Origin of the sequence: Pseudomonas putida (genome assembly GCF_005080685.1) — a bacterium.
GTDB lineage: Bacteria > Pseudomonadota > Gammaproteobacteria > Pseudomonadales > Pseudomonadaceae > Aquipseudomonas > Aquipseudomonas putida_V.
The window spans coordinates 3,785,138-4,234,993 of record NZ_CP039371.1 but is presented as its reverse complement, the minus strand read 5'-3'; the positions used below and the strand labels follow the sequence as shown (position 1 = coordinate 4,234,993).

Sequence of the window (449,856 nt, the reverse complement as noted above, 5' to 3'; positions counted from 1 at the left end):
GCCCATGGCATCTCCAAGGTGCCGGGCCACGGCCCCAGCACCGAAGGCGAGCAGGACATGCAGGACGAGGAGGGTGGCGAAGCGTCCTCCTCGGGCAACCCGCTGGACGCCTATGCCAGCAATCTCAACGAGCTGGCCCGTGCCGGGCGCATCGACCCCCTGGTAGGGCGTGAGCAAGAGGTCGAGCGCGTTGCGCAGATCCTCGCCCGGCGGCGCAAGAACAACCCGCTGCTGGTCGGCGAGGCCGGTGTCGGCAAGACCGCCATCGCCGAAGGCCTGGCCAAGCGCATCGTTGACGGCCAGGTGCCCGACCTGCTGGCGCAGAGCGTGGTGTACTCCCTCGACCTCGGCGCGCTGCTGGCCGGTACCAAGTACCGGGGCGACTTCGAGAAGCGCTTCAAGGCGCTGCTCGGTGAGTTGCGCAAGCGCCCGCAGGCCATCCTGTTCATCGACGAGATCCACACCATCATCGGTGCGGGTGCGGCGTCGGGCGGGGTGATGGATGCCTCCAACCTGCTCAAGCCGCTGTTGTCCTCGGGCGACATCCGCTGCATCGGCTCCACCACCTTCCAGGAATTCCGCGGCATCTTCGAGAAAGACCGTGCGCTGGCGCGGCGTTTCCAGAAGGTCGATGTCAGCGAACCGTCGGTAGAGGACACCGTAGGCATTCTGCGCGGCCTGAAGGGCCGTTTCGAAAGCCACCACAACATCGAGTACAGCGACGAGGCCCTGCGTGCAGCGGCCGAGCTGGCCTCGCGCTACATCAATGATCGCCACATGCCGGACAAGGCCATCGACGTGATCGACGAGGCGGGCGCCTACCAGCGCCTGCAGCCCGAAGCCAATCGGGTCAAGCGCATCGACGTGCCACAGGTCGAGGATATCGTCGCCAAGATCGCGCGGATTCCGCCGAAGCATGTCACCAGCTCCGACAAGGAGCTGCTGCGCAACCTCGAGCGTGACCTGAAACTGACCGTGTTCGGCCAGGACGCCGCGATCGACTCGCTGTCCACCGCCATCAAGCTGTCGCGTGCCGGCCTCAAGGCACCGGACAAGCCGGTCGGCTCGTTCCTGTTCGCAGGCCCCACCGGTGTCGGCAAGACCGAGGTCGCTCGCCAGCTGGCCAAGGCCCTGGGCGTCGAACTGGTGCGCTTCGACATGTCCGAGTACATGGAGCGGCACACCGTGTCGCGCCTGATCGGTGCGCCTCCTGGCTATGTCGGGTTCGACCAGGGTGGCCTGCTGACCGAGGCGATCACCAAGCAACCGCATTGCGTGCTGCTGCTCGACGAAATCGAGAAGGCCCACCCGGAAGTCTTCAACCTGCTGTTGCAGGTGATGGACCACGGTACCCTGACCGACAACAACGGGCGCAAGGCCGACTTCCGCAACGTGATCCTGATCATGACCACCAACGCCGGCGCCGAAACCGCCGCGCGGGCCTCGATCGGCTTCACCCATCAGGACCACGCGTCCGATGCGATGGAAGTCATTCGCAAGAGCTTCACGCCGGAGTTCCGCAACCGCCTGGACACCATCATCCAGTTTGGTCGCCTCAGCCACGAGACGATCAAGAGCATCGTCGACAAGTTCCTCATCGAACTGCAGGCGCAGCTGGAAGACAAGCGCGTGCTGCTGGAAGTCAGCGACGACGCCCGCGGCTGGCTGGCAGCTACCGGCTACGACGTGCAGATGGGGGCACGGCCGATGGCGCGGCTCATCCAGGACAAGATCAAGCGGCCGTTGGCCGAGGAGATCCTGTTCGGCGAGCTGGCCGAGCACGGCGGTGTAGTGCATGTCGACCTGCGCGATGGCGAGCTGGTGTTCGATTTCGAGACCACGGCTGAAGTTGCGTGATGGCGAGGGCCGCTTTGCGGCCCATTCGCGGGACAAGCCCGCTCCCACAGGTGCAGTGCAGTCCTCAGCGGCAGCGCAGTACCTGTGGGAGCGGGCTTGTCCCGCGAATGGGCTGCAGGGCAGCCCTCGGCAATCTTGACGGCACAAAAAAGCCCGGCACATGGCCGGGCTTTTTCATGGCTGGAGCTTAGCGCGCGCGGTAGGTGATGCGGCCTTTGCTGAGGTCGTACGGCGTCAGCTCGACGCGGACCTTGTCGCCAGTGAGAATACGAATGTAGTTCTTGCGCATCTTTCCGGAGATGTGCGCGGTTACGACGTGCCCGTTTTCCAACTCCACGCGGAACATGGTGTTGGGCAGGGTGTCGACGACAGTACCTTCCATTTCGAAGCTGTCTTCTTTCGACATGCAGTAGAGCCCTCGGTATCCAGTGTAGGCCCGACGCATAACCGCACCGGGCAAAAAAGTGGCGTGGATTATGCCCGAAAATTGTATGTCAAGCCAATGCCTTTCAGTTGAGGCTGACCCAGCGCTGGTTGATCAGCAGTTCGATGGGGCGGTACTGGGTCTTGTAGTTCATCTTCTTGCAGTTCTTGATCCAGTAACCCAGGTACACCGCTTCGAGGTCCTGGCGCAGGGCCTCGGTGACCTGCCAGAGGATGGCGTAGCGACCGAGGCTGCGGCGCTCTTCCTCGGGCTCGTAGAAGGTGTACACCGCGGACAGTCCATTGGGTAGCAGGTCGCACACCGCCACTGCCAGCAGGCGGCCCTCGAGGCGGAACTCGTAGAACCAGCAGAACGGCAGGTCGCGGACCAGGAAGGTGGAAAACTGGTCACGGCTGGGCGGATACATGTCGCCATCGGCATGGCGGGTCTCGATGTAGCGCCGGTACAGGTCGAAATACTCTTCCTTGAACGCCGGGCGCGCGGCGGTCACGGTCAGGTCGGCGTTGCGCTTGAGGATGCGCCGCTGCTGGCGATTGGGGATGAAGCGGGCGGCGGGGATGCGTGCAGGCACGCAGGCATTGCAGTTCTGGCAATGAGGGCGATAGAGGTGGTCGCCACTGCGACGAAAGCCCATTTCCGACAGATCGGCGTACACATGCACGTCCATCGGCTGGCTAGGGTCGAGGAACAGGGTGGTTGCCTGCTCGTCCGGCAGATAGCTGCAGGAGTGGGGCTGAGTGGCATAGAACTTCAGTCGCGCCAGCTCTGTCATGATCAACCCCCTCGGTGAGACTTTGCTTTAAGTGTAAGCCAGCTGGCAGAACTCGCCTAGCAAACCCAGGTAGCGCCATTGGGCTGGTCGAGGTGTTGGCGCAGGTAGTCGGCGAAGTCGGCACGGCTGATGGCGCGGGCGCCGAGGCTGTGCAGGTGGTTGGTGGGCATCTGGCAGTCGATGAGGACGAAGCCTGCATTGCGCAAATGTTCGACCAGCGTCACGAAGCCGACTTTCGAGGCATTGTCGGCGCGGCTGAACATCGACTCGCCGAAAAACAGTCGGCCCATGGCCAGGCCATACAGGCCGCCGACCAGTTCGCCGTCCTGGCGTACCTCGACGCTGTGGGCGATGCCGCGCTGGTGCAGCTGGCAATAGGCCTCACGCATGTTGTCGGTGATCCAGGTGCCATCGGTGTAGTCGCGGGGCGCGGCGCAGGCGTCGATGACGGCGCGAAAATCGCTGTCGAAGCTCACCTGGTAGCGGCCCTGGCGCATCAGCTTGGCGAGCGAGCGCGACACGTGCAGCTCGTCTGGGAACAGTACGGTGCGAGGATCGGGCGACCACCAGAGAATCGGCTGGCCATCCTGATACCAGGGGAAGCAGCCATGGCGATAGGCCTGCACCAGTCGCTCGGCGCTCAGGTCGCCACCGGCGGCAAGCAGGCCGTTGGGATCGTGCAGGGCTTTTTCCAGCGGCGGGAAGGTCAGCGAATCGCGGGTGAGCCAGGTGAGCATGGTCTATCGTGCGGTGGGGGAGGGGAGAGGTCAGCATGGCGCGTGCGGCTTTTCGGGTCAATGCTGGCCTCGTCGCCGGCCCCGGCAGGCAGCACAAGATGTAATTTCCTACACATTAGGATGGCTACAGGCACCATCCGGCACATTTGCTGTCACACCTGTGCAAAAACACAGCATAAGCCTTTGTCACGAAAGAAAATGCATGCTCAAATTGCAGTCATACGAAAGTCGCCCCCACTCAAGCGCCTCATGGCGTGCCGCCATGGCGGCCGGCGGGCAGTAATGTTAAAAGTAGTGGTTCATTGGCCGCACACCTGGCCGATCACTATTGGACGCGCAGCACGCGCAGGAATAGACGCGTTTTGAAGAAATCCACCGCAACTCCAGCTCCATTGCCTGTGCCCCTGTGGCGGCAGCAGCTGCATTACCGCCTCAAGGAAGGTGCGTTGATCGCTGTCGGCGCCCTGTGCCTGTATCTGTGGATGGCGCTGCTGACCTACGACACCTCGGATCCAGGCTTCAGCCACACCAGCAACGTCGACCAGGTGCAGAATGCCGCCGGTCGTGCCGGAGCCTACTTCGCCGACATCCTGTTCATGGTGCTGGGCTATTTCGCCTACATTTTCCCGTTGCTGCTGGCCATCAAGACCTGGCAGATCTTCCGCGAGCGTCACCAGCCGTGGCAGTGGAGCGGCTGGCTGTTCTCCTGGCGGTTGATCGGCCTGGTGTTCCTGGTGCTGTCGGGCGCTGCGCTTGCGCATATTCATTTCCATCCGGCGACCAGCATCCCGTTCTCCGCCGGCGGCGCACTGGGCGAGAGCCTGGGCGATCTGGCGCGCAACCTGCTGAACGTGCAGGGCAGCACGCTGATGTTCATCGCCCTGTTCCTGTTCGGCCTGACCGTGTTCACCGACCTGTCGTGGTTCAAGGTGATGGACCTGACCGGCAAGATCACCCTCGACCTGTTCGAACTGGTGCAAGGTGCCGCGAACCGCTGGTGGGAGGCGCGCAACGAGCGCAAGCGCCTGGAGGCGCAGCTGCGTGAGGTCGACGACCCGGTGTTCGACCTTGGGCCAAAGGCCACAGACAAGCGCGAGCCGGCCAAACCGGCCCTGCGCGAGCGCCTGTTCAAGCGTGAAGAAGCACCCGCCCAGCCCTTCGAGCCTCGCGAGCCGACCCTTGGGCGCGAGCCAACCCTTGCTCGCGAGCCTGTGGTGGCGCGTGAGCCGGTGGTATCCCGCGAGCCGGCTCACGCGGCCCCGACCATCGTGCCGCCCGCTGCTGCCCGGGCGCCGGAGCAAAGCAAGCGGGTGATGAAGGAGAAGCAGGCGCCGCTGTTCGTCGACAGCGCCGTGGAAGGCACCTTGCCGTCGATTTCCATTCTCGATCCTGCCGAACAGAAAAAGATCGAGTACTCGCCAGAATCCCTGGCCGGTGTCGGTCAGTTGCTGGAAATCAAGCTCAAGGAATTCGGCGTCGAGGTTTCGGTGGACTCCATCCACCCAGGCCCGGTCATCACCCGTTACGAAATCCAGCCGGCGGCTGGCGTCAAGGTCAGCCGCATCGCCAACCTCGCCAAGGACCTGGCGCGTTCCCTGGCGGTGACCAGCGTGCGTGTGGTCGAGGTGATCCCCGGCAAGACCACCGTGGGCATCGAGATCCCCAACGAAAACCGGCAGATGGTGCGGTTCTCCGAAGTGCTCGCCACGCCCCAGTACGACGAGCAGAAGTCGCCGGTCACCCTGGCCCTGGGCCACGACATCGGCGGCAAGCCGGTGATCACCGACCTGGCCAAGATGCCCCACCTGCTGGTGGCCGGTACCACCGGTTCCGGTAAGTCGGTGGGTGTGAACGCGATGATCCTGTCGATCCTGTTCAAGTCCAGCCCGGAAGACGCGCGGTTGATCATGATCGACCCGAAAATGCTCGAGCTGTCGATCTACGAAGGCATTCCGCACCTGCTGTGCCCGGTGGTCACCGACATGAAGGACGCCGCCAACGCCCTGCGCTGGAGCGTTGCCGAGATGGAGCGCCGCTACAAGCTGATGGCGGCCATGGGCGTGCGGAACCTGGCGGGCTTCAACCGCAAGGTCAAGGATGCCCAGGAAGCGGGTGAAATCATCCACGACCCGTTGTACCGTCGCGAAAGCATGGACGACGAGCCGCCAGCGCTGAAAACCCTGCCGACCATCGTGGTGGTGGTCGACGAGTTCGCCGACATGATGATGATCGTCGGCAAGAAGGTCGAGGAATTGATCGCCCGTATCGCCCAGAAGGCGCGGGCCGCCGGTATCCATCTGATCCTCGCCACCCAGCGCCCGTCGGTGGACGTGATCACCGGCCTGATCAAGGCCAACATCCCGACCCGCATGGCGTTCCAGGTGTCGAGCAAGATCGACTCGCGGACCATCATCGACCAGGGTGGCGCCGAGCAGCTGCTTGGCCACGGCGACATGCTCTACATGCCGCCGGGCACCAGCCTGCCGATTCGTGTACACGGCGCGTTCGTCTCCGATGACGAGGTGCATCGCGTGGTCGAGGCCTGGAAGCTGCGTGGCGCACCGGACTACAACGACGACATCCTCAATGGCGTGGAAGAGGCCGGTAGCGGCTTCGAAGGCGGCGGCGGGGGTGGCGATGGTGAAGATTCGGAAAGCGACGCCCTGTATGATGAAGCCGTGCAATTCGTGCTGGAAAGCCGCCGTGCGTCCATTTCGGCGGTGCAGCGCAAGCTGAAGATCGGCTACAACCGCGCCGCCCGCATGATCGAGGCGATGGAAATGGCGGGTGTCGTTACCCCCATGAACAGCAACGGCTCGCGGGAAGTCATCGCCCCAGGCGGCCCACGCGATTGATCGTTACCCTGCCGGGCGCCATCTGTGGCGCCCGGCCCAATCACTGCTCAACGAGGATTTCCATGCGCGCGATTCGCATGCTGTTGGTTTCTGCCCTGGCCATGGGCTCCGTGTCGGCCACGCTCTCGGCGCACGCCGGTGAGCAGGATGTGCAGCGCCTGACCCAGCTGCTGGAAAAGTCGCAGACCATCCAGGCCAACTTCTCCCAGTTGACCTTGGACGCCGGCGGCACCAGCCTGCAGGAAACGTCCGGCAAGATGACCGTCAAGCGCCCGGGCCTGTTCTACTGGCACACCAATGCGCCGCAGGAACAGGTGGTGGTGTCCGATGGCAAGAACGTCACCCTGTGGGACCCGGACCTCGAGCAGGCGACCATCAAGAAGCTCGACGTGCGCTTGAGCCAGACTCCGGCGCTGCTGCTGTCCGGTGATGTGTCGAAGATCAGCCAGAGCTTCGACATCACCTCCAAGGAGCAGGGCGATGTCATGGATTTCACCCTCAAGCCGAAAACCAAGGACACCCTGTTCGACTCGCTGCGCGTGTCGTTCCGCAAGGGCCTGATCAATGACATGCAACTGGTCGACAGCGTCGGTCAGCGCACCAATATCCTGTTCAATGGCGTCGAGGCCAACGCCGCGGTATCCGACAGCACGTTCAAGTTCGATGTCCCCAAAGGCGCGGACATCATCCAGGAGTAACCCGAGGCCGTGATGGACCTGTTTCGAAGCGAACCCGTTGCCCAGCCCTTGGCTGCCCGCCTGCGTCCGTCCAACCTGGACGAGTACGTCGGCCAGGAGCACCTGCTGGCCCGCGGCAAGCCGCTGCGCGAGGCGCTGGAACAGGGGGCGTTGCACTCGATGATCTTCTGGGGCCCGCCAGGGGTCGGCAAGACCACCCTGGCGCGGCTGCTGGCGCAGTTTTGCGATGCCCACTTCGAAACGGTCTCGGCGGTGCTGGCCGGGGTCAAGGAGATCCGCCAGGCCGTCGAGGTGGCCAAGCAGCAGGCGGGCAGTACGGCCGGCGTACCATCCTGTTCGTCGATGAGGTGCACCGCTTCAACAAGTCGCAGCAGGACGCCTTTCTGCCCTACGTGGAAGACGGCACGCTGCTGTTCATCGGCGCCACCACCGAAAACCCCTCGTTCGAGTTGAACAACGCACTGCTCTCCCGGGCCCGGGTGTACGTGCTCAAGAGCCTGGACGAGGCGGCGCTGCGCAAGCTGGTCAACCGGGCGTTGAGCGAAGAGCGCGGTCTGGGCAAGCGTAACCTGCGGGTGGGCGACGACGCCTTCAAGATGCTGATGGCTGCCGCCGATGGCGATGGCCGACGCATGCTCAACTTCCTGGAAAACGCTTCCGACCTGGCCGAAGACGGCAGCGAGATCGACGTCGAGATGCTGCAGAGCCTGCTCGGTGACAGCCGCCGCCGTTTCGACAAGGGCGGCGAAGCCTTCTACGACCAGATTTCCGCGTTGCACAAATCCGTTCGGGGCTCCAACCCCGACGCTGCTTTGTACTGGTTCGCACGCATGCTCGACGGCGGCTGCGACCCGCTGTACATCGCCCGGCGCGTGGTGCGCATGGCCAGCGAGGACATCGGCAACGCCGACCCACGGGCGCTGAGCCTGTGCCTGGCGGCCTGGGATGTGCAGGAGCGCCTCGGCAGCCCCGAGGGCGAACTGGCGGTGGCCCAGGCCATCACCTATATCGCCTGCGCGCCAAAGAGCAACGCCGTGTACACGGGTTTCAAGACCGCCCTGCGCGAGGCGGCCGAGCATGGCTCGCTGGAAGTGCCGTTGCACCTGCGCAACGCCCCGACCAAGCTGATGAAGCAATTGGGCTATGGCGATGAATACCGCTATGCCCACGACGAACCCGATGCCTATGCGGCGGGTGAGGACTACTTCCCCGACGAGCTCGAGCCCCGCCAGTATTACCAGCCGGTGCCGCGCGGCCTGGAGTTGAAGATCGGCGAGAAACTGCGCCACCTGGCCGACCTCGACCGCAACAGCCCACGGCAACGGAGAAAACCGTGATCGCACTCATCCTCGCCGTCAGTGCCGGCGGGACCGCCGGCACCCTGTTGCGTTTCGCCACCTCCAACTGGGTCGTGGCGCGCTGGCCGCAGCACTATTATACCGGTACGCTGGCAGTCAACCTGGTGGGCTGCCTGCTGATCGGCCTGCTGTATGGGCTGTTCATGCACAAACCGTTCGTACCGGTCGAGCTGCGCGCCGGCCTGATCGTCGGCTTTCTCGGCGGCCTGACCACGTTTTCGTCTTTTTCGCTCGATACCGTGCGCCTGATGGAAAGCGGGCAAGTGCCCCTGGCCTTGGGCTATACCGCTATCAGCGTGGTGGGCGGGCTCCTGGCCACCTGGGCCGGCCTGTCCCTGACCCGTTTCTGAACCAACACCTACCCATAACGAGAGAACGATATGCTCGATTCCAAACTGTTACGCGGCCAACTTCAGGAAGTGGCGGATCGCCTGGCCTCCCGTGGCTTCAGCCTGGATGTCGCGCGCATCGAATCACTGGAAGAGCGCCGCAAGTCGGTGCAGACCCGTACCGAGCAACTGCAGGCCGAGCGTAACGCCCGTTCCAAGTCCATCGGGCAGGCCAAGGCCAAGGGCGAGGATATCGCGCCGCTGATGGCTGACGTCGAGCGCATGGCCAACGAGCTGGCCGCCGGCAAGACCGAGCTGGACGGCATCCAGGCCGAACTCGACGGCATCGTGCTGACCATCCCCAACCTGCCGGACGCCAGCGTGCCGGTAGGCGCGAGCGAAGACGACAACGTCGAAGTGCGCCGCTGGGGCACTCCGACCCAGTTCGATTTCGAGATCAAGGACCACGTCGCCCTGGGTGAAATCAGCGGTGGCCTGGACTTCGAGGCCGCGGCCAAGTTGTCCGGCGCCCGCTTCGCCGTGCTGCGCGGCCCGATTGCCCGCCTGCACCGCGCCCTGGCGCAGTTCATGATCAACCTGCACACCGCCGAACACGGCTATGAAGAGGCCTATACCCCTTACCTGGTGCAGGCTCCGGCGCTGCAAGGCACCGGCCAGTTGCCCAAGTTCGAGGAAGACCTGTTCAAGATCAGCCGCGAAGGCGAGGCCGACTTCTATCTGATCCCGACCGCCGAAGTGTCGCTGACCAACCTGGTGGCGGGCGAGATCCTCGACGCCAAGCAACTGCCGATCAAGTACGTCGCTCACACGCCATGTTTCCGCAGCGAGGCGGGTGCCTCGGGCCGTGATACCCGCGGCATGATCCGCCAGCACCAGTTCGACAAAGTCGAGATGGTCCAGGTGGTCGAGCCGTCGAAGTCGATGGAAGCCCTGGAGGGCCTGACCGCCAACGCCGAGCGCGTGCTCCAGGCCCTGGAGCTGCCATACCGCGTGCTGGCCCTGTGCACCGGCGACATGGGCTTCAGCGCCGTGAAAACCTACGATCTGGAAGTGTGGGTACCGAGCCAGGACAAGTACCGCGAGATCAGCTCGTGCTCCAACTGTGGCGACTTCCAGGCCCGCCGCATGCAGGCCCGCTGGCGCAACCCGGAAACCGGCAAACCCGAGCTGGTGCACACCCTGAACGGTTCCGGCCTGGCCGTTGGCCGTACCTTGGTGGCGGTGCTGGAGAACTATCAGCAGGCCGATGGCTCGATCCGCGTCCCAGAAGTGCTCAAGCCTTACATGGGCGGCGTCGAGGTCATCCGCTAAATGGATTACCTGCCACTGTTTCACAAGCTGCAGGGCGGCCGCGTGCTGGTCGTCGGCGGCGGTGAGATCGCCTTGCGCAAGGCGCGCCTGCTGGCCGATGCCGGCGCCGCGCTGCGTGTGGTGGCGCCCGATGTGGACGGCCAACTGGCTGGGCTTGCCCGTGAAGGCGGCGGTGAAGTGCTGGTGCGTGGGTATCGGGCGAGCGACTTGGACGGTTGTCGCCTGGTCATCGCGGCCACCGACGACTCAGGGCTCAACGCCCAGGTCTCGGCGGATGCCCAGGCGCGTAGCCTGCCGGTCAACGTGGTGGATGCGCCGGCCCTGTGCACGGTGATCTTCCCGGCGATCGTCGACCGCTCGCCGTTGGTGATCGCGGTGTCCAGTGGCGGTGACGCACCGGTGCTGGCGCGTTTGATCCGCGCCAAGCTGGAGGCCTGGATTCCTTCGGCCTATGGCGAATTGGCCGGGCTGGCCGCGCGTTTCCGGCACAAGGTCAAGCGCTTGTACCCGGATGTCAACCAGCGTCGTGGCTTCTGGGAGACCGTGTTCCAGGGGCCGATCGCCGAGCGTCAGTTGGCCGGGCAAGGCGCCGAGGCCGAGCGCCTGTTGCAGGCCATGGTCGACGGCGCGCCGGTGCAGCAGGGCGGTGAGGTGTATCTGGTGGGCGCGGGGCCGGGCGATCCGGACCTGTTGACCTTCCGCGCCCTGCGCCTGATGCAGCAGGCCGACGTGGTGTTGTATGACCGCCTGGTGGCTCCAGCGATCATCGAGATGTGTCGCCGTGATGCCGAGCGTATCTACGTTGGCAAGCGTCGCGCTGACCATGCCGTGCCGCAGGAGCAGATCAACCGCCTGTTGGTCGATCTGGCCCAGCAAGGTAAGCGCGTGTTGCGCCTCAAAGGCGGCGACCCGTTCATTTTCGGCCGGGGTGGCGAGGAGATCGAGGAGCTGGCCGAGCAGGGAATTCCATTCCAGGTGGTGCCGGGGATTACCGCGGCCAGTGGTTGCTCCGCCTATGGCGGGATTCCGCTGACTCACCGCGACTATGCCCAGTCGGTGCGCTTCGTGACCGGCCATCTCAAGGACGGCACCAGCAACCTGCCCTGGGATGACCTGGTGGCGCCGGCCCAGACCCTGGTGTTCTACATGGGGTTGGTGGGCCTACCGACCATCTGTGCCGAGCTCATCCGCCACGGCCGTGCCGCGAGCACGCCGGCGGCGCTGGTTCAGCAAGGCACCACGCGCAACCAGCGGGTGTTCACCGGTACCCTGGCAGACCTGCCGGACCTAGTGGCCCAGCATGAAGTGCATGCGCCGACCCTGGTGATCGTTGGGGAAGTGGTGCAGTTGCGTGACAAGCTGGCCTGGTTCGAAGGGGCGCAGAACAGCTGAAATCATTGGGGCCGCTTTGCGGCCCATTCGCGGGACAAGCCCGCTCCCACAGGTACGGCGCCGTTTTCAAAGCCAGCACCAAACCTGTGGGAGCGGGCTTGCCCGCGAATGGGCCGCAACGCAGCCCCACTGATCAGCGCCATTTTCAGCGCCCGCACCAAACCTGTGGGAGCGGGCTTGCCCCGCGAATGGGCTGCGAAGCAGCCCCCGCGATATCAACCTTGCCAGATCCCCTTGCCCACCAACCGCTCCCGGTCATGGGGCAATGTGAAGTCCTGCAAGGGCCCCTTGGGCACGATCCCGTTCGGGTTGATGGTCTTGTGGCTCATGTAATAGTGCTTCTGGATGTGCTCCATGTTCACCGTCTGCGCCACGCCCGGCCACTGGTAAAGCTCACGCAGCCAGTTGGACAGGTTCGGATAGTCGCTCAGGCGCCGCAGGTTGCACTTGAAGTGCCCGTGATACACCGCGTCGAAGCGCACCAGCGTAGTAAACAGGCGCACGTCGGCCTCGGTCAGGAACTCGCCAGCCAGGTAGCGATTGCGGCCCAGCAGGTCCTCCAGGTAATCCAGCTCGTTGAACACGTCATCGAACGCTGCCTCGTACGCCTCCTGGGTGGTGGCGAAGCCTGCGCGGTACACGCCGTTGTTTACCGCCGGATAGATACGCTCGTTGAGCGCCTCGATGGTCGGACGCAGCGGCTCGGGGTAAAGGTCCAGGCGGTTGCCGGTCAATTCATCGAAAGCGCTGTTGAAGATGCGGATGATCTCCGACGACTCGTTGTTGACGATGCGCTTCTCTTTCTTGTCCCACAACACCGGCACGGTCACGCGCCCCGTGTAGTGCGGGTCGTCCTGGGTATAGCGCTGATGCAGGTACTGGAGGGCGTCGAGGTGGTCGCCGCTGGAGCCTTGCTCGGTATCGAAGGTCCAGCCATGATCCTGCATCAGCCAGCTGACCACGGATACATCGATCAGTGGCTCCAGGCCTTTCAGGGCGCGCAGGATCAGCGTGCGGTGGGCCCATGGGCAGGCCAGCGAGACATACAGGTGGTAACGGCCGGCCTCGGCAGCGGGGAGTTGGTTACGGCGCTGGGCATTTTCACGCTTGAACGTGCCGTCCTTGCCAGTTTCATACCACTGGTCATGCCAGCGGCCGTCGATCAAAAGGCCCATGGTGAGCTCCTAGAAAACAAAAGTCGTTTGTCGTTGGAGCTCAGTCTAGAGAAAATCGTTCGAATAAATAGCGCAAATACCGCACCCTAACTATCTACTTATTCGATGCTTTCCGCGCGCCCCAGTATTCGCGCGCTTTCTCGAACGCCTGCTCCTGCGTGCTGCCTAAGCCGCGCAGGGCAAGGGCCATGGTGGCGACGACCGCCAGGTCGCCATAGCTGTCCTCGGTCTCGCCGCGCCACACCGCCAGCAACTGGTCAGGCTCGAGGCTCGATGGCTTCACATGGCGACGCTCGCTCATGGCTGGCCATTCCTCGTCCCAGGCTTCGCCACCCGTGGTGCCGTAAAGGTGGCTGATGGTATCGGGGTTGACCTCGATTTCCCCGCCATCGCCCCTGATCACGATGGCATGGTCGCCAAGCAACTGGCTCGCCTCGCGATGCACGGCCTGGTAACCCGGATGGAAGATGCTCTGCAGGCCGCAGCGGGCGCCGAGCGGGTTGAGTACCCGAGCCAGGGAGTGGATCGGTGAGCGCAGGCCGAGGGTATTGCGCAGGTCGATCATGCGCTGCAGTTGCGGTGCCCAGTCCTGCAGCGGGAAAAACGCCAGTTGATGCTGGTCGAGCGCCTCGCGCACCTGCTGCCAGTCGCGGCACAGCGGGATTTGCAACAGCCCGAGCACCTGCTCGGTGTACAGACGCCCAGCGGTGTGCGCGCCGGCCCCGTGCAGTAGGATACGCACACCGTTGTCGGCCAGGCATTTGGCCGCCAGCAGGTACCACGGCAGGTGTCGGCGCTTGCCCGCGTAGGTCGGCCAGTCGATGTCCACGGCAATGCTCGGCGCGTCGAGGTGCTTGCGCAAGGCCTCGGTGAAGCCTGCGAGCTCCTCGGCGCTTTCCTCCTTGTGTCGCAGCAGCATGAGGAAGGCGCCCAACTGGGTGTCTTCGACCTTGCCTTCGAGCAGCAGAGTCATCGCCGCCAGGGCTTCCTCACGGGTGAGGCCGCGGGCGCCGCGCTTGCCTTTGCCAAGGATGCGCACGAATTCGGCGAACGGGTGCTCGGCCGGGGTTTGCAGGGTAAGCGGAAGCGGTTCGGTCATATGCAGTTGGTCGGCTTGGGCAGGCCCGCCAGCTTGGCGGCGAGTTTGGCAGGGGTGCCGTTGAACAGGCGGTTCAGGTGCGGGCTGTTGCCCTTTTCCACACCCAGCTTGAGCGCGGTGTACTTGATCAGCGGACGAGTGGCCGGTGACAGCTCGAATTCTGCGTAGAACTGGCGCAGCAGTTCGAGGATTTCCCAGTGGTCCGGGGTCAGCGCAATGGCTTCGCGGGCGGCCAGGGCCTCGGCCACGGCGGGTGACCAGTCTTGCAGGTCGACCAGGAAGCCGTCCTTGTCCAGGGCGATGGCGTTGTCGCCGACAGTCAGGGTACTCATAGCCAGCTGTTGACCTTGTCGTAGTGCAGCGACAGTTCGACGAACGCCGGGTAGTCCACGGCCTTGGCCAGTTCGCTGTCGATGGCCCGGGCCTGCAGGTCTTCGTCGAGGGCGAACAGGCGCTGGGCAAGGCCTGCGGCCTGCAAGTGGCGCTGGGGGTCGCTGCCGCTGCTCAGGGCGTAAACGGCATCGCCGCACAGCAGCACGCCATCGTCGGCGCCGAGCAGGCGCAGGCAGCTTTCCAGGCGCTCATCGCCGAACGGGGAGTGGGATAACACGTGCAGGGTTGCCATCAGAGCGTCACCACTTGGTCGAAACGGGCAATCAGGGCCTTGAGCGCGGCATCGTCCAGCACTTCTACCGGCAGCTCTAGGCTGTCGGCAGCGAGGCCTCGGCGGGCCAGGCTGTGCTGGCAGGCGAACAGCTCCTCGACACCGAACATCGGCAGTGCCTGCAGGTTGGCCGCGAGGTTTTTCTGTTGCACGGCAGCTGGCTGCTGGCCGGGGGCAAGCTGGAGCACGCCGTCATCTAGAAACAGCATGGCCAACGGCAGGTCGAAGGCGCCGCCGGCCAAGGCGATATCCAGCGCTTCACGGGCGGATAGGCCGTTCCAGGGGGCCTGGCGGCTGATGATCAACATGGATTTGGCCATTTCAGTCGCCTCCGAAGCAGACCAGGCGGTCGGCGGTTTGCGCGGCTTCGTGCAGTTGGCCGAGGCCCGACAGTTCCCAAGGCTTGGGCAGGTTCACCGCGGGGCGTTGGTAGCGATTGGCTTCGGTTTCATCGAGCACGCCACGGCGCAGGGCGGCGGCGATGCACACCACGGCGTCGAGCTTGTTGATCTCGACGAAGGCGCGCCATTGGCTGGCGATGTCCTGCTCATCCTGGGGCGCGACCACGTTGGCCGAGGCGCTATGCACCCCGTCCTGATAAAAGAACAGCCGGGCAATCTCGTGCCCGCCAGCCAGCACCGCCTCGGCAAAACGCAGGGCGCGGCGCGAGGAGGGCGCATGGGCTGGTGAAAAAACCGCGATAGCGAATTTCATGGACAACTCGTGCAAAGGAATGCGGCCATGATAAAGCAAAAAAGCCCGTTCCCGCTCGTATACGGCGGGTCGGGCTTTCTATCCATCGAATTGAATTGCATGCAACCTGGGCTTGGCGCAATCCCTGTAGGAGCCGGCTAGCCGGCGATGGGCCGCATAGCGGCCCCAAGGCCCTGGCAACACCCAGATCAAGCCTGTTCCTTGCTCTCCGGCAGGAACCAGTTCAGCACCAGCGCACAGATACCGCCTGTAGCCACACCCGACTCCAGCACATTGCGAATCGCCGCCGGCATGTGCGCCAGAAACTCAGGCACCTGAGCCACACCCAGGCCCAGGGCGAGCGACACAGCGATGATCAGCAGGGCGCGGCGGTCCAGGCGAGTGCTGGCCAGGATATTGATCCCCGAAGCGGCCACCGCACCGAACATCACCATCGCCGCACCACCCAGCACCGGCTCCGGCACCGCTTGGATCACCCCGGCAACGCTCGGGAACAGGCCCAGCACCACCAGCATCACGGCGATCCACACACCGATATGGCGGCTGGCGATGCCGGTCAGCTGAATCACCCCGTTGTTCTGGGCGAAGATCGAGCTGGGGAAGGTGTTGAACAGGCCTGCCAGCAGCGAGTTGGCGCCGTTGACCAGCACACCGCCCTTGATGCGTTGCATCCACACCGGCCCTTCGACCGGCTGGCGCGACACCTTGCTGGTGGCGGTCACGTCACCAATGGCTTCCAGCGAGGTCACCAGGTAGATCACCAGCATTGGAATGAACAGTGCCCAGGAGAAACCAAGGCCGAAGTGCAGCGGCGTCGGTACCTGGAACAGCGCCGCTTCGTGCATGCCGGTGAAGTCCAGGCGGCCCAGGTAGCCAGCCAGCGCGTAGCCTGCGGCCAGGGCGATGACGATGGCGCAGCTGCGCATCCACACCACTGGAATCCGGTTGAGAATGACGATGATCGCCAGCACCACGCCCGACAGCAGCAGGTTTTCGCCATTGGCGAAGGTGCCATTGGCCATGGCGCCAAAGCCGCCGCCCATGCTGATCAGGCCGACCTTGATCAGCGTCAGGCCGATCATTAGCACCACGATGCCGGTCACCAACGGGGTGATCAGGCGTTTGACGAACGGCAGGATGCGCGACACGCCCATTTCGACGAACGAGCCGGCAATCACCACACCGAAGATCGCCGCCATCACGCTTTCCACCGGCGTGCCTTGCTTGACCATCAAGGCGCCACCGGCAATCAGCGGGCCGACGAAGTTGAAGCTGGTGCCCTGCACGATCAGCAAGCCGGCGCCGAATGGCCCGAAGCGTTTGCACTGAATGAAGGTGGCGATGCCGGAGATCACCAGCGACATGGAGACGATCAGGTTGGTATCGCGTGCGGACACACCAAGTGCCTGGCAAATGAGCAGGCCCGGCGTAACGATCGGCACGATGATCGCCAGCAGGTGTTGCAACGCCGCCAGCAGGCCGATCAGCAGCCGCGGCTTGTCCTCGAGGCCAAGCACCAGTTCATTGGCAGGCGCCGCCGCGCCTGGGCTGTGTTCGTGTGAGCTCATCGAGAAAGCGGTCCGGCAAGAAAAAAGGGAGCGCATTCTAAGGGCTGTGACGCGATTGCGGTAGTGGCAAGCACGTTAGCGGCAAGATCGCCGGCTATGTGCGCAATAAGCTGACTTAACGGTCAAGTCACAGGCATGAAAAAGCCCGCCGAAGCGTAATTCTATTTACTTAAGTTCTGCATCGCCGGCATTGGGACCGCCTTGCGGCCCATCGCGACACAAGGCCGCTCCCACACTGACCGTGAATACCCTATTTACGGGGCAAGTTTGGACAATGTGGGAGCGGCCTTGCGTCGCGAAAGGGCTGCGCAGCAGCCCCAGCATTCTTAAGTGAACAGCATTACCGTCGAAGCGGGCTTTTCAATAACAGGGTGCGATCAGTCGTCGCTGCCCATGATGCCGAACAGCTGCAGCAGGCTGACGAACAGGTTGTAGATCGAAACGTACAAGCTGATGGTCGCCATGATGTAGTTGCGCTCACCGCCATGAATGATGGCGCTGGTCTGGAACAGGATGCACACCGACGAGAACAGCACGAAGCCAGCGCTGATCGCCAGTTGCAGGCCGCTGATCTGGAAGAAGAAGCTAGCGACCACGGCGCCCAGCAGCACGAAGAAGCCGGCAGTGATGAAGCCGCTCAGGAAGCTCATGTCCTTGCGGGTGATCAGCACGTAGGCCGACAGACCACCGAACACCAGTGCGGTCATGGCGAAGGCCGAGCTGACCACCTCGGCGCCACCGGTCATGCCCAGGTAGCGGTTGAGGATAGGGCCGAGGATGAAACCCATGAAGCCGGTGAGGGCGAAGGTGGACACCAGGCCCCAGGCCGAGTTACGCAGTTTGGCGGTGAGGAAGAACAAGCCGTAGAAGCCGATGAGCACCACGAAGATGTTCGGGTAGCCGACGCGCATCTGCTGGGCAACGTAGGCCATGACGCCGCTGAAGACCAGCGTCAGCGCCAGAAGGCTGTAGGTATTGCGCAGGACCTTGCTGATCTCCTGCTGCTCGACCTGCTGGCCGTGGTGAACGGCATAATCCTGTTCGCGCATGGCGACACTCCTTGGGTAAACCTGTGGTTTTGAAACGTCTGATGCATCGAGTCTAACAGAGCTCCTGCAACCGGCGACATAGAGAGTTTGACAGCGTGTTTCATTACGGTATGATTGCCGCCGCAAAACCTGCTGGAAGCGTGGCCGAGTGGTTTAAGGCAACGGTCTTGAAAACCGTCGATGGGCAACTATCCTAGAGTTCGAATCTCTACGCTTCCGCCATATTCAAAGCCCTGATTATTCAGGGCTTTTTGCGTTTTTGGGGCGTGGAAAAACGACCCGTGGAAAGGCCCTCGGGAAGGGTATCGGTGCAATGGTATTAGGACGCGTCCTAAAACTTTGCTCATTTGGTCGGTTTGGCGAGTGCCCCGACGCGTCGGTAGACCCGCTCGGTAATGTCTCCTTTCGTGTGGCCGAGCAGCAGGCTGGCATGGTCAACGTCGGCAATTTCCGAGGCCGCCTTGGGTCGAATGTCGCGGAACTGGAATTGGCTGATACGGCTCGCCAGTACCTGGTCGCCGGCGGCGGCCGCTTCCTTCACTGCCTCCTCCCGGGCGTCGTCCCAACGGTGCCTTAGCATCGCCGCGGTAACCCTTTTACCGGTATCGGTGAGTATCAAGTAAGGCGATCCGTGCGCCGCATTGCGCTTCAGGATCTCCTCAATGAGGACGCCCAGGCCGCTGGCCAGCCCGTCCACCTCCAGCAGGATCCGCAACTTCTTGTGGGTTTTCTTCTGCTTCACGCCGAGGGCTTTGTCCTCGATGTCGTCCTTCCTCATCACCAGCACGTCCGCAGGACGCTGGCCCGTCAAGTACGCCAAATCCATGGCGACCTTCAACTCCTCAACCGCTTTTGCGTAAACCGCCTTCCATACCGCGTCGTTGGCGTAGAAGTCTCGCGGCGTCTCCTTGTTCTTCCGCACACCCTGGCAGGGGTTTTCCTTCGACGTTAGGCCCCATTCTCTGGCCAGGTTGTAGACGTGTGACAGGAGCGCAATCTCCCTGTTCGCCCGGACTGGCGCTGACCGGGCGTCGCGGTACTGAGCAACCAACGCCGGCGTAATTGCATCAATGGGCGCCTCTTCGAAGAACGGACGCAGCTGACGCAGTTCGGCGAGGTTGTCCTTCTGTGTGCGGGGTGCCTTCTTGGGGATGATGTCCCGCTCATAGCGGTCGAAGATCGACCTCATGAGCAACAGATCGCGCGGTTTGTCCTTCGCTTCCAGTTCGGCCCATTTCAACCTGGCCACGTTCAGGTCTGGTCCAAGGGCGATTTCCTTGCCTGACTTGTCAAGGTAGTAGTAGCTGACCCAGACCTTGCCACTCTTGCGCGTGCGCTTGCGTTCGTACAGCCGGGGAGGAAGGTGGCGGTTTTCAGTCTTGCGGGGGCGCATATCACCTCACCTTTGAAAAGTCCGGCGTCCAGGCCGGTGCTTGCGTTGGTGGGGGCGGTGCCAGTGGCACCACCTCCAGAGTCACACCCAGCTTCATGCGGGCGTACTGACGGCCTACCAGGGGGCGACCGCCGCGGCTCTCGACGAAGTGCCAGCCGCGATCGTTGAGCCAGCGGCGCTGCCAGCCCCTGGCTTTGTAGCCGGTCAGATCGGCCAGCTCTTCGTCCGAAAGGATCTCGGTTTCCATGGGATGGTCTCCACGCCGCCGGTGGCGGCAGGTTGGTGGTCAGGCTTTGGCCGGGAACCACTCGTTGTCATATTCGAACTGGCTGACCAGCTCGACTGACATGTGAGGGATCTCGCGCTCGAAGCGCAGCGTTCCGTAGTGGCGCTCAACGAACGCCTTCGCCTCCTCGACGAAGTGCTCCTTGAAGATGCGCACCAGGTGGTCGGCCGCCTTCTCAAAGTCCTCTTCGCGGTAGTTCTCCTCGACCAGGGCGCCGCGGCAGATACGCCAAACGCAGCGTTTCGGCTGGGCCTCGGCCGCATGGATCTTGAGGGCCATTTGGTCGCGGGCGTAGCGCAACTGATCCAGGGTCAGGGTTTCCACCCACTGGTCAGTACCGATCCGCATGGTGTGGCCGTGTTCGCACTTGATTTCGGGCATAGGTAATCCTTGCCCGCACATGTCGGCGGGCTTGAGTAGTAGGTGGAGGGGTTAGGCGCGGTGGCCGCGCTTGCAGAACCAGTCGAGGGCGTCGACGATCAGCGGGTTTTCGTACCAGTCCTCGATCTCGCGCTGCTCACAGCGATCGCGATAGAAGGTCGGCCCCAGGTAGCTGTGCCAGTTCAGGTACACGCAGGTGCCGTCCGCCAGGCGAAGGCGATGGGTTGGTGAGAAGCAGACATAGCCGCAGCCAATCGGTACGCAAGTCATCCGATAAGCTCCTTCGGCACCTGGACGAACTCGCCCAGCTTGTAACGCACGAAGCCTCGGCAGAACGCGATGAGGGCAGTGGGGCCGTAGCACCAGACACCCGCGCCCTCCGGCCCGCCGCTGTAGCAGACGTCATCGGCCAGGCCTGGGCAGTGCTGGGCGCTGCCGCGGTGCCTGTCGATCAGCTGGCCGCCTTGCGCCCAGCAGGTGGACGGTCGATAGCCGAAGCCCAGCGCGGCACCTCGGATGCTGATGCTGCAGGGCGCGCCATCGGGGTGCCACACGGTTGTCCGGCATTCCGGGTCTATGGTCCACCCTGCAGCTATGGCCACCGCCCAGTCCAACGGAGCGCCGACCAGGTTGGAAACCCTCACGCTGATCAGGTCGGTCATGCCCTCTGCTCCTTCCGACGCTCCACATCGATCTGCTCGTAGAGGGCATCCACTCGCTTCTGCTTGCGGTTAATCGCCTCAGAGCGGCGCAGATGGTCCCTCATGGCCTTGTCATATGGCTCGATCTTCTCAATCAGCCGAAGTCGCTCGTTCGGGTCTTTCGACGCGTTAAACTGCTTTGCCAGACGATCGCGCTCGCCAAAGTCGAGGTAATCAAGTGCGCGGTTTTCCTTCTCCATCTCATCGATAACGGCGGCCGATTGCCGATGCCACCGCAGGTACAGAACATCGCTCTTCTTAGGCTTGATGAAAAAGTGCTGCGACCTGATCCAGTCCACCAAGTCTTCCTTGGTCATTTGGTCGAGCACATCTTTGCGGGCGACTTTGCTCACAGCTGATACCTCTCATCAATCCAGCGCCCAGGCGCCGTAGCGGGTGTAGGTTCGGGTTGGGTTTCGTGCGGGGAGAGCTGGCGCTCGTTGCCGGCCTGCAGCTGGCTGTCGGGGATGCAGCTGATGCCGACCCCATTCAGCAGGTAGCAGGTGACGCCGCGCTGGCTGTCGTGCTGCACGTCGATGACGTTCTCGGTTGCGCTGGCGCCGGAGGCCAGCAGCAGGAGGCAGAGGGCGAGGCGGGTCATTAATAGCCATCCCAGTTCAGTTCTTTGATGAAGTCGCCACCCGAGCACAGTCGCTCGTCTGCAATCGCGTCCACGCCATTGAGGTCTTCCAGAGCGGTCTTGGCACGCTCCATGGCGAGCTGGGCGTGTCCGAGCTGGCGCCGCTTCCTCACTTTGTAGGAATGAAGGGCCTTCGCTTTATCCGGGTACGCAAACCGGCGCCCATACGATGCTTTCAGCACGCGCTTGACGTGCGGGCTCTTGCGACCTTGGGCCACGCACATCCGGGCCAGGCCAACAAAGCGATAGGGAGCAATCCAATAGCAGTGTTCCGACTCGCGAAGCACGACAAAACGCTGGCAGACGATGGTCACCCCATCAGGGCTGATCTCGTCCACGTATCGGAAATGGTCCGGCCAAGCCGGTTGCTTTTCTGCAGGCATGACTTCGTCCTTGGCCGCCATATCGCGGCAGTGAATAGAGGGGAGAGGGTTACAGCTCGGCTGGAGTACGTTTGTACTCCTTGGGATCATTCGCCCTGGTTGAGCGCGTTCCAGGCTCTGGCCAAGCCGGCATGATCAGCCGCTCGGGCTTCCTTGTGGCAGTTGTCACAGCGGATGCTGTAGGGCAGCTGCTGGCTGCTGTCGTGGCCAGTGTTGAAGCCCTTGCAGTTATCGCAGCTGGTGCAACGGCTGGGTATTTCTTGCTTTTCGCTGGCGATTAGGGCAGCGCGGATCTTGCGCTTCAGCGGAGTGCTTATATCGTGCTCCCACGCCTCACCCAGCAGGGCAAACAGATCGGTCAGCTGGGCGCGCAGGTCGTCGCGCTCCTGCTCGACGGTGGCGCAGAGGCTCGCAACCTCATGCAGTCTCGCTTCGCATCGATCAAGAACGCCAGGATCGGCGTTGGTGTAGAGCTTGGCGCCGAGCTTCGGCATGCGCCCAGCTGCCCAAGCGATTTCATGCAGGCCTTTGCCGAATGCCACGACTTCGCCCACCGGAATCGCCTGGCTCTGCTCGGCAGGGATGGAGGCATTCAGCGGTCCCAGTCCAACAATCGGCAGCCCAGTCTCCGCCGCATCCCTCTCTGCCTCTTCTTTGGTCCACCAGATGGCAGTACCAACCATCCAGGCTATAGGGTCGGGGTTGGGCTGGGGGGCTGGCCGTGCAAGCACTTCGTGAATTTCCCACTTGGCAGCGCTGTCGTTCGGCAGGTGCGCCAGGGTGAGGTCTATCAAGTCACGCGACAAGCTGACCATCTCGGTGTTGCTGGATCGGTTTTCTGTGGGCATGGGGATACCTCGACGCTTAGAATTTGCGGCCATTTGGAGGGGAATATGCTCAACGATTATGGGAAAAGTCTGTTCAAACCTTGGTGCTCGGTTCAGAACGTCGTGTGGGGATTAGCATTAGTTTTCTTGGCCGGCCTAGCGATCAGAACGTTTCAGATGGATAGCGATGAAATTGCAGCGTGGGTTCAGGCGATCGGTTCGGTGGTCGCGATAGTTGCAGCTACGTTCATTGCCGGAAGCCAAGCGCGACGTGAGCAGGCAAGATCGGAGCGTGCCGATGCAGTTGCACTTGAGGCCTTAATCGTACTTGCGGAAAGGTCAGCTCACGCAGTTAAGCGCCTGCATGAGAAACAACGGCCAAATCACAGAAGCGGTGAGGATGTAGCCTATGTCACGGCATGCTACGAGTCCTTCGTAAAAATTGATCTTCTGACGCTTCCCAGTATTGCCGCTCTTGAGCAGGTCATGATCATTCGAAGTAATTTGGAGGTTGCTTTGCAGCAGGCCGAGCTGGCCCAGCAACTGCTTCATCCCCCCGCACAACTAGACGCCCATAACTTGGTGCAGGCGGCGTACATAGTGTTAGCTGGAGCGGAGTTGAACTTGAAATTACTGCGTGCCCATGGGTGACCTAAGTCAAGCTAGGCGGCGCGCAGTAATTCCTCAATAACCCGTTGACCAGCCAGCGGCGGCACGGCGTTGCCGGCCATGTGCATCGTCAGCCGGTGATTGTCGGGCCGCAGGGTATTGGCCGGAAACGACATGGCGGCCAGGGCCTCGCTGGCGCTGAGCATCCGCATTTTCTCGCCATCGACCAGTGCCCAGCGGTCCAGGGTGGTGATGGTGCCGATTGGCCGATTGATGTCGCGGCCCGTGGTGCCGGAGCCTTTACCGTAGTAGGGCATGATGAAGCGATCGCCGAAGCGCTGGCGCCCGTTGCGAACCCGGTCGAGTGTGGCCTGGGCTCGGCCAGGCTTCTCGATGAGCGACCAGCGCCCGGCATCGAAGTCGAGGAAGCTGGCTGCAGGTACATGTCGTTCCTGCGGCAGCTGAAGCATCAGCGGGGCCTTGCTGCGCGTCAGGACCATGAACAGGCGCACCCGGTGCTGCGGCACGCCAAGGTCGGCGCAGTCCACGATGTGCGGCGCCGCCTGATACCCCAGCGCCTGCACCGCCTGCAGCCAGGCCGGGTAGAGCACCCAGTCGGTGAACTCAGGCACGTTCTCGATCACCGCCGCTTGTGGCCGGTGGAACTCGAGGGCCGATACCGGCGCCCAGGCCGTCGAGCGCGATGCGTCGTGCTCAGGGTTGCCCGACTTTTTGCCGCGCGCCTTGGCATGTCCTTGGCAACAGGGCGAGGCTAGCAGGATGTCGTGTGCCGGAACCTGCTCCCAGCGTGCTTGGTGCAGGTCTTGGCAGACGTGCTGCGTGTCGGGGTGGTTGGCGCTGTGCCATTCAACGGCCACTGGCCAGTGGTTGGCCGCCCAGAGAACCTGGACGCCTGCGGCGCGCGCGCCGGTGCTCCATCCGCCGAGGCCGGCGAACAGGTCAATTGCTGTGGTCATGGTGATTTTCAATCCTCGGCATCCAGCCGTGATAGATTTCAAGGAAATCAAAACGCTGGAGTAGTCATGGTTACGGTGGTCGAAGTAGTTCTGGAGCTGCGAGCAGATGGATTCATCAACAGTGGGAAGGTCACCAAAGGATGGGTATTCCGTTGCGTAAAAACGGGTGAGATTACGTGCCAGGTCGAAGACCGCATCCGTGGAGTGGATATTCCTGTCGGTCCGTTCAGCAGCATTGATGAAGCCAGGGCTGCGCTCCTGAAATACTGGGATAATTGCAATGCGGCGCTGCAAAACGAGCATTGGAGGCCAACCGGTTACCCGTGATCCTCGCCGGGGAGGCGTTATCGTTGAATAGGGGAAGGCGCTGGCGGGCAGCGCCGGAGGGTCAGGCGGCTTTGACCTCGCCCTGCTGGGCGACTATTGCCTTGGCTGCGTGGTTGAGCAGGTACAGGCGGTTGATCAGGCTTTCGCGCGGCTTGTCGATGGTGATCTCCCAGTAGTCGCAGCCCAGGCCCAGCTCTTCGTGGTGCTCGCCCATGAACATGCTGGCTTGCTCGACGTAACAGATTTCGTCGGCCTCGCTCAGGCGGTCATTCAGCGAATCCCAGAAGTCGCGGCCATCCCCGCCATATTCAATGGCCGCGAGATGCTCTTTAACCAGATTCCGGAGTTCGTCCCAGCGGCCGGCCTCGTGGCGTCCGCCGTCGTTCCGCATCCACTCGGGCAGAGCGCTGTACTGGTCCTCGTCGATTTGCTCGCAGACCTGGTTGCATACGCCAGTCACCAGTGCCGCGCGGAAGGCTTGCTCGTCAAACTCACGCTCGCGGCAGTGCTCTTCAAGCTTCGAATGGATGTAGTAGCCGATGTCGTCACCGGCCAGGAACTCGATGCCGTAAGACAGGCCGACGTTGAAGGTCAGGCCGCCAATATCACCGATAGTGGCGATACCGAAGCGGGTGATGAGGATGTCGAATGCGTAGCTGGTGGTGCGCGGTGCCTTGCAGCGCCAGACCTTCAACTGATCGGTGTCAGCCAGGACGGTGTATTCGTGGTCTTTCAAGCACTCGGCGGCTCGCTCGCGCCGCTTGGCCTTTTCGGCTTTTCGCTGGGCAATCCATTCTTGGTGGCGTTGTTCGTCGTTCATGGCTTTCTCCATGCATGCGCCGCCCTCCGTGGCCGGATGCGGCATGGTGGCAATTTGGTTTGGGATGGGGTATTACGGGTGACCGGCATGGGGCCGGGCTAGGGAGCTTCAATGAAGATTCGTACGGAACATCAGAACCTGGGCGCTGCACTGATGCAGATCGCTGAGGACGACAATTTCACCGCCATCAATCCCCTGCGCCTCAGGGGCGCAAAAATCAACAATGCCTTCCTGATCAACGCCGATACTTGCCTTTTCCTCAAGTACGGACAGGAGCCGAAAGGCCCGCATCAAGAGTACAAATTCACTTTCTCCTCTGACGTTCTGGACTCGATTGAGCTGTCCACCGAGTTCTATCAGAAAATTTTCATCGGGCTTGTTTGCGTTGAGGATCAGGAGATTTGCCTCATCGACATGGAGCAGATGACCGAAATGCTGCAAGCGCGAATTAAAACCGCGGGGCAAGAAGAGGAGGTCTACCAGGTCCTCGTGACTGTTCCGGAAGGAAAGAGCTTGCGCGCTTACACCAATGCATCTGGCCGCAAGGGCGTAGTTGCAGGCAAGGAGAAAGTTATCTCCCGCAGCCGCTTCCCGTCGGGGCTCTTCGCCTGAGGTACACCTTTCAGTCTGAGTGGCAAATGAGTGCTTGGCGCTCACTGAATTGCTGAAGCTTCCGCGCCACAGATGGTGACACCGTGATTTCGTGGCGCGGAGGTGTCAGCAGCGGCAGCGCGCCGCCCCGGCCCAGCCCATGCAGGTGATGAATCATCAGCGTCATCGCCTCGCCCTGTTCCTCGATCCCGGCCCACTCCATCAGCTCCAGCAGGGCCTGTTTAGTCCCTGGTCGAACCTTCAAGCGCAGGTCTTCTTCCTTCACTTTGGCTGCCTTCTCGCGCCGACGCTTGTCGCGCGCCGCCTGGTCCATTGCCATGGCCGATACCTCCCAAGCCGCTGGGCGGCAGATTGATGTGTTGCTGGCGCCGGCCGTACCGGACGCGGGCGGTGATGCGTTTCATGCTCTTCGCTTCGCTCGCTTCTCGGCTGTGGTCGGGAAATCGATCTCGAAGTCGCGCAGGATGCGGCTGAGCTGCTTGTAGGAGATCTGCAGCTCGCGAATGACATCGACCCGCTTCATGCCGACGTTTCGGTAGGCAATGATCTGCTCTGCTTTCGCCCGGTCCTCGACCTGGTCGCTGAGCTTCTTGCCCAGGTTCCCCTTGCCCCGATTCGGGTGGGGCTGGAACTTGAAGCCGCCTTGCTTAACAGCGCGAACCAGTGCGGATTGCGAAAGACCGGTATGCGCCATGGCTTCGGCGTAGGTCATGGTCTTGGCCAGCTGACGCAGGTAGTCGAGCTGTTCGAGGCGTTTGGCCACTCGCTTTGGCACGGGAGGCTCAACCTTGCGTTCAGGCTCGAACTCACGGCGGGGACGATGCGGCACGTAATCATTGCTTGGCAGCGTCACAACTGCGCCGCCGTGCACGAAGAAGTTATCGATGCTGGCGTTGAGCTGGGCCAACAGCTGTGCGCGCTGGTCTGGGATAGGCGAGCCGATCACTGCAGGCCTCGCTTGCTGGCGGCGCCGGCCTCCATCGCGTCAACGAAGCGCATCGCGGCACGGTGGCTGAAACAGAAGCCTTTGGTCTTCCCGGTGGCGATCTCGATGATGTGCCAGGCATTGCCCTTGGTGACGGCCTGAAAGAAAGGGCCAGGCGCTGGGGCAGGGCGCCCGATCAGCTCGTAGAACTCAGCTGTGGCCATCACGGAACGAGCGCGCAGGTCGGCCAGGCCGCTCACACGCTCTTGCATGGAAGGGTGCATGGTTTGATCCTCGGTAGGGTCAGGCGTGAACTTCCAGGCTTTCGGCCCGGCGAACGATTCGAATCTGGGCGGTGCGCCGCTCTGGCGCTCGGCGATCGCGGCGCATGGGGTCGCTGTCGTCGATCACCACATGCATTGCGATGAGGCTGGCGAGCATGATGCAGAGCGGGCTGATGATCTGTTGGCGCATGGCCTTGGTGACCGCCTCGATGCGGCGCCCGGCCTCCAGCTTGAACAGCGCGGCCTCGATGCGGTTGGCCACGGTGCCCGGGCTCACCGCCATCTGGCGGGCGATTTCTTTGGTGGTGAGGCCCTGGGCCACCCACAGCATTGCTTCAAGCTCGCGGGGAGCCAGCGCTTTGCCGAGCTGGCCTATCCATGAGCCACAAGTGATCGTTTCCATGAAATGTCCTCGGTGGGCTGCATTGATGTGTGATCTGGCCGGTGCTGGGCTCCGGCTCGGAGTGTCCGCCTGCGCTGGGTATCAGCCCAGCGCTCAAACTCCCGGCTTGTTTGAAACGCGTCCGCGCATCAGCCTGCGCATTCAGATCACACACCGATGCAGCCTGCGGTCTGGGCAGGGCATCGGGCCGTCTGTCCGGCTGTCATGGGGTCAGATGTGAGTCAGCGAAAGGTCGCTGATGATGCAGATCGAACCATCCTCGGCCGGCGTGGCATCGGTGTAGTCGACCTGGTTGTAGACACCGCCGTGGAATTCGAAGAGATGCGAGTCCCAGGTGTCGTCTAGCTGCAAGGCACCCGATGTACCCGATACGCCATTGCACTCAGCTGCAACGGTGACTTCGCCGCCAGCCGTAACATGGATGCTTACGGTGAACTTCGCCCCAAGCGGGACGCCTTTCAGCACTGTCGAATTGACTGGGTTGGTCTGGTTATAGGTGGTTCGAAACCCCATGGTGATGTTCCCCTTGTTCCAGAACACCTTCACAGGAGGGCTATCGTCGCCCCGTACGTGCATTTGTGAGATGACCACCTTTTGCGCAGAGTTGACCTTGGTGAGCGTCATCTCCTGCCGATTCCAGTGATCGGCGGCGCTGGCCAGCGTCCAGTTGGTCGATTCGGACCATTCACAGCGGGTTCGATGGGTGCTTTTGCTGGACGCACCTTTGGTGGGTGCAGAGAACTGAATGGAACCGTCGCTCAGTACCTCAACGACGCTGGGAAACTGGGCGATCGCCACCGCTCCGTTTACTTCCAGAGCGACGGGATTCGTCGAAGACACTGGCACGGGGGTGGTGATCGTTAGATTGCTGATGTTTACGGTCATGGGTTACTCCTGACGATAAAATCATTGGCCTGGCACGATTGCCTTCCAACCGTGATGCGGACTCCCGCATCCCTCTGCGCACTTCGAAAATGCGCAGAGGGATACGTGGCCGAGATGACCATCGAGGATTGGCCCTGTCACCAGGGCCAGCCTGTGAAAGCGAAGTGATCCAGGCGCCCATCGTTCTCTGGGCTACGCGCTTCCCCGCATTGGCATGCGCGCCACTTGGTTACCTAAACCCAGCTCACTGCATGAGGCAGCTGCTGCCCTCATGTGCCGCTGAGGGTGACGGGTGTCGAGTTGTGTAAAGAGCGGTGGCGGTGAGGCCTCGGCAATCCCTTGGAAGTGACTGCTTGAAATGAAATTTAGCCTTACGCTAAAGTATCGTCAATAGCTCAGGGCTAAATTATTTTCGCTGGGCGGCAAACTCCTGCAGGAGTGGACCTATTGAGTAAGGCCTTTACCTGAGATTTAGCACTGCGCTATGATTCCGAAATCACTGTACGAATATACAGTTTTCGGAGATGGAGCTATGTCCAAGCAGAATAAAACGGCGCCGAAGCAGCGCCAGGAAATGGCCGGGCTAGAGAGGCTTAGCTTGAGGGTATCGTCGATGATCAACCACCCGATCGCGCAGACGCAGCGCTGGGTGACGATTCACCGGCTCGACACAGACGGCGAGGCGGAGTGGGAGGAGGTAATGGGGCTTCTGGTCGAGACGCCAGAGTTGGACCTGACATTCAACGATGACGAAAGCGTGACCGTCCGCTGGGAACGAAGCAGCGTTGAAGCGCGGGACGACTTCATCATTGAGCAGGACAGCGTGGAGGAGGTAGAGGAGACGGCGCCCTTCTGAGAGACATGAAAAAGCCCGCTGAAGCGGGCTCCGGTCAATTCTTAGATGATTCGGCCTTTGTCTCTGAGCGAATCCGCATCTCGCTCACAGCTTTCGATATTTCTTTCACATCATCGCCGATGGACTTCACATCCTCCCGAATGTAAGCACTGAAGCGAGCATTTTCTTCCTTCTGGGCTGATAACCCCCACTGCAAGGTGCCCATGAAAACTGCCAGAACGGCAATGGCAGTGCCGATAGCCCACCATTTCGCATTCTGGAGAGCTTCTACCGTACGATGGTTCGCTGACTGGAGATCGCTCACTGAGTTGGCGATGTCGGAAACCTTCCGATCAAGGCGCTCCTCGATCAGCTGTAGTTTTGTGTCGATCTCTTCGCGGGTCATGTCGTTCATACGACCAGTATGGACAGACTTCTTTTGAATGTCATCCTCAGGTTGAGGCGCGGAGGCGGGGGCAACCTTGAACGACGGGACGGCCTTAGCGAATCCATCTTTAATGTGGTCGCAAGTCGAAAACCTAGTCATTCGATTCGTCCTCGAGACTGCTTTCTTCGCCCGATAGATCAAGTTCAAGCTGTTGCGCCACCGCCCAACGCTTCACGATCCGAGCTAGATGGCAGCGCATGTATCCGCAATTGTCGCAGTAGATTGCGAGCGCGGATACGCTTGCTGGTCTCGGGCCATCTTGAAGTGTCAGCCGGAGTCTAAACGCGTTCAGCGTGTCGCCCTCGTTAGGTGGACAGATGACAGTCCACTCATCGCAGCCACAGGCCGGACACACAGAGTCAGGGGTCTTTTCCCTGAGGAATTCAGCGAAGTCCTCGGCTGTCACGGTAAGGTTGTGACGCCCCTTCATGTCGTTTGCTTCCTTAATAGACATCACTTCACCCTTTTCTTTAGCTTTGGCTCGCGGCCCGCCCAGCGCCATGCAATTTGAACTTTTTGGCAATGATGAGTTAGACGAGGTGCGCATTCCAAACCAGCAGCACCCTGGCCTGGATGTACGTCTCCTCGCGACGGATCAACCGGTCCTTGTGCATTGGATTGTCCGAAATCATCTCGAAATTATCCTCATCCGCGATCTGTAGGCGCTTGATGTACTCATGACCACCCCAGGAGAAGTAGTAGATCCCGTCGCCAGCGAACTCGCGGATGCTGACATCAACGATCAGCGGGTCGCGGTTTTTGATGGTTGGCGCCATTGACTGACCCCAGCCCGTTACCAGCTTCAGGTGGTAGTGCTCTTTGAACTCGACGCCCAGTTCACGCAGGTGTCTGGGGCTAACGCGCACGTCCTGCAACATCTCGGGGAAGTCATGGGTTTGCTCCCCGACGCCCATGGCGCCGCGCACGTCATAGTGGGCAATCCACACCTCGTCTCCCACCAATCCTGGCCGGTTGAAGTCGGCCTTCACGACTCCGCTGTCGGCTGGAGCGGCAGCCGGAGCTGGCTCCTCGGCTGCAGCCAGTAGCCTCTGACGAGTTTCCTCAGGAATACCTCTCCCGCTTTTCGCAAGCATCTGCTTTACGAGGTCAGCAGCCGACAGTTTGCTATCCACGGGCTCAGTCAGTGGCTGCACTTCGTCTACCGAGGGGATCGAGTCGAACCAACCTCGAGGCAAATTCTCAACTTCCTCGATCCGGCGCGCCACGTCGTCGCCCAGGTTCTTCGCCGTCTTGTCGGAGAGGATCTGGCTCAAGTGCGCAGGAGCCATCCCCCAGCGTTCCGCGCAGGATCCTTTTCTTTGGTTGCCGATCAGCTTGATCAGGTTGTGCTTGCGAATTTCGTAGATATCCATGGCGCGAAGAATGCCAGTGTTTAGCCCAGTGCTAAATGTGCGCAAAGCTAAATTCCCCTTGCCCGAACATTAGCCATGAGCTAAATTTCGACCTATGTGTAAGGAGAAACCACATGAATGATCACCTCCGTGATTGGTTGGCTACCGCCACCAATGATCGTCGGCGGGATGTAGCGGCCGCAGCTAAGACCACTGTCGGCCATCTTTGGCAGCTCGCAGGTGGTCATCGAAAAGCCTCTGCCGAAATGGCGGAGCGCCTGCAAGACGCTTCCGGTGGCGAGATCACCATCGCCGGGCTTCGCCCAGACCTCATTCCATTTGCCCGTAAAGCCCTCCAGGTAGCTCGTCCGGCGATCACGGGCATCGATGAAGCGAATTCTGCTTGATCTGGAAGGGCTTCGGTAGATGACCGAAACACCTGCGAATCCATCCAGTACCGGAATCGCAGACGAAAAAAAACCGCCTGGCAGGGCGGCTTTCTCTACAACACACATCGAGGTTGATTATGCACCGCGTGACCGATGCAGGCAATACCACGCATTCCACGTCAGTTTTTGGCATTTCGCCAAATCTGACGCGTCAGGCTGTCAGTCATGGAGGGCGTTCGTAATGGCACGTATCCGCACCATCAAGCCTGAGTTCTGGACCAGCGAACAGGTCATGGAGTGCTCGGCGATGGCTCGACTCCTGTTCATCGGGATCTGGAACTTCTGCGACGACGCAGGCAACCACCCGATGTCCCCCAAGACCATCAAGGCTCTCGTTTTCCCTGGCGACGACATCACTGCGTTAGCGGTCGAGGGCCTGCTCGCTGAGCTGGTATCGAACCGACTGATCACCATCTACGAGGCGGCATCGAAGCAGTACCTGCACGTCAACGGATGGCACCACCAGAAGATCGATAGGCCTACTGTAAAACACCCTGAATTCGTTGAGCCTTCGCCGAGCGATCGCCGAGAAGACAGCGAAGGCTCGTCTAGCGGTGATCGAGGCCTCACCCCCGGAAGGGAAGGGAAGGGAAGTAATACACACTCTCCGCGTGAGCCGTTCGCAATGTTCCTCGACTGGATCCCTGACCAGGTTCAGCTTGAGGCTTACGCCAAGCGTTCCGGGGTAGCTATCGAGGAGTTCTCGGAAAAGGCCATCTCGGGTTTTGTCGTCCATCACGACGCGAAGGGGCTGGCCAAAACCGAGAGCCAGTGGATCGCCGACCTGGTCGGCTGGAGAAAGCGCGACCTTGCGAATGCCGCGAAGGTCGTTCCTCTGCGGTCAGGATCTGGTGGCCACCAGCTCGACGACAGTGATACGTCGTGGATCGAGCAAGGAAGCGCCCAATGAACCCAGTCGCAGTTGTAACTCATGGCCTTTGGGCCAAGGTTCAGTCCGGCCAGCACGTCTCTGCTGGATACGAGCTGCCCGATGACGTGAAGGCAGAGCTCAACCGGAAGACAGCGAAGGTGATCAACGATCTGTTCCGTGATCTGCGATCGATCTGCACCGCCTGGAAGCAGGCTTGGCCAGACCAGGCCACATACGATGCGTCCAAGCAGCAATGGCTGACCGCTTTCCTTGAGGCCGGCATCTGCAATCCCGAGCAGTTGCAGTTTGGGCTGATGCGCTGCCGCCAGTCTGGTGCGGCGTTCATTCCTCCGCCCGGTGAGTTCATCCAGTGGTGCCAGCCGTCGCCCGAAATGCTCGGCCTCCCAGCATTGGCGGCCGCTTTCCGAGAAGCGACTCGCAATGCCCACCCTGCTATGGCTGGCCGGGGCAAGTGGAGTCATGACGCGGTCTGGCACGCGGCGAAGGAGTGCGGCTTCGAGAACCTCAACAAGCTTCCATCCGATGCCAGCTCGAAGTTGTTCGAGCGCAACTACACCATCGCAGTTCGGCGGCTAATGGCGGGTGAGCCGCTGCAGAAGATGCCTCTGGCACTTCCGGAGGAGGTTGCGGCGCGCCGCACTCCGCAAGTCGGAAATTCTGCCTTGGCAGCCATGCGCGCTCGCTTGGCAGGGCGCTGATCAATCAACCTGCAAGGAGGCGTCCCATGCGCCAAACAAAACTGACCAAAGCCGCACGCGGCCGGGAATGCCAGGTACGTATTCCGGGAGTGTGCAACGGCAACCCCGAGACCACCGTGCTCGCGCACTACCGCCTGGCCGGCACCTGTGGCGTCGGCAAGAAGCCGCACGACATGCAGGGCGCTTGGTGCTGCAGCGCCTGTCATGACGCCTGCGACGGGCGCAGTAAGGCCGTCGATCGCGACACCGCTCGCCAGTACCACGCGGAGGGCGTCATGCGCACCCAGGCGCTGCTGATCAACGAGGGGGTGCTGGTCGCATGAATGCCCACGCCCTTCGCCCGTTCAAGGCCAAGCCGGCCCGCGCCAAGCCCGTCGACAGGGAAGGGCAGGAGCAGGCCGCGCTCATGAAAGAGCTGCAGCTGCGCTACCCGCAGGCGTACAAGTTGATCTACCACGTCCCGAATGGCGGCCATCGAGTCAAGGCTGTGGCCGGAAAGCTCAAGGCACAGGGCGTCAAGGCCGGCGTGCCCGACCTGGTGCTTCCGATGGCTCGCGGCGGATACTTCGGCCTGTACATCGAGTTCAAAGCCATGCCGCCATTCGATGCGCCGGTGTCGCCGAGCCAGGACGCCTACCTGCAGGCGCTGGCCGGCCAGGGTTACCTGGCGATCGTGTGCCGGGGCAACATCGATGCCGTCGAGGCCATTCGCGCCTACCTGCTCCAGCCTGTGACGGTGGCCGCATGACGGTCGTGGTCGCGCTTTCCGATGCCGAGCTTCGCCGCCGGGCGGATGATCGAAACGTAGTGCTGCTGCGCGATCCGCGTCACCCTGGGCTGTACCTGCGCTTCACCGAGAATCGCCCGCGGGGTACGTGGTACCTTGTCGTGAGCAAGCAGTGGAACAAGATCGGCACCTACCCGGACCAGTCGGCCAAAGTGGTGCTGGCTTCGCTGCCGGAGGTTCGCCAGCGCCTGCTGAGCGAGGGCAAGGCCGCCGTGTCGGGCTGGCAGACGGTCGGCGAGTTGCTGGAGTGGTTTGCCGACCGTGTGGAGCGCACCCGCAACCTGTCGAAGAGCCGGCGGGCCACGGCCAAGTCGGCCATTGCCTGCCACCTGCTGCCGCGCATCGGCGGCCTGGCCCTGGCCGATGTGAGCCACAGCACCTTGGACAACCAGCTGGTCTGGCCGATGCAGGAGCAGCTTTCGCTCGAGTACGTGCGCCTGGTGTTCGGTCTGTTGATCGACGCCTTCCGCAAGGCTCACGCCCTGGGCCTGGTCACCCGTAACCCGATGGCCGGGATCAAGTTCAGCGACTTCACCAAGGCCAAGATCAAGGCCCGACCGGCGCGCCTGCGCGGAGTACAGCTTGAGGACCTGCTGAGCCAGCTGGCCGAGGTGATCACCGACGAGCCTGCCGACGCCATGCTGGCCCTGCTGATGCTGTGCCACGGCAACCGCTTGGGCGAGACCCGCCAGGCCCAGTGGACACACATCGCCCTGGCCATCCGCAACTGGCACCTGCCGGCCGAGAACACCAAGACCCGGGCCGAGCACTCGCTGCCACTGACCGAGCAGGTGTGCGCGCTGCTGACCTGGTACCGCGAGACCCAGCGCGCCAAGGGCTACACCGGCCAGTACCTGTTCCCGGGCAAGAGCGGCAAGTGCCTGAGCGAGAAGCAGGCTTCCGAGGTGTTCACACGCCTGGGCCAGGGCGAGTGGACCAGTCACGACCTGCGCAAGCTGGCCAGGACCTGCTGGGCGGAGCAGGGCATCGACTTCCTGATCGGCGAGCTGCTGATCAACCACGCCATGGGCCACAACGTCCAGGCCTACATCCAAACCACTGCCGAGGAGCGCAAGCGCGCTGCCCTGGAGCAGTGGCACGCGTTTCTAGACAGCAAAGGCTTCGACCGTATTCACGGGTTGAAGGAGGGTAGAAACGCAATTTCGGGTAATTCCCTGGAGGCCAAGCAGCACGCGGCCTGCGGTGTGATTCAGGAATCAACCATAAGCGAGGATTCGAAATGAGCGATCAGTACATGTTCAAGCCGAGCATCAGCCTCTGGCAGCACTACGTGACGATCCTGGGGATTGGCGGGATGAGCCTCGCGGTTTCGCTCGGTTCCGGGTGGATGGCCGCGGCCGTCGTGGTGACGTTCTTCGGTTGCGCGGCTGTCGAGGTTTACGTTGATGCGCGCGGTGCAGGTCGCGGATGAGCAAGAGACACGGTCCGGCCTTCAAGAGGGCTGTGGTCGAGTTGGCTCAGTGCCCTTTGTGCCGTGGGAGAGCGGTCACCAAGGGCTTGTTTCACGAACTGCCATGCGGCCACTGCAACGCCTCGGGCTGGGTAGTAGCTGCAACAGGCGAGGCCTTGGCCCTGGATGAACTGGTGACCCAGCTCAGCATGAGGCTGCAGGCCGCGACACAGCAGATCGAGCAGTTGAAGAAACCTCAGGTCAGCGGGCCAGAGGCGACATATCAGGGAAGCAACCGGCGCGGCGCCGGCGGCACCAACTACACCGGGGATTGAGGGGGAAGGACATGAGCCATTTGGATAGAACTGCTGAAGAACTGCTGGTGCACTGGGGTCGCTGGGTTGTGCTGGGGTCGGGAGTGTCGTGCTGCGCTTCGCGGGAAAACACCATTCTTGACCCGATCATCACGGACGATGAGGCGCTGGTGATAGATCGCCTGGTTGGCCGATTGCGCAACCGCTATCCCGAGTGCGGGCAAGTGCTCATCAAGTACTACACGGCTTTCGACACATCGCTAATGCAAGTGGGAAAGAAGCTTGGCTTCGGCGAAGAGAAGACCCGCCAGCTTTGGAAGGCGGGTGTTGCCTGGATCGACGGCGCGATTGATGTTCGACGTGAGGCCGCTTGACATCCCCGGTCCTCACCCGTATCTTTCGTGTTACTTTGCGGTAGGTGCGCGAGAGCAAACTCGCCATCACCAGCAACCACCATAGAGCCTCGGCATTTGCCGGGGCTTTTTCGTTTCTGGAGAAATGGATGGACCCGACCGACTTCGGCCCAGGCACAGCCACCTGGCTGACCGGCTCGGGCACTGTGCTGCTGGGCGGCTTCCTCTGGCTACGTAAGTGGCTCTCCAGGGATGCGGCAGACAGAGCAATGGACACCGCGGATATCGGCGTCGTCCGCCGGCTGAATGAGCTGTTGGATATCGAACGGGAGGCCCGCAAAGAAGCTGAGGCTCGGGCCGATCAGTTCGCCAAGGAGCGGAATGAACTCGCCGCTGCTGTTGGCCGGATGGAAGGGAAGATCGAAGCCCTGACAGGCCAGGTGTCGCAGCTCACTGAGAAGGTGACGAGCCAGAGCGCAGAGATCTCCAGGCTTCGTTCACAGCTTGGAGGTGCAAACTGATGGACAGATGTGCATTGGAGTTCATCGCTCGACGCTGGTGGCGACGAGCCGAGGTGTGGTTCATCGCTGTGCTGCTCATTGCAGGCGGTGCGGTGTTGGGCTGGCAGTCTGCCTACTGGGCGATGGCCAGCACCCAGGCCCAGCAGGTGAACGAGATCCGCAAGGCATACGACGCCGCAATGGCCGAGCGTGACAAGCGTCTGGACGACCTGACCAGCAAGGCCGAGAGCGCCGCTACCAAAGCGTCGAAGGCAGCAACCACCGCGACCCAGGCAGCCGACAAGGCTGATGAGGCGCTGAACCGAGCGACGCAGGAGGTTCCATGAAGCGCGATGATCAGTCCCGTCTGAGGTATCTGCTGTCCTCCCGCCCTTTGATCGTCAAGCGTGAAGGTATGCATGTCTGCCTTCACGACGCTTTCAGTGGAGAGGTGCTGGCAGGCCAGACCAAGGTCCAGCTCATCCAAGAGCCAGGCGAGGTGACGCGCTTGGTTGTCGAGTTCAGCTGTGATGGCGAATACGTTCGCTTGGACGGCGAGTGATGGCCAGGCTCAAGACGCTCGGCTCCCGCATCAAGGAGAGCGCAGGCTCAAGGGTCAAGGTGGTGACACCTGGCAGTTGGCGAAGCGGCATGACCAGCTCCCAGCGTGGCTACGACTACCGCTGGCAGAAGGCACGCGAGCAGTACCTGCGAGACAACCCGCTGTGCGTGTACTGCGCTCGTCAAGGCCGAACCACCGCAGCCAACATCGTTGACCACATCGTCGCTCACCGAGGCGACAAGGATCTCTTCTGGGATCAGGACAACTGGCAGTCGCTGTGCAAGTCCTGCCACGACTCGGTCAAGCAGGCAGAGGAGGCTGCCGGCCTGGCTGGCTGAGGTCGCCAGGCGGCGCGGATCGTCAAAAGGCGCTTCGAAGCACGGCAGTGGCGTGCCTCGGGGGTAGGGGGCGGTCAAATAATAGCGATTCTCACGTATCTAGACCGCCACCGACCCCACGTAGACATTTTTCTCCCCCCTCAAGGTTTTTGTTAATGGTGTTAACAGACAAACAGCGACAGTTTGTTGACGCTAAGGCCAAGGGCGCGTCCAACAAAACAGCAGCGGAAGCCGCAGGCTGTAAGGCTTCGACCGCTGCAGCGTCGGGCTCTCGGTGGATGAAAGATCCCAAGATTGCCGCTGCAGTTCTGGCTCGCAAAGCAGAGCTGAGTGTTAACCCTGAGCCCAAGAGTCGAGCACGCAAAGCGAAGGGCGACGAAACCGCCGGAGAACCCGCCGAGGTCAACGAAGCTGACGGCGAGTTCCTCAGCTGCTTGCCCTCGACCCAGGACCCGCTGGAGTGGTTGCTGGCCTTGATGAACGAACCGAGGGCGAAGGTCTTCGACCGGCGCAACGCTGCGCAGACGGCCGTGCCCTACATCCACGGCAAGAAAGCCGAAGCCGGCAAAAAGGAACAGAAGGCGGAGGCCGCAAAGGTGGCCGGCAAGGGCAAGTACTCCCAAAGCAAGCCGCCCCTCACTGTCGTCAAGGGGTGACACATGCTTTGGACTACAGCCTGCCCTGACTGGTGGCGGCGACTGGCTGCCGGCGAATCGATCATCCCTGAACCGCTGTTCCCTCAAGAGGCTGAGGAAAGCCTCGAAGTATTCAAGGGGCTTCGCATTGTCGACGCTCCCGGCAGCCCAACCATCGAGAGCGCGTGTGCCCCTTGGGTGCTCGCTTTCGCAGGGGCGGTGTTCGGCAGCTACAACACCGAGACCGGCGAGCGCCTGATCCGGGAGTTCATGCTGTGCATCCCGAAGAAAAACAGCAAGTCGACCATCGCTGCCGCGATCATGCTGACGGCCCTGGTCCGCAATTGGCGGATGTCGGCCGAGTTCATCATCCTCGCCCCGACCAAAGAGATTGCCGACAACGCCTTCGTGCCGGCCAAGGACATGGTCAACAACGATGAGGAACTGAAGGACCTGCTGCACGTCCAGCCGCACCTCAGGCTGATCACCCACCGCGAGACGGGTGCAACCTTGAAGGTGGTGGCCGCCGACAGCGACGTTGTGGGTGGCAAGAAAGCGGTAGGCGTGCTGATCGATGAGGCCTGGCTGTTCGGCAAGAACCCCAAGGCTGCGGACATGATTCGTGAGGCCACTGGCGGCCTGCTGTCGCGGCCTGAGGGCTTCATCATTTGGCTGACCACGCAATCGAACGAGCCGCCGGCGGGTGTGTTCCGTTCCAAGCTGAGCTATGCCCGCGGTGTGCGCGACGGTCGCATCGACGACAACCGCTTCCTCCCGATCATCTACGAATTCTCCAAGGAGATGATCGATAGCGGCGCGGCCAGGCGGCCCGAGAACTTCCACCTGGTCAACCCGAACATGGGTTACTCGGTGGACCGTCCGACCCTGGTGCGGCTGCACATGCAGGCCGAGATCGACGGCGAGGCGGAGATGCGAGGCTTCCTGGCCAAGCACCTCAATATCGAGATTGGCCTCGCGCTGATGTCCGACAGCTGGGTCGGCGCTGCCTTCTGGGAACCCCAGGCGAGAGAGGGTATGACCCTCGACGACTTGCTCGAGCAGTGCGAGGTCATCGTCGCGGGCGTCGACGGCGGCGGTCTGGATGACCTGCTTGGTCTGGCGGTTATCGGTCGGGTGCGTGAGTCCCGCACCTGGTTGCATTGGGCTCACGCCTGGGCCCATCCATCGGTACTTGAACGGCGAAAGTCAGAAGCGCCACGCCTGTTGGACATGAAGGCAACCGGTGACGTGACCATCGTGGACAAGATCGGCGACGACGTGGATCAGTTAGCCGCCATCGTTTCGCGGATCAACCAGGCGGGATTGCTCGACAAGGTCGGACTTGACCCCGCCGGCATCGGCGCCGTGCTGGATGCGCTGGCTGATGTCGAGATTGATGAAGAGCAGGTGGTCGGCATCTCGCAGGGTTGGAAGCTCACCGGCGCGATCAAGACGACCGAGCGGCGGCTCGCCGAGGGCTCGTTCATCCACTGTGGGCAACCGCTCATGGCCTGGTCGTGCGGCAACGCCAAAGGTGTGCCCTCGGCCAACGCCTTCCTGATCACCAAGCAAGCATCGGGCACCGCAAAAATTGACCCGCTCATGGCGACCTTTAACGCCGTGTCGCTGATGGCCCTCAATCCCGAGGCCCGCGGCGGTCTCGACGACTACCTCAACCACGGCTTCTTCGGATTAGTAGGCTGACCATGGCATTCAAATGGTACAACCCCGCGACCTGGGGATTCTTCGGCTTCACCGATCCGACCACGGGCGACTATGTCGAGGTTGACTTAGAGGTGGGTGGCAAGCGCACTAAGTCTGGTGTTCGGGTATCCCCCAAAACTGCACTGTCGATCAGTATGGTCTGGTCCTGCGTCAAGATCCTTTCCGAGTCACTGAGCGGCCTGCCGCTCAAGCTGTACGAGGACAAGGATGGAGGCCGAGCGTTGGTCACCGGCAACGACCGGATGCTCAAGCTGCTGCGCAAGCCGAACCCCTACATGACCATGCTGAACTTCCTGAAGTTCGTGGTCGTGAACATGGCGTTACGGGGCAACGCATTTGCGTTGATCGAGCGGAACATCCACGGCGACCCGATAGGCCTGGTGCCCCTGGATTGGCGGACGGTCAAGATCGACACCGACGATGACCTGCTTTATGTGGTCACGCCAAGTGAGGGCGATCCCTTCCCGGTGTCGCCTGAGAACATGCTCCACTTCAAGTTGTTCAGCTTGGACGGCGTCGTGGGGCTGTCGCCAATCGAGCACCAGGCCGAAACCATGGGCCTGGCGAAGGCTGGCCAACAATGGTCGGCGCGGTTCATGCGCAAGGGCGGCTTCACGGGCGGTTACGTCATATACGAGCAGTTCCTCACCAAGGCCCAGCAGGCCCAGGTGATGGAGAAGTTCCCGGATGTGCGTAAGGCCGACGCGGACGACATCGGCAAGATGGCCATCTTGCAGGGTAACCCGAAGATCGTCCCGGCAGGTATCAGTCAGAAGGATGCGCAGTTCATCGAGTCTCAGCAGTTCCAAGAGGAGGCGCTGGCGGGCATTTATGGCGTGCCGCTCTGGCTAGCCAACCGCGCCGGCAAGACCTCGATCATGGGCTCCAACCTCGAGCAGCAGCTCACCGGCTACATCACCTTCGGTCTCAAGCCCTTCATCGACGCGGTGGAGGACGAATTCAACGACAAGCTCTACCGAACGGCCTCGCGCTTCTGCGAGTTCGCCGTCGAGGGTCTGCTGCGTGCGGATAGTGCCGGTCGTGCCACCTACTACGGAAGTGCACTGGGCGGCTCTGGGGGCTCCGGCTGGATGACCATCAATGAAGTCCGCGTGAAAGAGAACCTGCCTCCCCTGGAAGGCGAAGAATACAACCGGGTCACCCGGTGGGAGATGGAGAAAAATGGCGAGCCTTGAATGCCCATTCGAACTCAAGTCCGTTGACGAAGCCGGAAATTTCGAGGGCTACGCCGCGGTATTCAATAACGTGGACCTTGGCGACGACGTGATCGTGCCAGGGGCATTCACCAGGGTGAAGGCAACCCGCGGCGGCAAGCTCAAGCTTGCCCTGTACCACGACCTGACCCGCCTGGTCGGCGCTGCCGATTACAGCCAAGACGACCATGGCCTGCTGGTGAAAGGCCAGGTCAACCTCAATGTGAGCTACGCCCGCGATGCCTACGAGCTGATGAAGGCCGAAGTCCTCGACAGCATGTCGATCGGCTTCAACACCATCAAGGCCGATTTCGAGGATCGCGCTGGCCGGCGCGTGCGCGTTATCAAGGAGGCCGAACTCTGGGAGGCCTCCTTCGTACCGTTCGGCATGAACCCTGAGGCTCATGTCCTCAGCGTCAAGTCGGACATCAGGCTTTTCGAGAAGGCCCTGCGCGAACGCATGGGTCTCTCGCAGAAGGAAGCGGCGGCAGTCGCTTCGCTCGGCTACACCGCGCTACGCCGTGACGGCGGGAGCGAGGCCACGGCGATCGTGGATGAGCTGAAAGAAATTCCCAACTTGTTCACCCAATATTTCGGAGTGTCGCCATGAGCGAAGTGAAAGAACTGAAGGATTCCATCGAGCTGCAACTGAAGAGCGGCTTTGAAGGGCTGCAGAAGAAGTACGATGCGGCGATGGCCGAGGTCGAAAAGGGCAACAAGGTCAGCACTGACCTGAAGAAGCTGATCGACGACCAGAAGGGCGAGTTGCAGAAGGTCATCGACCAGGTCGTGGATCTGGAGCAGAAGGGCGTCAAGCTGCGTGGCCAGCCGGGCGAGGGCAAGAGCTTCATCGACATGATCAAGAGTGATGACAGCTACAAGGCCCTGTCTTCGAATTCGGCTAACCGCGCCGAGATCGAGGTCACCAAGTCTGATCTGGCCGCCATGAAGGAAGTGAAGGTCACCAGCGCCGGTGTTGTCGCTCCGGTGTATGACACCACCATCCAGCCAGGCATTCGCCAAGAGCTGAGAATCCGCGACCTGCTCACCGCTATCCCGGTCACTGGCCAGAACTACACCTACTTCCGTGAGCTGCTGCATACTCGCGGCGCCGGTATGGTCGCAGAGGGTGGCACCAAGCCAACCAGCGACGTGACCTTCGAATCGGCAACCGATCGCGTCAAAAAGATCGCGGTCTGGATGCCCGTGACCGAAGAAGCGTTGGCCGACGTTCCCCAAATGCAGGGGTACATCCAGGAACTGCTGCGCTACGACTTGAAGCTCGAAGAAGAAAACCAGATCCTCAAAGGCGATGGTACTGGCGAAAACCTGAACGGTCTTATGACCCAGGCCACCATCTACGACGCCAACTTGACCAAGGCTGGCGATACCTCGATCGACATCGTGCGCCGTGGCATCTATCAGGTTCGCAAGCAATCGAAGCTGTCCGCCGATGGCGTCGTGATGAGCGAGCTTGATTGGATGAACATCGAGCTGCAAAAGGATGGGGAAAACCGCTACCTGTTCGCCAACCTGCAGGGCCTGGTCACTCCGATCCTCTGGGGTCGCCCGGTAATTACCTCGGACAGCATGGACGAGGGTGATGCAGACTCTGGCGGCGAGTTCCTGATCGCCAACTTCGCCCGCGCTGCAATCCTCTTCGACCGCATGAGCTATCTGTTCAAGATGGGTCTGATCAACGACATGTTCATCAAGAACATGATCGCGCTGCTGGCTGAAGAGCGTCTGGGCCTCGGCGTGCGCCGCAAAGAAGCCCTTGTCAAGGGCAACTTCCCGCTCGCCGTCTAACCCATCCTTCAAGGCCGGCGTATCGCCGGCCTCTTTGTTTCAGGAGGCAGTATGCACATCAAGGCTCTGTGGGGTTTCGTCGGCAACGCCGAACTTCTGGGCGCCGACTCGGCCAAGGTCAAGCGTGGCCAGGAGTTCGAGAAGGCCGACGACGAGTATGCCCACACGCTGCTGGGCAAGGGCTTGGCGGTCGAGGTGGATGCCAATGGCAAGTCCCGATTGGCGAAGCCGAAGGAGACCAAGCCTACGGCGCCCAAGGACGACAAGGCCGCTGCCGAGAAAGCTGCAGCAGCAAAGGCAGCTGCTGAAAAGGAAGCCGCTGATAAGGCTGCCGCCGAGAAAGCCGCAGCCGAGGCCAAGTAAATGCTCGACCTGGCCACCGTGAAGATGCACTTGCGGGTCGACGGCGACGAGGAAGACGCCTTGATCGGTGGCTACGTCGCAGCGGCCAAGTCCCATGTCGAGCAGCACTGCGACCGCAAGCTGGTAGAGACCGACCCGATTGAGCCCGAGGAGATGGGGTTGACCGGCGATGTCGAGCAGGCCGTCCTGCTGCTGGTCGGCCACTGGTACGCCAACCGTGAGGCTGTGGCGGTCGGCACCATCGCTACAGCAATGCCGCTCGCTGTCGAGCGGCTGCTCTGGTACAGGAAGCGCTTCTGATGAGAGCCGGACCAATGCGCCATCGAGGCTTACTCAGCAAGCCCGAGCGCGCTCAAAACGAAACCGGTGGCTTCGACGAGGTCTGGGTTGAGGTCGGCAAGGTCTGGGCAGAAATCACAATGCCTACCGGTCGCGTATCGGCGGTTGCCGAGCAATTGGAAGCTGTTGTGAGTGCGGAGATCCGCATCAGGCCGAGGCCAGACGTTCAGTCCGGTTGGCGCTTCACTGAAATCAGCACCGGTACGGCTTACAAGATCGAGGCTCCGTTGCTCAACAACGAACGGGACATGCTGCGGCTGCTGTGCTCCAGCGTCCCCAACCCATGAGGTGAACCATGAAAATTCAAGCATTGGGCCCACTTACCGGCGCCTCCGGCGAGCGCGTGAAGGGCGAGATCTTCGAGGTGAAGAAGGAATACGCGGAGGGGCTGATCGCCCGCGGCTACGCGGTGGAGGTCAAGGAAGCGGCCCCGGCTGCGGAAAAATCTGCGAAGGCCGCCCAAGCCAAGGAGTGATCTATGGCGCGGCGCTCCAGCATTCGCGGTGATATCCGGCTGCGCCGGACGCTGCGCAACATCCACAAGACGATGGACAACGAGCTGCAGCCGGCGATGGTGCAGGCGGCGAACCGCATCCTAGAGACCCAGCGGCAGCTGATACCCAAGGACACCGGGGCGGCGGCGGCGGCTTTGAAAGTGTACGTCTCACCGAGCGGCCTGGACGCCCAGATCGGCATACGCGGTAAGCGCGACAACAGAAGGTTCTTCTACCTGCGCTTCATCGAGTACGGAACCAAGGGCTACGTCGGCGGCAAGCGCGCCGGGGATCGCAACCGCAGGGCCACGAACAAGAGCGACGGCACGCACTTCTTCGGCAAGTACCCCGATATCCCGGCCAGGCCAGCCCACCCCTGGCTGCGCCCATCGATGCAGGTCAACCGGGAATATGTGATGGCTGATATCGAGGCGGCAGTTCGGCGCACGCTGCGCAAGGCAAGCCAGGGGGTGGGAAATGCCTGATCCTTCGGTAGCACTGCAGAATGCAATTTTCGCCAGGCTGAAAGCCGAGGTCAGCTGCCCAGTCTATGACGGTGCCGGCCTGAACACGCCGAAGCCCTACGTTTCTATCGACCGCGAGATCTCGGTGAACACCAGCCCCATAGCGGGCCGGAAGCGGGAACAACGCCTGTTCTACCTGTCCGTCTGGTCCGACGCCGCCGGCCAGGCCGAGGTCAAGCGCATCAACGGCGAGGTCATCGCCGCTCTGGATGAGCGCCGGTTGCCGCTGGAAGTTGGCCGCGCCGTCTCCGTTCGGGTCGAGCAGTCCGACGCCCAGCGCGACGCCGACGGCATCACTTACCAGGGCTCGATCACGGTTCGCGTGATCACCACCCACTGAATCACCCACCGGCCGCGCTGCGGCTTTTATCCAATGTGCCTTTGGAGGAACCCCCATGGCCGAAGACAATTTGAACACAGCTGCCGGCTGCCGCTTCTCCATTGGCGGCAAGACCGGCGCCGACACCCAGACCGAGTACGAGGCCGATACCTACGTGGAGGTAGGTGAAATCGAGGACCTGGGCGAGTTCGGCGACACCTTCAGCAGCGTCACCTTCACCTCGCTCAAGGATGGCCGGGTGCGCAAGTACAAGGGCACCGCCGATGCTGGTGACCTGACCGTCACTGTTGGCCTCGACAACGGCGATGCAGGCCAGAACGCGGTCAAGACCGCCCACAAGGACCGCAGCAAGGGCGACTACAACATCAAGATCACCCTCAACGACGGCGATCCAGATGCCTCGCCGGTGGTGAATCCAACCACGTTCTACTTCCGTGGCAAGGTGATGAACAACACTGTGGCGCCTGGAGCCGCTGACAACGTGGTCCGCCGAAATGTCACGATCGGCATCAACTCCGACATCCTCGAGTTGCTGCCGGCACCGGTCACCCCATAACCGAACCGGGGCTCCGGCCCCGGCCTCACTGGACTGAGCTATGAACAACACTCTGCACGGCACCATGACCGTGAAGTTGGGCGATGAAGAATTTACCCTGCGGCCCACTCTCAAGGCGGTTAGGGCGATCGAGAGCCGCTTCGGCGGTCTGCGCGGCGCATCTGGAGCCCTGCATGCAGTCGGCGTGGATGCGGTGGCCTTCATCATTGCCGCCGGCGCCGGCCTGGAAGGGAAGGCTGCCGAAGCGTTGCCCGAGAAGGTCTGGCAGGAAGGTGTGGCCGGGCTGACGCCGCTAGTCACCAAGTACCTTGGCGCTCTCTACAATCCGCGAGGCGTAGACCCGGGAAACGACCAGGCCGGGACGGCGTAAGCGCTGTCGAGGACGGCAGCTACGTCGACCGGCTTTATGGGATTGCCACCGGCTGGTTGGGTTGGGCGCCTGATGTGGCCTGGTCTACGCCGCTTCCTGAACTGTTCATGGCCATGGATGCCAGGATTGAATGGGCTCAGATGACCAACCCGTTCGGCAGCGGGAAGAAGCAGGGAGCGAAGGAGAAGCCAACTGCATCGAATGTCGCTGACAAACTGAGGATGGCATTGACTGGGAGAAAGGCATGAGCAGCCTGTAGAATCTCATGCTTTTGACAATAGGGACGTTGAACATGACTTTTCTGATGATCCTATTTACGGTCGCTGTCCTGTTTGCGGTTTACGTGATCTGCTCTGTAATGGCAACGACTTCGAAGACTGCTGAGGGCAAGATCCGGTTTACGCTGGCCATTGCGGCGGTGGTGCTCATTGGCGGCTGGTTGTGGTTTTACTCATGGAAGACCAGTCCGCAGCGTGAGATCGAAGCGCAAATAAAGGATTGCGGAAACACGACGCTGGCTTTCGTTATGTCGCAGAACTTTGTGAAGCAGAGGCTTAAGTCTCCGGCGACTGCGAAGTTTCCATACGTGAACGATCGCGGTGTTGATGTCGTGCCTGATGGTAAGTGCGGATTCCTCGTATCGGCATATGTTGATTCTCAGAATGGGTTCGGCGCTGTGGTCCGAAGCCATTACCAGGCATCACTTTCTTATGACAGAGCAACAGAGCTTTGGAGGGTTGGTGACTTAACCGTCCAATAGAAGTTATCCCTTACACAACCCGCTACGGCGGGTTTTCTTTTTTCTGGAGATCAGAATGGCCGATCAGCAAGTCCAAGGAATGTTGGTTCAGATTGAGGCAACAACAGCTCAATTGCGACGTGAATTGGCGAACGCCGATCAGCTGGTTTCCAACACCAGTCAGGCAATTGATCGAAACCTGGCTACCGTTGACTCCGCGTTCGACCGAACTGGCGCAGCGGCCCAAGGCGCAGGAACACTCATGCGCGGGGCCTTTGCAGCGGTGGCTGGAGCAGGGCTGATTGGGAGCATCATCAAGCAGGTAGATGCCTACGGCCAGATGTCTGATCGTATGAGGGCTGCAGCTGGCAGCGCAGACGAGTATCAGATGGTGCAAGAGCACCTGATGCAGACCGCTCAAGAGACCTACCGGCCACTTGCTGAGGCCCAAGAGCTCTACATCCGCACTGCAGATGTGATGCGCTCCCTTGGATTCAACACCCAACAGACGCTCGACATCACGGACAGCTTCAGTTTCCTCTTGGTTACCAACGCCGCTTCTGCGGATAAGGCTAGCTCGGCGCTGGATGCTTACTCCAAAGCACTAGCGACAGGGAAAGTTGATGCGGATGGCTGGATTTCTATCCAGACGGCGATGCCGACAGTGGTGGACGCAATTGCTAGCGCGACGGGCAAGAGCACCGACGAGGTGCGCAAACTTGGCAGCGAGGGAAAGCTTGCTCTTGATGACATCAACATCGGCCTGCTCAAAACCGTTGAGGTAAATCGCAAAGCAGCGGCGGAAATGTCTACCAGTGTTCAGGATGCCTTGAACAATATCAGCAACGCCACCGGCACTTTTCTAGGGAAAATGGAGGAGCAAACGGGCGCTGTCGCAGGGCTATCCAAGTTCTTGGTTATTCTGGCGGATAACGTGGACCTGGTCGCGGTGGCAATGGGCGGAGCTGGGGTTGCTGCCCTGACCAACTATGTGGCCAAGTCCGGTATGGCGCTGAAAAGCGCGCTGGCCGATAGAGCTGCGCGTAAAGCCCAGGCCGAGGCGGTTCTGCAGGCTGCCATCGCCGACCAGCGCAAGGCAGAGACCGTCACCATTCTGGCCGCCCGCGAGGCTGCTGCAGCGCGAGGCACAGCGGTACAAACTCAGATGTCTATCCAATTGGCCCAGGCGCGCCAGCGAGAGGCGGCTGCCACGGCTGCTGTAGCAACTGCCCAGGCTGGTCTGCGGACGGCAGGTGCAAGTCTGCTTGGCATTCTGGGTGGTCCGATGGGCCTTGTTCTGCTCGCCGGCACCGCCGCTGCCAGCTTCCTGCTGTTGAGGGACAACTCAGACTCACTCGAGAAGAAGTTGGGAGACCTCAGCGACCCGCTCGACCAGCTGGTCGAGCGCTTCAACAAGCTGAATAGTGCGACCCAGGCCGTGGCGTTGCGCGAGCTTCAGGGGAAGATCGAAGAAACGCAGAGCCAGCTGTCGCAGGTGTCGGGCTCGATTGCCGATCGCTTCGAAAATGACCTTCGCGGTGTTGGCGCAGCTGGTGTCGACGGCCTGGTGACTGGCCTGGCGCCCATGCCAGCGGAGGCACAAAAAGCGCTCGACCTGGTGCGGTCAGCAGCGAAAGAGTTTGCCAATGGCGCGGTTGTGGACTGGAAGGCTGTCGCCGACCAGGTGCGCGGGATCCCTGGCGTTACCGAGGCGATGGCCCAGGCGATCGAAACGGGGCAGATCAAAGCCTCCGATCTCAGCGGTGAGCTGCAGAATCTGAAGTCCAAGCTCGCCGAGTTAACGGGCGAGACGGATCGCAACACGGCTTCGACTACGGCCAACAATGCCGCGAAGGCCGGCATGAGCACTGCGGGGCAGACCTACCTCGACACGCTGCAGAAGCAGCTTGCCGGCCTGCAAGACAACGGCGACATGATCAAGGTCGTCAACCGTTACCTGGCCGAGCATACCGACCTCACCGAGGCTGATCGGCAGGCCGCCATCTCTTTTGCAAATGCCATCGAAGCGCAGAAGAAGGCCAACCAAGGGGCGAAGCAGGAAACCAAGGATGCCACCACCGCGCAGACCAAGCTGGCGCAGCAGCTGAAGGAAGCGGCGACGGCGTACCAGCAGCTGAAGAAGGCGTATGACCCAGTTGGGGCTGCCTCCGATGAGTTCCAGAAGCAGACCAAGAACCTTGACCTGCTGCTGGCTGAAAAGAAGATCACCACTGAGGAATACGGCAAGGCGATTGGCGCACTGGCCGAGCAGTTCAACACCGCAGTACAAGCTTCGACTGGTCTGTCGCGCGCGATGAAATACCAGGCCGATCTTGAACGTCAGCTGGCGATCGCTCAGCAGCAAGGGGATGCGGCTGCCGCTGCGGTGGGCATGGGCGACAAAGCCGCGAGCCGTGCGCAGGCCAGGCTGGCGTTGGAGCAGGATAACAACAGCAAGATCCTGGCCTTGCGAGAGGAACTGGCCACCGCTTCAACCGCAAAGCAACGGCAGGAGCTGGAGCAACAGATCGCGCTGCGGCAAGAGTACGGCGCCAAGCTGGTCCAGGTTCAGGAAGATACATTCACCAAGATCGACGCGGCGCAGTCTGATTGGACTAATGGCGCTTCGGCGGCCATGCAGAACTACCTCGACAGCGCAGCCGATGTCGCGGGGCAGACCCAGGAGCTATTCAGCAACGCTTTCAGCAACCTGGAGGATGGGGTCGTCCAGTTCGTCAAAACGGGGAAGTTCGAGTTCAAGGATTTCGCAGACTCGATCATCGAGGATCTGATTCGCATCCAGGTGCGCCAGGCGGCCGCGGGCTTTCTAAGCTCGGCGTTCGGCTTCCTGGGCGGCGGCAGTTCGGCGCTGGGGCAAGGCACCATGTCCGGCTTCAGCGAGGGCTCGTTCGTGGCCAATGCGAAGGGCGGGGTCTACGACTCGCCTAGTCTTTCGGCCTACTCGGGTGGCGTCTACGACAGCCCGCAGATGTTCGCCTTCGCCAAGGGTGCCGGCATCTTCGCGGAGGCCGGCCCTGAGGCGATCCTGCCACTTCACCGCGGCCCCGATGGTTCGCTGGGCGTGATGGCCGCTGGCGCTGGGGGCGGCGAGGGTGGCGACTCTTCGGTCAGCTTCGGAGGTATCACTCAGCACTTCCACTTCAACGGCGGGACTGGCGGAATCTCGAAAGCTGACATAGAGAAGGCTGCTCTCGATGGTGCTCAAGGCGGATACAATCTGATGCTCCGAGACTTCAAAACCAACGGCGCCGGGCGGCAGATGCTGTCTAAGCGATAGGCAGGACGATGAAAATTACCGATCTGGATTTACAGGAAATGATCGCCGAGATTGCAGGGGCGGTGTCGCCATTTGTCTTTGGCGACCTCGGGCCAGGCACGCCGGCTAAAACGTACGTTGAGCGTGCTGCTTTGCAGGGCGAGGTGATGGGCAGAATTCTCGCCGTGCTGATGAGTGAGAAGGTTTGCCCTGATTCGATTGGCCAAGATATCGAACGGTGTTCCGCCTATATGCAGGAGCAGATTACCAAGCAGGTCAGGTCGGGGATCGGCCCGGGAGGAGCGATCAGCGCAAGTGTTGTGGCCAATGGGTTGGCGCGTAAGGAAGCCAACGAATGATGGTGACGTAAATAACCCTCGATGCATCTGGCATCCCCAAAACTAGACTGTGGCCCGCTTCGGCGGGCTTTTTTATTGGAGCTACCCAATGGCGGAAGAATGGCCCGAGGACCTGGAGCCCACGGAGATCACCTGGGGCATCGTCCACAACAACCGAGCGTTCACTTCCTCCCTTTCGAATTCCCAGCAGATCGTGGCGAAGCCCGGCTCCTACTGGTTCTGCACGCTGAACTTCGGTGTGCTCTACGAGGAGGATGAGCGCGAACTGACCGCGCTGCTGGGCCGGCTGCACGGCATGTTTGGCACGGTCAATATCCCGTCCCTTACGCGAATGCGGACGGACAACATCGGGGCACCCACGGTGCTTGTCGCCACGGCCCAGGCCTCGTTCCTGCAGTTACAGGGCATGACCGCAAGCCGCCGCGTATTCAGCCGCGGCGACTACATCACCATCAACGGCGAGATGTTTGAGGTGGTGGAGCACGCATCGAGCGATGCCACGGGCAAGGCCACGGTCTACGTGAATAAGCGCGTGCGCAAGGCCATCGCCGCCGGCACCAAGGTGGAGTACCAGAACCCGTACTGCGAAATGCGGCGCATGGACGACACCAACCAGTGGACCATTCAGCCTGTCGTGTCGAACGGCAGCTACCAATTTCGGGAGGCCTTCTGATGGCGAGCGGAATCTTCCCTTTCAGCCAGGCGGTGGTGGACATCATCGCCCGGGGAAACTTCATGTCGGTGTACGCATGCCAGCTGGATTTTCCAGACGGCATGGTGTTCGCGCACACCGGTACCGGTGACCTGGTCATCGATGGGATCACCTACCAGGGCGTTGGGACATTCGGCTCAGTCGGCCAGTCGCAGGAGAGCAGCAACTCTGGCTCCCCCATGTCGGTCGAGCTGACGCTCAACGGCCTCGATGTGCAGATCATCACCGAGACCTCGCTCAAGGGCTGCCGCGGGCGCGCGGGCAAACTGATGTTCGTGGCGTTCGCCGAGGACGGCACCTATGCCGCCGACATCCTGTTCAGTGGCCGTATGGATGCCGCCAAGTTCTCCTACGCTGGCAACGGCGAAGAGGGCAACAGCATCACCGTCCCACTGATCGACCGTATGGCCGAGTGGAACCGCACCGGCACCGAGCGCTGGACCGATGAGAACCACCGGGCTCGCCGGCAGGACGACCGCTTCTTCTTCGCCATCGCGCAGATCGCCGACTGGCCCATTTACTGGGGCGCCTCGAAGGACGCTCCGAAGTTCACTTACGAGAGCTGACTATGCGAAAGCGCGACTGGACGACTCAACTCGCCACCACGATCAAGGCCGCCACCGAGCGGCCTTTTTCATGGGGCGAATTTGACTGCTGCCTGTTCGCCGCTGACTGCGCGGTGGCGGTGTGCGGAGTCGACCCCGCTGCCGCCTACCGAGGCAAGTACGCCACCGAGGCAGGAGCCAAGCGCTTGCTCAAGCAGGTGCACGGCTCGCTTGAGGCAGCTTGGGACGCCTGCTTTGGGCGCGTGCAGCCGGGTCTTATCCAGCGTGGCGACATTGCGCTGTACGACGGCCCCAATGGCCGGGGCGTCGCGGTGTTCTGGGCGGATGAGTTCTGGTCGGTGGCGCCTGATGGCGCAGGCCGGATCGAGTGTGAGCCGTTGACGGTTTGGAGAGTTGAATGAGTTCGGCAGTCAAGAAGGTCGCCCAGGTCGTCGTCGGCGCCGTCATCGGCTTTGCCCAGGGCGGACCGTGGGGCGCGGTCGCCGGCGCGGCGCTGGCGTTCTACGTGGCATCGCAGCAGGACCAGCTCGATACCGGCTCCCTGCGCGCAAGCGAGCCGTCCAGCCAGACCCTGCGCTCGTCCAAAGCATCTGCGCGGTACATCCTGGGCCGCGTGAGCACCGGCGGCGTGCTGGCCTGGGGCCAAGAACAGGCCGGTAGCCAGACCAATGGCGAGTGGTTGCACATGGTCTACGTGCTGTCAGAGGGCGCGATTGCCGGCGTGGACGAGATCTACCTGGGAGAGGAGTTGATCGCCACATACGGCAATTCCGCGTCCTACGAGGTGGTCATTGACCCCACCGAGGTCAATGCCTTCCTCAAGGCGAACTGCCCAGATTGGCGCGACACACAGATCGGCCGAGGCCTGTCCTATGTCCGGCTGTCCTTCAAGTACGACGCCGAGAAGTACCCTTCGGGAATCCCCGATGTGCGGTTCGTAACCCGTGGTCGCCGCGACATTTACGACCCGCGCACCGGCACTACCGGTTACAGCGAGAACACGGCCCTACACATCCTCTGGTTCCTGCGCAATCGCTGCGGCGTGCCGGACGACGAGATCGTCTTCGCGAGCTTCGCCAGTGGGGCGAACGTCTGCGATGAGTCGGTGGAGAATCCTGAGGGCAGCTCGTCCTTGCGGTACCGCTCCGGCTGCGTGATCGGCGCCGACGAGTCGCGCACGCAGGTGCTCCAGAAATTGGAGGCGGCCTGCGGGGGCAAGGTGATCCGCGTGGGCGGTCGGTGGATGCTGCAGGTCGGCGCCTACTACGGCCCGTACGACTTCGAAATCACCGAGGACATGGTGACTGGCACGGTCACCGGCAGCACCGAGCCGTCCAATGACGCGGCCATCAACACCGTACGCGGCACGTTCATGGACCCGACCCAGGCCTGGGCCGAGACCGACTATCCGGAGGTATCGGTCGCGGAGTGGGTGATCGAGGACGGCGGCGAGGCCGCTGAAACGCTGGCCTTTCCGTATGTGGACGACCCCTACCAGGCTCAGCGCCTGGCTAACATCGAACTGCGCCGCCGGCGCGCGGGCGGTACGCTCAGCATCCCGATGAACTTTATGGGCTACAACTGCAGGCCAGGTCGGTCGGTGAAGGTGAACCTGCCATCGCTGAACATTGTGGGCGAATTCATCGTCACCGACTGGTCGATGGCCGACGACACCGGCTGCAACGTGGCGGTAGCGCAGAACGAGCCGGCGATCTTCGGGGATGCGGTGGGCCAGCCGTACGACCCGATTGGGTTCATCAACCTCCCGGCTGGCGGCCTGGGCAGCCCTACCAACCTTGTGTGGACTGCTGACGGTACCGCCGAGGTAGTGCAGGGCGTGCTCTCTTGGGCTGCGCCGGCCGGCACCGTTACCGGCTATGCGATAACCGTGCGCCAGGGCAACACGGCTGTGCAGGCCCAGCAAGTGCCGGCGACCACGTTGCAGCTACCGCTGTCGGGCCTGGCGTCGGGCAATTACACGATGAGCGTGGCCGCACTGGGTCCGCTGGCGCGCTCCGGCGAGGCGAGCATCACGGTGAACATCGATGGCCCGCCCGTGCCCGAGGCGTGCGTGGTGCAGTCGACCATCGACACGATCACGCTGCTCCCGAGCAACCCGCTTCATGGCTTGAACGGCGGCACCTACGAGTACTACTTCACCCAGGATCCGCAGGCCACCGCTGCGCAGGCGCAGTATCTTGGCCGGGGGCTAACCATGACCCACACCGGGCTGGCGTTCTGGACCAACTATTACTACTTCATCCGGTCCCGCAACGCCTACGGCGTCAGCGGATTCCTGAAGGTGCCGGCGTCGACCTCCACGGACGTGACCACGATGCTTGCGGCACTGGCCGGCCAGATCGGGAAGACCCAGCTGGGGCAGGACATCCTGACGGAGCTGGAGAAGATCCCAGGCCTCGAGGACAAGATCGACGCCTTGGGCGCGCTGACGGCGTACGACAAGGACACGGCCTACGCCAAAGACCAGATGGTGGTCGTCGACGGGAAGATCTACCAGGCCAGTCAGGCAGTGCCGGCTAACGCCTCGGGCGCGAATGCACCGCCGAACGCCACTTACTGGATCGACGTGGGCCAATCCCTGGCCACCGCCAACGGCCTTGCTCAGCAGGTAGCCACCAACACGACGAACATCAGCACCATCGACGGCAAGGTGACCGCCCAGGCCACCGCCTTTGAGGCGCTGCGCGCGGCGTACCGCGACGATGACGGCGAGGGAGAGCTGGCTGACGCGTTGAAAGGCTGGGACAGCACCGCGGCGATCGCTACCGAGCAGAGGGTACGGGCATCCGAAAACATGGCCATGGCCGAGCGGGTGACGACGCTCGACGCCAGGGTTGGCGACAGCGAGGCGAACATCACCGAGTTGCAGCGAGTGGTGGCCACCAATGAGTCCGCCACGGCGACCAAAATCGACCAACTGAATGTGTCGCTTGGCCAGACCAACGCCGCGGTGCAGACCACCAGCCAGGCCGTCACGGCTCTGGATGGCAAGGCCAGCACCATGTGGTCGGTGAAGATGCAGGTCAACGCCCAGGGCCAGTACGTGGCTGCTGGCATTGGCCTGGGCATCGAGAACGGCCCGGCGGGTTTGCAGAGCCAGTTCCTGGTGTCTGCGGATCGGTTCGCGGTGGTCAACGGCATCAACGGCACGCTTTCCTCGCCTTTCGTGGTCCAGAACGGGCAGGTTTACATCAACCAGGCGTTCATCAACCAGGCGTTCATTCAGAACATCGTTCTCGGTATGACCTTGAGGTCCCAGGCGGTTGATTCTCAGGGGCGTCCGCTGATTGAGCTGAACATGGTCACCGGAACTTTCAGTCTTCGTGGACAGGGCAGCGATGGCAGCTTGGCGATCAACCCCAACGGGGTGTACGTCTACGACGCCAGCAGCATAGAGCGCGGTGCGCTGGGGAGGATGACCTGATGGCTCTCTATGGATTGAGGACAAAGGACGCCGCGGGCAACGTCACGCTGGATACTACGGTGACGCCGATCCGCTCGCTCAAGATGATGACTGTCACGGGTAACGGCTCCTTCGAGCAGACGTTCTCGATACCTGAGATCAAGGTCCAGTCGTTTGTGGTGGTGGACGCGCTTTCTGACTCTGGTCAGAACACGTGGACACCACCGGCCTTCTGGTCGGCTGGATCGCTGAGGCTTCGCCAGCCTGGCACCAGCACCTGGGAAGTGATGATCCTTTCCCAAGGTGGGGAGCCGTTTGCCGCACCAGGTACATACGGCTTCCGGACACGTAACGGCGATACCCTGACCCAGATCGACTCGATCAACCGGGTGCTTTCTGTGCGCGCCAATGGATCCTTTTCATTCGGTGGCACGCAAGCTGGGCTGATCCAGACAATGACCGTTTCATTCCCATCCGCGATAACCACCTATGAGCGTCCCTTGGTGTTTTTCAATGCGGTCAATTACATGATGGTTGGGAATTTCAGGATCATCGGGTCTCCAGGTAACTGGACAGGGTTTGCAGTCAAGTCATGGAGCTATGCAGGTCATGGCGACATCGCCAAGAGTCCCCAGACAATCAAGTGGTTCTGCGCTTCGTATCAGACGTTCGCCAGCGTAGCAGGGCAGTACGGGGCGTCTGTCCGCGATGCAAGCGGAGCGTTGACCTTCGTCACCTCGGCAAACCTGGCGCTGCTCAATGGTCAGCCGGCGAACAACTCCTTCGTCGTGGCGGGCGACCCGATCGCCAACGGCCAGTACTACAACGCCAGTTACCAGATGCCATGGACAGGAAGCTTTGACGACTACGTGCTGGCCAACGCCCTGTTCTCGGTCACGAACGTGGTTCAGACGGAGCAGCCCTACCGAACGAATTTCGGCGGATTCCTGCCAGGCAACCGCAACATCCTCCAGATGTACTGCGAGAACTACGACTCGATTAACCCGCTGGGCGTGAACGGCCGGACGCTGTTTGCCTCTAGGCCCATGAAAACCCTTTGACGATAAATCTGGAGCATTCCATGCCCTGGTACAGAACAGGCACCGTGGCGATCACGGCTGGCCAAACGACGGTGACCGGTACCGGCACCTCCTTCGCGCTCAACGCCCGGGTGGGCGATGCGTTTCAAGGCCCGGATGGCCGCTGGTATGAGGTGACCAACATCGCGAGTGCCACGGTGCTGAGCATCCTCCCGGCCTACCAAGGCGCGACGGTGAGTGGCGGGGCCTATGGCCTGGCGCCCATGCAGGGTTACGTGAAGGAGTCTGCCGACCGCCTGAGGCAGTTGGTGGACCAGCTCGGGGCGACCTTCGCCCTGTTCGGCGGCGCTACGACTATTGAGGCGCTGCGCCAGAACATCCTCGCGGCGACCCGTGGCGCGAACAGCGACATCACCTCTCTTTCCGGACTGACCACAGCCCTCAGCGTCGCCCAGGGCGGTACCGGCGGCAAAACCCAGGCTGCTGCCCGAACGGGCCTAGGTTTGGGCGCGGCTGCCGTGGCGGCAATTCTTGGCACGGTGAGTCAGAGCGGCGGCGTGCCGACCGGCGCGATAATCGAGCGCGGCAGCAATGCCAACGGTGAATATGTTCGGTACGCAGATGGTACGCAGATTTGTTGGGGGCAAAGGACTTGGTCAACAGGAATAACCACCTCCGCCAACTCGTCGTTTATTAGTGCGGGAGGCGATACGATCACATGGCCTATCGCATTCTCCACCAATACGGTTTGCCTTACCGCAGGCGTGGGGGGCACTAGCACATCAAGGGTTACAGTGCTTCCGTACCGCAGCAACTCGCAAACTGGGACAACGGTCTTTCAGCACTACGCCAGCGTCGCCTCTGGCGTGGATGTTGTATACAACTGGATGGCAATTGGCCGCTGGTTCAACTAGAGGTTCAAAGTCATGATCATAAATTTATCTCCGGTCCGTATGGACGAGAAACTCGAGACATCCCTTTCCGGGGAGGCGCTCACCCTCAATGGCGAGGTATTCGACTTCGCGCCTCTCGAAGACGGCGCCACTCTGCCGCAGGAAGCGATCATCTCCAAGTGGATTGCTGGACCGGTAGAGCGAGTGGGCGGAGAGTTGCGCCTGACCATCATCCTTCCGCACGGCCCAACTGCGCCCGAGACTACCCGGTATCCACAGCCGCTCATTGTCCGGGGCGATGGCGCGATCAGCCTCCCGATCTATGACATACCTCAGCAGGCCGTGACGCTGATCGACAAGGAGGAGCAGCAGTGAGCAATATCGACTGGTCACAGATGATCACCGCCGAGATGAAGGCCGCCCAGGCAGCGGAGCAACTGCTGGCCGAGGCACAGGCTGAAACGGCCCGTCTCCGCCAGGTAGCCGACACCGCCATCACGCCGCTGCAGGACGCCGTCGATGTTGACGACGCCACCGACGAGGAAAAGGCGCTGCTCACCCTCTGGAAGAAGTACCGCGTCGCGCTGAACCGCCTGCCTGACCAGGAAGGCTACCCAGCCAGTATCAGCTGGCCCGCGCCGCCGGCTTGACCTTCACCGCATCCGAACACCGACCGCCGCCTGGCGGTATTTTTTTGCCTGGAGAAAACCCATGACCCAATCCCAGCCCCGCGGCGTGCGCAACCGCAACCCCGGCAACATCGATTTCAACCCGCGCAACGACTGGCAGGGCCAGATCGGCAAGGAGCCTGGTGGCCGCTTCGCCATCTTCGACACGCCCGAGAACGGCATCCGCGCCCTGGGCAAGCTGCTCATCAACTACCGGGGCAAGGACGGCATGCCCGGCGTGGGCGGGAAGGGCATCGACACCGTTCTGGAAACCATCAACCGCTGGGCGCCGAGCAACGAGAACGACACCCAGGCCTATGCCTCTGCCGTGGCCAAGCGGATCGGGGTGGGCACTACTGACCCGATCAACATCAAGGACCCGGCCACGCTACGCGGGGTGGTGGTGAGCATCATCATCCACGAGAACGGCGGCAACCCGTACCCGGCGGCGATCATCGACGAGGGTGTGCGGAGGGCACTGGCATGACGTCCTGGGCGATTCGATCGCTGGTGCTTCTGGTGCTACTGGCGACCCACTACTGCGCCTACCAGCATGGGCGATCGGTGGAGCAGGCAGTGGCCGGCCAGGCCTCAGCGAAGAAAGACAGCGGCGACCGCCTGGCCGAGGTGCTGGGCGAGCGCGATGCACGACAGGAAGAACAACGCCGCGCTGATGCGCGTGAGGAGGCGAGGGCACATGGTCAGGAACAAAGAACGATCGATGATGATGGCGCTGCTGGTGCCGATGCTGCTGGCCAGCGGCTGCGCGACGACGGCGCCAAGCTCGCCGCCACCGTCAGTTGCCCCGCCACGGATACCGCCGCTATCGCCAGAGGCCAGGCAGCCACCCGCGCCGCCATGGTGCTCTCCGACTTGCTCACACGGGCTGATGAACGAGCGGGAGACTTGGCGAAGGCTTATGACGGCGCCCGGCGAGCAGGCGAGCAATGCCAGCGAGAGTACGACGCCCTGACACCGCCCGGCTGAGCGGCAGTTGCTCGGCTGCAAAGCACTCGCTACGATACTGTATACATATACAGTATTGGTGGCAGCCATGTACGTCTACCTTGTCCGGCGCCGCGCTAACGGCGTGGCCATCCCTCCAGAGCAGCTACGAAAATCGCAGCCCTTGGAAGCCGACCTCCATATGGGTGAGAACCACAGCCGGCCGCTGGGCCGGATCTCGACGCAGGCCTGGGTGTTCAACCCTACGCCAGGTCCTGACGTTATCCCGCGCCTGCACGACGCCAGGGTCACGTCCATGGCACAGGGCGGCCTGAGCCTCACCGGCGTGGAAGAGATCGACGGCGTGCTGTATGCGCAGTCGTGGTGGTGCAGGTCGCGATGATGGGTAGCTCTCTGCCGCAGGCCTGGCTGGCCGAGTTGAACGACCAGAGCGCTCTGATCACCGATCCGGATGGAAGGGCCAGGGTGCTTTGCGAGATGGCATTTGCTGCCCGGCGCCGGGAGGATGTGGATGCGGGCGGTCTTTCCGACATGCTGGAGTTTGTCGAGTCGGCCCGGCTGTGGGCACTGCTCGAGCATGAGTTTGATGCGGGGAGGGAGTCGCGCTAGCCAGGACGGCAGGCGTTTCGGCTGGGTGCCGGGGAGGGTTGGCGGCTGTCTAAAACTGCGCCAGGGCTTCTCGGTTTTACTGGGCGAAACTCGCTCAAAGTCGCCAATGCATATTAGACAGCATCGACGCATAGGCCGCATGTGGCGCGGCCTGAGGTCTGTTTTTTCTGCTACTGCTGCAGTACTGGGGTCACAGGTGCTTTGGCGCTGGTCCGTACTGCTCGAGCAAGGAAGAGAGCAGCTGTTCGTCTGAATGCTTCCATATTGTGTGATCTGTTGACTTCACCGGCGAGAAGGAAGAGCTCATTACCTCTGAGTGTTTGCAGGTCATTACGCAGTCTGCCGGGGCATCCCGATTGACGGTGGGTTTGAAGTCTTCCCGTTCGGTGCCGCGCTCCCAGCCGCGCGGAGTCAGATGCCACTCGGTCCATTCATTGCTTGCTGCCATGGGGATCACTCCTTGGTGTGGATCGCTACTTTGGCGGCTTACTTCATGCCCTGCAAGTACCCTCAAAATCGGTTCCAAAACTGAAACGGCGACCCTTGTAGTATGCGGCCTGTAGCCGTGCCGTTTCGTGTTTGTTTTGGAATCGATTTAGGTGCTGGCGCCGCATGGGGTGGGCGCTTATGCCACGGTCTTGAAAACCGTCGATGGGCAACTATCCTAGAGTTCGAATCTCTACGCTTCCGCCATATTCAAAGCCCTGATTGTTCAGGGCTTTTTCGCAGAGCGCCCCTGGTTTTCCAGGCACATTCCAAGCGCTGAGATGCCGTTTCTCGCCCCCTTCCGCCGACAGCTCCATCGTCGTCTGACCATCGTCTTGCAGAGGCTGTGATTGGGGCTTGCTGCAGAGCCTGATCCAGGTCCATAGCCCGTGCGCGTACACTGGCCAGCATCGGCGACAGGGTTGCCTTTCTCGGTCATAACTTGACTGCTTCGATCTTGAATTCTTCAGGGTAACGCTGACGACTCATGGCACCAATCTAGGCCTCATTACGCGGTTTGGAAGTGTCTACTAAACCAGCGGCGATTCATTTCTCCGGTCTTGGCGAAGAAGATGGGGCGACGGCCTGTATGTATAGCCCCCGGCCTCGTAGTGTTCTGATTTCGAACGGCGCCTGCAGGGTCTTGAGCACTTTCCTCAGATAACAAATCTGTACTTCTATGATCTTGGTGCCGGGATCGAACCGGTATCCCCAAATTTCCTCATAGATCGTCGTTCGGCTCACGACGTTTCCCTGATGGCGAAGAAGCAATGTCAGAAGCCGGCAAGACGTGGCCTTGAGCGGAAAGTGAAGATCCTTGAATCTGACTGTCCGCATGCTTGCATCCACGATGAGCTCACGCACCGGCGTCGTGAAAGCTTGCTCATCCTCAGGACGTCCTAGGTACGAATTGCTTCCCACGCCATTCCGGGAGCTGAAGCTGGGCTCTAAAGTCGCCATCTATCTATTGGTCAAGCAGCTTGGTTGAAGAGCAGGGGAACGCCACATGCCTCACTCAATCGATGCATGTAATCGCGCACTTGATCTGGGAATTCAACAGCTCGAACGATGGAAAGCGAGCGCAATACGGGCCAAAGCGTCACCTCGTTGATGCCGATTGTTTTTCTGTCCTTCACCAGTGGGACAAGCTCTTTGATAAGAGGCTGCAGTTCCGCCACCAGCTTGGATGTGGCTCCTCGCAAAGCCTCCAGATCTCCGAAGGCTTGTTCCTCTCGCAGCCGGTACGCCTCTCTTGCTACTGGCGTGTTGATTTCTGCGAAGTCTGCCTGGACGAAGCGTGGTATGAATAATTTGAGTGCCGTGGGCCAGACTTCTTTGACCCAAGCATCCAAAGTTGGGTCTTGCGGCGCCATCAGTACTGTCGGGCCGATGCCATCGAGATATCGCACGATATCTAGGCTTTCCCCCATATGGCTGCCGTCTTCCTTTTGCAGGATCGGCACAGCCTTTTTTCCAATGAGGCGCAGGGGCGTTTCGGCATCGCCCTCCATGATGACCTGAAGCATCACCGGGAGACTCTTGAGTCCAACGATCATCCGAGCACGCGTGCAGAACGGACAATGTTCGTAGATATAGAGTTTCATCATTCAAATCTTTCCAGTTCACTACCGTTAGGCCTGGGTGCTCAGAACTGCACCGAGCGTGTCAGCCCGCCATCCACGAGCAAGTTCGTGCCGGTAGTAAAGCTTGCAGCAGGGCTGGCCAGGAATACGACCGCTCTAGCTACTTCCTCGGGTGTAGCCATGCGGCCCAACGGGTTTTCAGCTAGACATTTTGCGAAGGTCTCGGGCTGGTCGCGCTCTATGTCACCCCATACGCCCTCAGGAAAATACACGTTTCCCGGGGAGACAGAGTTCACCCGAATACCTTCGTGCGCATGGCGTGCAGACAGCGTTTTACCGTAGTGCAGCAAGGCTGCTTTCAGTACACCGTAAGGCTCTGCGAACATATCGACTTCGCGGCCCGATACGCTGGAAATCAGGACGACCGATGCGGCTTGCGATTGACGCAGGGCGGGCAAGGCGGCTTTGACCATCGTCGCACTTCCCAGTAAATCGGTGTCGAAGGCTCGCCGCCATGTATGCAAGTCATCTCCGCCAGCCAGAGCGCTCACATTCGGCACGACGATATCGATTCCACCAAGACGCTGCGCTGCATCCGTGACCCAGGCCTGCACCTGGTCGGGCTGGGTGACATCAACGGCGGTACCGATGGCGTCATGACCGAGTGCTTGTTGCGTCGTTTGGACGCCTGCGGTACCCCGAGCACAGAAGGCCACTTTGGCGCCCTCATCGAGGAACAACTTGGCAATTGCCCGCCCGATACCCCTGGAAGCGCCGCTCACCAGTACGCGTTTTCCTTGCAAACCCAAATCCATGATCAAACTCCTCTGTGAATCAGTGTCAAGACGGGGCCCACGCGGGCCCCGTCAAGGCATTACTTACGCAGCTTGTATGCGATGATTTCGTCGCTGGTGCCGGTTTCCATGAAGGCGTGGCCAGACGCTGAGACGAGCACATACTGCTCACCATCAACCTCGTACGAGATCGGGTTGGCTTGGGCGCCCGCCGTCAACGTGTCTTCCCACAGCACCTTACCGGTAGTCGTGTCGATGGCACGGAACAAGTTGTCAGTCGCCGCGCCGACGAAGGTGAGTCCACCTGCGGTGACCACCGTTCCGCCATTGTTCGGCAAGCCGATATTCAGTGGCAGATGAGACGGGATGCCGAAAGGCCCGTTGCGACGCGCGGTACCCAGCGGCTCGTCCCACACGGTCTTGCCGGTATCCAAGCTGATTGCACGAATTCCGCCATAGGGAGGTGCCGAGCACGGCACGCCGGTGCCCCAGTTACGCCATCCCGCATTCACACTGATCGCGTAAGGCGCGTTGACCTGCGGATAGGTCGATGCGCCACCTTCGCCCTTGCCCGATTTGCTGCCAGCTTTGTTCAGAGAGGTCTCATCGACCTTTGGCGCATAGATAGGTTTGAGCCCCATCTTGTCTGCCTGCTCACGCGGTATGAGCTGGTTCAGGTTAGGAATGTCGTTGTAATTGGCGATTAGCAGTCGTCGTACTGGGTCGATCGCGACCGAGCCCCAATCGGAGCCACCGTTGTAGCCTGGGTATTGAATCCAGGGACGATCCACCGATGGTGGCGTCAGGTAGCCTTCGTAGTTGGCCTGGCGGAACTGGATGCGGCACATCAATTGATCAAGTGGTGAAAAACCCCACATGTCCGCTTCGGTTTTCGGTGCCTTGCGCAGCGTGTGCCACTCGGACGTAGGTTGAGTATCAGCCAGGAACTGGGGTTCAACGGAGCCGCCTTTTGGCGCTTCGACTTCACCAATCGGAACGAGAGGCTCGCCAGTTGCACGATCCAGGATGTAGATATCACCCTGCTTCGTTGGCAGCAGTACGGCAGCCACTGGTTTTCCGTCTTTGCCAGGGAAATCAAGAAGTGTCGGCTGGCTGCCCAGGTCATAATCCCACACATCGTGGCGGATGGTCTGGAAGTGCCATACGTCCTTGCCGGTCTTCACGTCGACGGCCACCAGTGAGGTCGAATACTTGTTTTCTGCCTCGCTACGGTTGGAACCGTAGTAATCAATGGAGGAGTTGCTGATCGGTAGGTAGACGTAGCCAAGCTGCTCATCGCCCACTGCAGCCGTCCACATATTCGGGGTGCCACGGGTGTAGGTGCTGCCTTCGGCTGGGCCATGAACGTTTTCAGGGTTACCCAGATCCCAAGCCCAGGCCATTTTCCCGGTGATTGCGTCGTAGCCGCGGATCACCCCAGAAGGTGCATCCTCATCCTGACCGTCGCGAATTTGTGCCCCTGTGACCACCACGCCATTGACGATGGTAGGAGGGGCTGTAACCGCATACCAGCCGGGGACTTTTTTCCCCAGACCTTCCCAAAGATCCACAGTACCGTTCTGTCCGAAGTCCTTGCATGGCTCGCCTGTGCGCAGATCTACAGCTACCAGCCTCGCATCGAGTGTCGCTTCTACCACACGGCTGCGGCATTGTGCGGACTCAGGGATCTCTGGTGCGGTGTACACCGCCACGCCGCGGCATGCTGCTGCGTGAGGAATGGCCTGATCAGGTACTCCAGGGTCGTGACGCCAGTTTTCCTTGCCGGTTGCAGCGTTGATCGAAATAAGGATGTTTTTGGCAGAGCACATCAGCAGGTCGTTGCCGACCTTGACCGGGGTTGTTTCAGGCGAGTAGCGACTGCCAGGATTCGGCAAATCCCGTGTGTGATACACAAATGCGCGCTCCAGATGCCCGACGTTTTCCGGGGTAATCTGCTTGAGTGGGCTGAAGCGCTGAGCGTTGTGATCGCCGCCATAGAATGGCCAATCGCTGCCGACCTGCGGCATCTGCTGAGCTTGAGCGAACTGCACCTGAAGCGCGCAAGAAACGGCGAGCGCCAGTGCGCTTCTGCATTTGACTGATAGGAACATGACAAACCTCTTTACGCAGCAGAGCGAGGGGCGCGACGCAGTGACGGCGACACGGCAAGGATCAACAACAGGATGACGGTGATTGCCACGAGACGTGGTACAAGCCCCCACCAGTTGAGTCCGACTTCCCATAAAGCCCAAATCAGCGTCAGGCCCCAGATCACGGCGAACAGGTGCACGGCTGCAAATCGTTGCCTGCACAGCAGAACAGCGGTTACTACGCATCCCGCCCCAGTGAGGGCGTAATACCAGCTACCGCCCAAAGCCATCAGCCATACGCCTCCGCCAAAAAGGGCCATGCCAAATGCCCCCAGCGCCAGGGCTAACACGACGGTCGCCAGCCGCCATTTCCCGCTGTGACCAGCCGAGGCCCGGCCGTTGCTGCGGGATTCACTACTACGTTGATTCATGACGCTACTACTTCCTTCATTTGCTATTGATTCAGGCCATGGCCTGTTTGCCGGAGGCTGCAAAGCCGATGGGCCGACGCGTACAGAACATCGAGAGGACTGAGCCGATCACAAGTAATGCGCCGACGACGACGAAGGCCAAGGCGAAGCTGCCAGAGCCGGCCACCACGTAGCCGGTCACGATCGGAGCGAGCAGACCGAACAGATTGCCGACTGCAGTGATGAAGCCAGCTGCAGTGCCGACGTCGTCTTCCGAACGCACCAGATCGTTGACCAGCGAGAGGTTCAGGGAAATCGCTGAGGCACAAGTGGCCAGCGAAAGCGTGATGACGAAAAGAATTGCCCAGGTATTGTCGATTGCAGGAACCAGGAAGATGACCGAAGACGCCAGCAGAACGCTGGCAACGACCATGCGCCTCTGTCCCGATTCTGCGGCCCCTGGGCGCATCACTTTGTCACTCAAGCGACCAATGACGATGGCAAGCACTGCAGCGCCCAGATACGGAATCGCGGTGTAGATACCGCTCGACATCACCGTCAGACCTTTCTCGGCTTGCAGATAGCTTGGCAACCAGGTCAGGAAGAAGTAGGTGGCATAGACCGCACATCCATGGGACAGGGCGATGGCCCACATGCTGCTTGAGCGAGCGAGGCCTTTCAGACCAAGGGAAACAGTCCGGGCAGGGTCTGCGCTGGAGGAGATGCTGCCAGCGGCAATTTCTGCGCGTTCGGCATCCCCCAGCCACGGCGCTTTAGCGGGATGGCTGTACCATCTCAACCAGGCAGCCAGCCAGACGAAGCCCAATGCACCGGCCACGACAAATGCGATGCGCCAGCCGAATGTACTGATCAGCCAGCCGAAACCAATGGCACCAATGGCGGGCCCGACCAGGCTGCCGCTGTGGAAGACTGCAGTGGCCATACCGCGCTCTTTGAGCGGCATCCATTCGCGGATGACCCGGGCACCGGCGGGGTAGGTGGTAGCCTCCCCCATGCCCATGATCAGCCTGCAACTGAGCAATGAGATGAAACCTGTCGACAGTGCGGTGCAGGCAGTTGCCACCGACCAGACACCTATCCCATAGCCGTTGACCTTTTTCGGTCCGAAGCGGCCTACGAGATAGCCCATGGGGATGAGCGCGAGAAAGTAGAGCCAGACGAACGAGGAGAAGAGGTATCCCATCGCAACCGGCGAGATGTCGAACTCTTCCTTGAGAACTTTGGACGCGACCGAGAGCGACACACGGTCGACGTAGTTGATCAAGGTCAGGGTGAAGAGAAACGCATAGATCCATACACGTTTTTTCTTCAGAAGATTGGTGCCTTTTTGCATCGCCATCACCTTTGTACTTATTGGGACGATCCAGAGGAGCAACGGAGTGTGCGGAACGAGAGCCCGCTCAACGTACCCAGGCAGAAGGGCATTCAACGTGAGCGGGCGCTACCGTGAGGGCAGGGAATGGTCAGCCTAGCCAGCGCTGAATGTTGGCGACCATGACGTCTTTGGAGATGCCGTAGCGGTCGTGCAATGTCGGCAGTGCGCCTGCATCCAGGAACTGATCGGGCAGCGCAACGTGACGCACTTCAGGCTGTACGCGGGCCTGCAATAAGGCCATGGCGATGGCCTCACCCAGGCCGCCGATTTGAGTGTGGTTTTCCGCAATGACTACCAGGCGGCCTTCGCGCCGGCATTGCTCCAGGATGGTCTGGACATCGAGCGGCTTAATTGTCGGAACGTGCAAAACGGCGGTGTCCACTTTGTGCTTGGCCAATTCGTCTGCGACTTCCAGAGCACGCATTGTCATAAGGCCCGAGGAAATGACCAGCACATCGTTGCCATCGCGTAGGCGCTGGGCTTTACCGAGCTCGAAACGGTAATCGTACTCGTCGAGAATCAGCGGTACCCGCCCACGAGGCAGGCGCATATAGACAGGGCCGTCGTGCTCAGCGATCGCGGCCACGCACTGCTCGGTTTCCAATGCGTCGCAAGGATCGATAACCATCATCTGCGGAATCGCGCGCATCATCGCTAGATCCTCTGTAGCCTGATGGCTCGGGCCGTACCCAGTCGTCAAGCCCGGCAGCGCTGCGCAGATTTTGACGTTCAGGTTCTCCTCAGCGATGACTTGATGAATGAAGTCATAAGCGCGTCGGGTGGCGAATACCGCGTAGGTGGTGGCGAAGGGCACGAAGCCTTCCTTGGCCATACCGCCGGCGGCAGCCATAAGCAATTGCTCAGCCATACCCATTTGTAAGAATCGCTCTGGATAGCGCTGAGCGAATATGTGCATGTCGGTGTACTTAGCCAAATCCGCAGTCATGCCGACAATACGAGGGTTCTTTTGACCTGCCGTGACCAGGGCGTGGCCAAACGGTGCCGAGGTGGTTCGCTGCCCCTCGCTTGCGATAGAAGCGATCATGGACGAAGTCGTGAGTTTGGGCTTTGGCGCGGTGGCGTTCATTGTGGGCTCCGGGTCGCGTAGATCTCGTCGAGGTCTGTAAGTGCTTGCTGCCACTCCTCGGGCTCGACCCGGATGAAGTGGTTCTTGTCCCGCTGCTCCAGGAATGGCACACCCTTACCCATCAGGGTGTCGAACAGGATCACGCGAGGTTTGTCCCCCGTGAAACCACGAGCAAGGTCGAACGCCTCGATCACCGCCTGTAGGTCGTTGCCGTCTACACGTTGTACATGCCAGCCAAACGCCGCCCATTTATCGACCAGAGGCTCGAACTGGAGGATGTCATGGGAAGGGCCATCGGCCTGCTGGCGGTTGATGTCTACCAGGTTGATCAGGTTGCCCAACTGATGATGCGAGGCGGACATTGCCGCTTCCCACACCGCGCCCTCGTCCAGCTCCCCGTCGGACATCGAGTTGTAAACGAAGGCATCGTTGCCCTTCATGCGTAGCGCGAGGGCTTGGCCTACCGCGATCGCCAAGCCTTGACCGAGTGAACCACCCGAGATCTCCATGCCGGGGGTATAGGTGGCCATACCGGACATAGGGAGTCGGCTGTCGTCGGAACCGTAGGTCTCCAGTTCTTCTTCGGGAAGCACCCCGGCTTCCAGCAGAGCTGCGTATAGCGCGATGGCGTAATGACCATGCGAAAGCAGGAATCGGTCACGGCCCTCCCATTCAGGATCCTCAGCACGCATGTTCATGGCGTGGCAGTAAGCAACGGCAAGCACGTCGGCCCAGCCCAGCGCCTGGCCCACATAGCCCTGGCCCTGAACCTCGCCCATGCGCAAGGCGAAACGCCGAATACGCCACGCATGTTCCGACATCCTGGCCAAGAGCGGGTGGTGAATCTCGGTCATATTGTTCTCCATTGGTGACCAGCGATCCGGGATTGCTGACGCAAACTATTCATCGGTCAGCAACCTAATTGGGTAATCTCCTGATATTCATGTAAAAATAATGGCTCGACAAAAGGTTTAAATTCGTCCGTTAATGAACTGGATTCATCAATGAAACTGTTGAAACGGGTGCCTCTTCCTGCCCTCAGGGTTTTCGAAGCAGCGGGCCGTACCTGCTCGTTTATCGAGGCAGCAAAGGAGCTCGATCTCTCCCCGAGCGCGGTCAGCCATGCGATTCGCAAACTGGAAGCGGCCGCCGGACTCACCCTCTTCACGCGGAACACGCGCAATACCGCCCTGACGCCAGAAGGCGCCATGCTGCTGGATCACGTTCAGCGGGGGTTTGAAGAAATGAGTCGAGGCCTTGCGATCGCGACCAACGAGCCTGCAGTACCTCTGCGTCTGCACACCGCGCCTACATTCGCCAGCCAGTGGTTGGTGCCGCGGTTAGCGAGTTTCCTGAAAGATCACCCCGGCATTGATCTGCGTATTTCGGCGAGCACGGACTATGCGCTGTTCGATAACGATGATTTCGACCTGGACATCGTCTACGGTGAGCCGAGACCTTCGCCCCATGAGAAGACGCCGCTACGCATCGAGGAGCTGACACCGCTATGTAGCCCGGAGGTCGCCAAGTACCTGCGCACCCCACAGGATTTGTATTCCCAGTTCCTGATCCAGAGCGACGGCCAGTCCATCCAGTGGAAAGGCTGGTTTGCAGCGAACGGCATGCAGCCGCCGAGTAGCTACGGTTTGGCGTTTGACAGGAGTTCCATGGGTATAGCCGCTGCGGCAGCAGGGCTGGGGGTCGTACTTGAGTCTGACCTGGTAGCCGAGCAGGAGTTGGCTAGTGGCCGCTTGGTCAGCCCGCTTCGCGATGTCAGCAATAGCGTTCGCTACGTGGGTCACTACCTGGTGCACCCACGCCGTCCTCGGCAGGCCCAGGCAGTTCACCAGCTAAAGCACTGGTTGTTCAAAGAGTTGGCCAGGAGCAGTCGACCCACGACGTGAGGTGATCTGATGAAAATTTATGTTCCTATGCTCATGGCTGCCGTCATGCTATCGGGATGTGCTGTCCAGCCTGAAAAGCCCGTGATGCAGGACGCTCAGTACGAAAGTATCGCGCTGGCATTGACCACAGGGGAGGCGTGCGCGATCGCGGGGAGGATGGACATGAACTTGGCGGCTGCCAACAGCCTGACGCTTGAGGAGCAAATTGACGAGTTTCAGTATGATCCGGCAAGGATGCATGCTGAGCGGCAACGAGCCGCTTTCGACGTCCAGCAAAAGGGTGGCGTGACACAAGCAGCGTGCAATGTCCTTACCTATGAGGTGCTCAGGACGCAGGCGGTCCGCCAGACTGCGAACGATGCAGACTTGGCGCGCAAGCGGATGGCACTGCAAATGCTGAAGATAGACAGCCGGGTGGATCTCGGACAATCGTTCATTGCCATGGCCGTACGCAAAGGCGAACCAAAGCCGGATATCAGCACTATGCAGGGGTTGCGCACAGTGCTGCAACACAGCGCCTCTGTCGCCTATTCCGACAGCGCAAGCGGCGTATACCTTTCCAAGACGTTGTTCCCTCGTATGCACCTTGGTAGCGAGTTCGAGGCCAAGGCCCACATGATCCCGGCCGAACCCGTTGGCGCCGTAGTCGCTCGGGGGCAGGCGCAGATCGGCTTCCAGCAGCTAAGTGAGCTCAAGCCAGTGAAGGGAATCGACATTGTGGGCCTCATCCCGGCCGAAGCTCAGAAGATGACCCTGTATTGCGGCGCTGTCGTCAGCAAGAGCCAGCACCATGCTGCAGCCCAGGCATTACTCGACTACCTGGCGTCACAAGAAGCCGACGCAGCCATCAAAGACAGTGGTCTGACGCCACTGGCTCACACCGCCAGTTAACGGTATAGGCCGGCAGATGGTCCAGGTCGGTGCGCATAGCTGGCTCGGTTAAACGCGCCTTGGAACAAGAATTGCTCCTCCCCTGCAAAAGCACGCACCTGGGGGAACGCAAAAATGACTCAAGACGACCGCTACTACATGATCTTCGTCGTAGTCGCCGTGCTGGTCCTGGATCTGCTGGCGACCATGATCTTCCTGAAGATCATCGCCTGACCCATTCACGGGGCGAACCGTACCCGTAACCGGGCCATCCGAACATTGGAATCGGCCCAGCCCTCATCGCATCAGACCACAAGCCACTATGCTTGCGAAACCGCGCTTGAATGGCGGTTTCGCATGCCCAGCGTAGTTTCAGCCAGGCCTGTTGGTCAGAAGCCCCAAATGCTGTGAAGGCTGCGCGACCCGCTCGATTTCATTCAGCAATACCTTCACCATCGCGCTGATGTGCTGGGCGGCGCCGATCCTTTTTCGGTCGGCCAGCATGACGCCGGTGTAGTCCAGATAGCGGGCGCATTCGAGCAGGTTCGAGGCTTCTGTCGATACGCGTTTGAGGCGCGCGCCTGGGGCGACGGTGAGCATGGGCATAGGTGGCTGGGGACTGAGCGCTGACAGTCTTTGATTGAAAGTGAGAAGGCCCATGGGGTCGTTTGCATGCATGGTGGTTTTCCGTTGGTTCTGCGGCGAGTTCTGGGGCGCTGGGGCCGCTTTGCGGCCCTTTCGCGACACGAGGCCGCTCCCACCCGTGGGGTGGGGTTGGGGGAGGGCGTCAGTGCTTTTCCTGATGGTTCATGCCCAGTTCGGCGTCATCCAAGAGGGCCTTGGCCAGGGCGCTCAAGTAGTGCGAGGCCCAGATCAGCTGGGGTTGTTCTTCCATCACGCCGGCGATGGTGAGGTCGCGTACGTAACCCAGCAATTCGGAGGCTTGTTCGCGGGCGTATTCGCAGGGGATGCCGGGGGATATGCAGAACAGCGGCTGGGTTTGGTCTTCGCCCTGGTAGAACTGGGTTTTGCCGATTGTGCGTTTGCGGTCGTTGGACATGATTTTTCTTTCCCTGAAATTTTGGGTGCCTGGGCAGGCATCATCGCCGGCAAGCCGGCTCCTACACGTGTCCACCGCCAAGCTGGGGGGATCGTGGTGGGCCGTGATTGGAACCGGCCTTAACTGCAATGTGGCCAGGCCAGGCATAACGTGATGTGGATTAGTGGAGGACTTGCTGATCCGTTCGGATCTGGACTTGGGCCAAAGCTGATTCGATCAACTTTCGCAGGCCTTCAAGTTCATGCACCGTCGTCATGATCAGCAACGCCGCCGGAGACCTGGGCTGCATCAGGGCAGCCTGGTGCGCAACGGCTTCTGCGCAGAGCGCGTAGTCCGAGGCCATCATCAGCGTGTCTTCCAGGGATTGGGGATTGGGTGGATCGGGGACTATCTTCAGCATCGTACTGTGTTCTCAATGGGGCCACCGCCGATCCGCTGTCAAACGGAAAGGTGGCAGCTGTGCATAGGTTGACAGACCGGCGAACACAGAAACCGGCGCACGCGAGCGTGCCCCATGCACAACCGCCATGAACGGCGATGCACTGTGTTTCGTGACGGCCTGTCAAAGCCGGTCGTTGATATGCAACGACCCACCGAGACTAGGATGCTGTTAGAGCGACCGCAACGAAAAACAGGCGGGCCTAGTATCTTTGGGAAACGTCCTACAAGAAAGAGCCTTAATCTGATTTCTTGTCCGATACATTTGCGTATCCGGGCAGTGACAAATCGCTGAACCATCACGCTCCCCCCACGGTCATTCAATCGACACATGCGAACGATAAGCTCGGAAAAGCAACCTTCCACGAGCTCAGTTCAACCACATGACCCGGGACTACGCATGAAGGCAATGGACACTGCTACCGCAAAACGAAAAGGCATCAAGCTCCGCGCCACGGTGATCTGTCGCCGTGATGGCGAGGTGCTGTTCGTGCGCAAGCGCAACGCCAAGTGGAACCTGCCCGGTGGTACGGTCGAGCGCAATGAAACGCCCTTGCAAGCGGCGCGGCGGGAGATGGTCGAGGAAACCGGCCTGGATTTCGACGAACTGCGCTATATCGCCGAGTACCGGGAAGAGAAGGTCATCCACTACCTGTTCGAAGCCCGTAAAACCACAGCCAAGCCTCGACCTCTGAACGAGATCGAGGCCTGTCGCTGGCTCAGGCCCAAGCAGGTAGCCAAGCGCCGGGTCAGGCGCCCGATCAGGACCATCCTCAAGCGCTGTGCATGAGGCCCCTCAGCTGAAAATGCCCAGCAGCAACGTCGCACCAATCACCGTAGAAGCGCCGCCGATACGTGTGGAAATCTGCGCGAAGGGCATCAGCGACATGCGATTGCAGGCCGAAAGAATGGCCACGTCGCCGGTGCCGCCCAAGCCGCTGTGGCAGCAAGTGACGATAGCCGACTCGATGGGGAACATCTTCAACAGGTTGCCGATGAGAAAACCTGCCGCAGTCATGGCGACCACCACCGAGGCGCAGACCAGCACGTAACCTACCGAGAACACGCTGGCCACGCTGTCGAGCGGCACGTACAGCATGCCCAGGCCGATCATCACCGGCCAGATGAACGCCGTGGAAATCAACTTGTAGAAGCGCTTGCTGCCTTTTTCCAGGCGCTCGGGCAGCACCCGCACGTACTTGAACACCACTGCCACCAGAATCATCATCACCGGGCCTGGGATGTGCACCAGCTTTTCCAGCAGCCCACCCAGCACGAAGAAGGCGCAGATCAGCAGGACGCCCGCGCCCATGTAGCGGAAGTCGATGGCGCTGTCGTCCTCGGCTTCCTCGCGGAAGAGGTCGTTTTGTGCGCGGGCGCGGATCAGTTGGCCGTCGCCGTTGAGGTGCGGTTTGCGCGCTGCCAGGCGGGCGAGGGTGCCGGCGCAGATGATCGCCACCACGTTACCCACCACCGCCGCAGGCACCAGTTGCGCCACATACTGCTCGGGCGTGCCACCGAGGATGTGCGCGTAGGCCAGCGACAGCGGCAGGATGCCTTCGCCAATGCCGCCGCCGATGATCGGCACGATGATGTAGAAGAAGGTGTGGTGCACCGAATAGCCGAAGCACACGCCCACCGCCAGGCCGGCCAGCACAGCGGCCAGGGTGCCGACTACCAGCGGCACGAACATGCGGATCATGCCCTGCACCAGGATCGTCCGGTTCATGCCGAGGATGCTGCCGACCACCAGGCTCGCGATCACGAAATAGAGGAAGTTGGCATCCTTCATCAGCATCTTCGTGGCGTCGATGGTGGTGCTGCCGAAAAAGCCGTAGTACACCAGCACCGAGGGCAGCAGCAGGCAGAGAATGGCACCCCCGCCGATGTCGCGTAGCAACGGCAGGCGCTGGCCGACCTGGCCGAGCAGCATGCCCAGGGTCATGATCACGGCCAGGCCGCCGATCATGGTCTTGGGCAGGTAGCCCAGGTGGGCGGAGAGAAAAACGATCAGGGCGATACCGAGGAAGTAGGGCAGCGGGATCACGCCGATTTCATACTCCAGCAGCGCGCTGAAGCGGCGCCGGTTCGGGACTGCATGGGTTGCGAGGGTCATGCTGAGTTCCTCTGTTTATTGTTGTGCGAGGAGGGGCTACAGGGCCAGGTTCACGTGTGTTGCCAAAGGCATGCCTAGGCTGGAGAAAATGCTATCCTTCGCCGATTCGTAAAGGAACGGCGCATCCATGCACGCTATGAACACGAATCATGAATCAACGCCGCTGCCTGATGACCTGCGCGTGTTTCTCACGGTCATTCGCATGGGCAGCTTTTCGGGGCGGCGTTGGAGCTCGACCAGTCGCCTGCCTACGTCAGCAAGCGCATCAAGATTCTCGAGGAAACCCTGGGCACCCGCCTGCTGCATCGCAGCCCTCGGCGCATCGCCTTGACCGACGCAGGCTTGCGCGCCCAGCAATGGGCGGTGCGCATCCTCGACAACCTCGATGACTTCATGGGCGACCTGAGCCAGGTGCGCAAGGCGCCCCGTGGCTTGCTGCACGTGTGCAGCAGCTTTGGCTTCGGGCGTAACTACGTGGCACCGGCCATCGCCGAGCTGTCCAGTGCCTACCCGGACCTGGAAGTGCGCCTCGATGTATACGACCGCGTCGTCGATATCGTTGCCGAAGGGTTCGACCTGGAGATTCGCGTTGGCGATGACATTCCTGGGCAGCACATCAGCCGCCAGCTGGTGGCCAACCGCAGGGTGATCTGCGCAACGCCCGAGTACCTCGAACAACGTGGCGTACCTAGCACGCTGGACGATTTGGCCGGGCATGATTGCCTGGTGCTGAAGGAGCGCAACAACCCCTTTGGCGTGTGGCAGTTGCGCTCGGGCGAGCGGGAAGAGGAGGTGCGGGTCAACGGCCGGCTCTCGTCGAACAACGGCGAGATCGTCTTGCAGTGGGCGCTCAACCACCGAGGCTTGCTGCTGCGTTCGATGTGGGATGTCAAGCCGCTGCTGGAGCAGGGGCGCTTGGTGCAGGTGCTCCACGACTACAGCCAGAGCGCCAACGTCTGGGCCGTTTACCCGACGCGCCTGGCGGACTCCGCCAAGCTGCGGGTGTGCGTGGAGTTCCTCGAAGCGAGCTTCAGCCGCCTGCGCGCCGACTGAAGCCCAACGCCGGCTCAGGCGAGCCAGGGGTTGGCTTGCAGGTGCCGGGTTTCGAAGCTGCGGATCTGTTCGCTGCGGGTGAGGGTGCTGCCGATGGCGTCGAGCCCTTGCAGCAGCGCCTGCTTGCGCAGGGTGTCGATGTCGAACGCCAGGGCGCGGCCATCGGCCAGGAGGATATGCTGCGCCTGGAGGTCGACGGCGATATGCGCGCCTTCCGCCTGGCTGACCAACTCACCCAGCTCCTTCAGCTCGGCGGGCGGCAATTGGATGGTCAACACGCCGTTGCGTTGGCAGTTATCAAAGAAGATGCCGGCGAAGGTCGTGCCGATCAGCGCGCGAATACCCAGTTGTTTCAAGCCCCACACCGCATGTTCGCGGCTCGACCCGCAGCCGAAGTTCGGCCCCACCACCAGAAATGCGCTGTGTTGCCAAGGCGCCTGGTTAAGTACGAAATCCGGGTTGGCGCTGCCGTCTTCAAGGAAGCGCAGATCGAAGAAAGCGCCACGGTCCAGGCCACTGCGGTCAATGCCCTTGAGAAACTGCTTGGGCATGATCACGTCGGTGTCCACGTTGGCGGCCAGGATGGGCGCGGCCACGCCCTCTACAAAATTGAATGGTTGCATCTCAAGCCTCCAGGACCAGTGTACGAACGTCGACCAGGTGGCCGGTTACCGCTGCGGCGGCGACCATCGCCGGGCTCATCAGATGGGTGCGGGCGCCCTGGCCCTGGCGCCCTTCGAAGTTGCGGTTGGTGCTGGATGCGCAGCGGTCGCCGGGGTTGAGCACATCGTCGTTCATGGCCAGGCACATCGAACAACCGGACTGGCGCCATTCGAAGCCTGCGTTCTTGAAGATCTCGGCCAGCCCTTCGGCTTCGGCGTGATCGCGCACTTGCGTGGAGCCGGGCACGATCATGGCGCGCACCCCCGCAGCGACCTTGCGGCCCTTGACCACCCGCGCGGCATCGCGCAGGTCCTCGATGCGCGCATTGGTGCACGAGCCGATGAACGCGTGGCTGATGCGGATGCCGCTGAGCGCAGTGCCCGGCTGCAGGTCCATGTAGCGCAGGGCGCGCTCCAGGTCGCGGCGCAGGATCAGGTCGGGCTGGGTGCTGGGGTCGGGCACGCAGCCGGTGATCGCGGCGGCCTGGTCGGGGCTGGTGCCCCAGGTGACCATCGGTTGCAGCTGCTCGACATGCATGTGCACTTCACGGTCGAACGTCGCGCCCTCGTCGGTGTAGAGGGTTTTCCACTGCGCCAACGCGGCCTGCCAGAGCTCACCCTTGGGTGCGCGGGGCTTGTCGGCGAGGTAGGCGAAGACCTTTTCATCGGGGGCCATGAACGCACCTCGCGCCCCGGCCTCGACGGCCATGTTGCAGATGGTCATGCGCGCCTCGACGCTCAGTGCACGGATGGCGGGGCCGGTGAATTCGATGGCGTAGCCGGTGGCGCCGGATGCGCCGATCTGGCGGATCAGCTCCATGATGATGTCCTTGGAAACCAGGCCCGGCCCGGGCGTGCCGTCGACCGTGACGCGCATGCTCTTGAGGCGCTTGTAGACCAGGGTCTGGGTGGCCAGCAGGTGTTCGATTTCCGAGGTGCCGATGCCGAAGCCGAAGGCGCCCAGTGCGCCGTAGGTGGTGGTGTGGCTATCGCCGGCGGCGACCACCATGCCAGGCAGGATGAAGCCCTGCTCGGGCGCGACCACGTGTTCGATGCCCTGGCGTTTGTCCAGCACGTCGAACAGCTCGATGCCGAAGTCGCGGCAGTTGCGGGTGAAGTAGTCGACCTGCAGTGCGCCCCCGGCATCGGGCATGGTGGCGACGCGTTCGGCGGCGGTGGGGTTGACGTGGTCGACCACGCACAGGGTCGCGGCGGGGCGCCATACCGTGCGCCCGGCTTCGCGCAGGCCGCTGAAGGCCTGCGGGCTGGTGTATTCGTTGGCCACCTGACGGTCGATATAGAGCAGCACATGCCCTTGATCGTCCAGTTCGCAGACGGTGTGGGAGTCGATGTGTTTCTGGTACAGCGTTCTGGGCGCTTTCATCGCTATCGGTACCCGATGTTGTTATTGGTACAGCCCGCAGGCGTCACGTTCACTGCAGGGCAGTGGTGGGGCCAGCTTAGCGAGTCCGGGAAGCGAATAAAGGTGGGGAATGGAGAGGGTTGATTCACGAATTGTGAATCAATAGAGGGTTGCAGGTTTATCGGTGTTGGCTTCTTCGCGGGTAAACCCGCTCCTACAGGATCCCGCCGATTTTGAAGGCGGTGTTGGCTTCTTCGCGGGTAAACCCGCTCCTACAGGATCCCGCCGATTTTGAAGGCGGTGTTGGCTTCTTCGCGGGTAAACCCGCTCCTACAGGATCCCGCCGATTTTGAAGGCGGTGTTGGCTTCTTCGCGGGTAAACCCGCTCCTACAGGATCCCGCCGATTTTGAAGGCGGTGTTGGCTTCTTCGCGGGCAAACCCGCTCCTACAGGATCCCGCCGATTTTGAAGGCGGTGTTGGCTTCTTCGCGGGCAAACCCGCTCCTACAGGGGCCCGCCGATTTTGAAGGCGGCGGTGTACCTGTAGGAGCGGGTTTACCCGCGAAAGGGCCAGAGAGGCCTACAACAGGATTACTTGTCGTCGCGAATGGAGAAGTTGGCCATGTGCTCCAGCCCCTTGATCAGCGCCGAGTGGTCCCAGTTGCCGCCACCCAGTGCCTGGCAGGTGTTGAACACTTGCTGGGCGTTGGAGGTATTGGGCAGGTTGATGCCTAGCTCCTTGGCGCCTTGCAATGCCAGGTTCAGGTCCTTCTGGTGCAGATTGATGCGGAAGCCCGGGTCGAAGGTGCCCTTGATCATCCGCTCGGCATGCACTTCGAGAATCTTCGACGAGGCAAAGCCACCCATCAGCGCTTCACGCACCTTGGCCGGGTCCGCGCCGTTCTTGGCGGCGAACAGCAGTGCTTCGCCCACGGCCTGGATGTTCAGGGCGACGATGATCTGGTTGGCCACCTTGGCGGTCTGCCCGTCGCCATTGCCACCGACCAGCGTGATGTTCTTGCCCATGGCCTGTAGCAGCGGCAGCGCGCGCTCGAATACCGCGGTGTCACCACCGACCATGATGCTCAGGGTCGCGGCCTTGGCGCCGACTTCGCCGCCCGATACGGGGGCGTCCAGGTAGGCAGCACCGGTGGCCTTGATCTTCTCGGCGAAGGCCTTGGTGGCGGTGGGCGAGATCGAGCTCATGTCGATCACCACCTTGTTCGGGCCCAGGCCCTGGGCAACGCCGTTGTCACCGAACAGCACCTCTTCGACCTGTGGAGTGTCGGGGAGCATGACGATGACGAATTCGGCTTCTTGCGCGACTTCCTTGGGACTGGCCAAGGCCACTGCCCCCGCGTCGGTCAGCGACGCCGGAGCGGGTTTGTGGTGGGTAGAGAGGAACAGGCTGTGACCTGCCTTTTGCAGGTTCTGAGCCATGGGGCTGCCCATGATGCCGGTGCCGATGAAACCGATTTTAGCCATGAGAGATTACCTCTTTGTATTTGTCGAATCCCGCTGGAACAGGCGCTTTGGGCCCTTTGTGGGAGCGGCCTTGCGTCGCGAAAGGGGCGCGCAGCGGCCCCAGGATTTTCGCCTCGGCAAAGAGGGCCGGGGCTGCTGCGCAGCCCAATCGCGACACAAGGCCGCTCCCACAGGGAGGCTCGAGTTGTTCGTTAGATCGCGTTGTGGGTCTTCAGCCAGCCCAGGCCCGCTTCGGTGGTGGTCTTGGGCTTGTACTCCGCGCCGATCCAACCCTGGTAGCCGATGCGGTCCAGGTGCTCGAACAGGAAGCGGTAGTTGATCTCGCCGGTCCCCGGCTCGTTGCGCCCCGGGTTGTCCGCCAACTGGATGTGGTTGATCAGGGGCAGGTTGGCTTCCATGGTCCGCGCCAGGTCACCTTCCATGATCTGCATGTGATAGATGTCGTACTGCAGGAACAGGTTGTCGCTGCCCACCTCGGCATGAATCTCCAGGGCTTGCTGGGTGGTGTTCAGGTAGAAGCCGGGGATGTCGCGGGTGTTGATCATTTCCATGACCAGGCGGATGCCGGCGGCCTTCAACTTGTCGGCGGCAAAGCGCAGGTTGTCGACGAAGGTCTTGCGCACGGTGGCGCAGTCCGGGCCTTGCGGGCGGATGCCGGCCAGGGCGTTGACCTGGGTGTTGCCCAGCACCTTGGCGTACTCGATGGCCTTGTCGACGCCTGCGCGGAATTCTTCGATGCGGTCGGGGTGGCAGGCGATGCCGCGCTCACCCTTGCCCCAGTCGCCGGCAGGGAGGTTGAACAGCACCTGGGTCAGGCCGTTGGCGTCGAGTTGTTGCTTGATCTCGGCGGCGCCGAAATCGTAGGGGAAAAGGTACTCGACGCCGCTGAAACCAGCATCGGCGGCCGCCTTGAAGCGGGCCAGGAAATCCTGTTCGGTGAACAGCATGGACAGGTTGGCAGCGAAGCGTGGCATAGGGCTCTCCTTAAAGGTCTCGAAGGGTCAGAATCGACGTCGGCGCATCGGCGGCAGTGGTCGCGAGTTCTTCGAATTCGTTGACGGCATTGATCTCGGTGCCCATGGCGATGTTGGTCACCCGCTCCAGGATGATCTCCACCACCACCGGCACCCGGTACTGCTCGGCCATGCGCTGCGCTTCACGCAGGGCAGGGCCGATGGCATGGGGCTCGAACACGCGGATGGCCTTGCAGCCCAGGCCCTCGACCACGGCGATATGATCCACGCCATAGCTGGCGGCATCATCGCACGCGTTGATGTTCTCGAATGCCAGTTGTACACAGTAATCCATGTCGAAGCCACGTTGTGCCTGGCGAATCAGCCCGAGGTAGGCGTTGTTCACCAATACGTGCACATATGGCAGGTTGAACTGCGCGCCTACCGCCAGCTCTTCGATCATGAACTGGAAGTCGTAGTCGCCCGACAGCGCCACCACCTTGCGTTGCGGGTCGGCCTTGACCACGCCGAGCGCGGCCGGAATGGTCCAGCCCAGCGGGCCGGCCTGGCCGCAGTTGATCCAGTGACGCGGCTTGTACACATGCAGGAACTGCGCGCCGGCGATCTGCGACAGGCCGATGGTGCTGACGTAGCAGGTGTCCTTGCCGAACACCTGGTTCATCTCTTCGTACACGCGCTGCGGCTTGACCGGCACGTTGTCGAAGTGGGTCTTGCGCTGCAGGCTGGCTTTGCGCTGCTGGCAGTCTTCCAGCCAGGCCTGGCGGCACTTGAGCTTGCCGGCGGCCTTCCACTCGCGGGCCACTTCGAGGAACACGTCCAGGGCGGCGCCAGCGTCGGAAACGATGCCCAGGTCCGGGGTGAACACGCGGCCGATCTGGGTCGGTTCGATGTCCACATGCACGAACTTGCGGCCTTCGGTGTACACGTCGACCGAACCGGTGTGGCGGTTGGCCCAGCGGTTGCCGATGCCGAACACCAGGTCGGATTTCAGCAGGGTGGCGTTGCCGTAGCGGTGCGAGGTCTGCAGGCCGACCATGCCGACCATCTGCGCGTGGTCGTCGGGGATGCTGCCCCAGCCCATCAGGGTCGGGATCACCGGCACGCCGGTCAGTTCGGCAAAGGCGACCAGCTTGTCGCTGGCATCGGCGTTGATGATGCCGCCACCGGCCACCAGCAGCGGGCGCTCGGCGTCGTTGAGCATGGCCAGGGCTTTTTCCGCCTGTATGCGGGTGGCCGAAGGCTTGTGCACCGGCAGCGGTTCGTAGGCGTCGATGTCGAATTCGATCTCGGCCATCTGCACGTCGAACGGCAGGTCGATCAGCACCGGGCCTGGGCGGCCAGTGCGCATCTCGAAGAAGGCCTTCTGGAAGGCATACGGCACCTGGCCGGGCTCGAGCACGGTGGTGGCCCACTTGGTCACCGGCTTGACGATGCTGGTGATGTCGACGGCCTGGAAGTCTTCCTTGTGCAGGCGTGCACGCGGGGCCTGGCCGGTGATGCAGAGGATCGGGATGGAATCGGCCGAGGCGCTGTACAGGCCGGTGACCATGTCGGTGCCGGCAGGGCCGGAGGTGCCGATGCACACACCGATGTTGCCGGGGTTGGCGCGGGTGTAGCCCTCGGCCATGTGCGAGGCGCCTTCGACGTGGCGAGCGAGGACGTGATCGATGCCGCCGACCGCCTTCATCGCTGCATAGAATGGGTTGATCGCAGCGCCGGGAATGCCGAACGCCACTTGCACGCCTTCGCGGCGCAGTACCTGAACCGCCGCCTCGATCGCTCTCATTCTGGCCATGGTGTTCTCCTGTCGGGTGGTCGATATTTTTCTTAATGAGTGCCAGCATGGAGTACGGACTGGCCTGGTTGAAGGCCGCTTGGTTAGATTCTGTCGATACCTGAGGTATGGAATGGGGCGATACGTTGAGTTGCAGAGCTTCGTGCAGGTGGCGCAAAAGGGCAGCTTCGCCGCCGCCGCGCTGGTCGAAGGCGTCACGCCGGTGATCATGGGGCGGCGCCTCGACAGCCTGGAAAAACGCCTGGGGGTGAAGCTCATGCATCGCTCCACCCGCGGCCTGAAACTGACCGCCTTGGGTGAACAGTTGCTGGAGCGGGCCAAGCAGGTGTTGCTCGATTTCGATGATCTGGAGGCGGCGATCTGCAGCAGTTCATCCCTGGTCAAGGGCAGCCTGCAGATATCGGCGCCTGCAGCGTTCGGGCGGGTGCATGTGGCCCCTCACGCACTGGGTTTCCAGCAGCGCTACCCCCACGTGAAGCTGGCCTTCAACCTGACCGACAGCGTGGTCGACCTGGTCAGCGAAGGCTACGATCTGAGCATCCGCATCGGCGAGATCCGCGACCCCAACTATGTGGCGGTGAAGCTGTTCCCCAACCGCCGGGTGGTGTGCGGCACGCCGGAGTACTTCGCCCGGCACGGCCGCCCGCAAACCCTCGAAGACCTGGCCGAGCACAACTGCCTGGCCTTCACCCTGCAAGGCGGCCAGCAACGCGGTTGGACCTTCCTGCGCGAGGGGCGGCCGGTGGCCATGAAGGTCAGCGGCAACCTGGCCTGCAACGATGGCGAGCTGCTCGCCTCGTGGATGCAGCAGGGCGTCGGTATCGGCTGGCGCTCGACCTGGGAGATCCAGGCGGCGCTCGACCAGGGCACGCTGGTCACGGTGCTCGACGAGTTCGCGCTGCCAGACTACGACATCCAGGCGGTGTGGCCGCAACAGCGCCACTTGCCAGCCAAGGTGAGGTTTTTCGTCGACTACCTTAAAGAGGTCTACAACACAGCAGGATACTGGGACGATGCCGGCGCTTGATTGCAATCCCGCGCCTGCTTGGTATATTGAATGCAAAATACAACAAGCAAACGAGGCCATTTCCATGCCGTCAGTACGTCGTCCGTTGCCCGTCAAGTTCCGCGGCCCAACGCTGCTGGAAACCCCATTGTTGAACAAAGGTACTGCCTTTTCGGCGAGTGAGCGCGAGCAGTTTCACCTGCTCGGCCTGCTCCCAGCCCACGTCGAGACGCTGGAGCAACAGGTGGCCAGGTGTTATCGGCAGTTCAGCGAGGCGCCCGGCAATCTGGAAAAGCACGTCTACCTGCGCTCGGTCCAGGACCGCAACGAAACCCTCTACTACAAGCTGGTGGAAACCCATCTCGAAGAGATGCTGCCGATCATCTACACCCCAACCGTCGGCAAGGCCTGTCAGGAATTTTCCCGCATTTACCGCAGCTACCGTGGCGTTTTCATTTCCTACGACGACCGCGACCGTATCGACGAAATCCTCAACAACGTCACCAAGGACAAGGTCAAGGTGATCGTCGTCAGTGACTGCGAACGCATCCTCGGCCTTGGCGACCAGGGTGTGGGCGGCATGGGCATTCCGATCGGCAAGCTGTCGCTGTACACCGCCTGCGGCGGCATCAGCCCGGCCTACACGTTGCCGGTGGTACTCGACGTCGGCACCGGCAACAGCACCCTGCTCGAAGACCCCGAGTACTTCGGCCTCAAGCAGCCACGGGTGCGTGGCGCCGACTACGACGCGTTTCTCCAGGCCTTCGTCGACGCTGTGCAAAAGCGCTGGCCCGATGCCTTGCTGCAGTTCGAGGACTTCGCCCTGACCACCGCCATGCCGCTGCTGGCGCGCTACCGCGACAAGGTGTGCTGCTTCAACGACGATATCCAGGGGACCGCTGCAGTCACCGTCGGCACCTTGCTGGCGGCCTGCAAGATCAAGGGCGAACCGCTGTCGCGTCAGACCATCGCCTTCGTCGGCGCAGGTTCCGCTGGCTGTGGCATCGCCGAGCAGATCATCCAGGCCATGGTCGAGGAGGGGCTGAGCGACGCCCAGGCGCGCAGCCAGGTATTCCTGCTCAACAGCAAGGGCCTGCTCACCGACCGCCAGGAAGGGCTGTACGACTTCCAGAAGCGCCTGTCGCACCCGACGGCGTCGCTGGCCCAGTGGGGCTACCAGGGCGACTGGCCGAACCTGCAGGAAGTGGTGGCCAATGCCCGGCCGACGGTGTTGATCGGCGTGTCGGGCAAGGCCGGGCTGTTCACCGAGGACGTCATCACCACGTTGTACAAGGGCTGCGCCAAGCCGATCGTGATGCCGCTGTCCAACCCCACTTCGCAGATCGAGGCGCATCCGGCCGACATCCTGCGCTGGACCGACTGCCAGGCGCTGGTGGCCACCGGCAGCCCATTCCAGCCGGTCGAAGTGGACGGGCGCACTTTCCGCATCGCCCAGTGCAACAACTCGTACATCTTCCCCGGGGTCGGCCTGGGCGTGATTGCCAGCAAGGCGCGGCGAGTCACCGAGCGCATGTTGATGGCCTCGGCCAGGGCGTTGGCTGCCAGCGCACAGGCGGGTGAGATGCTGCCGCCGATGAACGAGGTGCAGCGGGTGAGCAAGGATATCGCCCTGGCCGTGGCCCTCGAGGCGTGCGCCGAAGGCGTGGCGCCACAACAGGAGGAAGCGGCGCTGCGCGAGGCGATCGCAGCGACGTTCTGGGAGCCGAAGTACCGCGACTACGTCACCGCCTGACAGCAAGCGGCGCCACACGAATGTCCTGTGGCGCCGCAGGCTTGTCCGTTCAGCGGTGTGGCCGGTTAATCATTGGATGTCGAGTGTTACCGGTGGCAACCCTTCGATCACGCCGGCGACTTTTCCCTGGGTTTTGGGGATGTACATGCCGGTGAACGAACCGGTGGTGATCACCAGGTCCTTCGACAGCGTGCGCCCCTGGCCGGTGTGGTGGTTGACCAGCCACGGCAGTAGCCGGCGCGGGTCGCCCGCCGGGTTCGCGGCGGTTCCCGGCACGATGCTCTGGTCGTTGAACAGGAACTCGAGCGAAGGTTGGGCGAAGGGGAAATCTGCCCGGTAGGGCACGAACGCCCCGACTATCAACGCGCCGTGATTGAGCAGGTCGGCCAATTGGGTCAGGGGCTCGACCTTCGGCCAGGCGGCAAAACGGCTAGCGACGATTTCCACGGCTGCGGCCATTTCGCCGATGCTGCCGAGCACTTCCTCGTCGCTGTACGCTTGCTCACGCGGGGCGAAGTCGCGGTTGAAGCGAAAGGCGATTTCCAGCTCCAGCGCCGCTGGCGCGTAATCGGTCCGCTTGAACGAAGCCGCCTGGGTGTGGACGCACTCGGCGGGCAGGGGCGAGCCCTGGACCGGCCCGGTGTGAGATTTCGAGCCGATCTTCCAGCCGCCAGGGGTGATGCCACGCAGGTCGAAGATCGCTTGCTGGGTCTGGTAGGCCGCCGTGAAGTCCTTTGGATAAAGCGCCTCGTCGAGTTCCCCCAATGCATTGCCCTGGCGCTGCGCATCGACGATCAATTGCGCCAGGCGCGTGGGATTGACTGCTGTATTCAAGGTGTCGCTCCTTTTCAAGCGCCCGCGCCTGACGCGCGGGCTCATTGCTCATTTGCCAATGGCGGGAGAGGGTTGCGCGTCGCTGGCAGGTGCCAGCGGCGGCTTGGCATACTCGAACTTGTTCTGCGGCTTCATGCGGAACGACAGTATCACGCCGATCCCTAGCAGGATGATGCTGACCAGAAACGGCAGCTGCCAGTTGTCGAAGGTGTCGATCAGCATACCCGATGCCACCGGGCTGATGATCGCGGCCATGGCGGAACCGGTGTTCATCATGCCGCTGGCGGTGCCGGAGTGGTCGGGGGCGATGTCCATGGGGATGGCCCACATCGGGCCGATGGTCATTTCCGAGAAGAAGAAACCAATGGCCAGGCATGCCAGGGACACGTGCAGGTTGGTGGTGAACATCAGCGGCAGCAGCGACAGCAGCGTCAGGCTGAGGCAGATGGCGACCATGCGGCTGCGGGCCTTGTTCAGGTCCTGGGTCTTGGCGTAGATGCGGTCGCTGACGATACCGCCCAGCGTGTCGCCGACCACGCCGCCGAAGAACACGGCGGAGGCGAAGATGGCGGTGCCCTTGAGGTCCAGGCCCAGGTTCATGAAGTACATCGGCACCCAGCTCAGCAGCAGCCAGAGCGTCCAGCCGTAGCAGAAGTAGACGATGGTCACGGGTGCCATGCGCCTGAACAGGCGCCCCCACGGCAAGGGTTGCTTGCTTTTGCTGCGCAGCCCCGGCAGTGAGTCCAGCTCCTCTTGCGAGATGCGCGGATGGTTCTTCGGCGAGTCGGTGAACACCAGCGCCCAGAGAGCGACCCAGACGAAGCTGATGATGGCGCAGGCATAGAACGACTCGCGCCAGCCGTAGGCGGCCATGATCGCGACCATCGCTGCCGGCGCCAGGGCATTGCCGAGCCTTGCGAAAGCATGGGTGATGCCCTGGGCGAAGCCGCGTTTTTCCTTGGGTACCCAGCGTGACATGGCAGCCGTGGCTGCAGGGAAGGTCGCACCCTCGCCAAGGCCGAGCAGCACCCGGGCGACGATCAGCGAAACGAAGCCACCGGCAAGGCCGGTCATGAACGTGCCGGCCGCCCAGATGATGCCGCAGACCACCAGGGTTCGCTTGGCACCGAAGCGGTCACTGACCCAGCCGCCGATGATCTGGAAGATCAGGTAGGGATAGGCGAAGGCAGAAAAGACGAAGCCGATCTCGGTCTTGCTGAGTCCGAATTCAGGGCCGAAACCTACAGCGGCAGTACTGACGTTGACCCGGTCCAGGTAGGTGATGAAGTACATGGCGCACAGCATGAACAGCACCACGGTGGTGGGGCGCAGACGAAAAAACTTCATGGTCTATCTCCAATTTCTTATTGTTCTCGCCGACAACGCGAGGATTCGGGATAGTCAGTCGTTCATGGCACTGCGGCAGTGCCGCAGTGCGCTTCACTGCGAGGGGCCAGTCATTCGCGGCGCAGTGGCACCGCTTGCGCACCCAGGTAGTCCATTGCCGCCAGCACGCCACTCGATTTCAGTTTAACGCCCGCCAGCTGCAAGCCCATTTCGCAGCCGGTCAGGGTTGCCATCAGCGTCAGGTCGTTGCAGTCGCCCAGGTGGCCGATGCGAAACATGCGCCCCTTCATCTTGCCAAGGCCCGTGCCCAGCGACATGTCGAAGCGTTCGTAGATCACCTTGCGCACGGCGTCGGCGTCGACGCCTTCAGGGGTCATGACGCCGGTCAGCACGGGGCTGTACACGCGCGGGTCGGCGCACTGGATGTCCAGCCCCCAGGCGTTGACCGCGCTGCGGCAGGCCTGGGCGAGGCGTTGATGACGGCTGAAGACGTTGTCCAGGCCTTCGCCGAGGATCATGTCCAGGGCTTCGGCCAGGCCGTACAGCAGGTTGGTGTTGGGCGTGTAGGGCCAGTAGCCGGTCTTGTTCATCTCGATGATTTCGTCCCAGCCCCAGAAGCTGCGTGGCAGTTTCGCCTGCTTGCTGGCTTCTATGGCTTTGGGCGACAGGGCATTGAAGCTGATGCCCGGCGGCAGCATCAGGCCCTTTTGCGAGCCGGACACCGTGACGTCCACGCCCCATTCGTCATGGCGATAGTCCGCCGAGGCCAGGCCGGAAATGGTGTCGACCAGCAGCAGGGCGGGGTGGCCCGCCGCATCGATGGCCTTGCGCACGGCGGCGATGTCGGAGGTCACGCCGGTGCTGGTCTCGTTGTGCACCACGCACACCGCCTTGATGCGCTGGCCACTGTCGGCGCGCAGGTGGGCCTCGATCATCGCGGCATCGACGCCACCGCGCCAGCCCTCGATCCCCGGCCGGCCGATGAACTGCGGCTTGAGGCCCAGGTTCACGGCCATCTTCTGCCACAGCGTGGCGAAGTGCCCGGTTTCGAACATCAGCACTTCATCGCCGGCGCTCAGGGTGTTGCACAGCGCCGCTTCCCAGGCGCCGGTGCCCGACGCCGGGTAGATGACCACCGGGTGCACGGTCTTGAAGATCTTCTTGATGCCGTCGAGCACCTTGAGCCCGAGTTCGCCGAACTCCGGGCCGCGGTGGTCGATGGTGGGGTAGCTCATGGCCCGCAGGATGCGATCCGGTACCGGGCTGGGCCCAGGAATCTGCAGGAAGTGGCGGCCGGCAGGATGGAAGTCGAGCGTGAGCATGGGTGTCTCCTTTTGTTTTTGTATTTTGAATGCAATATACAATAGCAGCCGGTCGAACCTCGTCAAACGCCAATTTGTGCAAGCCGGGAATGGCCGGATTACGAGGCTTTGAACTATGATTGCGAAGTCTGAGGGGGGATTTTGCATGCAATATTCAGATTCTGCGGGACCGGCGGCGCTCGATCGGGTGCTGCCGAAAGTCGAACGTCAGCGGTTGCACGACACCGTGGTCGAGCACCTGCGCACGTTCATCACCGAAGGCATCCTGGCGCCTGGTCAGAAGCTCAACGAGCGTGAGTTGTGCGAGCACCTGGGTATTTCCCGCACGCCGCTGCGCGAAGCGCTGAAGGTGCTGGCTGCCGAGCGTCTGATCGATATCGCGCCAAACCGCGGCGCCAGCGTCGCGCGCTTGTCCGAGGTGGAGATGCGCGAGGCATTCGAGTTGATGAGCGGCCTGGAGGCGTTTTCCGGCGAGCTGGCCTGCGAGCGCATCACCGCCGAGGAAGTGGCCGAGATCAAGGCCATGCACTATGCGATGCTGGTGTGCCGCAACCAGGACGACCTGGCGGGTTACTACAAGCTCAACCATGCCATTCACGAGCGTATCAACCTGGCCGCGCGCAACAGCCTGCTCAGCCAGCAGTACCAGCAGTTGAACGCTCGGCTGCAGGCGTTCCGGTTCCGCTCCAACCACCTGCCGCCGAAATGGGACCGCGCCGTGCACGATCACGAAGAAATGATCGAGGCCCTCGAAGCCCGTGACGGCAAGCGCTTGAGCGCCATCCTGCGCCATCACCTGCTGGAAAAACGCGATGCGGTGCTGGTGCTGATGGCCACCCAGGAGGCGGCCCAAACTCGCTGACCGGGAGTCATGCATGTCGGGGATCGAAAGCGATGTAGCACTGGCCGGGGCGGCGCGCGCGCGCACCCGGCAACTCAGCGAGGCGCGGTTGGTGTTGTATGCCGGGGCCAACCTGCCCAGCGCCGAGGTCATCGGTGCCTATGCACCAGGGCTGAGTGCCTATCCGGCGATGGGGCCGAGCTTTGCCAAGGAGCAGCCGGATACCGATCTGGTTTCTCGCCTGGAGCAACGTGTCGAAGCGCTGGCCTGCGAGGTGTTCGGCGCGGGTTGGGCGGAGGTGCGGTTACCCAGTTGCATCCTGGCCAATCTGGCGGTGTTCCATAGCTTCGCGGCGCCTGGCGACCTGCTTCTGGCGCCGGCTGCTGGCCATGGTGGGCACCTGAGCCAGCGTCGGGGTGGTACGCCGGAGCTTGCGGGGTTACGTGTCGAGGACCTGCCGTTCGATGCCGTGGCTTGTCGGTTGGATGGCAAGCGTGCGGCTGCCCAGGTGCGGCAGCGAGAGCCGAAGCTGGTGATGCTGGGGCGCAGTGTTCTGCTCGAGCCTGACGATATCGTCGAGGTCGTGGAGGCTGCGCATGCCGTCGGTGCGCTGACGATATTCGATGCCTCGCATGTGTCGGGGCTGATTGCCGGCAAGACGTTTCCGAATCCGTTCGAAGCGGGTGTCGACCTGATCACCACGTCGACCTACAAGACCCTGCCGGGGCTGCCCCAGGGCCTGGTTCTAGGGCGTGAGCCCGAGCATGCTGTGAGGTTCAAGGCGTTCCTCGATCGGTACTTCCTCGCCAACTATGACGCCGGGCGCCTGCCGTGCCTGTTGCAGTTGCTCAGCGAGGTGAAGCGGGACGGGGAGGGGTATGCACGGCGGATCACTGGCAACACCGTGGCCTTGGCCGATGCTTTGCGTGAGCAAGGTTTGCCGGTGATGGCTGGCGCTACGGTGCGGCAGGCGACGCACCAGTTGTTGATTCCGCTTGGCGATGCCGCGGACCCTCGCGCCGTGATGCGGCAGTTGGAACGCAGCGGTATCGTCGTCGGCACCTGCGCGAACCCTTCGCGCCCAGGGCAGCATGCGCTACGGCTGGGCACGCAGGTTTTGACCCGGCTGGGGTTGGAGCCTCGGGACATGGCCGATATCGCTGGGCTGTTAAGGCGCGTATTGGCAGGCGAGAGCGATGGCGGAGCCGAGGTGAAGGCGTTGCTCGCCCGTCCTCGCTCGGTGCAGCCCCTGTAACACCGGCAAGCCCTGCGGTGTCCTCTTCGCGGGCAAGCCCGCTCCCCAGGATCCTCACCGCTGCCAGGGCTTGTGCGCTACCTGTGGGAGCGGGCTTGCCCGCGAACACCGGCAAAGCCGGTGCCATGCCCCGCGGTGTCCTTTTCGCGGGTAAACCCGCTCCTACAGGATCTTCACAGCTGCCAGGGCTTGTGCGGTACCTGTGGGAGCGGGCTTGCCCGCGAACACCGGCAAAGCCGGTGCCATGCCCCGCGGTGTCCTTTTCGCGGGTAAACCCGCTCCTACAGGATCTTCACAGCTGCCGGGCCTGCGCGGTACCTGTGGGAGCGGGCTCGCCCGCGAACACCGGCGAAGCCGGTGCCATCGGGCCCCCGATCACGACCCCTGCTTGAACTTCAACCGCCATGCATGCAGCAACGGCTCGGTATACCCGCTAGGCTGCTCCCGCCCCTTGAACACCAGGTCACTGGCCGCCCTGAAGGCATACGACCCTTCCAGATCCGCCGCCATCGCCCGGTACGCAGGGTCCCCGGCGTTTTGCCCGTCCACCACCTGGGCCATGCGCGCCAAGGTCGCGCGCACCTGCTCGCTGCTGACCACCCCGTGGTGCAGCCAGTTGGCGATGTGCTGCGCCGAGATCCGCAGGGTTGCGCGGTCCTCCATCAGGCCGACGTCATGAATGTCCGGCACCTTCGAGCAACCGACGCCCTGTTCGACCCAACGCACCACGTAGCCGAGGATCCCCTGGCAGTTGTTGTCCAACTCGGCCTGGATATCCGTGGCGCTCCAGTCCCGCGTGGCGCTGACCGGCACCGTGAGCAGGTCGCGCAGCAGGCTGGCGCGCTCTGCGCCCAGCGAAACACGTTCCAGCTCGATCTGCACCTGACGTACGTCCACCTGGTGGTAGTGCAGGGCGTGCAGGGTGGCGGCGGTGGGTGAGGGCACCCAGGCGGTGTTGGCACCGGCCTTGGGATGGGCGATCTTCTGTTCGAGCATGGCCGCCATCAGGTCGGGCATGGCCCACATGCCCTTGCCGATCTGCGCATGGCCACGCAGGCCACAGTTCAGGCCCACCAACACGTTGTTGCGCTCGTAGGCCTGGATCCACGCCGTCGACTTCATGTCGCCCTTGCGCAGCATCGGCCCGGCTTCCATGGCCGTGTGCATCTCGTCACCGGTGCGGTCGAGGAAGCCGGTGTTGATGAACACCACGCGCTGGGCTGCCTGGGCGATGCAGGCCTTGAGGTTGACGGTGGTGCGCCGCTCCTCGTCCATGATGCCCATCTTCAAGGTGTTGCGAGCCAGGCCCAGCAAGTCTTCGACACGGTCGAACAGCTCGCTGGCGAAGGCCACTTCGGCCGGGCCGTGCATCTTCGGCTTGACGATGTACACGCTGCCGCTACGCGAATTGCCCCGGCGTTGCAGGTCGTGCAGCGCGGCCAGGCTGGTGACCACGGCATCGAGAATGCCTTCGGGGATCTCCTGGCCGTTTTCATCGAGCACCGTCGGGTTGCTCATCAGGTGGCCGACGTTACGCACGAACAGCAGCGAACGCCCCGGCAGGGTCAGGGTCGAGCCGTCGCGGCCCTGGTAGCTGCGGTCGGGGTTGAGGGTACGGGTAAAGGCCTTGCCGCCCTTGCTGACGCTTTCGGACAGATCGCCCTTCATCAGCCCCAGCCAGTTGCGATAGACCAGGACCTTGTCTTCGGCATCCACGGCTGCCACAGAGTCTTCGCAATCCATGATGGTGGTCAGTGCCGATTCGAGCAGCAGGTCCTTGACCCCGGCGCGGTCGGTGCTGCCGATGGCGCTGGTAGGGTCGATCTGGATCTCCACGTGCAGGTCGTGATTCTTCAACAGCACGGCCGTGGGCGCCGAGGCCTGGCCTTGGTGGCCAAGGAACTGCTCCGGCTGCGCCAGGCTTGCGCTTTCGCCGGTGCCCAGGGTCACGCGCAGTTGGCCATCCAGTACCTGGTAGGCGCTGGCATCGACATGCGAGGCACCTTGCAGGGGGAAAGCTTGATCGAGGAAGGCGCGGGCGAAGGCGATCACCTTGTCGCCACGTACCGGGTTGTAGCCTGGGCCTTTCTGCACGCCGTCGGCCTCGCTGATGGCGTCGGTGCCGTACAGCGCATCGTACAGCGAACCCCAGCGAGCGTTGGCGGCGTTCAGCGCATAGCGTGCATTCATCACCGGCACCACCAGCTGCGGGCCGGCCTGGGTGGTGATCTCGGTATCGACGTTGCGGGTATCGACCTTGACCTGCTCGGGCTGCGGCAACAGGTAGCCGATGGTTTCGAGGTGGCGCTGGTAGGCCGCCATGTCCTGTACAGGGCCCGGGTGGGCGCGGTGCCAGGCATCCAGCTCGGTCTGCAGGCGGTCGCGTTCGGCCAGCAGCGCGCGGTTACGCGGGGCGAGGTCGTGCACCAGGGCGTCGAACCCTTTCCAGAATTGCGCTGCATCGATCTCGGTGCCAGGCAGGACTTCGCCCTCGATGAAGCGCTTGAAGTTGTCGGCTACGCTCAGGCGCTGGCACGCTACACGCTCGGTCATGTCATTCTCCTAATGCTTGATTCGTTGATCCTTGCCGGCGCGCTCAGAGCGCGGCGATACCGGCGGCTGCCACCTGCGCGTCCTGCTCGGCCTTGACCCCGGACACGCCTACCGCGGCAATCACCTGGCCATCGACCACCACCGGCAGGCCGCCTTCGAGCGAGGTCAGCAGCGGGGCGCTGACGAAGGCCGTGCGGCCACCGTTGACCATCTCCTCGTAGCCCTTGGTGTCACGCCGGCCCAGGGCCGAGCTGCGGGCCTTCTCGGTGGCGATGTAGGCGGCGATCGGCGCGCAGCCGTCGAGGCGTTCCAGGGCCAGCGGGTGGCCGCCATCGTCGACCACGGCAATGGTCACTTTCCACTGGTTGCGTTGCGCCTCGTCGCGGGCGGCGGCGAGGATACGGGCGACGTCGGCTTGTTCCAGTACGGCTTTGCGTTGCATGGTCTTCTCCTAGATGAGGGCTTCTTCCACCAGTTCGATCCAATGGCGCACGGGCGTGCGCCCAGCCCCGTCGAGGTGGGTCTGGCAACCGATGTTGGCGGTGACGATCACCTCCGGGTTGCCGCTTTCCAGCGCGTTGAGCTTGTTGTCCCGCAGTTGTAGCGACAGCGCCGGCTGGGTCAGCGAATAGGTGCCGGCCGAACCGCAGCACAGGTGGCTGTCGGGCACCGCGGTGAGACTGAAGCCTAGACGGCCCAGCACGCCTTCGACGGCGCCGCCTAGTTTTTGCGCATGTTGCAGGGTGCACGGGCAGTGGAACGCCAGGCGCCGATCGGCGTGCACGCCGAGGCTTTCCAGGGGTTCCTCGCGCAGCACTTCGACCAGGTCGCGGGCCAGGGCACTGACCTTGTCCGCCTTGGCGGCATAGGCCGGATCAGCGGCGAGCAGGTGGCCATAGTCGCGGACGAAGGCACCGCAGCCGCTGGCGGTCTGGACGATGGCCTCGGCCCCGGCTTCGATCGCCGGCCACCACGCGTCGATGTTGCGACGGGCCCGCTCCAGGCCCTTGTCCTGGGCGTTGAGGTGATAGTCCACCGCGCCGCAGCAACCCGCCTCGCGCGCTGCGGTCACCGAAATGCCCAGGCGGTCGAGCACACGGGCCGCTGCGGCGTTGGTATTGGGCGACAGGCTCGGTTGCACGCAGCCTTCGAGCATCAGCACCTTGCGCGCATGCTGGCGCTGTGGGCGCGGCTTGGCCGGCTGCGCATGGCGTGGCAGCTTGGCTTGCAGCGTTTGTGGCAACAGCGGCCGCAGGGCCTTGGCGGTCTGCGTCAGTGCCTTGAACACTGCAGGCCGTGGCACCACGCTGCGCAGGCCTTCGCGCAGCAGGCGCTGGCCAAGCGGGCGCGGGACTTTTTCCTCGACCACGGCGCGGCCGATATCGAGCAGGCTGTGGTACTCCACGCCCGAGGGGCAGGTGGTTTCGCAGTTGCGGCAGGTCAGGCAGCGGTCCAGGTGGCGTTGCGTCTTGGCCGTCACCTCCTGGCCTTCGAGTACCTGCTTGATCAGGTAGATGCGCCCGCGCGGGCCGTCCAGTTCGTCGCCCAGCAACTGGTAGGTCGGGCAGGTGGCGGTGCAGAAGCCGCAGTGCACACACGAGCGCAGGATGCGTTCGGCTTCCTCGGCGCGAGGAAGGCTTTTGGCGTATTCGCTCAGATTGGTTTGCATGGCGCGCTCTCAGACGTCGGCGTACAGACGGCCAGGGTTGAAGATGCCCTGGGGATCGAGTTGCTGCTTGAGGTTGCGGTGGTAGCGCAACAGCGGTTCGGCCAGCGGCTGGAACGGCGCCGGGTCCTGGCGGAACAACGTCGCGTGGCCACCGGCCTGGGCCGCAGCGGCGCGAATGGTTGCCGCCGGGGCGTCGGACTTCAGCCAACGCTGGGCGCCGCCCCAATCGAGCAACTGCCTGCCAGGCAAGGTCGGGAGCTGCGTGTTGTTCGGCAGCGACAGGCGCCACAGCGGTTCTTCGCCAGCAAAAAAGGCCAGGCGCTGCTCGCGCAGCTCGACCCAATAGCGACTGTCCAGCGCCTGGCCGCCGAGCCGGTCGACAGCCGATGCCACCGAACCTTCACCACCCTCCAAACGCAGGTGCAGCGCTTCGCCGTCATGGCAGGCGGCAGTGATCGGGATCGGCTGCTGGCCCCACTCGGCCAGCTCGCCCAGGGCCTGGCGGGCATCCATCGGCAAGCGCAGGCTCTGGCATGCGCGCGGCTTGGGCAGCACTTTGAGCGATACCTCGACCAGCAACCCCAGGCAGCCGAAGCTGCCGGCCATCAGCCGCGACAGGTCGTAGCCGGCGACGTTCTTCATCACTTCGCCGCCAAAGCGCAGCAGCTTGCCGTGACCGGTGATCACCCGGGTGCCGAGCACGTAGTCGCGGGTCGAGCCGGCCCATGGCCGGCGTGGGCCGGACAGGCCGGCGGCGACCATGCCGCCGAGCGTCGCCTCGGGGCCCAGGTGCGGGGGTTCGAAGGGCAACATCTGCCCTTGGGCCTGCAACGCCGCTTCGATTTCCGCCAGTGGTGTACCGGCACGGGCGGTGAGTACCAGTTCGGTCGGGTCGTAGCTGACGATGCCGCGGTGCACGCGGGTGTCGAGCACCTCGCCCTGAACCGGGCGGCCGAGCATGGCCTTGCTGTTGCCACCCTGAATGCGCAGCGGCGTGCGTTCGTTGAGCGCCTGGTTGACCTGCTCCAGCAACGCCACGCTGGCGTCGTGATCGTGTCGCATCAGAAACGCTCCAGTTCAGGGAACGGCAGTTGGCCGTGGTGCACGTGCATCGAGCCGAATTCGGCGCAACGATGCAGGGTCGGGATGTTCTTGCCGGGGTTGAGCAGGCCCTGTGGATCGAAGGCGTGCTTGACGGCGTGGAACAGGGTCAGCTCGTCGCTGTTGAACTGCGCGCACATCGCGTTGATCTTCTCGCGGCCCACGCCATGCTCGCCGGTGATGCTGCCGCCCACCGCCACGCACAGTTCGAGGATGCGCGCGCCGAGCGCTTCGGCGCGCTCCAGCTCGCCGGGCTGGTTGGCATCGAACAGGATCAGCGGATGCATGTTGCCGTCGCCGGCATGGAACACGTTGGCCACACGCAGGCCAAACGCTTCCGACAATGCGCCGATGCCGATGAGAACCTCGGGCAGGGCCCGGCGTGGAATGGTGCCATCCATGCAGTAGTAGTCCGGAGAAATGCGCCCGACTGCGGGGAAGGCGTTCTTGCGCCCTGCCCAGAAGCGCGCCCGTTCGGCCTCGTCGCAGGCCAGGCGCACGTCGGTGGCTCCGGCTGCCCTGAGCACCGCGTCGACCCGCTCGCAGTCGTCCTGCACGTCGGCCTCCACGCCATCGAGCTCGCACAGCAGGATGGCCGCGGCGTCCACTGGATACCCGGCGTGGATGAAGTCTTCGGCTGCGCGGATCGACAGGTTGTCCATCATCTCCAGGCCACCGGGGATGATCCCGGCGCTGATGATGTCGGCCACCGCCCGGCCGGCTTTTTCCACCGAGTCGAAGCTGGCCAGCAGTACCCGGGCGACCTGCGGCTTGGGCAACAGCTTGACGGTGACCTCGGTGACGATGCCGAGCATGCCTTCGGAGCCGGTGAACAGCGCCAGCAGGTCGAAGCCCGGGGCGTCGAAGGCGTCGCTGCCCAGGGTCATGCATTCGCCTTCGACGGTGAGGATTTCCACTTTCAGCAGGTTGTGCACGGTCAGCCCGTACTTCAGGCAGTGCACGCCGCCGGCGTTCTCGGCCACGTTGCCGCCGATCGAACAGGCAATCTGCGACGAGGGATCGGGAGCGTAGTACAGGCCATGGGGCGAGGCGGCTTGGGAAATGGCCAGGTTGCGCACGCCGGGCTGGACCCGGGCGAAGCGGCCCTCGGGGTTGATCTCGAGAATGCGGTTGAAGCGCGCCATCACCAGCAGGATGCCTTGCTCCAACGGCAGCGCACCGCCAGACAGCCCAGTGCCGGCACCGCGTGCCACCACGGGCACGTTCAACGCGTGGCAAATCTTGAGCAGCGCCTGAACCTGTTCGATGCGCTCTGGCAGCACGACCAGCAGCGGCACCACGCGATAGGCCGACAGCCCGTCGCACTCATAAGGGCGCAGGTCTTCGAGGGTGTGCAAAATCTCCAGGTCGGGCAGGGCCGAGCGCAGGCGCTCGAGAAGCATCGCCTTGTCCACTCGGGTCAGCGCGCCGTCGACGCGCTCGTCGTAGAGAATGTTCATAGTGCTCACTTTTGTCTTTTTTGTTTAAAGAGCCTGAGGCTCTCCAAGCTGAACGTTTTCGAGACTGCGGCCTGGGCGGCGCGGCGTCGAGAGGTAAGCGAACTGGTCCTACCACTTTGTCGGCGGGCGGTGGCGAAAAGCTGGATGGTTGGGGGCTTGCTGGGCTAGGATCGATTTCAGTGTATTGGGTGAATCAATGACTGGTCCTACCAGTTAGCACGAGGTTTCGATGGCCAGTTCGCCGCATGTCAAACAAGAAAGGGTTCAGGTCGCTGACCAGGTCGCCGAGCGAATCGAGAAGTTGATCGTCGACGGCGTCATCAAGGTCGGGCAGGCCTTGCCGTCCGAGCGGCGCTTGGTCGAGAAGCTCGGCTGTTCGCGCTCGGCACTGCGCGAGGGGCTGAGGATTCTCAGGGGCAGGGGCATCGTGGAAACCGAGCACGGTCGCGGCTCCTATGTCGCCGACCTGACCCGTACCGACAACACCACGCCCCTGATGCATTTGTTCAGTTCGCAGCCGCGCACGCTGTTCGACCTGCTCGAGGTGCGCGCCTTGCTCGAAGGCGAGTCGGCCCGTTTGGCTGCATTGCGCGCCACCGAGGTCGATCGCCTGTTGATCAAGCGGCGCTTCGACGACATGGTCGCCGCCCACGAAGAGGCGCAATCGCACGATCCCCGCGAGCAGGCGCGGCTGGACCATGCATTCCACCGGGCGATCAGCGAGGCCTCGCACAACCCGGTACTCGTCCATACCCTGCAAACCCTCAGCGACCTGACCCTGAGCACCGTGTTCGCTTCGGTCAACAACCTCTACTGCCGACCCGCGCAGAAGCGCCAGATAGACCGGCAGCACTCACGGCTGTATCACGCCGTGATGGAGCAGTTGCCGGAGCAGGCGCAGCGGGCCGCCAAAGAGCACATCCACAGCATTCGCGACAATCTGCGCGAGATCGAGCAGGAAGAGCAGCGACTGGTGCGGGCCACCATGCGCCTGGAAGGCTGGCGCTGAGGGCCGCTTGGACTTTATTGCAAGGTAGGTGGCCGAAGCGCTTCAGGCAGGCCTCTTAGCACCTGCTCGATGCGCTCGATGTGTTTGCCCAGAGCCGCTGCTTTTTCTTCCTCGCCGCCTTCACGCAGGCGATCGCGAGAGCGGCGCAGGTCGATCAATGTCCTCTGTAGCCCGCGTGCTGCGTAGTGGAGCTGTTCCATGATGTTTCTCTTTGTGGTGGGCTTCCGTGCCGTTTGTAGGAAGCGCGGACCGTAACAGCTCGGAGTTGGGGTCGGAACTGAGGTTTCATACAGGCATCGAGCGGGCGGGTATTGCGGCCTACAGTTCTGGTCATTGTTTCCTACAAGTGTAGGAAGGACACGTTTCCGTTGGTAAACGATGGCTGGGCAGACGACGCCTCGGCGGGCTTGGTCTGTAACGAATCAAAGGGTGCCCAGGCCAGCCACGCCTGCGTAGATCCCATATTGGCGATTTCCGCAGGCAGCTGACATGTTGTGTTTCACAAATGGTCGGCATCCACTACCGCCTTGGCGAATGCCTGCGGTGCTTCCTGGGGCAGGTTGTGGCCGATGCCTCCGCTGACCAAGCGGTATTCATACTTGCCGGTAAACCGCTGGGCATAGGCCTCGGCAGGCGGATGTGGGGCGCCGTTGGCGTCGCCTTCCAGGGTAATGGTCGGCACCGTGATGCTCGGCAGCTTGGCCAGCTTGGCCTCCAGCGGATCGTATTGCGCTTCGCCCTGGGCCAGCCCCAGGCGCCAGCGGTAGTTGTGCACGGTGATGGCCACTTGATCTGGGTTGTCCAGCGCCTGGGCGCTGCGCTCGAAGGTGGCATCGTCGAATGCCCACTTGGGCGAGGCGGTCTGCCAGATGAGCTTGGCGAAGGCATGGCGGTTGGCGTCATAGCCGGCCTGGCCACGGGCCGTGGCGAAATAGTACTGGTACCACCACTGCAACTCGGCGCTCGGCGGCAGTGGGGTCTTGGCAGCTTCCTGGCTGCTGATCAGATAGCCACTGACCGAGACCAGCGCCTTGACCCGCTCCGGCCACAGCGCCGCGACGATGTCTGCGGTGCGGGCACCCCAGTCAAACCCGGCGAGCACGGCGTGCTGCACGTGCAAGGCATCCATGAACGCGATCAGGTCGCTGGCCAACGCCGTCGGCTGGGCATTGCGTGGCGTTTGCGCCGACAGGAAGCGGGTCTGGCCATAGCCGCGCACATAGGGCACCAGCACCCGGTAGCCCTTGGCGGCCAGGGCCGGGGCGACTTCCTGGAAGCTGTGGATGTCGTACGGCCAGCCATGCAGCAGGACCACTACGGGTCCATCGGCCGGGCCCTGCTCGACGTAGGCCACGTCCAGTACGCCAGCCTTGATGTGCTTGAGCGGGCCGAACGTATCCACGCTGCTGGCAGACGCCTGGGCTGGCGCTTGCGCGGCCAGGCTGGTGGCGGCGGCGGTCAGCCCGAGTGGCAGCAAGGCACAGGCGAACAGGGCTGCGTGGGTCAGGCGGCGGGGAGCGGTGGCGGGGCGGCTGGCGAACATGGGCATCTCCTTGCGTGGGCATCGGTGCGGTTGATGCAGCCAGTAAAGAAGATTGCTGTATCTGCACTGTGTCCATGGCGTGGGCATGTTGCCTGGTTGTGTGTCAGGTCGCAGTTTGTACACATAAAGATACAATGGCCTCGAAGGCCCGCCGTGGTTTTTGCGGTGTGTTGTCGATCGAGCGCCGCCCGCGCGGCGCTCGGTCTAATGACTGCTGAAAATGCCCTGCCGAATCTATAGCACGGCCGATCTGATATGGTTTTTTTCCATCAACCTGCATCTGTAACCGTATCAGCCTCGGCAGGACAATGAGTGCCATCTCCTCATTACATCGCAGAGGTTCCGATGGGCAAGCTGGCACTGTTCTTGGGTGGTTTCCTTTTGTTGACGATTCTGGTCGGTCTGCTCGGCACCATTCCGCCGAGCTGATCTGATTAGTTGTGCCGATTCCGGCCTGATCTTGGCAGCGTGCAAGGCAAGCCAACGCGGCGTTGCTGCGTGTGCGATAAGTCGTTCTTTATGCGGGGAATTCTGTCCACAAAAAACGTGGGTAGGTCTGTGGATAACATTCTGCAGGCCAGGTGGGCGGCGGTCTCTGTCAAATTGAGCAGAATTTGAGCAGCCCTTCTCGCGGGGCTGCATCAGATGACCTGGCGGGTCGCTTCGGCCTGTTCGATCCGGTTGCGGCCATGGGCCTTGGCCCGATAAAGGGCCTGGTCGGCACTGGCCAGTAGCTGGTCCAGGCTCGGCGCGGGCGCATCGGCGGCGCAGCCGGCAAGGCCGATGCTCACGGTGATCTGCAGGCGTGCATCGCCCTGTGCCACATGCAGGTCCTGCACTGCCCGGCGCAGGCGTTCGGCAGTGAACAGCGCACGTTCCGGGGCCAGTCCCGGGATCACCACGACGAACTCCTCGCCGCCCATGCGCGCCAGCAATTCGCCGTCGTGCAGGTGTTCTTGCAGAGTCATGGCGAACTGGCGCAGCACCTGATCGCCGACCGCGTGGCCGTGCAGGTCGTTGATCGACTTGAAGTGGTCGATGTCGAGCATCATCAAGGTCAGCGGCAGGGCGGGCGCATGCTGCTGGCGGCTGTCGAGCAACGCATTGGCGCGCCGGGAGAAGGCACTGCGGGTGAGCACGCCGGTGAGGTGGTCGATGCTCGCCTGATGCGCAAGGCGCGCCATGAGGCTGCGATTGGCCTGGCTGACGCAGGCGACTACGAGTGGCCCGAGCACCAGCATGGCGATGCCCAGGCGCGCCGACATCAGCGTGGTCACTCCGCTTTGGCTTTGCGGCACGCTGAAGTGCATGAGGTTCTGCGCCACCGCCACGATCAGGGTGCTCCCTGCCGTCAAGGTGAGCAGGGAAACCAGGAAGGGCGAATAAGTCCACGCGCACCACAGCAGTGCTGCGATCGGGAAGGCGATGGCTCCTGGACCGCCGAACACGATGCTCAGCCCCAGCGATGCCAGCAGCACCAACAGCTGCGCCAGGCGCACCGGGTGGCCGCCGCTGCGTACCAGGGCACGGGAAGACGGCGCAGTGAGCAACACCGGTAGTACCAGCACGCTGGTCGAGAACTGTTCACTGAACCATGCAAGCCAAGTGGCCCACAGCGACTGCTCGAACCACGGCGTGGCCATCACGCTGGCCAGGGTGGCCGCTACCATTGCGCCTGCGGCGCAGGCGCCGAACACGCTCAGCACGCCCTGTGGCGTGCGCATTCGCCGGTGCAGCCGCGGCAGGCGCGACAGGATTGCCCAAAGGGTCACGACCACGCCGAGGTTACACAGGTTGAACCACAATGCCGGGGCCCAGGCGCTGCCGGTGGCAAGGTCGGCCAGGACCATCGCCAGCCACACCAGGGCGAAGCCGATCGGCGTCGCCTTGCGCGGGTAACGCAATAGCACCCCGGCCAGCACGGCATTCACCGGCCAGAACAACGACAGCGATTCGATGGGGCGTGCCAGGATGCCACCGAGGGTCAGGGCAAGGGTCAGGCAGAAAAGGATGGCGTAGGACAACAGGCGCGACTGGGCTGGAGAAACCATGGGCTCGACCGGCAAGCGGAGACGGAATCCAGGACGACGGCTGTGAACACCTGGGGCAATAACAATGCAGTGTGTTTCCAGACACTGGCTGATGTCAATCTGCCGCACGCTTTCGCAGGCGGCAGGCATATGCTCATGGCCTTCACAGGCGGAAGATCCATGGCACCATCAGCACGGTCACCAGCATCACCAGTACCGTAAAGGGCACGCCGATCTTGATGAAGTCGGCGAAGCGGTACTGCCCTGGCCCCAGTACCAGGGTGTTCACGGGCGACGATACCGGCGTCATGAACGCGGCCGAGGCGGCGAGGGCCACGGTCATGGCGAACGGATACGGCGACATACCCAGTTGTGCGGCCGTGCTGATCGCCACCGGTGCCATCAGTACGGCGGTGGCGGTGTTGGAGATGAACAGCCCGATCACTGCGGTGAGGGCGAACAGGCAGGCGAGGATGGCCAGCGGGCCGGCGCCGCCGAGCACGCCCACCAGGCCGCTCACCGCCAGGTCGATACCACCGGTTTTCTGCAGCGCCTGGGCGAAGGGCAGCATGCCGACGATCAGCACCAGGCTCTGCCAGTGGATCGCGCGGTAGGCGCTGTTCATGTCGATGCAGCGGCCGGCACCCATCAGCAGGCAGCCGATCAGGGCCGCGAGCACGTTGGGCACCACGCCGCTGACCATCAGCGCGACCATCACCGCCAGGCTGATCAGCGCATGCGGTGCACGTTCGCGGGCCGGCGCGACCTGGTCGATCTCTGCGGGCATGCTCAGCACCAGGAAGTCGTACGGGCGGCTTTGCAGTTGGCGTATGGCCTTCCAGGGCCCGACCACCAAAAGTGTGTCGCCCAGGCGCAGTTTTTCTTCCAGCAACTGCGCCTCGATGGCCGACTGCTCGCGGCGCAGGCCAACCACGTTGAGGTCGAAGCGCGTACGGAAAGCCAGTTCCAGAATACTTTTGCCGATGCACTGGGAACCTGGCGGCAGCGAGACTTCAGCCATGCCCAGGTCTTGCGATTGATCGATGAAATAGGCTGCCTTGAAGTGCAGGGGCTCGAGCTGCATGGTCTGGCACAAGGTGCGCAGGTCATCGCCGTCACGCGGGCCGAACAGGTCGAGGAGCAACACATCGCCCTGATGCAGCACGGTACTGGAGTCTGCCGTCATCACCCGGGTGGTGAACTTGTGCTGGCGCTCGATGCCGATCACGTTGGCGCCATGGCGGGTGCGCAGCTCCAGCTCGCCCAGGGTGTGGCCGATCAACGGCGAATGCGGGCGGATGCGCAGGCGCCGCTCGCGGCCGTTGAGCTTGTAGTCGAGCACCAGGTCGAGCAGGGTGCGCCGCGTTTCCACCCGGCCGTCCTTGCGCGCCTCGCCCTTGAGCCAATTGCGCGTGAGCAGCATGTAACCCACGCCGAGCACCAGCACCACCAGGCCGAACGGGGTGAAGCTGAAGAAATGGAAACCTGCTTCGCCGCGGCGCACCAGTTCGCTGTGAACCACGACGTTGGGCGGCGTGGCCACCAGGCTAAGCATGCCGCTGATCAGGCCGGCGAAGGCCAGTGGCATCATCAGGCGGCTGGGCGAGATACGCAGGCGCGCGGCGATGCTCAGCACCACCGGGATGAAGATCGCCACCACGCCGGTGGAACTCATGATCGATCCCAGGCCGGCCACCGATACCATCAACAGCACCAGCAGGCGCGCCTCACTGTTGCCGGCCCGTTCGCTCATCCATTCGCCGATGCGGTAGGCGATGCCGGTGCGCACCAGGCCTTCGCCGATCACGAACAATGCGGCGATGAGCACCACGTTGGGGTCGGCGAAGCCCGCCAGGGCCTGTTCGACGGTGAGGATCCCCAACAAGGGCAGGGCGAGAATGACCAGCAACGCGACCACGTCCATGCGTGGGCGATTGACGATGAACAGGGTGACGACGACGGCCAGCAGGCCGAGGACCCAGAGTAGCTCTTGGTTCATGGGGGGAGGGTGTTCCTTCACTCAAGGGGCACGATAGACAGTAGCAGCCAGTGTGCCAGCCTGCGGTGAAGGCGTTATTGACATGTTGCAGGAATTTGCCCGCGGCGGGGCAGGCCAGGGACGGCGCCCTGGCCCGGAGGGATCAGTGACGGTGGCGGCGGTGCTTGTGCTTGTGGCCGCTGCCGCTGCTGCGGTTGTTGTCACCTACATGGTTGCCCAGCGCGCCGCCGGCCGCGCCGCCGAGGCCTGCACCGATGGTGGAGCCGGTCGAACCCCCGACCGCGCCGCCCAGCAACGAGCCACCAGCCGAGCCCAGGCCACCGCCGATCGCGGCTTCGGTACGGTTGCCCTTGCGTGCGCCCACGGCGCTACCGGCTGCGCCGCCCAGGCCCGCGCCGATGGCGGCGCCCGTCTTGCCGCCCATCGATTGGCCGACGATATTGCCCAGGGCACCCCCCAGACCGCCGCCAACGGCGGCAGTACCGTCACCGGCGAAAGCGCCCTGGCACAGGAGCAGGCCAAGGGCGAGGGAAGGCAAAGTCAGACGCATGATATGAACCTCAGAGGAATCATCGGGTAAAGGTGGGTTGAACAGACGCTTCAGCGGTAGTAGCGGTCACGGTACTGACGGTTGTCGTCGTCGCGATCGTGACGGCGGTGGTGGCGGTCGCCACGGTCGTGGTCGCGCCAGCCGTCGTCGTCGCGGTAGTGGTGGTGATAGCAGCCTGCGCTGAGCAGGATGGCGGCGAGTAAAGACAGGCTGGCAATGCGCTTGATCACGATATAGGTCCTTGATCCGCAAAGGTTTACGGGACACCTACTGAGACTGGAAACGATCCATTTGGTTTCCTTGCCGCGCAAGATTTTCTGGCGCCAGCGATAAGCGGCACAGGCAGGCGAGGAGGTGGGAGGGGGTGAAACAGAAGGGAGGGCCGCCAGGATGGCGGCCCGGAGGTATTCAGGAGGCGGGATGGATGGCCAGGATCACGCCGTTGGTGATCTGCACCAGCACGTAATGGTCGCCCATGCGCACCCAGTGGCTCTCCTTTTCCGGTTCCGGCAGGCCCTTGGCCTTCCAGTCGGCGATGGTCTGGTCGTCGCGCTTGTACTGGTCGGGGGCCTTGTCACCGACTTTCACTTCGCGGTTGTGGGTTTCCGGACCCTGCATGCTTTCCTCGGCCGAGGGCGCCGCCGAGGCGGTCATGGGCAGCACGGGCAGGCCGGCGAAGAGCAGGGCGCAGATCAGGGGAAGCGGTCGCATGGCAGTTCCTTGTGCGGTAATAGGTCTTCATTGCGACAGCGCCGAACGCACGACAATTCACTCCGATTGCCCGGCAGTGCTAGAGTCGCGTTCTTTTTTCTTACCGAGGGTGGAACATGCGAGCGATCGTGCCGATGGCCGTAGTACTGATGCTGGCCGGTTGTGCTTCAGCGACCATGGATGCGGCGCGTGGCGGCAAGCCGGCGGCCCAGTTCGACTCGCAGAAGGCACCGCAGCTGGTTGCCCAGTGCATCCAGTACAGTTGGCAGGATGACGTGCGTTTCGGCGTCGACGCCAGCGGCTACCTGGAGCCGCGTGCCCAGGGCGGCCTGACGGTGTATACCCGTGGCGCCGAGTCGTTCGTTGATGTCTATCCGCAGGCTGGCGGCACTCGCGTCGACTACTACGCCAAGCAGAATGATGGCGTTGCCTTGCAGCGCCGCGCGGCCGCGGCAACCTGCCTGTAGCTCAGGCAGGGCCGCCGGCGCGATCAGGAGTCAGGACAGGTAGCCACCGTCGACGTTGAGCGCGGTGCCGGTGGTGTAGCTGGACGCATCGCTGGCCAGGTACAGCACGGCGCCGGCCATTTCCTCGGGCGCGGCCACGCGCCTGAGCGGGATCTGCTGTAGCGCAACGTTCAGGATCGCGTCGTTCTTCACCAGCGCCGAGGCGAACTTGGTGTCGGTCAGGCCCGGCAGCAGCGCATTGCAGCGAATGCCGAACTGCGCGCACTCCTTGGCGAACACCTTGGTCATGTTGATGACCGCAGCCTTGGTCACCGAATAGATGCCCTGGAAATGGCCGGGCGATACACCGTTGATCGAGGCCACGTTGATGATGCTGCCGCCGCCATGCTCGCGCATCAGCTTGCCGGCCTCCACCGACATGAAGAAGTAACCGCGGATATTCACGTCCACGGTTTTCTGGAAAGCGCTCGGGTCGGTGTCCAGCACGTTGCAGAACTGTGGGTTGGTAGCGGCATTGTTGACCAGGATGTCCAGGCGCCCGAACTGTTCGCGGATGGCGCCGAATACCTGCTGGATCTGCTCCAGCTCACCAATGTGGCAGGCCACCGCGGTCGCCTTGCCGCCCGCTTTGATGATCGCGTCGGCGACCTGTTGGCAGCCTTCGAGCTTGCGGCTGGAAACGATCACATGGGCGCCCTGCTGGGCCAGCAGATGGGCAATGGCCTCGCCGATGCCGCGGCTGGCGCCGGAGACGAAGGCGATCTTGCCGTCGAGGTCGAACAGGTGGGTCTTGGACATGCGGTGTTCCTTGTCGGTCGTCGGGGCGGTTGTCAGAGCGCGGACTTGTCGATGACCTGCAGGGTCATCTGCTCGAGCAAGCGGTTCATGTCGATGAACTGGGCGAAGCGCTTGTCCTGGGTCTGGCCGTGGTAGTAGCGGTAGTAGATCTGCTGGACGATGCCGGCCAGGCGGAACAGGCCGTAGCAATAGTAGTAGTCGAAATTGTCCAGGCGGATACCGGCGCGCTCGGCGTAGTGGTCGACGAACTGCCGGCGCGTCAGCATGCCCGGGGCGTTGCTGGGCTGGCGCCGCATCAGTTGCACAGCGGGCGGGTCGGTGGCCTCGATCCAGTAGGCCAGGCTGTTGCCCAGGTCCATCAGCGGGTCGCCGATGGTGGCCATCTCCCAGTCCAGCACGCCGATGATGCGCATGGGGTTTTCGGCATCGAGGATGACGTTGTCGAAGCGATAGTCGTTGTGCACGATGCCCGGGCGCGGGTGGTCAGCAGGCATCTTCTCGCGCAACCAGGCCATCACCTGCTCCCAGTGCGGCGCATCCGGGGTCAGGGCTTTGTCGTAGCGGCTGCTCCAGCCCTCGATCTGGCGCTGTACGTAGCCTTCGGGCTTGCCCAGGTCAGCCAGGCCACAGGCCTGGTAGTCGACCTGGTGCAGTTGCACCAGGCGGTCGATGAAGCTCTTGCACAGGTGTTCGGTACGCCGGGCATCGAGGCCGAGTCCGGTGGGAATGTCCGAGCGCAGGATCACGCCCCTGACCCGCTCCATGACGTAGAACTCGCTGCCGATCTGCGCCGTATCGGTGCAGTGCACATAGGCCTTGGGGCAGTAGGGGAAGCCGCTGTTGAGCTGGTTGAGGATGCGAAACTCCCGGCCCATGTCGTGCGCGGACTTGGCCTTCTCGCCGAAGGGCGGCCGGCGCAGCACGAATTCACGGCCTGGGTAGGCCACCAGGTAGGTCAGGTTGGAAGCACCGCCAGGGAACTGGCTGATGCTCGGCGAGCCTTCGAGCCCCTCGATGTTGTCCTTGAGAAAGGCGTCGATGACCCTCGCGTCGATTTCTTCGCCGGGGCGTACCTGGGTGGAGGGGTCGGTGAGCGTCATGCGTTTTCCTTATTATCTGTCGCAAGGACTATTGGCTAATTTAATGGCCAGCGCCGACTGGAACAAGCGTCCCAGCCTCCCCATAGGCGAGGGTGTTGCCGGCCGATCAACTGTCTTGATGACGCGTCTGCTCGGCGCGCAAAAAAAAACCGAAGCCACCAGGGCTTCGGTCTTCGTCTCGCATGGCTGGCCTGGCACTCAGGCCGGGAACAGCTCGCTCAGCTTCATCGACAGCATCATGTCGCCTTCGACGCGCAGCTTGCCGCTCATGAAGGCCTGCATGCCGTCGGTTTCGCCGTTGACGATGCCTTTGAGGGTTTCGCTGTCCATCACCAGGGTGCAGTTGGCATCCGGGTTTTCGCCTTCCTGCAGCTCGCAGGTGCCGTCCTTGACGATCAGCGCGTAGTGCTTGTCTTCGTCGGTGACGTTGAAGCCGAACACCAGGTCCAGGCCGGCGGCAGCGGATGGGTTGAACTTCTCTTGCATCTTCTTAACGGCATCAGCTACGGAGGTCATGGTGCATTCCTTATAGAGTGGTTTTCACGTCCCCGAAGGGACACAACAGGCCGGGTCATCGATAGGTGATGAGCTCCGGCGCCTTCAACAGCTGCACATGCGCCTGGCTGTTGAAGGTGGCCAGGGACACGTCGCGGCCGCGGAATTTCAGCTGGCTGAGCGACGTGTTGATGATCTGCCAGTTCAGCGCGAAGGCCTGGCTGGGGGTGATGCGTGTGACCAGGTGGAGCAGCGCGGCAATGGTACCGCCGGAGGTGAAGATGGCAATGTTGTCGCCACTGCCGGCCTGGTCCAGCACCCGCAGCAGGCCCGCTTCGACCCTGCCGGTGAAGGCCTCCCAGGTTTCCAGGCCTTCGCCCTGGTGCTGCCCATCGTGCCAGCGTTGCACCATCAGCGCGAACAGGCGCTGGAATTCGCTGCGGTGCTGGGCACCGTTGCGCAGGATGTGCAGCGCGTCGGGTTCGTCCGCCAGCAGGCCTGGGGCCAGGGCACGTACGACACCGTCGGCATCGAACTCGTTGAACGCCGGGTCGGTCTCAATGGCCGGAGCCGGGCAACCTGTGGCCTGCATCGCCTGCAGGGCGAGGCGGGCGGTGTCTTGCTGGCGCCGCAGGCTGCCGGCCAGGCAACGATCCAGGCGCACCCCAAGCTGCGCCAGGTGCTCGCCCAGGGCATGGCTCTGGCGCGCCCCGGTGGCCGACAGGACGTCGTAGTCCTCGGCGCCGAAGGAGGCTTGGCCATGTCGGATGAGGTACAGGTTGCCCACGAAGAAATCCGGCCGTTGGAAGGTTGATGCGAGGTTAGGATGCGCCACCGAGGCTGTCAACGAAAAAACATACAAGCGTTTGAAAAGCTTGTTTGAACTGTGTTGCCAGCATTTGCACCGGCTGGCAGGGTCACTGGCGCACCGGTATGCTTGCTACAGTTTCGCGCCGCGCAGGCGCTGGTCTATCAAGGAGTCAACGTGGAGTTTCTTGCCGAATACGCAAGCTTTCTGGCCAAAACCGCCACCCTGGTGATCGCCATCCTGGTGGTGCTCTCCGCCATCGTCGGCATGCGGGGGAAGGGGCGGCGCAAGTCGGGTGGACAATTGCACGTCACCCGCCTGAACGAGTTCTACAAGGAACTGCGCGAGCGCCTGGAGTCGGGCCTGCTCGACAAGCCGCAGCTCAAGGCCTTGCGCAAGCAGCAGGCCAAGGCGGAAAAACAGCAGAAGAAGGGCAAGGGCAAGGCCGAGGAAAAGCCCCGGGTGTTCGTGCTCGACTTCGACGGCGACATCAAGGCCTCGGCTACCGAGAGCCTGCGCAACGAAATCACCGCGCTGCTGACCCTGGCCACCCCGCGTGACGAAGTGGTGCTGCGCCTCGAGAGCGGCGGCGGCCTGGTACACAGCTACGGCCTGGCCGCCTCGCAACTGGCGCGCATCCGCCAGGCTGGCATCCCGCTGACCGTGTGCATCGACAAGGTAGCGGCCAGCGGCGGCTACATGATGGCCTGCATCGGCGAGAAGATCGTCAGCGCTCCGTTCGCCGTGCTCGGCTCCATCGGTGTGGTGGCGCAGTTGCCCAACGTGAATCGCCTGTTGAAGAAGCACGACATCGACTTCGAGGTGCTGACTGCCGGTGAGTACAAGCGCACCCTCACCGTGTTCGGTGAAAACACCGAGAAGGGCCGGGAGAAGTTCCAGGAAGACCTCGACGTGACCCATCAGTTGTTCAAGGATTTCGTCAGCCGCTACCGCCCGCAGCTGCATATCGACGAAGTGGCGACCGGCGAGGTCTGGCTGGGCGTCGCTGCACTCAACCGCAAACTGGTGGACGAGCTGCGTACCAGCGACGAATACCTCAGCGACCGTGCCCGCGAGGCCAACCTGTTCCACGTGCACTATGCCGAGCGCAAGAGCCTGCAGGAGCGGATCGGCGTGGCGGCGAGCGGTACCGTGGAGAACACCGTGGTCAGCCTCTGGAGCAAATTCGGCCGCTTGCGCTAACACCTTGAACCTCTTGAAGATTTTTTTAAATCAGGGGGTTGCAAGGTTGTTCGAATGCAGACATAATGGCGCCCATCGAAACGCAGCGAACTTTGAAAAAGGTTCAGTGTTTCAAGGAGATAGCAAAGCGTAAGCAGCTAGATCCGACTTTGAGGCCGAGTAGCAAAGTGGTTATGCTCCGGATTGCAAATCCGTCTACGCCGGTTCGATTCCGACCTCGGCCTCCATATTCGAAAGCCCCGCAGATTAACGTCTGCGGGGTTTTTCTTTATGGGCTGAAAAAGGCAGGAGTTCCGAAACTAAAGGCATGGAGTTCCGAAACCTCAGCCTTTCGAAGGCTTGGCGATGGCCCCGACGCGGCGGTAAACACGCTCGGTAATTCCCTCCTTTGAGTGCCCCAACAGCACGCTTGCATCGCTCAGGTCGTTGATCTCCGACGCCGCCTTCGGTCGGATATCGCGGAACTGGAACTGGGCGATTCGATTGGCCAGGTCAGGCTTCTTCTCGACCTCGGCTTTCACTCTGGCGTCCTCCCGCGCATCTGCCCAGCGATTGCGCAGCATCGCCCAGCTCATGCGCTTACCGTGCTCGTTGACGATGAAGAACGGCGACAGGTGCTGGCTGGTGCGGATCATGATGCGCTCGAGCAGCAGTCCCAGGCTGTTCTTCACTCCGTCCACCTCAAGGACGATCCTCAATCGTTTGCTGGTTTTGCCCTGGCTGACCAGTAGATAGATTCCCTCCACATCGTCCTTTCGCATGGACAGTACGTCTGCCGGTCGCTGGCCGGTCAGGTACGCCAGGTCCATCGCATCCTTCAGCTCCGGTGGAGCTGCCTCATACACCGCCTGCCACACCGTTTCGTTGGCGTAGAAGTCGCGCGGTTTCTCCTTGTTCTTTCTCACGCCCAAGCACGGGTTATCCCGTGTGGTCAGCCCCCATTCCCGCGCCGTGTTGAAAACGTGGGAGAGCAGGGCGATCTCCCTGTTTGCGCGTGTCTTGGCCGACCGCGAATCCCTGTACTGGGCGATCATGGCTGGCGTGATGGCATCGATCGGCGCTGAATCGAACACGGCCCGCAGCTGCTTGAGCTCGTAGATGTTGTCCTTCTGCGTCCGTGCTGCCTTGCCCGGGATGATCTTGCGCTCGTACTCGTCGAAAATGCCCTGCATGGTCTTCAGTTCGCTCGGCGTCGCCTTTGCCTCCAGGGCCGCCCACTCCAGCTTGGCTTGCACCAGGTCGGTACCGAGTGGGATTTCCTTGCCGTTCTGGTCGCGGTAGTAGTACCCGACCCACACCTTTCCGTTCTTCCTGGTGCGCTTGCGCCGGTACATGCCCGGCGGCAGGTCGCGATTCTCGGTACTTCTGGGTCGCATTTCACTTCACTCGGGAGAAGTCAGGGGTCCAGGCTGGCGCCGGGGGTGGTGCAGCGGTCACGGGGACGGTGTCGATAACCACGCCGCCCAACTTCTGGCGAGCGTACTGGCGGCCTACCAGGGGGCGACCGCCGCGGCTCGGAGTGTAAGCGGACTGACTGTCAACCTCACCGCTCCAATCCTGGCAAGTATGTCGATCGTGCTGGATGGCAACGGCAAGGGCCTGAAGATTTACAAGATGAATCCCACCAGGCCGAAGATCCGCGGTGGTGACATTTTGATGCCTACCAGCGGTGTGATGATTGCTGGGCTTCTCGGCGATGTAACGCGCAATGCCCAATTCGAGTACGTGCGGGTATTTGGTACATCAGGTGGCGGCATCATTCACCAGCGGGCACTTGGGGGAACTTCCCTGTTCTGCGAGACATTCAGCGATAGGGAGTCAGCAGCGGCTGACAACTACGGGCTCAGACTCAGTAACGCGCAGCATTGTCTTGTTTCGGGTGGGACATTTCACGCTAGGCGGCATGGCATCACCATGGGAGGTAACGATTTGCCTGGCAGTGTGCCAACGCGCTTCTGCGTTGTTGATGGCGCAGAAACGTCTTCTTGGGATGTCCAAGGGTCGGATATGCATGGAAACGTTGAGCATTGCCAGTACGTGAACTGCATCCACCGTAATGGCGTGACTATCAGCGGCAATCACAACAGTGTGCGCGGTGGCACGGTCTTCGCTCCAGCTCTGGCTGCCACGGGTAACGGTGTTGCAATCTCTATCAACGAGATGCGTGGAACCAGCTTCCTGTTTGAAGGTTTCAAGATAATCGCAGACGGCGATCCTTCGACTACCAGCCGGGGTGTGATTGATTGCGGAGGAAACAGTGTGAGCATGTCAGCGGACACCATTCTAGGTGGGTGCATGACTTTCCGCGATATCGATATGAGCGCGCCGAATGCTAGGATTCCAATCAAGATTGTAAACCGTGGATCTACTGCTACAGGAAAGTGTGTTGACATAAAGATAAACTGTCCTGATTCCCCTGTAACTCGTTCCTCGAACGGCATAATTCAGAGCCTCTCAGGCACTCAGTTTGACCGCGTAAGATTTGAGGTTGATCTTCCGAACGCAGGCGCACCAGCAGGCACAACCATCGATGCGGCAAAGGTATGCGGCATGACTGAGGGTGGTACAGTTGCAGCAGTGACAACCGCCACCACATTCCAAGATGTGCCAATCACCTTCAATCGAAGGTTCCCTAAAGCGCCGTCAATGCGCCTGAATGGAAACCTTTCTGCTGCCGGGGTGAACATATTCTACACACCGATATCAATTACCACGAACGGCGCAACACTTCGTATCTATACGACCGGGGGTAGCATGACGGCAGGCGTAGCAGTGAATCTGATGTGGGAAGCTATTCTTAACGAATAGCTTCACTTTTAATCAAAGCCCTGTTGGATTCCAGTGTTCAGAAAATTCCTTCAAAGTTTTGTTTTTTGTTATTGAATAAAGGTTATTTAGTAGGTAGATGTGGGTGGAATGATATCGGATGTTGTAGTGCGGTTTTTCTCGACCATAAGTCCTGAAAGTAAGGTCATATGATGAGGATCCCCCGAAGTCGTAGTAAGGTAATATTTTAACTAATGTCTTCATGCCTTCTTGAAAAGCTTCATGCGCCTTTTCTGATCCGGTAACACTCCACCAGTCATATAATCCTATCAGGGTAAACATATAGCCGTTAAGCGTGTAGATTCCACGGTCACCAATGTACTCTTCAAAGAAAATATAATTGTTGAGAGACGGATCAAGTCCAGCCATTGAGCTAAGTGGGCCGCCATGAGATACGGGGACCATTAAAAAATCTAGAGCCTTATTACCTGCGTCAAGATAATCCTGACGCTTGTCAAATGTATAGGCTCTAGCAAGAACGCTCATGGCCAAACCTTGAGCCATTCCGCTAGACCAGCCGACAGGGTATGATTTTGAAAGCGCGTAATGCTTGAAAGAGAAACCATACCTAAATGATCCATCAAATCCCTGCATGGACATTAGTTTATTTGTGGCAGCCCAAAACTTATTTGTTGGTCTTTCAGGAAGATTCTTTCCGTACTCGTACAGCGCGAAATTTGAAATTGTTATTGGGTTATACTGATATTGGCTTTCGTACAAAACTGTCGGTAGCCCATTTCCATCGAGCTTGATACGACCCTCATTCTTGAATGACTGGGTTTTGCTGTAGTTCATGTAGTCTCCGGTAGGAGAGTACTCTTGCGACCTGAGAGCAGGTCTGTATGGGGATTTTTTAAAATCCTCTAAAAGAGATTTTCCGTATTCATAGTTGCTTTCAGACACGACTGGATCTGGCCATTTAGGTATGAATTGGTAGCCAACATATCCGACTAGCGCGAGAGCTATGACTGAAACTACGGTAATTGATATTTTTTTCATCGGTCCATTGATCTTTGATTAGCTTTATGAAACGCCGAGCATGATAGCGTCGGCTGCCTGATAAACCAACGTCGAGGCGTGGCAATGCTGCACATCTGGTCAATAATTGATCTGTCGATTCGCCTACTCATGGTGGTTATATGGACACCAGCAATTTCGCTGTGCCGGGAACGGTGACGGCCACAACGGTGATCTGACCGGCAAGCGCAACAAGGGTACACTGCTGCTGAGCGATGGCCCGAACGAGGCAGCAGCTGGTGATGTGGTAGGAGTTCTGGTCATTGGCCGGCTCGCATGACGAGGGACAATCCTGGGACACTGGATGTCCCAAATGCTCATGAACTACCAACACCAGCCATTAAGGCATAGACCAGTGATTACGCGACCTACAGCCTGCAGGGCGCGAAAAACCTAGGCCCTATAGCGGATTGCAAATCCGTCTACGCCGGTTCGATTCCGACCTCGGCCTCCATATTCGAAAGCCCCGCAGATTAACGTCTGCGGGGTTTTTCTTTATGGGTCGGAAAATGTGGAAGTTCCAGAACGGGGGATGGTTTCAGGGGCGTGCGCCACATTTGGCTTGTTTTCTTGCTCCGTCGGCGGAGCTTCTCATGCCTGCATCGTCTAGATTTCATGGGGTCACCTATGCATAAGGAATCAGTCATGGCCAGGTGTGGATTCGTCATCGCGGCAATCACATCCATTTCGTTGCTGGCCGGGCCAACGCTCGCGCTGGCCGATCCCGGTAATGGGAAGGGGCAAGGGCATGGCAAGGGCCAAGGGCATGCAGAAAGCCACCAGAAGAAAAGCGGACACTACGATGGGCACTCAGGCCCCTCTATCGACCGTGGCGATGTGCTGGGCATTTTGAGAGGCCATCGTGATTACTGGAGCCCTGGGCCAGCGTTGCCGCCGGGTATCCAGAAGAACCTGGCGCGAGGCAAGCCGCTTCCGCCCGGGATCGCCAAGAAACTCGATGGTCGCTTGCTTGGCCAATTGCCGCACTACGATGGCTATGAATGGCAGCAGGCGGGGGTGGACTTGATCTTGGTGGCCGTGGCAACGGGCATTATCTACGAGGTGCTCAACGGCGCGCTGGACTGAGCGCAACCACCCGGCACAAAAAAACGCGCCAGCGGCAGGCCCTACCGTTGGCGCGTTTTTTCGACAAGCCTCAGAGCTTGGAAGACGGGGTCTCGACCACCTCGGACGCCTCAGCACTGGAGATCGATTCAACTGCAGGGGTGGCAGCAGCCGGCATCACGTTGGTCAGTGTGACCGCATATTTACCCAGGTCGGTTTCCATGCGCTGGAAGTTCACGGCCACCTTCTCACCTTGCCAGGCCATGACTTCGGTCTGGTAGGACGCGCCGGATTTCATCTTGATCCACTGCATGTGCTGGTCGCCCGGCTCGCCAAAGCGTTGGGTCAGCATGTCCGTTACCAGGTACAGGCTGTTGGCGTTGCCGCTGAATACCAGTTGGTTGAGTTGGCCGTCCTTGAGGTTGGCGACCAGCGTGTAACCCGGCGAGATCGGCAGGTAGGGCAGGCCGCGGACTTCGAAGCTGTCAGGGTTGGCGGTGGCGACACGGCACAGGCCCTCGGGCTTGCTGCCGTCGGCGGCGCACTCGGGCACTTGCTGGACGAAGTCGCCCTGCAGATCTACACCGAGGAACGCGGTCGGTTCCTGCGACCAGGTGCTGCGGTTTTCATCAGCCCAGGCAGCGCTCACAATGAGCAATTGCGCCGAAATGACGAGAAGGGAAAGGGGTTTCATGGAATCCGTCCTTGGGAATATATGGACAATAGGAGTGCAGAATACTCGCCCGGAAGCGGTCTTCAATGCTGCCAAAGTGCTATGCGTACAATGGTAACAATGTCGAAATGATGTAGGAAGGCCTCCATTTGTAATGGCAGGCGCGCTTGAAGTGTGAGATGCGTCACAAAATCGAGGGGTGTTTGGCGTGGGACAAAGAAAAACCCGCCGCTTGGGGCGGGTTCAAAGAACGTTTGGAGCTATGCCAGGATACCTATTCACATGTCAGAATTTTGTGAAGGACAGTGGATCTTTTTCCAATCGTCAGGCATGGGTCAGCTCCAGGCGGCTTATCACACAGATCGAGGCATCATCGGCCGGGGTTTCATCGGTGTAGTCGACCTGGTTGTATACCCCGCCATGGAAGTTGAAGGTGCGGGTCGCCCAGGAGCTTGCCAGTTGCAGGGTCGCGGCGGTGCCGTTGCGTCCATTGCAGCTGGCGTTGACCGTGCAAGTACCGCTGCCGCTGACCTCGATGACGACCTCGAACGGTGTGCCCAATGGCACGTCAGCCAGCAAGGTGCTGCTGGTGCTGGCCACCTGGTTGAATTCGGCGCGCAGGCCGACGGTGATCTTGCCCTTGTTCCAGAACACCTTGATTGGCGGGTTGTCGTCATCCTTGACGTGCAGTTGTGAAATCACCACTTTCTGCGCCAGGTTGACCTTTTCCAGGGTCATTGCCTGAGCGTTGCGGTGGCGAGTGGCGCTGCCAAGCGCCCAATACACGGCTTCCTTCCATTCGCAGCGAGTGCGGTGGGTGCTTTTGCTCGATGCCCCCTTGGTGGGGGCGGTCATGCGGATCGAGCCGTCGGGCAGGCGGGCCACTACCTGGGTCAGGGTCGCCAGGGCCTGGGCACCGCTCACTTCGAGCGCAACGGGGTTGCTGGCGGATTTGGGCACCGGGGTTGTGATGGTCAGGTTGTCGATATTCACGGCCATTGGCGTTCTCCTTTGAAAGACAAGTCCTGCCTTTCTTGCGAGCCTTGGCACGGGCTGCAAAGTTCCGGCTTTCTGCCCAGTGGCCGCGCATAAAAAAGCCCACCGTGAAGGTGGGCAACGAACGTCTGAAGGGAGAGCCTGCAGACTACAGCGGGTTGGGTTAAGCGGGGATTAACCCAAATGCATTGACCACAGGCGATGATGTGCCTATACAGGCCTGGCCAATTCCCAGGAGCCAATATGCGCGACGAAGATGACCTGAATGAACCCGAACACGATCACCTGCTCGACCAGGAGTTTCTCTACGACGACCTCGACCACGAAGCGGATGCCCAGGGCGCCGAGGACGAAGTCGAGGAAGATGAAGACACGCTGGATGACTTTCTCGATGACGACGAAGGCCACCCAGCCTGGCTCGACGATGTCGACGACTGAGTCAGCGTCCGTCGACCGAGAAGCGCCCCGGCCCGCTTACCGCCAGTAGCAGCAGGCCGCCGATGATGCTCAGGTTCTTCAGGAACTGGGTCATGTTGGCGCTGCGCTCTGGGTCGACCATGTTCCAGAACGGGTGGCCAATCAGCGCGGTGCCGAGCACGAAGAGGGCGAACAGAAACGCCAGTGGCCGGGTATAGAAACCCAGGATCAGCACGATCGCGACGAAGAATTCCATGAACACTGCAACCGCCGCCGCCAGCGTTGGGGCAGGGGCTCCAAGTGAACTCATGTAGCCGACCGTGCCATCGAAACCGGTGAGCTTGGCCCAGCCTGACAGCACGAACAGGATCATCAGCAGTACGCGTGCGAGCAGGATGATCAGGTCGCGTTGGCCTTCGAACAGGGAATAGCGCATGGCGGTGTTCCAGTGGAGGAGGACAAGCTCCACTCTAGCAGTTGCATGGCGGTTTGCTGGCGCGCAAGGGCAAGCGCGGCGGGTAGCTGGAAATTGATCGTCCAGCGTGACGAAAATAGTACATTGGCGAGTGCGTGAGTCGGCGTCAGATGCAAGAAAGCCCAGCGTTCACTGGGCTTTTCTGCTTAAAACTGGTGCCCCGAGCCGGACTCGAACCGGCACGTCTCGCGACGGCGCATTTTAAGTGCGATGTGTCTACCAATTTCACCATCAGGGCATGACGGGAAGCTGGCGATTAGACACGAAAAGGCGGCGGAAATCAATGTATTAGACGCTGTCGCGGCCTTGTCCTACAGGTTTGTCCCGGTGCAGGAAGCCCTCGCCGTAGAGGCTCTGGCAGAACCGGGCGCGCCTTTGATGAGCCTGACTATGGCCAGGGATGTGTCAGGCTAAGGGTGGCTCGCGGCGATATACCTGCAGCTTATATGCACCAATGTTATATATCCCCCGTGCGCAGCGCCTATGATCAAGAATGGAGACCGTCGCGCCGGGTTGATTGACACCACAATGTCAATAAGCCACTGTCGCGGTTTAAATTGGATCCAAGAGTGTGAAGCCATGACCCTGGCCACTCCTCCTGCCCAACCCGGACGTTTGATTCGTCCCCGGCTGTTCTGGCGCCTGTTGTTTGCCCAGGTGGTGCTGCTGGCCGCCTTCCTGTACCTGTGCCTGATCTGCCTCGGGGGTTATTTGCTGATGCTCGCGTTCGATGCCGAGTACCCTGACACGCAACGCTTGCAGGCCCTGCTCGGAGGTGGTTCGATCAGCCTGGTCGGGGCCTGGCTGCTGAAAGTGGCCATGCCGCGTCGGGTCAGCCCATTGCTGATCGAGGCAGACCCGTGAACGGCCCGTGCATTCCTCGCGCTTGAGCTGTCCGGCCAAGCCCGTTGTATCCCTCCCGCCGTGCCAGTGGAGCGTGTATGGTTTCAGCTGAATGTCTCGACCAGGCGGTGATGCCTGCCGAGCGCTACGAGCAACTGGTGCAGTCGGTGGTCGACTATGCCATCTACATGCTCGACCCCCTTGGCCACGTGGTGTCGTGGAACGCCGGGGCAGAGCGGATCAAGGGCTATCGCGCCGACGAGGTGATCGGTCGGCATTTCTCTTTGTTCTTCACTCCTCAGGATATCCGCGACGGCCGCCCCGAGCGGCTGTTTCGCGAAGCGCTCGACAAGGGCGTGGCGCAGGATGAAGGTTGGCGGGTGCGCAAGGACGGTACGCAGTTCTGGGCCCTGGCCGCGCTCGATGTGATCCGCGACGAACAGGGCCAGATCGTCGGGCTGGCCAAGGTCACGCGGGACATCACCGACCGCCGCGAGTCCGCCCAGCAGCTCGATGCCGTGCGCGCCCAGCTGTTCCAGGCACAGAAGCTCGAGGCCCTTGGGCAGTTGGCCGGCGGTATGGCCCATGACTTCAACAACCTGCTCACCATCATTCTCAGTTCCGCGCGCCTGGCGCTCAATGCGCAGGACCCGGCGCGGATCCAGCGCATGCTCGAGCACATCGTCGATGCTGGACAACGCGGGACGCAACTGACCCAGCAACTGCTCAGCTTTGCCCGCCACCGGCAATTGAACGTGACGCGCATTGCCCCTGCCGAACTGATCGCATCCACGCGTGGTCTCATCGAGCATGCATTGCCCAGCGCTATCGCGCTGCACCAACGCGTGCCGTCCGACCTGCCATTGATCGATGTGGATGCCGGACAGTTGCAGATGGTGCTGCTCAACCTGCTGTTCAATGCCCGCGATGCCATCGAGGGTGAAGGGCGTATCGAGCTGTCGGTGGACACCGTGACATTGGCCGGTGAAGTGGATGGCTTGTGTGGCCCGCATGTACGCTTCGATATTCGGGATACGGGGTCGGGTATCGATCCTGTCGTGTTGCCGCGGATCTTCGAACCGTTCTTCACCACCAAGCCCTTCGGCAAAGGTACGGGCCTCGGGCTCAGCCAGGTGTATGGCTTCGCCAAACAGAGCAATGGTGCAATCAGCGTGGCCAGCAGCGTAGGCGAAGGCAGTTGCATGAGCCTCTACCTGCCGGCATGTCCAGGCGACCCCCGGTAAAGGAAGGCATCATGGTTCAGGCATTGCAGCGGTTGACGACTGGAATAGAGGGGCTCGATGCCCTGCTCAAGGGAGGCTTGGTCGCGGGCGCCTCCTACATCGTCCAGGGCCCACCGGGTGCGGGCAAGACCATCCTGGCCAACCAACTGGCCTGTAACCACGTGCGCCAAGGGGGCCGCGTGCTGGTGGCGACCTTGCTCAGCGAGTCCCACGAGCGGTTGTTCCAGTACCTGGGCACATTGGAGTTCTTCGACCCCACGTTGGTGGGGGACCCCATCCAGTTCGTCAGCGCCTTCGACACCCTCGAGCAGGAAGGCCTCGAGGCTGTGGTGCGGCTGCTGCGCCAGGAAATTTCCCGGCAGCAGGCCAGCCTGTTGATCGTCGATGGCGTACTCAATGCTCGGGTACGTGCCGAAACCACCCTCGACACCAAGAAATTCGTCTCCGAACTGCAGGGGCATGCCGCCTTCGCCGGCTGTACCGTGTTGCTGCTGACCAGCGCGCGCCTGGACGAGGGCAGCCCGGAGCACACCATGGTCGACGGCGTGATCGAGCTTGGCGAACAACTGGTAGGCAGCCGCGCGGTGCGCCATGTCCAGCTGCGCAAGACCCGTGGCAGCGCGGCGTTGTCGGGCCGACATGAGTGCTTCATCGACGACCGCGGGCTGCACGTGTACCCGCGCCTGGAAGCGCTGTACAGCCACCCAAGCCAGTACGGTAATGACGGCCTGGAGCGCGTCACCAGTGGCGTGCCGACGCTGGACGCGATGCTCGAAGGGGGGCTGGCCAGTGGCTCGGTCAGCCTGTTGATGGGCCCTTCCGGGGTCGGCAAGACCTCGTTGGGGCTGGCTTTTCTCGGCGCATCCACGCCTGACTCGCCGGGCCTGCATTTCGGCTTCTACGAAACCCCGGCACGCCTGCGCCTGAAGGCTGCCTCGTTGGGCTTCGACTTTGCCGCGCTGGAGCGCCAGGGCGCCTTGGCGCTCAGTTGGCAACCTACCACAGAGGGGCTGTTGGACGAGGTCGGCGCTCGCTTGCTGGCACAGGTGGATGCCCAGGGCAGCAAGCGCGTGCTGATCGACAGCCTTGGTGCTTTCAGCCGCCTGGCAGTCGAGCCGGCGCGGCTCAATGGCTTTTTCCGCGCGTTGGCCGGCGAGCTGCGAGCCCGTAACGTCAGCGTGATGCTGACCTGGGAAATGCGCGACCTGTTCGGCGCGGAGATCAGTGCGCCGGCGCCGGACCTTTCCAGCCTGGTCGACAACCTCGTGTTGATGCGCTTCGTCGAGCTGGACTCGCAGTTGCGGCGCTTGTTGTCGATTCTCAAGGTGCGCGACAGCAACCATGACCCTGCCTTGCACGACCTGCAGATCGGGCCAGGAGGTATTACCCTGACCCGTGCGTTCGAAGGTGCCTGTGGGGTGTTGTCGGGTACGCCCGTGCCGCAGGGCAGTGGCTGAAGGCTCGCCCATGAACACTATCCTGGTCGTCGATGACGAGTACCTGATTGCCGATATCCTCGGCTTCGCCCTGGAGGACGCAGGCTATCTGGTGGAAAAGGCCAGCAACGGGCGCAAGGCCCTGGAAGCGCTGCAGGACAAACGCGTGCAGCTGGTGATCACCGACTACATGATGCCGGTGCTCAATGGCGAGGAGCTGGTGCGGGCGATTCGCGAGGAACTGGAACTGGCGGACCTGCCGGTGATTCTCATGAGCGGCGCCCAGGCAAGCCAGGGCCTGGTCTGCCCGCAATGGTTCGCGGCAGTTTTCGACAAGCCGTTCGACATGGACAGGATGATCGCCAAGGTTCGGGAGCTGCTAGGCACCTGAGTGCCGGTTGGGCGCTTGAGGCGCAGGGCTGCGCCTGAGCGGGCGGGGCAGAACAAGCGCATCCGTGCGGCTTGAGGACGAACGATCAGTGATGATCTTCGTTGCCCTTTTCCGGGGCCGGGCTGCCAGCCTGGATGCGTTTGAAGATTTCCTCGCGGTGAACCTGGACATCCTTGGGTGCATCGATGCCGATTCTCACCTGCATCCCTTTGACTCCCAGAATGGTGACTTTGATGTCGTCGTTAATGACGATGCTTTCGCCAACCTTACGGGTGAGTATCAGCATGTAGTTCTCCTTGGTGATATAAAAGTCCGTCGGGCCAAATGCCGCGGCGGTGGGAGCCTGTCCCTCTTCCTTCTCATTAAAGACGCTTTCGGCGGATAGTAATTCCCCGAACTCACAAAAACTGTTGAGTGTCTTCACTTGCAGGCGCCGAGATAAAGCCTCAATGAAGCGTCGGCGAAGGTGCTCGCTGGCAAGAATAGGGGGCTTCGCGCCGGATGGGAAATTTCTCTGCATGATCGTTTAGATAGCCCTGTTCAATCGGTCGTGAGCGCCTCCTGCGCTTGCAGAAACAGCAGCAATGCCACTTCCTCCGCCTGCAAGCCTTTGCGGCGGCGATGCCTGGGTAGATCCGCGAGCCGCCCCAGGTGGTAGTGTTCGAGCACGGCAGGGTGGATGTAGCAGCGTCGGCACACTGCCGGTGTGTTGCCCAGGCGCTGGGCTACCTGGCGAACGATGGCCGCCACTTGGCGCTTGGCTTCGCTTTCCGGCTCCCAGGCCAGGGGCCGCAGCAGGCTCAGCGCCAGGCTGCTGCCCGCCCAGGTGCGATAGTCCTTGGCGGTGAAGTCGGCCCCGGTCAGTTGCTGGAGAAACTGGTTCACCTCGCTGGAGCCGACGCTGTGGCGTTGGCCTTGCTCGTCCAGATACTGGAACAGCGCCTGCCCGGGCAGCTCCATGCAACGTTTCAGCAGGTTGGCCAGGCGCCGGTCGCGCAGGGTGACGTCGTGCTCGACACCCCGCTTGCCGCGGAACTGGAAGCGTACGGTGCTGCCCTGGACCTTGACGTGACGGTTGCGCAATGTGGTCAAGCCGTACGACTTGTTGTCGCGCAGGTACTGCGGATTGCCGATGCGGATCAGCGTATTGTCGAGCAGGCTCACCACCAGTGCCATGACCTTTTCCCGGTCCAGCCCCGGGCGTGCCAGGTGCAGTTCCAGTTGTGCGCGCAGCTTGGGCAGCGCCTGGGCGAAGGCCAGCATGCGCCCATACTTGTGCTGGTCGCGCAGGGCGCGCCACTCGGCGTGGTAGCGGTATTGCTTGCGACCGCGGGCGTCGCGGCCGGTAGCTTGCAGGTGACCTTGCGGGTCGGCGCAGATCCACACGTCGGTGTAGGCCGGTGGGATCACCAGCGCGGCGATGCGCGCCAGGGTGTCCGGATCACGCACCCGCTCGCCGTCGGCGTCCAGGTAGATGAAGCGATCGCGCCAGCGCTTTCGGCTAAGGCCGGGCTGGCTGTCGTCGACATAGTGCAGGGAGCGGGGCAATGGGCAGTCGAGCATGGACGCGTTCCGTCGAGCAGGTATTGCTCAATGGACAGCGCGCTCAGCCCAACAGTGCCACCGACTTTATCTGCGCCCACAGTGCCTGGCCGGGGTGCAGACGCAGTTGGTCCGCCGAGTAGCGGGTGATGCGCGCCAGCAGGGTATTGCCGCCGGCATCCAGACTCACCAGCACATGCGCGGGGTTGTCGGCCGGGCGGCTTTCCCGGACATGCACCAGCAGGCGATTGAGGATGCTCGAGGCGCTGTCGGCCGCCAGCGCCAGGCTGACATCGCGGGCCTGGACCTTGATACGCAAGGTACTGCCGATGCTGTGCGCCGGGTGGGCGATGCGCAGCACTGGGCCTTCGCTGCCAGGCAGGCGCAGGTCGAGCAGATCGTAGCGGGGGTCGTGGCCAACCACCCTGCCATCGAACACCACCCCGGCGTCATCGTCCTGGGCCAGTGAAAGGTCCAGGCGTGCCAGGGTCGTGCCGATCGGGCCGCTGGCCGTGGCCCGGCCTTGTTCCAGCAGCACCAGGTGGTCGGCCAGGCGGGCGACTTCGTCCTGGGCATGGCTGACGTACACCACCGGGATATCCAGTTCGTCGTGCAGGCGTTCGAGGTAGGGCAGGATCTCGCGTTTGCGTGGCCCGTCCAGCGCGGCCAGCGGTTCGTCCATCAGCAGTAGCCGCGGGCTGCTCAGCAGGGCACGAGCGATGCCCACGCGCTGCGCCTCGCCACCGGACAGGGTGGCTGGCCTGCGCTCGAGCAGATGGCCGATGCCCAACAGCTCGCTGGCCTGCGCCAGGCTGACCTTGCGCTGATTGGCCGCTACCCGGCGCCAGCCGAATTCCAGGTTGCCGCGCACCGACAGGTGCGGGAACAGGCTGGCTTCCTGGAACACGTAGCCCAGCGGGCGCAGGTGCGGTGCGACGAAGTGGCCACGGGCGCTGTCTTCCCAGACCTCGCCGTTGACCTCGATGTAGGCGCTGGCAGCCCGCTCGAGGCCGGCCAGGCAGCGCAGGCAGGACGTCTTGCCCGAGCCCGAATGGCCGAACAGCGCGCTGATGCCGCGCCCTGGCAATTGCAGGTCGACATCCAGCTTGAAGTCGGCGCGCACCAACTGCAGGCGCGCCACGATCGATGCGGTCATATCAGCTCCAGCCAGCCTTGCCGCGGCGCCCTGCATACAGCATCAGCAGCACCAGGAAGGAGAACACCAGCATGGCCCCGGCCAGCCAGTGGGCCTGGGCGTATTCCATGGCCTCGACGTGATCGAAGATCTGCACCGAGACCACGCGGGTCTTGTCGGGAATGTTGCCGCCGATCATCAGTACCACGCCGAACTCGCCTACGGTGTGGGCGAAGCCGAGGATGCTGGCAGTGACGAAGCCTGGGCGGGCCAGCGGCAGCACGACGTGCACGAAGGTGTCCCAGGGGCTGGCGCGAAGGGTGGCAGCTACTTCCAACGGTCGCTGGCCGATGGCGCCGAAGGCGTTCTGCAGCGGCTGTACCACGAAGGGCATCGAATACACCGTCGAGCCGATCACCAGCCCGGTGAAGCTGAACACCACGGTGCCCAGGCCCAGTGCCTGGGTCGCTTGACCGAGCCAGCCGTGCGGGCCCAGCGCGATCAGCAGATAAAAACCAATGACCGTCGGCGGCAGCACCAGCGGCAGCGCCACCACCGCACCCACCGGGCCGCGCAACCACGAGCGCGTGCGCGCCAGCCACCAGGCGATGGGCGTGCCCACCACCAGCAGGATCAGGGTGGTCAGGCTGGCCAGTTTGATGGTCAGCCAGACCGCCCCCAGGTCACTGGCGTCCAGTGGCATCAGCGTTCATAACCGAACGACTTGATCACCGCTGCCGCTTTCGGCCCCTTGAGGTACTCGACCAGGGCCTTGGCCGCTGCGCTGTCCTTGCCTTTGTTGAGGATCACGGCGTCCTGGCGGATCGGCTCGTGCATGTCGGCCGGGACGATCCATGCCGAGCCGCTCTGCACCTTGCCGTCCTTGTAGATCTGCGACAGGGCGACGAAGCCCAGTTCAGCGTTGCCGGTGGAGACGAACTGGTAGGCCTGGGTGATGTTCTGGCCTTCGACGATCTTGGCCTTGGTGGCGTCGGTCAGGCCAAGCTTGGCCAGCACCTGGGTGGCGGCCAGGCCGTACGGGGCGGCTTTCGGGTTGGCGATGGAGAGGTGCTTGAACGCGTTGTTCTTCAGCACTGCGCCCTTGTCGTCGACGTAACCGTCCTTGGCCGACCACAAGGCCAGGGTGCCGATGGCGTAGGTGAAGCGCGAGCCGGGAACGATTTCGTTTTCGGCTTCGAGCTTGGCCGGGGTGCTGTCGTCGGCGGCGAGGAACACTTCGAATGGCGCGCCGTTCTTGATCTGCGCATAGAACTGCCCGGTAGCGCCGTAGGCGGCGACCAGCTTGTGCCCGGTGTCTTTCTCGAAGTCCTTGGCGATGGCCTGGATCGGCGCTGTAAAGTTGGCGGCGACAGCCACCTGGACTTCATCGGCCCAGGCGCTGTTGAGGGAAAGCAGGCTGGCCAGGGCGGTGGCGGCCAGGTGGGTCAGGCGGATACGCATGAAGACAGCTCCTTGGGGGGCATCGTTATAGCGTGAACTATATAGCGATAGGCCAGTGCTCGGGAAGGGGCCTGTCGGAGCGCTGTCAGCCTGGAGTCAGCGCCCGCAGCGGCTCAAGGCCTTGTCGGCAATGTCCCGTGTCAGATCAGCTGCTGGCAGGTGCCGGCCCAGGCGCAGCCCCTGGCCCGCCCAGAGGTTGCTGAAGTCACTGTTGCCCTGCGGGTCGGTAATCGCCCGCAGAGGCATCAGCGCACCGCCAGCCAGTGGAAAGCGTGGGGCGAGTTCGCTCATCGGCCCCAGCTCGCGCATGATGCGATTGTTGATACCGCGCGCCGGGCGACCGGTGAACAGGTTGGTCAGCGCTGTGTCGCTGGCCGGCGCGTGGTCCAGGGCGTGGCGGTGAGCCGGCGACACCTTGGCCTCGGGGCAAAACAGGTAGGCGGTACCGATCTGCACGGCCGAGGCGCCCAAGGCCAGGGCCGCGAGCAGACCGCGATGGTCGCCGATCCCGCCTGCGGCGATCACGGGCACCTGCACCGCATCGACCACCTGCGGCACCAGGGCGAAGGTGCCGATCTGGCTGGTGATGTCGTCGCTGAGGAACATGCCGCGGTGGCCGCCAGCTTCGTAGCCCATGGCAATGATGGCGTCGCAGCCATGGGTCTCGAGCCAGACAGCTTCTTCCACGGTAGTGGCACTCGACAGGACCTTGGCGCCGCTGGCCTTCACTCGCTGCAACAGGTCCGGCGCCGGCAGGCCGAAGTGGAAGCTCACCACTTCCGGGCGCAGTTGCTCGATCAACTGGCAGCTCTGTTCATCGAAGGGTGCGCGGTTGGAGACCGGCGTCGGCGCTGCGTAGTCCGCGCCAACCTCCTGGTAATACGGCTCCAGGGCCTGCTTCCAGCGCTCGGCGCGCGCAGCGTCCGGCTCGGGCGGCTGGTGGCAGAAAAAGTTCAGGTTCAACGGGCCGCGACAGGCGTTGCGGAAGGCCTCGATCTCGCTGCGCACCTGCTCGGCGGTGAGCATGGCGCAGGGCAGGGCGCCCAGGCCACCGGCGTTGCCCACGGCGATCGCCAGGGGTGAGCCGCAAGCACCGGCCATGGGCGCTTGCAGGATGGGCAACTCGATGCCCAGCAGATCGAGGATACGTCGGTCGGGCCAGTTGCTCATGCGCTGCTCCTTCTATGCCGGTGTGCTGTTTACAGGGCTTTGCTGACCTGGATGTCGCTGATCTTGTCGGCGTCGTCGCCGTGGATCTTGCGCAGGGCATCCAGCGCTTGCTCCTGGGAGGCGTCCGCCATCAGGGCGAAGTCCCAGCGACGCTGGCCGTCGAGTTTGTATTTGATCACGTACTTGATGGTCTGGGTCATGGTGCGAGGTATTCCGATGAATTAGCCGAGCTTCGACGAAGAGCGGCGGACGATCTTGATCTTGTGGCTGAAGGTCGGCTTGCGGGTAACCGAGATCGGCCGCGCGGTGACGGTGTCGATGGTGATGTTCCAGAAGCCGGTGCTGGGCACGGTGATCTTGGCCGGGAAGCGTTCGAAGTGGCCGCCGTGGTAGGTGTGCCGCCCGCCGTTCTTGAAGCTGCGGAAGTTGGCGTCGTTCATCAGGCGGATGTTGCAGCGCTGGGAGCACTCGATGACGACGATGTCGTCCTCGTTGAGGTGCTCGCGCTGGTGTATGAATTTCATGTGATGCTCCGCAAGGTTTGGTTCTGCAAACGCGAAAGATACCACGATGGCGCGATACACTGCCGGGCGGTATGACAGGGCGAAGATATTTACGCCAAAGCAGGGAGCAAAACCGCCTGGCTGCTGTCGAAATGATTTCATCGAAGGCAGAGGTGTGGCTAATGAAGTGGGTGGTAGCGGCGTTGTCCCTGACGTTGGGTGGGTGTGTCAGTGTTTCCGAGCTGGAACAGTCGCATGAAACGCTGGATGTGATGTCCGGCAAGACCCCGCGCGAATACGCCGATTGCGTGAAGCACAAACTGGCAGACAGCCGGGAGCCGCTTGAGGAAGAACAGCGTGGTGATGGCTTGCGCCTGATCGTGCCGCAAAAACTCACCGCCGGCGCAGGCCCGGCTGCATTGATCGACATCGACAAGCGCGGCAGCGGCAGCAGCATCAAGTTGCATGAGCGGCTGAACAATTTCCCGCTGCGCCTGGGTGATGTGCGCACCGCCGCAACCCAGTGCATCTCGGGCAGTTGAGCGGGCGCAAGGCATTCTCGATCAACCCGTGAAAAGCCATCTTCGGATGGCTTTTTGCGTTGTCGGGCGTCTCTGCACGGGGCTGCAATCGAGCGGGATACGCATGCCCGCGATATTCGATGACCGTAATATTTACGATCCCTTTGAACTATCTACACTGGGTTATCTCTATCATGGCATCGGTCGGCCACGGGCGGGGCATTGTAAGGTGACTGCCGCCTGATTAGACTGCGCCGAAACCCATAGGCCCAGCCTTCGTTTAAGGACGTATATGATCAAGAAATGCTTGTTCCCGGCAGCCGGTTACGGCACTCGCTTCCTGCCTGCTACCAAAGCCATGCCCAAGGAAATGCTGCCGGTGGTCAACAAGCCGCTGATCCAGTATGGCGTCGAGGAGGCGCTGGATGCCGGCCTGAACGAGATCTCCATCGTTACCGGCCGCGGCAAGCGCGCCTTGGAAGACCACTTCGACATCAGCTATGAGCTGGAAAACCAGATCAAGGGCACCGACAAGGAAAAATACCTGGTCGGCATTCGTCGCCTGCTCAACGAGTGCTCGTTCTCCTACACGCGCCAGACCGAAATGAAAGGCCTGGGCCACGCCATTCTGACCGGCCGCCCACTGATCGGCGACGAGCCGTTCGCCGTGGTCCTGGCGGACGACCTGTGCGTCAACCCAGAGGGTGATGGTGTACTGACCCAGATGGTCAAGCTGTACAACCAGTTCCGCTGCTCGATCGTCGCCATCCAGGAAGTCGACCCGCAGGAAACCAACAAGTACGGCGTGATTGCCGGCGACATGATCCGCGACGACATCTTCCGCGTGACCAACATGGTCGAGAAGCCCAAGCCTGAAGATGCGCCGTCGAACCTTGCGATCATCGGTCGTTACATCCTCACCCCGGATATCTTCGACATCATCGCCAACACCGAGCCAGGCAAAGGTGGCGAGATCCAGATCACCGACGCCCTGATGCAGCAGGCGCAGAATGGCTGCGTGATCGCCTACAAGTTCAAGGGCCAGCGCTTCGACTGCGGTGGCGCCGAAGGCTACATCGACGCGACCAACTTCTGCTTCGAGAACTACTACAAGGCAGGCAAGGCTTACTGATCCAAGCCTTCGCTGACACTGGGGCTGCTTTGCAGCCCTTCGCGGGCCAAGCCCGCTCCCACAGGACTGTCGCACATCCATGGATATGCGCAGTACCCTTGGGAGCGGGCTTGGCCCGCGAAGGGCCGCAAAGCGGCCCCAGTGCGTTATGCTGGGCCGCTGCCTAGGAGACTGAATACATGGCCTACGATTTTGATCTGTTCGTGATTGGTGCCGGCTCCGGTGGCGTGCGTGCCGCACGCTTTGCCGCAGGCTTCGGCGCCAAGGTGGCGGTAGCCGAAAGCCGCTACCTGGGAGGCACCTGCGTCAACGTCGGCTGCGTGCCGAAAAAACTGCTGGTGTACGGCGCCCACGTGGCCGACGAGCTGGAGCAGGCTGCAGGTTTTGGCTGGACCCTGGAAGAGGGTCATTTCGATTGGGGCACGCTGATCGCCAACAAGAACCGCGAGATCGAGCGGCTCAACGGCATCTACCGCAACCTGCTGGTCAACAGCGGTGTCAGCCTGTTGCAGGGCCATGCGCGCATCACCGGTGCCAACGAAGTCGAGGTCGACGGCCAGCGCTACAGCGCCGAGCACATCCTCATCGCCACTGGCGGCTGGCCGCAGGTACCGGACATCCCCGGCAAGGAACTGGCGATCACCTCCAACGAGGCGTTTTACCTCAAGGCCCTGCCACGCCGCGTGCTGGTGGTCGGGGGTGGCTACATCGCGGTCGAGTTCGCCGGGATCTTCCAAGGCCTGGGTGCCGACACCACGCTGCTGTACCGCGGCGACCTGTTCCTGCGCGGTTTCGACGGCTCGGTGCGAACCCACCTCAAGGAAGAGCTGGAAAAGCGCGGCCTGAACCTGCAGTTCAATGCCGACATTCAGCGTATCGATAAGCTCGAGGACGGCAGCCTGAAGGCCACGCTCAAGGACGGCCGCGAGCTGGTCGCCGATTGCGTGTTCTACGCCACTGGCCGCAGGCCGATGCTGGACAACCTGGGCCTTGAGAATACCGGTGTCGAACTGGACGAGCGCGGCTACGTTCGCGTTGACGAGCAATACCTGACCACCGCGCCATCGATTCTCGCCATTGGCGATGTCATCGGCCGCGTGCAACTCACCCCGGTTGCCCTGGCCGAAGGCATGGCCGTGGCGCGTCGCCTGTTCAAGCCCGAGCAATACCGCCCGGTGGACTACCAGAACATCCCGACTGCGGTGTTCAGCCAGCCGCCGATCGGCACCGTGGGTCTGACCGAGGAGCAGGCGCTGGAAGCCGGGCACAAGGTGCAGGTCTTCGAGAGCCGCTTCCGCGCCATGAAGCTGACCCTCACCGACATCCAGGAAAAGACCCTGATGAAACTGGTGGTGGATGCCGAGACCGACAAGGTGCTGGGTTGCCACATGGTCGGGCCGGACGCTGGCGAGATCATCCAGGGCCTGGGCGTTGCCTTGAAGGCCGGGGCCACCAAGCAGCAGTTCGACGAGACCATCGGCGTGCACCCCACCGCAGCCGAGGAGTTCGTCACCATGCGTACGGCGACCCGCTGACCGCGCATCGCACGTCGCCAAGCATGGGAGCGGCCTTATGTCGCGAAAGGGCCGCAAAGCGGCCCCTCGATATTGCGCCAAGGCTGATATCGTTTGGGCTGCTACGCAGCCCGCTCGCGACGCAGGGCCGCTCCCACATACCCAGTGGTTGGTTGGATGAGCCGCGCAATCCTTTGCTCAGCCCAATCCCTTCTATTAATAAACCTCGGTTATAGCCAAAACCAATCATCAGCATGAGCTTTGCCAATGAGCCTTTGTCACGGCCAGCGGTTAGGATTCTCTCCGTCAACTGATTTCAACCCCATGAAGGAGCGTCTCTCATGCCTATCATCAACAGCCAGGTCAAACCGTTCAACGCCACCGCCTACCACAAAGGCGAATTCGTTCAGGTAAGCGAAGCCGACCTGAAGGGCAAGTGGTCTGTCGTGTTCTTCTACCCGGCCGACTTCACCTTCGTCTGCCCAACCGAACTGGGTGACCTGGCCGACAACTACGCCGAGTTCCAGAAGCTGGGCGTGGAAATCTACGGCGTGTCCACCGACACCCACTTCACCCACAAAGCCTGGCACGACACCTCGGAAACCATCGGCAAGATCCAATACCCGCTGATCGGTGACCCGACCCACATCATCTCGCGCAATTTCGACGTGCTGATCGAAGAAGCCGGCCTGGCCGATCGCGGTACCTTCGTGATCAACCCGGAAGGCCAGATCAAGATCGTCGAACTGAACGACGGTGGTGTAGGCCGTGACGCTGCCGAGCTGCTGCGCAAGGTCAAGGCTGCCCAGTACGTCGCCGCCCACCCAGGTGAAGTCTGCCCGGCCAAGTGGAAAGAAGGCGAAGCCACCCTGGCGCCGTCGCTGGACCTGGTCGGCAAGATCTAAGCAAGACCATGTGTCGATCGCGGGCGGTGAGCAGCCGCCAAAGCTGAAGTAGTCACCGCCCCGTAAAAACGCCCGGGCGATCTCGCCTGGGCGTTTTTGTATCCAAGTTTTGAAAAAAGGAATCGCCCGTATGTTGGACGCCACGCTTAAATCGCAACTGAAAACCTACCTGGAGCGGGTCACCCAGCCGATCGAGATCGTTGCATCCCTCGACGACGGCGCGAAATCCCGCGAATTGCATGACCTGCTGGTGGAAATCGCCGGTCTGTCGAACCTGATTACCCTGAGCGCGGACGGTACCGACGCCCGTCGTCCTTCGTTCTCGCTCAACCGCCCGGGGGCCGACATCAGCCTGCGCTTCGCCGGCATCCCCATGGGTCACGAATTCACTTCCCTGGTGCTGGCGCTGCTGCAAGTCGGCGGCCACCCCTCCAAGGCCAGCGCCGAAGTGATCGAGCAGATCCAGGCACTGGAAGGTGAGTTCACCTTCGAAACCTACTTCTCGCTGTCGTGCCAGAACTGCCCGGACGTGGTCCAGGCGCTGAACCTGATGGCTGTGCTCAACCCCAACGTTCGCCACGTGGCGATCGACGGTGCGCTGTTCCAGGACGAAGTCGAGTCGCGCAAGATCATGGCGGTGCCGAGCGTCTATCTCAACGGCGAAGTGTTCGGCCAGGGCCGCATGGGCCTGGAAGAGATCCTCGGCAAGATCGACACCAACGCAGGTGCCCGCCAGGCCGAGAAGATCAACGCCAAGGACGCCTTCGACGTGCTGGTGGTCGGCGGTGGCCCTGCTGGCGCCGCAGCGGCCATCTACGCCGCGCGTAAAGGCATTCGCACCGGTGTCGCGGCCGAGCGTTTCGGCGGCCAGGTGCTCGACACCCTGGCCATCGAGAACTTCATCTCGGTGCAGGAAACCGAAGGCCCGAAACTGGCCACGGCGTTGGAAGAGCACGTCAAGCAGTATGACGTCGACATCATGAACCTGCAGCGCGGTGAAGCGCTGATCCCGGCCACCGACGGCGGCCTGCATGAAGTACGCCTGGCCGGCGGCGCCTCGCTCAAGGCCAAGACCGTGATCCTCGCCACCGGCGCCCGCTGGCGTGAAATGAACGTCCCGGGCGAGCAGGAGTACCGCGCCCGTGGCGTGGCCTACTGCCCGCACTGCGACGGCCCACTGTTCAAGGGCAAGCGCGTGGCGGTGATCGGTGGTGGCAACTCGGGTGTGGAAGCGGCCATCGACCTGGCGGGCATCGTCGCCCAGGTGACGCTGATCGAATTCGACAGCCAGCTGCGTGCCGACGCCGTGCTGCAGCGCAAGTTGCACAGCCTGCCGAACGTCAAGGTGATTACCAGTGCGTTGACCACCGAAGTGGTGGGCAATGGCGAGAAGGTCACCGGCCTGCGCTACAAGGACCGCACCACCGACGAGGTGCACGACCTGGCGCTGGAAGGCATCTTCGTGCAGATCGGCCTGCTGCCGAACACCGATTGGCTCAAAGGTACCGTCGAACTGTCGCCGCGTGGCGAGATCATCGTCGACGCCAAGGGCCAGACCAGCGTACCGGGCGTGTTCGCTGCCGGTGACGTGACCACGGTGCCGTACAAGCAGATCGTCATCGCCGTGGGCGAGGGCGCCAAGGCATCGCTGGCGGCGTTCGACCACCTGATCCGCACGTCGGCACCCGCGTAACTGCATCGCGACCCTTTCGCGGGACGAGCCCGCTCCCACAGGATCCGCACTGTTTTCAACACTGTGCGGTCCCTGTAGGAGCGGGCTTGTCCCGCGAAAGGGCCCTGACAAGCCAAGCTGAACCTGAGGATGTCTATGCTTACTGCAGACCCCTCAGGAACCCGACCCATGACCCTGATCAGCCGCGAACCCTGGTGGCTAGTGCCACCCAAGCCCGGGCAGCAGGAGCAGGACCTGCACTGGGGCTACCTGGAAATCTACGCCGATGGCCGTACCGTGTTCGTCGACCAGCGCCCCAGCGACCGGGAGCTGGCCGAACGCAAGAGTTGCCGCAATTTCCCCGACCCGGAGCCTTGACCGGCTCAGCCTTCGAGCTCTGCCAGGCGTGCTTCGAGCGCCGCTATCCGCGCTTCCAAGGCTTCGATCCGCTCCTCCGACACACTGCCACCGCCGCTGCGGCCACCGCTTTCCTGCTGGCGTGCGGCAAGGATCGCCTCGATTTCCGCCGGATCGCCCAGTGCATGGGTATAACGGTCCTCGCGTTGCCCCGCCTGGCGCGGCAGGTGCAGGGCCAGGCCGCGTGAAATCAGACGCTCGAGCTGGTGCTGGACCTGCTCGGTGTCGTCGAAGGCATGCAGGCGGTTGCTGCGGCTCAGCAGCTCGCTCAAGGTCTGCGGCCCGCGCAGGAACATCAGCCCCATCAGCACCAGCTGCGCGGGCACCAGCTCCAGTGCCTTGTCCACGCGATGCTCCCAGCGGTCCGCTCGGCTACCCATCTGCAGGCGAGTCATGTCCTGGCCTTCGAGGGCCCGAAGGGCCTGGCCGACCTGCCCCTGGGTGAGGTTCATGACCGGCTCGCGGCTGGTTTTCTGGTTGCAGGCCAGGAGCAGCGCATTGAGCGTCAGGGGGTAGCTTTCCGGGCTGGTGGCCTGCTTCTCGATCAGCGAGCCGAGAATACGGATCTCGATGCTGTTGAAGCGGCCTTCGCCTGCGGTTTCTTGGTCGGACATGGCCCTGTCTCTTTACTAGGAAAAGGCCACTAGCGTAGGTAATGCGCCCGCCTTAAGCAATCACCGGCCCGCTTGCCGCTCCTCGGCCATGCACGCCGCTGCGGTGAACAAGACGTCGGTCGATGAGTTGAGCGCCGTTTCGGCCGAATCCTGCAGCACGCCGATGATGAAACCCACCGCGACCACCTGCATGGCCACCTCGCTCGGAATGCCGAACAGGCTGCACGCCAGCGGGATCAACAACAGCGACCCACCCGCCACGCCCGAGGCGCCGCAGGCGCAAACGGCCGCGACCACGCTCAGCAGCACGGCCGTGGGCAGGTCGACGGCGATGCCCAAGGTGCTCACCGCCGCCAGGGTCAGCACGGTGATGGTGATCGCCGCGCCGGCCATGTTGATGGTCGCACCCAGCGGAATCGATACCGAATAGGTGTCTTCGTGCAGGCCCAGGCGCTCGGACAATGCCAGGTTGACCGGGATGTTCGCGGCCGAACTGCGGGTGAAGAACGCCGTGATGCCACTCTCGCGCAGGCACAGCAGGGTGAGCGGGTAGGGGTTGCGACGGATCTTCCAGAACACGATCAGTGGGTTCATCACCAGGGCCACGAACAGCATGCAACCGATCAGCACGGCGAGCAGGTGCAGGTAGCCGAGCAGCGCCTCGAGGCCGGATTCGGCCAGCGTCGAGCTGACCAGCCCGAAGATGCCCAGTGGGGCGAAGCGAATCACCACGCGCACCATCAGCGTCACACCATTGGACAGGTCCTCGACCACGCCACGGGTGGTCTCGCTGCCCCGGCGCAGGGCCACGCCGAGGCCGATGGCCCACACCAGCACACCGATGAAGTTGGCGTTGAGCAGGGCATTGATCGGGTTGTCGACCGCGCTCAGCAGCAGGTTCTGCAGCACCTCGGTGATGCCGCCGGGGGCACTCAGGCTGGCGTCGGCGGCGCTCAGCGCCAGGGTCGAGGGGAACAGCATGCTCGCGCCCACCGCTACCACCGCGGCGGCGAAGGTGCCGAGCAGGTACAGCCAGAGGATCGGGCGGATATGGGTTTGCTGGCCCTGACGGTGATTGGCGATCGATGCCATCACCAGGACGAACACCAGCACCGGAGCCACGGCCTTGAGCGCACTGACGAACACTTTGCCGAGGAAGGCCAGGTCGCGGGCTGCTTCGGGGGCGAGCAGGGCCAAGGCGATACCCGCCAGCAGGCCGATGATGATCTGCGTTACCAGGCTGATGCGGTTGAGCAGACGAAAGACGGGGGTCATGTGCAGCGCTATCTCGGTTGCGGAAAAGGGGGCGACCTTACTATAGCTGCCCGGTCATTCACCAATGGAACAACTCCCGTCTTGCCCCTTCCGTAATCGCCACGATGCCAGGGTGCTTGACCTTGCGCTCCACCGAAATGGCATAGAACGACTCGTGCACCGCCTCGGTCTGCCCGATCAACTCGACCCCGTATTGGCGGCAGACCTCCTCGGCGATCACGCTCGGCGCCACGAAGATGCCGCTGCCCGATTGGCCGAAGGCCTGCATCAACGCGCTGTCGTCGAATTCGCCGATGATCCGCGGCTGCACCTGCTGCTCTCCCAGCCAGCGCAGCAGGCGGCTGCGCACCACGGTTTCCTGCCCCGGGATCAGTAGCGGTGCATCCTGCAGGCAACCGGGGAAGGGCCCGGCATGGCGCCGGGCCAGGGCCGGGGTGGCGAAGAAGCTCAGGCCGCACTCACCGAGTTTCTGGCTGTAGCCCTTGATGTCCAGGTGGCTGGGCATCGGGCTGTCGGAGATCACCAGGTCCAGGCGCTGGATCGCAAGGTCTGCCAGCAGCCGCTCGAGCTTGTCTTCCCGGCAGTTGATGCGCAGTACATTGTCCAGCTCCATGGTCGGCGCCAGCAGGCGATAGACGATGGACTTCGGCACCACGTCGGCCACGCCTACGCGGAACAGGATCTGCTCCTGGGGGCCTGCGCGCAGCAGGGTTTCCAGCTCTGCGCCCAGCTGGAACATCTGCTCGGCGTAGGCCAGTGCCTGGCGGCCGGTCTCGGTCAGTTCGAGCTGTCGGCCGACGCGCTGGAACAGCTCCAGGCCGTAGGTGTGCTCGAACAGGCTGATCTGGCCGCTGATGGTCTGGGGGGTGAGGTTGAGTTGTTCGCTGGCGCGCACGATGCTGCCGGTCTTGGCCACGGCCCAGAAGTAGTGAAGCTGGCGGTAATTGAGCATCGGTCCGGTCCCGATTCGTAAAAACCGAAGTATAACCGCTGAAAATACGAATTTTACTGATGTATGCGCCTCTCTAGAATTGGCCCCCATCAGGCGCCACAAGGCGCCGCCGGTTTATCGATCAGCGAGGACCCCATGCTCCATCTAAAATCCATCGGCACCCCCTTGGTGCTGGCACTGGCCCTGCTAAGCCTTGCCGGTTGTGACCAGGCCGAGAAATCCGCCCAGCAGATGCTCGACCAAGCCGCCGAATCGGCCAAGCAGGCCATCGACAAGACCAACGACGCGGCCCAGCAGGCCTTGAGCGACGCTATCGGCAGCGATGGTGAAAAGCCCAAGGCCGCAGCGCCCGAACAGCGTACCCAGGACATCTGACCCAGACCCGATGCAGGATTGATCAATGGAATATTTGCTGGAACTCGCCGCTAGCCCTACCGCCTGGGTTGCCCTGGCCACGCTGGTGGCCATGGAAGTCGTGCTAGGCATCGACAACCTGATCTTCATCTCCATCCTCACCAACAAACTGCCAGTGGAGTACCGCTCCAAGGCCCGCCGCGTGGGCATCAGCATGGCCCTGGTGATGCGCCTGGCGCTGCTCAGCACCGTGGCCTGGATCGTCCAGCTCACCGACCCGGTGTTCGACGTGTTCGGCCATGCGTTCTCGTGGAAGGACGTGATCCTCATCGCCGGTGGCCTGTTCCTGTTGTGGAAGGCGACCAAGGAAATCCACGAAAACGTCGACCCGCACGGCGCCAAGGAAGAGGCCAAGGTATCGTCCACGGTCACCCTGGGCTTTGCCGCGGCGATCTTCCAGATCCTGTTGCTGGACATCGTCTTCTCGGTCGACAGCATCATCACCGCCGTGGGCATGACTGAGCACCTGCCGATCATGATCATCGCCGTGATCAGTGCCGTGGTGGTGATGATGGTGGCGGCCGACCCGCTGGCCGACTTCATCAACAAGAACCCGACCGTGGTGATGCTGGCCCTGGGCTTCCTGATCATGATCGGCATGACGCTGATCGCCGAAGGCTTCGGTGCCCATGTGCCGAAAGGCTACGTGTATGCGGCGATGGCGTTCTCGACGCTGATCGAGATTCTCAACATCATGGCTCGCCGGGCGCGGCTCAAGCGCGAAGCGGCCGAGGGTTGAGGCCACGAACGGAGAAGGGGGCGCATCGCGCCCCCTTCTCGTTGTAACGGGATCTGTTCTTCAATGCGCCCCGGCATGGCGCCTTGCACGGCGTGCGGGCTGCGGCTTGGCGGCGGGCTGCGCGGGCAGGTGATGGTGCTGCGAGTGGCGCCGCACGATGCGTAGGACGCCCCAGAGCATGGCGGCCGCGACGCTCAGCCACATGCCTACCAGCATGAGGATTGCCATTGTCAGGCTCATGTGTGCCTCCTTATCCCGGCCTGCGCAAGGCGGCCATCCGGACACACCAGAAGTTTAGCTCGGCACCTGTGACGTTCCATTGACCGAAGGTCTATTGCTTGGGCCATTTGGTTCCTAGCCGCCGGCCTACTATACCCACAACGCCTGCGCCCTTATCATCGTGCCCAGGGCCGGGCCGCACGCCTGGCGTTGGAACTAGCGAGTGCCCATGCAGCAACATTTCTTCACTCCCCGTCGTCTGCTGGCGGCCTGTCTGCTGGCCGCCACACTGGCCGGTTGCGCCAGTGCCCCGCCGGTAGCGGTCAAGGGCGTGCCGCAGAAGGTCGAGATCAGCAGCGTGCCGTTCTACCGTGGCAACGCCAACCACAGTGGCGCCATGGCCCTGGCCGCGGTGCTGTCGCAGCAGGGCGCGCCGATCACCCCAGGCCTGCTCGACAAACCGCTGAAGCTGCCCGAGGGCGCCGACGCGCTGGATACCGGCATCCCGCGCGTGGCGCGTGAATACGGCATGGTCGTGTACCCGCTGGACAAGACACTGGATGCCTTGCTGGTACAGGTCGCCGCCGGCAATCCGGTGCTGGTGCGTTATCAGGAGGGGTCGGCCTGGTGGAGCGAGCCGCGCTATGCGGTGCTGATCGGCTTCGACCGCTACAAGGGCCGGGTGCTGTTGCGTTCGGGCATGCATCGGCGGCAGATGATGACGTTCGACGAATTCGAGTCGGCCTGGGCCGAGGAGGGGAGTTGGGCGGTGCTGGTGCAGCCTCCGCGCCAGCTGCCGGCCCAGGTGGACCACCAGCGCTGGTTGCAGGCCGCCGACGAACTGGCCCGGGCTGGCCAGGAAATCGCCGCGAAACAGGCCGTCAACACCTTGGGTCAGTGATAGGGCAGGCTCTTGTAGGAGCGGCCTTGCGCCGCGATGGGGCGCGTAGCGGCCCCAGCAATCTGGGGCGCTGCCCATATCTTGGGGCCGCTACGCGCCCCATCGCGACGCAAGGCCGCTCCCACAAGGGGTAATGCGGTGCCTATAAAACCCGATCAGAAGCCCAGGCGATCACGCAGGCTGTAGTACCAGGCACCGATCGCGCTGAACGGCACGCGGAACATCTGCCCACCCGGGAACGGGTAGTGCGGCAGGCCGGCGAACGCGTCGAAGCGCTCGGCCTGGCCACGCAGCGCCTCGGCCAGTACCTTGCCCGCCAGGTGGGTGTAGGTCACGCCATGGCCCGAGCAGCCCTGGGAGTAGTAGATGTTGTCGCCGATCCGCCCAACCTGCGGCAGGCGCGACAGGGTCAGCAGGAAGTTGCCGGTCCAGGCGAAGTCGATCTTCACGTCCTTGAGTTGCGGGAACGCCTTGAGCATCTTCGGACGGATGATCGCTTCGATGTTGGCTGGGTCGCGGGCACCGTAGACCACGCCACCGCCGAAGATCAGGCGCTTGTCGCCGGTCAGGCGGTAGTAGTCGAGCAGGTAGTTGCAGTCCTCGACGCAGTAGTCCTGCGGCAGCAGGGTACGCGCCAGGTCTTCGCCCAGTGGCTCGGTGGTGATCACCTGGGTGCCGCATGGCATCGACTTGGCGGCCAGTTCCGGCACCAGGTTGCCCAGGTAGGCGTTGCCGGCGACGATGATGAACTTGGCCTTCACCTTGCCCTGCGGGGTGTGCACCACCGGGTTGGCGCCGCGCTCGATGCGCACGGCCGGGGTCTGTTCATAGATGACGCCACCCAGCGACTCGACCGCAGCGGCTTCGCCCAAGGCCAGGTTAAGTGGGTGGATGTGGCCGCCGCTCATGTCCAGCATGCCGCCGACATAGCTGTCGCAGGCCACCACTTCACGGATGCGCTTCTGGTCCATCAGCTCCAGCTGGGTATGGCCGAAGCGCTCCCACAGGCGCTTCTGCGATTCCAGGTGGCCCATCTGCTTGCTGGTCAGGGCCGCGAACACGCCGCCGTCCTTCAGGTCGCACTGGATGTTGTACTTGGCCACGCGCTCGCGGATGATGCGGCCGCCTTCGAAGGCCATCTGGCCCAGCAGCTGTGCTTCTTTAGGGCCGACGGTGCGCTCGATCACGTCGATGTCGCGGCTATAGCTGTTGACGATCTGGCCGCCGTTGCGGCCCGACGCGCCGAAACCGACCTTGGCGGCCTCGACGACGGTGACCTTGAAGCCGTTTTCCAGCAGGAACAGTGCGCTGGACAGGCCGGTGTAGCCGGCGCCGATGATGCACACATCGGTCTCCACCTCACCCTGCAGCGCCGGACGTGGCGGCACCGGGTTTGCCGAGGCGGCGTAGTAGGACTGTGGGTAGGGGGTATTGGACATGCTCGAGGAACCTCGTGTTTTATATTTTTAACGAATGTACCGATGCTATCAATAATAATAAACACCCGCTAGTCGTCCGGTGAAAATCCTTTACCAGGGACGCGCTGGCTCCTTTCTATAAACAGTTTAAGATTCAGTAGCTTAGCGTGAAAAAAACAGTTGACACTGGTTTTGGAACGCGTAGAATGCGCCCACATCGAAGGCACATAGCTCAGTTGGTTAGAGCACCACCTTGACATGGTGGGGGTCGTTGGTTCGAGTCCAATTGTGCCTACCAAATTCGACGAAAGGGGCGATCCGCAAGGGTCGCCCTTTTTGCTTTGGACTGCTGAAAGTTTTTGATTTTTTTGAAAAAAAAGCTTTACAGCCTCCCGTTCGATTACTAATATGCGCACCACACGACAGGCACATAGCTCAGTTGGTTAGAGCACCACCTTGACATGGTGGGGGTCGTTGGTTCGAGTCCAATTGTGCCTACCAAACAAAGTCCCGGTTTCCGGGCAACGAGAAGGGCGATCCGAGAGGGTCGCCCTTTTTGCGTTTTCGCTTCCGGCCTTTGCTGTCTTCGACTGTACGTCACGACCGTAGCAGCCTGTAACGGATGGTCGCGGTCCGGCGCCAGGGCCAGCATGCTAGAATCCGCCCCTTCGAAACTGGAGGTACACACGTGCGTAAACTGGCAGTGGTAATGGCAGTGCTGGCCCTGGCGGGCTGTGACAACGAAGTCGAGGGCGTGCACAAGCAGGTCGCCGAGCACCTGCACAACCCCAAGACCGCCAAGTTCGGCAACGTGCGCATCGACACCAAGGGCACCATCTGCGGCCAGGTGCGTGGCAAGGACGACGCCGGCCAGTACGAGGCGTATCGCAGCTACGTCGCGATCAAGGACGATGCGGGCCAGTACCAGATCATCGTCGACGACAGCGGCGACAACCTGCGCATCCGCGAGTATTGCGGCGGCGCCGACCTGCAGCGCCGTGCCGAGGCCCTGGCCGGCCAGCCCGCGCCGCAAGGCTGGGACGTGGAGGTGATCCAGGGCGCCAACATGGGCGCGCTGAGCGACATGACCGCCCGCCTGATCGAAAAAGGCATCCCTTCGTCGGTGGAGTACCGCGACGGCAAACCGGTGGTGCTGATGGGTCCGTTCCCCACCCGCGAGGAAGCCCAGGCACGCAAGGCCGAGGTCATGGCCAAGCTCGGTACCGACTCGGTCGTGATCCAGCACGGCGCGCAGCGCTAGTCATGCGCCGCCCGACCCGGCTATGCTTGCCTCAGGAGAGGTTGAACGGGGAGGGCCTTTATGTCGACGCTGGAACGGGCCATTGCCGTAGCCGCCAGGGCGCATGAAGGGCAGTACGACAAGGGTGGGGCGGCGTATATCCTGCACCCGCTGCGGGTGATGATGCGAGTGGACACGCCCGAGCAGCGTATCGTCGCAGTGCTGCACGACGTGATCGAAGACACGCCGCTGACCCTTTCCGACCTGGCCCGCGAGGGCTTCGCGCTGAAGATTCTCGCCGCCCTGCTGGCGCTTAGTCGCCGCGAAGGCGAAAGCTATCTCGACTTCGTCGCCCGCCTGGGTGGCGACCCATTGGCGCGGACCGTGAAGCTTGCGGACCTGGCCGACAACAGCGACCTCACCCGCATCGCCACCCCGGGGCCCGCCGACCTGGCGCGGCTGGCCCGTTATCGTGAAGCTCGCGCCTACCTCGAGGCGCTCGCCTGATCCTGTCGCCACCGCTGCCTAGCGGCAGTTGCCAGCCTTGTGAAAGCCCGCTGCTTGCGCTTGGGCTTCGGAGTCGAACAGCACCTGGTTCTTCACGGCCACCTGTGTGTAGCCAGGGCAGCCATCGGCCAGGTGATACACATGGCTGTTGCGGTTGCCGACGATGCCGCCACCAGCACTGGCGAGCGATGGTTTGACCGCAGGCGCTGGAGCCTTGGCCGGCCTGCTCGCCACTACGCCGTCGCCTACCGGCGTGTAGCCCAGGGTCCATTTACGCTCGCCGCTGACGAAGGGGTTGCCGTGCCCCATGATCCTGGCGATCCGCCGGTCACGCTCCTTTTCCCAGGCACTGACGGGGTGTTGTTTGTCCCAGGCCATGAGCAGTTGCTGCTGCTGGCGGGACATGCTCAGTTTGTAGCGATCGAACATGTAGAACGTGGTGCGCGCGACCAGGCCCTTCACCTCGTCGCGTGGCTCTGCGGCTTTGCGCTGGAAGTCGATCCGGGTGGTGCACTGCCCGTAGATCGGCGCCACGCCGGAGGCCATGCCGTAGTTGAAGTTGCTGCGATCGCCGTTCACTTCGCCCACGGCGGGGTACAGATTGAACAGGTTGGCTTCCATGGCACGGAAGGTCGGGTCGGCGTCCTCGCAGTGCTCACGACCGCCGTTCTGCCAGCACTGGCGCTGGTGGCCGAACGTCCACGCCGGCACGATGTGCTCCCACTCGGTTCGCTCGGCGCGGCTCTGCTGCTTGCGGGTTTGATACCCGCACGACTTGGCGTCGACACGGCCGCCAGACTTGCCGACCCAGGTCCATTTGCAGCCACAGTACAGCTCGCCCATGGCGCTGCTGGCCTGGTCGAGGTAGACCTGTTGCTTGGCTACGACCTTGGCTTCGGTGAATGTCGCGGGTGGGCTGGCGAACGCGCTGCAGGCAGCGAGGGAAAGGGTTACAGCGTACAACCACTTCTTCATGAAAACACATCATCAATCAGGGAGCGCGATGGGCATCGGCTCCGGTTTCTATTGGGCGTCACCGCCGGTATTCGGGTAAAGCCTGGTTCTGGGCTGGGGCGCCAGCGTTGCCGAACAGGTCAATCTTCCTTGGGCACGGTCCAGAAAATCTGCACACCGCCGTCGTCGCGGTGGGCGAGGGTGACGTTGTCGTTCTCGGCGATTTCCTCGAGCAGGGTTTCCCAGTCATCGGGCGACTCATGTTCCAGGCGGAAGATCAGTGCGGCGCGGCTGCGTTGGGCGGTGGGGCTGTTGATGATCTTCTGGATGCGTACACCCAGTTGTTCATAGCTGCTCGGGGTTGCGGAGGCGGTGTTGGCCACGGAGTATTCCTTATTTTGCTGTATGCACATACAGTATTTCACTGTAAGTTTTTTCGCAACAGCAAGTGGGGCGAAATCCGTATAGGACCGTGGGAAGAAGATTGGTTCCGCGCCTGTTTCAATGTCCGACTTGAGCTGTAATTTCGGTGGTAGAGTGGGTGGCGCAATGATATTGCCGTGTCGATGGAAACCGCTCCGGTTCTTTGGAATAATTCGGAAACTCCGCGGCAGAGAGGCCGCAGGCGCCACGCTATGGGGATTTGACAAACACCGATCCCGTTACCATAGTGAGTCAACGCAAACGTTTGCGATCCGATAAAAACCACAAGATTCGGGGTCCTTTCCATGAAGCTGCCGTTCCACGGTCGTCTCCTCGCGCTCGCCGTCACCTCGGCGGTCGCGCTCTGTGCACCTTTCACCGCCGTCCACGCCGACGAAAAACCCAAGGTCGCCCTGGTGATGAAATCGCTCGCCAACGAGTTCTTCCGCACCATGGAAGACGGCGCCAAGGACTACCAGAAAGCCCATCCCGAAGACTTCGACCTGGTCGCCCACGGCATCAAGAACGAAACCGACACCGGCGAGCAGATCCGCATCGTCGAGCAGATGGTCAATTCCGGCGCCAAGGCCCTGGTCATCGCTCCGGCCGACTCCAAGGCCCTGGTTTCGGCGGTGAAGAAAGCCATGGACCAAGGCGTGGTGGTGATCAACATCGACAACCGCCTCGATCCCGAACTGCTCAAGAGCAAGGGCATCAGCGTGCCCTTCGTCGGCCCCGACAACCGCAAGGGCGCCCGCCTGGTCGGCGAGTACCTGGCCCAGCAGAAGCTCAAGGCCGGTGACCAGGTCGGCATCATCGAAGGCGTGCCGACCACCACCAACGCCCAGCAGCGCACCGCAGGCTTCAAGGACGCCATGCAGGCGGCGCAGATGAACATCGTCTCGGTGCAGTCCGGCAACTGGGAGATCGACAAAGGCAACGCCGTCGCCGCCTCGATGCTCAACGAATACCCCGACCTCAAGGCGCTGCTGGCCGGCAACGACAGCATGGCGCTGGGCGCCGTCGCTGCCGTGCGCGCCGCGGGCAAGGCCGGCCAGGTGCAAGTGGTGGGCTACGACAACATCAACGCCATCAAGCCGATGCTCAAGGACGGCCGGGTGCTCGCCACCCTCGACCAGGCCGCCAGTCAGCAAGCGGTGTTCGGCATTCAGGCGGCGCTTAAAGTGCTCAAAGGGGAAAAGCCGGACGTGGATGCCGACAACGTCATCCAGACCCCGGTCAAACTCATCACCCAGCCCTGACCCCGCAGGAGAGTGGCCATGTCTGCATCGGCCAATGACGTGGTGCTGGTCGCCACCGGCCTGGGCAAGACCTACGCCCAGCCCGTGCTCGCGGGCGTCAGCCTGAGCCTGCGCGCCGGCGAGGTGCTGGCGCTGACCGGCGAGAACGGCGCCGGCAAGAGCACGCTGTCCAAGCTCATCTGTGGCCTGGAAACCCCGACCACCGGGCAGATGACCTATCGCGGCCAGGCCTACGCCCCAGGCAGCCGCAGCCACGCCGAGCACCTCGGCGTGCGCATGGTCATGCAGGAGCTCAACCTGCTGCCGACCCTGACCGTGGCGGAAAACCTGTTTCTCGACAACCTGCCCAGCCGTTTTGGCTGGGTCGACCAGAAGCGCCTGCGCCAGCTGGCCCAGGCGGCCATGGCCCAGGTCGGCCTGGAGGCCATCGACCCGGACACCCTCGTCGGTGAATTGGGTATCGGCCACCAGCAGATGGTGGAGATCGCCCGCAACCTGATCGGTGACTGCCATGTGCTGATTTTCGACGAACCCACGGCCATGCTCACCGCACGTGAGGTCGAGCTGCTGTTCACCCAGATCGAGCGCTTGCGCCAGCGCGGCGTGGCCATCGTCTACATCTCCCATCGCCTCGAAGAACTGCAGCGCGTGGCCCAGCGCATCGTCGTGCTGCGCGATGGGCAGTTGGTGTGCGACGAACCGATCCAGCGTTACAGCAGCGCCGAGCTGGTCAACCTGATGGTCGGCCGCGAACTCGCCGAGCACATCGACCTGGGCCGCCGCACGCTCGGCGGCACGCTGCTCAAGGTCGAGGGCCTGGGACGTGGCAGCAAGGTGCGCGATGTGTCGTTCGAAGTCAGGGCAGGGGAGATCTTCGGCATCTCCGGGCTGATCGGCGCCGGACGCACCGAGTTGCTGCGCCTGATCTACGGCGCCGACCGCGCCGATACCGGCCAGATCGCCATCGGCCAACCCTTGCGCCAGGTGACCATCGACTCGCCCAAGGCCGCAGTCAAAGCCGGCATCGCCCTGATCACCGAAGACCGCAAGGGCGAAGGCCTGCTGCTGTCGCAGTCGATCGGCGCCAACCTGTCGCTGGGCAACCTGGAGGCCGTGTCTCGCGCCGGGCTGCTCGATGCCGGCGCCGAACAGGCCCTGGCCGAGCGCCAGATCGAGGCCTTGCGCATCCGCAGTGCCGGCCCGCAACAGGTGGTTGGCGAGCTGTCCGGTGGCAACCAGCAGAAGGTGGTGATTGGCCGCTGGTTGGCCCGCGACTGCCAGGTGCTGCTGTTCGACGAGCCCACCCGTGGCATCGACGTCGGTGCCAAATTCGACATCTACGGCCTGCTGGCCGAACTGGCGCGCCAGGGCAAGGCCTTGGTGGTGGTGTCCAGCGACCTGCGCGAGTTGATGCTGATCTGCGACCGCATCGCCGTACTCAGCGCCGGACGCCTGATCGACACCTTCGCCCGCGAGCACTGGAGCCAGGACCAGCTACTGGCCGCGGCCTTCGCCGGCTACCGAAAACGTGATGCCCTGCTGCACGATGCAGCGCCCAGGATGGACCCATGAAAAGCTCCCCCCTCGACACTCCCGACAGCACCCCGGTGCGGCGCAGCGGCCCGTACTTCGGCCTGGGCACCTACCTGGGCCTGGCTGGTGCCTTGCTGGCGATGATCGTGCTGTTCTCGTTGCTCAGCAGCCACTTCTGGTCGTACGCCACCTTCAGCACCCTGGCCAACCAGATCCCCGACCTGATGGTGCTGGCCGTGGGCATGACCTTCGTGCTCATCGTCGGCGGCATCGACCTGTCGGTGGGCTCGGTGCTGGCCCTGGCGGCCTCGACCGTGAGCGTGGCGATCCTCGGCTGGGGCTGGGGCGTGCTGCCGGCTGCACTGCTGGGCATGGCCATCGCCGCCCTGGCCGGCAGCATCACCGGTGGCGTCACCGTGGCCTGGCGCATTCCGTCGTTCATCGTTTCGCTCGGCGTGCTGGAAATGGCCCGTGGCCTTGCCTACCAGTTCACCGACTCGCGCACCGCCTACATCGGCGATGCCTATGCCTGGTTCTCCAACCCGCTGGCCTTCGGTATCTCGCCGGCCTTCCTCATCGCCTTGCTGGTGATCGTGCTGGCACACTTGGTGCTGACCCGCACCGTGTTCGGGCGCTACCTGATCGGCATCGGCACCAACGAAGAGGCCGTGCGCCTGGCCGGCATCGATCCGCGTCCCTACAAGGTCCTGGTCTTCGCCCTGATGGGCCTGCTCGCCGGGCTGGCCGCGTTGTTCCAGATTTCCCGCCTGGAGGCCGCCGACCCCAATGCCGGCGCCGGCCTCGAGCTGCAGGTGATCGCCGCCGTGGTGATCGGCGGCACCAGCCTGATGGGCGGGCGCGGCTCGGTCATCAGCACCTTCATCGGCGTGCTGATCATTTCCGTACTGGCCGCAGGTCTGGCCCAGATCGGCGCTTCCGAACCCACCAAGCGCATCATCACCGGGGCGGTCATCGTCATCGCCGTGGTGCTCGACACTTATCGCAGCCGGCGTGCAGGCCGGCGGAACTGAAACCATGGCAACCATCAAAGACGTCGCGGCCCTAGCGGGCATTTCCTACACCACCGTGTCCCATGTGCTGAACAAGACGCGCCCTGTCAGCGAGCATGTGCGGCTCAAGGTCGAGGCCGCGATCCGCGACCTCGACTACGTGCCCAGCGCCGTGGCCCGGTCGCTCAAGGCCCGCAGCACCGCCACCATCGGCCTGCTGGTGCCCAACAGCGTCAACCCGTACTTCGCCGAACTGGCCCGGGGCATCGAGGATGCCTGCGAGCGCAACGGCTATTGCGTGATCCTGTGCAACTCCGACGACAACCCCCAGAAGCAGCGCAGCTACCTGCGCGTGCTGCTGGAAAAACGCATCGACGGACTGGTGGTGGCGTCGGTGGGTGAAGACCAGGACCTGCTGCAAAGCCTCGCCAGCGTGCGCACGCCCATGGTCATCGTCGACCGCGAGCTCGAAGGTGTCGACGCCGACCTGGTGCGCATCGACCACGAGCACGGCGCCTACCTCGCCACCCGCCACCTGCTGGAGCTGGGTCACGAGGACATCGCCTACATCGGCGGCCCGGCCGAGACCGGTGTCAGCCGCTTGCGCCTGGCCGGTTTCCGCCGGGCCATGGCCGAGGCGCGACTGGCGGTGGCCAGCAACCGCGTGCAGCACTGCGACTTCACCAGCCCCGGCGGCCATGCCACGGCCGCGCAGTTGCTCGATGGCGAGCGGCCCACGGCGATTTTCGCCGGTAACGACATGATCGGCTTCGGCGTGCTGCGCGCCGCCGCCGAGCGCAACATCAGCGTGCCCGGCGAGCTGTCGGTGATCGGCTTCGACGACATCGAGCTGAGCCGCTACGTGTACCCGGCGCTGAGTACCGTGGGCCAGTCGATTCGGGAGTTGGGCGACAGCGCCGCGGCGTTGTTGCTGACCCGCATCGGCGACCCGCACGGCCCGGCCCAGCAGCGCATCGTCGCCCCGCGCATCGTGCCACGCGAGTCCACCGGGCCGCGCCCGACCCTGTTCAACGATTACCGCTAAGGAATAGCCATGCAGGCCAAGGTAGTGGTGGTAGGCAGCCTCAACATGGACCTGGTGGCCCGCGCCCAGCGGCTGCCACGGCCGGGCGAGACCCTGGCCGGCGATGCGTTTTTCACCTTGCCGGGCGGCAAGGGCGCCAACCAGGCGGTTGCCGTGGCGCGCCTGGGTGGCAGCGTGGCCATGGTCGGCAACGTCGGTGACGACGCCTATGGCGAGCAACTGCGCGCGGCATTGGAAGTGGAGGGCATCGACTGCCAGGGCGTGAGCGTATGCGAGGGTGTGTCCAGCGGCGTGGCGCTGATCACCGTGGATGCCAGCAGCCAGAACTGCATCGTCATCGTCCCAGGTGGCAACGGCCTGCTGACGCCGCAAGCCGTGCAGCGTTTCGATGCGTTGCTGCAGGCTGCCGAAGTGATCATCTGCCAGCTCGAGGTCCCGGCCGATACCGTGGCCTGGACCCTGGCCCGCGGGCATGCGCTGGGCAAGCGGGTGATCCTCAATCCGGCGCCGGCCACCGGCCCGCTGCCGTCCGAATGGCTGCCCCATATCGACTACCTCACGCCCAACGAAAGCGAGGCCGAGGCGTTGACCGGCCTTGTCGTGAACGATGAGGCCAGCGCCCGCGCTGCGGCCCAGCACCTGTTACAGTTGGGCGCCGGCAAGGTGATCGTGACCCTGGGCGCCCAGGGGGCCTTGTTCGTCAGCCCTGAGGGCAGCGCGCATTACCCCGCGCCGAAGGTCAAGGCGCTGGACACCACGGCGGCAGGCGATACCTTCATCGGTGGCTTTGCCGCCGGCCTGGTACGTGGGCTGGAGGAGGGCGAGGCCATTGCCTTCGGCCAGCGCGCTGCAGCGTTGTCGGTCACCCGCGTGGGTGCCCAGCCATCCATCCCTTGTCTGAAGGAACTGGACCCATGAAGAAGACCCCTCTGCTGAACGTGGCCTTGTCGCGGGTGATCGCCGGGATGGGGCATGGCGACATCCTGGTGATCGGTGATGCCGGGTTGCCGGTGCCGGCGGGGGTGGAAGTGATCGACCTGGCGCTGACACCGGGGGTGCCGGACTTTTCCAGTGTGCTGCGGGTGGTGCTGAGCGAGTTGCAGGTGGAGCGGCACGTGTTGGCCGAGGAGATGAAAGCCGTGGTGCCCCCGGCCATGGTCGAGATCGAGCGTTCGCAGCGCAAGCTGGGCAAGCGTGAGTGGGTGAGCCACGAGGCGTTCAAGGAGCTGTCGCGAAGTGCCCGGGCCGTGGTCCGCACGGGTGAGTGCCAGCCCTATACCAACATTGCCCTGATCTCTGGGGTGATCTTCTAGCTGATGTGGATGGCACCGGCTGCGCCGGTGTTCGCGGGGCAAGCCCGCTCCCACAACGACCGCGCCTTTTTCCAGGACGGTGAAGATCCTGTGGGAGCGGGCTTGCCCCGCGAACACGGGCGCAGCCCGTGCCATCCCCCACCGATCAGCCTATCACCCGGCACTCGGCTCGATAGCCACCGCCCCATGCGGCGCATACCGCTCGAACACCTGGTCGATAAAGCTACGCGCCGCCTCGCTGCCGCGATCACGCACCAGCAGGTCGATGGCAATCAGCAACAGTTCCTCCGGTGTTCCCGGGCTATAGGCACTCTGGCCCTCGGCCCATTTGACCTTGATGTCGGCGTCGATACTGTGGCTGCTCATGAAAGGCTCTCGCTGCGGGCCTGGTGCGGAGGGGCGAACGCCGGATCCTGGCGTTCGATGGAGGCACGGTGCGCTCCACTTCTTGCAGTGAATCATGACTTTGCGTCAATGGCTCTGCGACCTAAGAATAAAAGGCCATCAGCCACAAACCAAGCACCCTGTGCAAAATCCGGTGACGATTGTCTTGCACCCCGGGTCGCCTATTCAGGCAGACTTTGTCGGTTTTGCAACAAACCGTAAGCGGAAGTGTCGCAATAGACAGTTCCCAATTCGATTAGGAGGATTCATGTTCCGTACCCGTGCTTCCCTGGCGACCTTGCTGCTGGCCACCGCCCTGGCCGGTTGCAGCAGTGGTGGCTCGTCGGGCACCACAGCCCCGACCGCCCCGGTAGGCAACGATGGTCGCTGCCAGGCCAGCGGCGCCGATTTCGCCATCGGCAAGCCAGGCACCGCCGAGCTGCTGGAGCAGGCGCGCAAGGCCAGTGGTTCGCAGATGGCACGCATCCTCAAGCCGCATGACGTGGTGACCCTGGAGTATCGGTCCGAGCGGTTGAACCTGGGCGTGGACGAGCAGGGCGTGGTGACGCGGGTCAACTGCGGGTGATGTAGTTGTCTGTGCCGGCCCCTTCGCGGGACAAGCCCGCTCCCACAGGTATTCCACAGTTTTCAAACGCTGTGGGGTACCTGTGGGAGCGGGCTTGTCCCGCGAAGGGGCCGGCACAGACCACCACAGACCACCACAGACCACCACAGACCACCACAGACCACCACAGACCACCACAGACCACCACAGACCACCACAGACCACCACAGACCACCACAGACCACCACAGACCACCACAGACCCAGCAAAACACCATAAAAAAACCCGCCACGAGGGCGGGTTTTTTTACAGCTATCCGAATTACTCCGGACGAACCTGTGCAGCCTGCATGCCCTTCTGGCCGCGCTCGGCGACGAAGGAAACAGTCTGGCCTTCTTTCAGGCTCTTGAAGCCGTCGGATTCGATGGCTTTGAAGTGTACGAACAGGTCGTCGCCGCCGCCTGCTGGGGTGATGAAGCCGTAGCCTTTCTCATCATTGAACCATTTGACGGTGCCTTGTTGGCGATTGGACATGGGTGAATCTCCAGAACATTTAGTTTTTTCGGTGGTGCAATGCGGCCGAGGCTACGGAGCACGGGGAACATCATAGTCTAATTCTGCGGATGTAGCGCCTTTTACGTTCGCAGGATATTGATCCAGGGCAAATAATCCCTGGCCTGCTCTGGCTTTAAGGTTTCAGCTCTTTGGTGCGCAGGCCTGTCTCACAACGTCTTGCGCCTTCTGCATCAGCTTGGCGTCGACGCCATCAGTGCTGTCCAGGTCGGCAATCTCTGCGTCGGTGAAATTCTTTTTGATCGTCTGGGCGCCACACTCACAGTGCTTTTTCGCGGTCGCGGCGTCAACGCCCTGGCCGCTGGCCACCTGTTGGCACTGGGTCATGTAGTGGCCCTCCTTCCCGGCAGGGAAGTTGCCAGCATTGGCAGCCACAGGCAGCAGCAGGGCGCCGGCGGCCGCCAGGGCCAGAAGAGACGGTACTCGCATAACCAGTTACTCCTTGGGTTAAGGTCTCATCAAGAGTAGGTTGCTTCCCTTGGTCTGATAGGAAATTTTTTGCATTAGTTCACCGCTTCGTTGCCATTTTCCAAATATTTTCTACGGCCTGCCCAGGCCCCGTGCTAGCATGCTCGGCTTGCAGCTGACAACGTGCAGCCTGCAGCTATCTTTATTTCTTTCCAGTCACTCTGGTTCGTCCCTGGTAAGCCGAAAGGCTTCTGCCACTGTGAGGCAGGCTTCCCCCGTGGAAGACAGGTCGGATCTTGTACTGGCTCATCCCAACCCACGTGACCTTTGGTAGGGGTCACCACTAGGAGAGGAGGCGCCATGCCCATTATTACTCTTCCCGATGGCAGTCAACGTTCGTTCGATCACGCCGTATCCGTAGCCGAAGTCGCCGCCTCCATCGGTGCGGGCCTGGCCAAGGCCACCGTCGCCGGCAAGGTCGACGGCAAGCTGGTCGATGCCTGCGACCTGATCGACAAAGACGCCACCCTGCAGATCATCACCCCTAAAGATGAAGAGGGACTGGAGATCATCCGTCACTCGTGCGCCCACCTGGTCGGCCACGCGGTGAAACAGCTGTACCCGACCGCCAAGATGGTGATCGGCCCGGTCATCGACGAAGGCTTCTACTACGACATCGCCTACGAGCGCCCCTTCACCCCTGAAGACATGGCCGCCATCGAAAAGCGCATGATGGAGCTGATCGAGAAGGACTACGACGTCATCAAGAAGATGACTCCGCGCGCCGAAGTCATCGACGTGTTCAAGGCCCGTGGCGAAGACTACAAGCTGCGCCTGGTCGAAGACATGCCGGACGAGCAGGCCATGGGCCTGTACTACCACGAAGAATACGTCGACATGTGCCGTGGCCCGCACGTGCCGAACACGCGCTTCCTCAAGGCATTCAAGCTGACCAAGCTGTCCGGCGCCTACTGGCGCGGCGATGCCAAGAACGAGCAGCTGCAACGTGTGTACGGCACCGCCTGGGCCGACAAGAAGCAGCTGGCCGCCTACATCCAGCGCATCGAAGAAGCCGAAAAACGCGACCACCGCAAGATCGGCAAGCAGCTCGACCTGTTCCACCTGCAGGAAGAAGCCCCGGGCATGGTGTTCTGGCACCCGGCCGGCTGGACCGTCTACCAGGTGCTCGAGCAGTACATGCGCGAGGTACAGCGCAAGAACGGCTACCTCGAGATCAAGACCCCGCAGGTCGTCGACCGCATCCTCTGGGAGCGTTCCGGCCACTGGTCCAACTACGCCGAGAACATGTTCACCACGTCGTCGGAAAGCCGTGATTTCGCGGTCAAGCCGATGAACTGCCCGTGCCACGTGCAGGTGTTCAACCAGGGCCTGAAGAGCTACCGCGACCTGCCGCTGCGCCTGGCCGAGTTCGGTGCCTGCCACCGTAACGAGCCGTCCGGCGCGCTGCACGGCATCATGCGCGTGCGCGGCTTCACCCAGGACGACGCGCACATCTTCTGCACCGAAGACCAGGTGAAGAAAGAAGCCGCCGACTTCATCAAGCTGACCCTGGACGTGTACAAGGACTTCGGCTTCAGCGACATCGCCATGAAGCTGTCCACCCGTCCGGCCAAGCGCGTAGGCTCCGAAGAGCTGTGGGACCGTGCCGAAACCGCACTGGCCGACGCCCTGAACGAATCGGGCCTGGAGTGGGAATACCAGCCGGGCGAGGGCGCCTTCTACGGCCCGAAGATCGAGTTCACCCTGCGTGACTGCCTGGGCCGTAACTGGCAGTGTGGTACCCTGCAGTACGACCCGAACCTGCCAGAGCGCCTGGACGCCAGCTACATCGCCGAAGACAACGCGCGCAAGCGCCCGGTGATGCTGCACCGCGCCATCCTCGGCTCGTTCGAACGCTTCATCGGCATGCTCATCGAGCACTACGCCGGCGTGTTCCCAGCCTGGCTGGCACCGACCCAGGCCGTGATCATGAATATCACCGACAAACAGGCCGATTTCGCCCTCGAGGTGGAAAATGCTCTGAACGGTAGCGGATTCCGTGCCAAGTCGGACTTGAGAAATGAGAAGATCGGCTTTAAAATCCGCGAGCATACTTTGCTCAAGGTCCCGTACCTTTTGGTTATAGGGGACCGCGAAGTCGAAACGCAAACCGTCGCAGTGCGTACTCGCGAAGGCGCAGACCTGGGCTCCATGCCCGTCGCGCAGTTCGCTGAGCTCCTGTCGCATGCGGTTTCCCGGCGTGGTCGCCAAGAATCGGAGTAATGACTATTAAGCGTGAAATGAGAAACGATAAACGAGCTGCACCGAAGGCCCCGATCAACGAGAATATCTCGGCCCGCGAGGTTCGGTTAATTGGCGCAGACGGCGAGCAGGTTGGCATCGTCTCGATTGATGAAGCGCTTCGTATCGCTGAAGAAGCGAAGCTGGATCTGGTGGAAATCTCTGCAGACGCGGTACCCCCTGTCTGCAAAGTGATGGACTACGGCAAGCACCTCTTCGAGAAGAAGAAGCAGGCCAACGAAGCCAAGAAAAACCAGAAGCAGATCCAGATCAAAGAAATCAAGTTTCGTCCAGGGACGGAAGAAGGGGATTACCAGGTAAAACTACGCAACCTGGTACGTTTCCTTAGTGATGGGGACAAGGCCAAGATCTCTCTGAGATTCCGCGGCCGTGAGATGGCCCACCAGGAGCTGGGCATGGAGCTGTTGAAGCGGGTCGAAGCCGACCTCGCCGAATACGGCTCCGTTGAGCAGCATCCGAAGATGGAAGGACGCCAGCTTATGATGGTCATCGCCCCCAAAAAGAAGAAGTAATCTCCCGGGCACGGCAGGCCTGATGATTATTGTGTAATTTTTATCGAATGCGGAGTTCCAACATGCCAAAAATGAAAACCAAGAGCGGTGCTGCGAAGCGCTTCCTGAAGACCGCTTCCGGCTTCAAGCACAAGCACGCTTTCAAGAGCCACATCCTGACCAAAATGTCGACCAAGCGTAAGCGTCAACTGCGCGGTGCCAGCTTGCTGCACCCGTCTGACGTTGCAAAAGTCGAGCGCATGCTGCGCGTACGTTAATTTCGGTCAAAGATAGAGGAAGTTACTCATGGCTCGTGTAAAGCGCGGCGTAATCGCTCGTAAGCGTCACAAGAAAATCCTGAAACTGGCTAAAGGCTACTACGGCGCTCGCTCGCGCGTATTCCGTGTTGCCAAGCAGGCTGTCATCAAGGCTGGTCAATACGCCTACCGTGACCGTCGCCAGAAGAAGCGTCAGTTCCGCGCCCTGTGGATCGCTCGTATCAACGCCGGTGCCCGCACCAACGGTCTGTCCTACAGCCGTCTGATTGCTGGCCTGAAAAAGGCGTCGATCGAAATCGACCGTAAGGTTCTGGCTGACCTGGCAGTGAACGAAAAAGCGGCGTTTGCTGCGATTGTCGAGAAAGCTAAAGCCGTTCTGGCTTAAGTACCCACGACAATCATCCGGCGGTGTTCGCGCCGCCGGGTGTAAAACGTCATCGATAGGGGAAGAGCCTTCAAAGCTCTTCCCCTATTTCGTATCTGGAGTCTGTACATGGAAAACCTGGATGCGCTGGTCTCCCAAGCCCTGGAAGCTGTGGAGCGCGCTGAAGACATCAATGCCCTGGAACAGATCCGGGTTAATTATCTTGGCAAGAAGGGCGAACTGACCCAGGTGATGAAGACCCTGGGCAACCTGCCAGCCGAGGAGCGGCCGAAAGTCGGCGCGCTGATCAACGACGCCAAAGAGCGCGTCACCGTCGTGCTCAACGCACGCAAGGCAGCCTTCGAAGAAGCCGAGCTCAGCGCTCGCCTGGCCGCCGAATGCATCGACGTCACCCTGCCAGGCCGTGGCCAGACCACCGGCGGGCTGCACCCGATCACCCGTACTCTCGAGCGCATCGAGCAGTTCTTCACCCACATCGGCTACGGCATCGCCGAAGGCCCTGAGGTCGAAGACGACTACCACAACTTCGAAGCGCTCAACATCCCCGGCCACCACCCGGCCCGGGCGATGCACGACACCTTCTACTTCAATGCCAACATGCTGCTGCGCACCCACACCTCGCCGGTGCAGGTGCGGACCATGGAGTCGACCCAGCCGCCGATCCGCATTGTCTGCCCAGGCCGTGTATACCGCTGCGACTCGGATATCACCCACTCGCCGATGTTCCACCAGGTCGAAGGCCTGCTGATCGACCGCGACATCAACTTCGCCGACCTCAAGGGCACCATCGAAGAGTTCCTGCGCGTGTTCTTCGAAAAAGAACTGGCCGTGCGCTTCCGCCCGTCGTTCTTCCCCTTCACCGAGCCGTCCGCCGAAGTCGATATCCAGTGCGTGATGTGCTCCGGCAAAGGCTGCCGCGTGTGCAAGCAAACCGGCTGGCTCGAAGTCATGGGCTGCGGCATGGTGCACCCGAACGTGCTGCGCATGTCTGGCATCGACCCGGAAGAGTTCCAGGGCTTCGCCTTCGGCATGGGCGCCGAGCGCCTGGCCATGCTGCGTTATGGCGTCAACGATTTGCGTCTGTTCTTCGACAACGACCTGCGGTTCCTAGCCCAATTCCGCTAGGCCCAATCGACGACACTTTCAGGAGAACAGCATGAAATTCAGTGAACAGTGGCTGCGCGGTTGGGTAAACCCGCAAGTCTCTCGTGATGACCTCGTCGCCCGCCTGTCCATGGCCGGCCTCGAAGTCGACAGCGTCACCCCGGCCGCCGGCCAGTTCAGCGGTATCGTCGTGGGCGAGATCCTCGCCACCGAACAACACCCTGACGCCGACAAGCTGCGCGTGTGCCAGGTGAGCAACGGCCAGGAAACCTTCCAGGTCGTTTGCGGCGCCCCTAACGCACGCCCAGGCATCAAGATCCCGTTCGCCATGATCGGCGCCGAACTGCCAGGCGACTTCAAGATCAAGAAGGCCAAGCTGCGCGGCGTCGAGTCGTTCGGCATGCTCTGCTCGGCTGCCGAGCTGCAGATCAGCGAAGAAAACGACGGTCTGCTGGAACTGGCCGCCGACGCCCCGGTTGGCGAGAACATCCGCCAGTACCTGAGCCTCGACGACGCCAGCATCGAAATCGGCCTGACCCCCAACCGCGGCGACTGCCTGTCCATCGCCGGCCTTGCCCGTGACGTCAGCGCCCTGTACGACACCCCGGTGACCCGCCCCGTGGTGCCTGCCGTGCCGGCTGCCCATGACGAAGTGCGCCCGGTCGAAGTCAGCGCCCCGGCTGCCTGCCCACGTTACCTGGGCCGCGTCATCCGCAACGTCGACCTGAGCAAGCCGACCCCGCTGTGGATGGTCGAGCGCCTGCGCCGCAGCGACGTGCGCAGCATCGACGCCGCCGTCGACATCACCAACTACGTGATGCTCGAACTCGGCCAGCCGATGCACGCCTTCGACCTCGCCGAAATCAACGGCGGCATCCGCGTGCGCATGGCAGAGGAGGGCGAGAAGCTCGTCCTGCTCGACGGCCAGGAAGTCGCCCTGCGTGCCGACACCCTGGTCATCGCCGACCACAACCGCGCCCTGGCCATCGCCGGCGTGATGGGTGGCGAGCACAGCGGTGTCAACACCGAGAAAACCCGCGACCTGTTCCTCGAAAGCGCCTTCTTCGAGCCGATTTCCGTCGCTGGCAAGGCCCGTTCCTACGGCCTGCACACCGATGCCTCGCACCGCTACGAGCGCGGCGTCGACTCGCAGCTGGCCCGCGAAGCCATCGAGCGCGCCACCGCGCTGCTGCTGGAAATCGTCGGCGGCGAAGCCGGCCCGGTCGTCGAAGCCGTGAGCGAAGCGCACCTGCCCAAGGTCGCCCCGATCACCCTGCGCGCCGACCGCATCACCCAGATGCTCGGCATGGAAATGGCCCCAGCCCAGGTCGAGCAACTGCTCAATGCCCTGGAGCTGACCACCACCAGCAACGAGGCAGGGGTGTGGACCGTCACCGTTCCAAGCCACCGCTTCGACATCAGCCTGGAAGTCGACCTGATCGAAGAGCTGGCCCGCCTGTACGGCTACAACAACCTGCCGGTCCGCTACCCACAAGCGCGCCTCGCGCCCCAGGGCAAGCCAGAGACCCGCGGTGAGCTGCCGAACCTGCGCCGCCTGCTGGTCGCCCGCGGCTACCAGGAGGCCATCACCTACAGCTTCATCGACCCGAAACTGTTCGAGCTGTTCAGCCCAGGCGTAGAACCCCTGCAGCTGGCCAACCCGATCTCCAGCGACATGGCCGCCATGCGTGCGTCCCTGTGGCCGGGCCTGGTGAAAGCGCTGCAGCACAACCTCAACCGCCAGCAAGACCGCGTGCGCCTGTTCGAAAGCGGCCTGCGCTTCGTCGGCCAGCTCGGCAACCTCGCGCAGCAGCCGATGATCGCCGGCGTCGTCACCGGCAGCCGCCTGCCAGAAGGCTGGGCGAACGGTCGCGACGGCATCGACTTCTTCGACGTCAAGGCGGACGTCGAGGCCCTGCTGGGCTACTCCGGCGCCCTGAGCGACTTCAAGTTCGTCGCCGGCAAGCACCCAGCCCTGCACCCAGGCCAAACCGCCCGCATCGAGCGCGACGGCAAGGAAGTCGGCTACCTCGGCGCCATCCACCCAGAGGTCGCCAAGGCCCTGGACCTGGACCGCCCGGTGTACGTGTTCGAGCTGGTACTGGGCGATGTGGTCGAAGGCCGCCTGCCGAAATTCAGCGAACTCTCCAAGTTCCCGGAAACCCGTCGTGACCTGGCTTTGATCGCAGGACGTGATGTAGCTTCTCAAGACGTGCTTGAAGTAATTCGTGACAATGCAGGCGAATGGCTCACAGACCTCAGGCTGTTTGATGTCTACCAGGGTAAAGGTATTGATCCTGATAGAAAAAGCCTGGCGGTTGGCTTGACCTGGCAGCATCCATCGCGCACTCTTAACGACGATGAGGTGAACGCCACGCTGCAGACTATCCTCACCTCGCTCGAACAAAGGTTGAACACCACGTTAAGGAAATAACGGCATGGGTGCTCTGACGAAAGCTGAGATGGCCGAAAGGCTGTACGAGGAGCTGGGGCTTAACAAGCGTGAGGCCAAGGAGCTGGTCGAGCTGTTTTTTGAAGAAATTCGGCACGCACTTGAAGAGAACGAGCAGGTCAAGTTGTCCGGTTTCGGCAACTTCGACCTTCGCGACAAACGCCAGCGGCCGGGCCGCAACCCTAAAACAGGGGAAGAGATCCCGATCACCGCTCGCCGTGTCGTCACCTTTCGTCCAGGGCAGAAATTGAAAGCCCGGGTTGAGGCCTATGCTGGAACCAAGCCATAACGACGAGCTGCCCCCCATTCCGGGGAAACGCTACTTCACCATTGGTGAGGTGAGCGAGCTCTGTGCGGTGAAACCGCACGTGCTTCGGTATTGGGAACAAGAGTTCCCGCAACTCAACCCGGTCAAAAGGCGCGGGAATCGGCGGTATTATCAGCGGCAGGACGTGCTGATGATTCGGCAGATTCGGGCGCTGTTGTATGACCAGGGGTTCACCATTGGGGGCGCGCGGTTAAGGCTCTCCAGTGATGAGGCCAAGGATGACACTACCCAGTACAAGCAGCTGATTCGGCAGATGATTGTTGAGTTGGAGGATGTGTTGGTGGTGTTGAAGAAGTGAGCCTTGGTGCGGTGGTGGGGTGAAATTTTTTTGAGAAAAAGCTTTCACTTATCAGCGGGTTAGGGTACATTCTTCAACGTTCTCAGAGATATTGAGAATGAGTTCGGGGCGTAGCGCAGCCCGGTAGCGCACTTGCATGGGGTGCAAGGGGTCGAGTGTTCGAATCACTCCGTCCCGACCAAAAATCCCTAAAAAATCCAGTCACTGTGAAGTGGCTGGATTTTTTTTGTTTGGTGATTTTGTTGTGGTGCGTACGGCCACTCTGATGCGCGGTCGGGCGGTATGGCGTCTATGCTGGGCCGGGGTAAGTTGAACTAAGAATCCATCTAGTTGATTGTTGGAGCTATTTTTCTTTTTTGCTCTCAGCTGGAATACCGTTTGGAATGCTATTTGGTCGGAAACTAGGTACAGCCATGAGCATTTCACATTTCTCACTCTCGCTGGTCGACCTAATTTGAATAGTCAGCCGCTCGGAAGAGGGTGAGGCTGACGTTGAGTCCATCAACGAACGAATTGAAACCTCCAGCGTTATTCGCAAGCGGATTTTTTATGTAATTGCTGCGCTGGCAGAACTCGAGCGCAACCTCTTTCGAGAGTGATCTCGTGGAGGAGTGGCGGCTCGGGCCCATGGGAGGGCGATGGGCGCAAGCCACCGCTTGATCCTCGCCAGGTGCGTGAGATGAAAGCTCTTCTCAGAAATATTGAGGTACAGTCTAGTGACGTGACCCGCCGCTATGGCATTTCGCAGCCGACTTTGTACCCTTAATTCCGCTCATTCAATGCGGTGGAGACAGGCTGTGGTCCAAGCGTATCGCTTGAACCTAGGATGAGGCAACAGTCGCGGCTTAGGCAACAGTCGTCTGATTTAACGTAACGTTACTTGAAATTTAGGCCGGTAGGACTTACTGTTCGCCTCAGCTCATCTACCAGCCTTCGGGTGTCAGCGTAGAAGGAGTAACGGCCCCGTCCTCCTACGGAGGGCGCGGCCAGCCTAATTCCCTTCGCTATACTGCTCCCAGCGCTTTTCGAGTTTTCTCTGCTGATGCTCCCGCTCGACCGGATAGGCCGTCCAAGGCAGGATGTAGTCCTTGCGCTCGTCCAGAACCACTAGGTATTGGGCTTCGGCAAACCAGATCAGCAATCGATGACCTGACCCCTTCGGTTCGCGCCAGACCTTGAGCGCGGAATCGGCAGCATTTTCGATAATCGGCTTGGGCCAGCGAATGCGCTCGCTACGCCGCAAGTCGGGCAGGCGCTCCGCTTCGTCGTCGCCTTCGGAAATCATGTGCCAGAAAGTTGCTTCCTTTCCTTGGATAACCGGGTGGCGCTTTAAGGCCAAGCGCTTGCCTGCGAATTCAAGTTTTGACTCAACGAAGTCGGTACAGAAAATTTGGTAGATGGCTTCCAGATAACGAGAGAAATCGCCCCCGTAAGCCTTGAGTTCCTCCAGCGGTGGCAGCCATCCCGGCAGGCTCATGCGCCGTTGCTCCCATTCCAGAAAAACAGATTGAATTTAGACTCGCGCAATAGGGTATTTTGCTTCAAGCTATAGCGGCTGCGCTCGCGGATACGCTCTATCAGGCGCTGCTTGGCTTCGCTGCCTGCAAGCTCACGATGCAGATAGGACAATGCGCCTATGAGCAGGTCGGCCAACTGCAGCTGCTCCGCCTCGTGTGAGTGAATGCGTTGTACCCGGCGGATCATTCTGCGCGAGAAGTCGTAGGCATTATTGGCCAGTACTTCATGCAGCTTGGCGACCTTCTCATGCCCCAAGGTGTCCTTGATGTCGATGTAAACGTGATAACCAGCTTCCGGCTCGAAGATAGTCTTGAGCATCGAGAAGTACATTTTGTAGTACCAGTCATCATGGCTCTGCCGGTACTGCTGATGATTGAGGCGGGCCTTGTCAGCCACGATCAGAGCGCGGAAATGCAGGTCGTCGTCATCGAAGAAATAGTCGATGCAGTCCAAATAGAACTGCAGCTTGGTCGCGCCTACCTTGGTCCACTTGATCTCGAACTCCGGCAGTAGCTTGTGCCTTAACTTGATTTCACGAAGGCGTTTGGCGATCTCCAGGCGCTTAGCTTCAGGGCACCAGACCGCACCCAGCACCATGGCCTTCTGGCCATCGTTCTCCAGATGGCAAGATTCATCGCAATAGATATTGAATATTTTGCTCATTACCCCACTGCCTGCTCAATCACGGTGCTAGCTAGCTGATCGTTAAGTTGGTTGGCCTGGGTTAGGCTGGCTTTAAGTCGATCACAAAGGGCCATGAGCTGATCGACTTTGGCAACTATTCGGTGTTGCTCGGCAAGAGGGGGGAGCGGAATTCGAATGTTGGACACCTCTGTGCTATTAATGTTTTTTACGCCGCTTGTAGTTCGTATTGGGGATTCAATGGAGTAGCGGACATCAAGTGACTTCATCGCTAGCTGCAGGTAGTAAGAGCTGATACAGGATTTCGGGAATCGTATTCTAATTAGATATCCCGCAAATGCACAGTGAGTAACCGAGTCTGTTACTACCGCAGTTTTTCCTACCAGTGATGCACTGCCGTTTGACCTGATCATTAATAAGTCTTCAGGCAAAAGCTTCAGTGCATCAATCTCATCGCTTGATAAATTTCCATATTTTAGGTCGTCTAGCAGGATTGACGGATCTCCGATGTTCGGAATTCGGAGTACCGGCGTACCAGTGCCAGAATAGTCGCATTTAGTTGCCGTACCATATCGTAAATCAGCTATTAAGCGCCCTAGCCGTGACCAGCTCCAATTTTTTGGCAGTTCGAATGGGAGGTCCTCAAGAGGTAATAGCGGTTTTTCTTTTTTTAACTTTCCATCGATCAGAAGTTGTTTCTTTCCCTCAGCGATACGCTTCAGTAACTCGCTGGCAGGCTCGTCACTAGGATCTTGCGGGACCAGTTTTCCCATTACAGCCAGTTGCAGCAGGGTTTGCTTGAGGGCGTCGATGCTGGGGTCGTTAGTGAATAGAGTGTGGAAGTGCTCAGCCATGCGGTGCCAGTTGGCACCAAAGTCGGTGGCGTTGCTGGCTTGGGTCAGGCTGTTGAGCAGCGCTTGCACCAGTTGGGCGTGGGCGCTTTCGATGTCGGTCTGCTGGGCTTCCAGGCGATCGCACAGGGCCATCAGCTCATCGACTTTGGCGACGATGCGGTCTTGTTCGGCGAGCGGGGGCACTGGCAATACCAGCCTTTCCATTTTCTCTTTGGTCATGTGAACCATAGATACGCCATGGCCAGCAGCTTTGATCTCTTGAGTCTGCTCCAGCAAATAGTTGTATAGGTAATGCTTGCTGAGCTGACCTTTGGCGTAAAAATCGAGCTTCCAGATGTGGTAGTGGTAGATTGAGCGCTCACCATGCCAAATGAATGGTCCGAAGGATGCAGACCAAGCAAACAGTAAGTCTCCCGGATTGCAGTACTTATCCTCTTCAAGGGTGAGGGTCGAGTAATACCAATGATTGGATGTAAATAGGTTCCCAACTCGCAGGACGGGCGTGCCTGCGTCTAGCAGCTCTTCTTTCTTGTAGGCCCTACCATTAAGTACATTCACAACATCAGCAAGTCGAGCACACGCCCAGCCCGCTGGCAGCTCAAATGCTGGATCTTCGGCATCTCTTTCAGACAGCGCCTTCTGCTTCTTGATCTTGCCCTCAGCCACCAACCGCGCCTTTTCCTCGGCAATACGCTTGAGTAACTCGCTGGCCGGCTCATCACTTGGATCTTGCGGCACCAACTTGCCGCGCACCGCCAGTTCCAGAATCAGTTCACGCAGCTTTTTGATACCGTTCGGTGCACCAGCCAGTAGTGGCAGGTTATCGGTAAGCAGCGTCGTCATATCTCGCGCTCCAGGGCTTCAGCCAGCACGGCCTTAATCTGGTCGCGCAGGTCGCTGATCTCGCCTTGCAGCGTGGCGTAGTTGCGCAGCAGTTCGTCCGGGTCGTGACTGATTTGTTCGCCGATATGCGGGTTTTTGCAGTCCAGGTTCCAGTTGCGCGCTTGCAACTCTTCGACGCTGACCAGCCAGGCAAATTCGTTCTCCACCCTTGCGGCAAAGCCATCGGCCTCGCTTCCCCACCAGGTTTCTTCCACTGAGAATTCTTCGATGCGCATGGGGCGGGTCTTGGAGTAGTTCTTTACTCCGGTCGGGTACTGGTGTTCGTAGAACCACACTTGTTTAGTTGGTGTGCCTTTGGTGAAGAACAGCAGGTTCGTTTTGATGCTGGTGTAGGGGTTGAAGACACCGTTAGGCAGGCGAACGATGGTGTGCAGGTTGCATTCGGTGAGTAGCTTTTCCTTGATACGGCTTTTGATGCCTTCGCCGAACAGAAAGCCATCGGGTAACACCACGGCGGCGCGGCCACCGTCTTTGAGCAACTGCATGATCAGCACCAGAAACAGGTCGGCGGTTTCGCGGGTGCGGAAGGCCGCGGGGAAGTTGGTTTCGATGCCGTCTTCTTCCATGCCGCCGAAAGGCGGGTTTGCGACGATACAGTGCACGCGCTCGCTCGGGCCCCAGCTGATCAGCGGTTTGCTCAGGGTGTTGTCGTGGCGGATCTGGCTGGGCACCTCGATTCCGTGCAGGATCATATTGGTGGTGGCCAGCAAGTGCGGCAGCGGCTTTTTCTCAACGCCGTAGATGCTGGCCTGCAGGATGCGTTCGTCCTCGGCGGTTTTTACATAGCGGCTGCGTTTGTGCTCGATGGCGCAGGTTAAAAAGCCGCCAGTGCCGCAGGCCGGGTCCATGACCTTCTCTTCCAGCTTGGGATCGACCATGCGCACCATGAATTCGGTGACCGGGCGCGGAGTGTAGAACTCGCCCGCGTTGCCGGCGTTCTGCAGGTCGCGCAGCAATTGCTCGTAGAGGTTGCCGAACTCGTGGCGTTCCTGGGCCTTGTTGAAGTCCACACCTTCTTGAATCTTATTGATCACCTGGCGCAGCAGCTGGCCAGATTTCATATAGTTGTAGGCGTCTTCAAATACGCTGCGCACCACAAAGGCCGAGGGTGTGTTGCTGTATTCGTGCAGGTTCTGCAGTTGGGGGAAGAGGTTGTTGTCGATAAAGTCCTTCAGCGCATCGCCAGTCATGCCTTCCGGGTCAGCTGCCCAGGTGCGCCAGCGGCAGCTGTCGGGAATGGGTGACTTGTAGTTGTCGTCCATCAGTTCCCATTCCAGCTCGCGGTCATCGAAGATCTTGAGGAACAGCAGCCAGACCAGCTGGCCAATGCGCTGGGCGTCGCCATCGACGCCGACGTCTTTGCGCATGATGTCCTGGATGGACTTGATGGTGGAGCTGATGGACATAACGAATTCTCAATCGGTGTGGCAAAGCGGGGGATTGTAATGGAGTTGGCTGCTAAGGGGGACAAGGCTCCGTCGTTGCCCACCCTACGGGTAGAGCAGATTAACTGGCGTACAGCGCGTCTTCCAGTTCATGGATAGCTTTGTTGTAGCCAGCTTTGCCACCAAAGGCTTTAACCAGTTCGATGGGTGCACCGAGCTGGTTAAAGGGATCGAGCTGGAGGATTTTGATGTCCTCGATGTGCTCAATGCCGGTGTCGGCGTATTTATCCAGCAGCGCTTCCAGCACCTGGCGGGCTGCACCGGAATACTTGGCGAAGTAGTTACGTTTTTTCACCTGTTCGGCGCGTTCTTTACGCGACAGCGGCGGTTGGTCGAAGGCGACGTGGCAGATCAAGTCAAACGGATCGAGTGGCTTGCCCTGTTTCTTTTCCACTTCTTCGGCCAAGGCTTCCCACATTACGCCTTGGGCTGCCATTTCGTCGATGATGGCTTTTTTCTGCTCGGCATCACTCCAATGGCGCAGAAAATCGTCCAGCGAGGCGAACTGTTTTTTTATGCAGGTGCGGGTGTAGTCGTGCAGCGATTCGGTGATCAGTCGGCCATCCGGGCCGTAGTACTGCACACGCTCGGCGATGACATAGATCGGGATGCTGTCGATGACGTACTTGATGCGCCTCTTGCCGTCTTCCTCGCCGGTAAAGTCCAGATCATCACCTTCTCCATCGCTACCTGCACTGATGCCATCTCCTTCAAGTAAATCGTCGGGCAGAATTGGCGGCTCGCTGCCTTCAGGGGCGTAAACCACCACCGGGTCACCGTCGAAGGCCGGGTCGGCAAACAGCTCGGTGGCCTTCTTGAAGTCCATGATGGTGAACCAGTATTTGCCGAAGTCTTCATTGATTCGGGTGCCACGGCCGATGATTTGCTTGAACTCGGTCATCGACTTGATGTGCTGGTCGAGCACGATCAGCTTGCAAGTCTGCGCATCGACACCGGTGGTCATCAGCTTGCTGGTGGTGGCGATGACCGGGTAGCGCTCTTCCGGGTTGATGAAGTTATCCAGCTCGGCCTTGCCTTCGTTATCATCGCCGGTGATGCGCATGACGTACTTGCGGTTCTCAGCCACGCGCTCGGGGTTGAGGTTGACCAAGGCCTGGCGCATACGCTCGGCGTGATTGATATCGTCGCAGAAGACGATAGTTTTCTGGAACGGGTCGGAGGCCTTGAGGAACTCGGTGACCTTCTGCGCCACCAGTTGGGTACGCGCCTCGATGACCAGGGTGCGATCCATGTCCTTGAGGTTGTAGATGCGGTCTTCGATCAGTTCGCCATTCTTGTCGAGCATGCCCTTGGGTGGGCGCCAACCTTGCAGGTCTTTGTCAAAGTCGATCCGCACCACTTTATAGGGCGCGAGAAAACCGTCCTCGATGCCCTGTTTGAGGGTGTAGCTGTACACCGGTTCACCGAAGTAGGTGATGCTGGACACCTCTTTGGTTTCCTTCGGTGTTGCGGTGAGGCCGACATGTGTGGCGTTGGAGAAGTAGTCGAGAATCTCGCGCCATGCAGAGTCCTCGGCGGCGCTGCCACGGTGGCATTCGTCGATCACGATCAAGTCGAAGAAGTCGCGGGAGAACTGCTTGTAGACGTTCATCTCTTCTTCAGCGCCAGTCACCGCCTGATAGAGCGACAGGTAGATCTCGTAGGAGGTGTCTATCTGGCGTCTGGCGATTTTGGTCATCGCTTGGCTGAAGGGCTTAAAGTCGTTGTTCTTTGTCTGGTCGACTAGGATGTTGCGGTCGGCTAGGAATAGGATTCTTTTTTTCTGTTTTGATTTCCATAGTCGCCAGATGATTTGAAAGGCGGTGTAGGTTTTTCCAGTGCCAGTTGCCATTACCAGCAGAACGCGGTCCTGCCCGCGCGCTACCGCCTCAACGGTGCGGTTGATGGCGTTCATTTGGTAATAGCGCGGCATACGTCCAGAGCCCTCGTCGTAGTAGGGCGCTTCTATCTTGTGTTGAGCAGCATTGTCCAGCCCCTTCCATTGGCAGTAGCGGTGCCAAAGTTCGGCAGGACTAGGGAACTGATCCAAGGAGAGTTCAGTTTCGACGTTGCTGCCTGTCCCGCTGCGATCATGAAAGAGGAAGCCATCGCCATTGCTGGAGAATACGAACGGCACATCCAACGCCTCTGCATAGCCAAGAGCTTGCTGCATACCGGAGCCAATGGAGTGCTTGTTATCCTTCGCCTCGATCACAGCGATTGGCAGGTTGGCTTGGTGGTAGAGGATGAAGTCTGCACGGCGTGCTTCGCCCCGGCTGTGAAGCTTGCCACGGACCATAATACGGCCTTTGGTGAAGCTGACCTCCTCACGCACCTGTTTGTGCATGTCCCACCCAGATTGCTGGATGGCTGGGGCGACGTATTTACTGCAAATGTCCCGCTCGGAAAGTGATTTCTTGTCCATGGCTGGCTATGTCCCTATGACGTGCTGCGGACTTTATCAGAAGGGCTAGAGGCATGCTGCCAGTATCAGCAGCGAGGACTTTCATCCTCCGTCGTCTGGCCTATCTACGTCCTGAGAGCGGTTGAAATCTATGACTTTTCTAAAGGACAAGCGAGCAGTCTCGCAGTCAGCAAGTATTAATACCAGGTATCGTCACTGCGCCGACCTGGGACATACTCAGGAAACCAAGCCACACGCTTTCTCTGTCAAGCCTAGGGAGTTTGTCGGTGCCAGCGTTCTGCGATTTATTGATCGCCGTTGATAGGTGCGCGGTGTTGGGTGATTTGCTCATAGCGCTCACATGCCTACGCCGCTCGTAGTTCATGGAGGCCTTTGAGGCCTGGGGCATACAGGTTATCCCGCGCCGGGCGGATGATTGTTGGCAGAAAACTCAGGTCCCTTTCATGTGCTGCAATCAGGTCGCGACTACTCGCAAGCGATCCTTGCTCCGCAAACTCAAGCGCCTTGCGGACATGGTCGGCCACCGCAATTCGACGGGTCGCCTTGGTGCCCTCCAGAATGTTGATCCTGCCTAGGTCTATTGCCTTGCGGTTTAACCGTGGAAGGTCAGCCAACATGGTCTCACGCGGCGCATACCGGTGGCTCGCGACAACAGTGCAATCAAAACAGTGTGTGGCTAAGCACATAGAGGAGGTTCCAAATCTCGTTCGAAGGGCGGGGATCCATGGATCATGGTACCTGGCAAAAGATCCAGAGGGGCACAGGTGTGATGGATGAATCCGTGAATGGGACCATCATGCTGAGGGGTTTCGGTTGCGCCCCTGGCTTCAGTGAAATGACGCTTGGCGCAAGTCGTCTCTTTGAGTCATCGGCGGTAGAGACGAAATGAGAAAATAGCCTCAGAGAGCGCAGAGCTTGAGCTAAACACATTGAAAATACGTGGCGACGAATGGTGGAGCGCCGCAGAAACGATTAACCAGTAAATTGTTCACTGTCCAGCACAGGGTGGCCATTGATTGGCCATCATTTGGTGCTAGCATCGGCTTTTTCCATTGGACGGATGGCCCCATGAAAGCCTTGATCGATGTCATTCCCACTGCCGAACAGTTGGCCCTTTTCTCGCGTGTCAGTCCTGGCGTAGAGGTCATTCGAGGCGCAGCAGGAAGTGGTAAGACGACTACCGCACTTCTAAAGCTACGAGCTTGCGTCGGCTTCTACCTCAGCCGTGCGCGCCGCCAAGTTAATCCCAAACCGGTCAGAGTCCTTGTGCTCACCTACAACCGCACACTGCGCGGCTACATCAGCGAATTAGCGGAGCAACAGCTGCCAGACACGGGTATCTCGGTTGAGATTTCCACGTTCAACAAGTGGGCAAGACGCTTGACCGATGCTGATAACATCCTTGATTTCGAGCAAACCGAGCGGTTTCTGCGTCAGAACCTGGCCAAGACCCGGTTGGATGTAGAGTTTGGTTTGGAAGAGGCGCTATACGTCCTGGGGCGGTTTGAGACGGATCAGTTGGACGACTACCTCTCTACTCGACGAGAAGGGCGTGGTAGCACACCTCGTATGGAGCGGCCTGCACGGCAGATCTTATTGGACGAGGTCATCCGTCCCTACATCGATCACAAGCGCACTCGGGGTCTGGTCGACTGGAACGATCTCGCCTGCACGATTGCGTCTCATGATTACGAGCAATGTGACGTGGTTGTCGTTGACGAAACCCAGGATTTCTCTGCCAACGAGATCCGAGCGCTTCTGCGTCAATGCTCCCCTGAAGCGTCTGTGACCTTTGTATTGGACAGCGCGCAGCGCATCTACACACGTAATTTCAATTGGGGCGAAGTGGGTGTGACTTTGCGCTCGGAGAAAAGCCATCGGCTCGAGACAAACTATCGAAACACCCACGAGATCGCTCGCTTTGCGAATGCGTTGCTCGATGGTGTCGCGATGGATGACAACGGTACCATGCCGAACTTCAACACCGCCCGAGGTCATGGGCCTAAGCCTATCGTTTTGATGGGTGAGTACTTGGATCAGGTCAAGGCAGCAATCGAGTTCCTGAGCGAAATTGACCTTGAACAGAACTCCGTTGCTTTCTTGCACCCCAAAGGCTGGTTCCGAGACCTCATGCCGGCATTGCGCCGGGCAGGATATCCCTTTGTTTGCATTGCCGGTAACTCCGAGTGGCCCCAGGGTGAAGAGAACATCGCTCTGTGCACGATTCACTCCAGCAAGGGACTGGAGTTCGATCATGTCATCATGATTGGGCTGGACGGGTCGGTGCTGGACGTGAATGCTCCGGACGAGGAGGAAGATGATGACGATGACGGCGGTGGCTATGAGCCCTCTGCTCGCTTGCGTCGCTTAATCGCCATGGGGATCGGGCGTGCACGTGACAGCGTCATGATTGGCTTTAAACCCTCCGACACCCCAGATATCATGCGCTTCGTCGAGGAGGAGCTGTATGAGGGCAGGGACGTATGAACATCGAGCAATTTATCGAGCAGCGTGGCATCGAATCTGTTGTGCATTTCACGACCAACAGGGGGTCGTTGGGGATCTTCGCTTGCAACGCGTTGAAGTCGCGACAGCGGCTGAACGCAGATGAACAGCTCAAGCATATTTTTCAACCTAATGCCAAGTACCGGGACAAGGACTTGGCGTGGCTTGACTATGCCAACCTGTCTATCAGCCGGATCAACATGAATTTTTTCAATACCTGCTCAGGGAGCTGGCATCGAGAAAAGGACTTTTTCTGGTGCATTTTCGACTTCGCGCCGGAGATCATGCTGCATGACAATGTACAGTTCACCACCACGAACAACATTTATACCGGTAATTTGAGGTCTCCTGGTCTGGAGGGCCTCCAGCGCGCATTTCAGCAAAAGACGCATCAGTATTCGAGTTATTATGCGGAACGAACTGAAGGGTTCCCTGAAAACGAGACGACTTGCAACCAAGCGGAGATTCTGTATCCGGGAGAGGTTTCAACTCGTTATCTGCAACGCATCTACGTGCGTTGTGATGAACATTCGGATGAGCTCGCAGGACAAATGGCTGCCACGGCCCATCCAGCGGTCGAGGTCTTGGTCAGGCCCGAGCTCTTCGAGAAAATTAGGTGAAAAAGAATATGTCCGAATCCAGGCTGAAACGCACGATATCCTCAGCTCTTTGGTCGGCTTACGGCGATGCGTTGGGTTTTCCTACAGAGCTCGCTTCGGAGGATTTGGTCAAAAGGCGTGTGGGCCAAACCAAATCCACGCGTACTAGCCAGTGGAAGCGTCTGGTAGGCGGTAGGTTCGGTGCAGACGTCACCTTACCCGCAGGTTCTTACTCTGATGATACCCAGCTTCGACTTTCTACGAGTCGAGCTATCTCCGGTCAAGGGTATTTCGACGTCGAGGCATTTGCAAAAATAGAAATTCCGGTCTGGCAAATCTACGCGCTTGGCGCAGGCCGAGGTAGCAAAGCGGCTGCAAGTTCTTTGGCGAATAGGGGTACTGCTTGGTTTAGCAATTTTTTTAAAGGATATGAAAGTGGGGGTGGCAATGGTGCTGCTATGCGCATTCAGCCTCATGTGTGGGCCGCTAGCAAGTTAGACGATAAGCCGTCTTACCTTGTTGACGTCATCCGTAATGCTATCTGCACTCATGGTCATATGCGCGGGATTGCGGGTGCAGTGGTGCATGCGCTTTCTCTGGCTCATGTCATGCAGCATGGTCGGATGTCTTCGGATAGCGATTGGCTTCGGTACAGTGATGATATTCGAAGCATTCCGAAGCTCATAAAGAGTGACACGGATCTGCTCACTTTTTGGGTGCCTACTTGGGAAAGAAACAGCAAAACTACACTGGAACGCGCCGCTGATGAGGTAGCCAATGAGTGGAGTCTATCTGTTGGCAAGGCTATGGATTGGTTCGCGCAAACCAATGAATCGCCCACGGTTTTGTATGTAAAGATAGTAGAGGATGATAACGGCCTTAGCAAAGAAGAGCGGGGTTCCGGGCTCAAGTCGGCGCTGTTCGCTAATGTGGCTGCGTATTTGGGGCAGCGAGCCGGATCCCAAGAGATCATGGAAGTAGTTGCCAATCTGCTTTGGAGTGATACTGATACTATCGCGAGCATGGCCGGTGCATTGATTGGTGCAGCAAAGCCTGATGCGAAGTTTATTGGTGAGATTCAAGACGAGCCGTATATTCGGATGGAGGCCAACCGTCTTTTCAACATCAGTCAAGGCGCTACAGAGCGAACTTTTTCCTATCCGGACACCTTGTATTGGCAGGCGCCTAGAGCAGTCATTGATACACTTACCATTTCTGACGGCCAGTACGTTCTTCAGGGATTCGGTTCTGTCTCACCCTCCGGTCAGAGATTTAAGGGTCGACAGAAGGGGGTTACTTGGCAGTGGTTCGGGACGTCTTGGGGGCAAAGCCTTCTGGTTCGGATGCGTGCTGAGTTAGGGTTGGACAGCGAAGCTGTTGATAAAACCGTTGAGCGTGATAAGAACATTGCTGATCTTTTCGATTATCAATCGGATGATAGCGAAGTTGAAAGTGAGCTGTCGGTGCTGGATGCAGATGTTGCATATGATGCTGAAGCTGTGGTGCCAAACTTTATAGCTCAGAGCAGCTATGGGGATAATCAGCAGGAAGTTGCTATTGATGTTTTGTCTGAGGAGGATATCATTCCCGGCGAAACCGTCGCAATTGATATCGATGCACTGTCTTCAGAAGCGATCAAAAGCTTCGATCCAGAGTTGATAGGCCGGCACCTGCTTTTGATCGCCGAACACCCCAATGGGGTGACGCTCGCTACCGGCTATGCCTCGATTGTGGCGAAAGCGAGAGCTACACGTCTTCGTCATAAGCGCGGATAGGGGAGGGATCTGACCTTGCGCAATTTTGTGTGAAGATTGCGTGAGGCCCTTTATCCTCATACAACTTCCTACAGCTTCTAGGGTAGTACTGCTCCCTCTTCGGATCTCGACCCTCCGCAAGCAAGCCATTGGGCCTGTCCTGTGGCAACGGACAGGCCCACGTATGTGTTAGCGATCTTTTCGCTCACGTCCTTGGCCTGTCGCTCGACCTCGTACAGAGCACCAATCAAAGGCCTGCTCGGCCAACTGACTCTCGTTCGCCGCATGCAAGTCAAGGAATTTGGGGCGCGCATGAGCAAGGCTGCCAATCGACGCTGTCCCGTTCGATATTGGTCTCATAGCCGGCTAGGTCACCGCACACTAACTGCCGCGTCAGTTGCCCAGGAAGCTACGTGCATGCTCATCTCAAAGAGGACCCCATAGAGCCTCCATGGAGGACGAGGTCCCCATGGTGTGAATCTGGACACGATTCAGTAAATGCTGCCATTGATGCTCCAGCCAATCTTCCCAGCGCTACCATGACGGGTACGATCTTGTACTTCGACATCGTGGTGGCCGCATGCTATCATTTTGATAGCATTCGGCTCGGATAGAGTAACTAAAAATGATCAAAGAAAAATATTTATATTTATTTTACGTTGTTTTGGTTGTATGTGCGGCGTTCGGGTTGGACTTGATTTCGTCGAACGTTGCAGTGGAGTTCAGTAATAAAGTTAGGTTAAGTGCGGCGGGTGATAAAATTACTTCCGTGGAGGCTACTTTTCCTTTATGGTATCAAGTAGTGGGGTTGGTGAAGAATTTTCTATATGGGTTGGGTGCGGCAATATTCATCACTGTTTTTATTGCTAATAGATTACAAAAAACGCTGCATGATGAAAAGCAAGATGAGTTAAATAGGCTGAATGAAGCGATCAGTGTTAATGTTTTTGATAGTCTTTTCAAGACTATAATTCCTGAGGCGATTTTTAAAATAATAAAACAAGAAATTATTGAAAATAAGGTGCTTCGGAAAGAAGCGAAGTGGATCTATGATTTTACTCTGTGTGGCGATGTGATTGTTTGCAGGCAAACCACACGCTACGAGCTTCATAATTTGAGTCATCAAGAAATATCTAATCCAATCCGCCTGGATCTCGATGCGCTTGGCGGTAGCTCTTACAGGTTGATATCCGCTGAATGTCACGGACAGTTTGGTGAGGTTTTAGTAAAATATAATCCTGATGATGCATCCAAGAATATAAATATTGATGTTGCGCAGCAGGGTAATAAGCTAACAGTTTCTTATTCGGTGAAGATTCCTGCAAAAAGCTATGCGGAATATAATACGGTTTTTGAGAAGCATTACAGGGGGGATATCACAGATGCACAAGGTACGAAGGTCCCGGTAGTAGGTGCTGATATAATAGTTAACTTTCCGGTCGGATATCATTTTGATATCAGTCCTTTGATGTCTACTGTTCCTCGCTTAATATCTGAAAGCTCAATTCAGAAAATATTCAGGGTCGACGGTGGAGTACTTCCCAATCAGGGGTTTGTTTTTTATCTGGTTAAGAAAGATGTGGATGTTGTTGTGGATGAGCGCGAGGTTGTTGTGTCACTTGAAATGCCAGATGTTTAAGGGCGGTTCATGGTGGGGGAGCAGTTTTGCATAAGTGCCCGAGTGTATGGGTAAAATTAGTGTCCCGCGCCATGTTTGGCGCGTTGAATTCTAATTCAGATAATTTCGCTGCTATCTAGCAAATCCCGTTGTGCCAATCATGGAGTGTGAAACCACTCCAAGGCGGCAGTCCCATGACCACAACCACCTTTCACCGCATCCAGCCGATTCAAAAAGAAACCTTCCCAGATTGCCAATCACCAGGTCGTCAACCTTGGAGGGCCTTGACAAATACGGGCTGGGCGTTTTCGATGCGGTGTTGTTCATCGAAGAGGATTCGACGTCCTCTTCGAACACGAATCACCCGATTCGACAACCATCGGGCAACTTGCAGATCGGTCAGACAAAGCATCACGGCAATCACCTGCAAGTTGCCCTTCTGACAATCTATGCGTGCCTTCAACTCCGATCACGTTTATCAGGCGCATAAAACTCCGCCCGCAACCGCGAAGGCAGCATCCCTTGCTCAATCTCTTCCAGGAGGACCTTAACCATGTCCAGAACGTGGTGAGCCGCCGCTTTCATTTGCTTGTCGTCACTCATCACAGCGGTCTGGTCCAGGTACCGGGCGCAGTCCATCAGTTTTCGGGCTTCTGTCGAGGCGTATTGGAGAGTGATGCCTGGGGAAACGGAGAACAGGGGTTGGGCTCGGCTGTAGCTGGGGCGCAGGTTTTGGTCGAGTACGGGGGGGACTCGGGAGGGTTTGCATGGCATGCGATTGGTCCTCGGGGTTGGCGGGGGATGGCACGGGCGAAGCCCGTGTTCGCGGGTAAACCCGCTCCTACAGGGTTTGTGCTGTTTTTGATGTTGGTGTAGAGCCAGTGGGCGCGGGTTGAGCGGCGTAGAGGCCGGGTTGGGCCAGCAGCGTTCAGCGGCTCAGGCCTAGCTCGGCATCGTCCAACAGGGCCTTGGCCAGGCCGCTGAGGTAGTGGGCGGCCCACATCAGTTGGGGGGCGTCTTCCATCACTCCTGCAGCGCTCAGGTTGCGGGCGTAGCCCATGAATTCGGAGGCTTGTTTGCGGGCATGCTTGCAAGGAATGCCGGGCTCGATGCAGAACAACAGCTGGGTCTGGTTTTCACCTTGGTGGAACCGGGTTCTGCCTACCGTGCATTTGGGGTTGGAATCGTCCATTGGCATTGGTCATTCTCCCTGAAGTTTCGTAGGTGCCTGGGCTGGCCCTATCGCCGGCAAGCCGGCTCCTACCTGCCCACCGCTCAAGCTGGGGGAAGGGAAGGGTGGGCATGTGAGGCAAGGTCGCTCGCGATGAGGCCAGGCCAGGCATAACGTGATGTGGCTTGGTTATGCGGGCGGCTGATCTGGACGCTGCTGGACCTGGGCCAACGCTGAGGCGATCAACTTTCTCAAGCTTTCAAGCTCATGCGCTGTCGCCATGATCAGGGCCGTTGCCGGCGACGTGGGCTGCATCACGACAGCCTGCTGCACCACGGCTTCTGCGCACCGCGCATAGTTCGCGGCGACCATCAGCGTATCTTCGAGGGAGTGGGGATTGTTCGGTGGATCAGGGACTATCTTCAACATGGCTATTTACCTTATTGGAGCGTCCACCTACCTGCTGTCAAACAGAAGGGTGGCAGCTGTACGTGGGTTGACAGACCGGTGGCAAATAGCAAAGTCCCGGCGCACGCGAACGTGCCCCACATACAGCTACCATAAAGGGCTAGCCATAGACTAATTGCCGTCCAGCCTGTCAAAGCTGCATCGTTGATGAGCAACGACGCCCCGAGACTAAAACGCCTCCCGACCAGGCCGCAACGGAAAATAGGCCGCAACAGTATCTTTGGGAAACGTCCTACAGAGAAGAGCCTTAATCTGATTTTTTCCGCCTCAGATTTTTATACGCATTGTTTCATATGGGCCTACAACCCCATCGGTCGGCAGCCGTGAATCCAACCCCGTGCATCAGGTCTCAAGCAGTACCCGCCCAGTAACCCTTGGAGACGCTCATGCTCAGTTACCTATGGATCGGTGCCAACGACGTCAACGCATCCACCGCCTTCTACGACGCGATCCTGCTCCCACTCGGCTACACCAAAGACGACTCCGAAGACGTCAGCAGCTACGCGCTCCCCAACACCCCAGACAAGCTCAACGGCCCCGGCACGGTGCACGTCGGCAAACCCTTCGACGGCGGCCCAGCCACCCCCGCCAACGGCATGATGCCCGCGTTCCGTACCCAATCCCGCGACCAGGTCGACGCGCTTCACGCAGCCGGCGTGGCCCATGGCGGCACCAGCGAGGGTGCTCCTGGCACGCGCGCGCTTTATACTCCCGACTTTTACGTCGCCTATCTGCGAGACCCGACCGGCAACAAGCTCGCGGTGTTCTTCAGTGGTTGACGCGCAAGGTAGCAGGGGTATCGAATGCTGTTTGTGGTACTGCTCGGCGGCAAGCATCCGCGGGCGAAGATAGAGGTGCACGATGTCGCGTTCGTCGTGGCCGATACGTTGGAGCAAGCCTACCCGCAGCTTCGCGAAAGCTGGTTCGGCAGCCCCAAAGGCGTACACATCGATTCATGGATGGCCGTCGACGGGTCGAGGGCTGGCGCGTGGAGCTGAGCCCACTGGCGCCGTTGCCGGGTGCGCCGCGCCTGTACTTCATCAACCTGGGTGGCTACGAGGCGGGGGCGTTCGGCGAAGCGCACCAGTACCTGCTGGTGGTGGCGCGGGACATTCGGGAGGCCAAGGAGAAGGGCAAGCGGCAGATCCTGTCACACTGGGAAAAAGCCCACACCGATGCGCTGCTGGACGTGGATGACTGCTTGCCCATCGATGCCGTGGGCGGGCGCTATGTGCATCTCGTCGAAGGGCCCCATGCTGGGGTCGTGCAGCGCAACGACTACATCGTGCTTCCATAGGCACTGTCATGCTGACTATCTCGAACAACGTGCATCTGCCGGATGCCGAAATCGAACTGACCTATATCCGCGCCCAGGGCGCGGGTGGGCAGAACGTCAACAAGGTGTCCAGCGCCGTGCACCTGCGCTTCGACATCCGCGCCTCGTCGCTGCCCGAGTTCTACAAGGAGCGGCTGCTGGCGCTGCGTGACAATCGCATCACCGGCGACGGCGTGTTGATCATCAAGGCCCAGCAGTACCGCACCCAGGAGCAGAACCGCACGGACGCACTGGCGCGTCTTGCCGAGTTGATCATCGCTGCCGGCAAGACCGAGAAGAAACGCCGGCCTACCAAGCCGACCCTCGGCTCCAAGACCCGCCGTCTCGATGGCAAGGCCCGGCGCAGCACGGTCAAAGCGGGGCGGGGCAAGGTGGACTACTAGTGCGAGTGATGAAGGGGCGCTGGCAAGGCTCGGTTACGGTCCAGCCAGTCGCGCCTTCTTGTATCGCCATGTATCAGCAGCGCCCGCCGATACGTAGTGGTTCAAGCGGCAGGGTTCGCTGACACAGGCCAGGTACGTTCCGGGCGTCAAATGGACTCCATCGAGGCACAGCGCCTCGGAGCGACTGAACAGCCCATCGAACCCCGGAGAGCACCGCCATGAACCGCAAAGCCATCTACACCGCCTGCCTGTTTGCCGCCCTCAACGTCTGCACCCTGGCCGCCCGTGCCGAAGCCGCCGACAGCGCCCGCAACTACACGTACGGCACCCAGCTGGACATCAAGAAAGTGCTCTCCACCCGCCAGGACGCAGCCCCGGCCTGCGGTGTGGTCAACGCCCAACTGACCTACCTCGACTCCCACGACCAGACCCAGGTGCTTAACTACCGCACAACGGCAGACAACTGCGTCGGCGAGAACTGAAACCCCACCTTCACAGGAGTACGGCCATGAACTGGTGATTCACATCCCCTGGCGCAGGGCTCGACCGCGGGTTCCTGCGCCAGTAGCGCTGCCATGCGCACCCGCTCCGCCAGCCAGCGCGCCTTCACCTTGCGCGTGACCTTGCCACGGGGTGCCTTGATGGTGATCTTAATGATGTCGAGGTCCTTACCGAGAGAGAACCAAGATGCTCCTACATCGATCGACCTGGGTTGAAACCGAACGCTTCCTGCAACGCAGCCGTACCATCGTCATCCCTATCGGCTCCAACGAGCAGCACGGCCCGACCGGGCTGTTGGGCACCGACTGGATGTGCCCGGAAATCATCGCCGTCCAGGCGCAGAAGGACGCCGATATCCTCGTTGCGCCGACCTTCAACATCGGCATGGCCCAGCATCACCTGGGTTTTGCCGGCACGATCTCGCTGCGGCCGTCGACCTTCATCGCGGCGATCACCGACTGGGTCGGCTCGCTGGTGGCCCACGGCTTCGACAAGATCCTGTTTCTCAACGGCCATGGCGGCAACGTGGCATCGATCGAGGCGGCGTTTTCGCAGATCTATGCCGAGGCCAGTTTCGCCCGGCGCCCAGCAGGGTTTGCCCTGAAGCTGTGCAACTGGTGGGACCTGGAAGGGGTCGAGGCGCTGGCCAAGGAGCAGTTCCCCACGGGGCATGGCATCCATGCCACGCCATCGGAGATTGCCGTGACCCAATGGGCATACCCGGAGTGCATCAAGACGGCCGACTACTCGCCACAGGTCGCCAACTGGGGGCCTATCCGCGAGGCCCAGGATTTCCGTGCCCGGCATCCGGACGGGCGGATGGGCTCGGACCCGGGGCAGGCCACGCCGCAGAAGGGTGGGCAACTGGTGATGATGGCTGCGCAGGGGTTGGTGAAGGCGGTGGATGCGTTCAGCCGCGAAAGCAATCCGGGGGATTCTGACTGACATTCATGCCGGTAACCTGCGAAGTCGGTTGTGCCGATCATGGCATCTCGAACCACGTGGCCATTCGCGGGTAAACCCGCTCCACAGGATCTTCACAGCAGCCCAGGCCTGCGCCGTACCTGTAGGAGCGGGCTTGCACGCGAACACCGGCAGGGCCGGTGCCATGCATTGAGGTGTCTGCTTCGCGGGCAAGCCCGCTCCTACAGGATCTTCACCGTTGCCGAGGTCGGCACCGTACCTGTAGGAGCGGGTTCACCCGCGAACACCAGCAGGGCCGGTGCCATGCCCCGCGGTGTAATCTTCGCGGGTAAACCCGCTCCCACAGGACTGCTGTGCGTTCCTACAGAAAAGAGCCCTCACGGTGGGGTGGTGGTAAGCTGCTGCTGGTGGAAGTAAGTGTTACGTTATAACATGTGAGGCCTCATTCAGGTCTCGGCTCGTGTTACTCACGTTCGCTCAATGGTCCGCGACCCGGTCACACAAAGTTTCACCAAGGGATGCCCGCGATGACAGAGCAAGAGCTTCTTTCGATGCCAGACCAAGCCTACATGGACGCCACACAACAGGCGTTCTTCCGCGCACTGTTGCTGTCCCAGCGCACCGAGCTACAGGCGCGGATCTCCAGCGAATTCCAGGCGATGCGGGAGTTCGAGCCCAGCAGCGACCCTTCCGACTTGGGCACTGTCGAGGAGCAAAGGCAGTGGCAACTGCGCCTGCTGGAACGCGAAAAAAAACTCCTGGACAAGATCGACGAAGCGCTCGAGCGGCTCTCCCGCGGCGACTACGGCTGGTGCCAGGAAAGCGGCGAACCCATCGGTCTGCGACGGTTGCTGTTACGCCCAACCGCGACCCTGTGCATCGAGGCGAAAGAACGGCAGGAGCGCCAGGAGCGGCACATGCGTGAAAGCTGACCGCTCCCGGGCGCCCGCCGAGGGCGCCGAGCAACTTGCGCAACACAATTCAAAACATCGAAAGGCTGTCCTTATGTATGGATGTATGAAACGCGGCAGGGTATGGGTTCTGACTGGCGCAGCGCTGACAGGATTGGGCGCATCGGAACCTGCGAGTGCGTTGGAAGTCGAGGCACCAGAGGTGGCGGAGCTCGATGCGATCGAAGTCACGGGGGAGGGCGGGCGTAGCGGGCGCCTTGATCCATTGGCGCGCAGCAAGGTCAGCAACGACGCGCAGAGTCTGCCTGCGGCGGTGTCGACGATCACCGACGAAGAGCTTCGCACCCTCAATGTGGATCGCGACATCTCCAACATCTACCGCCGCGTGCCGGGTGTGGTGGCCAACAATATCGACCAGGGCGACACCGGTAACGGTTTTCGCATGCGCGGGTTCGCCACCAACGGCACTCACGGCGCGGATGTGGCGGTGTATGTGGATGGTGTGCCGCAGAATATCCCGTCCAGCCAAGGCGGCGCAGGGCATGGGCCGGTGTTCATGGAATGGCTGACGCCGCAGATGATCAAGCGTGTCGATGTCATCAAGGGCCCAGTTTCGGCGCTGTTCGGCGATCAGAACCGCGCGGGAGCCGTGAATATCGAAACGCTCGATGGGGGGGATGTCGCGTCGAGCATTGGCCTGGACATCGCCAGCTATGACGGGCGCCGGGCCAACCTGGTGCTGGCGGGCGAACACGCAGGCTTCGAGTCGCTGTTCGTGGCCGATGTGTACAAGACCAATGGCTATCGAAAAGCCGCCGAAACCAACCGCGACAACTATTTCTGGAAGCTTTCCAAGGTCTTCGACGACGCCAGGTATTCGACCCGGTTCAGCCACTATGAGTCGGATTTCAAGAACGACGGTTATCTGAACCTGCCTGCACTGCGGGCCGGCACCATCGGTCGGCGCGACACCGACAACCTGTATGGCTTCGGCAACGCCAATCGCAATACCCTCGTCTTCAATCGGGCGCCAGCCTATGACGAAGCTGGCCTGTACTACGGCGGTTATTACGAAAACTTCAGACGCGTACGAGCCATTTCCAACGGCACCGTTACCCACAACTACGGCAAGGATGACCGCGACATCTATGGCGGGCGAGTCGCTTACAATTTCGTCTTTCCAGACACCGCAGCGCTGATGGTAGGGGCCGATATACGTCGCGACAAAGGCGATGCCTTCCGCCAGCAATACCGAGACTTCGAGCCCACGCCGAATTTCTACTACGACTTCGACATGGATCTGATCACCTATGGCGTATTCGCCCAGGGCCAGTACAAACCGTTCGAATCACTCAAGCTGTTGGCCGGGGTTCGCTACGATCGCTTTGACTATGACATCGACAACCTGAAATTCCGTAACGCCGATACGGGCTATCACAGCTCTGTCACCACACCGAAGTTCGGGTTGGTATGGACGCCCATCGAACAACTCGAACTGTTCACCAACGTCGCGCAGGGATTTCGCTCACCTGCCGCGGAATACATAAGCTCCGGTAGCAGCAGTGCGCTGCCGCCGAGCCAGACGGGTGGGCAGGTCAACGGCGATGTGCGGCCGAGCAAGGTCAAGTCCTACGACATCGGCTTCACCGTGAGGCCTACGGAGCGGTTGTCGAACACCACCGAGTTCTACTACATCGAAAACGACAGCGAGACCGTGCAGACTTCGCCCGGGGTCTACGAGCAAGTGGGCGACACCACCCGGCGGGGTGCTGAAACCAGCTTCATTTACCGGGTAACGTCCACTGTCAGCACCTACATGAGCTACGGGCGAATCATCGACGCGGTCATCAACAATCCACCGGCGGGTACCGGCGCTCTATTGGTCGTGCCGGAGCACACCTACAAGGCGGGCGTGCAGTACCGCAATGCCTTCATGAATGGCCAGCTGACCCTCAATGCGGATGTGTACCACCTTGACGGCATTCCCTATTACATCGGAACAGAGAAACATGAGATGCCGCCCTATACCCGGTATGACCTGCGGGCGAGTTACGACTATCGGGATTATCAGTTCAGCGTGTATGGCACCTTCCAGCCTCATCGCTACGGAACTGAAATTGCCTACGGTACCAACAGTGGCCTGGTGATTGTTCCGCAACCTTCGACGACCTTGGGTGCTTCGGTTCGGTATTACTTCTGAGACAGGTCAGGGCCGCATTGCGGCCCCGGGCTGCCGTACTGATGCCTAGAGTTTGTACTGGATGGTGTAGGACTCATCATCTCTAGGCTCTATGGTGATCGGCAATCCGAATAGCTTGCCGCCACAGTCACTGACGATGCATCGGTACACGGCGCCTTGCCTGAGCTGAGCCCACAAGCCTTCATCATGGATGATGATACCCACGACGCGGTTTTGTGGATCCTCTCGGACCTGAGCCACCTGATAATCAAGGTCGCAGCCGAATTCAGGGGTAGTAAAGTCTGGGTCGTAGCCGATGAGTACCCCATGTCGCTTGAGATCGTCCCGGATCCGCTCAATCACCTCATTTGCTTCTTGTTTTATCATGATCGCTATCTCACGGTTCATGCCCTCATCAAAACTTTAGCTGACCCTCAAGATTTCGTTGTTTATCGGCGAGACCGGCGACTCACCCTGGCCTGACAATTCTGCCAGTACCGACAAACCCTCGTTGTGCCCATCATGGTGTGTCAAACCACTGCGCGGCGGCAGCCCCTATGAGCAGAAGCAGCTTTGAGCGCATCAAGGCAATCCTGGAAGACGCGTTCCTGGATTGCGAGATCATGAGGGAGTCCACCCTGGGAAGCCTCGATGACGACGGCCTGGACGTTTTCGATGTGGTGCTGATGATCGAGGACGAATTCGAAGTGGAACTCGCCATCCCTGATGAGCGTTTTGATTCGACTACGGTCGGGCAACTTGCCGATCAGATCGACCACGTGCTGCGAAAGTGAGTCTGCAAGCCGACGTTCCAGCGGCGTCCCGGCTGGCCTCTTCGCGGGCAAGCCCGCTCCCACAGGATCAGCGCTGTTCTTGAAGCCGGCGCCGTACCTGTAGGAGCGGGCTTGCCCGCGAAGAGGCCAGCCAGGACACAGCAGGTCTCCCACAGGACCAGCGCTGTTCTTGAGGCTGGCGCCGTACCTGTAGGAGCGGGCTTGCCCGCGAAGAGGCCAGACAGGACACAGCAGGTCTCAACGGCGCAGCCCCAGCTCGGCATCACCCAACAGTGCCTCGGCCAGGGCGCTACCCAATTACCTGGCAAAACTGCCAGTAGAACCCTCCCGCTGCTGGTTGCATGATCATCCCCAAGGCCACCCCTGGCCGTTTGCAATCCAGCGCACTGTTCGAGGATCAAGAAGATGCCAGCAGAAAGACAAAGCGGCACAGTCAAATGGTTCAACGATGAGAAGGGCTATGGCTTCATCACGCCTGAGTCCGGCCCGGATCTGTTTGTGCATTTCAGGGCAATCGAGGGGAACGGTTTCAAAACCCTCAAGGAAGGTCAAAAGGTCAGCTTTATCGCTGTAGAGGGCCAGAAAGGCAAGCAGGCCGATCAAGTGAGGATCGAGATGTAGCTCGCCGATCTGTCAGCCCAGTGCGACCTCCCAGCCTACAGGAGACGCAGTCATGACCCGCAAAGACCGACAACCTGTCTCGTTCAAAGCCCTTCACACCTCGGCGCCCGATCCTGCCGACGTCATCTTCCGCCGCGAAGCGTTCGCCGACGGCACGGCGCAGATCAAAGAGGGCCAGTCCGTCAGCTATGAACTGGCCCTGGGCGAAGATGGCCTTTGGTATGCGGTGAACATCATCATCGAAGACGATGAGCCCAAGCCCGATTAGCTTCTGGGCTCATTGGCCACCCTCTAACGTGGACACGGCGAGGGCGCAGACTTCCATTGCATCAGCCGACACCCCATGCCGCTGCTCGAGCACGGCGGACAACCCAGCGCAAGCGAGGATCAACTGGCATAGGCGGATGCGGTCTATTCCCGAGGCGGCATTGACGATCTCAAGCCTTCGCTCGAACAGCTTCGCCGCCAGGCCCTGATTTTTCAGCGGAGCGAAAAACAGAAGGGCATAGTCATAGCCTCTGTCCCCATACAGCCCCTTGGGGTCGATTGCCCGCCACCCGGCGCGACCGAAGTCCAGGACATTGTCATGGTGGAGGTCGCCATGAAGCGCCACGCGCTCTTGCTCGGACGCCAGCAGTTCGCAGGCAAGTTCGGCACCTTTGCCAACCAAGCCGCCTCGCTGGCCGGCGACCCGAAGCAGCGGTCGAAACCAGTGAACGAGGCTGATGAGGGACAACGCCTTGCCAATTCGATGTGCATGCAGGCGAATCGCGACGTCACAGATCAGCTGGGTGGCTTGATCGTCCTGGCCTTGCGCACTCATCCGGGCGAGGGATCGACTGCCACCGGCACGTTCCAGTAGCACCGCATCATCGTAATGGGCCAGCACCCGCGCTGCGCCTTCGCCTGCCCACTGCATCATCAGCCGTGCGCCGGCCTGCTCCATTGGGTTGTCGGTGACCTTCAACATGGCCGGGATACCTTGGTACTGCACAGGCAAGAGCCAGGAGGTCGTGGATCGAAAAGGGGTACCGTCTTTGGTCAAACTCCATTGGCGTATGAAGCGGGAAAAATCGGGTGCATTCATGAACATTCGCATCCTTGTCGGCTGTCGCGCTGAACGATGGCCTATTAGGGGGACGACGCTCGGATACAGGCAACTGGCAGAAATGGTAGGCGCGGGTGACAGCAGGTGGCGTAGCTGCTCAAGAGGCTGGACACCGTGTTCGTCCTGCCGGTGGGCCTATACAGCTTCTGAGCCTGGGGGGGAGATAGCGCAACTGGAGTGTTCGCTATCGATCCTGAAAACTGCCAGTAAGGATCCGGGATGCATAAAGCCTAACTGTCTATTTTGCAGCACGGAAATGACATTCGTCCTCGTACCCAACACTCCCACCGTTGTCTCGGCCGGTTCGAACCTCTTTAAACAAGGCACTTTGCCCGTTGGCCCACTCCTTGCTCTGCCCCCTGTGAGATTGACTATGCCAATAGAAACTCGCCTAATTTAAATCAGGTGGGGAGCAAGACCTTGAAACGTCAACACCGGGCAACTTCTGCAGTATTCCGACATTCATCCCTATTCGCTGTAAGCAGCGCACTATTGACCTTCACCCCGTGGGCCTCGGCTGACGATCCCGACCCCAGCGGCGACAAGCGCCTGGGCACCGTCACCGTCCAGGCCGCCAAGCAGAGCCCTGCGCAGGTCGCTCAGAGCAAACTCGACGAGGTCGCGGGTGGTACCAGCCTGGTGACCCAGGCCGAAGTCGAAAAAGGCCGCTCGGCGACCTTGGAAGATACCCTGGCGTATCAGCCCGGGGTCTATGCGCAGTCTGCCGGCGGCAATGATGCCATCAAGATTTCCATACGCGGCTCTGGCGCCAACACCTCGCCCGGTTATTTCCGAGAAGGCACCAAGTTTCTCTTCGACGGCCTCGCGCTGACCGGTGCCGGCGGTACACCCTATGAACTTCTCGATACCCAGGGGCTGAACTACACCGAAGTGCTGCGTGGCGCCAACGCCTTCGAGTACGGTGCATTGTCGCTCGGCGGGGCGATCAACTTCGTGACCAACTCCGGGCTGACTGCGCCGGGCAACCGCATCAAACTCGAAGGCGGCAGTTTCGGCTGGCAGAAGCAGACCCTGAGCACGGGCGGCGTGGTCGGTAATGCCGACTACTACGTCAGTGTCGACAACGCCAGGCGTGATGGCTACCAGGACTTCACCTTCACCAAGGCCAAGGGGGTGGTCAGCAACTTCGGTTATCGCTTCAACCCCAAGCTCGAAACACGCCTGTACATCCGCTACCGCGAGGAATACCACGAGAACTCCGGCACCCTGACATTGGCGCAGCTGAAAAAGAACGCCAAGCAGACCAACGCGGCCACCTATGCGTCCCGTGGCGACTCCACCAAGCGCGGCTCCACCTGGGTGGGCAGCAAGACCACCTATACCTTCGATGACGACGCCACCCTCGAAGCCGGGCTGGTGTACCACAACTACCCGCAGATCCTCAGCCGCAAGAGCACCGTCAACCCCAACTACTGGGACTGGCGCGACATCAACTACTCACTCAAGTACAGCCGCACCGACCAGTTGTTCGGCCTGCCAAGCACCACCACCGTGGGGTGGAGCAGTACCCAGCATATTCGCTCAGGCGTGCGCACCTACAGTGGCGACAAGGACCTGGGCATCCTGCAGAAGCAGGTCGAGTACGACGGCTCGTTCGACCATGTGTTCACCCTGGGCAATGACCTGGGCCTGACCGACAACCTGTACCTGGCCACCGGCCTGTCGGCGATAGAGATCAAGCGTGACATCAATGTCACCTTCAGCGATCGCGCCAACACCAGCGGCTTGCCGGACCATTACAAGTACGACGAATGGAAGCTCGCGCCGCGAATCGGCCTGCGTTACTACATCGCCCCAGACGTGCAACTGTTCGCCAATGCCAGCCGCACCATCGATCCGCCAAGCTCCTGGTCCAGCTCCGGCTCAGGGGTCACCAGCAACTATGCCAAGCCGCTGGTCCCGCAAGCGGCCAACACCATCGAGTTCGGCATCAAGGGCAAGTCGGGGATTTTCGACGGCAGCCTGGCGTTCTACAAGTCGTGGGTCAAGAACGAACTGCTCAACGTCGAAGTGCTTCCCGCCACCAGCACCTCCGCCGCAGTGGTATCCACCTCCAATGCCACGCCCACCATCCACCAAGGTATCGAAGCCGGCCTGAGTACCCGTCTGTGGCAAGGCGCCAACGGTGACAGCCTGACCTGGCGCCAAGCCTACACCCTCAACGACTTCCACTACGAAAACGACCCTCTGTTCAGCAAGAACGAGCTGCCGGGCCTGCCCAAGCACATCTACCAGGGCGAGCTGCAGTATCAGTGGGCCAACGGTTTCTACGCCGGGGTCAACGTGCGCACCGCCTCGAAAACCGCAGTGGACTACGCCAACAGCTTCTACGCGCCGTCCTACACCCTGTGGGGCGCACGTCTGGGTTACGACGACCCGGGCAAGGCCTGGCAGGTGTACCTGGACCTGAAGAACATCACCGACCAGGACTACGTGACTGCGGTGCTGCCAACCTACAACTCACAGGGCAGGGACGTGGCGTCGCTGTACCCAGGTGACGGTTTCGGTGCGTTCACGGGTGTGACCTATAACTTCTGATCCTGACGATGAGGTGTTCGTCTCTAGGTTTGCAGCGCCGCGTAAATCGAGCGCCGCCCGCGCGGCGCATCGCGACGCAAGGCCGCTCCCACATCTGTTTCGGGCCAATCATGTCTGATAGGCCATGGTTGTCAGCCTGATGGGCCCGGCGCGATATCTGTGTTGCCGCCAAAGGCGAACAACCATGGCCTGACAGACAAACAAATGTGGGAGCGGTCTTGCGTCGCGATGCGCCGCGCGGGCGGCGCTCGATCTCCGAGACAATGTCCATTTCACGACAAGTTCTACCCAGCCGCACCACCCGCATCAAGACGAATGACATTGCGAATACGTTCCCTTCACCTTTTTTTCACGTGCCCTCATGCAAGCTACACCCATCCCTACGTGATAGTTCTTGCCCGCCTCGGCGGGCTTTCTTTTGCCCGCGATTCCACCTGGCCTGCTACAGCGCCCGCAACATCTCCCAGAACGACGCCCCCACCCCGGTAATGCTCTCACCCGCGATCAACCCCGCCGCCGCTGTAATCGCGAAGCGATCGGTGACGCTCGGCCAACGGCAACTGACCAACCAGGTGAGCACCGCACCCAATCCCATCATCAACGCAATCGACGCCGGCAGTATGAATGCCAGCCCCAGCGCGGCAGTGCTCGGCAGCCAGCGGGCCCATCGTGGCGCCAGCAGGCTGTCCAGCGCGCCCAGCAGCACGCCAGCCGCGCTGCCGGCCACTATCGCCCAACGGATCTCCGGCGACAGCGCGCCCAGCCCCTGCGTCAGCGTCTGGGCCACGGCCTTCCAGGTCGCCACGGCCGGGGCGGGCCACTGCGCGGTCAGCAGCATGCTCTGCGGGTCTGGGATCAACATCAGGTACACCAGCACGCCGACCACGCTGCCGATGAAGATACCGATGCATTGCGCAATCAGCTGCTTGTGGGGCGTGGCACCGATCGCCAGGCCCACCTTGAAGTCGTTCATCAGGTCGGTGGATTGCCCTGCCGCGCCACCGGCCGTGTTGGCGCTCATCAGGTTGATCGCCACCTGGCCCGGGGCGACCAGGCCGAAGCTGAGCTGCGACAACTTGCCGATGGCGCCAATCGGCGCAATGCCAGTGGCGCCGACCACGCGTGCGGCGACGACGGCCAGGCAGACCGCCAACGGAATGCTTAACAACGCCATCCACCAGTCGATCCCGAACAATAGCGCCTGCAGGGCCACTACCAGGACGATGGCCAGCAGCAGGCCCGATGCGGCCCAAGGGGAAAACCGCATCCTGGCGCGCGGCGCCCGATTGACCACGCGGTCGCTGGACGCTCGCCGTGACACGTGCAGCAGGCGAACCAACAGGGAGGTCAGGGTCGCGCAGACCATCAGACTCACGCCCGGCCACAGCAGCCATTCGACCAGCGCGCCGAACTGCGGGCCGCTGGCGTTCGTGGGGAGTACCACCAGGGCATGCTCGATCAACCACGGCGCCAACCCGCCCCAGGCCAGCGCGGCGCCGATCAACAGCGTCAGGCCCACGCGAATACCGATGATGCCGCCGAAGCCGATGAGCATCAGCGAAGGGTCGAGGGTGAAGGTCAGGCGCTCGAGCGCAGGCGTGGGTGCCCAGCGGGGAATCGTCCAGGCGAACACGTCGATCCATTTCACCAGCCCGGACAACAGCGCGGCGCTGCACAGCACCTTGATCCGGGTCATGGCTTCACGTCCCTGGTTGTAGATCTGCTGCAGCGTTTCCAGAGTCGCCATGCCTTCGGGGAACTTCAAATCATGGTCGTTGAGCAGGGCGGGGCGCAGGTACCAGGCAATCCAGATACCCAGGAAACTCACGGAAAATACCCACGCCATCATCGGCACCGGATCCAGCTGGTGCCCGGTGAGCAGGGTGTAGGCCGGGATCGGCGCGACCAGCCCGCCGGAAACGATCGAGGCGGCGGCCGACGCGACGGTCTGGTTGATGTTGCTTTCGTGCAACGTCCACGCGGGCCGGCCGTTGCTGCGTCCGGCCAGGGCCTGCCACAGGGCGAAACCGACCAGCAAGGCGATGATCGACATGTTGAACGACCAGCCGATCCTGAGCCCTGCATACACGTTCGAAGGCGTGAGCAAAATGCCCAGCATTACGCCGGTGAACACCGCTCGCAGGCTCAGTTCACGTTCGACACAGACCTTGGGGAGGGCGTTTGTGGGGGCATCTGCCATGGCAATCCTTTGTGCATGTCGCAAGCGCGGTCTGGACAACTGAGCCTCGACAGCCACGAAGGTTCACTGGTGGTGCTGGTGTTCGCGGATCGACCCGGATGCCAGTGCGTTGGCAAATGGGGCCGCGTTGCGGCCCATCGCAGGCAAGCCAGCTCCCACAGGCCCTGCATGTCCTTCACGAGCAGCGCCTTCCTTGTAGGAGCTGGCTTGCCTGCGATGGGCTGCAAAGCAGCCCCCGCGCGCGCCTATCATTTCTGTCAGTTGTGGCGCCTGAAAGGCGGGCCAATCATCATCGAGGCTGACTCTCGATGGAGCGAGCAAATGTCTAAACCTGCGAACCTGAAGTCCAGCAGGGAACACCAGTGGATGACAGGTATCGATGAAGATCTGAACGTGACTGTCTCAGCAATTGGAATCACCCGGTACGGCGTCGACCAGCTCGGGTTCATCAAGTACGTACAACAGCCGGCAGTAGGTCACAAGCTCGCAGTGGGTAATCGCTGTGGTGTAGTGGCGTCAGCGCGCCATGCGAACGTGCGCCACCGCCCTCCTGGTCTACTTCAGAAAGTTCAAATCCAACGGATAGTCCAGAATGATCCGGGTCTGGTCCAGATCATTGGCAATCGCCCCATAATCACCCCCCGTACGCATCGACGCATGCAGGACCCGCAGCGACAGGTTCTTCGCCGGCCCCGACTGCACCACGTACTTCACCCAGAGATCACGCTCCCATTGCGAGCCGTCGCTGACCGCCTGGTAGCGCGCGTACGCACCGCCGGCCCCACGGCCGTCGATATCGGTACCGCGTATGTAGCGCGCCGTGAAGCTCAGCCCAGGTACTCCGAGCACCGCAGCATCGAGGTCGTAGCGTGCGCTCCAGGCCCGCTCGTTGGGGCTGTTGAAGTCGCTGCCCTGGGAGGCGGCGTCGAGTTCGATGTCGAAGCTGTTCCACACGTAGTCGAAAGGTTGGTCGCCATCGATCCGGGTGTAGGCGACTTCGAACTTGTGGCCGGCCAGCGCATAACCCACGCGGGCACTCCAGGCATCGTTGCGAATATCGCCGAGCAGTGAGTTGCCGGTATCACGGGTGCGGTAGTAGTTGGCGCCAGTGTTGAATACGCCACCCACCTTCAATGGCACCCGGTATTCGACGGAAGCAAACTGCTGTTTCCAGATGTTGTCCAGTTCCGAACCATATAGCTTGATCTTCACGTTATCGAAGCCGGTGTAGATACCACCGTAGTAGCTGACGAAGTCACTGTCGGCCTGGCGCCCGCCGTATGCGGTCCCCAGTTTGCCGCCATGATTGGTCTCGGCACGATCGCTGCTGGAGGTGAACCGTCCGCCATTGAGCGTCAGCCCGTTGAAAGTGCGGTCGGTGAGATTCCAGCCCCGTAGCGTTTGCGGCAGCAGGCGGATATCGCCGTACTTGAGCACGGGAGAGTCGGGGAACAGGTCGCCATAGGCCAGTTCGGTACTACCGATACGCATCTTCACCGCGCCACCGGCCTTGGAGTACTCGCTCTTGGGAGCGCCCTGGTTGTCGCGCGAGACGATGCCGCCATTGCCGATGCCATCGCCGACCCGGCCTTTGCCGCCATCCAGTTTCACCGCGCCCATGTAGTGCAGGTCCAGGCCGAAGCCTACCAAGCCCTGGGTGAAACCGGAGTTGAACTTGGCCAGCACACCCTGGGCCCATTCCTGACGATAACTCTGCCGTTCGCCGGCAGGATTCAGGTAACTGCCGTTACGGTTGTCGGCGTTCCAGTAGAAATTCCTGAAGCCAACCGTGGTCGTGCTGTCTTTGAGAAAGCCATGCTCGGCTTCGCCTGCATCGGCCATGGAACCGCACAGGCAGGCACTCGCACCCGCCATCCCCCACGTGAAAACTTTGCGCCACATAGACACTTCCTTTTTGCCAGATTCAAGAACGGCAGCGTGAAGATTTATTGTTATTGGCCCTGCGTCGTCGAACGGGCAGCCGAGGGCCTGGTCGCTAACTTGGGTTGAGGCAAGTTGCGACGCTTTATTGTTGTTTTGCGCGTGAAAACCGCTTGGCGCCTATCCCCGGCAAGCCGGCTCCTACAGGCGCCATGTCGCCGGGAAGGGCGTCTAAGCGGTCAGGCCGTCGAAGAACCGCGCGGCGTTCTCATCCAGGGTCGCGATGTCGTAGCCACCTTCCTGAACCACCACACAGGGCAAGCCCAGCGCCTTGATTCGCTGGCCGAGCAGGCGGAAGCCTTCATGGCTGACGGCCACCTTGGACTGCGGGTCGCCCTCGTAGATGTCGAAGCCCAGCGACAGCACCAGTACATCCGGGGCGAAGTCGCGCAGCGCCGCTGCGGCCAGGTCCATACAGGCGAAGAAGTCTGCCTCGCTGGCGCCGTGAGCCATCGGCAGGTTCAGGTTGAAGCCTGCACCCGCACCGGTTCCGGTCTCGTCATCGAAACCGGCGACCACGGGGTAGAAGTTGGTCGGGTCGCCATGAATCGACACGTACAGCACATCGTCGCGGTCGTAGAAGATTTCCTGGATGCCCTGGCCGTGGTGCATGTCGGTGTCGAGCACCGCGACCTTGGCGAACTTGCCACGCAGCACCTGGGCGGCGATGGCTGCGTTGTTCAGGAAGCAGAATCCGCCAGCGGCTTCGGCCCGGGCATGGTGCCCCGGTGGCCTGCACAGGGCATAGGCGGCGTGGTCGCCCTCGATCAGCGCATGGGCGGCGGCCACTGCGCTCTGCGCCGACCAATAGGCCGCCTGCCAGGTATGCTCGCCGATCGGGCAGCTGCCGTCGGCCAGGTAGCGGGCGGTCTTGCCGAGGATGCCGCGCAAGGGGTTGCCTTCGCGGATGAAGATATTGGACATGACTTCATCGCCCCAATCTTCCGGTACCTCGTGCCACTGCTGGTAAGCGCTGCTCAGGTAGTCCAAGTAAGCCGAGCCATGCACCGCTGCCAGCGGCGCCAGGCCATGGTCGGCGGGCTGATGCAGCGGGTAGCCGAGTTTCTCGACCACCGCCAGCAGCGGATCGATGCGGCTTGGAAGTTCCTGTGGTTGGCGCATCTGGCCGCGCGACAGGTAGGAGCGGGGATGGTGCAGGCGTTGAGCGGGGTGGAAAAACGTTTTCATCGATGACCTCTTGGTAACGCGTGCGATCAATAGCCCAGTTCGGGATCGACCAGGTTGTTCAGTGCCAGCCCTGCGCTCAGGCGCGACACGTTGTCGGCCACTTGCTGGGCGATGCACAGGTCGGAGGCGGCCGATGCCATGTGCGGTGTCACCCAGACGCCCGGCGTGTGCCACAGCGGCGACTCAGCGGGCAGTGGCTCCTGTTCGAACACGTCGAGCAAGGCGCCGCGCAGTTGGCCACTTGCCAGAGCCTCGCGCAGGTCGTCAGCGTCGAGGTGTTGGCCGCGACCGCAGTTGATCAATGCGCTGCCTGTTGCCATGTGGCGGAACACTTCGTGGTTCAGGACGCCATGGGGGTTGGCGGTGAGCGGCAGCAGGTTGACCAGCACATCCAGCCCAGCGAGAAAACCCTGCAGCGCATGCGCGCCGTCATAGGTCGTGACGCCGTCGATCTGCCGCGGCGTGCGTGCCCAGCCGCGGACGTCGTAACCCGCTGCGGCCAGACGCTGTGCCACCGGCGCGCCAATCGCGCCCAGGCCCATTACGCCGACCCTGAAATCCTGTGCCTTGCGTTGCACCGGGCGCTGCCAATGTTGCCTGGGGTTGCCAGCGATCACCTGGTCGAAACCGCGGTGAAAATGCAGCACGCCCCAATGCACGTACTCGCTCATGCCCTGGGTGTGATCGGGGTCGACCACCCGGCATACCGGTACCTGTGCATCACGCGAGCCGTCCTGGGCCAGGTGATCGACGCCCGAGCCGATCGAGTGCACCAGACGCAGGTTCGGCAAACCTCCCAGGCTGCCCGCGGGAGGGAACCAGCAGACCGCCACTTCGGCCTGTTGCGCGTGGGCGTCGTCTGGCCGCATGACGTCCAGATGCGGGGCATATTCGGCGAACAACGCGGCCAACCAATCCGTCAGTCCGGGGTTCTGGCAAAGCAATACGAGGCGGGCCATGGTCAGCTGCACCAGTCGCTGCGCTGCTCGTCGATCAGACTGAGCGCGGCCTGCCAGGCCATGTCGATGATGCCGTCGATGCCATCGCGGGCAAATTGCGCGGCGGTGTGTCGGCACACCTCCTCGCTGGGGAAGTTCAGCGCCACGCCGGCGGACATCGCTTGGACCTGCGCCTGGCAGGCGCGCTCGAGGAAATAGATCTCGTGAAACGCAGCCGCGACGCTGCCACCCGCTGCCAGCAGGCCGTGGTTACGGAGGATCATCGCCTTGCACGAGCCGAGGTCGGCGACCAGGCGTTCGCGCTCTTCCAGCGACAGCGCGATGCCCTCGTAGGTGTGATACGCCAGGTTGCCGTAGAACTTCAGTGCGTGTTGGGTCAGCGGCAACAGGCCGTCACGCTGCGCGGCTACGGCCATGCCGGCGGCAGTGTGGGTGTGGATGATGCAGTGCAGGTCTGGCCGCGCATCGTGGATGGCCGAGTGGATGACGAATCCGGCCACATTGACCTTGCCATCGTTGTAGTGGCTGTCGACCACCTTGCCGTCCAGGTCGATCAGCACCAGGTCGCTGGCGCGCATCTTCTCGAACGCCACGCCGTAGCGGTTGATCAAGAAATGCCGATCAGGGCCCGGCACTCGCAGGGTGATGTGCGTGTCGATCAGGTCGGTCATGCGGTAGTAGGCGATCAGGCGGTACAGCGCGGCGAGGTCGCAGCGCGACTGCCATTCGATGTCCGAGAGGGTGAGAGGCTTGCTCATCAAGCGATTCCTTGCGAGGTGGAGAGGGCGACCGGCTTGCTGTTGGCGCTGCGCAGCTGGGCCAGCCCCAACACGCCGGTCAGCGACATCAGCGCCAGGACACTGAAGAACATGGCCAGCGGGACCCATTGCCCGGCGAACTGGCCGGCGAGGAAAGTTCCCAGCATGGGTGTCAGGCCGCCGGTCAGGCCGCTGCCCAGTTGATAGGCGATGGAGATGCCCGAGTAACGCACCCGCGCCGGGAAGGCTTCGGCCATGTAGCCGGCGATCACTGCATACAGCGCCGACAACAGGACCACGGCCAGGGTGATGCCGGCGGTCATGTAGACCACGTTGCCAGTCTGTACCAGCAGGAACATTGGGTAGGGGGCGAGGATGCACAGCGATGCCACCCACTTCAGGAAGCGCCCCTCGCCCAGGCGCTCGGCGAGCATGGCCGAACAGGGTTGCGAGAGGAACTGCAGGATCGTGACCACGAACAGACAGTTGAGGATGGTGGTCTTGGCGATGCCCTGGTACTGGGTGACGTAGGTGATCATGAAGGTGTTGGTGAAGAAGAATCCACCGGAGCCGATGGTCACGGCCAGGGCTGCGAAGATAATGTTGCGCCAGTTCTTGCGCAGCACTTCCGCCACCGGGTTGTCGGAGGTCTGGTCGTTGTCCTTAACCTCGGCGAACTCAGGCGACTCCGGCACGCCGAATCGGATTGCCAGGCCGACGATCATCAGCAGCCCGCTCATCAGAAACGGAATGCGCCAGCCCCAGCTCATCAGGTCGTCCTGCTCCATCGAGGTGATGAAGCGGAAGGCGATCAACGCCAGCAGCAGGCCCGCCGGGCTGCCCCATTGGGCGAACGAGGCGAAGAACACCTTGCGGCCCTTGGGGGCGTGTTCGCTCGCCATCAGCACCGCGCCGCCCCATTCGCCACCGACCGAAATACCTTGCAGCAAACGCAGGAAGATCAGCCCGATCGGCGCCCAGATACCCACCTGGGCGTAGGTCGGCAACAGGCCGATGCAGGTGGTGGCAACCCCCATCAGGACGATGGTCACCAGCAGCATCTTCTTGCGCCCGAGGCGATCGCCCAGGTGGCCGAACACCATGCCTGCGAATGGACGGGCGATGAAGCCGACCGCAAAGCTGCCGAACGCGGCCATGGTGCTGAGCATCGGGTTGTCACTGGGGAAGAACAGCTGCCCGAGGACCAGGGCCGCAGCGAAGGCGTAGATGTAGAAATCGTAGAATTCGATGGTGGTGCCGATGAAGGCAGCCGCCGCGGCACGACGCGGGGTGGGGGAGTTGCGGGTCATCTGAGGCTCCTGGGCGTCATTGTTATAGGCAGGAGAAGAAGGGGCCCTGCACGGGCAAGGCAAAGGCACTCTGGCGGTGCGTTGCTAGATGTTGAGGCAACACCTATTCTAGGAAAAGCTTCTAATTTAAATACTTAAGTATAAGACCAACGAATAATGACGACGCCCGCAGTGCCGCCTACCCGAAACGCCGAAGCCAAGCGTTTTCTTAACGATCGTCTGGACTGGAACCTGTTGCGGACATTCCTGGTGATCGGCCAGGAGGGCAGCATCAGCCGGGCGGCGGCCCGCTTGCACCTGAGTCAGCCGGCTATCAGCCAGGCACTCAGGCGTCTGGAAGAGCAGTTGGACAGCGCGCTGGTGGTGCGTCGTGGACCGCGTATAACCCTTTCGCAGGCGGGAGAGGAAGTGATGCAGATCGCTGCCGAACTCTACGGTACGGTGTCCCGCCTGGGGCCTGCGCTGGACAGCCCGGCCGAGACGGTGACGGGCAAGATCCGCCTGCTCAGCATCAGCCGCATCCAGTCACGTGCCTACGATGATTTTCTTGCGCAGTTTCATAATGACTACCCACAGGTAGAGCTTGAGATCGACGTGCTGCGCAGTGCGGATGTGGTCAGTGGCCTGTTGCAGAAAACCGCATCGTTCGGCCTGAGCCTGTGTCGTACGCCCCAGCCGCGGCTGGAGCAGCGGGTCTTGCTCGAACAGCGCTACGCGTTCTATTGCGGCAAGCGCCATCGGCTGTTCGGGCGCAAGAATCTGTCGGTGGCGGATTTGCAGGGCGAGAATTTCGTCAGCTTCACCAGTGACCAGATCGGCGGCAATCTGTCGCCGCTCACGGTGTTCCGTGATCAGCATGGTTTCACTGGGCGCCTCATCGCTTCGTCGCCGAGCCTGGATGAAATCCTGCGCCTGGTCGGCGCGGGTTATGGCATTGGTTGCCTGCCGGAGCATATCGTCGCGGCGGATGTACAAGCCAATGAACTCTGGCGTTTGCCGCCATGGGAAGGGGTGATCGACGTCAACGTGTACCTGTTGTGGAACCGCGAGCAGAAGCTGACCCAGGCCGAGTCGATCTTCCTCGATCGTTTCCAGCAGATGCTCATGACCACCGATCCCGCTGATCGGTTCTGACATTCTCGGTGCGCAGCCGGCATACTCAGTCAATCCAACAACCCACGCGCCCTGCCAATCGCTACCGCCTCCGTACGCCCTTGCGCGCCAAGCTTGGCGTTGATGTTGCGCAGGTGCGATTTGACGGTGGATACGGGTAGGAACATCTTCAGTTCCAACTCTCGGTGGTGCTGCTGGCGCTTCGCCGCCTGTTCGACCCAAGCACTAGCTCATGTAGTCGGCAGGTGGCGCGGGAAGCGCTGCCAGCAAGGATTTCAAACCATCGCTCCATTGCGTGCGAATCTGGCTGAAGTAGGCATCCTCGCTGCCGATACGCATCTGTTCCCTGGCTTCGAAACTGTCCTTGCGATACACCAGCACGTCCAGCGGCATACCGACCGACAGGTTGCTGCGCATGGTCGAATCGAACGAGATCAGGCCGCAGCGCAGCGCTTCGTCGAGTGGGGTCTGGTAGGTCAGGTTGCGATCGAGAATCGGCTTGCCGTACTTGCTCTCGCCCAGTTGCAGGAACGGCGTGTCCTCGGTGGCCTGGAAGAAGTTGCCTTGGGCGTAGATGTTGTAGATCCCCATCGGGCCACCGGCGATTTGCCCGCCGACGATGAGCGCGCAGCTCAGGTCGGCTTTCGAGGCGAGTTTGCTGCAATCGCGCAAGATCACCTCGCGCAGGGTGTCGGCGACCATGACCGCAGCATCGTAGAGCGTGCCCACGTTCAGTAGGTGCGCAGCAGACGTGCGGATACGCTGGTTGAGCAGGTTGACGACCGACTGCGAGGTGGCCAGGTTGCCGGAAGTTTGCAGGACGATCAGCCGATCGCCCGGAACACTGAAAACGAACAGTTTGCGGAACGTGGAAATCTGGTCAATGCCCGCGTTGGTGCGTGAATCGGAGATGAAGACCAGCCCGTCCGCCAATTGCATGGCGACGCAATACGTCATGTGTGCGCTTACCCTGTGTCTGGAAAAATGATCCCGGCTACCCGCCGACGGGCGCCAGGCCCGTCATTGGTGCTGTACCTGGACGTGCGCCTGCATCGATTCGGTGCCACCGCCCCGACGCACGCCCCGGACCGGGCAGGCGTCGAGGTAGTCCAGGCCGACGGCCAGCTTGAGGTGGCGTTCGGGCCGGGTCAGGCGGTTGGTGATGTCGAAGCTGTACCAGGCATCGTCCAGCCAGGCTTCGGCCCAGGCATGGCTGGCCAGGTGATTTTCGTCCTCGGTGCACAGGTAGCCCGACACGTAGCGCGCCGGGATGCCGAGGCTACGGGCGCACGCCAGGAATGCATGGGTATGGTCCTGGCAGACGCCAGCGCCACCGGCGAAGGCCTCGACGGCAGTGGTGCCCACCGACGTCGCGCCTGGGCTGTAGGGCATGTGGTCGGCCAGGGCCTGCATCAGTTCGGCCACCGCTGTGCGGTCACGGCGACTGCCGCATTGGCGTGCCGCGAAATCGCGCAGGGCATCGTCGGCCTGGGTCAGCTTGCTGGTGCGCAGGAAGGGCAGCGGCGATTGGCTACCGGCTTCCTGTTCGCAGCCCGGGTCGATCTCGACCAGGCCCTGGGCAGTGAGGTCCAGGTTGCCGTGGGGCTTGTCCAGGGTCAGCACATGCAGGATGTTACCGTAGGGATCGATCTGGCTGTTGACCTTGCAGGGCAGGTCCAGTTGCCATTCGAGGATGCGCTGGCGTTCGCTGCTGCGCGGTGTAAGGCGCAGGAACTGGATGCTGTTGCTCACATCGCTGGCGTAGCTGTAGTGGGTGTCGTGGCGGATGGACAGTTTCATATGACCTCCAGGTAAGCGTTGTGCACGGTCTGACCCAGTTGATTGATGCGCCCCACGAAGTCGGTCAGCCACAGGTGCAGCCCGGCTTCCATGATCTCGTCGATGGCGGTGTAGCGCAGCCTTGCGTTCAGTTCGGCGGCCATGCGCTGGGCGGGCCGCCCCGTCTTGCCGGGCAGGCTGGCCAAAATTTGGTCGAGCTCCTCGATGCAGGAATGCAGCGAGCGCGGCACGTCCACCCGCAGCAGCAACAGCTCGGACACCGACTGGGCAGTCGGCGCGTTGCGGTAGATTTCGTTGAATGCCTCGTAGGAGGTCAGTGCGCGCAGCAGGGCGCTCCATTGGTAGTAGCCGCGAGCCGAGTCGTCGCTGACTTCCTCGGAAGCCTCGCCGAACATTTCATAGCGTGCGTCGAGCAGGCGCAGGGTGTTGTCGGCCCGTTCCAGGAAGGTCCCTAGGCGAATGAAGCCGTAGGCGTCGTTGCGCATGATGGTGCCCGAGGTCGCACCACGGAACAGGTGCGAGCGCTCCTTGACCCAGTCGCAGAACTGGCTGATGCCATAGCGGCCCAATCCGCTGTTGGCGATGTTGCGCATTTCGATCCAGGTGGCGTTGATGTTCTCCCACATATCGGCGGTGATCCGCCCGCGCACCGCATGGGCGTTGGTCCTGGCCGCCTGCAGGCAGCAGTAGATGCTGCTGGGGTTGGTGGCGTCGAGGGCGAAGAAGTGCAGCATGCGCTCGGTATCGAGTTCGGTGTGGCGACGGATGTAGTCGTCCAGGGTGCCCGAGGCCAACAACGACATCGCCAACTCGGCATGACCATCGGTGCGCCCGGCCTGGGGCATCAACGACAGCAGATAGCTCACTTCGAGCATGCGCGCGAGGTTCTCGGCGCGCTCCAGGTAGCGGGACATCCAGTACAGGTCGGAAGCGGTTCTCGAAAGCATGGCGTCAGTCCTCCACCACCCAGGTGTCCTTGGTTCCGCCGCCTTGCGACGAGTTGACCACCAGCGAGCCTTCCTGCAGCGCCACGCGGGTCAGGCCGCCGGGCACCAGGCGGGTTTCGCTGCCCGACAGCACGAACGGGCGCAGGTCGATATGGCGTGGGGCAATGCCACTCTCGACGAAGGTCGGGCAGGTGGACAGGCACAACGTCGGCTGGGCGATGTAGGCATGCGGACGGGCCTTGATGCGCGCCCGGAAGTCTTCGATCTGCGCCGCGGTCGCCGCCGGCCCGACCAACATGCCATAGCCGCTGGAGCCCTGGGTCTCCTTGACCACCAACTCCGGCAGGTGAGCCAGCACGTGAGCCAGGTCCTGGGGCTTGCGGCATTGCCAGGTGGGGACGTTCTTGAGGATCGGCTCCTCGGCCAGGTAGAAGCGGATCATCTCGTCGACATAGGGGTAGATCGACTTGTCATCGGCGACCCCTGTGCCGACAGCATTGGCCAGGACCACGTTGCCGGCGCGGTAGACCGCGACCAGCCCAGGCACGCCCAGCATGGAGTCGGGGTTGAACGACAGGGGATCAAGGAAGTCGTCGTCCAGGCGACGGTAGATCACATCGACTTGCTGTGGCCCTGCTGTGGTGCGCATGTAGACATGGTCGTCGCGCACGAACAGGTCCGCGCCCTCGACCAGCTCGATACCCATTTCGCGGGCCAGGAACGCGTGTTCGAAATAGGCGCTGTTGAAGCGGCCCGGGGTCAGCACCACGGCGGTGGGGTTGTCCAGGGGGCTGGCGCTCTTGAGCGTGTCGAGCAACAGGTTGGGGTAGTGATCGATGGGCGCTATGCGCTGCGCGGCGAACAGTTCGGGGAACAGGCGCATCATCATCTTGCGGTCTTCGAGCATGTAGCTGACACCGCTGGGAGTACGCAGGTTGTCTTCCAGCACGTAGTAGCTGCCGTCGCTGTCGCGCACCAGGTCGACGCCTGCGACATGGGCGTACAGCCCGCGGTGCAGGTCCAGGCCCTGCATGGCGACCTGGTAGCCTTCGTTGGCCAGCACCTGCTCCGGCGGGATGATGCCGGCCTTGAGGATGCGTTGGTCGTGGTAGATGTCCTGCAGGAACAGGTTCAGCGCCTGGACCCGCTGAATGCAGCCGCGTTCGACCGTGCGCCATTCACTGGCGCGAATGCTGCGCGGGATGATGTCGAAGGGAATCAGGCGTTCGGTGTCCTGCTTGTCGCCGTACAGGGTGAAGGTGATGCCGGCGCGATGAAACAGCAGATCGGCCTCGCGTCGACGTTGTTCCAGTAATTCCAGGGGGGTGTTTGCCAGCCAGCGGGAGAACTCTTGATAGTGAGGGCGGCAACCACCGTTCGCATCGTACATTTCGTTGAAAAAAGCCCGGGTCATAGCCACTCCTTGCCACACCTGCCGACGTTGATGGCGCACCTCTTTGTTCCAGCGCTGGAGTCCTTGCAATGAGGATGCCGGAACGGCTTGCCGGCTCTAGGTAGGGGCGGGCAACGACGGGGGAGGGGTGCAGGGGAATGGCAGCGGTGTCGTGTGGCACTTGATCAGCGCGCGGGTGCCCCGGCGATGCCTCACAACAGTGCGTGGCCCTGCTAGGACGTGAACCCCACTCCGGTGCGCAATGCCGCATTGCGAATGTGCTCCTGCATCGCACGTTGTGCGCCGGCCTGATTGCCGCGGGCGAGCTGGCGCAGGATCTTGCGGTGTTCCTGCCACGTCTCCATGGCGCGTTCCGGGCGAATGAACGGCAGTTTCTGGCTCTCCAGGAAAATATCCTGGCTGGCGGTGATCACTTGCAGCATGGCGCGATTGCCACTGGCTTCGAGCAAGCGCTGGTGGAAGGCGAAATCGAGCCGGGCGGCGCTGTCGAAACGCCCTGCCCGGAGCTCCTGGCGCATCGCCTCGACATTGGCTTCCAGCTCGTCAATGTCTGCGGCGCTCAGGTACAGCGCGGCAAGCCCAGCCGCGAAGCCCTCGAGTGCATAACGCAACTGGAAGGTGTCGACGGCGGACACCTGCTCGGCGTACGGCCAGGCGAAGCTGGGGGCGGGGGCGGGGGGCTCCTGGACGAACACCCCCTTGCCCGGCTGAACGCTCACCAGCCCCAAGGCGCTCAACGACGACAGCGCCTCGCGCAGGGAGGCTCGGCTGACACCTAGCTGCTCAGCCAGATCGCGCTGGGACGGCAAGGCATCGCCAGGCAGGTAGCCGCCATCGCGAATCAGCTGGCGAATGGCGTGCAGGGCAATTTCCGGGACGGCGCGGGGGAGCATGTCGAGCATCTGTTCAGACCCGTTGGGCAACGATCTGCGCTTTGTAATGGCTTTCCCGGTCGCCTGGCAAGCTTTGCGCCGCTCTGGCGCAGCCGGGCACGCGGCTGCACGAAAGCGAGGCGTTCGCCGCGCAACTGTTCAGACCAGTAAGACCTCACCCAGCCACGGCTTTTCTGGCCTGCGCAGCATGCAGGGCAATGCTGGCATGGCCTGTGCAATTTCCGGCGGGACAGGCACTTCACTGCATCCCCAGAGGCATTTCCCATGAAAACCCTTCGCTCCCTGCTCCTTTCGACCCTGCTCTGCGGCGGCGTTCTGGCCGTTTCCCACGCGCAAGCCGATGCGCTGGCCGACATCACCGCCCGCGGCGTACTCAAGGTGGCCGTACCCCAGGACTTCCCGCCCTTCGGCTCGGTCGGGCCAGATCTCAAGCCTCGTGGCCTGGACATCGATACCGCACAACTGCTGGCCGACAGACTGGGCGTCAAGCTGGCCCTGACCCCGGTCAACAGCACCAATCGCATTCCGTTCCTGACAACCGGCAAGGTCGACCTGGTGATTTCCAGCCTGGGCAAGAATGCCGAGCGCGAAGCGGTGATCGATTTCTCCCGTCCGTATGCGCCGTTCTACCTGGCGGTGTTCGGGCCGCAGCAAACGGCGATCGCTGACATCGGTGCCATCGACGGCAAGACCATCAGCGTGACCCGCGGCTCGATCGAAGACATGGAACTCACCGCCGTTGCTCCCAAAGGCGCGACCATCAAGCGTTTCGAAGACAACAACTCGACCATCGCCGCCTACCTCTCGGGCCAGGTCGAGTTGATCGCCAGCGGTAGCGTGGTGATGGCCGTCATCGCCGAAAAGAACCCGGACAAGGTGCCGGTGATGAAGGTCAAGCTCAAGGACTCGCCGGTCTACGTCGGCCTGGCCAAGCAGGAGCCGGCCTTGCTGGAGAAGGTCAACGCCACGCTCGATGCGGCCAAAGCCGATGGCAGCCTCAACAGCAATGCCGAAAAGTGGCTGAAGCAGCCTCTCCCTGCTGACCTCTGATCAGCCCCTGGAGTGTTTGCCCCATGGCTTATCAATTCGATTTCGCCCCGGTGCTGGCCCAGGGCGACCTCTTGCTCGAAGGCGCCTTGTTCACGCTCCAGCTGACGGTGGTCGGGACCCTGGTCGGGGTCGCCATCGGCATCGTCGGTGCAGGCGTGCGCGCCTGGCGCCTGAGGCCGTTCGATGCGCTGTTCGGCCTTTACGTCGAGCTCATCCGCAACACACCTTTCATCGTCCAGTTGTTCTTCATTTTCTTCGGCCTGCCGTCGCTAGGGGTGCGATTGACGGAATGGCAGGCGGCCATGCTGGCCATGGTGATCAACCTGGGAGCCTATTCCACCGAGATCATCCGCGCCGGTATCCAGGCCATTCCCAAAGGCCAGTTGGAGGCTGCGGCAGCGCTGGCCATGAGCCGCTTCGAGGCGTTTCGCCACGTGGTCCTGCAACCGGCGCTGGCCAAGGTCTGGCCGGCCCTGACGAGCCAGATCGTGATCGTCATGCTGGGCTCGGCGGTGTGCTCGCAGATCGCCACCGAGGAGCTGTCGTTCGCGGCCAACTTCATCCAGTCGCGCAACTTCCGTGCTTTCGAGACCTACCTGCTGACGACCGCCTTGTACCTGGTCATGGCGATCGTCGTGCGTCAGTTGTTGCTCTGGCTTGGGCAGCGCTTTCTGATGGGGAGACGATGAATGGACTTCACCTTGTGGGACATCGTGCGCAACCTGCTGGTGGGCTTGCAATGGACCTTGTTGTTGTCGTTGGTGGCCTTCGTCTGTGGTGGCATCGCCGGCCTGTTGCTGCTGCTGGCACGCATTTCCGAGCACCGCCTGCTGCGCGCAGCGGCCAGGGGATACATCGAGCTGTTCCAGGGTACGCCATTGCTCATGCAGCTGTTCATGGTGTTTTTCGGCATCGCCCTGTTCGGCATTGATGTTTCGGCATGGATGGCGGCCGCGATCGCCTTGACGCTGTTCACCAGCGCGTTTCTCGCGGAGATCTGGCGAGGCTGCGTCGAGTCCATCGCCCGCGGCCAGTGGGAGGCCTCTGGCAGCCTGGCCATGAGCCGCCTGGAACAGCTGCGCTACGTGATTCTGCCCCAGGCCCTGCGTATCGCCATTGCACCCACCGTGGGCTTTTCGGTGCAAGTGGTCAAGGGCACGGCGGTGACGTCCATCATTGGCTTCACCGAGCTGACCAAGACCGGCGGCATGCTGGCCAATGCCACCTTCGAGCCGTTTCTCATCTACGGCCTGGTGGCCGTGGGTTATTTCATCCTTTGCTATCCGCTCTCGCTGAGCGCCCGTTATCTGGAAAGGAGGCTGCATGCCCCTGCTTAGAGTGTCTGCATTGCACAAGTATTACGGTGACCACCATGTGCTCAAGGGCGTGGACCTGACCATCGAGGAAGGTGAGGTAGTCGCCATCATCGGGCGCAGCGGTTCTGGCAAGAGCACCTTGCTGCGTACCCTCAATGGGCTGGAGTCGATCAGCGACGGGGTGATCGAGGTCGATGGCGAGTACCTCGATGCCAGCCGCGCCGACTTGCGCGCGCTGCGCCAGAAGGTCGGCATGGTGTTCCAGCAGTTCAATCTGTTCCCGCACTTGAGCGTGGGTGAGAACGTCATGCTCGCCCCCCAGGTGGTGAAGAAGGTCGACAGGGCGCAGGCGCGCCAGTTGGCGGAGCAGATGCTGGCCAGGGTGGGGCTGGGCGACAAGTTCGACGCGTATCCCGACCGCCTCTCCGGCGGTCAGCAGCAGCGCGTCGCCATCGCTCGGGCGCTGGCCATGTCGCCAAAAGTGTTGCTGTGCGACGAAATCACCTCGGCGCTCGACCCGGAGCTGGTCAACGAGGTGCTCGGCGTGGTTCGCCAACTGGCCAAGGAAGGCATGACACTGATCATGGTTACCCACGAAATGCGCTTCGCGCGGGAGGTGGGAGACAAACTGGTGTTCATGCATCACGGCAAGGTGCATGAGACGGGGCATCCTCGCGAGGTGTTCGCGTCGCCCAGGTCGGCGGAGTTGGCGAACTTCATCGGCAGCGTCGCAGGGTAGCGACTGGGGCTGACAGGCTATAACGCTTGACGCGTGAAATTTTTACTGTATTTTTTCATGAAAAATAACTCTAAAAATTTCACGGCAGTCCCAAGCGATGAAGATGCACGAAGAGGTTGAAGCCCTCGCGATCCTGATTCACGACCTGCGCAAGTTCAAGAACCTGACCCTGGGCGAACTCGCCGAGCGCATCGATCGCTCGGTCGGTTTTCTTTCCCAGGTCGAGCGCGGCGTTTCCCGGCCCACCGTGGCGGACCTCACCGCCATCAGCGAAGCGCTCGGTGTATCGACCGCGTACTTCTACAACCTGAGCAAGCCCCGCAGCATCAACTGGGTCACGCGCCCCCATGAGCGGCGCACGCTGTACCTCGCCTCGGGGATCACCGATGTGCTGGCGTCGCCCACCATCGCCGGTGCTTTCTCCATGCTCGACAGCCACCTCGAGCCCGGCGCGACCAGCGGCGAACCGTACCTCAGCGACCGCTCCGAGCAGGGCTGCTTCGTGCTCGAAGGCGAACTCACGGTCTGGCTGGACGACGGCGACGCCGTGACCCTGCAGGCCAACGACAGCTTCCAGCTGCAACCCCACGCGCAGTTTCGTTACGCCAACCTGACGGAACATCCCACCCGCGTGCTCTGGGTCTTCAACTGAATTCGTTCACCTCACAAGGACAAGAAGATGAGTGTCATCTTTCCGGATCTGCTGACTGAAGTGCGCTCGTTCCGGGCGCAGCACCCAGACATTCGCTATGTCGACCTGATCGCACTGGATATCCCCGGGCATTTCTACGGCAAGCGCTACCCCATGGACATGCTGGAGAAGGTCGCCGCCGGTACGCCGCTGAAGCTGCCGCAAAACTGCGTGCTGCTGGGCACCCAGGGTGGCTTGTACCCGATTGGCGACTATTGCTTCGCCGATGGCGACCCCGATGCCGTTCGGCGCCTGGTGCCGGGCACCTTGAAACCGGTGCGCTGGGAAAAGGAACCCATCGCGCAGATGCTCATCACCTCCGATGGCACTGCCAAGTCTATCGAGTTCGAGCCCCGTGAAGTGCTGGCCCGCGTGCTTCAGCGCCTGGCCAAGCGCGGTATCCGCCCGGTGGTGGCGTTCGAACTGGAGTTCTACCTGTTCGACCGCAAGCTCGACAACGGCCTTCCCCAGTTCCCACGCGACACGGCCACCGACGACCAGGACGACCAGCCGAACATGCACATCGAGCGGCTGTCACGCTTCTCGCAGGTGCTGCACGAGATGGTCGATGGCGCCAACGAGCAGGGCGTGCCGGCCAACGTCATCACCGCGGAGCTTGGCCCTGGCCAGTTCGAGATCAACTTCTCCCACAGTGACGATGCCCTCGCCGCGGCAGACTGGTCGGCGCTGTTCTGTCGCAGTACACGGGGTATCGCCCTGAAGCACGGCTACCGCGCCAGCTTCATGAGCAAGCCTTACCTGAATGCGCCGGGCAGTGGCATGCATGTGCACGTGAGCCTGTACGACGATGCCGGCAACAACCTGCTGGCGGGTGCCGAGCAACGCAAGCTGCGCCATGCGGTGGCGGGGTGCCTGGAGCTGCTGCCGCACTGCATGCCGATCTTCGCCCCCAACCACAACGCCTACCGCCGCTACGGCGCCATGGTCAACGCGGCGAGCAAGGCCAGCTGGGGCTTCGAGGACCGTGACGCGTGCATTCGCATCCCCGAGTCCGACCCGCGCAACCTGCGCATCGAGCACCGCCTCGCCGGCGCCGATGCCAACCCGTACCTGGTATTGGCCGCCATCCTGACCGGGATGGAGCATGGCCTGGATCGCGCCGTCGAACCGATCGCGCCGCTCAACGACAACCGCCAGAGCGGCATCGACTTCCCCAAGGATGCCCTGAGCGCCCTGGCTGCGATGCGTCACCACCCAGTGATCAACCAAGGCCTGGGCAGTGAGTTCGTGATGGTCTACTGCGAAAACAAGTACCAGGAGCAACTGGATTTTATGAACCACATCGATGCCCGCGAATACCGCTGGTTCTTGTAGTCGCTGGCGTAGCGACACCGCCCCCCTTTTTCAACACCACTCGCAAACTGGATTTGCCGGAGGAAGATATGCCCCGTGTGCCCGTTATCGGCATCACCGCATGCACGAGCGTGATCGAGCAGCATGCGACCCAGACCATCAGCGAGAAGTATGCGCGCGCGGCAGCCAAGGCGGCGTGTGGCTTGCCCATCGTGATACCCAGCCTCGCCGAGCTGATCGATAGCGACGACATCCTCGACGTGGTGGATGGGCTGATCTTCACCGGCTCGCCGTCCAACATCGAACCGTACCACTACGACGGCCCGGCCAGTGCCACGGGTACCCATCACGACCCTCTGCGCGATGCCACCACGTTGCCGCTGATGCGTGCGGCCATCGCCGCGGGTGTGCCGGTGCTCGGTATCTGCCGAGGCTTTCAGGAGATGAACGTGGCGCTGGGTGGCACCTTGCACCAGAAGGTCCATGAGACAGGCGTGTTCATGGACCATCGCGAGGGCAAGGGCGAGCCCATCGAGAAGCAATACGGCCCAAGGCACACCATGCACATCGAACCGGGCGGCATGCTCGACCGCATGGGCCTGCCGGCGATCATCGACGTCAACTCCATCCACGGCCAGGGCATCAATGTGCTGGCCCCTGGGCTGAGGGTGGAAGCGTTGGCGCCGGATGGCCTGGTCGAAGCGATCTCGGTGCCCGACAGCAAGGGGTTTGCCCTGGCCGTGCAATGGCACCCCGAGTTCCAGGTCATGGACAACCCGCATTACCTGACCATCTTCCAGTCCTTCGGCAAGGCCTGCCGGCAGCGTTCGGTATTGCGCCAGATGCTGTTGAAGTCCGCCTGAACACCGACCTTTTCCAACGATAAGAAAACCTGATGGAGTGCAGTCAATGAGTGAACAGAATTCGCAGACCCTGGCCTGGCAAGCGATGAGCCGGGACCACCACCTGGCCCCCTTCAGCGATGTCAAGCAACTGGCCGAGAAAGGCCCGCGCATCATCACCTCGGCCAAGGGCGTGTACCTCTGGGACAGCGAGGGCAACAAGATCCTCGATGGCATGGCGGGCCTGTGGTGCGTGGCGATCGGCTACGGCCGCGACGAGCTGGCCGAGGTCGCCAGCGCGCAGATGAAGCAACTGCCGTACTATAACCTGTTCTTCCAGACCGCGCACCCGCCCGCGTTGGAGCTGGCCAAGGCGATCGCCGACGTGGCCCCGAAAGGCATGAACCATGTGTTCTTCACCGGTTCCGGCTCCGAAGGCAACGACACCGTGCTGCGCATGGTCCGCCACTACTGGGCGATCAAGGGCCAGAAGAACAAGAAGGTGATCATCGGCCGCATCAACGGTTACCACGGCTCCACCGTGGCGGGCGCGGGCCTGGGTGGCATGAGCGGCATGCACCAGCAGGGCGGTTCGATCCCGGATATCGTGCACATTGCCCAGCCGTACTGGTATGGCGAAGGCGGTGACATGAGCGAGGCCGACTTCGGCGTGTGGGCGGCCGAGCAGTTGGAAGCCAAGATCCTCGAAGTCGGCGTGGACAACGTCGCCGCTTTCATCGCCGAGCCGATCCAGGGTGCCGGTGGCGTCATCATCCCGCCACAGACCTACTGGCCGAAGATCAAGGAGATTCTCGCCAAGTACGACATCCTCTTCGTCGCCGACGAAGTGATCTGTGGCTTCGGCCGCACCGGCCAGTGGTTCGGCACCGACTACTACGACCTCGAGCCCGACCTGATGACCATCGCCAAGGGCCTGACCTCCGGTTACATCCCCATGGGGGGCGTGATCGTGCGGGATGAGGTGGCGAAGGTGATCGGCGAAGGTGGCGACTTCAACCATGGCTTCACCTATTCCGGGCACCCGGTGGCGGCGGCGGTGGGGCTGGAGAACCTGCGCATCCTGCGCGAGGAGAAGATCATCGAGCAGGTACACGAGAAGACCGCCCCGTATCTGCAACAGCGCCTGCGCGCGCTGGCCGACCATCCGCTGGTGGGCGAAGTGCGTGGGCTGGGCATGCTCGGTGCGATCGAGCTGGTGAAGGACAAGGCCACCCGCGCCCGCTACGAGGGCCAAGGGGTCGGCATGATCTGCCGCCAGCACTGCTTCGACAGCGGCCTGATCATGCGCGCCGTGGGCGACACCATGATCATCGCGCCGCCGCTGGTGATCAGCATCGAGGAGATCGATGAGTTGGTGGAGAAGGCGCGCAAGTGTCTGGATCTGACGTACGAGGCGGTTCGTTGAGGGGCGGGGGCTTGGCGGGGTATTTTCAGCGGCCTTGAGATCGGGCGCGCCCGCGCGGCGCATCGCGACGTGTGCGCTGGAGAGGTGTAGTGCCGCACAAATCGAGCGCCGCCCGCTCGGCGCTTCGCGGGGCAAGCCCGCTCCCACATTTGTTGCAACGAACCTATGCCTGATAGGCCATGGTTGTCAGCCTTGTCGGGCCGACACGATAGTTGTGTTGGCACCCTGGGCCCACCGCGACATCTCGGCGTGCACCAAAGGCGAACAACCATGGCCTGACAGACAGTGGCACGTTGCAACAAATGTGGGATCGGGCTTGCCCCGCGAAGCGCCGCGCGGGCGGCGCTCGATTTGTGCGGCGCCACACCTCTCCAGCGCACGCCTAGAGAAGCGCCGCCCCCACAAATCCCCGGCGGGCCGTTGCCCCTCCGCGAACCATTTGCTTTGTGCAACGAATCATGTACTTTCCAGGCCTGTCCTACAGTCGCGATTCAACTATGAAAGTGCACGAAGAGATCGAAGGCCTGGCCGTCCTGATACGCGACCTGCGCAAATTCAAGGGCCTCACCCTGGGCGAGCTGGCCCAGCGCATCGGTCGCTCGGTGGGCTTTCTCTCCCAGGTAGAACGCGGCGTATCGCGCCCGACCGTGGCCGACCTCACGGCCATCAGCGAAGAACTCGGCGTCTCCACCGCCTATTTCTACAAACTCGACAAACCCCGCGAACTCGACTGGGTCACCCGCCCGCACGAGCGCCGTACCCTGCACCTGGCAGGTGGCATCACCGATGTGCTGGCCTCGCCCACCATCTCCGGTGCGTTCTCCATGCTCGATAGCCACCTCGAACCCGGCGCCAGCAGTGGCGAGGAATACCTGGACGACAGCTCGGAACAGGGCTGCTTCGTGCTCGCGGGCGAGCTGACCGTCTGGCTCGATGGCGGCGAACCCGTCACGCTGCGCGCCAACGACAGTTTCCAGCTGCAACCCCACGCACGTTTTCGATACGCCAACCTGACCGACCAGCCCACCCGCGTGCTCTGGGTGTTCAGCTGAGGGGCGGACGAACCCAAGCCACCTATGTTTTACTGCTTCGCCGCATCATTTAAGGAAGAGTGATAGTGATCATTGGTATCGACCTGGGCACCACCAACAGCCTGGTGGCTGTCTGGGAAGGGGACAAGGCCCGCATACTCCCCAATGCCTTGGGCGAGCTTCTTACTCCAAGCGTCGTCGGCCTCGACGACCAGGGCCAACTGCTGGTAGGCGATATCGCCCGCGAGCGCCTGCACACCCACCCGCACCTCACTGCATCGCTGTTCAAACGCTACATGGGCAGCGCCCGGGAAACGCAGCTTGGCAATCGCGCCTATCGCGCCGAGGAACTCTCGGCAATGCTGCTGCGCAGCCTCAAGGCCGACGCCGAGCGCGCCCTGGGCGAACCGGTGCACGAAGCCGTCATCAGCGTGCCGGCCTATTTCAGCGATGCCCAACGCAAGGCCACGCGCATCGCCGGCGAACTGGCCGGGCTGAAGGTCGAAAAGCTGGTCAACGAACCCACCGCCGCCGCCTTGGCCTACGGGCTCGAGCAGCGCAGCGAAGCGAACTTCCTGGTCTTCGACCTCGGCGGCGGCACCTTCGACGTGTCGATCCTGGAACTGTTCGACGGCGTCATGGAAATTCGCGCCAGCGCCGGCGACAACTTCCTTGGCGGTGAAGACTTCGATGACCTCATCGTCACCCACTTCATCGCCAAGGTCGGCGTCACCGACCTTCCGGACACTGCCCAGCCGGCCATCGCCCAGCGCCTGCGCCGCGAGGCCCAGCGGGTGCGCCATGCCCTGGGGCAGGCGCCAGTCGAACGCTTCACGCTGCGCGAGCAGGCCCGTGAGTGGGACCTGGAATTAACCCAAGGCGAACTTGCCGACATCGTGCGCCCATTGCTCGACCGCCTGCGAGCGCCGATCGAGCGGGCCATGCGCGATGCCCGCATCAAGGTCGCCGAGCTCGACGAAATCCTCCTGGTCGGTGGCACCACCCGCATGCCGCTGGTGCGCAAGCTGGTCGCCTCGTTGTTCGGGCGCATTCCCTCGATGCAGCTCAACCCGGACCAAGTGGTGGCCCAGGGCGCAGCCGCCCAGGCCGCGCTGCAGGCCCGCCATGCCTCCCTCGAAGAAGTGGTGCTCACCGATGTCTGCCCCTACACCTTGGGCATCGAGACCACGGTGCAGCAAGGCACCGGCTACCAGAGCGGCCATTACCTGCCGATCATCGAGCGCAACACGGTCGTGCCCGTGAGCCGCTCGCGCACCGTGTCGACGCTCCACGACAACCAGAAGCTGGTCAAGCTGGAGATCTACCAGGGCGAAAGCCGGCTGGTGAGCAACAACATCTTCCTCGGCGAACTGGACATCCCGGTGCCGCCGCTCAAGGCCGGCGAAGTATCGCTGGAAGTGCGCTTCACCTATGACAACAACGGGCTGTTGGAGGCGCAGGTGTACCTGCCGGTCAATGGCGAAACTCGCCGCCTGGTGATCGAGAACAACCCCGGTGTGCTGCAGCCAGAAGAGATCGCCCAGCGCCTGGCTGCCCTCGAAGCCCTGAAAGTGCACCCCCGCGACCAGCAGATCAACACGCTGCTGCTGGCCCGGCTCGACCGCTTGTACCAGGAAAGCCTCGGCGATGGCCGCGACCATGTCGCCGCGCTGGCCAACTATTTCCAGCAGATGCTCGACACCCAGGACGAACACCAGATCCGCAAGGCCCGCAGCGACATCAACGAGCGTCTGGCGCATTTTGAAGGTGAGGTCTGAGCCACCATGAGCCACTGGCAATTGCTCGAACTCAGGCCCGACGCCGACGAGCGCAGCATCAAGCGCGCCTATGCGCGGCTGCTCAAGAGCCACCGTCCGGACGATGACCCGCAGGCTTTCCAGCGCCTGCGTGAAGCCTACGAGGCGTCGCTGGACGAGGCGCGCTGGCGTGCACAGCTCGATGACGAAGACACTGAGCAACTCATCGAGCCCGCACTGGCTGCAAGCGAGCCTGCCCTGGAGCATGCTGCGCCGCAGGTCGACATCCCAATAGCGGCCATCCCGCCAGAACCGTCTCTGGAGCAGATGCAAGCGTGGCTGGCCGAGGGCAAGGAGCGCCAGGTGATGGACGCGCTGCGCCATTGGCTGGCCAGCGACTGGCTGCTGCCGTTCGAGCGCCGCGATCAGTTCGAACAGAGCGTGTTGGACCTTCTCGAATCCGCCGAACATTGGTCTGCGGCCTTTTTCGAGGGTGTCTGCCAGACGATGGGGTGGGACGAAGCCAAGGGCAATCTGCCCTGCGAATACTGGCGCTGGGACCGTTTCATCCGCCATTGCGAACTGCACGCCATGGAAGAGGGCGTGCGCAACGACTTGGCCAGAAACGACGACGACAAAGCGCTTGGCCAACCGGCTGCCTTGCTCCTCAAACCCTTGAGCGATGGTCGGCGTCGTGCGCTGGCAGACGGTTTCACCGGTCACGATTGGCAGCGCTTTACCCAGCTTGCCGAAACCATCGAGTACCAACATCCCGAACTGCCTGAGCGGCTGGGGGTGACGCCACTGGACAACTGGCGGGACTGGTTGCCGGCGGCCACCTATCGGCCAGTGTTCGTGTTCCTGTGGCTCGCGTTGTCGCTGGTGATCCTGCCTTCGCTGATCGGTTACTCGAAAGCCAAGGGCGATCTGGCTGCCATGCTGGTCATTCCCCTGTTCGTACCGGGGGTGCTGTTCCTGGGGCTCAGGGCCTACCGGTTGTGGTCGATGCTGGCGGTGCCCATGGCGTCGCTCGACGTCGTGCTGAGCCGCTGGTTGCTGCCGCGCCGCGTGTACCGACAAGGTGCCGGGCTGTTGCTGCTGCGCCACATACTCCCTAGCCTGGCGCCTGCGGCCCTGGCCTATGCCTGGGCTGGTGATGTGCTGTGGTTGCGCTGGGTCGGTTCGACCGTGGTGTTCCTTGGCACGCTGTATTTCACCAATGGCGTGCTGCGCGGCGGCAAGCTGTCGATCTGGGATCGGGCTGCGCGGGCCGTCAAGGCCAGGTTCGCACGTTTGCCGTGGCACCTGTTGCGACGCCAGGGCGTCCTGATCTGCCTGGCCGCGATTGCGATGGGGTTCTGGGTCTACCTGCGCTCGCGGCCCGGCCTTTAAGACTGAGCGGGGCAGATGGGTAGCACCGCAGAAATCGCGCGCCGCCTGTGCGGCGCTCGATTTCAGGGACGCTGGAAATGAAGTGACAAGTACCTCTCAAACCTAACCTTGATCGTAGCGTCCCGATCGTTTCGCCCGTCAATGTATTTTAATCAATAAAAAAACATTTACATTCAGCTTGAACGCTGCAAATATGTCTCTGCAATCCAAAAAAAACAAGATCGCTTCCGGCGCTGATCCAGTCAGGCCATAACAAGAACGATACGATCAAAACCTTGAGACCGGGCCTGCCTTTACCGGTCCTTCAGCGAAGGAGATCCTCTCCCGTGCATCGCTTCCGTAATCCCGCAATGGGCCGCACCTTGCAGGCGCTGGGCCTCGCGACCCTGACCACATTCACGCCATACGCCCTGGCCGAAACCATGCTTCGCGTCGGCCTGGGTGCCGACATCCGCAGTACCGAGCCAGGCGTCAACCGCGACGAAAACACCGATACCGTCATCCTGCATGTGGTCGAGGGGCTGGTAGCCCATCGCGAGGATGCCTCGGTCGGGCCGCTGTTGGCGCAAGCGGTGAACGTTTCCGACGACAGACTCAAGTACACCTTCACCTTGCGTGATGGCGTGCACTTCCAAAATGGCGCGACCCTGAGCTCAACCGACGTCAAATGGACCTGGCAACGCTACCTCGACCCGCAGACCCAGTGGCGCTGTCTGCCAGAATTCGACGGCCGGGGCGGGGCGAAGATCGTCGATATCGCCACCCCCAACCCACAAACCGTGATTTTCACCCTCGATCAGCCCAACGGCCTGTTCCTGGCCTCCATGTCGCGCCCGGACTGTGGCGGTGCCGGTATCCTGCACCGCGATTCCGTGGCCGCCGACGGCAGCTGGAAAGCCCCGATCGGAACCGGGCCGTTCAGCTTCGCCGAATGGAAACCGGGCCAGTACGTGCAACTCAAACGCTTCGAAGGCTACAGCGCACGCAACGAGGCGGGCCCCGATGGCTTTACCGGCAACAAGCAGGCGCTGGTCGACAGCGTGCGCTTCATGATCATCCCCGACCCGTCCTCGGCCAAGGCCGCGCTACTGTCGCGCAACGTCGACCTGCTAACCGACGTCACCGCCAGCGACGCCCAGGAGCTCAAGGCGCTACCGGGCATCCAGGTGTCGGCCAGCCCGATCATGGCCATCTGCGGCTTACTGTTCCAGACCAACGACCCGCTGCTCAAGGACGCACGCATCCGCCAGGCCATCGCTCACTCCCTGGACTACGCGCAAATCGTCAACGCGCTGTCCAATGGCCTCTCGCAACCTAACAATTCGGCGATCCCCAGCACCAGCGCCTTCCATGACGAGGTCGCCAAGCAGGGCTACCGCTACGACCCCGCCGAAGCCCAGCGCCTACTCAAGGAGGCTGGCTACAACGGGCAACCGATCAAGATGCTGGTCAACAAACGCTATCAGCAGATGTTCGACATGGGCGTGCTGGCGCAAGCCATGGCCCAGGCCAGCGGCTTGAACATCCAGATGGAAACCCTGGAATGGGGTACTCAGCTCGAGCGTTACCAGAGTGGTAACTACCAGATGATGTCGTTCTCCTACTCGTCGCGATTGGACCCTGCGCTGGGCTTCGACTCGTTGATGGGCGACAAGACCAAGGAGCCGCGCAAGGTCTGGGACAATCCGCAAGCCCAGGCGCTGTTGCGCCAGGCAACGCGTGAAAGCGACACGGCCAAGCGCCAGGCGCTGTTCGACCAGCTGCACGGCATGATGATCCACGACACGCCCATGGTGATCATCTACAACGGCACGGTGACCGGGGCGCTGCGCGACAGCGTGCAGGGCTACCACTCCTGGCCGGTGGCCAAGCCACGGTTGTGGGGCGTCAGCCTCGCGGCGAAGTAGGGTAAGGGGTCTGAACAATGTTGCGCTTTATCCTGCAAAAGCTCGGCATGGCCGTGCCGACCTTGCTGCTGATCTCGCTGATGGTGTTCGCGCTGATCCGCCTGATCCCTGGCGACCCGGCGCTGCTGATGCTCGGCGACATGGCCGACCCGCAAAGCCTGGCCGACATGCGCCAGAACCTGGGGCTGGACCACTCGCTGGTGAGCCAGTTCCTGATCTGGTTCAAGGCGGTGCTCAGCGGTGACCTGGGCTTCTCCATCAGTACCCGCGAGGCGGTGTTGCCGCTGATCTTCGAGCGCTTCGCGGTCAGTGCCAGCATCGTTCTGGTCGCTGTATTGCTGGCGACCCTGATCGCCGTGCCATTGGGCCTGCTGGCTGCCTGGAAGCAGAACAGCGCGCTGGACCTGGGGCTGGTGATGAGTGCCACGCTGCTGCTGTCCATTCCCAGTTTCTGGCTTGGCCTGCTGCTGCTCTATGCCTTCGGCATCAAGCTCGGTTGGTTGCCGGTGGTGGGCTACGTCAGCTTCGGCGAGGCGCCCTGGCAGGCACTCAGCTACCTGGTGCTGCCGATCGTCACCTTGACCCTGGTAGAAGTCGGCGCCATCGCCCGCATGGCCCGGGCCAGCACCATCGAGGTGTTGCGCCTGGAATACATCGCTCACGCCAGGGCCAAGGGCCTGTCGGAGCGAGCTGTGCTGTGGCGCCACGCCCTGCGCAATGCTTTCGCGCCGACCTGGACGCTGGTCGGGCTGATTCTCGGCAATCTGCTCGGCGGCATTGCCGTGCTGGAAACCGTGTTCACCCTGCCGGGTATCGGGCGGTTGATGGTCGATGCGATCTTCGCTCGCGACTACCCGGTGCTGCAGGGCTGCCTGTTGCTGATCACCTTCGTCTACGTGCTGGTCAACCTGTTCGTCGATCTGCTCTACCCACTGTTCGATCCAAGGGTGAAGTTATGAGTTCGAAACCCTCCTGCGCACCCCTGGTCCCACTCGCCGAGCCCGTGCGCAAGGCGCCTCGGGCCTGGCCTGCGGCCAACGCGCTGATCGGTGCCTCGCTGCTGTTGGCGCTGGTGCTGCTGGCCCTGCTCGGTGTGCTGTGGACGCCGTACGATCCACTGCGCATCGACCTGCTGGCGCGCCTGCAAGCACCCTCGGCGGCGCACTGGCTTGGCACTGATGAGTTCGGCCGCGATGTGTTCAGTCGCCTGTTGATCGGTGCCCGCACCAGCCTCTGGATCAGCCTGCTGTCGGTCAGTTTCGCAGTCATCGCCGGTACCTTGCTCGGCATGCTGGCGGGCTACTTGCGAGGCTGGACCGATCGCGTGCTGATGATGTTCAACGACGCTTTGCTGGCGTTCCCTGGCATTCTCATGGCCCTCGGCATCATGGCGATCATCGGTGCCAGCCAGTACGGCATCGTCCTCGCCCTGGGCATCGCCTACACGCCGTCGGTGGTACGTGTGGTGCGCGGCAGCGTGATGTCGCTGCGTGAGCTGGAGTTCATCGAGGCATCGCGGGTGATCGGCAACTCCGAGCTGTACACCATGCTGCGGCACATCGCCCCTAACTGCCTGGCGCCGCTATGCGTGCTGGCCACCAGCATGTTTGGCTGGGCACTGCTCTCGGAAAGCGCCCTGAGCTTCCTGGGCCTGGGCGTACCGCCGCCAGCGGCGACCTGGGGCAACATGCTCGCCAGCAGCCGCCCGTACATCGCTTCGGCGAGCTGGCTGGGTGTCTTCCCTGGCTTGTTCATCTGCCTGGCGCTACTGGCCATCAACCTGTTCGGCGATGCCCTGCGCGATCGCCTCGACCCCCGGATGAGGAAGTGATCATGTCCCAGTCGAATACGCTCCTGCGGGTACGTGACCTGCAGATTCGCGTGGGCGAGCACGGTGCGTTGGCCGTCGATGGCCTGAGCTTCGACATGGCCCCCGGCGAAATCGTCGCACTGGTGGGTGAGTCGGGCAGCGGCAAGACCATGGCTGCGCGTGCCGCGATTGGCCTGCTGCCCCTGCCGATGCAGGTGTGTGGCGGCAGCCTGGAGTTTGCCGGCCGCGACCTTGCGCGCCTCGACAACCAGGCCCTGGGTACCATTCGTGGCGCGCAGATCGGCATGATGTTCCAGGAGCCCATGGTCTCGCTCAACCCCGCGCTGACCATCGGCCGGCAGATGGCCGAGGCCCTGCAACTGCATACCGAATTGGACCTGCAGCAGATCCATGAGCGCTGCGTGCAGATGCTCCAGCGCATTGGCATCGCCGACGCCGAACGTTGCCTGAAGGCCTATCCGCACCAGTTTTCCGGTGGCATGCGCCAGCGCATCATGCTCGCCTCGGTGATGCTGCTGCGGCCCAAGCTGTTGATCGCCGATGAACCGACCACGGCGCTGGATTGCCTGGCGCAACTGGACGTGATCGAACTGATGCTCGAACTCACCCGTGAGCAGGGCACCGCGGTGCTCTTCATCAGTCACGACCTGTCGCTGGTGGCGCGCTATGCCCACAAGGTGGTGGTGATGCGCCACGGCAAGGCGGTGGAGCAGGGCGCCATTGCCGATATCCTCCTGTCGCCGAAGGCCGAGTACACCCGTCAGTTGCTGGAGGCGTTGCCACGCCGTGGCGAACTTCCTCCCTTGCCTGCCAGCGAGGGGCCCCTGGTGCAAGTGGACCAGGTCTGCATCGAGCACCCAGGCCCCGCCAACTTCTGGGGTAAGCGCCAGTACAAGCGGGTAGTGCATTCGGCCAGCCTGAGCATCGCCCCAGGCGAGACCCTTGCCCTGGTGGGCGGCAGCGGTTCGGGCAAGACCACCCTCGGGCGCTCGTTGGTCGGCCTGGTCAAGCCATGTGCCGGAGCTATCCACTTCAAGGGCGTGGACATTCTCAAGGCCAGCAACCGCACGCATCGTTTGCAATGCCAGATGATCTTCCAGGACCCGTTCTCGTCACTCAATCCGCGCATGCGCATCGGCGAAATCCTCATCGAGCCGCTGCGGCACGAGCCGGGCCTGAATGCCAGCGAGCGGCGTGAGCGGGTCATGCAGACCATGCGCGACATCGGCCTGCCGGAGGCATTCGCCGAACGCTTCCCTCATCAGCTCTCCGGTGGTCAGCGCCAGCGCGTGGCGATCGGTCGGGCGCTGGTGCGACACCCGCAACTGGTGATTGCCGACGAACCGATTTCGGCCCTGGACATGACCATCCAGAAGCAGATCCTCGAGCTGTTCGAGCGGCTCCAGGCCCAATACGGCTTCGCCTGCCTGTTCATTTCCCACGACCTGGCGGCGGTAGAACGTATCGCCCATCGGGTGGCGGTGATGCACCAGGGCGAGGTGGTGGAGGTGGGCAGCCGCGAGCAGGTCTTCGACCACCCACAACACCCTTACACCCGACAGCTACTGGCAGCGGCCAGCCCGCTGGAGAAGCTCGACGACGGCAGCTACCGAATACGTCGCGCCGGTTGACCTGACCCCTGACTGACGCCCACATGCCGGCAGCAAACCGGCGTGAAGGGGGAAGTCATGTCCGAAAACAACAAGAACAACATCCTCACAACGACTGCCGGGAGCCAGAAACATGAAACACACTCACCTGAACGTACTGATGACGGGCGTAGGCCTGCTGTCCGTACAGGCCCACGCCGACTTCATCAAGGACAGCAAGGCATCGCTGGAGCTGAGGAACTACTACTTCAACCGCGACTACCGCGAAGACGCCGGGCAATCCAAGCGCGAGGAATGGGCCCAAGGCTTTACCTTGAACGTGCAATCGGGCTTCACCGAAGGCGTGGTCGGCTTTGGCGTCGATGCCATCGGCATGCTCGGCCTGAAGCTCGATTCCAGCCCGGACCGCTCGGGTTCTGGTCTGCTGGCGCGGGACAACGAAGCAGAGCCGGGCAAGCCGAGCTACGCCAAGCGCGCCCAGGACGAATATTCCAAGCTGGGCGTCACCGGCAAGATGCGATTTGCCCAGAGTGAACTGCGCACAGGCCACCTGCTGCCAGACTTGCCGACGCTGCAGCCGAACACCAGTCGGATATTCCCGCAGACCTTCCGCGGCACGCAGATCAGCTCCGGCGACATTCCGGGCCTGGCGCTGATCGGCGGGCAGATCGACCGGGTTCGTCAGCGCGAGTCGACCGACTACGAGGAAATGGGCCTGACCAGCCAGAGCGGGGCTTATAGCAGTGCGGCGAAAAGTGACCGCTTCCGCTTCATCGGCGGCGACTACAAACTGACGCCGAGCCTGCAACTGACCTACCACTACGCGCAACTGGAAGACATCTACCAGCAGCACTACGTAGGCATGAAGCACAGCTTCGCCCTGGGTGGCGGCGCGCTCAAGACCGATATCCGCTACTTCGACGCCGACAAGTCCGGGTCAGGGTTGGCGGGCAAGGTCGACAACCGCGCGCTCAGCACCCGCCTGGCGTATAGCCACGGCGGCCACACCCTCGGCGGCGGCTATCAGGAGCAGTTTGGCAGCACCCCGTTCACCTACGTCGACGGGACCAACACCTTCCTGTTTTCCGAGTACCAGCTCAGCAACTTCTCCCAGACCAAGGAGCGCACCTGGCATGCACGCTACGACTACAACTTCGCGGCGCTGGGCATTCCGGGCCTGATCTTCTCGACGCGCTGGGCCAAGGGTGACCAGGCGGTGGTCAAGGGCTTCGATGGTGAAGCCCGTGAATGGGAACGCGATATCGACCTGGGCTACGTGATCCAGGGCGGGCCGCTCAAGGGGGTATCCCTGCGCTGGCGCAATGCGCTGAGCAAGTCCAACTACCTGCGCGACATGAATGAAAACCGCGTGATCATCGGCTACACCGTGGCGCTCTGGTAATGGACCTACGCCTTGCTCCGCGCCACGCCCATTTTGCTCGCAACCTCCAGGTGGCGATGGAGCAGGGTGGAGGCCCATTCGTTATCGCCTTGCTCCAATGCATCGAGAATCGCCAGGTGCTCTCGGCACGAAGCCTTGACCCGCTCGACGTTGTTCACCGAATGGAACTCGGTCAGTCGCCGCAGACGGTTCTGCTGTTGCACTGCCTGAAGGATGTAGGCGTTGCCCGATGCTGCGGCCAGCAGCTCATGGAACTGGGCGTTGCTCTCGAAGAAGTTCTTGCTTTCGGCGATGCCTTCGAGCAAGTCCAGCTGTTGCTTGCGGCAGCGCTGCAGCTGCTCCTGGTTGAGGCGGAAGGTCGGCTCCAGCAGGCCGGCCGGTTCGAGCAACATGCGAAAGCGGTAGCTCTCGAAGCGTGTCTGCTTGTCGCTCAAGGTCGGTGCGAACTGCCAGCCGTGACCATGCTTGCGGTGCATCACGCCCTCGTCGGAGAGGCGCAGCAGGCAGCGGCGCAACACGCTCTTGCCCACCTCGTAGCGGCGCAGCAGGTCGCTTTCGGAGATCTGGTCCGGCAGCGACTGATTGAGGCGGTCGTCGATCAGGCGCGCGTACAACGCGTCCTCTTCGTTCTGCAGTTCGCCAGCGCCCAGTTCCAGCGCGGCAGGCTCGAGCGGTACGCGGAAACCGTGGTTGGCCATCGGCTCGATCAGCTGCTGATCGGCCAGGTACGCCAGCGCGCCACGTACCGGCGAGCGCGACACGCCAAAGCGTTCGGCCAGCTCCACTTCCTTCAGATGGTTGCCCGGCGCCAGTTCGCCGCTCTGGATGGCCGCGAGAATCTGGCCAGCAACCTTGGTCTGCAGCGAAGTGAGTTGAACCATGGACGACGTCGTTCCTATGACAGGGAAAGTAAGCCTGCCCGGCATGCCCCTGGGCCCAGGACGCATGCAACACAGGCAGCACGAAGTACAGCATTGCAAGAATCTATTTACGCATCTTTGTTTTATTTTGCATATAAAAACAGAGATGGTTGCCAGCGTTATTTTAAGGAACACCATTGATGAGTTACATCCCGCTTCCCCGTGCCTTGCCCCAGGACAAGGGTGTCGATCCACAGGCCGTCGTCGATTTTCTCGAAGCGGTGCAGTGCGACGGCCTCGAGCTGCACAGCTTCATGCTGTATCGCGACGGCGCCGTGGTCACCGAGGCTTTCTGGCACCCCTATGCGGCACGGCGTCCCCATGTTCAGCATTCGGCGACCAAGAGTTGGACGGCCACTGCCATCGGCCTGCTGATCGATGACGGGCAACTGGCGCTGGATGACAAGGTGGTGGGGTTCTTCCCGCAGTTGTGTCCGCCGCAGGTGAGCGACAACTTGGCGGCAATGACCGTCGAAGACTTGTTGACCATGCGCACGGGGCATCGCCGTGGCATCTCGGGCGGCGATTGGCGCAATGTTTCCAGCAGTTGGGTTGCAGCGTTTCTCAACGAGCCGGTAGACGAAGCACCTGGGCAGTCGTTCATCTACAGCAGCGCCAGCAGCTTCATGCTTTCGGCCATCGTCACCCAGGTCACGGGTAAAACCGTTCACCAGTTGCTCGACGAGCGTGTGCTGCGCCACATGGGCATGGACCCGTTGTACTGGGACCTGGCGCCAGGCGGCTACAACAGTGGCGGCAACGGCTTGAGTTGTACCAGCGAGGATGCCTTGAAGTTCGGCGTGCTGCACCTGCAGCGCGGTGGGTGGCAAGGGCGCCAGTTGTTGTCTGGCGAATGGGTCGATGCTGCCACCTGCAACCAGGTCGACGATGTGTGGATGGGCGAGTTCGATGGCAAGCAATACTTGCCACGGGATGCTTCCAACGCCGCAGGCAACCGCCGCGAAGGCTACGGCTACCAGTGGTGGATGATGCGCAATGGCGGCTACTACGCCTCAGGCGTGTTCGGTCAGCAATGCATCGTGCTGCCGGCGCAGAACACCGTGATCGTCTTCACCAGCGGCTTGCGCCTGGGCGAAAAACGCCTGCACGCGGCGCTCTGGGAGCATCTTTTCGCCGGCCTTGGGCGCAGCGCGCAAGCGCCTGAGGCCGCCCAGGCGCAGCTCGACGCAATGCTCGACGGCCTGCGTTTGCCCGAGCTGGAGGGTGCCAGCGATTCGCCGGCAACCGCTGAGCTTGCGGGGCGCTACCGGATGGAGCCGAACGAGGACCAGGTCGCCGAAATTGCCTTGGCATTCGACGCCGATGGCTGCGACTTCACCCTGGTCGATCATCGTGGCAGCCATCAGGTGCGGATCGGCTTGCGACAACCAAGCGAATCGCAGACCAGCATCACCGGCAACTACCTGCACCACCAGTACCAGCCCGAGCAGACCCCGGTGGTGGCCCATGGACGCTGGGACGCAACAGGCCGCCTGCACATGCTCTGGCGCTTCGTCGAGACCGCCTTCACCGACCACGTCGACTGCCGCCTGGAGCAGGGCGTGCTGGTGTTCGAGCGTGGTGTGAACACCAATGCCGGAGCCCTGCAACGGCCGACCCTGCGCGGTCACCGTATCTGAATGACTATTGGAAGGAACGACGCCATGAACCAGCCCTTGCACACTGGCCTGTGGGCCCCCTTTACCCCCATGCGCGACTTCGCCCGCGAGCCGATGCTGTTCGAGCGCGCCGAGGGCATGCACTATTTCACCCTCGAAGGACGCCCGGTGCTCGACGCCATGGCCGGGCTCTGGTGCGTCAACGCCGGGCACGGCCAGCCGCGTATCGTCGAGGCGATCCGTGAAGCGGCGGGGCGCCTGGACTTCGTCTCGTCGTTCAAGATGAGCCATCCCGATGCCTTGCGCATGGCCGATGCGCTGGTCGGCATTGCCCCGGACGGCCTCGACAGGGTGTTCTTCACCAACTCTGGCTCCGAAGCCGTGGACACGGCATTGAAGATTGCCCGCGCTTACCATCAGGCGAGGGGCGACAGTCGCCGGACCAAGCTGATTGGCCGTGCCAAGGGTTATCACGGCATGGGCTTCGGTGGGTTGTCGGTGTCGGGTATCGGGCGGCAGAAACGCGATTTCGGCCCCCTGCTGGGCGACGTCGCGCACCTGCCGCTGCCTTACGATGCCAGCATGCGCTTCAGCCCCGGCCAACCAGAGCAGGGGGCCGATTACGCCGATGCGCTACTGCAACTGCTGGAAGTGCACGACCCGGCGACGGTCGCGGCGGTGATCGTCGAGCCGGTGACCGGCTCTGGCGGGGTGTATGCGCCTCCTGTGGGCTACCTGCAACGCCTGCGAGAAATCTGCGATCGCCATGGTGTACTGCTGATCTTCGACGAAGTGATCACTGGCTTCGGCCGCGTGGGCGCGCCTTTTGCCGCCCAGGCCTTCGGCGTGGTGCCAGACCTGATGACCACCGCCAAGGGGTTGACCAATGGCGCGGTGCCCATGGGCGGAGTACTGGTCAGTGGTGCGGTGTACGAGGCGTTCATGCAGGGGCCAGTGTCGGCCATCGAACTGATGCACGGCTATACCTATTCGGCCCACCCGCTGGCCTGTGCTGCGGGCCTGGCAACATTGGCGGTTCATCAGGAGCTGGGCATCGATGCCCATGTCCAGGCTGTGGCGCCGGTCTGGCAGGCCGAGGCGTTGGCCTTGCGCGGTCATCCGCAGGTGCAGGATGTTCGGGTGATTGGCCTGCTGTGTGCAGTGGAGTTGCGTGGGCACGATGGCGCGCCTGCACCCGCTGCACAAGTGGCGCGCCAGTGCTTCGAAGATGGCGTTTTGGTGCGTGCGTCGGGTGACAATATCGTACTGTCGCCGCCACTGATCGTGTCCGCCGGGCAGATTGGCCTGATTTTCGACACCCTGCGCCGTGCGCTGGAGCGCGTGGCATGAACCCACTCGACTTCTACATCGATGGTCGCTGGGAAACGCCCCTCGGACGGCCGACCCTGACAGTGATCGATCCTCATGACGAGCAACCGTTCAGCCGCATCAGCCTGGGCAACCGCGTCGACGTCGATCGCGCCGTCGCGGCTGCCCAACGGGCCTTCGTGGCGTTTTCGCAATGGACCCGCGAGCAGCGCCTGGAACTGCTGGCCGCGATCATCGAAGGTTACCGCCAGCGCAGCGAGGAACTGGCCCATCTGGTGCACCGGGAAATGGGCGCACCGCTGTCGTTGGCCCGCAGCGCCCACGTACCGGCCGGGCTCGGTCATCTGCAGCGTGCTCATGAGGTGCTGCGCGACTACCGTTTCGATCGCATGCACGGCAGTACCTTGATCACCCGTGAGCCCATTGGCGTATGTGGTTTGATCACGCCGTGGAACTGGCCGCTCAACCAGCTCACCTGCAAGGTCGCCCCGGCACTGGCCGCTGGCTGCACGATGGTGCTCAAGCCCAGCGAGCGGGCGCCGCTTTCGGCGATGTTGTTGGCCGAGGTGCTGCACCAGGCTGGCGTGCCGGCTGGTGTGTTCAACCTGGTCAATGGCGACGGCCTCACGGTGGGTGACCGGATTGCACGGCATCCCGGGGTCGACATGGTGTCGTTCACTGGGTCCAACCTGGCGGGTGTCGCGGTCTCCAAGGCAGCGGCCGATACGGTCAAGCGGGTGTCGCTGGAATTGGGCGGCAAGTCGGCCAACCTGATCCTGGAGGATGCCGATTTCGACGCCGCGGTGCGCCATGGCGTCAGCGGCTGCTTACGCAACAGCGGCCAGTCCTGCAATGCGCCGACCCGGCTGTTGGTGCCGCGCCATCGCCAGGAGCTGGCCATCGAGATCGCGTGCGAGGTTGCGGCCGGGGTGTGCTTCGACGATAGCGACCCTGCCACCAGCATGGGCCCGCTGGCCAATGCTGCGCAGTACCTGCGTGTCCAGGGCATGATCGGCGCAGCCATCGAGCAAGGCGCACGGCTGGTCTGTGGCGGCGTCGGCCGTCCGTTGAATGCCGACGCTGGCTATTTCGTCCAGCCCACCGTGTTCGCCGACATTACCTCGGGCATGGCGATTGCCCGCGAGGAAGTGTTTGGCCCGGTGCTGGCGATCATGCCGTACGACAGAGAGGAACAGGCCATCGTATTGGCCAATGACAGCACCTATGGACTGTCCGGTTACGTGACGGCAAGTGACCCGCTACGTGCCCGTGCGGTGGCCCGGCGGTTGCGGACTGGGATGGTTCATCTCAATGGCAGCAAAGCCGACAACGGTGCACCGTTTGGAGGTTACAAGCAGTCTGGCAATGGACGGGAGTGGGGCGTTCATGGGTTGGAGGAATATCTGGAGGTGAAATCGATTTTCGGCTACGGGGCGCATTGACGCTCATGGCGACCAGAGCGGGTCGTTGGCCATGAGCGTGGTTACCCAATCGGTAAAGGCTCTGACCCGTGCCGAAAGGTGTCGTGTATAGGGGTACACGACGCACAGGGGCATGCTTGCCAGGCGCCACTCCGGTAGCACCGGCACCAGCGCACCGGTGTTGAAATGGCGGACGGCTTCGGCCGTGGGCAGGAAGGCGATGCCAAGCCCGGCGACTGCAGCGGCAGCGGTGGCACTGCCGTTGTTGAAGTACATGGTTGGCGGCTGATCCAGTGTGAAGCTGGCATCTCCACGTGTCAGGGTCGGCACGTAACGCCTCTCGGTAGCTGGGAACTTGAAGCCGAAGTGCTTGTGGCTGGGAAGGTCCGCAGGCGACTTGAGAGGGCCAGCACTCGCCAGGTAGGTGGGAGAGGCACAGAAGCAGAAATGCATCTGGCCGATAGGGCGGCACACCAGGTCCTGGTCGCTGATCACGCCGCCGCGGATGGCGCAGTCGACACCTTCCTGAACCAGGTCCACGACGCGTTCGCTGCAGCCAATGTCGAGATGAATCTCGGGATAGCGAGCGGTGAATCCGCCCAGCGCAGGGACCACGAACAGGATGCCGACGGGCGAGGGCATCTCGATGCGCACTCGCCCCCGCACCACGTTGCGGCTTTGGGAAATCGAGGCTTCCAGTTCATCCACGTCATCGATGACCGCACGCGCCCGGAGGTAGTACGCGGAGCCTTCGGTGGTCGCTGACACCTTGCGCGTGCTGCGATGCAGCAGCTTGATGCCGAGCAAGCTTTCCAATGCCTGCAATTGCCCCGAGACCGTGGTCTTGGCTACACCCAACGAGTCGGCGGCCGCACTGAAGCTACCCACCTCGACGATGCGGCAAAACGCGCGCATTGCCTCTAAACGATCCAGTGCCATTGTGCGAGTTCTCGTACGAATAAAACGATTAGACCTAGTTTATCCGAGTTTTCGATTTGCCTACAGTCGCTGCCAGGCCACGCCTCGTGGCGAATTCCATGGAGAACCACAATGCGTACAGCGCGTATCAACTACTACGATGCCGCCCCCCAGGCGATGAAAGCCATGATGGAGCTGGAAAAAGCCGCCTCGAAATCGGTGCTGCCGGCTTCGCTTCAGGAGCTGGTGCGCATTCGCGCATCGCAGATCAACGGCTGCGCATACTGCATCGACCTGCATACCGCCGATGCGCTGAAAGCGGGCGAGACGCCTCGGCGCTTGATGGCGATCAGTGTCTGGAAGGAAACGCCGTTCTTCGATGCGCGCGAACGCGCGGCGCTGCTGTGGACCGAAACACTGACACTGGTAGCAGAGAAGCACGCACCGGATGAGATCTACCGAGACGTTGCGGCTCACTTCAGTGAGCAAGAGTTGTCCGAGCTGACGTTCGCGATCGCCGCCATCAATGCCTGGAACCGCTTCGGTGTGGGTTTTGCCATGCAACCGAAGTGAGCTGCTGCCGCCTGTCGTCGACCGGGCACTCGTCGCTACGGGACTTTCTCTCAGTTATAGGCGCAGATGCCCTGCGCCATCGATGGGAGAGCTCTCATGGCAATCGACCGTCGTGCGTGGAGGGGCGCAGTTGCGATCAACCGTTGAGTGTTACGGCTTGCAGTGCACGCTCCTCAGTCAATGGCTTCAACAGTTCGATCGAATCACCCGTGCGCATGTAAAGAAAATAGTGGCCATGCTCATCGCGCAGAATCCGATAGACCTCTGCGGTTATGTCCGTGCTTGGCACGGTAACTTTGTCCACCAGCAATTCATAGCGGTAGATTCGCAGGCCTTCCAGAGCCTTCGCGAAGCGCTCCTCCATGCCCGCCCGCCAACGGGTGCGCTGATAGCGGATTATCCAAATCATCGCTGCTAGCAGCAGCCCTGAGAGAGCGAACATGAAGAGGGTTTTCACTGACAGTTCCCTGTGATGAGTGAGGAGGGATCATATCAAACCGTCAGCATGGACTTTAGCCAGGAGGGGGCTGACACTTCGCGCTATCGGCATTTGGACCAAGGTAGGTCATGACTCACTCGACGCGCGCAAGAACCCTCCTGTTGCTGCTGGCTGCAGCCTCGCTCACCGCCTGCATTCCCTGGAAACGCGAACGGCCTGCCTATGCCGACCTTTGCGAAACCGAGCACGCATTCACGGTGCCGGGGGCCCTGGGCGAGCGCACGATCCACCTGGAAACCTATCTCTATGATTACGACGCGCGATGGAGCGACGAGCCGTTCAAGCAGGTCTTGCATGTGCAGTATCCAGGAGAGGAGTATCCGAGGCCGGAGTTCTACGTCCAGCTGATCGCCTACAACGAAGGTCGGCAGCGGCCGGCGTCCAGGTCGCGACGCGGTGAAGCGCCGGTGCCGATCCTGTATGACAGCCGCCAGGCCTTCATCACCTTCGAGGATGGTTCGCGGCTACAGGCCAGGCCCGAGGTGTACCTGGGAGGGCCAGTGTACGACTACCCGAACTTCAGCCCCAAGTCTGCCCGGACGTCGCCCTACGACATCAACGGTGACGAGGTGCATCGGCTCATTCCGAAGATCACCAACAACAAGCGCTACGGGTCGGCCTATGTGATTTTCCAGACCGACCGGTTCGATGCTGATGCCAGATGGACCATCAACCTGGGCATGCTGGAGGTGGAGGGTCGCAAGGTGGACATTCCACCGTTGAAGCTGTGCTATCACCCGGTGAAGAAGTGGATCGGCATCGAGCCGTTGATGAAGCCATGAGTCTCATCACCCGCGAAGCAGACACCGCGGTCAACCTCAGGCCATCTGGCTCAGGGTCCGGCGGAAGCGCCGTAGCGACACCATGAACAGCACCATGCCGATCACCAGCAATGCCAGGAACGGTTTCCACACCGTCTCCAGTCCCGCCCCGCGAAACAGGATCGCCTGCCCCAGGCTGACGAAATGGGTGGTAGGCGCCGCCAACATCACGTTCTGCACCAACTCCGGCATGCTTTCACGCGGCGTCTGCCCGCCCGAAAGCATGTTCATCGGCATCAACGTGAGCATCAGCAACAAACCGAACTGCGGCATGCTGCGCGCCAGCGTGGCCATGTAGATGCCCATCGATGTCATGGCGAACAGGCACAACGCCACGCCACACAGGAACAACCCGATGGAGCCCTGGATCGGCACATGCAGCAACCCGCGCACCACGATACTGAGCGACAGCGCAGTGGCCAGCAGCACCACCAGCCCCATGGCCAGCACCTTGGAGGCCATGATTTCCCCAGGGGTGACCGGCATCACCAGGATGTGCTCGATCGTGCCATGCTCGCGCTCGCGAATCAGCGCTGCCCCGGTGAGGATGATCGACAGCATCGCCACCGAATTGATGATCTCGGCGATGCTGCCGAACCAGGCCTTTTCCAAGGTCGGGTTGAACCGCGCTCGCAGCACCAGCTCCACCGGCAGCGCGCTGGTGGCCCGGTAACGGCTGGCGAACTCGTTGACCTCGCCCATCACCACCTGCTGGATATAGCCATTGCCGGTGAACGCCTGGCTCATGCGCGTGGCATCGATGTTCAGCTGGATTTCCGGGTCGCGGCCGGCCAGCAGGTCTCGCTGGAAATTGGGCGGAATGTTCAGCACGAAGGTGAACTGGCCATTGTTCATGCCAGGGTCCACCTCATCGAGACCGATCATGCGCGGTAGGGTGAACTCCGGTGGGTAGAAGGCCGAGACGATGCGCGCCGAAAGCGGCGAGTGGTCTTCGTCGACGATGGCGATGGGCGCGTTGTGCAACGTTTCCGGCACTGCGGTGGCTGAGGTGTAGATCGACACGCTGAACACGTACACCACCAGTATCAGCATCACCGGGTCGCGCAGCAGGCTCCAAAGCTCCTTGCGGCCCAGGCGCAGTATGTTCTTCAGTTTGCGCATCTCATCGCTCCTGCTTCTTCAACAGGGCCACCGCGGCGCCGAGAATCACCGGCACCGCCAGCAGCAGGTTCCACATCGCCCCGCGCAGGTCGTCGAAGCCAAGCGCCTTGCTGAACACGCCGCGGCTGATGTTGAACATGTGCGTGGCCGGATAGGCTTCCCCGACCAAGCGGCCCATGCCCTCCATCGACGACACCGGGTTGAGCAGGCCGGCCAGCTGCGTGGCCGGCAGCAGGGTGCCGATCATGGCGAAGAACATCGCCGCGATCTGGCTGTTGGTGACGGTAGAGGCGAGCAGGCCCATGCCGGTGGAGATGATGCAGAAGATGAACATCGCCAGCATCAGGGTCGGGTAGCTGCCTGTGACCGGCACGCCGAACACGGTAACCGCCAGAAGGCTCATGCAGAAGAAGTTGACCATCGCCAGGAAGATGTAGGGCAGTTGCTTGCCGATCAGAAATTCCGTGCGGGTGATGGGTGTGACGTACAGGTTGAGGATCGAACCCAGCTCTTTCTCCCGCACCACCGACAGGGCCGTGAGCATGGCCGGCAGCATCAACAACAGCAGCGGAATGACGGCGGGCACCATGGCCGGCAGGCTGGCGATGTCGGGGTTGTAGCGGTAGCGGCTCTGGATGTTGGCCAGCGCCGAAGCGCCGGCGCCGCGCAGGTGGCGGGTCTGCTCCTGCAACCAATGCTGGTGGATGCCTTGCACGTAGCCTTGCACGGTCTCGGCGCGCTGTGGCATCGAGCCGTCGATCCAGGCACCGATCTGCACGTCGCGCCCGGCCACCAGGTCGCGGCCGAAGCCGGACGGGATTTCGATGGCCAGGGCGATCTCACCGCGGCGCATGCGCCGGTCCAGGTCGTCGTAGCTGGTCAGCGGCGGGCGCTCGATGAAGTAGCGCGAGCCCTCCAGGCTCAGGGTGTAGCTTTGGCTGAAGGTGGTCTGGTCGTGGTCGAGCACGGCGTAGGTGAGGTTCTCGACATCCATGTTGATGCCGAAGCCGATCACGAACATCAACAGCAGCGAGCCCGCCAGGGCGAGGGTGGCGCGGATGGGGTCGCGCTTGAGCTCCAGGGTTTCTCGCCAGCTGTAGCTGAGCAGGCGCTGCAGGCTGAACCCGCGGTGCTTGGTGGTGGGCGCAGGCTGCTCGGGGGCGGCACCGCTTTCGGCTTCTGCCTGCGGAGCGGAGGCCTCGCCGCTGGCTTCGATGAGATAACCGATGAAGGCTTCCTCGAGGGTGCTGGCGCCACGCTTTTCTACCAGCCTGGCGGGGGCGTCGCTGTCCAGGACCTTGCCCGCGTGCATCATCGACATGCGGTCGCAACGCTCGGCTTCGTTCATGAAGTGGGTAGAGATGAAGATCGTCACCTTGTCCCGCCGCGACAGCTCCACCAGCAAGGTCCAGAAGTTGTCGCGGGCCACCGGATCGACCCCGGAGGTCGGTTCGTCAAGGATCAGCAGCTCGGGCTTGTGGACCATGGCCACCGCCAGCGACAGGCGCTGGCGCATCCCAAGCGCAATGGCGTCCGGCAGGCGATCCAGCACCTGGCCGAGGCCGAAGCGCTCGACCATTTCCGCCACCCGCGCCGGGACTTCGGCATCCGGCACATGGAACAACTGTGCATGCAGCACCAGGTTCTGGCGCACCGTCAGCTCGCCGTAGAGGGAAAATGCCTGGGACATGTACCCGACCCGGCTGCGGGTGTCGATGTCCTTGGGATCGATTTCCTTGCCGAACAGCCAGGCCTGGCCTTCGCTCGCTGGCAGCAGGCCGGTGAGCATCTTCATGGTGGTCGACTTGCCGCAGCCGTTGGAGCCGAGAAAGCCGAAGATCTCGCCACGGCGGATGCGAAACGACACATGGTCGACGGCGGTGAAGTCGCCGAAGCGCATGGTCAGGCCTTGGGCCTCGATGGCGATGTCGTTTTCATCGGCCTGCAGCGGCGGAATCACCACGGGCTTGTGGCCACGCTTCTTGTCTTCGGGCAGCAACTGGATGAAGGCTTCTTCCAGCGACGGGCACGTGGTGCGCGCTAACAGTTCCTCGGGCGTGCCGGTGGCCAGGATGCGCCCGGCGTCCATCGCCACCAGCCAGTCGAAGCGCTGGGCTTCGTCCATGTAGGCGGTGGCGACGATCACGCTCATACCGGGGCGTTCGCGGCGGATGCGTTTGATCAGCTCCCAGAATTGCGCGCGGGCCAGCGGGTCGACGCCGGTGGTGGGCTCGTCGAGCAGCAGGAAGTCGGGGTCGTGGATCAGCGCGCAGCACAGGCCGAGCTTCTGTTTCATGCCGCCTGATAGCTTGCCGGCAGGGCGTTCCAGGAAGGTGTGCAGGCCGGTGCTGCGGGTCAGGTCGTCGATGCGTTTGCGGCGCTCGCCAGGGCCATGGCCGAACAGGCGGGCGAAGAACTGCAGGTTTTCCTCGACCGAGAGCGTGGGGTAGAGATTCTTGCCCAGCCCTTGGGGCATGTAGGCGATGCGTGGGCACACGGCGTCGCGATGGCGCTTGCTGGCCATGTCGCCTTGCAGCACTTCGATGTGGCCCTTCTGGATCACCCGGGCGCCTGCCAGCAATGACAACAGGCTCGACTTGCCGACACCATCCGGGCCGATCAGGCCGACCATGCGACCGCTCGGCAACTCCAGGCTCAGGTCATCCAGCGCCAATGTGGCGCCATAGCGCAGTTCGACGTGCTCGACCCGCGCCACGTAGCTTGGGGGCGACGCGCTCATGGCTTACTCCGTAAGCGTCGAGGACAGGCCGGCGGGCCACTCGGCATCGGGGTCCAGCTTGACCCAGGCCACGCCCGGCAGGCCGGTCTTGACGTATTCCAGGTAGCGTTGCAGCAACGCCGGTGGGATCTGCGCCTTGACCCGGAACATCAGTTTCTGCCGCTCGGAGGCCGTTTCCACGGTCTTGGGTGTGAACTGCGCGGCGCTGGCGACGAAGGATACGGTGGCAGGCACCGGGGTGTTCGGGGCTGCGTCCAGGACGATACGCACCTCGCTGCCCAGGGCCACCTGGCCGGCGACTTCGTTGGGCAGGAAGAAGGTCATGTACACGTCGGACAGGTCGATCACGTTCAGCACCCGGCCACCCGCGGCGAGCACCTCGCCGGGCTGGGCCACGCGGAACTGCACGCGGCCGCTGCGCGGGGTCTTGAGTGCGCTGTCGCGGATATCGGCATCGATGCGCTGTACCGAGGCCGTGGCCGCGCCAACCGCCGATTCGGCGCCGATGCGCTGGGCTTGGGCGGCGTTGATCGCGGCCTTGGCAGCCCTGGCCTGGGCTCGGGCCGCGGTCAGAGCTGCCTGGGCGCCGCGAACGGTGGCGCGGTCGTCATCCAGTTGTTGCTGCGAGGTGGCGCCTTCCCTGGCCAAGGTTTGAGTGCGCCCGTGGCGGCGTTGGGCAGCGTCCAGTTCGGCTTCGCGCTGAACGACCACCGCCTCGGCTGCCGCTGCATCGCTTTCACGCAGGGCCACCTGGGCCTCGGCGGCAGCGACGGCGTGCTCGGCCTGGCGCAGGCTGGCTTCGGCCTCGTCGCGTTGGGCCTGCAGGCTGTCGAGTTGCATGGTGGCCAGCACCTGGCCGGCTTTGACGAAGTCGCCTTCGTTGACCAGGATGTCCTCGATGCGCCCGGGCAGCTTGGTCGCCACGTCGATCTCGGTGGCTTCTATGCGCCCGTTGCCGCTGACGAAACCATCACCGGGGCCGCTGTCGGCCAACTGTTGCCATCCCCACCAGGCCAGCGCTGCAGCGCCGACGGCGATGGCGGCGAGGAGAAGTTTGTTCTTGGGCAAAGCGGATAGCAGGGTCATGGGCGGCTCGACGCGTGTGCGAAGGTGAGTGTCTCGGGCGAGAGGAGCCAGGGGAGGGCGCTGGCGCGCGGGCCGGCGGCTGGGAGCGATGCGTGGATGACCATGGCAAACCTCTCTTCCCTGAGCGTTGCGGGGCATATGCAGCCCTTGGGGGCTGCATCAAAGGTAGCCCTGTATTTTGTAGAGTGACACTCTGCGTGGAGGGTATTTTTGATTTGGGGCAAAGGGTTGGGGGGCTGGGCGCGGCAAATGCGGCGGGTAGATAGGGACCTTAACTGGTACAGAATATGCGTCTGTCTTGGATCACAGCGAGTTCCAGCGACGCCGATGTACGCCGGTTCAAGACCCAGCAATGCTGGGTCGTGGGTCTGCGTAGTGCAGACCAACGATTTTCATCACTTGGTGCTTGCTTCATCACGCATGGCGATTTCGACAATTTTTTCAGGGGTCATGTCTCTGTCATAGTCGCCATGGCCGAAATACTCGCCTGGCCAATAAATTAGATCGAGCACACGAGGAGAGAGGTTAGCCTTTAGTTGCATCAACCAGAAATGGCACGATGCCTCGTCGCCATCGACCTCCATGACCCGCCTGGTTAGTTCTACCAATTCATCCTGGGTGATGTCTGGAATGCGACGTACATATGGGGCGGATAGGACCGCATGTACCCATGTTTCGTGGTCCTGGCCGCCGTAAATGCCCTGGAATTCGATGAACTCGATAGCCGTAGAGGCAAGTCGATTGAATTCGGACAACTGCTCGATCGTTTGGTTTGGATCGCCACCGTCAAGAATCTCGGCCAGTTCGGTCAAGCGCGTGAGTAGCGGTTCATCGAAGGTAGGGGGCATAAGCTCTGGGCGGAGATGCATATTGGGAGTTGTACGGTCCATGTTTATCTGGAGTCCTTGAAAAGCTGAAGTGGGGAGGAAGCTAGTTTGCCTAAGTCGTCAAAAGTGAGCTTGTAGGAAGCTTCTGAGGCTATAGTAGTCGGCTAGTCAGCAGTGTTGTAAGTCAGAGTCGACTGGTCTCCGGAGGTTTGCTGTGGCGGGCTAGCTTCTACCGTAACGCATACTGCTAATTAAGAAGTGGCAGAGCCCTGCGACTACTTTACAAGGCTCTTTGTTTTCAATCGGTTCAAAATTATTCAGGTTTGAAGCCAGGCTTGCCATGGGCTGCACGCCAAGCCTTGACTTCACTGACGATAGCCTGTGGTCCTTCCTTTCCTGGATCTGGGAAGCAGAACAAGTCGGATCCTTTCGGGTGTTCTGTGATCCGCTCAAATTCAAATATTGCGTTGAGGTGGCCTCTGTCTGAGCGATAGTCAACCGTGTAGATTTTTATTACGAATTCAAGAAACTCATTCTCAGTGAAGTCGGTTATGCGTTTGTTCATTTTTGTTTGGTTTCCTTATGGATCTCGATATGTTGTCGCGGCGTGACTATGACAAGGTTGGCTTTAGCGGCGGCGATGCGGTCGGCTTCGGCCTTGGCTTTAGCGGCAGCGATGCGGTCGGCTTCGGCCTTGGCTTTAGCGGCAGCAACGCGGGCAGCTTCGGCTTTGGCGGCCGCAGCGTGCTGGGCCCGGTGCCGGGCACGGATTTTATCCGTAGGTGAAGTGGCTACTTGGGTGTAAAGGTGGAAGTACTCCACCATCGATTGGGCTTTTGCTGCGACAGCACGGTAGCTCGCTGTGAATCGCTGCTTGAAGCGCTCGATATCTTTCTGGGGTTTTCCGTACCGCTTCTCGTAATTAGCGACGTTCACGCGATTGGGGCGCGATTCGATGCTGTAACCCAGCCACTTCTTCGCGATCTTGTCTGCCGCCGCGCCTTGGTCGAGCCGGAGTATCAACAGGTCTTCGACGATGTATTGCTTACGGGTAGCCGCTTTTAAGTTGCGGTAAATAGATGTTTTGAGTTGGGCCGCAATAAGGGCTTCTATCTGCTTCTTGGTCTTACCGAACTCGGTAGGCGTTATCTTCTTGAATGAGGCCTGAATTTTGTCGGCAGCAGACACCGCCGGATTCACGGCAGGTGTTCGCGCGGGCTTGCCCGGAGGAGCAATGGCGTGGGGGATGGCAGGAAACTGCGTGCCAGACGGGTGGGGAATCCAGTGCGTACCCCACCCAGGACGATGCTGTGTCGGGCGGTTGGTTGGGGTAATTATTAAAGGAGGTAATTCAATTGGGCCTTGCATGGTGCTCTTCACTGGTTAAAGGGGGCGTGAAGAGTCGCTAAGTTGTGGCTTATATGGAGCGGTGTAATAGTTCCGCTAAAGGTAACTGTTCAGTCCGGGGGGAGGGTGCTAGTTCAGGGTATGAAAATTTTAAGGTAGGTAAACAGTTGGAGCGATGCGCCGCGCGGGCGGCGCTCGATGTGTGGGGACTGCAAATCTCCAGCGCACGCGGCGCTCGGTTTGTGCGGCGCCACACCTCTCCAGCGCACGCGTCGCGATGCGCGGCGCTCGATCTCCCAGGCGCTACAAATCCCCCGCCAAACTCAAGGATGAAACGTGCGCCCCAACGCATCCAACCGGTTGGCAATCGGCGGCAACCGCTGGCTGCTCGAGGCCAGGTGCTCGACGTCGGCGGCGGTATGCTGGGCAATGTCTTGCACTGCCTGCAGGCGCCCGACCACCTCCTGGCTGGCCGACGACTGCTCCCGTGTCGTGCAGACGATCTGCCCATTGAGTGCATCGATCTGCGCGATATCGCTGCCCACCGCTTGCAGCATCGCGACCGCCTGCTGGCTGTCCTCGACGCAACGCGCCACGCCTTCGCTGCTCTGCTGCATCGCCTCGACCGCGTGGCGGCTGCCCTGTTGCAGGGCTTCGATGATGCTGCGGATTTCCTGGGTGGATACCGCAGTGCGCTGCGCCAGGCTGCGCACTTCATCGGCCACCACGGCGAATCCACGACCTTGCTCGCCAGCGCGCGCGGCTTCGATGGCGGCGTTGAGCGCCAGCAGGTTGGTCTGCGCGGCGATGCTGCTGATCACCTCCAGCACGCTGCCGATCTGCTGGGTCTGTCCAGCCAGCTCCTGCACCGTGGCATGGGTGCCCTGCAGCCGCGAAGCCAGCTGAGTGACTTCGACCAGGGCCCGGTTCACGCAGTCCTGGCCTCGGTTGACCTGCGCGCTGGCCTGGCCGGTGTGCTCCACGGCCTGTTCCACATGCACGGCGATACTGCCCATGGCATCGCCCATGCGCTGCATGGATCCGGTCATCTGGGTGATTTCCGTCAGTTGGTGCTGCGCGCCCTGCACCAGGGTGTGACTGGTGCTCGCCAGTTCCTGGCCGAGTTCGCCCAGGCCCTGGGAGTCACGCACCACGCCGTCGACCAACGCGGTGATCTGCTTCAGGAAACGGTCGAAGCGTTGCGCCAGCGACACGTGCACCGGGTCCTCGGCGCCGGCTTCCTGGTCGGCGGTGAACTGCGAGGCGGTGGCCAGGATCTTGTCCAGCATGTCCTGGCTTTCCTCGGCATCCGCACGGCTCTGCAGGGTCAGGTACAGCAGGGCGACGGTTTCCATCACCACGTAGAAGGCGTGCACGAAGATCATTGTCCAGCCGCCGTGGTGAGCCATGACGAACACCGGGTAGCCCTGGTGTTGCAACACATGGAACAGCACGTGATGGACGGCGATGGTCGCGGCGGCGACCAGGATCGGCAGCCAGTCGCGATAAAAGGTCAGCACCGCCAGCAAGGCGAAGATGCCGAAGTGCGATTCGATCACCCCTTCGGCCTGGTTGATGTGCAGCGCGGCCATGACCATCAACCCGAAGGCCAGCGCGCAACGCATGCTGCGGCTGCCACCGATGGCGCGGTACAGCGCCGTCAGCACCAGGCAGGTACCGCCACCTACCACCAGCGACTGAATGAAAGTCTCGTGCCAGAAGGCCAAACCGAGTGAAAAACCGAACATCAACCAGATCAGCCCTAGCATGATCCGATCGGCTTTGCGGTAATGCTTCAGGAACCGGGGGGTGTGCGGCATGCTCGATCGCTCCATGATATACAGCCGAGAATAGCCGTTTGCCATCACTCTGCCAGAGTCCGCCATGCAAATGGATACATTGACGGATATGGCGGATCGCAATGCCGATATGGCCTCTAGCCGTGGGTGAGCATCAGCTGCGATGGCTTGGCGACGATCGACAGCTCCTGCTGCAGGTTCTGCCCGATCAGCGCCCGCAGCTCGTGCAGGCCCATGAACGTGATTAATAAATCTGTCCCCTTTTGGCCGTCCCCTTTTGGCCTCCTTTTGGCCTTGGCCGTATCCGCTGCGGTAGAACTCGACTTGTGCTGTCAACTTTTATTGAAAGTGTACTTATTCTCGAGCATGAATTTTGGTGCGGTCCATTTTGGACCTTTCACATATCCACCGGCTTTTTGCTCAATCAAACCGTCGCTTGTCATTTTTCTGATCAGTTCGATGAGGCCAATGCAGTCACCTAGGTGAATCCAGTTGTTCTGGGTGTAAAGCCTGTCTAGCTGTGGGTGCGAGATGCCAGTACCTTTGGTGAAAAATAAAACTACATCCGTAGGAGATTCGTTTTTAACTACGTCGTGAATGGTGTTCATGGATTTTCCCGCTCAAGCTGGATTACGTCTGCTTCTAAAGCTTCCGCTGTATATAATAGCTCGGCATCTGATCCAAGCTGATAGTCTTCCAAAGTGGCTGCGTGAGTATTGTTCCAAGTCTCGCCGCCGTCAGCTGGCAGAGTTTTATCAGCGATGCCAAGGGCGCGCAAGCGCTCAAGCTCCCTTATTTCATGGGTGAAAAATCGCTTGTCGATGTCGGTTGCTTGTAGTTTGCCCTGTAGAATTTTTTCGAGTCTATCTATCATAATTTTGTTCGCGTCTGAAGGCGGGAAGCGACTTGTGTGTAATTTGACTAACTCGACGGCGTCTGCTGTGAGCCGGGTTTTTCTCCAATCCAGTCGTTCAATTGGACCCCCGGCTTTTTCAGGGTTGTAGGGGCGTCCGCTGTAAGTCCCTATGGTTGTCGCGCCGGGATAGGGAGAGTTGAAAACCACGTACAGTGGCGGTAGGCCAGACTCTGGCGGGAAGCAGTAGATGCAGTCTTTATAATTTGGTGGTTCATGGGCAGGGAGTGGTGTCGCATCTGTCCATGCTCGTCTGAGGTTTACACCTTCATAGGGATCTGCGGGTATCGGGATGCCGGGGGTTGTAGTTGCTGATCCCCTTTGGGTATGAATCGGAAAGCTGAGCATGATTGGAAAATCATGTGATGGAATCGATGTGTAGATATTGTTTTCTTTGTCCAATATCAGGGGGCGTACGGGTACCTTCTTCTCCGCATGGGTAGCATTTGCTTTATCCGTAAGTGTATACGTGTCGAGATTGGCATGAAGCCGGAGCGAGGAATCGAAAGTCCCATGTTCAAGGCCCATGTCATGAATGTTGGCAGGAAGGTCAGGAATGAGTAAGTCAGCAGGCATGCTCAGGGCTGATTCATGGTACAAGTCAGCATTCCCTAGTTCTGCTGAGTAGAAAAATGCCCCAATACCCAGTCTGAAAACCGGGGTTGCAGCAAGGCCAAGCCTTTTGAGTCTCTGTATTCCGCCGAGTAGTGCGCTTTGAAGGCTTTCGGTTGTTGATAGGGTGGTTAGTGTTGAGCTGAGTTGAATTGTGGAGTTAAGGTTTAAAGTGATAGATTTGCTGTTACGGTCTTTGGTGCGGTTTTGTCGTAGTATTTTTATTGCTTCAGGGTGAAATGACTCGAATTCGCTTTGGACTTTCTCAAGGCATTTTTTTAGCACTATTTCAATTTGCGCGGCGGTAGCGGCCCTCATTAAATAGTGCAGCTCCTCCTCGATCCAGTGGATGCTATGTCCGTCGCTGTCTAAGTCGTATGCGATATTTTCAAAGTGATGGCCTATGTCATTTATGCTTGTGGTGTAGATGTCTGCTGCCCTAAAGCGATTGAGGCGATGAGGCGTCTTTTTTCTAATTTTATTATAAAGAAATAGTAGAAATTTCTTTTTGGCATAAAGGTGGTTTGTCTGGTCTGGATGGAGTTTTTTTATGTTTGATAAGTGTTTTGTTAAATAGCTTTGAAATCCAGGTGTGCCGGCCGGGCGAGTGGCCTCGATTTCTTTCACCGTATTTATTGCAATGGTTGCTGCGTTGGTGTGAATCGCTTTTATTGATAACGAGGCTATGTTTGGCGGTTCTATGGGCAGTGTGCATGGGGTGTCCCATGAAAGGATATTTTCGAAGTCATAGCTGAAAGTTTCGGTTGAGTATATTTCTTGCAACTCAGCGCTCGTTAAGGTTTTTCGAGAGGTCACGTCCATTTCCAATAGTGCGGATTTGAGACGGAAAGTATTGGAGAGCTTGTAGTAGAAGCTGCAGATGGAAGTATTTCAGGGCTGCCGCCCGCGCTAGAGACTTCGGCTATAAGTCGCAGATACGGGAAATTGACCGGTGCAGGGGGACTAACTGTGCGATCAACGGTGTTGATAAAAAGAGTCGTGCCAGAGCGCCAAGTGCCGGGGACACCTGGCGGGCGAGAGGAGCAAGCGTTAAGAGGGTGGTGGCGCTAGTAGGTGCATGCCACAGGCGCTGAAAGTGTTGCGCCGAACTACATCCCACCCCGGCGCACGTGCTTGACCAACACCTTCTCCAACAACTCCCACATCGCAGGCTCGGTACTGAACGCCACATTGAAGCGCATCCACCCGGTGGCCTGGGCATCGACCATGAACAACTGCCCAGGGCCGAGCATGATGCCTTTTTCCAGCGCGTCGTCGAGCAGTGCCGCGCTGTCTGGAATCGCCGGGTGGCGGGTCCAGATGTACATGCCTTCGTCAGACTCGATGAACAGCTCGAAGCCCAGCCGGTGCAGGTGCCGACCGACTTCCTGGTGGGCCTCGGCCAGGCGCTGGCGCAGGCGCTTGAGGTGCTTGCGCCAGCGGCCATCGATGACTGCGGCATAGACCACGCGCTCCATCACCTGCGAGGTGGTCAGGCCCGAGCGCATCTTCAGGTGCAGCAGTTTCTGCATCAGTTCGGGGCTGGCCAGCATATAGCCGACCCGCACGTTGGGCGAGATGCTCTTGGAATAGCTGCCCACGTACACGACCTGCTGCAGGTGGTCGAGGCTCGCCAGGCACGGCTGCGGCTCGGCCATCATGTCGGCGTACAGGTTGTTTTCCACCAGGCGGAAGCCATGCTGGCTGGCCAATTGCAACAAACGGTGCAGCTGCGGCAGCGGTGTGCGCGAGCAGGTCGGGCTGTGCAGGTGCGGCTGGGTGAAGAACGCGGTTGGCTTGTGGTGGGCCAGCAAACGCTCGAGCTGATCGAGGTCGTAACCAGCAGGTGTGCGCGGTACCCCTACCAAAGTCGCACCCTGGGTGCGCAGGATGCTCATCAGGTTGGGGTAGCCCGGATCGTCGACCAGCACCACATCGCCCGGGCGTACCAAGGTCCGGGCGGCCAGGTCCAGGGCCTGGCTGGCGCCGTGGGTGAGCATCAGTTGCGATGGATTGGCGACGATCGACAGTTCCTGCTGCAGGTTCTGCGCGGTCAGCGCCCGCAGCTCGTGCAGGCCCATGGGGTCACCATAGCCAGACAATTCCAGTGGGCTCCCGGCCACCTGGCGCAGGCCGCGACGCAGGCCGTCCTCGTACATCCAATCGTTGGGAAGCCAGCCGCAGCCGGGCTTGTACGGCAGCTGGCGGATCTCGAAGATCTGTTGCAGGTACCACTCCGAATTGAACGTCGGGCGGTTGGCGTCGGCTTCGCTGGCCTGGCTTTCCAGTAACTCGTTCGCTGCACGATTGACGAAGAAGCCTGCATTTCCCTTGCTGACCAGCAAGCCCTGCGCCACCAGACGGTCATACGCCTCGACCACGGTGAAGGTGCTGACCGAGTAGGTGGCGGCGAAGGCGCGGATCGACGGTACCTTGGCGCCGGGCTTGAGTGTCTGGTTGTCGATCAGCTCGCGCAGCCCGTCGATGATCTGGTTGACCAGCGGGGTGGATGAGTCTGGATGTAGTTCGAACATTGGGGTGCCTTCAGGGGGGTGCACGGCGCCGCGCGCCTGCAGGGTGTCGCAGGTGTATTGCATTGGAGGCCTGTACAGTGCAGTGCGGATTTCATGCCGCTGTGCATGGCTCTCTGTGCCCGACATTTTTACATTAGGTGTCAGATATCGCCACATAAAGCATTTCAGTTCGCCCTGGGGGCAACCCGGGGCGCGTCAGCAGGCCGCCATGGATGGCCTGCGTGTGTTCGTTCACACCATCCTGCCCGCAACAGCACTGATGTATAGGTGAGACCGATTGCCATCGGGGTTTCACGGTTTTCCTTGGATAAAAAGAAGCACGGGGTACACAACTGATGGACGCAACATCCACAACCACCAACGCGAAAGGCGAGCACGAGAGCAAGCTTAGTGCCTCGCTCAAGTCGCGCCACCTGACAATGATGTCGATCGCCGGGGTTATCGGCGGCGCCTTGTTCGTCGGTTCCGGCAGCGTGATCCACAGCGCCGGCCCGGCCGCGGTTCTGGCCTATCTGGCAGGCGGCATCCTGGTGGTCCTGATCATGCGCATGCTCGGTGAAATGGCGACTTCCTCGCCCGACACCGGCTCGTTCTCCACCTATGCCGACCGCGCCATTGGCCGCTGGGCCGGCTTCACCATCGGCTGGCTGTACTGGTGGTACTGGGTCATCCTCATGGCCTGGGAAGCCTACGTGGCGGGCAAGATCCTGCATGGTTTCTTCCCCGATGTGAGCGTCAACGTGTTCGTGCTGGCCACGACCCTGGTGCTGATCACCGTCAACTTCTTCAACGTCAAGCACTACGGCGAGTTCGAGTTCTGGTTCGCGCTGATCAAGGTGGTGGCGATCGTCTGCTTCCTGGTGGTGTGTACCGCCGCTGTGATGAACATCTGGCAGTTCGGTGAAGTGCGAGGCATGACCCACCTGACCGCCGAAGGCTTCATGCCCAACGGCATGACCACCGTAGTCGGGGCCTTGCTCGGGGTGATGTTCGCCTTCCTCGGCGCCGAAATTGTCACCATCGCCGCTTCCGAAGCCAAGGACCCGGCTGCCCAGATCGTCAAGGCCACCAACTCGGTGGTATGGCGTGTGTGCCTGTTCTATGTCGGTTCGATCTTCCTGATCGTCTGCCTGGTACCGTGGAACGACCCACACCTGGGCGTCTCCGGCTACGGCGCCTACCGCCGTACCCTGGAGCTGCTGGGCGTACCGCATGCCGAGCTGCTGATGAACTTCGTGGTGCTGACCTCGGTGAGCAGCTGCCTGATCTCGGGCCACTACACCGCTTCGCGCATGTTGTTCTCCCTGGCCCAGCGTGGCGACGCGCCGTCGTTCTTCAAGATCACCCGCGCCGGCACCGGCGTACCGGTGTTCGCGATCATCGGTTCGTGCGCCGTGGCGGTGGTCTGCGCGCTGATCAACTTCAGCGAGACCCTGCGTCCGAAGGACGTGCTGGAAACCCTGATGAACACCACGGGCATGATCGCCCTGCTGGTATACCTGGTGATCGCCTTCTCGCAGCTGCGCATGCGCCGCAAGTTGATCGCCGAAGGCAAGGAAGTCCGCCTGAAGATGTGGCTGTTCCCATGGCTGACCTACCTGGTGATCGCGTTCATCGTGGCTGCCCTGGTGACCATGGCCTTCATGCCTGACTACCAGATCCTGGTGATCTCCACCGGTATCGCCGCGGCAGTGGTGGTGGCGATGGGCGTGGTGCACCAGATCCGCACTGGCAAGCAGCACTAAGCACTAGTCGTTGTTGGAAGCGGCCGGCTCCCTTTGGGACCCGGCCGTTTCGCGTTGTTGGGTGTGGGTTTTTTCGGCGGGCATGTGAAAGCGCTGGTTCATCCAGGGCGAGCCGAGCAGGGCGGCGGCGGCGATCAGGGCCAGGATGGCGACGGCGAGGAATGTCTTCATGGGCATGCGCATACAGGGACAGACTTGCAGCATAGTCGGTCGGTTCCCCCTCTCTCGCTGGCCTGCACATGGCTTATGCTCAACACACAGCCCGTCACAAGGAGTCGACCATGGCCTGGTCCGCCACCCAGTATTCCCTCTTCGAAGATGAACGCACCCGCGCCGTACGCGACTTGCTGGCCGCCGTGCCGCCACGCCCGGTGCGCCATGCCACCGACCTTGGCTGCGGGCCGGGCAACTCCACGGAGGTGCTGTTGCAACGCTGCCCGGACGCTCAGGTGACCGCGCTGGACAACGACAAGGACATGATCGACAAGGCCCGCGAGCGCAAGCGCCTGCACATTCCGCGGGTGCGCTGCGACATCGCCGACATCGCCACCTGGGCGGCGCCCGAGCCACAGGACCTGATCCTGGCCAATGCGTCCCTGCAGTGGGTGCCCGACCATGCCACGCTGTACCCGCACCTGGTGCGCCAGCTGAGCGAGGGAGGCAGCCTGGCCGTGCAGACGCCGGACAACCTCGAGGAACCGGCCCACCGCTATTTGCGTGAAATCGCTGCCCATGGTCCTTGGGCCGAGCGCTTTGCTGGCTTCCAGCTGCCGCCGCGGCATCAGGCGTCGTTCTACTACGACCTGCTGAGCCCGGTGTGTGCGCGGGTGGACGTATGGCGTACTACCTATCACCACCCTTTGGCCGGAGGCGCCGAGGCAGTGGTGGAATGGTTCAAGGGCTCGGCACTGCGGCCCTATCTGGCGAAGCTGGACGAGCAGGAGCAGGCGGGGTTCCTCCAGCAGTATCTGGAGGCGATGCGCCAGGCGTATCCGCCAGCCAGCGATGGCAAGGTGCTGTTGCCGTTTCCCCGGTTGTTCCTGGTGGCTACCCGCTAGGGCGACGCCAGCGCCAGAGGACATAGCCGTAGATGGCGAGGTTGAGCACGAGTGCGATGCTGCCCAGCAGCCACTGGATGTGTGGCGTCAGCCCTGCGGGGTAGATCAGTGGCCAGATGTAGTGCTCGACGAAGCCGCCAGGGTAGCCGGCGTCGCCAGCGGCGTGGCGCAAGTGGTTTTCCCAATCGGTGAGGGGGCAGGGCAGGTGCAGGTATTCCACTGCCAGGCCCCAGGCCAGGGCGGGCAGGTGGATGAGCAGGGCGGGGCGCCAGCGCAGTACCAGCAGGCCGCCGAAGAGGACCAGCAGGATGAAGGTCAGGTGCAGCAGGACCAGGGTGTCGGCGGCTAGACGCGGGAGCATGGTGAGTGGGCCTGGGCGTTGGGTACAGCCAGTTTAGTTGTGTTGGCTGCACCGGCCCTTTCGCGGGACAAGCCCGCACACAGGTACTGCACCGCTCTTGGGCCCTGTCCACATACCTGTGGGAGCGGGCTTGTCCCGCGAAAGGGCCTGTGAAGCCCCTACAGCTCTTCCTGCACCACCTGCAGAAACGTCGCCACCACCCGCCGCGTACGCTGCTCGCTCAGGCACACCAACGTCTCGGTCAAATGCCGCTGACAATCGACGATCGGCAGCGCACACACCCGTGCATCAGCCCCGAACTCGGCTGCCGACACCACCCCAACGCCAATCCCCACCACCACCGCTTCGCGCGCGGCCTCGCGGCCTTCCACCTGGATCGCCGGGCGAATGCGTAGCCCGGCGCGCTGCATCTCCTCTTCCAGGGTCTGGCGGGTCACCGACCCAGGCTCTCGCAACACCAGCGGCGTGTCGTCCAGGTCGGCCAGGTTGATCGAGCCACGGCTGGCCCACGGGTGCTGGTGGGAGACGAACGCCACCATCGGGTCGCGCCGCAACGGCACGCAGTGCAAGCGCTCGTCATCGACGTCACGGCCCAGCAGCGCCAGGTCGGCCTGGTAGCTGAACAGCCGAGCCAGGGATTCATCGGTATTGCCGGTCTCGACCTTGACCTGAATGCCTGGGTAGCGCTGGCAGAAACGGGCGATCTGCGGCAACACATGCACCGGCGCATCCACCGCCAGCACCAGGCTGCCGGTGTGCAGGGCGCGGGAGTCCTGCAGCAGCTCATGGGCCTCGGCCTCGCAGGCGAACAGGCGCTGGCTGATGCCTAGCAGGCGCTCGCCGAGATCGGTCAGGTGCACGGAGCGCTTGTTGCGGTGAAACAGCAGCACACCAAAGCGTTCCTCGAGTTTCCGCACCTGATCGGACACCGCCGGCTGGGTCAGAAACAGCTTCTGCGCAGCGCGGGTGAAGCTGCCGTGCGTGGCCACCGCATGGAATGCCTTGAGTTGAGCGTGGGATACCGACATGGCGACTCCAGTAACAAGCTGGGCTTATGTGTGAAATACGATAAATCGATTTTATTTATCAGTCATCAACTGTTTCCATACCCATCAACCCAGCGCGACCGCCTTCTGCGATCGCCGGGCCATGGCGCGCGGTCCTGCGCCATCTGACCAGTGACGAGCCTTCGTCATGCAGTGCGCACCACAACAACAAAACAGGCGTTTCTTCACATTCTGCCGGCACACTCGAGCAAGAGGTCAGATTCACATGAACCAATCCCTAGCCACGATCAAGCGTTGGCGCGTGCAGATTTTCGCAATCACCTGGCTGGCCTACGCCGCCTTCTACTTCACCCGCAAAGCCTTCTCGGTGGCCAAGCTGGGCATCGGCGAAGACCCGACATTCATGCTCGACAAGGCCGCCATGGCCAACCTCGATGCTATTTACCTGGCCGCCTACGCCGTGGGTCAGTTCACCTGGGGCATGCTCGCCGACCGTTTTGGCCCGCGCGTGGTGGTGCTCGGCGGGTTGCTGATTTCGGCCGCCGCGGCGGTGGTGATGGGCAGCTACGCGACCTTCCCGATCTTCGCCACCTGCATGCTGATACAAGGCCTGGCGCAGTCCACGGGCTGGGCCGGGCTGTGCAAGAACATCGGCAGTTTCTTCCCGGCCGTGCAGCGCGGTCGCGTGCTTGGCTTGTGGAGTTCGTGCTACGCCTTCGGCGGCCTGGTCGCTTCGCCCTTTGCCGGCTGGTGGGCGTACACCCTGGTCGGTAGCTGGCACGCGGCGTTCTTCTCAAGCGCCGCGGTAGTGGCCGCGGTAGCGGTGCTGTTCTTCTTCCTGCAGCGCAACAAGCCCGAGGATGTCGGGCTGCCGGCGGTGGAGCCCGAGCCGCAGAGCATGGCCCCTGGCGGCAACCTGTGCAGCGTCTGGGCACCACTGCGCGAGATCCTGCGCAACCGCACGGTGCTGACCCTGGGCCTTGCGTATTTCCTGCTCAAACCCGCGCGCTACGCCATCTTGCTGTGGGGGCCGGTGATCGTCTTCGAGCAGATGCCGTCGGTGGGCAAGGTCGGCGCGGCCATCATTCCCACCGCCTTCGAGCTGGCCGGGTTGCTCGGGCCGATCCTCATCGGCCTGGCCTCGGACAAGCTGTTCGGCGCCCGGCGCATGCCGGCCTGCGTGATCAGCCTGATGCTGCTGACCCTGACGTTGGCGGCGTTCATGGCGGCCATGCACACCGGCAACGTGTTGCTGGTGGTGGGCCTGCTGTTCGTCATGGGCCTGACCCTGTATGGCCCTGACTCGATGATCAGCGGCGCCGCCGCCATCGACTTCGGCACGGCCAAGGCCGGCGCCACCGCCGCAGGCTTCGTCAACGGTTGCGGTTCGGTGGGCGCGGTGCTCGGCGGGCTGCTGCCAGGCTACTTCGACGGCGTCACGGTGTTCATCGTGTTCGCCGGCTGCGCGCTGTTCTCGGCGCTGGTGCTGTTGCCGCATTGGAACAGCCGCCCGGCGAGCGAGGCCCAGGCCAATGACGTGGCACCCAATACCGCGATGGCGATCAAGCCATTGCGCACCTAGAGGAACGTGAAGCGATGAGACCCTTCTGGCTGCAACAGGCCCTGGATTCGGAACAGCAGCCGGCCTGCCCGCCGCTGCACGGCGACGCACGCTGCGATGTGTGCATCGTCGGCGGTGGCTACACAGGTCTGTGGACGGCCTTGCAGCTCAAGGAGGCGCAGCCGTCGCTCGACGTGGTGCTGATCGAGGCCGACATCTGTGGCGCTGGCGCCAGTGGACGTAACGGCGGCTGTGCGCTGTCGTGGTCGGCCAAGTACTTCACCCTGGCGCGGCTGTTCGGCGAAGAGGAGGCGGTGCGTCTGGTCCGTGAGTCGGAGCGCAGCATTCATGCCATTGGCGCGTTCTGCACGGCCAACGGCATCGATTGCGACTACCGCCTGGACGGGACCCTGTACACCGCGACCAACCAGGCCCAGGTGGGCGCCACCGATGCGGTGATCGCGGCCTTGCAGCAGCGCGGCATCAATTCGTTCGAGCGCCTGCCGCTGGAGCAACTGCAACGCCTGGCGGGCTCGGCGCGGCACCTGGAAGGCTGGTTCTCGCCAGCGGCGGCCACCGTGCAGCCCGGGCGACTGGTGCGTGGCCTGCGCCGGGTGGCGCTGGCGCGCGGCGTACGCATTCATGAAGGCACGGCGATGACTGGACTGGAGCATGGCGCGCCAGCCACGGTGCGCACGTTGCACGGCAGCGTTCGTGCCGACCGCGTGGTGCTTGGCCTCAATGCCTGGATGGCGCGAGCCTTCCCGCAGTTCCAGCGCAGCGTGGCGATCGTTTCCAGCGACATGGTGATTACCGAACCATGCCCGGAACTGCTGCAGGAAATAGGGCTCACTACCGGTGTCAGCGTGCTCGACTCGCGGATCTTCGTGCACTACTACCACAACACCTCCGATGGCCGGCTGATGCTCGGCAAGGGTGGCAACACCTTTGCCTTCGGCGGTCGCATGCTGCCGGTGTTCGACCAGCCGTCGCCGTATCGCCCGCTGCTGCGCGAGAGCCTTGGCGGGTTCTTCCCGGCATTGGCGCACGTGCCATTGGCGGCGAGCTGGAACGGGCCGTCGGATCGTTCTGTGACCGGCTTGCCGTTCTTTGGCCGGCTGGACGGGCAGGGCAACGTATTCTACGGCTTCGGTTATTCCGGCAGCGGCGTCGGGCCATGCCACATGGGGGGGCAGATACTCGCTTCGCTGGCCTTGGGGCAGGACAACGCCTGGACACGCTCGCCGTTGGTCAATGGGCCGCTGGGGTTGTTCCCACCCGAGCCGATCCGCTACCTCGGATCGTTGCTGGTGCGCGATGCCATCCGCCGCAAGGAGCGCGCCGAGGATCGCGGCCAGCGCCCACGGCGCCTGGACGTGCGCCTGGCGCGCTTCGCCGCAGCGGCGGGCAAAGCCGACAAGGCGTGAGCGGGCTGCGAGATTTCTTGTCGAACCGATGGCCGAGGGCGTATAAACTGCTCCCACTTTTATGGCCGGTCGCTTCCTGAACTGGCCGCTGAAACAAAGAGAGTCGACATGGGCGCACAGTGGAAAGCCAAGCATAGAGAAACAGCTGCCAACGCCAAGGGCAAGATCATGGGCAAGCTGGCCAAGGAAATTCAGATTGCGGCCAAGTCTGGTGCCGACCCGGATATGAACCCGCGCCTGCGACTGGCCATTGTCCAGGCCAAGAAAGCGTCGATGACCCGTGAAACCCTCGAGCGTGCGATCAAGAAAGGCGCTGGCCTGGATGGCGAAGCGGTGCAGTACCATGCCGTCAGCTACGAAGGCTTCGCCCCGCATCAGGTACCTCTGATCGTTGAATGCCTGACCGACAACGTCAACCGCACCGTGGCCCAGATCCGCGTGCTGTTCCGCAAGGGCCAACTGGGCGCCAGCGGCTCGGTGGCCTGGGACTTCAACCACGTCGGCCTGATCGAAGCGACCCCGGAAGGCGATGCCGACCCGGAAATGGCTGCCATCGAAGCCGGTGCCCAAGACTTCGAGGAAGGTGAAGAAGAGGGCTCGACCCTGTTCATCACCGACACCACCGACCTCGATGCGGTGCAGAAAGCCCTGCCGGAGCACGGTTTCACCGTGACCTCGGCGAAGATCGGCTACACCCCGAAAAACCCGGTAAGCGCCGCCAGCCTGAGCGCCGAGGCACTGGCCGAAGTCGAAGCCTTCCTCGAAGCGATCGACGAGAACGACGACGTGCAGAACGTGTACGTTGGCCTGACTGCCTGATCGCAACACTTGGGCCGCCCTGCGGCCCATTCGCGACACAAGGCCGCTCCCACGACTGCAGCGCCGCATCAGCAAGCAGCGCGGTATTTGTAGGAGCGGCCTTGCGCCGCGAAACGAGGGCAACGCCCTCGCCAGCGGACCGGAGCCGAACCCGATGAACCCCACCTTCGCCTCCCTCAGCATCGCCCACCTGCGCACCCTCGATCAGCTCCTGCACCTGAAAAACCTCAGCCACGCCGCCGAGCGCCTGGGTGTCAGCCAATCCGCCCTGAGCCGCCAACTGGCCCACCTGCGTGAAGCCTTCGACGACCCCTTGCTGGTGCGCCAAGGCCGTGGCTACGTGCTCAGCGAGCATGCCGAAGGGCTGGTCGAGCCATTGCGGCAGGTGCTCGATGAACTGCAGGCCCTGCGCCAACCGGCGGCTTTCGACCCGGCGCGCTGCGAGCGGCGCTTCTGCCTGGCTGCCTCCGACTATGTCGCCGAGCACATGCTGCCCCTGCTGGTGGCGGCGCTGGAGCGCGAGGCCCCAGGGGTGTGCATCGACTATCGGACCTGGCAGGCCGGCCAGTACGGATTGCTCGCCAGTGGCGAGATCGACCTGGCCACGACCCTGTTCGACGAATCCCCGCCAAATCTTCACGGCCGCCTGCTGGGTGAGGACCGGGCGGTGTGCCTGATGCGCGACGACCACCCGCTGGCCGCGGTGCAGGCGCTGAGCCAGGACGATTACCTCGGCTGCAAGCATGTGCGGATTTCCGGTGGTGGCGACAAGGACAGCTTCATCGACCGCCACTTGCGCGCCCAGGGCCTGCAACGGCGGGTGAGCCTGGAGGTGCCGTTCTTTTCCGCCACCGTGCAGGTGATCGGCAACAGCCAGGCCCTGGCCACCGTCCCCGAGCACATTGCCCGCCAGTTGTGCCGGCTGCACCGCCTGGCGTGGCGGCCGCTGGGGTTCATCGAACATACCCAGCGCTATTGGGTGGTGTGGCACCAGCGCTTGCAGGCTTCGGCCGAGCACCGTTGGTTGCGCAACCGGGTATTCGAGTTGTGGCGCCAGTCGCAATTCGGGGTGCAGGGTGGGGTGCCGGGTTCGCCATAGTAGGTATGCGTGAAGTGGGGTTCTTGGGGGCTGGTTGACGGCCTAGACTGAGGCCTTGTGTTGTCTGTGCTTGCCCGCGAAAGGGCCGGTATGGACACCGAATCATCTCCAGGAGCCCCCACGTGACCCCAGAACAATTCCGCCAGTACGGCCACCAGCTGATCGACCTGATCGCCGACTATCGCCAGAACATCGCCGAACGCCCGGTCATGGCCCAGGTCGAGCCGGGCTACCTCAAACAGGCCCTGCCAAGCCAGGCCCCCCAGCAAGGCGAGGCATTCGAGGCGATCCTCGGCGATGTCGACAAACTGCTCATGCCCGGCTTGTCGCATTGGCAACATCCAGACTTCTACGGCTACTTCCCGTCCAACGGCACGCTGTCCTCGGTGCTCGGCGACTTCCTCAGCACCGGCCTGGGCGTGCTTGGCCTGTCGTGGCAGTCGAGCCCAGCGCTGAGCGAGCTGGAGGAAACCACGCTCGACTGGCTGCGCCAGCTGCTCGGCCTGTCGGCGCAGTGGAGCGGGGTAATCCAGGACACCGCGTCCACCAGCACCCTGGTGGCATTGATCAGCGCCCGCGAACGCGCCACCGACTACGCCCTGGTGCGCGGTGGCTTGCAGGCCGAGGCCAAGCCGTTGATCGTCTACGTCAGTGCCCATGCCCACAGTTCGGTGGACAAGGCGGCGTTGCTGGCCGGCTTTGGCCGCGACAACATTCGCCTGATCGCCACCGACGACGCCTTCGCCATGGACCCGCAAGCCCTGCGCGCCGCCATCGAGCAAGACCTGGCCGCTGGAAACCAGCCCTGTGCCGTAGTGGCCACCACCGGCACCACGACCACCACCGCCCTCGACCCACTGCGGGCGATCGGCGAGGTCGCCCAGGGCCACGGCCTGTGGCTGCACGTCGACTCGGCGATGGCAGGTTCGGCGATGATCCTTCCGGAGTGCCGTTGGATGTGGGATGGCATCGAGCTGGCCGACTCGGTGGTGGTCAACGCGCACAAGTGGCTGGGCGTGGCCTTCGATTGCTCGATCTACTACGTGCGCGACCCACAGCACCTGATCCGGGTAATGAGCACCAACCCCAGCTACCTGCAATCGGCGGTCGATGGCGAGGTCAAGAACCTGCGTGACTGGGGCATCCCGCTGGGCCGTCGCTTCCGCGCCCTGAAGCTGTGGTTCATGTTGCGCAGCGAAGGGGTCGAGGCCTTGCAGCAGCGGCTGCGCCGGGACCTGGATAACGCCCGTTGGTTGGCCGAGCAGGTCGAGGCGGCTGACCAGTGGCAGGTACTGGCACCTGTGCAGTTGCAGACCTTGTGCATCCAGCATCGGCCGGAGGGGTTGGAAGGCGAGGCACTGGATGCGCATACCAAGGCCTGGGCCGAGCGGCTCAATGCATCGGGGGCGGCGTATGTGACCCCGGCGACCTTGAATGGGCGTTGGATGGTGCGGGTGTCGGTAGGGGCGCTGCCGACCGAGCGCGGGGATGTGCAGCGGCTGTGGCAGAACCTGCAGGACGTGGTCAAGGGGTGAGGGCGTTGGGGGCTGCTGTGCAGCCCATCGCCGGCAAGCCGGCTCCTACAGAGGCCGTGCGGTGCCTGTGGAGCCGGCTTGCCGTGGCCGTCAGTGGCTCACGGCCTGAAAGCTGTCTTTGCGGCTAGCCTCGTACGCCTGCTTCTCCATCGGCTTGGCCTGCGGATTACCCAGGTCTTCCATCGCCAGGCGGTGGGTTTCCGGCGCGATGTACGCTGCCAGGGCGCACACACAGGTGATGAAGAACGCCAGGCCGCCGACCACCATCGGGATGTTTTCCGAGCCGGGCGGCGCCACCAGGGCGAACAGCGCGGGCAGCATTGCGGTGAGCATGGTGCCGATGTTCTGCGCGATCGCCATGGCCGAGACGCGGTAGCGGGTGTGGAACAGTTCCGGGTAGAAGCTTGGGAACACCGCGTTGTAGCCCTGGTACACCATGCCCCACATCACGATCGAGGCGGCGAAGGCCAACGGTACGTTCTGGATGCTGATCGCATACAGGTAGACGAACGCCAGCAGGCCCGAGCCGATGCAGCCGGTGATCATGGTCGGGCGCCGGCCGATCTTGTCGGACAGGTTGCCCACGAACGGAATCACCAGTACCGCGACGATGTTGCCCACCACCGGGATCCACAGGTAAACGCTCTTGTCGAAGCCGATGCCGTAGGCCGGCTGCACCGCGTAGGCCGCGCCGAAGATGGTCGCCACCACCGGGATCACGTTCATCAGGGCCATGAACATCACCAGCACCATGTGCTTCCAGCTGTGGCGGAAGGCTTCGCTGATCGGCGACTTGGCTACCTTGTCCTGCTTCTCTTCATTGACGAAGGCCGGCGTCTCGTGGACTTCCTTGCGGATGATGAAGCCTGCGATCAGCACCATGGCGCTCATCAGGAACGGAATACGCCAGCCCCATTCGTTGAAGGCTTCGCTGGGCATGAAGTAGGCCAGCGGCAGGAACACCGCCGCTGCCAGTACCTGGCCGGCCTGAACGCCCTGCAGGGTGAAACTTGCGTAGTAGCCGCGCCGGCCGAACGGCGCGTGCTCCATGATCATCGAACTGGCGCCGGAGATCTCGCCGGCCACCGCGAAGCCCTGGATCAGGCGCAGCACCACCAGCAAGGCCGGGGCGAGGATGCCGATGTCGTGGTAGGTCGGCAGCAGGCCGACGGCCATGGTCGACAAGCCCATGAGGAACATGCACAGCAGCAGCACGTTCTTGCGTCCGCGGGTGTCACCCCAGTGGCCCAGCACGAAGGCGCCGACCGGGCGCGCCAGGTAACCCACACCGTAGGTCGCCAGCGAGGCGATGATGGCCATCTTGGGGTCAGTATTGGGGAAGAAGATTTGCGGGAAGATCAGGGCCGCAGCCTGGGCATAGATGAAAAAGTCGTAGTACTCGAGTGCCGAGCCGATCCACCCGCTGGCGGTCGCTTTCTTGGCTTGAGAGCTGGAGTGAGCCATCGTTGTCTCCATTGTTCTTGTACTTATTATGTTCGTTTCTGGGTTAGTCGAAGCAACTTCCGCCGAGCGACCGGTTGGGCAGGAGGACACTCGGTATGGCTGCATCTGGCAATCATGGTTGCCCACGGATTGGCGCTGTAGCAATTCGCGAAAACGGGTTGTGTTCGATAATCGAACAGAAAACTAACTGTTCCGTACAAAGTGATTGAAGGGCAGACTTTACCTGCGAATAATCGATCGTGCCAGAAACGGTTACCTGTCGTTTTGCACGTTCCGGCGCCGTCGTCATACCCATAACAAGGAACTCCAGTATGCAGCGTTCGATAGCCACCGTGTCGTTGAGCGGCACCCTGCCAGAAAAGCTCGAAGCCATCGCCGCCGCCGGTTTCGACGGCGTGGAAATCTTCGAGAACGACTTGCTCTACTACGCGGGCAGCCCGCGCGAGGTACGCCAGATGTGCGCGGACCTGGGGCTGGCGATTACCTTGTTCCAGCCGTTTCGCGACTTCGAAGGGTGCCGCCGCGACCGCCTGCAGAAGAACCTCGACCGCGCCGAGCGCAAGTTCGACCTGATGCAGGAGCTGGGCACCGATCTGGTGCTGGTGTGCAGCAACGTCCAGGCCGACGCCCTGGGTGACGAGCGACTGCTGGTCGATGACTTGCGCCTGCTAGCCGAGCATGCCGGCCAGCGCGGCCTGCGCATCGGCTACGAGGCCCTGGCCTGGGGGCGCCACGTCAACACCTACCAGCAGGTGTGGAACCTGGTGCGCCAGGCTGACCACCCGGCGCTGGGGGTGATCCTCGACAGCTTCCACACCTTGTCGCTCAAGGGCGACCCCAGTGCCATTCGCGACATTCCAGGCGACAAGATCTTCTTCGTGCAGATGGCCGATGCACCGATCCTGGCCATGGATGTGCTGGAGTGGAGCCGGCACTTCCGCTGCTTCCCCGGGCAGGGCGAAATGGACCTGGCAGGTTTTCTGGCGCCGATTCTGGCCACTGGCTACCGTGGCCCGCTGTCGCTGGAGATCTTCAACGATGGCTTCCGCGCCGCGCCGCCCCGGCAGAACGCCGCCGATGGCCTGCGTTCGCTGCTGTACCTCGAGGAACAGACCGGCCTGCGCCTGCAGCAGCAGGGCATCGCTGTCGAGCCTGGCGTGCTGTTCAGTCCTCCGGCGGCCAGTGCCTACGACGGGGTGGAGTTTCTCGAGTTCGCCGTCGACGAAGCAGTGGGCGCGCGTCTGGGGGGGTGGCTCAAGCGCCTGGGCTTTGCCGAGGCCGGCAAACACCGCAGCAAGGATGTTCGCCTGCTGCGCCAGAACGACATCAATATCGTGCTCAATGCCGAGCCGTATTCGTTCGGCCACAACTTCTTCGAGGCCCACGGCCCGTCGTTGTGCGCCACCGCCTTGCGGGTGCGTGACGAGCATGCGGCCCTGCAGCGCGCCACCGATTTCCGTGGCCAGCCGTTCCGTGGCCTGGTCGGCCCCAACGAGCGCGAGGTGCCGGCGGTACGGGCGCCGGATGGCAGTCTGATCTACCTGGTGGGGCAGGGCGATGGCCCGAGCCTGTACGACACCGACTTCCGCCTCGACGCCGGCGCGCAGGCCAGCGGCGGCCTGCGCCGTATCGACCACATGGCCCTGGCGCTGCCGGCCGAGTCGCTCGACAGCTGGGTACTGTTCTACAAGAGCCTGTTCGACTTCGCCGCCGACGACGAGGTGGTACTGCCCGACCCGTATGGCCTGGTCAAGAGCCGCGCCTTGCGCAGCCAGTGTGGCAGCCTGCGCTTGCCGCTGAACATCTCGGAAAACCGCAACACCGCCATCGCCCACGCGCTGTCCAGCTATCGCGGCTCGGGGGTGCATCATATCGCCTTCGATTGCCAGGACATCTTCCAGGAAGTGGCGCGGGCCAAGGAGGCCGGTGTGCCGCTGCTGGAGATCCCGCTGAACTACTACGACGACCTGGCAGCGCGTTTCGACTTCGACGACGAATTCCTCAGCGAGCTGGCGTACTACAACGTGCTGTACGACCGCGATGCCCAGGGCGGCGAGCTGTTCCACGTGTATACCGAGCCGTTCGAGGAGCGTTTCTTCTTCGAGATCATCCAGCGCAAGGGTGGTTATGCCGGGTACGGCGCGGCGAACGTGGCGGTGCGCTTGGCGGCGATGGCCAAGGCGCGCAGCGGGGCGCCGCGCAAGCCGGTATTGTAGTTTTTTCTGTGCCGGCCTCTTCGCGGGTAAACCCGCTCCTACAGGGCCACCGCTGTATTGTAGGAGCGGGTTTACCCGCGAAGAGGCCGGAATAGGCAATCACCCCTCTACACTACCCGACCAAAAGCGCGCTTCCCACGTCCGCCCCGCTCACGGATAATCCCCCACTTATTCCAATAAATAGCCTGTGAGTGGGTATGAGTGATTCGCTAGTCAGCCTCGGCCAGCCTGAGATCGGAGGGGGGCGCAAGTCGCGCAAGAACAACCCCGAGAAAACCCGCGAGGACATCCTCCAGGCCGCCATCAACGAGTTCGTCCAGCAAGGGCTGGCCGGCGCGCGGGTGGACGCCATCGCCGAGCGCACCGCCACCTCCAAGCGCATGATCTACTACTATTTCGGCAGCAAGGAGCAGCTTTACGTCGAGTGCCTGGTCAAGCTCTACGGTGACATCCGCAAGACCGAGCACAGCCTCGACCTCGAGTCGCTGCCGGCCGAGCAGGCGATCCGTCGCCTGGTCGAGTTCACCTTCGACCACCACGACCGCAACGTCGATTTCGTGCGCATCGTCTGCACCGAGAACATCCACTACGGCGAATACGTCAAGCAGTCGCCGGTGATCCGCGAGATGAGCAGCCTGGTGCTCGAGGCACTGGCCCGCACGCTGCGTCGTGGCGAGCAGGAGGGCGTGTTCCGCCCGGGCATCGAGGTCATCGACCTGCATATGCTGATGAGCTCGTTCTGTTTCTACCGGGTGTCCAATCGCCACACCTTCGGCGAAATCTTCCAGATCGAGCTCTCCGACGAGACGGTCAAGCAGCGCCACAAGGACATGATCTGCGAGGCGGTGATGCGCTATATCCGCGCCTGAGCCGCAGTCATTCGCCCAGCCGTTGCTCGCGTGACGGCGGGTAGCCGAAGTAGGCCGCATAGCACTTGCTGAAGTGCGACACCGAGACGAAACCGCAGGCCACCGCCACCTCCATCACCGACAGGTCGGAGTACTGCAGCAGGCGCCGGCTCTTGGTGATGCGCAGCTCCATGTAGTAGCGCCGTGGCGAGGTGCCCAGCTGGGCCTGGAACAAGCGGTCGATCTGCCGCCGCGAGCGGCCGCTGTAGGCCGCCAACTGGTCGAGGCTGAGGGTTTCCTCGAGGTTGTTTTCCATCAGTTCGACGATGGTGCGCAGGTGCAGGCTCATGGATTTCTTCGCGCCTGGGCCGACCTGGCGATAGCGGGCACCGGAGAACGACAGGATTTCCTCCACGCCCTCGGCCAGGCCATCGCCATACAGCCGCCGCACCAGGCCCAGCATCAGTTCCATGGCGCCATTGGGACTGGCGGCGGTGAGGCGGTCGCGGTCGAGGGTGAAGCTGGCCGGGGTGATGCGCGTTTGTGGGCTGCGCTCGGACAGGCTGGCGCGCTGCTCGGGGTGGATGCTGCAGCCATAGTCGTCGAGCACCCCTGCGCGGCCAAGGAACCAGGCGCCATTCCACAGGCCGCCCAGGGCCATGCCGTGGGCGGCGCAGTCATCGAGCAGGCGGTCGAGCACCGGGTACTTGAGCGCGGTGCGCAGGCCGCCGCAGACCACCAGCAGGTCCAGCTCGCGCAGCGCCTCGGGGGCCAGCTCAGTGGCCACCAGCTCCAGGCCGAGGTCGCTCAGCACCCGGTCGCCGTCCAGTGACAGCGGGGTAAAGCGGAAGCTGTCGGCGCGCAGCAGGTTGGCGGTGACCAGCACGTCCATCGCCACGGTGAAGCTGGCCATGGAGAAGTGCTCGAGCAGCACGAAGTCGACCCGGTAGGGAGCCGCCTCGCTGCCGGCGCCGGGCTTGAGCCGGAGCATGTTGCTGGTACTGGTCTTCTTGCTGAACTGGCGTGGGGTAGGCACTCTGGACTCCGCTTCCTGGCTTGCCGGCAGAGTGTGGCGGGTGGCACGGGGAAAGACAATCCGAATGAACCCTTGGCAGCTGCTATAACCCAATAGAGAACACGCTAACGGGAGAGTGCATATGGAAGTCGGAACCCTCTGGATCATCGTCGCTGCGGTCGTGATTCTGCTGGAGATCTGGGCGATCTGGCACATCATCGGCAGCGACAGACGCGCCGAACGGAAAATGTTGTGGATCGTCTTCGTGGTCTACGCGCCGTTGCCGGGGTTGCTGTTCTGGGCTTTCAGTGGGCCGAGGGCGGTCAAGGGGCGGGCGGTGTTGCAGGAGAAGTGACGGGCGCGGCGGCATCGCGAAGCGTGCGCTGGAGCGTTGTGGTGCCGCATATATCGAGCGCCGCCCGCGCGGCGCATCGCGGCGCAAGGCTTCGGGCCAATTATGTCTGATAGGCCATAGTTGTCAGCCTGGTGGGCGCGGCGGGATATCTGTGTTGCCGCCAAAGGCGAACAACCATGGCCTGACAGACCGTGGCACGTTGCAACAAATGTGGGAGCGGCCTTGCGTCGCGATGCGCCGCGCGGGCGGCGCTCGATCTCAAGGACGCTGAAATACTCAAGCCCTGCGCTTTCCAGTCCCTGAACAACCAAAATTCTGTGAACCACTTCACAAAAAAACACCCTGCACGGCATAATGCCATTACCCATTCATCAGGCTCGCCCGCTCTAAGCCGGGGTTCCTTTTCGTGCACGCCGCAGGTTCAGGGAAATCTCATGTCGCTAGTCGCAAGTCCCGACATCATGTATCGGCTGTTGATCCAGAGCATGGTGGACTATGCCATCTACATGCTCACCCCCGACGGAATCGTCGCTAATTGGAATCCCGGTGCCCAACGCGCCAAGGGTTACGACGCCGATGAGGTCGTCGGCCAGCACTACTCGCTGTTCTACAGCGAGGACGAGCGTGCCGCCGGCCTGCCTGAACTGAACCTCGAACAGGCGCGATCGACTGGGCGCTTCGAGGAGAAGGGCCTGCGCGTGCGCAAGGATGGCACGGCGTTCCACGCCCACGTGGTCATCGATGCCGTGCGAGATGATCGCGGCCAGTTGCTGGGCTTAGCCAAGGTTACCCGCGATATTTCCGAACGCCGCCGCCAGGAGCACGAACTGCTGCAGGCCAAGGAACTGGCCGAGCAGTACAGCCAGGAAATGGCCACGGTGTCGCAGTTTCTGGATTCGGTGATCGCCAACATTCCGGCCAGCGTCATCGTCCAGGACCTGGCCAGCCAGCGTATCCTGCTGGCCAACCAACAGGCCGAGGACCTGTTCGGCGGGCGCGACACGCCAATGATCGGCCGCTTGCCGTCGGAATGCCTGTCGCCAGCCGTGGCCGACTTCCTGGAACAGCAGTTGGCCCGAGGCGCACGCAGCGCCAAGGGTTATGCCGCCGAAACCCGTGTCGACACCGCCTGTGGCCCGCGTACCCTGCGCAGCCGTGCGCTGCTCAGCCAGAACCGCGAAGGCCAGGCCGACTACGTGCTGTTCGTGGCCGAGGATGCCACCGAGCAGCTTGCCGCCCACGCGCAGATCCATCACATGGCGCACCACGACGCGCTCACCGGGCTGCCCAACCGCACCTTGTTCAACGAGCGCCTCAAACAGGCGCTGCTGCGTGGCGAGGAGAGCGGCAAGCTGACCGCCGCGCTGTGCCTGGACCTGGACAATTTCAAGAACATCAACGACTCGCTCGGTCACGCCTTCGGCGACAAGCTGTTGCGCGCCTTGGGCAAGCGTCTGCGCCGCGAGTTGCGCGAGCACGACACGCTGGCGCGCCTGGGGGGCGACGAGTTCGCCGTGGTGCTGACCCGCCTGGACAACCGCGAGGCCGCCTGCAACACCGCGCAGCGGCTGATCGACGCCATCTGCCCGCCGTTCCAGATCGAAGGCCATCAGTTTTCGGTGGGCGTGAGCATCGGCGTGGCTATCGCGCCGGACGATAACGAACAGGCCGAGCAACTGCTGGGCTACGCCGACATGGCCCTTTACGAGGCCAAGCGCAATGGCCGCAACCGCTACGAGTGCTTCCACGTCGAGCTGGATGTGGCTGCGCGCCAGCGCCGCCTGGTCGAGACCGACCTGCGCACCGCCTTGCACCTGGGACAACTGCATTTGCATTACCAGCCGGTGGTCGACCAGCAGACCCGCAGCGTGACCGGCTACGAGGCGCTGTTGCGCTGGGAGCACCCGACCCGGGGCATGGTCATGCCGATGGACTTCATCCCGATCGCCGAGGAAACCGGCCTGATCCACGAGCTGGGTGCGCGTGCGCTGAACCTGGCGTGCCAGGAGGCCGCCAGCTGGGGCACCGACCAGACCGTTTCGGTGAACCTGTCGCCCGTGCAGTTCAAGAACACCAACCTGGCGCATTCGGTGGCCTTGGCCCTGGCCGACTCCGGCCTGGCGCCCCATCGCCTGGAGCTGGAGATCACCGAGTCGGTGCTGCTGGGCAACAGCGATGAGAACGTGCGCATCCTGCGGGCGCTGAAGGACCTTGGCGTTTCCATCTCGCTGGACGATTTCGGCACTGGCTATTCGTCCCTGGGCTATCTGCGCTCGTTCCCGTTCGATCGGATCAAGATCGACAAGTCGTTCGTCCATGACATGTGCGAGAGCCGCGAGGCGATGTCGATCATCCGTGCGATCACCGAGCTGTCCAACAGCCTGATGATCAAGACCACCGCCGAGGGCGTGGAATCGCCAGAACAGATGCGGCGCCTGGCAGCGGAGGGCTGCTCGCACTTCCAGGGCTACCTGTACGGCAGGCCTGCGCCGGCCAGCGAGCGCCTGACGCAGGTGCAAGCGGTGGCCGGCTAACGGCCGGCCAGGGGAGGGCTTAGTCGTTCCAGTCCGGCGCGAACTCCGGGCTGACGACCCGCCGATTCTTTGGCAAACCGGCGATCAGTGCACGATCTTCATCATCCAGGCGCAGCTCCAGTGCTGCCAGGTTGGTCAGCTGGTTTTCGCGGCTGCTGGCCTTGGGGATCGCGGCCACGCCGTCCTGCGCCAACAGCCAGCTGAGCGCCACCTGGCTGGGCAACACGCCGTGCTTGCGGGCAATGGCCTGGATCTCCGGTTGCTCGGCGGCCTGGCCACGGGCCAGTGGGGTATAGGCGGTCAGCAACAAGTCGTGACGGCGGGCATAGTCGAGCAGCGGCTGTTGGTCGAGCAGCACGTGGTATTCCACCTGGATCGCCGACAAGGGCGCACCGAGCTCCTCGACCACCCGGCGCAGCAAGCCGAGCGGGAAGTTGGCCACGCCGATATGCCGTGCCTTGCCCTCGTCACGCAGGGCCACCAGCGTTTCGATGCTGCGCGCCAGGTCCATGTCCTTGCTGGGCCAATGGATGTGGAACAGCTCGACGTAGTCGGTGCCCAACGTACGCAGGCTGTCTTCCAGCGACTGGCGCATGGCCTTGGGCTCCAGGCGATCCCACCACACTTTGGTGGTCAGGTGGATCTGTTCGCGTGGCACGTCGCTTTCGCGCAGCGCCTGGCCGACGGCCTCTTCGTTGCCGTAGGCAGTGGCGGTATCGATGTGCCGGTAACCCAGCTCCAGGGCCTGGCGTACGGCCTGGGTGCACTGCGCCCCGGTCATTGGCCAGGTGCCCAGGCCGATGGCGGGCAGGTCCAGGCCGTTGCGGGTGGTGAGCCTATGCATGAAAACTCCTTGTCACGGGTAGGTTTGCGGTCGATGTTGCCCGCTCGACGGAGGTCGAACCATGCGCCCACGCCGGAAAGTGGTCGATCAGCGAACAGAAAGCGCCGATGCTTGATGCGGCGTCTCAAGGAACTTTCATAAGTTGTCGTATCTCTTCTAGAATTCCAGCTGTTGCACCCGCCAGGCCAGCCCTGCGCGGCCTTCCCCGGGCCCGGCATCCAGCCGCGCCGCAGTCGAGAACGCCATGAGTTCCAGCACACCGTTGTCCGGAGTCAACCAACCGCTGCGCGGCATCGCCTTGGTGGTGGTGGCCACCTTCCTGTTCGCCAGCCACGACGCCTTGTCGAAGTTCCTTGGCGGCGTATACCCGGTGGTGCTGGTGGTGTGGGCGCGTTATGTGGTGCATACCCTGCTGATGGCGGGCATCTTCCTGCCCAAGGCGGGCCTCAATGTGCTGCGCACCAATCGCCCGGTGCTGCAGACCCTGCGTGCGCTGTGCCTGCTCAGTACCAGCCTGCTGTTCACCACGGGCCTGCAATACCTGCCGCTGGCCGAGGCTACCTCGGTCAACTTCCTCGCCCCGGTGTTGGTCACCGCCTTGTCGGCACCGCTGCTGCGCGAGCGGGTCACGGTGGGGCAATGGGTGGCGGTGGTGCTGGGGTTCGTCGGCGTTGTGGTGGTGGTACACCCGGGCGGGGCGATGTTCACCCCGGCCATTCTCTATCCGTTCGGCTCGGCCATGGGCTTCTGCTTCTATCAGTTGCTGACCCGGCTGGTGTCGGCCCACGACAGCCCGACCACCAGCAACTTCTACGCGGGGCTGTGCAACACCCTGGTGATGAGCGTCCTGGTGCCGTTTTTCTGGGAGTTGCCGCGCTGGGACCACGCTTTGTTGATGCTGGCCCTGGGCGGCTTCGGCATGAGCGCGCACCTGCTGCTGACCCAGGCCTTCCGCCATGCCGCGCCAGCGCTGCTGGCGCCGTTCAGCTACTGCCAGATTGTCTTCGCCGGGCTGTTGGGCCTGTTGATCTATGGCCAGGTGCCGGACGATGCCAGCCTGCTGGGTATCTCGATCATCTGCCTGAGTGGATTGGGCGCGGCGTGGATGCAGCGCAAGCGTTGAGAGAGCCACGCTATCGACGTGCAATACCGGGTCTATTAGCTCTCTGCCCAGGGTCGACTAGTCTTTTCCGTGCTTTGTGTATTTGTTTGACCTGACGAGGGGCAGATCGGGCGCAAGCGCTCGTCTGAAGAACAACTGGCATAGACCGGAAATCTGGATAACCGACCCAAAGGTAATAGCAGATGTCGAACGAATCGAAATGCCCGTTCCATCAAACCGCAGGTGGCGGCACCACCAACCGTGACTGGTGGCCTGACCAGCTCAACCTGAGAATTCTCCATCAACATTCCAGCAAGTCCGATCCGATGGATCCGGACTTCGACTACGCCAAGGCGTTCAAGAGCCTCGACTTCCAGGCCTTGAAGAAAGACCTGACCGCCTTGATGACCGATTCCCAGGACTGGTGGCCCGCCGACTTCGGCCACTATGGCCCGTTGTTCATCCGCATGGCCTGGCACAGCGCCGGCACCTATCGCATTGGCGATGGCCGCGGCGGCGCAGGCTCCGGCCAGCAGCGTTTCGCCCCGCTCAACAGCTGGCCCGACAACGTCAGCCTGGACAAGGCCCGGCGCCTGCTGTGGCCGATCAAGCAGAAGTACGGCAACAAGATCTCCTGGGCCGACCTGATCGTGCTCACCGGCAACGTCGCTCTCGAGTCCATGGGCTTCAAGACCTTTGGCTTCTCGGGTGGGCGCGCCGACGTCTGGGAGCCGGACGAGGACGTGTACTGGGGGTCGGAAAAGGTCTGGCTGGGTGGCGATACCCGCTACGGCAAGGCCCAGCCGCCGGGGCAGGGCGACCTGGTCGCCGAGCCGCAGAAGCATGGCGAGGAACAGAGCCGCACCTTGGCCGGCGAGCGTAATCTGGAAAACCCCCTGGCCGCAGTGCAGATGGGCCTGATCTACGTGAACCCGGAAGGGCCGGAGGGCAATCCTGATCCGGTGGCTTCGGGCAAGGATATCCGTGACACCTTCGGCCGCATGGCCATGAACGACGAAGAGACCGTGGCGCTGATCGCCGGTGGCCACGCCTTCGGCAAGACCCACGGCGCCGGCCCCGCCGACAATGTCGGGCCTGAGCCAGAAGCCGCGGGCCTTGAATTGCAGGGCCTGGGCTGGGCCAATAAGTTCGGCACCGGCAAGGGTGGCGACACCATCACCAGCGGCCTTGAAGTGACCTGGACCTCCACCCCGACGCGCTGGAGCAACGAATACCTGAACAACCTGTTCAACTTCGAATGGGAATTGACCAAGAGCCCGGCTGGCGCCAACCAGTGGCGGCCCAAGGATGGCAAGGCTGCAGGTACCGTGCCCGATGCCCACGACCCCGCCAAGCGCCACGCGCCGTCGATGCTGACCTCTGACCTGGCCCTGCGCTTCGACCCGATCTACGAGCCGATCGCGCGCCGATTCAAGGACAATCCCGACCAGTTGGCCGACGCTTTCGCCCGCGCCTGGTACAAGTTGATCCACCGCGACATGGGCCCGCTGGCCCGCTACCTGGGCCCGGAAAATCCGCAGGAAGAACTGCTCTGGCAAGACCCGCTGCCCAAGGCCGACTACCCGCTGGTGAGCGAGCAGGACATCGCCGCGCTCAAGGCCAAGGTATTGGCCTCGGGCCTGAGCGTCGCCGAGCTGGTGGGCACCGCCTGGGCCGCAGCTTCGACCTTCCGTGGCTCGGACAAGCGCGGTGGGGCCAACGGCGGACGCATTCGCCTGGCGCCGCAGAAGTTCTGGGCGGCCAACCAGCCCGAGCAACTGGACAAGGTGCTCAAGGCGCTGGAGCAGGTGCGTAGCGAGTTCAAGGCCGGTGGCCAGCAGATCTCCCTGGCCGACCTGATCGTGCTGGCAGGTTCCGCTGCCGTGGAGAAAGCGGCCAAGGATGCAGGACACGCCATCACCGTGCCGTTCCGTCCGGGCCGCACCGACGCGTCCCAGGAGCAGACGGACGTCGAGTCGTTCGGCGTGCTCGAGCCGCTGGCCGATGGCTTCCGCAACTTCAGCAAGAGCAAGTACAGCGTCAAGGCCGAGAAGTTGCTGTTGGACAAGGCGCAGTTGCTGACCCTCACCGCGCCCGAGCTGACCGTGCTGGTCGGCGGCCTGCGGGTGCTGGGTGCCAACCATGGCGGCAGCAAGGACGGCGTGTTCACCGACCGGCCTGGCACCCTGACCAACGACTTCTTCCGCAACCTGCTGGACATGGGCGTGGAATGGAAGCCGACTTCGCCCGACAACGACAGCTTCGAGGGCCGTGATCGCAAGAGCGGCCAGGTGAAATGGACCGGTAGCCGGGTCGATCTGGTGTTCGGCTCGCACGCCCAGCTGCGTGCGCTGAGCGAGGTGTACGGCAGCTCGGACAGTGGCGACAAGTTCGTCAAGGACTTCGTCGCGGCCTGGGTGAAAGTCATGGAGCTGGATCGTTTCGACCTGAAGTAGAAGCACCTGTAGACGAGCGAGCCCGCAGCCCCGGGTACGACGCCGAACACGGCGTCGCACCTGGGGCTGCGGGCTCGCTCGTTGATTGGGCGGTGGCCATTGCGCCAATTCCAGGTCGGATAGATACAAAAGCGTCCTTGTTCGTTCTGTTGCAATGCCTCTCAGGCGGCCGGCCTGAACCGCGTGCTCACAACGACAAGGAACACCCACCATGCAAATGCCCCAGACTCTGAAAATCCGTAATGGCAACAAGGTGCAGCCGACCTTCTCTGCGCAGGAGTACGCCGCCCGCCACGCCCGACTGCGGGCGTACATGGCCGAGCAGGACATCGAGGCGGCGATCTTCACCTCGTACCATAACGTCAATTACTACAGCGATTTCCTCTACTGCTCGTTCGGTCGTCCCTACGCCCTGGTGGTGACCCAGGACAAGGTGGTGTCGATCAGCGCCAACATCGACGGCGGCCAGCCCTGGCGGCGCACGGTGGGCACCGACAACATCGTCTACACCGACTGGCAGCGCGACAACTACTTCGTCGCCATCCAGCAGGCCCTGCCGCTGGCCTCGCGTATCGGCGTCGAATACGACCACCTCAACCTGCAGAACCACGCCAAGCTCGCAGCCTGCTATCCCAAGGCCGAACTGCTCGACATCGGTGCGCCGTGCATGCGCATGCGCATGATCAAGTCGGCCGAGGAGCAGGCGTTGATTCGCCATGGCGCACGGGTTGCCGACATCGGCGGTGCAGCGGTGGTCGAGGCCCTGCGTGACCAGGTGCCGGAATACGAAGTGGCGCTGCATGCCACCCAGGCGATGGTCCGCGAAATCGCCCGCAGTTTCCCAGACAGCGAACTGATGGACACCTGGACCTGGTTCCAGTCCGGGCTCAACACCGACGGCGCGCACAACCCGGTCACCCGTCGCAAGGTCAACAAGGGCGACATCCTCAGCCTCAATTGCTTCCCGATGATCGCCGGCTACTACACCGCGCTGGAGCGCACGCTGTTCCTCGACCATTGCCCGGACGACCACCTGCGCCTGTGGCAGGCCAACGTCGAGGTGCATGAAGCAGGGCTCAAGCTGGTACGCCCAGGCATGCGCTGCTGCGACATCGCCCGTGAACTGAACGAGATTTTCCTGCGTCACGACCTGCTGCAGTACCGCACCTTCGGCTACGGCCATTCGTTCGGCACGCTCAGCCACTATTACGGCCGTGAGGCGGGGCTGGAGCTGCGCGAAGACATCGACACGGTGCTGGAGCCGGGCATGGTGGTGTCGATCGAGCCGATGATCATGTTGCCGGAAGGACGGCCGGGGGCGGGCGGTTATCGCGAGCACGACATCTTGATCGTCAACGAAACGGGCGCCGAGAACATCACCCATTTCCCCTATGGGCCGGAGCACAACATCATTCGCACATGATGCCGCTGCCGGCCTGCTGCGCCCGCGGCGGCCGGCACACACAACAAGAAACCACCTGAATGACCTTTAGACCCTGCCTCCAATTAGAAGAACCAGAGGGTATCCGTCATGACCAGCACCACCCTGAACGCTCCCACCCTCGACGGCGCTGCCCCCAGCGCCGAACGCCAGGCCCTGCGCAAGGCCGCCCGTGCAAGTTTCATGGGCAATTTCGTCGAGTGGTTCGACTACGCCGCCTACGGCTACCTCGCCACCATCATCGCCGCGACCTTCTTCCCCCAGGCCGACAAGACCACCGGCCTGCTGGCGACCTTCGCGGTGTTTGCCCTGTCTTTCCTCGTCCGGCCGCTGGGCGGTGTGGTCTGGGGCCACTTCGGCGACCGTCATGGCAGGCGCAACGCCTTGTCCTTGTCGATCCTGATCATGTCGATTTCCACGTTCTGCATCGGCCTGCTACCGGGCTACGCGCAGATCGGCTTGTGGGCACCTTGCCTGCTGCTGTTGATTCGCCTGGTGCAAGGTTTTTCCGCCTCGGGCGAGTACGCCGGGGCTGCGGCATTCCTTGCCGAGTACGCGCCAGCGGGCCGGCGGGGGCTGTATACCAGCATCGTGCCTGCGAGCACCGCGGCAGGCTTGCTGTTCGGCGCGGCGTTCGTGGCGGTGCTGCATGAACTGCTGAGCAGCGAGGATCTGCACAGCTGGGGCTGGCGCCTGCCATTCCTGCTGGCCGCACCGTTTGGCCTGGTGGGGCGTTACATTCGCATGAGCCTGCAGGACACGCCGAAATTCCTGGAGATGGAGCAGCGCCTGGAGCGCAAGGCTTGCATGACCCCCGCGCCTATCCGCGAGTTGCTGACCCGGCATCGTCGCAGCCTGGCCATCGGCCTGGGTGTCACGTGCCTGAATGCGGTGGCGTTCTACCTGCTGCTGAGCTACATGCCGACCTACCTGTCCACCGAGATGGGCATGAGCGAGCGCGATTCGTTCATTGCCTCGACCGTGTCGCTGGCCACCTACATCGGCTTGATCTTCCTGATGGGACGACTGTCCGACCGGTTTGGGCGCAAGACCATGCTGGTGGTGGCTTCGCTGCTGTTCCTGGGCTTGACCGTGCCGCTGTTCAAGCTGCTCGATGGCCAGCCATTGCTGGTGATCCTGGCGATCCAGATCTTCTTCGGCGCGATGCTGGCGATGAACGATGGCACCTTGCCGTGCCTGTTGGCGGAACTGTTCCCGACCCGCGTGCGATTCAGCGGTTTCGCCTTGAGCTTCAACCTGGCCAATGCCCTGTTCGGCGGAACCGCCCCGTTCATCGCCACCTGGCTGATCCAGGTCACCGGCAGCAAGCTGGCACCGGCTGGATACCTGTTGGCGGCGGCGCTGGTGGCATTGCTGGCGATGCTGATGTGCCGGGAGACGGCCCATGCGGACCTGAAGGACTAGTCCGGCTTCCGCACGACCACCCGCTCAGTGCAACGAAGCCTGTCGCCGCTCGCCCAGCGGCGACAGGCCGAAGAAGCGGCTGTAGCTCTTGGAGAAGTGCGCAGGCGAGCTGAACCCGCACGCCAGCGCCACCTCCCGCACCTGCACATCGCTGCGCAACAGCAGTTCCCGTGCCCGTGACAGGCGCAGTTCGAGGTAATACTGGCTCGGCGTGCGCTGCAGGTACTTGTGGAACAACCGCTCCAACTGGCGAACCGTCACTTCGTTGAGGCTGGCCAGCTCTTGCAGGCCCAACGGCTCTTCCAGGTTGGCCTCCATGATCGCCACCACCTGGCTCAGCTTGGGTTGCGCGCTACCGAGCAAGGTACGCAGCGGCACCCGCTGGCGCTCGCGTTCGCCGCGGACCCGGTCGCACAGCAGCAGTTCGGCAGCCTTGGCGGCGACGTCCTGGCCGCCGGCCTGGCGCGCGACCAGTTGCAGCATCATGTCCATCGCTGCCACGCCCCCGGAGCAGGTGAAGCGGTCGCGGTCCAGTTCGAACAGTTGGCTGGAGATGACGATGCCGGGAAAATGCTCTTGCAAGGCCTGCATGTCTTCCCAATGGATCGTGCAGCGGTAGCCTTTGAGCAGGTCGGCCCTGGCCAGCAGGTAGCTGCCGGTGCAGATCCCGCCCAACGGCAGGCCGCGACGGGCCAGTTGGCGCAGCCAGTCGACCAGCGGGCGGTTGCTGCGGCTGCGGTCGATCGGGTTGGCGCCGACCACGAACAGGGCATCCAGGGGCGGAGCGTCTGCAATACTGTAATCAGGCAGGACGCGCATGCCGTTGCTGGCCATTACCGGCTCCGGGCTGGCGGCAATCAGCACGGTACGGTACAAGGTGTGACGCGCTGCCAGGTTGGCCATGCGCAGGGTTTCCACCGCCGACGCCAGGCCGATGGTGGTGAAATTGGGCAATACCAGAAATCCGAAGGTCTGAGAGGGAGTGGGCGTTGCCTTTGCGCAAGCGGGGTGGGCCATTGCGATCTTCCTGTACAAGCTGAGCCTGGGTTCGTCAGGGGCAGTGGTAGAACAAGCCTCGCATGTTTCTTGTTGTCATGGGCCGTGGTAGCCGGGCAGATCTTACACCCGGGGACCGCGGCCAGGAATGGACCCGATTGCAAACAGAAGGTGAACGTAGTTGAACCCCGAATCCATGCTGGCGGCGTTGCGCGGCTTTGTCATCACCCCTGACGCCATCCAGGTGCTGCCCAATGCCGTGGCCTACCGCACGTGTCTGCTCGAACGCATCCGGTCGGCGACCCGGCGCATCGTCATCGTCGCCTTGTACCTGCAAGAGGACGAAGCGGGCCAGGAAGTGCTCGATGCGTTGTACCAGGCCAAGGCTGCGCGACCCGAGCTTGAGGTGGTCGTGGTGGTCGACTGGTTCCGTGCCCGTCGGGGCCTGCTCGGCGCCGGCAGGCAGCCGGGCAATGCCGCGTGGTACCAGGCCCAGCGCCAGCTGCGCGGGTTGGACGTGGTGATCTACGGCGTGCCGGTGCAGACCCGCGAATTGTTCGGCGTGTTGCACCTCAAAGGCAGCATCATCGACGATTGCGTGCTGTACACCGGCGCCAGCCTGAACAACGTCTACCTGCACCGTTTCGATCGCTATCGCCTGGATCGCTACCACCTGTTCCATTCACGGGCCTTGGCCGATTCCATGGCCGAGCTGGTCCAGCGCCTGCTGCACCATACCGCGACGCCACGCCTGGACCTGCCCGCGCCGCCTACCTCCCGGCACTTGCGCGGTGACATTCGGCGCCTGCGCGCACGACTGCGGCGCATGGACTACACCGCGCCCCTGCCTGGCGCAAGCGAAGGATTGCGGGTCGTGCCGTTGCTCGGGGTGGGCCGCGGCAACCCGCTCAACCGCACGCTGTGCGCGCTGCTGGCGGTCGCCCGTCAGCAGATCGTGATCAGCACGCCGTACTTCAACCCACCCCGGGTGGTGATGCGCGAGATCGACCAGGCCCTGGATCGCGGTGTGCAGGTGGAATTGATCGTCGGTCATCGCACTGCCAACGATTTCTATATCGCGCCGGGCGAGCCGTTCAGTGCCAGCGGGGCGTTGCCGTACCTGTACGAGGACACCTTGCGCGCCTTCACCCGCCGCCGTGCGGCAGCCATTGCCCGGGGCCAGTTGCAGGTGCGTATCTGGAACGATCCGGGGCACACCTTCCATGCCAAGGGAGTATGGGTCGACCAGCGCTACAGCTTGCTCACCGGCAACAACCTCAACCCGCGTGGTTTCAACCTCGACCTGGAGAACGGCCTGCTGATCGACGACCCCGCAGGGCTTTGGCTGCAACCCAGGGAGGCCGAGCTGCAGGGCATTCGTGAGCATGCGCCGAGGATCGAGTCGCCGGCTGAGCTTGGGGAGAAGGCCGAGCACCCCAAGGAGGTGCGCAAGTTCCTCCGGCGCCTGCGTTACAGCCGGCTGGAACCGTTGATCAAGCGGGTGCTGTAGGCCTCAGGCCGGGGCCTCTTCGCCAGCCGCGGCCTTGGCCGGCTTGTGCCCGGGCTTGAGCCGCGATACCGCGAACAGCACCACGGCCAGCCCCAGCAACTGATAGATGGAAATGTCCTCGCTGAGGATCGCCCAGGAGGCCAGTACCGTCAGCACCGGGCCGAGATTGCCGACCGCGGCGGTCTGGGTCGGCCCCATGCGCTGGATCGCCAACGCCACCCAGTAGATCGGCAGCACGGTGGAGAACACCGCCATCAGCCCGGCATTCAGCCAGACCGCGCCAGGCAGTTGCCATAACTGACCGACCGGTGCCACCACCAGGTAGTGCGCCAGCACCATCACCGATGACGCCGCGCCGCACAGCCCGGCCAGGCGCATCGAGCCCATGCGCTTGAGCATCATCCCGGTGCCGGAATAGTACAGGGCGTAGGTGACGGCACTGGCGAACACCCACAGCGAGCCCAGCACCACCTGATGGCCCATGCCGGACACGCTCAGGTCATGCACGAAGGCGATGCCCAGCCCCAGGTAGCACAGGCCCATTGCGCCCAGCGTGCGGCTGCTTGGCCGTTCCCGCAGGGCAATGGCCTGGAAGATCAGGACCAGGGTGGGGTAGGTGAACAAGATCAGCCGCTCCAGCCCGGCGCTGATGTATTGCAGCCCGTAGAAGTCGAACAGGCTGGCCAGGTAGTAGCCGAGCAGGCCCAGCAGGGCTACGCGCAGGCCATCGCCCAGGCCCAGTGGTGTGCTGGACTGTCCGCGGCTGAACCACACCAGCCAGGCGAACAGGGGCAGCGACAGGCCCATGCGCAGGGCCAGCAGGCTGATGGCGTCCACCGCGCCGCAGGCGTAGGCGAGCTTGACGAAAATGGCCTTGAAGCTGAAGCCCAGTGCGGCCAGCACGGCGTACAGCGCGCCGCTTTGCAATTGGCGTTGAAACAGGCTGCGTAGAGCGTTCATGGAGTCTCCATTTCCTGGCTGTCCGGGTATTCTGAACAGATCTGCGACAGGCTTGAACCTTGTTTATGCACTAGGCTGTTGGCCCGTGGCAGTGACGCGTGTGGGGCTATCATCGGTCGGTAATGGCTGGTTGATATCATATTGCGACTAAACCGCCGCGCGGCCCTGCGAAAAGTCATTGTAAGCGCATACAATCAGGCCTTTTCCGTTTAACCAAACAGGCCACACTTTTTATGGCGCTTGACCCTATCACGATGCTGACCATCACCATCGCCCTGGCAGCGGCTGCTGCCCTGTACCTGGCGATCGAATGGCGCAGCGTGCGTGAACCTTCCTTGCTGTTCTGGAGCGCCGGCTTCACCACCATCACCATTGGCAGCACCTTGGCGCTGCTGCGTGGCATCGGCTTGCTGTTCATCGGCATCTGGTTCGCCAACGGCCTGCTGGTCGTGGCGCATGCATTCTTCCTGATCGGCGTGGTGCGTTTCACCCAGACGCGCCTGTCGTGGGCCTGGCTGTCGATCGTGCTGGTGTGGTTCGCCTTATTGCTGCTGCCGGTCGGGCCGCAGTGGTCCAAGGTCATGCTGATGGTCAACTCGCTGTTGGTGGCGCTGTTGACGCTCAAGGCCAGCTTCCTGTTGCGTCCCCACGGCAAGTCGCTGAGCGTGGGCGCCGTGCAACTGCGCTACGTGCTGTTGCTGCACGGCCTGTTCTACGTGCTCAAGGCGATCATCGCGGTGACCCCGGGCACCTTGATCGATTTGGCCACCTTCGGTGGGCTGATCATCCAGATTTCCCTGGTCGAGGGGGCGATGGCGATCATGCTGATCGCCTTGTCGATGACCGGCACCGTGCGCTATCGCCGCGAGGAGCGGATTGCCCGCCTGGCGGCGCGTGACCCGCTGACCGCGCTGTACAACCGACGGGCGCTGGAGGTGCGTGCCAGCCATCTGTTCAAGGAAGTGACGGCCGCACGGCCTGGCGCTTTGCTGTTGATCGACATCGACAACTTCAAGCTGGTCAACGACCTGCACGGGCATGCCGCAGGCGACCGGCTGCTGGTGGCCTTGAGCGAGATGATTCGCGGCGTGCTGCCGGAACGTTCGTTGGCGGCGCGGTTGGGTGGCGACGAGTTCGTGATTCTGTTGAGCGATGCTTCCGGGGACCGCGTGGTGGAACTCGGCAGCCGGCTGCGCGACGAGTTCCAGCGCATGGCCGAGCAGGCCGTGCCGACCCCGGAGGCGGTGACCTTGAGCATCGGCGCAAGCCTGTTCGACCAGCCACCGCCGAGCCTGGCGGCGTTGATCGAGCAGGGTGACGTGGCGCTGTATCAGTCCAAGCGAGGCGGGCGCAACAGCATTCGCCTGAATGACCGCACTGTGGCCAGCCCGGTCCGCTAGCGGCGCGTTGTGGCGGGGTAGGCGCCGGCTTGCCGGCGATGGGGCCGCCAAGCGGCCCCCGGTGGTTTCAGGTCACGACCTGGTAGCACGGCACATACGCGGTGCCGCCCGGCAGCTTCATCCGGTGCTGGTCGACGAACGCCTGCAGCAACCGACCCAACGGCTCCAGCACCGCGCTGTCACCACGGATCTGGTACGGCCCGTGCTCCTCGATCAGGCGGATGCCCTTGTCCTTGACGTTACCCGCCACCACCCCGGAAAACGCCCGGCGCAGGTTGGCCGCCAGCTCATGCGGCGGTTGTTCGCGGTGCAGGGCCAGACCGGCCATGTTGGCATGGGTAGGATCGAACGGATGCTGGAAGCCTTCTTCGATCCGCAGCAGCCAATTGAAGTGGAAGGCATCGTTGCGTTCGCGACGGAACTGTTTCACCGCCTTGAGCCCCTCGACCATCTGCCGGGCCACCTCGGCCGGGTCGTCGATGATGATCTGGTAGTGGCGCTGCGCGGCCTCGCCCAAGGTAGCGCCGACGAACTCATGCAGCTGCTGCAGGAACGGCTCGGCGCTGCGCGGGCCGGTGAGGATGACCGGGAAGGGCAGGTCCTGGTTGTCCGGGTGCATGAGGATGCCCAGCAGGTACAGGAACTCCTCGGCGGTGCCGGCGCCGCCGGGGAAGATGATGATGCCGTGGCCGACACGCACGAAGGCTTCGAGGCGTTTCTCGATGTCGGGCAGAATCACCAGCTCGTTGACGATCGGGTTGGGCGCTTCGGCAGCGATGATGCCCGGTTCGGTCAGGCCCAGGTAACGGCTGCCGTGCATGCGCTGCTTGGCGTGGGCGATGGTCGCGCCCTTCATCGGGCCCTTCATCACGCCAGGGCCGCAGCCGGTACAGACGTCCAGTTTGCGCAGCCCCAGTTCGTGGCCGACCTTCTTGGTGTACTGGTATTCCTCGGTGCTGATCGAGTGGCCACCCCAGCACACGACCATTTTCGGCTCAACGCCGGGGCGCAGGGTGCGGGCGTTGCGCAGCAGATGGAAGACGTAGTCGGTGATGCCCTGGGAGCTTTCCAGGTCGATGCGCTGGCTGGCCAGTTCGCTTTCGGTGTAGACGATGTCGCGCAGGGCGCTGAACAGCATCTCGCGGGTGCTGGCAATCATTTCGCCGTCGACGAAGGCGTCGGCGGGGGCGTTCAGCAGTTCCAGGCGCACGCCACGGTCTTGCTGATGGATGCGGACTTCGAAGTCCTTGTAGGCTTCGAGGATGGTCTTGGCATTGTCGACATGCGCGCCGGTGTTGAGGATGGCCAGGGCGCACTGGCGGAACAGGGTGTAGAGGCTACCGGTACCGACTTCGCTCAGTTGCTGGACTTCACGTTGCGACAGCGTTTCCAGGCTGCCTTTGGGGCTGACGGATGCATTGATGACATTGCGTTGGGGCATCTAAGTCTTTCCTGTGCAGGTAAAACATCCTTCTTTGACAACACCATACCGGCAAATGTGCGTGGCAACGAGGGGGTGTCGGAAAAAGCTTCGCGGGCTTGCCCGCGAAAAGAACGACGCCGATCTACCCGGATCAACCCAGCAACCGCTGCACCCCCAGGGTAATGGCCAATCCACCGCCGACCAGCCACAGGTTGAGAATCGCCCCGGCCACCAGCGCTCGTGGCCCGGCCTGGCGGATCTGGCTGAAGCGGGTCTCCATGCCCAGTGCCGTCATGGCCATGGTCAGGGCAAAGGTATCGAGCTGATTGACCGCCTCAGTCACGCCACCTGGCAGCACCTGCAGCGAATTGACCAGTACCAGGGCGAGAAAGCCGAAGGCGAACCAAGGCACGGCAATGCGCCCATTGCCCACGCCTTGGCCAGCCTGGCGCGAACGGTTGACCCACAGCCCCACCAGCAGCAACACCGGTACCAGCAGCATCACCCGGGTCATCTTGACGATGGTGGCGATATGCGTGGCCTCGGGGCTGACATTGCTCGCCGCGCCCACCACCTGGGCCACCTCGTGCAAGGTGCCGCCGAAGAACAGCCCGGCACCGAGAGTGTCCAGCGGCAGCCAGCCGAGATTCAGCGCCAGCGGATAGAGCAACATCGACAAGGTGCCGAACAGCACCACGCTGCCCACCGCCATGGCGCTCTTGTGCGGTGCGCTGCGCAAAGCCGATTCGAAGGCCAGCACCGCAGCCGCGCCACAGATCGCGCTGCCGGCGGCGGTCAACAGGGCGGTATCGCGGTCCAGCTTGAGCAGGCGGGTGCCGCACCAGACACCGAGCATCAGGGTGCTGGCGACCACCAGCACGGCCACCGTCAGCCCCGACCAGCCGACCTCGGCGATCTCCTGCAGGCTGACCCGCAAGCCGAACAGGGCCACGGCGATGCGCAGCAACGTGCGTGCGGAAAAATCGATACCGCTGGCCCAACTGGCCGGCACGCCGTCGCGCAGGCCGTTGCCATACAAGGCGCCGGCGACGATGCCGACGATCAGTGGGCTGATGCCGAGGCTGGCGACAGCGGGTAACGCGGCCAACTGGGTCACCGCCACGGCGAACAGGGCAACGAAGAGGATGCCGTTGAGCCGCCCGCGGGTGGCTTGGGTAGGCGTAAACGAGAAGTGGGAAGAATGCGTGGCCATGGTGAGTCCTGCGCAAGGGTAGTTTCGACAGGGACTACGATAATCCGGTTATAAGCTTATAAAAAATCGTCATTTACAATGCGAAATATCCGTTTAGCTGATATTTTGAATTCATGACCCCAGAACAGCTGATAACCTTCGCCACCGTCGCCGAGCATGGCAACATCAGCCACGCAGCCCTTGCCCTGCACCTGTCACAGCCTGCGGTATCGGGCCAGCTCAAGTTGTTGCAGGAGGCCTTCGGCGAGCCGCTCTATCAGCGCGCCGGGCGCGGGGTGCGGTTGACGCCGGCGGGCGAGCAACTGCTGGCCCATGCCCAGCGCCTGCGCGACACCTTCCGCCAGGCCCAGGCACTGCGTGAAGCGATGCTCGGCCTGGAGCGTGGCACCTTGCGCATCGGCGCCAGCACCACGCCGGCCAGCTACCTGCTGCCCTACCTGCTCGCCGACTTCCAGGCCCGTTACCCGGATGTCGTGGTGACTACCAGCAACGGCAACAGCGCCGAAATCGTCGCGGCGCTGGACAACGTCGATATCGCTCTTATCGAAGGCCCGCCTGGGCAGTCGCTGCCCTTGGGCACCGAGGTCACGCCCTGGCGCGAGGACGAGATCGTTGCCATCGTGCCCAGTGGTCACCCGTTGGCGGGGCAGGAACGCCATGTGCTGAAGGCGCTGGGCGATTATCCGCTGGTGCTGCGCGAGAGCGGCTCGGGCGTGCGCCAGATGGTCGAGCGGGCGTTCGCCCGTGAGGGCGTGGCGATGCGCGTGGCGCTGGAGATCGCCGGAGTGGAAGGGGTCAAGGAGGCCGTGCGGGCTGGGATGGGCATCGGTTTCGTCTCGGCCATGTCGATCAGGCACGAGGATGGCGCACTGCACCGGGTGCGGATCGGGCCACTGCCGCTGGTACGGCGTTTTTCCATCCTGATGCCGCACGCGGCCACGCCTTCGCGGGCGGCTGCGCGGTTTTTGGAGATGTGCCTGGGGTAGGCGTGCGCTAGGGGTTTGCGGTGGCGCTCGATGTATGCGGCACCACGACCCTCAAGCGCACACTCAATCCACCAACCGAGCAATCAGGTCAGCCGTATTGTTAACCGCGTACTTCTTCAACAAACTGCACCTGTGAATATCCACGGTCCGCGGGCTGATACCCAGCGTCTTGGCCGCCTCCTTGCTGGTCTGGCCATCGACGAGCAGGGCCGCGACTTCGCGCTCGCGGGGCGTAAGGGTGACTTTGCCGTGGGAAGGGTGTTGTTCCTGCTCCGGGTCGGTGAAGACCCAGGCCGCATGTTGATAGGGGTTGGCTTCATTGAACCCATAGCCCCTGACCGTGACCCAGAAGTGCGAGCCGTCCAGGCGCCTCATGATGCGATCGTCATTGAAGTGTTCGTGCCGGGACAGCAACGGGGCGAAGTGTTCGGCGGCCTTCAGGAAGTCTTCTGTTCGGGATAGAGCAGCGCGAAAGAGGCGCCGATGATGTGCTCCGGGGTGGCACGAAACATTGTCAGCGCGCGCTCGTTACAGTGGGTGATCTTACGATTCTCGGCAACGATCACGGCCACTGGAAGATGGTGGAGAATACGCAGGGCATCAGGCCCGCTGTCATCACTGCTCACGCCTCGACCCCTTGTAAGTGGCTTTCCAGAGCCCGAGTCGCTTCCCTTTTTCAGTTGATCACCTAGGTGATCGCGATGCCTGGACCCCTCGGTACGGCCGCCCTATGATGACATCAGCTTCGATTTGGCGACAACCGATCGCTGTTTCAAGGCCCTGCTGCGGTTGCAGCGGTGAACTTCGAATCCCCTATTTCAAATAACAATACCGTATTCAACTTCCCTGCGATTGACGTGGCGAAAGACCCTGCGCGTCGCCTTGCCGATTAAATCCTTGCTTCATTGCTGCCCATCCTAAACGCACGTTTGTGCGGCCAATTAAAAAAAACCAGGAGAGCAACTGCATGAGTAATAGTGCGCCTGTGTCACCTTCCATGCTCCGCAAAGTGACCACCGCAGCGGCGGTCGGCAATTTCGTGGAGTGGTTCGACTTCGCCGTCTATGGCTTTCTGGCAACGGTGATCGCCAGGCAGTTCTTTTCCAGTGACGACCCCAATGCGGCGCTGTTGCAGACCTTCGCCGTGTTCGCCGTGGCCTTCGCGTTCCGCCCGTTGGGCGGTGTGGTGTTCGGATCCCTCGGCGACCGCTACGGACGCAAGCGGGTCCTGTCGATGACGGTATTGATGATGGCGGGGGCCACCACGGTCATCGGGCTGCTGCCCACCTATGAGAGCATCGGCCTGCTGGCACCCATCCTGCTGACGGTGACGCGCTGCATCCAGGGCTTCTCCGCTGGCGGCGAATACGCCGGGGCTTGTGCCTACCTCATGGAGCATGCGCCACGGCACAAGCGCGCCTGGTATGGCAGCTTCATCCCGGTGTCGACCTTCTCCGCATTCGCCTCGGCGGCGGTGATCGCCTACCTGCTCGATGCCAGCCTGTCGCCCGAGGCCATGAGCAGCTGGGGATGGCGAGTGCCGTTCCTGGTCGCGGCGCCGCTGGGGATCGTGGGCCTGTACCTGCGCTGGAAGATGGAAGAAACGCCGACCTTCAAGCAGGCCATGGCCACTGAAGACGATCACGCCCATTCGCCATTGAAGGAAACCTTCAAGCACCACAGCGGCACGATTCTCCGGCTTGGCGCGTTCATTTCGCTGACCGCGCTGTCGTTCTACATGTTCACCACCTACTTCGCCACGTACCTGCAAGTGGTCGGCCAGCTCACCCGTGCGCAGGCCCTGATGGTGTCGACCATCGCCTTGCTGTTCTCGGCGGGCGCCTGCCCCGTGGCCGGTGCCTTCGCCGACCGCTTCGGGCGGCGCAAGACCATGGGCTTCACCTGCCTGTGGGCCATTGTCGCGGTGTTTCCTGCCTATTGGCTGGCCAGTTCCGGCGACCTGTACGCAGCCGTGCTGGGGGTCATATTGCTGGCGGTGGCTGCGGTGTTCTCAGGCGTGGTCACGGCCGCGCTGCTCTCTGAGGTTTTCCCGACCCGGGCCCGCTACACCGCATCGGCCATCACCTACAACGTGGCCTACACCCTGTTCGGCGGTACTGCACCGCTGGTGGCGACCTGGCTGATAACCCTCACTGGCAGCAGCCTGGCGCCGGCCTTCTACCTGGTGCTGATCGCCCTGCTGGCGATGGCCGGCGGGCTGGCATTGCCAGAGACGTCGCGCATCTCGCTGCACGATGAACACGACGCCGAGCCTTCGCCTGCGCAGCGCTGCGCGAACAGCCAGGGCTGAGCACCAACCTGAGGTGCGCGGGGTGAGGCTCGCGCATCGACCCACCAAGAGGTACACGATGAACCCACGTGAGATACATGACGCCAGCATCGTCATCGACGGCCTGATCATTGCCAAATGGAACCGCGAGCTGTTCGAGGACATGCGCAAGGGCGGGCTCACTGCGGCCAACTGCACGGTGTCGGTCTGGGAAGGCTTCAAGGCCACCGTCGACCAGATCGCCGCCAGCCAGAAGCTGATCCGCGACAACAGCGACCTGGTGATGCCGGTGCGCACCACCGCCAACATCCGCAAGGCCAAGGAGCTGGGCAAGACCGGCATCCTCTTCGGCTTCCAGAACGCCCATGCGTTCGAGGACCAGATCGCCTACGTCGAGGTGTTCAAGCAGCTGGGCGTGGGCATCGTGCAGATGTGCTACAACACCCAGAACCTGGTCGGCACCGGCTGCTACGAGCGTGACGGCGGCCTGTCGGGCTTCGGTCGCGAAATCGTCGCCGAAATGAACCGCGTCGGCATCATGTGCGACCTGTCCCATGTCGGCTCCAAAACCTCCGAAGAAGTCATCCTTGAATCGAAGAAGCCGGTCTGCTACTCGCACTGCCTGCCTTCGGGCCTCAAGGAGCACCCGCGCAACAAGTCGGACGAAGAGCTGAAGTTCATCGCCGACCATGGCGGCTTCGTCGGCGTGACCATGTTCGCGCCGTTCCTGGCCAAGGGCATCGACTCGACCATCGACGACTACGCCGAGGCCATCGAGTACACCATGAACATCGTCGGTGAAGACGCCATCGGTATCGGTACCGACTTCACCCAGGGTCACGGCCAGGAGTTCTTCGAGTACCTGACCCACGACAAGGGCTACGCCCGGCGCCTGACCAACTTCGGCAAGATCATCAACCCGCTGGGCATTCGCACCGTGGGCGAATTCCCCAACCTCACCGAAACCTTGCTCAAGCGCGGCCATTCCGAGCGGGTGGTACGCAAGATCATGGGTGAGAACTGGGTCAACGTCCTCAAGGACGTGTGGGGCGAGTAACCAGGGTTGGCCGCCGGGCAAGCCTTGCAAGAAAGCGCGTCGATTTGCTCGGCGGCCGGTATCATGGGCACACCGCGATTCCGCCAGAGTGAACCATGAACCGTCAGAAAAAGATCAAGCAACTGCTCAAGGCCCATGCCAAGAAGGCCGCCGCCAAGCTCGCGCCGCGCAGTAACAAGCCCAGGTACATCAGCAAGGCGGACCGGGAAAAGCTGGCGGCGCAGGAGGCGGAGCAGGTGAGTGCGCAGCCGAACGGGGACTAGGCTGTTGATTCACCCCACCTGAAACACGTGCTTCAAATACGCCACGAAATTCTCGTCCCGGCATTGCGTCTTGCCCGGGCTATCGGAAATCTTCGCCACCGGCGCGCCATTGCAATCGGTCATCTTGATCACGATGTTCATCGGCTCCACCCCAGGAATATCGCAGGTCAACCGCGTCCCGATGCCGAAGCTCACGTTGATCCGCTCGTGCAAGGCCCGGTACAGCCCAAGCGCCTTGGCGAAGTCCAGCCCGTCGGAGAAGATCAGTGTCTTGCCTTTCGGGTCGACCCCCAGCCGCTCGTAGTGGGCGATGGCTTTTTCCGCCCAGGCCAGCGGATCGCCTGAGTCGTGGCGCAGGCCATCGAACAGCTTGGCGAAGTACAGGTCGAAATCCCCCATGAAGGCGTCCATGGTGATGCAGTCGGTGAGGGCGATGCCCAGTTGTCCGCGGTATTCACGTACCCAGCACTCCAGCGCAGCCGCCTGGCTGTCGACCAGGCGTGGGCCGAGTTGCTGGTGCGCCATGAACCATTCGTGGGCCATGGTGCCGATGGGCCGCAGATCGTATTCACGGGCCAGGTGCACGTTGCTGGTGCCGACGAAGCGGCCAGGGAAGTCGTGCTTGAGAATGTTCACGACCTCTTCCTGGACCCGGTAGGAAAAACGCCGCCGCGTGCCGAAGTCGGCCAGCTGGAAGCCCGCCAGTTCCTCGGTGCTGGCTTCGCACTGCAGCCAGTCGAGCTTCTGGTACAAGCGCTCGCCGACCTGCTCGATCACTACATCCCGGTAGCGATAACGGTTGCGTACTTCGCTGATGATCGCCAGCAGTGGGATTTCATAGAGGATCACGTGCAGCCACGGCCCCCGCACGCGGATCGCCAGTTGGCCGCTGTCGTCCAGGCCGATCTGTACGTAGCGCAGGTTGAAGCGGAACAGGCTGAGGAAACGGATGAAGTCTGGCTTGATGAACGGGATCTTTTCCAGGTACGCCAGCTGGTCGTGGGTAATCGTGACCTCGGCCAGTTGTTCGACCTGGTAGCGGATCTCGGCGAGGTAGGGCGCAAGGTCTTCGCCGTTGCGGCAGCGGAATTCCCACTGCACTTCTGCGTTGGGGTAGTTGTGCAGCACCGCTTGCATCATGGTGATCTTGTAGAAGTCGGTGTCCAGCAGGTTCTGGATGATGCGCGGGCCGAATACGCTGTCGCTCATGGGCGGCCTTCCTTGATCAGAGAGAGCTGGTAGTCGAGTGCGGCCTCGTCGCCGCAGAGAACCACGCCTTCAGCAGCCAGCGCGCCGCAGGCGGCAATGGCGCCTTCTTGGGTCAGCGCGCGGCAGGCGGGCAGGTATAGAAGCACCTGGAACCCGGCCCGGCGCAGTTGCTGGGCAGTGGTCTTGACGCAGTAGTCCAGGGCCAGGCCGCCGACGATCACGGCGCCTACCTGCTGCACCTTGAGGTACTCGATGACCCCGGTGGAGCGGCGTTCGGCGAGATCGTGGTAGCAGGCCCCGTAGGGGTGCAGGTCGGGTTCGACGCCTTTCCAGACGAAGTAGTCGTAGTCGATGGGGGCGGGCAGGCCTGGCAGCAGTTCGAAGCCAGGGGTGCCGGGGACGCAGTGGCTGACCCAGGTCAGGTCGGCGTTGTCCAGGGTCAGGGGCTGGAGCATTTGCCCAGGTTCGGCAACCACCCAGGCGGCGTTGGCGGGGTGGGCGTCCTTGCTGCCCAGGCGCAGGTCGGCGCGCTGGGCCATGGCGTTGAGGTCCGGGGCGATTTCGTTGCCCTCGGGTACCGGCAGTTCCTGGGGGGCGTTGGCGGTGAAGCCGTTCTGCGCGTCGACATCGAAGCTGGCGATCTTCATGGCGGTTCTCCTCGCTGGAATGCCTATATAATCCACCTGGTGAAATAAGTGTGTCAAGCATAAAACCTTCAACAGTGCTGGCTTGCGTTACTTAAAGGCTCTGGTGGAATATTGCGGAGTCAACAAGGAGGCTCCCTGGTGAGTACAGTAGAAGTCCTGGCCAGTGTCGATATCGTCGCCCTGCGTCTGGCCCCGAAGCCCAGCATCTACAAGTGCTTCTGCACCGTCGCGAGCGCGAGCCGCATAGAGGGCAGTGGGCATTGCCTGGCGTAATCGTCAATGGACGCACCCCGGATAACAGTCTGGAGGCTGCCGCCGACCGCGCCTTGCGCGAAAAGGCCCAGGTGTCGCCGCGTTACCTGGAGCAGGTGGGCACCGAAGGCAATGCTTTTCGCGACCCGCGCGGTTGGTCGTTGAGTACTTGCTACCTGGCCTTGCTCGATCCGCAGCAACAGGTCGAGGGCGACCAGCTGGCATTTTTCGAGTTGGACAGCGTATTGGCGCGCAAGGTCCTGTTGCCGTTCGACCACAACCTGCTGGTGGAGCGCGCCCGTGAGCGGCTGGCGGCCAAGACCGTGTATAGCAGCGTACCGCTGTATCTACTGGCGCAGAGGTTCACCGTGCTCGATGCGTTGGGGGCGGTGCAGGCCTGCCTGGGGCAGACGGTGAACAACACCTCGCTGCGCAAGCGCCTGGAGCGGTTGCGCGAGTTGGGGTGGGTGCGCGATACCGGGGAGAAGAACCAGCCACGGTTGGGGCGGCCGCAGCAGTTGTATCAATACACGCCGCAGGGGGAGCGGCCGTTCATGTTCGATCGTAGTTTGCTGCCCGAAGGCGGCTGAGCGGCCTCGTACTTGTGGGAGCGGCCTTGTGTCGCGATAGGGCCGCTCCCACAGAAAGCAGATCAATGTGCGCAGCGGCTGGTATCCCCTTGCTCGGCAGGCGTCTTGCGCGCTGCGGCGAGGAGGGTCGCCAGCACGATCAACGCAGCGCCGGCCCCCATGCGCAGGGTCGGTTGCTCGGCGAACAGCCACCAGGCGCCGATGATCGCGTACACCGGCTCCAGCGCGATGATCATGCCGGCGGTGCGGGCTTCCAAGCGCTCCAGGCTCTTGACGAACAGGAACTGTGACAGCCCGGTGCAGAACACGCCCAGCAGTGCCAGGTTGACCCAGTCATCGCCGCCCAGGCTGGTGTTGCCCAGGTGCGTGAAGGCGAAAGGCGACACCAGGGCAGCCACCACCACGTTCTGCCAGAAGGCCACTTGCATGGCGTTCATGCTGGCCGCGCGGCGACGGTTGGCAACGGTCAGCAGGGCGAACGACAGGCCCGAGGCCAATCCCCAGAGCAGACCCACGGTGCCTTTGTCGAGCAGGTCGAAGGTCGGCACGACCAGCACCAGGCCAGCGGTCACCAGGGTCAGCAGCAAGGCTTGGGTGGCGCCGATGCGCTGGCCGAACACGCTGCGTTCGATCAGCGCGATGAACGCCGGGAAGCTGGCGAAGCCCAAGGTGGCCACTGCTACGCCGCCGACTTTGACGGCGATGAAGAACGTCACCCAGTGCGCGGCCAGCAAGGCGCCGGTCAGGCCCAGTATTGGCAGGTTGCGCATTTTCAGCGCATCGAGCAGGCGGGTGCCCTTGAGCCCGGCGACGAAGCCCAGGGCGATGAAGGCGAAAGTGGCGCGTCCGAAGGTGATGATGCTGGCGTCGGCCTCGATCAAAGCGCCGAGGATGCCGGTCAGGCCGAACAGTATGGCAGCGATGTGTGCAACGAACAGGGCGTTGCGCTGGCCGGTGGCAGCACCGGCAACGGGGGCAGAGGTAGCGATCATGGCAGTCAAGTCTTCACAAAAAGCGGGCGCAAGCACTCCCTACTGGCGCGGCGCGGGTCTTCGATTCTGGGAGTTTTATAGTTAGCCCGGACGAATTGTCCGGTGCGGGGCGCCACAGCGTTGGAATTGTGAAGCGAGGCTGCTTACTCGCGGATACCACACCCACCAGCCCACGGCGCGGGGCTGGTCGGTGTGTGTATTATTTTTGTAGACAGGGTTTGCAAGCCGATCGCGGGCGACGTGTGCTTGTCTGATCGCGACATGCACGCGTGCCGATGGGCGCCATGCTACTCGTCGCCGTAGTTCATGATCGATAGCAGGCGAATCGGCACCTGCACCAGTTGCTCCGGGCCGTGCGGGGTTTCGCCGTCGAAGGTCAGGCTGTCGCCAGCCTGCATGTGATAGAGCTGGTTGCCGTGGCGGTATACCAGTTCGCCTTCCAGCAGATGCAGGAACTCGGTACCGGGGTGGGCGAAGGTCGGAAACTCCTCGCTGGCGTCGTCCATGCTCACCATGTAGGCCTCGAAGTTCTTCTTCGGCCCCCTGGCGTGATTGAGCAAATGGTAGGTATGGCCTTTTTCCGTGCCGCGGCGCACCACCTCCAGGCCTTCGCCGGCTTTTACCAGCAGCGCGTTGCCGTCGGGCTGGTCGTATTGGCTGAACAGCTTGGCCATGGGCATGCCCAGCACGTCGCACAGGCGGCTCAGGGTGTCGAGGCTGGTAGAGACCTGGGCATTCTCGATCTTGCTCAACATGCCCTGGCTGATTCCGGCGATGCGCGCCACGTCGGCGAGCTTGAGGGACTGGGCCTGGCGCTGGCGCTTGATCTGCAAGCCCAGGTATTGCTCCAGGCGAAGGCGCGGTTCGGTTTCGGTCGACATCGAATGTCCTGCACGGTTTCAGTTCAAGAATAAAGATTTCGCACTGGGAAAGTGCGTTGAGCGGCTGCTTGGGCCGGCGTTTTCCTGTGGTGAAAACTAGTTTCCCACATATTCGACATAAATTCTGCTGTGAGGGGGCGGGCCTCTTCGCGGGGAAACCCGCTCCTACAGGGGATGGAGGGTGGGTTTGGCAGGGAACTGATCTTTGCCAAGGCAAAGTTGGCAAGCGCATTGCATTCCTGTGAGGAAAGTAAGTTTCTCATGCGGAATCAGTGCCCCTCACCCAGGAGTGATCAATCCATGTTGCCAGCAGAAACCCAGCGCACCCTCGACCAACACGGCATCAAGTACGTGCTGGCGCAGTTCGTCGATATCCATGGCTCGGCGAAAACCAAGTCGGTGCCGGTCTCGGGCCTGAAGATGGTCGCCGAGGAGGGCGCGGGCTTTGCCGGGTTCGCCATCTGTGGCATGGGCATGGAACCCCACGGCCCGGACTTCATGGCCCGCGGTGACCTGTCCACGCTGATTCCGGTGCCTTGGCAGCCGGGCTATGGCCGAGTGGTGTGCGTCGGCCACGTCAACGGCCAGCCCTGGCCCTATGACAGCCGCTATGTCTTGCAAAAGCAGGTCCAGCGCCTGGCCGACAAAGGCTGGACCCTGAACACTGGCCTCGAGCCCGAGTTCAGCCTGTTCCGCCGTGACGAAGGCGGCAAGCTGCAGCTGGTGGATGCCTCCGACAACCTCGACAAGCCCTGCTACGACTACAAGGGCCTGTCGCGCTCGCGTCTGTTCCTCGAGCGCCTGACCGAAGCCCTGCAGCCGGTAGGCTTCGACATCTACCAGATCGACCATGAAGACGCCAACGGCCAGTTCGAGATCAATTACACCTACAGCGACGCCATGGAGTCGGCTGATCGCTTCACCTTCTTCCGCATGGCCGCCGGCGAAATCGCCAACGACCTGGGGATGATCTGCTCGTTCATGCCCAAGCCCGACCCCAAGCGCGCCGGCAATGGCATGCACTTCCACCTGTCGCTGGCCAGTAGCAGCAACAAGAACCTGTTCCACGACCCGTCCGACAGCAGCGGCATGGGTCTGTCCAAGCTGGCCTATCACTTCGCCGCTGGCCTGCTGGCGCACGGCCCGGCGCTGTGCGCCTTCGCCGCGCCCACGGTCAACTCGTACAAGCGCCTGGTGGTCGGCCGCTCGCTGTCCGGCGCCACCTGGGCCCCGGCCTTCGTCGCCTATGGCGCCAACAACCGCTCGGCGATGGTGCGCATTCCCTATGGCCGCCTGGAGTTCCGCCTGCCGGACGCCGGCTGCAACCCGTACCTGGTGACCGCCGCGATCATCGCCGCCGGCCTCGACGGCATCGACCGTGAGCTCGACCCCGGCCAGATGTGCAACGAGAACCTCTACAACCTGAGCCTGGAAGAGATCGCCGCGCGCGGTATCAAGACCCTGCCGCAGTCGCTCAAGGAAGCCGCCGACGCCCTGGACGCCGACCCGCTGTTCCGCGAGGTGCTCGGTGCCGAGATCGTCGACGAGTTCATCAAGCTCAAGCGCATGGAGTGGGTGGAGTACTGCCGCCACGTCTCGGATTGGGAAATCCAGCGCTACACCGAATTTTTCTGATCACCAACCCCATCCCTGGTCATCCGCTACAAGCGGCGGTTGGCCACTGCCTAGAAGGAGCATCACCATGTGTGGAATCGTAGGTCTGTACCTGAAGAAGCCGGCGCTGGAAGCCCAGCTCGGCAAGCTCTTCGAACCCATGCTCGAGGCCATGACCGACCGTGGCCCGGACAGCGCCGGCTTTGCCATCTATGGCGATGAGGTCGCCGACGGCTGGGTCAAGCTGACCCTCCAGGCCACCGACATCGACTACCCCTGGGCCACCCTGATGGGCCAGCTGGAAGGGCGCCTGGGCTGCTCGCTGGACTGGTTCCAGAACGCCAGCGCCGCCGTGCTCAAGCTGCACGCCAGCGAGGCCGCGGCCCGCGAAGCGCTCGCCGAACTGGCGCCGGGCGTGCGCATCATGAGCGCCGGGCAGAGCATCGAGATTCTCAAAGGCATGGGCCTGCCAGCGGAAATCTCCAGCCGCTTCGGCTTGGCCGGCATGAAAGGCAGCCACATCATCGGCCACACCCGCATGGCCACCGAAAGCGCCGTGACCATGGAAGGTAGCCATCCGTTCTCCACGGGCGCCGACCTGTGCCTGGTGCACAACGGCTCGCTGTCCAACCACTTCCGCCTGCGCCAGGAACTCAAGCGCGAAGGCATTCATTTCGAAACCGACAACGACACCGAAGTCGCCGCCGGCTACCTGACCTGGCGCCTGCAGCAGGGCGACACCCTGGCCCAGGCGCTGGACGGCGCACTGCAAGACCTCGACGGCTTCTTCACCTTCGCCATCGGCACCCGCAACGGCTTTGCCGTGATCCGCGACCCGATTGCCTGCAAACCGGCGGTGCTGGCCGAGACCGATGACTACGTGGCCATGGCCTCGGAATACCAGGCGCTGGCCAGCCTGCCGGGCATCGACAAGGCCAAGGTCTGGGAGCCGGCGCCGGCCACCCTGTACGTCTGGGAACGCGAGAGCGCCTGACCCCTCACTGAATTTGCGGAGACTTGCATGAACACGATCGACCTTTCCAGCACTTCGGTGCGCGACCTCAACCAGGCCTTGCACGGCGAGGTGCAGGGCAGCGAGTGGCGGGTCAGCCACCCGGACGGCAAGCACAACCTGGCGGTGGGCATCAACCAGGCCGTGACCGTGGATATCGACGGCCACGCCGGTTACTACTGCGCCGGCATGAACCAGCAGGCCAACATCACCGTGCACGGCAACGTCGGCGTGGGCGTGGCCGAGAACATGATGTCCGGCTCGGTGCGGATCAAGGGCAGTGCCTCGCAGGCCGCCGGCGCCACCGCCCATGGTGGGCTGCTGGTGATCGAGGGCGATGCCGGCGCTCGGTGCGGTATTTCCATGAAGGGCGTGGACATCGTGGTCGGCGGCAGCATCGGCCACATGAGCTGCTTCATGGGTCAGGCCGGGCGCCTGGTGGTGTGTGGCGATGCTGGCGACGCCCTGGGCGATTCGCTGTACGAGGTGCGTATCTACGTCAAGGGCGCGGTCAAGTCGCTGGGTTCGGACTGCATCGAGAAGGAGATGCGCGCCGAGCATATCCAGGAGCTCCAGGCCTTGCTCGACGAGGCCGGCCTGCAACACAAGGCCGCCGATTTCAAACGCTACGGCTCGGCTCGCCAGCTGTACAACTTCAAAGTCGACAACGCCAGCGCGTACTGATCAAGGAGCAACCCCATGAGCGAACAATTCCCCCCGGTACTGCGTGAGTCGGCCACCTTCGATCGCCTGACCATCCAGGAAATCCAGCGCGCCGCCGAAACCGGCATCTACGACATCCGTGGTGGCGGCACCAAGCGCCGCGTGCCGCACTTCGACGACCTGCTGCTGCTGGGCGCCAGCGTGTCGCGCTATCCGCTCGAAGGCTACCGCGAAAAATGCGGCACCGACGTGGTCCTGGGCACGCGCTTCGCCAAGAAGCCGATTCACCTGAAGATCCCGGTGACCATCGCCGGCATGAGTTTCGGTGCCCTCTCGGCCAATGCCAAGGAAGCGCTGGGCCGTGGCGCGACCATCGCCGGTACCAGCACCACGACCGGTGACGGCGGCATGACCCCGGAAGAGCGTGGCCAGTCGCAACACCTTGTCTACCAGTACCTGCCGTCGCGCTACGGCATGAACCCCGACGACCTGCGCAAGGCCGACGCCATCGAGGTGGTGCTTGGCCAGGGCGCCAAGCCGGGCGGCGGCGGCATGCTGCTGGGCATGAAAGTGACCGAACGGGTTGCCGGCATGCGCACCTTGCCGATCGGTGTCGACCAGCGTAGCGCTTGCCGTCATCCGGACTGGACCGGCCCGGACGACCTGGCAATCAAGATTGCCGAGCTGCGTGAAATCACCGATTGGGAAAAACCCATCTACGTGAAGATCGGCGCCAGCCGGCCGTACTACGACGTCAAGCTGGCGGTCAAGGCCGGTGCCGACGTGATCGTGCTCGACGGGATGCAAGGCGGTACCGCGGCTACTCAGGAAGTGTTCATCGAGCACGTCGGTATCCCGATCCTGCCGGCCATCCCGCAGGCGGTACAGGCGCTGCAGGAGATGGGCATGCACCGCAAGGTGCAACTGATCGTCTCGGGTGGCATCCGCAACGGTGCCGATGTGGCCAAGGCCATGGCCCTGGGCGCCGATGCCGTGGCCATCGGCACGGCAGCGCTGATTGCTTTGGGCGACAACCATCCACGCCTGGACAGCGAACTCAAGAAGATCGGCTCGGCTGCCGGTTTCTATGACGACTGGCAGAACGGCCGCGACCCGGCCGGCATCACCACCCAGGACCCGGAACTGGCCAAGCGCCTGAACCCGGAAGAGGCCGGCCGGCGCCTGGCCAACTATCTGCGGGTGCTGGTGCTGGAGGCGCAGACCATGGCCCGCGCCTGCGGCAAGTCGCACCTGCACAACCTCGACCCCGAGGACCTGGTGGCGCTCACTGTCGAAGCGGCCGCCATGGCGCGGGTACCGCTGGCCGGCACCGCCTGGGTGCCGGGCCAGGCCCAGTACTGATTTGACGACAGGGGGCCGCTTTGCGGCCCTTTCGCGACGCAAGGCCGCTCCCACAAGGGACCGTAATCTCCTGTAGGAGCGGCCTTGCGTCGCGAAAGGGCTGCAAAGGAGCCCCAGATGCCCCCATTCGCACAGGAGTGACCCCATGAAGCTTGCCCTTGCTGTTGTGCTGTTCGCGTTGACGCCACTGGCCCATGCCGCCGAGCCCGCCCTGGACACTGGCAACACCGCCTGGGTGATCTGCGCGGCGATGTTCGTGCTGATGATGTGCATCCCCGGCCTTGCGCTGTTCTATGGCGGCATGGTGCGGGCGAAGAACTTCCTCTCGGTGTTCACTCAGTTGTTCGCCGTGGCCGGCGTCATCGGCATTCTCTGGGTGCTGTTCGGCTATAGCCTGGTTGTGGATACCACGGGCATGGTCGAGGGTGAGCTGAACTGGAACAGTTTCGTGGGTGGCCTGGACAAGGCGCTGATGCTCAACATCGGCCATGACAGCCTGGTCGGTACCATCCCCGAAGGGGTGTTCGCGGTGTTCCAGCTGACCTTCGCCATCATCACCCCGGCGTTGATCGCCGGCGGCTTTGCCGAGCGCATGAAGTTCAGCGCCTCGCTGTTGTTCATGGTGGCGTGGTTCATCCTGGTGTACGCGCCGGTCGCGCACATGGTCTGGGGTGGGCCGGGCGCCCTGATGGTCAACTGGGGCGTGCTCGACTTCGCCGGCGGCACCGCGGTGCACATCAACTCAGGCGTCGCCGCCTTGGCCGCTGCGTTGGTGCTGGGCAAGCGCAAAGGTTACCCGCAGGTGGCGATGCCGCCGCACAACCTCGGCTTCACGCTGGTTGGCGCGGGTATGCTGTGGGTCGGCTGGTTCGGCTTCAACGTCGGCTCCGGGCTTGCGGCCAACGAAGGGGCAGGGGTGGTGATGCTGGCGACCATGGTTGCGGCCTGCGCCGGGATCGTCGGTTGGTTGCTCAGCGAGAAGATCATGCATGGCCGGCCTACCGCATTGGGTGCGGCTTCCGGTGCCCTGGCCGGGCTGGTAGGGATCACCCCGGCGTGCGCCTTCGTCGGGCCGTTGGGGGCGGTGGTGATCGGCTTGCTGACCGGGGCGATCTGCTTCCTTGCCGTGACCCGGCTCAAGCAGGCGCTGGGGTACGACGACAGCCTCGATGTGTTCGGGCTGCATGGGATCGGGGGTATCGTCGGTGCGCTGTTGACCGGGGTGTTCGCGGCGCCCGCATTGGGAGGGTATGTCGAAGGCGTGTCGCCGGTGGCCCAGGTGCTGGTGCAATTGAAGGGGGTGGCGTTCACCTTCGTCTATTGCTTCGTGGTCAGCCTGGCGATCCTCGGCACGTTGAAGCTGGTGATCGGGTTGCGGGCCAGCAAAGAGGAAGAGGAGCAGGGGTTGGACCTGGCGGAGCATAACGAGCGGGCGTACAACCTCTGATTGATGGGTGGCCTGCACCGGCCCATTCGCGGGTAAACCCGCTCCTACAGGTACCCCACCGCACCTGAGCATGGTGGCAGTCCTGTGGGCGCGGGTTTACCCGCGAAAGGGCCGGCGCAGACCCAGTCAATAGCCGATCAGTGCCCCATGGCCAGCTTGGCACTCACCTGGCGACGGCGGTAAGCACTGTCTCGCGAGGCCAGCCACCAGTACAGCGGCGAGGTGATCGCCAGCCCCACCAGCCACGACAGGTCTGCACCGTTGATGTGCGCGGAAATCGGCCCGACGTACAGCGGCGTGTTCATGAACGGGATCTGTACCACGATCCCCACTGCATAGGCGATCAGAGCCTGCGGGTTGTAGCGCCCATAGATACCGCCGTCGACCTTGAAGATCGACTGGATGTCGTAGTCGCCCTTGTGGATCACATAGAAATCGATCAGGTTGATCGCCGTCCACGGCACCAATACCACCAGCAGCACCAGCACCATGTCGACGAAGTGGCCGATGAAGTCCGCCGAGGCGAACACCGCCACCACGCAGCAAGCCGCCAGGACGATCAGCGACAGGACCGCGCGGCTCTTGGCGGTGGGGATCCAGCGGTAGGCGAAGGTCTGCACCAGGGTGATGATCGACAGCACTGCGCCATACAGGTTGAGGGCGTTGTGGCTGATCACGCTGAGCAGGAACAGCACCAGCATGATCGGCCCGAGGGTACCGGTGGCGAGCTTGACCGCATCCATGGTATCCATGCCGGCCGGGATCGCCAGCACCGCCACGGCACCGAAGATGAACGACAGGCTCGAACCCAGGGCCGAGCCCAGGTAGGTGGTCCAGAAGGTCGAGCTGACCTTGACGTCGGCCGGCAGGTAGCGCGAATAGTCCGACACGTAGGGGGCGAAAGCGATCTGCCACAGCGCCGCCAGCGACACGGTGGCCAGCCAGCCGGCAAGGTTGAAGCCGCCGCGGGTCAGGAAGTCGTCGCTCTGCACATGGCTGAAGATGTAGCCGAAGCCGACCACGATGCCGATGCCCAGCACCCAGGTGCCGATGCGGTTGAGCACGTGGATGAAGCGGTATCCGATGATGCCGATGATGCCCGAACCAAGGGCGCCGACGACGATACCCACCGGCACCGGCACGGACTCGACCACGCCATGCAACGACTTGCCGGCCAGGACGATGTTGGAGGCGAAGAAACCGATGTACATCACCCCGGCGATGACCACCACCAGCAGGGCGCCGAGCGAGCCGAACTGGGCGCGGCTCTGGATCATCTGCGGGATGCCCATCTGCGGCCCCTGGGCCGAATGCAGCGCCATCAGCACGCCGCCGAGCAGGTGGCCGACCAGGATGGCGACCACGCCCCACACCAGGTTCAGGTGAAACAGCTGCACGCCGAGCGCGCCGGTAACGATGGGCAGCGGCGCGATATTGCCGCCGAACCACAGTGTGAACAGATCCCTTACCTTTCCATGGCGGTCTTGCGGCGGTACGTAGCCGATCGTGTGTTTTTCTATAAGGGGTGCCGTATTGGCTGCACTGGTCATGACTGACTCCAAGGCAAGGTAGGGCGGCGCAAGCTGCCCGGGGGCGTGCCGGCGATGGGCGACGCGTTCTTGTTGGAGCGATGATGCGGGGCGGGGGGATAACGGGAAATTAGTAAATTTGTGCCCATAAACCTTAAAAAACCTAAGGCTGACAAAAGGTTAAGCGGCTGACGGTAGCAAGGAAGGTGCCAGGTGTCTGGAGGGGCCTAGAATGCCCGGCTCGGGGTGGGTGCGGGATTTCGAGCGCCCCAAGGTGGTGCGTCATGGGCATTGGCAGGGCAGGCGCCATGGCTACATCGGCAACATCCGATCCTGAATCACCTCTTTCATCACCAATGTCGAACTCAGCCGCTTCACATTGGGAATGCTGGTCAACTGCTCGTCATACAGCTTCTGAAATGCCGGCAGGTCCCTGGCTACCACATGCAGCAGGTAATCCGGGTCACCAAACAGCCGCTGCGCCTCGACGATCTGCGGTATCTCGCCCAGCGCCGCCTCGAAATCCGCCACCGGCTGGCGAGTGACTTCGCGCAGGGTGACGAACACCAACGCAGCAAAATTCAAACCCAGTGCCGCGGGGGCCAGGCGGGCGTGATAGCCGAGAATCGCTCCCGACTCTTCCAGTGCCTTGAGCCGCCTATGGCAGGGCGAGAGGCTCAGGCCAACGCGTTCGGCAAGGTCGGTCACGGACAGGCGTCCGTCTTTTTGTAGCTCGGCAAGAATCTTTCTGTCCGTGCGATCCATCAAGAAGAATCTTCCAGTTCAAGGTGGTTACAGGGAAATATACGAAAGAAACTCCTCAAGCGAAATGCGTAGGCTTTCTTCATTCGCCAACCCGTGAAGGAAGACTCAAGTGGCAATCAGTGTATTGACGGCGTTCTGGGCCGTGTCGATGTTGTTCGTCATCACCCCCGGCGCTGACTGGGCTTATGCCATCTCGGCGGGTATGCGTGGACGGTGGGTAATGCCCGCAGTAGCGGGAATGCTCTCGGGGCACCTGCTGGCGACGCTGGTGGTGGCAGCCGGGGTGGGGAGCCTGCTCGCTGGCCATCCGCTGGCCCTGACCCTGCTGACCCTGGCCGGCGCCAGCTACCTGCTGTGGCTCGGTGGCAACCTGCTGCTCAGCCCGGCGGTGCCGCAGGCTGCCAACGCAGGCGCTGGCGAGACAGGCGCGCGCTGGGCCTTCAAGGGCTTTTGCATCAGCGGCCTCAACCCCAAGGTGTTTCTGCTGTTCCTGGCCCTGTTGCCGCAATTCACCGACCCACAATCGAACTGGCCGTTGCCGTTGCAGATTCTCCTGCTGGGGCTGGTGCACCTGTGCAGCTCATTGGTGATCTATTCGCTGGTCGGGTATGGCGCCAAGGCCGTGCTGGGTAGCCGACCGCAGGCGGCCAGGTGGGTGGGCAGGGCGTCGGGGGCGGCGATGGTCCTGGTGGCCTTGGGCCTGTTCGCGGCGCAGTTAGGCTAGCCGCTGGCGGGGCACTCCGTTGATCGTTTTGCGGCATTGGGTGGAACGATTCGTTTAAAGCACATCTCCTATTCTCATAAGGAAGGCAAACGTGCTCGGGACGCCCCAGAAATGGCTGTGCTGCAACAACACGAGAGCGACGTCGCTAGGCCCCAGCCGAGCTTCCTTTCCAATGGGGGAGCGATCGGCGATCTGCTGCGCGCGATGGACTGGAGCGAGTCGCCTCTAGGGCCTCCGGCTGGCTGGTCGCCGCACCTGCAGATGGTGATGGCCACGCTGCTGCCGGCGCAGGCCCAGTTCGTGTTGTTCTGGGGCAGCGCCTATGTAGCGTTGTACAACGAAGCTTATGCGCCGACCATCGGCACCAAGCACCCCCAAGCCCTTGGCCGGCCCGCGCGAGAGCACTGGCGCGAACTGTGGGAAGACCTTGAACCGCTGCTGCGCGGTGTGCGAGAGACCGGCCAGACTTATTCGGCCAAGGACCGCGCCTTTTACATCGAGCGTCGGGGGCTGGGCGAGACTGTCTATTTCGATGTGTCCTATTCCGCCGTGCGCGAGGCCGACGGCTCGGTCGGCGGTGTGCTGTGCCTGGTCACCGACACCACCGAACGGGTGCGATTCCAGCAGCGCCAGGCGTTCTTGCTGGAACTGGGGCGCACCTTGCCCGGCCTTGGCGAGGCCGAGCGGATCGAAGCTTACGCGGTGCGTCGGCTGGCCGAGCAATTGGGTGCTGCGCGGGTGTGCTTTGGCGAAGACCAGGGTGATGGTTCTACATTCCAGGTGGCCCAGGAGTGGGCCGATGGCGTGCCGTCGCTGATCGGCCGGCAAACCTACCAGACAATCGGTAGCTCACTGCGTGAGCGGCTGCTCGCCGGCCAGGTCGTGCAGCAAGCGTACGATAGCGCGGTCGCGAAGCAGACCGGGCTCAGCGCTTCGCTGCATGTGCCGGTGCTGCGCGCCGGGCGCCTGGAGGCGGTGCTCGGAGTGGACTTCCGCATGCCGCGCCAGTGCCATGAAGACGAATGCCAGCTGGTGGAGGAGGCCGCCAAGCAAGCCTGGGCGGCCATTACCCATGCCCGGGCCGAACGTGCCTTGCACCTGCTCAACGAAAACCTGGAAGAGCGCGTGGTGGCGGCACTGGCCGAGCGTGAGGCGGCCATGCGTCAGCTGCACGAGGCGCACAAGCTGGAGATGATTGGCCAGTTGACCGGTGGTATCGCCCACGACCTCAACAACATGCTCACGCCGATCATCGCCTCGTTCGAATTGATGCGCCGCCATCCCAACTCCGACCGTGCTCCGCGCCTGATCGACGGCGGCCTGCAAGCCGCCGAGCGGGCGCGCAACCTGGTCGGGCGTCTGCTCAGCTTCGCCCGCCGGCAGACCCTCAAGCCGCAGGCGGTGTCATTGGCGGCGCTGGTCGAGGACATGCGCGAACTGATGGCACGCTCGCTCGGCCCGACCATCGCCGTGCAGGTGCAGATCGACCCGACGTTGCCGGCCGTGGTGATCGACCCGCACCAGTTGGAACTGGCTCTGCTCAATCTGGTGGTCAACGCCCGCGATGCCATGGCCGATGGCGGTGCGCTGCGTATCGCTGCCGGCGTCGGCAGCAACGGGCAAGCGATGCCGGTAGGCGTGGGAGCGGCCAGGTTGGCCTGGCTGCAGGTCAGCGACAATGGTTGTGGCATGGACGAGGAGCAGCTGCGACGCTGCATCGAACCGTTCTACTCGACCAAGGGCGTGGGCAAGGGCACCGGGCTTGGCCTGCCGATGGTCCAGGGCCTGGCGGTACAGTCGGGCGGCAGTTTCGACATTCGTTCCCGGCCTGGCCAGGGCACCGAGGCCACCTTGTGGTTGCCGGTCAGTGAAGTCGCGGCAGCCAGCCCTGCCAGCGTACCGGTCGAACTGCCGTTGGCCGCACGCCCTAGCCGGGTGCTGCTGGTGGATGACGAAGCCATCGTGCGTCATGCCACTGCACTGCAGTTGGCCGACCTTGGCTATGAGGTGGTCCAGGCGGCCAGCGCGGGTGCGGCGCTGCAACTGGTTGAACAGGGGCTGCGGGCGGATGTGCTGGTGACCGACCACATCATGGCCGACATGACCGGGATACGCTTCGCCCAGAGCCTGCGTGAACGCCAGCCCGAGCTGCCGGTGCTGATCATTACCGGCTACGCCAACCTCACCCCGCGGGAGCTGAAGGGCTTCGAGGTGTTACGCAAGCCCTTCCGCGGCGATGAGCTGGCCCACAGCCTGGCACATTTGCTGGCGGACAAGCGCTAGCCCTTCAAGACGTCGCCAAGCGCCTGGCAAACCTGCTCTGCCGAGTACGGCTTGGGCAACAGGGCAAACCCTTGGTGGCCGCCCTCGGCGATCGCGTCGCTGTAGCCCGAGGTAAGAATCACCGGCAGGGTCGGGCAGCGTTCGCGCAGAATCCTCGCCAGTTCCAGGCCACCCATGCCCGGCATCAGCACGTCGGAAAACACCGCATCGAAATGTTCGTCGTCATTGGTCAGTTGCAGCAGCGCTTGTTCGCCCGAGCTTGCCCAGAAGACCCGGTAACCATGGTCTTCGAGAATCTGCGCGATGAAGCCGCCGACCTCGGGGTTGTCCTCCACCACCAGTATGCGCTTGTGTTCCAGGGATGGCCGGGATTGCACAGGGGGCTCGTCCAGCGCCACCGGCTGCGCTTGCGCTGCGGCGACCTGTGGCAGGTACAGGGTGAACTCAGTGCCTTCGCCCGGCATGCTGATCACGCGGACGTCGCCACCGGACTGCTGGGCGAAGCCGAACACCTGGGACAAGCCGAGGCCGGTGCCTTCGCCGGGCGCCTTGGTGGTGAAGAAGGGGTCGAAGATGCGTTCCAGCAGATCGCTGCCGATGCCGACGCCGCTGTCGCGCACCGAAATGGCCACGAAGGGCCCTGCCTGGGCCGGCTGGCCGCGCAGGCTGGGCAGATGTTGCCCGGGCGTCAGGCACAAGTGCAAGGTGCCCTGGCCATTCATGGCGTCGCGGCCGTTGAGCATCAGGTTGATGACGGCGGTTTCCATCTGGCTGAGGTCGGCATGTATGTGGCAGGGCGTCTCGGGTAGCGTCAGGGCGACGCGAACCCGGGCACCGGAGGTGGTATCGAGCATTTCGGCGATGGCCTGCAACCGCGCGCCGGCCTCGAACACTTCGGGGCTCAACGCCTGGCGGCGGGCGAAGGCGAGCAGTTGGCCGGTCAGCTTGGCGCCACGGTCGACCGTGTCGGACACGGTCTTGAGGTAGCGCTGGCGCTGCTTTTCCTCGAGGTTGGCGCGCTGCAGGAAGTGCAGCGACGAGCGGATGATGGTCAGCAGGTTGTTGAAGTCGTGGGCCACACCGCCGGTCAGCTGGCCGATGGCTTCGAGTTTCTGGGTCTGGCGTAGCACCGCTTCGGTGTGCTGCAACTGGGCGGTACGCTCCTCGACCCGTTGCTCCAGGGTCGCGTTCAGTGTCTCCAGTGCCGCCATGGCTTCGCGCAGTTCGGCATTGGCCTGGACCCGCTGGATATGCGCCCAGCAGCGTTCCGTCACCTGGGCGATCAGGGATTGTTCGTAGCTGCTCCAGGTGCGGGGCAGCTTGTCATGGATAGCCATCAGCGCGGTCAGGCGACCGCCCTTGATCAGCGGCATGCAAACGGTTGCGGTGATGCCGATGGCCTGGAAGGTCGCGGCTTCGCGGGCCGCGATCTCCTTGAGGTTGTCGTTGATCACCAAGGGCAGGCCCGCTTTCAAGCGTTGTACCGCCAGCTCGCCGAAATCGGCCAGGCGGTACTGGCCGAGCAGGCGCGGCGAGCCCGCTGCCACCCAGTCACCGCAGATGGTGAAACCGTCCTCGTCCGGCTCCATCACCGCATAGGCGCAACTGGACAACTGCAGGTGCTCGGCGAGCAGCCGCGTGGTAATGGCCATGATCCGATCGGAATCGGTCGCGTTGGCCACCGCACGGCCGAGGTTGTCGAGAAAGCTCAGTCGTTGGTTGGCGAGCACGCTGGCGGTGGTCTCGGTCACGGTGTCGATCATGCCCAGCACGTTACCATCCTGGTCGCGGATCGGGCTGTAGCAGAACGTGAAGTAGGCGAGCTCAGGGCCGCCGTTGCGGTCGATGGTCAGCGGGAAGTCCTGGATGAACACGGCCTCGCCGGCCAGGGCGCGGTCGGCGATGCCGCCGATCTCGCTCCACGCCTCCTGCCAGATCTCGCTGAAGGGGCGGCCCAACGCCAGTGGCTTGTTGCCCAGGATGGGCGTGAACGCATCGTTGTGCAGCGTGAGCAGGTCAGGCCCCCACATCACGGCCTGTGGGAAGTGTGAGCCTAGGCACAGCGCGACGGTGGTCTTGAGTACATCGGGCCACTGCTCGAGCGGACCGAGGGGGGTGGAAGCCCAGTCGTGGTTGCGTATCCGCTCGGCCATGGCGCCGCCGCCGTCTAACCATCTAGCCATTTACCCTGCCGACTCCATGCGTTTGGCACCCTAGAGTGCACTGTAGAGCCAAGCGAAGCGAGGTATTTGTGTGGGCGGAGCATTGGCTCGTCACGCTCAGCGAATGAAATGCACCTTGCCGGTGTCGTCATTGCCCATGTAGATGCCGTACACCCCGGCCTGGCGTTCGAGGATGTAGCGCTCGAGGATCTGCCGGATGGCCGGGTAATAGATCTCGTCCCAGGGGATCTCGTCGGGTTCGAAGAACTTGTAGGCCAGGGTTTCCGGCCCGTACTGCCCGGTTTCCTCGGTGGCGATGGCGCGGAAGATGATGTACACCTCGCTGATCGTCGGCACGCTGAAGATCGAGTAGGGCGAGACGATCTCGCCACGCACGCCGCTTTCTTCCCAGACTTCACGCAGCGCTGCCTGCTCGGTGGTTTCCCCGGCTTCCATGAAGCCCGCCGGCAGGGTCCAGGTGCCTGGGCGCGGGGGGATTGCGCGTTGGCACAGCAGGTACTTGCCCTCGCGTTCGATGATGCAGCCGGCGATGATCTTCGGGTTGAGGTAATGGATGTAGCCGCAGCCGGTGCAGTGCAGGCGTTCGTGGGTGTCGCCTGTGGGAACGCCCCGAGCCAGTTCCGTGGTGCAGTGTGGGCAGTAGCGCGGGGCGTTGGGCATGGTCAGCGGCCTATGCGTTGCTTATATACGTGGATCCTTCAGGGCCAGGGGCTCGACCATGTCGCGCACCTTGGTGTTGTCGTCCTGCTTCTGGCGCAGGTAGTCCAGGGCCACCTTGGCGGCGGCGCGGACGTGGTCGACCGAGGCCTGGTGAGCGACCAGCGGGTCGCCACCCTTGATCGCCTCGACGATCTTTTCCATTTCACGGTTGCTGGCGCCCCGGCGGTTTTCCTGCGACACCGAAGTGGCGCGCAGGTAGCTGATGCGCGCCTGCAGCTGGCGCAGCTGCTGGGCGGCGACCTGGTTGCCGGAGCCTTCCAGGAGCACGTCGTAGAAGCCTTGCACCGAATCCAGCACCTGTTGCAGCTCGCCTTCTTCCAGGGCCTCGCGGTTGACCTCCAGCGCCCGTTCCAGGGCACGGATGTCCTTGGCCTTGGCGTTGAGGGTGAACAGCTGGACGATCAGGCCTTCGAGCACGCAGCGCAGCTCGTAGATGTCGCGGGCGTCTTCCAGGGTGATGATGGCCACCCGCGGCCCCTTGGCGTCGGCGAATTCCACCAGGCCTTCTGATTCGAGGTGGCGCAAGGCTTCACGCACCGAGGTGCGGCTGACGCCGAGGCGGTCGCAGAGGTCGCGCTCGACCAAGCGGTCGCCTGGGAGCAGGTGGAAGTTCATGATCGCGCCACGCAGCTTGTCGAGCACGATTTCGCGCAGTGTTACGGGGTTACGGTTGACCTTGAAGCTGTCATCGAGTGGCTGGCGTTTCATCAGGTGCGCTCTTTATGAGGCTGTTGCGCCAACATCGCGGAGTGCCCCGAACCGAGGCATTCCTTGCAGTGGTTCGAACAGCCCGTTGTTAACGGGTTGACTCCGCATCGGCTTCGGCGAACGCTTCGCGGGCCAGGCGGAAACTGTCCACCGCCGCGGGCACGCCGCAATAAATGCCGACTTGGAGCAGGATCTCGCGAATTTGTTCACGGCTCAGTCCATTACGCAAGGCGCCGCGGATGTGCAGCTTGAGCTCGTGGGGCCGGTTGAGCGCGGAAATCATCGCCAAGTTTATCATGCTGCGCTCTTTGAGCGACAAGCCGTCTCGCCCCCAGACATGGCCCCAGCAGTACTCGGTGACCAGCTCCTGCAATGGCTTGGTGAAGTCGTCGGCGTTCTGGATCGAGCGATTGACGTATTCCTCGCCAAGCACCTGGGTGCGGATCTGCAGGCCTTTTTCGTACTTTTCATTGCTCATGCGCAGTGCTCCAATAAAACAGGGGCCGCATCCGAGGGTGAGCGGGTAGCGCGGCCCCTAAAAAACAGGGGCATCGGTGTTGGATTCTTCGCGGGCAAGCCCGCTCCCACACGTACTGCACAGGTTTGCAAAGCAATGGCATTCCTGTGGGAGCGGGCTTGCCCGCGAAGAACCCAACACCGACTCACATGACTATCAACCCAGCGGCGGCAGGGCGCCCAGCTTGCCCTTGTGATACACCATCGGCGTCACCGGCTCGGCCGGCAGCACCAGGTTCTGCACAGCGCCAACGATGATCGCATGGTCGCCGCCATCGTACTCGCGCCACAGCTCGCACTCGATGATCGCCGTCGCCTTGGGCAGCAACGGGTTACCCAGCTCGCTCAGGTGCCAGTCGATGCCCTTGGCCTTGTCCTTGCCCTTGCCGGCGAACGCATAGGCTTCGGCGGTCTGGTCGGCGGACAGCAGGTGGATCGCGAAGCGCTTGCTGTCACGCAGGATCGGGTAGGTATCGGAGGCATAGTTGGGGCAGAACAGCACCAGCGCCGGGTCGATCGACAGCGCGCTGAAGGCACTGGCGGTGATGCCGACGATGCCGCCGTCGGCGTCCAGGGTGGTGACCACCGTGACGCCGGACGGGAAGGAGCCCATCACGTCTTTGTAGATGCCGGGTTCGATCATTTTCGTGTTCTCTCTTCAGCGCATCACGAACGGGTCGGGCATGGGCGCGGTGGACAGGTTGATCCACACGGTCTTCAGCTCGGTATAGGCAAGCACCGAATCGATGCCGCTCTCGCGGCCATAGCCGCTGTTCTTGAAGCCACCGATCGGTGCCATGGCCGAGACCGCGCGGTAGGTGTTGACCCAGATGATCCCGGAACGCACGTCACGCGCCAGGCGATGGGCACGCCCCAGGTCGCGGGTCCAGATGCCGGCTGCCAGGCCGAACTGCGAGTCGTTGGCGATGGCCAGGGCTTGTTCTTCGGTCTTGAAGCGGATTACCGCCGCGACCGGGCCGAACACCTCTTCCTGCATGATGGTCATCGAGTTGCTGTCGCACTCGAACAGGGTCGGCTCGTAGAACCAGCCGTCACCCTCGACCTCGGCACGCTTGCCGCCCATGTGCAGTTCGGCGCCTTCGGCCTTGGCCGCGGCAACCAGGCCTTCGACCACGGCCAGCTGCTGCGCGGTGGCCATGGGGCCCATTTCGCTGGCGTCGTCCTGCGGGTTGCCGATGCGGATACGCTTGGCGCGGGCGATCAGGCGCTCGACGAATTCGTCGAAGATCTCGTCTTGCACCAGCAGGCGCGAGCCGGCCACGCAGCTTTGTCCGGAGGCGGCATAGATGCCGGCGACGGCGCCGTTGATGGCGCTGTCCAGGTCGGCGTCGGCGAAGATGATGTTCGGCGACTTGCCACCCAGCTCCAGCGACAGCTTGGCGAAGTTCTCGGCGCTGCTGCGCACCACGTGGCGGGCGGTGGCGGCGCCGCCGGTGAAGGCGATCTTGCGCACCAGCGGATGGCGGGTCAGCGCTGCGCCGGTGCTTGGGCCGTAGCCTGTGACGACGTTGACCACGCCGGCCGGGAAACCGGCTTCCAGCGCCAGGCGGGCAAGTTCCAGAATGGTCGCCGAGGCGTGCTCGGACGGCTTGAGCACGATGGTGTTGCCGGCGGCCAGGGCCGGGGCCAGCTTGATCGCGGTCAGGTACAGCGGGCTGTTCCACGGGATGATCCCGGCCACCACGCCGATCGGCTCGTGCACGGTGTAGGCGAACAGGTCGGGTTTATCCAGCGGCAGGGTGCCGCCTTCGAGCTTGTCGGCAAGGCCTGCGGTGTAGTGGAAGAACTCGGGCAGGTAGCCGACCTGGCCGCGGGTTTCGCGGATCAGCTTGCCGTTGTCGCGGCTTTCCAGCTGGGCCAGGTGTTCCTTGTTCTCGGCGATCAGGTCGCCCAGGCGACGCAGCAGCTTGCCGCGTGCGGTGGCGGTGATGCTGCGCCATGCCTGGCTGTCGAAGGCGCGTTGGGCGGCCTGCACGGCCAGCTCGACATCGGCTTCGTCGGCGTCGGGCAATTGCGCCCAGGCCTGGGCGGTGGCCGGGTTGAGGCTGTCGAAGGTCTTGCCGCTCTGGGCATCGAGCCATTGGCCGTCGATGCACATCTGGAAACGAACGAGGGTCATGCAACAATCCCCTTGGCGGATTCGGTAAGCGTGCGGGCTTCCTTGAGGAAGTCCAGCAGCATCTTGTTGACTTCACGGGGTGCTTCCACCGGCATCATATGCCGTTGTTCGGCGAGCACCACGCTTTGTGCGCCAGGAATGCTGGCGGCCAGTTGCCGGGCCATGGCCGGGGTGGAGCCGGCGTCGAGTTCACCGGTGGCGATCAGCGTCGGCACCTGGATGCTGCCCAGGTCGCCTGCGCGGTACATGTCCTGGGTGGCGAACAGCGAATAAGTGGTGTGGTAGCCCTGCGGGTCGTTGTTCGCCAGCACCTGGCGAATGGCCGCGACCTGCGCCGGGTTGGCAGCCTTGTATTCCCGGCTGAACCAGCGATCCAGCGCAGCGTCGACGTTGGCGTCGGGGCCCAGTTCAGCCGCCTGGGCGGCGCGGGCGATGACCCCGGCGCTCTGCTCGGGGGTGCGGTTGAACACGCTGTTGAGCACTACCAGCGCAGACAGGCGCTGCGGGTAGTTGAGGGCGAAGGCGCGCGCGACCAGGCCGCCCATGGAGAAACCGATCACGGTCGCCTGCTTGATCTGCAGGTGGTCGAGCAATTCGGCCAGCTGCGCGGCGTAGCCTTCCAGGCCGGTGTCGGCGGCAGGCAGCGCGCTCTGGCCGTGGCCGAGCATGTCGTAGGCGATGACGCGGTAGTCGTTGGCCAGGCCCACGAACTGCCCGCCCCACATTTCCTTGTTCAGGCCCACCCCGTGGATCAGTACCACGGGTTGGCCCTGGCCTTGATCCAGGTAACTGGTCCCGGCCGGTGTACGTTCAGCGACAGGCTGAATCATGGAGGGCGCTCCTTGAAGGTCGGGCGTGGCGCTTGCACGCAACGCCCCGGCCCGTCTGGTTGTTGTTATTGAGCGTTGGCTTTTTCGGCAGCCAGTTCTTCCAGGTCGATGTAGCGATTGCCGATGCGCGGGTGCAGGCGGCCGCCGTCGGCAGCGCCCAGGACCACGACGATCTCATCGGCGCGTGGGGCGTCTTCGATCTGCATTTCCAGGGTGATGTAGTGCGAACGCAGGCCTTCGTCGTCCTTCTGCATCATCGGGATCTGGATCGAGGTGCCTGGGCCGCCGCGCTTGTTGGTGAAGCTCAGGTAGCTCTTGGCCTGCACGGCTTCGCGGTAGTGGTTGCCGAAGCGCAGGGTGTGGATCACCGCCGAGGCATGCTCGATTTCGCCGTCGGCGCCGACCACGGCAGCCTTGCCGTAGGCTTCGATCTTGTCGGCACCGCCGATGGCAGCGGTCAGGCGCTCGACCATCAGGGCACCCAGGTCCGAGCAGTTGGCGCGGATCTCCGGCTTCAGATCTTCAACGAAACCGCGACCGGCCCATGGGTTCTTGATCACCACGGCCAGGCCGACCATGGTCACCGGCTTGTCGGTGGCCTTGCCGCCTTCGATGCGGGTCTCTTCGGAGTAGGTGACGATCTTGCGGATTTCGAAACTCATGGGTGGCTCCTGGTGAGGGTTATCAGCTCTTGTTGTCTGATGGTATACCATAATATTTGTTGTGCAAGAGGGCGCTTGAAAAATCTCTTGCGAAGGGACGAAAGGTGGGCTGATGTCTTGGTTTATGGGGTGTCTGTGCCGGCCTCTTCGCGGGTAAACCCGCTCCTACAGGTACAGCGCCGGCCGTGAAGGCTGAGACGAACCAGTGCGAGCGGGCTTGCCCGCGAAGAGGCCGCTGCAGACCCATAAAAAAGCCCGCTCGCGCGGGCCGCCGGGGCCCTCGTGAGCGGGCGCGTCCCGCAATGCTTCAGGTAATGGGAATTCAAGCGAACGCCGGCACCACTTCCTTGATGAACAGCTCGAGCGACTTCTTCTTCTCGGCGTGGGGCAGGCTGTTGTCGCACCAGAAGCTGAACTCGTCGACGCCCAGTTCCTGGTAGTACCTGATACGCGCGATGATCTCCTCGGGCGTACCGATCATGGTGTTCTTGCGGATATTCTCCAGCTGGAACGCCGGCACTTCGGCGAACTTGGACTCAGGGCTCGGCTCGAGGAAGCCATTGACCGGGGTGGTCTTGTTGCCGAACCAGGCATCGAAGGTACGGTAGAAGCGCGAAATGGCCTGGGCGCCGACTTTCCAGCCTTCGGGCTCGGACGGGCTGTGCACGTGGGTGTGGCGCAGCACCATCAGTTGCGGGCGTGGCACGTCCGGGTTGTTGTCCAGGGCGGCCTGGAACTTGTTCTTCAGGTCCAGCACTTCTTCGTCGCCCTTCATCAGCGGGGTGACCATGACGTTGCAGCCGTTGGCCACGGCGAAGTTGTGCGAATCCGGGTCGCGTGCGGCGATCCACATCGGCGGGGTGGCGTTGAACGGCTTCGGCACGCTGGTGGAGGTGGGGAATTTGTAGACCTCGCCTTCATGGGCGTAGTCGCCTTCCCACAGCTTGCGCACTACCGGGACCATCTCGCGCAGGGCCTTGCCGCCGTCGGTGGCAGGCATGCCATTGGCCATGCGGTCGAATTCGAACTGGTAGGCGCCACGGGCCAGGCCGACTTCCATGCGACCGTTGCTGATCACGTCGAGCAGGGCGCATTCGCCCGCGACGCGGATCGGGTTCCAGAAGGGCGCGATGATGGTGCCGGCACCCAGGCGGATCTTCTCGGTGCGTGCGGCGAGGTACGCCAGCAGCGGCATCGGGCTTGGCGAGATGGTGTATTCCATGGCGTGGTGTTCGCCGATCCACACGGTGCTGAAACCGCCGTTCTCGGCCATCAGGGTCAGTTCGGTCAGGTCTTCGAACAGCTGGCGGTGGCTGACCTGTTCATCCCAACGTTCCATGTGCACGAACAACGAAAATTTCATGGGGCATTCCTCAACGCTTGAAAGTGTCTGGCGCCTGGCAGGGCAGGCGCCAGGTGTCTCGATTCAGGATAGGCTTCAGGCAAACGCCGGCAGGCTGGCCATCTTGCCGCGGCAATAGACCATCGGTCGTGGCGCTTCTTCAGGGACGATCAGGTTGTGTACCTTGCCGACCATGATGGCGTGGTCGCCACCTTCGTATTCACGCCACAGTTCGCATTCGATGATGGCGGTGGCGCCGGCCAGGATGGGGTTACCCAGCTCGCTCAGGGACCACTCGATGCCAGCGGCCTTGTCCTTGCCCTTTTTCGCGAACGCATAGGCCTCGGCCTGCTGTTCACCCGAGAGCAGGTGAATGGCGAAGCGCTTCTGCTTGATCAGCACGGGGTAGGAGTCGGAGGTGTAGTTGGGGCAGAACAGCACCAGCGGCGGATCCATCGACAGGGAGGAAAAAGCGCTGGCGGTCAGGCCGACGACCGAGCCGTCGTCGTCCAGGGTGGTGATGACGGTCACGCCGGATGGGAAGGAGCCCAGGACGTTCTTGTAGACGGTTGCGTCGATCATCTCGTGTACCTCTAAAAGGCTGCGGTGGTCCGCGGTTTTTATCGTTGATGTGTCTGATGGTATACCGTAATACCTATTTTGCAAGCGGAATTTTCAGACCTGGGGGTTACACGATGAACGGCCCAAAGCCACGGATAACGCGGGCTAGAGTGGTGAGGCGGTTTGTCGCGGGGCTTGCGCGAACGGATCAGTGGGCGTTTTTTCGTGCGGATCAGTGTTGTCAAAAGTTTGGAATACCATAATATGGTCCGCAGCTGAGAGGCCGCCTAGATGCGGTTTCCTTACAAAGATAAAAACGACCTTTCGAGCTGAAAACCATGTCCCAACCGTCGTCGCAACACCAGTTTGTCGAGAATCACACGGTCGATTACGTGCCACCTGCCGAGCGCCATGGGAAGGCGCGCGACCTGTTCACCCTCTGGTTCAGCACCAACATCGCGCCACTGCCAATCGTCACCGGTGCCATGGTGGTCCAGGTGTTCCATCTGAATTTGTTGTGGGGGCTGATCGCCATCGTGCTGGGCCATCTGATCGGGGGCGTGGTGATTGCCCTGGCCTCTGCGCAGGGACCGCAGCTGGGCATTCCACAGATGGTGCAGAGCCGCGGCCAGTTCGGCCGTTATGGCGCCTTGCTGATCGTGTTCTTCACCGCGCTGATCTATGTCGGCTTCTTCATTTCCAACATCGTCCTGGCGGGCAAGACCATCCACGGCATCGCCCCGAGCGTGCCGATGCCCGGCGCCATCGTCATCGGCGCCTTGAGTGCCACCGCCATCGGCGTGATCGGCTACCGCTTCATCCACATTCTCAACCGCATCGGTACGTGGGTGATGGGTTCGGCGCTGTTGGCCGGCTTCATCATGATGTTCGTCCAGGAGCTGCCGGCCGACTTCTTCAGCCGGGGTGCCTTCAACCTGTCGGGCTTCATCGCCACCGTTTCACTGGGCACCATCTGGCAGATCAGCTTCTCGCCGTATACCTCCGACTACTCGCGCTACCTGCCGCGTGAGGTGGGTATCGCCAAGCCGTTCTGGGCTACCTACTTCGGCGCGACCCTGGGCACCATCCTGTGCTTCAGCTTCGGTGCGGTGGCCGTGCTGTGCGTGCCGCAAGGCACCGACGCGATGGACGCGGTCAAGCAGGCCACCGGCTGGCTCGGTCCGATCCTGATGGTGCTGTTCCTGCTCAACATCATCAGCCACAACGCCCTCAACTTGTATGGCGCGGTGCTGTCGATCGTCACTGCCATCCAGACCTTCGTGGCGCAGTGGACGCCGAGCATCAAGGTGCGGGTGATCCTCGCCTCGATCATTCTGGTGGGTTGCGGCCTGGTGGCGCTGAACGCTTCGGCGGACTTCATCGGCCAGTTCATCGGCTTGATCCTGGCGCTGTTGCTGGTGCTGGTGCCGTGGGCGTCGATCAACCTGATCGACTTCTACCTGATCAAGAAGGGCCAGTACGACATCGCCTCGATCTTCCGTGCCGATGGCGGCATCTATGGGCGCTTCAACCACCACGCGATCATTGCCTACGCTTGCGGCATCCTGGTGCAGTTGCCGTTCGCCAATACGTCGCTGTATGTGGGGCCGTACTCGAATATCGTCGAAGGGGCCGACTTGTCCTGGCTGTTCGGGTTGATCGTGACGGTGCCGCTGTATTATTGCCTGGCGACGCGGGGCAAGGCGGCCGAGAAGGCGGGGCGGGTCGTTGGGGTTAATGACTGATCGATTGATGTTGCTGCATTGGGGCCGCAAAGCGGCCCCAGCTGTTTACCGGGTCAGACCTTGAACTGCGCCACCATGCCGTTCAGATCCACCGCCAGGCGCGACAGGTCCTGCGCCGCCGCACTGGTCTGATTGGCCCCCGCCGAGGTCTGCATCGCCAAGTCGCGGATGTTCACCAGGTTGCGGTCCACCTCTCGCGCCACCTGCGCCTGCTCCTCCGAAGCACTGGCGATCACCAGGTTGCGCTGGTTGATCGAGGCGATCGCTTCGGCAATCACTTCCAAAGCCTGCCCAGCCCCCTGGGCAATTTCCAAGGTACCGGTCGCACGCCCCTGGCTGCTGTGCATGGCCGCCACCGCCCGCTCGGTACCATTCTGGATACCCGCGATCATCTGCTCGATCTCGGCCGTGGACTGCTGGGTGCGGTGGGCGAGGGCGCGGACTTCATCGGCCACCACGGCAAAACCGCGGCCCGCTTCGCCGGCACGCGCGGCTTCGATGGCGGCATTGAGCGCCAGCAGGTTGGTCTGCCCGGCAATCGCACCGATCACGTCCAGCACCCGGCTGATCTCGTTGGCGTTGCTAGCCAGTTGTTCGATCTCGGCGGAGGTGCCGGTGACGTCCTCGACCAGTTGCTGGATCGAGGCCAGCGCCTGGTTGACCTGATCGCGGCCATCGCGGGTGCTGTGATCGGCGCCCTGGGAGGCATCGGCGGTGCTCACCGCGTTGTTGGCCACTTCCTCGACGGCAGCGGTCATCTGGTTGACCGCAGTGGCGGCCTGGTCGATTTCCGCGCTCTGCTGATGCAGGCCGCGGCTGGTGTCTTCGGTGACGGTATGCAGTTCTTCGGAGGCCGAGGCGAGCTGATCGGAGGAAGCGGCGATCTTGCGAATGGTCTCGCGCAGGTTCGTCTGCATGCGGCCCAGGGCGCGCAGTAACAGGGCCGGCTCGTCGCGACCAGTGACCTGGATGTGCGCGGTGAGGTCGCCGGTGGCGACACGCTCGGCCACGGCTACAGCGTCGGCCAGCGGCACGACGATACTGCGGGTCAGCAGGGTGGCGATGGCAGCCAGTGCGAGCATGATCACCACCAGGGCGCCAACGATGGCGTTGAATGCCTGGTCGGCCACATCGCTGCTGCGCTGCGAGGCGTCCTCGGCACCTTTGCTGTTGTAGTCGATCAACGCACTCATGGCCTTCATCATGCTGTCGGCGTACTGGCTGAGCGGGCCACTGATAAGCTGCTCGGCTTCGCCGATGCGGTTGCCGGCGATGTCTTCGAGCACCCGTGCCTGCAGGTCGAGGTACTGTTGATGGGCGGCGGAGAAGGTATTGAACAGAGCACGGTCATCGGCGGCGACGATGGTGCGGTCGTAGTCCCTGAGGCTGGTCTTGAGTTGTTCGTTGATGCCCTTGAGCATGTCCAGGTTGCGGGTGCGCTCGGCGGTCTCGCCAGCCAGCGCCGCGCGCAGAGTGATGGCACGGGCCCGGCCGAGGTTGGTGCTGACTTCACTGAGGGCCACGACGGCGGGTATCCAGGTGACGCGGATCTCGTCCGTGGCCTTGTCCATCTCGCCCGTTTCATGGAGTGCGGTCAGGCCCATGGCCAGCACCAGTACGCCTAAAAGGGCAAACACGCTGGCTGCGCGTGCGCCGATCTTCATATTCCTTAACTGCATCGAGTGCTCCTTGGCGGTGACGTGCAGGCGTCAAGAGCATGGACGGATGGCCGGGTTCACCGGGGTGAAGCCAGGCTCTCGATGCGCTGCGGTTTGAGTGGGTGCCTCACCCTCGTAGGTTTTTTATTAAAATGATGACATATGGCCATCAGCCATGGCCAGTAACGACATGTCTAGACAGATCCGCCATTTGTCGACGGATCTGTCAGGTCGTGCCGATCAGACGATCGCGATCAGCGGGTCGGCTGCGGCCAGCGCCAGGCTACGGTCAGGCGCTGGCGGGTAGATCCAGACCGAGTTGATCTGGCGCTTGAGGGCCTTGCCTTCCTGCCCGTGCAGTTTCAGTTCGCGCTCCCAGCCCTCGCTGAACGTTGCACCCCATTCGCCAAGGTCCAGGCAGGTGACGTACTTCGGCTGGCGGTACACCACAGGTTGCACGCCGAGCAGATCGGCCATGGCGTTGTTGCCAGAGTGGCGGCCCATGGGGATGGCGTGCTGGCAGGTCATCAGGGCGTGGTTGCCCACTTCGTCGACGGCCGCCCAGGCGGTGTCGCCGGTGGCGTAGATGTGGTCCTGGCCGATCACCTTGAGATGATCGTCGACCTTCAAACGGCCGAAGTTGTCACGCTCACCGGCGACCTGTGCGGTCAACGGGCTGGCCTTGACGCCGACGGTCCAGATCACGGTGTTGCTGGCGATGTGTTCGCCGTTGTCCAGGGTCACGCCGCCTGCATCGACGGCCACCACCGAGGCACCGGTCAGCCATTGCACGCCGGCTTGTTCGCAGGCGGCGACGATCGACGGTTGGATGCCAGCACCCAATGCGCCGCCGATGCTCGCGCCGCGATCCACCAACAGCACCCGAGGCGTAGCCCCGGCGCCGAGGATGGCGCGCAGGCGGGCGGGCATTTCCGTGGCGGTTTCGATGCCGGTGAAGCCGCCGCCGCACACCACCACGGTATCGCGGGCAGGCGAGGCGGGCAGGGCGGCCAGGCTCACCAGGTGTTGCTCGAGGCGCATCGCCGACTCCATTTGATCGACATCGAAGGCATGTTCGGCCAGGCCCGGTACCGCCGGGCGTGCCACCTGGCTGCCGGCGGCAAGGATCAGGCGGTCGTAGCCGATGTGTTGCACCTGGCCGCTGGCGTCGGTGTAGCTGACGCTGCGCGCGTCACTGTCGATGGCTTGGGCATTGCCGGCGATGAACTGCACGCCCACGGCCTCGAACAGTTCGCCCAGTGGCGCCTTCATGCGATGCACGTCGGCTTCGTAGAAGCGGGGGCGGATACGCAGCTCCGGCTGCGGCGCGAGCACAGTGATGCTCAGGTCGTCACGCTGGGCCTGGTCGAGCAGGCGGGCGGCGCTCAGGGCGCTCCATACACCGGCAAAGCCGGCACCGATGATCAGGATGTTCGATTTCATGAAAGAAGCTCCGCAAGGTTCATGACTGGATTGACTGGCTTCGATGGCAGGCGTCGTGCCGCTCGAATAACTACGACTGTAGTTGTCGTAGTTATGGGCGGCAAGCTTTTTCCGCAGGCAGGGCGGGATGACGCCGCCATGGTTCTCGACGAAAACCGCTTGGTTCAAGGGGGGAGTGGCAATTCATGCGTCTCGGAATGCCGACGAATGGCGGTAGGGTGCTTTGCCATCCCGTCAGGAGGGGCGTACTATTTGCGACAGATTTGGTCGGAGATTGATATGTCGTTGTACAGTGCTGGCGTCGAATATGGCATCCATTGCCTGCTGTACCTTGTGGATGAGCGCGGCGACTCTCGCGAATCCAGCGTGCGTGACCTGGCGGAGTTGCAGGGTGTGCCCCAGGAGTACCTGGCCAAGGTGTTCACCAAGCTCGCCCGCGCAGGGTTGGTAGCGGCTACCGAAGGCGTGCGCGGCGGCTTCCGTCTGGCGCGGCCGTCGGACGAAATTACCGTGCTGGATATCGTCCGCGCCATCGATGGGCAGAAAAAGATCTTCGACTGCCGCGAAATCCGCGAGCGCTGCACGTTGTTCGAGGGTTCGCCACCGGGCTGGGCGACCGAGGGCACCTGTGCCATCCATGCGGTGATGCTGGGGGCGCAGAAGCGCATGGAAGAGGCGTTGGCCCAGCAGACCATACTCGATCTGGCGCGGCGTTTCGGGCGCAAGGCGCCAGCGGAGTTTGGGCAGAAGGTCAATGAGTGGATGGGTGAGCGGCGTGACGGCAAGGGGGGTGGAGACATTCCCGTCAGTCGAGAATAACTATTGACTTCGATTCAGCGACCGACTGACGCTTAATGGCTGCTCTGAATGCATTGCAGGCTAATGCATGGCGAGATACGCGGGAGTGCTTCAGCCTGCGATCAATGGTGCTCCCATTCTACCTATCGTCCAATGTGGCCGTCCGTGCAAAGGCTGTAAATGGTTGCGCGCCGACGGATCGTGCTGCGCTTCGACAAAAGCGCTAAAGCCTCTTCACCTGTGCCTTATCAACATTTTTATGCGGTCCTTGATAGTGCCGAGGCTTTGGCAGTTGCCGATGGAGCGCGTTTTGTCTGCGTAGGCCTATATCCTCAGAAGACTGTCAACTGTCATTAATGATAGTTGCACGTCGAGCACGAGAGACCATTATGTCGTATCAGGTGTCTTATTATTTCAATGTCTGAAAAGGGAGTCAGTACAATGAATAACTTTGATATTGATGCGGCTTTTATCAATTCTCTTGTTTCGGTAAATAAAGGCACCGGTCGATGTGAGTTTAGTCTGCCGCTCGCGCGCCTGTTAGGTGAAACCAGTGGGCTGCCGATAAACTTGACTGCCAGTTGCTTGTTGGAAAGCGCTGCGTCTGATCTGACCTTTGATATTTACCCTTCTGGCACATGGCGGGCTACCGGGGGGGGCAATTATCCGACATTCGGGGTTGAGGTTCAAGGCGTACCGCTTAGTGACGGGCGACGTATGAGTGGACGAGCCGAGGATGATTCAAGCCACGCGTCCGTTGGGCCAGGGTACCTCTTCGATGCATCGGATTTTTTGCTTAAAAGAAAAAAGGCTTTTCCAGAAGGTGCGGACTACCAGAACAAGGCGCTGAAAGAACAAACCATCTGCATTCTCCATAAAAGTGGCCTGTCAGAACTATTCGATTGTGTAGGTGCACCTGAAGAATCGGGCCAGAGCAAGGTGTTACTCAGGTGCATCGTTGACGCCCTCGGTAAAGGCTTCCATTTTACGTGGGAGTCCGCCCTGGATCAGCCGCGTGTAACCGAAATCAAGGACGAGATCGGCCCGGTATTGACCGCAAGCTGGAATCGTGATGGCGATGTACCAAAATTAAATGAAATCGTTGTATATCCTGTTGGGCAAGAAAAAGTAACTTACAGTTGGGAGTATGAAGACGGCAGCATAACAATCAGCATGAAATGCTCCGATCCGCTCGTGGAGGCTACGTACTATAAGATCACCAGCGTCGACGGCGAGAAAAGTATTCTCACCAAAGTAGCCTATTCGGATGGAAATCATTCGTTTCCCTATGATTCGACAGAAAAGCTGAAGTGGAAAGACGGAAAGCTTCATACGCGTACTGTGAAATTACCCGGTGCCGGTGAAAATAGCACAGAAACGTACGTGTTCAGCGGGCGCAAAGCAGTTGTCAATTACCATACCGGCAAAGCGCTCACGGCCACTGCTACATACGAATTCTCTGAGGATGGCTCACATAAGATAACGACAGTCGTGGGCGGGGCCACCGCCATCAAAGCACTGGACTTACAGCAAGATGTCGGCAAGGGGCTAGTCTCATGCCGGTCCACGTACACGGTAGATGGGCGCACCCTCCAGGATCACACCTCAACATTTGACCATGAAGGAAATCTTGTCAGTCTCGAGAGTGATACTGAGAAGTTGGAGTGGACGTATTATAATAACTACACTCGCTACGCGGTATCCAGTGAGTTTGAATTAAGTGACGTTGATCGCACAATAAACGCTTCGCTGCTCACGCCCTGGTTTCTGTTGCTCAGCAATGTTAGGCCAAGCACAAATTTCACCTCAAGTGTTGTAAAAAAGTTTACCTCGATTCGTGAGTACGCCACCAATGATTATGCAACGGAAACGTTTAACCTCCCAGTAGAACTGGGCTATCCGGGCGACGCAGTAGGGTTCTGTAGTCACATTGAGTCTGAACGTTTTACGCGTAAGACCGCGTCAGCGGCGGTGGATGTCAAGATAACGTATTTCGGTTACACCAAGCTGACACCGATGAAGAACGCACTCATTGATCGCCCTCACGCCTTGGTATTGGCAAGAACGCTCACGGTACTGGCACCCCAGCTTGAGACAATAGATGTATCTAAGGTTCAGCTCAAGATAGCGACCGCCGCGGTAGCGGACATGGTGAAAGCGCTCGAAGAATGTGCTGAAAAAACTAAAGATGATGAATATATCAGCGACAAGTTTAAGGCTGCCATACCCGGGATTCAGCAGGCGGCAAAAGACCAAAGCAAAAAAAATAGCATGGGTTATAAGCTGACGCACTGGAGCGACAGCACCATGGCAGTAGAAGAGTTTACGTATCACTCGGATGCCAAAAAAGCCAGTTTTGGCAAGTTGGCGTCAAGCACTAGCTATCGACTGACCGCCAGCGGCGCGGAAATAGAGGCGTCCAGAGTGACGGTTCAACATACGTATGAAATAGATAAAAAAGAGCCGCGCCGGACCACGCAGACGACAAAAACCACAAGCGAGGCAGGGATGGTAGAGTCCAAGCAAACGCGTGACGGATACGGTCAGTACCTAATTGAAACAGTTGATACGCAGGGTATTAAGACAACGTATGGGTTCAGCAAAGGGCGCCTGGCAAGTGAGAAGATTACTCAGGGGGGCACGGTGCTGCAAAATAACAACATAAGCTATGCGCTTTTGCCCCAAACTAAAAGCTATCAGATTGAAACGACTGGCTTGAAGGGTGGGGTGCAAAAAAAATTCGATAAGTTTGGGAGGGCAACCGGTATATGGAAAAAAAGTACTTCTGACGGTCACTGGAAATGCGTACAGAAGATTGAATATACCTATGATGGGTATACTTGCACCCTCTACGGCAATGCCCCGAGAGAAATAAATGTTAAGCTGGATACTCTCGACTACGATTCTGCGGGTCGTCTGCAGAAGTACATCCAATTTGATTACAAGGATACGTCAAAGCTTCACAGTACTCGTGAAGTTACTACTGTCTGGCAGGCGGATGGGAAATCCTCAGATCAAACGGTGCTGTTGAAGGATCGCAACGGTAAGGCGACAGAAAAAATCACACAGCAGGTCTCCGTGACGTCAAACACGGAAAAACTGGTGCGCGGAAATTATACGCAAGAACTCGAACTCGGTACCGACGAGCGAACGCTCATCCTTCGCAACTATAGCAATGATGCGCATCTGCAGACAAAATTCGAGTTCGATGAGTTTGGTCAATTGGTTGGGTCAGAGCGTTTCAAGAAAAAAGGCAAGAGCCTCACGTCCCTGGGGCGGGATGTCGCATCTTACGATGCGTTTGGACGGCTGGTTGAGGCCAAACCGCACAATAGCACGCGTCGTGCTTATACCTATGACCCCCTTGGACGCCTGCTGAGTCAGCAGTTCAATGGTGGAGTGTTGCGTTATGAGTACGCGGGGGCTGCATCCATTAGCGGGGCCACTGGACTGACACTCGAGGCCGGTGACAAGACGTCACGTGCACTGGGTAGTCAACACTGGACGGCGTGGGGACAATTGGATTCACAAACCCTCAACGGTGTCGAAAACAAGTATACCTATAAGGGTATCAGTCCCATTCCCCAAAACGATAATCAACAGCCAGCGGCGACGCTACCCGGCTATATCTCGCAGTGGGACCCAGACACTCTGACCTATACCGAAACCTGCCCCGTAGGCCTCAATGCGACAGATGATACCAAAAAAACGCTATCGACCAGTCTGCAGCTAAGTGTGCGTGGCAAGATCCTGAAAATGACCGACATCGCGGGCAGGGTCACAGCCTATTCCTACGATGCACTGGGGCGCTTGCTGGAGCAGCGTAGCGACGCTTGTGTCACTGTGTCTGTGTATGCCGATAATGGTCAACTCCAACAAGAAACGATCGAAGATATAGCCAATGGCCGTACGCTGACCGTTACGTATGCTTATGATTTGCTGGGTCACGAAGTGTCTAGGGAATTTGTATGTGATGGCGTGTCCACACTGAAGTTAGTTCGTCAACTGACAGAGGGACGGTTGACCAAGCAACTACTGAGTGTCAACGGAAAACAGCAAGCCAGTGATACCTATACGTATGATCAGTATGGGAGGCTTGTCAGTTGGACGGCCGACAATAAATCATACGCGTATAGGACCGACCTCGACGTCATCGAGCAATCTTACAAGTACGATGAGCTCGGTAACGTCATTGAAACTAAACTGACGGGTCCCAGCGCCACGTCCTGGTCGCCCGTCATGAAGCGCGAATTTGATTCCAAGGTGCCAGGCTTACTGGCCAAGCACTCCAGTACGACTATAAAAAGTGATAAAAAAGGTCGTTGGGTCGCGGATCATGTATCTTATCTGGATAATGGGAAGGTCAAAGGCAGCAACTGGTTAGGCGCTAACTATGGCGGTAACCCAAGGGTGGAGTATACCTACGATGACGAAGGCCGTGTGCGTGCTCTTTTCACAACGGGCGATGATAGGCCGCGGGGTTTTCAGTTGCACTATAGAGCAGGCAAGGTCTACGCGCGTAGTCAAATAACGAACAATACGAATATGTGGGGCGGCGCTACTGAAAAGCAGACAATACTTCTCAATGAAAGTGTGGGTTGCTACCTCAGTCAAGCCAATGTGCTCGCGCCGGAAAGTAAAGCATCTTCCATGACGCATTTCGAGTTGCGGGATGCGGCCGGTACGGTTTTTGCCAGTATCGACAGTGCGGGTAATATTACCTATCACAACTATTCACCTTACGGTCATCGTCCCGTGGACCCTAACTGGGATAATTGGCTCGGCTTTAAAGGCGAGGTGCAGCTTCCAGACGGTGGCTATTACCTTGGTAGTTATCGTGTCTATGACCCCCTGATGATGTCTTTTCGCACGCCTGACAGTGCAAGTCCATTCGGGGTCGGCGGTCCCGCAGCCTATGTTTACTGTGGCGGCGATCCTGTGAACTTTCACGATCCAAGTGGACATGTGCGAGAGGAACACTTCAGTTATACGTTCGCCCCGCCGTTGTACACAACCCGTGAATTCAAGATTGGTATGGCTGTGGCAGGTATAGTATTGGCACCTCTAGGGATGGTCTGAAGTAGCCATGTGCTTCTGGCCGGCTTCGACCATCGCTGATTTTGAAAGTGGCGAGTCGACCCAAAACGCTCAGATCACTGACTCATTCCTGTCTTTTTAGCCGCAGCGAGCACCTCGCGGCGGCTATTCCCCACATTACAGGCGCACCTCTCCTGCATTGCTCAGTAAATGTCGACGGGCCATCCACAGATTCGACAGGGCAAACAGCGTCAGCAGCTGTGCCGTGTTCTTGGCCAGGCCACGGAAGCGCGTCTTCACATAACCAAACTGGCGCTTGATCACCCGGAACGGGTGCTCGACCTTCGCCCTTACCTGCGCTTTGGCTTTTTCGATCTTGCGCTTGGCTTTGTACAGGACGCTGCGCTTGCCCAGTTTCTGGTAGGTGCTACGCCGGGCGGCAATTTGCCAGATGACCTGACGACCTTCATGCTCGGGGCGTTTCTCCACTCCGGTATAACCGGCATCGGCACAGACCACGTTTTCGTCGCCGTGCAGCAGCTTATCGACCTGCGTGACATCGGCCACATTGGCCGCCGTGCCCACCACACTATGCACCAGGCCCGACTCGTCATCCACACCGATATGGGCCTTCATGCCGAAGTACCATTGATTGCCTTTCTTGGCCTGGTGCATTTCCGGGTCGCGCTTGCCGTCCTGGTTCTTGGTCGAACTCGGCGCATGAATCAGCGTGGCATCGACGATGGTGCCCTGGCGCAGCGACAGGCCGCGATCTCCCAGGTAGCCATTGATCACGCCCAAAATCCCTGCCGCCAGCTCGTGCTTTTCCAGCAGGCGACGGAAGTTGAGGATGGTGGTTTCGTCGGGAATGCGCTCCAGGCTCAGCCCAGCAAACTGGCGCAGAATGGTCGTTTCGTAGAGCGCTTCCTCCATTGCCGGATCGCTGTAGCCGAACCAGTTCTGCATCAGATGTATGCGCAGCATCGCCATAAACGGATAGGCCGGACGACCGCCTTCACCCTTCGGGTAGTGCGGCTCGATCAGGGTAATCAAACCCTTCCACGGCACCACCTGATCCATCTCGATAAGGAACAATTCCTTGCGGGTCTGCTTGCGCTTGCCGGCGTACTCGGCATCGGCGAAGGTCATCTGCTTCATCAGGCGTCTCGGCGGGTGAGATCAGGCATTCTGCCAAATCTGGAAGTCCTCTTCAGAGTTTCCTTAACGCCTTCCGATCTCATTACCCTGCAAGGCTGGATGAGGATGAGTACGCTGGCACAGGCCCTTGCCGAACGGGCTCGCATCCTGCTTCTGCTGGCTGATGGAATGACTACCAGCCGCGCCAGATGGCCACCGGCCTGCGTACCAGCGAGGCGCGATTGTTGATGGTGCTGGAACATGATTCGTCCTTCGGCATGGCAGAACTGCAGCGCCAGGTGGCGATGCCGGCGCGGGAAATAGAAGAGGCCGTGGCGATCCTCACCGGCAAGGGACTGGTACGGGAGGAGGGCGGCCATTACGGATTGACCGCGGCTGGCATCGAGCATGCGGAAATGCTCGCGCGTATCGCCGAGGAGCAGCAGCAGAGGATGTTCGCCGCGTCAGCCCGACGGAGATCGACACCTTCAAGAACGTGCTCAAGGGCCTGCTCGGCCGGGATTGAAGCATCGCTAGCTGTGCTCTCTCGGTAGGTTGTTCATCCGGGGCGAGTTCGCGGACAGAAGCCCCGGCTGAGCCGGCATGGCCTCGCTCATAATGCCACCCGCTCGAGCGTTTCTATTCAGCACATGCAGCCAATGTTCGTGCGTCGAGCAGGCCACGCGGGCAGTGGCGTGTCGCTGTGATCCGGCCAAGAATGCCCCAGGCACTCCCGAGGAGACGCGCGCCTTATAGGCGATCTTCACCTGTATTCGCGACCACCCTGGAAAACCAACTGAGGGTCGGCAATCCCGCCGGAGCGCACGGCAGATTACCTGGAGCCGTGTTGTCCATCATGCACGGCGCCTTCAGCGGTAGGGCCGTTCAGGAGTTGGCTCTTTCGTTCCAGCGCGATTGTTTAGGACTCAGGTAATACGCGCCCGAACCATGGCCTTCATGCTGCGCTCGTTGCGCCAGCGCCACGCTTACGCCGGGGCAGGGCTCGCCTGGAGGCTGCCCCGGCGGTAGCTTTTAGAACGGGTAGTGGCGTGGCTGCGTCTGCAGCGATACCCATTGGGTGGTGGTGAATTCCTCGATCGCCCAGTCGCCGTTGAAGCGGCCCAGCCCGGAGTTCTTCTCGCCGCCGAAGGGGACGTTCGGCGCATCCGCCACCGACATGTCGTTGACGTGGGCCATGCCCGAATGGATGCGCCGGGCGAAGCGCGCGCCACGCTCCAGGTCGCCGCTGAACACGGCGGCGGAGAGACCGAAGGCGGTGCCGTTGGCCAGCTCCAGGGCGTGCTCGGCGTCGCGGGCGCGGAGGATGCCGGCGATCGGGCCGAAGATTTCCTCGCGCGCCAGCTCCATCTCGGCGGTCACCTCGCCGAACACGTGGGGTGCGAACAGCAATCCGCGGGATTCGCCGCCCAGCAGCAACTCGGCGCCTTCGCGCTTGGCCTGTTCGACCTTCCTGGCCAGTCCGTCGAACTGCTTGCGGTTGATCACCGGGCCGATGGCGGTGGCCGGATCGCTGGGGTCGCCGACCTGCAGGCCGCGTACCTGCGCGACGAAGCGCTCGACGAAGGCGTCGTACAGCGGTGCCTCGACGATGATGCGGTTGATCGCCATGCAAATTTGCCCTTGATGCAGGAACTTGCCGAACACCGCGGCCTTCACCGCCTGCTCGAGGTCGGCATCGGCGAGCACCACGAAGGGGTTGTTGCCGCCCAGCTCCAGCGCCACGTGCTTGAGGTGCGCGCCGCCGCCCACCTGGCGGGCGATGTTCTGCCCCACCGGGGTAGAGCCGGTGAAAGAGATCAATGCGGGCACGGGATGCTGGACGAAGGCATCGCCGATCTCGCTGCCGGCGCCGACCACCACGCTGAGCACACCGGCCGGCAGTCCGGCCTCCTCGAACAGCTTGGCCAGCAGCAGGCCGCCGGTTACCGGGGTGTCGCTGGCCGGCTTGATCACCACCGCGTTGCCCAGCGCCAGGGCCGGCGCCAGGGAGCGCTGAGTGAGGTGCAACGGGAAATTCCACGGGCTGATCACCCCGACCACGCCGAGCGGCTTGCGGTAGATGCGGCTTTCCTTGGCGGCCACGTCGCTCTCGACGATGCGTCCGTGCACGCGGTTGGGGAACGAGGCGGCCTCGAGGGTGATGGCCTTGGCCGAGGACCATTCCACTTCGGCCTTGATCCGGGTGCTGCCGGACTCGCGGACGATCCAGTCGACCAGTTCCTCATGGCGTTCGTCGAAGATCTGCGCGGCGCGCAGCAGCACCGCAGCGCGTGCCGACGGTCCCAGGGCGGCCCAGGTTGGTTGGACTTCGGCGGCCTTGGCGTAGGCTTCGTCGAGGTCGCTGCGATCCGCCATGGAAATCTCCAGTAGCGCTCGTTCGTCGAACGGATCGAATACCTGCAGGGTACGACCGGCGCTGCCGGGTCGCCACTGGCCGGCGATGGCTTGCAGATGGAGATCCTGGTACTTCGTGGGAGTGTTCATTCATGCTCTCCTGAGTTGGATGCTGGCATGTTGTTCGAGAATGTTTGCACGCTTTCGTTCGCTGGACGGGGCCGCCAGAAGGGGCGCTCGCCCGGCCTACTCGATCGGTTCGTAGGGCAGGCCGACATAGTTTTCGGCGATGGTGGTGCGCCCGGCCAGCGAACCGACGAAATAGTCCAGTTCGGTTTCCAGCATGCGCCGGGTGAACGGATCATTGTCCGGGAAACGATGCAGCATCGAGGTCATCCACCAGGAAAAACGCTCGGCCTTCCAGATGCGTCGAAGGGCGATCGGCGAATAGCGTTCGATCAGGTCGTGGCGGCCTTCATGGAATACCTTGACGAGGATGCGATGCAGGGTGCTGACGTCGCTGGCGGCCAGGTTCAGGCCCTTGGCGCCGGTGGGCGGGACGATGTGCGCGGCATCGCCCACCAAAAACAGCCGGCCATACTGCATCGGCTCGACCACGAAACTGCGCAGCGGAGCGATGCTTTTCTCCAGCGACGGGCCGCTGACCAGGCGTCGCGCGGCCCGTTCCGGCAGGCGGCGCTTGAGCTCGTCCCAGAAGCGTTGGTCCGGCCAGTCTTCGACTTTCTCCTCCAGGCCCACCTGCAGGTAGTAGCGGCTGCGGCTGGCCGAACGCATGCTGCTGAGGCTGAAGCCGCGTTCGCTGCTGGCGTAGATTAGTTCCTCGTTGACCGGCGGGGTGTCGCTGAGCAGGCCGAGCCAGCCGAACGGGTAGACCCGTTCGAACTCGGTCAGCACGCCCTGCGGGATGCTTTGCCGCGACACGCCATGGAAGCCATCGCAGCCGGCGATATAGTCGCAGTCCAGGCGCAGCCTTTCGCCGTTCTGCTCGAAGGTGACATAGGGGGCGTCGGACTGGAGGTCGTGCAGTTGCACGTCGCCGGCCTCGTAGACGCTCGGGGCGCCGCTGGCGGCGCGGGCCGCCATCAGGTCGCGGGTAACCTCGGTCTGGCCATAGACCATCACCGTCTTGCCGCCGGTCAGGCCTTTCAGGTCGATGCGCTCGCGGCGACCGTCGAGTACCAGCTCGAAGCCGTCGTGCACCAGGCCTTCGGCATCCATGCGCGCGCCGGCTCCGGCTTCGCGCAGCAGATCGGTCATGCCCTGTTCCAGTACGCCGGCGCGAATGCGCCCGAGCACGTAGTCGGGGGTCTGGCGTTCGAGAATGATGTTGTCGATACCGGCCTTGTGCAGCAATTGGCCGAGCAGCAGGCCGGAAGGGCCGGCGCCGATGATGGCGACTTGAGTCTTCATTGTTGTTGTCCTCGGGAGCGGGCGAATGCCGGCAATGGCATCGCAACGCATTGGGTAAGTGCGGTCTCGGGGCTTGGATTTTTCGTGAAGGGTGAGATTTGAAGGCAATATCCAACACATTTCCTGGACTTTTCGATGGTTCCCGCCTGGAAAGGCCGGCACCTGGCTCGAGTGCCATGACATTACTGCCGGGGAGCCGCGGGATGGCAATGTCCAGGCTTGCGCGCTTTCGACTATGACCCATGACAAGTCGATTTCACCAAGCCTTTTTTGGTCTGTCGACTCGCTGAATTGGTGTTTGTGCATCGAGCGCCCGCTATCCAGCATTACCTTTTCACCCGTTATTCCGTGGCGCTCGCACGAGTGGCCAGACTCCCTTGGAGTGCCAGAGCGGCGCGGACCCGACGCAGGCGGAGGCCCGTTCGTCCGAGCCCGTGCGATGCCCGTGTTGAGCGGATCAACAATCGAAAATGGAAGCTGTCGATGAAATTCAATCCTGCCTGGTTGCCGCTGCTGATCGGCTTTGCGCTGGGTTGTTCCAGCTCCGTTACGTTGCCGGTTCTGCTTGGCCAGGTTACCCAGCGCTTCGGCCTGAGCGCTTCCCAGGGTGGCCTGCTGGGAACGCTGGAGCTGAGCAGTACCGCTCTCGTCGTGCTGCTGGCGTCGCGGTGGCCGCGGCTGGGCCAGGGACGCGCCCTTATGGGTGGGGTCGCGCTGGCGATACTGCTGGCCAATCTGATCTCGACCTTCTGCCAAGGGTTCTGGATATTCGTGCCGGCCCGTGCCGTTGCCGGTATCGGCTACGGCCTGCTGCTGGCCGATCTCGGGCGCAGGGTCGGCCACAGCGACGATCCTCAGCAACTGTTCGCCCTGCAGCAGATCGCCATGGTGGTGATGGCCATCCTGTTCTATACCTCCATGCCTTCGCTGATCGCCGGGTTGGGCACGCCCGCGCCTTTCGCATTCGTGTCGCTGTCAAGCCTGTTGTTCCTGCTGTCGGTGTTCGCGTTGGGGGCTGGCGACAAGGTCGCGGTAACTACCCCGATTGCGGCGCAGGCGCCGCTGTCGCGGAGGCCGCTGGCGATCTCGCTGTCCATCGTGCTGTTGTGCAGTACCTATGGCGCGCTCTGGGCTTACCTGCCTTCGGCGGCGCTCCAAGCCGGGATCGGGGTGTCCGCATTGAGCACGACACTGGCGGTCGGTGCGCTCGCCAATCTGCTGGGCGCGATCGCCGCCGAGCGCATCGGTCTGCGCTGGGGATTCGCACCTGTCTGGCTGATGCTGGCGCTGGCAGCACTGGCACGCATAGGCGTAATCAGTGGCGAGGGCAGCCTGTTCCTAGTCTCGGCCGTGGTGCTGCCGTTTACGATGATCTTTGTCACGCCCTATTTCTTCGGCCTGCTCGCCTTGCTCGACCGTAGCGGGCGGGCCGCGGCGGCGGGCCCCGGCTTCCTGATGATAGGCAACGCGCTGGGGCCGCTGATAGGGGGGCTGGTGATCGCCTGCAGCGGCCTGTCGACGCTGGGCATGCTTGGCCTACTGGGCTGCGTTGTGACCTTCGTTACGGTCTATGCGGTCAGGCTGCCGCTGCGGGCGGACATACAACAATAAGAGCGAACAAGAGGTTTGCATGACGATACCCAGCGATCTGTTTTCAATCAAAGGCAAGGCCGCATTGATCACCGGCGGCACCAAGGGCATCGGCCTCATGCTGGCGCGCGGTCTGGTGGCCGCCGGCGTGCGTACCGCGATAGCGTCCCGCAGCAGCGACGACTGCCGCCGTGCGGAAGCGGAGCTGAGCCGCATCGGCACCTGCATCGCGATACCCGCCGATATCGCAACCGCTGCCGGAAGAACCCTGGTGCGCGAGACGCTTGAAAGCCGCTTCGGCGCACTCGATATCCTGGTCAACAATGCTGGGGTCATCAGCGAAGCTCCGTTGGAAGAATGCACTGAAGAGAGCTGGGACCGGACCTTCGACGTGAACGTGAAGGCGGGCTTCTTTCTTGTCCAGGCGCTATTGCCCTTGCTGCTCAAGCAGGGCTCGGCCGAAAGCCCCGCGCGAATCATCAATACCGGCTCGATTGGCGGGTTGTCGCTATCGAGCCGAGAGAACTACGCCTACATGGCCTCCAAGGCGGCGGTGCACCATCTGACCAAGGCGCTGGCCGTGCAGTTGTCCAAGCGGCATGTCACCGTCAACTGCATCGCGCCGGGGCCGTTTCCGAGCGAAATGGCGGCATCCGCGCCAGCGGAGATCTTGGCGGCGCTGTCCCGCCAGGTACCACGGGGCCGCATGGGCACGGCGGAAGACATCGTGGGCACGGTGATCTACCTCGCTTCACGCGCCGGCGCCTACGTGAATGCCGCGATCATCCCGCTGGATGGCGGAATGACCGGCGCCTTGACCTTCGATCGCGTCTGACGCACCCACCTGCGGCTCGCATGGCGGCCGAGCCCGGCGGTTGAGATGGAAAGCGATTGGGGGCGGTGCTTTGGGCGGCGGGCTCCTTGCCAGGCATAGTGGTGTGTTTGAAACGCGATGGACCTTATAATGGCCGTATTTGGGCATCGCATAGGTAGGGAAAATGGAATTGCGACATCTGCGTTACTTTGTAGCAGTTGCCGAAGAGCTCAGCTTCACTCGGGCGGCAGAGCGCCTGCATATCTCCCAGTCGCCACTGAGCCGGCGCATCCAGGATCTGGAGGGCGACATCGGCGCGTTGCTGTTCGATCGCAGTGGCTCACGGCTGGAATTGACTCCGGCAGGCCACGAGTTCCTCCGCCAGACGGTGGTGGTTCTGGATCAGGTCCAGCGGGCCACGGAGAGTGCGCGGCTGCTCGCGGAGGGGCATGCGGGCACCATACGCATCGGTTACATGGCGGCGGCACTGTATACCGATGCGGCGCTGGGGTTGTTCAAGCTCTTCCAGCAACAGTTTCCCAAGGTGCGCTTCAGTTTCATGCTGATGCCACATGCGCAGCAGTTCGAAGCACTGGCCGATGGCCGACTGGACCTGGGGCTGGTCTACGGCGGATGCATACCGTCCGGTACGCTGGCGCATGTGCCATTGACCAGCGACCCGCTGGAATTCATGTTTCCGATCGGACATCCCTTGCTTTCGAGCCCTCGGCTCGAACTGGCCGACATGCGCGAGGAACCTTTCGTCATGCCGTTCCAGGCGCACATGCCGGGGCTTTTCGAACAGCTCACGGCCGCGTGGGCGGCGCGCAATTTCCGCCCCCGGGTGGTCATGGACAGTGACAGTTTCGCGACCACCGCGATGCTGGTTTCGGCCGGAGTGGGTATCGCGTTCGCCGGACGACAGGCCGGGCAGCGTTTCTCGGGACGGGTGGGGGTACGTGCCGCCGATGATTTCGAGTTCACCTGGGGGGCCGATATGGTCTGGTTGCCGACGCACGAGTCGCCGATTCTAAAACGCTTGCTGGCCTATGCATCAGTGAATGAATGACCTTCTGCCGTTACGTTGGCCATGAGCGATTCAAGTTGATATCCGCGGCCTTCGAATGTCATTCCTTGTGTCGCAGATTCCTTGCAGGTGTTTCTGCACCTTCGATGTTCGTCTTCCGCTTAGCTTTTTTGATCTGAATCCATGCCGAAACAGTGTTGGTGTTCATCCGCCAGCGCCTGCGATGATCCGTTGACGGGCTGAGTCAGGCCGAAACGTCAAGATGGGGATTCAAGAACAATGTCAAAGCGCACATTACGAATCGGTGCCGGTTGCTCCGCTGATACCACAATCGCCTGGCCGCAAATGGCCAACTTCGGCGAGCTCGATTATTTCATTGCGGACTACCTGTACGAAGCGAGCGTGGCCAACTTCGCGGCGGAGCTCCAATACGAGACCGGCACAGGCTTCGCGGCCGAAGTTGCCGGCCCGGAGCTCGAGCCATGTTTCCGGCGTTTCATCGAGAAAGGCATCAAGATCATAACCAATGCCGGTGGGCTGAACCCGCTTGGCTGTGCCGAGGCGCTCCACGCGGTCACTCGCCGCTTGGGGCTCGAGCCGAAGATCGCGGTGGTCCACGGCGACGCCGTGCTCGAATTGCTGGCGGACGGCGCTCACGACATGTTCACCGGTGAACCGCTACCGGAGGACCTGATCAGCGCCAATGCGTATTTTGGCGCCAAGCCCATCGCCGAAGCGCTTGCCCTGGGAGCGGATATCGTCATCACCGGCCGCGTGGTGGATTCGGCGATGATCGTTGCCCCGCTGATGCATGAGTTCGGCTGGGCCTGGGACGATTACGATCGTCTTGGCGCCGCGACCGCCATCGGCCATTTGCTCGAGTGCGGCCCCCAGCCTTCCGGCGGCATCTGCACCGACTGGAAGGATATCGACTGGTCGAATACCAGCTTTCCGATCGCCGAGTGCTTCGATGACGGCACGGCGATCCTGACGACGGTGCCGGGCACCGGTGGGCGGATCGACGTCGGCACCACTGCTGAACAGATCCTCTACGAGATCAACGATCCGCAGCGCTACTACATGCCGGAGGTGACCTGCGATCTGAGCGAGCTGACGCTCGTGCAGCAGGCATCGAACCGCGTGCTGGTGTCGGGCGCCAGGGGCTATGCGCCGACCAGCACCTACAAGGTTTGCTGCATGCAGGCACAAGGATGGCGCAGCGTGATCACCGGCGTCATCAGCGGCCCTGAGGCCGAAGAGAAGGCGCGGCGGACGGTCGACGCGGTGCTCGTGCGGATGCGTCGGCTGGCAACGACGGCCGGATTCGGCGAGTTCCTCAACACTCACTTCGAACTCATCGGTTCCGGCGCCAGCCAGGGTGTCCATGCGCTCCGCCATGAGGCGCGGGAAATCGTCTATCGCGTGGTGGTCGATCATGCCGAGCGCGCAGCGGTCGAGCCGCTGGCCCGTGTCGGCCGCTCCTCTTCGGTGTCCATGGCGCCGGGTACCGGCGCTTTGTTCAGCAGTTCCGTTGCGCCGCTGATGCGCATGTATTCCACCTTGGTCGAGAAGCAGCGGATTCCGGTTCTGCTCGCCTTCGAGGGTGAAACGCGGCGGGTCGAGGTGCCGACCCATGGCGGCTTCGACAGCGTCTCGGTCAAGCCGCATGCGCCAATGCCGGTCGCTACGGCTGGCGCGGGCACCTCCGTGGCCCTCGTCCAGCTCGCATGGTTGCGCTCCGGCGACAAGGGCAGCCTGTCGAATATCGGCGTCATCGCCCGGCGGCCGGAATACCTGCCGTGGATCAAGGCCGCGCTCGATTGCGAGGCGATCCGGGACTGGTACGCGCACCTCTATGAGAACCCGCTCAGTGCACGCATCGAGTGCCACGAGCTGCCTGGCTTGCACGCCTTGAACTTCCTCATGTACGGAGCCCTGGGTGGGGGCGCGGTGTCTTCTCCTCGTTTCGATCCGATGGGCAAGGGGCTGGCGCAGCAGTTGATAGAATTCCCGGTTCCGGTACCTGAAGCGCTGTTGAGGTAGGTCACGAGGCGGCGCTTCGCGACGGAACCAGGCGTGGCCGGCGGTGCTTTTTTGGTCTGCGCCATGGCCGAAAAGGTGTTGGTTAGCAATAGGTCGCCTTCAATAGCCTTGGTTCGCGCATCATTTGCCTGCGGCGAATCATCCCATGCACGATGATAAAAATAATGATTCAGGGGTCCAACCATGACTATTTTCGAACAACCCAATGCAATGCGTCCCGAGGTAAAGAACTTTCTGTCCAGGCAGCATCGATTGCTGATCGGCGCCGAATGGTTGCCTGCACGGTCGGGCCAGACGCGGGCGGTCTTCGATCCGGGCACCGGCCGGCAGATCGCGACTGTCGCCGAAGGGGGTGCAGAAGACATCGACGCGGCCGTCGTCGCTGCTCGCCAGGCCTTCGAGCATGGTGCCTGGCCCGCACTGAAACCCAGCGAGCGGCAGCGTCTGATGCTCAAGGTGGCGGATATCATCGAAGCGCACGCCGATGAGCTGGCCGAGCTAGAAACACTGGACAACGGCGCGCCGCTGTTTTACTCGCGCAATTTCTTCGTCATGCTGGCGGCGGAGCAATTCCGTTACATGGCCGGCTGGTGTACCCGGCTCAACGGCGAGAGCATTCCGATTTCTGCGCCCGGAGAGTGGCATGCGTACACCCTGCGCGAGCCGGTCGGCGTCGTCGGTGCGGTGGTGCCGTGGAACGTTCCGCTGATGATGGCCGCGCAAAAGCTGGCGCCGGCCATGGTTTCCGGGTGCACGGTAGTCCTCAAACCGGCGGAAAACACCCCGCTGACCGCGCTGCGTCTTGCCGAGCTGGTGCTCGAGGCGGGCGTTCCGCCGGGCGTCTTCAATGTCGTCACCGGTGATGGTCTCAATGCCGGCAACCGCCTGGTGGAGCATCCCGACGTCGACAAGATCACCTTCACCGGCAGCACCGCCGTCGGCAAGCGTATCGTCCAGGGCGCGGCGGCGACGCTGAAGCGCGTATCCCTCGAACTGGGCGGCAAGTCGCCCGCCATCGTTTTCGATGATGCCGATCTCGATATCACGATTCCTGGCGTGGCCAACGCCGTGTTCTTCAACTCGGGGCAGGTCTGCGTCGCCGGCACTCGACTGTTCATCCACAAGAAGATCTTCGACCAGGTGGTCAGCGGCGTCGCCGAGCAGGCTCGCCAGCTCGCCAGCACCATCGGTCATGGCTTGAACCTGAATACCCGCATGGGGCCATTGGTTTCCGCCGAGCAACTGTCGCGGGTGAGCGGTTATATTGACGTCGGCCGCTCCGAAGGTGCGGAAGTGGTCACCGGCGGCGGCCGCTTGGGGGACGGTGGCTACTTCGTCGAGCCGACGGTACTGGTGAACACCCACAGTCGGATGACGGTGGTGCGCGAGGAGATCTTCGGACCGGTGGTCTGTGCGATTCCCTTCGATAACGACGATCTCGAAGCACTGGCGCTGGAAGCCAACAACACCCGCTACGGCCTATCCGGCAGCGTCTGGACCCGCGACGTCTCCAAGGCTCATCGCATGGCCAGGCGGATCCGCGCCGGCACCATCGGCATCAACGCTCACGGTGTGCTGGACATGGCGCTTCCGCTCGGTGGCTACAAGGAGTCGGGTTGGGGCCGTGAGTACGGCATCGAAGCGGTGCATGCCTATACCGAGATCAAGACGGTCTCGACTCGCCTCTGAGCGGGACCGCTTCCGCGCCCGAGCCAGGGTCGTCCCCGGATTTCCTGGCCCCGGCTGAATCCAACCATCGCTACGGAAAACAATAAAATGCGAGAGGATCGTTTCCAGGACAAGAACGTCGTGGTGACCGGCGGAAACAGTGGTATCGGCCTGGCGGCTGCGCAGCAGTTCGCCGCCGAAGGCGCCCGCGTGATGATCATCGGCCGTAACCAGAAAACCCTCGACGAAGCCCTCGCGACGCTGGGCGAAGGTCATCTGGCGGTGCGCGCCGACATGGACAACCTGGACGAAGTCCGGCGCGTCGTCGACATCGTCAAGACCGAGATGGGAACTGTGGATGCGCTGTTCGCTAGCGCCGGCATCGCGATTCTCATGCCTTTCGAAGAGATCACCGAGGAGCGTTGGGACAGGTTGATGAGCATCAACCTGAAGTGCCCATACTTCCTGACCCAAGCCTTGGTGCCCTGCTTCGGGCCAGGCAGCTCCGTGGTGTATTGCAGTTCGATCGGCGGGGTGAAGGTCGGGCCGCTGTCGTCGCTCTATGGCGCCAGCAAGGCCGCCATGCGCCACATGACCCGGTCACTCGCCTGCGAGCTGGCCGACAAGGGCATCCGGGTCAACGTCCTCAGCCCCGGTCCGATCGATACCCCCATCACTGGGCGCTCCGAAGGTATCGACGATCCGCAGGCCGTGCAGAACTTCCGCAACCTGATCACCGGCAACGTGCCGATGAAGCGCATGGGGACGCCCGACGAAGCCGCGGTGGCGGCGGTATTCCTCGCATCCGACGAAGCATCCTTTATCACCGGCGCGGAAATCATCGTTGACGGAGGCATCGTCGGTACGACCTGACAGGCCGTCGCAAAGGCAAAGCAGTCCGTGTCGCCATTGCGTCGTTAAAGGTGCGAAATACTGATTCATTTCTCGCGAGTCGCACTCTCCAATTGCCTGCGTCTTTCCTGTAGCGGCCAATAACCCCTACACCGGTAGGTATTTCAGCTACCGCAGTACAAAAACAAAAAACAGGAGTCGTTATGTCGCTTGAAGCCAATAAAGAATTGGTAAAGAACTTCTACCAGTCGATCGTCGTTCGCGGTGAGTTCGACAAGATCCCCTTGTACATGGGGGAAAACTACACCCAGCACAGCATACTAGCGGCCAATGGCGTTGAGGGACTGAAACAGTTCGTCAGCGAGCATCGGGCAAAATATCCCGATACCAGGCTCGAGTTCAAAAGAGTCATTGCCGAGGGCGATCTGGTGGTGACGCATTCCCATGCCGTGTTCTACGAGGGGCACCAAGGGTCGGCCGTCATCGATATCTTCCGGGTCGAAGACGACAAGGTAGTCGAGCATTGGGAAGTCTTTCAGGACATTCCGGAACGTACGCTCAGCGGAAACTCGGTGTTCTAATGAGTATCGACAATGGCACAGAACTCGCGACTACCCCTTAGCGATACCGCTGGCGACGCACGCCAGGCCGGCGAGGTCGACTTCGATTCGCTGGCCTGCCGGGAGCTGGCCGCGCGACTGCGCCAGCTCAACCTGAATCTGCTGCCGGTGCTGCAGAAGCTGCTGTGCACCCGCAGCGTCGCGCACACCGCCAATGCGCTGAAGCTGACACCACCGGCGATCAGTCAGGCGCTGCGGCAATTACGCAGCATCTTCGACGACCAGTTGCTGGTGATGAACGGCAGAAGCGGACAGCTGACGCCTCGGGGCGAACAGTTACGTATTCCGCTCTCGCGCATCCTCGGCGAACTGGATCGGCTGCTGCAGCCACCGGCGGCGTTCGAGCCGAGCCAGGAAGCCGCGCATTTCCGTATCGCCACCGTCGATTACGTCGGCTTCCTGCTCGGGCCGGGTCTGCTCAATGCCTGTGGCCGGCTCGCGCCGAACGTCACCCTGGAGTTCGTGCAGATGGAGTTCCATGGGGCCAAGGACCTGAGTCAGGTGGATTTTCTCATCGCACCTCGTGAGACCTGGCCCACCATCGGCAAGCGGGCGGAATCCACCGAGCTGTGGCGAGAAGATATCGTCTGCATCGCGGGGCCGGCCAACGACCGGTTGACCTCGCCCATCGATCCGCTGCTGTTTCAGGGCTTGCGACATGTCGGCTTCCAACTGCCTTGGGCTTCGCAGCAAACCAGGGGGCAATTGCAGCCGACCTACTCGCTGGAATCATCCAGCGTATGTACGACACCGAGTTTCCTGTCGCTCGGCGCCATGGTCGCCCAGACGGACTGCGTGGCCCTGGTCCCCCGCCGGCTGGCCCATGCGTTGCACGCGCCGGGTGTCGAGGGTGCGCTGCGAACTCTCGAAATCGATTATTCGAATACCAGCGTGGTCATCGATCTCTACTGGAGCCGGGGAACCAACAAGCGCGGCCACGAATGGTTGCGGGCGTTGCTGAAGGAGACGGCAGCAGAACTCTGACGATTCGCTACCCCAGCTGATCCGCTGCCTGATCGGGTGGCGACTGGCGCTACCAATCCATCCTGGTATCTACATACGGTAAGGCGGTGGTTTGCCGCAGGTCCCGTCTTGATTTTCGGTAGGCAAGCAGCGTCGGTTCGGAAAGGGTCCACCTGTAGGAGCCTCGACGGCCCGGCATATGCCTGTAGAGGGGGGGGCGTAGCCCGGGCGCGCCCCCGGCTGCTCTGAGCGTCAGCGTCGATCGCCGCTAGGCCAGATGCCCTGTTTGCCGGGGGCGAGGATGCCGTTGGGGTCGAGGGCATCCTTCAGCGTCCTGTTCAGGCGGCCGAGCGCATGATCATTGAAGCTGAACTGCGCGCTGATGAGGTCCATGAACTCCAGGTGGCCACGATATTCCCCGTAGCCCAGCGCAGCGACTTCCCTGACCATGTCGCCGGTTCTGGCGAAGGTCGTCCGCACGTCCTCCGGTTGCGTGGCATCAAACAGGATCAGGGCCAGCAGTTGCATGCTGCGGGGGGTGAGGGCGAAGGCGGCGCCGAAGTCCTGGCCGAGTTCCGCCATGTGTCGGTTGAGCACGTCCATGAGGATCTTCCCGTCCGCCCCTGACAGCGGCGCGATGGGGGCGAAGCCCACGTGTCCGGGCCGCTGGTGGCCGTTCCACTTCATCATTTCCTGCAGGTCCATGCTGGGGATGCCACCCAATGCCTGATCCGCCGGATGGACATCCTGCGCCGGGGCGTCGCCGGCGTACTGGCGGGAGACTATGGTCAGCCCGGAAAGGTGCGCGACGGCCTTGGCGATGGCGTTGAACTGAGCGTCCATCATCTCGGGGCTGCCGTACAGGCCGACGCGCGCGGCCCAGGCGCCGAGCCCGAGCTTCTGCGCCATGGCCTTCTTCGCTTCTGCCGGCAGGGCGCCCCGGCCGGCATACCAATCGGTCTTGCGGGACAGGGCGATACCCTGGGCCATCATGTTCATCACGGTCGTGCGGTTGCCGATGGTCCGGTTCAGAACCAGAGGCTGCAGCGCGTCCAGCAACGGATAGACATCCTCCTCGTTGGCCGCGTGCAGCCAGACCGCGCGCCACGCCTCCGGCTGGGGCATCAGCCAGAGGCCGGCCTTGGTGACGATGCCGAAGTTCGACTGCATGAACAACTGGTCATGACGCGGGCCGAAGCCCCTTGGATGGGTCTGCCAGTTGCGGCTGTTCGGCTGGCCGCCCATGCCGGTACGCACCAGGTCGCCGTTGCCGAGGATCACCTCTAGGCCGCATATCTGATCCGCATGCTCGCCATAGGGGGTGTAGCCGATCCCGTGTTCGAGGGCATTGCCGATAACGCTGCCCCAGCACAGGTCCGGCACGTCCGTCCACAGCTTGTAGCCATGCAACCTGAGATGGGCGTGCAGCTCGGCGAAGGTGACGCCGGGCTCTAGCAGCACGTAGCCATATTTTTCATTCACTTCCAGGATACGGTTCATTCTTCTCAGGTTGACGATGACCGATCCGCTGACGCGCGGCGCCCCGCCCCCGTAACCGTTGTTGCGTCCCTGCGACGTCGTCCACAGGGGAATCCCGAAGCGGTTGGCGATCGCCACGATCCGCTGGAGCTCTTCGCTCGAGGCTGGTTGCAGCACCAGGCTGGCGCGGTGTTTGCGCGAATCGGCGGCATCGTATGGATCGTCGAAGCCGTCATGTTCAGTCGGCGTTTCCAGCACATTGTCCGCGCCGACCACGTCCCGGAAGGCGGTGACTGCATCGCCGAACCGCTGAGGATCGATGCCGGCCGGTATGTTTTCGAGAGTCTTCATTATTATTGTCCTTGTAGTTTCGCTTGCGAATGCTAGAAGTCTTTGGTGCTCCGTTCAATCTCGGCGGTTCGAGCCGCGCTTCAGATGCTGTTCGTCTGTGCCGCGAACCTGCTCTTGCGGCTCAGACTCATGATGCAAACGAGCAGCAGGAAACTCAGCAGCGCGCCACCGACACCTACCCAACGCAGCATTTCTATTCCGCCCAGCCCGATCATCCAGGCGCCCGCTACCGGAGCGATGGCATTGCCGACCACGATGAAGGCCGGCCCTGCCGAGACGGCCCTGCCGCTGCGATCCAGCTCGTTGAGCAAGCTGTACAGGTAGGGAATGACGAAGATGATGGTGAGCGGCAGCGCCAGTGCGCAGAAGGTGAACCAGGCGAGGCTGGCCGAGCCGAAGCCTGAACGGGAAACCGCCATGAGCCCCACGCCGATCGTCAACGGAATGAAGCGACCAAAGCGCAGGCCGATCTGTGCGCCAGCCGCCGATACGATCAGGCTGCCGAGCGCCCCGAGCGACAGTATGTTGCCGATCGAAGTCAGGGACAGCCCGGCGTTTTCCCCTCCGCGGGGCAGATAGGCCCACATCGCGGCTTCGGTCCCGACCAGCAGCAGGATGCAGGCATAGATCGCGATAATGCCGGGATGCAGGCTCTTGGTCGGCAACCCGATGCGTCCCACCGGGTGCATGGCGGAGGCGGCACGTTCATCACCCGGTTTCAGCAGGGTGCAGGCAAGCAGCATGAGCAGGCAGGTGACGGCCATGTAGGCGAAGGCGGCGCCTTGACCGAGGATGGGCATCAGCCTGGGCGTGGTGATGAAGAAGATCCCGGCCAGGACCACCACGGCGAACTGCTGCATGGCGAAGATCCGCTGTGCATTGTCTCGCATGGCGGAGCGCCTGGTGATGTCGGACAGGATCAGGCCGGAACCCAGCCCGACCAGGACGCGTGCGAGTACGAAGAGGTTCATAGAGGCGGTGCTGGCCGCCAGGATGTTGGCACACAGGCAAACCAGCACGGCCAGCACCAGCGGCAGCCGAGTCGTGCCGTTATGCCGCCAGGCGGCCATCAGCAGCGTGGCCAGAACCGCGCAACTGAGTTCGGCCGAACCGATCATGCCGCCCTGCATCACGGAGAGGCCGAAGCGCTCCGCCATCGGACCCAGCCAGATGGGCAGCAGGACGGTATTGGCGAAGCCGATCGGGTAGCCGATCAGCAAGGGCAGGATACTGGGGTCGAATTTTCGCTGCACGCGGATCACCTCTGCACGAGAATTATTGTTGTTGTCTTGCGCGCTCCTGATCGAACAGGAGCGCGCTATAGCAGACACTGTGGAAGTCCGAAGATACTGATGCTTTTTTCGACTCGCCAAGACCTTTTGGGTCAAGGGGCAGACCTAATGGGCCGTATCCGGCTTCCCGTCGGCGCTGGAGTCTGCCTCTGACCGAGCGGGCACATCCGTCAATCGGCGGTCTGCATGCCGGTTGGAGCGGTACCGGGTTTCGCACCGCGCCCTGGCTACGAAGAATGACTTCCAGCGGCGTGGGGCAGCGGATAGCGGTCGGCCGGGCCGGTCGATCCGTCCCGCCAACCTTTTTGGTCTGCCCCTTAACCAAAAAGGTGTTAGTGGCCGGGCGGCCGATTCAATACCGTTGAGCGCGTCTTGCAGCATGTCGCTCTTTGCCCCGGTTCCTATTGGCCGACCACAACTAGGAGGAGAACTGCCGCTGTTGGGGCATAACCGGTTGCTAATGGGCTTCTGCGAAGCATCGAAGACGAAAAGCTCGACAAGGATTCACTGCCTCGCTTCAGGCGAGACAGGCCCATCCAGCAGCGGAAACCGAGCGTTTCGTCAGCGTGAGCAGGACCGCGGGTGCATTGCGGACGTCCGTCGCCGGCGACGGGGTTTGAGGCTACCTGAATCTCCCTTTGCGCAATATAAGGGGATCAGTTGCAGAGTTTCTAATTCTAAAAATAATAAGGATAAAAAAGTTATGCCAGTCCATCATCTCCTTGCTTTGTGCAATGCCTTACCCCGCCTAGGCGAGCGCGCCAGGCCAATGGCGATCATCCGCTTCGCTTTCCTGATGGCTATCTCCAGTGCCACTCAGGCATTCACACCAGAAGAGCCGCAAAGACAGACGAGCCCGAGTTTCCCAATATTCGAAGAGGCTGGCGACACGCTCCGTAGCCATGGCATCAGCCCTCGTCTCGTCTATTGGTCGCAGTTGCTTACGAATCCGACGACTGGGCCGCGCAAGCACGAATACGGCCTGTCCAACAACCTGCTGGTCGGCGCGGACTTCGATCTTGAGAAGATCGCCGGGATATCGGGTGCCAAGTTCAATCTCGAATATATCGCCTTTCCCTGGAGGCAAAATCTGGGCGATGACCGCGAGAACATTTTCAATGCGACAGGGAGTTTCCTGGCGGCGGATATTTCCAACGATGTTTCCAGCGGCTATCTCTCGCAGTTTTCCTACGAACAGCATTTTATGGATGACCGTTTGCAGGTCATACTCGGGCGCTTCAGCGCGGCCACCTATTTCAATTACGACGGTCATGAGGAATGCACGATCATCACGGCCTGCCACGATGTGGTCTGGAAAAACTCCAGCGGAACCCTGCCGCCCCCTTATGGAAGCTGGTCCGCTTTCACTCGTTTCAATTTCACCGACAGTCTGTATATGAAGGCTGGTTACTTTCAGTCCGATTTCACCCAGTACGCCACGCAAGGGCATGGCTTCAACTGGAGCTTCAGCAACTCCAGCGGTGAGAACATCAGCGTCGAACTGGGCTACAAGGAAACCTTCGAGCAGGCCGCCTATCCCGCCCACTATTGGTTGACCGGTTATATCAATAACAACGACCAAGTCGATCCGCGTTCCGGGCTGGTCGACGGCGACAGTGCGGAGGGCATGATGTTCAACTTTCGCAAGGCCGTATGGCGCGCGGATGGTGGGAAATCGCAGGATCCCTATCCGGAATCGCTGACGTTGTACGGGACCTTGAGCGCCAATCCGGAGCCCAATCAGCCCTTCGACTATTTCGCCGAAGCAGGGGCGTCATACTTGGGCCCGTTCGGCCGGCGCCACGACATCGCCAGTGTCTCATTGGATTACGCCAGGGTAGGCGAGCGCCATCTGCAGGCCCAGAGAGCCGCGCGGGTGGCCTTGGGGGGAGCCGATGCCTCGGCATCCAGGGACACCTATGCGGTCAAGCTGAGGTACCTGGCTTCGCTTCCTCGCGGCGCCTTCATCGAGCCGATGATCACCTATGCGATCAACCCGGATAATCAGTACAACACCAGTGCATCGAGGGCCGATGACGGAATCGTGTTCCGGCTGGTCTTCGGCATCAATCTGGGTACCTTCCTCGGGCTTTCGCCGGAGCGGTGATTCCGAAGGATCCGCTGGGGCGCCGACGTGGAAGTCAGGAACGCCGAAATCATCCCGCAGCCCATGAAGCCCCCTCGGCAACGGGATGGCACCGCGTGGCAGTTCGCTCAGGCCGGATTGCCTCAAGCAACGTCCGTCTCTTGAGTCGGCAACCGCGGTGCGCCGCAGGTTGCCTGCAGTCACCGCGGCCTTTCGCATCTCGGCTGGAGCTGCGGTCAAAACCACCGCTGCAGCCGGGATGAACGAGACGCCGGCCTTTTGCGCACCCCGTCAGACGTTGTCCACCCAGTTGCCATGGATGGCCGGGCGCAGGTGGAACGGCACGCGGATGCGGGCGATCGGGCCGTCCTCCAGCTTGCTCGCATCGAGCAGGATGAATTCCGAACCGGGGCCCTTGTCCTTGATCAGGTGCAGCAGCAGGTAGCCATCGCCCTCCGGCGAATCCGTCGCCCGCGGGATGAACACCGGCTCGGCAGGGGCCGCGTCCGGGCCGACGCACAGCGTGCTGACCTGGCCGGTTTCGAAGTCGTAGCGGTCGATGCAGTTGTAGTCGACGATGATCCATTCGGCGCCCAGCGTCGGCTTGCGCCGGTCGCGGCTCAGCGCCCAGCCGATGCGGGCCTTGCGGGTGGCGTAGCGTTCGTCCACCCGCGGCGCTTCGATGAACAGGTCGTCGCGCAGCACCACTTCCTCGAAGGGTTTATCGAGGTCGTCGAGGTCGATGATCCAGTCGGTCAGCATCGTCAACGGCCCCGTCGCGGCGGCTTCCGGATCCTCCATGCGCTGGCCCCAGTGGGCCTCGATCTCCTCGTTCGGTTCGGCATCGAGCAGCGGGAAGGCGGCTGGCTGACTCGGATCGTTGGGGCAGCCGAGGATGTGCAGGCGGCGACCTTCCTCGTAGGCGTTGAAAAAATGGAAGCCGAAGCGCGGCGGCCCTTCGACCCAGCGGATATCGCTGGCCTCGCCGTTGCGCGGCAGTACGCCGAGCAGGGTCGGCTTGCTGTTGTCCCACCAGTAATAGGGCAATCCGGCCTCGACTTTTTCCAGGACGGTGGTGGTGGGGAAGAGCGGGAATACCACATGGTTTTCCGTGACGACGAAGTCGTGCAGGAAACCGGCCCAGGGTGCTTCGAACCACAGCTCCCTGGTCATCTTGCCGTGCTTGTCGATCACATAGAAGGCGATGTCGCGGCTAGCGATGCCCTTGGCCTGGAAGCCGAAGGTCAGCAGTTCGCCAGAGAACGGATCGAGCTTGGGATGGGCCGAGATATGCGGGCTTTTCAGCGCCCCACCGGCTGTCCAGGGACCGAGGGTTTCCAGGCTGTGCGGGTCCAGTTCGTACATGCGCGAGTCTTCCTTGAGCGCCAGCAGATGGCCCGCATGCATGATCATGTTGGTGTTGCCGGTGCCACGCTCGATACCGGCCGCAGCCGGATCGTCGGTGTAGGGATTGCGGTAGTCACCGAAAATAGAACGGCCCGCGGCCTGTTCCGCAAGAAAACGTGGTGTGCGCACGTAGCGGCACTGGTAACTGGCCCGCCCATTCTCGATGTGCAGGCGTGAAGCCATGCCGTCGCCGTGGATGAACAGGTCGTCGCCGCGCATGGGGGGGAATTTGGGATCCGGGCCGGTACGGTAGAAGCTGCCGCGGATACTGGCGGGGATTTCACCCTCGATTTCGAGATCGGTGGTCTCGGCTTCGATGCGCGAAGGGCGGCATACCCCACGAAAGGTCACGGTATCGGGGAATAGAAACGACATAAGAATCTCCCAGTTATTGTTGTCTGATCGTTACTCAGCGGGTTCCGCTCTGAATCAGCGAAATCGTGTGCTGGCCCGCACGCAATAGAGAGTGTGGCCGGATGACTCTACGGCAGACTGGAAACTCCAAGTACCGCACTAGAAGTAAAGCGTGCATTAAGCGCTGCTAAGGGCGCGCAAAGACCACCGGCATGGTTATGCTATCGAGAGACCAGGATTTTCCGAGGATCGCCCCGCCATGCATGCATCTTTTATCCCCCACGTCGAGCGCCTCGTGGCAGACGGCAAAGTACGCGTGGTCCTGCGTATTGAGCGGGGCAACTACATCAACGTCGACACTGCCGATTATTGGGTGATTGAGAAAACACGCTGATCGACGACATGCATCCAGGGGCTCAGCGAGCGGCTCCGTGGCGGCTGCTCGGTAATATAATTTAACGTGCGCTTGAACGTTACCCAAGGGAAGTATCGCACAGACGCGGTGCAGATTTTTTGATGGGCAGGTTTTCTAGGGGCTGACATTGGCTGGCGCGCCGAGTTTACAGTTCGGTCACGTGACACACCCGCGATATGCCAAGGGCGGGCAGGAACGGATTAGCAGACACCGAGCGTGATGTATGGTGTCGCGTCGTCAGTTTAGCTGTGCTCCAGTCGGATAACTTTTGTTCATGGAGGTCGAGGAGGGGCGCGACCTAGTTTGGCGTAACCCAGCTATCAGGCCAATGCATTGGCGCATGATCATAGCGGCCGCTACACCGGTGGGGGCCTGAGTACGCCCACGAAAATGCCCGGACCTGGTTATTCCGCATGCGATGGACGTCAGTAGCGGTTTCTGCCTGGGGGGCGCCCGCTGCCAGCCTCGATCTCTATTGGTGATTGCTAAGGAAACTCTGAAGAGGACTTCCAGATTTGGCAGAATGCCTGATCTCACCCGCCGAGACGCCTGATGAAGCAGATGACCTTCGCCGATGCCGAGTACGCCGGCAAGCGCAAGCAGACCCGCAAGGAATTGTTCCTTATCGAGATGGATCAGGTGGTGCCGTGGAAGGGTTTGATTACCCTGATCGAGCCGCACTACCCGAAGGGTGAAGGCGGTCGTCCGGCCTATCCGTTTATGGCGATGCTGCGCATACATCTGATGCAGAACTGGTTCGGCTACAGCGATCCGGCAATGGAGGAAGCGCTCTACGAAACGACCATTCTGCGCCAGTTTGCTGGGCTGAGCCTGGAGCGCATTCCCGACGAAACCACCATCCTCAACTTCCGTCGCCTGCTGGAAAAGCACGAGCTGGCGGCAGGGATTTTGGGCGTGATCAATGGCTACCTGGGAGATCGCGGCCTGTCGCTGCGCCAGGGCACCATCGTCGATGCCACGCTGATTCATGCGCCGAGTTCGACCAAGAACCAGGACGGCAAGCGCGACCCGGAAATGCACCAGGCCAAGAAAGGCAATCAATGGTACTTCGGCATGAAGGCCCATATCGGTGTGGATGACGAGTCGGGCCTGGTGCATAGTGTGGTGGGCACGGCGGCCAATGTGGCCGATGTCACGCAGGTCGATAAGCTGCTGCACGGCGACGAAAACGTGGTCTGTGCCGATGCCGGTTATACCGGAGTGGAGAAACGCCCCGAGCATGAAGGTCGTCAGGTCATCTGGCAAATTGCCGCCCGGCGTAGCACCTACCAGAAACTGGGCAAGCGCAGCGTCCTGTACAAAGCCAAGCGCAAGATCGAAAAAGCCAAAGCGCAGGTAAGGGCGAAGGTCGAGCACCCGTTCCGGGTGATCAAGCGCCAGTTTGGTTATGTGAAGACGCGCTTCCGTGGCCTGGCCAAGAACACGGCACAGCTGCTGACGCTGTTTGCCCTGTCGAATCTGTGGATGGCCCGTCGACATTTACTGAGCAATGCAGGAGAGGTGCGCCTGTAATGTGGGGAATAGCCGCCGCGAGGTGCTCGCTGCGGCTAAAAAGACAGGAATGAGTCAGTGATCTGAGCGTTTTGGGTCGACTCGCCACTTTCAAAATCAGCGATGGTCGAAGCCGGCCAGAAGCACATGGCTACTTCAGACCATCCCTAAGCCGTTCGAATGTCGACTTCCAGGAATCTTCCTCCATTGCGCGAAAGCGCAAGGGGCAAATGGATACCGTCATCGGGGCGAATAGCCAGGCGAGGGCAGCGTGTTCAGAGAGGAAGTCAAAGTCGATCGCTGCCAGCAACCGTACGCCTTCTGGTACACGGGGTGACCATTCAGACGTGGGCCGGTTACTTCTCGCGAGAATGGTGCTCGATGCAGGCGACTTTGCTCTCGAAGACCTGCTCGCCGCCGGAAAGGTCTAGCGGGATGCGAAGTCGCTCAGCCGTTCGCACAAATGCGTTTTCTTGGCCATTGATGAGCATGTGCCCAGCGCACTGCATGTCCGTCTTCTTGTGGCAGACGAACGAGTCGGCCGCGAGAATTTCGATGATCCGATCCTTGCCCAACCAACCCCGCAAAGAGTCCTTGCGAAACGGGCAGTCTCGGCAGGGCTTCTTGATGTGAGGCAGGTTGGACATGGCTCTGAAATTCCGTGAAGCCCACGCGGGCTGGGGCGGTGGTATGTTACAGCCGGTCGATGAAACGGGACACAGCTTCAATGGTCGGTTCGGCAAGCTCGTGGTAGGCACGGAAATGGAAGCCTTCCTCTTCTCCTTCCCACTCCGCCAGCTCATCAGCATCGAACGACCAGCGTTTGCCGGCATGGGAGAACTCTACGGGACCGAAGGAAAGCAGCCATTTCACTACAACTGCGCGCACATCCGGATGGTCTGAGGCAAACAGCCCGGCGGCGAGGCTGTCGCTGCCTACATCGGCCAAACGCTCGTACCAGATGGCACCATCCCACTCCTCGACCGAGTCGTCATGCAGAAAAGCGACTTGTTCCGCTGCGCTCTCGGCCAGCTTCAGCAGTGTGGCGTACCCCACGGCCACGAGGGTGCGGTCGAGATGTTCGGCATTGGCCTCCGCGTGGCTGAAGATGGCGTGAAGCAGTACGCCCACGTCCTCTGCATCTTTGCGGCGTTCGTTGGTGAGAATCATGGGGAAGTCTCCTGTCGGTTTGGGCTTGAGAGCCTTGCTCGTGTTGAGCACATTGCGAGGGTTCTTTACGCTGTGAGATGACAGTCTCACGAGCCTTCGGAAGTGCAAGGCAATGTGGCTTCCCAATTTTTCTGGATAATGTCGTAACCCATCTGAGACCCCAGTATTTCCTAGGCTGTAACATACTTTTTTGACGTGTAACCTACGGTGAGTTACAGTGAAAAAAACAGAGTTACAAGGTGCCGGGGATATGTCGAATCTACAGGACGACGCGAAGACCTACATCGAGGCTGTCCTCGGTGTGTCAGCGCACCTTGAACCGGTGGGATTCAAGGTGTCTTTCAACATCCGTGACAGCTACAAAATGTTCGAGTTGACCATTCCGCTGGCGAGCAACGCGGTTGTCGCCTTGGTCCTGTTGGTCCCTCGGGATGAGAAAGATTATCCAGGCATCGTAAAGCTGCAAAAGCACGTCGACCTGGTGCGTAAAGCTTCCAATCGGATCATCACCTACGTTTGCAGGTCCCTGACGACCCAGGACCGTCGGAGTCTGATCACGCATCAGGTCAACTTTATCCAACCTGGCTTCCAGATGTTCATCCCGGAGTTGGCGCTGGACCTGAGAGAGAACTTTCGTCAGCGACGAGAACAGGGTGAGGTCGCGGCCCTCCTACCAGCCGCTCAGGCAATGCTGCTTTCTTGCCTCTATGGTGGTAACACCGAAGACACGCTATTCACCACAAACGCTCTGATGGGCGACCTCAACTACAGCCGAATGACCTTATCTAGGGCAGTCGATCAGCTGACATCGCTATCGTTGATTGCCCCTGCGAAAAGCGAGCTGCAGTGGAGTACCTACGCCTTCAACGCATCACCTGCAGAAGTGTTCAGCAAGGCCAAGCAATACCTGCGGTCGCCCGTCAGAAAGAAAATTGGCATTACTCGCAATGCTATCCGGTCGGCACCCGGTGTCTTCCTGGCAGGAGAAACTGCTCTCGCCCAATACACGATGCTTGCGGAGCCGAAGCAAGCGGTGTGGGGGATGACGAAAAAAGTGTTCACCGACATGCTGGCGCTTCAAGCGTTCAAGATTGCCGAGTCGGTGGACACCATTGAAGAGTGCGTTGAGATCTGGGCGTATCCGTCACTCTACGAAAGACACCATATCGCCGACGAAGCTTCGTTGCTTCTGAGCTTGGAAGACAACCCCGACGAACGCATTCAGATTGCGTTGGATGAACTCAAGGAGAAGGTTACATGGCTAGCGTGAGAGGCCTAGAACTGTTCGGCCACCACTTCCGCGATTTCCGTGATCGCTACGTACTGATCGGTGGCGTGGCCTCCGCTCTGGCAATGGAGGATGCGGGCGATAGCTTCAGGGCGACTAAAGACCTGGACATCGTTTTGGTGGTCGAAGCGCTGGATGCCGGATTCGTCGCGCATTTCTGGTCGTTCATAGACGCGGGTGGTTACCAGATCAGGCTGAAAGGCGGCGAAAAACCCTGTTTCTATCGCTTCGATAAGCCCACGGATGAGGCCTATCCGGCCCAGATCGAACTTTTCTCGCGGGCGCCGGACGGTCTAGACCACGAAGAGAACGCAACACTGATCCCGATCCCTACGGACGAAACGGTCTCCAGCTTGTCGGCGATACTCCTCGATGATGCTTACTACCGCCTGCTTTTAACCGGCCGCTTGGAGAATGGTGAGTTGTCGTACATCGGCGCTGACCGCCTGATCCCGTTCAAGGTCAAAGCATGGCTTGACCTGTCTGAGCGAAAGAAGAACGGGGAGCAGGTCGAAAGCAAGCACATCCGAAAGCATCGAAACGACGTCCTGGCGCTGACTGGTTTGCTGGATGGCGTGGTCACTGAGCTGCCGGAAAGCATCATGGCCGACATGAAACTCTTCCTTGAACTGTTGCCGGCTGAAGACGTCGATTTCAAGCAGCTCAACCTCAAAACCAATATGGCAACGATCATCGATCGCCTTGGGGAATCCTTCGGGCTGACAACCGCCTGACGTTTTCGCTCAGAGGCGCGACAGGCCTATCTGAAGCTCTTGGGAGCCGTCAGATCCCAAGGGCATGGGGAGCATCACCCGTGCTTCTCCAGCAATGCATCCAGCGCGGTGGCCAGGTCAAAGGCGGCCCACTGGTAGGTGACAAACAGTTCAGCACTGCTCATTGATTCGCCGTGCCCTTGTCTCAGGTGTTCCGCGCGGGCAGCGCGGTAGCGATTAACGGCATCGACGGTGTGTTGATCAAAATGTGCGCCGACTGCTGCAGATATGCCTGCAGGTAACGCACTTCAACGCCTTGTGGGGTGCTGCTCATAGGCGGGCAATCCTCTCCCTATTTTCTTGCAAGAGCTCGCAGCGCATTAAAACGAGAAACTCGCCCTTTCTTGTTCAGCGCAACGGACAAGGCAACTCCGATTGCTTGTAGTGGTGCAGCTACAGTTATCAAGGTCACGAATGCTGCGAGGAAGTAATCCTTCATCTGGTCAGTGGTTAACGCCTCATTCCACGCATAAGCGAGCAACATCGCGGTGAATGCGCCCACCACGTAGAGCAGTACGAAGCTGCTGTGCTGCAAAGGTTGTGGTTTGGTCATAATCCTTTCCTACGTGCGTTGCCCTCCGAGGACTCGGGCCTGGTGGTCGCAGAAGCTCTCGAGGATGAGAAAGCGAACGGCATTCGGTTTGCAAGAGCCACCTACTGCCGGCGCTCGCCAATCTCGTCTAGCATGTTGAACATCGGTTGATGTTCTGCTTCGTGCTAGTCACGATCGATCAGATTGAGCTTTTGGCTGAGCATGTGATCTTTGCCCAGTTCGTCCATTTGCCGCCAGTAATCGGCACTGCCGCCGGGATGATCGTCGGGCGAACACGCTGCCAGTTCATCAAGCTTGGCCTTGTCCTCCTTTGCCGCCAGGACAGCAATCTGTCTACCAAAGTCCTCGGCGGCTCGTTCTGCTGACAGGTACAGATCAGCACCTTCGTCAGTACCATGACCCACTGCTTGAAAAGCCGAAAGGGCCTCGCGGTATCGGGACAGGGCTTCGGCCGCCTTGGCGTCAAGGGTCACAGTCATTCCTGGGGTGGTTATCATCAATTCGAACCTGCATTCTCGCGGGCGCGGAAATCGCCCGCCTTCTACGGGCTCGGCCCCGGTTTCTTAGGCCGGGGCTTCGATGCAGCAGCTGAGCGAATTCCTCGTATTTAAGGCTGGGTGTCTTCAGTAAGCGAATAGCCTTCCTCCGGGGTGCAGAGGATAAAGGATACTCCCCAGTAGAGGTGGCTCACGATCAAGCTCTTGCGGACTTTGAACTGCATGTGTTCGGCCTGACGGAGCTGCGCCGCGTGAGGATGGTGGTCAGGCAGCCAATACTCGGGCCCGAAACTGGCCAGAGTGCGCCGGGCAGCGCGAATCAACTGGTCAGCAAAGTCTTCCTCTTCAAACGAGAACGTGAAGTGGATTTCGTCGTCTCGCGGGTCGATGGGCTCCACACGTTCGAGGTAGCGCGGGATGATTTTTAGATCATCCCACAGCCCTTGCAGGGCCGCGTTCAATCGCTGGAGCTTATTCTGTTGGTCCATGATGTCGGTAATTCCGTCGATTGCTGGACGTTGATGCATTGCCCATTATGGCTGCGGCAAAGCTCGGAGGTAGTGGGGCTGCGATTTTATCTGATCAGTAGTCTTGCAGTTCGAAGATTCCAGCTGAGCGAATCAAGAGGTCGCGCACCTGGTCTTTCGTTGCCGGCTCGTCCGGGCCAATTGACCAGCTACCAGCGCCATGGTGGACGACCCACTCTTGGCCAATTACCCAAGTTATAGGGCCGTACTCTTCAAGCAGCATTCGCCGCATCGCTTCCGCTAACAGAGGCTGCAATGGGTCAGAGGCCGAAATGAGTTCATCATTTTCAACCTGGCCAAGGACGTCCCATTGAGTAAGTTCGTCAGCCTGTGCATTCCAGCGGTCCGCAGCGACCTGAGTAGGATGTTTTGTATCCATGACAAATTTCCGTGCTAAGCGGGCTTGTTGGCCGGAAGATCGAAGCTGAAATTGGCCCCTTTATGCCCTCAACCCCGTCTTCTTAGGGGCTGAGCTTGTGGTGCAGCAATGAAAATTCCTGGCTACGTCGACGATTGCCCGATCAGGGCGTGAAGCTTCTGTTCGCAAGTAAGCCGCGCGGTTAGAAGTACCTTCTCGGGCCAACCTGAAAACTCGGGGTAACGCCCCATATCTGCGATCTGAACAAAATTCAGTAGCCGCTGAGCTTCGCTTGGAGTGAGCGCCTTTAAGTCAAAGGAATGCGTATTTGCCAAGACAGCGAAAATTTCGTTGCTCGTCTTCTCAAAGATGGGATCAGTTGCAAATGCATTGAGATTCATCAAGGGCCTATTTTACCTCGTTCAGTTTGCGGAAGCAGCCTGAGCACGCTCTAGGTGGTCATACGCTTGGCGCATCAATAGGTCGGCTACCTGTTGGCCCTGTTCACGCTCGGTCTTGCTATCAGTCCACTCAAGCAATCGTAGGTGGTCGGCCGCTTCTTTCAAAGCCAAGAAGCGGGCGTACAGTTCATCGGGCGTTAAGCGCTTGGCCATGGGGTATCCTGAGTATTCGTTGTGGGGTCAGCGTCTCACCGCTCGCCGGAACCGCAAGGCTATACACAGCCATGGATGAGCGTGCCATGAGCTACACAGCGAATGCTGGCATTTTCCCCCACTTTAGCTGTTTGCAACTTCTAATCCGGGTCGTCATTGGGGCTAAACCTACGTCAATGCCTGCCAATTGCCATGGGAATCAGATGCGCTGCCTGGGATTATCAGCTGTCTCTCAGGGAAGGTCCCCATGTATGTCGTGATACTGCCGTAGGAGCTGCTCCTCGATGTATTCTGCGTAGCGATCGGCCAATGCCGAGCAGCCGTTAAGACCCAGCTCAGAGGCCTGGCCCTGTTCGTCATAGACGACGCCTGAAACGACGCGGAACTCAAGTTCACAATACCCCTGGGCATCCCAGTCGCTGGTCCAGATCGCGGGATGCGCAGCCTCGATCACCACGTCAGTGATTTCGCATTGCAGCACGCAGGCCTCCGCCTCAATGGCCACCTCATACACAAGGTCCTCCCGGCCTGCTCATAGCAGATCCGTGTCGCTCTCAAGGCTGATATCCGCCGCGGGCTTGTCGTCTCGCAGGCCCTTGAATACCGGATGTCGGAGCTTGCCCGCAGGGCTGAGCTCAGCAAACTCCACTTCACAGACCTGGCGCGGCTCGACCCACACGACGCTTTTGCCCAGTTCAGGCGGGTCGACCAAGGCCGGACGCGGACGCGCGAGCGCTGGAAGGGTCGCCCGCAATGTCTGCAGGCTGAATCTGTCCAGGCCTGAACGCACTCGGCCGGCGTACACCAGCCCGCCTGCATCATCATGTATTCCAAGCAGCAACGAGCCAATTCCTGATGTTGTCCTTGTGTAGCCAGCGATCACGACCTCCTGCCGGTTGCGACATTTCAGCTTGATCCATGCTCCGTCACGCTCGCCGGTATAGATACTGCCATCGCGCTTTCCGACCAGGCCTTCCAGCTCCATACGGCAGGCACTGTGCAGCAGCTGCACCGGATCGGCATCGAGCGTTTCAGAGAAGCGGACCTGGTCCAGCGGGCAGTGCTCCAGCAGTGCGCACAGGGCATGACGCCTTAGCTCCACTGGCTCGCTTCGGAGGTCATAGCCATTGAGGTAGAGAAGGTCGAAGGCAACGTACACCAAAGGGTCGGTCTGGCCGGAATCGAAGGCAGGTCTGAGGGCGTGGAAAACGGGGCGGCCATCCTCATGCTGAAACACAATTTCGCCGTCCAACCACGCCGAATGCACTGCCAGCCTGGCCAGGTTTCGGGCGAGGCGTGGGAGCTTCCTTGTCCAATCGTGGCCGTTCTTGGTGAACAGCTGCACCACCGGACCATCGATCCGCGCCAGGAATCGCCAGCCGTCTAGTTTAATTTCGTATCGCCAGGCACCACCAGCCGGTGGCTTAGTCACCAGGCTCACCAGTTGCGGCTTGATCCGGGGTGGGATCGGAGTTTTTGTGCCGGCCATGACGAATTCGCCCCGTAGGCCCTGAATATGATGTTGATCGTCTTCCGCGACGAAAGATCCGAGGTTTAGATCGGTGGGCCCGCCAGCCATTCTTTGGGAGGGGAAAGCGTCGCGTAGGCCCCCCCAGAGATGCCATCATGTATAGCTAAATCGGCCGGCCAAGCAGGAATTTCACCTGCGGCACCCGGCCCTGACCTGATTCGATGGCAGATGCCGCGCATCCTGCGGAATAGACTGGTGACTGAATGATTGATAAACCTCCCGCGGCGACCGATCGCCAAGAAGATTTCGTAGTTCGTGACGGTGTGCGAATGACTGTGCGTGATGCAACGGACGCGGCTGCGGCGATGTTTCTTCTTGGCCAAGAGTCAGCAGTGCACGGGACGCCGCTTCCCCAGTTGGATGCTACCAGTGATGCCTTTGCCGATGCCAAGGCTGGTTACGAAGCGAATTTCAAGCAAGAAGACTGGGAGGTTGAGTTAGCCGGCGACGGCCAGGACCTCTACGGCATGACTGGGCGCGGTGGCTCACCCGACTACTTCAGAATCTGGGGTGGGATCGACCACCAGAATGACTGCCCAAGCAATGACTACAGCTTCAACTCGCTGTACTTCAATGGTCAGCGGGACCCGGAGGTGATCTGGCAATTGGCCTATGAGCTGGTGAACATCTTCAACGGCGCCAGCGAGCTGTTTTCCTTCAAGGCGAGGAGGCAGACTGTTCGGGAGATTTACTTTCTCGATAAGCCTGTGCGTCGCAGGCAGCAAGCACGGGTCATCGCGCTGTTGGGCCGGCCTCGCATGCACCAACACAGGTGGGAGGAGCAGCTGGGCAAGGCCCTGCAGATGTCACCACGACTGGGATTGTTGGTCCTAGCCACCGAAAACGAGGACATCTACATGATGCTTAAGTACCTCGGGTTCGAGGCAAGCTGGTCCAACTATTACAAGCTGCTCGAGACGATGGAAACCCATGCAAAGCTGAAGGGGAAGGAGATCCCTGGAGCAAAGGCTGAAAGAGGCAGATTCACCAACAACGCCAACAACTTCTCGCTCGTGGGCTACGACGCGCGCCACGGTCTGAAGGCCCTGAGCGACCGTCAGAACACTGAAACTGCCATGAGCCTTGAAGAGGCTCATGCGTTCATCACAGGCCGGTGCAAGGGTTATCTGAACACTGTCTACCCGGAGTACTTCAAGTTTCCTTGACGGGGATTGCGGGGTACTGGGGTACCGTTGATGATCACGGTCACTCATCGGTCAGTCTGGCACGTCAGGGATCAATTCCAGATCCCTGGCGTCGAGGCCCGACAACAGGCTCAAAGACTCATCCATCGCCATGCAGGCACTCAACAGCGCATCGCACTCACGCTGGATGTTGATCCAGAAGACGATTGCCGCATTCACATACGCCAGCATGCTGGGGAAGCGGCCGGTTTCCCGATTCGACCGGGCCACTGCCTCGGCGATCGACATGCGGACACCGTCAGGCAACCTGATGACGACCTGGTTGCCAAACCGGGGCTGTTTGACTGGCTCGATGCCAACCCTTTTCACATTGGCGAGCACTTGGTCGGCCAGTGGCTGCCCAAGGCGAGCAACGAGGATGTTCCGCGTGGCAATGGTGCGCTGGCGGCCGGCGAGGGATTCCATCACGGCCGCCACAACCTCTGAGTTGGCGCTGCGGCCGTGAACCTTGCCCAGTGAGGTCACCGCATCGATCAACGCCCTGGAGGAGCGGATCACATACTTGTCTGCGGTTCTCGAGCTGTACGTAGGTCGTGGTTGCTGCGGAGTCCGGGCATTGGCGAGCGCTTGCTGAGCGATTGGGTTCTTGGGTGCGAACATGTCAACTGATCTTGAGGTAAATGGGTGATCAAGCCTGCGCAGGGCCGGCTTTGATCGGCTCAATTGGACGTGGCGGCCACCGTGAAGCATCCGCCGGATGGCAATCAATCTCCTTCCAGCACCCCATCATTGCCGAGGACCGGGCGGCCATGGTCAAGACGTGCCTGAATCTCCCTCTCGTTCTGTTCTCGAGCCTTGTGGTTCAGCTTGTTGCGCTCGGATTGCCAGTGCAGGTTGTAGTGATCGACCCAACGGGCCATGGTCGGGTAGTCGATGCGCTGGCAAACGAAATTGACCTTTGGAGATGTGTAAAAACTCTCTTCACCTTCCTTAGGATTCACATCAAACGCTTCCTTCACAATGCCGGCCAGGCCGTATTGCTCATCCGTGCTCCAGAACACAGCGCCTCCACTCAGGCCGCTCAAACTGCCGCGTTCAACGGGTTCAGACAGTTCGCTGTGGAATTGAATCTGGTCGCTGTCGCTACCAGTGCTGATGCACTCAGCAACCACCTCGACGCTTGGCATGGCAAGGCGTTCACCGAGGGCGTCGATGACAGCATTTTTGTCCACGGTAGGAAAACCGTATGCCCTGCCATGCGTAGGTGGCCAGGGCATCTTGGTTTCCTTGGTTTCTGGAAGGATCTCGAAGGCCTCTTTGCCCAAACGGCTCAAATGCTTCTCGGTCACCTTCAGCAAGGCCACATCGGGATCGCGCTGCGGAAACAAGGCGGGAGGTGAGATGAAGGGACCATGGAGGATGACGCCCTGATTTACCGGACAAAAATATTGCCCACTGAGAGGGCAGCTTTTCTCCATCCACTTATTCAACTCGATCACCACATGCTTGGCGGTGAGGGCATAAATCTCCCCGTCGAATCGAACAAAGGTGACCGTGGCGGTTGGCGCGGAGGGCGTCGGCAAATAGCCGCGTTCGGGGCGGTAAAGCCCGGCAGCAATTGCAGCGACGTAACGGCTAGCGCGCACTAGGCCACTATGCTTAGGAAATGGGGTCATGCGGGCTTCGCTCAGAGGGGGAGGCTAGTATACCTTTCGCCGAAACCGGTTTGCAGGCGTCCTGCAGCGCTTTAGAACGGGGATGAGCGCTGCCAGGGCCCTATCAACCCTGGGCACCTCGCTCGTCTGCAAGCATCTCGTCGAGCAGTCGCGAGAGACTGAGCCTGGTGGGGGCGTCATCCCGCAGCAGGTCACCCTGTCCATCCCGCTCATAGGCAACGATCAATTGCGCTTTCCATTGCACACCCTCCAGCGTGTGGTCTGGGCTCAGCCCCCGGCCGATGGTCACCCGAGCTGCACGATAGGCGTGGTACCACTCGGACCGTGATGCTTTGTAGTGGCCAAGCCCCGGTTTACGGCGGAATGGGAGTGGCATCGTGGTCTTCCTCTCTGAAGGGTGGCCGGCTGGGCGCCGGACGAGGCACTGGGTGGTCAAGCTGGCAAGCATGTGTACACGGGTAGGCGTTACTGCGCCGGAGCTGGCCAGCGCATTTCCACCTGGGATCACCCATGGCGGTCAAGCTGCGTGTCTGGCATCTGGCAGGGCGCCATACGCGTAGTGTTCGGCGATTTGCTCGTTGACCTTGTCGAGCAAGTCGGGACGCTTGAACTCTAGGTGGAGGTTGCTGTTCTTGAATGCCTTGGCCCGGTAGTAGCTGTCCTCAAACACCTCCAGATTCGCGAAAGCAGCATTCATCGCTGACTCCAGTGACCTTGGCTGGAAGGGCTGTTGGTCCAGAGTCTTCATGACCCGATCGATGTCATTGAGCTGGTCGGATGCCGTGTCGTTCATGCCGTACTGGATATAGAGACCGCCAGTGAGATTGGGTCGCACCATCGACTTCATGATGACCTTTTCGCCGATCCGGAAAGGCTCGGCCTCGTTGGTCCGATAGGCCTTGGAGAGCCAGCGGAAAACGTTGAATACCCCACGGCGAAACATATCGGTCGAGCGCAGCTGCAGGTCGATGAACGTCGCGCGGATATTGTCTTCGGTGAACTCGGGGGGCGAGTGCTCCAGGCTCCGTTCGAACGTGCCGACTTCCTGTGTATCCATGAGCTGTTTGAAACCCGTCAGGTCCATGGCCCGGCGCCACATCTTGCTGTCCAGTTCACAGCGGACCTTCCCCAGATCCTCCTTCAGCTGTGCGCCGTAGGGCTTTAGGTAACGGCCGTGCTGGCTCAGCAGGTCCTCAGCCATCTGCAGGCTGCGGTGGGCATCTTCAATCAGCCGCAGCGCTACCTGGCGCGCTTTGAGCAGGTCGGAAAGGGTGGTGGGCAAGGCCAGCTGCTTGAAGTGGTTCATACCAGGACATCCTACGCGAGGGGTGGGTCGCTGGTGGCGGCGGGCTATCGTCCGGCGGCCGCACCAGCGGCTATGAATCGATTCTCGCGTAAGCCTGGAATTTGCAAGCCGCGCCGGTGACAGCAAGGAGGCGGGGCGCTCCGCCAACATGTGAACGATCTACATCGCTTGCTAACTTCAGTAGGAAGACGGACGTATATCAAGCATGGGTTGGAAGGCTATGCGGAAGGTTTGCTTCTCACCGACTTGAACCCAAGTCGCCACTTCTCGCCTATACCCGCTATTCCCCGAGCAATTGCCCCCGCCTTGTGGGTCGGACCCAACGCCTATCAAGTGTCTACCCGGCTTGAGGAAAAAGTTGGCCTTCTCGTTGTTGTCCAGCCTCGCAGAAAGGACGCCGTCGACATAGACACCAAAGTAGCACTGGCCAGCTGCGAACGCGCTTTCCCTGAGTACAGTGACACGCGCGTCCTTGCCATGGTCTTCAGTCTGGTAGGCCAGCACTCGCTCGCTTGGGGCTGGCGTCGCCTCTCCTACAGTCGGTGGCGCAGCACAGCCACCGAGCATAGTGGCAATCGCGGTGGCGGCAAAGAGTGAACGCATTACTTCCATCCTTGTGGTTAAAGGGGCGCAAAGCTATCACTGCACTCACCGCCCGCCAAGCGCGCGGCCCTGAGCTGGCTCTACTTCTGTGAGAGTCGCGCACCAGCACGCTCGCGCCGCAAACGACAGCAGTTCAGACATACCGGGTAGGGGGGCGAATTGGAGCTTATGTACGAAGGGTGCTGGGTAGGCTAACCCTATCCTGAGTGGTTAATCGAGAGCTAATGCGCATGCCGGAAAAGCAGACTTTGAGGCCAAAATTTGGCCAGCAGAACTGGTTGGGGGATGTCGAGAAACCGCGCTACTTCACGCGGTATACGCTCCCAGGACTCGTTCGCCTGGTGTACAGAGGTTTGGTTAACGTGATCGGGTTCATCCTGAGTTTGTCGGCAGTGTTTACCGTCGCCCGGTGGGCCTTGGAACGCGTGGGGATGAGCGTCGACGGCCCGCCTATTACCGGGATCGAGTGGTGCATCGTTGCCGCTGTGGCGTCCGTTGTGGCTGCCCGCAAGTGGCGCCAAAGGGCCAAGCGTTCCTGTCTGAAGGTCACACCTCTGGCTAAGTTCTCAAAGCGGCGGGCGGAGCGCTGATTGGCTGGATAGTTACCGGCCGCTAGGTGAATCATTAGTCTAACCAACTAGGTCATTAGTCTTGGTAGGTCAGCAGTTAGTGAACACTAGTGGTTAAAATGAGAGGACTATTTAAGGCCGCAAGTGATCAGTCTAGAGCCAATGCTTAAGGCTTAGGAATATCTGTACTGGACCAAACTTAGGCTTTTCTGATAGGTTCTATTCCGGCCAGATCCGAGTTAAGCAACTGGTCAATTTGCCCCAATGACGATCTAGATGCGAGCTAATAAAGCATGTCAGTATCACGCCGAGTTAACTTTTCCAAGAAAACACGTGCAATCCTTGCTGGTTCAGCTGGACACATGTGCTCGTATCCAGGATGCTTGTATCCCTCCACAGGGCCTGTCGTGCTGGAAGACGGTACAACCGAGTTGAAGGGCGTTGGTGTTGCAGCTCACATCTATGCCGCATCACCAAATGGGCCGAGGCCTGGCCTAGAGTTGTCTGATAAAGAAAAGGCAGCAGAAACTAATGGAGTGTGGTTGTGCCCGACTCACTCGGTTCAAGTGGATCAGTATCAATTCGAGTATCCCCCCGAGCGGCTGTTGGATATGAAGCGTGTTCGAGTCTTTGCGCACGCATTAACGATAGAGTCGACAGATTTTGGATACCTGACAGTGAGGGTAGGGCCTCAGAGGGTAGATGAAATCGTTCGTGCTCACCTGCCGGACCTGGATTTACATAAGGAAAGCATTAAGTCAAAGGTAAAAGCTCTCTATCTTCGGATCGAGATAGCATTGTCCTATTCTGAACTAGGTCTGCCGACAGCGCCGTTCGAAGTTGCGCATATACCACGATTAACTCAAGCTGTTCGTGAAATCATCACCGAAAAGCTTAGGTATTCGGACGGTAACGACCAGTTGTGGCGCAACGTTATTGCTTCATGGGATGCTCAATTCGAGACTCACCGAGATCCACAGCCCCCTATGACCAGTGTAGGGCATGCGGCTACTGGGGTTCAGTTCAGTGCGCGCAATCCAAAAGACGGGTCCATTCTGAAAGAGCGGTTGAATACTCATTCGTTCATCCTTGTCACTACTGGTAGTGGAGAAGAGTATGATCGACGAGAAAAAACCATTACGGTGGTAAGTACGGCATCCAAAGCTCACCCCTTCAACTGGCAATTCAAGGTTAGACCATCCAATCGGACATTTGAGGTTTGCGTTAGCAAACTCACTGTCCATCCAAAAATTATGCTTACTCCTGAGGATCGGAAGTCCTTTGAAGCCTATGCTGCAATCATCGATAAACTTGATGCAGGCTGGGAGCCTGTAGCGTTTTTAGCAATGACGTTAGAAGATGGAGAGCACTCACGAGACTTCCACCCTACGCCGATCTCAATACACAATTCAATTGACTTTGATCAACTTGCCAAGCTCAAAGCTAGGGTTAAACGTCTTCGGCTTATGAATTCGATTGCGGACCAGTTCCAGGCCGCAGTACAGCCCTCCAGTGTGCTGTTCCATCAGGCGGTTTCGGACGAGACCCTAGAGCAACTTTTGACGGGGTTCCTCGAGAGCTTGGGGCCCAAGCCATGGCCGCTGGCATTTGATTCAGAACCTCTAGTGGTGAATGATCAACTCAAAATCGTTCTCTCGCTCCGGCGCTCACGCCGGTCTGGAGGTTTCATCGTTAGGGCCAGATAACTGATCACGCGGCAAGGAGCGTAAGAGAATGCCCGTGGCCCTTCACCGGGGTCGACAGATGCGCCGCTGCCGCTGTGGCGTGCATTGAGGCTGCGCGCAAGTTTCGTCAGAAGGACAAGCTTGCCAATCTCAGGGTCTACCCCTGCCTATGTTCGCCAAGGGGCAGGCGGGCACTGATTCAGCCAGTCACCGCCCGCGGCTTGGGGGACTACAGGATATTTTCCAGTCGAGATTGCTCGGCCGCTTTTAGGTCGGTAACGATCCGCGCCAACGGCCCATCAGGGGCGCCGATGTGGACGAGGTTGGCGATGTTCTCGCTGGTGAAGAAGCGGCGACCCGCCGCAATTTGCTCCTGCGCCCTGATGAGGTTTTGGGGGACCTCGCCGACCCATTTGGCCGTTTTCCCAAGCTCGCGCACTTTCCACTGTTCCACATCATCAGCCTTGCAAGTGCTGAGCGACTGGAGCGGCTGCAACAGGTTGGTGATGAGCATGTCCTTGATGCGCGCCTTGATGAACGCCAACCCTTCCAGGGTGGCAACCAGCTCTTCCCCGTGCGGGGCGTCGGCCTGGCGTCCCTTGGTGTTATTGGTGGCGTAGTAGGCCTCGAGGTCCAGCCCGGTCAGCCGCACGCTGCGAGTGATCCTGGTGTCATCCTTCTCCGCACGCTGTTTCAAGACAGCGTAGATGCTGGGGCCGATCGCCCCATCAGTCGCTGCTTCTGGTCCTGCAAATCCTGGTAGTCGGCCTTTATCTTCGCCAGCGTGCTGACCATGGACGGAAGCTGTCCGATCAGGTCCTGGACCACCTTGATTCGTCGGCGTCGCGCGACTTCCTGGTCGACCCGCTGACGCTGGCGGGTGAACTGCAGCCCGAAGTACTTTCGTCCGCAGTCGACACCGATACCCGTCTCGAGCCCATCACTCGTGGTGATCAGATAGCCCGAGTAGTGCAGTTGCCGGCAGGCCGAGATGCCGCAGTTGACCTTGTCCAAGAACTTATAGGGCCAGAGCACGTCCTTCATGGCGCGTTCTCCTTGCGGGTGAAACTCGAGTTTCGGATGAAAGCCCTCTCGCGCCAGCAGGTCTTCGTAGCGCTCAAACTGGGGGTACGTCTGCTCCAATGTGCATCTCCTTGATAAGCGGCCAGATAGGGCGGCCTGGCCTAGCAATGACTGAATGCTTGCACATGCCTCTGACATTGCAGCTTTCCCAGGCACCACGGCGACGGCGAGAAGGCCTCGGGATAGAGGCCGACGGGAGACCGAGCAGCGCGATGACTGCTCAACAGGGCGAATGCAGGGAGGCCGGCGGCCAGGGCGGCTGGCCGGTGAGGGCCTACTGGCGCTGTTCAAGCTCAACGATGAAAACGGGACTTCCGCTGGCCTCGAAGCGGTTCTTCAGCTCGGGCCGCAACGTTTCAATGAAGTGTGTAGCATCCGTAGTTGTGGCCTGGATCAGCGCATCGAGCGCATCGCCGTAACTGTATTCTTCGCCCTGCTCCCGCATCTTCTCCTGGTACGCCTCTGCCAAAATGCTCTGCTCATCCTCCAGAAACATCTTGGCGAGGTAGCGGGTGCATTCACGCTTGGTCTTCGAAGAACCAATTGGCTCACCCTGTGGGTCATAGAGAATCCAGCTGGAGGAGTGTTTGTTGATTGCGTAGCCTTCATAACTCATCGTCGATCTACCCATATCAGGTCTAGTAACACGCTGTTTCGCCTAGAGTGTGCTGCTTCGCAAAAGCCGCAAGCTCCCAATCCGCCCCTGCCGGGGTGCATAGGGGCCTAGATTCGGCGCTGAGAGGTCCAGGAGGAGCCGGCCGTCGAACTTTCAGGGACCCAGGGCATGCAGAAGTGATGCGCTTTGCAGGGGCAGAAGCAATAATGACCGCGGACAGCTCAGCTTGCGGTTTGCTGTTGACGTGAGAGGGTACTCAGCACGGCATTTCGCCGGGCAAAGACAACTCAAGGGAGTGGAGAGTGAACGAGATCAATGCAGCCCAGGCCGCAGAGCTGGTGGCCGGTATTCAAGAGGCGGGGGTCGCCGTGATTGGCGCCCGAGCGCTCAAACAGCGACTGGTAGAACCAGGGGAGCCGGCGCTGACTGTGCACGCTGCCATTTTCACAGCGGGTGCGCACGGCATCACGTTCCACGCAGATCCAGGAGGGATTGACCAACCCGCGCTGGTAGAAACCTTTTCCGCTGTTGTGCGGCCAGATCAGGCGGTGGTAATGGCTGAATTGCTCTCCGCCAATCTAGCTGGCAAGCCGGCACAGAATGGCAACATTGCGACGGCTCGAGTCAACGCCCCGCCACATCCCAAAGAGAACGGCACCTTTGAGGGTATACGCTCGCTGGTGAGGCACATGTTCCCCTGGGCGATTGCCTTGTGCCTGGCTGCCTTGGTGTACATCGCCTTCAAACATGACCTGGACAAGGCAACCAAGCTGGGACTCGTTATGTTCACGCTGCTGACCACAGTGTGGTTCTACAGCACAAAGGATACGGTGCATGGGCCTAAGTTCCGAAACATGACCCGGACGGCCAAGATCAACACCGTTCTCAGACTGTTCGGACTCTGCATGTCCGTGGCGGCAATTAGTTATGTGCTCCCAACTCTGTTCCGCTGAGGGGGAGGCTGACGGCCTCCCTTACGATGTCCTTAGGCTGCAGGCGTGGCTTGAGCCGTTGGCCAAGATTGCCCAGGTCGAATGCGACGGCATGACCCAAGTCATATCGCATCTGCTGCACAAGAACAGCATCGAGCACGTTGTGGCCGGTGGCGAGCTTGTCGACCTGCGGCGCTTGAATGATCCGGCCGGGGGCCGCGGTGCAGATTGCGGGGTCGCGCACTGGTGGCTGGAGCTTGGCTTCGGTTACATCATCGATTTTCGAGCGAGGATGTGGATGGGCCCCCACGCGCAGCACGGTGTCTTTATCCCGAAAGAGGGCCGGATCGAGTATCGCACTCAGCGTCGAGGGCACTTCAAGCCGCTCTCGGAGCCGATATTGGACCTGATGGCAGAAATCAGCGTGAGCGAGTGGCCAGCGTTCGACTAAAGCGTCTATCGCAGCACGGGACCCGCACTACCCAGGCACTATTCCGCTCCTGCAAGCTCTATTCAACGGCCGAGTTTGCTCGGTTACTCCGTATCCAGCCTGGCCAACAAGCGTTGCAGTCCCGGGGGCCCAGCCGCGCTCGTTGGGTGGTTTACTCAGGCCTTTATCGTGCCTTCCTTTAAGCATGCGCGTGATTCAGATCAATCGCGAGGTGAGGTGGCGGATGCGATACGCGGCTTGAGCGGTTTTGAGATCGTATTGGTTCATGGGTGAGTCCAGTAGTGATCAGGCCGCTAAGCCGGCGCTGGCCTGCTGGCTGGCGTCTATGCGGGAGAACTCCAACACCCATACCCAGGGGTTGGCCGCCCAGCGATGGGGGGCAGTAGCCTCGAGTGCTGCGCCGCAGGGGAACGACCAACCATTGTTGTGGCGCCAAAGTGTCTGGAACGAGTTTCGGGGAGTAGGGACACAGAACGTCCCGTCCCCGCCCAGGTGATAGTCCCGCCAGAATTGTCGCTCGTGCGGGTCGTCCGGGTTGTTCTTGGCCACCGGGATGATGCCCTCAGCGACACAATGCTCGTCGCTGATCGACTGTAACCGCTCCACCCGGACAGCCGTGATTTCCAGCAGGATGCGCCTGGCGAAATGCGGCATCCGCGCGGCAGGACGCAGATTGCTCGGATAATCCCAGTGAGCGACGGAGCCGTTGAATCTCGGATTTTCGCGGCCGGCGTAAAGCACCGGCTGCTTGTCGACGACATAGCGCGACAGCATCACGGACTCGCAGGGTGACAGGTACGCTTCAGTGTCCTCGCGCACCCAAAGCCGATCGCCAGGCTGGCCCAGTTTGCACAACGCCCCGGCGTGGTCTGCGACCCATTCGGGCGACTGGTCAATCAGCCACTTGGCCGCGGCGCCGGTCACGGCAAAGCGGGTTGCATGCTTACGACCTTCCTGAATGGCTCGGACCATATGGGTGTTGAAGAGAATCGTGCGCTCTTTCATCTGCAATCCTTTCCACTGCGCAAACTCTGCGCCTCTTGTACTGGCAAAGCCCGCGGCGGTGGCGGGCTGCTGGGCAGTGCGTTGTTCCTTTAGGCGGTGCTGTAGGGCCGTTCCGCCGTTACTGCTCCTTGATTGGTGTGTTCTGCTGTGGCATCCATCACCTGGACCTCCAACTCAGCGAACTCATCGGCGAGGGCTTGTGTCACGACATCCAACTCTAACGGTGTGAGCCCAGAAGGGCCCGGCCAAATGCGGACAAGCGCCGCTTCGCGCCACATGATCGAACGTCCTTGGGTGTGCGATTCCCTTCCGGCCACGGCCCGAATGACGTTGTGAAGCGCTTCCAGATCGGCCAGGAAGCGAGTATCGGAGGAGAAGGCACCGGTAAAGACCTCGCCGTCGGCTGTTGCAACGGTATTCAGTCGCATGTCCAGGTGCAGACGATTGCTTATGGCCTTTTTCCGCCCCCAGGAAAACAACAGGGCTACCGCCAGGCAGATCACGAGCATCAGCAAGGCCGCGCGTTGGCTGCTTTTGGGGACGTGCCCCAGGATGTGGAACTGTAGCCCACACCAGAGCAGCGGGAGTGTTGGTACCCAGAGGAAAGCCTTCAATGCATTGTTCATATCACCTCTCTCAAACTTCGAAGTCCGGGTCAATGACCCAGGTTTTCCCTTGCTGGCGACCACGACCGGCCGCTCTCGCAGGGCATATAGGGCATGCCTGCTTCTCTATCAGGAAGTGCCAAGCAACGCTGAGCACATAGCGCATACTTCCTAACGGTGGCCAAACATGTCGGTTTGTCGGTCCAGCGGGTCTACCTTGCGCACATACAGCGGGTGCCCCAGCTGGCGCCGGATCTCGTTTAGCCAGGCTCTGTAGGGGGCGTTTTTGCGACCATCCCATGGGTAGGCGGCTGCCAGTGCCTGGCGCAGTGTTTTCAGGTCGCTCCTGCCCACACGACGAATGACTTCCGCGATGATCGGGGCCGCTTTATCCCCCCAAGACATGACCCATATCCCCTCGCTCCTAGCCGCGAACATGTGTTGAATGAGGCTCTCATGGAACGCTGTGAGCGCAAGGTGGTGTTGGTACCCACGAACGGGTCGAAAAGGAGCGCCAACCCCGTGGGCACGGGGCTGGCGGACCACTTCAAAGTTTATGAATGCAGGGTAGGGGGAGGCGGACAAAATCAGGCCAAGGGCCAGACCCGTCGACAGCCAGGAACTCGCTGAAGCGGCCACGTTCGAACCGCAGACTGTTCAGCTTGCGGGCAAGCCCCTGTATCAACGGCAGCGGCGACATCTCAGGGTAGTTGGGGCGTGCATGGAACAGCGTGCACACGCTACGAGGGAGCTCACCCCGCACTACCTCGGAAAGCACCTGGGCACACACGATGAGAATGTGGCGCCTCTGCTGTGCGAGTGAGATCCATCGTTCAATGATCTCTGGTAGCTCGTCGCAATAACCCACCTCATCAAGCACGATCACGGTGCCGGGGGGAGAGCCATTGCCTGGTAGGTCGCCGGTGTAGTCGCGGCCGTGAAGCTTGATGCGGGACCCATGGCGGCGCATGAGGGCCTGAAGCAGGTTATCGCTAACCCAGGTCTCAGGCAGGGAAGAGCCAATAGTCGGGAAGGCCCTGTCCGTGATCCAGTGCAACTCCGCATCGGTGTGGCCACGCAGCTGCTGGGCGGCCAGCGCTACGGCGAAGACACTTTTACCCGTGCCCGAGGGGCCGGCCAGGAGCATGGCCGGAGCACGGAACGGTACGGCGAGCGGAAGGGGCTCTAGCGAGAACCGAAGCGGCAGTTGCAGGCACGCCAGCGGTTGATTGAGGAGCTTAAGCCGCTCAATTGCCCGGCTCCACAGCATGTCGAGCCCATTCGCCTTGGCGACCTGGTTCTGAGCTTCAGCGAGAAGGATACCGTGCGCCCTGGCTAACGATTTAGCGTCCTTCTTGGCTTGGGCAACGGACACGCCATTGGGGAAGCGAAGGTTGTCTGACATCAGCATTTCTCCGAGGGAAAGTTAACCCGGCCCACGAAGCACTTCCCAGACGGACAATGTGATGTATTGGAGGGTGTGGCTCGACTGTCCTTTACCGGACTTCGCCGTGGTGGGCCGTCGTGCCTGTCGAAGAGGCACGAAGGAATTCTGACGCCGGGGGAGCGCTAAGGTAGGGCAATCCGTACCCGTTACCGGGCCAGATGGAGAAATACCCGGTACGAAGCGATGGCTTCAGACCGGGGCGAAGAACCTTCGTGGGGTCATACTCGCGGGTACAGCGCGGGGGCACTACGGCGCCCTGGCACGCTTAGGCCAGCAGGCCACCTGGCAGGAGTGGGTTCAATCGTCGTCGTTACGGTGAAAGCCTGTAATCGGATGATAGAACGGGCCGGGGTCATCTTCTTCAAACCAGTCCTTGCGCTTCGGCCTGAGTGTTTTGTGGGAGGCCATGAGGTTGAAGTGCATGACCATGGGAACTGAGCACGCGATGACCAGGAGGAAACTAAGCGCGGAAATCCAACCACCCAATGCATGACGGGCGTAGGCTGCGACGCAGGCCGATGTCACCGCCAGTGCTACTGTTCCGACCCCTTTCCAGATGCTTCTGGTCAACATTTTTTCACTCATCGGGTAAGTGGGTGCACGGTCCAATTGTTGCCGGACTGGCTTAAAGGTGGGTATCGCTATATCAGTCGGGTTGTGCGAGTGGTAAATCGTGCCAAGTGTCGACTTCGAACTCGTCCGGCTTCAAGCCCAGGCGCTGTCCATCCGGCATGATAGCCGCCACAGCACCGTAACTGTTGGTCCAGACCGGGAGGGTTTGGCTAATCACCGCGGTCGGCACATTGCCGGTAATGTAGCCGTAGCCGATCACCGGCATGGGATCGGCAAGCACTGTCTTGACCATGCGAACCGTGCACGGCACTCGATTGCCGAACGGGTAGCTCTCGTCACGGTGATGCAGTGCAGGGCAGTCGACTGAAGACATGTCAGGCATCGCTCCTCTTGAGAGTGAAAATTGCGCCTTGCTCGCCACCTTCGAGCCGGCTCTCAGCACACGGTTTGGATGCGACGGAGGTACTTCCTGAGAGGGGAAGCTTGTCCCCACCGGGTGCCTGGGTCGGGAGAACCTCAGGCGATGAGCACGAAACAGGTGCGCGAATACTGCCGTTCCCAGGCCCGATCAAGCGCGTCGGGCCACTCAACTGCAGTAATCCACACATCCGGTTCACGGCGTGGGTGCAGCCCCCGCCGGGGAAGCGCCAGGCATCGGCTTTCAACGAGTAGGTGGGCTGGTGAGAGAAAATGTTCAGTGCCCCGTTATTCTCCCGTGCCGCGACGACGTAAGTCTCACCATCAATGAGCTCGTGGTACCGCTCGAATTCAGGTAGTAGATCTTCCGGCATCAGCCCCCCATGTTCGTCCCGCTGCCTCAAGCTGGTCCACCAGTTGCGAATAGCCATATCGTCTCCCTTCAACCTCTCAGCGCGCAAAAGTAGCACGCCGCCCTTATGCACACTCAGCCCGGCGGCGGGATTGGGTGCCGTATGCCTCTTCGCGCAGGACTGATCGCACCGCGCGGGTCCGCAACGACTCAAACTGGTTTTTCGAGGGTTCATAACGCAGGCGCTCGGCCGCACTGGAGATCTGTCGAATGCGTGAGCGCAGCCAATTGGCATCGGCCGTGTATGTGGCAGTGGGATTGTTGGCCTTTAGCGCACGCAGCTTGAGCTCGAGCTCGGGGGTCATGATCACGCGGCCCAGCACGTGAAAATCGCGATGGTGCAGTGTCGCGCAATCCTCAGCGCTCATCGCCTCCAGGTTCGAAGGGATGCCAGCGCAGAAACGGTCCGTCTGGAAAATACGCTTGGCGTGCGCGAGCATTACGCCAGCAGACAGTGCGCCGCGCTGCAGAGGGATGATGACTCGAGCTCCGGCACTGATCCAGGCGCGAACCCGTTCAGCGTGCTCACTCCACAGCGTCAGCGTTGCCGTCTGATCGCCAATGACGTCTGGCGCAACAATGCTCAATCCACCTGGTCGGTCCGTCATGTTGAGCACAGACTCATAGGTGCTGAATACCTTGGTCCAGCTCACCAGCTCGCCCTTCTGAAACGCAGCAAAGGCGCCTGAGTCGATGAAGACTGCCCCACCTGAATCCAGGTAGCGGGGAAGCGTTCGAATGACCTTCAACGTGTCCAACAGGGTGGCCACAACCCCTACGGCCACGCGCTCTTCAACGGCAGCTCGCAGGTCCCCCTGCGCGGACATCCCGGAGTGATAACTATGTTCCCAAGAAAACGACATGGCGGCTCTACCGGTTACGGGACGCGACAACCGCGTCTCTCACGACCAGTACCCAGCTCGAGGGCTGGGGTAGGGGCGGCTCTTGCTCTCAAGGCCAGCATGCGAGCTGGGTGACGGTGCAGTCTGGCCGGCGAAGCAGCAGCGGTGAATGCTCCCTACAAGAACACGGTGTCTGTGATGGTCTTGCTGCCATCGGCGCCGATGGTTGTCATCTTCAACCGAGCGCCTTCGCCGCCGCGCGGCTCAAAGCACTCAGGCGGGTCGATCAGGAAGCCCACGGCGCGTGTCTCCTCGGTACCCAGGGAGTAGCCGTGGCAGAAGTCCTCGTTCTCCGGCAGGCGCTCTACAAAGAACGGTCGCACCAGTTCGACCTCTTCAGGGGTAAGCGGGTAGAACACATTGTTCGAGTGCTGCATCAAGCGGGGCCCGTTGTCTGCTTGGCACAGGATGTAGTTGTCGGAGCCGAACTGACCTTGCTTCAAGCGAACCTGAGCCACCCAGCCGATCGAACCGAGCGCTGAATAGCCGTGCGGTCCAGTCATCACGTACATGCCTTGCACTGGCACGCGGTTCCCGGTGAACCCGCCAACGGTCTGCATCCAACGAGCTTCGTGGTCGGCCCTGATTGCATCGTTGATCTGCGTGTGGATGGCTTCAAAGCGGGCCAGGGTGGCGTCATCTTGCTGCATGGGGCATAGGTCCTTGCGTTGGCCTGTCCAGGGGTCTGTGTACGTCCTGGAGCTTCTCACGGGCCTTCAGTTATGCAAGTCCTTAACTGTTGGCGTATCCCAACCAATGGCAGCGCAGCAATGAGCGGAATTTTGTACGTAGGCAACAACCGCAGGGCTTGAGCTGAAGTGATCAATAAATTTTGTTCTTGAATAAGTAGGTTGGGCGAGAATCATCAATGAGGCTCGCCCAAAGTTCATTAGGGATGGTCTGAAGTAGCCATGTGCTTCTGGCCGGCTTCGACCATCGCTGATTTTGAAAGTGGCGAGTCGACCCAAAACGCTCAGATCACTGACTCATTCCTGTCTTTTTAGCCGCAGCGAGCACCTCGCGGCGGCTATTCCCCACATTACAGGCGCACCTCTCCTGCATTGCTCAGTAAATGTCGACGGGCCATCCACAGATTCGACAGGGCAAACAGCGTCAGCAGCTGTGCCGTGTTCTTGGCCAGGCCACGGAAGCGCGTCTTCACATAACCAAACTGGCGCTTGATCACCCGGAACGGGTGCTCGACCTTCGCCCTTACCTGCGCTTTGGCTTTTTCGATCTTGCGCTTGGCTTTGTACAGGACGCTGCGCTTGCCCAGTTTCTGGTAGGTGCTACGCCGGGCGGCAATTTGCCAGATGACCTGACGACCTTCATGCTCGGGGCGTTTCTCCACTCCGGTATAACCGGCATCGGCACAGACCACGTTTTCGTCGCCGTGCAGCAGCTTATCGACCTGCGTGACATCGGCCACATTGGCCGCCGTGCCCACCACACTATGCACCAGGCCCGACTCGTCATCCACACCGATATGGGCCTTCATGCCGAAGTACCATTGATTGCCTTTCTTGGCCTGGTGCATTTCCGGGTCGCGCTTGCCGTCCTGGTTCTTGGTCGAACTCGGCGCATGAATCAGCGTGGCATCGACGATGGTGCCCTGGCGCAGCGACAGGCCGCGATCTCCCAGGTAGCCATTGATCACGCCCAAAATCCCTGCCGCCAGCTCGTGCTTTTCCAGCAGGCGACGGAAGTTGAGGATGGTGGTTTCGTCGGGAATGCGCTCCAGGCTCAGCCCAGCAAACTGGCGCAGAATGGTCGTTTCGTAGAGCGCTTCCTCCATTGCCGGATCGCTGTAGCCGAACCAGTTCTGCATCAGATGTATGCGCAGCATCGCCATAAACGGATAGGCCGGACGACCGCCTTCACCCTTCGGGTAGTGCGGCTCGATCAGGGTAATCAAACCCTTCCACGGCACCACCTGATCCATCTCGATAAGGAACAATTCCTTGCGGGTCTGCTTGCGCTTGCCGGCGTACTCGGCATCGGCGAAGGTCATCTGCTTCATCAGGCGTCTCGGCGGGTGAGATCAGGCATTCTGCCAAATCTGGAAGTCCTCTTCAGAGTTTCCTTAGCTACCCATGATACCTTCCAGCACGTTAATTTCTTCTTGGCGTAAACCAGGCAAGAAGTAGTTCAGATCAAAATGCAGAACGCCTGGTTGGTTGTCCAGCCTCATGAAGCTAGTCATGTCGTTCCAGAGATGTATGAGATCTTTGTCGGCAGTAACAAAGTATGCGTTATAATCGTGATTTCGTATTTCGCTGAGAAAAATAAATAAGGAAAATATGTCAAGCGCGCCATTGAATGCGTGACCTTTTGCAATGTAGTCAGGCTGATTGAATTTAAGTAGTTTCAGCGTTGGATTTAGGCTTGCACCAGAAATTGCTTTGAACACAATGGCTGTGAACACAGAATGCATACTCTGGACGTTAGTTTTTTTAGCCAGGGCCAAGATCTCCATAAAACCTTCTAGCGTTCGAGGAGGCTTATTACCTAAGCTATAGTACTTGTAGGACTCTTCAATGAATTGCACAAGGCTATCAAGGCCGGCAAAAAAATCTTCGCTTGCTTCATGCAGTGTAAGGAGAGACTCCTCTGTTGCCATGATGGTAACATTTGGAGCGCGCTTTTTCATCTTGCCTATAAAATATCCCAGTTCCTTTTTCATCTCCTCAAGGCTAGGCAGTTTTTTGTCATGCCGATTGTTTCCCTCCAGTAAAATAGGTTTTGGGTCGATGATTATTTCTCTTTTTTGGAATAAATCTACCACGACCTGAATGGAGTTAACTGACGCATTGCCGTTGTTGTCAATATGATTTCTTACCGTGGCAAAGGCATTTTTGTCGAAAAGTAAGACGGCTCCATTTGGGATAAAGGCAAGTGGGCGCCATCCGCCGGGAGACAGCGCAATAGCATCACCTTTTGAGTGGAGCCACTTGGCAGGTAGCACCGACTGATCTTTGAATTTCTTATTATTGCCTTTCTTATACGTGACGTTTCGAGCCTTCAGCTGTACGTATAATCCCGCATCATATTTAACGAAATCCTCCCAATTGAAGTCGATAAGGTCAGCTGCGTCAAAACTGATAAATTCGTCTTCGTCTAGCTTGAAATAGAACACATCATTGCTTGGCATAAAAATCCTTTTTCTAGTAAATGAGCAGGAAACACTTGCTCTAAAGCTCAGATCTTACTGTGCGCACTGCACGATCAACCAGCCGCCGCGCCCGGTTGGGTCATGTGTTCTAGTACCTGTCGGATAAGTTGGCGTTCATCTCCGTAGTGGTAGGATGATGGCTCGTGAATTGCCAGTTGTCTGCTGCGCTCATCCCATTGGGCATACCAGGAATCCTTCGCGTCGACATAGATGCGAGGACGACCAGGAAACTGATCAGCGGTAATATCGATGATGAAACCGCAACCCTCTAACCAAGCGTGAGATTGGCTGCCATTCATCGCGCAAACGTAGTGGAACTCACCGATGTCCATCGTGTTGAGGTATTCCCCTACCAGCTCACAGACAGTCCCACAGCAGCTCTCCGGAAAGTTTCGCAAATGCTCCGGTGCGTCCCCTGATTTTACGACTTCCTCAAAAGCATCACGTAAGCGGGTAGCCAGTTGCATCAGCGAATTTTGAAGCTGGGATTGCTGCACTTTTTGATTTACATCCATGAACAAATTCCCTTGATAGTGAAAAGGGCCCCGTGGGGCCCTGTGTTTGTGTTCTAGCGGTATTACGTCGCGAACCAGCTCCCAAACGGGTCGGCGTGGTTCTGGGCTTTCAGTGTGTCCCATTCGAGTTCTGTGTACTGGCCTGCCCAAACCGGGTTGCGGTCCCTGGTAAGTGCGTCTGGACGTATCGCTGATGTCCTGTGGCGAGTTACTGGCAGTAAGCCACATCGGTTGGGTGAGCTCAACTGAATGACGATGCCGTTGTCAGTGAGGTTCACGCCGCTGGAGCAGCAGCTATCCTCAATAAAATCGCCTCCTGCAGTGGGCTCAGCCTGCAACCACTCCAGGCGCAATCGTAATGTGTCCACGGGGATCACCACATGAGCCGCGATCCGTTCGTCATGCAATCGGTGGAGCGTGCGCGTCGGTGGGTAGAACTGTGCTCTGAAGGCATGGGTATACCCCCTGAAGATTCCGCGCAGGTACTTGCTGGCTTGTGTGGCTTCGGATCCTGGGATGTGATGGCCTACGGCATTGAGACCCTTCCGCCATCAATACCAGACGAGCGTCTTGCGCCCGCACAGTTCCTGGATCGGCTGTTGGGCCAGTTGGCCATCCTGCTCGACCAGTTCGATTTCCAAACGCCAGATGCCACCAGGTTGCTGCGCAACCTATCGCCCTCGAGTAACCGGCCTTTTACTCAGTTTGAGGCTGCAGCCGGCGACCATCCAGCCAGTGCGCAGGTAGAGTTTCTCCGTTCGAAATTGTTTGAAACCTTCGAGCTACTCGCTTCCGATGATGCGGATGAAGAGGATGCAGAGGTCGAAGCTTTCTTGCCTCCCATCGACCCTGAAAGGGAGGAGATTGCGGCGGTGCTCGGCCGAGACCCTAGAGCCATCAACTGGATGGGAATCTTTGGTTGCCTGGGCTGGGAGGGCGCACTCAAAGACGATGCACCCGGTATCGACGAGCCGGCATACCTGATTCAAGACGCGACATTGGGCACAGTCCCCGTGTATGTGGCGCCGGCCGTGTATCCGCCTGACATGGATGATGATGATTTAATGTTCCCGGTGCGGCGCCTGGTACGGACCATCTGTGTAGGTGACCTTGCCGCATCAGGCGAGTACGCAGGCGTTGCGCTGCTGCTCCTGCAGTGGCCGCTAGTAAAAGAGGTAGATGGGCAGGTTTATTGCCACCTGGGCAGTGCCTACGTGGCTGCCGAGAACAGATGGGTGGATCTGCTCTTCAACATGGCTTGTACCAGTGTTTGTGAGCTCCTCGATCTGAACAGTCAGGTCACCGACATCAACCAAGGTGCTGATTGCCTAGCAGACACTGGCCGACAGTTCAGCAACATCGCTACCTTGTTCCTGTCAGGCTTGAGCCTGGATGAATACGAAGACATGCCCGAACAACTGGATTTCGAGATCATTCCGGGTCTCTTCGATGAAACAGGTTGGGTGCTGCAGCGAATTGAGCTTCCAGCAGAGCTCCGCTGGCCTGAGGAGACGGAGGATTGACAGTTCGCTTGATCGGTCTTTGCCTGGCGGATATTCATCCCTCGCGATGCGTTGTACACTCAGCAAATCTTCAGTTCTGCGCCCCTGGTTGACCAGGAGCGGGAAACCCCAGCTGGTGGTCACCAGCACATCACAAACCCTCGCGGGGCTATCCCGCCAGGGGAGCTCTGCGGATTCTGCCGACGGAGCATCCACCATGAATAACGAACCCCATTCAGCCGAACCTCTGCCCTGCATCTCCCGCCACTTCACCTGCGGTGCAGTCGCAGTGCATGTCAGCGAGCATGGTGGGTCATACGACATTTTTGCTGACGATTCGTGCTCGGAATACCTGGGCAACGTCTGCTCGCTGTCTGAGGCAGCACGTTTCCTGACGCAAGATGATTCTGAGTAAGCCATAGACGGCCAGCCCAAGGCATGCCGGTTCCAAACTGAAGACCCCCATCAAAACCCTCGCGGGCCAACTCCGCCAGGGGTTGCTCCGCGTTTCAATCAAGGAGCAACACATGCACATTTCCGTTCTCTTCAACTACACCGAATCCGTCATCCCGCCACGTTGCCGCAAGCCGCGCACCGTGACCCGAGATGATGGAAAGGTGGATGTCAGCATCCCGGTGTTGACTGGTGATCAAGCGCCAGTGGCCATTCGCGTAACCGGTAATTTCATAGGGCGCGATCAGGCGTTCTCGTATGAGCTGCGGTGGTGGGAAGGGCAGCTGTGGTCCCCGATCTCGCTCGATCATGCTTTCGAGCCGCGCGGCCGCACCACGGGCCAGGACAACTGGGATTGGCCTGAACTGCCGGAGGTCGTTGATCTTCGTAACGGTGGGCGCAACCTGTGCCACACCTACGACTTCCAAGGGACCTACGGTAGCAACCCCATCGAGGATGTTGAGGCTGATATTCATGCCTTTGCCGAACGCCACACTGTCATCGACGGGATTCCTCATCGTGCAGTTGCAGAACCCCGTTACGTGACAATGACGTTTGGTCTCAGCGGCAACCATGGTGGTACCGCGGTGTTGCTTGCCAACTGCTTCAACATCAACCTCAAGGCCGAGAGTTATTTCGGGCTGTTGGAGCTGGAGGCAGCATTGTCGTATGCAACCCAGGTCGCAGAGAAACGCGGTGACACGAAGAGCCTTCCCATGCGGTACGCCGGGCCGACATTCGAAGTACTACTGCCTGAAGTGGTGACCATTCGCAATCCGCTGGCGCTGCGTGCGCTCAGCAAGATCTGTGAGTTTGGCACTGCGCCCGAGCAGGCTTTGGCCGGCTACAAGATCGCCTCCACGATTGTGGATACAGAGGAGGGGGCTCTGGTGCTGTACGAGGGTCAGGATGTGCGTCTGGTCCGTGGCGCTGCAGTGTTTGGGGCGCCCGGCAAGCAAGAGTTCGCCGTGATGGTACGGCAACCTATTCGTCGTTTGCTGTGCTCGTGCTGTGGCGGAGTCACTCGAGGGCGTCAGTGGAGCAACCGGGACGAGGGCTATGGTCTGTGCGTGTTTTGCATCGACTTCTGCAGTCGCAACGAAACCCCTGAGCGCTTCCAGAGCCTCTATGGGGTTCGAGGTGTCCACTTTGATGTTCCGGTAGCGTAGTGCGGACCCGTTCTGTCAACGTCTCGTAAACTGCTGTGGGCTCATAGCTGGGCCCGTCAGTGGATCTGAACCGCCGTTGTTTGGGCGTTCAATCTTAGGAAGGTGCGATATGGAATACCTCGAGTACAAGGCAGCGGAATCTGCAAAAACGGCTGATATCCGTCGCATGAGGGCAACGCTCGTTCAGGCCGGCTACATGGCCAGCGAGAACGATGTAGAGCGCTTGTGGGACGACTATAGCTTTGCTTTTCGGATGAGGCCCAGCTGGGCGGCGCTGCCTGACGATGACGGGGAGTTGCTGAAAATCCTCCTCATCGGATTTGGTGTTAATGCTGTGCCGTATGACATCGACTCCGATTGCTTCCATTCATGGCCTTCACACTGGTGAGAAACTGCCAAGTACGAAGCAACAAACGCCGGGAGTGATCTCCCTCGCGACAGGAAATAAAAAACCGCCGGCATTTGATGCTGGCGGTTTTTTTGGTCTCGGGGGAGGCGTTGGTAACGATCAGGCGGCGTCCTGTCCCATTTCAGCTGCCGCTACGGGCTTGCCACAGCTATGGCAGAAGCGAACACCGTGCTCGGTCGGGGTCCCGTCGTTCAGCATCCATTTCTCTCCACATCCGGTGTCCCAGTTGGAGTCATGGGTGTTGTGCGTCCAAGTGCAGGTTTGTGGCACGCGCTCGGCGATGGGAGCCGGCGTTACCGCTTCGACGAGCGTCAGGAGGTCTGATAACGCATCGTCGTACCATGAGTAGCTGCAGCCTTCCTGGATCTCCTGATTGATCCCCTCAATTACGGCTTCGCGGGTACGATCATCCCAGTCGGCGATTTTGCCCAGCTGCCCCCGGACTGCGGTGCTGAGGCCTTCGCTGGCGGCGGCGCTCGGGTGTTCGTCATCGCGAGAGTTACGGGCCACGCGCACGAACAGGTGAGCATTCCAGGCTGTGCTAATGGCCTCCCATTTCTTCAGCGCGGCGGTGCGGGCGCCAGCGCCAGAAAACATCAATTGTTCGCACTCGGTGTCGTCGAAAATGATCAAGTGCGGGCATTCTTCGGGTATCGACATGGATGCCTGGCTTTCCAGCATTTGCCGAACCTGATACGTACGCACGGCACGAATCAGTTCGGCCACGTTGCAGTTGGTGACGGGGGACTCGGCTACTGGGTCTAGGCCTTCGATCAAGGCCTCCATGGCCTCGAGACGGTGACCCGGAATCAATGCGACAGCGCTCATCGTGCATCTCCATGTACAGGTTGTGCGGTCGGGCCAGGCAGCAGGCTGATTGCGAGTTGCCCCAGGCCGCGGTCATCGTGATCTTCATTCCCTTCCTGGCCGGCGGCGAGCTCTCCGATGTCGCCAAGGTACTGCTCAGTTCGAATGGCCAAATGCATCGCTGGCAAGTTTGCTTCAGACCAGCGCCGCAGCAGGGAATTGCTCTGCTCGAGCTGAGCCTGGAGCTGAGTATTCTTCTGCAGGGCAGATTCCAGCGCGATGTTGCCAACACTCAGAAGCTGGGTGCTGATGGAGTTTGTCTTGGCGTCGAAGGGTTCAGCTGAGGACTGCACAACGGCCTTGCCAAAACCCTCGCAGATCGCCTCCCAGAGCTCCAACGCCCTACCTCCGCAGCACCTGGCTTTCTCAGCAATGAGCTCGGCGAGCTCCTCACCCAGTTCTCTTGGAAAACAAATCAACCGTTGACTGTCCATTGCAACATCCTCGGGAGTGAACTGGTTGGCTTTCGATGATCCAGGGATTTCAGGAAGTGCAAGCTCGGTAGTCCATGAGGCAGCGGTAGCCCCGCGAGCCATGACGGTCATGGCCTACTCTTCGACGGCTGTGATTTGGTCGATCGAGCCTTTCCAGTAGCCGCCATCCTGGTCGCGCACCTTCACGCGGTCTGAATCGGGGTAAACCTCAACTACATGACCTACCCCGTAGGATGTGATGTCTGTCTGGAATAGCACCTCTCGGTGGAGGAGGGGGGAAGGTACTTCGCTGATCTCGGACATGGTGGACCTCCAACGGACTTAAGGGGGGAACGCGCTAAGGCGCGAGCGTGGGGCTCAGTCGATTGTGCCCAGCTGTTCCCGGGCCGTAGGTGTCGATCCGTTCCACGGACAGGGCCGCATCAGCTGGCGCTGAAAACAGAAAACCCGGCGCTCGGCCGGGTTCGGGAATCTGTGCCAGTTACGCTGGCAGTCGGGTATCGCCCGGCCCCTCTCCCTTACCAGGGAGACTTCCTGTTCCCAGGAAGGACCGCCAGAGGCGGTGGAGGTGGCTAGCCTGTGCCCCCATTACTGGAGGTAGGTCTAACCGCAGAGCCATCAATACCTGCAGTTGTTGTTTGGGCCGGTCTTGCTGGTCCGGGGCACACACTGCACACCCCGCGGAAGTGCCTTTCGGCGCATCCAGGCCTTCGGCTTGCGCCTGAGCCCCACTGTTATGGTCGTGGCCACCTTCTGGACGTCTAGGATCTGGGCGGGAGCTGGGTGGGCCTGGTGCCCTTGTTGTCTCCCTTTGAAAGCTATTCTCCACAGATCCGAGAATGCGCAAGAGCACGTGTCACGCGATTTCATGGTGTAGTGGGGTGGGGTGGGGCCAAGTCATTTTTGGACGGCTGACCCAATGGACGGGAGGCGACCCCTCAGATCGCTGGAGGAGCAGGGATTTACTTGATGCGATGGGGGCAATTTGCTATTGCACATTCATCCGGGCGACCCACGTCATAGAGGACTAGATGAAGCCAATATCGATCAATGCCAACCAGCTCGCAGTTGCACTGCCCAAGGTACAGCCTGGCCTGCGGAAATACAGTGCCATCCAGGTGCTGGTAAAGGGGGATATCACAGGATTTAAAGACCCGATATTGAGACGATCCTACAACGGTTTCTACCGTGTTCGTCGTGGCCAGCCATGGCAGTCGGCCTACTTCGACCTTATGCACCAGACCCGAATACAGGGACATGACTTTTCGAAAGTCCTCACTGCCTTGCATCAGGCGACAGGCAGATATGAGGCTTCTTTTGCCAGCAAGCTCGTAGCTACACTGGATACCACTCAGCCAGTCATCGATTCAGTGGTTCTGAAAAACCTGAGCTGCAAGCTACCAGCCGCGTCATCGCCAAACCGAGTGATGGATATCGTGGCGCTCCATGGCGACCTGAAGCAGAACGTACAGAGCTTCCTCGCAACGGTTGAAGGCCGCAGGTTGGTTGCCCAGTTCAAAGCCTCTTACCCTAGCCATGTAATCTCAGAGGAAAAAATGGTCGACCTCGTGCTTTGGCAAATGCGTTAGATAACGACGATGTACGCTGCGAGGCGCCTGCTGACCATTTGAACGGCTACTGGTAAATCTAGTGAGTTTAGGTGGAGGGGTAGGTAGCGGACGCCATTCCTGGAGATTGTCCTCAGAAAGATTTGTGACAGTACGGGCTTAGCCCTTGCTGTCCCAGACTGGGACAATTGTGATGCCCACAAGAAATTGTGACTTGGTAGACGGGCATCCAGGCCCAGAGGTGGGGGCAGCGTTACGCGGAAACAGGCGAGGAAAAGCATTGAGGGAGTTCCTAAGGAGGAGCTTAGAGCTCGGGGAAGCACCTTTCCGGCCCTTGCGGGTACCGGCTCCCTCAATGGTCACCAGAGTTTAGCTAGCGACAGTAGAAAAGATCGCAGCATATGATGCCGCGTAGCCACCAATTCGGCCCCGTGCAAGGCCCGTTATGGCCGGCGAGGTGGGTGGTCAGGCGGGTCACACGGCGAGCAGCTGGAGATCTGCCGCGGTATGAGCTGTGCCGCCGAAGTTCAGGCGGCGATAGAGCTCCTTCAGCAAAGACTCATCAGCCTGAAATTCGAGCTCAATGCAGGGGAAAATCACGTTGTCGAAGCGCCGGCGTTTTTCGCCAAGGCTCAGGTCGCTGTAACGAATCCCGTCGAAGACGGTGATTTCGTCCTTCACAAAGCGCGCGATCGATGTGATGCGTTGTTGCCCGTCGAGCAGCCAGCCGGACATGTAGCGATCGTTATCGCCCTCATAGTCGCGGCCGTTGATGACATAGAAACCGGGGTTGAAGCCCAGGAAGATCCCCTCGACGAAGGCGCGCTGCTGAGCCTCAGTCCATACGAACTCACGCTGCCATGGCGGAAGTACCAGGTTCAGCAGCTGGCGCTCTTCAGGGATGTTTGGGACCGCTGGCGTCCCTTCCCAGAGCATGCTGATGGAGTAGGAGCGTTCGACACCATCAAGGATCGGTTTTGGGAGCAGGGTAGTGGACATGGGGTTTCCCTAATGGAAGTGGCACAAGTGGGCTCATGTTCACCCATGTCCTCAGGTACGCAAGTCGCACACGGTCACCAGGCGAAGTCTGGCGCCGGTGCCGAAACGGCGTACTGTGCACTCGGCTCAAGGGCATCTGCGAAGTGTTGGCTGCTACACGAGCAGCAGCTAACCACTGATGCCACGTTACCCATGCAGAAGCGGTTGCTGGCACATTTCGTCAGCGAGCTGACGGCAAATCTCTTCCCGCAATTGTCGGTCCTGCTCGCGGATAGTCCGATTGCGCTCTTCGCGGGCGCCGTTGAAGCCCTCCACGATGTAGATGAAGTTCACCGGATTGCAGGGCCCGCGCCAGCTGAGCATGTACTCTCGGCAGCGGGCACGTCTCTCGGTGTCCATTGCGTAGTACGCCGACCGCATTTTGCGCCAGCTCCTGGCCAGAGAGTCGCGCCATTTCTGGTCGGTTTTCCTGGATACGCTTTCGCGTCGAGACTTTTCGTCATCCCAATCCCGCTGCTCGGATGCAACCTGCTCGGCAAACAAAGGAAATGCATCCTGTTCGCGCTGCATCTTACGCGCGAACGCCGATTCTTTACGCGGTGTGAAATTGACCCCTTCGTAGCGGGGGTAGCGATCAAAGCGCATGGCCGTCCTCCAAGATGTTCTTTGGTGACAGCTTTTCACGGGAGGACAGACATGCAACCGTCAGTTCGGCGCCTGGACTGGGCCGCCGGCATCTAGGGAGAAACCCAGGCAGCAGCCTTTATCGCCTCCATGGAGGAGCTGACGGCACCCACCATAGGTTAGAAGTACCTTCGGGTCGGGTAATGACCAACTGCCCAGGAAGGGGTGTGGGGGGCGGCATGAGCGCAAGCACTGTGCCCGCAGCGGGCTTGCAGTTTCGAGAAGGGTGCGAAGCTGGTAAAGAATTCAACAGCCGGATCCGCACCATGACCAGCCAGCAAGAAATTTTTTCGATCAGCACCGCCACGCCTGTCGATCTTCCCGAGGTCAATGCGGCGGTAGGTGAGCTGGTCGAAGATACTTTCGAAGAGTTTTTTGCGCCGGTGGCTTTCGATGCCGTCGCCCAGCTGTTGGCCCGCTACAAGGCTGAGGAAGCTGACATTCAGGCCGTGGGGGCGTTTATTCAAACTCCCGGTTACCGTGGCGCCCTAGGCCATTTTCTTGCGGGCAACACTGACAAGTTTGCCCCGGCCATCCGAAGCTGCTTCGGGGATTTATACGCCATTGAGGGCGCAGTGGCGCACTTGAACGGCTGCTACTGGAACGAACTGTTGAGCCTGACGGACGTCTTCGAGTTCATGCCGTACAAGCGGCGTCAGGAGTGGTTGGAGCAGATCCAGAACGGCACTGCCCCCGCGTTTGAAGAGAGCACTGTGCGAAGTACCCTCCAGAGCATGCTGGCATCCAGGTCCAGGTACTTCGCCGAACGGGTTGATGGCGTGTTCGAGGCGCTGTCAGAGACGCACGTGACCAACAACCCGGCCGGCTTCACTACGAAATTCATCATCGACTATGCCGAAAGCAAGTCGGGCTACATCTCGGACCTGCGCAACATCATTGCCCGCTTCATGGGGCACCCAGAGCAACAGGCCGGAAACGGTCACAAGCTCCTTGCATTGCTCAGCAAGCGCACGGGCGAATGGCATTGGGTCGACGGTGGCGCCCTGCGCATGAAGATGTTCAAGGTCGGCACGCTGCACGTCGAAGTTCACCCGGAGCTGGCGGTCCGGATGAACAGCTTGCTGGCGCACCTTTACCCGATGGCCATCCCATCCAGCTTCCGTACGAAGCCGAAGCGGCCACCCAAGAATTTCCCGGTACTGAGCAAGTCACTGCCCCAGGAAGTGATCAAACTGCTGCTGGAGCCAAAGACCCCAGGGCAAATCCGCTACCGCCCCATCACCGAGAACCCGCACGCGGTGTATTTCAGTACCGATCCACGTGAGGAAGAGGCCTATCAGGTGCTCGAGGCGCTGGGCGGTGTGCGGCACAACATGCACAAGTTCGTCTGGTATGAATTTGACTACGACCCGCGGCCGGCCATTGCACAGGTGGCTATCAGCGGCATGCTGCCGGATGACAAGAGTCACCAGTACTACCCGACACGAGAGCGCTTGGGCGACCTGGCGGCGGAGTTGGCGGAAGTGTCCGAGCAGCACATTTGCCTCGAGCCTTCGGCGGGCAACGGTGCGCTGGCTGCAAGGATGCCGCCTGCGACCACCACCTGCGTCGAAATTTCACCCATGCGCTGCAAGGTACTGCAGAGCAAAGGGTATCGGGTTATTGAAGGGGACTTTCTCGCCTGGGCGGATAATTGCGTTGAGCGCTTCGATCGGATCATGCTCAACCCTCCATTCGCAAACAACCGCGCGACGCTCCACCTGCAGGCCGCCGCTGGGCTATTGAAGGAAGACGGCCGCCTGGTTGCGATTCTGCCGGCCTCGCTGAGAGGTAAAGACTTGCTCCCCGGCTGGAACCTGAAGTGGCACGGGCCCTTCTGCAACGAGTTCGATGGTACCGGCGTATCCGTGGTGGTTCTCCTTGCTACTCGTCGTTGATTGGTCAATGCGCCGTATGTACCACTCGAAGGATCTTCCAGGCGGTCGCGCCCAAGTGCGGGCACGAATTGACGACCGAATGGGGCTCATGCACGAGATGATGGCGCCTTACCAGATGGGGCCTGCCACGCAGGGTACGACGAAGGGATCAATCCATGTTCAAGGCAAGTTCGGCTCGGGCTCTGTGTGGGATGGTCGTCATCGGGCTTAGCCTGGGCCTCTCTGCGTGCAGCCATGGCACCAAGTCTGAACGCCTGGCGCAGGCGGTCCGGGAGTCGATCGCCAGTGGTTCGTCGAAGACCGCTTACGAGGGGTTGCGGCGACAGTTCGACCGTATTGAGGGTGAATGCGACCGGCTCCTTAGCGGTTGCCACAGCCCCGAGTTCGGTGTCGTGAAGAAGTGGGCGGTGAAAGAGCTCCGGGGGATGCTGTTCGATGGTGCTCGATCGGGTGAGTCATGGGCCATCGAGAGGCTCTTTGGTTCCAGCCCAGACGAAGTCGTGACTGCATCTGTACGACGGAAAGGGGCGCAGCTGATCTTGGCGGCGGCAAAGCGGGAGGGCGCGCCCGCAGCTGCCCTGGTGCAGGCGGGACTTATGTACAAAGTCGGGTATTACACCGAGCAGGATCTTGGCTACGCGAAGGCGAACCTTCAACGGGCTTGGCAGAAGGGGGCCATCCGTGCGGCCGCAACCCTGGCCGAACTCGCGCGCCAAGAGAGTGATTCGGTCAACGCTTACCTGTGGGCTATCCGCTGCGGTTCGCCATGCTCAACGTCTGAGCGTCTGAGCGCGCATGAGGCTGAATTGAAACCTGGTCAGGCGCATCAGATCCGAAGAATAGCTCGCGATACTTCAGTGCTGGCTATTGCTGTGGCAACTGGTGAGCCGGCCGTCAAATAACTATTAAACGGCCGCCTCAGTTGGAGCCCCGCTCTCTTGGAACGGCGTTGATCAGCCGCGGCGTATGATGCGATTTTGCACCAGGAACCAACACATATTTAGAGCAAAGGTACGACCAAGTCTCGCCATGTGGTTTTCAGGAACGCCCACAGGTCGATGGGCGCCCGAACTCAGGAATCCAAAGACCCCGGCGAGCCCTTTCTCTTCCTCGAGGGTAATCTCGCCGCTAGATCGGAGGAAGCGAATCACATCACCCCATTTCGCCGGATCGTACATGTCGGTTGCCTTCAGTTGGCTTGCGACTTCGGCAGCAATATCCACCGCCAAAGCTTCAAGTGCCACCCGTGCGTTAGTTAAGGCAGCATTGTAGTCAGGTGGGCTGGAGCGGAATGCCTCGGCTGAGTCGTTGATCTTGTCGATGATTGCTTCACGTTGCAGCCCTGCCGAATCGCGAAGCGCAATGATCAAATCGTCTTCGATTGGGGCCGCGTCCGAGATCGAAGGGTCAGTTTGCACCAATTTCTTGCCTTCGACGGAATAACCGTCAATCAATTGACATTGAGTCAGATCGTGAATTCGTTCGTCGAACACCGACTTCGGTGACACGTTGGCGCGAAGACTGCTCGGCGTTGCAATGATCTCCTGAAGGATGAGGAGCAAATTTCTGTCACTTTGATCGCGCACAACCTGGATGAGGCTTATCAGCAAATCAATGGGGTAGCGTAGGGTGAATATTGTGTTTGCCGAAAAGCACAACGGAGACTGAGGGGGTCTGCAGCGCTAGAAATTGGGCGAGCGAGTAGCGCGTTCGCTGGCTGATCATTGGGGGAGCTCCTGACGGTTTAGCATCTTAGTATGCCGGTCTGGTTGTCAGCTCGAATAGTCCCGCTGAAGAGCCGCTTGCTCGCCCCAGCAGTTGGCCCCAGCGGACTTGCTGGTTAACAGCCGAAGGCCCGTTCAGCAGCCCACTCCGCATCAAGTTGCCGGGAGATTCGTGCTTCCTCGCGGGACTCGCGACGCTGAATCACCAGGTTGCGCTTTTCTGCGAAGGTCATGGCGGCAACGTCTGGCACCTGAACCTTGCCGGAACGGTTGCAGGCCGTGCAGGCCACGTTGTACTCGCCGGCCATGTAGGCGGCCTGCTCATCCTCGTGCATCTCTTTCCATTCACTCGAAGTAAAGCCATTCGAGAATGCTGGGTTGTCGACAGTGCCGTTGCCTTCGCAGCATTTGCAGATGACCCATTTGAGCTTTTTCATCGACCGTTCCTCGCGGTTCGTGTGGAAGGACCACTTTATGTCAGCCCGTATGACCTGCAACTGCAGTAAACATGCACGGCCCGCTTGAGTGACTGTTCTTGGGGCGGATAGGGCGGTTGCGCATCAGGTACTCCATGAGACGCTACATGCCACTGTTCTAGGAAGTACCCATGGACCTTTTCAAGCAGGCCTGTTGGCTTTTGTGCGAGACACCCATTCACGGCCTTTTGAGGAGCAACTCGGTCGGCCGGGAGGACAAAGTCGAGAAGGCGAAGCGGCAGCACGAGTTGTGCAGTTTCTACGTTGCGGTCGCAATGGGATTGAGCTGCACGAGCTAGGCCAGCAAGCTCTATGAAGCCGAGTTCACAGCAGTCTATGACACGACCCTCCGACTGACCGATTACCTGGAGAAAGTGACAGGCTTCCCTCTCAGCCCCAGGGCTGACTACGATGCTCTGGCACCGCTATTCTTCGATAATTTTCACGAGCTGGCGCTTGCGGCGCTTCAGACGACTTCCGAGCGAAGCCCCTCATTGTCGCCGCCAGCCCGATCCCACCAATGTTGATGCCTAGGAGGATCAGCCGTGAACACTTTCAGCCGGCGCGTTTTCGACAACATTGTGCCCCTTTCAATTGCCGGGAAACTGCCTGAGGCTTTCGCCGAATGGTGCTTCACCGACCAGGTGCGCGATCACGAGGCACCAACGGCTGATTGTCAGCTCTGCGATCAGGAGCGGGTGCGGTATCACTACCAGATCAGAAACGCCAGCAATGGGAATACGCTCTGGGTAGGGTCTCAGTGCATCCTGAGGTTCAATCTGTCGGTGTTTGAGGGTGGTCGACGGCTGTCGCCAGATCAAGCCAGGAAGAAACTCAACAACCTTGAGCAGGTCATGAGGTACGAGGCCTGCTTACGTGCGCTTGAGCGGCTGGCGGAGGCCGAAGAGAACGACATTCTGGCAAAGGCGCTGGCCTACTACCGGAAGAATCAGTACCTGACGCCGAAGTTTGCGTTCGTGGTGCTATGGCGGCTGCACAAGCACCAAATTGATCACAGCCCGTCGTTCTTCAAGATCAACCTGAAACTCACGCGCAATCAAGATGCGTTGCGGGCGATGCCGCTAACCCATGTGCACATGATCTGGCCGGCGCTTTCTTCCGCTCAGCGTGAGATTGCCAAGCGTCTCGGGCATAGGGAGCCAGACCGGCCAGCTGCACGTAGCGAATGAACGTCTGGCCCCCAATGAAAAAGCCCCGCACATGTGCGGGGCTTCTCTTTTTACTGGTTGGTTAGTACCACGACCAGGTGTTCGCTGAAGGGCCCAGATGGTGCACCCAGGGCGACCTTCAGTTTTTCAACAATGACATCCCAATAGGGCATGGCGCAGTCGGTCCCTTCGCCGGTGAGGCTTGGGTCGACAAAGGCCACCACATCGGCGATATCGTCAGTGCCAATGGGCCCTTTTCTATCGTGCCAGGTCATGACGTTCGAGCTGTTCACGAAAGCCTGAAAACCGGGATCGGCGAAAAGTTCGGGGACTGCCAACTTTAGACCGAAAATCTGTCGAGCTTCGGCGTCCATGATGGCTTGAGTGATTGCGGCATTGTTCATCAGTGCTCCTTCCTTCTGGGGAGGGAGTCAAGCCCCATGGGGGCTGTGACCCCCAAGGGTTGTCGGTGATTCGATGGGAGGGTTAGAACTCTAAGATCCCTTTCGAGACCAAGACGGCGTGAATCAAGTCGAATGCCGCTGTCTTGCATTCGACCGCGCCGTCACCCTCGGACAGGTTTTCAAAGGCGGTGCTGATGATGTCCTCGACGTCCAGCTCCTCGAACACCTCCTCTGCCATCTCCTCGAACGATTTGCCCTGCGTGTTGCTGACGCGGAGGGAGTAAGCTCGCAGCACTTCGACAACCTCTGTCACGGTAACCGAGCAGAGGGGACTGCCGAAGACTTCCGGCTGGTCCAATGCGGTTTCGCTGTCGACTGGAGCGGTGCCGGGAAAGAACGTGTCCTTGTCTTCTTCCTGCCAACCAGGCAAAGCCACAACCAAGGTCAGGTTGCTGTTCATGGCCGCTGCGGAAGAAAACGCGTTAAGTGGGTCTTCGGCGTAGACACCGTACGAAACGATCTGCCCAGTGACATCGTCGATCGCGATAACAGTGAACTTTTTCATGTGTAGCTCCTTCGGGTGTGAGAAGGAGCCCAGGCCCCATAGGGGCATGAGCCCCTGATGGGTTTGTGAGAAGTGCTGCTTCGGCCTAAGCCGGGTGTAGCTGACCCGCAGGTGCCTTGCGGGCACGATGAGGGGGCATCATAGCACCGGCCGGCAGTGAGCCTGCAAGGGGGGATTATTGGCAGGTCTTTGCGAATGATGGTGAACCTGACCGCACAAATCGAGCAGACACACCGCCTCTATCTCAGTGAGCAGTTCTGAGGCCGTTCAGCTGGACTTTCCCTGAGCTGGCCCGCCGGCGATGTCAATCACCATCGGCTGTGCCGCAAGGTTTCGGAAAGTGCTTGCTGAAAAAACATGTTCCCGCCCTTGAGGGTCAACCTAATTCCAAAGCGGTAGTTGAGCGCAACGATTTGCGCGCTCTGGGTGTAGAAGGGACGTTCAGCCCCTAGTTTGGCAAGCAGATTATCCGAGGCTCGGCGGATCGTGGCTTCGTCTAGAACGTCACTGAAGAAGATGTCGTTGAAGTAGAAGCAATGGTTCCACGTCTCAGCCAGCTCGTAACCGAGTTTCACCTTGGCGCAACGTTGGATGGCCTTTTCCATTTGCTCCTTGGTAACTTCGCATCGGATCGCAAAGGCCTCTGGGTGAATACTGTCAGGTTCTGACCATTGACCGGCCTCAAGACCCACAAAACCAATCGGCTCCCATCCATTTGCCATACTCTCGAGCAGCTGTGAGTAGGCCTCGACTTCAGCACGTTCATGCATCTCGTGACTGTGGCGCGGGGTAATGGACGGACCCATGTGCAATGTGCTCTCGGTTCGGCACTCACCGTCTTTGAGGTTCACGGTCAGTCGCCAATCGAAGTTGGACGCTCGGTGGGCGGTATTGTCAATGGCCAGGGTCGCGGTTTCGCCGTCCATCACGTTGTAGTCATGCTCACTGACGCAGGTGCCCTGCACCCACATGAACGGCTCTGCAACTTCGCCGGTTTCAGGATTTCGGGTAGTGATCTTCACGTACACATCATTGGCGTAGAGTCCCTTGCCATCCCAACCGTATTTCTTCATCTCTGCAGCCCAAGAGGTGACAATGCGAATCGCACGGCGCCGGTCTGCACGGTAGTTATCAGGACTAATGAATTCGCGTGTCTCAACGACTGGCTGGGCAACGGCCGCGGCCGCCTTCATGAGTGGTTTGAGCTCAAAGCAATCCGGTGGGAGCGGCATCCGTGTTCCGAACGCTTCATCCTGTATTCGGTAGCACTTGAGGGCAGCTGACACGAATTCACGTCTGACCGACTGTTCGTCAGGATTGGGCCAGTGATTCCAGACAATCTCATCCAAACGCTGTGGCCCGATCTGGCTTACGAGTTCACCGACATCGTTCATGATGATCGTGAGCCGCTGTGCAAACTCGCGAACCCCCTTCATCTCAATTACAGCCTCCGGCGGGAAGTCGTCCTGGAACTCGTCGATCAGGATGCCATGCGTGCCGCATAGCCAGATCCCATTCGAGATGTCTTTTATCTGATCAGGGCTAACGCCTTCCTGCTTTCGAGGTCCGCCCTCCGACGCCGGGTAGATGTGTGCCGCCACGGCAATGCCGGCTGCTGAATCCTCGCCGTCAGTATTGACGGCCGGACCCGTGGTGAATCTGAGGCATGAAGGGTAGCTGCACAGGAACCCAGCCCGTTTCGCCAGTTCAAGTTTGGTGTTCTTCGAAAAATTGATCCGCCTGCTTTTTTTCTTCGGTTCGGTGGGGCTTGTCATGGTTCAGGTCCTGGTACAGAAGCTTGGTTATGCAGAATCACAGACAAGGCAAGCTGTGCCCGGTAGCGAAGCGGCTTTTCAGAGCCCGCTAGACTAGGGAAGGGCTGACAGTATGCCCAGTCTTGTCCAGGCGAAATGTTCTATCGAGTCCGCTAGTTCGGCCGTTAGCGGGTTTCCATCAACTCTTTCGTCGGTGCCTTCTGACGATTTTCCGGGCAGGGAACAGGTATTCCCAAAGTGCTCCGCCAGGTTGTAGTATCAAGGCTCATTCTTTCCCATGTGCATGGCGAAAGAGCCGCTTGAAAACAAGCACACTTCCACCCTCTGGGGACTCTGTCCTTTTTGGGCTCGGGTCTCCACCTTTTCCTGGAGAGACCCATGCAAAGACTTTACGAACAACAACGCCACCTCGCTTCGGTGTTCGTCGCTGGCAATCAAGACCTGGTGGCGTCTGTCGCCGAAACCGCCGTCTTGGTGGCCAACGAGTTCCTCGAGCAGTTGGCCTCGAAGATCCTTCTCCCAAACGCCCTCACCAATCTACAAACCTTGGCCCAGCGGTCAAAGATTGAGGTCTTCGGTCTTCGTCTTCGCCAGCATGCCTGTGAGTTCTCCCAGGCGCGTGCGAGCAGCACATTCTGGGAGTTGGTCGATGCCCTCTCTGCATTAGGCGATGCTACCGGTACCCAGTGGCCCTACATGACGCAGGATGTGCGCTTTGCACGCCTCGGACATGCACGGGAACATCTGGACCAATGCAGCCTAGTGCTCAGTGAGGAAGCTTCCAAGTTCACCGCGTGATGCTTGATTGACCCAGCCTTCATTGGTGGTTCCATCGAGCTACTCAGAATCAACACCACCCACAACGGGGCATGCCCGTTGTGGGCTGCCCTCCATCGTAGGAGCGGTAAACATGCACACTCACGAGATGAAAAAACACGTGTTGCAGGGACTCGAGGCCGCGGGTTGGAAGGCTGTCGATGACAAGTCGTTGTCGCTCCCCTGCGTCGCCAAGAAGGACTTTGAAACTGCAGCTGGCGTGAAGACGGCGCTGGCGTATGTCGTCGATACGCCGGATGCGTGCTTGCGTGTCAGCGGCGAGTACACCAGCGAAGGTAACAACGTCCTGAGCACCACGGCATTCTACGTGTGGTACCGGCCTCGACCGACTTCACCCACAACGATCGATGTCGATGAGCACCTGTTCAAGCTACGCGAAGAGGTGTTGCCGGAAGACCTGATAGCAGGTGCCAAAGTATTCGCTCAGGCGGCTGAAAAGGAGATATCCGAAAGCTACGCTGTGCGGCTGCATCGGCATCAATCGTAAGGTTGTTGTGTCTGAGTTCCACCGGCTGTAGAGGCGCTTAAAGAGCGATCCTCTACGCCGTCACTTTTTAAACCCACTCGGGGCCTTCCCGAGTGGGGGGCTCCGAGCAAACACTTGGAGTTCGACCATGATTGATTGCAAATCCACTTTCACCCGTACTATCCAGCACCCTGAACTGGGCGAAGTCATCCTCACGGCTGAAGTCAGTCCTTGCGTGTGGATGTACAACACCGCCTTCCAGCTTTCGATCCAGTTGCCTGGCAGGGGGGGGCATATCACTTCGCGTGTGGAGGGTCTCAAGCTCGCCGATGCAACTCAGGCCCATGTGGACGAGTTGCTTGGTGCGGCTCACATCAAACCCTGCGTTTGCGAAGGGTGCATTAACCCTGCGTTCGACCCCTCGGTCTGCGACACCAATCGCGCAGGCAAATGTGAATCCTGCTTCATCGCTGAGCTCAATGCTGAGTGGGAACAGGAGGAGAAAGAGGAACAGGCGCGGCTGAAGAAGGAACGGGAAAAAGCCAAGGCCAAGGGATACACGCATGTCATCGATTTGGTGGTTCACCCCCGAAATGGTGATGACAAGTTCGTCTCCTACTACGTCAAGGACGCAACACCCGAGATGGCCATAGGGCTACTCAAAAAAAACCGATCTGTTGTGCTTGATAGCTATCGGATCGAGCAGTTGTAGAAATGAGAAACCCGGCCTCGAGGCCGGGTTTTTTGCTTTCTGGGTTTGCGCGATGAACGCAATGATCAGCGCAGCAACAACCTGGGCACCTGGACAATATCGCCGACCTTCAGGCGGATGAGCGCCCGGCAGAGCGCGATCGCCGCAGTGGCGCCAGTGCTCCAGTTGAGAAGCCCGTTTCGACGGTAGCCTGCAACGGCTACGTCCTTGGATACCTGGTTAGGAGGGCCTTGAACCGCAAGCCCGTGCGAATCAACCCAGGGCGCAGCGAGAGACAGGTCCTCGTGCGGGTTGTAGCGCTTGGTGAACACCAGTGCCTGGCCGGAGTATCGTTGGAAAACACGCCAATTTGTGAGGTAGCCCGAAGGTCCTTCGAGGAAAAGATCGAGCCCCTCGGCCTTACCGGCTGCCCAGGCCAGCGCTTCGCCCTCAAGGTTGTCTGTACGCACCCCCATCAGATCCAGGGTGTCCTCGCGGGTCTGAGGAATAGGGAAGGTGAGCTCTACACTATTCATGCTGCCTCCTGACAATCCTGCCGGTTTAACAGACGGTATTTCCACGGGTCATTGACCTTGGAGAAGGCGGCCATCGTCCCGGGGCTGACGCTATTGCCGCACATGTGAGTTTGTTCTGTGATGGTGAACGGTTTGCCGTCGTGGCCGTGGGCAATCTGGTACGTTTCCGGGAAACCCTGCGCCAGGTAGAGCTCGCGCGGGCGTAGCATGCGTTGGTAGAGATCCACCATGACCCAGGGACTTCCATTGATCCAAACTGTGACCAGGGCCAGCCGCTCCTTGGTCGTCATGGTGGTCGCCGGGCTGTCGTTCGCGGCCGCCTTATGTGCGGCAGCGTGGTGGTAGCGCGTCAGGAAATCAGATACGCGCAACGCTCCCGCCAAATGCTCAGGATTCAGTGACCATTCCTCGGCCCAGTCGTTGTTGCTGGCGCCAGCACTGTCTTTGGCCGCGCCAGCCTCAAGGTGATCAACAAGATGGACCAGGTGGGCTGCGGCCAGTTGCTGCTGGCTGCCCTTGGTGGTGATGGTGCTCATGCTCTTCAAAACGCTGTGAGCGGCGGTCGTGTTCTTTCCGCCATTGCATTGAATGAGCACCGGCGACACCAGGGAAAAATGGCCGCCCTTGACCCCAGCGCATATAGTCGGGAGCGCTTTGTCCGCGGCGAATACCCGCTGCCGGGAGCCGTTGGCGTGTTCCGTCATGAACGGGGTCAGTACCGAACTGGCCGGCCTCGAGTCACTTCGTTGCGCTGCTGAGGCGGCGTGTGTGGCGGCCACCGTGAATGGCTGGTCTCTATCCAGGACCTCGCGCACCATTCCTTTGGCGAGACGCTGGAGGGTCTTTTCTGCCAGTGGGCGTTTGCGGGTGAAGATTGAAGTTCCCATGTCGCTGAAGTCGAGGCATTCAGCGGCGGTCCGGTAGGGTTTCTGTCCCTTGGCCGGTTTGGCCGCGTGCGTCTTTGGCGGCGCCACGGGCTTCTGTCCATCGGCGGTGGCAATCATATACAGGCGTTCGCGGGTGGTCGGATCGCCATAGTCGCAATTGCGCTCCACCCAGTAGTTGACCGCGTAGCCCAGGCGCTGCAGCTCCCCCAGGAAGTGGCGCCAGGTACGCCCCTTGCGCTTGGGATCCGGGATCAAGAACTGCTCGTGGCGCGGCACCCGCTCACCCACATCCGCTACCGTGCCGTCTACCTTGATGACTCGGCCGGTAGCCTTGTCTCGCTTGGCGATCATTGGCCCCCATTGCTGAATCTGCTTGATTAGAATTACGGGCTACACTGTGGACCTTAGGGAGGCACGATGAGATTAATGAAGCCGAAGTTTCAGTCGTACGCTGAAGCAAAAAGGAATATTGAAAAAGCTGGTCTTGAGTTAGCAAGCTTTAATCATTGTGAAACAAGCGAAGTTCGACTGCCATTTTTGTTGGGAGTTGATGGAAAGCCAGTTTTTGAGGTTCACGATTTTCTTCATGAAAAAATGTTTTATCTCGGGAGCTACAAGTCACTAAATTCGATCCGAACGTACTCTGAGAGCCTTCAGCATTGGTTCGTCTATTTGGAAGGTGAAGATCTAGAATGGAAGAGCGTGTCGGTGCGGAATATAGTTGGCTATAGAAACTATATGAAATCCAGTGGAGGCACTTCCAGAAAGTCTCTGAGCGCGGCAACGGTAAATCTACGCATTAATGTTGTTGTGGAATTCTATCGATATTGGTGGTCAGAGCAATATCGTAGCCATGGAAGTGTTCAAGCAAAAAGTAATATTGAAAGATCGAGATCACGAACCGTCAGACTTAGAGTTAATGCAGACAGGAAAGGTGCTAGAGCATTAACCCTGGAAAGCTGCGCTGAGATCTATAGTCAGCTCAAAGGTGTGCACAGGTTAGTATTTCTTTGGTGTGTATGCACAGGCATGAGAATCAGCAGTGTGTTGAACCTAGAGCTGAGTCAATTTAATAGATTAGCTGAGGCAGGGGGGCACGGGTTTATCGAAGTTGAAGTCAAGGGCGGGCGAAAACAGAGTGTGTATGTCCCAGGATTGGTAACTGAAGAAACAATTAGCTACATACTGGTTGAAAGATGCCTAACTCCCTCGATAAATTCCGATTCAGAAGAAAAGCTATTCCTTAATTCTAGGGGCCAATACGTAACTAGAGGTTGCTACTACTCTGCATTCAAAAGGGGGTGTGCGGCGAAAAACATAAAATCAAACCCTCATCAAACTAGAGCCACATTTGCCACTCACCTAGAGAGTCGGTTGCAGCCGGTAAAAGATACTCACCATCTCGATCCTCTCAAAATCATTCAAGGTCTTCTAGGGCATGCTAGCTCAGACACGACGCAGATGTATTTGGAGAATATCAAGGGTAGGCATATAAACGTCACAGGGCTAATTGAAGATTATGCGAACGTGTTTAGAGAATATGAAGGATGAGCGAACTTCAAGCATTTTTTTTTGACGAAAATAGAAAGAGAGACGATATATATGATTTCGCCGCATGGGGGGTGTCGCAAGAACTCCTGCTGGATCTTCGGTCCGCGTTCATTGATCTCACAGGAGCATACAAAGCCAGAAGTAGGCGACAAGCTTGGAGGTCAGTAAGAAAGTTTTTAGATTACATAGAGGGTAATACAGATTTTTCTAGCCAAATGCTTAGGAACTTTGGGACATTAGAGGAGCAGCAGCTGCTATTGGGAACCTGCCAAAGTCACTACAATTTTGTGAGTCGTATGGTTAGGTGGTTGTCCGAACATAGCGATAATAAGATATGGTCAAGTCAGCAGTATGAATATAGAAAATTTACAAGGGAGTTGAAATCCTCACGTTCTAAGTATATTGGCCCTGAGGAGTTGGCAGAAATTGTTCGCATATGTAAAAAAGAAATCTCCCAGATTAGGTCAAGGTTGGAAGTGAGGCGAACAATTTTGGAAGGCGGGAAAGTTAAGCATTCCGAACTCACTGAAAACGATGTGCAAAGTCTAAAGTTCCTTATCAACCTAGAAAGTAACGGGGTCTGGTCCCAGCGACAGCTTGCACAGCCAGGTACAAGTCGACTATCGCACGTGGGTTTACGTCGTCTCCAGGCCTTTCGTGAGCTGAATCCAAGAAGCATACTTCCAATTTATCTTCTGATGATGATTGAGACTGCAGCAAACCCGATATCGCTACTTGAAATTAAAACTAACTGTGTTGAGTCTCACCCTACGGATAACTCCCTATCAATCGTATCATGGGATAAGCCACGAGCTTCTAATGAGCAGCGCGTGTCCTTCCTAAAACAAGGCCAGTTTTCAATCGCAGCACTTGTGGACTTGACTTTGAGCGGTACAGAAAACATACGAAGAATTGCGGGTGTAGACGAGGATTTACTTTTCATCACAAGATCAGGCAGCAAGGTCAAAAGGGTTAGCATCCAGGGAATACACGATCAACTAACAAAGTTCAGGGCCGAATACTCATTACATAAATTTAGCTTTGTGGATATTCGGAAAAGCATCGCTGAGCTTATGAATGGAAAGCATCGCTCACAAGCACATGTTGCACATATGCTACAGCATAATGGTTTGTCGACCGTACTAAGATATATAAATCCTAGAGAAAATCATCACAAAGCTTTTGAAAGAATTTCAAAAATACAAGGTGAGATGATACGTATAGCCACGGTAGTCGAGGCTGATAAACTTCCACAAACACTATTTGGTTTTTCTTGTGGTCGTGAGTCAGAAGCTAAAGATTGCTTAGAGTTTACCAATTGTGCTGTGTGCAAGAATGCGCTTGTGATCATAGATGACCCACGGTACGTCGCACGTATCCTGAAGTCTAAGTTGTTTCTAGAGGAGATGGAGTCATCATCTGCGCTACAAGCTGACAAAATTGTAAGATTCAACCATGTTTATAAGTCAACTCTTGAACTTATTAGAGGGGAGATTATACCAAAAATAACCAAAGGAGTTATTGCGAAGGCGGAAGCATTAATCTCCGAAACTCCAGATCTGCCGAGAATGTACTAATATGCTTCATAGAAATAACGAGCCTGAATTATCGAACCCTCTTTCGGCATTGATGTTGATCTTCGGAGTTGATTTTAATGCCGGTGTATGGGTTTTGAATTCGACAATAGATTCGGCGGCGGATAAGAAAGTCTATCTCGATTGGTCGTCATACGCGAAAAATGAGTCTGAAGATAAATTAAGCGAAAAATATCTACTGATTCTTAAGAAAATAGCAGGATGTTTGTTCGTTGGGCTTGGTGCCAGTAAAAATGCTCCTAGTACTATTAAAACTAAAGTATATATGATTTCAGCCTTTCTAACCGAAGCGCAGCGGGCTGGAGAGCATGAGCTAAGCATAATTACGGCACGTAAAGCTCAATCGATATTTTCTAGCATGTGTGACAGGGTTTCGCGAGGGGGGAAATTATCAGCTTCTACGCTGGCCTCGAGGATGAACGCGATTAGGCTGCTCTATTACTTGAAGGCAAAGGTAGGTACCGGCTTAGCCGTCGATCCCTTTCCGCCGAGACAACAGAGGCGCATACAGCTGAACGGTAGGAACAAGTCTTTCTGGGAGGCCCCGCCAGAGCCTGTAGCGCTCCATATTCTAAAACGATCAATAGAGATTGTAGAGGACCTAGGGCCGGACATAACTAGGATCTTTACTAAATACTTCTTAGGTATTCAGGATGCTATAGAGCGTGGAAATACAACCAGGAAGAAGATATCGCCATATGGAAAAAATGCCATATCGGGCGAGGCGTTTAGCCAATGTGTCCGAATACCAGAATTAAAAAGTTTTTCAGCGTGTAACCCTCTACACGTTGCATATCTTCGTAAACAGTTAGTCACCGCTTGCTTTATCGTCATTTCCTACACAGTAGGCGCCAGGGTTAGTGAGATTAGGCGTGCTACGTCCACTAGCATTAGAAGTGTTCAGCACTCATCAGGCGAGGTTCTTGAATATTATCATGCGGCTCGATCTAAACGTAATTTTAGGATGTATGCAAAGCAAAATATGGAAGTTTCCGGCGAGGTTCCTTGGGTGATCTCACCAGCGGCGAGTAAAGCCTTCAAAGTACTAACGAAATTAACTGCGCCTTACAGAGAACTAGGTGGTATAGACAGTTTGTGGTTGGTTGCTGGCGGTAATTCGCTGATGGCTTTCAATCTAAGTAAAGTGCCAAGTATTCTATCTGCAAGCTAATTTAACTCCAGGTTAACTGAGTTTTCAGAATTCATTGATCTTGAGGGAGCTACCGGATGGGCGGGCAGAATACACACTCACCAAGGTCGGAAGCATTTCGCTCGATTTGCAGCAAAGCGAGACAGACGAAACCTAGCTGATTTAGCTATTCAATTTTCTCACGCTACCCCTTATAGCGTTGATTACAGCTATGCCCAGCCAGATGGAGAGTTCAAAAGGATCATCGCAGAAGAACTGTCTGAGGAAATTAACAGCGTAGCTCGGGCCCTACGAGGAACAAACCCCGAAAGTGTCTATATTGGTGCTGGAGGAGGTGAGCGTTTGTCGCAGGTTAAGAAATTCTTGGGAAAATTGGTCAGCACAAATGATGTAAAAAAACTTTTAGCAAAAGGCACAATTCTTGTGCCCTGCGATTGGGGAGTGTGCCTGTACAGGCAAGAGACCAGCGCTTGCGATGGAGATAAGGAGCAGCCTAATCCCATTAATAGGAGCCCATCTGTGTGTGTGGGTTGTAGCAACTTCATTTCTACTAGTCGAAATAGAGGCTGGTGGCAAAATTATGTAGACGATAGCGTTACGATCTTGAGGCAGAAAAATATATCTGTTCAGGCCAGAGCGGTTCTGGAACAGCGGTTAAATGAAGGCTTGAAGGTCCTAGATTCCCTGAGTGAGGAAGATTGAAGTGAATGTGCGAGAGAGCTTAATTTGTGCTTTAGAAAGATTAGTTCATGATAACTGCCAGGATGTTACGCTTTCTTCGTTGTCTTCGATTGTCGGCGTAAGTAGGTCAACTATTTATAAGTATTATCCTGACATAGTTTCGCGGGTGAGAGAAATTAGGCATGGTCCTAGTAAGCCGGTGCAGCCTAATATTATGTTGAAAGCACAAAAGCTCTCGCTTAAAGTGAAGGAGCTGGAAAGCATGGTATTGACGCTAACAAATCTATGCTCATCTCAGTTGTCTGAAATCTCAGAAATGAAGTCGAGTCATCAAGATGATATTGAGAGCTTGAAATTGAAGATTGAGTTCTTAGAAAGCGAGTTGAATAAGAGTCGACGTCCAAACTTGAGGGCGGTTGATAAGAGTTAATCATGCCGAGAGTTGCGTCTAAGTAAATCGAGTAGCTCTTGAGCTAGGCTGTCATTATTGTCCTTTGCGTAAGCCCTCACAATAATTACAAGAGGGTGTGTGTTCAATGAGCATGCAAACTCTTCCAGTTTATCTAGCGAAATCAGTTTTTTGCCGCTTTCTACGTTACTCACATATGTCTGACTTGCGCCTAACTGTTCTTGAGAGACTTTTTGTTCTGCTCTAATTTCTTTTATCACTTCTCCGATTGCCGACTTTATATCCATTTGATCATTCCGCTCAAATGGATTATTCAGCACGTTTGAAGGTGGTCGCACCATGCTCTATAGAGTATGATTGTGTTTTTCCCTAGATAGAGCCGTATGAAAAACAAGAATAGGGGTGTAGAAAGACCTCCATCAAGACTTGAAATGGTTGAGCTCATCGAGAGCCTTGCTGGCACAGAGTGCGGCGCAGCTAGGATTTTGCCTATAGCAAGAGACGTTTTGGTCGAGATCCTAGATGACGAGAAAGACAGAGCCAATAATTGGTCTTGTTTTGATAATAGAGAGTTGACCGATACGGTCTTGCGATTTATATGCGCTTACCGTATTCCTGTTGAAGGTTCTGCATATTTTAATCTGGAAACTGACTGTGTGAGTTACCTAGACTTTTACAGTAAGAGTAACTTATCTAAGTCTGGTGGGGCTGTTCGAGTTCCGAGGGCTGTTAATGGTTTTAAGTTGGCAGAGAGGTTGAGGGCACAAGGGAGTGAGGTTTTTATTGTTGAAAATGTATATGAGTTGCGGTTGTGGATTTCGATTTGGGGTGGCAGCGCTTTGATAGCGACAGCCTTGATGAAGGTTCTTGACGAAATGCTTGATTAGCGTGCTGCTAAATAAAGAGCCTAAATGCGATTTGGCTCTAGTATTTGAGTGTGAAGAAGATTGAGTTTGTTTTGCTCTGGCAACGCCTTTTGGGTCCTCTCATTCAGCTGGAGGACCCATCGCCCTTACTTAAAGTTGGTTCGCGTCTTCAAGTGCTAACGGTTGTTGAGTAGCCGGAGGCTGCGTGGTCGAAATTGTCGCTGAGTACTGAGAGAAGGCCTCCGTTAAGTAAGAAACAAGAGCTTGACAGCAACGAAGCATTTCATCTGTTTCGTATGCCTTGTAGCTAAAGTTCTGGTGCGTGAGGTCATGACGAATATTTGAAAGATAATCCATGGCTTTAATCTTGAATTTCTTTTCAGCGTCTGCTCTTGGATTGTCGTTGCCGGCCTCGGATGGCTTGTGCGTAAATGTCCTGTCGAGGCCAATTTCAGCAAATCGGGGGCTTGCAAAATTTACAGATGATTGCGCCCCTTTATAATGACCGATGTGCCATTGTAGAGTGTCTATACAATGACGTATCAAATTGAGGTTGGATTCTTTAAATGAAATCTTTTCTTTCAGCTCAAGCACGTTTTGTAGCGGGAAGAAAAACTCAAGAATTTTGTATAGCCCTAAGAATACGTTTTCTATTTTGCGTGAGCGCACTACTGAATATAATTGGCTGAAGAGCCAATCATGATGATTTTGCGGAAGCGCCCTTGCAAGCTCGATTATATCGTCCTTTAGAAAACGTACAAATGGCTTGTCTTGCTCAATGTAAAGCATAACTTTCACGTACGACGCTAGCTTGTGTTCTTCTGCATCATCCGTAGAAACTTTGAAAGTCAAAATGGGTGGGAAGTAGCCGAATAAGTCATCGTCAAAGATCTTTTCATTTGCTACGCGCAGAGGAATCGGAGAATTGAATTTAACGCGCGCATTCGCCGCAAATTTAGCGAGCTGAATAAAATGTAATTCAGACTGCTCCTAGGCGGTGGGGTGTTGGCCACCGCGCTGGGGGCTGCGTCAGGCAGCTTGACCCTCGCATCAGCCTTATTGGAGGAAAGTGACCCGGCACTTGCTTCTGCACTCGATGTTCTGGCATTTGGCAGCGGGTTGGCTAGCTTGGCGGCTGGCTTGTCAGGAGGTAGCCGTGTCGCTTCCAGGGCGCTCGCGGGTGCAGGGACACGGCAGAATATTGTCGGCGCTAAACAATTTTTCACTAAAACGATGGCTGGGGTGGATAACTATACTTTCGTCGATAGGTGCGTGACAGTGTACCGTGACGTCCATAAGGGTGTGGCGCGGTTGGTTATCAATCTTCATGGTACGCCAAGTGGCTATGGTGTCACAGGTGCAGGCGCATTGAGGGCAGAAGCTGTTATAGATTTTCTCGAAGCCCGCGGCGTACCGATTCGCACCTATTCAAAGGTCAAGTTGCACATGTGCCATTCCGCAACTCCGTATGATGTACATGGCTCTACATTCGCTAGGGATATGGCGTACGCGCTAAAGGCAGAGGTCAAAGGGTACGAAGGGGAGATGCAAGTGTGTGGCCTATTAGGTGAGCGTGTCGTGCCGATGCGCGACACTGAATTTTTTGATGTTGGCTTTGATAAGATGAAGGAACTAGTCGGCGAGGAAACAATTCTTCGCGAGTGGCGACCTAGGAAAGTCGACTGGGTGAGAGATAGTAGTTCACGCATCGTGCGGGACGCTAACAACGTGCCGGTTCTTAAGTCGTATCCTAAGTTTAATCCAGTCACGTATCGGTGCGCGCCTGGGAGCTTTAAAGTGGAAGTTATTCCGGGCGATCATAGCATGGAAAAAATCATGGCCAGGTGGGCAAAAAACAAACATGCTTACGTCAATCCGTTCGACGAGGATTTATTCCAAAGCGAATTGCAGAGCGGGGGCTTATGCTAGGCGTTGTATAAAGTGGGGGTAACCTGGTCACTCGTGAATGAATAGCGTGGTGCGCATCGAAAAGGAAGGGCCATGCTAAAGTCATTTTGTTTAAGGCAATAGAGCTAATAGAGAGGTCCGATCCTCGCTTTAATAATGGAAAGCCACTCATTCGAGTGGCTTTTTCCTTGTTACGGAGTGATGGACAACGTCCAGCAGAACGCCGGTGCGGTGGGGAATGTTCGTCAAACCAACACATGTACAAAGAGGCGGCAGTTATTTTGCCCGGCGTTTGATTAGGCTTTAATCACCGCCCCTCATGCTGACGCCGATACGCCCCCGGCTGCACCCCCATGGCCTTGGCAAACGCCCGGGTGAACGCCGCCACCGACTGATACCCCACCTGCGCGCCCACCTGTTCCACGGTATTGCCCGCCCGCAGCAGCTGACACGCCTGGCGCATGCGCAGCGCCAGCAGCACCTGCCCCGGCGACTGACCGGCCAGCTCGTTGAAGCGCTTGAAGAACGCCGAGCGCGAAAGCCCCGTGCACGCCGCCATGCTCTCCAGTGTCCAGGCCTGTCCAGGCTGCTCGATCAACTGCTCCAGCAATCCGCCGAACGCCGGCTGGCGGGCGAGGGCGACCAGGCCGCCGAGCGACTGCCCGGCATGCACCTGCTGGCGTAGTCCATACAGGAACAGCAAGTGCGTCAGCCGCTCCAGCAGCGCCTGCGAGGGCGTCGGGGTGCGCTCGCATTCTTCCAGGATCAGCCCGAACAACGCCCGCGCCGCATGCCCGGACGGCTCGTCGGCGCGCAGCAGTATCCAGTCCGCCAGCCCTTCGACGATCAGGGTCGATAATCCCGGACGAAAGTGGAAAAACCCACACACCAGGCCCACGCCGTCGCTTGCGGTCGGCTCCAGCGCTTGCATCACCTGGCGCGGTTGTGCGCAGGCGGCGACCGGGTCTTCATCGCTCGACAAGCGGTAGCCCAGGTCGCGCAGCAGGAACACCGCATCCCCTGCTTCCAGCCGCACGGGTTCGGCCTGGTCGTCCAGATGCAGCCAGCAATGCCCCTGCACCACCAGGTGGAAACTGGCCCGGCCCATGCCCTGGGTGCTGGCATGCCAACCGCCGCAGTAGCGGCCGACATGAAACAGGCTGGCGTCGAGCTCGAGGCCTTCTAATAACCAATCGACGAGGTGGCTGGACGAAATCATCTAATGCAAAGACTCAGGAGCAAGGAAAGGCGACTGATGAATATGGAGGGTAATTCTTATAACCAACAGACTGTATAGACACACATCAAGGAGACCACTCCATGTCCTCGCGCATTACTCTACACACCCTGCAGAGCGCCCCGGAAGCAGCGCGTCCGTTTCTCGAGAACGCACAGAAGAATTCCGGCTTCATCCCCAACCTGCTGGGCGTGCTGGCCAACGCCCCGGCGGCGCTGGAAACCTACGTGACCGTCTCGGCGCTCAACGGCAAGTCCGAGCTGACCCTGGCCGAGCGCGAAGTGGTGCAGCTGATCGCCGCCACCAACCACGGCTGCGACTTCTGCGTGGCCGGGCACACTGCCGTGGCCCTGAACAAGGCCAAGCTGCCGCAGGAAGTGGTCGATGCCCTGCGCGCCCGTGGCGAGCTGCCGGATGCCCGCTACGAGACCCTGGCCGAATTCGCCCGTGAAGTCATCGCCACCCGCGGCAATGTCAGCGATGCCACCTACCAGGCGTTCCGCGATGCCGGTTTCAGCGAAGGCAACGCGCTGGAAGTGATTCTCGGCGTCAGCCTCGCAACCTTGTGCAACTTTGCTAATGTGTTCGCCCAGACGCCACTCAACGACGAGCTGAGCAAGTACCGCTGGCAGCCTGAAGCGTAACCAGCCTCGGTGCCGGCCAGGCCGGCGTTTTCAAAGGAGTAGGGACATGCTTGATTCCGCATTTCGACAATGGCTGGATGCCAATGCCGAGGCAATCGACCAGGGCCAGTGCGACCCGCACCTGGTTCTGGCGCAGATCGCCGAGTCGCAGTTGCTGCGCGTCGGCGTCGATCCGGACCTGGGTGGCAGCGGCGGTGAAACGAGCGACGCGGTCGAGGCCATCGCCGCCATTGCCAGCCGCTCGATGGCCGCGGCATTCGTCTGCTGGGGCCAGCGGGCATTCATCGAATACCTGCTGCAAAGCCCAAATCAGGGGCTGCGCGAGCGCCTGTTGCCGTGCTTGCTGACGGGCGAACTGGCCGGTGCGACCGGCTTGTCCAATGCCATGAAGTTCCTGTCCGGCATCGAAGCGTTGCAGGTGCGTGGCAGGCCGTTGGCCCATGGCTGGGCGCTGGAAGGGCGCTTGCACTGGGTGACCAACCTGCGCAAGAGCGGCTTCGTGGTGGCCGCGGCCATCGAGGATGACGCCGGTGGCGCGCCCTTCGTGCTGGCGATTCCATCCACTGCCCAGGGCCTTGAACGTTCCGACGACCTGCAACTGATGGGCCTGCAATCGAGCAATACCGCCGCACTGGCCTTCTATCAGGTGGAATTGGCACGTGACTGGCTGCTGCACGAAAACGCCCGGGAATTCCTGCCCAAGGTGCGTCCGGCGTTTCTGGCCTTGCAGTGCGGCATGGCCATTGGCTTGGCCAGGCGCGCGCTGGAGGAAGTACGCCAACACCTCAATGGCCGCGCTTCGTTCCTCGAAGAGGCGCGCCAGGTGCTGCATGAGCGCCTGGAGAACACTGTCGGTGAACTCAAGCAGGGCCTGCGCGATGGCCGCTTCCAGAGCCAGCCGGCGGCGTTGTTCAAGCTGCGCATCACCCTCGCCGAAAGTGCCGCCGACGCGGTGCAGCTGGAATTGCAGGCCAGCGGTGGCAAAGCCTACCTCAACCAGTTCGGCGAAGGTTTCGCCCGCCGCTGGCGCGAGTCGGCCTTCGTGCCGATCGTCACGCCAAGCCTGGTGCAATTGCGCGCCGAGCTGCAGCGCCAGGCAGCCGTTGCATGAGTCAGCCGCTGCTCGAAGCCAATGGCATCAGCCTCGGCTACCCGCGCGAGGGCGGCTGGCAAGAGGTGCTGGCGCGGTTCGACCTGCAACTGGCACCAGGGGAAGTGGTGACCATCCTCGGCCCCAGCGGGGTCGGCAAGTCAAGCCTGCTGCGCGTGCTGGCCGGCTTGCAGGCACCGCGTGACGGCCGTGTGACGTTGCACGGCGAGCCATTGCAGGGGCCGCATCCACGCCTGGCGGTGGCCTTTCAGGACCCCAGCCTGTTGCCCTGGCTGAGCCTGGAAAAGAACGTCGCCTTCGGTCTCGACTTCGCCCGTCAGCCCAAGCTTGCCGCCGCCGAACGGCGCGCCCGCATCGACCATGCGATCGAAGCCGTGGGCCTGGCCCATGCGCGTCACCAGTACCCGGCGCAGCTGTCCGGCGGCATGGCCCAGCGCACCGCGCTGGCCCGCTGCCTGGCGCGCCAGCCTGAGGTGTTGTTGCTCGACGAGCCGTTCGGCGCGCTGGACGAAGTCACCCGCGCCGACATGCAGCAATTGCTGCTGCAGCTGATCGCCACCCACAACACGGCGGCGGTGCTGATCACCCATGACATCGACGAAGCCCTGCTGCTCTCCGACCGCGTCCTGCTACTGGGCAACCACCCGGCGCATGTGCTCGGGCAATGGCCCATCGACCTGCCGCAGCCGCGAGCGCAGCGGGTCGAGGAACTGGGCGCGCTGCGTATCGACATCCTGAAAACCCTACGGCGGGCGAGCCGCACAGCCGACCCTTCACCTTCCCCGTTGCCTTCGGAGCCTGTCCATGTGCATGGATGACTGCTGTTCCTCTTCTTCGCGTCGCGACTTCCTCAAACTCAGCGCCATGCTCACCGCCGCTGGTGCCGTGCCGCTGCTGGCGAGCCTGCAGGCGCGCGCTGCCGCCGAACCGGACGCGCCGGTGCGCATCGGCTACCTGCCGATCACCGACGCGACGCCGTTGCTGGTGGCGCACAACAATGGCCTGTTCGAGGCCGAGGGCATCAAGGCCGAGCGCCCGGTGCTGCTGCGCAGCTGGGCACAGGTGATCGAGGCGTTCATCTCCGGGCAGGTCAACGTCATCCATTTGCTGTCGCCGATGACCGTCTGGGCTCGCTACGGCAGCAAAGTGCCGGCCAAGGTGGTGGCCTGGAACCACGTCGGCGGTTCGGGCCTGACCGTGGCGCCGGACATCACTGATCTCAAGCAGTTGGGTGGCAAGACCGTGGCCATCCCGTTCTGGTACTCGATCCACAACGTGGTGCTGCAGCAAATGCTCAACGACAACGGCTTGACCCCAGTGTCCAGGCCGGCCAACGCGCAGCTGGCGGCCAACGAGGTCAACCTGCTGGTGTTGCCGCCTTCGGACATGCCGCCGGCCCTGGCCAGCAAGCGCATCGCCGGCTACATCGTCGCCGAGCCGTTCAACGCCTTGGCCGAGAACCTCAAGGTCGGCCGCGTGCAGCGCTTTACCGGCGACGTCTGGCGCAACCATGCCTGCTGCGTGGTGTTCATGCACGAGCACGACCTGAACAACCGCCCGCAATGGTCGCAGAAGGTGGTCAACGCCATCGTCAAGGCCCAGCAGTGGACCCGCGACCACCGCGCCGAGGCCGCCGCGTTGCTGTCCAAGGCCGGCCCCAACAAATACACCCCGCACGAGCCCGCAGTGCTGACCAAGGTCCTGGCGCCTGCCGCCGAAGACCGGGCCGGCTATATCGCCAGCGGCGCCATCAAGCACCAGCAATGGGACGAGAAGCGCATCGACTTCCAGCCGTATCCGTTCCCCAGCTACACCGAGGAGCTGGTCAAGCGCCTGAAGAACACCCTGATCGAGGGTGACAAGGCATTCCTCGCCGATCTCGACCCAGCGCACACGGCCCGCGACCTGGTCGACGACCGCTTCGTGCGCAATGCCATCGCCTCGGTCGGAGGGCCCTCGGTGTTCGGTATCGCCGACAACTTCGAGCGTAGCGAGGAGTTCGCGGTCTGATGCGCAAGCATGTCGTACACGCAGGCCTCGGTCTGGCCGGCCTGCTGGGGTTGTTGCTGTTGTGGTGGGCCGGGGTGCGGGTGTTCGGTGAGGCCGATGGCCTGTCGGCACGTTTCGCACCCCAGGCGACCCTGGCCAGCCTGGTGGAGTTACTGGGACAGGGCGAGGTCTACGGGCACATCTGGGTGAGCCTCAAGCGCATTCTGGTCGGCCTGCTGCTGGCATTGTTGATCGGCGTGCCGCTGGGCTTGCTGGTCGGCAGCTACCGGCACCTGGAGGCAGCCACCACGCCGGCGTTCCAGTTCCTGCGGATGATCTCGCCGCTGTCGTGGATGCCGGTGGTGGTGATGCTGATGGGCGTGGGCGACCAGCCGATCTACTTCCTGCTGGCGTTCGCTGCGCTGTGGCCGATTCTGCTCAATACTGCAGCCGGGGTGCGTCAACTCGACCCACGCTGGTTGCAACTGAGCCGCAGCCTCAGCGCCACGCGCTGGGAAACCCTGTGCAAGGTGATCGTCCCCGGCGTCATCGGCCATGTGCTGACTGGCGTGCGCCTGGCCATCGGTATCCTGTGGATCGTGCTGGTGCCATGCGAGATGCTCGGTGTCAGCGCCGGGCTGGGCTATTTCATCCTCGATACCCGCGACCGCCTGGCCTACTCGGAACTGATGGCCATGGTGCTGCTGATCGGTGTGCTGGGCTTCGTGCTCGATGCCCTGGCGCGCGGGTTGCATCGGCGCTGGGTACACGCTTGAGCCATTGACCGTATCGTGCCGGGCGTGCTCTGCTCAATCGTCGGTTCGCCGGCGATTGGGAACGTGACGCGTCCCGCCCACCACGATCATTCAATGGAAACCGAAGGTCCCCATGTCCGACTACACGCTGCATTGCTTCGCCGAATCCGGCAACGCCTACAAGGTCGCACTGATGCTCGAACTCACCGGCCAGGCCTGGCAGCCGGTGTTCGTCGACTTCTTCCATGGCCAGACCCGCGACCCGAACTGGCGCGATCAGGTCAATGAGCAGGGTGAGGTACCGGTACTGGAACATGCCGGGCAGACGCTCACCCAGTCGGCCCTGATTCTCGACTACCTCGCCGAACTCACGGGCCAGTTTGGCCCGCGTAACGCCGAGGAAAAGCGCGAGATCTGGCGCTGGATGCTGTTCGACAACCACAAGTTCACCAGCTACTACGCAGCCCTGCGATTCCTCCTGTGCCTGAAGAAAACCGGGGAGACCGACGTCACCGGGTTCCTGCGTGAGCGCGCCACGGCCGCCTACCGCATCGTCGATGCGCACCTGGCCAACGAGCCGTTCATGGTCGGTGGCCGGCTGACCATCGCCGACCTGTCCTTGGCAGGGTACGTGTTCATGCCGGAAGACACCGGCATCGCGTTGGCCGAGTTCACCCATATCGAAGCCTGGAAAAAGCGAATTCAGGCGGTGCCGGGGTGGAAGCATCCCTACGACCTGATGCCTCGTGCGGCGTCGTGACGGTTCGACTCGCCCAGTCGGTCCGGAAAAACGGTGCAGAGCTTGCCCGCGAAGCCGACAACGTGGTGGATGGCACGGGCTTGGCCCGTGTTCGCGGGGCGAGCCCGCTCTCATAGAACAAAACATAACTCATTGATTTAGCGGGGATCTGTGGGAGCGGGCTTGTCCCGCGAACACCGGCGAAGCCGGTGCCATCCACCGCGTCGCCCCATTCGCGGGACAAGTCGGGGCGCCGAACCGCCGCTCCCACACGAGTCGCGCTAGATTCTGGAGATTGAGCAAGACAGTTGCATACCTGGGTTCCTGATCGGTTACCCCTGGCCAATCAGATCGACAGGCGCACCACGCGGTTGTCCAGCGGCGCCTGTTCCTGCGCCCGGCGTTTGTTCACCACCAGCTCACCGATGGCGATCAGCCGGGTCCGCGTGACATTGCGCGAAAGCCCCAGCAACTGCGCGGTATGCACCTGGTTGTAATGGCAGAAATGATAGGCCGAGCGCAGGAGCGCGTTTTCGACCTTCTCGTACAAGTCCCCAGGCTGTTCTTCGTACAACCGGCTGAAGGCCTGTTGCAGCAAGTCGTCCACCGCATTACCGGCAGGCGCTTCGTCCTGGCGTTCCAGGCGCAGGTGGGACAGACGCAGGTCCTGAGCCTGGATCACCCCGTCGCCACAGGTCAGCAGGCTGTGATGGATGACGTTCTCCAGCTCGCGAATGTTGCCCGGCCAGGCGTACTCGACCAGCTTGGCCTGGGCCGGGCCGCTCAATTCCACCGGGCCGTAACCCAGGCGCTCGCTGTAGCTGCGAATGAAGTGCCGGGCCAGCGGCAGGATATCGCCGGGGCGCTCGCGCAGCGGGTGCAATTGCAAGGTCACGACGTTCAGGCGGTAATACAGGTCCTCGCGGAAATGCCCGGCGTTGATGGCCTTTTCCAGCTGAACGTTGGTGGCTGCCAGCACGCGTACGTTGATCGGGATGCTCTTGCGTGAACCCAGGCGCACCACCTCGCGTTCCTGCAGCACGCGCAGCAGCTTGACCTGGATCGGCAGTGGCAGGTCACCGATTTCGTCGAGGAACAACGTGCCGCCGTTGGCTTCCTCGAACCAGCCGGCCTTGGCCGCCAGGGCGCCGGTGAAGGCGCCTTTTTCATGGCCGAACAGCTCGGCCTCGACCAGCGACTCGGAGAACGCGCCGCAGTTGACCGCGACGAAGGGCCCGTTGCGCCGGCCGCTGAGGTTGTGGATGTGACGCGCGACCAGCTCCTTGCCCGTGCCGGTTTCGCCGATGATCAGGACGCTGGCCTCACTGGGGGCGACCTGTTGCAAGTGGGCGAGCAGCGCCTGCGATCTGGGGTCTTCGAAGACCTGTGCGGTCGCCCTGATCGAGGTAGCCAGTGTCGGTGACGGGGGGAGGGTCAGCAGTTGCATGGAAAGCCTCAGGAATAGAAGGACGGGGCCGGACGCGTGCCGCTCAGTGCCCACTCGCCGAGCTCGTGGATGCGGTAGTCCACTGGATCGTGCAGGGTCTGCGTGCGCAGGTTGCGCCAGTGCCGGTCGAAGCGCAGCGAGGCATGGGTGGCGCGGGCGCCGGTCACCTCGAACAGGCGATTGCAGATGTCCAGGCCGTGGCGGGTTGCCGCGACCTTGGCGGTGCCGATGGCCAGTGCCAGGTCGCCGCGTTCCTCGGCGCTCAGGGTGTGTTCCTTGGCCCATGCAGCATCGAGTTGGTGCGCGGCACGCTCGATCAACAGGCGCACGCTTTCCAGCCCCACCCAGAACTCGCCGTAGTGACGCAGGACGTAGGGGTCCTGCTCGGGCGTCTGCGCGCCAGAGCGGTACCATGGCCGGCTTTCCTTCAGGGTGTACTGGCGGGCCTCGTTGAAGGCGCCCTCGGCAATCCCGAGGAACAGGTTGCTGAAATGCAACTGGGCGATCAGCGGACGCAGTGCGGCGAACGGCGTGCTCAAGGGACCTGGGTCGAGCAGCAGCTCGTTGTGCTCGACCCGCACCCGCTCGAAGGTGGCGCTGCCACTGTCGGTCTGGCGCTGGCCGATGTTGTTCCAGTCGCTGTGCAGGGTGATGCCGGTGCGCCCGCTGGGGATTGCGGCGATCAGCAGCTTGCCGCCAGCGCGTTCATCCACCGCCGAGGCGATCAGCATCTCCGAGTCGCTGGCGCCGGAGCAGAAGCTCTTCTTGCCCGAGAACTCGCACCAGCCGTCGAAGTGCTTGACCAGCGTGCGGGTATCCAGCGGGTTCAGGGCGTTGCCCCAGAACCAGTGCTTGCGCGCGGTCTGCTCGAACCACGGCTGCCATTGGTCGGGCCTTGCGAACAGGCGCACGGTCGCCAGCATCAGGTGGTGAAAGCCGAACACGTGGGCCAACGAACTGTCGACCCGGGCGAATTCGCGCACCACTTCGAAGGTGTCGGACCAGCTGGCGCCCTGGCCGCCGAACGCCTGGGGAATGACCAGCGACAGCAGGCCGCTGTCGCGCAGCGCATCGCGTTCGGCCTTCGGCGTGCCACCGCGCTCGTCGCGTTCGACGGCGGTCTGCGCGAACTGCGCGGCCAGCTCCTGGGCGATGCTCAAGGCAGGACGGCGGGCGGCAATTACAGGTGCATTCATGGCCGCTCCTCAGGCGATCTTGCGCAGCGCGTGGTGGGCGCCGAACAGTGGTACCGCGCGCTCGGCGGCCAGGCGGATGCGGGCAGCGAGGGCTTCGCTGGAAATCTGGTAATCGGCAAGCTCCGCCTGGCTTGCGAACACGCCGATCGGCAGGGTCAGGGCTTGCAGGAAACTGAACAGCGGACGCAGCTGGTGGTCGAGCACCAGCGCATGGCGTTCGCTGCCACCGGTAGCGGCCAGCAGCACCGGGGTGTCGACCAGGGCGTCCTGGCCGATCAGGTCGAACAGATGCTTGAAGTGGCCGGTGAAGCTGCCGCGGTAGACCGGAGTGGCGACCACCAGCAGGTCGGCTTTTTCCACCAGGCGCAGTTGGTGCTCGACCGGGTCGGGCAGCTCGCTACGCCACAGGGCGGCGCCGAGTGGGCGGGCGATGTCGCCCAGTTCGATCAAGTGCGGGCGAATGTTCAGGTGTTGGGCCAATTCGGCGAGAATCGCCTCGGTCAGGGCCAGGGTGCGGGAAGGGCGACCAGTGCCGCCGGACAGGGCGACGACGTTCAATGGGGTGCTCATGGGCAGGTCTCCGGGTCTTCATCGAGTAAGGGGACTTTGCTTGAGCAATCGTCGTGCCGTGTTTTAATTCTTTTGTAGATCAACAGGTTGCGCTGGTTGATGCGCGACTGGTGTTGCTTGGTGGGCGCTGATTGTTGATCAGGTGTTGCGCTGCGAACAGTTGGCCAGGTGTTGGCGGCTGTACAGTTGGGGAAGTTATAGAGGATTTGAGGGTGTTTAAAAAAGAATAAGAAAGAATATTATTATGCGATTTTGGTTTTAGGTTGTGTGGTGGGGCTGGGAGCGTGCGCTGGAGATTTGCAGTGCCGCACAAATCGAGCGCCGCCCGCGCGGCGCATCGCGACGCAAGGCCGCTCCCACATCTGTTTCGGGCCAATTATGTCTGGTAGGCCATGGTTGTCAGCCTAGCGGGCCCGGCGCGATATGTGTGTTGGCGCTGGGTGGCACCCCGCTATTGCGTGGTGCCACCCAAGGCGAACAACCATGGCCTGACAGACAGTGGCACGTTGCAACAAATGTGGGAGCGGCCTTGCGTCGCGATGCGCCGCGCGGGCGGCGCTCGATTTGCGCGGCGCCACAACTCTTCAGCGTACGCTTCGCGGGCGGCGCTCGATTTGCGCGGCGCCACAACTCTTCAGCGCACACTTCGCGGGCGGCGCTCGATTTGCGCGGCGCCACAACTCTTCAGCGCACGCTTCGCCGGCGGCGCTCGATATCGGCGCCACTACACACCCCAAGCGCACACCAGCCCCCCCTACGAATGCGGCCCCGGCTTCGCCGGCGCCACCCCCGCATACTCCGGCTTCAGATGCCCCTGCTCATCCAGCAGATACGCATCCATCACCTCGCGCACCACCGGCCCGGCCACCCGGCCCCCGGCCTCACCGTTCTCGATCATCACCGCCACCACCACGCTGGGGTGGTCGGCCGGGGCGAAACCGACGAACAAGGCGTTGTCGCGGTGCCGTTCGAGGGTCTTGTTGCGGTTGTAGCGTTCGCCCTGCTTGATTGCCACCACCTGCGCCGTGCCGCTCTTGCCGGCGATGCGGTACTGCGCGCCAGCCGCGGCGGCGCGGGCGATGCCGCGCGGGTCGTGCATGACCATTTGCATGCCTTGGCTGACTTGGTCCCAGGCGTGCTTGTCGTGCAGCACAATGTCCGGCATTGGGTTGGAGTCGGTTGGCGTCTCGCCACCCACGGTCATCGCCAGATGCGGGCGATGCCACACCCCCTTGCTCGCCAGCAGGCTGGTGGCCTGGGCCAGTTGCAACGGCGTGACCTGCATGTAGCCCTGGCCAATGCCAAGGATCAGGGTCTCGCCCGGGAACCAGGCCTGGCGGCGCGTTGCACGCTTCCACTGGGCCGATGGCATCAGCCCAGAGGCCTCCTCGAACATGTCCAGCGAGACCTTCTGGCCAAGGCCGAATTCGGCCATGTAGTCGTGCAGGCGGTCGATGCCCAGCTTGTGCGCCAGGTCGTAGAAGTAGGTGTCGTTGGAGCGCATGATGGCGGTGTACATGTCTACCCAGCCATCGCCACTGCGGTTCCAGTTGCGGTACTTGTGGTCGTAGTTGGGCAGCTCGTAGTAACCCGGGTCGAACACCCGGCTGCCCGGGGTGATCACCCCACTGTCGAGGCCGGCGATGGCCACTTCCGGCTTGACCGTCGAGCCCGGCGCATAGAGCCCGCGCAGCACGCGGTTGAACAGCGGCCGATCGATCGAGTCGCGCAGCGCGGCGTACTGCTTGAAGCTGATGCCCTTGACGAACAGGTTGGGGTCGAAGCTCGGGTTGCTGACCATCGCCAATACATCGCCGTTGGCCGGGTCCAGCACCACCACTGCGCCACGGCGCTGGCCCAGGGCTTTCTCGGCGGCCACCTGCAGGTGGCTGTCCAGGCTCAGGACGATGTCCTTGCCGGGTATCGGGTCCTGGTGGTTGAGCACGCGCATCACCCGGCCCTGGGCATTGGTCTCGACCTCCTCGTAGCCGACATGGCCGTGCAGCTGGCTTTCGTAGAAGTGCTCGATGCCGGTCTTGCCAATCGACTGGGTGCCGCGGTATTCGGTGCTGTCGAGGGTCTTGGCTTCCTTCTCGTTGATGCGCCCGACATAACCCACCGAGTGGGCGAAATGCTCGGCCAACGGGTACTCGCGAATGAACTGCGGCTCCACGTCGAGGCCCGGGAGGCGGAACTGGTTGACCGCCACCAGGGCGATCTGTTCTTCGCTCAGGCCCACCATCAGGGTCACCGGCTCGAACGGCTTGCGCCCGCGGCGCAGATCCTTGTCGAACTGCTTGCGGTCATCCTCGCCAAGGCCCAGCACCTGGGTCAGGGTGTCGAGCACCTTGGCCGAGTCGCCAGCGCGCTCGCGAGTCATGGTGAGGTCGAAGCTGGGCTTGTTGTCGGCCAGTACCACGCCGTTGCGGTCGTAGATCAGGCCGCGCTCGGGAGCGATGGGCAGCACATGCACGCGGTTGTTTTCCGACACCGCGGTCTGCTGGTCGTGCTGCACGACTTGCAGCACGTAGAGGCGGCTGACCAGGACGGCGACCAGGCTGAAGACCAGGGCCGCGCAGGCCAGCAGGCGGCGGTTGACCAGGTGCTTCTCTTTCTCGTGGTCCTTGAGGGGGATCGGTTGCGGCATGGGAACTCTGTGGGCTAGCGGCGGGGCACAGGCGCCGCCCAGCGATCGGGCCAGGCAACGGCGCTGCTCAACCATTGGGCCGCGCAGCGGCGCTGGGGCCGGGGATGCTACGCAACCCAGGGGCTCCCCTCAAGACGAGCCACTGTCCGGTAGCGACCCAGGCGGCGTCGATCACCCGTCATCAGGGCGCTCACCGCCAATATGAAGATTTGTTCATACGCCCCTTGCAGTGCCTGCCCCGGCACTCGGCCGCGGCTTGGCATCGGCCTGGTGTGGCGCGCACGGTTGCGATCCCTGCGCTACCGTGTAGGGGCGCAGGCGGCGCTAGAGCGCTAGATTGCACTGTGCCACTATTGCGCATTCGCGGAGCAGGAGCCGGCAGCCATGAACAACCCTGGGCGGGGCGTGTCCCTGCAATATGTGGTGGCGCTGGCCATTATGCTCGGCATCCTGCTGCTGGGCGCGGGCCTCGCCTGGCAAGGCTACCAGGGCATGCGCCAGGCGTTGGTGGCTGCTGCCGGCGACGCTGCCCATCAGGTCGCCAAGACCATCGACGAACGTGCCCGCAGGTTGATCGAGCCTGCGCAAAGCAGCTTGCGCATGCTTGCCTTCACGCCGACCCCCGCCAGCCTGGAGCAGCGCCTGGAGCGCTTGCCGCAGTTGGTCGAGAGCCTTGGTGTCAACTCGATGGTCAGCTCGGCCTATGTCGGCTCTAGCAACGGCGAATTCCTCCTCGTCCGCCGGCTTCGCGACCCCCAGCTGATGCAACGTTTTGCTGCGCCTGCGGGCACCGAGTACCTGGTGCAAAGCATGAGCCGTGGCGAGAACGGCGAGATGCAAGGCGAGTGGCGTTTCTACGACCAGAACGTGCACCTGCTGCAAGCGCAGGCCAAGCCCGACTACCACTACGATCCGCGTCCACGGCCCTGGTTCGTCTCGGCGTCTACCCGTGCCAGCACGGTGCTGACCCGGCCGTATGTGTTCTACACCACTCGCGAAGTGGGCCTGACCCTGGCCCAACGCAGCGTCGATGGCGCATCGGTGATTGGCATGGATGTCTCGGTCAACGACTTGGCGCTGGAGAGCCGCGACCTGCGCATGACCACGGGGACCGAAATCGTCGTGATCGATGAGCGCGGCCAGGTCGTGGCGTATCCGGACCTTGAGCGCATGATCGTGCGCGACGGCGAGGCGGTGCGCCTGTCGAGTATCGGCGAGCTGGGCATACCGAGCCTTGCACGGATCCATGCGGACATGCCCGAGAGCAAGCAGCCGCAGTTGTACGAGGTCGAGGGCGTACTCTGGTACGGGATGCGCGTGCCGTTGATGAGCCTGGCCGGGCATAACCTGGAAGTGTTGCTCGCTATCCCGGCCCGCGAACTGCTGGCCGGGGCGCGCAACGTATTGTTCGAGCAGTTGTTGTGGACCGCTGCATTGATGGCCGTGCTGCTGTTGCTCGGTGGCTGGCTCGGCAAGCGCGTCGGCCTGCCGCTGCGCACGTTGGCCCGGCAGGTGCGCGGCCTTGCGGGTTTCGACTTCAGTCGCGAAGTGGGGGTCACCTCGCGGGTTACCGAGGTGCGCGAATTGAGCCAGGTGCTCAGCCGCATGTCGGGGACGATCCGCAGCATGCAGCAGATCACCCTGACCCTGAGCCGTGAAAGCCAGTTGGAGCGGATGCTCGACGGCGTTCTCACACACTTGGTGGAGGCCGCCGGGGTCAAGGCCGGGGCGGTGTACCTGCTGGATGTCGATGGCGCTCGGCTGCGCCTGGCCGCTTCGTGTGGCGTGGAGGGTTACCCGGATGAACTTGCGGTGGACACGAAGCAGCAGGGCGACCTCGCCGCTGCCGTGACCCAGGCCCTGCATTTGCGAGGCTCGAGCCTGTCGGTGGTGCTCAACGACCGTGACCAGGCGCTGCTGGGCGTACTCGTGCTGCAACTCGAGCAGTCCCCCGCCAACGACGAGGTGAGCGAGCCGTTCCGGCGTTTCGTCCACGAGTTGTCCGGCGCCGCTGCCGTCGCCATCGAGACCCGCCAACTGGTCGAGGCCCAACAACGCCTGCTCGATGCGATGATCAAGCTGCTCGCTGACGCCATCGATGCCAAGAGTCCCTACACCGGCGGCCACTGCGAGCGCGTGCCGCAACTGGCGGAGATGCTCCTGGATCAGGCGGTGAGCGCCAACGCCGGCCCGTACGCAGGTTTCACCATGAACGAGGAGGAGCGCTACGAGTTCCGCGTGGCGGCCTGGCTGCACGACTGCGGCAAGGTCACCAGCCCCGAATACGTGGTCGACAAGGCGACCAAGCTCGAAACGCTGTACAACCGCATTCACGAAATCCGCACGCGTTTCGAGGTGCTCTGGCGCGATGCCGAGCTGGCCTACTGGCAGGGCCTGACCGCGGGTGCCCAGCCCGAGGTGTTGCAGCAGGCGCTGGACCAGGCTCGAGCCGAGCTGCAGGACGATTTCGCTTTCGTCGCCAAGGCCAACATCGGCGGTGAATTCATGCAGGAAGCGGACATCGAGCGCTTGCAGCGCATTGGCCAACGTCGCTGGCAGCGGCACTTCGACAACCGCCTTGGGCTTTCCCGTGACGAGGAGGAGCGTTTCGCCGGCGTGCCGCCCACGCCATTACCTACCGAGGAGACGCTGCTGGCCGACCGTCCCGAGCATCACGTGCCCTGGGGCGTACGCAAACCTGCGGTGGACAAGCACGATCCGCGCAACGTCTGGGGCTTCGACATGCGCCTGCCCGCCGATGCCAGCAACTATGGCGAGCTGTACAACCTGTCGATCCGCCGCGGAACGCTGACCGACGAAGAGCGCTTCAAGATCAACGAGCACATCGTGCAGACCATCATCATGCTCGAATCGCTGCCGTTCCCTCGCCAGCTCCGGCGGGTGCCGGCGATTGCCGGCCACCATCACGAGAAAATGGACGGCACCGGCTACCCGCGGCGATTGGGGCGTGAGGATCTGAGCATTCCCGAGCGGGTCATGGCCATCGCCGACATCTTCGAGGCGCTCACAGCCGCCGACCGGCCCTACAAACCACCGAAGACCTTGTCCGAGTCGGTGAAGATCCTGGTGTCCATGGCCCGCGACAACCACATCGACGGCCAACTGCTGCGGTTGTTCCTCAGCACCGGGGTATACCGCGAGTATGGCGAGCGCTTCCTGCGGCCCGAGCAGATCGACGAGGTGGACGTGGACTACTGGCTGGCGCAGGTGCCCGCCACCTGACGATCTTGCATCAACCTCATCGGGATCGCACCTTGACCTCCCGTGGCATCCCCAGCGCCCGTTCGGCAATCACATTGCGCTGGATCTCGTTGCTTCCGCCATAGATCGTGTCGGCCCGGGTGAACAGGAACAGCGACTGCAATCGGCTCAATCCATAGGGCGCGCCGTCGAGCACCTCGGCAGCATCGCCGAGCACGTCCATGGCCAGCTTGCCCAGTTCGACGTGCCAGTTGGACCAGGCCAGCTTGTAGATCATCGCCTCGCGGCCAAGGCTGCCATCCTGCGGCCCGGAGAGCATGCGCAGGGAGTTGTAGCGCAGCACCTTGAGCCCCGACCAGGCCTGGGCCAGGCGTTGCCGCAACAGTGGGTCGCGGGCGGCGCCGTTGGCGCGGGCGATGCGCATCACTTCCTCCAGCTCGTTGTGAAATTGCATCTGCTGGCCCAGCGTCGACACGCCGCGCTCGAAACCGAGCAGGGCCATGGCGATCTTCCAGCCTTCGCCGGGCTGCCCGACCATGTTGTCTCGCGAGGTCGCGGCCTGGTCGAAGAACACCTCGTTGAACTCGCAGGTGCCGGTCAGTTGCTGGATGGGGTGCACGCGGATGGTCGCCTGGTCCATCGGCACCAGCAGGAACGACAGGCCCTGGTGGCCGCTGCTGCCAGGCTCGGTGCGGGCCAGCACGAAGCACCAGTCGGCCTCGTGGGCCAGCGAGGTCCAGACCTTCTGGCCACTGATCAGCCAGCGTTCACCGCTGGCGTCCAGACGCGCACGGGTCTGGACATTGGCCAGGTCCGAGCCTGCGCCGGGTTCGGAGTAGCCCTGGCACCAGTACGCCTCGCCCTTGAGGATGCCCGGCAGCAGCCGCTGGCGTTGCTCGGGCGTGCCGAAGGCGGCGAGGGTGGGGCCGACCAGCCCTTCGCCGATGTGGCCCATGCGCCCGGGGCCGCCGGCCCGTGCGTACTCCTCGTGAAAGATCACCTGTTGGCTGATGCTCAATCCGCGCCCGCCGTCCTCGGCTTTCCAGCCCACGCCCACCCAACCACCGGCGGCCAGTTCGCGTTCCCAGGCCTTGCGTTCGCTGGGGAAGCTGTGTTCGTCGCCAGGGCCGCCACGAAAGCGCAGCGCCGCGAATCGACCTTGCAGGTGCGTGGCCAGCCAGTGGGCGATTTCTTCGCGGAAGGCTTCATCCGCCTCGCTGAATCCGATTTTCATGCGCGTTCTCCCAACAATTCGGTGGCCAGGCATTCACGGTGCCACGCCGGATTGCCGAGCAATTGCTCGCTGGCTCGGGCGCGCTTGAAGTACAGGTGCGGGTCGTATTCCCAGGTGAAACCGACACCGCCGTGCAACTGGATCGATTCGGCCGCGCAGTGGAAGAACGCTTCGCTGGCGTGGGCCTTGGCGGTGGCTGCGGCTGCCAGCAATTGCCCGCGCACCGCTGGGTCGCCGTCCTCGGCCAGGTATTCGCGGGCCACACAGGCGGCGTACCACACCGCCGAGCGGGCGCACTCGACCTGCAGCATCATGTCGGCGCAGCGGTGCTTGATGGCCTGGAAGCTGGCCACCGGCCGCCCGAACTGGTGGCGCTCGGCGGTATATGCCAGGGTAAGGTCCAAGGCTTGCTGGGCCCCGCCGAGCTGTTCGGCGGCCAGGCCGATGGCGGCAATGCGCAGTGTTGCCTGGAGCAAAGGCCAGGCCTGGTCGGTGCTGCACAACAGCTGCGCCTCGCCGACTTCGACCTGGTTCAGCTCGATGCGCGCCAGGCGGCGGGTCTGGTCGAGGGTAGGCAATGCATGGCGTACCAGGCCAGGCGTGTCGGCAGGCACGGCGAACAGGCTGATGCCGTGCGCGCCGACGCTACCAGGGCGACGCGCGGCGATCAGCAGCAGGTCGGCCTGGGCACCGTCGACCACCTGGGCGAGGCAGCCGTCGAGGCAGTAACCGGTGCCGTGAGGACGCAGTTCGACCTGCAGTTGCGTGGCCTCCAGCGGGCAGGCGAGGGTGGCGTGTAGCTGGCCGGCGGCGATGGCCGGCAACCAGTGGGCCTGCAGCGCCTGGTTATCGGCCAGCAGCAGGGCGGGGGTGGCCAGGCAAGTGGTGGCGAACAGCGGCGAGCCGAGCAGAAAACGTCCACATTGCTCCAGCAGCACGGCCAGTTCGACGAAGCCCAGGCCCATGCCGCCGTGGGCTTCGGGCACCATCAGCGCGGGCCAGTACAGCTCCTGGCCGATACGTCGGCACAGCTCGGGTCGTAGTCGGCTGCCCGGCTCATGCCTGCGCGTACCGCGTGCGAATCGCAGGCCTGGGCGAGAAAACGCTCGGCACTGTCGCGGATCATCAACTGTTCCTCGGTGAAAGCGAACTCCATAGGGGCATCTCTAGGCTGGTGGGACCGCTGCACGGCCCCAGGATTCGAATGGACAACACCTCGAATCTAGGGCCGGGCCGCCACCTGCGAATCATTGAAACGGACTAGGCCCGCAACCCGCCCCGCCCCGCATTGCGCTTAGTCTCAACGGACGATGAGCGCAGCGCTGGCGCTTTGCACAATGTTCCCCAAGGCAACCCTTGAGCCTGGAGGAACATGGGCATGATCGACATTCGTGGTTTGAGCTACTTCGTCTCGCAGATCGAGAACCTCGGCCAGTGGCAACGCTACGCCGAGGATGTACTCGGCATGCAGGTGCAGGCGGCACCCGGCGGCGGCCTGTACGTGAAGATGGACGAGCGCCCTTACCGCATGCTGGTGGTCGAGGGTGATTCGCCGCGCTATCTGGCCAGTGGCTGGGAACTGCCCAGTGAGCAGGCCTTCGAGCAGGCCCTGCAGCATCTGGAGCGCTGTGGCGTGGCCTGGCAGGTCGGCAGCAGCGAAGCCGTCGAGCAACGCGGCGTGCAGGCGCTGGTGACGCTGACCGATCCCTCCGGCAATGCCCACGAGCTGAGCTGGGGCCATCGCTCCGACTGTCAGCCATTCGTCTCGCCGCAAGGAGTGCCGCGCTTCGTCACTGGCGACATGGGCCTTGGTCACACCGTGCTGCCGGCGCCGAACTTCGACGCCACCCTGGCGTTCGCCAAGGACGTGCTCGGCTTCGGTCTGTCGGACATCTTCAATTTCCGCCCCGACCCCTCGGCGCCGCCGGTGCGTATCCACTTCCTGCACTGTGCCAATGCCCGCCACCACAGCCTGGCGCTGGCCGAATATCCGGTGCCGTCGGGCTGCGTGCACGTGATGGTCGAGGTCGACTCGATGACCGAGGTCGGCCGCGCCCACGACCGCCTGCAGGCAAACGGCGGGCAACTGTCGGCCACCCTCGGCCAGCACCTGAACGACCGCATGACCAGTTTCTACATGAAGACACCGTCCGGCTTCGACCTGGAGTACGGCCACGGCGGGTTGCAGGTCGACTGGACCGAGCACTCGGCCTTCGAGTTCACCCGCGTCAGCATCTGGGGCCACGACTTCTCGGTCGGTCGCCAGTAAGGAGCAGTTGAGCATGAACAAGCAAATGACCACCGCCGACGCCGTCGCTCAGTTGCGCGACGGCATGACCATCGGCTTCGGCGGCTGGGGCCCGCGGCGCAAGCCGATGGCCATAGTCCGCGAGATTCTGCGTTCGCCGGTCAAGGACCTCACCGTGGTCGCCTACGGCGGCCCGGAGGTGGGCATGCTGTGCGCGGCGGGCAAGGTGCGCAAGCTGGTGTTCGGCTTCGTCACCCTCGATGCCATCCCGCTCGAGCCTTATTACCGCAAAGCCCGCGAAGCCGGTGAACTGGAGCTGATGGAACTCGACGAAGGCATGTTCCAGTGGGGCCTGCGCGCCGCCGGCATGCGCCTGCCGTTCCTGCCCACCCGCTGCGGCCTGGCCACCGACGTGACGCGGCTCAATCCGGCGCTGAAGACCGTTCGCTCGCCCTACGACGACGGCGAGGTGCTGTTGGCCATGCCGGCGTTGGAGCTGGATGTGGCGTTTGTTCACGTCAATGTCGCCGACCGCCTGGGTAACTGCCTGGTCACCGGCCCCGATCCGTATTTCGACCACCTGTTCGCCCGCGCCGCCAAGCAGTGCTTCGTTTCCTGCGAACGCCTGGAGGAGCGCCTGCAACTGGACGCCGAGCAGGCCCGCGGCAACACCTTCGAGCGCTACCTGGTGACCGGTGTGGTGCATGCGCCGCTTGGTGCCCACCCCACCTCCTGTCCGTCGGACTACGGCTGGGACCTTGCGCATCTCAAGGACTACGTCGCCAGCGCCCAGGAAGAAGGCGGCTGGCAGCGCTACGTCGAGGCCTGCGTGGCCGGCGGCGAGCAGGCCTATCAAGCGCACAACGGCGGTGCCGCGCGCATGGGCGCCTTGCCCCTACCTGTGTTCTGAGGAGTCCAAGCATGACTGCCACCTGTGAATTCACCCTTGCCGAACTGCTCATCGTCGCCGCTGCCGAAGCCTGGCGCGGCAATGGCGAGGTCATCGCCTCGGGGCTGGGCGTGATCCCGCGACTGGGCGCGAGCCTCGCCAAGCTGACCCATAGTCCGGAACTGCTGATGACCGACAGCGAGGCGTTTCTGGTCGAGGAACCTTTGCCGCTGGGCCCACGTGGCGAGCATGTGCCGCGCTACAGCGGCTACCTGTCGTTCGAGCGGGTGTTCGAGTGCGTCTGGGGCGGGCGTCGCCACGCCATGATCGGGCCAACCCAGGTCGACCGCTGGGGGCAGACCAACCTGTCTTGCGTCGGCGACTACCACAAACCCCGCACGGCCATGCTCGGCGTGAGGGGGTTGCCCGGCAACAGCATCAACCACATCAACTCGTTCTTCGTGCCCAATCACAGTACGCGCGTCTTCGTCAGTGGCGAGGTGGACATGGTCTCGGGTGTCGGCTTCAAGGCCGAGCGCTGGCCTGAAGGCGCGCGTCGCGATCTGATGGACATCCGCCAGGTGGTCACCGACCTGTGCACCCTGGACTTCGACGGACCCGGCCGCGCCGTGCAGGTGCGCACCCTGCACCCCGGCGTGAGCTTCGACGAGGTGCAGGACAAGACCGGCTTCCCGCTGCTCAAGTCGGCGCAGCTGCGCGAAACCCAGCACCCCACCGCCGAGCAGCTGGCGCTCATCCAGCGCCTCGACCCCCATGGCTTGCGCGCCAGCGCGATCAAGGGCAACCCGCCTGGCATCCGCACTGCCTGAGGACTCCGACATGCACAGCAGCGACAGCCAATTCGTCAGCCGCCAAGACACGGCCGAGTACGAGACCGACAGCCCGGTGCTCTATGCCGTGGCCGATGGGATCGCCACCCTCAGCCTCAACCGCCCGGCGTTCAACAACGCGCAGAACTCGCAGATGACCTACGCCCTGGACGCAGCCCTGCGCCAGGCGGTGGACGACGACAGCGTCAAGGTCATCGTGCTGCGTGGCGAGGGCCGGCATTTTTCCGCAGGCCACGATATCGGCACCCCCGGGCGCGACATCAACAAACCGTTCGAGCGTGCGCACCTGTGGTGGGACCACACCAACAAGCCCGGTGGCGAGCAATTGTATGCCCGTGAACAGGAAGTCTACCTGGGCATGTGCCGGCGCTGGCGCGAGCTGCCCAAACCGACCATCGCCATGGTCCACGGCGCCTGCGTGGCCGGCGGGCTGATGCTGGCATGGGTGTGCGACCTGATCGTCGCCAGCGACGATGCGTTCTTCCAGGACCCAGTGGTGCGCATGGGCATTCCCGGGGTCGAGTATTTCGCCCATCCCTTTGAGCTGAACCCGCGCATCGCCAAGGAGTTTCTGTTCTGCGGCGAGCGCATGAGCGCCGAGCGTGCCTACCAGATGGGCATGGTCAACCGCGTGGTGCCGCGTGAGCAGTTGCAGCAGGCAACCTATGACCTGGCTGCCAGCATCGCTCGCCAGCCGCGCATGGGCCTGGCCCTGACCAAGCAGGCGATCAATCACGTCGAGGACTTGCAGGGCAAGCGCACGGCCATGGATGCCGCGTTCGCCTGGCACCACTTCGCCCATGCCCACAACGAGCTGCTGTCGGGCGACAAACTCGGTGGTTTCGACGCCAAGGGCATGGCCCAGGCCAACAAGCAGGCGCTGCAGGGCGAAGGGGGCAAGCGGTGAGCCGCTGGATGAACACCGCGCTGACCGAGGCCCTGGGCTGCCGTTATCCGGTGGTGCAAACGGCCATGGGCTGGGTATCCGATGCCAACCTGGTGATCGCCACGACCCAGGCTGGCGGTTTCGGCTTCCTGGCCGGCGCGACGATTGCCGCGCCGGCGCTGGAAGGCGAGATCCGCAAGGTGATCGAGGCCACCGGCGCCAGCAACTTCGGCCTCAACTTCCACATGTTCCAGGACAACGCGGCGCAGTGCGTCGACCTGGCCATCCGCTATCGCTTGCGTGCGGTCAGCTATGGCCGCGGGCCGGATGCCCAGACCATCGCCCGCTTCAAGGCGGTCGGGGTGCTGTGCATACCCACCGTAGGCGCCCTCAAGCATGCGCTCAAGGCCCAGGAGCTGGGCGCCGACCTGATCACCTTGCAGGCGGGCGAGGGCGGAGGCCATACCGGCGGCGTACCTGGCTCGATCTTGCTGCCGCAGGTGCTGGCGGCGGTGCGCGTACCGGTGATCGCCGCGGGCGGCCACTCCACCGGGCGTGGCCTGGCCTCGGTGTTGGCGGCCGGCGCCAGTGGCATCGCGATGGGCACGCGGTTCTTGATGACCCGTGAATCGCCGACGCCAGCCACAACCCTGGCGCGCTATCTAAAGGTGAGCGACCCGCAACAGGTGCGGGTGACCACGGCGGTGGATGGCATGCGCCACCGCATGATCGAAAACCGCTTCATCAATCGCCTCGAACAGGCCGGGTCGTTCGGCCGCCTGCGCATCGCCCTGGTCAGCGCCTGGCAATGGAAACAGCAGACCGGCATGAGCCTGGGGCACATGGGCAGGGTGTTTCTGCGCGCCCTGCGTGAAGACCCGGCAGCGCTGTCCCAGGTGGTCATGGCCGCCAACCAGCCAGTGCTGTTGCAGCGTTCGATGGTCGACGGCGAGCCGGACGCCGGCATCCTGCCCAGCGGCCAGGTGGCGGCGGCGATCGACGAGCTGCTCAGCTGCCGCGAGGTCATCGAAGCCATCGTCACCGAGGCCGACCAATGCCTGAACACGTTGCTGGCGCGCTGCCCGGCCGAGCCTTCGGCAACTCCAAACGACAGACTTGCCCTCAGCGGAGAACGCTCATGAACCCGGCTTTCACTATCCAGATCGACCAGGGCATCGCCGAACTGGTGATCGACAAACCTCCGGTCAACGCCCTCGACAGCCAGCAATGGCGTGCCCTGGCCGTGCAGATCAGTGACCTTGGGGCTAACCCCGAGGTCCGCGTCATCGTCATTCGCGCCGAAGGGCGCGGCTTCTGTGCCGGCGTCGACATCAAGGAACTGGACGCCCACCCCGAGCGTATCGTCGAGGTCAACGCCGGCAACTACGAGACCTTCAAGGCCGTGCACCGCAACCCGGTGCCGGTGATCGTCGCCGTGCATGGCTTCGTGCTCGGTGGTGGCATCGGCATCACCGGTGCCGCCGACATCGTCGTGGCCGCCGAGTGCGCACGTTTTGCCCTGCCGGAAGTGGACCGTGGCGCCATGGGTGGCGGCGCGCACCTGCAGCGACTGTTCCCCGTGCAGAAGGTGCGCTACCTGTTCTTCACCGGCGACAGCATCGGTGCCCGGGAGGCCCAGGCCTATGGCTTCATCGAGCGCGTGGTGGCCAAGGAGCACCTGCGCGAAACGGCGCTGGAAATCGCCGCCCGCATCGCCGCCAAGAGCCCGACCATGATCCGCATCGCCAAGGAGGCGCTGAACGGCATCGAGGACGGCAACCTGGAAGACAAGTACCGCTGGGAGCAGGGCTTCACCCTGCAGGCCTACACCAGCCCCGACTCGGCCCAGACCCGTCGGGCGTTCGTCGAAAAACGCGAAGCCAAGTTCTGAGGGAACGCCATGCAACTGACCTATACCCCCAAACAGCAGGCATTTCGCGCCGAGGTGCGGGCCTGGCTCGCCGACAACCTGCCACGCGAGCCGCTGGCCAGCTACGACACGCGCGAAGGCTTCGAGCAGCACCGCGCCTGGGAGGCGACGTTGTTCGAGAGCCGCTGGTCGATGGTGATGTGGCCGGCCGAGCTGGGCGGGCGCGGCTGCGACCTGATCGAGTGGCTGATCTTCGAGGAAGAATACTACGGCGCCGGGGCGCCAATGCGCGTCAACCAGAACGGCCAGTTGCTGCTCGGCCCGACCCTGATGGAATTCGGCACTGCCGAGCAGAAGCGCCGCTTCCTGCCGCGCATGGCGGCCAGCCTGGACATGTGGGCGCAAGGCTGGTCGGAGCCCAATGCCGGCTCCGACATGGCGGCGATCACCAGCAAGGCGCTGCTCGACGGTGACCACTATGTGCTCAATGGCCAGAAGACCTGGTCGACCCGGGCGATTTTCGCCGACTGGCTGTTCGGCCTGTTCCGCAGCGAGCCCGGCTCCAGCCGCCACCATGGCCTGTCGTTCCTGATGGTGCCGCTCGATGCGCCTGGGGTGAGCATTCGCCCGATCAAGGCGCTCAACGGCAAGGATGCGTTCGCCGAGGTGTTCTTCGACGACGTGCGCGTGCCGGTGGCCAACCGCATCGGTGCCGAGGGCCAGGGCTGGCATGTGGCAATGGCCACCGCCGGTTTCGAGCGCGGGTTGCTGCTGCGCTCGCCGGCGCGCTTCCAGTACACCGCACGCAAGCTGGTCGAGTTGTTCAAGGCAAGCCCCGACAGCGCCGCTCGCGACCCTGGGCTGATGGACGCGGTCAGCGACTGCTGGATGGGCGCCGAGGCCTATGCCCTGGCGGCCTACCACACGGTCGGGCGCCTGGCCCGGGGCGAGCAGATCGGCGCTGAGTCGAGCATCAACAAGATCATCTGGTCGGAACTCGACCTGAAGATGCACGAAACCGCCATGCGCCTGCTGGGGGCGCGTGGCGAGCTGCTGGCCAGCGCGCCGGCTGCCGTGAAGTCGGCCAGTTGGCTGGAAGGCTTCCTGTTCGCCCAGGCCGGGCCGATCTACGCCGGCACCAACGAGATCCAGCGCAACATCATTGCCGAGCGCATGCTCGGCCTGCCCAAGTAAGGACCAGGCCATGGACTTCACCTTTACCGATGACCAGCTGTCGTTTCGCGAAGCCATCAGCCGTTTCCTGATGACCGAAGCAGCCCCGGAGATGCTCCGGGACATCTGGGAAACCGATGCCGGACGCTCGCCGGACCTGCGCAACCGCATCGCCGCCCAGGGCCTGACGGCGCTGTCGGTGCCCGAAGCCGAAGGCGGGCTGGGCATGGACGACGTCGCCTGGGCACTGATGACCCAGGAACTGGGCTACTACGGCATCCCCGATTCACTGGCCGACACCGCCTATGTGGCCGCCGGGCTGCTGGCCAGCCTCGACCCCGGCCACCCGGCGCGGGCTGAACTGCTGCCACGAATCGCCGAGGGCAGCCTGCGCCTGGCGATCAGCCATGGCATCAACCCGCTGGTCAGCGATGCGCAACTGGCCGAAGTGCTGATTCTGCCTGCCGCTGACGACCTGCACCTGGTGCCGCGCGCGGCGGTGGACGTGCAGGCCAACCCGAGCATCGACGCCTCGCGGCGCCTGGGCCTGGTGAGTTGGAACCCGTCGCCGCAAACCTTGCTGGCCGCGGGCGAGCAAGGTCGTCGCCTGCAGGCACGGATGCTCGACCGGGGCGCGTTGTCGGTGGCCGGGCAGTTGCTCGGCCTGGCCCAGCGCATGCTCGACCTGTCGGTGGACTACGTGGCCCAGCGCAAGCAGTTCGGCCGGCCAATCGGCAGCTTCCAGGCGGTCAAGCATCACCTGGCCGACGTGGCCCGTCAGATCGAGCAGGCCAAGCCGGTGTTGTACCGCGCCGCCCACGGCCTGGCACGGGATGCGGCGAATGCCTCGGTGTGGGTCTCGCAGGCTCGCCTGGCCTGCTGCGAGGCGAGCTGGCTGGCAGCGCGCCAGGGTATCCAGGTGCATGGCGCGATGGGGTACACCTGGGAAGTCGACCTGCAGATGTTCATGAAGCGGGCCTGGGCGCTGGACGCCTCCTGGGGCGACCGCGGTTTCCACAAGTCCCGTGTCGGCGCTTACCTGTTCGCCGACGACGCCCGGCTTGGGCCGGGTCATACCTTCGAGGAGTAGCACATGGCAGAGGCTTATATCGTCGACGCGCTGCGCAGCCCCACCGGCAAGCGCAAAGGCGCGCTGGCCGAGGTCCACGCCATCGACCTGGGCGCGCACGTGCTCAAGTCGCTGGTGACACGCAACGCGATTCCTGCCGAGGATTACGACGACGTGATCTTCGGTTGCGTCGACACCATCGGCGCCCAGGCCGGCGACATTGCCCGTACCAGCTGGCTGGCCGCCGGATTGCCGCTTTCAGTGCCCGGCACCACGGTCGATCGTCAGTGTGGTTCGTCGCAGCAGGCGCTGCATTTTGCCGCCCAGGCGGTAATGAGCGGCACCCAGGACGTGGTCGCCGTTGGTGGCGTGCAGACCATGACCCGCATTCCGATTTCATCGGCGATGCTGGCCGGGCAAGCCCTGGGCTTCGCCGACCCATTCAGCGGTAGCGAGGGTTGGCGTGCGCGTTTCGGCACGCAGCCGGTCAACCAGTTCTATGCCGCCCAGCGCATTGCCGATCATTGGCAGATCAGCCGCGAGCAGATGGAGGTGTTCGCCCTGGAAAGCCACCGGCGAGCCCTGGCCGCTAGCGCCAGTGGACGCTTTGCTCGCGAGATCGTTGGCTGCCAGGGGCTGCTCGAAGACGAGACTCCGCGCCAGACCAGCCTGGCGAAAATGGCCGAGCTGCAAGCGGTCGATCCACAGTTCCCGTCGATCACCGCTGCGGTTTCCAGCCAGACCTGCGACGCCTCGGCGGCGCTGCTGGTGGTCTCGGAAGCTGCGCTCAAGCGCTACGACCTGACGCCCCGAGCGCGCATCCATCACCTGACGGTGCTCGGCGACGACCCGATCTGGCATCTCACCGCACCTATCGCCGCCACCCGCCGGGCCTTGCAGCGCACGGGCCTGCGCATGGCCGACATCGACCGGGTGGAAATCAACGAAGCGTTCGCCTCGGTGGTCATGGCCTGGAGCAAGGAACTCGACTACGACCCGGCGCGTACCAACGTCAACGGTGGCGCCATCGCCCTTGGCCATCCGCTGGGTGCGACCGGCGCCCGGCTGACCACCACGCTGCTCAACGAGCTGGAGTGCAGCGGTGGTCGCTATGGCTTGCAGACCATGTGCGAAGGCGGTGGCCAGGCCAACGTGACGATCATCGAGCGGCTGTGAACTGCGCATTTCATTTCAAGCAAGAAGGATTCGGACATGGCGATATGTGAAGGCCGCACGGTGATCATCACCGGTGCCGGCGGTGGATTGGGCCGCGCCTACGCGCTGGCGTTCGGCGCCGAGGGCGCCCGGGTGGTGGTCAACGACATTCGCGCCGAAGCGGCGCAGGCGGTGGCCAGCGAGGTGCGCGAGGGCGGTGGCCAAGCCATCGCCAACAGTGACGACATCACCAGCCTGGCCAGTGCCCAGCGCATCGTCGACGCTGCGCTCGAGGCGTTCGGTGAAGTGCATGTGCTGGTCAACAACGCCGGGGTATTGCGTGATCGCATGTTCATCAGCCTCGACGAAGACGACTGGGACCTGGTGATGCGTGTGCACCTCAAGGGCCATTACTGCCTGGCGAACATCCTCGGACGCCGTTGGCGCGACCTGGCCAAGGCCGGCACCGCGGTTGCCGGACGGATCATCAACACAAGCTCGGGGCCGGCCTGCAGGGCTCGATCGGCCAGTCCAACTATGCCGCCGCCAAGGGCGGGATCGCTGCGTTGACCCTGGTGCAGGCGGCCGAGCTTGCGCGTTACGGCGTCACAGCCAATGCCCTGGCACCGGCGGCGCGCACGGCGATGACCGAAAGCGCCATGCCGGAGGTGGTCAAGGCGCCCGAGGATGGCAGCTTCGATGCCTGGGCGCCGGAGAACGTCGCACCGCTGGTGGTGTGGCTGGGCAGCGTGGAGTCGGGCCAGGTGACGGGGCAGGTGTTCGAAAGCCAGGGTGGGCGGATCTCCCTGGCCGACGGCTGGCGCACCGGCACCACCGAGGACAAGGGCGGGCGTTGGCAGGTCGAGGAGATCGGCCCGGCAGTGGCGCGGATCCTTGCCCAGGCCCCAGCGCCGCAACGGGTCTGGGGCAGTTGACAGCCTCGGACCGGACCATTGATGCGAGGAAACCGCAGATGAGACAAGCTCCCCCCTATGTCCCCGGCCACCAGTTGCTGGCCGGTAAATCGGTGCTGATCACCGCCGCCGCCGGTGCCGGCATCGGCTATTCGGCGGCTCGGCGCAGCGCCGAGGAAGGCTGCCGTGCGCTGATGATTTCCGATGTGCACCCACGTCGCCTGGAGGAGGCGGTCGAGCGCCTGAAGGCGGAAACCGGCCTGCAGGCCATCTACGGCCAGCTGTGCGACGTCACCGTGGAGGCCGATGTACAGGCGCTGGTCGACCGCGCCGAAGGCCTGCTGGGCGGTGTCGATGTGCTGATCAACAACGCCGGGCTCGGTGGCCAGAAGGCAGTGGTCGAGATGAGCGACCAGGAATGGTCGCGGGTGCTGGACGTGACCCTGACCGGTACCTTCCGCATGACCCGGGCCATGTTGCCGCACATGCAGCGGCGTGGTGCCGGGGCCATCGTCAACAATGCCTCGGTGCTGGGCTGGCGGGCGCAGAAGGAGCAGGCCCACTATGCCGCGGCCAAGGCCGGGGTGATGGCGCTCACCCGCTGCAGCGCCCTGGAAGCGGCCGAGCATGGGGTGCGCATCAACGCGGTATCGCCGTCCATCGCGCTGCACGAGTTTCTCAAGAAGGCTTCCAGCGAAGCGTTGCTGGCCAGCCTGGCCAGCCGTGAGGCCTTCGGCCGCGCCGCCGAGGTCTGGGAAGTCGCCAACGTGATGATGTTCCTGGCCAGCGACTATGCGTCGTACATGGTTGGTGAAGTGTTGTCGATCAGTTCGCAGCAAGCTTGAGGAGCCCACCATGAGCCACGTCTTCACCACTGCCCAAGCCTTGCTGGCCGCCGAGGGCACCGACCTGGGCCACAGCGACTGGCTGACCATCAGCCAGCAGCGCATCGACCTGTTCGCCGAGGCCACGGGCGATCACCAATGGATTCACGTTGACCCCGAACGGGCCGCGCAGGGGCCGTTCGGCGCTTGTATCGCCCACGGCTACCTGACCCTGTCGCTGGTCAACCTGTTCCTGCCGCAACTGCTGACCCTCGAGAACCTGGCGATGGGCATCAACTACGGCAGCGACCGCGTGCGCTTCCCGGCGCCGGTGCGCGTGGGGGCGCGAGTACGCGGCCATGGCCAGATCCTGCGCGCCGAACCGGTGGCCGACAGCGTGCAACTGGTGGTGCGCGTCAGCGTCGAGATCGAGGGCGAAAGCCGTCCTGGCTGTGTGATCGACACCATCAGCCGTTACACCTTCAATCCTGTAGCCGAGTGAACCATCATGGACCTGAATGAAGCAGTCATCGTCGCCACCGCACGTACCGCGTTGGCCAAGTCGTTCCGTGGGTCGTTCAATGACACCGAGGCGCCGGTGCTCGGCGGGCACGTGGTGCGCGCCGTGGTCGAGCGCAGCGGCGTCGAAGCACATGCCATCGACGACGTGATCATGGGCGCCGCCGTGCAGCAGGGCACCCAGGCCTACAACATCGGCCGCCTCTGTGCCTATACCGCTGGGCTGGGGCACGGCGTGCCGGGCATGGCCGTCGATCGCATGTGTGCCTCCGGCCTGATCAGCATCGGCATGGCGGCCAAGGGCATCGTCACCGGGGAGTTGAGCATTGCCATTGGCGGCGGCGTGGAGTCGCTGTCGCTGACCCAGACCAAGCACAAGAACACCTATCGGGCGCAGTCCCAGGCTGCGCAGGCGATGATGCCGGATGCCTACATACCGATGCTGGAGACCGCCGAGATCGTCTCGCGCCGCTATGGCATCAGCCGCGCCGCGCAGGACGAGTATTCGTTGCAGAGCCAGCTGCGCACGGCGGCCGCCCAGCGTGATGGGTTGTTCGACGAAGAGCTGGTGCCGCTGGAGGTCGACAAGCTGCTGTTCGACCAGGACGGCCAGCCTGCCGGGCACCAACGGGTGCGGGTCGAGCGTGACGAATGCAATCGTCCCGGTACCCGGCTCGAAGACCTGGCGGCGCTGAAACCTGTGTGGAAGGACGGTAAATGGGTGAGTCAGGGCGAGTTCGTCACGGCCGGCAATGCCTCGCAGTTCTCTGACGGAGCTTCGGCGAGCCTGTTGATGAGCCGCGCCGAAGCGCGTCGGCGCGGGCTGACGCCACTGGGCATCTACCGCGGCATTGCCCTGGCTGGGTGTGCGCCGCAGGAAATGGGTATCGGGCCGGTGCTGGCGGTGCCCAAATTGCTCAAGCGGTTTGGCCTGGGTGTGGCAGACATCGGTTTGTGGGAGATCAACGAGGCGTTTGCCTGCCAGGTGCTGCATTGCCGGGATGCGCTGGAGATTCCGGCGCAGCGGTTGAACGTCAATGGCGGGGCGATTGCCATCGGCCACCCGTTTGGCATGTCGGGTGCACGGATGGTGGGGCATGCGTTGCTGGAAGGGCGCCGCCGTGGGGTGCGTTATGTGGTGGTGGCGATGTGCATCGGTGGCGGGATGGGTGCGGCGGGGTTGTTCGAGTTGCCGTGATGACCCATTCGCGGTGCCTGGCACCGGCCCAGCCGGTGTTCGCGGGCAAGCCCGCTCCCACAGGATCAGCGCCATGCCCAGGTCAGGCTGCGCACCTGTAGGAGCGGTTTTACCCGCAAATAGGCCCTCCCAGTCATAACCCGGCCCCAGCCACCACGCGGTACCTGTAGGAGCGGGTTTACCCGCGAATAGGCCCTCCCAGACATAACCCGGCCCCAGCCACCACGCCGTACCTGTGGGAGCGGGCTTGCCCGCGAAGCCGACACCGCCGTACTGCAGGCACCCGTCACCCGTGACAGCCCCCGCTAACCCATTTGGACGATGCCCCCAACCCAACCCAGCCAGATGATCCCGGCACAACTCCAAGAGGGTCACCCCAATGAAGCCTGCCTCGCGCCAGCTGACCGGGTACGTGATGAGCGCCATCGTCATCGCTGCCGTCGTCTTAGCCTTCGCTCCCCGCCAACCCCCGCCGCTTGCGGTCACCGAGGTCCTGGCCGATCGGGTCCAGGTCAACGCGCTGCTGAGCACCGGCGATCGGCTCATCGCCGTCGGCGAACGGGGTACCGTGCTTACCAGTCGTGACAGCGGTCGCAGCTGGCAGGCCAGCCAACCCGGTACCGGTCGCGATGCCACGCTGACCGGTGTGGTCGCCCTGAGCCCACAGGTACTGGTTGCGGTGGGCCACGACGGCTGGATCCTGCGCTCTGCCGATGGCGGCCAGACCTGGCAGGAAAAGCACCATGACGCCGACCTCGGCGAGCCACTGCTGGGTGTCTGGAGCGGTGACGGCCAGCACGTGGTGGCCTACGGCAGCTACGGCAAGTTCCTGGTCTCAAGCGACGCCGGTGAACACTGGGCGGCCCGCGATATGCCCGGCGATGGAGCCCACTTCAACGGCCTCGACGGTGGCGCCGACGGCCGCCAGTTGCTGGTAGGCGAGCAGGGCCTGGTGCTGCGATCCAGCGATGGCGGCCAGCATTGGCAGCTGATGCCGGCGTTCTACAACGGCTCGCTGTTCGGTGTGGTGCGCCTGTCTGCCTCTTCCTGGCTGGCCTACGGCATGCGTGGCCATGTGTTTCGCAGCCACGACTTCGGCGACAGTTGGCAGCGCGTCGAGGTCGGCAGCAGCCAGCCGATCTACGGCCACGCCCGTTTGCCGGGGCAGGGCGGGCTGGTGCTGGTGGGCGGTGCCAGCAGGTTGATCCGCCTGGACGCCGAAGGCAACCTGCTGGGCATCGACCAGCGCAGTGGCCTGGGGACCTTGACCTCGGCGGTGGGGCTCAATGGCCGCCACCTGCTGGTGGCCGGTGAGCGCGGCGTATTCCAGGGCGCGCAGCCTGCCGTTGCGCTCGGTCAGGAGGCGCGTCCATGAGCGCCCGCTTCACCGAACACGGGGTACGCGCTTGCGCGGACCTGCTGCTGCGCCATCGCCGGGTGTGGCTCGGGCTGTTCCTGTTGGTCACCCTCGCGCTCGCCTACAGCGCCACCCAGGTCCGCCTCGACCCGGGGTTCAACAAGCAGATCCCGGTTCGCCACGACTACATGCGCAACTTCCTCGACTTCAGCCAGGTGTTCACCGGGGCCAATCGCCTGCTGGTGAGCGTACGCTGGAAAGGCGAGGGCGACCTCTACAACCCCGAATTCCTCAAGGTGTTGCAACAGGTCACCGACGATGTGTTCTTCATCCCCGGTGTCAGCCGGCCAAGCGTGACCTCGCTGTTCACCCCCAACGTGCGCTATGTGGAGGTCACCGAGGACGGCTTCGTCGGCGATCTGGTGGTACCGCCGCAGTACGCCGGGACCCCCGAGGACCTGCAGAAGGTGCGCAGTAATGCCGCTCGCGCCGGACAGATCGGCCGCCTGCTGGCCAATGACCAACGCGCGGCGCTGGTGCGCGCCGATCTGCAGGACAGCGACCCACGCACCGGCCAGCCAGTGTCGTACGTGGAGGTCGGCAAGCGCCTGGAAGACATCCGCGCCCGCTACGCCAGCGCCGACATAGAGATCAATGTGGTGGGCTTCGCCAAGCTGGTGGGCGATGTCGTGGAGGGGCTGAACACGGTGTTGCTGTTCTTCGTCGTCGCCTTCCTGATTACCGCCGCGTTGCTCTGGGCCTACTCGCGCTCGTTGCGCCTGACCCTGGTGGCATTGCTGGTGGCGGTGCTACCGGTGGTGTGGTTGCTGGGGCTGCTGCCGCTGCTGGGCCTGGGTATCGACCCGATGTCGGTACTGGTCCCGTTCCTGATTTTCTCCATCGGCGTGTCCCACGCGGTGCAGATGACCAACGCCTGGAAGCAGGACCTGCAGGCCGGTGCGACAGCCCGGGAGGCGGCCCATTCGGCGTTCTGCAAGATCTTCGTCCCGGGCTCGCTGGCCTTGCTGATGAATGCCTTGGGCTTTGCCGTGATCATGCTGATCGACATCCCGATCGTCCACGAACTTGGCGTGACCGCCTGCCTCGGGGTATTGCTGATGATCGTCACCAACAAGATGCTGTTGCCGCTGGTGCTGTCGTACCTCAAGGTCCGGCAGGCCCCAGCAGCGCAACGTGAGGCTCGCCAGCACCCGCTATGGTGGCGCCTTTCGGCCCTGGCGCTGCCCGGGCCAGCGCTGCTGGTGTTCGCCGTCAGCCTGGTGCTGTTGGGGGCGGGCGTGCTCAAGGCGCGCCAGCTGGCGGTAGGCGATATCGGCACTGGGGCCCCGGAGTTGCGCGCCGACTCGCGCTACAACCTCGACAACCAGCGAATCGTCGGCAGCTACGCCATCGGCCTCGACGTGCTGGCGGTGTTCGTGCAGACCCCCGGCAGCGACGAAGCCTGCCTGGACCCGGCGGTGATGCGCGCCGTCGAGGCGTTCGACTTTCAGATGCGCAACGTGAGCGGCGTGCAGTCGGTGCAGAGCGTGGCCGGCATGGGCAAGGAAATGATCGCCGGCAACAACGAAGGCAACCCGCGTTGGTCGGCCATCCCAGGATCCTCACGAGGCCTGCAGCAAGGCTCGATGGCCTACACGCCGGATGCCGGGCTGGTCACCGAGGGCTGCCGACGCATGCAGGTGCTGGTGTTCCTCAACGATCACGAAGGGACGACCGTGGCCCATGTGCTCAGCGAAGCCCGGCGCATCATTGCCAGCGTCCAGGTGCCGCAGGCGAGCTTCCACCTCGCCGGTGGCAATGTCGGGGTGATGGCGGCGTCCAACGAAGCCGTGAAGCACGCCGAGGCCTGGATGCTGGCGGCGCTGTTCTGTTCGGTGGGGCTGTTCTGCCTGCTGACCTTCCGCTCGCTGCGCGCAGTGCTGTGCATCGTGGTACCGCTGGGTATCGTGGCGATCCTGTGCAATGCACTGATGGCGCTGCTGGGCATCGGCCTGAAGGTTGCGACCTTGCCGGTGATGGCGCTCGGGGTCGGCGTGGGCGTGGACTACGGAATCTACCTCTATGAGCGTATCCAGCATGAGATGGCTGCCGGCCAGGACCTGCGCAACGCCTTCTACCGCGCCATGTGCCAGCGCGGTACTGCAGCGGTGTTCACTGCCCTGACCATGTCGATCGGGGTGGGTACCTGGGCCTTCGCCCCGCTCAAGCTGCAAGCCGACATGGGCATCCTGCTGGCGTTCATGTTCCTGGTGAACGTGTTCGGCGCGATCTTCCTGTTGCCGGCACTCGCCGCCTGGTTCGATCGCGACCGGCCCTTGGTGGCCCACATGCCTGCGTCCATTCCCCAAGCGGGCCATTGAAGGGATATCCCCTCGACCATCATGCGGGCGCGAAGAACGCACCCGCTCTGGAGCCTGTCCATGCAAACCACGCTGTCCAACGCCCAGGTGCTGGCCCGGTTGGGCATCGAACTTGGCGAATACGAGCGCCTGATCGGCAACATGTACGACGCGGCGCTGGACACCCACCGCCTGAACGAGGCACTGCAACAACTGCGCGAGCTGTTCGCCGCTCGTTACGTCACCTTGATCCTGCGCGTACTCGACGAACCTTTCCTGTCGCCGATGATGGTCGCCGGTGATGTCGAGCCGGGCGAAGGCGGTGTCAACCATTTCGCCTACTGCGAAAAAGCCTCGCTGTTCGATCGGCTGGCGAATGACACGGTGTTCACCATCGACCAGTTGATGAGCGATGCCGACTGGGCATGTTCGTCGTTCTACCTGTTGTACTGCGCCCCCTATGGCTGCTTCCACATGCTCGGCGTCGACATCAGCATGCCCGACGGTGGGACCTTGCGCTTGCGCATCAACAGGCCACGCGAGCAGGCACGGTTCGGCGAGCTCGAGCGGGCTCTGTGCGCCATGCTCATACCGCACCTGCGCCGCGCCTTGCACATGCATGCGCTGCTCGACCGCAGCGCCTCGTTGGGCACGCTTTATTCGCAGACGATCAATCGCCTGGCGGTGGCGACCATCGTGCTGGACGAAACCGGCAGCGTGCTGCAGTGCAACCCGGTAGCCCGTGAAATGCTCGCCAGCAACGATGGCCTGAAGCTGGTGGGCGGGCGCCTGGAGGCGACCTATCCGAGCGACAACCGCGAACTCTGGCGGCTGGTACGCAATGCCTTCCAGCGCAGTCGCCAAGGAAATCTGCCAGAGCAAGGCGCCGAGGCGATGTCGGTGTCGCGGCCTTCGGGGCAGGTGAACCTGGGCGTGGTAGTGGAACGGGTGCCTTCCCAGGAGCTGGTCGAGGGCAAGGGCAAGCCGACGGTGGTGGTCTACGTGCGCGATGCGGTGGGCAAGTCGCTGGTCAGCAATGCGCTGACCGCGCAGCTGTACAACCTCACTCCGGCCGAGACCGGGCTGGCCTTGGAACTGGCCAACGGTCTGTCGCTGGAAGAGGCCTCCGAACGCCTCAACATCCGCCGCAATACTGCCCGCGCGCACTTGCGTTCGATCTTCTCCAAGACCGGGGTGAGGCGCCAGACCGAACTGGTGCGGATCATGCTCAACAGCGTGGTCGCGCTCGGCGAGCCCAGCACCCTGCCGGTGCAGGTGCGTTAGTCCGAGCGGACGATGCTCGGGGCGCGAGGGCGTACCGATACTGGGCCACCGCTATCGGTAACCAAGGAGAACAATAATGACCGACAGTATTGCGGCCCGTCGCGGCCTGCCCGGCAACTGCCGCAGCGTTGCCCTGGGTCTGTTGCTGGTGGCTGCCGCGCCAGGCCTGGCGCTGGCTGCCCCGGAGGATGTGGAGCGCCTGGGCAAGGACCTCACCTGCATGGGCGCCGACCCCAGTGGCAACGCCGATGGCAGCATTCCGGCGTTTGCCGGCAAGTGGCTGGGCGCACCGCCCCATGTCGCGTTCAAGGGCACTGGCCAGCATCCTGTCGATCCGTACCCTGACGAAACGCCTCTGTTCGTGATCACCGCCGACAATCTGGGGCAGTACGCCGACGCCTTGTCGGACGGGCAGAAGGCGCTGTTCAAGCTCTACCCGGCAACCTTCAAGATGCCGGTCTACCCCAGCCACCGGGATTTTCGCTTCGACGACGCGGTCTGCCAGGCGACTCGCGAGAACGCCGGGGTCGCCAAGCTGGTGGACGATGGCGAAGGGGTGGTCGGCAAGACCGGCGGCACACCCTTCCCGGTACCGCGCAGCGGCCTCGAACTGTTGAAAAACGCCTCCACCTTCACCCTGCGTGCCTGGACCGAGGAGTACACCTCCGACAACGCCTATGTGCTCAAGGACGGCAACATCAACTGGGGCCGCGTGCACTCGCGCAACCTGGCGCCGGCCCTGGAACCGGGCAAGGTGGGCGACACGGTCGGCAACTCATCGTTCTACCTCAACGAAACCCTGCTACCGCAGCGCGACAAGGGCGAGATCAACACTGGCACCGAATTCTGGAACGACAAGACCGAACCGCGTCAGGCCTGGCGCTACGACCCAGGCACGCGGCGGGTGCGGCAATCGCCAGGGTACGGTTTCGACATGTCGTTTCCGGGCAGTGGCGGTTCGATCACCGTTGACGAGGTACGCCTGTTCAACGGCTCGGGCCAGCGCTACGACTGGAAGATCGTCGGCAAACGGGAGATGTTCATCCCCTACAACGCCTACCGCGTACACGCTCCGGAGCTGAAGTACGCCGACCTGCTCACGCCCGGGCACCTCAACCCGCAAGCCATGCGCTACGAGCGCCATCGGGTATGGGAGCTCGAGGGTACGCTCAAGCCTGGGTATCGCCACCTGTATGGCAAACGCAAGCTGTACATCGATGAGGACACCTGGTTCCCGATGCTGGCCGACAACTACGACAACCGCGGCGAGCTGTGGCGCACCTCGATGGTCAACTACTTCTACGCCTACGAGTCGCAACGACCGCAAGCCGGTGTCGGCCTGTACCACGACCTCAATGCCGGCAGCTACCTGGCCTTCAACCTGATCAACCAGCAGCGCAGCGGCTACCTGCTCAACCGCACCGGCTTCAGTCCGCGCGATTTCGGCCCGGAGGCGGCGCGACGTTTCGGCCAATGAGGCCCGCTCGGGTCTGGCCTAGTCCGATTGAGGGATGAGGGCCAGCCATGGCTGCTCAAAGATAGCCGCCAGGTATTCCCCCCTGAGTCTGCAGGGGTATTGCCGGTGACTGGCGTATCCAATACAGGAACAACAAGAACATGACCAAACTCGCCGAACTTTCCATCGAAAGCGCCCAGCGCACCCACCGCTACGCCAGGGGCTGGCATTGCCTGGGCGTGGCCGACGACTATCGGGATGGCAAGCTGCATACCCTCAACGTCTTCGGCACTCGCCTGGTGGCGTTCGCCAACAGTGCGGGCGCCATCAGCATTCTCGACGCGTTCTGCCCGCACATGGGCGCCGACCTGTCCCAGGGCAGCATCGAGAACGACACCGTGGTGTGTCCATTCCACCACTGGAAGTACGACACCAGCGGCAAGTGCGTGGAGATCCCCTACTGCAAACGCATACCGCCCAAGGCCAAGACCCGCAGTTGGCTGACGTGCGAGGAAAACAACCTGTTGTTCGTCTGGAACAACCCGGAAGGGCGCCCACCGAAGGAGGGCGTGGTCATCCCGCACCTGCCTGAAATGGACGACCCGGAGTGGATCCATGACTGGAACATAGACACCATGCTGATCGAGACCAACCCGCGCGAGCTGGTCGACAACCTGGTCGACGCCCAGCACTTCGGCCCGGTCCATGGTACGCCGACCAAGTACTTCGCCAACGTGTTCGAGGGGCACATCGGTCGGCAGATCTTCCAGGGCGACTCCGAGCGCCTGGGCGGCGACCTGATCGCGCCTTCGGCGTATTACGGGCCGGCGACCCACTTCACCGAGCTGAGCTCGATGTTTGGCGAGGCGAGGGTGCATGCGATCCTGCTCAACAGCCATGTGCCGGTCACGCCGGACAGCTTCGTGCTGCGTTTTGGCTGCATGGTCAAGCGGGTACCGGGGCTGACCGATGAGCAGAACCGCGAGATCGCCAAGGCCTACGTCAAGGGCAACCGCGACTCGTTCTACCAGGACGTCGACATCTGGAAGCACAAGGTGCGTATCGACAAGCCGGTACTGGCCGAGAACGACGGCCCGGTGTACCAGTTGCGTGAGTGGTACCAGCAGTTCTTCACCGACGAGGACCAGGTGCCGGCGAGCATGGCCGAGCGGCGTGAGATCGTCACGGTGGATGAACGCTGAGTTCGGTTGTGCCCCGCGAGCCTTGCTGGCGGGGCCATGGGTCGAGAGGTTGACCATGAAGATACAGAGCTTGCTGGCGTATTGCGTGCCGCTTTCGGTGGTATTGATCATCGGCCTCACGCTGCTGGCTTCGGCGCCGCCGGAGTCCGCCGCGGCCAAGGCATGCCGGCAGATACCGGGGTGCATGAGTATTCTGCCGAGCTTCCAGGGGTTGGCCGGGGTGCGGTGAGGCGCAAGGTCCTATCGCCGGCAAGCCGGCTCCTACAGGCACACCGCTTTCCTGTAGAAGCCGGCTTGCCGGCGATAGGGCCAGTGGCGGCTCACCACCCCTCGAACCGCGCCGGGCGTTTCTCGATGAACGCCTGCATCCCTTCCTTCTGATCGCGCGAGGCAAACAGCAACGCATTGGCCTTGCGCTCCAACGCCAGGGCCGCGTCCAACGGCGCATCCATCCCCGCGAGAATCACTTCCTTGATCTGCTCGGCCGCCAGCGCCGGCATGGCCGCGATCACTCGCGCCAGCTCCAGCGCGTGTGCCTGCACCTGGTCATCGTCGACCAGGTCGCTGACCAGCCCAGCCACCCAGGCTTCCTCGGCACTGATCGGTTGCCCGGTCAAGGCCATGCGCATGGCCTTGACCTTGCCTACGGCGCGCACCAGGCGCTGGGTGCCGCCGATGCCGGGCATGATGCCGATGCGGATTTCCGGCTGGCAGAAACGCGCACCGCGCCCGGCCACGATCAGGTCGGCGAGCATCGCCAGCTCGCAGCCGCCGCCGTAGGCATAGCCGCACACGGCGGCGATCACAGGCTTGGGACAATGCTGGATCGGCGCCCAGACCCGCTCGGTGTGCCGTTGGTAGATATCGATCGGGCCGACCCCGGCCATGCTGCCGATGTCGCCACCGGCGGCGAATACCTTGTCGCCACCTGTGAGCAGGATGCAGCGCACTTCAGGGTCGTTCGCCAGTTCCGTGAAGTGCCGCGAGAGCAGGGCTTGCAGCTCCAGGCTGAGGGCATTGGTGGCGTGTGGGCGGTTCAGTCGCAGCAACGCCACGCCCGCGAGCGGGCGTTCGAGCAGGACCGGTAGAGCTGCGCTGTCTGGCATGGTTTTCCTCACGTGCAAGGGGGCGCGATGGCCGCCAGTGTTGCCCCGTGCCCTGGCCCATTCATCGTCCGTTCAGACGAAGTACGGCTCGCGGCGAGCCTCTAGAGTCGGTTTGCACAGCAGACCGAGGAACATCCAATGGGGCTTGATTTCAGTGGCAAGGTGGTGCTCGTCACCGGTGGCAGCAAGGGCATCGGCGCCGGCATCGCCGAAGGGTTTCTGGCAGCCGGAGCGCAAGTGATCGTCTGCGCCCGCAGCCAGCCCGAGCAGTTGCCCAGCGCCAACGGGCGCTGCGCGGTATTCATCGCCGCCGACGTGCGCGATGGCGATTCGCTGCAGGCGCTGTTCGACACCCTCGAGCGAGATTTTGGCCGCCTCGACGTGTTGGTCAACAACGCCGGTGGCAGCCCATTGGCCGTCGCGGCCACGGCCTCGCCACGCTTTCACGAGAGCATCCTGCGGCTGAACCTGATCGCGCCGCTCAACGCCGCCCAGCATGCCAACCGGCTGATGCAGGGCCAGGCCGAGGGCGGTTGCATCGTCTTCATCGGCAGCATCAGCGCCTTGCGCGCGTCGCCCGGCACCGCTGCCTACGGTGCGGCCAAGGCCGGGGTCCTGGCGCTGGTGCAGTCGCTGGCGGTGGAGTGGGCGCCGAAGGTGCGCGTGGTCGCGGTCAGCCCAGGCCTGGTGCTGACCGACCAGGCGCACCTGCACTACGGCAGCGAACACGGCATCGCCGCCGTCAGTGCGGGTATTCCGGCTGGGCGCATGGCCGATGCCAGCGACATCGCCAACGCCTGCCTGTACATCGCCTCGCCCCTGGCCAGCTATGCCAGCGGTTGCAACCTGCTGCTGCACGGCGGTGGCGAGCGCCCGGCGTTTCTCGGCGCGGCCCAGACCCTACCGACTTGATCGACCACCTGGCGGTGGCCGTATCGGCTTGCCGCCTTCACGTTGCAGGAGACGACTTTGGCTGATCCACAATTGCTATCCAGCGTGCGCGCCCTCGTGGGCCGCGAATATGGCCGGGTGTATGCCTGGGATGCGGTGAATGCGCCGATGATCCGCCAGTGGTGCGAGATCATGGGCATCGACAACCCGCTCTACAGCGACGCCGACTTTGCCCAAGGCAGTCCGTACCAGGCGATCGTCGCGCCGCCGGCCATGCTCCAGGTGTGGACCATGGAAGGGCTGCATGCCAACAACTACCCGCCGGGCTCCACCGACCAGAATCCATACGAAGTGCTCAAGCTGATCGAGGAATACGGCTACGCCTCGGTGGTGGCGGTGAACTCCGAGCTGAGCTTCACCCGCCCGGTGCATGTGGGCGAGCGGCTGTACTACACCACTCGCCTGGATGCGGTGGGCGACGAGAAGACCACCGCCCTTGGCACCGGTTTTTTCGTCACCCTGGTGATGAGCCATTTCGTGGAAAAACCCGAGGGCGATGAGGCGGTGGGCGAGCTGCTGTTCCGCGTGTTCAAGTTCCGCCCGGCCAACCCGCAACCGGTGGCCAAGGCCGAGCCAGTGCAGGCCAAGGCCAAGCGCCCGCTGCCAGGTGTCAGTGACGACACCCGGTTCTTCTGGGAAGGCTGCGCCGAAGGCCGCTTGCTGATCCAGCGTTGTAGCGCTTGCGCCACCTTGCGCCATCCACCGGCCCCGGTGTGCATGCATTGCCACAGCTTCGAGTGGGACAGCGTCGAGGCAAGCGGTCGCGCCAACCTGTATTCGTTCGTGGTCATGCACTACCCCGAAGTGCCGCCGTTCGACCACCCCAACCCCATCGGCCTGATCGAGCTGGAGGAGGGCGTGCGCCTGATCGCCGGGCTGATCGGTGTGCAGCGCGAGCAACTGCAGATCGGCCAGCGCCTGCAGGTCGAGTTCCACACCTTCGACGAGCAGCAGACCCTGCCGTTGTTCCGGCCCGTGGCCGAACAGGAGCGATAGCCATGGACTTTCAGTTGAGCGAAGACCAGCGCGCCTTCGAGCAGATGGCCGACAGCCTGTTCAGCGACCACTGCCAGGACGATTACCTGCGCCAATGGGATGCCAGCGGCGAGCCGCTGATGGCGCCGCTCTGGGCACTGTGCAAGGAAACCGGCCTGCATGCCCTGGCGATTCCGGAGCAGTACGACGGCAGTGGCCTGGGCATGACCGAGCTGATGCTGGTGCTGCAGGCCCAAGGGCGCAGCCTCGGCCAGGTGCCGCTGTGGCGCCACCAACTGGCCGCCGCGACCCTCGCTAACTTCGGCCAGGGCGACAGCGCGCAACTGGCCGCCCAGGCGGCCTCCGGCGAGCTGTTGCTGAGCCTGTCGCTGGAGGGCCTGCAAGCTGCCCATGGCATCGCTTTGCGCGCCAGTGCCTGTGCCGGAGGTTGGCAGGTAGCGGGCCGGGTAGCGGCACTGGCGTTGGGCGGCCAGGCCCAGGCGGCGCTGCTGCCGGTGCTTGCCGATGGCCAGCCAAGGCTGTTGCTGCTGGACCTGGACGATCCGGCCGTGCGTCGTGTGCCGGGCGTGCTGACCCACGGCGAAGCGATCGCCGATGTCCAGGTCGAGGGCCTGCGAGTGGCCTGCGACCGTGTGTTGCCCGCCGCCGCGTTGACTTGGCTCGAACCACGGGTGATCGCCGCGCTGGCCGCGTTGCAACTGGGCGTCAGTGCCGAGCACATTCGCCGCACCGTGGACTATGTCGGCGAGCGCCAGCAGTTCGAGCGGCGCATCGGCAGTTTCCAGGCCGTGCAGATGAGCATGGCCGACGCGCATATCGCCCTCGAGGCCCTGCGCAGTGCCTTGTGGCAACTGTGCTATCGCCTGGACGCCGGCCTGCCGGCGCCGTCCGAGGCCCAGGCCACGGCCTGGCTGGCCTGCGAGGCCGGGCACCGCATCGGCCATGTCGCCCAGCACGTGCACGGCGGCATTGGCGTCGACCTGACCTACCCGATTCACCGCTTTCTCTATTGGAGCCGCGCCCTGGGCATTGCCTTGGGCGGTTCGGCGGCATGCCTGGAACGGCTCGGCGACTGGCTGAGCGACAACGACAAGCTGGGATGGAAATATGACCTCGAAGAACACCAAGCGCTTTGACGATGTGCGCCCCGGCGAAACCTTGCCGCCCCTGCAGGTACCGATCACCGTGGCGCTGATCGCCGGCGGCGCCATCGCCACGCGTGACTACTTTCCCGGCCACCACGACCTGGATGCCGCTCGTGAACTGGGTTCGCCCCATGTGTTCATGAACATCCTCACCACCAATGGCCTGGTGCAGCGCTTCGTCGAGGGATGGGCGGGGCCGTTGGCGCGCTTCACCGCGCTGAAGATCAAGCTGGGCGTGCCCAATTATCCGGGCGACTGCATGACCTTCAGCGGCAGCGTGACCGGCCAGGACCCCGAGACCCGCACGGTGGAAGTGACCCTGAGCGGCAAGAATTCCATGGGCAACCACGTGACCGGCACGGTCGCGCTGGTGCTGCCATGACCAGCGGAGGCAGCATGAACGACCTTTCGATTTCCGGGCGCGCCGCGATTGTCGGGCTGGGCGCCACCGAGTTTTCCAAGAACTCCGGGCGTACCGAACTGCGCCTGGCCCTCGAAGCTACCCTGCAGGCGCTGCGCGACGCCGGCATCGACCCGTCCGAGGTGGAGGGTTTCAGCTCCTACTCGGTGGACAAGGTCCCGGAATACGAGATCGCTCGCCTGCTGGGCTGCAAGGACGTCAAGTTCTTCTCCCAGGTGCCCCATGGCGGCGGCGCGGCCTGCGCACCGATCATGCACGCGGCGATGGCCGTGGCCACCGGGGTGGCCAAGGTGGTGGTGGTGTACCGGGCGATGAACGAGCGTTCCTGGTACCGCTTCGGCAGCGGCAGCTACGGTTTCGCCGCCACGCCGATCTTCGACAACGTCAACTACGGCTGGTACATGCCCCACGGCTTCCATACCCCGGCGGCCTGGGTCGGCATGTTCGCCCAACGCTATATGCACACCTATGGCGCCACCTCGGAGGACTTCGGCCGGGTGGCCGTGGCCGCACGGGATTTTGCCGCCAGCAACCCCAAGGCGTTCTTCCACGGCAAGCCGATCACCCTGGAGGAGCACCAGGCCTCGCGCTGGATCTGCGAGCCGCTGCACCTGCTCGATTGCTGCCAGGAGTCCGATGGCGCGGTGGCGCTGGTCATCACCTCGGCCGAGCGTGCCCGCGACCTGCGGCAAAAACCGGTGACCATCAAGGCCGGCTCCCAGGGCATCACCCACGGTCAGCAGAGCATGACCTCGTTCTACCGCGACGACATCACCGGCCTGCCGGAGATGGGCGTGGTCGCCAAGGAGCTGTATCGCCAGTCCGGGCTCGGCCCCGAGGCGTTGCAGACGGCGGTGATCTACGACCACTTCACCCCGTTCGTGCTGCCGCAACTGGAAGAGTTCGGTTTTGCCCGGCGTGGCGAGGCCAAGGAGTTCATTCGCGCCGGCCACCACGCCCGTGGCGGCAAGCTGCCGATCAACACCCATGGCGGCCAGCTCGGCGAGGCGTACATCCACGGCATGAACGGCGTCGCCGAAGCGGTGCGCCAGGTGCGGGGCACGGCGGTCAACCAGGTGGCGGACGTGGAGAACGTGCTGGTCACCGCCGGTACCGGCGTGCCCACCAGCGGCCTGATTCTTGGCGCAGCCTGAGGAGCACTTCATGTTCGTCGATCTCACCCCCGAGCAACATGCGCTGCGCCGCCAGGTGCGCGATTACTTCCAGGCACTGATGACACCCGAGCTGCGCGCACGTCTGCGCGGTCAGGAGGGCGGCGAGCTGTACCGCCAGACCGTGCGCCAGATGGGCCGCGATGGCTGGCTCGCGGTGGGCTGGCCCAAGGCCCACGGCGGTCAGGGCTACGCCGCCACCGAGCAACTGATCTTCTTCGAGGAGGCCAACATCGCGGGTGCGCCACTGCCGTTCGTGACCATCAGTACGGTCGGCCCGGCGCTCATGGAGCATGGCAGCGCGGCGCAGAAAGCGCGTTTTCTACCCGGCATCGCCGCCGGCGAAATCATGTTCGCCATCGGCTACTCCGAACCCGATGCCGGCAGCGACCTGGCCGTGCTCAGGACCAGCGCGCGCCTGGATGGCGAGCACTTCGTGGTCAACGGCAACAAACTGTGGACCTCGGGCGCCGAGTCGGCGGACTTCATCTGGCTGGCTGCGCGTACCGATCCGAGCCAGGCGAGGCACAAGGGTGTGTCGATCCTGATTCTCGACACCCGTCTGCCAGGGTTCTCCAGCACGGTGATCCCGACCACCAGTAACCCGACCGCCGCCACCTACTACGACAATGTGCAGGTGCCAAGGGACATGCTGGTCGGCGAGCTGCACGGCGGCTGGAAGCTGATCACCTCGCAGCTCAACCACGAACGCCTGGGCCTGGGCTCCTGGTCGGACAAGGTCGTCGGGCTGTTCCGCCGCGTCTACCTCTGGGCCAAGGCCCGCGACGAGCAGGGCCAGCGGGCGATGGACAAGCCCTGGGTGCGCAGTTCGTTGGCCGAGTGCTATGCACGCCTGGAGGCCATGCGCCTGATCAACCTGCGCATCGCCGCCAACCTCGAGCGCGAGCAGATGGACGTGGCCTTGAGTTCGTCCACCAAGGTCTATGGCTCCGAGTCGGCCATCGAAATCCTGCGAAGGCTGTCGGCCATCGTCGGCGCCAACGGCGTGGTCCGCGGCGGCTCTGCGGCCGCTGCACTGCACGGCGATCTGGAGTACGAACTGCGTGCCTCGGTCACCGTGACCTTCGGCGGCGGCACCAACGAAATCCAGCGCGAGCTGATCGCCCAGTTCGGCCTGGGCATGCCGCGTACCCAGCGCTGAGCCGGCAGCGTTCGATTCAGCCACAACAACCACAACGAAAGGCCCCGCCCGCGGCACTGACCGGGGCCGGGCCGAGGGTTGCATCCGATGAGCACGATAGAGCAATTCCGGCACGACACCCGTGCCTGGCTGGAAGCCAACTGCCCGCAGTCGATGCGCACCGCCATGGGCGAGGGCGATGTGGTCTGGGGCGCCAGCCAACCGCAGTTTCCCAGCGACGACGCGCGCCTGTGGTTCGAGCGCATGCGCGACCAACGCTGGTTCTGCCCAGACTGGCCCGAGGCCTACGGTGGCGCCGGCCTGGATGCCGAGCAGGTGGCGGTGCTGGAAAGTGAAATGCGCCGCCTCAAATGCCGGCCACCGCAGATCAACCTGGGTATCTGGATGCTCGGCCCGGTGCTGCTGGCCTACGGCAGCGAAGAGCAGAAACGCAGCCTGCTGCCGCCCATGGCACGGGGCGAGGTGCGCTGGTGCCAGGGTTTTTCCGAACCCAATGCAGGTTCCGACCTTGCCAGCCTGAAGATGGCCGCGCGCGATGCCGGCGACCACTTCGTGGTCGATGGCAGCAAGATCTGGACCTCCTACGGCGACAAGTCCGATTGGATGTATGCGCTGGTGCGCACCGACACCCAGGCACCCAAGCACGAGGGCATCAGCCTGATCGTGCTGGACATGCGCAGCCCCGGGGTCAAGGCGGTGCCGATCGACCTGATCAGCGGCAAGTCGGCGTTCTGCCAGGTGTTCTTCGATGCCGTGAAGGTGCCCAAGCGCCAGTTGATCGGCCCGCTCAACGGCGGCTGGAACCTCGGCAAGTACCTGCTGCAGCACGAGCGCAAGGCCATGTCGAAGTTCGGCGAGTTCAGCCTGCCTTCGCATTTCGACCTGCTGGCACTGCTGCGCGAATATCTGCCGCGCCCCAGCAGCCAGGCGGAGCTGGCCTTGCAGGCGCGAGCCGTGGCCTGCGCCATGGACGAGCATGCCTATGGCCTGACCGTGCAGCGCATGGCCGAGCAAGGTCGCAGCGGCGACGACATCAGCGGGCTGATGGCGATCATGAAACTGCTGCACACCGAGCAGGAGCGCGACAAGTTCGAGGTACTGCTCGACGCCATGGGTGGCCATGCCCTCGGCTGGCAGGCTGCGGGCTTCAGCGAGCGCGAGCTGGCAGTGACCCGCGCCTGGCTCAACAGCTATGCCCTGACCATTTCCGGTGGCGCTTCGGAAGTGCAGCTCAACGTCATCGCCAAGCGCGTGCTTGGCTTGCCCGACGGCAAGAAAGGAGTGTCGGCATGAACCTGCGTTACAACGACGAACAACGCCTGCTCGCCGACAGTGCGCGCGACTTTCTCGCTGCCCGCAGCCCCGTCGCGGCGCAGCGGCGCCTGCGCGACCAGGGTGTGGCGCAAGGCTTCGACAGCCAGCTGTGGCGCGAGGCGGTGGAGTTGGGTTGGAGCGCGATTCCGTTCGCCTCGGACCTGGGCGGGCTGGATTTTGGCTGCATGGGCCTGGGGCCGATCTTCGAGGCCAAGGGCCAGCATTTGTCGGCCTCGCCGCTGTTGTCCAGCGTGGTCCTGGCCGGTTCGCTGCTGGCCTTGAGCGGTTCGGCGCAGCAGCAGGAACAATGGCTGCGGCCTGTGATCCGTGGTGATAGGCGTGTTGCCCTGGCATTGGAGGAGGGCGGGCGGCATCGCCCCCACGACGTGGCCTTGGCGGCCGTTGTCGACGGTGACGGTTATCGCCTGAATGGAGAGAAGTTCTGGGTCATCGATGGCATCGATGCCGATGCCTACGTGGTAGCGGCGCGTACTTCCGGGCGACCGGGCGAAGTGCAGGGCATCAGCCTGTTCCTGATTCCTGCCGACACCCCCGGCGTGCACTGCAGCGCGCTGGCGATGATCGATTCGCGCAACAGCGGACGCTTGCGCCTGGATCAGGTGCGACTTGGGCCGCAGGCGTTGCTGGGGCCGGCAGGGGAGGCATGGGCGGCGTTGGATGCAGCGCTCGACCGGGGCCGGGCCTGCCTGGCGGCGGAGCTGCTGGGCGCTGCGCAACAGCTGTTCGAAACCACCGTGGAATACCTCAAGACCCGCGTCCAGTTCGACGTGCCGATCGGCTCGTTCCAGGCCCTGCAGCACCGCGCCGCGAAACTCTACACCGACCTGGCCTTGGCGCGCAGCGCGGTAATGGCTGGGCTGGCGGCACTCGATGACCCGCAGTTGCAGGCGGCCCAACGGGGGCGGCTGGTCAGCCTGGCCAAGTGGAAGGCAGGCGATACCGCGCTGAAAGTCGCCAACGAAGCGGTACAGATGCACGGCGGCATCGGTGTGACCGACGAGCTGGATGTCGGCCTGTATCTCAAGCGGGTCCGAGTCGCCCAGGCCTGCCTGGGTGATCGCGACTTCCATTGCGAACGTTACGCGGCCCTCGACGAAGCCTGCGCCTGAGCGCAGCGGCTGGAGAACCACTGATGAGCATTGAACGTTGGCAACAGGCCTGGGCGCAGTTGATCGGCCCTGGCTCGCCTTTCGAAGTGATCAACCCCGACGATGGCGGCCCGCGTTACTTCCGCCACGCCCCGCGCAATTTGTTGCAGGTGTTCGACGCCGCACGGGTGCATGGCGACAAGGAATTCGTCGTCTGGCAAGCGCAGCGCCTGAGCTATGCCGGCTATTTCGAGGCTGTCGATCGACTCGCCGGTCAATTGGCCGGGCCGCTGGGCCTGCGTCCTGGCGAGCGGGTGGCGATCGCCATGCGCAACCAGCCGGCGTGGCTGGTGGCCTTTGCCGCCATCCAGCGTTGCGGCGCTGTCTGCGTGCCACTCAATAGTTGGGGGCTGCGCGACGAACTGCTGCATGGGCTGGAGGACAGCGGTGCGCGGCTGCTGATCGGCGACGATGCGCGGCTGAGCCTGCTTCAGGACGACCTGGTGGCAGCCGGGCGCACCTTCATCGTGGTCGGGCGCGACACCGACGCGGATCTGCCGGCGCGGTGCCTGCGCTACGAGGACCTGCTGGCGGCAGATCCGTTGCCGATGCCGGCCCTGGACATCGAGCCCGAGGCGCCCGCGCTGATCCTCTACACCTCCGGAACCACCAACCGCGCCAAGGGCGTGTTGTCCAGCCACCGGGCGATCTGCCAGGCGCTCACCGCGCTGGAGTTCCAGGGTGCGTTCTGCGCGCTGACATCACCCGAGCGGGTGGCCGGCATGCTCGGCAGCGGCTTCGCCTCGACCAGCCTGATGGCCGTGCCGCTGTTCCATGTCAGTGGCCTGCATGCCCAGTTTCTCTCGGCGCTGCGCGGTGGCCGACGCTTGTTGCTGATGTACAAGTGGGACGCCGAGCAGGCGCTGGACCTGATCCGCGACGAGCGCTGCACCCAGTTCAACGGCGCGCCGGTGATGATGCAGCAACTGCTGGCTTCGCCGCGCTATGACGGCGCCGACACCGCCAGCCTGTACGGCCTGGGCCTGGGGGGCGGGGCGTCTTCGGCGGGATTGCTGGACGAGATGCTCGGGCGCAAGCCCCAGGTGATCGCCGGCAGCGGGTACGGTCTGACCGAAAGCAACGGCATTGGCGCGGCCATTGGCGGCGATCTGTTCGCCTACCGCCCGGCTGCGGCGGGGTGGCCCTTGCCGATCGTCGAGGTGCGTATCGGCGACACCCCGTCGCAGCCACTGCCTGCTGGCCATGAAGGGCTGATCTGGCTGCGCTCGCCGACCTTGATGGAGGGCTACTGGAACCTGGCCGAGGCCAGCCGCCAGAGCTTGCGCGACGGCTGGCTCGACACCGGCGACCTCGGTTACCTCGACGCCGAGGGTTTCCTGTGCATCAGCGGGCGGGTCAAGGACCTGATCAACCGCGGCGGCGAGAAGATCTCCGCTGTCGAGATCGAGACCTGCGTCAGCGACATGCCCGGTGTGCTGGAGGCGGCAGCGTTCGCCCTCGACGACCCGTTGCTCGGTGAAGTGGTGGCGCTGGCGATCCATGGTGCGCCGGCCAGCCTGCCGGCGGACGAGCAGGTGCGCAGCTTCATCGCCGAGCGCCTGGCGGCCTACAAGGTGCCGGCGCAGGTCTATCGCGTCGACCAGCCGCTCCCGCGCAATGCCACCGGCAAGGTGCTCAAGGCCGAGCTCAAGGCGCGTGTTTGCCGTGCGTGATGTTTAGTCCCTCCGGACGATGCCGTGCCGGCCGGAAGCGCAACAATGAAGCCATACCAGAAGCCTTATCAGCGAAGGAGGCAGTACATGAAAACAACAACAGGTGTGATGCTCGCAGCCGCTCTGAGTCTCAACACGGGCCTGGTCACCGTCGCCCAGGCGGCCGTGTCGCCAGAGGAAGCCGCCCGCCTGGGCAAGGACCTGACCTGCGTCGGTGCCGAGCAGGCGGGCAACGCCGAGGGCACCATTCCCCCCTACACCGGCAAGTACCTGGGCGAGGTGCCGGGCTGGAAGCACGTCAAGTTCTCCGGTGATCAACCGGTGGACCCGTATGCCGACGAAAAGCCGATCCTGACCATCACCGCGCAGAACATGGACCAGTACGCCGCGCACTTGACCGATGGGCAGAAGGCGCTGCTGAAGAAGTATCCGAGCAGCTACAAGATGAACATCTATCCAGGCCATCGCGATTTCCGCTATCCCGACTACGTGTGTCAGCGGGTCAAGGAGAACGCCGTTGACGCCAAGCTGGTGAACGACGGCATGGGCATCGAGGGCCTGGGCCAGGTGCCGTTCCCGATTCCGAAGAACGGCATGGAGGTGCTGTGGAACCATCAACTGCCTGCACGCGCCTACACCGAGGAGAAGATCTCCGACCTGGCGTCGGTGCTGCCCAATGGCAGCATCGGCTGGGGCCGCGCCCATGCGCGCAACTTGTCCCAGGCCAACTCGCCGACGGTGGAGCCCAAGACCTCCGACATGATCCAGGCGATGAGCTACAACACCACGCTCAAGCCGGCCCGTGACAACGGCGTGATCAGCATTGCCCACGAGCCCTACAACTTCGTCACTTCGTCGCGTCAGGCCTGGTCCTATAGCCCGTCGACCCGTCGTGTGCGGCAGATGCCCGGGTATGGCTACGACCAGCCGATGATCGGCACCAACGGCACCATGACCGTGGACGAGGATCGCCTGTTCAACGGTTCCCCCGAACGCTACACCTGGAAGCTGCTGGGCAAGCGCGAGATCTACAGCCCGGCCAATACCTTCAAGGCCAATGCCGGCACGGTCAAGTACGCCGAGCTGCTGACCCCCAACCACCCCAATCCGCAGTACATGCGCTATGAGCTGCGCAGGGTCTGGGTGGTCGAGGCGGACCTCAAGGAAGGCTACCGTCATGTCTACGGCAAACGCGTGCTGTTCATCGACGAGGACACCTGGAACGCGGTGATGGCCGACAACTACGATGCCCGTGGGCAGCTGTGGAAGCATGCGATGGTCAACTACTACTACCATCCGGACATGAGTGGCTGGCAGGCGGGATCGCAGTTCTTCATGGACCTGAACTCGGGGCAGTACACCGGTTACGGCATGACCAACGAGGCCAAGAAGGGGCCGATCCTCAACGAAAGCAAGTTCACCCCGGACATGTACACCGCCGATGCAGCGAGGGCGATCGGGCGGTGATGGGTTGACCCTACAGGAGTGAACCAAGGCCTGGCAGGGGTGACCCTGCCAGGCCTTTTGCGTTTGGTGGGTTGCGAAGCGTGCGCTTGAGGTATGGGGTGGCGCACACATCGAGCGCCGCCCGCGCGGCGCTTCGCGGGGCAAGCCCGCTCCCACATCTGTTTCGGGCCAATTATGTCTGATAGGCCATGGTTGTCAGCCTGGTGGGCCCGGCGCAATATTTGTGTTGGCGCAGGGCACCCCGATATCCCGTGGTGCCACCAAAGGCGGACAACCATAGCCTGACAGACAGTGGCACGTTGCAACAAATGTGGGAGCGGGCTTGCCCCGCGAAGCGCCGCGCGGGCGGCGCTCGATAGATGCGGCACCACACCTCTTCAGCGAACACTTCGCGAAGCGCCGCGCGGGCGGCGCTCGATCTCATGACCGGTAAACCTGTCGTGACGAGCACCCGGTGCTACACGGGTACTACCTGCGCCGCCTTCCCAGCCGCCAGGCCCTTGATTTGCGCCCGATACCGCGGCAATGCCAACGCCAGGAACAGCGCCGCCAACACCAGCAACCCCACCGAAGCCGCCAACGCATAACGCAACGACTCGCCCTGCAAGCTTGGCAGGAACAGATCGCTGAGCATGCCGATCAGCAACGGCCCGAGGCCAACCCCGAGCAAGGTCATGGCCATGACGAAGATCGCCGTGGCCTGGGCCAGGCGGTTGGCTGGGAACAGATGGGTGATCGCGCCCAGGCAGGGCGTCGCCCACCACACGCCAAAGAAGCCGAAGGCGCTGTAGAACAGAAAGGCCTGGGGCACCGGCGTGTCGCCGATGTAGAAGGCAATGCCCTGTGGCCACAGGAAGTAGGCCAGGGCAAAGGGAATGCTGAGCAGGGTGCCCAGCAGCGGCACGCCGATCTGCCAGCCGACATCACGTCGCGCCAGGCGATCGGTGAGCATGCCGCACACCAGGGTGCCGATGGTCGAGCCACTGCCGCCGATCACGCCGACCAGAAAGCCCGCCTGCTGCATGTTCAGGCCGTGCGAGCGGATCAGGAAGCTCGGGCTCCAGGTACCGATGGCATAGCCGGCAATCGCCGCCGCGCCACCGGTCAGTACCAGCCAGGTGAACGACGGCATGCGCATCAGCTCCACCAGCGTCTGCAGCCAGCCTTCGTGGGATACGGTGGCAGCCTTTTGCAGGCGTACCGGTGCGGGCGTGCGCACGGTCAGCAACAGCAACAGCCCGAGCAGGATACCCGGCGCGCCGATCAGCAGGAATGCGTAGCGCCAGCCATGGTGCTGGGCGATCCAGCCGCCCAGGCCGAGGCCGACGATGGCCCCCAGGCTCGAACCGAGCATCAGCACCGCCAGGGCCGTGGAGCGACGTTGTGGCGGGTACAGGTCGGAGACCATCGCCACCGACGGCGCGGTGCCGCCGGCCTCGCCGATGGCCACGCCGATCCGCGCCAGGACCAGGGTGAGGAAGTTGCCGGCCATGCCGCAGAGCATGGTCATCAGGCTCCAGGCCATGCAGCTGAAGGCAATCACCGGCTTGCGCCCGATGCGGTCCGAAAGCCGCCCCAGGGGCAGGCCGAACACCGTGTAGAACACGGCGAAGGTCACCCCTGAAAGAAGCCCGATACCGGTATCGGAAATGCCGAACTCGAGCTTGACCGGTTCGATCAGGATCGCCATCAGCTGACGGTCGATGTAGTTGAAGACGTAGATGCTGGCCAGGACCAGCAAGGCGTAATGGGTACGCCAGGTCACAGGAGGGGATGGGTTCACTGTACAGCTCCGTTTCTTGTTTTAGGTGCGCACGATGCTCGGCGCATCCTGGCACGATTTCATCGTCTGTTCAGACCAGTTTCGGCGCTTGCTGGGCCGCTTGCGAGGGGCTTCGGGCAAGGCGCACAAGACTAGTCTCGACGGACGATGTTTCGCACCTGTCCAGGGTGAATCATTCAGCTCATCTCCGGTGTTTCGCGGCCCTTGCACACCGGCAACAAGAAGAGTGAAGGAGCTGAAATGAGCATCTTGTTCGAGCCTGTGCGGCTGGGCGAACTGCAGTTGGCCAACCGTATCGTCATGGCCCCGATGACCCGCAGCCGCGCCGACCACCAAGGCGTGCCGGGCAGCGACACGGTCGCCTACTACCGTCAGCGGGCCAGCGCCGGGCTGATCGTGGCCGAGGGCACCGCGCCGTCGGCCAGTGGCCTGGGCTACTGCCGCACCCCGGCGATCTACAGCGCCGAACAGATTGCCGCCTGGCGCCAGGTGACCCGCGCCGTGCACGCCGAAGGCGGGCGCATCGTCCTGCAATTGATGCACGTCGGGCGGGCCGCCAGCCGCCACAACAAGCCCCACGGTGCCGCCACCGTGGCGCCGTCGGCGATCCGCGCGCGCGCCCAGGTGTACAGCGATGCCGCCGGCATGGTCGACACCGAGTTGCCCGAAGCGCTGAGCCTCGAGGGCATCACCGGGGTGATCGACGACTACCGCCAGGCCGCGCTGAATGCCCGCGAGGCGGGCTTCGACGGTGTCGAGCTGCATTGCACCAGCGGCTACCTGCCCATGCAGTTCATGGCCGCTGGCAGCAACCAGCGCAGCGACGCCTACGGAGGCAACGCCCGCAACCGCGTGCGCTTTGCCCAGGAGGTGCTCGAAGCCATGGCTGCCGCCATCGGTGCCGGTCGGGTCGGCCTGCGCCTGTGCCCTGGCAACCCCTACAACGACATCGACGACAGCGAACCGGCCGTGACCAGTGCTGCGCTGTGCGCGGCGGTGGCGCCGCTGCACCTGGCCTACCTGCATGTCATGCGCTCGCCAGTGCCTGGCCTCGACGCGTTCGCCCTGGCGCGCAGCCACAGCAGCCAGGGCCTGATTCTCAACGATGGTTTCGATGGCCAGTCGGCGCGTGCCGCGCTGGAGGCGGGCGAGGGCACGGCCGTTTCCTTCGGCCGGCATTTCATCGCCAACCCCGACCTGGTCGAGCGCCTGCGCCACGGCCGGCCCCTGGCCGGGTTCGATCGCAAGACCCTGTATACCCCCGGGCCGGCGGGCTACAGCGACTACCCCTGTTGGCAGGCGAGCCTGGAGGTGACGCAATGAACCTGCCGCTCACGATGACCTCGGCCAGCCAACACCCGGTCAGCCGCGAGCAGACCCAGGCTCTGCTTGACCTGCGCAGCGCCGCCAGCGCGCAGATCAAGCCCCGCGACCTCTACACCCTGGCCGACCGCCTGGAGGCGCAGGCCGATACCCACGCCGAGCGCTCGTTCCTCATTTATGGCGAACAGGTGCTGAGCTACGCCGAAGTCGACCGCCTGGCCGATCAGATGGCCCATGCCTGTGTGGCCCGTGGCCTGCGTCCCGGCGATGTGTGCGCCCTGGCGATGGAAAATCGCCCGGCGTTCTTCGCCTGCTGGTTCGGCCTGGTCAAGCTCGGGGTAGTGGTGGCCTTCATCAACACCCAGGTGGCCGGCAAACCCTTGGTGCATGCGCTGCAAACCACTGGCGCAAAGGCGCTGGTCGTGGGCGAGGAGTGCCTGGGCAACCTGCAGGCCACCGAGGGCCTGCCGCACCTGCCGGTGTGGCTGGTCAACGACGCCGAACAGCCATGGCCGGGCGCGCTCCCTGCCGGCATCGACGCCAGCTTCGCCGCCGACCTTGCCGGCGCGCCGCGCAGCCGCTTCCCGCGCGAACTGCGTGCTGGCATCGAAGCTCAGGCACCGACGCTGCTGATCTTCACCTCGGGCACCACTGGGCTGCCGAAAGCGGCGCGCTACAGCCACATGCGCTGGATGTCGTCGGGCGATGTGATGGAAGTGACCTTGCAGGCCACCGCCGATGATGTGTTCTATTGCTGCCTGCCGCTTTACCACGGCGCTGCCGCCACTTCGGTCACCTCCACGGCGCTGCGCGTCGGCGCCAGCATCGTGGTGCGCCGCAAGTTCAGCGTGCGCGAGTTCTGGAGCGACGTGGCACGCCATCGCATCAGCGTGTTCCAGTACATCGGCGAAATCTGCCGCTACCTGCTCAACCGCCCGCCACAGGCCGGGGAGCGTGAGCACAGCCTGCGCTGCATGCTCGGCGCCGGGCTGTCGGGCGACGCCTGGCAGCGCTGGCTCGAGCGGTTCGGCCCGCTCCAGGTGTTCGAAGGCTGGGGCGCTACCGAAGCCAATACCAACCTGATCAATGTCGACAATTACCTTGGTTCCTGCGGGCGTGTACCGGATTGGAGCCGCACCAATCTGCGCCTGGTGCGCTACGACGTGGAGAACGATTGCCACCCACGCGATGCCAACGGCTTCTACCAGCTGTGCGAGGTCGGCGAAGTGGGTGAGGCCATGGGCTTTATCGTCGACCACCCGGACATCGGTGGCGGTCGCTTCGAGGGCTATACCTGCCAAGCGGCCACCGAGAGCAAGATCCGCCGCAATGTGCTGCAGGTCGGTGATGCCTGGTGGAGCTCGGGCGACCTGCTGCGCCAGGACGCCGACGGCTACTGCTACTTCGTCGACCGCATCGGCGATACCTTCCGCTGGAAGAGCGAGAACGTTTCTACCCAGGAGGTGGCCGACGCCCTCAGTGACCTGCCGGGCCTGGAGCTGATCAACATCTACGGCGTGCAGGTGCCGCAGCACGAGGGCAGGGCGGGCATGGCCGCGGTATTGATGCAGCCCGGCCAGGCGTTCGACCCGCAAGCGTTTTACCAACTGACCGAGGCGCGCCTGCCGCGCTATGCCGCGCCGATGTTCGTGCGGGTGAGCGCGGCAGCGGACCTGACCAGCACCTTCAAGTTGCGCAAGGTCGACCTGCAACGCCAGGGCTACAGCCCCGAAGCCTGCAGCGACCCGTTGTTCATCCGCGATGAAAGCAGCCGCAGCTACCAGCCGTATTCCGAGCAGATGCTGGCTCAGGTCGGGCTGCCAGCGTTCGTCGGTGGCCAGCATGGCTGAACGTGACGGTGACGAGCAGACGCTGGAAGGTGGCCTGCGTTACCCCTGGCCGCAGGCACAAGGCAGTGGCGAGTGGCGCGAGGTGTCGGACGGGGTGTGGTGGCTGCGCATGCCACTGCCATTTCGGCTCGACCACATCAACCTGTACCTGTTGCGCCACGGCAGTGGTTGGGTAGTGGTGGACAGCGGCATGAACACCCCGCAAACCCGTGAGGTCTGGGAGCGCGTGTTCGCCGAGCTGTTCGCCGGCCAGCCGGTGCTGGCGGTGATCTGCACCCATTACCACTCCGACCATGCCGGCGTGGCCGGCTGGCTCGCCGAGCGCTATCGCTGCCCGATCTACATGACCGCGAGCGAATACCGCTCGTTGTATCAGGCAGTACCCGCCGGACAAGCTCCAGGTTGGGACTTCAGCGACTTCTACGCCAAGGCCGGCTATGACCAGGAAGCGATCGGCGAGTTGTACCGGTTGATCCAGAACGGCCACTTCCGGCCGCTGCACTTCAACAGCTATCGGCGCCTGCGCGAAGGCGACCGCCTGGCCATCGGCGACCGCCACTGGCGCGTGGTGATCGGCCGTGGCCACTCTCCGGAGCATGCCTGCCTGTACGCCGAGGACGGCAGCGTGCTGATCGCCGGCGACCAGGTACTGCCGCGCATCACCCCCACCGTGGGCGTGCACGCCACCGAGCCGGAGGCCGACCCGCTGCGCGAATGGCTGGCCTCGCTCGAACACCTGCGCGCGCTGCCGGACAGCGTGCTGGTGCTGCCGGCCCACGAGCGGCCGTTCTACAACTTGCATGCGCGCCTGGACCAACTGCAGGCCCATCACCAGGCCCAGTTGTCGCGGATGCTGGCCAGCTGTGACGAGCCGCGCACCGCGCTCGAGCTGATGGCCGTGTTGTTCCCCAAGCTGTCAGGGCGTTTCGACGAACTGATGGCGCTTGGCGAAACGTTGGCCCATGCCAACTACCTCATGGCCGAAGGGCTGCTCGTGCGTGAACTGCAGCAGGGGCATTTACGCTACCGCCGCAGCTCGCCGGGGCAACCGGGGTTCGCGCCCGGCCCGACGGCGACGTTGAACATTCCAGGCAGCCAGCTGGTTGCCCATCAGGAGAGTCCGTGTGATCGACAAGAACAACAATAACGGTACGGGCCTAGCGACTGGCCTTGCTTGCCGCGGCGTGCCGCTGGTCAGCCTGACGGCGGCGATCGCCCTGGCCTCGGCGCCGGCCTGGGCGGGGGAAACCATCGAGTTCGACAATGGCGCGACCATCGACTGGTCGGTGACCACCAGCTATGGCATCGGCGTGCGCCTGGGCAAACCCAGCGATCGCCTGATGGGGGTCAACGCCGACGACGGCGACCGCAACTTCAACCAGGGCAGCCTGACCACCAACCGTCTGGGGGCACTGGGCGAGATGATCATGCGCAAGGACAACTACGGCGCCGTGGTGCGGGCCAGTACCTTCTATGACGATGTCTACCACCGCAAGAACGACAACGATTCGCCGGCCACGGTGAACAAGGACGGCGACAACGACGAGTTCACCAGCGATGCGAAATACTACAGCGGTGGCCGCACACGCCTGCTGGATGCCTACGTGTTCGGTGGCTGGCGCTTCGACAACGACTCGATGCTCGACGTCAAGGCCGGTCGCCATATCGAGTCGTGGGGCGAGAGCCTGTACTACCCCGGCGTCAACGGCGTGCAGAACCCCTCGGATGCGGTCAAGGCAGCGCAGCCAGGGGTCGAGGTCAAGGAAGTCCTGCTGCCGGTCGGCCAGGTGTCGGCCTCGTACCGTTTCAATCCGCAGTTCACCTTCGGCGCCTACGTGCAGTACGAATGGAAAGGCACCGAGCTGGCCCCGGTGGGCAGCTACCTGTCGGGTACCGATGTGATCGGCCCGGGTCGCGAATTCCTCATCACGCCGACCGGCAACGTGCCCTACCGCGGCACCGACGAGCCGCGTGACAGTGGCCAGTGGGGTGTGCAGTTGCGCTACCGGCCCGTGCCGGCCCTGGAGCTGTCGCTGTTCCACGTCAACTACCACGACAAGAACCCGGCCACCGCACTGGTTGGCTATAGCCCGGTGGCAGTGGGCGGTGGGCAGTTCGCCTTCGCCGCCAATGGCTATCGGGTGAAGTACTTCGAGGACATCAAGCTCACCGGCATCAGCGCCTCGACCAAGCTCGGCGAAACCCAGATCGGCGCCGAATGGTCGTACCGCGACGGGGCGCCGGTGATGGTCAATACCGGCCTGGGCCCGACGCCTGCACGTGGCAAGGGCCAGCAGTTCCAGCTCTCGGCCATGCGCGTGCTGGGCGATCGTCCCTGGGCCAGCCAGACCACCCTGACCGGCGAAATCATCCACGTGCGTGTCGACAGTGTCGACGCCACCTCGGCGGCCGGGAACCTGCAGGGCGTGGCCCTGTTGCCGAGCCTCGAACCCTTGGTCGGAGCATCCGATGACTACACCTACAAGACTGCAACCGGCTGGCGCTCGCGCGATGCCAGCGCCTTCACCGTCGGCGCCTCGTTCAGTTATCCGGGGGTTTTCCAAGGCTGGGATCTGGAAGTGCCGGTGCGCTTCTCCAACGTGTTCAGTGGCTCGACGCCCATGGCCGGGAGCATATCCGGCGTGCAGGGTGACCGCCGCCTCAGTGTAGGCACCACCTTCAAGTACCTGGGCAACCTCGAGGCCGCGCTCACCTACGTCGGCTACCTCGGCTCGCCCGATGCGATCAAGCGCCCGTACGCCGATCGTGACTACGCCACCTTCTCGTTGAAATACACCTTCTGACTGATCACCTGGACTACGCTGGCGCCCGCAGGCGCCGGCACGGAGGCACTATGGGGCTCAAAGGCCACGCAGCAATAGTCGGTACCGCGCAATACAAACCGGAAAAGTACGCGACGGCGCCGAAGATGTTCCACCTCGAACAGGTCGCCGACCTGGCCGCCCAGGCCTTGCGCGATGCCGGCCTGCAGGCTTCGGACCTCGATGGGCTGGTGATCAACGGGCCGCACTTCCACGAAGCCTCGGTGTTCGTGCCAGCGATGGCGGCGGAATACCTGGGCCTGCGGTTGAATTTCGCCGAAGTGGTCGACCTGGGCGGTTGCACCTCGGTCGGCATGGTCTGGCGCGCTGCCGCGGCGATCGAGCTGGGCTTGTGCCAGGCGGTTCTGTGCGTGCTGCCGGCGCGCATGGCGCCATTGGGGCCGGATGAGGACGCGGGGTGGATGGCCAGGGCCATGCGCTTCGGTGGCCACAGCACCGCCTTCGGGGCGCCGGAGGCCGAGTTCGACCTGCCTTACGGGCACATGGGCCAGAACACCGGCTACGCGATGATCGCGCAGCGCTATGCCGCCGAGTATGGCTATGACCCACGGGCGCTGGCGAAGATCGCCGTCGACCAACGCAGCAACGCCCAGGCCAACCCGCAGGCGATGTTCTTCGGCCAACCGCTCACCGTGGAGCAGGTGCTGGCCAGCCGCAGGGTCGCCGATCCACTGCACGTGCTGGAAATCGTCATGCCGGTGGCTGGTGGCGCGGCGCTGATCATCACCAACAAGGAACTCGCCGCGCGGGCCCGCAAGCGACCGGCGTTCATCACCGGTTTCGGCGAGCACCTGGCGTTCAAATCGCCGACCTACGCCCAGGACATGGTGCACACGCCCATCGGCCCGG

The 449,856-nt window shown here is 61.8% G+C and carries 445 protein-coding genes, 6 tRNA genes and 10 pseudogenes (2 of these 461 only partly in view); 247 read left to right on the top strand and 214 right to left on the bottom strand.

Features of this window, described 5'->3' with window-relative positions:
• Positions 1-1,857, top strand: partial view of an ATP-dependent Clp protease ATP-binding subunit ClpA gene (gene clpA, locus E6B08_RS19515; RefSeq protein WP_136915552.1) — the 3' portion only. Its footprint begins 414 nt before the window's first position; only the last 1,857 of its 2,271 coding nucleotides appear in the window; its start codon lies beyond the left edge, outside the window; its stop codon occupies positions 1,855-1,857.
• A gap of 187 nt (positions 1,858-2,044) precedes the next feature.
• Here clpA and infA read toward each other — a convergent pair whose 3' ends face one another.
• The 3 genes from infA to aat form a co-directional block, all read right to left on the bottom strand.
• Positions 2,045-2,263, bottom strand: coding sequence for a translation initiation factor IF-1 (gene infA / locus E6B08_RS19505; RefSeq protein ID WP_002553999.1), 219 nt, complete (start codon positions 2,261-2,263; stop codon positions 2,045-2,047).
• A 103-nt stretch (positions 2,264-2,366) separates the two neighbouring features.
• On the bottom strand, positions 2,367-3,074 hold the full coding sequence (locus E6B08_RS19500; protein WP_136915550.1) for an arginyltransferase: 708 nt from the start codon (positions 3,072-3,074) through the stop codon (positions 2,367-2,369).
• A 56-nt stretch (positions 3,075-3,130) separates the two neighbouring features.
• Positions 3,131-3,811 (bottom strand): leucyl/phenylalanyl-tRNA--protein transferase, encoded by a 681-nt coding sequence (gene aat, locus E6B08_RS19495; RefSeq protein ID WP_136915549.1) that lies wholly within the window; start codon positions 3,809-3,811, stop codon positions 3,131-3,133.
• A gap of 314 nt (positions 3,812-4,125) precedes the next feature.
• Between aat and E6B08_RS19490 the strand changes: the two genes are divergently transcribed.
• From E6B08_RS19490 to cysG, 6 genes and pseudogenes are all read left to right on the top strand, one after another.
• Positions 4,126-6,666: a DNA translocase FtsK gene (locus E6B08_RS19490; protein WP_416194407.1), complete on the top strand. Its 2,541-nt coding sequence runs from the start codon at positions 4,126-4,128 to the stop codon at positions 6,664-6,666.
• Positions 6,667-6,728: 62 nt separating this feature from the next.
• Positions 6,729-7,364 carry an outer membrane lipoprotein chaperone LolA gene (gene lolA / locus E6B08_RS19485; protein ID WP_136915548.1) on the top strand — a complete coding sequence of 212 codons (636 nt, stop codon included), beginning with the start codon at positions 6,729-6,731 and terminating at the stop codon, positions 7,362-7,364.
• A 12-nt stretch (positions 7,365-7,376) separates the two neighbouring features.
• A pseudogene (locus E6B08_RS19480) lies at positions 7,377-8,701 on the top strand (replication-associated recombination protein A).
• Positions 8,698-9,072, top strand: a complete 375-nt coding sequence (gene crcB, locus E6B08_RS19475; RefSeq protein WP_136915547.1) for a fluoride efflux transporter CrcB — start codon at positions 8,698-8,700, stop codon at positions 9,070-9,072. Before E6B08_RS19480 ends, crcB begins: the two are co-directional and overlap by 4 nt.
• Before the next feature lie 30 nt (positions 9,073-9,102).
• Positions 9,103-10,383 (top strand): serine--tRNA ligase, encoded by a 1,281-nt coding sequence (gene serS, locus E6B08_RS19470; RefSeq protein ID WP_136915546.1) that lies wholly within the window; start codon positions 9,103-9,105, stop codon positions 10,381-10,383.
• Complete coding sequence (gene cysG, locus E6B08_RS19465) at positions 10,384-11,775, top strand: siroheme synthase CysG (protein ID WP_136915545.1); 1,392 nt, start codon at positions 10,384-10,386, stop codon at positions 11,773-11,775. It abuts the gene before it with no gap.
• A 215-nt stretch (positions 11,776-11,990) separates the two neighbouring features.
• On the opposite strand, the gene E6B08_RS19460 is transcribed toward cysG, so the two are convergent.
• The 8 genes from E6B08_RS19460 to E6B08_RS19425 all read right to left on the bottom strand — a co-directional run bounded on the left by E6B08_RS19460 (position 11,991) and on the right by E6B08_RS19425 (position 18,044).
• Complete coding sequence (locus E6B08_RS19460; RefSeq protein WP_136915544.1) at positions 11,991-12,950, bottom strand: glutathione S-transferase family protein; 960 nt, start codon at positions 12,948-12,950, stop codon at positions 11,991-11,993.
• Positions 12,951-13,044: 94 nt separating this feature from the next.
• Positions 13,045-14,049, bottom strand: coding sequence for a glycosyl transferase family protein (locus tag E6B08_RS19455; RefSeq protein ID WP_136915543.1), 1,005 nt, complete (start codon positions 14,047-14,049; stop codon positions 13,045-13,047).
• Positions 14,046-14,381: a TusE/DsrC/DsvC family sulfur relay protein gene (locus E6B08_RS19450; RefSeq protein ID WP_136915542.1), complete on the bottom strand. Its 336-nt coding sequence runs from the start codon at positions 14,379-14,381 to the stop codon at positions 14,046-14,048. Before E6B08_RS19450 ends, E6B08_RS19455 begins: the two co-directional genes overlap by 4 nt.
• A complete protein-coding gene (gene tusB / locus E6B08_RS19445) occupies positions 14,378-14,674 on the bottom strand; it encodes a sulfurtransferase complex subunit TusB (RefSeq protein WP_136915541.1) in 297 nt (98 codons plus the stop codon). Before tusB ends, E6B08_RS19450 begins: the two co-directional genes overlap by 4 nt.
• The gene (gene tusC, locus E6B08_RS19440) at positions 14,674-15,033 is read right to left on the bottom strand and encodes a sulfurtransferase complex subunit TusC (RefSeq protein WP_136915540.1); all 360 of its coding nucleotides are present in this window, start codon (positions 15,031-15,033) and stop codon (positions 14,674-14,676) included. The genes tusB and tusC overlap by 1 nt, the downstream gene beginning before the upstream one ends.
• Position 15,034: 1 nt before the next feature.
• Positions 15,035-15,427, bottom strand: coding sequence for a sulfurtransferase complex subunit TusD (gene tusD, locus E6B08_RS19435; RefSeq protein ID WP_136915539.1), 393 nt, complete (start codon positions 15,425-15,427; stop codon positions 15,035-15,037).
• Positions 15,428-15,615: 188 nt separating this feature from the next.
• Positions 15,616-16,995, bottom strand: a complete 1,380-nt coding sequence (locus E6B08_RS19430) for a nucleobase:cation symporter-2 family protein (RefSeq protein ID WP_136915538.1) — start codon at positions 16,993-16,995, stop codon at positions 15,616-15,618.
• A gap of 377 nt (positions 16,996-17,372) precedes the next feature.
• Positions 17,373-18,044, bottom strand: a complete 672-nt coding sequence (locus E6B08_RS19425) for a Bax inhibitor-1/YccA family protein (RefSeq protein WP_133331940.1) — start codon at positions 18,042-18,044, stop codon at positions 17,373-17,375.
• A gap of 134 nt (positions 18,045-18,178) precedes the next feature.
• On the opposite strand from E6B08_RS19425, the gene E6B08_RS19420 reads away from it, so the two are divergent.
• Positions 18,179-18,266 (top strand) — tRNA-Ser (locus E6B08_RS19420).
• 121 nt (positions 18,267-18,387) lie between these two features.
• Here E6B08_RS19420 and E6B08_RS19415 read toward each other — a convergent pair.
• The 9 genes from E6B08_RS19415 to E6B08_RS19375 form a co-directional block, all read right to left on the bottom strand.
• Entirely contained in the window at positions 18,388-19,437 is a 1,050-nt protein-coding gene (locus tag E6B08_RS19415; protein ID WP_136915537.1) for a tyrosine-type recombinase/integrase, read from the bottom strand.
• A 1-nt stretch (position 19,438) separates the two neighbouring features.
• A complete protein-coding gene (locus tag E6B08_RS19410; protein ID WP_136915536.1) occupies positions 19,439-19,684 on the bottom strand; it encodes a DUF4224 domain-containing protein in 246 nt (81 codons plus the stop codon).
• A 39-nt stretch (positions 19,685-19,723) separates the two neighbouring features.
• Positions 19,724-20,104, bottom strand: a complete 381-nt coding sequence (locus E6B08_RS19405; RefSeq protein WP_238349244.1) for a hypothetical protein — start codon at positions 20,102-20,104, stop codon at positions 19,724-19,726.
• 51 nt (positions 20,105-20,155) lie between these two features.
• A complete protein-coding gene (locus E6B08_RS19400; RefSeq protein ID WP_136915535.1) occupies positions 20,156-20,374 on the bottom strand; it encodes a hypothetical protein in 219 nt (72 codons plus the stop codon).
• On the bottom strand, positions 20,371-20,766 hold the full coding sequence (locus tag E6B08_RS19395) for a phage protein NinX family protein (RefSeq protein WP_136915534.1): 396 nt from the start codon (positions 20,764-20,766) through the stop codon (positions 20,371-20,373). Before E6B08_RS19395 ends, E6B08_RS19400 begins: the two co-directional genes overlap by 4 nt.
• Positions 20,763-21,158 carry a hypothetical protein gene (locus E6B08_RS19390; RefSeq protein WP_136915533.1) on the bottom strand — a complete coding sequence of 132 codons (396 nt, stop codon included), beginning with the start codon at positions 21,156-21,158 and terminating at the stop codon, positions 20,763-20,765. The genes E6B08_RS19395 and E6B08_RS19390 overlap by 4 nt, the downstream gene beginning before the upstream one ends.
• Positions 21,155-21,406 carry a hypothetical protein gene (locus E6B08_RS19385; protein WP_136915532.1) on the bottom strand — a complete coding sequence of 84 codons (252 nt, stop codon included), beginning with the start codon at positions 21,404-21,406 and terminating at the stop codon, positions 21,155-21,157. Before E6B08_RS19385 ends, E6B08_RS19390 begins: the two co-directional genes overlap by 4 nt.
• Positions 21,406-21,828, bottom strand: coding sequence for a hypothetical protein (locus E6B08_RS19380; protein WP_136915531.1), 423 nt, complete (start codon positions 21,826-21,828; stop codon positions 21,406-21,408). Before E6B08_RS19380 ends, E6B08_RS19385 begins: the two co-directional genes overlap by 1 nt.
• Before the next feature lie 86 nt (positions 21,829-21,914).
• Entirely contained in the window at positions 21,915-22,643 is a 729-nt protein-coding gene (locus E6B08_RS19375) for a hypothetical protein (RefSeq protein ID WP_136915530.1), read from the bottom strand.
• A 78-nt stretch (positions 22,644-22,721) separates the two neighbouring features.
• Between E6B08_RS19375 and E6B08_RS19370 the strand changes: the two genes are divergently transcribed.
• The gene (locus E6B08_RS19370) at positions 22,722-23,306 is read left to right on the top strand and encodes a hypothetical protein (protein WP_136915529.1); all 585 of its coding nucleotides are present in this window, start codon (positions 22,722-22,724) and stop codon (positions 23,304-23,306) included.
• A gap of 11 nt (positions 23,307-23,317) precedes the next feature.
• Here E6B08_RS19370 and E6B08_RS19365 read toward each other — a convergent pair whose 3' ends face one another.
• A complete protein-coding gene (locus E6B08_RS19365; RefSeq protein ID WP_136915528.1) occupies positions 23,318-24,241 on the bottom strand; it encodes a DNA cytosine methyltransferase in 924 nt (307 codons plus the stop codon).
• A gap of 66 nt (positions 24,242-24,307) precedes the next feature.
• Here E6B08_RS19365 and E6B08_RS19360 point away from each other — a divergent pair, with 66 nt between their 5' ends.
• Positions 24,308-24,568 (top strand): hypothetical protein, encoded by a 261-nt coding sequence (locus tag E6B08_RS19360; protein ID WP_136915527.1) that lies wholly within the window; start codon positions 24,308-24,310, stop codon positions 24,566-24,568.
• Between the two features lie 61 nt (positions 24,569-24,629).
• Here the strand turns inward: E6B08_RS19360 and E6B08_RS19355 are convergent, their stop codons facing one another.
• Entirely contained in the window at positions 24,630-25,388 is a 759-nt protein-coding gene (locus tag E6B08_RS19355) for a hypothetical protein (RefSeq protein ID WP_136915526.1), read from the bottom strand.
• A 111-nt stretch (positions 25,389-25,499) separates the two neighbouring features.
• Here E6B08_RS19355 and E6B08_RS19350 point away from each other — a divergent pair, with 111 nt between their 5' ends.
• Positions 25,500-26,000 carry a hypothetical protein gene (locus E6B08_RS19350; RefSeq protein ID WP_136915525.1) on the top strand — a complete coding sequence of 167 codons (501 nt, stop codon included), beginning with the start codon at positions 25,500-25,502 and terminating at the stop codon, positions 25,998-26,000.
• A gap of 10 nt (positions 26,001-26,010) precedes the next feature.
• On the opposite strand, the gene E6B08_RS19345 is transcribed toward E6B08_RS19350, so the two are convergent.
• The 5 genes from E6B08_RS19345 to E6B08_RS19325 all read right to left on the bottom strand — a co-directional run bounded on the left by E6B08_RS19345 (position 26,011) and on the right by E6B08_RS19325 (position 28,497).
• Positions 26,011-26,319: a hypothetical protein gene (locus tag E6B08_RS19345; RefSeq protein ID WP_136915524.1), complete on the bottom strand. Its 309-nt coding sequence runs from the start codon at positions 26,317-26,319 to the stop codon at positions 26,011-26,013.
• A gap of 81 nt (positions 26,320-26,400) precedes the next feature.
• The gene (locus E6B08_RS19340; protein ID WP_192938564.1) at positions 26,401-26,946 is read right to left on the bottom strand and encodes a hypothetical protein; all 546 of its coding nucleotides are present in this window, start codon (positions 26,944-26,946) and stop codon (positions 26,401-26,403) included.
• Positions 26,943-27,209: a hypothetical protein gene (locus E6B08_RS19335; protein WP_136915523.1), complete on the bottom strand. Its 267-nt coding sequence runs from the start codon at positions 27,207-27,209 to the stop codon at positions 26,943-26,945. Before E6B08_RS19335 ends, E6B08_RS19340 begins: the two co-directional genes overlap by 4 nt.
• 19 nt (positions 27,210-27,228) lie before the next feature.
• Positions 27,229-27,612: a response regulator transcription factor gene (locus tag E6B08_RS19330; protein ID WP_136915522.1), complete on the bottom strand. Its 384-nt coding sequence runs from the start codon at positions 27,610-27,612 to the stop codon at positions 27,229-27,231.
• A gap of 210 nt (positions 27,613-27,822) precedes the next feature.
• Positions 27,823-28,497 (bottom strand): polysaccharide lyase family 7 protein, encoded by a 675-nt coding sequence (locus E6B08_RS19325; RefSeq protein ID WP_136915521.1) that lies wholly within the window; start codon positions 28,495-28,497, stop codon positions 27,823-27,825.
• Positions 28,498-29,029: 532 nt separating this feature from the next.
• Between E6B08_RS19325 and E6B08_RS19320 the strand changes: the two genes are divergently transcribed.
• Positions 29,030-29,353 carry a DUF1654 domain-containing protein gene (locus E6B08_RS19320; RefSeq protein ID WP_136915520.1) on the top strand — a complete coding sequence of 108 codons (324 nt, stop codon included), beginning with the start codon at positions 29,030-29,032 and terminating at the stop codon, positions 29,351-29,353.
• A gap of 34 nt (positions 29,354-29,387) precedes the next feature.
• Here the strand turns inward: E6B08_RS19320 and E6B08_RS19315 are convergent, their stop codons facing one another.
• Positions 29,388-29,879, bottom strand: coding sequence for a hypothetical protein (locus E6B08_RS19315; RefSeq protein WP_136915519.1), 492 nt, complete (start codon positions 29,877-29,879; stop codon positions 29,388-29,390).
• 431 nt (positions 29,880-30,310) lie between these two features.
• Entirely contained in the window at positions 30,311-31,153 is an 843-nt protein-coding gene (locus E6B08_RS19310) for a S24 family peptidase (protein ID WP_136915518.1), read from the bottom strand.
• 113 nt (positions 31,154-31,266) lie between these two features.
• Between E6B08_RS19310 and E6B08_RS19305 the strand changes: the two genes are divergently transcribed.
• The 41 genes from E6B08_RS19305 (at position 31,267) to E6B08_RS19105 (ending at position 59,058) form a co-directional block, all read left to right on the top strand.
• Positions 31,267-31,539 (top strand): helix-turn-helix domain-containing protein, encoded by a 273-nt coding sequence (locus tag E6B08_RS19305; protein WP_136915517.1) that lies wholly within the window; start codon positions 31,267-31,269, stop codon positions 31,537-31,539.
• A 223-nt stretch (positions 31,540-31,762) separates the two neighbouring features.
• A complete protein-coding gene (locus E6B08_RS19300; RefSeq protein ID WP_136915516.1) occupies positions 31,763-32,491 on the top strand; it encodes a DnaT-like ssDNA-binding domain-containing protein in 729 nt (242 codons plus the stop codon).
• A complete protein-coding gene (locus tag E6B08_RS19295; RefSeq protein ID WP_136915515.1) occupies positions 32,488-33,171 on the top strand; it encodes a replication protein P in 684 nt (227 codons plus the stop codon). The genes E6B08_RS19300 and E6B08_RS19295 overlap by 4 nt, the downstream gene beginning before the upstream one ends.
• A gap of 26 nt (positions 33,172-33,197) precedes the next feature.
• Positions 33,198-33,494, top strand: a complete 297-nt coding sequence (locus E6B08_RS19290; RefSeq protein ID WP_136915514.1) for a DUF1364 domain-containing protein — start codon at positions 33,198-33,200, stop codon at positions 33,492-33,494.
• Positions 33,491-33,919: a VRR-NUC domain-containing protein gene (locus E6B08_RS19285; protein WP_136915513.1), complete on the top strand. Its 429-nt coding sequence runs from the start codon at positions 33,491-33,493 to the stop codon at positions 33,917-33,919. Before E6B08_RS19290 ends, E6B08_RS19285 begins: the two co-directional genes overlap by 4 nt.
• Positions 33,916-35,202: a tyrosine-type recombinase/integrase gene (locus tag E6B08_RS19280; RefSeq protein ID WP_136915512.1), complete on the top strand. Its 1,287-nt coding sequence runs from the start codon at positions 33,916-33,918 to the stop codon at positions 35,200-35,202. Before E6B08_RS19285 ends, E6B08_RS19280 begins: the two co-directional genes overlap by 4 nt.
• Positions 35,199-35,390 (top strand): hypothetical protein, encoded by a 192-nt coding sequence (locus tag E6B08_RS19275; RefSeq protein ID WP_136915511.1) that lies wholly within the window; start codon positions 35,199-35,201, stop codon positions 35,388-35,390. Before E6B08_RS19280 ends, E6B08_RS19275 begins: the two co-directional genes overlap by 4 nt.
• Positions 35,387-35,704: a hypothetical protein gene (locus E6B08_RS19270; RefSeq protein ID WP_136915510.1), complete on the top strand. Its 318-nt coding sequence runs from the start codon at positions 35,387-35,389 to the stop codon at positions 35,702-35,704. Before E6B08_RS19275 ends, E6B08_RS19270 begins: the two co-directional genes overlap by 4 nt.
• A gap of 11 nt (positions 35,705-35,715) precedes the next feature.
• Positions 35,716-36,057 carry an antiterminator Q family protein gene (locus E6B08_RS19265; RefSeq protein ID WP_136915509.1) on the top strand — a complete coding sequence of 114 codons (342 nt, stop codon included), beginning with the start codon at positions 35,716-35,718 and terminating at the stop codon, positions 36,055-36,057.
• A gap of 128 nt (positions 36,058-36,185) precedes the next feature.
• Complete coding sequence (locus tag E6B08_RS19260; RefSeq protein ID WP_136915508.1) at positions 36,186-36,557, top strand: chemotaxis protein; 372 nt, start codon at positions 36,186-36,188, stop codon at positions 36,555-36,557.
• On the top strand, positions 36,557-36,883 hold the full coding sequence (locus E6B08_RS19255; protein ID WP_136915507.1) for a hypothetical protein: 327 nt from the start codon (positions 36,557-36,559) through the stop codon (positions 36,881-36,883). Before E6B08_RS19260 ends, E6B08_RS19255 begins: the two co-directional genes overlap by 1 nt.
• Positions 36,880-37,098, top strand: a complete 219-nt coding sequence (locus tag E6B08_RS19250; RefSeq protein WP_136915506.1) for a hypothetical protein — start codon at positions 36,880-36,882, stop codon at positions 37,096-37,098. The genes E6B08_RS19255 and E6B08_RS19250 overlap by 4 nt, the downstream gene beginning before the upstream one ends.
• Positions 37,098-37,436, top strand: coding sequence for an HNH endonuclease (locus E6B08_RS19245; RefSeq protein WP_136915505.1), 339 nt, complete (start codon positions 37,098-37,100; stop codon positions 37,434-37,436). The genes E6B08_RS19250 and E6B08_RS19245 overlap by 1 nt, the downstream gene beginning before the upstream one ends.
• A 155-nt stretch (positions 37,437-37,591) precedes the next feature.
• Entirely contained in the window at positions 37,592-38,092 is a 501-nt protein-coding gene (locus tag E6B08_RS19240) for a terminase small subunit (RefSeq protein WP_136915504.1), read from the top strand.
• Between the two features lie 3 nt (positions 38,093-38,095).
• Entirely contained in the window at positions 38,096-39,775 is a 1,680-nt protein-coding gene (locus tag E6B08_RS19235; protein WP_136915503.1) for a terminase large subunit, read from the top strand.
• A 2-nt stretch (positions 39,776-39,777) separates the two neighbouring features.
• Complete coding sequence (locus E6B08_RS19230; RefSeq protein WP_136915502.1) at positions 39,778-40,992, top strand: phage portal protein; 1,215 nt, start codon at positions 39,778-39,780, stop codon at positions 40,990-40,992.
• Positions 40,979-41,620, top strand: coding sequence for an HK97 family phage prohead protease (locus tag E6B08_RS19225; RefSeq protein WP_136915501.1), 642 nt, complete (start codon positions 40,979-40,981; stop codon positions 41,618-41,620). The genes E6B08_RS19230 and E6B08_RS19225 overlap by 14 nt, the downstream gene beginning before the upstream one ends.
• Complete coding sequence (locus E6B08_RS19220; protein WP_136915500.1) at positions 41,617-42,819, top strand: phage major capsid protein; 1,203 nt, start codon at positions 41,617-41,619, stop codon at positions 42,817-42,819. Before E6B08_RS19225 ends, E6B08_RS19220 begins: the two co-directional genes overlap by 4 nt.
• A gap of 51 nt (positions 42,820-42,870) precedes the next feature.
• A complete protein-coding gene (locus E6B08_RS19215) occupies positions 42,871-43,182 on the top strand; it encodes a hypothetical protein (protein WP_136915499.1) in 312 nt (103 codons plus the stop codon).
• A complete protein-coding gene (locus E6B08_RS19210) occupies positions 43,183-43,482 on the top strand; it encodes a head-tail connector protein (RefSeq protein ID WP_136915498.1) in 300 nt (99 codons plus the stop codon).
• On the top strand, positions 43,482-43,808 hold the full coding sequence (locus tag E6B08_RS19205; protein WP_136915497.1) for a phage head closure protein: 327 nt from the start codon (positions 43,482-43,484) through the stop codon (positions 43,806-43,808). The genes E6B08_RS19210 and E6B08_RS19205 overlap by 1 nt, the downstream gene beginning before the upstream one ends.
• Before the next feature lie 8 nt (positions 43,809-43,816).
• The gene (locus tag E6B08_RS19200) at positions 43,817-43,996 is read left to right on the top strand and encodes a hypothetical protein (RefSeq protein ID WP_136915496.1); all 180 of its coding nucleotides are present in this window, start codon (positions 43,817-43,819) and stop codon (positions 43,994-43,996) included.
• A 3-nt stretch (positions 43,997-43,999) separates the two neighbouring features.
• A complete protein-coding gene (locus tag E6B08_RS19195; RefSeq protein WP_136915495.1) occupies positions 44,000-44,500 on the top strand; it encodes an HK97-gp10 family putative phage morphogenesis protein in 501 nt (166 codons plus the stop codon).
• A complete protein-coding gene (locus E6B08_RS19190) occupies positions 44,493-44,879 on the top strand; it encodes a DUF3168 domain-containing protein (protein ID WP_136915494.1) in 387 nt (128 codons plus the stop codon). The genes E6B08_RS19195 and E6B08_RS19190 overlap by 8 nt, the downstream gene beginning before the upstream one ends.
• A 55-nt stretch (positions 44,880-44,934) precedes the next feature.
• Positions 44,935-45,435 carry a hypothetical protein gene (locus E6B08_RS19185; RefSeq protein WP_136915493.1) on the top strand — a complete coding sequence of 167 codons (501 nt, stop codon included), beginning with the start codon at positions 44,935-44,937 and terminating at the stop codon, positions 45,433-45,435.
• A 40-nt stretch (positions 45,436-45,475) separates the two neighbouring features.
• Entirely contained in the window at positions 45,476-45,805 is a 330-nt protein-coding gene (locus E6B08_RS19180; RefSeq protein WP_016715881.1) for a hypothetical protein, read from the top strand.
• Positions 45,806-46,097: 292 nt separating this feature from the next.
• Positions 46,098-46,565 carry a hypothetical protein gene (locus E6B08_RS19175; protein WP_136915492.1) on the top strand — a complete coding sequence of 156 codons (468 nt, stop codon included), beginning with the start codon at positions 46,098-46,100 and terminating at the stop codon, positions 46,563-46,565.
• Positions 46,566-46,620: 55 nt separating this feature from the next.
• Entirely contained in the window at positions 46,621-49,842 is a 3,222-nt protein-coding gene (locus tag E6B08_RS19170) for a phage tail tape measure protein (RefSeq protein WP_136915491.1), read from the top strand.
• An 8-nt stretch (positions 49,843-49,850) separates the two neighbouring features.
• Positions 49,851-50,180 carry a hypothetical protein gene (locus E6B08_RS19165; RefSeq protein ID WP_136915490.1) on the top strand — a complete coding sequence of 110 codons (330 nt, stop codon included), beginning with the start codon at positions 49,851-49,853 and terminating at the stop codon, positions 50,178-50,180.
• 88 nt (positions 50,181-50,268) lie between these two features.
• The gene (locus E6B08_RS19160) at positions 50,269-50,853 is read left to right on the top strand and encodes a hypothetical protein (RefSeq protein WP_136915489.1); all 585 of its coding nucleotides are present in this window, start codon (positions 50,269-50,271) and stop codon (positions 50,851-50,853) included.
• Positions 50,853-51,458: a hypothetical protein gene (locus E6B08_RS19155; RefSeq protein ID WP_136915488.1), complete on the top strand. Its 606-nt coding sequence runs from the start codon at positions 50,853-50,855 to the stop codon at positions 51,456-51,458. Before E6B08_RS19160 ends, E6B08_RS19155 begins: the two co-directional genes overlap by 1 nt.
• Positions 51,459-51,460: 2 nt before the next feature.
• Positions 51,461-51,859 (top strand): DUF6950 family protein, encoded by a 399-nt coding sequence (locus E6B08_RS19150; RefSeq protein ID WP_136915487.1) that lies wholly within the window; start codon positions 51,461-51,463, stop codon positions 51,857-51,859.
• Complete coding sequence (locus tag E6B08_RS19145; protein WP_136915486.1) at positions 51,856-54,903, top strand: phage tail protein; 3,048 nt, start codon at positions 51,856-51,858, stop codon at positions 54,901-54,903. The genes E6B08_RS19150 and E6B08_RS19145 overlap by 4 nt, the downstream gene beginning before the upstream one ends.
• Entirely contained in the window at positions 54,903-55,943 is a 1,041-nt protein-coding gene (locus tag E6B08_RS19140) for a hypothetical protein (protein ID WP_238349243.1), read from the top strand. Before E6B08_RS19145 ends, E6B08_RS19140 begins: the two co-directional genes overlap by 1 nt.
• The gene (locus tag E6B08_RS19135) at positions 55,940-56,836 is read left to right on the top strand and encodes a phage tail protein (RefSeq protein ID WP_238349242.1); all 897 of its coding nucleotides are present in this window, start codon (positions 55,940-55,942) and stop codon (positions 56,834-56,836) included. The genes E6B08_RS19140 and E6B08_RS19135 overlap by 4 nt, the downstream gene beginning before the upstream one ends.
• Before the next feature lie 39 nt (positions 56,837-56,875).
• Entirely contained in the window at positions 56,876-57,190 is a 315-nt protein-coding gene (locus E6B08_RS19130) for a hypothetical protein (protein ID WP_238349241.1), read from the top strand.
• Positions 57,187-57,465 carry a tail fiber assembly protein gene (locus tag E6B08_RS19125; protein WP_136915483.1) on the top strand — a complete coding sequence of 93 codons (279 nt, stop codon included), beginning with the start codon at positions 57,187-57,189 and terminating at the stop codon, positions 57,463-57,465. Before E6B08_RS19130 ends, E6B08_RS19125 begins: the two co-directional genes overlap by 4 nt.
• Before the next feature lie 61 nt (positions 57,466-57,526).
• Entirely contained in the window at positions 57,527-57,970 is a 444-nt protein-coding gene (locus tag E6B08_RS19120; RefSeq protein WP_136915482.1) for a structural protein P5, read from the top strand.
• Positions 57,967-58,470, top strand: coding sequence for a DUF2514 domain-containing protein (locus tag E6B08_RS19115; protein ID WP_136915481.1), 504 nt, complete (start codon positions 57,967-57,969; stop codon positions 58,468-58,470). The genes E6B08_RS19120 and E6B08_RS19115 overlap by 4 nt, the downstream gene beginning before the upstream one ends.
• 67 nt (positions 58,471-58,537) lie before the next feature.
• The gene (locus E6B08_RS19110) at positions 58,538-58,831 is read left to right on the top strand and encodes a hypothetical protein (RefSeq protein WP_136915480.1); all 294 of its coding nucleotides are present in this window, start codon (positions 58,538-58,540) and stop codon (positions 58,829-58,831) included.
• Entirely contained in the window at positions 58,831-59,058 is a 228-nt protein-coding gene (locus tag E6B08_RS19105) for a hypothetical protein (RefSeq protein WP_136917444.1), read from the top strand. The genes E6B08_RS19110 and E6B08_RS19105 overlap by 1 nt, the downstream gene beginning before the upstream one ends.
• Positions 59,059-59,248: 190 nt before the next feature.
• On the opposite strand, the gene E6B08_RS19100 is transcribed toward E6B08_RS19105, so the two are convergent.
• The 10 genes and pseudogenes from E6B08_RS19100 to E6B08_RS19060 form a co-directional block, all read right to left on the bottom strand.
• Entirely contained in the window at positions 59,249-59,506 is a 258-nt protein-coding gene (locus E6B08_RS19100; protein WP_136915479.1) for a hypothetical protein, read from the bottom strand.
• A 361-nt stretch (positions 59,507-59,867) separates the two neighbouring features.
• Positions 59,868-60,033: pseudogene (locus E6B08_RS31190) on the bottom strand (transposase); the annotation flags it as partial.
• A 57-nt stretch (positions 60,034-60,090) separates the two neighbouring features.
• Positions 60,091-60,381 (bottom strand): winged helix-turn-helix domain-containing protein, encoded by a 291-nt coding sequence (locus tag E6B08_RS31540; protein ID WP_416194406.1) that lies wholly within the window; start codon positions 60,379-60,381, stop codon positions 60,091-60,093.
• Positions 60,382-60,515: 134 nt separating this feature from the next.
• Positions 60,516-61,151, bottom strand: a complete 636-nt coding sequence (gene grxB / locus E6B08_RS19090; RefSeq protein WP_202877476.1) for a glutaredoxin 2 — start codon at positions 61,149-61,151, stop codon at positions 60,516-60,518.
• Positions 61,152-61,189: 38 nt separating this feature from the next.
• Entirely contained in the window at positions 61,190-61,942 is a 753-nt protein-coding gene (locus E6B08_RS19085; protein WP_136915477.1) for an SDR family NAD(P)-dependent oxidoreductase, read from the bottom strand.
• Positions 61,943-62,001: 59 nt separating this feature from the next.
• Positions 62,002-64,032, bottom strand: a complete 2,031-nt coding sequence (locus E6B08_RS19080) for a pyrroloquinoline quinone-dependent dehydrogenase (RefSeq protein WP_136915476.1) — start codon at positions 64,030-64,032, stop codon at positions 62,002-62,004.
• Between the two features lie 11 nt (positions 64,033-64,043).
• A complete protein-coding gene (locus tag E6B08_RS19075) occupies positions 64,044-64,442 on the bottom strand; it encodes a glucose dehydrogenase (RefSeq protein ID WP_136915475.1) in 399 nt (132 codons plus the stop codon).
• A 31-nt stretch (positions 64,443-64,473) separates the two neighbouring features.
• Positions 64,474-65,775, bottom strand: a complete 1,302-nt coding sequence (locus E6B08_RS19070; RefSeq protein WP_136915474.1) for an MFS transporter — start codon at positions 65,773-65,775, stop codon at positions 64,474-64,476.
• Positions 65,776-65,905: 130 nt separating this feature from the next.
• Positions 65,906-66,904, bottom strand: a complete 999-nt coding sequence (locus E6B08_RS19065; RefSeq protein WP_136915473.1) for a transketolase family protein — start codon at positions 66,902-66,904, stop codon at positions 65,906-65,908.
• Positions 66,901-67,758 carry a transketolase gene (locus E6B08_RS19060; protein ID WP_416194357.1) on the bottom strand — a complete coding sequence of 286 codons (858 nt, stop codon included), beginning with the start codon at positions 67,756-67,758 and terminating at the stop codon, positions 66,901-66,903. The genes E6B08_RS19065 and E6B08_RS19060 overlap by 4 nt, the downstream gene beginning before the upstream one ends.
• 150 nt (positions 67,759-67,908) lie before the next feature.
• On the opposite strand from E6B08_RS19060, the gene E6B08_RS19055 reads away from it, so the two are divergent.
• Positions 67,909-68,808 (top strand): LysR substrate-binding domain-containing protein, encoded by a 900-nt coding sequence (locus tag E6B08_RS19055; protein ID WP_136915471.1) that lies wholly within the window; start codon positions 67,909-67,911, stop codon positions 68,806-68,808.
• Between the two features lie 9 nt (positions 68,809-68,817).
• Positions 68,818-69,699 carry a substrate-binding domain-containing protein gene (locus tag E6B08_RS31185; protein WP_238349240.1) on the top strand — a complete coding sequence of 294 codons (882 nt, stop codon included), beginning with the start codon at positions 68,818-68,820 and terminating at the stop codon, positions 69,697-69,699.
• 351 nt (positions 69,700-70,050) lie between these two features.
• On the opposite strand, the gene E6B08_RS19045 is transcribed toward E6B08_RS31185, so the two are convergent.
• The 3 genes from E6B08_RS19045 to E6B08_RS19035 form a co-directional block, all read right to left on the bottom strand.
• Positions 70,051-70,356, bottom strand: coding sequence for a hypothetical protein (locus E6B08_RS19045; RefSeq protein WP_136915470.1), 306 nt, complete (start codon positions 70,354-70,356; stop codon positions 70,051-70,053).
• A gap of 109 nt (positions 70,357-70,465) precedes the next feature.
• Positions 70,466-70,738: a DUF3077 domain-containing protein gene (locus E6B08_RS19040; protein ID WP_136915469.1), complete on the bottom strand. Its 273-nt coding sequence runs from the start codon at positions 70,736-70,738 to the stop codon at positions 70,466-70,468.
• Positions 70,739-70,898: 160 nt separating this feature from the next.
• Entirely contained in the window at positions 70,899-71,138 is a 240-nt protein-coding gene (locus E6B08_RS19035; protein ID WP_136915468.1) for a hypothetical protein, read from the bottom strand.
• 438 nt (positions 71,139-71,576) lie between these two features.
• Here E6B08_RS19035 and E6B08_RS19030 point away from each other — a divergent pair, with 438 nt between their 5' ends.
• A complete protein-coding gene (locus E6B08_RS19030; protein ID WP_136915467.1) occupies positions 71,577-71,966 on the top strand; it encodes an NUDIX hydrolase in 390 nt (129 codons plus the stop codon).
• Between the two features lie 6 nt (positions 71,967-71,972).
• Here E6B08_RS19030 and E6B08_RS19025 read toward each other — a convergent pair whose 3' ends face one another.
• Positions 71,973-73,292: a 2-hydroxycarboxylate transporter family protein gene (locus E6B08_RS19025; RefSeq protein WP_136915466.1), complete on the bottom strand. Its 1,320-nt coding sequence runs from the start codon at positions 73,290-73,292 to the stop codon at positions 71,973-71,975.
• A 136-nt stretch (positions 73,293-73,428) separates the two neighbouring features.
• On the opposite strand from E6B08_RS19025, the pseudogene E6B08_RS19020 reads away from it, so the two are divergent.
• Positions 73,429-74,345, top strand: a pseudogene (locus tag E6B08_RS19020) (LysR substrate-binding domain-containing protein).
• A gap of 14 nt (positions 74,346-74,359) precedes the next feature.
• Here the strand turns inward: E6B08_RS19020 and leuD are convergent.
• From leuD to gcl, 5 genes are all read right to left on the bottom strand, one after another.
• Complete coding sequence (leuD, locus tag E6B08_RS19015) at positions 74,360-74,968, bottom strand: 3-isopropylmalate dehydratase small subunit (RefSeq protein WP_136915465.1); 609 nt, start codon at positions 74,966-74,968, stop codon at positions 74,360-74,362.
• A 1-nt stretch (position 74,969) separates the two neighbouring features.
• Positions 74,970-76,391 (bottom strand): 3-isopropylmalate dehydratase large subunit, encoded by a 1,422-nt coding sequence (gene leuC / locus E6B08_RS19010; RefSeq protein ID WP_136915464.1) that lies wholly within the window; start codon positions 76,389-76,391, stop codon positions 74,970-74,972.
• Between the two features lie 570 nt (positions 76,392-76,961).
• A complete protein-coding gene (locus tag E6B08_RS19005) occupies positions 76,962-77,855 on the bottom strand; it encodes a 2-hydroxy-3-oxopropionate reductase (RefSeq protein ID WP_136915463.1) in 894 nt (297 codons plus the stop codon).
• A 191-nt stretch (positions 77,856-78,046) separates the two neighbouring features.
• Positions 78,047-78,829, bottom strand: a complete 783-nt coding sequence (gene hyi / locus E6B08_RS19000; protein ID WP_136915462.1) for a hydroxypyruvate isomerase — start codon at positions 78,827-78,829, stop codon at positions 78,047-78,049.
• Between the two features lie 10 nt (positions 78,830-78,839).
• Entirely contained in the window at positions 78,840-80,624 is a 1,785-nt protein-coding gene (gene gcl / locus E6B08_RS18995) for a glyoxylate carboligase (protein ID WP_136915461.1), read from the bottom strand.
• Positions 80,625-80,736: 112 nt separating this feature from the next.
• On the opposite strand from gcl, the gene E6B08_RS18990 reads away from it, so the two are divergent.
• Together E6B08_RS18990 and E6B08_RS18985 are read left to right on the top strand one after the other, a co-directional pair.
• Positions 80,737-81,651 carry a LysR family transcriptional regulator gene (locus tag E6B08_RS18990; RefSeq protein ID WP_136915460.1) on the top strand — a complete coding sequence of 305 codons (915 nt, stop codon included), beginning with the start codon at positions 80,737-80,739 and terminating at the stop codon, positions 81,649-81,651.
• 64 nt (positions 81,652-81,715) lie between these two features.
• Complete coding sequence (locus tag E6B08_RS18985; RefSeq protein WP_136915459.1) at positions 81,716-83,383, top strand: NAD-dependent malic enzyme; 1,668 nt, start codon at positions 81,716-81,718, stop codon at positions 83,381-83,383.
• A gap of 69 nt (positions 83,384-83,452) precedes the next feature.
• Here E6B08_RS18985 and E6B08_RS18980 read toward each other — a convergent pair whose 3' ends face one another.
• The 3 genes from E6B08_RS18980 to E6B08_RS18970 all read right to left on the bottom strand — a co-directional run bounded on the left by E6B08_RS18980 (position 83,453) and on the right by E6B08_RS18970 (position 86,886).
• Entirely contained in the window at positions 83,453-84,217 is a 765-nt protein-coding gene (locus E6B08_RS18980) for a 2-keto-4-pentenoate hydratase (RefSeq protein ID WP_202877475.1), read from the bottom strand.
• 48 nt (positions 84,218-84,265) lie between these two features.
• The gene (locus E6B08_RS18975; protein ID WP_136915457.1) at positions 84,266-85,564 is read right to left on the bottom strand and encodes an MFS transporter; all 1,299 of its coding nucleotides are present in this window, start codon (positions 85,562-85,564) and stop codon (positions 84,266-84,268) included.
• 110 nt (positions 85,565-85,674) lie between these two features.
• Complete coding sequence (locus E6B08_RS18970) at positions 85,675-86,886, bottom strand: pyridoxal-phosphate-dependent aminotransferase family protein (RefSeq protein ID WP_136915456.1); 1,212 nt, start codon at positions 86,884-86,886, stop codon at positions 85,675-85,677.
• 145 nt (positions 86,887-87,031) lie between these two features.
• On the opposite strand from E6B08_RS18970, the gene E6B08_RS18965 reads away from it, so the two are divergent.
• Both E6B08_RS18965 and E6B08_RS18960 read left to right on the top strand, forming a co-directional pair.
• On the top strand, positions 87,032-87,748 hold the full coding sequence (locus E6B08_RS18965) for a GntR family transcriptional regulator (RefSeq protein ID WP_136915455.1): 717 nt from the start codon (positions 87,032-87,034) through the stop codon (positions 87,746-87,748).
• A 13-nt stretch (positions 87,749-87,761) separates the two neighbouring features.
• On the top strand, positions 87,762-88,982 hold the full coding sequence (locus E6B08_RS18960; protein ID WP_136915454.1) for a glycine hydroxymethyltransferase: 1,221 nt from the start codon (positions 87,762-87,764) through the stop codon (positions 88,980-88,982).
• Positions 88,983-89,357: 375 nt separating this feature from the next.
• Here E6B08_RS18960 and E6B08_RS18945 read toward each other — a convergent pair whose 3' ends face one another.
• From E6B08_RS18945 to glcD, 5 genes are read right to left on the bottom strand one after another with little or no spacing between them, the layout of a single operon-like run.
• On the bottom strand, positions 89,358-91,535 hold the full coding sequence (locus E6B08_RS18945; protein WP_136915453.1) for a malate synthase G: 2,178 nt from the start codon (positions 91,533-91,535) through the stop codon (positions 89,358-89,360).
• A gap of 43 nt (positions 91,536-91,578) precedes the next feature.
• A complete protein-coding gene (locus E6B08_RS18940) occupies positions 91,579-91,977 on the bottom strand; it encodes a heme-binding protein (RefSeq protein WP_136915452.1) in 399 nt (132 codons plus the stop codon).
• A gap of 9 nt (positions 91,978-91,986) precedes the next feature.
• Entirely contained in the window at positions 91,987-93,204 is a 1,218-nt protein-coding gene (glcF, locus tag E6B08_RS18935; protein WP_136915451.1) for a glycolate oxidase subunit GlcF, read from the bottom strand.
• Between the two features lie 9 nt (positions 93,205-93,213).
• Entirely contained in the window at positions 93,214-94,266 is a 1,053-nt protein-coding gene (gene glcE, locus E6B08_RS18930; protein WP_136915450.1) for a glycolate oxidase subunit GlcE, read from the bottom strand.
• Entirely contained in the window at positions 94,266-95,765 is a 1,500-nt protein-coding gene (gene glcD, locus E6B08_RS18925) for a glycolate oxidase subunit GlcD (RefSeq protein ID WP_136915449.1), read from the bottom strand. The genes glcE and glcD overlap by 1 nt, the downstream gene beginning before the upstream one ends.
• Positions 95,766-95,994: 229 nt before the next feature.
• Here glcD and glcC point away from each other — a divergent pair, with 229 nt between their 5' ends.
• Entirely contained in the window at positions 95,995-96,774 is a 780-nt protein-coding gene (glcC, locus tag E6B08_RS18920; protein ID WP_136915448.1) for a transcriptional regulator GlcC, read from the top strand.
• Positions 96,775-96,788: 14 nt separating this feature from the next.
• On the opposite strand, the gene E6B08_RS18915 is transcribed toward glcC, so the two are convergent.
• The 7 genes from E6B08_RS18915 to E6B08_RS18880 form a co-directional block, all read right to left on the bottom strand.
• Positions 96,789-96,974 carry a hypothetical protein gene (locus E6B08_RS18915; protein WP_136915447.1) on the bottom strand — a complete coding sequence of 62 codons (186 nt, stop codon included), beginning with the start codon at positions 96,972-96,974 and terminating at the stop codon, positions 96,789-96,791.
• Positions 96,975-97,273: 299 nt separating this feature from the next.
• The gene (locus tag E6B08_RS18910; protein WP_136915446.1) at positions 97,274-98,317 is read right to left on the bottom strand and encodes an alpha/beta fold hydrolase; all 1,044 of its coding nucleotides are present in this window, start codon (positions 98,315-98,317) and stop codon (positions 97,274-97,276) included.
• Between the two features lie 641 nt (positions 98,318-98,958).
• Positions 98,959-100,383 carry a GGDEF domain-containing protein gene (locus E6B08_RS18900; RefSeq protein ID WP_136915445.1) on the bottom strand — a complete coding sequence of 475 codons (1,425 nt, stop codon included), beginning with the start codon at positions 100,381-100,383 and terminating at the stop codon, positions 98,959-98,961.
• Positions 100,384-100,510: 127 nt separating this feature from the next.
• Positions 100,511-102,346 carry an SLC13 family permease gene (locus E6B08_RS18895; protein ID WP_136915444.1) on the bottom strand — a complete coding sequence of 612 codons (1,836 nt, stop codon included), beginning with the start codon at positions 102,344-102,346 and terminating at the stop codon, positions 100,511-100,513.
• Positions 102,347-102,488: 142 nt separating this feature from the next.
• Positions 102,489-102,896, bottom strand: a complete 408-nt coding sequence (locus E6B08_RS18890) for a glycine zipper domain-containing protein (protein WP_136915443.1) — start codon at positions 102,894-102,896, stop codon at positions 102,489-102,491.
• Between the two features lie 50 nt (positions 102,897-102,946).
• Positions 102,947-103,126, bottom strand: a complete 180-nt coding sequence (locus E6B08_RS18885) for a hypothetical protein (RefSeq protein WP_136915442.1) — start codon at positions 103,124-103,126, stop codon at positions 102,947-102,949.
• A 178-nt stretch (positions 103,127-103,304) separates the two neighbouring features.
• Positions 103,305-103,607: an RcnB family protein gene (locus tag E6B08_RS18880; RefSeq protein ID WP_136915441.1), complete on the bottom strand. Its 303-nt coding sequence runs from the start codon at positions 103,605-103,607 to the stop codon at positions 103,305-103,307.
• A 116-nt stretch (positions 103,608-103,723) separates the two neighbouring features.
• Here E6B08_RS18880 and E6B08_RS18875 point away from each other — a divergent pair, with 116 nt between their 5' ends.
• A complete protein-coding gene (locus tag E6B08_RS18875) occupies positions 103,724-104,074 on the top strand; it encodes a hypothetical protein (protein ID WP_136915440.1) in 351 nt (116 codons plus the stop codon).
• Positions 104,075-104,104: 30 nt separating this feature from the next.
• Here E6B08_RS18875 and E6B08_RS18870 read toward each other — a convergent pair whose 3' ends face one another.
• From E6B08_RS18870 to E6B08_RS18855, 4 genes are all read right to left on the bottom strand, one after another.
• Positions 104,105-104,872 carry an SDR family oxidoreductase gene (locus tag E6B08_RS18870; RefSeq protein ID WP_136915439.1) on the bottom strand — a complete coding sequence of 256 codons (768 nt, stop codon included), beginning with the start codon at positions 104,870-104,872 and terminating at the stop codon, positions 104,105-104,107.
• A gap of 32 nt (positions 104,873-104,904) precedes the next feature.
• On the bottom strand, positions 104,905-105,972 hold the full coding sequence (locus E6B08_RS18865; RefSeq protein WP_136915438.1) for a phosphotransferase family protein: 1,068 nt from the start codon (positions 105,970-105,972) through the stop codon (positions 104,905-104,907).
• A gap of 198 nt (positions 105,973-106,170) precedes the next feature.
• Positions 106,171-106,488, bottom strand: coding sequence for an SCP2 sterol-binding domain-containing protein (locus E6B08_RS18860; protein ID WP_136915437.1), 318 nt, complete (start codon positions 106,486-106,488; stop codon positions 106,171-106,173).
• A 55-nt stretch (positions 106,489-106,543) separates the two neighbouring features.
• Positions 106,544-107,254: a histidine phosphatase family protein gene (locus E6B08_RS18855; RefSeq protein WP_136915436.1), complete on the bottom strand. Its 711-nt coding sequence runs from the start codon at positions 107,252-107,254 to the stop codon at positions 106,544-106,546.
• A 198-nt stretch (positions 107,255-107,452) separates the two neighbouring features.
• On the opposite strand from E6B08_RS18855, the gene sohB reads away from it, so the two are divergent.
• On the top strand, positions 107,453-108,478 hold the full coding sequence (gene sohB / locus E6B08_RS18850; protein ID WP_136915435.1) for a protease SohB: 1,026 nt from the start codon (positions 107,453-107,455) through the stop codon (positions 108,476-108,478).
• A gap of 153 nt (positions 108,479-108,631) precedes the next feature.
• A tRNA-Cys gene (locus tag E6B08_RS18845) sits at positions 108,632-108,705 on the top strand.
• Positions 108,706-108,801: 96 nt separating this feature from the next.
• Here the strand turns inward: E6B08_RS18845 and E6B08_RS18840 are convergent.
• Positions 108,802-109,854: a tyrosine-type recombinase/integrase gene (locus tag E6B08_RS18840; RefSeq protein ID WP_136915434.1), complete on the bottom strand. Its 1,053-nt coding sequence runs from the start codon at positions 109,852-109,854 to the stop codon at positions 108,802-108,804.
• A 190-nt stretch (positions 109,855-110,044) separates the two neighbouring features.
• Here E6B08_RS18840 and E6B08_RS30870 point away from each other — a divergent pair, with 190 nt between their 5' ends.
• Positions 110,045-111,286 carry a hypothetical protein gene (locus E6B08_RS30870; RefSeq protein ID WP_192938562.1) on the top strand — a complete coding sequence of 414 codons (1,242 nt, stop codon included), beginning with the start codon at positions 110,045-110,047 and terminating at the stop codon, positions 111,284-111,286.
• Positions 111,287-111,298: 12 nt separating this feature from the next.
• Here E6B08_RS30870 and E6B08_RS18825 read toward each other — a convergent pair whose 3' ends face one another.
• Entirely contained in the window at positions 111,299-112,303 is a 1,005-nt protein-coding gene (locus E6B08_RS18825) for a D-glucuronyl C5-epimerase family protein (protein ID WP_136915431.1), read from the bottom strand.
• Positions 112,304-112,966: 663 nt separating this feature from the next.
• Between E6B08_RS18825 and E6B08_RS18820 the strand changes: the two genes are divergently transcribed.
• Positions 112,967-113,407, top strand: a complete 441-nt coding sequence (locus E6B08_RS18820) for an anti-virulence regulator CigR family protein (RefSeq protein ID WP_136915430.1) — start codon at positions 112,967-112,969, stop codon at positions 113,405-113,407.
• Positions 113,408-113,477: 70 nt separating this feature from the next.
• On the opposite strand, the gene E6B08_RS18815 is transcribed toward E6B08_RS18820, so the two are convergent.
• Positions 113,478-114,080, bottom strand: coding sequence for a hypothetical protein (locus tag E6B08_RS18815; RefSeq protein ID WP_136915429.1), 603 nt, complete (start codon positions 114,078-114,080; stop codon positions 113,478-113,480).
• A gap of 303 nt (positions 114,081-114,383) precedes the next feature.
• Positions 114,384-115,058: a polysaccharide lyase family 7 protein gene (locus E6B08_RS18810; RefSeq protein WP_136915428.1), complete on the bottom strand. Its 675-nt coding sequence runs from the start codon at positions 115,056-115,058 to the stop codon at positions 114,384-114,386.
• Between the two features lie 240 nt (positions 115,059-115,298).
• Between E6B08_RS18810 and E6B08_RS18805 the strand changes: the two genes are divergently transcribed.
• Positions 115,299-115,493, top strand: coding sequence for a hypothetical protein (locus E6B08_RS18805; RefSeq protein WP_136915427.1), 195 nt, complete (start codon positions 115,299-115,301; stop codon positions 115,491-115,493).
• 1 nt (position 115,494) lies between these two features.
• Here E6B08_RS18805 and E6B08_RS18800 read toward each other — a convergent pair whose 3' ends face one another.
• Both E6B08_RS18800 and E6B08_RS18795 read right to left on the bottom strand, forming a co-directional pair.
• Positions 115,495-115,908: a DoxX family protein gene (locus E6B08_RS18800; protein ID WP_136915426.1), complete on the bottom strand. Its 414-nt coding sequence runs from the start codon at positions 115,906-115,908 to the stop codon at positions 115,495-115,497.
• A 192-nt stretch (positions 115,909-116,100) separates the two neighbouring features.
• Positions 116,101-116,185, bottom strand: a tRNA-Leu gene (locus E6B08_RS18795).
• Positions 116,186-116,526: 341 nt separating this feature from the next.
• Between E6B08_RS18795 and E6B08_RS18790 the strand changes: the two genes are divergently transcribed.
• The 4 genes from E6B08_RS18790 (at position 116,527) to E6B08_RS18775 (ending at position 119,861) form a co-directional block, all read left to right on the top strand.
• The gene (locus E6B08_RS18790) at positions 116,527-116,811 is read left to right on the top strand and encodes a hypothetical protein (protein WP_192938561.1); all 285 of its coding nucleotides are present in this window, start codon (positions 116,527-116,529) and stop codon (positions 116,809-116,811) included.
• Between the two features lie 77 nt (positions 116,812-116,888).
• Positions 116,889-118,034 (top strand): two-component system sensor histidine kinase NtrB, encoded by a 1,146-nt coding sequence (locus tag E6B08_RS18785; RefSeq protein WP_136915425.1) that lies wholly within the window; start codon positions 116,889-116,891, stop codon positions 118,032-118,034.
• 11 nt (positions 118,035-118,045) lie between these two features.
• On the top strand, positions 118,046-119,491 hold the full coding sequence (locus E6B08_RS18780) for an ATPase domain-containing protein (RefSeq protein WP_136915424.1): 1,446 nt from the start codon (positions 118,046-118,048) through the stop codon (positions 119,489-119,491).
• Positions 119,492-119,501: 10 nt separating this feature from the next.
• Complete coding sequence (locus tag E6B08_RS18775; RefSeq protein WP_136915423.1) at positions 119,502-119,861, top strand: response regulator; 360 nt, start codon at positions 119,502-119,504, stop codon at positions 119,859-119,861.
• Positions 119,862-119,946: 85 nt separating this feature from the next.
• Here the strand turns inward: E6B08_RS18775 and csrA are convergent, their stop codons facing one another.
• From csrA to E6B08_RS18740, 8 genes are all read right to left on the bottom strand, one after another.
• On the bottom strand, positions 119,947-120,147 hold the full coding sequence (gene csrA / locus E6B08_RS18770; RefSeq protein ID WP_136917441.1) for a carbon storage regulator CsrA: 201 nt from the start codon (positions 120,145-120,147) through the stop codon (positions 119,947-119,949).
• 254 nt (positions 120,148-120,401) lie between these two features.
• Positions 120,402-121,424 carry a DNA topoisomerase IB gene (locus E6B08_RS18765; protein WP_136915422.1) on the bottom strand — a complete coding sequence of 341 codons (1,023 nt, stop codon included), beginning with the start codon at positions 121,422-121,424 and terminating at the stop codon, positions 120,402-120,404.
• 43 nt (positions 121,425-121,467) lie between these two features.
• Positions 121,468-122,559, bottom strand: coding sequence for a molybdenum ABC transporter ATP-binding protein (modC, locus tag E6B08_RS18760; RefSeq protein ID WP_136915421.1), 1,092 nt, complete (start codon positions 122,557-122,559; stop codon positions 121,468-121,470).
• Between the two features lies 1 nt (position 122,560).
• Positions 122,561-123,241 carry a molybdate ABC transporter permease subunit gene (modB, locus tag E6B08_RS18755; protein WP_136915420.1) on the bottom strand — a complete coding sequence of 227 codons (681 nt, stop codon included), beginning with the start codon at positions 123,239-123,241 and terminating at the stop codon, positions 122,561-122,563.
• Entirely contained in the window at positions 123,241-123,999 is a 759-nt protein-coding gene (modA, locus tag E6B08_RS18750; RefSeq protein WP_136915419.1) for a molybdate ABC transporter substrate-binding protein, read from the bottom strand. Before modA ends, modB begins: the two co-directional genes overlap by 1 nt.
• 96 nt (positions 124,000-124,095) lie before the next feature.
• Positions 124,096-125,169 carry an NAD(P)H-dependent flavin oxidoreductase gene (locus E6B08_RS18745; protein WP_136915418.1) on the bottom strand — a complete coding sequence of 358 codons (1,074 nt, stop codon included), beginning with the start codon at positions 125,167-125,169 and terminating at the stop codon, positions 124,096-124,098.
• 29 nt (positions 125,170-125,198) lie between these two features.
• Positions 125,199-125,369 (bottom strand): hypothetical protein, encoded by a 171-nt coding sequence (locus E6B08_RS30865; protein WP_192938560.1) that lies wholly within the window; start codon positions 125,367-125,369, stop codon positions 125,199-125,201.
• Positions 125,370-125,390: 21 nt separating this feature from the next.
• Positions 125,391-125,693 carry a DUF1883 domain-containing protein gene (locus tag E6B08_RS18740; protein ID WP_136915417.1) on the bottom strand — a complete coding sequence of 101 codons (303 nt, stop codon included), beginning with the start codon at positions 125,691-125,693 and terminating at the stop codon, positions 125,391-125,393.
• A 161-nt stretch (positions 125,694-125,854) separates the two neighbouring features.
• On the opposite strand from E6B08_RS18740, the gene E6B08_RS18735 reads away from it, so the two are divergent.
• The 6 genes from E6B08_RS18735 (at position 125,855) to E6B08_RS18705 (ending at position 131,794) form a co-directional block, all read left to right on the top strand.
• Positions 125,855-126,214 carry a hypothetical protein gene (locus E6B08_RS18735; protein ID WP_136915416.1) on the top strand — a complete coding sequence of 120 codons (360 nt, stop codon included), beginning with the start codon at positions 125,855-125,857 and terminating at the stop codon, positions 126,212-126,214.
• 271 nt (positions 126,215-126,485) lie between these two features.
• Positions 126,486-127,325, top strand: a complete 840-nt coding sequence (gene galU / locus E6B08_RS18725; RefSeq protein ID WP_136915414.1) for a UTP--glucose-1-phosphate uridylyltransferase GalU — start codon at positions 126,486-126,488, stop codon at positions 127,323-127,325.
• A gap of 179 nt (positions 127,326-127,504) precedes the next feature.
• Positions 127,505-128,860 carry a glutathione-disulfide reductase gene (gorA, locus tag E6B08_RS18720; RefSeq protein ID WP_136915413.1) on the top strand — a complete coding sequence of 452 codons (1,356 nt, stop codon included), beginning with the start codon at positions 127,505-127,507 and terminating at the stop codon, positions 128,858-128,860.
• Between the two features lie 320 nt (positions 128,861-129,180).
• Positions 129,181-129,744 carry an alkyl hydroperoxide reductase subunit C gene (ahpC, locus tag E6B08_RS18715; protein ID WP_136915412.1) on the top strand — a complete coding sequence of 188 codons (564 nt, stop codon included), beginning with the start codon at positions 129,181-129,183 and terminating at the stop codon, positions 129,742-129,744.
• A gap of 130 nt (positions 129,745-129,874) precedes the next feature.
• Positions 129,875-131,437, top strand: coding sequence for an alkyl hydroperoxide reductase subunit F (ahpF, locus tag E6B08_RS18710; protein WP_136915411.1), 1,563 nt, complete (start codon positions 129,875-129,877; stop codon positions 131,435-131,437).
• A 168-nt stretch (positions 131,438-131,605) separates the two neighbouring features.
• Positions 131,606-131,794 carry a hypothetical protein gene (locus E6B08_RS18705; RefSeq protein WP_013973178.1) on the top strand — a complete coding sequence of 63 codons (189 nt, stop codon included), beginning with the start codon at positions 131,606-131,608 and terminating at the stop codon, positions 131,792-131,794.
• A gap of 5 nt (positions 131,795-131,799) precedes the next feature.
• Here the strand turns inward: E6B08_RS18705 and E6B08_RS18700 are convergent, their stop codons facing one another.
• Genes E6B08_RS18700 through nhaR form a run of 3 tightly spaced genes read right to left on the bottom strand, consistent with a single transcriptional unit; the run spans position 131,800 to position 134,674 of the window.
• Entirely contained in the window at positions 131,800-132,447 is a 648-nt protein-coding gene (locus E6B08_RS18700; RefSeq protein ID WP_136915410.1) for a YceH family protein, read from the bottom strand.
• A 60-nt stretch (positions 132,448-132,507) separates the two neighbouring features.
• The gene (gene sstT / locus E6B08_RS18695) at positions 132,508-133,722 is read right to left on the bottom strand and encodes a serine/threonine transporter SstT (protein WP_136915409.1); all 1,215 of its coding nucleotides are present in this window, start codon (positions 133,720-133,722) and stop codon (positions 132,508-132,510) included.
• A 58-nt stretch (positions 133,723-133,780) separates the two neighbouring features.
• Positions 133,781-134,674, bottom strand: a complete 894-nt coding sequence (nhaR, locus tag E6B08_RS18690; protein ID WP_136915408.1) for a transcriptional activator NhaR — start codon at positions 134,672-134,674, stop codon at positions 133,781-133,783.
• A 135-nt stretch (positions 134,675-134,809) separates the two neighbouring features.
• Between nhaR and E6B08_RS18685 the strand changes: the two genes are divergently transcribed.
• Complete coding sequence (locus E6B08_RS18685) at positions 134,810-135,049, top strand: hypothetical protein (protein WP_136915407.1); 240 nt, start codon at positions 134,810-134,812, stop codon at positions 135,047-135,049.
• Between the two features lie 25 nt (positions 135,050-135,074).
• Positions 135,075-135,827 (top strand): TerC family protein, encoded by a 753-nt coding sequence (locus E6B08_RS18680; protein ID WP_136915406.1) that lies wholly within the window; start codon positions 135,075-135,077, stop codon positions 135,825-135,827.
• A 60-nt stretch (positions 135,828-135,887) separates the two neighbouring features.
• On the opposite strand, the gene E6B08_RS18675 is transcribed toward E6B08_RS18680, so the two are convergent.
• Positions 135,888-136,067 (bottom strand): hypothetical protein, encoded by a 180-nt coding sequence (locus E6B08_RS18675; RefSeq protein ID WP_136915405.1) that lies wholly within the window; start codon positions 136,065-136,067, stop codon positions 135,888-135,890.
• 208 nt (positions 136,068-136,275) lie between these two features.
• Between E6B08_RS18675 and E6B08_RS18670 the strand changes: the two genes are divergently transcribed.
• Positions 136,276-136,947 (top strand): peptidase C39 family protein, encoded by a 672-nt coding sequence (locus E6B08_RS18670; protein WP_136915404.1) that lies wholly within the window; start codon positions 136,276-136,278, stop codon positions 136,945-136,947.
• Between the two features lie 155 nt (positions 136,948-137,102).
• On the opposite strand, the gene E6B08_RS18665 is transcribed toward E6B08_RS18670, so the two are convergent.
• Entirely contained in the window at positions 137,103-138,386 is a 1,284-nt protein-coding gene (locus E6B08_RS18665) for an NAD(P)/FAD-dependent oxidoreductase (RefSeq protein ID WP_136915403.1), read from the bottom strand.
• A gap of 200 nt (positions 138,387-138,586) precedes the next feature.
• Here E6B08_RS18665 and E6B08_RS18660 point away from each other — a divergent pair.
• The 4 genes from E6B08_RS18660 to E6B08_RS18645 all read left to right on the top strand — a co-directional run bounded on the left by E6B08_RS18660 (position 138,587) and on the right by E6B08_RS18645 (position 140,112).
• Positions 138,587-138,663 (top strand) — tRNA-Val (locus tag E6B08_RS18660).
• Between the two features lie 126 nt (positions 138,664-138,789).
• Positions 138,790-138,866: transfer RNA gene (locus E6B08_RS18655), tRNA-Val, on the top strand.
• Positions 138,867-139,053: 187 nt separating this feature from the next.
• Positions 139,054-139,626, top strand: a complete 573-nt coding sequence (locus E6B08_RS18650) for an SPOR domain-containing protein (protein WP_136915402.1) — start codon at positions 139,054-139,056, stop codon at positions 139,624-139,626.
• Positions 139,627-139,686: 60 nt separating this feature from the next.
• The gene (locus tag E6B08_RS18645; protein ID WP_136915401.1) at positions 139,687-140,112 is read left to right on the top strand and encodes a GTP pyrophosphokinase; all 426 of its coding nucleotides are present in this window, start codon (positions 139,687-139,689) and stop codon (positions 140,110-140,112) included.
• An 18-nt stretch (positions 140,113-140,130) separates the two neighbouring features.
• Here the strand turns inward: E6B08_RS18645 and E6B08_RS18640 are convergent, their stop codons facing one another.
• Together E6B08_RS18640 and E6B08_RS18635 are read right to left on the bottom strand one after the other, a co-directional pair.
• Positions 140,131-141,087, bottom strand: coding sequence for an endonuclease (locus tag E6B08_RS18640; RefSeq protein ID WP_136915400.1), 957 nt, complete (start codon positions 141,085-141,087; stop codon positions 140,131-140,133).
• A 119-nt stretch (positions 141,088-141,206) separates the two neighbouring features.
• Positions 141,207-141,449 (bottom strand): DUF1654 domain-containing protein, encoded by a 243-nt coding sequence (locus E6B08_RS18635; RefSeq protein ID WP_136915399.1) that lies wholly within the window; start codon positions 141,447-141,449, stop codon positions 141,207-141,209.
• A 345-nt stretch (positions 141,450-141,794) separates the two neighbouring features.
• Here E6B08_RS18635 and E6B08_RS18630 point away from each other — a divergent pair, with 345 nt between their 5' ends.
• Genes E6B08_RS18630 through rbsD form a run of 6 tightly spaced genes read left to right on the top strand, consistent with a single transcriptional unit; the run spans position 141,795 to position 147,652 of the window.
• Entirely contained in the window at positions 141,795-142,751 is a 957-nt protein-coding gene (locus tag E6B08_RS18630) for a sugar ABC transporter substrate-binding protein (RefSeq protein WP_136915398.1), read from the top strand.
• Positions 142,752-142,769: 18 nt separating this feature from the next.
• Entirely contained in the window at positions 142,770-144,323 is a 1,554-nt protein-coding gene (locus E6B08_RS18625) for a sugar ABC transporter ATP-binding protein (RefSeq protein ID WP_136915397.1), read from the top strand.
• Positions 144,320-145,315, top strand: coding sequence for an ABC transporter permease (locus E6B08_RS18620; RefSeq protein ID WP_136915396.1), 996 nt, complete (start codon positions 144,320-144,322; stop codon positions 145,313-145,315). The genes E6B08_RS18625 and E6B08_RS18620 overlap by 4 nt, the downstream gene beginning before the upstream one ends.
• 4 nt (positions 145,316-145,319) lie before the next feature.
• A complete protein-coding gene (locus tag E6B08_RS18615) occupies positions 145,320-146,339 on the top strand; it encodes a LacI family DNA-binding transcriptional regulator (protein ID WP_136915395.1) in 1,020 nt (339 codons plus the stop codon).
• 9 nt (positions 146,340-146,348) lie between these two features.
• Positions 146,349-147,257 (top strand): ribokinase, encoded by a 909-nt coding sequence (gene rbsK / locus E6B08_RS18610; RefSeq protein ID WP_136915394.1) that lies wholly within the window; start codon positions 146,349-146,351, stop codon positions 147,255-147,257.
• Entirely contained in the window at positions 147,254-147,652 is a 399-nt protein-coding gene (gene rbsD / locus E6B08_RS18605) for a D-ribose pyranase (protein WP_136915393.1), read from the top strand. The genes rbsK and rbsD overlap by 4 nt, the downstream gene beginning before the upstream one ends.
• 153 nt (positions 147,653-147,805) lie before the next feature.
• Here the strand turns inward: rbsD and E6B08_RS18600 are convergent, their stop codons facing one another.
• Positions 147,806-148,018 carry a hypothetical protein gene (locus E6B08_RS18600; protein WP_133330582.1) on the bottom strand — a complete coding sequence of 71 codons (213 nt, stop codon included), beginning with the start codon at positions 148,016-148,018 and terminating at the stop codon, positions 147,806-147,808.
• A gap of 286 nt (positions 148,019-148,304) precedes the next feature.
• Between E6B08_RS18600 and E6B08_RS18595 the strand changes: the two genes are divergently transcribed.
• Complete coding sequence (locus E6B08_RS18595; protein WP_136915392.1) at positions 148,305-148,622, top strand: I78 family peptidase inhibitor; 318 nt, start codon at positions 148,305-148,307, stop codon at positions 148,620-148,622.
• Positions 148,623-148,922: 300 nt separating this feature from the next.
• Here the strand turns inward: E6B08_RS18595 and E6B08_RS18590 are convergent, their stop codons facing one another.
• A complete protein-coding gene (locus E6B08_RS18590) occupies positions 148,923-149,135 on the bottom strand; it encodes a cold-shock protein (RefSeq protein WP_003250656.1) in 213 nt (70 codons plus the stop codon).
• Between the two features lie 162 nt (positions 149,136-149,297).
• Positions 149,298-149,603, bottom strand: a complete 306-nt coding sequence (locus E6B08_RS18585) for a hypothetical protein (protein WP_136915391.1) — start codon at positions 149,601-149,603, stop codon at positions 149,298-149,300.
• 339 nt (positions 149,604-149,942) lie between these two features.
• Here E6B08_RS18585 and thrS point away from each other — a divergent pair, with 339 nt between their 5' ends.
• The 9 genes from thrS to E6B08_RS18535 all read left to right on the top strand — a co-directional run bounded on the left by thrS (position 149,943) and on the right by E6B08_RS18535 (position 157,421).
• Complete coding sequence (gene thrS, locus E6B08_RS18575; protein WP_136915390.1) at positions 149,943-151,865, top strand: threonine--tRNA ligase; 1,923 nt, start codon at positions 149,943-149,945, stop codon at positions 151,863-151,865.
• Positions 151,865-152,416 carry a translation initiation factor IF-3 gene (gene infC / locus E6B08_RS18570; RefSeq protein ID WP_192938559.1) on the top strand — a complete coding sequence of 184 codons (552 nt, stop codon included), beginning with the start codon at positions 151,865-151,867 and terminating at the stop codon, positions 152,414-152,416. Before thrS ends, infC begins: the two co-directional genes overlap by 1 nt.
• Before the next feature lie 62 nt (positions 152,417-152,478).
• Positions 152,479-152,673: a 50S ribosomal protein L35 gene (gene rpmI / locus E6B08_RS18565; RefSeq protein WP_003250667.1), complete on the top strand. Its 195-nt coding sequence runs from the start codon at positions 152,479-152,481 to the stop codon at positions 152,671-152,673.
• Between the two features lie 28 nt (positions 152,674-152,701).
• Positions 152,702-153,058 (top strand): 50S ribosomal protein L20, encoded by a 357-nt coding sequence (rplT, locus tag E6B08_RS18560; RefSeq protein ID WP_003250671.1) that lies wholly within the window; start codon positions 152,702-152,704, stop codon positions 153,056-153,058.
• Between the two features lie 108 nt (positions 153,059-153,166).
• A complete protein-coding gene (gene pheS, locus E6B08_RS18555; protein ID WP_133330574.1) occupies positions 153,167-154,183 on the top strand; it encodes a phenylalanine--tRNA ligase subunit alpha in 1,017 nt (338 codons plus the stop codon).
• A gap of 31 nt (positions 154,184-154,214) precedes the next feature.
• Positions 154,215-156,596 carry a phenylalanine--tRNA ligase subunit beta gene (gene pheT / locus E6B08_RS18550; RefSeq protein ID WP_136915389.1) on the top strand — a complete coding sequence of 794 codons (2,382 nt, stop codon included), beginning with the start codon at positions 154,215-154,217 and terminating at the stop codon, positions 156,594-156,596.
• A gap of 4 nt (positions 156,597-156,600) precedes the next feature.
• Positions 156,601-156,903, top strand: a complete 303-nt coding sequence (ihfA, locus tag E6B08_RS18545; RefSeq protein ID WP_003250679.1) for an integration host factor subunit alpha — start codon at positions 156,601-156,603, stop codon at positions 156,901-156,903.
• Positions 156,884-157,240, top strand: a complete 357-nt coding sequence (locus tag E6B08_RS18540) for a MerR family transcriptional regulator (RefSeq protein ID WP_009394050.1) — start codon at positions 156,884-156,886, stop codon at positions 157,238-157,240. The genes ihfA and E6B08_RS18540 overlap by 20 nt, the downstream gene beginning before the upstream one ends.
• Positions 157,241-157,344: 104 nt before the next feature.
• A tRNA-Pro gene (locus tag E6B08_RS18535) sits at positions 157,345-157,421 on the top strand.
• A gap of 810 nt (positions 157,422-158,231) precedes the next feature.
• Here E6B08_RS18535 and E6B08_RS18530 read toward each other — a convergent pair.
• From E6B08_RS18530 to E6B08_RS31180, 6 genes and pseudogenes are all read right to left on the bottom strand, one after another.
• On the bottom strand, positions 158,232-158,717 hold the full coding sequence (locus E6B08_RS18530) for a hypothetical protein (RefSeq protein ID WP_136915388.1): 486 nt from the start codon (positions 158,715-158,717) through the stop codon (positions 158,232-158,234).
• A complete protein-coding gene (locus tag E6B08_RS18525; protein WP_136915387.1) occupies positions 158,714-159,421 on the bottom strand; it encodes a DUF3800 domain-containing protein in 708 nt (235 codons plus the stop codon). Before E6B08_RS18525 ends, E6B08_RS18530 begins: the two co-directional genes overlap by 4 nt.
• On the bottom strand, positions 159,421-161,097 hold the full coding sequence (locus tag E6B08_RS18520; RefSeq protein ID WP_136915386.1) for a restriction endonuclease subunit S: 1,677 nt from the start codon (positions 161,095-161,097) through the stop codon (positions 159,421-159,423). The genes E6B08_RS18525 and E6B08_RS18520 overlap by 1 nt, the downstream gene beginning before the upstream one ends.
• The gene (locus E6B08_RS18515) at positions 161,094-162,563 is read right to left on the bottom strand and encodes a type I restriction-modification system subunit M (protein ID WP_136915385.1); all 1,470 of its coding nucleotides are present in this window, start codon (positions 162,561-162,563) and stop codon (positions 161,094-161,096) included. The genes E6B08_RS18520 and E6B08_RS18515 overlap by 4 nt, the downstream gene beginning before the upstream one ends.
• A gap of 100 nt (positions 162,564-162,663) precedes the next feature.
• On the bottom strand, positions 162,664-165,027 hold the full coding sequence (hsdR, locus tag E6B08_RS18510) for an EcoAI/FtnUII family type I restriction enzme subunit R (protein ID WP_136915384.1): 2,364 nt from the start codon (positions 165,025-165,027) through the stop codon (positions 162,664-162,666).
• A gap of 347 nt (positions 165,028-165,374) precedes the next feature.
• Positions 165,375-165,688 (bottom strand): annotated as a pseudogene (locus E6B08_RS31180) (integrase); the annotation flags it as partial.
• 407 nt (positions 165,689-166,095) lie between these two features.
• Between E6B08_RS31180 and E6B08_RS18500 the strand changes: the two are divergent.
• From E6B08_RS18500 to E6B08_RS18490, 3 genes are read left to right on the top strand one after another with little or no spacing between them, the layout of a single operon-like run.
• Positions 166,096-167,514, top strand: a complete 1,419-nt coding sequence (locus tag E6B08_RS18500) for a 3'-5' exonuclease (RefSeq protein ID WP_136915383.1) — start codon at positions 166,096-166,098, stop codon at positions 167,512-167,514.
• Positions 167,511-168,152 (top strand): DarT ssDNA thymidine ADP-ribosyltransferase family protein, encoded by a 642-nt coding sequence (locus E6B08_RS18495; RefSeq protein WP_136915382.1) that lies wholly within the window; start codon positions 167,511-167,513, stop codon positions 168,150-168,152. Before E6B08_RS18500 ends, E6B08_RS18495 begins: the two co-directional genes overlap by 4 nt.
• Positions 168,149-169,906, top strand: coding sequence for an ADP-ribosylglycohydrolase family protein (locus E6B08_RS18490; RefSeq protein ID WP_238349239.1), 1,758 nt, complete (start codon positions 168,149-168,151; stop codon positions 169,904-169,906). Before E6B08_RS18495 ends, E6B08_RS18490 begins: the two co-directional genes overlap by 4 nt.
• 176 nt (positions 169,907-170,082) lie before the next feature.
• On the opposite strand, the pseudogene E6B08_RS31175 reads toward E6B08_RS18490, so the two are convergent.
• Positions 170,083-170,308: pseudogene (locus E6B08_RS31175) on the bottom strand (IS66 family transposase); the annotation flags it as partial.
• Between the two features lie 202 nt (positions 170,309-170,510).
• Here E6B08_RS31175 and E6B08_RS18480 point away from each other — a divergent pair.
• Entirely contained in the window at positions 170,511-171,524 is a 1,014-nt protein-coding gene (locus E6B08_RS18480; protein ID WP_136915381.1) for a hypothetical protein, read from the top strand.
• A 438-nt stretch (positions 171,525-171,962) separates the two neighbouring features.
• Here the strand turns inward: E6B08_RS18480 and E6B08_RS18475 are convergent, their stop codons facing one another.
• From E6B08_RS18475 to E6B08_RS18465, 3 genes are all read right to left on the bottom strand, one after another.
• Complete coding sequence (locus tag E6B08_RS18475) at positions 171,963-172,277, bottom strand: DUF3077 domain-containing protein (protein WP_136915380.1); 315 nt, start codon at positions 172,275-172,277, stop codon at positions 171,963-171,965.
• Positions 172,278-172,431: 154 nt separating this feature from the next.
• Positions 172,432-172,701, bottom strand: a complete 270-nt coding sequence (locus tag E6B08_RS18470) for a DUF3077 domain-containing protein (RefSeq protein ID WP_192938558.1) — start codon at positions 172,699-172,701, stop codon at positions 172,432-172,434.
• A gap of 162 nt (positions 172,702-172,863) precedes the next feature.
• Positions 172,864-173,103: a hypothetical protein gene (locus E6B08_RS18465; protein ID WP_136915379.1), complete on the bottom strand. Its 240-nt coding sequence runs from the start codon at positions 173,101-173,103 to the stop codon at positions 172,864-172,866.
• A 425-nt stretch (positions 173,104-173,528) separates the two neighbouring features.
• Between E6B08_RS18465 and E6B08_RS18460 the strand changes: the two genes are divergently transcribed.
• The 7 genes and pseudogenes from E6B08_RS18460 to E6B08_RS18420 all read left to right on the top strand — a co-directional run bounded on the left by E6B08_RS18460 (position 173,529) and on the right by E6B08_RS18420 (position 179,397).
• A complete protein-coding gene (locus E6B08_RS18460; RefSeq protein WP_136915378.1) occupies positions 173,529-173,921 on the top strand; it encodes a VOC family protein in 393 nt (130 codons plus the stop codon).
• A 24-nt stretch (positions 173,922-173,945) separates the two neighbouring features.
• Positions 173,946-174,439: pseudogene (locus E6B08_RS18455) on the top strand (DUF1543 domain-containing protein).
• 8 nt (positions 174,440-174,447) lie between these two features.
• Positions 174,448-174,861, top strand: a complete 414-nt coding sequence (gene arfB / locus E6B08_RS18450; RefSeq protein ID WP_136915377.1) for an alternative ribosome rescue aminoacyl-tRNA hydrolase ArfB — start codon at positions 174,448-174,450, stop codon at positions 174,859-174,861.
• Between the two features lie 218 nt (positions 174,862-175,079).
• The gene (locus tag E6B08_RS18445; RefSeq protein WP_136915376.1) at positions 175,080-175,343 is read left to right on the top strand and encodes a DUF2790 domain-containing protein; all 264 of its coding nucleotides are present in this window, start codon (positions 175,080-175,082) and stop codon (positions 175,341-175,343) included.
• A 205-nt stretch (positions 175,344-175,548) separates the two neighbouring features.
• Entirely contained in the window at positions 175,549-176,307 is a 759-nt protein-coding gene (locus E6B08_RS18440; RefSeq protein ID WP_136915375.1) for a creatininase family protein, read from the top strand.
• 506 nt (positions 176,308-176,813) lie between these two features.
• Positions 176,814-177,218, top strand: a complete 405-nt coding sequence (gene dksA, locus E6B08_RS18425; protein WP_136915372.1) for an RNA polymerase-binding protein DksA — start codon at positions 176,814-176,816, stop codon at positions 177,216-177,218.
• A complete protein-coding gene (locus E6B08_RS18420; RefSeq protein WP_136915371.1) occupies positions 177,208-179,397 on the top strand; it encodes a TonB-dependent receptor in 2,190 nt (729 codons plus the stop codon). The genes dksA and E6B08_RS18420 overlap by 11 nt, the downstream gene beginning before the upstream one ends.
• 45 nt (positions 179,398-179,442) lie before the next feature.
• Here E6B08_RS18420 and E6B08_RS18415 read toward each other — a convergent pair whose 3' ends face one another.
• Positions 179,443-179,784, bottom strand: coding sequence for a hypothetical protein (locus E6B08_RS18415; protein WP_238349238.1), 342 nt, complete (start codon positions 179,782-179,784; stop codon positions 179,443-179,445).
• Positions 179,785-179,933: 149 nt separating this feature from the next.
• On the opposite strand from E6B08_RS18415, the gene E6B08_RS18410 reads away from it, so the two are divergent.
• The 3 genes from E6B08_RS18410 to E6B08_RS18400 all read left to right on the top strand — a co-directional run bounded on the left by E6B08_RS18410 (position 179,934) and on the right by E6B08_RS18400 (position 181,059).
• Positions 179,934-180,170 carry an acyl carrier protein gene (locus E6B08_RS18410; protein WP_136915370.1) on the top strand — a complete coding sequence of 79 codons (237 nt, stop codon included), beginning with the start codon at positions 179,934-179,936 and terminating at the stop codon, positions 180,168-180,170.
• A 405-nt stretch (positions 180,171-180,575) separates the two neighbouring features.
• Positions 180,576-180,791: a cold-shock protein gene (locus tag E6B08_RS18405; RefSeq protein WP_136915369.1), complete on the top strand. Its 216-nt coding sequence runs from the start codon at positions 180,576-180,578 to the stop codon at positions 180,789-180,791.
• Between the two features lie 52 nt (positions 180,792-180,843).
• Entirely contained in the window at positions 180,844-181,059 is a 216-nt protein-coding gene (locus E6B08_RS18400) for a cold shock domain-containing protein (protein ID WP_136915368.1), read from the top strand.
• A gap of 9 nt (positions 181,060-181,068) precedes the next feature.
• Here the strand turns inward: E6B08_RS18400 and E6B08_RS18395 are convergent, their stop codons facing one another.
• Positions 181,069-181,878, bottom strand: coding sequence for an aminoglycoside phosphotransferase family protein (locus tag E6B08_RS18395; RefSeq protein ID WP_192938557.1), 810 nt, complete (start codon positions 181,876-181,878; stop codon positions 181,069-181,071).
• Positions 181,879-182,391: 513 nt separating this feature from the next.
• On the opposite strand from E6B08_RS18395, the gene E6B08_RS18390 reads away from it, so the two are divergent.
• Positions 182,392-184,458, top strand: a complete 2,067-nt coding sequence (locus E6B08_RS18390; protein WP_136915366.1) for a TonB-dependent receptor family protein — start codon at positions 182,392-182,394, stop codon at positions 184,456-184,458.
• Between the two features lie 442 nt (positions 184,459-184,900).
• Here the strand turns inward: E6B08_RS18390 and E6B08_RS18385 are convergent, their stop codons facing one another.
• Entirely contained in the window at positions 184,901-186,658 is a 1,758-nt protein-coding gene (locus tag E6B08_RS18385) for an OPT family oligopeptide transporter (protein ID WP_136915365.1), read from the bottom strand.
• Between the two features lie 15 nt (positions 186,659-186,673).
• Between E6B08_RS18385 and E6B08_RS31535 the strand changes: the two are divergent.
• Positions 186,674-187,177 (top strand): annotated as a pseudogene (locus tag E6B08_RS31535) (hypothetical protein); the annotation flags it as partial.
• 36 nt (positions 187,178-187,213) lie between these two features.
• On the opposite strand, the gene E6B08_RS18375 reads toward E6B08_RS31535, so the two are convergent.
• The 5 genes from E6B08_RS18375 to E6B08_RS18355 all read right to left on the bottom strand — a co-directional run bounded on the left by E6B08_RS18375 (position 187,214) and on the right by E6B08_RS18355 (position 192,814).
• Entirely contained in the window at positions 187,214-188,560 is a 1,347-nt protein-coding gene (locus tag E6B08_RS18375) for an OprD family porin (protein ID WP_136915364.1), read from the bottom strand.
• Between the two features lie 210 nt (positions 188,561-188,770).
• Positions 188,771-189,787, bottom strand: a complete 1,017-nt coding sequence (locus tag E6B08_RS18370) for a histone deacetylase family protein (RefSeq protein ID WP_136915363.1) — start codon at positions 189,785-189,787, stop codon at positions 188,771-188,773.
• A gap of 26 nt (positions 189,788-189,813) precedes the next feature.
• The gene (locus E6B08_RS18365) at positions 189,814-190,746 is read right to left on the bottom strand and encodes a 2-hydroxyacid dehydrogenase (RefSeq protein ID WP_136915362.1); all 933 of its coding nucleotides are present in this window, start codon (positions 190,744-190,746) and stop codon (positions 189,814-189,816) included.
• A gap of 2 nt (positions 190,747-190,748) precedes the next feature.
• The gene (locus E6B08_RS18360) at positions 190,749-191,504 is read right to left on the bottom strand and encodes a class II aldolase/adducin family protein (protein ID WP_136915361.1); all 756 of its coding nucleotides are present in this window, start codon (positions 191,502-191,504) and stop codon (positions 190,749-190,751) included.
• Positions 191,504-192,814 (bottom strand): MFS transporter, encoded by a 1,311-nt coding sequence (locus tag E6B08_RS18355; RefSeq protein WP_136915360.1) that lies wholly within the window; start codon positions 192,812-192,814, stop codon positions 191,504-191,506. Before E6B08_RS18355 ends, E6B08_RS18360 begins: the two co-directional genes overlap by 1 nt.
• Before the next feature lie 156 nt (positions 192,815-192,970).
• On the opposite strand from E6B08_RS18355, the gene E6B08_RS18350 reads away from it, so the two are divergent.
• On the top strand, positions 192,971-193,948 hold the full coding sequence (locus E6B08_RS18350; RefSeq protein WP_136915359.1) for a LysR family transcriptional regulator: 978 nt from the start codon (positions 192,971-192,973) through the stop codon (positions 193,946-193,948).
• A 29-nt stretch (positions 193,949-193,977) separates the two neighbouring features.
• Here the strand turns inward: E6B08_RS18350 and E6B08_RS18345 are convergent, their stop codons facing one another.
• The 6 genes from E6B08_RS18345 to E6B08_RS18320 form a co-directional block, all read right to left on the bottom strand.
• Entirely contained in the window at positions 193,978-194,094 is a 117-nt protein-coding gene (locus E6B08_RS18345) for a helix-turn-helix transcriptional regulator (protein ID WP_136915358.1), read from the bottom strand.
• 58 nt (positions 194,095-194,152) lie between these two features.
• Positions 194,153-194,884 (bottom strand): peptidase, encoded by a 732-nt coding sequence (locus tag E6B08_RS18340; protein ID WP_136915357.1) that lies wholly within the window; start codon positions 194,882-194,884, stop codon positions 194,153-194,155.
• Between the two features lie 63 nt (positions 194,885-194,947).
• Positions 194,948-195,727, bottom strand: coding sequence for a transglutaminase family protein (locus tag E6B08_RS18335; RefSeq protein ID WP_136915356.1), 780 nt, complete (start codon positions 195,725-195,727; stop codon positions 194,948-194,950).
• On the bottom strand, positions 195,724-196,674 hold the full coding sequence (locus E6B08_RS18330) for an alpha-E domain-containing protein (protein WP_136915355.1): 951 nt from the start codon (positions 196,672-196,674) through the stop codon (positions 195,724-195,726). The genes E6B08_RS18335 and E6B08_RS18330 overlap by 4 nt, the downstream gene beginning before the upstream one ends.
• Positions 196,675-196,678: 4 nt before the next feature.
• On the bottom strand, positions 196,679-198,088 hold the full coding sequence (locus E6B08_RS18325) for a circularly permuted type 2 ATP-grasp protein (protein WP_136915354.1): 1,410 nt from the start codon (positions 198,086-198,088) through the stop codon (positions 196,679-196,681).
• A gap of 212 nt (positions 198,089-198,300) precedes the next feature.
• On the bottom strand, positions 198,301-198,990 hold the full coding sequence (locus E6B08_RS18320) for a FadR/GntR family transcriptional regulator (RefSeq protein WP_136915353.1): 690 nt from the start codon (positions 198,988-198,990) through the stop codon (positions 198,301-198,303).
• A gap of 255 nt (positions 198,991-199,245) precedes the next feature.
• Between E6B08_RS18320 and E6B08_RS18315 the strand changes: the two genes are divergently transcribed.
• The 16 genes from E6B08_RS18315 to E6B08_RS18240 all read left to right on the top strand — a co-directional run bounded on the left by E6B08_RS18315 (position 199,246) and on the right by E6B08_RS18240 (position 217,289).
• A complete protein-coding gene (locus E6B08_RS18315) occupies positions 199,246-200,031 on the top strand; it encodes a transporter substrate-binding domain-containing protein (RefSeq protein WP_136915352.1) in 786 nt (261 codons plus the stop codon).
• A gap of 23 nt (positions 200,032-200,054) precedes the next feature.
• Complete coding sequence (locus E6B08_RS18310; RefSeq protein WP_136915351.1) at positions 200,055-200,720, top strand: amino acid ABC transporter permease; 666 nt, start codon at positions 200,055-200,057, stop codon at positions 200,718-200,720.
• A complete protein-coding gene (locus E6B08_RS18305) occupies positions 200,721-201,368 on the top strand; it encodes an amino acid ABC transporter permease (RefSeq protein WP_136915350.1) in 648 nt (215 codons plus the stop codon). It abuts the gene before it with no gap.
• Positions 201,355-202,086 (top strand): amino acid ABC transporter ATP-binding protein, encoded by a 732-nt coding sequence (locus E6B08_RS18300; RefSeq protein WP_136915349.1) that lies wholly within the window; start codon positions 201,355-201,357, stop codon positions 202,084-202,086. Before E6B08_RS18305 ends, E6B08_RS18300 begins: the two co-directional genes overlap by 14 nt.
• Positions 202,087-202,183: 97 nt before the next feature.
• Positions 202,184-202,738, top strand: a complete 555-nt coding sequence (locus E6B08_RS18295) for a helix-turn-helix domain-containing protein (protein WP_136915348.1) — start codon at positions 202,184-202,186, stop codon at positions 202,736-202,738.
• 27 nt (positions 202,739-202,765) lie between these two features.
• Positions 202,766-204,112, top strand: coding sequence for a glutamine synthetase family protein (locus tag E6B08_RS18290; RefSeq protein WP_136915347.1), 1,347 nt, complete (start codon positions 202,766-202,768; stop codon positions 204,110-204,112).
• 68 nt (positions 204,113-204,180) lie between these two features.
• Positions 204,181-204,954: a gamma-glutamyl-gamma-aminobutyrate hydrolase family protein gene (locus tag E6B08_RS18285; protein ID WP_136915346.1), complete on the top strand. Its 774-nt coding sequence runs from the start codon at positions 204,181-204,183 to the stop codon at positions 204,952-204,954.
• A 46-nt stretch (positions 204,955-205,000) separates the two neighbouring features.
• Positions 205,001-206,359, top strand: a complete 1,359-nt coding sequence (locus E6B08_RS18280) for an aspartate aminotransferase family protein (RefSeq protein WP_136915345.1) — start codon at positions 205,001-205,003, stop codon at positions 206,357-206,359.
• A 497-nt stretch (positions 206,360-206,856) separates the two neighbouring features.
• On the top strand, positions 206,857-207,411 hold the full coding sequence (locus tag E6B08_RS18275) for a helix-turn-helix domain-containing protein (protein WP_136915344.1): 555 nt from the start codon (positions 206,857-206,859) through the stop codon (positions 207,409-207,411).
• A gap of 65 nt (positions 207,412-207,476) precedes the next feature.
• Positions 207,477-209,168, top strand: coding sequence for a molecular chaperone HscC (locus E6B08_RS18270; protein WP_136915343.1), 1,692 nt, complete (start codon positions 207,477-207,479; stop codon positions 209,166-209,168).
• A 6-nt stretch (positions 209,169-209,174) separates the two neighbouring features.
• Entirely contained in the window at positions 209,175-210,539 is a 1,365-nt protein-coding gene (locus E6B08_RS18265; protein ID WP_136915342.1) for a J domain-containing protein, read from the top strand.
• 350 nt (positions 210,540-210,889) lie between these two features.
• Positions 210,890-212,446 (top strand): ABC transporter substrate-binding protein, encoded by a 1,557-nt coding sequence (locus E6B08_RS18260; RefSeq protein WP_136917436.1) that lies wholly within the window; start codon positions 210,890-210,892, stop codon positions 212,444-212,446.
• Between the two features lie 17 nt (positions 212,447-212,463).
• The gene (locus E6B08_RS18255) at positions 212,464-213,405 is read left to right on the top strand and encodes an ABC transporter permease (protein ID WP_136915341.1); all 942 of its coding nucleotides are present in this window, start codon (positions 212,464-212,466) and stop codon (positions 213,403-213,405) included.
• Positions 213,402-214,277: an ABC transporter permease gene (locus E6B08_RS18250; protein ID WP_136915340.1), complete on the top strand. Its 876-nt coding sequence runs from the start codon at positions 213,402-213,404 to the stop codon at positions 214,275-214,277. The genes E6B08_RS18255 and E6B08_RS18250 overlap by 4 nt, the downstream gene beginning before the upstream one ends.
• Before the next feature lie 2 nt (positions 214,278-214,279).
• On the top strand, positions 214,280-215,908 hold the full coding sequence (locus tag E6B08_RS18245; protein WP_136915339.1) for an ABC transporter ATP-binding protein: 1,629 nt from the start codon (positions 214,280-214,282) through the stop codon (positions 215,906-215,908).
• A gap of 112 nt (positions 215,909-216,020) precedes the next feature.
• Positions 216,021-217,289, top strand: a complete 1,269-nt coding sequence (locus tag E6B08_RS18240; protein ID WP_136915338.1) for an OprD family porin — start codon at positions 216,021-216,023, stop codon at positions 217,287-217,289.
• Positions 217,290-217,294: 5 nt separating this feature from the next.
• On the opposite strand, the gene E6B08_RS18235 is transcribed toward E6B08_RS18240, so the two are convergent.
• The gene (locus E6B08_RS18235) at positions 217,295-218,170 is read right to left on the bottom strand and encodes a GntR family transcriptional regulator (RefSeq protein WP_136915337.1); all 876 of its coding nucleotides are present in this window, start codon (positions 218,168-218,170) and stop codon (positions 217,295-217,297) included.
• Between the two features lie 179 nt (positions 218,171-218,349).
• Here E6B08_RS18235 and E6B08_RS18230 point away from each other — a divergent pair, with 179 nt between their 5' ends.
• Genes E6B08_RS18230 through E6B08_RS18220 form a run of 3 tightly spaced genes read left to right on the top strand, consistent with a single transcriptional unit; the run spans position 218,350 to position 222,599 of the window.
• Positions 218,350-219,849, top strand: coding sequence for a serine hydrolase domain-containing protein (locus tag E6B08_RS18230; protein ID WP_136915336.1), 1,500 nt, complete (start codon positions 218,350-218,352; stop codon positions 219,847-219,849).
• A gap of 24 nt (positions 219,850-219,873) precedes the next feature.
• Positions 219,874-221,178 (top strand): aminotransferase class III-fold pyridoxal phosphate-dependent enzyme, encoded by a 1,305-nt coding sequence (locus E6B08_RS18225; RefSeq protein WP_136915335.1) that lies wholly within the window; start codon positions 219,874-219,876, stop codon positions 221,176-221,178.
• On the top strand, positions 221,175-222,599 hold the full coding sequence (locus tag E6B08_RS18220) for an aldehyde dehydrogenase family protein (protein WP_136915334.1): 1,425 nt from the start codon (positions 221,175-221,177) through the stop codon (positions 222,597-222,599). Before E6B08_RS18225 ends, E6B08_RS18220 begins: the two co-directional genes overlap by 4 nt.
• 3 nt (positions 222,600-222,602) lie before the next feature.
• Here E6B08_RS18220 and E6B08_RS18215 read toward each other — a convergent pair whose 3' ends face one another.
• On the bottom strand, positions 222,603-223,493 hold the full coding sequence (locus tag E6B08_RS18215) for a LysR substrate-binding domain-containing protein (RefSeq protein ID WP_238349237.1): 891 nt from the start codon (positions 223,491-223,493) through the stop codon (positions 222,603-222,605).
• A gap of 135 nt (positions 223,494-223,628) precedes the next feature.
• On the opposite strand from E6B08_RS18215, the gene E6B08_RS18210 reads away from it, so the two are divergent.
• Positions 223,629-224,069: a carboxymuconolactone decarboxylase family protein gene (locus tag E6B08_RS18210; RefSeq protein ID WP_136915332.1), complete on the top strand. Its 441-nt coding sequence runs from the start codon at positions 223,629-223,631 to the stop codon at positions 224,067-224,069.
• Positions 224,070-224,205: 136 nt separating this feature from the next.
• Here E6B08_RS18210 and E6B08_RS18205 read toward each other — a convergent pair whose 3' ends face one another.
• Positions 224,206-224,526, bottom strand: a complete 321-nt coding sequence (locus tag E6B08_RS18205; RefSeq protein WP_136915331.1) for a hypothetical protein — start codon at positions 224,524-224,526, stop codon at positions 224,206-224,208.
• A gap of 110 nt (positions 224,527-224,636) precedes the next feature.
• Here E6B08_RS18205 and E6B08_RS18200 point away from each other — a divergent pair, with 110 nt between their 5' ends.
• The gene (locus E6B08_RS18200) at positions 224,637-225,350 is read left to right on the top strand and encodes a hypothetical protein (protein ID WP_136915330.1); all 714 of its coding nucleotides are present in this window, start codon (positions 224,637-224,639) and stop codon (positions 225,348-225,350) included.
• Between the two features lie 36 nt (positions 225,351-225,386).
• Here the strand turns inward: E6B08_RS18200 and E6B08_RS18195 are convergent, their stop codons facing one another.
• The 10 genes from E6B08_RS18195 to E6B08_RS18150 form a co-directional block, all read right to left on the bottom strand.
• Positions 225,387-226,511, bottom strand: coding sequence for an ABC transporter permease (locus E6B08_RS18195; protein WP_136915329.1), 1,125 nt, complete (start codon positions 226,509-226,511; stop codon positions 225,387-225,389).
• A gap of 1 nt (position 226,512) precedes the next feature.
• Entirely contained in the window at positions 226,513-229,251 is a 2,739-nt protein-coding gene (gene rbbA / locus E6B08_RS18190) for a ribosome-associated ATPase/putative transporter RbbA (RefSeq protein ID WP_136915328.1), read from the bottom strand.
• A 3-nt stretch (positions 229,252-229,254) separates the two neighbouring features.
• A complete protein-coding gene (locus E6B08_RS18185) occupies positions 229,255-230,337 on the bottom strand; it encodes an HlyD family secretion protein (protein ID WP_136915327.1) in 1,083 nt (360 codons plus the stop codon).
• Positions 230,338-230,732: 395 nt separating this feature from the next.
• Positions 230,733-231,227, bottom strand: coding sequence for a hypothetical protein (locus E6B08_RS18180; RefSeq protein WP_238349236.1), 495 nt, complete (start codon positions 231,225-231,227; stop codon positions 230,733-230,735).
• Positions 231,228-231,477: 250 nt separating this feature from the next.
• Positions 231,478-231,729, bottom strand: coding sequence for a bacteriocin immunity protein (locus E6B08_RS18175; RefSeq protein WP_136915326.1), 252 nt, complete (start codon positions 231,727-231,729; stop codon positions 231,478-231,480).
• Positions 231,726-232,532 (bottom strand): hypothetical protein, encoded by an 807-nt coding sequence (locus tag E6B08_RS18170; RefSeq protein WP_136915325.1) that lies wholly within the window; start codon positions 232,530-232,532, stop codon positions 231,726-231,728. Before E6B08_RS18170 ends, E6B08_RS18175 begins: the two co-directional genes overlap by 4 nt.
• Positions 232,533-232,834: 302 nt before the next feature.
• Entirely contained in the window at positions 232,835-234,331 is a 1,497-nt protein-coding gene (locus tag E6B08_RS18165) for a methyl-accepting chemotaxis protein (RefSeq protein WP_136915324.1), read from the bottom strand.
• 311 nt (positions 234,332-234,642) lie between these two features.
• A complete protein-coding gene (locus tag E6B08_RS18160) occupies positions 234,643-234,918 on the bottom strand; it encodes a hypothetical protein (protein WP_136915323.1) in 276 nt (91 codons plus the stop codon).
• Positions 234,915-236,651: an S-type pyocin domain-containing protein gene (locus E6B08_RS18155; RefSeq protein ID WP_192938555.1), complete on the bottom strand. Its 1,737-nt coding sequence runs from the start codon at positions 236,649-236,651 to the stop codon at positions 234,915-234,917. Before E6B08_RS18155 ends, E6B08_RS18160 begins: the two co-directional genes overlap by 4 nt.
• A gap of 293 nt (positions 236,652-236,944) precedes the next feature.
• Entirely contained in the window at positions 236,945-238,369 is a 1,425-nt protein-coding gene (locus E6B08_RS18150) for a PLP-dependent aminotransferase family protein (protein WP_136915321.1), read from the bottom strand.
• Between the two features lie 335 nt (positions 238,370-238,704).
• On the opposite strand from E6B08_RS18150, the gene E6B08_RS18145 reads away from it, so the two are divergent.
• Positions 238,705-240,114 (top strand): amino acid permease, encoded by a 1,410-nt coding sequence (locus E6B08_RS18145; RefSeq protein ID WP_136915320.1) that lies wholly within the window; start codon positions 238,705-238,707, stop codon positions 240,112-240,114.
• Between the two features lie 3 nt (positions 240,115-240,117).
• Here the strand turns inward: E6B08_RS18145 and E6B08_RS18140 are convergent, their stop codons facing one another.
• Positions 240,118-240,297 (bottom strand): hypothetical protein, encoded by a 180-nt coding sequence (locus E6B08_RS18140; protein WP_136915319.1) that lies wholly within the window; start codon positions 240,295-240,297, stop codon positions 240,118-240,120.
• Positions 240,298-240,395: 98 nt separating this feature from the next.
• On the opposite strand from E6B08_RS18140, the gene tam reads away from it, so the two are divergent.
• A complete protein-coding gene (gene tam / locus E6B08_RS18135; RefSeq protein ID WP_136915318.1) occupies positions 240,396-241,172 on the top strand; it encodes a trans-aconitate 2-methyltransferase in 777 nt (258 codons plus the stop codon).
• On the opposite strand, the gene E6B08_RS18130 is transcribed toward tam, so the two are convergent.
• Entirely contained in the window at positions 241,162-241,533 is a 372-nt protein-coding gene (locus E6B08_RS18130) for a DUF2784 domain-containing protein (RefSeq protein ID WP_136915317.1), read from the bottom strand. The two genes, tam and E6B08_RS18130, sit on opposite strands and share 11 nt — an antisense overlap.
• A gap of 158 nt (positions 241,534-241,691) precedes the next feature.
• Positions 241,692-242,561 carry a LysR substrate-binding domain-containing protein gene (locus E6B08_RS18125; protein WP_136915316.1) on the bottom strand — a complete coding sequence of 290 codons (870 nt, stop codon included), beginning with the start codon at positions 242,559-242,561 and terminating at the stop codon, positions 241,692-241,694.
• A 244-nt stretch (positions 242,562-242,805) separates the two neighbouring features.
• On the opposite strand from E6B08_RS18125, the gene E6B08_RS18120 reads away from it, so the two are divergent.
• The 5 genes from E6B08_RS18120 to E6B08_RS18100 all read left to right on the top strand — a co-directional run bounded on the left by E6B08_RS18120 (position 242,806) and on the right by E6B08_RS18100 (position 248,981).
• The gene (locus E6B08_RS18120) at positions 242,806-244,122 is read left to right on the top strand and encodes an MFS transporter (RefSeq protein WP_136915315.1); all 1,317 of its coding nucleotides are present in this window, start codon (positions 242,806-242,808) and stop codon (positions 244,120-244,122) included.
• A gap of 14 nt (positions 244,123-244,136) precedes the next feature.
• Positions 244,137-245,528 (top strand): FAD-dependent oxidoreductase, encoded by a 1,392-nt coding sequence (locus E6B08_RS18115; protein ID WP_136915314.1) that lies wholly within the window; start codon positions 244,137-244,139, stop codon positions 245,526-245,528.
• 108 nt (positions 245,529-245,636) lie between these two features.
• Entirely contained in the window at positions 245,637-246,347 is a 711-nt protein-coding gene (locus tag E6B08_RS18110; protein WP_136915313.1) for a YebC/PmpR family DNA-binding transcriptional regulator, read from the top strand.
• Between the two features lie 154 nt (positions 246,348-246,501).
• Positions 246,502-247,446 carry a LysR family transcriptional regulator gene (locus tag E6B08_RS18105; protein ID WP_136915312.1) on the top strand — a complete coding sequence of 315 codons (945 nt, stop codon included), beginning with the start codon at positions 246,502-246,504 and terminating at the stop codon, positions 247,444-247,446.
• A gap of 122 nt (positions 247,447-247,568) precedes the next feature.
• On the top strand, positions 247,569-248,981 hold the full coding sequence (locus tag E6B08_RS18100; RefSeq protein ID WP_136915311.1) for a DOPA decarboxylase: 1,413 nt from the start codon (positions 247,569-247,571) through the stop codon (positions 248,979-248,981).
• Positions 248,982-249,071: 90 nt separating this feature from the next.
• Here E6B08_RS18100 and E6B08_RS18095 read toward each other — a convergent pair whose 3' ends face one another.
• Positions 249,072-250,445, bottom strand: coding sequence for an MFS transporter (locus tag E6B08_RS18095; RefSeq protein WP_136915310.1), 1,374 nt, complete (start codon positions 250,443-250,445; stop codon positions 249,072-249,074).
• A gap of 311 nt (positions 250,446-250,756) precedes the next feature.
• Between E6B08_RS18095 and quiC the strand changes: the two genes are divergently transcribed.
• Positions 250,757-252,661: a 3-dehydroshikimate dehydratase QuiC gene (gene quiC / locus E6B08_RS18090; protein WP_136915309.1), complete on the top strand. Its 1,905-nt coding sequence runs from the start codon at positions 250,757-250,759 to the stop codon at positions 252,659-252,661.
• A gap of 197 nt (positions 252,662-252,858) precedes the next feature.
• Positions 252,859-253,530 (top strand): TetR/AcrR family transcriptional regulator, encoded by a 672-nt coding sequence (locus tag E6B08_RS18080; protein ID WP_136915308.1) that lies wholly within the window; start codon positions 252,859-252,861, stop codon positions 253,528-253,530.
• 7 nt (positions 253,531-253,537) lie between these two features.
• Here E6B08_RS18080 and E6B08_RS18075 read toward each other — a convergent pair whose 3' ends face one another.
• Positions 253,538-254,545 (bottom strand): GlxA family transcriptional regulator, encoded by a 1,008-nt coding sequence (locus E6B08_RS18075; protein WP_136915307.1) that lies wholly within the window; start codon positions 254,543-254,545, stop codon positions 253,538-253,540.
• Between the two features lie 121 nt (positions 254,546-254,666).
• On the opposite strand from E6B08_RS18075, the gene E6B08_RS18070 reads away from it, so the two are divergent.
• Both E6B08_RS18070 and E6B08_RS18065 read left to right on the top strand, forming a co-directional pair.
• Positions 254,667-254,879 (top strand): PLD nuclease N-terminal domain-containing protein, encoded by a 213-nt coding sequence (locus tag E6B08_RS18070; protein WP_136915306.1) that lies wholly within the window; start codon positions 254,667-254,669, stop codon positions 254,877-254,879.
• Positions 254,880-255,313: 434 nt separating this feature from the next.
• Complete coding sequence (locus tag E6B08_RS18065) at positions 255,314-257,413, top strand: EAL domain-containing protein (protein WP_136915305.1); 2,100 nt, start codon at positions 255,314-255,316, stop codon at positions 257,411-257,413.
• 19 nt (positions 257,414-257,432) lie between these two features.
• Here the strand turns inward: E6B08_RS18065 and E6B08_RS18060 are convergent, their stop codons facing one another.
• Entirely contained in the window at positions 257,433-258,257 is an 825-nt protein-coding gene (locus E6B08_RS18060; protein WP_136915304.1) for an aldo/keto reductase, read from the bottom strand.
• Between the two features lie 244 nt (positions 258,258-258,501).
• Between E6B08_RS18060 and E6B08_RS18055 the strand changes: the two genes are divergently transcribed.
• The 4 genes from E6B08_RS18055 to E6B08_RS18040 all read left to right on the top strand — a co-directional run bounded on the left by E6B08_RS18055 (position 258,502) and on the right by E6B08_RS18040 (position 264,681).
• A complete protein-coding gene (locus E6B08_RS18055; RefSeq protein WP_136915303.1) occupies positions 258,502-259,380 on the top strand; it encodes a DMT family transporter in 879 nt (292 codons plus the stop codon).
• Positions 259,381-259,562: 182 nt separating this feature from the next.
• Positions 259,563-261,815, top strand: coding sequence for a catalase/peroxidase HPI (gene katG, locus E6B08_RS18050; protein ID WP_136915302.1), 2,253 nt, complete (start codon positions 259,563-259,565; stop codon positions 261,813-261,815).
• A 211-nt stretch (positions 261,816-262,026) separates the two neighbouring features.
• Positions 262,027-263,238, top strand: coding sequence for a M24 family metallopeptidase (locus E6B08_RS18045; RefSeq protein ID WP_136915301.1), 1,212 nt, complete (start codon positions 262,027-262,029; stop codon positions 263,236-263,238).
• Positions 263,239-263,346: 108 nt separating this feature from the next.
• Positions 263,347-264,681: an MFS transporter gene (locus E6B08_RS18040; RefSeq protein ID WP_136915300.1), complete on the top strand. Its 1,335-nt coding sequence runs from the start codon at positions 263,347-263,349 to the stop codon at positions 264,679-264,681.
• A 24-nt stretch (positions 264,682-264,705) separates the two neighbouring features.
• Here E6B08_RS18040 and E6B08_RS18035 read toward each other — a convergent pair whose 3' ends face one another.
• Positions 264,706-265,698 (bottom strand): GlxA family transcriptional regulator, encoded by a 993-nt coding sequence (locus E6B08_RS18035; protein ID WP_136915299.1) that lies wholly within the window; start codon positions 265,696-265,698, stop codon positions 264,706-264,708.
• A gap of 175 nt (positions 265,699-265,873) precedes the next feature.
• Here E6B08_RS18035 and pssA point away from each other — a divergent pair, with 175 nt between their 5' ends.
• A complete protein-coding gene (gene pssA, locus E6B08_RS18030; RefSeq protein ID WP_192938692.1) occupies positions 265,874-267,187 on the top strand; it encodes a CDP-diacylglycerol--serine O-phosphatidyltransferase in 1,314 nt (437 codons plus the stop codon).
• Between the two features lie 3 nt (positions 267,188-267,190).
• On the opposite strand, the gene E6B08_RS18025 is transcribed toward pssA, so the two are convergent.
• The gene (locus E6B08_RS18025; RefSeq protein ID WP_136915297.1) at positions 267,191-268,147 is read right to left on the bottom strand and encodes a DMT family transporter; all 957 of its coding nucleotides are present in this window, start codon (positions 268,145-268,147) and stop codon (positions 267,191-267,193) included.
• Positions 268,148-268,380: 233 nt separating this feature from the next.
• Here E6B08_RS18025 and E6B08_RS18020 point away from each other — a divergent pair, with 233 nt between their 5' ends.
• Positions 268,381-269,547, top strand: a complete 1,167-nt coding sequence (locus E6B08_RS18020) for a GGDEF domain-containing protein (protein ID WP_136915296.1) — start codon at positions 268,381-268,383, stop codon at positions 269,545-269,547.
• Positions 269,548-269,614: 67 nt separating this feature from the next.
• On the opposite strand, the gene ppnN is transcribed toward E6B08_RS18020, so the two are convergent.
• Together ppnN and E6B08_RS18010 are read right to left on the bottom strand one after the other, a co-directional pair.
• A complete protein-coding gene (gene ppnN / locus E6B08_RS18015) occupies positions 269,615-270,988 on the bottom strand; it encodes a nucleotide 5'-monophosphate nucleosidase PpnN (protein ID WP_136915295.1) in 1,374 nt (457 codons plus the stop codon).
• Positions 270,989-271,121: 133 nt separating this feature from the next.
• Positions 271,122-272,183 carry a YeiH family protein gene (locus E6B08_RS18010; RefSeq protein ID WP_136915294.1) on the bottom strand — a complete coding sequence of 354 codons (1,062 nt, stop codon included), beginning with the start codon at positions 272,181-272,183 and terminating at the stop codon, positions 271,122-271,124.
• 113 nt (positions 272,184-272,296) lie between these two features.
• On the opposite strand from E6B08_RS18010, the gene E6B08_RS18005 reads away from it, so the two are divergent.
• Positions 272,297-273,169, top strand: coding sequence for a LysR family transcriptional regulator (locus E6B08_RS18005; RefSeq protein WP_136915293.1), 873 nt, complete (start codon positions 272,297-272,299; stop codon positions 273,167-273,169).
• Between the two features lie 63 nt (positions 273,170-273,232).
• On the opposite strand, the gene E6B08_RS18000 is transcribed toward E6B08_RS18005, so the two are convergent.
• Positions 273,233-273,544 carry a LuxR C-terminal-related transcriptional regulator gene (locus E6B08_RS18000; RefSeq protein ID WP_202877474.1) on the bottom strand — a complete coding sequence of 104 codons (312 nt, stop codon included), beginning with the start codon at positions 273,542-273,544 and terminating at the stop codon, positions 273,233-273,235.
• 62 nt (positions 273,545-273,606) lie between these two features.
• The gene (locus E6B08_RS30960) at positions 273,607-273,795 is read right to left on the bottom strand and encodes a PAS domain-containing protein (RefSeq protein ID WP_202877473.1); all 189 of its coding nucleotides are present in this window, start codon (positions 273,793-273,795) and stop codon (positions 273,607-273,609) included.
• A 341-nt stretch (positions 273,796-274,136) separates the two neighbouring features.
• On the opposite strand from E6B08_RS30960, the gene E6B08_RS17995 reads away from it, so the two are divergent.
• From E6B08_RS17995 to E6B08_RS17985, 3 genes are all read left to right on the top strand, one after another.
• Positions 274,137-275,480, top strand: coding sequence for an MFS transporter (locus tag E6B08_RS17995; RefSeq protein ID WP_136915292.1), 1,344 nt, complete (start codon positions 274,137-274,139; stop codon positions 275,478-275,480).
• 58 nt (positions 275,481-275,538) lie between these two features.
• Entirely contained in the window at positions 275,539-276,516 is a 978-nt protein-coding gene (locus E6B08_RS17990; RefSeq protein WP_136915291.1) for a dipeptidase, read from the top strand.
• Positions 276,517-276,611: 95 nt separating this feature from the next.
• Positions 276,612-276,779, top strand: a complete 168-nt coding sequence (locus tag E6B08_RS17985; RefSeq protein WP_136915290.1) for a DUF2986 domain-containing protein — start codon at positions 276,612-276,614, stop codon at positions 276,777-276,779.
• A 9-nt stretch (positions 276,780-276,788) separates the two neighbouring features.
• Here E6B08_RS17985 and pncB read toward each other — a convergent pair whose 3' ends face one another.
• Positions 276,789-277,988: a nicotinate phosphoribosyltransferase gene (gene pncB, locus E6B08_RS17980; RefSeq protein WP_136915289.1), complete on the bottom strand. Its 1,200-nt coding sequence runs from the start codon at positions 277,986-277,988 to the stop codon at positions 276,789-276,791.
• Positions 277,985-278,635, bottom strand: a complete 651-nt coding sequence (locus E6B08_RS17975) for a nicotinamidase (RefSeq protein ID WP_136915288.1) — start codon at positions 278,633-278,635, stop codon at positions 277,985-277,987. Before E6B08_RS17975 ends, pncB begins: the two co-directional genes overlap by 4 nt.
• Positions 278,636-278,773: 138 nt before the next feature.
• On the opposite strand from E6B08_RS17975, the pseudogene E6B08_RS17970 reads away from it, so the two are divergent.
• Positions 278,774-279,477: pseudogene (locus tag E6B08_RS17970) on the top strand (NUDIX hydrolase).
• 62 nt (positions 279,478-279,539) lie between these two features.
• On the opposite strand, the gene E6B08_RS17965 reads toward E6B08_RS17970, so the two are convergent.
• Positions 279,540-280,469: a DMT family transporter gene (locus E6B08_RS17965; RefSeq protein WP_136915287.1), complete on the bottom strand. Its 930-nt coding sequence runs from the start codon at positions 280,467-280,469 to the stop codon at positions 279,540-279,542.
• Between the two features lie 287 nt (positions 280,470-280,756).
• Positions 280,757-281,350, bottom strand: coding sequence for a helix-turn-helix domain-containing protein (locus E6B08_RS17960; RefSeq protein ID WP_136915286.1), 594 nt, complete (start codon positions 281,348-281,350; stop codon positions 280,757-280,759).
• 300 nt (positions 281,351-281,650) lie between these two features.
• Between E6B08_RS17960 and glnT the strand changes: the two genes are divergently transcribed.
• The 5 genes from glnT (at position 281,651) to E6B08_RS17930 (ending at position 287,448) form a co-directional block, all read left to right on the top strand.
• Positions 281,651-282,985, top strand: coding sequence for a type III glutamate--ammonia ligase (gene glnT / locus E6B08_RS17955; protein ID WP_136915285.1), 1,335 nt, complete (start codon positions 281,651-281,653; stop codon positions 282,983-282,985).
• A gap of 67 nt (positions 282,986-283,052) precedes the next feature.
• A complete protein-coding gene (locus tag E6B08_RS17950) occupies positions 283,053-283,958 on the top strand; it encodes a class II glutamine amidotransferase (RefSeq protein WP_136915284.1) in 906 nt (301 codons plus the stop codon).
• A 27-nt stretch (positions 283,959-283,985) separates the two neighbouring features.
• On the top strand, positions 283,986-284,660 hold the full coding sequence (locus tag E6B08_RS17945; RefSeq protein WP_136915283.1) for a protein glxC: 675 nt from the start codon (positions 283,986-283,988) through the stop codon (positions 284,658-284,660).
• A 15-nt stretch (positions 284,661-284,675) separates the two neighbouring features.
• A complete protein-coding gene (locus tag E6B08_RS17940) occupies positions 284,676-286,001 on the top strand; it encodes an FMN-binding glutamate synthase family protein (protein WP_136915282.1) in 1,326 nt (441 codons plus the stop codon).
• Between the two features lie 145 nt (positions 286,002-286,146).
• A complete protein-coding gene (locus tag E6B08_RS17930) occupies positions 286,147-287,448 on the top strand; it encodes an ammonium transporter (RefSeq protein ID WP_136915280.1) in 1,302 nt (433 codons plus the stop codon).
• A gap of 137 nt (positions 287,449-287,585) precedes the next feature.
• On the opposite strand, the gene E6B08_RS17920 is transcribed toward E6B08_RS17930, so the two are convergent.
• Both E6B08_RS17920 and E6B08_RS17915 read right to left on the bottom strand, forming a co-directional pair.
• On the bottom strand, positions 287,586-288,998 hold the full coding sequence (locus E6B08_RS17920; protein WP_136915279.1) for a purine-cytosine permease family protein: 1,413 nt from the start codon (positions 288,996-288,998) through the stop codon (positions 287,586-287,588).
• A gap of 291 nt (positions 288,999-289,289) precedes the next feature.
• A complete protein-coding gene (locus E6B08_RS17915) occupies positions 289,290-289,742 on the bottom strand; it encodes an Lrp/AsnC family transcriptional regulator (RefSeq protein WP_136915278.1) in 453 nt (150 codons plus the stop codon).
• Between the two features lie 109 nt (positions 289,743-289,851).
• Between E6B08_RS17915 and E6B08_RS17910 the strand changes: the two genes are divergently transcribed.
• Both E6B08_RS17910 and E6B08_RS17905 read left to right on the top strand, forming a co-directional pair.
• Positions 289,852-290,466 (top strand): LysE family translocator, encoded by a 615-nt coding sequence (locus tag E6B08_RS17910; RefSeq protein WP_136915277.1) that lies wholly within the window; start codon positions 289,852-289,854, stop codon positions 290,464-290,466.
• 111 nt (positions 290,467-290,577) lie between these two features.
• A complete protein-coding gene (locus tag E6B08_RS17905) occupies positions 290,578-292,749 on the top strand; it encodes an ATP-binding protein (RefSeq protein ID WP_136915276.1) in 2,172 nt (723 codons plus the stop codon).
• On the opposite strand, the gene E6B08_RS17900 is transcribed toward E6B08_RS17905, so the two are convergent.
• The 10 genes from E6B08_RS17900 to E6B08_RS17850 form a co-directional block, all read right to left on the bottom strand.
• Positions 292,746-294,932, bottom strand: coding sequence for a response regulator (locus E6B08_RS17900; RefSeq protein WP_136915275.1), 2,187 nt, complete (start codon positions 294,930-294,932; stop codon positions 292,746-292,748). The two genes, E6B08_RS17905 and E6B08_RS17900, sit on opposite strands and share 4 nt — an antisense overlap.
• A gap of 96 nt (positions 294,933-295,028) precedes the next feature.
• Positions 295,029-295,592: an NUDIX hydrolase gene (locus E6B08_RS17895; protein ID WP_136915274.1), complete on the bottom strand. Its 564-nt coding sequence runs from the start codon at positions 295,590-295,592 to the stop codon at positions 295,029-295,031.
• Positions 295,593-295,613: 21 nt separating this feature from the next.
• Positions 295,614-296,360: a GntR family transcriptional regulator gene (locus E6B08_RS17890; protein ID WP_027918582.1), complete on the bottom strand. Its 747-nt coding sequence runs from the start codon at positions 296,358-296,360 to the stop codon at positions 295,614-295,616.
• Positions 296,361-296,448: 88 nt separating this feature from the next.
• The gene (locus E6B08_RS17885; protein ID WP_136915273.1) at positions 296,449-296,838 is read right to left on the bottom strand and encodes a carboxymuconolactone decarboxylase family protein; all 390 of its coding nucleotides are present in this window, start codon (positions 296,836-296,838) and stop codon (positions 296,449-296,451) included.
• Between the two features lie 195 nt (positions 296,839-297,033).
• Positions 297,034-297,519, bottom strand: coding sequence for a flavin reductase family protein (locus E6B08_RS17880; RefSeq protein ID WP_136915272.1), 486 nt, complete (start codon positions 297,517-297,519; stop codon positions 297,034-297,036).
• 15 nt (positions 297,520-297,534) lie between these two features.
• Positions 297,535-299,016 carry an aldehyde dehydrogenase gene (locus tag E6B08_RS17875; RefSeq protein WP_136915271.1) on the bottom strand — a complete coding sequence of 494 codons (1,482 nt, stop codon included), beginning with the start codon at positions 299,014-299,016 and terminating at the stop codon, positions 297,535-297,537.
• The gene (locus E6B08_RS17870) at positions 299,013-299,846 is read right to left on the bottom strand and encodes an alpha/beta fold hydrolase (RefSeq protein ID WP_136915270.1); all 834 of its coding nucleotides are present in this window, start codon (positions 299,844-299,846) and stop codon (positions 299,013-299,015) included. The genes E6B08_RS17875 and E6B08_RS17870 overlap by 4 nt, the downstream gene beginning before the upstream one ends.
• Positions 299,847-299,911: 65 nt before the next feature.
• Positions 299,912-300,508: an amino acid synthesis family protein gene (locus E6B08_RS17865; protein WP_016715710.1), complete on the bottom strand. Its 597-nt coding sequence runs from the start codon at positions 300,506-300,508 to the stop codon at positions 299,912-299,914.
• A gap of 322 nt (positions 300,509-300,830) precedes the next feature.
• Positions 300,831-301,871: an LLM class flavin-dependent oxidoreductase gene (locus E6B08_RS17855; RefSeq protein ID WP_136915269.1), complete on the bottom strand. Its 1,041-nt coding sequence runs from the start codon at positions 301,869-301,871 to the stop codon at positions 300,831-300,833.
• A 75-nt stretch (positions 301,872-301,946) separates the two neighbouring features.
• Positions 301,947-302,432, bottom strand: coding sequence for a flavin reductase family protein (locus E6B08_RS17850; RefSeq protein ID WP_136915268.1), 486 nt, complete (start codon positions 302,430-302,432; stop codon positions 301,947-301,949).
• 317 nt (positions 302,433-302,749) lie between these two features.
• On the opposite strand from E6B08_RS17850, the gene E6B08_RS17845 reads away from it, so the two are divergent.
• Positions 302,750-304,156 (top strand): purine-cytosine permease family protein, encoded by a 1,407-nt coding sequence (locus E6B08_RS17845; RefSeq protein ID WP_136915267.1) that lies wholly within the window; start codon positions 302,750-302,752, stop codon positions 304,154-304,156.
• 53 nt (positions 304,157-304,209) lie between these two features.
• Here the strand turns inward: E6B08_RS17845 and E6B08_RS17840 are convergent, their stop codons facing one another.
• Positions 304,210-305,820, bottom strand: coding sequence for a methyl-accepting chemotaxis protein (locus E6B08_RS17840; RefSeq protein ID WP_416194405.1), 1,611 nt, complete (start codon positions 305,818-305,820; stop codon positions 304,210-304,212).
• Between the two features lie 234 nt (positions 305,821-306,054).
• A complete protein-coding gene (locus tag E6B08_RS17835; RefSeq protein WP_136915265.1) occupies positions 306,055-307,257 on the bottom strand; it encodes an NAD(P)/FAD-dependent oxidoreductase in 1,203 nt (400 codons plus the stop codon).
• Positions 307,258-307,536: 279 nt separating this feature from the next.
• Here E6B08_RS17835 and E6B08_RS17830 point away from each other — a divergent pair, with 279 nt between their 5' ends.
• Positions 307,537-308,076 (top strand): RrF2 family transcriptional regulator, encoded by a 540-nt coding sequence (locus E6B08_RS17830; RefSeq protein ID WP_136915264.1) that lies wholly within the window; start codon positions 307,537-307,539, stop codon positions 308,074-308,076.
• A gap of 420 nt (positions 308,077-308,496) precedes the next feature.
• A complete protein-coding gene (locus E6B08_RS17825) occupies positions 308,497-313,134 on the top strand; it encodes an RHS repeat-associated core domain-containing protein (protein ID WP_192938554.1) in 4,638 nt (1,545 codons plus the stop codon).
• A gap of 135 nt (positions 313,135-313,269) precedes the next feature.
• Here E6B08_RS17825 and E6B08_RS17820 read toward each other — a convergent pair whose 3' ends face one another.
• Positions 313,270-314,250: an IS5 family transposase gene (locus E6B08_RS17820; RefSeq protein WP_136912775.1), complete on the bottom strand. Its 981-nt coding sequence runs from the start codon at positions 314,248-314,250 to the stop codon at positions 313,270-313,272.
• A gap of 188 nt (positions 314,251-314,438) precedes the next feature.
• On the opposite strand from E6B08_RS17820, the gene E6B08_RS17815 reads away from it, so the two are divergent.
• Positions 314,439-314,783 (top strand): hypothetical protein, encoded by a 345-nt coding sequence (locus tag E6B08_RS17815; protein WP_136915262.1) that lies wholly within the window; start codon positions 314,439-314,441, stop codon positions 314,781-314,783.
• Positions 314,784-315,261: 478 nt separating this feature from the next.
• On the opposite strand, the gene E6B08_RS17810 is transcribed toward E6B08_RS17815, so the two are convergent.
• Positions 315,262-316,734, bottom strand: coding sequence for an aldehyde dehydrogenase family protein (locus tag E6B08_RS17810; RefSeq protein ID WP_136915261.1), 1,473 nt, complete (start codon positions 316,732-316,734; stop codon positions 315,262-315,264).
• 96 nt (positions 316,735-316,830) lie between these two features.
• Positions 316,831-318,015: a 4-hydroxybenzoate 3-monooxygenase gene (gene pobA / locus E6B08_RS17805; RefSeq protein ID WP_136915260.1), complete on the bottom strand. Its 1,185-nt coding sequence runs from the start codon at positions 318,013-318,015 to the stop codon at positions 316,831-316,833.
• A gap of 483 nt (positions 318,016-318,498) precedes the next feature.
• Here pobA and E6B08_RS17800 point away from each other — a divergent pair, with 483 nt between their 5' ends.
• The 8 genes from E6B08_RS17800 (at position 318,499) to E6B08_RS17765 (ending at position 327,613) form a co-directional block, all read left to right on the top strand.
• Positions 318,499-319,626, top strand: a complete 1,128-nt coding sequence (locus E6B08_RS17800; RefSeq protein WP_136915259.1) for an MFS transporter — start codon at positions 318,499-318,501, stop codon at positions 319,624-319,626.
• Positions 319,627-319,645: 19 nt separating this feature from the next.
• Entirely contained in the window at positions 319,646-320,440 is a 795-nt protein-coding gene (locus tag E6B08_RS17795; RefSeq protein WP_136915258.1) for an SDR family oxidoreductase, read from the top strand.
• A gap of 163 nt (positions 320,441-320,603) precedes the next feature.
• Positions 320,604-321,488 carry a LysR family transcriptional regulator gene (locus tag E6B08_RS17790; RefSeq protein ID WP_136915257.1) on the top strand — a complete coding sequence of 295 codons (885 nt, stop codon included), beginning with the start codon at positions 320,604-320,606 and terminating at the stop codon, positions 321,486-321,488.
• Positions 321,489-321,725: 237 nt separating this feature from the next.
• Positions 321,726-323,489 (top strand): acyclic terpene utilization AtuA family protein, encoded by a 1,764-nt coding sequence (locus E6B08_RS17785; protein WP_136915256.1) that lies wholly within the window; start codon positions 321,726-321,728, stop codon positions 323,487-323,489.
• A 183-nt stretch (positions 323,490-323,672) separates the two neighbouring features.
• Positions 323,673-325,178 (top strand): aldehyde dehydrogenase family protein, encoded by a 1,506-nt coding sequence (locus E6B08_RS17780; RefSeq protein ID WP_416194356.1) that lies wholly within the window; start codon positions 323,673-323,675, stop codon positions 325,176-325,178.
• 87 nt (positions 325,179-325,265) lie between these two features.
• A complete protein-coding gene (locus E6B08_RS17775) occupies positions 325,266-326,030 on the top strand; it encodes a glucose 1-dehydrogenase (RefSeq protein ID WP_136915255.1) in 765 nt (254 codons plus the stop codon).
• Positions 326,031-326,212: 182 nt separating this feature from the next.
• Complete coding sequence (locus E6B08_RS17770) at positions 326,213-326,590, top strand: ester cyclase (protein ID WP_136915254.1); 378 nt, start codon at positions 326,213-326,215, stop codon at positions 326,588-326,590.
• A gap of 12 nt (positions 326,591-326,602) precedes the next feature.
• Complete coding sequence (locus E6B08_RS17765; protein WP_136915253.1) at positions 326,603-327,613, top strand: LysR family transcriptional regulator; 1,011 nt, start codon at positions 326,603-326,605, stop codon at positions 327,611-327,613.
• A gap of 231 nt (positions 327,614-327,844) precedes the next feature.
• Here the strand turns inward: E6B08_RS17765 and E6B08_RS17760 are convergent, their stop codons facing one another.
• Positions 327,845-329,422, bottom strand: coding sequence for an FAD-binding oxidoreductase (locus E6B08_RS17760; RefSeq protein ID WP_136915252.1), 1,578 nt, complete (start codon positions 329,420-329,422; stop codon positions 327,845-327,847).
• Positions 329,423-329,502: 80 nt separating this feature from the next.
• Complete coding sequence (locus tag E6B08_RS17755; RefSeq protein ID WP_136915251.1) at positions 329,503-330,675, bottom strand: MFS transporter; 1,173 nt, start codon at positions 330,673-330,675, stop codon at positions 329,503-329,505.
• An 808-nt stretch (positions 330,676-331,483) separates the two neighbouring features.
• Here E6B08_RS17755 and E6B08_RS17750 point away from each other — a divergent pair.
• Complete coding sequence (locus tag E6B08_RS17750; protein WP_192938553.1) at positions 331,484-332,821, top strand: carbohydrate porin; 1,338 nt, start codon at positions 331,484-331,486, stop codon at positions 332,819-332,821.
• Between the two features lie 270 nt (positions 332,822-333,091).
• Here the strand turns inward: E6B08_RS17750 and E6B08_RS17745 are convergent, their stop codons facing one another.
• The gene (locus E6B08_RS17745) at positions 333,092-334,582 is read right to left on the bottom strand and encodes a carotenoid oxygenase family protein (RefSeq protein WP_136915249.1); all 1,491 of its coding nucleotides are present in this window, start codon (positions 334,580-334,582) and stop codon (positions 333,092-333,094) included.
• 238 nt (positions 334,583-334,820) lie between these two features.
• Here E6B08_RS17745 and E6B08_RS31340 point away from each other — a divergent pair, with 238 nt between their 5' ends.
• Positions 334,821-334,955, top strand: coding sequence for a hypothetical protein (locus E6B08_RS31340; RefSeq protein ID WP_265411716.1), 135 nt, complete (start codon positions 334,821-334,823; stop codon positions 334,953-334,955).
• Positions 334,956-335,528: 573 nt separating this feature from the next.
• Positions 335,529-336,509, top strand: coding sequence for an IS5 family transposase (locus E6B08_RS17740; RefSeq protein ID WP_136912775.1), 981 nt, complete (start codon positions 335,529-335,531; stop codon positions 336,507-336,509).
• Between the two features lie 335 nt (positions 336,510-336,844).
• On the opposite strand, the gene E6B08_RS17735 is transcribed toward E6B08_RS17740, so the two are convergent.
• On the bottom strand, positions 336,845-337,135 hold the full coding sequence (locus E6B08_RS17735) for a DUF6283 family protein (protein ID WP_136915248.1): 291 nt from the start codon (positions 337,133-337,135) through the stop codon (positions 336,845-336,847).
• 46 nt (positions 337,136-337,181) lie between these two features.
• On the bottom strand, positions 337,182-337,658 hold the full coding sequence (locus tag E6B08_RS17730; RefSeq protein ID WP_004575532.1) for a hypothetical protein: 477 nt from the start codon (positions 337,656-337,658) through the stop codon (positions 337,182-337,184).
• A 250-nt stretch (positions 337,659-337,908) separates the two neighbouring features.
• Here E6B08_RS17730 and E6B08_RS17725 point away from each other — a divergent pair, with 250 nt between their 5' ends.
• Both E6B08_RS17725 and E6B08_RS17720 read left to right on the top strand, forming a co-directional pair.
• Positions 337,909-338,928, top strand: a complete 1,020-nt coding sequence (locus E6B08_RS17725; protein WP_004575533.1) for a hypothetical protein — start codon at positions 337,909-337,911, stop codon at positions 338,926-338,928.
• Positions 338,916-339,680: a hypothetical protein gene (locus tag E6B08_RS17720; protein ID WP_136915247.1), complete on the top strand. Its 765-nt coding sequence runs from the start codon at positions 338,916-338,918 to the stop codon at positions 339,678-339,680. The genes E6B08_RS17725 and E6B08_RS17720 overlap by 13 nt, the downstream gene beginning before the upstream one ends.
• A 184-nt stretch (positions 339,681-339,864) precedes the next feature.
• On the opposite strand, the gene E6B08_RS31335 is transcribed toward E6B08_RS17720, so the two are convergent.
• From E6B08_RS31335 to ligD, 8 genes are all read right to left on the bottom strand, one after another.
• Entirely contained in the window at positions 339,865-339,993 is a 129-nt protein-coding gene (locus tag E6B08_RS31335) for a hypothetical protein (protein WP_265411715.1), read from the bottom strand.
• Between the two features lie 18 nt (positions 339,994-340,011).
• The gene (locus E6B08_RS17710; RefSeq protein ID WP_136915245.1) at positions 340,012-340,272 is read right to left on the bottom strand and encodes a hypothetical protein; all 261 of its coding nucleotides are present in this window, start codon (positions 340,270-340,272) and stop codon (positions 340,012-340,014) included.
• A gap of 164 nt (positions 340,273-340,436) precedes the next feature.
• Positions 340,437-340,745, bottom strand: a complete 309-nt coding sequence (locus E6B08_RS17705) for a hypothetical protein (RefSeq protein ID WP_136915244.1) — start codon at positions 340,743-340,745, stop codon at positions 340,437-340,439.
• Positions 340,746-340,879: 134 nt separating this feature from the next.
• Positions 340,880-341,257, bottom strand: a complete 378-nt coding sequence (locus E6B08_RS17700) for a hypothetical protein (RefSeq protein WP_136915243.1) — start codon at positions 341,255-341,257, stop codon at positions 340,880-340,882.
• A 94-nt stretch (positions 341,258-341,351) separates the two neighbouring features.
• Complete coding sequence (locus tag E6B08_RS17695; protein WP_136915242.1) at positions 341,352-341,675, bottom strand: hypothetical protein; 324 nt, start codon at positions 341,673-341,675, stop codon at positions 341,352-341,354.
• A 401-nt stretch (positions 341,676-342,076) separates the two neighbouring features.
• The gene (locus E6B08_RS17690) at positions 342,077-342,268 is read right to left on the bottom strand and encodes a hypothetical protein (protein WP_136915241.1); all 192 of its coding nucleotides are present in this window, start codon (positions 342,266-342,268) and stop codon (positions 342,077-342,079) included.
• 232 nt (positions 342,269-342,500) lie between these two features.
• The gene (locus tag E6B08_RS17685) at positions 342,501-342,782 is read right to left on the bottom strand and encodes a hypothetical protein (RefSeq protein WP_136915240.1); all 282 of its coding nucleotides are present in this window, start codon (positions 342,780-342,782) and stop codon (positions 342,501-342,503) included.
• Between the two features lie 18 nt (positions 342,783-342,800).
• The gene (ligD, locus tag E6B08_RS17680; RefSeq protein ID WP_192938552.1) at positions 342,801-343,757 is read right to left on the bottom strand and encodes a non-homologous end-joining DNA ligase; all 957 of its coding nucleotides are present in this window, start codon (positions 343,755-343,757) and stop codon (positions 342,801-342,803) included.
• A gap of 245 nt (positions 343,758-344,002) precedes the next feature.
• Here ligD and E6B08_RS17675 point away from each other — a divergent pair, with 245 nt between their 5' ends.
• Positions 344,003-344,965: a hypothetical protein gene (locus E6B08_RS17675; protein WP_136915238.1), complete on the top strand. Its 963-nt coding sequence runs from the start codon at positions 344,003-344,005 to the stop codon at positions 344,963-344,965.
• Positions 344,966-345,016: 51 nt separating this feature from the next.
• On the opposite strand, the gene E6B08_RS17670 is transcribed toward E6B08_RS17675, so the two are convergent.
• From E6B08_RS17670 to E6B08_RS17655, 4 genes are all read right to left on the bottom strand, one after another.
• Complete coding sequence (locus E6B08_RS17670; protein ID WP_192938551.1) at positions 345,017-345,604, bottom strand: Arc family DNA-binding protein; 588 nt, start codon at positions 345,602-345,604, stop codon at positions 345,017-345,019.
• A 104-nt stretch (positions 345,605-345,708) separates the two neighbouring features.
• A complete protein-coding gene (locus tag E6B08_RS17665; RefSeq protein WP_136915236.1) occupies positions 345,709-346,620 on the bottom strand; it encodes a hypothetical protein in 912 nt (303 codons plus the stop codon).
• A 103-nt stretch (positions 346,621-346,723) separates the two neighbouring features.
• Positions 346,724-346,996: a hypothetical protein gene (locus tag E6B08_RS17660; protein WP_136915235.1), complete on the bottom strand. Its 273-nt coding sequence runs from the start codon at positions 346,994-346,996 to the stop codon at positions 346,724-346,726.
• A gap of 141 nt (positions 346,997-347,137) precedes the next feature.
• Positions 347,138-347,926 carry a DUF4942 domain-containing protein gene (locus E6B08_RS17655; protein WP_192938550.1) on the bottom strand — a complete coding sequence of 263 codons (789 nt, stop codon included), beginning with the start codon at positions 347,924-347,926 and terminating at the stop codon, positions 347,138-347,140.
• A gap of 827 nt (positions 347,927-348,753) precedes the next feature.
• Here E6B08_RS17655 and E6B08_RS17650 point away from each other — a divergent pair.
• Complete coding sequence (locus tag E6B08_RS17650; RefSeq protein ID WP_136915233.1) at positions 348,754-349,119, top strand: hypothetical protein; 366 nt, start codon at positions 348,754-348,756, stop codon at positions 349,117-349,119.
• Between the two features lie 386 nt (positions 349,120-349,505).
• A complete protein-coding gene (locus E6B08_RS17645; RefSeq protein ID WP_136915232.1) occupies positions 349,506-350,804 on the top strand; it encodes a hypothetical protein in 1,299 nt (432 codons plus the stop codon).
• 208 nt (positions 350,805-351,012) lie between these two features.
• On the opposite strand, the gene E6B08_RS17640 is transcribed toward E6B08_RS17645, so the two are convergent.
• From E6B08_RS17640 to E6B08_RS31165, 3 genes are all read right to left on the bottom strand, one after another.
• Positions 351,013-351,480, bottom strand: a complete 468-nt coding sequence (locus E6B08_RS17640; RefSeq protein ID WP_136915231.1) for a hypothetical protein — start codon at positions 351,478-351,480, stop codon at positions 351,013-351,015.
• Complete coding sequence (locus tag E6B08_RS17635; RefSeq protein WP_136915230.1) at positions 351,477-351,926, bottom strand: hypothetical protein; 450 nt, start codon at positions 351,924-351,926, stop codon at positions 351,477-351,479. The genes E6B08_RS17640 and E6B08_RS17635 overlap by 4 nt, the downstream gene beginning before the upstream one ends.
• 214 nt (positions 351,927-352,140) lie before the next feature.
• Entirely contained in the window at positions 352,141-352,482 is a 342-nt protein-coding gene (locus E6B08_RS31165; protein ID WP_238349234.1) for a hypothetical protein, read from the bottom strand.
• A 302-nt stretch (positions 352,483-352,784) separates the two neighbouring features.
• Between E6B08_RS31165 and E6B08_RS17625 the strand changes: the two genes are divergently transcribed.
• Both E6B08_RS17625 and E6B08_RS17620 read left to right on the top strand, forming a co-directional pair.
• Positions 352,785-353,435: a hypothetical protein gene (locus E6B08_RS17625; RefSeq protein WP_136915229.1), complete on the top strand. Its 651-nt coding sequence runs from the start codon at positions 352,785-352,787 to the stop codon at positions 353,433-353,435.
• A gap of 58 nt (positions 353,436-353,493) precedes the next feature.
• On the top strand, positions 353,494-353,865 hold the full coding sequence (locus tag E6B08_RS17620; RefSeq protein WP_136915228.1) for a hypothetical protein: 372 nt from the start codon (positions 353,494-353,496) through the stop codon (positions 353,863-353,865).
• Positions 353,866-354,150: 285 nt separating this feature from the next.
• Here the strand turns inward: E6B08_RS17620 and E6B08_RS17615 are convergent, their stop codons facing one another.
• The 10 genes from E6B08_RS17615 to E6B08_RS17565 form a co-directional block, all read right to left on the bottom strand.
• Positions 354,151-354,870 (bottom strand): hypothetical protein, encoded by a 720-nt coding sequence (locus tag E6B08_RS17615; protein ID WP_136915227.1) that lies wholly within the window; start codon positions 354,868-354,870, stop codon positions 354,151-354,153.
• A gap of 89 nt (positions 354,871-354,959) precedes the next feature.
• Positions 354,960-355,496, bottom strand: a complete 537-nt coding sequence (locus tag E6B08_RS17610) for a hypothetical protein (RefSeq protein ID WP_136915226.1) — start codon at positions 355,494-355,496, stop codon at positions 354,960-354,962.
• Positions 355,497-356,022: 526 nt separating this feature from the next.
• Positions 356,023-356,880, bottom strand: a complete 858-nt coding sequence (locus tag E6B08_RS17600; protein WP_136915224.1) for a hypothetical protein — start codon at positions 356,878-356,880, stop codon at positions 356,023-356,025.
• A gap of 339 nt (positions 356,881-357,219) precedes the next feature.
• Positions 357,220-357,495 carry a hypothetical protein gene (locus E6B08_RS17595; protein WP_136915223.1) on the bottom strand — a complete coding sequence of 92 codons (276 nt, stop codon included), beginning with the start codon at positions 357,493-357,495 and terminating at the stop codon, positions 357,220-357,222.
• 73 nt (positions 357,496-357,568) lie between these two features.
• Entirely contained in the window at positions 357,569-357,868 is a 300-nt protein-coding gene (locus tag E6B08_RS17590; protein ID WP_136915222.1) for a hypothetical protein, read from the bottom strand.
• Between the two features lie 521 nt (positions 357,869-358,389).
• Complete coding sequence (locus E6B08_RS17585) at positions 358,390-359,187, bottom strand: hypothetical protein (protein ID WP_238349233.1); 798 nt, start codon at positions 359,185-359,187, stop codon at positions 358,390-358,392.
• A gap of 155 nt (positions 359,188-359,342) precedes the next feature.
• Positions 359,343-359,876, bottom strand: a complete 534-nt coding sequence (locus E6B08_RS17580; RefSeq protein ID WP_136915221.1) for a hypothetical protein — start codon at positions 359,874-359,876, stop codon at positions 359,343-359,345.
• Positions 359,877-360,265: 389 nt separating this feature from the next.
• Complete coding sequence (locus E6B08_RS17575) at positions 360,266-361,246, bottom strand: IS5 family transposase (protein WP_136912775.1); 981 nt, start codon at positions 361,244-361,246, stop codon at positions 360,266-360,268.
• Positions 361,247-361,309: 63 nt separating this feature from the next.
• Positions 361,310-362,377: a hypothetical protein gene (locus E6B08_RS17570; protein ID WP_136915220.1), complete on the bottom strand. Its 1,068-nt coding sequence runs from the start codon at positions 362,375-362,377 to the stop codon at positions 361,310-361,312.
• A gap of 74 nt (positions 362,378-362,451) precedes the next feature.
• The gene (locus tag E6B08_RS17565; protein WP_136915219.1) at positions 362,452-362,913 is read right to left on the bottom strand and encodes a hypothetical protein; all 462 of its coding nucleotides are present in this window, start codon (positions 362,911-362,913) and stop codon (positions 362,452-362,454) included.
• Between the two features lie 380 nt (positions 362,914-363,293).
• Between E6B08_RS17565 and E6B08_RS17560 the strand changes: the two genes are divergently transcribed.
• From E6B08_RS17560 to E6B08_RS17545, 4 genes are all read left to right on the top strand, one after another.
• Positions 363,294-364,436 (top strand): hypothetical protein, encoded by a 1,143-nt coding sequence (locus E6B08_RS17560; RefSeq protein ID WP_136915218.1) that lies wholly within the window; start codon positions 363,294-363,296, stop codon positions 364,434-364,436.
• 196 nt (positions 364,437-364,632) lie between these two features.
• The gene (locus E6B08_RS17555; protein WP_136915217.1) at positions 364,633-364,830 is read left to right on the top strand and encodes a hypothetical protein; all 198 of its coding nucleotides are present in this window, start codon (positions 364,633-364,635) and stop codon (positions 364,828-364,830) included.
• Between the two features lie 112 nt (positions 364,831-364,942).
• On the top strand, positions 364,943-366,037 hold the full coding sequence (locus tag E6B08_RS17550; RefSeq protein ID WP_136915216.1) for a hypothetical protein: 1,095 nt from the start codon (positions 364,943-364,945) through the stop codon (positions 366,035-366,037).
• A gap of 109 nt (positions 366,038-366,146) precedes the next feature.
• On the top strand, positions 366,147-366,425 hold the full coding sequence (locus E6B08_RS17545; RefSeq protein WP_136915215.1) for a hypothetical protein: 279 nt from the start codon (positions 366,147-366,149) through the stop codon (positions 366,423-366,425).
• A gap of 120 nt (positions 366,426-366,545) precedes the next feature.
• Here E6B08_RS17545 and E6B08_RS17540 read toward each other — a convergent pair whose 3' ends face one another.
• Genes E6B08_RS17540 through E6B08_RS17530 form a run of 3 tightly spaced genes read right to left on the bottom strand, consistent with a single transcriptional unit; the run spans position 366,546 to position 368,050 of the window.
• Positions 366,546-367,274: a hypothetical protein gene (locus tag E6B08_RS17540; RefSeq protein WP_136915214.1), complete on the bottom strand. Its 729-nt coding sequence runs from the start codon at positions 367,272-367,274 to the stop codon at positions 366,546-366,548.
• A complete protein-coding gene (locus E6B08_RS17535) occupies positions 367,271-367,858 on the bottom strand; it encodes a hypothetical protein (protein WP_136915213.1) in 588 nt (195 codons plus the stop codon). Before E6B08_RS17535 ends, E6B08_RS17540 begins: the two co-directional genes overlap by 4 nt.
• Before the next feature lie 3 nt (positions 367,859-367,861).
• Positions 367,862-368,050: a hypothetical protein gene (locus E6B08_RS17530; protein ID WP_136915212.1), complete on the bottom strand. Its 189-nt coding sequence runs from the start codon at positions 368,048-368,050 to the stop codon at positions 367,862-367,864.
• Between the two features lie 728 nt (positions 368,051-368,778).
• Here E6B08_RS17530 and E6B08_RS17525 point away from each other — a divergent pair.
• Positions 368,779-369,336, top strand: a complete 558-nt coding sequence (locus tag E6B08_RS17525; protein ID WP_136915211.1) for a hypothetical protein — start codon at positions 368,779-368,781, stop codon at positions 369,334-369,336.
• Positions 369,337-369,789: 453 nt separating this feature from the next.
• On the opposite strand, the gene E6B08_RS17520 is transcribed toward E6B08_RS17525, so the two are convergent.
• Both E6B08_RS17520 and E6B08_RS17515 read right to left on the bottom strand, forming a co-directional pair.
• The gene (locus E6B08_RS17520) at positions 369,790-370,314 is read right to left on the bottom strand and encodes a DUF262 domain-containing protein (protein ID WP_136915210.1); all 525 of its coding nucleotides are present in this window, start codon (positions 370,312-370,314) and stop codon (positions 369,790-369,792) included.
• Positions 370,315-370,500: 186 nt separating this feature from the next.
• Complete coding sequence (locus E6B08_RS17515; protein ID WP_136915209.1) at positions 370,501-370,959, bottom strand: hypothetical protein; 459 nt, start codon at positions 370,957-370,959, stop codon at positions 370,501-370,503.
• A 218-nt stretch (positions 370,960-371,177) separates the two neighbouring features.
• On the opposite strand from E6B08_RS17515, the gene E6B08_RS17510 reads away from it, so the two are divergent.
• Both E6B08_RS17510 and E6B08_RS17505 read left to right on the top strand, forming a co-directional pair.
• A complete protein-coding gene (locus E6B08_RS17510) occupies positions 371,178-372,896 on the top strand; it encodes a class I SAM-dependent methyltransferase (RefSeq protein ID WP_238349232.1) in 1,719 nt (572 codons plus the stop codon).
• 155 nt (positions 372,897-373,051) lie between these two features.
• Entirely contained in the window at positions 373,052-373,798 is a 747-nt protein-coding gene (locus E6B08_RS17505; RefSeq protein WP_136915208.1) for a hypothetical protein, read from the top strand.
• A 51-nt stretch (positions 373,799-373,849) separates the two neighbouring features.
• Here the strand turns inward: E6B08_RS17505 and E6B08_RS17500 are convergent, their stop codons facing one another.
• Positions 373,850-374,458 carry a hypothetical protein gene (locus tag E6B08_RS17500; protein WP_202877472.1) on the bottom strand — a complete coding sequence of 203 codons (609 nt, stop codon included), beginning with the start codon at positions 374,456-374,458 and terminating at the stop codon, positions 373,850-373,852.
• A 278-nt stretch (positions 374,459-374,736) separates the two neighbouring features.
• Positions 374,737-375,057: a hypothetical protein gene (locus E6B08_RS17495; protein ID WP_136915207.1), complete on the bottom strand. Its 321-nt coding sequence runs from the start codon at positions 375,055-375,057 to the stop codon at positions 374,737-374,739.
• Positions 375,058-375,641: 584 nt separating this feature from the next.
• On the opposite strand from E6B08_RS17495, the gene E6B08_RS17490 reads away from it, so the two are divergent.
• A complete protein-coding gene (locus tag E6B08_RS17490) occupies positions 375,642-376,286 on the top strand; it encodes a hypothetical protein (protein ID WP_136915206.1) in 645 nt (214 codons plus the stop codon).
• A gap of 50 nt (positions 376,287-376,336) precedes the next feature.
• Here the strand turns inward: E6B08_RS17490 and E6B08_RS17485 are convergent, their stop codons facing one another.
• From E6B08_RS17485 to E6B08_RS17475, 3 genes are all read right to left on the bottom strand, one after another.
• The gene (locus E6B08_RS17485) at positions 376,337-376,669 is read right to left on the bottom strand and encodes a hypothetical protein (RefSeq protein ID WP_136915205.1); all 333 of its coding nucleotides are present in this window, start codon (positions 376,667-376,669) and stop codon (positions 376,337-376,339) included.
• 82 nt (positions 376,670-376,751) lie between these two features.
• Positions 376,752-377,234, bottom strand: a complete 483-nt coding sequence (locus E6B08_RS17480) for a hypothetical protein (RefSeq protein WP_136915204.1) — start codon at positions 377,232-377,234, stop codon at positions 376,752-376,754.
• A 308-nt stretch (positions 377,235-377,542) separates the two neighbouring features.
• Positions 377,543-379,009 carry a hypothetical protein gene (locus tag E6B08_RS17475; protein ID WP_136915203.1) on the bottom strand — a complete coding sequence of 489 codons (1,467 nt, stop codon included), beginning with the start codon at positions 379,007-379,009 and terminating at the stop codon, positions 377,543-377,545.
• A 378-nt stretch (positions 379,010-379,387) separates the two neighbouring features.
• Here E6B08_RS17475 and E6B08_RS17470 point away from each other — a divergent pair, with 378 nt between their 5' ends.
• The 3 genes from E6B08_RS17470 to E6B08_RS17460 all read left to right on the top strand — a co-directional run bounded on the left by E6B08_RS17470 (position 379,388) and on the right by E6B08_RS17460 (position 381,024).
• Positions 379,388-379,807: a hypothetical protein gene (locus E6B08_RS17470; protein ID WP_136915202.1), complete on the top strand. Its 420-nt coding sequence runs from the start codon at positions 379,388-379,390 to the stop codon at positions 379,805-379,807.
• A gap of 112 nt (positions 379,808-379,919) precedes the next feature.
• Positions 379,920-380,333, top strand: coding sequence for a hypothetical protein (locus E6B08_RS17465; protein WP_136915201.1), 414 nt, complete (start codon positions 379,920-379,922; stop codon positions 380,331-380,333).
• A 127-nt stretch (positions 380,334-380,460) separates the two neighbouring features.
• Complete coding sequence (locus E6B08_RS17460; RefSeq protein WP_136915200.1) at positions 380,461-381,024, top strand: hypothetical protein; 564 nt, start codon at positions 380,461-380,463, stop codon at positions 381,022-381,024.
• A 65-nt stretch (positions 381,025-381,089) separates the two neighbouring features.
• Here E6B08_RS17460 and E6B08_RS17455 read toward each other — a convergent pair whose 3' ends face one another.
• On the bottom strand, positions 381,090-381,539 hold the full coding sequence (locus E6B08_RS17455; protein ID WP_136915199.1) for a phage protein NinX family protein: 450 nt from the start codon (positions 381,537-381,539) through the stop codon (positions 381,090-381,092).
• The gene (locus tag E6B08_RS17450; RefSeq protein ID WP_136915198.1) at positions 381,536-382,777 is read right to left on the bottom strand and encodes a DNA cytosine methyltransferase; all 1,242 of its coding nucleotides are present in this window, start codon (positions 382,775-382,777) and stop codon (positions 381,536-381,538) included. Before E6B08_RS17450 ends, E6B08_RS17455 begins: the two co-directional genes overlap by 4 nt.
• A 66-nt stretch (positions 382,778-382,843) precedes the next feature.
• On the opposite strand from E6B08_RS17450, the gene E6B08_RS17445 reads away from it, so the two are divergent.
• Genes E6B08_RS17445 through E6B08_RS17435 form a run of 3 tightly spaced genes read left to right on the top strand, consistent with a single transcriptional unit; the run spans position 382,844 to position 386,743 of the window.
• Positions 382,844-383,977, top strand: coding sequence for a tyrosine-type recombinase/integrase (locus tag E6B08_RS17445; protein WP_136915197.1), 1,134 nt, complete (start codon positions 382,844-382,846; stop codon positions 383,975-383,977).
• Positions 383,974-385,554: a hypothetical protein gene (locus tag E6B08_RS17440; protein WP_136915196.1), complete on the top strand. Its 1,581-nt coding sequence runs from the start codon at positions 383,974-383,976 to the stop codon at positions 385,552-385,554. Before E6B08_RS17445 ends, E6B08_RS17440 begins: the two co-directional genes overlap by 4 nt.
• A 1-nt stretch (position 385,555) precedes the next feature.
• A complete protein-coding gene (locus tag E6B08_RS17435) occupies positions 385,556-386,743 on the top strand; it encodes a hypothetical protein (protein WP_136915195.1) in 1,188 nt (395 codons plus the stop codon).
• 1,086 nt (positions 386,744-387,829) lie between these two features.
• Here the strand turns inward: E6B08_RS17435 and E6B08_RS17430 are convergent.
• Positions 387,830-388,099 carry a helix-turn-helix domain-containing protein gene (locus E6B08_RS17430; protein ID WP_192938549.1) on the bottom strand — a complete coding sequence of 90 codons (270 nt, stop codon included), beginning with the start codon at positions 388,097-388,099 and terminating at the stop codon, positions 387,830-387,832.
• A 96-nt stretch (positions 388,100-388,195) separates the two neighbouring features.
• Here E6B08_RS17430 and E6B08_RS17425 point away from each other — a divergent pair, with 96 nt between their 5' ends.
• Positions 388,196-388,699, top strand: a complete 504-nt coding sequence (locus E6B08_RS17425; RefSeq protein WP_136915193.1) for a hypothetical protein — start codon at positions 388,196-388,198, stop codon at positions 388,697-388,699.
• Between the two features lie 129 nt (positions 388,700-388,828).
• On the opposite strand, the gene E6B08_RS17420 is transcribed toward E6B08_RS17425, so the two are convergent.
• Positions 388,829-389,476: a hypothetical protein gene (locus E6B08_RS17420; protein WP_136915192.1), complete on the bottom strand. Its 648-nt coding sequence runs from the start codon at positions 389,474-389,476 to the stop codon at positions 388,829-388,831.
• A 207-nt stretch (positions 389,477-389,683) separates the two neighbouring features.
• Between E6B08_RS17420 and E6B08_RS17415 the strand changes: the two genes are divergently transcribed.
• Entirely contained in the window at positions 389,684-390,607 is a 924-nt protein-coding gene (locus E6B08_RS17415; RefSeq protein ID WP_136915191.1) for a hypothetical protein, read from the top strand.
• Positions 390,608-390,893: 286 nt separating this feature from the next.
• Here E6B08_RS17415 and E6B08_RS17410 read toward each other — a convergent pair whose 3' ends face one another.
• On the bottom strand, positions 390,894-391,805 hold the full coding sequence (locus tag E6B08_RS17410; protein ID WP_136915190.1) for an AraC family transcriptional regulator: 912 nt from the start codon (positions 391,803-391,805) through the stop codon (positions 390,894-390,896).
• Positions 391,806-391,906: 101 nt separating this feature from the next.
• Here E6B08_RS17410 and E6B08_RS17405 point away from each other — a divergent pair, with 101 nt between their 5' ends.
• The 6 genes from E6B08_RS17405 to E6B08_RS17380 all read left to right on the top strand — a co-directional run bounded on the left by E6B08_RS17405 (position 391,907) and on the right by E6B08_RS17380 (position 397,082).
• On the top strand, positions 391,907-392,467 hold the full coding sequence (locus E6B08_RS17405; RefSeq protein WP_136915189.1) for a carboxymuconolactone decarboxylase family protein: 561 nt from the start codon (positions 391,907-391,909) through the stop codon (positions 392,465-392,467).
• Between the two features lie 46 nt (positions 392,468-392,513).
• Complete coding sequence (locus E6B08_RS17400) at positions 392,514-393,578, top strand: acyl-CoA dehydrogenase family protein (protein ID WP_136915188.1); 1,065 nt, start codon at positions 392,514-392,516, stop codon at positions 393,576-393,578.
• Positions 393,575-394,396 carry an ABC transporter ATP-binding protein gene (locus tag E6B08_RS17395; RefSeq protein WP_136915187.1) on the top strand — a complete coding sequence of 274 codons (822 nt, stop codon included), beginning with the start codon at positions 393,575-393,577 and terminating at the stop codon, positions 394,394-394,396. The genes E6B08_RS17400 and E6B08_RS17395 overlap by 4 nt, the downstream gene beginning before the upstream one ends.
• Positions 394,383-395,588, top strand: coding sequence for an ABC transporter substrate-binding protein (locus tag E6B08_RS17390; RefSeq protein ID WP_136915186.1), 1,206 nt, complete (start codon positions 394,383-394,385; stop codon positions 395,586-395,588). The genes E6B08_RS17395 and E6B08_RS17390 overlap by 14 nt, the downstream gene beginning before the upstream one ends.
• The gene (locus tag E6B08_RS17385; protein WP_136915185.1) at positions 395,588-396,343 is read left to right on the top strand and encodes an ABC transporter permease; all 756 of its coding nucleotides are present in this window, start codon (positions 395,588-395,590) and stop codon (positions 396,341-396,343) included. The genes E6B08_RS17390 and E6B08_RS17385 overlap by 1 nt, the downstream gene beginning before the upstream one ends.
• 112 nt (positions 396,344-396,455) lie before the next feature.
• Positions 396,456-397,082, top strand: a complete 627-nt coding sequence (locus tag E6B08_RS17380) for a glutathione S-transferase family protein (RefSeq protein WP_136915184.1) — start codon at positions 396,456-396,458, stop codon at positions 397,080-397,082.
• A gap of 325 nt (positions 397,083-397,407) precedes the next feature.
• Here E6B08_RS17380 and sfnR read toward each other — a convergent pair whose 3' ends face one another.
• From sfnR to mrdA, 4 genes are all read right to left on the bottom strand, one after another.
• Positions 397,408-398,508 (bottom strand): sigma54-dependent transcriptional activator SfnR, encoded by a 1,101-nt coding sequence (sfnR, locus tag E6B08_RS17375; protein WP_136915183.1) that lies wholly within the window; start codon positions 398,506-398,508, stop codon positions 397,408-397,410.
• A gap of 8 nt (positions 398,509-398,516) precedes the next feature.
• A complete protein-coding gene (locus E6B08_RS17370) occupies positions 398,517-399,704 on the bottom strand; it encodes an acyl-CoA dehydrogenase family protein (RefSeq protein ID WP_136915182.1) in 1,188 nt (395 codons plus the stop codon).
• 9 nt (positions 399,705-399,713) lie between these two features.
• On the bottom strand, positions 399,714-400,274 hold the full coding sequence (gene msuE / locus E6B08_RS17365; RefSeq protein WP_136915181.1) for an FMN reductase: 561 nt from the start codon (positions 400,272-400,274) through the stop codon (positions 399,714-399,716).
• 754 nt (positions 400,275-401,028) lie between these two features.
• Entirely contained in the window at positions 401,029-402,921 is a 1,893-nt protein-coding gene (gene mrdA, locus E6B08_RS17360; protein WP_136915180.1) for a penicillin-binding protein 2, read from the bottom strand.
• A 384-nt stretch (positions 402,922-403,305) separates the two neighbouring features.
• Between mrdA and E6B08_RS17355 the strand changes: the two genes are divergently transcribed.
• Positions 403,306-406,164, top strand: a complete 2,859-nt coding sequence (locus E6B08_RS17355) for an HD domain-containing phosphohydrolase (RefSeq protein WP_136915179.1) — start codon at positions 403,306-403,308, stop codon at positions 406,162-406,164.
• Between the two features lie 16 nt (positions 406,165-406,180).
• Here the strand turns inward: E6B08_RS17355 and E6B08_RS17350 are convergent, their stop codons facing one another.
• Together E6B08_RS17350 and E6B08_RS17345 are read right to left on the bottom strand one after the other, a co-directional pair.
• On the bottom strand, positions 406,181-407,377 hold the full coding sequence (locus E6B08_RS17350; RefSeq protein WP_136915178.1) for an acyl-CoA dehydrogenase family protein: 1,197 nt from the start codon (positions 407,375-407,377) through the stop codon (positions 406,181-406,183).
• Positions 407,374-408,533: pseudogene (locus E6B08_RS17345) on the bottom strand (acyl-CoA dehydrogenase family protein). Before E6B08_RS17345 ends, E6B08_RS17350 begins: the two are co-directional and overlap by 4 nt.
• 222 nt (positions 408,534-408,755) lie before the next feature.
• On the opposite strand from E6B08_RS17345, the gene E6B08_RS17340 reads away from it, so the two are divergent.
• The 19 genes and pseudogenes from E6B08_RS17340 to E6B08_RS30860 all read left to right on the top strand — a co-directional run bounded on the left by E6B08_RS17340 (position 408,756) and on the right by E6B08_RS30860 (position 428,861).
• Positions 408,756-409,646 (top strand): VOC family protein, encoded by an 891-nt coding sequence (locus E6B08_RS17340; RefSeq protein WP_136915177.1) that lies wholly within the window; start codon positions 408,756-408,758, stop codon positions 409,644-409,646.
• Between the two features lie 13 nt (positions 409,647-409,659).
• Positions 409,660-410,535, top strand: coding sequence for a CoA transferase subunit A (locus E6B08_RS17335; protein WP_136915176.1), 876 nt, complete (start codon positions 409,660-409,662; stop codon positions 410,533-410,535).
• A gap of 11 nt (positions 410,536-410,546) precedes the next feature.
• The gene (locus E6B08_RS17330; RefSeq protein WP_136915175.1) at positions 410,547-411,344 is read left to right on the top strand and encodes a CoA-transferase subunit beta; all 798 of its coding nucleotides are present in this window, start codon (positions 410,547-410,549) and stop codon (positions 411,342-411,344) included.
• A 10-nt stretch (positions 411,345-411,354) separates the two neighbouring features.
• Positions 411,355-412,272, top strand: a complete 918-nt coding sequence (locus E6B08_RS17325) for an enoyl-CoA hydratase (protein WP_136915174.1) — start codon at positions 411,355-411,357, stop codon at positions 412,270-412,272.
• Positions 412,269-413,393, top strand: a complete 1,125-nt coding sequence (locus E6B08_RS17320) for an NAD(P)H-dependent flavin oxidoreductase (protein ID WP_238349231.1) — start codon at positions 412,269-412,271, stop codon at positions 413,391-413,393. Before E6B08_RS17325 ends, E6B08_RS17320 begins: the two co-directional genes overlap by 4 nt.
• Positions 413,390-414,142: an enoyl-CoA hydratase family protein gene (locus E6B08_RS17315; protein WP_136915173.1), complete on the top strand. Its 753-nt coding sequence runs from the start codon at positions 413,390-413,392 to the stop codon at positions 414,140-414,142. The genes E6B08_RS17320 and E6B08_RS17315 overlap by 4 nt, the downstream gene beginning before the upstream one ends.
• A gap of 9 nt (positions 414,143-414,151) precedes the next feature.
• Positions 414,152-415,315, top strand: a complete 1,164-nt coding sequence (locus E6B08_RS17310) for an acyl-CoA dehydrogenase family protein (RefSeq protein WP_136915172.1) — start codon at positions 414,152-414,154, stop codon at positions 415,313-415,315.
• Between the two features lie 10 nt (positions 415,316-415,325).
• The gene (locus tag E6B08_RS17305; RefSeq protein WP_136915171.1) at positions 415,326-416,384 is read left to right on the top strand and encodes an acyl-CoA dehydrogenase family protein; all 1,059 of its coding nucleotides are present in this window, start codon (positions 415,326-415,328) and stop codon (positions 416,382-416,384) included.
• 3 nt (positions 416,385-416,387) lie between these two features.
• Positions 416,388-417,539 (top strand): acetyl-CoA C-acetyltransferase, encoded by a 1,152-nt coding sequence (locus E6B08_RS17300; RefSeq protein WP_136915170.1) that lies wholly within the window; start codon positions 416,388-416,390, stop codon positions 417,537-417,539.
• A 36-nt stretch (positions 417,540-417,575) separates the two neighbouring features.
• Positions 417,576-418,453 (top strand): annotated as a pseudogene (locus tag E6B08_RS17295) (SDR family oxidoreductase).
• Positions 418,454-418,491: 38 nt separating this feature from the next.
• A complete protein-coding gene (locus E6B08_RS17290; RefSeq protein WP_136915169.1) occupies positions 418,492-419,277 on the top strand; it encodes an SDR family oxidoreductase in 786 nt (261 codons plus the stop codon).
• Between the two features lie 10 nt (positions 419,278-419,287).
• A complete protein-coding gene (locus tag E6B08_RS17285; RefSeq protein ID WP_136915168.1) occupies positions 419,288-419,758 on the top strand; it encodes a MaoC family dehydratase in 471 nt (156 codons plus the stop codon).
• A gap of 6 nt (positions 419,759-419,764) precedes the next feature.
• Entirely contained in the window at positions 419,765-420,973 is a 1,209-nt protein-coding gene (locus E6B08_RS17280; protein ID WP_192938548.1) for an acetyl-CoA C-acyltransferase, read from the top strand.
• A 379-nt stretch (positions 420,974-421,352) separates the two neighbouring features.
• Entirely contained in the window at positions 421,353-422,348 is a 996-nt protein-coding gene (locus E6B08_RS17275) for a WD40/YVTN/BNR-like repeat-containing protein (RefSeq protein WP_136915167.1), read from the top strand.
• Positions 422,345-424,711 carry an efflux RND transporter permease subunit gene (locus E6B08_RS17270; protein ID WP_136915166.1) on the top strand — a complete coding sequence of 789 codons (2,367 nt, stop codon included), beginning with the start codon at positions 422,345-422,347 and terminating at the stop codon, positions 424,709-424,711. The genes E6B08_RS17275 and E6B08_RS17270 overlap by 4 nt, the downstream gene beginning before the upstream one ends.
• Before the next feature lie 60 nt (positions 424,712-424,771).
• Entirely contained in the window at positions 424,772-425,974 is a 1,203-nt protein-coding gene (locus E6B08_RS17265; RefSeq protein ID WP_136915165.1) for a LuxR C-terminal-related transcriptional regulator, read from the top strand.
• Between the two features lie 76 nt (positions 425,975-426,050).
• Positions 426,051-427,451: a DUF1329 domain-containing protein gene (locus tag E6B08_RS17260; RefSeq protein ID WP_136915164.1), complete on the top strand. Its 1,401-nt coding sequence runs from the start codon at positions 426,051-426,053 to the stop codon at positions 427,449-427,451.
• 140 nt (positions 427,452-427,591) lie between these two features.
• Entirely contained in the window at positions 427,592-428,632 is a 1,041-nt protein-coding gene (locus E6B08_RS17255; protein ID WP_136915163.1) for a Rieske 2Fe-2S domain-containing protein, read from the top strand.
• Between the two features lie 55 nt (positions 428,633-428,687).
• The gene (locus E6B08_RS30860; protein WP_192938547.1) at positions 428,688-428,861 is read left to right on the top strand and encodes a hypothetical protein; all 174 of its coding nucleotides are present in this window, start codon (positions 428,688-428,690) and stop codon (positions 428,859-428,861) included.
• Positions 428,862-428,952: 91 nt separating this feature from the next.
• Here E6B08_RS30860 and E6B08_RS17250 read toward each other — a convergent pair whose 3' ends face one another.
• Positions 428,953-429,738, bottom strand: a complete 786-nt coding sequence (locus tag E6B08_RS17250; protein WP_136915162.1) for an enoyl-CoA hydratase — start codon at positions 429,736-429,738, stop codon at positions 428,953-428,955.
• A gap of 138 nt (positions 429,739-429,876) precedes the next feature.
• Between E6B08_RS17250 and E6B08_RS17245 the strand changes: the two genes are divergently transcribed.
• The 10 genes from E6B08_RS17245 (at position 429,877) to E6B08_RS17200 (ending at position 441,208) form a co-directional block, all read left to right on the top strand.
• Positions 429,877-430,650, top strand: a complete 774-nt coding sequence (locus E6B08_RS17245) for an SDR family oxidoreductase (protein ID WP_136915161.1) — start codon at positions 429,877-429,879, stop codon at positions 430,648-430,650.
• Positions 430,651-430,707: 57 nt separating this feature from the next.
• Positions 430,708-431,685, top strand: a complete 978-nt coding sequence (locus E6B08_RS17240; RefSeq protein ID WP_136915160.1) for an OB-fold domain-containing protein — start codon at positions 430,708-430,710, stop codon at positions 431,683-431,685.
• Positions 431,686-431,687: 2 nt separating this feature from the next.
• Positions 431,688-432,821, top strand: a complete 1,134-nt coding sequence (locus E6B08_RS17235; RefSeq protein ID WP_136915159.1) for an acyl-CoA dehydrogenase family protein — start codon at positions 431,688-431,690, stop codon at positions 432,819-432,821.
• Positions 432,793-433,212, top strand: a complete 420-nt coding sequence (locus tag E6B08_RS17230; RefSeq protein ID WP_136915158.1) for a MaoC family dehydratase — start codon at positions 432,793-432,795, stop codon at positions 433,210-433,212. Before E6B08_RS17235 ends, E6B08_RS17230 begins: the two co-directional genes overlap by 29 nt.
• Positions 433,213-433,226: 14 nt before the next feature.
• Positions 433,227-434,405 carry a lipid-transfer protein gene (locus E6B08_RS17225; protein WP_136915157.1) on the top strand — a complete coding sequence of 393 codons (1,179 nt, stop codon included), beginning with the start codon at positions 433,227-433,229 and terminating at the stop codon, positions 434,403-434,405.
• Between the two features lie 10 nt (positions 434,406-434,415).
• Positions 434,416-435,585 (top strand): acyl-CoA dehydrogenase family protein, encoded by a 1,170-nt coding sequence (locus E6B08_RS17220; protein ID WP_136915156.1) that lies wholly within the window; start codon positions 434,416-434,418, stop codon positions 435,583-435,585.
• An 87-nt stretch (positions 435,586-435,672) separates the two neighbouring features.
• Positions 435,673-436,878, top strand: coding sequence for an acyl-CoA dehydrogenase family protein (locus tag E6B08_RS17215; RefSeq protein ID WP_136915155.1), 1,206 nt, complete (start codon positions 435,673-435,675; stop codon positions 436,876-436,878).
• Complete coding sequence (locus tag E6B08_RS17210) at positions 436,875-438,029, top strand: acyl-CoA dehydrogenase family protein (protein ID WP_136915154.1); 1,155 nt, start codon at positions 436,875-436,877, stop codon at positions 438,027-438,029. Before E6B08_RS17215 ends, E6B08_RS17210 begins: the two co-directional genes overlap by 4 nt.
• A gap of 23 nt (positions 438,030-438,052) precedes the next feature.
• Positions 438,053-439,741, top strand: a complete 1,689-nt coding sequence (locus E6B08_RS17205; protein WP_136915153.1) for a class I adenylate-forming enzyme family protein — start codon at positions 438,053-438,055, stop codon at positions 439,739-439,741.
• 108 nt (positions 439,742-439,849) lie between these two features.
• Positions 439,850-441,208 carry a DUF1329 domain-containing protein gene (locus E6B08_RS17200; protein WP_136917428.1) on the top strand — a complete coding sequence of 453 codons (1,359 nt, stop codon included), beginning with the start codon at positions 439,850-439,852 and terminating at the stop codon, positions 441,206-441,208.
• Between the two features lie 457 nt (positions 441,209-441,665).
• On the opposite strand, the gene E6B08_RS17195 is transcribed toward E6B08_RS17200, so the two are convergent.
• A complete protein-coding gene (locus E6B08_RS17195; RefSeq protein ID WP_136915152.1) occupies positions 441,666-442,991 on the bottom strand; it encodes a spinster family MFS transporter in 1,326 nt (441 codons plus the stop codon).
• A gap of 240 nt (positions 442,992-443,231) precedes the next feature.
• On the opposite strand from E6B08_RS17195, the gene E6B08_RS17190 reads away from it, so the two are divergent.
• The 5 genes in view from E6B08_RS17190 to E6B08_RS17170 are tightly spaced (at most 50 nt apart) and all read left to right on the top strand, a layout consistent with a single transcriptional unit that may run on beyond the window.
• On the top strand, positions 443,232-444,314 hold the full coding sequence (locus E6B08_RS17190; RefSeq protein WP_136915151.1) for an alkene reductase: 1,083 nt from the start codon (positions 443,232-443,234) through the stop codon (positions 444,312-444,314).
• Complete coding sequence (locus tag E6B08_RS17185; protein WP_136915150.1) at positions 444,311-446,164, top strand: long-chain-acyl-CoA synthetase; 1,854 nt, start codon at positions 444,311-444,313, stop codon at positions 446,162-446,164. Before E6B08_RS17190 ends, E6B08_RS17185 begins: the two co-directional genes overlap by 4 nt.
• The gene (locus E6B08_RS17180; RefSeq protein ID WP_136915149.1) at positions 446,157-447,311 is read left to right on the top strand and encodes an MBL fold metallo-hydrolase; all 1,155 of its coding nucleotides are present in this window, start codon (positions 446,157-446,159) and stop codon (positions 447,309-447,311) included. The genes E6B08_RS17185 and E6B08_RS17180 overlap by 8 nt, the downstream gene beginning before the upstream one ends.
• On the top strand, positions 447,289-448,968 hold the full coding sequence (locus E6B08_RS17175) for a DUF1302 domain-containing protein (RefSeq protein ID WP_136915148.1): 1,680 nt from the start codon (positions 447,289-447,291) through the stop codon (positions 448,966-448,968). The genes E6B08_RS17180 and E6B08_RS17175 overlap by 23 nt, the downstream gene beginning before the upstream one ends.
• A gap of 50 nt (positions 448,969-449,018) precedes the next feature.
• Positions 449,019-449,856, top strand: partial view of a thiolase family protein gene (locus tag E6B08_RS17170; protein WP_136915147.1) — the 5' portion only. 374 nt of this gene lie beyond the right edge of the window; only the first 838 of its 1,212 coding nucleotides appear in the window; its start codon is at positions 449,019-449,021; its stop codon lies beyond the right edge, outside the window.

Bases quoted from the DNA above. Each gene is read 5' to 3' on its own strand.
- infA (WP_002553999.1), bottom strand. From the start codon at position 2,263: ATGTCGAAAGAAGACAGCTTCGAAATGGAAGGTACTGTCGTCGACACC.
- E6B08_RS19500 (WP_136915550.1), bottom strand. From the start codon at position 3,074: ATGACAGAGCTGGCGCGACTGAAGTTCTATGCCACTCAGCCCCACTCC.
- aat (WP_136915549.1), bottom strand. From the start codon at position 3,811: ATGCTCACCTGGCTCACCCGCGATTCGCTGACCTTCCCGCCGCTGGAA.
- lolA (WP_136915548.1), top strand. From the start codon at position 6,729: ATGCGCGCGATTCGCATGCTGTTGGTTTCTGCCCTGGCCATGGGCTCC.
- serS (WP_136915546.1), top strand. From the start codon at position 9,103: ATGCTCGATTCCAAACTGTTACGCGGCCAACTTCAGGAAGTGGCGGAT.
- cysG (WP_136915545.1), top strand. From the start codon at position 10,384: ATGGATTACCTGCCACTGTTTCACAAGCTGCAGGGCGGCCGCGTGCTG.
- E6B08_RS19460 (WP_136915544.1), bottom strand. From the start codon at position 12,950: ATGGGCCTTTTGATCGACGGCCGCTGGCATGACCAGTGGTATGAAACT.
- E6B08_RS19455 (WP_136915543.1), bottom strand. From the start codon at position 14,049: ATGACCGAACCGCTTCCGCTTACCCTGCAAACCCCGGCCGAGCACCCG.
- E6B08_RS19450 (WP_136915542.1), bottom strand. From the start codon at position 14,381: ATGAGTACCCTGACTGTCGGCGACAACGCCATCGCCCTGGACAAGGAC.
- tusB (WP_136915541.1), bottom strand. From the start codon at position 14,674: ATGGCAACCCTGCACGTGTTATCCCACTCCCCGTTCGGCGATGAGCGC.
- tusC (WP_136915540.1), bottom strand. From the start codon at position 15,033: ATGGCCAAATCCATGTTGATCATCAGCCGCCAGGCCCCCTGGAACGGC.
- tusD (WP_136915539.1), bottom strand. From the start codon at position 15,427: ATGAAATTCGCTATCGCGGTTTTTTCACCAGCCCATGCGCCCTCCTCG.
- E6B08_RS19430 (WP_136915538.1), bottom strand. From the start codon at position 16,995: ATGAGCTCACACGAACACAGCCCAGGCGCGGCGGCGCCTGCCAATGAA.
- E6B08_RS19425 (WP_133331940.1), bottom strand. From the start codon at position 18,044: ATGCGCGAACAGGATTATGCCGTTCACCACGGCCAGCAGGTCGAGCAG.
- E6B08_RS19415 (WP_136915537.1), bottom strand. From the start codon at position 19,437: ATGCGCCCCCGCAAGACTGAAAACCGCCACCTTCCTCCCCGGCTGTAC.
- E6B08_RS19410 (WP_136915536.1), bottom strand. From the start codon at position 19,684: ATGGAAACCGAGATCCTTTCGGACGAAGAGCTGGCCGATCTGACCGGC.
- E6B08_RS19405 (WP_238349244.1), bottom strand. From the start codon at position 20,104: ATGCCCGAAATCAAGTGCGAACACGGCCACACCATGCGGATCGGTACT.
- E6B08_RS19400 (WP_136915535.1), bottom strand. From the start codon at position 20,374: ATGACTTGCGTACCGATTGGCTGCGGCTATGTCTGCTTCTCACCAACC.
- E6B08_RS19395 (WP_136915534.1), bottom strand. From the start codon at position 20,766: ATGACCGACCTGATCAGCGTGAGGGTTTCCAACCTGGTCGGCGCTCCG.
- E6B08_RS19385 (WP_136915532.1), bottom strand. From the start codon at position 21,406: ATGACCCGCCTCGCCCTCTGCCTCCTGCTGCTGGCCTCCGGCGCCAGC.
- E6B08_RS19380 (WP_136915531.1), bottom strand. From the start codon at position 21,828: ATGCCTGCAGAAAAGCAACCGGCTTGGCCGGACCATTTCCGATACGTG.
- E6B08_RS19375 (WP_136915530.1), bottom strand. From the start codon at position 22,643: ATGGTCAGCTTGTCGCGTGACTTGATAGACCTCACCCTGGCGCACCTG.
- E6B08_RS19370 (WP_136915529.1), top strand. From the start codon at position 22,722: ATGCTCAACGATTATGGGAAAAGTCTGTTCAAACCTTGGTGCTCGGTT.
- E6B08_RS19365 (WP_136915528.1), bottom strand. From the start codon at position 24,241: ATGACCACAGCAATTGACCTGTTCGCCGGCCTCGGCGGATGGAGCACC.
- E6B08_RS19360 (WP_136915527.1), top strand. From the start codon at position 24,308: ATGGTTACGGTGGTCGAAGTAGTTCTGGAGCTGCGAGCAGATGGATTC.
- E6B08_RS19355 (WP_136915526.1), bottom strand. From the start codon at position 25,388: ATGAACGACGAACAACGCCACCAAGAATGGATTGCCCAGCGAAAAGCC.
- E6B08_RS19350 (WP_136915525.1), top strand. From the start codon at position 25,500: ATGAAGATTCGTACGGAACATCAGAACCTGGGCGCTGCACTGATGCAG.
- E6B08_RS19345 (WP_136915524.1), bottom strand. From the start codon at position 26,319: ATGGCAATGGACCAGGCGGCGCGCGACAAGCGTCGGCGCGAGAAGGCA.
- E6B08_RS19335 (WP_136915523.1), bottom strand. From the start codon at position 27,209: ATGCACCCTTCCATGCAAGAGCGTGTGAGCGGCCTGGCCGACCTGCGC.
- E6B08_RS19330 (WP_136915522.1), bottom strand. From the start codon at position 27,612: ATGGAAACGATCACTTGTGGCTCATGGATAGGCCAGCTCGGCAAAGCG.
- E6B08_RS19325 (WP_136915521.1), bottom strand. From the start codon at position 28,497: ATGACCGTAAACATCAGCAATCTAACGATCACCACCCCCGTGCCAGTG.
- E6B08_RS19320 (WP_136915520.1), top strand. From the start codon at position 29,030: ATGTCCAAGCAGAATAAAACGGCGCCGAAGCAGCGCCAGGAAATGGCC.
- E6B08_RS19315 (WP_136915519.1), bottom strand. From the start codon at position 29,879: ATGACTAGGTTTTCGACTTGCGACCACATTAAAGATGGATTCGCTAAG.
- E6B08_RS19310 (WP_136915518.1), bottom strand. From the start codon at position 31,153: ATGGATATCTACGAAATTCGCAAGCACAACCTGATCAAGCTGATCGGC.
- E6B08_RS19305 (WP_136915517.1), top strand. From the start codon at position 31,267: ATGAATGATCACCTCCGTGATTGGTTGGCTACCGCCACCAATGATCGT.
- E6B08_RS19300 (WP_136915516.1), top strand. From the start codon at position 31,763: ATGGCACGTATCCGCACCATCAAGCCTGAGTTCTGGACCAGCGAACAG.
- E6B08_RS19295 (WP_136915515.1), top strand. From the start codon at position 32,488: ATGAACCCAGTCGCAGTTGTAACTCATGGCCTTTGGGCCAAGGTTCAG.
- E6B08_RS19290 (WP_136915514.1), top strand. From the start codon at position 33,198: ATGCGCCAAACAAAACTGACCAAAGCCGCACGCGGCCGGGAATGCCAG.
- E6B08_RS19285 (WP_136915513.1), top strand. From the start codon at position 33,491: ATGAATGCCCACGCCCTTCGCCCGTTCAAGGCCAAGCCGGCCCGCGCC.
- E6B08_RS19280 (WP_136915512.1), top strand. From the start codon at position 33,916: ATGACGGTCGTGGTCGCGCTTTCCGATGCCGAGCTTCGCCGCCGGGCG.
- E6B08_RS19275 (WP_136915511.1), top strand. From the start codon at position 35,199: ATGAGCGATCAGTACATGTTCAAGCCGAGCATCAGCCTCTGGCAGCAC.
- E6B08_RS19270 (WP_136915510.1), top strand. From the start codon at position 35,387: ATGAGCAAGAGACACGGTCCGGCCTTCAAGAGGGCTGTGGTCGAGTTG.
- E6B08_RS19265 (WP_136915509.1), top strand. From the start codon at position 35,716: ATGAGCCATTTGGATAGAACTGCTGAAGAACTGCTGGTGCACTGGGGT.
- E6B08_RS19260 (WP_136915508.1), top strand. From the start codon at position 36,186: ATGGACCCGACCGACTTCGGCCCAGGCACAGCCACCTGGCTGACCGGC.
- E6B08_RS19255 (WP_136915507.1), top strand. From the start codon at position 36,557: ATGGACAGATGTGCATTGGAGTTCATCGCTCGACGCTGGTGGCGACGA.
- E6B08_RS19250 (WP_136915506.1), top strand. From the start codon at position 36,880: ATGAAGCGCGATGATCAGTCCCGTCTGAGGTATCTGCTGTCCTCCCGC.
- E6B08_RS19245 (WP_136915505.1), top strand. From the start codon at position 37,098: ATGGCCAGGCTCAAGACGCTCGGCTCCCGCATCAAGGAGAGCGCAGGC.
- E6B08_RS19240 (WP_136915504.1), top strand. From the start codon at position 37,592: ATGGTGTTAACAGACAAACAGCGACAGTTTGTTGACGCTAAGGCCAAG.
- E6B08_RS19235 (WP_136915503.1), top strand. From the start codon at position 38,096: ATGCTTTGGACTACAGCCTGCCCTGACTGGTGGCGGCGACTGGCTGCC.
- E6B08_RS19230 (WP_136915502.1), top strand. From the start codon at position 39,778: ATGGCATTCAAATGGTACAACCCCGCGACCTGGGGATTCTTCGGCTTC.
- E6B08_RS19225 (WP_136915501.1), top strand. From the start codon at position 40,979: ATGGCGAGCCTTGAATGCCCATTCGAACTCAAGTCCGTTGACGAAGCC.
- E6B08_RS19220 (WP_136915500.1), top strand. From the start codon at position 41,617: ATGAGCGAAGTGAAAGAACTGAAGGATTCCATCGAGCTGCAACTGAAG.
- E6B08_RS19215 (WP_136915499.1), top strand. From the start codon at position 42,871: ATGCACATCAAGGCTCTGTGGGGTTTCGTCGGCAACGCCGAACTTCTG.
- E6B08_RS19210 (WP_136915498.1), top strand. From the start codon at position 43,183: ATGCTCGACCTGGCCACCGTGAAGATGCACTTGCGGGTCGACGGCGAC.
- E6B08_RS19205 (WP_136915497.1), top strand. From the start codon at position 43,482: ATGAGAGCCGGACCAATGCGCCATCGAGGCTTACTCAGCAAGCCCGAG.
- E6B08_RS19200 (WP_136915496.1), top strand. From the start codon at position 43,817: ATGAAAATTCAAGCATTGGGCCCACTTACCGGCGCCTCCGGCGAGCGC.
- E6B08_RS19195 (WP_136915495.1), top strand. From the start codon at position 44,000: ATGGCGCGGCGCTCCAGCATTCGCGGTGATATCCGGCTGCGCCGGACG.
- E6B08_RS19190 (WP_136915494.1), top strand. From the start codon at position 44,493: ATGCCTGATCCTTCGGTAGCACTGCAGAATGCAATTTTCGCCAGGCTG.
- E6B08_RS19185 (WP_136915493.1), top strand. From the start codon at position 44,935: ATGGCCGAAGACAATTTGAACACAGCTGCCGGCTGCCGCTTCTCCATT.
- E6B08_RS19180 (WP_016715881.1), top strand. From the start codon at position 45,476: ATGAACAACACTCTGCACGGCACCATGACCGTGAAGTTGGGCGATGAA.
- E6B08_RS19175 (WP_136915492.1), top strand. From the start codon at position 46,098: ATGACTTTTCTGATGATCCTATTTACGGTCGCTGTCCTGTTTGCGGTT.
- E6B08_RS19170 (WP_136915491.1), top strand. From the start codon at position 46,621: ATGGCCGATCAGCAAGTCCAAGGAATGTTGGTTCAGATTGAGGCAACA.
- E6B08_RS19165 (WP_136915490.1), top strand. From the start codon at position 49,851: ATGAAAATTACCGATCTGGATTTACAGGAAATGATCGCCGAGATTGCA.
- E6B08_RS19160 (WP_136915489.1), top strand. From the start codon at position 50,269: ATGGCGGAAGAATGGCCCGAGGACCTGGAGCCCACGGAGATCACCTGG.
- E6B08_RS19155 (WP_136915488.1), top strand. From the start codon at position 50,853: ATGGCGAGCGGAATCTTCCCTTTCAGCCAGGCGGTGGTGGACATCATC.
- E6B08_RS19150 (WP_136915487.1), top strand. From the start codon at position 51,461: ATGCGAAAGCGCGACTGGACGACTCAACTCGCCACCACGATCAAGGCC.
- E6B08_RS19145 (WP_136915486.1), top strand. From the start codon at position 51,856: ATGAGTTCGGCAGTCAAGAAGGTCGCCCAGGTCGTCGTCGGCGCCGTC.
- E6B08_RS19140 (WP_238349243.1), top strand. From the start codon at position 54,903: ATGGCTCTCTATGGATTGAGGACAAAGGACGCCGCGGGCAACGTCACG.
- E6B08_RS19130 (WP_238349241.1), top strand. From the start codon at position 56,876: ATGGACGAGAAACTCGAGACATCCCTTTCCGGGGAGGCGCTCACCCTC.
- E6B08_RS19120 (WP_136915482.1), top strand. From the start codon at position 57,527: ATGACCCAATCCCAGCCCCGCGGCGTGCGCAACCGCAACCCCGGCAAC.
- E6B08_RS19115 (WP_136915481.1), top strand. From the start codon at position 57,967: ATGACGTCCTGGGCGATTCGATCGCTGGTGCTTCTGGTGCTACTGGCG.
- E6B08_RS19110 (WP_136915480.1), top strand. From the start codon at position 58,538: ATGTACGTCTACCTTGTCCGGCGCCGCGCTAACGGCGTGGCCATCCCT.
- E6B08_RS19105 (WP_136917444.1), top strand. From the start codon at position 58,831: ATGGGTAGCTCTCTGCCGCAGGCCTGGCTGGCCGAGTTGAACGACCAG.
- E6B08_RS19100 (WP_136915479.1), bottom strand. From the start codon at position 59,506: ATGGCAGCAAGCAATGAATGGACCGAGTGGCATCTGACTCCGCGCGGC.
- E6B08_RS31540 (WP_416194406.1), bottom strand. From the start codon at position 60,381: ATGCGGACAGTCAGATTCAAGGATCTTCACTTTCCGCTCAAGGCCACG.
- grxB (WP_202877476.1), bottom strand. From the start codon at position 61,151: ATGATGAAACTCTATATCTACGAACATTGTCCGTTCTGCACGCGTGCT.
- E6B08_RS19085 (WP_136915477.1), bottom strand. From the start codon at position 61,942: ATGGATTTGGGTTTGCAAGGAAAACGCGTACTGGTGAGCGGCGCTTCC.
- E6B08_RS19080 (WP_136915476.1), bottom strand. From the start codon at position 64,032: ATGTTCCTATCAGTCAAATGCAGAAGCGCACTGGCGCTCGCCGTTTCT.
- E6B08_RS19075 (WP_136915475.1), bottom strand. From the start codon at position 64,442: ATGAATCAACGTAGTAGTGAATCCCGCAGCAACGGCCGGGCCTCGGCT.
- E6B08_RS19070 (WP_136915474.1), bottom strand. From the start codon at position 65,775: ATGCAAAAAGGCACCAATCTTCTGAAGAAAAAACGTGTATGGATCTAT.
- E6B08_RS19065 (WP_136915473.1), bottom strand. From the start codon at position 66,904: ATGAACGCCACCGCGCCAAAGCCCAAACTCACGACTTCGTCCATGATC.
- E6B08_RS19060 (WP_416194357.1), bottom strand. From the start codon at position 67,758: ATGACCGAGATTCACCACCCGCTCTTGGCCAGGATGTCGGAACATGCG.
- E6B08_RS19055 (WP_136915471.1), top strand. From the start codon at position 67,909: ATGAAACTGTTGAAACGGGTGCCTCTTCCTGCCCTCAGGGTTTTCGAA.
- E6B08_RS31185 (WP_238349240.1), top strand. From the start codon at position 68,818: ATGAAAATTTATGTTCCTATGCTCATGGCTGCCGTCATGCTATCGGGA.
- E6B08_RS19045 (WP_136915470.1), bottom strand. From the start codon at position 70,356: ATGCATGCAAACGACCCCATGGGCCTTCTCACTTTCAATCAAAGACTG.
- E6B08_RS19040 (WP_136915469.1), bottom strand. From the start codon at position 70,738: ATGTCCAACGACCGCAAACGCACAATCGGCAAAACCCAGTTCTACCAG.
- E6B08_RS19035 (WP_136915468.1), bottom strand. From the start codon at position 71,138: ATGCTGAAGATAGTCCCCGATCCACCCAATCCCCAATCCCTGGAAGAC.
- E6B08_RS19030 (WP_136915467.1), top strand. From the start codon at position 71,577: ATGAAGGCAATGGACACTGCTACCGCAAAACGAAAAGGCATCAAGCTC.
- E6B08_RS19025 (WP_136915466.1), bottom strand. From the start codon at position 73,292: ATGACCCTCGCAACCCATGCAGTCCCGAACCGGCGCCGCTTCAGCGCG.
- leuD (WP_136915465.1), bottom strand. From the start codon at position 74,968: ATGCAACCATTCAATTTTGTAGAGGGCGTGGCCGCGCCCATCCTGGCC.
- leuC (WP_136915464.1), bottom strand. From the start codon at position 76,391: ATGAAAGCGCCCAGAACGCTGTACCAGAAACACATCGACTCCCACACC.
- E6B08_RS19005 (WP_136915463.1), bottom strand. From the start codon at position 77,855: ATGGCTAAAATCGGTTTCATCGGCACCGGCATCATGGGCAGCCCCATG.
- hyi (WP_136915462.1), bottom strand. From the start codon at position 78,829: ATGCCACGCTTCGCTGCCAACCTGTCCATGCTGTTCACCGAACAGGAT.
- gcl (WP_136915461.1), bottom strand. From the start codon at position 80,624: ATGGCCAGAATGAGAGCGATCGAGGCGGCGGTTCAGGTACTGCGCCGC.
- E6B08_RS18990 (WP_136915460.1), top strand. From the start codon at position 80,737: ATGGGGCGATACGTTGAGTTGCAGAGCTTCGTGCAGGTGGCGCAAAAG.
- E6B08_RS18985 (WP_136915459.1), top strand. From the start codon at position 81,716: ATGCCGTCAGTACGTCGTCCGTTGCCCGTCAAGTTCCGCGGCCCAACG.
- E6B08_RS18975 (WP_136915457.1), bottom strand. From the start codon at position 85,564: ATGAAGTTTTTTCGTCTGCGCCCCACCACCGTGGTGCTGTTCATGCTG.
- E6B08_RS18970 (WP_136915456.1), bottom strand. From the start codon at position 86,886: ATGCTCACGCTCGACTTCCATCCTGCCGGCCGCCACTTCCTGCAGATT.
- E6B08_RS18965 (WP_136915455.1), top strand. From the start codon at position 87,032: ATGCAATATTCAGATTCTGCGGGACCGGCGGCGCTCGATCGGGTGCTG.
- E6B08_RS18960 (WP_136915454.1), top strand. From the start codon at position 87,762: ATGTCGGGGATCGAAAGCGATGTAGCACTGGCCGGGGCGGCGCGCGCG.
- E6B08_RS18945 (WP_136915453.1), bottom strand. From the start codon at position 91,535: ATGACCGAGCGTGTAGCGTGCCAGCGCCTGAGCGTAGCCGACAACTTC.
- E6B08_RS18940 (WP_136915452.1), bottom strand. From the start codon at position 91,977: ATGCAACGCAAAGCCGTACTGGAACAAGCCGACGTCGCCCGTATCCTC.
- glcF (WP_136915451.1), bottom strand. From the start codon at position 93,204: ATGCAAACCAATCTGAGCGAATACGCCAAAAGCCTTCCTCGCGCCGAG.
- glcE (WP_136915450.1), bottom strand. From the start codon at position 94,266: ATGCGACACGATCACGACGCCAGCGTGGCGTTGCTGGAGCAGGTCAAC.
- glcD (WP_136915449.1), bottom strand. From the start codon at position 95,765: ATGAACATTCTCTACGACGAGCGCGTCGACGGCGCGCTGACCCGAGTG.
- glcC (WP_136915448.1), top strand. From the start codon at position 95,995: ATGGCCAGTTCGCCGCATGTCAAACAAGAAAGGGTTCAGGTCGCTGAC.
- E6B08_RS18915 (WP_136915447.1), bottom strand. From the start codon at position 96,974: ATGGAACAGCTCCACTACGCAGCACGCGGGCTACAGAGGACATTGATC.
- E6B08_RS18910 (WP_136915446.1), bottom strand. From the start codon at position 98,317: ATGTTCGCCAGCCGCCCCGCCACCGCTCCCCGCCGCCTGACCCACGCA.
- E6B08_RS18895 (WP_136915444.1), bottom strand. From the start codon at position 102,346: ATGAACCAAGAGCTACTCTGGGTCCTCGGCCTGCTGGCCGTCGTCGTC.
- E6B08_RS18890 (WP_136915443.1), bottom strand. From the start codon at position 102,896: ATGCGTCTGACTTTGCCTTCCCTCGCCCTTGGCCTGCTCCTGTGCCAG.
- E6B08_RS18880 (WP_136915441.1), bottom strand. From the start codon at position 103,607: ATGCGACCGCTTCCCCTGATCTGCGCCCTGCTCTTCGCCGGCCTGCCC.
- E6B08_RS18875 (WP_136915440.1), top strand. From the start codon at position 103,724: ATGCGAGCGATCGTGCCGATGGCCGTAGTACTGATGCTGGCCGGTTGT.
- E6B08_RS18870 (WP_136915439.1), bottom strand. From the start codon at position 104,872: ATGTCCAAGACCCACCTGTTCGACCTCGACGGCAAGATCGCCTTCGTC.
- E6B08_RS18865 (WP_136915438.1), bottom strand. From the start codon at position 105,972: ATGACGCTCACCGACCCCTCCACCCAGGTACGCCCCGGCGAAGAAATC.
- E6B08_RS18860 (WP_136915437.1), bottom strand. From the start codon at position 106,488: ATGACCTCCGTAGCTGATGCCGTTAAGAAGATGCAAGAGAAGTTCAAC.
- E6B08_RS18840 (WP_136915434.1), bottom strand. From the start codon at position 109,854: ATGCGACCCAGAAGTACCGAGAATCGCGACCTGCCGCCGGGCATGTAC.
- E6B08_RS30870 (WP_192938562.1), top strand. From the start codon at position 110,045: ATGTCGATCGTGCTGGATGGCAACGGCAAGGGCCTGAAGATTTACAAG.
- E6B08_RS18825 (WP_136915431.1), bottom strand. From the start codon at position 112,303: ATGAAAAAAATATCAATTACCGTAGTTTCAGTCATAGCTCTCGCGCTA.
- E6B08_RS18820 (WP_136915430.1), top strand. From the start codon at position 112,967: ATGGCCAGGTGTGGATTCGTCATCGCGGCAATCACATCCATTTCGTTG.
- E6B08_RS18815 (WP_136915429.1), bottom strand. From the start codon at position 114,080: ATGAAACCCCTTTCCCTTCTCGTCATTTCGGCGCAATTGCTCATTGTG.
- E6B08_RS18810 (WP_136915428.1), bottom strand. From the start codon at position 115,058: ATGGCCGTGAATATCGACAACCTGACCATCACAACCCCGGTGCCCAAA.
- E6B08_RS18805 (WP_136915427.1), top strand. From the start codon at position 115,299: ATGCGCGACGAAGATGACCTGAATGAACCCGAACACGATCACCTGCTC.
- E6B08_RS18800 (WP_136915426.1), bottom strand. From the start codon at position 115,908: ATGCGCTATTCCCTGTTCGAAGGCCAACGCGACCTGATCATCCTGCTC.
- E6B08_RS18790 (WP_192938561.1), top strand. From the start codon at position 116,527: ATGACCCTGGCCACTCCTCCTGCCCAACCCGGACGTTTGATTCGTCCC.
- E6B08_RS18785 (WP_136915425.1), top strand. From the start codon at position 116,889: ATGGTTTCAGCTGAATGTCTCGACCAGGCGGTGATGCCTGCCGAGCGC.
- E6B08_RS18780 (WP_136915424.1), top strand. From the start codon at position 118,046: ATGGTTCAGGCATTGCAGCGGTTGACGACTGGAATAGAGGGGCTCGAT.
- E6B08_RS18775 (WP_136915423.1), top strand. From the start codon at position 119,502: ATGAACACTATCCTGGTCGTCGATGACGAGTACCTGATTGCCGATATC.
- csrA (WP_136917441.1), bottom strand. From the start codon at position 120,147: ATGCTGATACTCACCCGTAAGGTTGGCGAAAGCATCGTCATTAACGAC.
- E6B08_RS18765 (WP_136915422.1), bottom strand. From the start codon at position 121,424: ATGCTCGACTGCCCATTGCCCCGCTCCCTGCACTATGTCGACGACAGC.
- modC (WP_136915421.1), bottom strand. From the start codon at position 122,559: ATGACCGCATCGATCGTGGCGCGCCTGCAGTTGGTGCGCGCCGACTTC.
- modB (WP_136915420.1), bottom strand. From the start codon at position 123,241: ATGCCACTGGACGCCAGTGACCTGGGGGCGGTCTGGCTGACCATCAAA.
- modA (WP_136915419.1), bottom strand. From the start codon at position 123,999: ATGCGTATCCGCCTGACCCACCTGGCCGCCACCGCCCTGGCCAGCCTG.
- E6B08_RS18745 (WP_136915418.1), bottom strand. From the start codon at position 125,169: ATGAGCAACTGGCCCGACCGACGTATCCTCGATCTGCTGGGCATCGAG.
- E6B08_RS30865 (WP_192938560.1), bottom strand. From the start codon at position 125,369: ATGACCCAGACCATCAAGTACGTGATCAAATACAAACTCGACGGCCAG.
- E6B08_RS18740 (WP_136915417.1), bottom strand. From the start codon at position 125,693: ATGAAATTCATACACCAGCGCGAGCACCTCAACGAGGACGACATCGTC.
- E6B08_RS18735 (WP_136915416.1), top strand. From the start codon at position 125,855: ATGAAGTGGGTGGTAGCGGCGTTGTCCCTGACGTTGGGTGGGTGTGTC.
- galU (WP_136915414.1), top strand. From the start codon at position 126,486: ATGATCAAGAAATGCTTGTTCCCGGCAGCCGGTTACGGCACTCGCTTC.
- gorA (WP_136915413.1), top strand. From the start codon at position 127,505: ATGGCCTACGATTTTGATCTGTTCGTGATTGGTGCCGGCTCCGGTGGC.
- ahpC (WP_136915412.1), top strand. From the start codon at position 129,181: ATGCCTATCATCAACAGCCAGGTCAAACCGTTCAACGCCACCGCCTAC.
- ahpF (WP_136915411.1), top strand. From the start codon at position 129,875: ATGTTGGACGCCACGCTTAAATCGCAACTGAAAACCTACCTGGAGCGG.
- E6B08_RS18705 (WP_013973178.1), top strand. From the start codon at position 131,606: ATGACCCTGATCAGCCGCGAACCCTGGTGGCTAGTGCCACCCAAGCCC.
- E6B08_RS18700 (WP_136915410.1), bottom strand. From the start codon at position 132,447: ATGTCCGACCAAGAAACCGCAGGCGAAGGCCGCTTCAACAGCATCGAG.
- sstT (WP_136915409.1), bottom strand. From the start codon at position 133,722: ATGACCCCCGTCTTTCGTCTGCTCAACCGCATCAGCCTGGTAACGCAG.
- nhaR (WP_136915408.1), bottom strand. From the start codon at position 134,674: ATGCTCAATTACCGCCAGCTTCACTACTTCTGGGCCGTGGCCAAGACC.
- E6B08_RS18685 (WP_136915407.1), top strand. From the start codon at position 134,810: ATGCTCCATCTAAAATCCATCGGCACCCCCTTGGTGCTGGCACTGGCC.
- E6B08_RS18680 (WP_136915406.1), top strand. From the start codon at position 135,075: ATGGAATATTTGCTGGAACTCGCCGCTAGCCCTACCGCCTGGGTTGCC.
- E6B08_RS18675 (WP_136915405.1), bottom strand. From the start codon at position 136,067: ATGAGCCTGACAATGGCAATCCTCATGCTGGTAGGCATGTGGCTGAGC.
- E6B08_RS18670 (WP_136915404.1), top strand. From the start codon at position 136,276: ATGCAGCAACATTTCTTCACTCCCCGTCGTCTGCTGGCGGCCTGTCTG.
- E6B08_RS18665 (WP_136915403.1), bottom strand. From the start codon at position 138,386: ATGTCCAATACCCCCTACCCACAGTCCTACTACGCCGCCTCGGCAAAC.
- E6B08_RS18645 (WP_136915401.1), top strand. From the start codon at position 139,687: ATGTCGACGCTGGAACGGGCCATTGCCGTAGCCGCCAGGGCGCATGAA.
- E6B08_RS18640 (WP_136915400.1), bottom strand. From the start codon at position 141,087: ATGAAGAAGTGGTTGTACGCTGTAACCCTTTCCCTCGCTGCCTGCAGC.
- E6B08_RS18630 (WP_136915398.1), top strand. From the start codon at position 141,795: ATGAAGCTGCCGTTCCACGGTCGTCTCCTCGCGCTCGCCGTCACCTCG.
- E6B08_RS18625 (WP_136915397.1), top strand. From the start codon at position 142,770: ATGTCTGCATCGGCCAATGACGTGGTGCTGGTCGCCACCGGCCTGGGC.
- E6B08_RS18620 (WP_136915396.1), top strand. From the start codon at position 144,320: ATGAAAAGCTCCCCCCTCGACACTCCCGACAGCACCCCGGTGCGGCGC.
- E6B08_RS18615 (WP_136915395.1), top strand. From the start codon at position 145,320: ATGGCAACCATCAAAGACGTCGCGGCCCTAGCGGGCATTTCCTACACC.
- rbsK (WP_136915394.1), top strand. From the start codon at position 146,349: ATGCAGGCCAAGGTAGTGGTGGTAGGCAGCCTCAACATGGACCTGGTG.
- rbsD (WP_136915393.1), top strand. From the start codon at position 147,254: ATGAAGAAGACCCCTCTGCTGAACGTGGCCTTGTCGCGGGTGATCGCC.
- E6B08_RS18600 (WP_133330582.1), bottom strand. From the start codon at position 148,018: ATGAGCAGCCACAGTATCGACGCCGACATCAAGGTCAAATGGGCCGAG.
- E6B08_RS18595 (WP_136915392.1), top strand. From the start codon at position 148,305: ATGTTCCGTACCCGTGCTTCCCTGGCGACCTTGCTGCTGGCCACCGCC.
- E6B08_RS18590 (WP_003250656.1), bottom strand. From the start codon at position 149,135: ATGTCCAATCGCCAACAAGGCACCGTCAAATGGTTCAATGATGAGAAA.
- E6B08_RS18585 (WP_136915391.1), bottom strand. From the start codon at position 149,603: ATGCGAGTACCGTCTCTTCTGGCCCTGGCGGCCGCCGGCGCCCTGCTG.
- thrS (WP_136915390.1), top strand. From the start codon at position 149,943: ATGCCCATTATTACTCTTCCCGATGGCAGTCAACGTTCGTTCGATCAC.
- infC (WP_192938559.1), top strand. From the start codon at position 151,865: ATGACTATTAAGCGTGAAATGAGAAACGATAAACGAGCTGCACCGAAG.
- rpmI (WP_003250667.1), top strand. From the start codon at position 152,479: ATGCCAAAAATGAAAACCAAGAGCGGTGCTGCGAAGCGCTTCCTGAAG.
- rplT (WP_003250671.1), top strand. From the start codon at position 152,702: ATGGCTCGTGTAAAGCGCGGCGTAATCGCTCGTAAGCGTCACAAGAAA.
- pheS (WP_133330574.1), top strand. From the start codon at position 153,167: ATGGAAAACCTGGATGCGCTGGTCTCCCAAGCCCTGGAAGCTGTGGAG.
- pheT (WP_136915389.1), top strand. From the start codon at position 154,215: ATGAAATTCAGTGAACAGTGGCTGCGCGGTTGGGTAAACCCGCAAGTC.
- ihfA (WP_003250679.1), top strand. From the start codon at position 156,601: ATGGGTGCTCTGACGAAAGCTGAGATGGCCGAAAGGCTGTACGAGGAG.
- E6B08_RS18540 (WP_009394050.1), top strand. From the start codon at position 156,884: ATGCTGGAACCAAGCCATAACGACGAGCTGCCCCCCATTCCGGGGAAA.
- E6B08_RS18530 (WP_136915388.1), bottom strand. From the start codon at position 158,717: ATGAGCCTGCCGGGATGGCTGCCACCGCTGGAGGAACTCAAGGCTTAC.
- E6B08_RS18525 (WP_136915387.1), bottom strand. From the start codon at position 159,421: ATGAGCAAAATATTCAATATCTATTGCGATGAATCTTGCCATCTGGAG.
- E6B08_RS18520 (WP_136915386.1), bottom strand. From the start codon at position 161,097: ATGACGACGCTGCTTACCGATAACCTGCCACTACTGGCTGGTGCACCG.
- E6B08_RS18515 (WP_136915385.1), bottom strand. From the start codon at position 162,563: ATGTCCATCAGCTCCACCATCAAGTCCATCCAGGACATCATGCGCAAA.
- hsdR (WP_136915384.1), bottom strand. From the start codon at position 165,027: ATGGACAAGAAATCACTTTCCGAGCGGGACATTTGCAGTAAATACGTC.
- E6B08_RS18500 (WP_136915383.1), top strand. From the start codon at position 166,096: ATGAAAGCCTTGATCGATGTCATTCCCACTGCCGAACAGTTGGCCCTT.
- E6B08_RS18495 (WP_136915382.1), top strand. From the start codon at position 167,511: ATGAACATCGAGCAATTTATCGAGCAGCGTGGCATCGAATCTGTTGTG.
- E6B08_RS18480 (WP_136915381.1), top strand. From the start codon at position 170,511: ATGATCAAAGAAAAATATTTATATTTATTTTACGTTGTTTTGGTTGTA.
- E6B08_RS18475 (WP_136915380.1), bottom strand. From the start codon at position 172,277: ATGCCATGCAAACCCTCCCGAGTCCCCCCCGTACTCGACCAAAACCTG.
- E6B08_RS18470 (WP_192938558.1), bottom strand. From the start codon at position 172,701: ATGCCAATGGACGATTCCAACCCCAAATGCACGGTAGGCAGAACCCGG.
- E6B08_RS18465 (WP_136915379.1), bottom strand. From the start codon at position 173,103: ATGTTGAAGATAGTCCCTGATCCACCGAACAATCCCCACTCCCTCGAA.
- E6B08_RS18460 (WP_136915378.1), top strand. From the start codon at position 173,529: ATGCTCAGTTACCTATGGATCGGTGCCAACGACGTCAACGCATCCACC.
- arfB (WP_136915377.1), top strand. From the start codon at position 174,448: ATGCTGACTATCTCGAACAACGTGCATCTGCCGGATGCCGAAATCGAA.
- E6B08_RS18445 (WP_136915376.1), top strand. From the start codon at position 175,080: ATGAACCGCAAAGCCATCTACACCGCCTGCCTGTTTGCCGCCCTCAAC.
- E6B08_RS18440 (WP_136915375.1), top strand. From the start codon at position 175,549: ATGCTCCTACATCGATCGACCTGGGTTGAAACCGAACGCTTCCTGCAA.
- dksA (WP_136915372.1), top strand. From the start codon at position 176,814: ATGACAGAGCAAGAGCTTCTTTCGATGCCAGACCAAGCCTACATGGAC.
- E6B08_RS18415 (WP_238349238.1), bottom strand. From the start codon at position 179,784: ATGAACCGTGAGATAGCGATCATGATAAAACAAGAAGCAAATGAGGTG.
- E6B08_RS18410 (WP_136915370.1), top strand. From the start codon at position 179,934: ATGAGCAGAAGCAGCTTTGAGCGCATCAAGGCAATCCTGGAAGACGCG.
- E6B08_RS18405 (WP_136915369.1), top strand. From the start codon at position 180,576: ATGCCAGCAGAAAGACAAAGCGGCACAGTCAAATGGTTCAACGATGAG.
- E6B08_RS18400 (WP_136915368.1), top strand. From the start codon at position 180,844: ATGACCCGCAAAGACCGACAACCTGTCTCGTTCAAAGCCCTTCACACC.
- E6B08_RS18395 (WP_192938557.1), bottom strand. From the start codon at position 181,878: ATGAATGCACCCGATTTTTCCCGCTTCATACGCCAATGGAGTTTGACC.
- E6B08_RS18385 (WP_136915365.1), bottom strand. From the start codon at position 186,658: ATGGCAGATGCCCCCACAAACGCCCTCCCCAAGGTCTGTGTCGAACGT.
- E6B08_RS18375 (WP_136915364.1), bottom strand. From the start codon at position 188,560: ATGTGGCGCAAAGTTTTCACGTGGGGGATGGCGGGTGCGAGTGCCTGC.
- E6B08_RS18370 (WP_136915363.1), bottom strand. From the start codon at position 189,787: ATGAAAACGTTTTTCCACCCCGCTCAACGCCTGCACCATCCCCGCTCC.
- E6B08_RS18365 (WP_136915362.1), bottom strand. From the start codon at position 190,746: ATGGCCCGCCTCGTATTGCTTTGCCAGAACCCCGGACTGACGGATTGG.
- E6B08_RS18360 (WP_136915361.1), bottom strand. From the start codon at position 191,504: ATGAGCAAGCCTCTCACCCTCTCGGACATCGAATGGCAGTCGCGCTGC.
- E6B08_RS18355 (WP_136915360.1), bottom strand. From the start codon at position 192,814: ATGACCCGCAACTCCCCCACCCCGCGTCGTGCCGCGGCGGCTGCCTTC.
- E6B08_RS18350 (WP_136915359.1), top strand. From the start codon at position 192,971: ATGACGACGCCCGCAGTGCCGCCTACCCGAAACGCCGAAGCCAAGCGT.
- E6B08_RS18345 (WP_136915358.1), bottom strand. From the start codon at position 194,094: ATGTTCCTACCCGTATCCACCGTCAAATCGCACCTGCGCAACATCAAC.
- E6B08_RS18340 (WP_136915357.1), bottom strand. From the start codon at position 194,884: ATGACGTATTGCGTCGCCATGCAATTGGCGGACGGGCTGGTCTTCATC.
- E6B08_RS18335 (WP_136915356.1), bottom strand. From the start codon at position 195,727: ATGAAACTGTCCATCCGCCACGACACCCACTACAGCTACGCCAGCGAT.
- E6B08_RS18330 (WP_136915355.1), bottom strand. From the start codon at position 196,674: ATGCTTTCGAGAACCGCTTCCGACCTGTACTGGATGTCCCGCTACCTG.
- E6B08_RS18325 (WP_136915354.1), bottom strand. From the start codon at position 198,088: ATGACCCGGGCTTTTTTCAACGAAATGTACGATGCGAACGGTGGTTGC.
- E6B08_RS18320 (WP_136915353.1), bottom strand. From the start codon at position 198,990: ATGCTCGACATGCTCCCCCGCGCCGTCCCGGAAATTGCCCTGCACGCC.
- E6B08_RS18315 (WP_136915352.1), top strand. From the start codon at position 199,246: ATGAAAACCCTTCGCTCCCTGCTCCTTTCGACCCTGCTCTGCGGCGGC.
- E6B08_RS18310 (WP_136915351.1), top strand. From the start codon at position 200,055: ATGGCTTATCAATTCGATTTCGCCCCGGTGCTGGCCCAGGGCGACCTC.
- E6B08_RS18305 (WP_136915350.1), top strand. From the start codon at position 200,721: ATGGACTTCACCTTGTGGGACATCGTGCGCAACCTGCTGGTGGGCTTG.
- E6B08_RS18300 (WP_136915349.1), top strand. From the start codon at position 201,355: ATGCCCCTGCTTAGAGTGTCTGCATTGCACAAGTATTACGGTGACCAC.
- E6B08_RS18295 (WP_136915348.1), top strand. From the start codon at position 202,184: ATGAAGATGCACGAAGAGGTTGAAGCCCTCGCGATCCTGATTCACGAC.
- E6B08_RS18290 (WP_136915347.1), top strand. From the start codon at position 202,766: ATGAGTGTCATCTTTCCGGATCTGCTGACTGAAGTGCGCTCGTTCCGG.
- E6B08_RS18285 (WP_136915346.1), top strand. From the start codon at position 204,181: ATGCCCCGTGTGCCCGTTATCGGCATCACCGCATGCACGAGCGTGATC.
- E6B08_RS18280 (WP_136915345.1), top strand. From the start codon at position 205,001: ATGAGTGAACAGAATTCGCAGACCCTGGCCTGGCAAGCGATGAGCCGG.
- E6B08_RS18275 (WP_136915344.1), top strand. From the start codon at position 206,857: ATGAAAGTGCACGAAGAGATCGAAGGCCTGGCCGTCCTGATACGCGAC.
- E6B08_RS18265 (WP_136915342.1), top strand. From the start codon at position 209,175: ATGAGCCACTGGCAATTGCTCGAACTCAGGCCCGACGCCGACGAGCGC.
- E6B08_RS18260 (WP_136917436.1), top strand. From the start codon at position 210,890: ATGGGCCGCACCTTGCAGGCGCTGGGCCTCGCGACCCTGACCACATTC.
- E6B08_RS18255 (WP_136915341.1), top strand. From the start codon at position 212,464: ATGTTGCGCTTTATCCTGCAAAAGCTCGGCATGGCCGTGCCGACCTTG.
- E6B08_RS18250 (WP_136915340.1), top strand. From the start codon at position 213,402: ATGAGTTCGAAACCCTCCTGCGCACCCCTGGTCCCACTCGCCGAGCCC.
- E6B08_RS18245 (WP_136915339.1), top strand. From the start codon at position 214,280: ATGTCCCAGTCGAATACGCTCCTGCGGGTACGTGACCTGCAGATTCGC.
- E6B08_RS18240 (WP_136915338.1), top strand. From the start codon at position 216,021: ATGAAACACACTCACCTGAACGTACTGATGACGGGCGTAGGCCTGCTG.
- E6B08_RS18235 (WP_136915337.1), bottom strand. From the start codon at position 218,170: ATGGTTCAACTCACTTCGCTGCAGACCAAGGTTGCTGGCCAGATTCTC.
- E6B08_RS18230 (WP_136915336.1), top strand. From the start codon at position 218,350: ATGAGTTACATCCCGCTTCCCCGTGCCTTGCCCCAGGACAAGGGTGTC.
- E6B08_RS18225 (WP_136915335.1), top strand. From the start codon at position 219,874: ATGAACCAGCCCTTGCACACTGGCCTGTGGGCCCCCTTTACCCCCATG.
- E6B08_RS18220 (WP_136915334.1), top strand. From the start codon at position 221,175: ATGAACCCACTCGACTTCTACATCGATGGTCGCTGGGAAACGCCCCTC.
- E6B08_RS18215 (WP_238349237.1), bottom strand. From the start codon at position 223,493: ATGCGCGCGTTTTGCCGCATCGTCGAGGTGGGTAGCTTCAGTGCGGCC.
- E6B08_RS18210 (WP_136915332.1), top strand. From the start codon at position 223,629: ATGCGTACAGCGCGTATCAACTACTACGATGCCGCCCCCCAGGCGATG.
- E6B08_RS18200 (WP_136915330.1), top strand. From the start codon at position 224,637: ATGACTCACTCGACGCGCGCAAGAACCCTCCTGTTGCTGCTGGCTGCA.
- E6B08_RS18195 (WP_136915329.1), bottom strand. From the start codon at position 226,511: ATGCGCAAACTGAAGAACATACTGCGCCTGGGCCGCAAGGAGCTTTGG.
- rbbA (WP_136915328.1), bottom strand. From the start codon at position 229,251: ATGAGCGCGTCGCCCCCAAGCTACGTGGCGCGGGTCGAGCACGTCGAA.
- E6B08_RS18185 (WP_136915327.1), bottom strand. From the start codon at position 230,337: ATGACCCTGCTATCCGCTTTGCCCAAGAACAAACTTCTCCTCGCCGCC.
- E6B08_RS18180 (WP_238349236.1), bottom strand. From the start codon at position 231,227: ATGGACCGTACAACTCCCAATATGCATCTCCGCCCAGAGCTTATGCCC.
- E6B08_RS18175 (WP_136915326.1), bottom strand. From the start codon at position 231,729: ATGAACAAACGCATAACCGACTTCACTGAGAATGAGTTTCTTGAATTC.
- E6B08_RS18170 (WP_136915325.1), bottom strand. From the start codon at position 232,532: ATGCAAGGCCCAATTGAATTACCTCCTTTAATAATTACCCCAACCAAC.
- E6B08_RS18165 (WP_136915324.1), bottom strand. From the start codon at position 234,331: ATGCCGCACACCCCCCGGTTCCTGAAGCATTACCGCAAAGCCGATCGG.
- E6B08_RS18160 (WP_136915323.1), bottom strand. From the start codon at position 234,918: ATGAACACCATTCACGACGTAGTTAAAAACGAATCTCCTACGGATGTA.
- E6B08_RS18150 (WP_136915321.1), bottom strand. From the start codon at position 238,369: ATGTTCGAACTACATCCAGACTCATCCACCCCGCTGGTCAACCAGATC.
- E6B08_RS18145 (WP_136915320.1), top strand. From the start codon at position 238,705: ATGGACGCAACATCCACAACCACCAACGCGAAAGGCGAGCACGAGAGC.
- E6B08_RS18140 (WP_136915319.1), bottom strand. From the start codon at position 240,297: ATGCGCATGCCCATGAAGACATTCCTCGCCGTCGCCATCCTGGCCCTG.
- tam (WP_136915318.1), top strand. From the start codon at position 240,396: ATGGCCTGGTCCGCCACCCAGTATTCCCTCTTCGAAGATGAACGCACC.
- E6B08_RS18130 (WP_136915317.1), bottom strand. From the start codon at position 241,533: ATGCTCCCGCGTCTAGCCGCCGACACCCTGGTCCTGCTGCACCTGACC.
- E6B08_RS18125 (WP_136915316.1), bottom strand. From the start codon at position 242,561: ATGTCGGTATCCCACGCTCAACTCAAGGCATTCCATGCGGTGGCCACG.
- E6B08_RS18120 (WP_136915315.1), top strand. From the start codon at position 242,806: ATGAACCAATCCCTAGCCACGATCAAGCGTTGGCGCGTGCAGATTTTC.
- E6B08_RS18115 (WP_136915314.1), top strand. From the start codon at position 244,137: ATGAGACCCTTCTGGCTGCAACAGGCCCTGGATTCGGAACAGCAGCCG.
- E6B08_RS18110 (WP_136915313.1), top strand. From the start codon at position 245,637: ATGGGCGCACAGTGGAAAGCCAAGCATAGAGAAACAGCTGCCAACGCC.
- E6B08_RS18105 (WP_136915312.1), top strand. From the start codon at position 246,502: ATGAACCCCACCTTCGCCTCCCTCAGCATCGCCCACCTGCGCACCCTC.
- E6B08_RS18095 (WP_136915310.1), bottom strand. From the start codon at position 250,445: ATGGCTCACTCCAGCTCTCAAGCCAAGAAAGCGACCGCCAGCGGGTGG.
- quiC (WP_136915309.1), top strand. From the start codon at position 250,757: ATGCAGCGTTCGATAGCCACCGTGTCGTTGAGCGGCACCCTGCCAGAA.
- E6B08_RS18080 (WP_136915308.1), top strand. From the start codon at position 252,859: ATGAGTGATTCGCTAGTCAGCCTCGGCCAGCCTGAGATCGGAGGGGGG.
- E6B08_RS18070 (WP_136915306.1), top strand. From the start codon at position 254,667: ATGGAAGTCGGAACCCTCTGGATCATCGTCGCTGCGGTCGTGATTCTG.
- E6B08_RS18065 (WP_136915305.1), top strand. From the start codon at position 255,314: ATGTCGCTAGTCGCAAGTCCCGACATCATGTATCGGCTGTTGATCCAG.
- E6B08_RS18060 (WP_136915304.1), bottom strand. From the start codon at position 258,257: ATGCATAGGCTCACCACCCGCAACGGCCTGGACCTGCCCGCCATCGGC.
- E6B08_RS18055 (WP_136915303.1), top strand. From the start codon at position 258,502: ATGAGTTCCAGCACACCGTTGTCCGGAGTCAACCAACCGCTGCGCGGC.
- katG (WP_136915302.1), top strand. From the start codon at position 259,563: ATGTCGAACGAATCGAAATGCCCGTTCCATCAAACCGCAGGTGGCGGC.
- E6B08_RS18045 (WP_136915301.1), top strand. From the start codon at position 262,027: ATGCAAATGCCCCAGACTCTGAAAATCCGTAATGGCAACAAGGTGCAG.
- E6B08_RS18040 (WP_136915300.1), top strand. From the start codon at position 263,347: ATGACCAGCACCACCCTGAACGCTCCCACCCTCGACGGCGCTGCCCCC.
- E6B08_RS18035 (WP_136915299.1), bottom strand. From the start codon at position 265,698: ATGGCCCACCCCGCTTGCGCAAAGGCAACGCCCACTCCCTCTCAGACC.
- pssA (WP_192938692.1), top strand. From the start codon at position 265,874: ATGCTGGCGGCGTTGCGCGGCTTTGTCATCACCCCTGACGCCATCCAG.
- E6B08_RS18025 (WP_136915297.1), bottom strand. From the start codon at position 268,147: ATGAACGCTCTACGCAGCCTGTTTCAACGCCAATTGCAAAGCGGCGCG.
- E6B08_RS18020 (WP_136915296.1), top strand. From the start codon at position 268,381: ATGGCGCTTGACCCTATCACGATGCTGACCATCACCATCGCCCTGGCA.
- ppnN (WP_136915295.1), bottom strand. From the start codon at position 270,988: ATGCCCCAACGCAATGTCATCAATGCATCCGTCAGCCCCAAAGGCAGC.
- E6B08_RS18010 (WP_136915294.1), bottom strand. From the start codon at position 272,183: ATGGCCACGCATTCTTCCCACTTCTCGTTTACGCCTACCCAAGCCACC.
- E6B08_RS18005 (WP_136915293.1), top strand. From the start codon at position 272,297: ATGACCCCAGAACAGCTGATAACCTTCGCCACCGTCGCCGAGCATGGC.
- E6B08_RS18000 (WP_202877474.1), bottom strand. From the start codon at position 273,544: ATGAGGCGCCTGGACGGCTCGCACTTCTGGGTCACGGTCAGGGGCTAT.
- E6B08_RS17995 (WP_136915292.1), top strand. From the start codon at position 274,137: ATGAGTAATAGTGCGCCTGTGTCACCTTCCATGCTCCGCAAAGTGACC.
- E6B08_RS17990 (WP_136915291.1), top strand. From the start codon at position 275,539: ATGAACCCACGTGAGATACATGACGCCAGCATCGTCATCGACGGCCTG.
- E6B08_RS17985 (WP_136915290.1), top strand. From the start codon at position 276,612: ATGAACCGTCAGAAAAAGATCAAGCAACTGCTCAAGGCCCATGCCAAG.
- pncB (WP_136915289.1), bottom strand. From the start codon at position 277,988: ATGAGCGACAGCGTATTCGGCCCGCGCATCATCCAGAACCTGCTGGAC.
- E6B08_RS17975 (WP_136915288.1), bottom strand. From the start codon at position 278,635: ATGAAGATCGCCAGCTTCGATGTCGACGCGCAGAACGGCTTCACCGCC.
- E6B08_RS17965 (WP_136915287.1), bottom strand. From the start codon at position 280,469: ATGATCGCTACCTCTGCCCCCGTTGCCGGTGCTGCCACCGGCCAGCGC.
- E6B08_RS17960 (WP_136915286.1), bottom strand. From the start codon at position 281,350: ATGTCGACCGAAACCGAACCGCGCCTTCGCCTGGAGCAATACCTGGGC.
- glnT (WP_136915285.1), top strand. From the start codon at position 281,651: ATGTTGCCAGCAGAAACCCAGCGCACCCTCGACCAACACGGCATCAAG.
- E6B08_RS17950 (WP_136915284.1), top strand. From the start codon at position 283,053: ATGTGTGGAATCGTAGGTCTGTACCTGAAGAAGCCGGCGCTGGAAGCC.
- E6B08_RS17945 (WP_136915283.1), top strand. From the start codon at position 283,986: ATGAACACGATCGACCTTTCCAGCACTTCGGTGCGCGACCTCAACCAG.
- E6B08_RS17940 (WP_136915282.1), top strand. From the start codon at position 284,676: ATGAGCGAACAATTCCCCCCGGTACTGCGTGAGTCGGCCACCTTCGAT.
- E6B08_RS17930 (WP_136915280.1), top strand. From the start codon at position 286,147: ATGAAGCTTGCCCTTGCTGTTGTGCTGTTCGCGTTGACGCCACTGGCC.
- E6B08_RS17920 (WP_136915279.1), bottom strand. From the start codon at position 288,998: ATGACCAGTGCAGCCAATACGGCACCCCTTATAGAAAAACACACGATC.
- E6B08_RS17915 (WP_136915278.1), bottom strand. From the start codon at position 289,742: ATGGATCGCACGGACAGAAAGATTCTTGCCGAGCTACAAAAAGACGGA.
- E6B08_RS17905 (WP_136915276.1), top strand. From the start codon at position 290,578: ATGGCTGTGCTGCAACAACACGAGAGCGACGTCGCTAGGCCCCAGCCG.
- E6B08_RS17900 (WP_136915275.1), bottom strand. From the start codon at position 294,932: ATGGCTAGATGGTTAGACGGCGGCGGCGCCATGGCCGAGCGGATACGC.
- E6B08_RS17895 (WP_136915274.1), bottom strand. From the start codon at position 295,592: ATGCCCAACGCCCCGCGCTACTGCCCACACTGCACCACGGAACTGGCT.
- E6B08_RS17890 (WP_027918582.1), bottom strand. From the start codon at position 296,360: ATGAAACGCCAGCCACTCGATGACAGCTTCAAGGTCAACCGTAACCCC.
- E6B08_RS17885 (WP_136915273.1), bottom strand. From the start codon at position 296,838: ATGAGCAATGAAAAGTACGAAAAAGGCCTGCAGATCCGCACCCAGGTG.
- E6B08_RS17880 (WP_136915272.1), bottom strand. From the start codon at position 297,519: ATGATCGAACCCGGCATCTACAAAGACGTGATGGGCTCCTTCCCGTCC.
- E6B08_RS17875 (WP_136915271.1), bottom strand. From the start codon at position 299,016: ATGACCCTCGTTCGTTTCCAGATGTGCATCGACGGCCAATGGCTCGAT.
- E6B08_RS17870 (WP_136915270.1), bottom strand. From the start codon at position 299,846: ATGATTCAGCCTGTCGCTGAACGTACACCGGCCGGGACCAGTTACCTG.
- E6B08_RS17865 (WP_016715710.1), bottom strand. From the start codon at position 300,508: ATGAGTTTCGAAATCCGCAAGATCGTCACCTACTCCGAAGAGACCCGC.
- E6B08_RS17855 (WP_136915269.1), bottom strand. From the start codon at position 301,871: ATGAAATTTTCGTTGTTCGTGCACATGGAACGTTGGGATGAACAGGTC.
- E6B08_RS17850 (WP_136915268.1), bottom strand. From the start codon at position 302,432: ATGATCGACGCAACCGTCTACAAGAACGTCCTGGGCTCCTTCCCATCC.
- E6B08_RS17845 (WP_136915267.1), top strand. From the start codon at position 302,750: ATGTCCCAACCGTCGTCGCAACACCAGTTTGTCGAGAATCACACGGTC.
- E6B08_RS17840 (WP_416194405.1), bottom strand. From the start codon at position 305,820: ATGAAGATCGGCGCACGCGCAGCCAGCGTGTTTGCCCTTTTAGGCGTA.
- E6B08_RS17835 (WP_136915265.1), bottom strand. From the start codon at position 307,257: ATGAAATCGAACATCCTGATCATCGGTGCCGGCTTTGCCGGTGTATGG.
- E6B08_RS17830 (WP_136915264.1), top strand. From the start codon at position 307,537: ATGTCGTTGTACAGTGCTGGCGTCGAATATGGCATCCATTGCCTGCTG.
- E6B08_RS17825 (WP_192938554.1), top strand. From the start codon at position 308,497: ATGAATAACTTTGATATTGATGCGGCTTTTATCAATTCTCTTGTTTCG.
- E6B08_RS17820 (WP_136912775.1), bottom strand. From the start codon at position 314,250: ATGAAGCAGATGACCTTCGCCGATGCCGAGTACGCCGGCAAGCGCAAG.
- E6B08_RS17815 (WP_136915262.1), top strand. From the start codon at position 314,439: ATGGCCACCGGCCTGCGTACCAGCGAGGCGCGATTGTTGATGGTGCTG.
- E6B08_RS17810 (WP_136915261.1), bottom strand. From the start codon at position 316,734: ATGAACACTCCCACGAAGTACCAGGATCTCCATCTGCAAGCCATCGCC.
- pobA (WP_136915260.1), bottom strand. From the start codon at position 318,015: ATGAAGACTCAAGTCGCCATCATCGGCGCCGGCCCTTCCGGCCTGCTG.
- E6B08_RS17800 (WP_136915259.1), top strand. From the start codon at position 318,499: ATGAAATTCAATCCTGCCTGGTTGCCGCTGCTGATCGGCTTTGCGCTG.
- E6B08_RS17795 (WP_136915258.1), top strand. From the start codon at position 319,646: ATGACGATACCCAGCGATCTGTTTTCAATCAAAGGCAAGGCCGCATTG.
- E6B08_RS17790 (WP_136915257.1), top strand. From the start codon at position 320,604: ATGGAATTGCGACATCTGCGTTACTTTGTAGCAGTTGCCGAAGAGCTC.
- E6B08_RS17785 (WP_136915256.1), top strand. From the start codon at position 321,726: ATGTCAAAGCGCACATTACGAATCGGTGCCGGTTGCTCCGCTGATACC.
- E6B08_RS17780 (WP_416194356.1), top strand. From the start codon at position 323,673: ATGACTATTTTCGAACAACCCAATGCAATGCGTCCCGAGGTAAAGAAC.
- E6B08_RS17775 (WP_136915255.1), top strand. From the start codon at position 325,266: ATGCGAGAGGATCGTTTCCAGGACAAGAACGTCGTGGTGACCGGCGGA.
- E6B08_RS17770 (WP_136915254.1), top strand. From the start codon at position 326,213: ATGTCGCTTGAAGCCAATAAAGAATTGGTAAAGAACTTCTACCAGTCG.
- E6B08_RS17765 (WP_136915253.1), top strand. From the start codon at position 326,603: ATGGCACAGAACTCGCGACTACCCCTTAGCGATACCGCTGGCGACGCA.
- E6B08_RS17760 (WP_136915252.1), bottom strand. From the start codon at position 329,422: ATGAAGACTCTCGAAAACATACCGGCCGGCATCGATCCTCAGCGGTTC.
- E6B08_RS17750 (WP_192938553.1), top strand. From the start codon at position 331,484: ATGGCGATCATCCGCTTCGCTTTCCTGATGGCTATCTCCAGTGCCACT.
- E6B08_RS17745 (WP_136915249.1), bottom strand. From the start codon at position 334,582: ATGTCGTTTCTATTCCCCGATACCGTGACCTTTCGTGGGGTATGCCGC.
- E6B08_RS31340 (WP_265411716.1), top strand. From the start codon at position 334,821: ATGCATGCATCTTTTATCCCCCACGTCGAGCGCCTCGTGGCAGACGGC.
- E6B08_RS17740 (WP_136912775.1), top strand. From the start codon at position 335,529: ATGAAGCAGATGACCTTCGCCGATGCCGAGTACGCCGGCAAGCGCAAG.
- E6B08_RS17735 (WP_136915248.1), bottom strand. From the start codon at position 337,135: ATGTCCAACCTGCCTCACATCAAGAAGCCCTGCCGAGACTGCCCGTTT.
- E6B08_RS17730 (WP_004575532.1), bottom strand. From the start codon at position 337,658: ATGATTCTCACCAACGAACGCCGCAAAGATGCAGAGGACGTGGGCGTA.
- E6B08_RS17725 (WP_004575533.1), top strand. From the start codon at position 337,909: ATGTCGAATCTACAGGACGACGCGAAGACCTACATCGAGGCTGTCCTC.
- E6B08_RS17720 (WP_136915247.1), top strand. From the start codon at position 338,916: ATGGCTAGCGTGAGAGGCCTAGAACTGTTCGGCCACCACTTCCGCGAT.
- E6B08_RS31335 (WP_265411715.1), bottom strand. From the start codon at position 339,993: ATGAGCAGCACCCCACAAGGCGTTGAAGTGCGTTACCTGCAGGCATAT.
- E6B08_RS17710 (WP_136915245.1), bottom strand. From the start codon at position 340,272: ATGACCAAACCACAACCTTTGCAGCACAGCAGCTTCGTACTGCTCTAC.
- E6B08_RS17700 (WP_136915243.1), bottom strand. From the start codon at position 341,257: ATGGACCAACAGAATAAGCTCCAGCGATTGAACGCGGCCCTGCAAGGG.
- E6B08_RS17695 (WP_136915242.1), bottom strand. From the start codon at position 341,675: ATGGATACAAAACATCCTACTCAGGTCGCTGCGGACCGCTGGAATGCA.
- E6B08_RS17690 (WP_136915241.1), bottom strand. From the start codon at position 342,268: ATGGCCAAGCGCTTAACGCCCGATGAACTGTACGCCCGCTTCTTGGCT.
- ligD (WP_192938552.1), bottom strand. From the start codon at position 343,757: ATGGCCGGCACAAAAACTCCGATCCCACCCCGGATCAAGCCGCAACTG.
- E6B08_RS17675 (WP_136915238.1), top strand. From the start codon at position 344,003: ATGATTGATAAACCTCCCGCGGCGACCGATCGCCAAGAAGATTTCGTA.
- E6B08_RS17670 (WP_192938551.1), bottom strand. From the start codon at position 345,604: ATGTTCGCACCCAAGAACCCAATCGCTCAGCAAGCGCTCGCCAATGCC.
- E6B08_RS17665 (WP_136915236.1), bottom strand. From the start codon at position 346,620: ATGACCCCATTTCCTAAGCATAGTGGCCTAGTGCGCGCTAGCCGTTAC.
- E6B08_RS17660 (WP_136915235.1), bottom strand. From the start codon at position 346,996: ATGCCACTCCCATTCCGCCGTAAACCGGGGCTTGGCCACTACAAAGCA.
- E6B08_RS17655 (WP_192938550.1), bottom strand. From the start codon at position 347,926: ATGAACCACTTCAAGCAGCTGGCCTTGCCCACCACCCTTTCCGACCTG.
- E6B08_RS17650 (WP_136915233.1), top strand. From the start codon at position 348,754: ATGCGCATGCCGGAAAAGCAGACTTTGAGGCCAAAATTTGGCCAGCAG.
- E6B08_RS31165 (WP_238349234.1), bottom strand. From the start codon at position 352,482: ATGAGTTATGAAGGCTACGCAATCAACAAACACTCCTCCAGCTGGATT.
- E6B08_RS17615 (WP_136915227.1), bottom strand. From the start codon at position 354,870: ATGAAAGAGCGCACGATTCTCTTCAACACCCATATGGTCCGAGCCATT.
- E6B08_RS17610 (WP_136915226.1), bottom strand. From the start codon at position 355,496: ATGAACAATGCATTGAAGGCTTTCCTCTGGGTACCAACACTCCCGCTG.
- E6B08_RS17600 (WP_136915224.1), bottom strand. From the start codon at position 356,880: ATGTCAGACAACCTTCGCTTCCCCAATGGCGTGTCCGTTGCCCAAGCC.
- E6B08_RS17595 (WP_136915223.1), bottom strand. From the start codon at position 357,495: ATGTTGACCAGAAGCATCTGGAAAGGGGTCGGAACAGTAGCACTGGCG.
- E6B08_RS17590 (WP_136915222.1), bottom strand. From the start codon at position 357,868: ATGTCTTCAGTCGACTGCCCTGCACTGCATCACCGTGACGAGAGCTAC.
- E6B08_RS17585 (WP_238349233.1), bottom strand. From the start codon at position 359,187: ATGTCGTTTTCTTGGGAACATAGTTATCACTCCGGGATGTCCGCGCAG.
- E6B08_RS17580 (WP_136915221.1), bottom strand. From the start codon at position 359,876: ATGCAGCAAGATGACGCCACCCTGGCCCGCTTTGAAGCCATCCACACG.
- E6B08_RS17575 (WP_136912775.1), bottom strand. From the start codon at position 361,246: ATGAAGCAGATGACCTTCGCCGATGCCGAGTACGCCGGCAAGCGCAAG.
- E6B08_RS17570 (WP_136915220.1), bottom strand. From the start codon at position 362,377: ATGCCAAGCAATGATGTGTTCTATTTCAAGCTAGACGAAGACGAATTT.
- E6B08_RS17565 (WP_136915219.1), bottom strand. From the start codon at position 362,913: ATGGATGTAAATCAAAAAGTGCAGCAATCCCAGCTTCAAAATTCGCTG.
- E6B08_RS17560 (WP_136915218.1), top strand. From the start codon at position 363,294: ATGAGCCGCGATCCGTTCGTCATGCAATCGGTGGAGCGTGCGCGTCGG.
- E6B08_RS17555 (WP_136915217.1), top strand. From the start codon at position 364,633: ATGAATAACGAACCCCATTCAGCCGAACCTCTGCCCTGCATCTCCCGC.
- E6B08_RS17550 (WP_136915216.1), top strand. From the start codon at position 364,943: ATGCACATTTCCGTTCTCTTCAACTACACCGAATCCGTCATCCCGCCA.
- E6B08_RS17545 (WP_136915215.1), top strand. From the start codon at position 366,147: ATGGAATACCTCGAGTACAAGGCAGCGGAATCTGCAAAAACGGCTGAT.
- E6B08_RS17540 (WP_136915214.1), bottom strand. From the start codon at position 367,274: ATGAGCGCTGTCGCATTGATTCCGGGTCACCGTCTCGAGGCCATGGAG.
- E6B08_RS17535 (WP_136915213.1), bottom strand. From the start codon at position 367,858: ATGACCGTCATGGCTCGCGGGGCTACCGCTGCCTCATGGACTACCGAG.
- E6B08_RS17530 (WP_136915212.1), bottom strand. From the start codon at position 368,050: ATGTCCGAGATCAGCGAAGTACCTTCCCCCCTCCTCCACCGAGAGGTG.
- E6B08_RS17525 (WP_136915211.1), top strand. From the start codon at position 368,779: ATGAAGCCAATATCGATCAATGCCAACCAGCTCGCAGTTGCACTGCCC.
- E6B08_RS17520 (WP_136915210.1), bottom strand. From the start codon at position 370,314: ATGTCCACTACCCTGCTCCCAAAACCGATCCTTGATGGTGTCGAACGC.
- E6B08_RS17515 (WP_136915209.1), bottom strand. From the start codon at position 370,959: ATGCGCTTTGATCGCTACCCCCGCTACGAAGGGGTCAATTTCACACCG.
- E6B08_RS17510 (WP_238349232.1), top strand. From the start codon at position 371,178: ATGAGCGCAAGCACTGTGCCCGCAGCGGGCTTGCAGTTTCGAGAAGGG.
- E6B08_RS17505 (WP_136915208.1), top strand. From the start codon at position 373,052: ATGTTCAAGGCAAGTTCGGCTCGGGCTCTGTGTGGGATGGTCGTCATC.
- E6B08_RS17495 (WP_136915207.1), bottom strand. From the start codon at position 375,057: ATGAAAAAGCTCAAATGGGTCATCTGCAAATGCTGCGAAGGCAACGGC.
- E6B08_RS17485 (WP_136915205.1), bottom strand. From the start codon at position 376,669: ATGAACAATGCCGCAATCACTCAAGCCATCATGGACGCCGAAGCTCGA.
- E6B08_RS17480 (WP_136915204.1), bottom strand. From the start codon at position 377,234: ATGAAAAAGTTCACTGTTATCGCGATCGACGATGTCACTGGGCAGATC.
- E6B08_RS17475 (WP_136915203.1), bottom strand. From the start codon at position 379,009: ATGACAAGCCCCACCGAACCGAAGAAAAAAAGCAGGCGGATCAATTTT.
- E6B08_RS17470 (WP_136915202.1), top strand. From the start codon at position 379,388: ATGCAAAGACTTTACGAACAACAACGCCACCTCGCTTCGGTGTTCGTC.
- E6B08_RS17465 (WP_136915201.1), top strand. From the start codon at position 379,920: ATGCACACTCACGAGATGAAAAAACACGTGTTGCAGGGACTCGAGGCC.
- E6B08_RS17460 (WP_136915200.1), top strand. From the start codon at position 380,461: ATGATTGATTGCAAATCCACTTTCACCCGTACTATCCAGCACCCTGAA.
- E6B08_RS17455 (WP_136915199.1), bottom strand. From the start codon at position 381,539: ATGAATAGTGTAGAGCTCACCTTCCCTATTCCTCAGACCCGCGAGGAC.
- E6B08_RS17450 (WP_136915198.1), bottom strand. From the start codon at position 382,777: ATGATCGCCAAGCGAGACAAGGCTACCGGCCGAGTCATCAAGGTAGAC.
- E6B08_RS17445 (WP_136915197.1), top strand. From the start codon at position 382,844: ATGAGATTAATGAAGCCGAAGTTTCAGTCGTACGCTGAAGCAAAAAGG.
- E6B08_RS17440 (WP_136915196.1), top strand. From the start codon at position 383,974: ATGAGCGAACTTCAAGCATTTTTTTTTGACGAAAATAGAAAGAGAGAC.
- E6B08_RS17435 (WP_136915195.1), top strand. From the start codon at position 385,556: ATGCTTCATAGAAATAACGAGCCTGAATTATCGAACCCTCTTTCGGCA.
- E6B08_RS17430 (WP_192938549.1), bottom strand. From the start codon at position 388,099: ATGGATATAAAGTCGGCAATCGGAGAAGTGATAAAAGAAATTAGAGCA.
- E6B08_RS17425 (WP_136915193.1), top strand. From the start codon at position 388,196: ATGAAAAACAAGAATAGGGGTGTAGAAAGACCTCCATCAAGACTTGAA.
- E6B08_RS17410 (WP_136915190.1), bottom strand. From the start codon at position 391,805: ATGATTTCGTCCAGCCACCTCGTCGATTGGTTATTAGAAGGCCTCGAG.
- E6B08_RS17405 (WP_136915189.1), top strand. From the start codon at position 391,907: ATGTCCTCGCGCATTACTCTACACACCCTGCAGAGCGCCCCGGAAGCA.
- E6B08_RS17400 (WP_136915188.1), top strand. From the start codon at position 392,514: ATGCTTGATTCCGCATTTCGACAATGGCTGGATGCCAATGCCGAGGCA.
- E6B08_RS17395 (WP_136915187.1), top strand. From the start codon at position 393,575: ATGAGTCAGCCGCTGCTCGAAGCCAATGGCATCAGCCTCGGCTACCCG.
- E6B08_RS17390 (WP_136915186.1), top strand. From the start codon at position 394,383: ATGTGCATGGATGACTGCTGTTCCTCTTCTTCGCGTCGCGACTTCCTC.
- E6B08_RS17385 (WP_136915185.1), top strand. From the start codon at position 395,588: ATGCGCAAGCATGTCGTACACGCAGGCCTCGGTCTGGCCGGCCTGCTG.
- E6B08_RS17380 (WP_136915184.1), top strand. From the start codon at position 396,456: ATGTCCGACTACACGCTGCATTGCTTCGCCGAATCCGGCAACGCCTAC.
- sfnR (WP_136915183.1), bottom strand. From the start codon at position 398,508: ATGCAACTGCTGACCCTCCCCCCGTCACCGACACTGGCTACCTCGATC.
- E6B08_RS17370 (WP_136915182.1), bottom strand. From the start codon at position 399,704: ATGAATGCACCTGTAATTGCCGCCCGCCGTCCTGCCTTGAGCATCGCC.
- msuE (WP_136915181.1), bottom strand. From the start codon at position 400,274: ATGAGCACCCCATTGAACGTCGTCGCCCTGTCCGGCGGCACTGGTCGC.
- mrdA (WP_136915180.1), bottom strand. From the start codon at position 402,921: ATGCCGCAACCGATCCCCCTCAAGGACCACGAGAAAGAGAAGCACCTG.
- E6B08_RS17355 (WP_136915179.1), top strand. From the start codon at position 403,306: ATGAACAACCCTGGGCGGGGCGTGTCCCTGCAATATGTGGTGGCGCTG.
- E6B08_RS17350 (WP_136915178.1), bottom strand. From the start codon at position 407,377: ATGAAAATCGGATTCAGCGAGGCGGATGAAGCCTTCCGCGAAGAAATC.
- E6B08_RS17340 (WP_136915177.1), top strand. From the start codon at position 408,756: ATGATCGACATTCGTGGTTTGAGCTACTTCGTCTCGCAGATCGAGAAC.
- E6B08_RS17335 (WP_136915176.1), top strand. From the start codon at position 409,660: ATGAACAAGCAAATGACCACCGCCGACGCCGTCGCTCAGTTGCGCGAC.
- E6B08_RS17330 (WP_136915175.1), top strand. From the start codon at position 410,547: ATGACTGCCACCTGTGAATTCACCCTTGCCGAACTGCTCATCGTCGCC.
- E6B08_RS17325 (WP_136915174.1), top strand. From the start codon at position 411,355: ATGCACAGCAGCGACAGCCAATTCGTCAGCCGCCAAGACACGGCCGAG.
- E6B08_RS17315 (WP_136915173.1), top strand. From the start codon at position 413,390: ATGAACCCGGCTTTCACTATCCAGATCGACCAGGGCATCGCCGAACTG.
- E6B08_RS17310 (WP_136915172.1), top strand. From the start codon at position 414,152: ATGCAACTGACCTATACCCCCAAACAGCAGGCATTTCGCGCCGAGGTG.
- E6B08_RS17305 (WP_136915171.1), top strand. From the start codon at position 415,326: ATGGACTTCACCTTTACCGATGACCAGCTGTCGTTTCGCGAAGCCATC.
- E6B08_RS17300 (WP_136915170.1), top strand. From the start codon at position 416,388: ATGGCAGAGGCTTATATCGTCGACGCGCTGCGCAGCCCCACCGGCAAG.
- E6B08_RS17290 (WP_136915169.1), top strand. From the start codon at position 418,492: ATGAGACAAGCTCCCCCCTATGTCCCCGGCCACCAGTTGCTGGCCGGT.
- E6B08_RS17285 (WP_136915168.1), top strand. From the start codon at position 419,288: ATGAGCCACGTCTTCACCACTGCCCAAGCCTTGCTGGCCGCCGAGGGC.
- E6B08_RS17280 (WP_192938548.1), top strand. From the start codon at position 419,765: ATGGACCTGAATGAAGCAGTCATCGTCGCCACCGCACGTACCGCGTTG.
- E6B08_RS17275 (WP_136915167.1), top strand. From the start codon at position 421,353: ATGAAGCCTGCCTCGCGCCAGCTGACCGGGTACGTGATGAGCGCCATC.
- E6B08_RS17270 (WP_136915166.1), top strand. From the start codon at position 422,345: ATGAGCGCCCGCTTCACCGAACACGGGGTACGCGCTTGCGCGGACCTG.
- E6B08_RS17265 (WP_136915165.1), top strand. From the start codon at position 424,772: ATGCAAACCACGCTGTCCAACGCCCAGGTGCTGGCCCGGTTGGGCATC.
- E6B08_RS17260 (WP_136915164.1), top strand. From the start codon at position 426,051: ATGACCGACAGTATTGCGGCCCGTCGCGGCCTGCCCGGCAACTGCCGC.
- E6B08_RS17255 (WP_136915163.1), top strand. From the start codon at position 427,592: ATGACCAAACTCGCCGAACTTTCCATCGAAAGCGCCCAGCGCACCCAC.
- E6B08_RS30860 (WP_192938547.1), top strand. From the start codon at position 428,688: ATGAAGATACAGAGCTTGCTGGCGTATTGCGTGCCGCTTTCGGTGGTA.
- E6B08_RS17250 (WP_136915162.1), bottom strand. From the start codon at position 429,738: ATGCCAGACAGCGCAGCTCTACCGGTCCTGCTCGAACGCCCGCTCGCG.
- E6B08_RS17245 (WP_136915161.1), top strand. From the start codon at position 429,877: ATGGGGCTTGATTTCAGTGGCAAGGTGGTGCTCGTCACCGGTGGCAGC.
- E6B08_RS17235 (WP_136915159.1), top strand. From the start codon at position 431,688: ATGGACTTTCAGTTGAGCGAAGACCAGCGCGCCTTCGAGCAGATGGCC.
- E6B08_RS17230 (WP_136915158.1), top strand. From the start codon at position 432,793: ATGACCTCGAAGAACACCAAGCGCTTTGACGATGTGCGCCCCGGCGAA.
- E6B08_RS17225 (WP_136915157.1), top strand. From the start codon at position 433,227: ATGAACGACCTTTCGATTTCCGGGCGCGCCGCGATTGTCGGGCTGGGC.
- E6B08_RS17220 (WP_136915156.1), top strand. From the start codon at position 434,416: ATGTTCGTCGATCTCACCCCCGAGCAACATGCGCTGCGCCGCCAGGTG.
- E6B08_RS17215 (WP_136915155.1), top strand. From the start codon at position 435,673: ATGAGCACGATAGAGCAATTCCGGCACGACACCCGTGCCTGGCTGGAA.
- E6B08_RS17210 (WP_136915154.1), top strand. From the start codon at position 436,875: ATGAACCTGCGTTACAACGACGAACAACGCCTGCTCGCCGACAGTGCG.
- E6B08_RS17205 (WP_136915153.1), top strand. From the start codon at position 438,053: ATGAGCATTGAACGTTGGCAACAGGCCTGGGCGCAGTTGATCGGCCCT.
- E6B08_RS17200 (WP_136917428.1), top strand. From the start codon at position 439,850: ATGCTCGCAGCCGCTCTGAGTCTCAACACGGGCCTGGTCACCGTCGCC.
- E6B08_RS17190 (WP_136915151.1), top strand. From the start codon at position 443,232: ATGAGCATCTTGTTCGAGCCTGTGCGGCTGGGCGAACTGCAGTTGGCC.
- E6B08_RS17185 (WP_136915150.1), top strand. From the start codon at position 444,311: ATGAACCTGCCGCTCACGATGACCTCGGCCAGCCAACACCCGGTCAGC.
- E6B08_RS17180 (WP_136915149.1), top strand. From the start codon at position 446,157: ATGGCTGAACGTGACGGTGACGAGCAGACGCTGGAAGGTGGCCTGCGT.